Source organism: Bradyrhizobium sp. WCU1, from assembly GCF_053474805.1.
Genome location: NZ_CM130280.1, coordinates 1,997,681 through 2,445,554 on the forward strand (window position 1 = coordinate 1,997,681; position 447,874 = coordinate 2,445,554).

Annotated in this window: 436 protein-coding genes, 3 tRNA genes, 1 other RNA gene, 5 pseudogenes and 2 riboswitches (1 of these 447 only partly in view); of the genes and pseudogenes, 215 read left to right on the plus strand and 230 right to left on the minus strand. The window is 65.2% G+C overall.

Going from position 1 to position 447,874, the window contains the following annotated elements; translation table 11 throughout:
* The 10 genes in view from ACTUWL_RS09060 to ACTUWL_RS09105 are tightly spaced (at most 51 nt apart) and all read left to right on the plus strand, a layout consistent with a single transcriptional unit that may run on beyond the window.
* Positions 1–251: the end of an FAD binding domain-containing protein gene (locus ACTUWL_RS09060; protein ID WP_021075861.1), read on the plus strand. The gene continues 568 nt to the left of window position 1, outside the view; the window shows 251 of its 819 coding nt (coding positions 569–819); its start codon lies off the left edge, out of view; the stop codon is at positions 249–251.
* A gap of 5 nt (positions 252–256) precedes the next feature.
* Positions 257–736 carry a (2Fe-2S)-binding protein gene (locus tag ACTUWL_RS09065; protein WP_021075860.1) on the plus strand — a complete coding sequence of 160 codons (480 nt, stop codon included), beginning with the start codon at positions 257–259 and terminating at the stop codon, positions 734–736.
* Between the two features lie 12 nt (positions 737–748).
* Positions 749–2,341: a xanthine dehydrogenase family protein molybdopterin-binding subunit gene (locus ACTUWL_RS09070; RefSeq protein ID WP_021075859.1), complete on the plus strand. Its 1,593-nt coding sequence runs from the start codon at positions 749–751 to the stop codon at positions 2,339–2,341.
* Between the two features lie 2 nt (positions 2,342–2,343).
* Positions 2,344–3,366, plus strand: coding sequence for a xanthine dehydrogenase family protein molybdopterin-binding subunit (locus ACTUWL_RS09075; RefSeq protein ID WP_021075858.1), 1,023 nt, complete (start codon positions 2,344–2,346; stop codon positions 3,364–3,366).
* Between the two features lie 8 nt (positions 3,367–3,374).
* Positions 3,375–4,256 carry an AAA family ATPase gene (locus tag ACTUWL_RS09080; protein WP_021075857.1) on the plus strand — a complete coding sequence of 294 codons (882 nt, stop codon included), beginning with the start codon at positions 3,375–3,377 and terminating at the stop codon, positions 4,254–4,256.
* Positions 4,253–5,371: a vWA domain-containing protein gene (locus ACTUWL_RS09085; protein WP_021075856.1), complete on the plus strand. Its 1,119-nt coding sequence runs from the start codon at positions 4,253–4,255 to the stop codon at positions 5,369–5,371. The genes ACTUWL_RS09080 and ACTUWL_RS09085 overlap by 4 nt, the downstream gene beginning before the upstream one ends.
* Positions 5,368–6,258, plus strand: a complete 891-nt coding sequence (locus ACTUWL_RS09090; RefSeq protein ID WP_021075855.1) for an amidohydrolase family protein — start codon at positions 5,368–5,370, stop codon at positions 6,256–6,258. The genes ACTUWL_RS09085 and ACTUWL_RS09090 overlap by 4 nt, the downstream gene beginning before the upstream one ends.
* 51 nt (positions 6,259–6,309) lie before the next feature.
* The gene (locus ACTUWL_RS09095) at positions 6,310–7,158 is read left to right on the plus strand and encodes an MBL fold metallo-hydrolase (RefSeq protein WP_021075854.1); all 849 of its coding nucleotides are present in this window, start codon (positions 6,310–6,312) and stop codon (positions 7,156–7,158) included.
* A gap of 18 nt (positions 7,159–7,176) precedes the next feature.
* Complete coding sequence (locus ACTUWL_RS09100; RefSeq protein ID WP_021075853.1) at positions 7,177–8,751, plus strand: isochorismatase family protein; 1,575 nt, start codon at positions 7,177–7,179, stop codon at positions 8,749–8,751.
* Positions 8,752–8,760: 9 nt separating this feature from the next.
* A complete protein-coding gene (locus ACTUWL_RS09105; protein WP_021075852.1) occupies positions 8,761–9,387 on the plus strand; it encodes an FMN-dependent NADH-azoreductase in 627 nt (208 codons plus the stop codon).
* Between the two features lie 526 nt (positions 9,388–9,913).
* Here ACTUWL_RS09105 and ACTUWL_RS09110 read toward each other — a convergent pair.
* From ACTUWL_RS09110 to ACTUWL_RS09120, 3 genes and pseudogenes are all read right to left on the minus strand, one after another.
* A pseudogene (locus ACTUWL_RS09110) lies at positions 9,914–10,849 on the minus strand (sensor histidine kinase); the annotation flags it as partial.
* 424 nt (positions 10,850–11,273) lie between these two features.
* Complete coding sequence (locus ACTUWL_RS09115) at positions 11,274–11,966, minus strand: response regulator transcription factor (protein WP_021075850.1); 693 nt, start codon at positions 11,964–11,966, stop codon at positions 11,274–11,276.
* A 127-nt stretch (positions 11,967–12,093) separates the two neighbouring features.
* Positions 12,094–12,534, minus strand: a complete 441-nt coding sequence (locus ACTUWL_RS09120) for a hypothetical protein (protein WP_021075849.1) — start codon at positions 12,532–12,534, stop codon at positions 12,094–12,096.
* Positions 12,535–13,284: 750 nt separating this feature from the next.
* On the opposite strand from ACTUWL_RS09120, the gene ACTUWL_RS09125 reads away from it, so the two are divergent.
* Positions 13,285–14,496: an acyl-CoA dehydrogenase family protein gene (locus tag ACTUWL_RS09125; protein WP_021075848.1), complete on the plus strand. Its 1,212-nt coding sequence runs from the start codon at positions 13,285–13,287 to the stop codon at positions 14,494–14,496.
* Positions 14,497–14,542: 46 nt separating this feature from the next.
* Here the strand turns inward: ACTUWL_RS09125 and ACTUWL_RS09130 are convergent, their stop codons facing one another.
* Positions 14,543–14,866 (minus strand): winged helix-turn-helix transcriptional regulator, encoded by a 324-nt coding sequence (locus tag ACTUWL_RS09130; protein WP_373010924.1) that lies wholly within the window; start codon positions 14,864–14,866, stop codon positions 14,543–14,545.
* A 132-nt stretch (positions 14,867–14,998) separates the two neighbouring features.
* Between ACTUWL_RS09130 and ACTUWL_RS09135 the strand changes: the two genes are divergently transcribed.
* Positions 14,999–15,583: a glutathione S-transferase N-terminal domain-containing protein gene (locus tag ACTUWL_RS09135; protein WP_021075846.1), complete on the plus strand. Its 585-nt coding sequence runs from the start codon at positions 14,999–15,001 to the stop codon at positions 15,581–15,583.
* Positions 15,584–15,751: 168 nt separating this feature from the next.
* Here ACTUWL_RS09135 and ACTUWL_RS09140 read toward each other — a convergent pair whose 3' ends face one another.
* From ACTUWL_RS09140 to ACTUWL_RS09155, 4 genes are all read right to left on the minus strand, one after another.
* Positions 15,752–18,094, minus strand: coding sequence for a Tex family protein (locus ACTUWL_RS09140; RefSeq protein ID WP_021075845.1), 2,343 nt, complete (start codon positions 18,092–18,094; stop codon positions 15,752–15,754).
* 119 nt (positions 18,095–18,213) lie between these two features.
* A complete protein-coding gene (locus tag ACTUWL_RS09145) occupies positions 18,214–19,068 on the minus strand; it encodes an amidohydrolase family protein (protein ID WP_021075844.1) in 855 nt (284 codons plus the stop codon).
* Positions 19,065–20,102, minus strand: coding sequence for an aldo/keto reductase (locus ACTUWL_RS09150; RefSeq protein ID WP_021075843.1), 1,038 nt, complete (start codon positions 20,100–20,102; stop codon positions 19,065–19,067). Before ACTUWL_RS09150 ends, ACTUWL_RS09145 begins: the two co-directional genes overlap by 4 nt.
* Positions 20,103–20,257: 155 nt before the next feature.
* On the minus strand, positions 20,258–20,575 hold the full coding sequence (locus tag ACTUWL_RS09155) for a hypothetical protein (protein WP_021075842.1): 318 nt from the start codon (positions 20,573–20,575) through the stop codon (positions 20,258–20,260).
* Between the two features lie 81 nt (positions 20,576–20,656).
* Between ACTUWL_RS09155 and ACTUWL_RS09160 the strand changes: the two genes are divergently transcribed.
* On the plus strand, positions 20,657–21,235 hold the full coding sequence (locus ACTUWL_RS09160; RefSeq protein ID WP_021075841.1) for a TetR/AcrR family transcriptional regulator: 579 nt from the start codon (positions 20,657–20,659) through the stop codon (positions 21,233–21,235).
* Between the two features lie 14 nt (positions 21,236–21,249).
* Here ACTUWL_RS09160 and ACTUWL_RS09165 read toward each other — a convergent pair whose 3' ends face one another.
* The 5 genes from ACTUWL_RS09165 to ACTUWL_RS09185 form a co-directional block, all read right to left on the minus strand.
* Positions 21,250–22,089 (minus strand): class I SAM-dependent methyltransferase, encoded by an 840-nt coding sequence (locus ACTUWL_RS09165; RefSeq protein ID WP_021075840.1) that lies wholly within the window; start codon positions 22,087–22,089, stop codon positions 21,250–21,252.
* A 47-nt stretch (positions 22,090–22,136) separates the two neighbouring features.
* Positions 22,137–22,994 carry an alpha/beta fold hydrolase gene (locus ACTUWL_RS09170; protein ID WP_021075839.1) on the minus strand — a complete coding sequence of 286 codons (858 nt, stop codon included), beginning with the start codon at positions 22,992–22,994 and terminating at the stop codon, positions 22,137–22,139.
* Positions 22,995–23,038: 44 nt separating this feature from the next.
* Positions 23,039–24,088: a hypothetical protein gene (locus tag ACTUWL_RS09175; RefSeq protein WP_021075838.1), complete on the minus strand. Its 1,050-nt coding sequence runs from the start codon at positions 24,086–24,088 to the stop codon at positions 23,039–23,041.
* Positions 24,089–24,280: 192 nt separating this feature from the next.
* Positions 24,281–25,402, minus strand: coding sequence for a branched-chain amino acid ABC transporter substrate-binding protein (locus ACTUWL_RS09180; RefSeq protein ID WP_021075837.1), 1,122 nt, complete (start codon positions 25,400–25,402; stop codon positions 24,281–24,283).
* Positions 25,403–25,664: 262 nt separating this feature from the next.
* A complete protein-coding gene (locus tag ACTUWL_RS09185; RefSeq protein ID WP_021075836.1) occupies positions 25,665–25,877 on the minus strand; it encodes a hypothetical protein in 213 nt (70 codons plus the stop codon).
* 196 nt (positions 25,878–26,073) lie between these two features.
* Here ACTUWL_RS09185 and ACTUWL_RS09190 point away from each other — a divergent pair, with 196 nt between their 5' ends.
* Positions 26,074–26,322 (plus strand): hypothetical protein, encoded by a 249-nt coding sequence (locus ACTUWL_RS09190; protein ID WP_035649318.1) that lies wholly within the window; start codon positions 26,074–26,076, stop codon positions 26,320–26,322.
* Positions 26,323–26,353: 31 nt separating this feature from the next.
* Here ACTUWL_RS09190 and ACTUWL_RS09195 read toward each other — a convergent pair whose 3' ends face one another.
* Entirely contained in the window at positions 26,354–27,328 is a 975-nt protein-coding gene (locus tag ACTUWL_RS09195) for an AraC family transcriptional regulator (RefSeq protein WP_203369007.1), read from the minus strand.
* A 211-nt stretch (positions 27,329–27,539) separates the two neighbouring features.
* On the opposite strand from ACTUWL_RS09195, the gene ACTUWL_RS09200 reads away from it, so the two are divergent.
* Positions 27,540–27,971 (plus strand): hypothetical protein, encoded by a 432-nt coding sequence (locus ACTUWL_RS09200; RefSeq protein ID WP_021075833.1) that lies wholly within the window; start codon positions 27,540–27,542, stop codon positions 27,969–27,971.
* Here ACTUWL_RS09200 and ACTUWL_RS09205 read toward each other — a convergent pair.
* Entirely contained in the window at positions 27,968–28,879 is a 912-nt protein-coding gene (locus ACTUWL_RS09205) for an AraC family transcriptional regulator (RefSeq protein WP_158267731.1), read from the minus strand. The two genes, ACTUWL_RS09200 and ACTUWL_RS09205, sit on opposite strands and share 4 nt — an antisense overlap.
* 451 nt (positions 28,880–29,330) lie before the next feature.
* On the opposite strand from ACTUWL_RS09205, the gene paaG reads away from it, so the two are divergent.
* Both paaG and paaZ read left to right on the plus strand, forming a co-directional pair.
* Entirely contained in the window at positions 29,331–30,122 is a 792-nt protein-coding gene (paaG, locus tag ACTUWL_RS09210; RefSeq protein WP_021075831.1) for a 2-(1,2-epoxy-1,2-dihydrophenyl)acetyl-CoA isomerase PaaG, read from the plus strand.
* A 110-nt stretch (positions 30,123–30,232) separates the two neighbouring features.
* On the plus strand, positions 30,233–32,260 hold the full coding sequence (gene paaZ, locus ACTUWL_RS09215) for a phenylacetic acid degradation bifunctional protein PaaZ (protein ID WP_021075830.1): 2,028 nt from the start codon (positions 30,233–30,235) through the stop codon (positions 32,258–32,260).
* 110 nt (positions 32,261–32,370) lie between these two features.
* Here paaZ and ACTUWL_RS09220 read toward each other — a convergent pair whose 3' ends face one another.
* Together ACTUWL_RS09220 and ACTUWL_RS09225 are read right to left on the minus strand one after the other, a co-directional pair.
* Positions 32,371–33,024, minus strand: a complete 654-nt coding sequence (locus tag ACTUWL_RS09220; protein WP_021075829.1) for a TetR/AcrR family transcriptional regulator — start codon at positions 33,022–33,024, stop codon at positions 32,371–32,373.
* 220 nt (positions 33,025–33,244) lie between these two features.
* Positions 33,245–34,027, minus strand: coding sequence for an alpha/beta fold hydrolase (locus tag ACTUWL_RS09225; protein WP_021075828.1), 783 nt, complete (start codon positions 34,025–34,027; stop codon positions 33,245–33,247).
* Between the two features lie 148 nt (positions 34,028–34,175).
* Here ACTUWL_RS09225 and ACTUWL_RS09230 point away from each other — a divergent pair, with 148 nt between their 5' ends.
* On the plus strand, positions 34,176–34,622 hold the full coding sequence (locus ACTUWL_RS09230) for a MarR family winged helix-turn-helix transcriptional regulator (protein ID WP_021075827.1): 447 nt from the start codon (positions 34,176–34,178) through the stop codon (positions 34,620–34,622).
* 130 nt (positions 34,623–34,752) lie between these two features.
* Here the strand turns inward: ACTUWL_RS09230 and ACTUWL_RS09235 are convergent, their stop codons facing one another.
* Both ACTUWL_RS09235 and ACTUWL_RS09240 read right to left on the minus strand, forming a co-directional pair.
* Positions 34,753–35,511 (minus strand): SDR family NAD(P)-dependent oxidoreductase, encoded by a 759-nt coding sequence (locus ACTUWL_RS09235; RefSeq protein WP_021075826.1) that lies wholly within the window; start codon positions 35,509–35,511, stop codon positions 34,753–34,755.
* Positions 35,512–35,590: 79 nt separating this feature from the next.
* On the minus strand, positions 35,591–36,862 hold the full coding sequence (locus tag ACTUWL_RS09240; RefSeq protein ID WP_035649315.1) for an ROK family protein: 1,272 nt from the start codon (positions 36,860–36,862) through the stop codon (positions 35,591–35,593).
* 241 nt (positions 36,863–37,103) lie between these two features.
* Between ACTUWL_RS09240 and ACTUWL_RS09245 the strand changes: the two genes are divergently transcribed.
* The 7 genes from ACTUWL_RS09245 to ACTUWL_RS09275 all read left to right on the plus strand — a co-directional run bounded on the left by ACTUWL_RS09245 (position 37,104) and on the right by ACTUWL_RS09275 (position 45,177).
* Complete coding sequence (locus ACTUWL_RS09245) at positions 37,104–38,069, plus strand: sugar-binding protein (RefSeq protein WP_021075824.1); 966 nt, start codon at positions 37,104–37,106, stop codon at positions 38,067–38,069.
* Positions 38,070–38,130: 61 nt separating this feature from the next.
* On the plus strand, positions 38,131–39,657 hold the full coding sequence (locus tag ACTUWL_RS09250; protein WP_021075823.1) for a sugar ABC transporter ATP-binding protein: 1,527 nt from the start codon (positions 38,131–38,133) through the stop codon (positions 39,655–39,657).
* Entirely contained in the window at positions 39,654–40,709 is a 1,056-nt protein-coding gene (locus ACTUWL_RS09255; protein ID WP_021075822.1) for an ABC transporter permease, read from the plus strand. The genes ACTUWL_RS09250 and ACTUWL_RS09255 overlap by 4 nt, the downstream gene beginning before the upstream one ends.
* A 199-nt stretch (positions 40,710–40,908) precedes the next feature.
* A complete protein-coding gene (locus ACTUWL_RS09260) occupies positions 40,909–42,261 on the plus strand; it encodes a carbohydrate porin (RefSeq protein WP_021075821.1) in 1,353 nt (450 codons plus the stop codon).
* 40 nt (positions 42,262–42,301) lie between these two features.
* Positions 42,302–43,066: an ATP-binding cassette domain-containing protein gene (locus ACTUWL_RS09265; protein ID WP_021075820.1), complete on the plus strand. Its 765-nt coding sequence runs from the start codon at positions 42,302–42,304 to the stop codon at positions 43,064–43,066.
* Positions 43,066–44,148, plus strand: a complete 1,083-nt coding sequence (locus ACTUWL_RS09270) for an ABC transporter permease (RefSeq protein ID WP_021075819.1) — start codon at positions 43,066–43,068, stop codon at positions 44,146–44,148. Before ACTUWL_RS09265 ends, ACTUWL_RS09270 begins: the two co-directional genes overlap by 1 nt.
* A gap of 96 nt (positions 44,149–44,244) precedes the next feature.
* On the plus strand, positions 44,245–45,177 hold the full coding sequence (locus ACTUWL_RS09275) for a sugar-binding protein (RefSeq protein WP_021075818.1): 933 nt from the start codon (positions 44,245–44,247) through the stop codon (positions 45,175–45,177).
* Between the two features lie 71 nt (positions 45,178–45,248).
* On the opposite strand, the gene ACTUWL_RS09280 is transcribed toward ACTUWL_RS09275, so the two are convergent.
* Positions 45,249–45,323, minus strand: a tRNA-Glu gene (locus ACTUWL_RS09280).
* 525 nt (positions 45,324–45,848) lie between these two features.
* Between ACTUWL_RS09280 and ACTUWL_RS09285 the strand changes: the two genes are divergently transcribed.
* The 3 genes from ACTUWL_RS09285 (at position 45,849) to ACTUWL_RS09295 (ending at position 48,942) form a co-directional block, all read left to right on the plus strand.
* Positions 45,849–46,301, plus strand: a complete 453-nt coding sequence (locus ACTUWL_RS09285; RefSeq protein WP_021077408.1) for a (2Fe-2S)-binding protein — start codon at positions 45,849–45,851, stop codon at positions 46,299–46,301.
* A gap of 1 nt (position 46,302) precedes the next feature.
* Positions 46,303–48,618: a xanthine dehydrogenase family protein molybdopterin-binding subunit gene (locus ACTUWL_RS09290; RefSeq protein ID WP_021077407.1), complete on the plus strand. Its 2,316-nt coding sequence runs from the start codon at positions 46,303–46,305 to the stop codon at positions 48,616–48,618.
* Between the two features lie 96 nt (positions 48,619–48,714).
* Complete coding sequence (locus ACTUWL_RS09295; protein WP_291738414.1) at positions 48,715–48,942, plus strand: hypothetical protein; 228 nt, start codon at positions 48,715–48,717, stop codon at positions 48,940–48,942.
* Between the two features lie 81 nt (positions 48,943–49,023).
* Here ACTUWL_RS09295 and ACTUWL_RS09300 read toward each other — a convergent pair whose 3' ends face one another.
* The 3 genes from ACTUWL_RS09300 to ACTUWL_RS09310 all read right to left on the minus strand — a co-directional run bounded on the left by ACTUWL_RS09300 (position 49,024) and on the right by ACTUWL_RS09310 (position 51,940).
* Positions 49,024–50,754: a methanol/ethanol family PQQ-dependent dehydrogenase gene (locus ACTUWL_RS09300; protein ID WP_021077405.1), complete on the minus strand. Its 1,731-nt coding sequence runs from the start codon at positions 50,752–50,754 to the stop codon at positions 49,024–49,026.
* A gap of 65 nt (positions 50,755–50,819) precedes the next feature.
* The gene (locus tag ACTUWL_RS09305; protein ID WP_021077404.1) at positions 50,820–51,467 is read right to left on the minus strand and encodes a QcrA and Rieske domain-containing protein; all 648 of its coding nucleotides are present in this window, start codon (positions 51,465–51,467) and stop codon (positions 50,820–50,822) included.
* A 137-nt stretch (positions 51,468–51,604) separates the two neighbouring features.
* On the minus strand, positions 51,605–51,940 hold the full coding sequence (locus tag ACTUWL_RS09310) for a hypothetical protein (RefSeq protein WP_021077403.1): 336 nt from the start codon (positions 51,938–51,940) through the stop codon (positions 51,605–51,607).
* 62 nt (positions 51,941–52,002) lie between these two features.
* Between ACTUWL_RS09310 and ACTUWL_RS09315 the strand changes: the two genes are divergently transcribed.
* The 3 genes from ACTUWL_RS09315 to ACTUWL_RS09325 all read left to right on the plus strand — a co-directional run bounded on the left by ACTUWL_RS09315 (position 52,003) and on the right by ACTUWL_RS09325 (position 55,235).
* Complete coding sequence (locus tag ACTUWL_RS09315) at positions 52,003–52,983, plus strand: RluA family pseudouridine synthase (protein ID WP_035650391.1); 981 nt, start codon at positions 52,003–52,005, stop codon at positions 52,981–52,983.
* Between the two features lie 216 nt (positions 52,984–53,199).
* Positions 53,200–54,096, plus strand: a complete 897-nt coding sequence (rpoH, locus tag ACTUWL_RS09320) for an RNA polymerase sigma factor RpoH (protein ID WP_021077401.1) — start codon at positions 53,200–53,202, stop codon at positions 54,094–54,096.
* A gap of 335 nt (positions 54,097–54,431) precedes the next feature.
* Positions 54,432–55,235 (plus strand): LON peptidase substrate-binding domain-containing protein, encoded by an 804-nt coding sequence (locus ACTUWL_RS09325; RefSeq protein WP_021077400.1) that lies wholly within the window; start codon positions 54,432–54,434, stop codon positions 55,233–55,235.
* Between the two features lie 207 nt (positions 55,236–55,442).
* Here ACTUWL_RS09325 and ACTUWL_RS09330 read toward each other — a convergent pair whose 3' ends face one another.
* Positions 55,443–55,811, minus strand: a complete 369-nt coding sequence (locus tag ACTUWL_RS09330; RefSeq protein ID WP_146160294.1) for a hypothetical protein — start codon at positions 55,809–55,811, stop codon at positions 55,443–55,445.
* Between the two features lie 339 nt (positions 55,812–56,150).
* On the opposite strand from ACTUWL_RS09330, the gene ACTUWL_RS09335 reads away from it, so the two are divergent.
* Both ACTUWL_RS09335 and ACTUWL_RS09340 read left to right on the plus strand, forming a co-directional pair.
* Complete coding sequence (locus ACTUWL_RS09335; protein WP_021077399.1) at positions 56,151–56,504, plus strand: hypothetical protein; 354 nt, start codon at positions 56,151–56,153, stop codon at positions 56,502–56,504.
* A 34-nt stretch (positions 56,505–56,538) separates the two neighbouring features.
* Positions 56,539–57,741, plus strand: a complete 1,203-nt coding sequence (locus ACTUWL_RS09340; protein ID WP_021077398.1) for a tetratricopeptide repeat protein — start codon at positions 56,539–56,541, stop codon at positions 57,739–57,741.
* 77 nt (positions 57,742–57,818) lie between these two features.
* Here ACTUWL_RS09340 and ACTUWL_RS09345 read toward each other — a convergent pair whose 3' ends face one another.
* The 4 genes from ACTUWL_RS09345 to ACTUWL_RS09360 form a co-directional block, all read right to left on the minus strand.
* Complete coding sequence (locus tag ACTUWL_RS09345; protein ID WP_021077397.1) at positions 57,819–58,439, minus strand: peptidoglycan recognition protein family protein; 621 nt, start codon at positions 58,437–58,439, stop codon at positions 57,819–57,821.
* A 36-nt stretch (positions 58,440–58,475) separates the two neighbouring features.
* On the minus strand, positions 58,476–59,690 hold the full coding sequence (locus ACTUWL_RS09350) for a GGDEF domain-containing protein (RefSeq protein ID WP_021077396.1): 1,215 nt from the start codon (positions 59,688–59,690) through the stop codon (positions 58,476–58,478).
* A 662-nt stretch (positions 59,691–60,352) separates the two neighbouring features.
* Positions 60,353–60,964 (minus strand): LysE family translocator, encoded by a 612-nt coding sequence (locus ACTUWL_RS09355; protein ID WP_021077395.1) that lies wholly within the window; start codon positions 60,962–60,964, stop codon positions 60,353–60,355.
* 97 nt (positions 60,965–61,061) lie between these two features.
* The gene (locus ACTUWL_RS09360) at positions 61,062–61,463 is read right to left on the minus strand and encodes a response regulator (protein WP_021077394.1); all 402 of its coding nucleotides are present in this window, start codon (positions 61,461–61,463) and stop codon (positions 61,062–61,064) included.
* A gap of 155 nt (positions 61,464–61,618) precedes the next feature.
* Between ACTUWL_RS09360 and ACTUWL_RS09365 the strand changes: the two genes are divergently transcribed.
* Entirely contained in the window at positions 61,619–62,479 is an 861-nt protein-coding gene (locus tag ACTUWL_RS09365) for an SDR family NAD(P)-dependent oxidoreductase (RefSeq protein ID WP_021077392.1), read from the plus strand.
* A 288-nt stretch (positions 62,480–62,767) separates the two neighbouring features.
* On the opposite strand, the gene ACTUWL_RS09370 is transcribed toward ACTUWL_RS09365, so the two are convergent.
* The 4 genes from ACTUWL_RS09370 to ACTUWL_RS09385 form a co-directional block, all read right to left on the minus strand.
* Entirely contained in the window at positions 62,768–63,616 is an 849-nt protein-coding gene (locus tag ACTUWL_RS09370) for an FRG domain-containing protein (protein WP_021077391.1), read from the minus strand.
* A gap of 142 nt (positions 63,617–63,758) precedes the next feature.
* Positions 63,759–64,565, minus strand: coding sequence for a lytic murein transglycosylase (locus ACTUWL_RS09375; RefSeq protein ID WP_021077390.1), 807 nt, complete (start codon positions 64,563–64,565; stop codon positions 63,759–63,761).
* Positions 64,566–64,620: 55 nt separating this feature from the next.
* On the minus strand, positions 64,621–65,583 hold the full coding sequence (locus ACTUWL_RS09380) for a DUF817 domain-containing protein (protein ID WP_021077389.1): 963 nt from the start codon (positions 65,581–65,583) through the stop codon (positions 64,621–64,623).
* A 58-nt stretch (positions 65,584–65,641) separates the two neighbouring features.
* Complete coding sequence (locus ACTUWL_RS09385) at positions 65,642–66,052, minus strand: ester cyclase (RefSeq protein WP_021077388.1); 411 nt, start codon at positions 66,050–66,052, stop codon at positions 65,642–65,644.
* Between the two features lie 439 nt (positions 66,053–66,491).
* On the opposite strand from ACTUWL_RS09385, the gene ACTUWL_RS09390 reads away from it, so the two are divergent.
* Positions 66,492–69,296 carry a CHAT domain-containing protein gene (locus tag ACTUWL_RS09390; RefSeq protein WP_021077387.1) on the plus strand — a complete coding sequence of 935 codons (2,805 nt, stop codon included), beginning with the start codon at positions 66,492–66,494 and terminating at the stop codon, positions 69,294–69,296.
* Positions 69,297–69,479: 183 nt separating this feature from the next.
* Complete coding sequence (locus ACTUWL_RS09395) at positions 69,480–69,716, plus strand: hypothetical protein (RefSeq protein ID WP_021077386.1); 237 nt, start codon at positions 69,480–69,482, stop codon at positions 69,714–69,716.
* Positions 69,717–69,951: 235 nt separating this feature from the next.
* Here ACTUWL_RS09395 and rpoD read toward each other — a convergent pair whose 3' ends face one another.
* Positions 69,952–72,084: an RNA polymerase sigma factor RpoD gene (gene rpoD, locus ACTUWL_RS09400; protein ID WP_021077385.1), complete on the minus strand. Its 2,133-nt coding sequence runs from the start codon at positions 72,082–72,084 to the stop codon at positions 69,952–69,954.
* A 252-nt stretch (positions 72,085–72,336) separates the two neighbouring features.
* Entirely contained in the window at positions 72,337–74,349 is a 2,013-nt protein-coding gene (dnaG, locus tag ACTUWL_RS09405) for a DNA primase (protein ID WP_021077384.1), read from the minus strand.
* A 255-nt stretch (positions 74,350–74,604) separates the two neighbouring features.
* Here dnaG and ACTUWL_RS09410 point away from each other — a divergent pair, with 255 nt between their 5' ends.
* Entirely contained in the window at positions 74,605–75,159 is a 555-nt protein-coding gene (locus ACTUWL_RS09410) for a chlorite dismutase family protein (RefSeq protein ID WP_021077383.1), read from the plus strand.
* 4 nt (positions 75,160–75,163) lie between these two features.
* On the opposite strand, the gene ACTUWL_RS09415 is transcribed toward ACTUWL_RS09410, so the two are convergent.
* From ACTUWL_RS09415 to ACTUWL_RS09425, 3 genes are all read right to left on the minus strand, one after another.
* A complete protein-coding gene (locus ACTUWL_RS09415) occupies positions 75,164–75,562 on the minus strand; it encodes a gamma-glutamylcyclotransferase family protein (RefSeq protein WP_021077382.1) in 399 nt (132 codons plus the stop codon).
* A gap of 153 nt (positions 75,563–75,715) precedes the next feature.
* Positions 75,716–76,528: a transglutaminase-like domain-containing protein gene (locus ACTUWL_RS09420; RefSeq protein WP_021077381.1), complete on the minus strand. Its 813-nt coding sequence runs from the start codon at positions 76,526–76,528 to the stop codon at positions 75,716–75,718.
* A gap of 2 nt (positions 76,529–76,530) precedes the next feature.
* Positions 76,531–77,433: a transglutaminase family protein gene (locus ACTUWL_RS09425; RefSeq protein ID WP_021077380.1), complete on the minus strand. Its 903-nt coding sequence runs from the start codon at positions 77,431–77,433 to the stop codon at positions 76,531–76,533.
* A 104-nt stretch (positions 77,434–77,537) separates the two neighbouring features.
* On the opposite strand from ACTUWL_RS09425, the gene ACTUWL_RS09430 reads away from it, so the two are divergent.
* Positions 77,538–78,335 (plus strand): N-formylglutamate amidohydrolase, encoded by a 798-nt coding sequence (locus tag ACTUWL_RS09430; RefSeq protein ID WP_021077379.1) that lies wholly within the window; start codon positions 77,538–77,540, stop codon positions 78,333–78,335.
* 12 nt (positions 78,336–78,347) lie between these two features.
* Here the strand turns inward: ACTUWL_RS09430 and ACTUWL_RS09435 are convergent, their stop codons facing one another.
* From ACTUWL_RS09435 to ACTUWL_RS09445, 3 genes are all read right to left on the minus strand, one after another.
* Positions 78,348–78,530: a hypothetical protein gene (locus ACTUWL_RS09435; RefSeq protein WP_021077378.1), complete on the minus strand. Its 183-nt coding sequence runs from the start codon at positions 78,528–78,530 to the stop codon at positions 78,348–78,350.
* A 7-nt stretch (positions 78,531–78,537) separates the two neighbouring features.
* Entirely contained in the window at positions 78,538–79,626 is a 1,089-nt protein-coding gene (locus tag ACTUWL_RS09440; RefSeq protein ID WP_291732995.1) for a PepSY-associated TM helix domain-containing protein, read from the minus strand.
* 481 nt (positions 79,627–80,107) lie between these two features.
* Positions 80,108–80,341, minus strand: a complete 234-nt coding sequence (locus ACTUWL_RS09445; protein ID WP_021077376.1) for a DUF6894 family protein — start codon at positions 80,339–80,341, stop codon at positions 80,108–80,110.
* A gap of 172 nt (positions 80,342–80,513) precedes the next feature.
* On the opposite strand from ACTUWL_RS09445, the gene ACTUWL_RS09450 reads away from it, so the two are divergent.
* Genes ACTUWL_RS09450 through ACTUWL_RS09460 form a run of 3 tightly spaced genes read left to right on the plus strand, consistent with a single transcriptional unit; the run spans position 80,514 to position 84,798 of the window.
* Entirely contained in the window at positions 80,514–81,200 is a 687-nt protein-coding gene (locus ACTUWL_RS09450) for a TetR/AcrR family transcriptional regulator (protein ID WP_021077375.1), read from the plus strand.
* Positions 81,197–83,878, plus strand: a complete 2,682-nt coding sequence (locus ACTUWL_RS09455) for a molybdopterin-dependent oxidoreductase (RefSeq protein ID WP_021077374.1) — start codon at positions 81,197–81,199, stop codon at positions 83,876–83,878. The genes ACTUWL_RS09450 and ACTUWL_RS09455 overlap by 4 nt, the downstream gene beginning before the upstream one ends.
* Positions 83,875–84,798: an FAD binding domain-containing protein gene (locus ACTUWL_RS09460; RefSeq protein ID WP_021077373.1), complete on the plus strand. Its 924-nt coding sequence runs from the start codon at positions 83,875–83,877 to the stop codon at positions 84,796–84,798. The genes ACTUWL_RS09455 and ACTUWL_RS09460 overlap by 4 nt, the downstream gene beginning before the upstream one ends.
* Positions 84,799–84,824: 26 nt before the next feature.
* Here ACTUWL_RS09460 and ACTUWL_RS09465 read toward each other — a convergent pair whose 3' ends face one another.
* Positions 84,825–85,442 carry a LysE family translocator gene (locus ACTUWL_RS09465; RefSeq protein ID WP_021077372.1) on the minus strand — a complete coding sequence of 206 codons (618 nt, stop codon included), beginning with the start codon at positions 85,440–85,442 and terminating at the stop codon, positions 84,825–84,827.
* A 149-nt stretch (positions 85,443–85,591) separates the two neighbouring features.
* Here ACTUWL_RS09465 and ACTUWL_RS09470 point away from each other — a divergent pair, with 149 nt between their 5' ends.
* The 4 genes from ACTUWL_RS09470 to ACTUWL_RS09485 are packed head-to-tail and all read left to right on the plus strand — an operon-like array spanning position 85,592 to position 87,371.
* The gene (locus tag ACTUWL_RS09470; RefSeq protein ID WP_021077371.1) at positions 85,592–85,906 is read left to right on the plus strand and encodes an ArsR/SmtB family transcription factor; all 315 of its coding nucleotides are present in this window, start codon (positions 85,592–85,594) and stop codon (positions 85,904–85,906) included.
* Entirely contained in the window at positions 85,899–86,363 is a 465-nt protein-coding gene (locus ACTUWL_RS09475) for an SRPBCC family protein (protein WP_021077370.1), read from the plus strand. Before ACTUWL_RS09470 ends, ACTUWL_RS09475 begins: the two co-directional genes overlap by 8 nt.
* Positions 86,356–86,823 carry an SRPBCC family protein gene (locus tag ACTUWL_RS09480; protein ID WP_021077369.1) on the plus strand — a complete coding sequence of 156 codons (468 nt, stop codon included), beginning with the start codon at positions 86,356–86,358 and terminating at the stop codon, positions 86,821–86,823. The genes ACTUWL_RS09475 and ACTUWL_RS09480 overlap by 8 nt, the downstream gene beginning before the upstream one ends.
* 32 nt (positions 86,824–86,855) lie before the next feature.
* Positions 86,856–87,371, plus strand: a complete 516-nt coding sequence (locus ACTUWL_RS09485) for an SRPBCC family protein (protein ID WP_021077368.1) — start codon at positions 86,856–86,858, stop codon at positions 87,369–87,371.
* Positions 87,372–87,374: 3 nt separating this feature from the next.
* Here the strand turns inward: ACTUWL_RS09485 and ACTUWL_RS09490 are convergent, their stop codons facing one another.
* The 5 genes from ACTUWL_RS09490 to ACTUWL_RS09510 all read right to left on the minus strand — a co-directional run bounded on the left by ACTUWL_RS09490 (position 87,375) and on the right by ACTUWL_RS09510 (position 91,697).
* A complete protein-coding gene (locus tag ACTUWL_RS09490; protein ID WP_021077367.1) occupies positions 87,375–88,178 on the minus strand; it encodes a DUF2189 domain-containing protein in 804 nt (267 codons plus the stop codon).
* A gap of 85 nt (positions 88,179–88,263) precedes the next feature.
* Entirely contained in the window at positions 88,264–89,874 is a 1,611-nt protein-coding gene (locus ACTUWL_RS09495) for an acyl-CoA synthetase (RefSeq protein WP_021077366.1), read from the minus strand.
* A gap of 124 nt (positions 89,875–89,998) precedes the next feature.
* Entirely contained in the window at positions 89,999–90,466 is a 468-nt protein-coding gene (locus ACTUWL_RS09500) for a hypothetical protein (RefSeq protein ID WP_021077365.1), read from the minus strand.
* A 15-nt stretch (positions 90,467–90,481) separates the two neighbouring features.
* The gene (locus ACTUWL_RS09505) at positions 90,482–90,937 is read right to left on the minus strand and encodes a GatB/YqeY domain-containing protein (RefSeq protein WP_021077364.1); all 456 of its coding nucleotides are present in this window, start codon (positions 90,935–90,937) and stop codon (positions 90,482–90,484) included.
* A 58-nt stretch (positions 90,938–90,995) separates the two neighbouring features.
* Positions 90,996–91,697 carry an alpha/beta fold hydrolase gene (locus ACTUWL_RS09510; RefSeq protein WP_021077363.1) on the minus strand — a complete coding sequence of 234 codons (702 nt, stop codon included), beginning with the start codon at positions 91,695–91,697 and terminating at the stop codon, positions 90,996–90,998.
* A 161-nt stretch (positions 91,698–91,858) separates the two neighbouring features.
* Here ACTUWL_RS09510 and carA point away from each other — a divergent pair, with 161 nt between their 5' ends.
* The 3 genes from carA to ACTUWL_RS09525 all read left to right on the plus strand — a co-directional run bounded on the left by carA (position 91,859) and on the right by ACTUWL_RS09525 (position 94,305).
* Positions 91,859–93,052: a glutamine-hydrolyzing carbamoyl-phosphate synthase small subunit gene (gene carA / locus ACTUWL_RS09515; protein WP_021077362.1), complete on the plus strand. Its 1,194-nt coding sequence runs from the start codon at positions 91,859–91,861 to the stop codon at positions 93,050–93,052.
* A 148-nt stretch (positions 93,053–93,200) separates the two neighbouring features.
* Positions 93,201–93,698 (plus strand): PaaI family thioesterase, encoded by a 498-nt coding sequence (locus ACTUWL_RS09520; protein WP_021077361.1) that lies wholly within the window; start codon positions 93,201–93,203, stop codon positions 93,696–93,698.
* Between the two features lie 85 nt (positions 93,699–93,783).
* Positions 93,784–94,305 (plus strand): cupin domain-containing protein, encoded by a 522-nt coding sequence (locus ACTUWL_RS09525; RefSeq protein ID WP_021077360.1) that lies wholly within the window; start codon positions 93,784–93,786, stop codon positions 94,303–94,305.
* Between the two features lie 162 nt (positions 94,306–94,467).
* On the opposite strand, the gene ACTUWL_RS09530 is transcribed toward ACTUWL_RS09525, so the two are convergent.
* Complete coding sequence (locus ACTUWL_RS09530; protein ID WP_035650331.1) at positions 94,468–95,010, minus strand: Dps family protein; 543 nt, start codon at positions 95,008–95,010, stop codon at positions 94,468–94,470.
* 123 nt (positions 95,011–95,133) lie between these two features.
* Between ACTUWL_RS09530 and ACTUWL_RS09535 the strand changes: the two genes are divergently transcribed.
* From ACTUWL_RS09535 to ACTUWL_RS09555, 5 genes are all read left to right on the plus strand, one after another.
* Positions 95,134–95,823, plus strand: a complete 690-nt coding sequence (locus ACTUWL_RS09535; RefSeq protein WP_021077358.1) for a class I SAM-dependent methyltransferase — start codon at positions 95,134–95,136, stop codon at positions 95,821–95,823.
* A 77-nt stretch (positions 95,824–95,900) separates the two neighbouring features.
* Positions 95,901–95,976, plus strand: a tRNA-OTHER gene (locus tag ACTUWL_RS09540).
* A gap of 514 nt (positions 95,977–96,490) precedes the next feature.
* A complete protein-coding gene (carB, locus tag ACTUWL_RS09545; RefSeq protein WP_021077357.1) occupies positions 96,491–99,955 on the plus strand; it encodes a carbamoyl-phosphate synthase large subunit in 3,465 nt (1,154 codons plus the stop codon).
* A gap of 197 nt (positions 99,956–100,152) precedes the next feature.
* On the plus strand, positions 100,153–100,626 hold the full coding sequence (greA, locus tag ACTUWL_RS09550) for a transcription elongation factor GreA (RefSeq protein WP_089025704.1): 474 nt from the start codon (positions 100,153–100,155) through the stop codon (positions 100,624–100,626).
* A 341-nt stretch (positions 100,627–100,967) separates the two neighbouring features.
* Positions 100,968–101,363 carry a DoxX family protein gene (locus tag ACTUWL_RS09555; protein ID WP_021077355.1) on the plus strand — a complete coding sequence of 132 codons (396 nt, stop codon included), beginning with the start codon at positions 100,968–100,970 and terminating at the stop codon, positions 101,361–101,363.
* Between the two features lie 192 nt (positions 101,364–101,555).
* Here ACTUWL_RS09555 and ACTUWL_RS09560 read toward each other — a convergent pair whose 3' ends face one another.
* Positions 101,556–102,035 carry an Lrp/AsnC family transcriptional regulator gene (locus ACTUWL_RS09560; protein ID WP_021077354.1) on the minus strand — a complete coding sequence of 160 codons (480 nt, stop codon included), beginning with the start codon at positions 102,033–102,035 and terminating at the stop codon, positions 101,556–101,558.
* A gap of 283 nt (positions 102,036–102,318) precedes the next feature.
* Here ACTUWL_RS09560 and trxB point away from each other — a divergent pair, with 283 nt between their 5' ends.
* From trxB to ACTUWL_RS09575, 3 genes are all read left to right on the plus strand, one after another.
* Positions 102,319–103,284, plus strand: a complete 966-nt coding sequence (gene trxB, locus ACTUWL_RS09565; RefSeq protein WP_021077353.1) for a thioredoxin-disulfide reductase — start codon at positions 102,319–102,321, stop codon at positions 103,282–103,284.
* A gap of 2 nt (positions 103,285–103,286) precedes the next feature.
* Positions 103,287–104,207, plus strand: coding sequence for a LysR family transcriptional regulator (locus ACTUWL_RS09570; RefSeq protein ID WP_028344089.1), 921 nt, complete (start codon positions 103,287–103,289; stop codon positions 104,205–104,207).
* 506 nt (positions 104,208–104,713) lie between these two features.
* Positions 104,714–105,628 (plus strand): 4-hydroxy-tetrahydrodipicolinate synthase family protein, encoded by a 915-nt coding sequence (locus tag ACTUWL_RS09575; RefSeq protein WP_021077351.1) that lies wholly within the window; start codon positions 104,714–104,716, stop codon positions 105,626–105,628.
* Between the two features lie 114 nt (positions 105,629–105,742).
* On the opposite strand, the gene ACTUWL_RS09580 is transcribed toward ACTUWL_RS09575, so the two are convergent.
* Positions 105,743–108,133: a heavy metal translocating P-type ATPase gene (locus ACTUWL_RS09580; RefSeq protein WP_021077350.1), complete on the minus strand. Its 2,391-nt coding sequence runs from the start codon at positions 108,131–108,133 to the stop codon at positions 105,743–105,745.
* A 65-nt stretch (positions 108,134–108,198) separates the two neighbouring features.
* Between ACTUWL_RS09580 and ACTUWL_RS09585 the strand changes: the two genes are divergently transcribed.
* Positions 108,199–108,474: a metal-sensitive transcriptional regulator gene (locus ACTUWL_RS09585; protein WP_024581072.1), complete on the plus strand. Its 276-nt coding sequence runs from the start codon at positions 108,199–108,201 to the stop codon at positions 108,472–108,474.
* A gap of 229 nt (positions 108,475–108,703) precedes the next feature.
* Here ACTUWL_RS09585 and ychF read toward each other — a convergent pair whose 3' ends face one another.
* The 4 genes from ychF to ACTUWL_RS09605 form a co-directional block, all read right to left on the minus strand.
* Positions 108,704–109,801, minus strand: coding sequence for a redox-regulated ATPase YchF (ychF, locus tag ACTUWL_RS09590; protein ID WP_021077348.1), 1,098 nt, complete (start codon positions 109,799–109,801; stop codon positions 108,704–108,706).
* Positions 109,802–109,858: 57 nt separating this feature from the next.
* Positions 109,859–110,473 carry an aminoacyl-tRNA hydrolase gene (pth, locus tag ACTUWL_RS09595; protein ID WP_021077347.1) on the minus strand — a complete coding sequence of 205 codons (615 nt, stop codon included), beginning with the start codon at positions 110,471–110,473 and terminating at the stop codon, positions 109,859–109,861.
* Positions 110,474–110,528: 55 nt separating this feature from the next.
* Positions 110,529–111,251, minus strand: coding sequence for a 50S ribosomal protein L25/general stress protein Ctc (locus tag ACTUWL_RS09600; protein WP_021077346.1), 723 nt, complete (start codon positions 111,249–111,251; stop codon positions 110,529–110,531).
* A 196-nt stretch (positions 111,252–111,447) separates the two neighbouring features.
* Positions 111,448–111,708, minus strand: coding sequence for an accessory factor UbiK family protein (locus ACTUWL_RS09605; RefSeq protein WP_021077345.1), 261 nt, complete (start codon positions 111,706–111,708; stop codon positions 111,448–111,450).
* A gap of 178 nt (positions 111,709–111,886) precedes the next feature.
* Between ACTUWL_RS09605 and ACTUWL_RS09610 the strand changes: the two genes are divergently transcribed.
* The 8 genes from ACTUWL_RS09610 to ACTUWL_RS09645 all read left to right on the plus strand — a co-directional run bounded on the left by ACTUWL_RS09610 (position 111,887) and on the right by ACTUWL_RS09645 (position 118,745).
* Complete coding sequence (locus tag ACTUWL_RS09610; protein ID WP_021077344.1) at positions 111,887–112,618, plus strand: dienelactone hydrolase family protein; 732 nt, start codon at positions 111,887–111,889, stop codon at positions 112,616–112,618.
* 67 nt (positions 112,619–112,685) lie between these two features.
* Positions 112,686–113,126 carry a GNAT family N-acetyltransferase gene (locus ACTUWL_RS09615; RefSeq protein WP_291736830.1) on the plus strand — a complete coding sequence of 147 codons (441 nt, stop codon included), beginning with the start codon at positions 112,686–112,688 and terminating at the stop codon, positions 113,124–113,126.
* Positions 113,127–113,131: 5 nt separating this feature from the next.
* Positions 113,132–113,974, plus strand: a complete 843-nt coding sequence (gene lgt, locus ACTUWL_RS09620; RefSeq protein WP_021077342.1) for a prolipoprotein diacylglyceryl transferase — start codon at positions 113,132–113,134, stop codon at positions 113,972–113,974.
* Positions 113,975–114,058: 84 nt separating this feature from the next.
* Positions 114,059–115,117 carry a class I SAM-dependent methyltransferase gene (locus ACTUWL_RS09625; RefSeq protein ID WP_106939891.1) on the plus strand — a complete coding sequence of 353 codons (1,059 nt, stop codon included), beginning with the start codon at positions 114,059–114,061 and terminating at the stop codon, positions 115,115–115,117.
* Positions 115,114–115,881, plus strand: coding sequence for a peptidoglycan editing factor PgeF (gene pgeF, locus ACTUWL_RS09630; protein ID WP_021077340.1), 768 nt, complete (start codon positions 115,114–115,116; stop codon positions 115,879–115,881). The genes ACTUWL_RS09625 and pgeF overlap by 4 nt, the downstream gene beginning before the upstream one ends.
* 75 nt (positions 115,882–115,956) lie before the next feature.
* The gene (locus tag ACTUWL_RS09635) at positions 115,957–116,889 is read left to right on the plus strand and encodes a MerR family transcriptional regulator (RefSeq protein ID WP_021077339.1); all 933 of its coding nucleotides are present in this window, start codon (positions 115,957–115,959) and stop codon (positions 116,887–116,889) included.
* 102 nt (positions 116,890–116,991) lie between these two features.
* Entirely contained in the window at positions 116,992–117,612 is a 621-nt protein-coding gene (locus ACTUWL_RS09640) for a hypothetical protein (protein ID WP_021077338.1), read from the plus strand.
* A 179-nt stretch (positions 117,613–117,791) separates the two neighbouring features.
* The gene (locus tag ACTUWL_RS09645) at positions 117,792–118,745 is read left to right on the plus strand and encodes a ribose-phosphate pyrophosphokinase (RefSeq protein WP_035650370.1); all 954 of its coding nucleotides are present in this window, start codon (positions 117,792–117,794) and stop codon (positions 118,743–118,745) included.
* 156 nt (positions 118,746–118,901) lie between these two features.
* On the opposite strand, the gene ACTUWL_RS09650 is transcribed toward ACTUWL_RS09645, so the two are convergent.
* Positions 118,902–119,708 (minus strand): SDR family NAD(P)-dependent oxidoreductase, encoded by an 807-nt coding sequence (locus ACTUWL_RS09650; protein WP_021077336.1) that lies wholly within the window; start codon positions 119,706–119,708, stop codon positions 118,902–118,904.
* A 120-nt stretch (positions 119,709–119,828) separates the two neighbouring features.
* The gene (locus tag ACTUWL_RS09655; protein ID WP_021077335.1) at positions 119,829–120,410 is read right to left on the minus strand and encodes a 6,7-dimethyl-8-ribityllumazine synthase; all 582 of its coding nucleotides are present in this window, start codon (positions 120,408–120,410) and stop codon (positions 119,829–119,831) included.
* Positions 120,411–120,487: 77 nt separating this feature from the next.
* Positions 120,488–120,641: riboswitch (FMN riboswitch) on the minus strand.
* Between the two features lie 443 nt (positions 120,642–121,084).
* Between ACTUWL_RS09655 and ACTUWL_RS09660 the strand changes: the two genes are divergently transcribed.
* Positions 121,085–121,585 (plus strand): type III secretion system chaperone family protein, encoded by a 501-nt coding sequence (locus ACTUWL_RS09660; protein ID WP_016844492.1) that lies wholly within the window; start codon positions 121,085–121,087, stop codon positions 121,583–121,585.
* 118 nt (positions 121,586–121,703) lie between these two features.
* Positions 121,704–122,579 (plus strand): pyrroline-5-carboxylate reductase, encoded by an 876-nt coding sequence (gene proC, locus ACTUWL_RS09665; RefSeq protein WP_168470971.1) that lies wholly within the window; start codon positions 121,704–121,706, stop codon positions 122,577–122,579.
* A gap of 8 nt (positions 122,580–122,587) precedes the next feature.
* Here proC and ACTUWL_RS09670 read toward each other — a convergent pair whose 3' ends face one another.
* The 4 genes from ACTUWL_RS09670 to ACTUWL_RS09685 form a co-directional block, all read right to left on the minus strand.
* The gene (locus ACTUWL_RS09670) at positions 122,588–122,992 is read right to left on the minus strand and encodes a thioesterase family protein (RefSeq protein WP_021077333.1); all 405 of its coding nucleotides are present in this window, start codon (positions 122,990–122,992) and stop codon (positions 122,588–122,590) included.
* A gap of 53 nt (positions 122,993–123,045) precedes the next feature.
* Entirely contained in the window at positions 123,046–123,249 is a 204-nt protein-coding gene (locus ACTUWL_RS09675) for a tautomerase family protein (protein WP_018269806.1), read from the minus strand.
* A 119-nt stretch (positions 123,250–123,368) separates the two neighbouring features.
* The gene (gene hisS / locus ACTUWL_RS09680; RefSeq protein WP_021077332.1) at positions 123,369–124,883 is read right to left on the minus strand and encodes a histidine--tRNA ligase; all 1,515 of its coding nucleotides are present in this window, start codon (positions 124,881–124,883) and stop codon (positions 123,369–123,371) included.
* A 163-nt stretch (positions 124,884–125,046) separates the two neighbouring features.
* Complete coding sequence (locus tag ACTUWL_RS09685) at positions 125,047–126,126, minus strand: branched-chain amino acid aminotransferase (RefSeq protein ID WP_021077331.1); 1,080 nt, start codon at positions 126,124–126,126, stop codon at positions 125,047–125,049.
* Between the two features lie 331 nt (positions 126,127–126,457).
* Here ACTUWL_RS09685 and ACTUWL_RS09690 point away from each other — a divergent pair, with 331 nt between their 5' ends.
* From ACTUWL_RS09690 to ACTUWL_RS09700, 3 genes are read left to right on the plus strand one after another with little or no spacing between them, the layout of a single operon-like run.
* Entirely contained in the window at positions 126,458–127,006 is a 549-nt protein-coding gene (locus tag ACTUWL_RS09690) for a MarR family winged helix-turn-helix transcriptional regulator (RefSeq protein WP_035650327.1), read from the plus strand.
* 20 nt (positions 127,007–127,026) lie between these two features.
* Positions 127,027–127,731, plus strand: coding sequence for a response regulator (locus ACTUWL_RS09695; protein ID WP_021077329.1), 705 nt, complete (start codon positions 127,027–127,029; stop codon positions 127,729–127,731).
* Between the two features lie 9 nt (positions 127,732–127,740).
* Complete coding sequence (locus ACTUWL_RS09700; protein WP_021077328.1) at positions 127,741–129,126, plus strand: ATP-binding protein; 1,386 nt, start codon at positions 127,741–127,743, stop codon at positions 129,124–129,126.
* A gap of 216 nt (positions 129,127–129,342) precedes the next feature.
* Here ACTUWL_RS09700 and ACTUWL_RS09705 read toward each other — a convergent pair whose 3' ends face one another.
* The gene (locus ACTUWL_RS09705; RefSeq protein WP_291737043.1) at positions 129,343–131,400 is read right to left on the minus strand and encodes a TonB-dependent siderophore receptor; all 2,058 of its coding nucleotides are present in this window, start codon (positions 131,398–131,400) and stop codon (positions 129,343–129,345) included.
* A gap of 142 nt (positions 131,401–131,542) precedes the next feature.
* On the opposite strand from ACTUWL_RS09705, the gene ACTUWL_RS09710 reads away from it, so the two are divergent.
* The gene (locus ACTUWL_RS09710) at positions 131,543–131,908 is read left to right on the plus strand and encodes a hypothetical protein (RefSeq protein ID WP_168470968.1); all 366 of its coding nucleotides are present in this window, start codon (positions 131,543–131,545) and stop codon (positions 131,906–131,908) included.
* Between the two features lie 419 nt (positions 131,909–132,327).
* On the opposite strand, the gene ACTUWL_RS09715 is transcribed toward ACTUWL_RS09710, so the two are convergent.
* Entirely contained in the window at positions 132,328–132,858 is a 531-nt protein-coding gene (locus ACTUWL_RS09715) for a DUF3617 domain-containing protein (RefSeq protein ID WP_021077326.1), read from the minus strand.
* Between the two features lie 42 nt (positions 132,859–132,900).
* The gene (locus tag ACTUWL_RS09720; protein WP_021077325.1) at positions 132,901–133,200 is read right to left on the minus strand and encodes a hypothetical protein; all 300 of its coding nucleotides are present in this window, start codon (positions 133,198–133,200) and stop codon (positions 132,901–132,903) included.
* 166 nt (positions 133,201–133,366) lie between these two features.
* On the opposite strand from ACTUWL_RS09720, the gene ACTUWL_RS09725 reads away from it, so the two are divergent.
* The 4 genes from ACTUWL_RS09725 to ACTUWL_RS09740 all read left to right on the plus strand — a co-directional run bounded on the left by ACTUWL_RS09725 (position 133,367) and on the right by ACTUWL_RS09740 (position 136,208).
* Positions 133,367–133,846, plus strand: a complete 480-nt coding sequence (locus ACTUWL_RS09725; protein ID WP_021077324.1) for a hypothetical protein — start codon at positions 133,367–133,369, stop codon at positions 133,844–133,846.
* A 114-nt stretch (positions 133,847–133,960) separates the two neighbouring features.
* The gene (locus ACTUWL_RS09730) at positions 133,961–134,647 is read left to right on the plus strand and encodes a ribonuclease T2 family protein (RefSeq protein ID WP_021077323.1); all 687 of its coding nucleotides are present in this window, start codon (positions 133,961–133,963) and stop codon (positions 134,645–134,647) included.
* A gap of 225 nt (positions 134,648–134,872) precedes the next feature.
* Positions 134,873–135,733, plus strand: coding sequence for a 23S rRNA (adenine(2030)-N(6))-methyltransferase RlmJ (locus tag ACTUWL_RS09735; protein ID WP_035650365.1), 861 nt, complete (start codon positions 134,873–134,875; stop codon positions 135,731–135,733).
* A gap of 262 nt (positions 135,734–135,995) precedes the next feature.
* Positions 135,996–136,208 (plus strand): cold-shock protein, encoded by a 213-nt coding sequence (locus ACTUWL_RS09740; RefSeq protein ID WP_016844477.1) that lies wholly within the window; start codon positions 135,996–135,998, stop codon positions 136,206–136,208.
* Between the two features lie 274 nt (positions 136,209–136,482).
* Here the strand turns inward: ACTUWL_RS09740 and ACTUWL_RS09745 are convergent, their stop codons facing one another.
* Positions 136,483–137,106 carry an outer membrane protein gene (locus ACTUWL_RS09745; RefSeq protein WP_021077321.1) on the minus strand — a complete coding sequence of 208 codons (624 nt, stop codon included), beginning with the start codon at positions 137,104–137,106 and terminating at the stop codon, positions 136,483–136,485.
* 264 nt (positions 137,107–137,370) lie between these two features.
* On the opposite strand from ACTUWL_RS09745, the gene uvrC reads away from it, so the two are divergent.
* The 7 genes from uvrC (at position 137,371) to ACTUWL_RS09780 (ending at position 144,429) form a co-directional block, all read left to right on the plus strand.
* Positions 137,371–139,482 (plus strand): excinuclease ABC subunit UvrC, encoded by a 2,112-nt coding sequence (gene uvrC / locus ACTUWL_RS09750; RefSeq protein ID WP_035650318.1) that lies wholly within the window; start codon positions 137,371–137,373, stop codon positions 139,480–139,482.
* A 191-nt stretch (positions 139,483–139,673) separates the two neighbouring features.
* Positions 139,674–140,288, plus strand: a complete 615-nt coding sequence (gene pgsA, locus ACTUWL_RS09755; RefSeq protein WP_016844474.1) for a CDP-diacylglycerol--glycerol-3-phosphate 3-phosphatidyltransferase — start codon at positions 139,674–139,676, stop codon at positions 140,286–140,288.
* Positions 140,285–140,536, plus strand: a complete 252-nt coding sequence (gene moaD, locus ACTUWL_RS09760; protein ID WP_021077319.1) for a molybdopterin converting factor subunit 1 — start codon at positions 140,285–140,287, stop codon at positions 140,534–140,536. The genes pgsA and moaD overlap by 4 nt, the downstream gene beginning before the upstream one ends.
* Before the next feature lie 8 nt (positions 140,537–140,544).
* On the plus strand, positions 140,545–141,012 hold the full coding sequence (locus tag ACTUWL_RS09765; protein ID WP_021077318.1) for a molybdenum cofactor biosynthesis protein MoaE: 468 nt from the start codon (positions 140,545–140,547) through the stop codon (positions 141,010–141,012).
* Positions 141,012–141,971, plus strand: coding sequence for a 50S ribosomal protein L3 N(5)-glutamine methyltransferase (gene prmB, locus ACTUWL_RS09770; protein ID WP_021077317.1), 960 nt, complete (start codon positions 141,012–141,014; stop codon positions 141,969–141,971). The genes ACTUWL_RS09765 and prmB overlap by 1 nt, the downstream gene beginning before the upstream one ends.
* 175 nt (positions 141,972–142,146) lie before the next feature.
* Positions 142,147–143,559 carry an EAL domain-containing protein gene (locus ACTUWL_RS09775; protein WP_035650363.1) on the plus strand — a complete coding sequence of 471 codons (1,413 nt, stop codon included), beginning with the start codon at positions 142,147–142,149 and terminating at the stop codon, positions 143,557–143,559.
* Positions 143,560–143,574: 15 nt separating this feature from the next.
* Positions 143,575–144,429, plus strand: a complete 855-nt coding sequence (locus ACTUWL_RS09780; RefSeq protein ID WP_021077315.1) for a TIGR01459 family HAD-type hydrolase — start codon at positions 143,575–143,577, stop codon at positions 144,427–144,429.
* A gap of 440 nt (positions 144,430–144,869) precedes the next feature.
* On the opposite strand, the gene ACTUWL_RS09785 is transcribed toward ACTUWL_RS09780, so the two are convergent.
* On the minus strand, positions 144,870–145,265 hold the full coding sequence (locus tag ACTUWL_RS09785; protein WP_016844467.1) for a response regulator: 396 nt from the start codon (positions 145,263–145,265) through the stop codon (positions 144,870–144,872).
* A gap of 214 nt (positions 145,266–145,479) precedes the next feature.
* Between ACTUWL_RS09785 and ACTUWL_RS09790 the strand changes: the two genes are divergently transcribed.
* The 12 genes from ACTUWL_RS09790 (at position 145,480) to ACTUWL_RS09845 (ending at position 158,660) form a co-directional block, all read left to right on the plus strand.
* On the plus strand, positions 145,480–146,451 hold the full coding sequence (locus ACTUWL_RS09790; protein ID WP_021077314.1) for a bifunctional riboflavin kinase/FAD synthetase: 972 nt from the start codon (positions 145,480–145,482) through the stop codon (positions 146,449–146,451).
* Positions 146,448–147,008 (plus strand): sugar O-acetyltransferase, encoded by a 561-nt coding sequence (locus tag ACTUWL_RS09795; protein ID WP_021077313.1) that lies wholly within the window; start codon positions 146,448–146,450, stop codon positions 147,006–147,008. Before ACTUWL_RS09790 ends, ACTUWL_RS09795 begins: the two co-directional genes overlap by 4 nt.
* A gap of 407 nt (positions 147,009–147,415) precedes the next feature.
* Positions 147,416–150,415 (plus strand): isoleucine--tRNA ligase, encoded by a 3,000-nt coding sequence (gene ileS / locus ACTUWL_RS09800; protein WP_021077312.1) that lies wholly within the window; start codon positions 147,416–147,418, stop codon positions 150,413–150,415.
* A complete protein-coding gene (gene lspA / locus ACTUWL_RS09805; RefSeq protein WP_021077311.1) occupies positions 150,388–150,909 on the plus strand; it encodes a signal peptidase II in 522 nt (173 codons plus the stop codon). Before ileS ends, lspA begins: the two co-directional genes overlap by 28 nt.
* A 100-nt stretch (positions 150,910–151,009) precedes the next feature.
* Positions 151,010–151,738, plus strand: coding sequence for a hypothetical protein (locus ACTUWL_RS09810; protein ID WP_021077310.1), 729 nt, complete (start codon positions 151,010–151,012; stop codon positions 151,736–151,738).
* 151 nt (positions 151,739–151,889) lie between these two features.
* A complete protein-coding gene (locus ACTUWL_RS09815; protein WP_199196563.1) occupies positions 151,890–153,281 on the plus strand; it encodes a M16 family metallopeptidase in 1,392 nt (463 codons plus the stop codon).
* Complete coding sequence (locus ACTUWL_RS09820; protein ID WP_021077308.1) at positions 153,278–154,642, plus strand: M16 family metallopeptidase; 1,365 nt, start codon at positions 153,278–153,280, stop codon at positions 154,640–154,642. Before ACTUWL_RS09815 ends, ACTUWL_RS09820 begins: the two co-directional genes overlap by 4 nt.
* Before the next feature lie 325 nt (positions 154,643–154,967).
* Positions 154,968–155,387: an alternative ribosome rescue aminoacyl-tRNA hydrolase ArfB gene (gene arfB / locus ACTUWL_RS09825; protein WP_021077307.1), complete on the plus strand. Its 420-nt coding sequence runs from the start codon at positions 154,968–154,970 to the stop codon at positions 155,385–155,387.
* A 371-nt stretch (positions 155,388–155,758) separates the two neighbouring features.
* The gene (locus tag ACTUWL_RS09830) at positions 155,759–156,079 is read left to right on the plus strand and encodes a c-type cytochrome (protein ID WP_035650356.1); all 321 of its coding nucleotides are present in this window, start codon (positions 155,759–155,761) and stop codon (positions 156,077–156,079) included.
* Positions 156,080–156,475, plus strand: a complete 396-nt coding sequence (locus tag ACTUWL_RS09835; protein ID WP_021077305.1) for a VOC family protein — start codon at positions 156,080–156,082, stop codon at positions 156,473–156,475.
* 43 nt (positions 156,476–156,518) lie between these two features.
* Positions 156,519–157,067 carry a taurine transport system ATP-binding protein gene (locus tag ACTUWL_RS09840; protein WP_021077304.1) on the plus strand — a complete coding sequence of 183 codons (549 nt, stop codon included), beginning with the start codon at positions 156,519–156,521 and terminating at the stop codon, positions 157,065–157,067.
* A gap of 24 nt (positions 157,068–157,091) precedes the next feature.
* Positions 157,092–158,660: a GMC family oxidoreductase gene (locus ACTUWL_RS09845; protein WP_021077303.1), complete on the plus strand. Its 1,569-nt coding sequence runs from the start codon at positions 157,092–157,094 to the stop codon at positions 158,658–158,660.
* 82 nt (positions 158,661–158,742) lie between these two features.
* On the opposite strand, the gene ACTUWL_RS09850 is transcribed toward ACTUWL_RS09845, so the two are convergent.
* Positions 158,743–159,054, minus strand: coding sequence for a ribbon-helix-helix domain-containing protein (locus ACTUWL_RS09850; protein WP_021077302.1), 312 nt, complete (start codon positions 159,052–159,054; stop codon positions 158,743–158,745).
* Positions 159,055–159,286: 232 nt separating this feature from the next.
* Here ACTUWL_RS09850 and mutL point away from each other — a divergent pair, with 232 nt between their 5' ends.
* Complete coding sequence (gene mutL / locus ACTUWL_RS09855) at positions 159,287–161,104, plus strand: DNA mismatch repair endonuclease MutL (protein ID WP_021077301.1); 1,818 nt, start codon at positions 159,287–159,289, stop codon at positions 161,102–161,104.
* 96 nt (positions 161,105–161,200) lie between these two features.
* Here mutL and ACTUWL_RS09860 read toward each other — a convergent pair whose 3' ends face one another.
* From ACTUWL_RS09860 to ACTUWL_RS09870, 3 genes are all read right to left on the minus strand, one after another.
* Positions 161,201–161,827 carry a hypothetical protein gene (locus ACTUWL_RS09860; RefSeq protein WP_021077300.1) on the minus strand — a complete coding sequence of 209 codons (627 nt, stop codon included), beginning with the start codon at positions 161,825–161,827 and terminating at the stop codon, positions 161,201–161,203.
* Between the two features lie 76 nt (positions 161,828–161,903).
* On the minus strand, positions 161,904–162,461 hold the full coding sequence (rsmD, locus tag ACTUWL_RS09865) for a 16S rRNA (guanine(966)-N(2))-methyltransferase RsmD (protein WP_021077299.1): 558 nt from the start codon (positions 162,459–162,461) through the stop codon (positions 161,904–161,906).
* 6 nt (positions 162,462–162,467) lie between these two features.
* Positions 162,468–164,546, minus strand: coding sequence for a pseudouridine synthase (locus tag ACTUWL_RS09870; RefSeq protein WP_021077298.1), 2,079 nt, complete (start codon positions 164,544–164,546; stop codon positions 162,468–162,470).
* A 131-nt stretch (positions 164,547–164,677) separates the two neighbouring features.
* Here ACTUWL_RS09870 and ACTUWL_RS09875 point away from each other — a divergent pair, with 131 nt between their 5' ends.
* Complete coding sequence (locus tag ACTUWL_RS09875) at positions 164,678–165,136, plus strand: nucleoside deaminase (RefSeq protein WP_021077297.1); 459 nt, start codon at positions 164,678–164,680, stop codon at positions 165,134–165,136.
* 121 nt (positions 165,137–165,257) lie between these two features.
* Here the strand turns inward: ACTUWL_RS09875 and ACTUWL_RS09880 are convergent, their stop codons facing one another.
* On the minus strand, positions 165,258–166,163 hold the full coding sequence (locus tag ACTUWL_RS09880; RefSeq protein WP_021077296.1) for an alpha/beta fold hydrolase: 906 nt from the start codon (positions 166,161–166,163) through the stop codon (positions 165,258–165,260).
* A 121-nt stretch (positions 166,164–166,284) separates the two neighbouring features.
* Between ACTUWL_RS09880 and ACTUWL_RS09885 the strand changes: the two genes are divergently transcribed.
* Positions 166,285–167,517, plus strand: a complete 1,233-nt coding sequence (locus tag ACTUWL_RS09885) for an acyl-CoA dehydrogenase family protein (protein ID WP_021077295.1) — start codon at positions 166,285–166,287, stop codon at positions 167,515–167,517.
* Positions 167,518–167,613: 96 nt separating this feature from the next.
* On the opposite strand, the gene purD is transcribed toward ACTUWL_RS09885, so the two are convergent.
* The 4 genes from purD to ACTUWL_RS09905 form a co-directional block, all read right to left on the minus strand.
* Complete coding sequence (gene purD / locus ACTUWL_RS09890) at positions 167,614–168,891, minus strand: phosphoribosylamine--glycine ligase (protein ID WP_021077294.1); 1,278 nt, start codon at positions 168,889–168,891, stop codon at positions 167,614–167,616.
* A 98-nt stretch (positions 168,892–168,989) separates the two neighbouring features.
* Complete coding sequence (locus ACTUWL_RS09895) at positions 168,990–169,289, minus strand: winged helix-turn-helix domain-containing protein (RefSeq protein WP_021077293.1); 300 nt, start codon at positions 169,287–169,289, stop codon at positions 168,990–168,992.
* Between the two features lie 4 nt (positions 169,290–169,293).
* On the minus strand, positions 169,294–169,845 hold the full coding sequence (locus tag ACTUWL_RS09900; RefSeq protein WP_021077292.1) for a hypothetical protein: 552 nt from the start codon (positions 169,843–169,845) through the stop codon (positions 169,294–169,296).
* On the minus strand, positions 169,842–170,384 hold the full coding sequence (locus ACTUWL_RS09905; protein ID WP_021077291.1) for a DUF2306 domain-containing protein: 543 nt from the start codon (positions 170,382–170,384) through the stop codon (positions 169,842–169,844). Before ACTUWL_RS09905 ends, ACTUWL_RS09900 begins: the two co-directional genes overlap by 4 nt.
* Before the next feature lie 139 nt (positions 170,385–170,523).
* On the opposite strand from ACTUWL_RS09905, the gene xseA reads away from it, so the two are divergent.
* Entirely contained in the window at positions 170,524–172,146 is a 1,623-nt protein-coding gene (gene xseA / locus ACTUWL_RS09910; RefSeq protein ID WP_021077290.1) for an exodeoxyribonuclease VII large subunit, read from the plus strand.
* On the opposite strand, the gene ACTUWL_RS09915 is transcribed toward xseA, so the two are convergent.
* Entirely contained in the window at positions 172,143–172,973 is an 831-nt protein-coding gene (locus ACTUWL_RS09915; protein ID WP_021077289.1) for a dienelactone hydrolase family protein, read from the minus strand. The two genes, xseA and ACTUWL_RS09915, sit on opposite strands and share 4 nt — an antisense overlap.
* Before the next feature lie 186 nt (positions 172,974–173,159).
* Here ACTUWL_RS09915 and ACTUWL_RS09920 point away from each other — a divergent pair, with 186 nt between their 5' ends.
* Complete coding sequence (locus ACTUWL_RS09920; protein WP_016848019.1) at positions 173,160–173,387, plus strand: DUF2093 domain-containing protein; 228 nt, start codon at positions 173,160–173,162, stop codon at positions 173,385–173,387.
* A gap of 14 nt (positions 173,388–173,401) precedes the next feature.
* On the opposite strand, the gene lpxK is transcribed toward ACTUWL_RS09920, so the two are convergent.
* The 6 genes from lpxK to ACTUWL_RS09950 all read right to left on the minus strand — a co-directional run bounded on the left by lpxK (position 173,402) and on the right by ACTUWL_RS09950 (position 178,999).
* Positions 173,402–174,424, minus strand: coding sequence for a tetraacyldisaccharide 4'-kinase (gene lpxK, locus ACTUWL_RS09925; protein ID WP_021077288.1), 1,023 nt, complete (start codon positions 174,422–174,424; stop codon positions 173,402–173,404).
* A complete protein-coding gene (locus tag ACTUWL_RS09930; protein ID WP_373010970.1) occupies positions 174,417–175,721 on the minus strand; it encodes a 3-deoxy-D-manno-octulosonic acid transferase in 1,305 nt (434 codons plus the stop codon). Before ACTUWL_RS09930 ends, lpxK begins: the two co-directional genes overlap by 8 nt.
* Positions 175,714–176,427: a lysophospholipid acyltransferase family protein gene (locus ACTUWL_RS09935; protein ID WP_021077286.1), complete on the minus strand. Its 714-nt coding sequence runs from the start codon at positions 176,425–176,427 to the stop codon at positions 175,714–175,716. Before ACTUWL_RS09935 ends, ACTUWL_RS09930 begins: the two co-directional genes overlap by 8 nt.
* The gene (locus ACTUWL_RS09940) at positions 176,424–176,672 is read right to left on the minus strand and encodes a DUF4170 domain-containing protein (protein ID WP_016848023.1); all 249 of its coding nucleotides are present in this window, start codon (positions 176,670–176,672) and stop codon (positions 176,424–176,426) included. Before ACTUWL_RS09940 ends, ACTUWL_RS09935 begins: the two co-directional genes overlap by 4 nt.
* 142 nt (positions 176,673–176,814) lie before the next feature.
* The gene (locus ACTUWL_RS09945) at positions 176,815–177,624 is read right to left on the minus strand and encodes a 3'(2'),5'-bisphosphate nucleotidase CysQ (protein ID WP_021077285.1); all 810 of its coding nucleotides are present in this window, start codon (positions 177,622–177,624) and stop codon (positions 176,815–176,817) included.
* Positions 177,611–178,999, minus strand: coding sequence for a TldD/PmbA family protein (locus tag ACTUWL_RS09950; protein ID WP_021077284.1), 1,389 nt, complete (start codon positions 178,997–178,999; stop codon positions 177,611–177,613). Before ACTUWL_RS09950 ends, ACTUWL_RS09945 begins: the two co-directional genes overlap by 14 nt.
* Before the next feature lie 276 nt (positions 179,000–179,275).
* Here ACTUWL_RS09950 and ACTUWL_RS09955 point away from each other — a divergent pair, with 276 nt between their 5' ends.
* Positions 179,276–179,800, plus strand: coding sequence for a DUF6101 family protein (locus tag ACTUWL_RS09955; protein ID WP_035650310.1), 525 nt, complete (start codon positions 179,276–179,278; stop codon positions 179,798–179,800).
* Between the two features lie 236 nt (positions 179,801–180,036).
* Here ACTUWL_RS09955 and ubiA read toward each other — a convergent pair whose 3' ends face one another.
* Positions 180,037–180,969, minus strand: a complete 933-nt coding sequence (gene ubiA, locus ACTUWL_RS09960) for a 4-hydroxybenzoate octaprenyltransferase (protein ID WP_021077282.1) — start codon at positions 180,967–180,969, stop codon at positions 180,037–180,039.
* A gap of 25 nt (positions 180,970–180,994) precedes the next feature.
* Complete coding sequence (locus tag ACTUWL_RS09965; RefSeq protein WP_021077281.1) at positions 180,995–181,723, minus strand: hypothetical protein; 729 nt, start codon at positions 181,721–181,723, stop codon at positions 180,995–180,997.
* Between the two features lie 489 nt (positions 181,724–182,212).
* Between ACTUWL_RS09965 and ACTUWL_RS09970 the strand changes: the two genes are divergently transcribed.
* The 6 genes from ACTUWL_RS09970 (at position 182,213) to ACTUWL_RS09995 (ending at position 188,346) form a co-directional block, all read left to right on the plus strand.
* A complete protein-coding gene (locus ACTUWL_RS09970; RefSeq protein ID WP_021077280.1) occupies positions 182,213–183,013 on the plus strand; it encodes a 16S rRNA (uracil(1498)-N(3))-methyltransferase in 801 nt (266 codons plus the stop codon).
* Between the two features lie 207 nt (positions 183,014–183,220).
* Positions 183,221–184,384, plus strand: a complete 1,164-nt coding sequence (locus ACTUWL_RS09975; protein WP_021077279.1) for an ATP phosphoribosyltransferase regulatory subunit — start codon at positions 183,221–183,223, stop codon at positions 184,382–184,384.
* Positions 184,381–185,358, plus strand: coding sequence for an ATP phosphoribosyltransferase (hisG, locus tag ACTUWL_RS09980; protein ID WP_021077278.1), 978 nt, complete (start codon positions 184,381–184,383; stop codon positions 185,356–185,358). Before ACTUWL_RS09975 ends, hisG begins: the two co-directional genes overlap by 4 nt.
* 139 nt (positions 185,359–185,497) lie before the next feature.
* The gene (locus ACTUWL_RS09985) at positions 185,498–186,544 is read left to right on the plus strand and encodes a glycosyltransferase family 2 protein (protein WP_021077277.1); all 1,047 of its coding nucleotides are present in this window, start codon (positions 185,498–185,500) and stop codon (positions 186,542–186,544) included.
* Positions 186,541–187,383: a ChbG/HpnK family deacetylase gene (locus ACTUWL_RS09990; RefSeq protein WP_021077276.1), complete on the plus strand. Its 843-nt coding sequence runs from the start codon at positions 186,541–186,543 to the stop codon at positions 187,381–187,383. Before ACTUWL_RS09985 ends, ACTUWL_RS09990 begins: the two co-directional genes overlap by 4 nt.
* A gap of 129 nt (positions 187,384–187,512) precedes the next feature.
* Positions 187,513–188,346: a DUF2076 domain-containing protein gene (locus tag ACTUWL_RS09995; protein WP_021077275.1), complete on the plus strand. Its 834-nt coding sequence runs from the start codon at positions 187,513–187,515 to the stop codon at positions 188,344–188,346.
* Positions 188,347–188,613: 267 nt separating this feature from the next.
* Here the strand turns inward: ACTUWL_RS09995 and ACTUWL_RS10000 are convergent, their stop codons facing one another.
* Positions 188,614–189,423 carry a L,D-transpeptidase gene (locus tag ACTUWL_RS10000; protein WP_021077274.1) on the minus strand — a complete coding sequence of 270 codons (810 nt, stop codon included), beginning with the start codon at positions 189,421–189,423 and terminating at the stop codon, positions 188,614–188,616.
* A gap of 309 nt (positions 189,424–189,732) precedes the next feature.
* On the opposite strand from ACTUWL_RS10000, the gene ACTUWL_RS10005 reads away from it, so the two are divergent.
* Positions 189,733–190,509 (plus strand): protein phosphatase CheZ, encoded by a 777-nt coding sequence (locus ACTUWL_RS10005; protein ID WP_035650353.1) that lies wholly within the window; start codon positions 189,733–189,735, stop codon positions 190,507–190,509.
* A 278-nt stretch (positions 190,510–190,787) separates the two neighbouring features.
* Here ACTUWL_RS10005 and ACTUWL_RS10010 read toward each other — a convergent pair whose 3' ends face one another.
* The gene (locus tag ACTUWL_RS10010; protein ID WP_021077272.1) at positions 190,788–191,306 is read right to left on the minus strand and encodes a hypothetical protein; all 519 of its coding nucleotides are present in this window, start codon (positions 191,304–191,306) and stop codon (positions 190,788–190,790) included.
* A 330-nt stretch (positions 191,307–191,636) separates the two neighbouring features.
* On the opposite strand from ACTUWL_RS10010, the gene ACTUWL_RS10015 reads away from it, so the two are divergent.
* The 3 genes from ACTUWL_RS10015 (at position 191,637) to ACTUWL_RS10025 (ending at position 194,202) form a co-directional block, all read left to right on the plus strand.
* On the plus strand, positions 191,637–191,933 hold the full coding sequence (locus ACTUWL_RS10015) for a co-chaperone GroES (protein ID WP_018269780.1): 297 nt from the start codon (positions 191,637–191,639) through the stop codon (positions 191,931–191,933).
* A gap of 236 nt (positions 191,934–192,169) precedes the next feature.
* Positions 192,170–193,816, plus strand: a complete 1,647-nt coding sequence (gene groL / locus ACTUWL_RS10020) for a chaperonin GroEL (RefSeq protein ID WP_050426170.1) — start codon at positions 192,170–192,172, stop codon at positions 193,814–193,816.
* A gap of 95 nt (positions 193,817–193,911) precedes the next feature.
* Complete coding sequence (locus ACTUWL_RS10025; RefSeq protein WP_021080972.1) at positions 193,912–194,202, plus strand: hypothetical protein; 291 nt, start codon at positions 193,912–193,914, stop codon at positions 194,200–194,202.
* A 105-nt stretch (positions 194,203–194,307) separates the two neighbouring features.
* On the opposite strand, the gene ACTUWL_RS10030 is transcribed toward ACTUWL_RS10025, so the two are convergent.
* Positions 194,308–194,676 carry an antibiotic biosynthesis monooxygenase family protein gene (locus ACTUWL_RS10030; protein ID WP_021080973.1) on the minus strand — a complete coding sequence of 123 codons (369 nt, stop codon included), beginning with the start codon at positions 194,674–194,676 and terminating at the stop codon, positions 194,308–194,310.
* Positions 194,677–194,773: 97 nt separating this feature from the next.
* Here ACTUWL_RS10030 and ACTUWL_RS10035 point away from each other — a divergent pair, with 97 nt between their 5' ends.
* The 3 genes from ACTUWL_RS10035 (at position 194,774) to ACTUWL_RS10045 (ending at position 197,262) form a co-directional block, all read left to right on the plus strand.
* Positions 194,774–195,250 (plus strand): MarR family winged helix-turn-helix transcriptional regulator, encoded by a 477-nt coding sequence (locus ACTUWL_RS10035; protein ID WP_021080974.1) that lies wholly within the window; start codon positions 194,774–194,776, stop codon positions 195,248–195,250.
* Positions 195,251–195,399: 149 nt separating this feature from the next.
* On the plus strand, positions 195,400–196,599 hold the full coding sequence (locus ACTUWL_RS10040) for a hypothetical protein (protein ID WP_021080975.1): 1,200 nt from the start codon (positions 195,400–195,402) through the stop codon (positions 196,597–196,599).
* A gap of 198 nt (positions 196,600–196,797) precedes the next feature.
* Positions 196,798–197,262, plus strand: coding sequence for an ester cyclase (locus tag ACTUWL_RS10045; protein WP_021080976.1), 465 nt, complete (start codon positions 196,798–196,800; stop codon positions 197,260–197,262).
* A gap of 94 nt (positions 197,263–197,356) precedes the next feature.
* On the opposite strand, the gene ACTUWL_RS10050 is transcribed toward ACTUWL_RS10045, so the two are convergent.
* Positions 197,357–197,824 (minus strand): PaaI family thioesterase, encoded by a 468-nt coding sequence (locus ACTUWL_RS10050; protein ID WP_021080977.1) that lies wholly within the window; start codon positions 197,822–197,824, stop codon positions 197,357–197,359.
* Between the two features lie 19 nt (positions 197,825–197,843).
* Entirely contained in the window at positions 197,844–198,422 is a 579-nt protein-coding gene (locus ACTUWL_RS10055; protein WP_035652654.1) for a bifunctional transcriptional activator/DNA repair enzyme AdaA, read from the minus strand.
* Positions 198,423–198,628: 206 nt separating this feature from the next.
* On the opposite strand from ACTUWL_RS10055, the gene ACTUWL_RS10060 reads away from it, so the two are divergent.
* Entirely contained in the window at positions 198,629–199,303 is a 675-nt protein-coding gene (locus tag ACTUWL_RS10060; RefSeq protein ID WP_021080979.1) for a hypothetical protein, read from the plus strand.
* A 21-nt stretch (positions 199,304–199,324) separates the two neighbouring features.
* Here ACTUWL_RS10060 and ACTUWL_RS10065 read toward each other — a convergent pair whose 3' ends face one another.
* Together ACTUWL_RS10065 and ACTUWL_RS10070 are read right to left on the minus strand one after the other, a co-directional pair.
* Positions 199,325–199,741, minus strand: a complete 417-nt coding sequence (locus ACTUWL_RS10065; protein ID WP_035652656.1) for an META domain-containing protein — start codon at positions 199,739–199,741, stop codon at positions 199,325–199,327.
* A 146-nt stretch (positions 199,742–199,887) separates the two neighbouring features.
* Positions 199,888–201,558, minus strand: a complete 1,671-nt coding sequence (locus ACTUWL_RS10070; protein ID WP_021080981.1) for an L-lactate permease — start codon at positions 201,556–201,558, stop codon at positions 199,888–199,890.
* Positions 201,559–201,868: 310 nt separating this feature from the next.
* Here ACTUWL_RS10070 and ACTUWL_RS10075 point away from each other — a divergent pair, with 310 nt between their 5' ends.
* The gene (locus tag ACTUWL_RS10075) at positions 201,869–203,611 is read left to right on the plus strand and encodes an ABC transporter ATP-binding protein/permease (RefSeq protein ID WP_021080982.1); all 1,743 of its coding nucleotides are present in this window, start codon (positions 201,869–201,871) and stop codon (positions 203,609–203,611) included.
* Positions 203,612–203,737: 126 nt separating this feature from the next.
* On the opposite strand, the gene ACTUWL_RS10080 is transcribed toward ACTUWL_RS10075, so the two are convergent.
* From ACTUWL_RS10080 to ACTUWL_RS10100, 5 genes are all read right to left on the minus strand, one after another.
* Positions 203,738–204,727, minus strand: coding sequence for a TorF family putative porin (locus tag ACTUWL_RS10080; protein ID WP_035652669.1), 990 nt, complete (start codon positions 204,725–204,727; stop codon positions 203,738–203,740).
* A 382-nt stretch (positions 204,728–205,109) separates the two neighbouring features.
* A complete protein-coding gene (locus ACTUWL_RS10085) occupies positions 205,110–205,499 on the minus strand; it encodes a hypothetical protein (RefSeq protein ID WP_021080984.1) in 390 nt (129 codons plus the stop codon).
* Between the two features lie 255 nt (positions 205,500–205,754).
* On the minus strand, positions 205,755–207,071 hold the full coding sequence (glcF, locus tag ACTUWL_RS10090) for a glycolate oxidase subunit GlcF (RefSeq protein ID WP_021080985.1): 1,317 nt from the start codon (positions 207,069–207,071) through the stop codon (positions 205,755–205,757).
* Positions 207,068–208,306, minus strand: coding sequence for an FAD-binding protein (locus ACTUWL_RS10095; RefSeq protein WP_021080986.1), 1,239 nt, complete (start codon positions 208,304–208,306; stop codon positions 207,068–207,070). Before ACTUWL_RS10095 ends, glcF begins: the two co-directional genes overlap by 4 nt.
* A 32-nt stretch (positions 208,307–208,338) precedes the next feature.
* Positions 208,339–209,028 carry an ArsR/SmtB family transcription factor gene (locus ACTUWL_RS10100; protein ID WP_021080987.1) on the minus strand — a complete coding sequence of 230 codons (690 nt, stop codon included), beginning with the start codon at positions 209,026–209,028 and terminating at the stop codon, positions 208,339–208,341.
* Positions 209,029–209,214: 186 nt separating this feature from the next.
* Here ACTUWL_RS10100 and ACTUWL_RS10105 point away from each other — a divergent pair, with 186 nt between their 5' ends.
* A complete protein-coding gene (locus tag ACTUWL_RS10105; RefSeq protein WP_291734111.1) occupies positions 209,215–209,700 on the plus strand; it encodes a putative quinol monooxygenase in 486 nt (161 codons plus the stop codon).
* A gap of 89 nt (positions 209,701–209,789) precedes the next feature.
* On the opposite strand, the gene ACTUWL_RS10110 is transcribed toward ACTUWL_RS10105, so the two are convergent.
* Together ACTUWL_RS10110 and ACTUWL_RS10115 are read right to left on the minus strand one after the other, a co-directional pair.
* The gene (locus ACTUWL_RS10110; protein WP_021080989.1) at positions 209,790–210,935 is read right to left on the minus strand and encodes an acyltransferase family protein; all 1,146 of its coding nucleotides are present in this window, start codon (positions 210,933–210,935) and stop codon (positions 209,790–209,792) included.
* Between the two features lie 212 nt (positions 210,936–211,147).
* Entirely contained in the window at positions 211,148–212,641 is a 1,494-nt protein-coding gene (locus ACTUWL_RS10115) for an FAD-linked oxidase C-terminal domain-containing protein (RefSeq protein ID WP_021080990.1), read from the minus strand.
* A 248-nt stretch (positions 212,642–212,889) separates the two neighbouring features.
* Here ACTUWL_RS10115 and cycA point away from each other — a divergent pair, with 248 nt between their 5' ends.
* Entirely contained in the window at positions 212,890–213,285 is a 396-nt protein-coding gene (gene cycA, locus ACTUWL_RS10120; protein ID WP_021080991.1) for a cytochrome c-550 CycA, read from the plus strand.
* Positions 213,286–213,343: 58 nt separating this feature from the next.
* Here cycA and poxB read toward each other — a convergent pair whose 3' ends face one another.
* Entirely contained in the window at positions 213,344–215,080 is a 1,737-nt protein-coding gene (poxB, locus tag ACTUWL_RS10125; RefSeq protein ID WP_021080992.1) for a ubiquinone-dependent pyruvate dehydrogenase, read from the minus strand.
* 108 nt (positions 215,081–215,188) lie between these two features.
* A complete protein-coding gene (locus ACTUWL_RS10130) occupies positions 215,189–216,151 on the minus strand; it encodes an alpha/beta fold hydrolase (protein ID WP_021080993.1) in 963 nt (320 codons plus the stop codon).
* Positions 216,152–216,538: 387 nt separating this feature from the next.
* Here ACTUWL_RS10130 and ACTUWL_RS10135 point away from each other — a divergent pair, with 387 nt between their 5' ends.
* Positions 216,539–216,715 (plus strand): hypothetical protein, encoded by a 177-nt coding sequence (locus ACTUWL_RS10135; protein WP_021080994.1) that lies wholly within the window; start codon positions 216,539–216,541, stop codon positions 216,713–216,715.
* Between the two features lie 85 nt (positions 216,716–216,800).
* Here ACTUWL_RS10135 and ACTUWL_RS10140 read toward each other — a convergent pair whose 3' ends face one another.
* Together ACTUWL_RS10140 and ykgO are read right to left on the minus strand one after the other, a co-directional pair.
* Positions 216,801–217,457, minus strand: a complete 657-nt coding sequence (locus tag ACTUWL_RS10140) for a tetratricopeptide repeat protein (protein ID WP_021080995.1) — start codon at positions 217,455–217,457, stop codon at positions 216,801–216,803.
* A 104-nt stretch (positions 217,458–217,561) separates the two neighbouring features.
* Positions 217,562–217,687, minus strand: coding sequence for a type B 50S ribosomal protein L36 (ykgO, locus tag ACTUWL_RS10145; protein WP_002718645.1), 126 nt, complete (start codon positions 217,685–217,687; stop codon positions 217,562–217,564).
* A 457-nt stretch (positions 217,688–218,144) separates the two neighbouring features.
* Between ykgO and ACTUWL_RS10150 the strand changes: the two genes are divergently transcribed.
* From ACTUWL_RS10150 to ACTUWL_RS10160, 3 genes are all read left to right on the plus strand, one after another.
* Entirely contained in the window at positions 218,145–219,029 is an 885-nt protein-coding gene (locus ACTUWL_RS10150) for an amidohydrolase family protein (protein ID WP_021080996.1), read from the plus strand.
* A 66-nt stretch (positions 219,030–219,095) separates the two neighbouring features.
* Positions 219,096–219,839 carry a haloacid dehalogenase type II gene (locus ACTUWL_RS10155; RefSeq protein WP_021080997.1) on the plus strand — a complete coding sequence of 248 codons (744 nt, stop codon included), beginning with the start codon at positions 219,096–219,098 and terminating at the stop codon, positions 219,837–219,839.
* A gap of 4 nt (positions 219,840–219,843) precedes the next feature.
* Entirely contained in the window at positions 219,844–220,311 is a 468-nt protein-coding gene (locus tag ACTUWL_RS10160; RefSeq protein WP_021080998.1) for a YbaK/EbsC family protein, read from the plus strand.
* A gap of 3 nt (positions 220,312–220,314) precedes the next feature.
* Here ACTUWL_RS10160 and ACTUWL_RS10165 read toward each other — a convergent pair whose 3' ends face one another.
* The 3 genes from ACTUWL_RS10165 to ACTUWL_RS10175 all read right to left on the minus strand — a co-directional run bounded on the left by ACTUWL_RS10165 (position 220,315) and on the right by ACTUWL_RS10175 (position 224,558).
* Positions 220,315–220,683 carry a hypothetical protein gene (locus ACTUWL_RS10165; RefSeq protein ID WP_021080999.1) on the minus strand — a complete coding sequence of 123 codons (369 nt, stop codon included), beginning with the start codon at positions 220,681–220,683 and terminating at the stop codon, positions 220,315–220,317.
* A 326-nt stretch (positions 220,684–221,009) separates the two neighbouring features.
* Positions 221,010–223,457 (minus strand): hypothetical protein, encoded by a 2,448-nt coding sequence (locus ACTUWL_RS10170; protein ID WP_021081000.1) that lies wholly within the window; start codon positions 223,455–223,457, stop codon positions 221,010–221,012.
* A gap of 186 nt (positions 223,458–223,643) precedes the next feature.
* A complete protein-coding gene (locus ACTUWL_RS10175) occupies positions 223,644–224,558 on the minus strand; it encodes a LysR family transcriptional regulator (RefSeq protein WP_021081001.1) in 915 nt (304 codons plus the stop codon).
* 125 nt (positions 224,559–224,683) lie between these two features.
* On the opposite strand from ACTUWL_RS10175, the gene ACTUWL_RS10180 reads away from it, so the two are divergent.
* The 3 genes and pseudogenes from ACTUWL_RS10180 to ACTUWL_RS10190 form a co-directional block, all read left to right on the plus strand.
* Positions 224,684–225,382: a pirin family protein gene (locus ACTUWL_RS10180; RefSeq protein WP_021081002.1), complete on the plus strand. Its 699-nt coding sequence runs from the start codon at positions 224,684–224,686 to the stop codon at positions 225,380–225,382.
* Positions 225,383–225,468: 86 nt separating this feature from the next.
* Entirely contained in the window at positions 225,469–226,068 is a 600-nt protein-coding gene (wrbA, locus tag ACTUWL_RS10185; RefSeq protein ID WP_021081003.1) for an NAD(P)H:quinone oxidoreductase, read from the plus strand.
* Between the two features lie 247 nt (positions 226,069–226,315).
* Positions 226,316–227,101, plus strand: a pseudogene (locus tag ACTUWL_RS10190) (DUF5996 family protein); the annotation flags it as partial.
* 117 nt (positions 227,102–227,218) lie between these two features.
* On the opposite strand, the gene ACTUWL_RS10195 reads toward ACTUWL_RS10190, so the two are convergent.
* Complete coding sequence (locus ACTUWL_RS10195) at positions 227,219–228,400, minus strand: GNAT family N-acetyltransferase (RefSeq protein WP_158267729.1); 1,182 nt, start codon at positions 228,398–228,400, stop codon at positions 227,219–227,221.
* A gap of 36 nt (positions 228,401–228,436) precedes the next feature.
* Positions 228,437–229,384 carry a cupin-like domain-containing protein gene (locus tag ACTUWL_RS10200; protein ID WP_021081006.1) on the minus strand — a complete coding sequence of 316 codons (948 nt, stop codon included), beginning with the start codon at positions 229,382–229,384 and terminating at the stop codon, positions 228,437–228,439.
* A gap of 326 nt (positions 229,385–229,710) precedes the next feature.
* On the opposite strand from ACTUWL_RS10200, the gene ACTUWL_RS10205 reads away from it, so the two are divergent.
* Positions 229,711–229,983 (plus strand): hypothetical protein, encoded by a 273-nt coding sequence (locus ACTUWL_RS10205; protein WP_021081007.1) that lies wholly within the window; start codon positions 229,711–229,713, stop codon positions 229,981–229,983.
* Here the strand turns inward: ACTUWL_RS10205 and ACTUWL_RS10210 are convergent.
* Entirely contained in the window at positions 229,929–230,528 is a 600-nt protein-coding gene (locus tag ACTUWL_RS10210; protein ID WP_021081008.1) for a 3-keto-disaccharide hydrolase, read from the minus strand. The two genes, ACTUWL_RS10205 and ACTUWL_RS10210, sit on opposite strands and share 55 nt — an antisense overlap.
* A 219-nt stretch (positions 230,529–230,747) precedes the next feature.
* Between ACTUWL_RS10210 and ACTUWL_RS10215 the strand changes: the two genes are divergently transcribed.
* Positions 230,748–231,218 (plus strand): cupin domain-containing protein, encoded by a 471-nt coding sequence (locus ACTUWL_RS10215; protein WP_021081009.1) that lies wholly within the window; start codon positions 230,748–230,750, stop codon positions 231,216–231,218.
* Positions 231,219–231,282: 64 nt separating this feature from the next.
* Positions 231,283–231,624 carry a hypothetical protein gene (locus ACTUWL_RS10220; protein WP_021081010.1) on the plus strand — a complete coding sequence of 114 codons (342 nt, stop codon included), beginning with the start codon at positions 231,283–231,285 and terminating at the stop codon, positions 231,622–231,624.
* Here ACTUWL_RS10220 and ACTUWL_RS10225 read toward each other — a convergent pair.
* The gene (locus tag ACTUWL_RS10225; protein WP_035652664.1) at positions 231,598–235,713 is read right to left on the minus strand and encodes a bifunctional diguanylate cyclase/phosphodiesterase; all 4,116 of its coding nucleotides are present in this window, start codon (positions 235,711–235,713) and stop codon (positions 231,598–231,600) included. The two genes, ACTUWL_RS10220 and ACTUWL_RS10225, sit on opposite strands and share 27 nt — an antisense overlap.
* Before the next feature lie 402 nt (positions 235,714–236,115).
* Between ACTUWL_RS10225 and ACTUWL_RS10230 the strand changes: the two genes are divergently transcribed.
* The 4 genes from ACTUWL_RS10230 to ACTUWL_RS10245 all read left to right on the plus strand — a co-directional run bounded on the left by ACTUWL_RS10230 (position 236,116) and on the right by ACTUWL_RS10245 (position 240,983).
* The gene (locus tag ACTUWL_RS10230; protein WP_021081012.1) at positions 236,116–237,168 is read left to right on the plus strand and encodes an Ldh family oxidoreductase; all 1,053 of its coding nucleotides are present in this window, start codon (positions 236,116–236,118) and stop codon (positions 237,166–237,168) included.
* A 24-nt stretch (positions 237,169–237,192) separates the two neighbouring features.
* A complete protein-coding gene (locus ACTUWL_RS10235) occupies positions 237,193–238,557 on the plus strand; it encodes an LLM class flavin-dependent oxidoreductase (RefSeq protein ID WP_021081013.1) in 1,365 nt (454 codons plus the stop codon).
* A 12-nt stretch (positions 238,558–238,569) separates the two neighbouring features.
* A complete protein-coding gene (locus ACTUWL_RS10240; protein ID WP_021081014.1) occupies positions 238,570–239,367 on the plus strand; it encodes a fumarylacetoacetate hydrolase family protein in 798 nt (265 codons plus the stop codon).
* Between the two features lie 323 nt (positions 239,368–239,690).
* Positions 239,691–240,983 carry an IS4 family transposase gene (locus tag ACTUWL_RS10245; RefSeq protein WP_110201936.1) on the plus strand — a complete coding sequence of 431 codons (1,293 nt, stop codon included), beginning with the start codon at positions 239,691–239,693 and terminating at the stop codon, positions 240,981–240,983.
* Between the two features lie 147 nt (positions 240,984–241,130).
* Here the strand turns inward: ACTUWL_RS10245 and ACTUWL_RS10250 are convergent, their stop codons facing one another.
* Positions 241,131–241,586 (minus strand): Lrp/AsnC family transcriptional regulator, encoded by a 456-nt coding sequence (locus tag ACTUWL_RS10250; protein ID WP_021078394.1) that lies wholly within the window; start codon positions 241,584–241,586, stop codon positions 241,131–241,133.
* A gap of 158 nt (positions 241,587–241,744) precedes the next feature.
* Here ACTUWL_RS10250 and ACTUWL_RS10255 point away from each other — a divergent pair, with 158 nt between their 5' ends.
* Positions 241,745–245,305 carry an indolepyruvate ferredoxin oxidoreductase family protein gene (locus tag ACTUWL_RS10255; RefSeq protein ID WP_021078395.1) on the plus strand — a complete coding sequence of 1,187 codons (3,561 nt, stop codon included), beginning with the start codon at positions 241,745–241,747 and terminating at the stop codon, positions 245,303–245,305.
* On the opposite strand, the gene mctP is transcribed toward ACTUWL_RS10255, so the two are convergent.
* The 5 genes from mctP to ACTUWL_RS10280 all read right to left on the minus strand — a co-directional run bounded on the left by mctP (position 245,276) and on the right by ACTUWL_RS10280 (position 249,101).
* Positions 245,276–246,766 (minus strand): monocarboxylate uptake permease MctP, encoded by a 1,491-nt coding sequence (gene mctP / locus ACTUWL_RS10260; protein WP_021078396.1) that lies wholly within the window; start codon positions 246,764–246,766, stop codon positions 245,276–245,278. The genes ACTUWL_RS10255 and mctP overlap by 30 nt on opposite strands.
* Positions 246,767–246,776: 10 nt before the next feature.
* Positions 246,777–246,962, minus strand: a complete 186-nt coding sequence (locus ACTUWL_RS10265; protein WP_021078397.1) for a DUF3311 domain-containing protein — start codon at positions 246,960–246,962, stop codon at positions 246,777–246,779.
* Positions 246,963–247,111: 149 nt separating this feature from the next.
* The gene (locus ACTUWL_RS10270) at positions 247,112–247,417 is read right to left on the minus strand and encodes a Bug family tripartite tricarboxylate transporter substrate binding protein (RefSeq protein WP_021078398.1); all 306 of its coding nucleotides are present in this window, start codon (positions 247,415–247,417) and stop codon (positions 247,112–247,114) included.
* Complete coding sequence (locus tag ACTUWL_RS10275; protein ID WP_021078399.1) at positions 247,414–248,082, minus strand: Bug family tripartite tricarboxylate transporter substrate binding protein; 669 nt, start codon at positions 248,080–248,082, stop codon at positions 247,414–247,416. The genes ACTUWL_RS10270 and ACTUWL_RS10275 overlap by 4 nt, the downstream gene beginning before the upstream one ends.
* 107 nt (positions 248,083–248,189) lie before the next feature.
* The gene (locus tag ACTUWL_RS10280) at positions 248,190–249,101 is read right to left on the minus strand and encodes a LysR family transcriptional regulator (RefSeq protein WP_021078400.1); all 912 of its coding nucleotides are present in this window, start codon (positions 249,099–249,101) and stop codon (positions 248,190–248,192) included.
* Positions 249,102–249,244: 143 nt separating this feature from the next.
* Between ACTUWL_RS10280 and ACTUWL_RS10285 the strand changes: the two genes are divergently transcribed.
* The 3 genes from ACTUWL_RS10285 to ACTUWL_RS10295 all read left to right on the plus strand — a co-directional run bounded on the left by ACTUWL_RS10285 (position 249,245) and on the right by ACTUWL_RS10295 (position 252,816).
* A complete protein-coding gene (locus ACTUWL_RS10285) occupies positions 249,245–250,393 on the plus strand; it encodes an HlyD family secretion protein (protein WP_035651027.1) in 1,149 nt (382 codons plus the stop codon).
* Between the two features lie 325 nt (positions 250,394–250,718).
* Positions 250,719–252,329 (plus strand): MDR family MFS transporter, encoded by a 1,611-nt coding sequence (locus tag ACTUWL_RS10290; RefSeq protein WP_021078402.1) that lies wholly within the window; start codon positions 250,719–250,721, stop codon positions 252,327–252,329.
* Positions 252,330–252,357: 28 nt separating this feature from the next.
* Entirely contained in the window at positions 252,358–252,816 is a 459-nt protein-coding gene (locus ACTUWL_RS10295) for a carboxymuconolactone decarboxylase family protein (protein WP_021078403.1), read from the plus strand.
* A 148-nt stretch (positions 252,817–252,964) separates the two neighbouring features.
* Here ACTUWL_RS10295 and ACTUWL_RS10300 read toward each other — a convergent pair whose 3' ends face one another.
* From ACTUWL_RS10300 to ACTUWL_RS10345, 10 genes are all read right to left on the minus strand, one after another.
* The gene (locus ACTUWL_RS10300; RefSeq protein ID WP_021078404.1) at positions 252,965–253,831 is read right to left on the minus strand and encodes a D-amino-acid transaminase; all 867 of its coding nucleotides are present in this window, start codon (positions 253,829–253,831) and stop codon (positions 252,965–252,967) included.
* A 203-nt stretch (positions 253,832–254,034) separates the two neighbouring features.
* On the minus strand, positions 254,035–254,766 hold the full coding sequence (locus ACTUWL_RS10305) for an amino acid ABC transporter ATP-binding protein (protein WP_021078405.1): 732 nt from the start codon (positions 254,764–254,766) through the stop codon (positions 254,035–254,037).
* A 193-nt stretch (positions 254,767–254,959) separates the two neighbouring features.
* On the minus strand, positions 254,960–255,652 hold the full coding sequence (locus ACTUWL_RS10310; RefSeq protein WP_035650995.1) for an amino acid ABC transporter permease: 693 nt from the start codon (positions 255,650–255,652) through the stop codon (positions 254,960–254,962).
* Between the two features lie 2 nt (positions 255,653–255,654).
* Positions 255,655–256,386: an amino acid ABC transporter permease gene (locus tag ACTUWL_RS10315; RefSeq protein WP_021078407.1), complete on the minus strand. Its 732-nt coding sequence runs from the start codon at positions 256,384–256,386 to the stop codon at positions 255,655–255,657.
* A 149-nt stretch (positions 256,387–256,535) separates the two neighbouring features.
* Complete coding sequence (locus ACTUWL_RS10320; RefSeq protein ID WP_021078408.1) at positions 256,536–257,453, minus strand: amino acid ABC transporter substrate-binding protein; 918 nt, start codon at positions 257,451–257,453, stop codon at positions 256,536–256,538.
* A gap of 4 nt (positions 257,454–257,457) precedes the next feature.
* Positions 257,458–258,330, minus strand: coding sequence for an alpha/beta fold hydrolase (locus ACTUWL_RS10325; protein WP_021078409.1), 873 nt, complete (start codon positions 258,328–258,330; stop codon positions 257,458–257,460).
* Complete coding sequence (locus ACTUWL_RS10330; RefSeq protein WP_021078410.1) at positions 258,327–258,743, minus strand: hypothetical protein; 417 nt, start codon at positions 258,741–258,743, stop codon at positions 258,327–258,329. Before ACTUWL_RS10330 ends, ACTUWL_RS10325 begins: the two co-directional genes overlap by 4 nt.
* A gap of 187 nt (positions 258,744–258,930) precedes the next feature.
* Positions 258,931–259,779: an IclR family transcriptional regulator gene (locus ACTUWL_RS10335; protein WP_021078411.1), complete on the minus strand. Its 849-nt coding sequence runs from the start codon at positions 259,777–259,779 to the stop codon at positions 258,931–258,933.
* A 185-nt stretch (positions 259,780–259,964) separates the two neighbouring features.
* Positions 259,965–261,248 (minus strand): MFS transporter, encoded by a 1,284-nt coding sequence (locus ACTUWL_RS10340; RefSeq protein ID WP_021078412.1) that lies wholly within the window; start codon positions 261,246–261,248, stop codon positions 259,965–259,967.
* A gap of 143 nt (positions 261,249–261,391) precedes the next feature.
* Positions 261,392–262,777: a M20 family metallopeptidase gene (locus ACTUWL_RS10345; protein ID WP_021078413.1), complete on the minus strand. Its 1,386-nt coding sequence runs from the start codon at positions 262,775–262,777 to the stop codon at positions 261,392–261,394.
* Positions 262,778–263,022: 245 nt separating this feature from the next.
* Here ACTUWL_RS10345 and ACTUWL_RS10350 point away from each other — a divergent pair, with 245 nt between their 5' ends.
* Positions 263,023–264,408 carry an LLM class flavin-dependent oxidoreductase gene (locus ACTUWL_RS10350; protein WP_021078414.1) on the plus strand — a complete coding sequence of 462 codons (1,386 nt, stop codon included), beginning with the start codon at positions 263,023–263,025 and terminating at the stop codon, positions 264,406–264,408.
* Positions 264,409–264,493: 85 nt separating this feature from the next.
* On the opposite strand, the gene ACTUWL_RS10355 is transcribed toward ACTUWL_RS10350, so the two are convergent.
* On the minus strand, positions 264,494–266,158 hold the full coding sequence (locus tag ACTUWL_RS10355; RefSeq protein WP_021078415.1) for a thiamine pyrophosphate-binding protein: 1,665 nt from the start codon (positions 266,156–266,158) through the stop codon (positions 264,494–264,496).
* Positions 266,159–266,463: 305 nt separating this feature from the next.
* On the opposite strand from ACTUWL_RS10355, the gene ACTUWL_RS10360 reads away from it, so the two are divergent.
* Positions 266,464–267,948 (plus strand): hypothetical protein, encoded by a 1,485-nt coding sequence (locus ACTUWL_RS10360; RefSeq protein ID WP_021078416.1) that lies wholly within the window; start codon positions 266,464–266,466, stop codon positions 267,946–267,948.
* Between the two features lie 112 nt (positions 267,949–268,060).
* On the opposite strand, the gene ACTUWL_RS10365 is transcribed toward ACTUWL_RS10360, so the two are convergent.
* Together ACTUWL_RS10365 and ACTUWL_RS10370 are read right to left on the minus strand one after the other, a co-directional pair.
* Positions 268,061–268,576 (minus strand): GFA family protein, encoded by a 516-nt coding sequence (locus ACTUWL_RS10365; protein WP_021078417.1) that lies wholly within the window; start codon positions 268,574–268,576, stop codon positions 268,061–268,063.
* Between the two features lie 34 nt (positions 268,577–268,610).
* Positions 268,611–269,738: an alkene reductase gene (locus tag ACTUWL_RS10370; protein ID WP_021078418.1), complete on the minus strand. Its 1,128-nt coding sequence runs from the start codon at positions 269,736–269,738 to the stop codon at positions 268,611–268,613.
* A gap of 100 nt (positions 269,739–269,838) precedes the next feature.
* On the opposite strand from ACTUWL_RS10370, the gene ACTUWL_RS10375 reads away from it, so the two are divergent.
* The gene (locus ACTUWL_RS10375) at positions 269,839–270,222 is read left to right on the plus strand and encodes a winged helix-turn-helix domain-containing protein (RefSeq protein WP_021078419.1); all 384 of its coding nucleotides are present in this window, start codon (positions 269,839–269,841) and stop codon (positions 270,220–270,222) included.
* Between the two features lie 474 nt (positions 270,223–270,696).
* Here ACTUWL_RS10375 and ACTUWL_RS10380 read toward each other — a convergent pair whose 3' ends face one another.
* Complete coding sequence (locus ACTUWL_RS10380; protein WP_021078420.1) at positions 270,697–272,193, minus strand: aldehyde dehydrogenase family protein; 1,497 nt, start codon at positions 272,191–272,193, stop codon at positions 270,697–270,699.
* A 192-nt stretch (positions 272,194–272,385) separates the two neighbouring features.
* On the opposite strand from ACTUWL_RS10380, the gene ACTUWL_RS10385 reads away from it, so the two are divergent.
* Positions 272,386–273,237 (plus strand): SDR family NAD(P)-dependent oxidoreductase, encoded by an 852-nt coding sequence (locus tag ACTUWL_RS10385; protein WP_021078421.1) that lies wholly within the window; start codon positions 272,386–272,388, stop codon positions 273,235–273,237.
* A 470-nt stretch (positions 273,238–273,707) separates the two neighbouring features.
* On the opposite strand, the gene ACTUWL_RS10390 is transcribed toward ACTUWL_RS10385, so the two are convergent.
* The 8 genes from ACTUWL_RS10390 to ACTUWL_RS10425 form a co-directional block, all read right to left on the minus strand.
* A complete protein-coding gene (locus ACTUWL_RS10390; protein ID WP_035651034.1) occupies positions 273,708–273,914 on the minus strand; it encodes a hypothetical protein in 207 nt (68 codons plus the stop codon).
* Positions 273,915–273,985: 71 nt separating this feature from the next.
* A complete protein-coding gene (locus ACTUWL_RS10395; RefSeq protein ID WP_021078423.1) occupies positions 273,986–274,981 on the minus strand; it encodes a hypothetical protein in 996 nt (331 codons plus the stop codon).
* The gene (locus ACTUWL_RS10400; RefSeq protein WP_021078424.1) at positions 274,978–276,099 is read right to left on the minus strand and encodes a hypothetical protein; all 1,122 of its coding nucleotides are present in this window, start codon (positions 276,097–276,099) and stop codon (positions 274,978–274,980) included. Before ACTUWL_RS10400 ends, ACTUWL_RS10395 begins: the two co-directional genes overlap by 4 nt.
* Complete coding sequence (locus ACTUWL_RS10405) at positions 276,096–277,295, minus strand: hypothetical protein (RefSeq protein ID WP_021078425.1); 1,200 nt, start codon at positions 277,293–277,295, stop codon at positions 276,096–276,098. The genes ACTUWL_RS10400 and ACTUWL_RS10405 overlap by 4 nt, the downstream gene beginning before the upstream one ends.
* Positions 277,292–278,167 (minus strand): HesA/MoeB/ThiF family protein, encoded by an 876-nt coding sequence (locus ACTUWL_RS10410; protein ID WP_021078426.1) that lies wholly within the window; start codon positions 278,165–278,167, stop codon positions 277,292–277,294. Before ACTUWL_RS10410 ends, ACTUWL_RS10405 begins: the two co-directional genes overlap by 4 nt.
* Positions 278,164–279,219, minus strand: a complete 1,056-nt coding sequence (locus ACTUWL_RS10415) for a hypothetical protein (protein WP_021078427.1) — start codon at positions 279,217–279,219, stop codon at positions 278,164–278,166. Before ACTUWL_RS10415 ends, ACTUWL_RS10410 begins: the two co-directional genes overlap by 4 nt.
* 171 nt (positions 279,220–279,390) lie before the next feature.
* A complete protein-coding gene (locus ACTUWL_RS10420; RefSeq protein ID WP_021078428.1) occupies positions 279,391–279,666 on the minus strand; it encodes a YiaA/YiaB family inner membrane protein in 276 nt (91 codons plus the stop codon).
* Positions 279,667–279,721: 55 nt separating this feature from the next.
* On the minus strand, positions 279,722–280,417 hold the full coding sequence (locus ACTUWL_RS10425) for a PspA/IM30 family protein (RefSeq protein WP_021078429.1): 696 nt from the start codon (positions 280,415–280,417) through the stop codon (positions 279,722–279,724).
* Between the two features lie 112 nt (positions 280,418–280,529).
* Between ACTUWL_RS10425 and ACTUWL_RS10430 the strand changes: the two genes are divergently transcribed.
* The 3 genes from ACTUWL_RS10430 to ACTUWL_RS10440 all read left to right on the plus strand — a co-directional run bounded on the left by ACTUWL_RS10430 (position 280,530) and on the right by ACTUWL_RS10440 (position 283,025).
* On the plus strand, positions 280,530–281,138 hold the full coding sequence (locus tag ACTUWL_RS10430; RefSeq protein ID WP_021078430.1) for a TetR/AcrR family transcriptional regulator: 609 nt from the start codon (positions 280,530–280,532) through the stop codon (positions 281,136–281,138).
* A gap of 246 nt (positions 281,139–281,384) precedes the next feature.
* A complete protein-coding gene (locus tag ACTUWL_RS10435) occupies positions 281,385–282,518 on the plus strand; it encodes an acyl-CoA desaturase (RefSeq protein WP_106940420.1) in 1,134 nt (377 codons plus the stop codon).
* 222 nt (positions 282,519–282,740) lie between these two features.
* The gene (locus ACTUWL_RS10440; protein WP_035650998.1) at positions 282,741–283,025 is read left to right on the plus strand and encodes a hypothetical protein; all 285 of its coding nucleotides are present in this window, start codon (positions 282,741–282,743) and stop codon (positions 283,023–283,025) included.
* A gap of 71 nt (positions 283,026–283,096) precedes the next feature.
* Here the strand turns inward: ACTUWL_RS10440 and ACTUWL_RS10445 are convergent, their stop codons facing one another.
* A complete protein-coding gene (locus ACTUWL_RS10445) occupies positions 283,097–283,921 on the minus strand; it encodes an amino acid kinase family protein (protein ID WP_021078433.1) in 825 nt (274 codons plus the stop codon).
* Between the two features lie 14 nt (positions 283,922–283,935).
* On the minus strand, positions 283,936–284,748 hold the full coding sequence (locus tag ACTUWL_RS10450; RefSeq protein ID WP_021078434.1) for an amino acid kinase family protein: 813 nt from the start codon (positions 284,746–284,748) through the stop codon (positions 283,936–283,938).
* 126 nt (positions 284,749–284,874) lie between these two features.
* Here ACTUWL_RS10450 and ACTUWL_RS10455 point away from each other — a divergent pair, with 126 nt between their 5' ends.
* Together ACTUWL_RS10455 and ACTUWL_RS10460 are read left to right on the plus strand one after the other, a co-directional pair.
* Complete coding sequence (locus ACTUWL_RS10455; RefSeq protein ID WP_021078435.1) at positions 284,875–285,573, plus strand: ABC transporter permease; 699 nt, start codon at positions 284,875–284,877, stop codon at positions 285,571–285,573.
* 39 nt (positions 285,574–285,612) lie between these two features.
* The gene (locus tag ACTUWL_RS10460; RefSeq protein WP_021078436.1) at positions 285,613–286,461 is read left to right on the plus strand and encodes a substrate-binding domain-containing protein; all 849 of its coding nucleotides are present in this window, start codon (positions 285,613–285,615) and stop codon (positions 286,459–286,461) included.
* Positions 286,462–286,544: 83 nt separating this feature from the next.
* On the opposite strand, the gene ACTUWL_RS10465 is transcribed toward ACTUWL_RS10460, so the two are convergent.
* On the minus strand, positions 286,545–287,849 hold the full coding sequence (locus ACTUWL_RS10465; protein ID WP_021078437.1) for an ATP-binding protein: 1,305 nt from the start codon (positions 287,847–287,849) through the stop codon (positions 286,545–286,547).
* Complete coding sequence (locus ACTUWL_RS10470; RefSeq protein WP_035651041.1) at positions 287,846–288,508, minus strand: response regulator transcription factor; 663 nt, start codon at positions 288,506–288,508, stop codon at positions 287,846–287,848. The genes ACTUWL_RS10465 and ACTUWL_RS10470 overlap by 4 nt, the downstream gene beginning before the upstream one ends.
* 264 nt (positions 288,509–288,772) lie before the next feature.
* On the opposite strand from ACTUWL_RS10470, the gene ACTUWL_RS10475 reads away from it, so the two are divergent.
* From ACTUWL_RS10475 to ACTUWL_RS10485, 3 genes and pseudogenes are all read left to right on the plus strand, one after another.
* Positions 288,773–289,528: a COG4705 family protein gene (locus ACTUWL_RS10475; protein ID WP_106940414.1), complete on the plus strand. Its 756-nt coding sequence runs from the start codon at positions 288,773–288,775 to the stop codon at positions 289,526–289,528.
* 56 nt (positions 289,529–289,584) lie between these two features.
* Positions 289,585–289,980, plus strand: coding sequence for a hypothetical protein (locus ACTUWL_RS10480; protein WP_021078440.1), 396 nt, complete (start codon positions 289,585–289,587; stop codon positions 289,978–289,980).
* Between the two features lie 93 nt (positions 289,981–290,073).
* Positions 290,074–290,262 (plus strand): annotated as a pseudogene (locus tag ACTUWL_RS10485) (hypothetical protein); the annotation flags it as partial.
* A 36-nt stretch (positions 290,263–290,298) separates the two neighbouring features.
* Here the strand turns inward: ACTUWL_RS10485 and ACTUWL_RS10490 are convergent.
* Entirely contained in the window at positions 290,299–291,282 is a 984-nt protein-coding gene (locus ACTUWL_RS10490; protein WP_021078442.1) for an MDR family NADPH-dependent oxidoreductase, read from the minus strand.
* Positions 291,283–291,407: 125 nt separating this feature from the next.
* Here ACTUWL_RS10490 and ACTUWL_RS10495 point away from each other — a divergent pair, with 125 nt between their 5' ends.
* Positions 291,408–291,983, plus strand: a complete 576-nt coding sequence (locus ACTUWL_RS10495; protein WP_021078443.1) for a TetR/AcrR family transcriptional regulator — start codon at positions 291,408–291,410, stop codon at positions 291,981–291,983.
* A gap of 30 nt (positions 291,984–292,013) precedes the next feature.
* Here the strand turns inward: ACTUWL_RS10495 and ACTUWL_RS10500 are convergent, their stop codons facing one another.
* The 5 genes from ACTUWL_RS10500 to ACTUWL_RS10520 all read right to left on the minus strand — a co-directional run bounded on the left by ACTUWL_RS10500 (position 292,014) and on the right by ACTUWL_RS10520 (position 297,689).
* The gene (locus tag ACTUWL_RS10500) at positions 292,014–294,089 is read right to left on the minus strand and encodes a 2Fe-2S iron-sulfur cluster-binding protein (protein WP_021078444.1); all 2,076 of its coding nucleotides are present in this window, start codon (positions 294,087–294,089) and stop codon (positions 292,014–292,016) included.
* Between the two features lie 60 nt (positions 294,090–294,149).
* Positions 294,150–294,767: a glutathione S-transferase family protein gene (locus ACTUWL_RS10505; protein ID WP_035651046.1), complete on the minus strand. Its 618-nt coding sequence runs from the start codon at positions 294,765–294,767 to the stop codon at positions 294,150–294,152.
* Positions 294,768–294,888: 121 nt separating this feature from the next.
* Complete coding sequence (locus ACTUWL_RS10510; RefSeq protein WP_021078446.1) at positions 294,889–295,302, minus strand: Rieske (2Fe-2S) protein; 414 nt, start codon at positions 295,300–295,302, stop codon at positions 294,889–294,891.
* Between the two features lie 7 nt (positions 295,303–295,309).
* The gene (locus ACTUWL_RS10515; protein WP_021078447.1) at positions 295,310–296,422 is read right to left on the minus strand and encodes an amidohydrolase family protein; all 1,113 of its coding nucleotides are present in this window, start codon (positions 296,420–296,422) and stop codon (positions 295,310–295,312) included.
* A 202-nt stretch (positions 296,423–296,624) separates the two neighbouring features.
* Positions 296,625–297,689 (minus strand): amidohydrolase family protein, encoded by a 1,065-nt coding sequence (locus tag ACTUWL_RS10520; protein ID WP_021078448.1) that lies wholly within the window; start codon positions 297,687–297,689, stop codon positions 296,625–296,627.
* Positions 297,690–297,924: 235 nt separating this feature from the next.
* On the opposite strand from ACTUWL_RS10520, the gene ACTUWL_RS10525 reads away from it, so the two are divergent.
* Positions 297,925–298,404 (plus strand): hypothetical protein, encoded by a 480-nt coding sequence (locus ACTUWL_RS10525; RefSeq protein ID WP_021078449.1) that lies wholly within the window; start codon positions 297,925–297,927, stop codon positions 298,402–298,404.
* A 94-nt stretch (positions 298,405–298,498) separates the two neighbouring features.
* On the opposite strand, the gene ACTUWL_RS10530 is transcribed toward ACTUWL_RS10525, so the two are convergent.
* Positions 298,499–299,224, minus strand: coding sequence for a DJ-1/PfpI family protein (locus ACTUWL_RS10530; protein ID WP_021078450.1), 726 nt, complete (start codon positions 299,222–299,224; stop codon positions 298,499–298,501).
* 98 nt (positions 299,225–299,322) lie between these two features.
* On the opposite strand from ACTUWL_RS10530, the gene ACTUWL_RS10535 reads away from it, so the two are divergent.
* Positions 299,323–300,279, plus strand: coding sequence for a GlxA family transcriptional regulator (locus ACTUWL_RS10535; protein WP_035651052.1), 957 nt, complete (start codon positions 299,323–299,325; stop codon positions 300,277–300,279).
* A gap of 98 nt (positions 300,280–300,377) precedes the next feature.
* Here the strand turns inward: ACTUWL_RS10535 and ACTUWL_RS10540 are convergent, their stop codons facing one another.
* Positions 300,378–300,926 (minus strand): carboxymuconolactone decarboxylase family protein, encoded by a 549-nt coding sequence (locus ACTUWL_RS10540; RefSeq protein ID WP_021078452.1) that lies wholly within the window; start codon positions 300,924–300,926, stop codon positions 300,378–300,380.
* A gap of 346 nt (positions 300,927–301,272) precedes the next feature.
* Here ACTUWL_RS10540 and ACTUWL_RS10545 point away from each other — a divergent pair, with 346 nt between their 5' ends.
* The 4 genes from ACTUWL_RS10545 (at position 301,273) to ACTUWL_RS10560 (ending at position 305,858) form a co-directional block, all read left to right on the plus strand.
* Positions 301,273–301,575: a DUF485 domain-containing protein gene (locus ACTUWL_RS10545; protein ID WP_021078453.1), complete on the plus strand. Its 303-nt coding sequence runs from the start codon at positions 301,273–301,275 to the stop codon at positions 301,573–301,575.
* The gene (locus ACTUWL_RS10550; protein ID WP_021078454.1) at positions 301,575–303,266 is read left to right on the plus strand and encodes a cation acetate symporter; all 1,692 of its coding nucleotides are present in this window, start codon (positions 301,575–301,577) and stop codon (positions 303,264–303,266) included. Before ACTUWL_RS10545 ends, ACTUWL_RS10550 begins: the two co-directional genes overlap by 1 nt.
* 116 nt (positions 303,267–303,382) lie before the next feature.
* On the plus strand, positions 303,383–305,185 hold the full coding sequence (locus ACTUWL_RS10555) for a putative nucleotidyltransferase substrate binding domain-containing protein (protein WP_021078455.1): 1,803 nt from the start codon (positions 303,383–303,385) through the stop codon (positions 305,183–305,185).
* Positions 305,151–305,858 carry a 3'-5' exonuclease gene (locus tag ACTUWL_RS10560; protein ID WP_291736628.1) on the plus strand — a complete coding sequence of 236 codons (708 nt, stop codon included), beginning with the start codon at positions 305,151–305,153 and terminating at the stop codon, positions 305,856–305,858. The genes ACTUWL_RS10555 and ACTUWL_RS10560 overlap by 35 nt, the downstream gene beginning before the upstream one ends.
* A gap of 12 nt (positions 305,859–305,870) precedes the next feature.
* Here ACTUWL_RS10560 and ACTUWL_RS10565 read toward each other — a convergent pair whose 3' ends face one another.
* Positions 305,871–306,785 carry a LysR family transcriptional regulator gene (locus ACTUWL_RS10565; protein ID WP_373010817.1) on the minus strand — a complete coding sequence of 305 codons (915 nt, stop codon included), beginning with the start codon at positions 306,783–306,785 and terminating at the stop codon, positions 305,871–305,873.
* Between the two features lie 117 nt (positions 306,786–306,902).
* Between ACTUWL_RS10565 and ACTUWL_RS10570 the strand changes: the two genes are divergently transcribed.
* The 3 genes from ACTUWL_RS10570 to rnk all read left to right on the plus strand — a co-directional run bounded on the left by ACTUWL_RS10570 (position 306,903) and on the right by rnk (position 308,688).
* Positions 306,903–307,469 carry a chromate transporter gene (locus tag ACTUWL_RS10570; protein WP_021078458.1) on the plus strand — a complete coding sequence of 189 codons (567 nt, stop codon included), beginning with the start codon at positions 306,903–306,905 and terminating at the stop codon, positions 307,467–307,469.
* Positions 307,466–307,996, plus strand: a complete 531-nt coding sequence (locus ACTUWL_RS10575; protein WP_021078459.1) for a chromate transporter — start codon at positions 307,466–307,468, stop codon at positions 307,994–307,996. Before ACTUWL_RS10570 ends, ACTUWL_RS10575 begins: the two co-directional genes overlap by 4 nt.
* 272 nt (positions 307,997–308,268) lie before the next feature.
* The gene (rnk, locus tag ACTUWL_RS10580) at positions 308,269–308,688 is read left to right on the plus strand and encodes a nucleoside diphosphate kinase regulator (protein ID WP_021078460.1); all 420 of its coding nucleotides are present in this window, start codon (positions 308,269–308,271) and stop codon (positions 308,686–308,688) included.
* A gap of 145 nt (positions 308,689–308,833) precedes the next feature.
* Here rnk and ACTUWL_RS10585 read toward each other — a convergent pair whose 3' ends face one another.
* Positions 308,834–309,898 (minus strand): ketopantoate reductase family protein, encoded by a 1,065-nt coding sequence (locus ACTUWL_RS10585; protein ID WP_021078461.1) that lies wholly within the window; start codon positions 309,896–309,898, stop codon positions 308,834–308,836.
* 122 nt (positions 309,899–310,020) lie between these two features.
* Between ACTUWL_RS10585 and ACTUWL_RS10590 the strand changes: the two genes are divergently transcribed.
* From ACTUWL_RS10590 to ACTUWL_RS10615, 6 genes are all read left to right on the plus strand, one after another.
* Entirely contained in the window at positions 310,021–311,244 is a 1,224-nt protein-coding gene (locus tag ACTUWL_RS10590) for a TetR/AcrR family transcriptional regulator (protein ID WP_021078462.1), read from the plus strand.
* 290 nt (positions 311,245–311,534) lie between these two features.
* Positions 311,535–312,773, plus strand: a complete 1,239-nt coding sequence (locus ACTUWL_RS10595; protein WP_021078463.1) for a branched-chain amino acid ABC transporter substrate-binding protein — start codon at positions 311,535–311,537, stop codon at positions 312,771–312,773.
* Positions 312,774–312,911: 138 nt separating this feature from the next.
* Entirely contained in the window at positions 312,912–313,859 is a 948-nt protein-coding gene (locus ACTUWL_RS10600; RefSeq protein ID WP_021078464.1) for a branched-chain amino acid ABC transporter permease, read from the plus strand.
* Entirely contained in the window at positions 313,856–315,148 is a 1,293-nt protein-coding gene (locus ACTUWL_RS10605; protein ID WP_021078465.1) for a branched-chain amino acid ABC transporter permease, read from the plus strand. Before ACTUWL_RS10600 ends, ACTUWL_RS10605 begins: the two co-directional genes overlap by 4 nt.
* A complete protein-coding gene (locus ACTUWL_RS10610; RefSeq protein ID WP_021078466.1) occupies positions 315,145–315,894 on the plus strand; it encodes an ABC transporter ATP-binding protein in 750 nt (249 codons plus the stop codon). The genes ACTUWL_RS10605 and ACTUWL_RS10610 overlap by 4 nt, the downstream gene beginning before the upstream one ends.
* Positions 315,894–316,589 (plus strand): ABC transporter ATP-binding protein, encoded by a 696-nt coding sequence (locus ACTUWL_RS10615; RefSeq protein WP_021078467.1) that lies wholly within the window; start codon positions 315,894–315,896, stop codon positions 316,587–316,589. Before ACTUWL_RS10610 ends, ACTUWL_RS10615 begins: the two co-directional genes overlap by 1 nt.
* A 9-nt stretch (positions 316,590–316,598) precedes the next feature.
* On the opposite strand, the gene ACTUWL_RS10620 is transcribed toward ACTUWL_RS10615, so the two are convergent.
* Complete coding sequence (locus ACTUWL_RS10620) at positions 316,599–317,294, minus strand: autoinducer binding domain-containing protein (protein WP_158267779.1); 696 nt, start codon at positions 317,292–317,294, stop codon at positions 316,599–316,601.
* A 491-nt stretch (positions 317,295–317,785) separates the two neighbouring features.
* Complete coding sequence (locus tag ACTUWL_RS10625) at positions 317,786–318,700, minus strand: LysR family transcriptional regulator (RefSeq protein WP_021078469.1); 915 nt, start codon at positions 318,698–318,700, stop codon at positions 317,786–317,788.
* A gap of 173 nt (positions 318,701–318,873) precedes the next feature.
* Here ACTUWL_RS10625 and ACTUWL_RS10630 point away from each other — a divergent pair, with 173 nt between their 5' ends.
* Positions 318,874–319,386 (plus strand): GNAT family N-acetyltransferase, encoded by a 513-nt coding sequence (locus tag ACTUWL_RS10630; protein ID WP_291736761.1) that lies wholly within the window; start codon positions 318,874–318,876, stop codon positions 319,384–319,386.
* Between the two features lie 47 nt (positions 319,387–319,433).
* Here ACTUWL_RS10630 and uca read toward each other — a convergent pair whose 3' ends face one another.
* The 8 genes from uca to cpdR all read right to left on the minus strand — a co-directional run bounded on the left by uca (position 319,434) and on the right by cpdR (position 328,500).
* Positions 319,434–322,976 (minus strand): urea carboxylase, encoded by a 3,543-nt coding sequence (uca, locus tag ACTUWL_RS10635; RefSeq protein ID WP_021078471.1) that lies wholly within the window; start codon positions 322,974–322,976, stop codon positions 319,434–319,436.
* A gap of 3 nt (positions 322,977–322,979) precedes the next feature.
* Positions 322,980–323,618, minus strand: coding sequence for an urea amidolyase associated protein UAAP2 (locus tag ACTUWL_RS10640; protein WP_021078472.1), 639 nt, complete (start codon positions 323,616–323,618; stop codon positions 322,980–322,982).
* A complete protein-coding gene (locus ACTUWL_RS10645; protein WP_021078473.1) occupies positions 323,615–324,460 on the minus strand; it encodes an urea amidolyase associated protein UAAP1 in 846 nt (281 codons plus the stop codon). The genes ACTUWL_RS10640 and ACTUWL_RS10645 overlap by 4 nt, the downstream gene beginning before the upstream one ends.
* Entirely contained in the window at positions 324,457–325,290 is an 834-nt protein-coding gene (locus ACTUWL_RS10650; RefSeq protein WP_021078474.1) for an ABC transporter ATP-binding protein, read from the minus strand. Before ACTUWL_RS10650 ends, ACTUWL_RS10645 begins: the two co-directional genes overlap by 4 nt.
* Positions 325,287–326,105 carry an ABC transporter permease gene (locus ACTUWL_RS10655; protein ID WP_021078475.1) on the minus strand — a complete coding sequence of 273 codons (819 nt, stop codon included), beginning with the start codon at positions 326,103–326,105 and terminating at the stop codon, positions 325,287–325,289. Before ACTUWL_RS10655 ends, ACTUWL_RS10650 begins: the two co-directional genes overlap by 4 nt.
* A gap of 47 nt (positions 326,106–326,152) precedes the next feature.
* Positions 326,153–327,226 carry a putative urea ABC transporter substrate-binding protein gene (locus ACTUWL_RS10660; RefSeq protein ID WP_021078476.1) on the minus strand — a complete coding sequence of 358 codons (1,074 nt, stop codon included), beginning with the start codon at positions 327,224–327,226 and terminating at the stop codon, positions 326,153–326,155.
* 78 nt (positions 327,227–327,304) lie between these two features.
* Positions 327,305–327,415, minus strand: a riboswitch (guanidine-I (ykkC/yxkD leader).
* A gap of 571 nt (positions 327,416–327,986) precedes the next feature.
* Positions 327,987–328,061, minus strand: a tRNA-Val gene (locus ACTUWL_RS10665).
* A gap of 79 nt (positions 328,062–328,140) precedes the next feature.
* Positions 328,141–328,500 carry a cell cycle two-component system response regulator CpdR gene (gene cpdR / locus ACTUWL_RS10670; RefSeq protein WP_016843340.1) on the minus strand — a complete coding sequence of 120 codons (360 nt, stop codon included), beginning with the start codon at positions 328,498–328,500 and terminating at the stop codon, positions 328,141–328,143.
* A gap of 305 nt (positions 328,501–328,805) precedes the next feature.
* Here cpdR and ACTUWL_RS10675 point away from each other — a divergent pair, with 305 nt between their 5' ends.
* The 3 genes from ACTUWL_RS10675 (at position 328,806) to ACTUWL_RS10685 (ending at position 332,085) form a co-directional block, all read left to right on the plus strand.
* Positions 328,806–329,693: an N-formylglutamate amidohydrolase gene (locus tag ACTUWL_RS10675; RefSeq protein ID WP_035651008.1), complete on the plus strand. Its 888-nt coding sequence runs from the start codon at positions 328,806–328,808 to the stop codon at positions 329,691–329,693.
* 573 nt (positions 329,694–330,266) lie between these two features.
* Positions 330,267–331,046: a histidinol-phosphatase gene (gene hisN / locus ACTUWL_RS10680; protein ID WP_021078479.1), complete on the plus strand. Its 780-nt coding sequence runs from the start codon at positions 330,267–330,269 to the stop codon at positions 331,044–331,046.
* 70 nt (positions 331,047–331,116) lie between these two features.
* The gene (locus tag ACTUWL_RS10685) at positions 331,117–332,085 is read left to right on the plus strand and encodes a Bug family tripartite tricarboxylate transporter substrate binding protein (RefSeq protein WP_021078480.1); all 969 of its coding nucleotides are present in this window, start codon (positions 331,117–331,119) and stop codon (positions 332,083–332,085) included.
* Positions 332,086–332,087: 2 nt separating this feature from the next.
* On the opposite strand, the gene ACTUWL_RS10690 is transcribed toward ACTUWL_RS10685, so the two are convergent.
* Together ACTUWL_RS10690 and ACTUWL_RS10695 are read right to left on the minus strand one after the other, a co-directional pair.
* On the minus strand, positions 332,088–332,735 hold the full coding sequence (locus ACTUWL_RS10690) for a glutathione S-transferase family protein (protein WP_021078481.1): 648 nt from the start codon (positions 332,733–332,735) through the stop codon (positions 332,088–332,090).
* A gap of 14 nt (positions 332,736–332,749) precedes the next feature.
* Positions 332,750–333,643: a LysR family transcriptional regulator gene (locus tag ACTUWL_RS10695; protein ID WP_035651055.1), complete on the minus strand. Its 894-nt coding sequence runs from the start codon at positions 333,641–333,643 to the stop codon at positions 332,750–332,752.
* A 92-nt stretch (positions 333,644–333,735) separates the two neighbouring features.
* Between ACTUWL_RS10695 and ACTUWL_RS10700 the strand changes: the two genes are divergently transcribed.
* A complete protein-coding gene (locus tag ACTUWL_RS10700; RefSeq protein ID WP_021078483.1) occupies positions 333,736–334,488 on the plus strand; it encodes a sulfite exporter TauE/SafE family protein in 753 nt (250 codons plus the stop codon).
* Positions 334,489–334,557: 69 nt separating this feature from the next.
* Here the strand turns inward: ACTUWL_RS10700 and ACTUWL_RS10705 are convergent, their stop codons facing one another.
* Positions 334,558–335,193: a LysE family translocator gene (locus ACTUWL_RS10705; RefSeq protein WP_021078484.1), complete on the minus strand. Its 636-nt coding sequence runs from the start codon at positions 335,191–335,193 to the stop codon at positions 334,558–334,560.
* A 238-nt stretch (positions 335,194–335,431) separates the two neighbouring features.
* Here ACTUWL_RS10705 and ACTUWL_RS10710 point away from each other — a divergent pair, with 238 nt between their 5' ends.
* From ACTUWL_RS10710 to ACTUWL_RS10720, 3 genes are all read left to right on the plus strand, one after another.
* A complete protein-coding gene (locus ACTUWL_RS10710) occupies positions 335,432–337,231 on the plus strand; it encodes an adenylate/guanylate cyclase domain-containing protein (RefSeq protein ID WP_021078485.1) in 1,800 nt (599 codons plus the stop codon).
* Between the two features lie 60 nt (positions 337,232–337,291).
* The gene (locus ACTUWL_RS10715) at positions 337,292–337,951 is read left to right on the plus strand and encodes a hypothetical protein (protein ID WP_021078486.1); all 660 of its coding nucleotides are present in this window, start codon (positions 337,292–337,294) and stop codon (positions 337,949–337,951) included.
* A gap of 89 nt (positions 337,952–338,040) precedes the next feature.
* A complete protein-coding gene (locus ACTUWL_RS10720) occupies positions 338,041–338,817 on the plus strand; it encodes a hypothetical protein (RefSeq protein ID WP_146160389.1) in 777 nt (258 codons plus the stop codon).
* 12 nt (positions 338,818–338,829) lie between these two features.
* Here ACTUWL_RS10720 and ACTUWL_RS10725 read toward each other — a convergent pair whose 3' ends face one another.
* Positions 338,830–339,777, minus strand: a complete 948-nt coding sequence (locus tag ACTUWL_RS10725; RefSeq protein ID WP_021078488.1) for an alpha/beta fold hydrolase — start codon at positions 339,775–339,777, stop codon at positions 338,830–338,832.
* Positions 339,778–339,996: 219 nt separating this feature from the next.
* Between ACTUWL_RS10725 and ACTUWL_RS10730 the strand changes: the two genes are divergently transcribed.
* Entirely contained in the window at positions 339,997–340,470 is a 474-nt protein-coding gene (locus tag ACTUWL_RS10730; protein WP_021078489.1) for an Hsp20 family protein, read from the plus strand.
* An 83-nt stretch (positions 340,471–340,553) separates the two neighbouring features.
* On the opposite strand, the gene ACTUWL_RS10735 is transcribed toward ACTUWL_RS10730, so the two are convergent.
* A complete protein-coding gene (locus ACTUWL_RS10735; protein WP_021078490.1) occupies positions 340,554–341,324 on the minus strand; it encodes a hypothetical protein in 771 nt (256 codons plus the stop codon).
* Between the two features lie 489 nt (positions 341,325–341,813).
* On the opposite strand from ACTUWL_RS10735, the gene gltB reads away from it, so the two are divergent.
* Both gltB and ACTUWL_RS10745 read left to right on the plus strand, forming a co-directional pair.
* The gene (gltB, locus tag ACTUWL_RS10740; RefSeq protein ID WP_021078491.1) at positions 341,814–346,565 is read left to right on the plus strand and encodes a glutamate synthase large subunit; all 4,752 of its coding nucleotides are present in this window, start codon (positions 341,814–341,816) and stop codon (positions 346,563–346,565) included.
* A gap of 137 nt (positions 346,566–346,702) precedes the next feature.
* Positions 346,703–348,160, plus strand: coding sequence for a glutamate synthase subunit beta (locus ACTUWL_RS10745; protein WP_035651013.1), 1,458 nt, complete (start codon positions 346,703–346,705; stop codon positions 348,158–348,160).
* A 178-nt stretch (positions 348,161–348,338) separates the two neighbouring features.
* Here ACTUWL_RS10745 and ACTUWL_RS10750 read toward each other — a convergent pair whose 3' ends face one another.
* Positions 348,339–350,096, minus strand: a complete 1,758-nt coding sequence (locus tag ACTUWL_RS10750) for an outer membrane beta-barrel protein (protein WP_021078493.1) — start codon at positions 350,094–350,096, stop codon at positions 348,339–348,341.
* A 189-nt stretch (positions 350,097–350,285) separates the two neighbouring features.
* Here ACTUWL_RS10750 and ACTUWL_RS10755 point away from each other — a divergent pair, with 189 nt between their 5' ends.
* The gene (locus tag ACTUWL_RS10755; RefSeq protein ID WP_021078494.1) at positions 350,286–351,296 is read left to right on the plus strand and encodes a KpsF/GutQ family sugar-phosphate isomerase; all 1,011 of its coding nucleotides are present in this window, start codon (positions 350,286–350,288) and stop codon (positions 351,294–351,296) included.
* A 72-nt stretch (positions 351,297–351,368) separates the two neighbouring features.
* Here ACTUWL_RS10755 and ACTUWL_RS10760 read toward each other — a convergent pair.
* A pseudogene (locus ACTUWL_RS10760) lies at positions 351,369–351,910 on the minus strand (carboxymuconolactone decarboxylase family protein).
* Between the two features lie 86 nt (positions 351,911–351,996).
* Between ACTUWL_RS10760 and ACTUWL_RS10765 the strand changes: the two are divergent.
* On the plus strand, positions 351,997–352,332 hold the full coding sequence (locus tag ACTUWL_RS10765; RefSeq protein WP_021078496.1) for a winged helix-turn-helix transcriptional regulator: 336 nt from the start codon (positions 351,997–351,999) through the stop codon (positions 352,330–352,332).
* On the opposite strand, the gene ACTUWL_RS10770 is transcribed toward ACTUWL_RS10765, so the two are convergent.
* From ACTUWL_RS10770 to hemH, 3 genes are all read right to left on the minus strand, one after another.
* Positions 352,329–352,775, minus strand: coding sequence for an NfeD family protein (locus ACTUWL_RS10770; RefSeq protein WP_021078497.1), 447 nt, complete (start codon positions 352,773–352,775; stop codon positions 352,329–352,331). The two genes, ACTUWL_RS10765 and ACTUWL_RS10770, sit on opposite strands and share 4 nt — an antisense overlap.
* Positions 352,776–352,816: 41 nt before the next feature.
* Positions 352,817–353,818 (minus strand): SPFH domain-containing protein, encoded by a 1,002-nt coding sequence (locus ACTUWL_RS10775; RefSeq protein WP_021078498.1) that lies wholly within the window; start codon positions 353,816–353,818, stop codon positions 352,817–352,819.
* Between the two features lie 172 nt (positions 353,819–353,990).
* Positions 353,991–355,028 carry a ferrochelatase gene (gene hemH, locus ACTUWL_RS10780; protein ID WP_021078499.1) on the minus strand — a complete coding sequence of 346 codons (1,038 nt, stop codon included), beginning with the start codon at positions 355,026–355,028 and terminating at the stop codon, positions 353,991–353,993.
* Positions 355,029–355,141: 113 nt separating this feature from the next.
* Between hemH and ACTUWL_RS10785 the strand changes: the two genes are divergently transcribed.
* Positions 355,142–355,540 carry an MAPEG family protein gene (locus ACTUWL_RS10785; protein ID WP_021078500.1) on the plus strand — a complete coding sequence of 133 codons (399 nt, stop codon included), beginning with the start codon at positions 355,142–355,144 and terminating at the stop codon, positions 355,538–355,540.
* A 290-nt stretch (positions 355,541–355,830) separates the two neighbouring features.
* On the opposite strand, the gene ACTUWL_RS10790 is transcribed toward ACTUWL_RS10785, so the two are convergent.
* From ACTUWL_RS10790 to ACTUWL_RS10800, 3 genes are read right to left on the minus strand one after another with little or no spacing between them, the layout of a single operon-like run.
* Entirely contained in the window at positions 355,831–356,955 is a 1,125-nt protein-coding gene (locus ACTUWL_RS10790) for a nickel/cobalt transporter (protein ID WP_021078502.1), read from the minus strand.
* A complete protein-coding gene (locus ACTUWL_RS10795) occupies positions 356,952–357,596 on the minus strand; it encodes a DUF1007 family protein (RefSeq protein ID WP_035651058.1) in 645 nt (214 codons plus the stop codon). Before ACTUWL_RS10795 ends, ACTUWL_RS10790 begins: the two co-directional genes overlap by 4 nt.
* An 8-nt stretch (positions 357,597–357,604) precedes the next feature.
* Positions 357,605–359,680, minus strand: a complete 2,076-nt coding sequence (locus ACTUWL_RS10800) for a M3 family metallopeptidase (protein ID WP_021078504.1) — start codon at positions 359,678–359,680, stop codon at positions 357,605–357,607.
* Between the two features lie 130 nt (positions 359,681–359,810).
* On the opposite strand from ACTUWL_RS10800, the gene ACTUWL_RS10805 reads away from it, so the two are divergent.
* The 6 genes from ACTUWL_RS10805 (at position 359,811) to ACTUWL_RS10830 (ending at position 364,793) form a co-directional block, all read left to right on the plus strand.
* Positions 359,811–360,071 (plus strand): hypothetical protein, encoded by a 261-nt coding sequence (locus ACTUWL_RS10805; protein WP_021078505.1) that lies wholly within the window; start codon positions 359,811–359,813, stop codon positions 360,069–360,071.
* Positions 360,072–360,746: 675 nt separating this feature from the next.
* Complete coding sequence (locus tag ACTUWL_RS10810; protein WP_021078506.1) at positions 360,747–361,889, plus strand: type III PLP-dependent enzyme; 1,143 nt, start codon at positions 360,747–360,749, stop codon at positions 361,887–361,889.
* Positions 361,890–362,019: 130 nt separating this feature from the next.
* The gene (locus ACTUWL_RS10815) at positions 362,020–362,643 is read left to right on the plus strand and encodes a GNAT family N-acetyltransferase (RefSeq protein ID WP_021078507.1); all 624 of its coding nucleotides are present in this window, start codon (positions 362,020–362,022) and stop codon (positions 362,641–362,643) included.
* Positions 362,644–362,653: 10 nt separating this feature from the next.
* Positions 362,654–362,821: a hypothetical protein gene (locus ACTUWL_RS10820; protein ID WP_021078508.1), complete on the plus strand. Its 168-nt coding sequence runs from the start codon at positions 362,654–362,656 to the stop codon at positions 362,819–362,821.
* A gap of 99 nt (positions 362,822–362,920) precedes the next feature.
* Positions 362,921–363,310, plus strand: coding sequence for a RidA family protein (locus ACTUWL_RS10825; RefSeq protein ID WP_021078509.1), 390 nt, complete (start codon positions 362,921–362,923; stop codon positions 363,308–363,310).
* A gap of 40 nt (positions 363,311–363,350) precedes the next feature.
* Positions 363,351–364,793, plus strand: a complete 1,443-nt coding sequence (locus tag ACTUWL_RS10830) for a homospermidine synthase (protein ID WP_021078510.1) — start codon at positions 363,351–363,353, stop codon at positions 364,791–364,793.
* Between the two features lie 66 nt (positions 364,794–364,859).
* Here ACTUWL_RS10830 and ACTUWL_RS10835 read toward each other — a convergent pair whose 3' ends face one another.
* The 9 genes from ACTUWL_RS10835 to ACTUWL_RS10875 all read right to left on the minus strand — a co-directional run bounded on the left by ACTUWL_RS10835 (position 364,860) and on the right by ACTUWL_RS10875 (position 371,765).
* Complete coding sequence (locus ACTUWL_RS10835; RefSeq protein WP_021078511.1) at positions 364,860–365,600, minus strand: acetoacetate decarboxylase; 741 nt, start codon at positions 365,598–365,600, stop codon at positions 364,860–364,862.
* A 118-nt stretch (positions 365,601–365,718) separates the two neighbouring features.
* The gene (locus ACTUWL_RS10840; protein WP_035651025.1) at positions 365,719–366,045 is read right to left on the minus strand and encodes a hypothetical protein; all 327 of its coding nucleotides are present in this window, start codon (positions 366,043–366,045) and stop codon (positions 365,719–365,721) included.
* Between the two features lie 81 nt (positions 366,046–366,126).
* Complete coding sequence (locus ACTUWL_RS10845) at positions 366,127–366,843, minus strand: MgtC/SapB family protein (protein WP_021078513.1); 717 nt, start codon at positions 366,841–366,843, stop codon at positions 366,127–366,129.
* A gap of 87 nt (positions 366,844–366,930) precedes the next feature.
* Positions 366,931–367,950 carry a WD40 repeat domain-containing protein gene (locus ACTUWL_RS10850; RefSeq protein WP_021078514.1) on the minus strand — a complete coding sequence of 340 codons (1,020 nt, stop codon included), beginning with the start codon at positions 367,948–367,950 and terminating at the stop codon, positions 366,931–366,933.
* Complete coding sequence (locus ACTUWL_RS10855) at positions 367,950–369,008, minus strand: CobW family GTP-binding protein (protein ID WP_021078515.1); 1,059 nt, start codon at positions 369,006–369,008, stop codon at positions 367,950–367,952. Before ACTUWL_RS10855 ends, ACTUWL_RS10850 begins: the two co-directional genes overlap by 1 nt.
* A gap of 54 nt (positions 369,009–369,062) precedes the next feature.
* Complete coding sequence (locus tag ACTUWL_RS10860; protein WP_021078516.1) at positions 369,063–369,935, minus strand: metal ABC transporter substrate-binding protein; 873 nt, start codon at positions 369,933–369,935, stop codon at positions 369,063–369,065.
* Positions 369,936–369,937: 2 nt separating this feature from the next.
* Positions 369,938–370,807, minus strand: a complete 870-nt coding sequence (locus ACTUWL_RS10865; protein WP_021078517.1) for a metal ABC transporter permease — start codon at positions 370,805–370,807, stop codon at positions 369,938–369,940.
* 5 nt (positions 370,808–370,812) lie between these two features.
* On the minus strand, positions 370,813–371,568 hold the full coding sequence (locus tag ACTUWL_RS10870; RefSeq protein ID WP_021078518.1) for a metal ABC transporter ATP-binding protein: 756 nt from the start codon (positions 371,566–371,568) through the stop codon (positions 370,813–370,815).
* A gap of 5 nt (positions 371,569–371,573) precedes the next feature.
* The gene (locus tag ACTUWL_RS10875; RefSeq protein WP_021078519.1) at positions 371,574–371,765 is read right to left on the minus strand and encodes a hypothetical protein; all 192 of its coding nucleotides are present in this window, start codon (positions 371,763–371,765) and stop codon (positions 371,574–371,576) included.
* Positions 371,766–372,655: 890 nt separating this feature from the next.
* On the opposite strand from ACTUWL_RS10875, the gene ACTUWL_RS10880 reads away from it, so the two are divergent.
* A complete protein-coding gene (locus ACTUWL_RS10880) occupies positions 372,656–374,053 on the plus strand; it encodes an MFS transporter (RefSeq protein ID WP_021080138.1) in 1,398 nt (465 codons plus the stop codon).
* Positions 374,054–374,192: 139 nt separating this feature from the next.
* Here the strand turns inward: ACTUWL_RS10880 and ACTUWL_RS10885 are convergent, their stop codons facing one another.
* Complete coding sequence (locus ACTUWL_RS10885) at positions 374,193–375,110, minus strand: LysR family transcriptional regulator (RefSeq protein WP_021080139.1); 918 nt, start codon at positions 375,108–375,110, stop codon at positions 374,193–374,195.
* 278 nt (positions 375,111–375,388) lie between these two features.
* On the opposite strand from ACTUWL_RS10885, the gene ACTUWL_RS10890 reads away from it, so the two are divergent.
* The 3 genes from ACTUWL_RS10890 (at position 375,389) to ACTUWL_RS10900 (ending at position 378,881) form a co-directional block, all read left to right on the plus strand.
* A complete protein-coding gene (locus ACTUWL_RS10890; RefSeq protein WP_021080140.1) occupies positions 375,389–376,693 on the plus strand; it encodes an MFS transporter in 1,305 nt (434 codons plus the stop codon).
* Between the two features lie 21 nt (positions 376,694–376,714).
* Positions 376,715–377,788, plus strand: coding sequence for a tartrate dehydrogenase (locus ACTUWL_RS10895; RefSeq protein ID WP_021080141.1), 1,074 nt, complete (start codon positions 376,715–376,717; stop codon positions 377,786–377,788).
* A gap of 334 nt (positions 377,789–378,122) precedes the next feature.
* Complete coding sequence (locus ACTUWL_RS10900) at positions 378,123–378,881, plus strand: haloacid dehalogenase type II (RefSeq protein ID WP_021080142.1); 759 nt, start codon at positions 378,123–378,125, stop codon at positions 378,879–378,881.
* Between the two features lie 29 nt (positions 378,882–378,910).
* On the opposite strand, the gene ACTUWL_RS10905 is transcribed toward ACTUWL_RS10900, so the two are convergent.
* The 8 genes from ACTUWL_RS10905 to ACTUWL_RS10940 form a co-directional block, all read right to left on the minus strand.
* On the minus strand, positions 378,911–379,675 hold the full coding sequence (locus ACTUWL_RS10905; protein ID WP_021080143.1) for a serine O-acetyltransferase: 765 nt from the start codon (positions 379,673–379,675) through the stop codon (positions 378,911–378,913).
* A gap of 166 nt (positions 379,676–379,841) precedes the next feature.
* Entirely contained in the window at positions 379,842–380,333 is a 492-nt protein-coding gene (locus tag ACTUWL_RS10910) for a DUF2852 domain-containing protein (protein ID WP_021080144.1), read from the minus strand.
* A gap of 130 nt (positions 380,334–380,463) precedes the next feature.
* A complete protein-coding gene (locus ACTUWL_RS10915; protein WP_021080145.1) occupies positions 380,464–381,165 on the minus strand; it encodes a TetR/AcrR family transcriptional regulator in 702 nt (233 codons plus the stop codon).
* Positions 381,166–381,272: 107 nt separating this feature from the next.
* Entirely contained in the window at positions 381,273–381,638 is a 366-nt protein-coding gene (locus ACTUWL_RS10920) for a YciI family protein (protein ID WP_021080146.1), read from the minus strand.
* 86 nt (positions 381,639–381,724) lie between these two features.
* Positions 381,725–382,150 carry a YciI family protein gene (locus tag ACTUWL_RS10925; RefSeq protein ID WP_021080147.1) on the minus strand — a complete coding sequence of 142 codons (426 nt, stop codon included), beginning with the start codon at positions 382,148–382,150 and terminating at the stop codon, positions 381,725–381,727.
* Positions 382,151–382,305: 155 nt separating this feature from the next.
* The gene (locus tag ACTUWL_RS10930) at positions 382,306–382,722 is read right to left on the minus strand and encodes a YciI family protein (protein WP_021080148.1); all 417 of its coding nucleotides are present in this window, start codon (positions 382,720–382,722) and stop codon (positions 382,306–382,308) included.
* Positions 382,723–383,034: 312 nt separating this feature from the next.
* Positions 383,035–383,406: a nuclear transport factor 2 family protein gene (locus tag ACTUWL_RS10935; protein ID WP_021080149.1), complete on the minus strand. Its 372-nt coding sequence runs from the start codon at positions 383,404–383,406 to the stop codon at positions 383,035–383,037.
* A gap of 137 nt (positions 383,407–383,543) precedes the next feature.
* Positions 383,544–384,218 (minus strand): glutathione S-transferase family protein, encoded by a 675-nt coding sequence (locus tag ACTUWL_RS10940; RefSeq protein WP_021080150.1) that lies wholly within the window; start codon positions 384,216–384,218, stop codon positions 383,544–383,546.
* A 485-nt stretch (positions 384,219–384,703) separates the two neighbouring features.
* Between ACTUWL_RS10940 and ACTUWL_RS10945 the strand changes: the two genes are divergently transcribed.
* Together ACTUWL_RS10945 and ACTUWL_RS10950 are read left to right on the plus strand one after the other, a co-directional pair.
* Positions 384,704–386,374, plus strand: coding sequence for a methyl-accepting chemotaxis protein (locus ACTUWL_RS10945; protein WP_021080151.1), 1,671 nt, complete (start codon positions 384,704–384,706; stop codon positions 386,372–386,374).
* A gap of 165 nt (positions 386,375–386,539) precedes the next feature.
* Positions 386,540–387,328, plus strand: a complete 789-nt coding sequence (locus ACTUWL_RS10950) for an SDR family NAD(P)-dependent oxidoreductase (RefSeq protein WP_021080152.1) — start codon at positions 386,540–386,542, stop codon at positions 387,326–387,328.
* Between the two features lie 120 nt (positions 387,329–387,448).
* On the opposite strand, the gene ACTUWL_RS10955 is transcribed toward ACTUWL_RS10950, so the two are convergent.
* Both ACTUWL_RS10955 and cobS read right to left on the minus strand, forming a co-directional pair.
* The gene (locus tag ACTUWL_RS10955) at positions 387,449–388,039 is read right to left on the minus strand and encodes a histidine phosphatase family protein (RefSeq protein ID WP_021080153.1); all 591 of its coding nucleotides are present in this window, start codon (positions 388,037–388,039) and stop codon (positions 387,449–387,451) included.
* Between the two features lie 7 nt (positions 388,040–388,046).
* Positions 388,047–388,799, minus strand: coding sequence for an adenosylcobinamide-GDP ribazoletransferase (gene cobS, locus ACTUWL_RS10960; RefSeq protein WP_035652070.1), 753 nt, complete (start codon positions 388,797–388,799; stop codon positions 388,047–388,049).
* Positions 388,800–388,950: 151 nt separating this feature from the next.
* On the opposite strand from cobS, the gene cobT reads away from it, so the two are divergent.
* The 3 genes from cobT (at position 388,951) to ACTUWL_RS10975 (ending at position 390,965) form a co-directional block, all read left to right on the plus strand.
* Positions 388,951–389,964, plus strand: coding sequence for a nicotinate-nucleotide--dimethylbenzimidazole phosphoribosyltransferase (cobT, locus tag ACTUWL_RS10965; protein WP_021080155.1), 1,014 nt, complete (start codon positions 388,951–388,953; stop codon positions 389,962–389,964).
* 174 nt (positions 389,965–390,138) lie between these two features.
* Positions 390,139–390,429 (plus strand): hypothetical protein, encoded by a 291-nt coding sequence (locus tag ACTUWL_RS10970; protein WP_021080156.1) that lies wholly within the window; start codon positions 390,139–390,141, stop codon positions 390,427–390,429.
* A 113-nt stretch (positions 390,430–390,542) separates the two neighbouring features.
* Positions 390,543–390,965 (plus strand): hypothetical protein, encoded by a 423-nt coding sequence (locus ACTUWL_RS10975; RefSeq protein ID WP_021080157.1) that lies wholly within the window; start codon positions 390,543–390,545, stop codon positions 390,963–390,965.
* 82 nt (positions 390,966–391,047) lie between these two features.
* Here ACTUWL_RS10975 and ACTUWL_RS10980 read toward each other — a convergent pair whose 3' ends face one another.
* The 7 genes from ACTUWL_RS10980 to ACTUWL_RS11010 all read right to left on the minus strand — a co-directional run bounded on the left by ACTUWL_RS10980 (position 391,048) and on the right by ACTUWL_RS11010 (position 396,148).
* Positions 391,048–391,458, minus strand: a complete 411-nt coding sequence (locus ACTUWL_RS10980; protein WP_021080158.1) for a VOC family protein — start codon at positions 391,456–391,458, stop codon at positions 391,048–391,050.
* 71 nt (positions 391,459–391,529) lie between these two features.
* Entirely contained in the window at positions 391,530–392,066 is a 537-nt protein-coding gene (locus ACTUWL_RS10985; RefSeq protein WP_021080159.1) for an SRPBCC family protein, read from the minus strand.
* Between the two features lie 33 nt (positions 392,067–392,099).
* Positions 392,100–392,510: a DoxX family protein gene (locus tag ACTUWL_RS10990; RefSeq protein WP_021080160.1), complete on the minus strand. Its 411-nt coding sequence runs from the start codon at positions 392,508–392,510 to the stop codon at positions 392,100–392,102.
* A 178-nt stretch (positions 392,511–392,688) separates the two neighbouring features.
* On the minus strand, positions 392,689–393,771 hold the full coding sequence (locus tag ACTUWL_RS10995; protein ID WP_203369004.1) for an ISAs1 family transposase: 1,083 nt from the start codon (positions 393,769–393,771) through the stop codon (positions 392,689–392,691).
* 279 nt (positions 393,772–394,050) lie between these two features.
* Positions 394,051–395,328: an RNA polymerase sigma factor gene (locus ACTUWL_RS11000; RefSeq protein WP_021076510.1), complete on the minus strand. Its 1,278-nt coding sequence runs from the start codon at positions 395,326–395,328 to the stop codon at positions 394,051–394,053.
* The gene (locus ACTUWL_RS11005) at positions 395,325–395,693 is read right to left on the minus strand and encodes a YciI family protein (RefSeq protein ID WP_021076509.1); all 369 of its coding nucleotides are present in this window, start codon (positions 395,691–395,693) and stop codon (positions 395,325–395,327) included. The genes ACTUWL_RS11000 and ACTUWL_RS11005 overlap by 4 nt, the downstream gene beginning before the upstream one ends.
* A 167-nt stretch (positions 395,694–395,860) precedes the next feature.
* Positions 395,861–396,148, minus strand: a complete 288-nt coding sequence (locus ACTUWL_RS11010; RefSeq protein ID WP_021076508.1) for a hypothetical protein — start codon at positions 396,146–396,148, stop codon at positions 395,861–395,863.
* An 89-nt stretch (positions 396,149–396,237) separates the two neighbouring features.
* On the opposite strand from ACTUWL_RS11010, the gene ACTUWL_RS11015 reads away from it, so the two are divergent.
* Positions 396,238–397,203 carry a 2-hydroxyacid dehydrogenase gene (locus ACTUWL_RS11015; RefSeq protein ID WP_021076507.1) on the plus strand — a complete coding sequence of 322 codons (966 nt, stop codon included), beginning with the start codon at positions 396,238–396,240 and terminating at the stop codon, positions 397,201–397,203.
* A 169-nt stretch (positions 397,204–397,372) separates the two neighbouring features.
* On the opposite strand, the gene ACTUWL_RS11020 is transcribed toward ACTUWL_RS11015, so the two are convergent.
* The 4 genes from ACTUWL_RS11020 to ACTUWL_RS11035 all read right to left on the minus strand — a co-directional run bounded on the left by ACTUWL_RS11020 (position 397,373) and on the right by ACTUWL_RS11035 (position 399,748).
* The gene (locus tag ACTUWL_RS11020) at positions 397,373–397,864 is read right to left on the minus strand and encodes an SRPBCC domain-containing protein (RefSeq protein WP_021076506.1); all 492 of its coding nucleotides are present in this window, start codon (positions 397,862–397,864) and stop codon (positions 397,373–397,375) included.
* Positions 397,845–398,246, minus strand: coding sequence for an ArsR/SmtB family transcription factor (locus tag ACTUWL_RS11025; protein WP_021076505.1), 402 nt, complete (start codon positions 398,244–398,246; stop codon positions 397,845–397,847). The genes ACTUWL_RS11020 and ACTUWL_RS11025 overlap by 20 nt, the downstream gene beginning before the upstream one ends.
* A gap of 103 nt (positions 398,247–398,349) precedes the next feature.
* Entirely contained in the window at positions 398,350–398,997 is a 648-nt protein-coding gene (locus tag ACTUWL_RS11030) for a dihydrofolate reductase family protein (protein WP_021076504.1), read from the minus strand.
* Positions 398,998–399,088: 91 nt separating this feature from the next.
* Entirely contained in the window at positions 399,089–399,748 is a 660-nt protein-coding gene (locus ACTUWL_RS11035) for a TetR/AcrR family transcriptional regulator (protein WP_021076503.1), read from the minus strand.
* A 93-nt stretch (positions 399,749–399,841) separates the two neighbouring features.
* Between ACTUWL_RS11035 and ACTUWL_RS11040 the strand changes: the two genes are divergently transcribed.
* Complete coding sequence (locus ACTUWL_RS11040; RefSeq protein ID WP_021076502.1) at positions 399,842–400,486, plus strand: glutathione binding-like protein; 645 nt, start codon at positions 399,842–399,844, stop codon at positions 400,484–400,486.
* A 177-nt stretch (positions 400,487–400,663) separates the two neighbouring features.
* Here the strand turns inward: ACTUWL_RS11040 and ACTUWL_RS11045 are convergent, their stop codons facing one another.
* From ACTUWL_RS11045 to ACTUWL_RS11080, 8 genes are all read right to left on the minus strand, one after another.
* On the minus strand, positions 400,664–400,945 hold the full coding sequence (locus tag ACTUWL_RS11045) for a hypothetical protein (protein ID WP_021076501.1): 282 nt from the start codon (positions 400,943–400,945) through the stop codon (positions 400,664–400,666).
* A 356-nt stretch (positions 400,946–401,301) separates the two neighbouring features.
* Positions 401,302–401,769: a nuclear transport factor 2 family protein gene (locus tag ACTUWL_RS11050; protein ID WP_021076500.1), complete on the minus strand. Its 468-nt coding sequence runs from the start codon at positions 401,767–401,769 to the stop codon at positions 401,302–401,304.
* Positions 401,770–401,938: 169 nt separating this feature from the next.
* Positions 401,939–402,388, minus strand: a complete 450-nt coding sequence (ybgC, locus tag ACTUWL_RS11055; RefSeq protein WP_021076499.1) for a tol-pal system-associated acyl-CoA thioesterase — start codon at positions 402,386–402,388, stop codon at positions 401,939–401,941.
* Positions 402,389–402,454: 66 nt separating this feature from the next.
* Complete coding sequence (locus tag ACTUWL_RS11060) at positions 402,455–403,372, minus strand: metallophosphoesterase (RefSeq protein WP_035649838.1); 918 nt, start codon at positions 403,370–403,372, stop codon at positions 402,455–402,457.
* 171 nt (positions 403,373–403,543) lie between these two features.
* Positions 403,544–404,593: a Holliday junction branch migration DNA helicase RuvB gene (gene ruvB / locus ACTUWL_RS11065; RefSeq protein WP_021076497.1), complete on the minus strand. Its 1,050-nt coding sequence runs from the start codon at positions 404,591–404,593 to the stop codon at positions 403,544–403,546.
* Entirely contained in the window at positions 404,590–405,207 is a 618-nt protein-coding gene (gene ruvA / locus ACTUWL_RS11070) for a Holliday junction branch migration protein RuvA (protein ID WP_021076496.1), read from the minus strand. The genes ruvB and ruvA overlap by 4 nt, the downstream gene beginning before the upstream one ends.
* A 271-nt stretch (positions 405,208–405,478) precedes the next feature.
* Complete coding sequence (ruvC, locus tag ACTUWL_RS11075) at positions 405,479–406,006, minus strand: crossover junction endodeoxyribonuclease RuvC (protein ID WP_021076495.1); 528 nt, start codon at positions 406,004–406,006, stop codon at positions 405,479–405,481.
* 223 nt (positions 406,007–406,229) lie between these two features.
* Positions 406,230–406,976, minus strand: a complete 747-nt coding sequence (locus ACTUWL_RS11080) for a YebC/PmpR family DNA-binding transcriptional regulator (RefSeq protein WP_021076494.1) — start codon at positions 406,974–406,976, stop codon at positions 406,230–406,232.
* 213 nt (positions 406,977–407,189) lie between these two features.
* Here ACTUWL_RS11080 and ACTUWL_RS11085 point away from each other — a divergent pair, with 213 nt between their 5' ends.
* A complete protein-coding gene (locus ACTUWL_RS11085; RefSeq protein ID WP_021076493.1) occupies positions 407,190–408,944 on the plus strand; it encodes a methyl-accepting chemotaxis protein in 1,755 nt (584 codons plus the stop codon).
* 147 nt (positions 408,945–409,091) lie between these two features.
* Positions 409,092–410,516 carry a methyl-accepting chemotaxis protein gene (locus ACTUWL_RS11090; protein WP_021076492.1) on the plus strand — a complete coding sequence of 475 codons (1,425 nt, stop codon included), beginning with the start codon at positions 409,092–409,094 and terminating at the stop codon, positions 410,514–410,516.
* Between the two features lie 64 nt (positions 410,517–410,580).
* Here ACTUWL_RS11090 and ACTUWL_RS11095 read toward each other — a convergent pair whose 3' ends face one another.
* The 6 genes from ACTUWL_RS11095 to ACTUWL_RS11120 form a co-directional block, all read right to left on the minus strand.
* On the minus strand, positions 410,581–412,344 hold the full coding sequence (locus tag ACTUWL_RS11095) for an adenylate/guanylate cyclase domain-containing protein (protein WP_021076491.1): 1,764 nt from the start codon (positions 412,342–412,344) through the stop codon (positions 410,581–410,583).
* A 105-nt stretch (positions 412,345–412,449) separates the two neighbouring features.
* The gene (locus ACTUWL_RS11100) at positions 412,450–413,277 is read right to left on the minus strand and encodes a TIGR00282 family metallophosphoesterase (protein WP_021076490.1); all 828 of its coding nucleotides are present in this window, start codon (positions 413,275–413,277) and stop codon (positions 412,450–412,452) included.
* 2 nt (positions 413,278–413,279) lie between these two features.
* A complete protein-coding gene (locus tag ACTUWL_RS11105; protein ID WP_021076489.1) occupies positions 413,280–413,858 on the minus strand; it encodes a 5-formyltetrahydrofolate cyclo-ligase in 579 nt (192 codons plus the stop codon).
* A gap of 168 nt (positions 413,859–414,026) precedes the next feature.
* Positions 414,027–414,187: non-coding RNA, 6S RNA (gene ssrS / locus ACTUWL_RS11110), on the minus strand.
* A gap of 354 nt (positions 414,188–414,541) precedes the next feature.
* Entirely contained in the window at positions 414,542–414,925 is a 384-nt protein-coding gene (locus tag ACTUWL_RS11115) for a cell division protein ZapA (RefSeq protein ID WP_021076488.1), read from the minus strand.
* Entirely contained in the window at positions 414,922–415,242 is a 321-nt protein-coding gene (locus ACTUWL_RS11120) for a DUF4164 domain-containing protein (RefSeq protein ID WP_021076487.1), read from the minus strand. The genes ACTUWL_RS11115 and ACTUWL_RS11120 overlap by 4 nt, the downstream gene beginning before the upstream one ends.
* Positions 415,243–415,562: 320 nt before the next feature.
* Here ACTUWL_RS11120 and tkt point away from each other — a divergent pair, with 320 nt between their 5' ends.
* From tkt to ACTUWL_RS11160, 8 genes are all read left to right on the plus strand, one after another.
* Positions 415,563–417,545 (plus strand): transketolase, encoded by a 1,983-nt coding sequence (gene tkt, locus ACTUWL_RS11125; RefSeq protein WP_021076486.1) that lies wholly within the window; start codon positions 415,563–415,565, stop codon positions 417,543–417,545.
* Between the two features lie 160 nt (positions 417,546–417,705).
* Complete coding sequence (gene gap / locus ACTUWL_RS11130; protein WP_021076485.1) at positions 417,706–418,713, plus strand: type I glyceraldehyde-3-phosphate dehydrogenase; 1,008 nt, start codon at positions 417,706–417,708, stop codon at positions 418,711–418,713.
* A gap of 143 nt (positions 418,714–418,856) precedes the next feature.
* The gene (locus ACTUWL_RS11135; protein ID WP_021076484.1) at positions 418,857–420,053 is read left to right on the plus strand and encodes a phosphoglycerate kinase; all 1,197 of its coding nucleotides are present in this window, start codon (positions 418,857–418,859) and stop codon (positions 420,051–420,053) included.
* Between the two features lie 40 nt (positions 420,054–420,093).
* The gene (fba, locus tag ACTUWL_RS11140; RefSeq protein ID WP_021076483.1) at positions 420,094–421,161 is read left to right on the plus strand and encodes a class II fructose-bisphosphate aldolase; all 1,068 of its coding nucleotides are present in this window, start codon (positions 420,094–420,096) and stop codon (positions 421,159–421,161) included.
* A gap of 250 nt (positions 421,162–421,411) precedes the next feature.
* Entirely contained in the window at positions 421,412–422,467 is a 1,056-nt protein-coding gene (locus ACTUWL_RS11145; RefSeq protein ID WP_021076482.1) for a class I fructose-bisphosphate aldolase, read from the plus strand.
* A complete protein-coding gene (locus ACTUWL_RS11150; RefSeq protein ID WP_021076481.1) occupies positions 422,468–423,145 on the plus strand; it encodes a thiamine phosphate synthase in 678 nt (225 codons plus the stop codon).
* Between the two features lie 7 nt (positions 423,146–423,152).
* Positions 423,153–424,238, plus strand: coding sequence for a tetratricopeptide repeat protein (locus tag ACTUWL_RS11155; RefSeq protein ID WP_021076480.1), 1,086 nt, complete (start codon positions 423,153–423,155; stop codon positions 424,236–424,238).
* A 233-nt stretch (positions 424,239–424,471) separates the two neighbouring features.
* A complete protein-coding gene (locus ACTUWL_RS11160; protein ID WP_106940184.1) occupies positions 424,472–425,266 on the plus strand; it encodes an inositol monophosphatase family protein in 795 nt (264 codons plus the stop codon).
* A gap of 14 nt (positions 425,267–425,280) precedes the next feature.
* Here the strand turns inward: ACTUWL_RS11160 and ACTUWL_RS11165 are convergent, their stop codons facing one another.
* The 3 genes from ACTUWL_RS11165 to ACTUWL_RS11175 all read right to left on the minus strand — a co-directional run bounded on the left by ACTUWL_RS11165 (position 425,281) and on the right by ACTUWL_RS11175 (position 430,919).
* Positions 425,281–426,417, minus strand: coding sequence for an AAA family ATPase (locus ACTUWL_RS11165; protein WP_021076478.1), 1,137 nt, complete (start codon positions 426,415–426,417; stop codon positions 425,281–425,283).
* A 137-nt stretch (positions 426,418–426,554) separates the two neighbouring features.
* Positions 426,555–429,707 (minus strand): multidrug efflux RND transporter permease subunit, encoded by a 3,153-nt coding sequence (locus tag ACTUWL_RS11170; RefSeq protein ID WP_021076477.1) that lies wholly within the window; start codon positions 429,705–429,707, stop codon positions 426,555–426,557.
* A gap of 6 nt (positions 429,708–429,713) precedes the next feature.
* On the minus strand, positions 429,714–430,919 hold the full coding sequence (locus ACTUWL_RS11175) for an efflux RND transporter periplasmic adaptor subunit (protein WP_106940183.1): 1,206 nt from the start codon (positions 430,917–430,919) through the stop codon (positions 429,714–429,716).
* Positions 430,920–431,457: 538 nt separating this feature from the next.
* Between ACTUWL_RS11175 and ACTUWL_RS11180 the strand changes: the two genes are divergently transcribed.
* The 5 genes from ACTUWL_RS11180 to ACTUWL_RS11200 all read left to right on the plus strand — a co-directional run bounded on the left by ACTUWL_RS11180 (position 431,458) and on the right by ACTUWL_RS11200 (position 436,397).
* Entirely contained in the window at positions 431,458–432,456 is a 999-nt protein-coding gene (locus tag ACTUWL_RS11180) for a hypothetical protein (RefSeq protein WP_021076475.1), read from the plus strand.
* Between the two features lie 15 nt (positions 432,457–432,471).
* Positions 432,472–432,840, plus strand: a complete 369-nt coding sequence (locus tag ACTUWL_RS11185) for a VOC family protein (protein ID WP_021076474.1) — start codon at positions 432,472–432,474, stop codon at positions 432,838–432,840.
* 21 nt (positions 432,841–432,861) lie between these two features.
* Positions 432,862–433,890 (plus strand): peptidoglycan -binding protein, encoded by a 1,029-nt coding sequence (locus ACTUWL_RS11190; protein ID WP_021076473.1) that lies wholly within the window; start codon positions 432,862–432,864, stop codon positions 433,888–433,890.
* 671 nt (positions 433,891–434,561) lie between these two features.
* A complete protein-coding gene (locus ACTUWL_RS11195) occupies positions 434,562–434,840 on the plus strand; it encodes a hypothetical protein (protein WP_146160358.1) in 279 nt (92 codons plus the stop codon).
* A 6-nt stretch (positions 434,841–434,846) separates the two neighbouring features.
* Positions 434,847–436,397: a hypothetical protein gene (locus ACTUWL_RS11200; protein ID WP_021076470.1), complete on the plus strand. Its 1,551-nt coding sequence runs from the start codon at positions 434,847–434,849 to the stop codon at positions 436,395–436,397.
* Positions 436,398–436,515: 118 nt separating this feature from the next.
* Here ACTUWL_RS11200 and ACTUWL_RS11205 read toward each other — a convergent pair whose 3' ends face one another.
* Positions 436,516–436,797, minus strand: coding sequence for a PilZ domain-containing protein (locus ACTUWL_RS11205; RefSeq protein WP_021076468.1), 282 nt, complete (start codon positions 436,795–436,797; stop codon positions 436,516–436,518).
* Between the two features lie 320 nt (positions 436,798–437,117).
* On the opposite strand from ACTUWL_RS11205, the gene ACTUWL_RS11210 reads away from it, so the two are divergent.
* The 4 genes and pseudogenes from ACTUWL_RS11210 (at position 437,118) to ACTUWL_RS11225 (ending at position 441,181) form a co-directional block, all read left to right on the plus strand.
* Entirely contained in the window at positions 437,118–438,635 is a 1,518-nt protein-coding gene (locus ACTUWL_RS11210; protein WP_021076467.1) for an AMP-binding protein, read from the plus strand.
* 145 nt (positions 438,636–438,780) lie between these two features.
* A pseudogene (locus ACTUWL_RS11215) lies at positions 438,781–439,753 on the plus strand (S1C family serine protease).
* A 22-nt stretch (positions 439,754–439,775) separates the two neighbouring features.
* Positions 439,776–440,843, plus strand: coding sequence for a carboxylesterase family protein (locus tag ACTUWL_RS11220; RefSeq protein WP_021076465.1), 1,068 nt, complete (start codon positions 439,776–439,778; stop codon positions 440,841–440,843).
* 131 nt (positions 440,844–440,974) lie between these two features.
* On the plus strand, positions 440,975–441,181 hold the full coding sequence (locus tag ACTUWL_RS11225) for a hypothetical protein (protein ID WP_021076464.1): 207 nt from the start codon (positions 440,975–440,977) through the stop codon (positions 441,179–441,181).
* Positions 441,182–441,191: 10 nt separating this feature from the next.
* Here ACTUWL_RS11225 and ACTUWL_RS11230 read toward each other — a convergent pair whose 3' ends face one another.
* Entirely contained in the window at positions 441,192–441,494 is a 303-nt protein-coding gene (locus ACTUWL_RS11230) for an AzlD domain-containing protein (protein ID WP_021076463.1), read from the minus strand.
* Positions 441,487–442,164: an AzlC family ABC transporter permease gene (locus ACTUWL_RS11235; protein ID WP_021076462.1), complete on the minus strand. Its 678-nt coding sequence runs from the start codon at positions 442,162–442,164 to the stop codon at positions 441,487–441,489. Before ACTUWL_RS11235 ends, ACTUWL_RS11230 begins: the two co-directional genes overlap by 8 nt.
* Before the next feature lie 68 nt (positions 442,165–442,232).
* On the opposite strand from ACTUWL_RS11235, the gene ACTUWL_RS11240 reads away from it, so the two are divergent.
* A complete protein-coding gene (locus tag ACTUWL_RS11240) occupies positions 442,233–442,835 on the plus strand; it encodes a CGNR zinc finger domain-containing protein (RefSeq protein WP_021076461.1) in 603 nt (200 codons plus the stop codon).
* Here ACTUWL_RS11240 and ACTUWL_RS11245 read toward each other — a convergent pair.
* The 6 genes from ACTUWL_RS11245 to ACTUWL_RS11270 form a co-directional block, all read right to left on the minus strand.
* Positions 442,832–443,509, minus strand: coding sequence for a DsbA family protein (locus tag ACTUWL_RS11245; protein ID WP_021076460.1), 678 nt, complete (start codon positions 443,507–443,509; stop codon positions 442,832–442,834). The two genes, ACTUWL_RS11240 and ACTUWL_RS11245, sit on opposite strands and share 4 nt — an antisense overlap.
* Positions 443,510–443,545: 36 nt before the next feature.
* On the minus strand, positions 443,546–444,283 hold the full coding sequence (locus tag ACTUWL_RS11250; protein ID WP_106940180.1) for a sulfite exporter TauE/SafE family protein: 738 nt from the start codon (positions 444,281–444,283) through the stop codon (positions 443,546–443,548).
* 134 nt (positions 444,284–444,417) lie between these two features.
* The gene (locus ACTUWL_RS11255; protein ID WP_021076458.1) at positions 444,418–445,140 is read right to left on the minus strand and encodes an LrgB family protein; all 723 of its coding nucleotides are present in this window, start codon (positions 445,138–445,140) and stop codon (positions 444,418–444,420) included.
* A complete protein-coding gene (locus ACTUWL_RS11260; protein ID WP_021076457.1) occupies positions 445,137–445,520 on the minus strand; it encodes a CidA/LrgA family protein in 384 nt (127 codons plus the stop codon). Before ACTUWL_RS11260 ends, ACTUWL_RS11255 begins: the two co-directional genes overlap by 4 nt.
* Positions 445,521–445,705: 185 nt before the next feature.
* Positions 445,706–446,161, minus strand: coding sequence for a PaaI family thioesterase (locus ACTUWL_RS11265; protein ID WP_021076456.1), 456 nt, complete (start codon positions 446,159–446,161; stop codon positions 445,706–445,708).
* A complete protein-coding gene (locus tag ACTUWL_RS11270) occupies positions 446,158–446,592 on the minus strand; it encodes an acyl-CoA thioesterase (protein ID WP_021076455.1) in 435 nt (144 codons plus the stop codon). The genes ACTUWL_RS11265 and ACTUWL_RS11270 overlap by 4 nt, the downstream gene beginning before the upstream one ends.
* A 92-nt stretch (positions 446,593–446,684) precedes the next feature.
* Here ACTUWL_RS11270 and ACTUWL_RS11275 point away from each other — a divergent pair, with 92 nt between their 5' ends.
* A complete protein-coding gene (locus ACTUWL_RS11275; protein WP_021076454.1) occupies positions 446,685–447,242 on the plus strand; it encodes a TetR/AcrR family transcriptional regulator in 558 nt (185 codons plus the stop codon).
* 66 nt (positions 447,243–447,308) lie between these two features.
* Here the strand turns inward: ACTUWL_RS11275 and ACTUWL_RS11280 are convergent, their stop codons facing one another.
* On the minus strand, positions 447,309–447,803 hold the full coding sequence (locus ACTUWL_RS11280) for a hypothetical protein (RefSeq protein WP_021076453.1): 495 nt from the start codon (positions 447,801–447,803) through the stop codon (positions 447,309–447,311).
* Positions 447,804–447,874: the final 71 nt, after the last annotated feature.

Genomic DNA, 447,874 nt, shown 5'->3' on the forward strand with positions numbered 1-447,874 from the left:
ATCTGCCGGTCAACGGCAGCCGCATCGTCGGCCCCCGTGTCGCGCTCGGCTCGATGGCGCCGACGCCGATCCGCGCCCGCGCCGCCGAGCGAGCTCTGGAAGGCCGCCCGCTGGATGCTTCCACGATCGGCGCCGCCGCCGCGGCCGCCGTCGAGGGCACGTCGCCCGGCGACAATGCGCTCGCCAGCGCCTGGTATCGCCGCGAGATCGTCGGCGTACATCTCAAGCGCCTGCTGTCCGGTCAGGAATAGAACGCATGGCCAAGACCCCACTTCAATTCCGCCACAACGGCCGCGACGTCGCGATCTTCGTCGATGGCGGCACCAACCTGCTGGTCGCGCTGCGCGAGCTGATCGGCGACATGACGCCGAAATTCGGCTGCGGCCAGGGCGGCTGCGGCACCTGCAGCGTGCTGATCGACGGCGAATTGCATCTATCCTGCCTGACGCTCGCCGAGACGGTCGCCGGCCGTTCGGTGGAGACGCTCGACGGCATCAAGGACGGCCCCAATCTGCATCCGTTGCAGCGCGCCTTCGCCGACAATTTCGCCGCGCAGTGCGGCTATTGCACGCCGGGCATGCTGATGGCCGCGAAAGCGCTGCTCGATCGCAATCCGCAGCCGAGCCGTGCCGAGGTGGTCGAGGCGATCTCCGGCAATATCTGCCGCTGCACCGGCTATGAGCCGATCATCAACGCCGTGCTGGCTGCCGCATCCGGCGGCCGGGCGCGCGCGTAAGGGAACAGTGCCATGCTGGAACTGCGCAAGGATATCTTCGCCGACGAACGCGACGACAATCTCAAGGAAATCGGCAAGGGCACGCAGCGCCAGGACATGCTCGGCCATGTCACCGGCACCTCGCCCTATTTCGACGATCACAAGCTGCAGGGCATGCTGCATCTGAAGGTGGTCCGCAGCGCGCATCCGCACGCGCGGCTGCGCCGCATCGACACTTCCGAGGCCGAGCGCTCGCAGGGCGTGCGGCGGGTGATCCGCGCCTCCGACGTGCCGCGCAATCTGAACACGCTGCTCAGCCTGATTAATTTCGGCAAGGACGACGAGCCGTCGCTCGCGGTCGACAAGGTTCGTTACAAGGGCGAGCCGATCGTCGCCATCGTCGCCGACAGCCCGCGCGAGGCCTATGAGGCGATCGCGAAAGTCAAGATCGACTATGAGGTGCTGCCGGCCGTGTTCGACGTCGAGGAGGCGCTGAAGCCGGGCGCGCCCGTGGTCAACGAGGTTTATCCCAAGAACACCTTCACCTATCACGAGACCTATGATCGCCAGCAGCTTCGCTTCGGCGACGCCGACCGGGCGTTCGCAACGGCCGACCACGTGCTGGAGCAGCGCTACCAGATGTCGCCGATCGAACATGCCCCGACCGAGACCAACGGCTCGATCGCCGCACCCGACACCAACGGCCGTTACATCGTCTACACCTCGACGCAGGCGCTGTTCTTCTCGGTCGATACCTGCGCCAAGATCCTCGACGTGCCGTCAAACACCTTCCACTTCATCGGCGGTACGGTGGGCGGCGGCTTCGGCGGCAAGGTCGATACGCTGACCGAGCCGCTCTGCATCCTCGGCGCGATGCTGACCGGACGTCCGGTGCGCTACGTGTTCGGGCGCGAGGAGGAGATGCAGTACGGCCCGCCGCGCGGCGCCGAACGCATCTACATCAAGGACGGCGTGATGCGCGACGGCCGCGTCGTCGCCCGAAAGGTGCGGGCCTATTTCGACAGCGGCGCCTATACGCGGCTGTCGAGCTATGCGGCGGTGAAATGCGCCGCGCATCTGCCCGGCCCCTACACCATCCCGAACGTCCACGGCGACGTCTATTGCGTCTTCACCAACCGCACGCCGGCGACCGCGATGCGCGGCTTCGGCGTCACGGCGATGGATTTCGCGATCGAATGCCAGATGGACAAGCTGGCCCATCTCGTCGGCATGGACCCGATGGAAATCCGGATCCTCAATGCGTATCGCGACGGCGACATGAAGGCGCACCGCCGCGAGGCCAAGAACACCGCGCTGATCGAATGCGTGCAAGTTGCCGCCGAGAAGGCCAAATGGCCGCTTCGCGAGGACTTCAAGCGGATGTCGTCGCGCAAGGACGGCGGCGGCGCCCGCGCTGCGGTGACGCCGACCCCGCGCGAGACGCATGCGCCGCCCGCCGTGCCGTCCCAGCAGCGCACGACGTATGACCGAGCGCCGGCCGCGACCCGCGAGCCGCCGCCACCACCGCCGTCGCCGCCACCACCATCTCCTCCGCCACCGCGGCCGAGCGCGCCGTCGCATGGCGCCACCCGCTTCTCTTCCGTCTTCGGCACCAGGAGGCGCTGACCATGACAAGGCATCGCGGACGCGGCATCGCATCGGTCAATTATCCCATCGGCATGAATCTCGGCGGCGATCCGAGCCAGGCGCTGGTGCACTCCAACCCGAGCGGCAAGTTCACCGTGGCGTTGTCCTCGATCGATCTCGGCCAGGGCATGAAGTCGGTGACGCGGCAGATCTGCGCCGAGACGCTCGGCGTCCCGGTCGAGGACGTCTATGTCGACACTGCGGATTCCGACACGGGCCCGCACTGCATGGGCTCGTTTGCCTCGCGCGGCACCCATCGCGTCGGCAACGCCGTGATGGCGGCGGCGCGGGAGGCGCGCGGCGTGATGATGGAGGCGGCCGCCGAGGAGCTGGAGGTGAATGCCGCCGACCTCGAGACCGACGGCCGCGGCAACATCCACGTCAAGGGCGCGCCGCACCGCTCGATCTCGACCAAGGACGTCGCGATCGCAGCTCAGTTCAAGCAGGGCAAGACCATCTCCGGCCGCGGCATCTTCCTGGTGCCGCTGTCCGACGTCGATCCCGAGACCGGCGAGATGTCGCCGGCGACTTGCTATGCGCATGCCTGCCTGGTCGCCGAGGTTGAGGTCGACGACGAGACCGGCGAGGTCGACATGGTCAGGATGGACTCGGCCTATGAGCTCGGCCGCGCGCTCAATCCGCGGCTGGTCGAGCAGCAGCTGGTCGGCGGCGCCTGGATGGGTGTCAGCCACGCGCTCTATGAGACGCCGGAGCCTTATTATCCGGAGCCGGTGCACGGGCCGCGTGACTTCGTCGAGTATCTGATGCCGGGGCCAGGCGACATCTGCCCGCACGACATCGCGGTGCTGGAACGCCCTGCGCCGGACGGCCCGTTCGGCGCCAAGGGACCGGGCGAGATGTGCGCCAATCCGGTGCTGCCTGCGGTCGCCAACGCGATCTTCAACGCGGTCGGCGTGCGGATCGATGATCTGCCGATTACGCCGGAAAAGGTGCTGCGCGCGATCAGGGCGCAGGGCGGCGCGCGGCCGCAGCCGCGGCGCTGAGGTTTTCCATGCCGGTCCGCAGCAACATTGTCGGCATCGACAGCCCCGAGGCGCTGGAGAAGGCGCTGCGGGCGGCCTATTACCTTGCCGACGACGGCATCGCAACGGCCTCCTATCTCTCGCTCGCGCTCGGCAAGCCGTTGCTGCTCGAGGGCGCGCCGGGCGTCGGCAAGACCGAGGCGGCGAAAGCGATCGCTGCCGTGCTCGGCCGCAGGCTGATCCGGCTGCAATGCTATGAAGGCATCGACGCCGCGGCGGCACTCTATGAGTGGAACTATCCGCGCCAGATGCTGGCGATCCGGCAGGCCGGCGAGGAGAGCATCGACATCTATGGCGAGTCGTTCCTGATCGAACGCCCAATGCTCGCGGCACTGCGCGCGCCTGATGCGACCGTGCTCTTGATCGACGAAATCGATCGCGCCGACCAGGAGTTCGAGGCCTTCCTGCTCGAATTCCTGTCCGACTTCCAGATCTCGATCCCGGAACGCGGCACGATCCGCGCCGCCGAGCATCCTGTGGTGGTGCTGACCTCGAACCGGACCCGCGACCTGCACGAGGCGCTGCGGCGACGTTGTGTGTACCACTGGATCGATTATCCGAATGCCGAGCGCGAGGCGCGGATCGTGATGATGCGGGCCTCCAGCGTCGCCGAAGCCACAGCTCGCGCCGTGGTCGCCGCGGTCGGCCGGCTGCGCCGCGAGCCGCTGAGCAAGGCCCCGGGCATTGCCGAGGCGGTCGACTGGGCGGAAGCCGCGACGTTGCTCAACAAGGGCGGCGCACGCTGGCCCGACGCGTTCAAGCGTTCGATCGGCGTTGCGCTGAAGGATGAGGAGGATCTGCATTTCATCTCGCCGCGGCTCGATGCGATCATCGCGGAGGCGGCGGCGTGAGCGACGACCTCCAGCTGCCGCGCGCGGCGCATATCTTCGTCTCCTTTGTCGCGCTGCTGCGCGCCAACGGCTTCTCGGTTGCGCCGGAGCAGACGACGAGCTTCCTGGCTGCGATTGAGCTGCTCGGCCCTCGGAGCCTGGAGCACATCCGCCGGGCCGGACTTGCCACGCTGGCGCCACCGCCGGAGCGTCGCGCGACATACGACCGGCTGTTCGACATCCATTTCCGCGGCGCTGAGGCGATCGAGCAGGCCGAAGGCGAGGACGAGGAGACCGTCCGCCTCCAGGAGGAAGGCCGCGGCGAGGACGAGCCGCCGCTCGCCGACGAAGCCAACGAATCCGGCCTCGCCGCGGCGCGGGCCGAAGCGCTGGTCGAGCGCCGCTTTGCGCAAGTTCCGACCAGCGATCCGCTGCGAAAACTGTCGCGCGAAGCCGCACGACGATTGCCGCGGCGGCGCGGCCACCGGCGACGCCGTGCCCGCAGCGGTCCGTTCGCCGATCTGCGTCGCACGCTGCGCGACAGCGTGCGCAATGACGGCGAGGTGCTGCGACTGGGACGGATGCGCCGCCGCCAGCGCCCACGCAAGATCCTGTTCCTGATCGACGTCTCCGGCTCGATGAAGGCACGCACCGAGGAGAACATGCGGCTCGCGCATGCACTGGTGCAGGCAGCCGGCAATGTCGAGGTGTTCACCTTCGGCACGCGGCTGACCCGCGTGACGCCGGCGCTGCGGCTGAAACGGCGCGAGCAGGCGCTGAACGCAGCCTCGTTCCTGGTGAGCGACTGGGACGGCGGCACCCGCATCGGCGACGCGTTGCAGGCGTTCCTCGCGGTACCGCGGTTCGGCGGATATGCCCGCGGCGCAGCGGTCGTGATCGTCTCCGACGGCCTGGAGCGCGGCGATCCGGCCGCCTTGCGCGACGCGGTCGCAAAACTGTCGCGCCGGGCCTGGCGCGTGAGCTGGCTGACACCGCTCGCGACCGCCTCCGGCTTCAAGCCGCAAACCGAGGCGCTGATCGCGATCCAGCGCTTTGTCGACGATCTCGTGGACGGCGGATCGAGCGCGGCCGTGGTCGCGCATCTGCTGTCGCTCGGAACAAGGAGAGCTGCGTGACTGGAATCGTCGACGGACATCATCACATCTGGCGTCAGGCCGATCTCGCCTGGCTGTCCGGCCCGATGCAGCCGCGCATCTTCGGCCCCTACGAGCCGATCCGCCGCGACTATCCGATCCAAGAATATCTCGACGATCTCAAGGGCAGCGGCGTCACCCGCTCGGTCTATGTCCAGACCAATTGGCCCAACGGCCAGTTCGAGGACGAAGCGGCCTGGGTGCAGCAGACCGCGGACGAACATGGCTGGCCGCACGCGCTCGTCGCCTATGCCGACTTCTCCGTCGACGACGTGCGGCCGCAACTGGATCGGTTGAAGCGTTATCCGCTGGTGCGGGGGGTGCGCATGCAGCTGCACTGGCACGAGAACCCGCTCTATCGCTTCGCGGCACGGCCCGATCTCTGCGGCGATCCCGTGATCCGGCGCAATGTCGGCCACCTCGCCGACTATGGCTGGAGTTTTGACCTGCAGGTGTTCGCGCCGCAGATGGCAGGCGCAGCAGGCCTCGCCGCAGCCTGTCCCGACGTGACCTTCATCCTGCAGCACGCCGGCATGCTGGAAGACCTGTCACCGCAAGGCCGCGCCGCTTGGCGCGCCGGCATGGCGCGGCTGGCGCAATGCCCCAACGTGGTGTCGAAGCTGTCAGGGCTCGGCACCTTCATCCACCGCAACGATGCCGCGCATATTGCCGGAGTCATGACCGATACGGTTGCGATCTTCGGCGCAGAGCGCTGCCTGTTCGGCTCGAACTTTCCGATCGAGAAGCTGTGGACCAGCTACCGCGATCTCATCGACGCATTCAAGGCGGCCGCCGAACGGCTCAGCCGCGAGCAGCGTGCCGCGATCTTCAGCACAACCGCAGCGCGGGTCTATCGGCTGGAGCCATAGCCGCACCGCGAATACGAACACAACAACGAACACGAATTTGGAGGGAGAGCGATGCCGTTGGAGATCAAGATTCTGGACTATGGCGATATCGAGCTGGAATCGAGCTTCCTCGTGCTCGGGCACAATTGCGGCCGCACCCGCCGCGTCCTGACGCTCGGCTTCCTGATTCTCGGCGGGCCCTACCCTGTGCTGGTCGACACCGGCTACCGCTCCAACCAGATCATGGAGACGCTCGGGATGCGCGGGCTCCAGTTCCATGAGAACATGATCGAGAACCAGCTCGCCCGCCACGGCGTACGCATGGGCGACGTCCGTTTCGTCTGCCACACCCATCTGCACATCGACCATGCCGGCAAGGACGATCTGTTTCCGATGAACACGACTGTCGTCGTCAACCGCAAGGAGCTGGAATACTCAGTCTCCGGCCTGATGCATCCGCAGTATCCCGCGCCCGACATCAAGCACCTGATCGACCGCCTGCATACCAAGAGCGCGCTGCGCTTCCTCGACCTCGAGATCACCGGCCCGGTCGAGCTGATGCCCGGCGTCTATTGCGACGCCGCCAACGCCCACACCGAAGGCTCGATGAACATTCACGTCCACACCGCTGACGGCATTGCCACGATCTGTGGCGACGTGATCTATGATTTCAACGACCAGATCGTCACACCCTTCAACGAGATCCACGACGCCGAGCCGCGCACCACCGGCAACCACGGCACCAGCAAGCGCGCCGAGAAGGCCGCGATCAAGAAGCTGCTCTCCAGCTCGCGCTATCTGCTGCCGGTGCATGATCGCCCCGCCAAGATCGAGGGAGGCATGGTGGTCGGCCGGCTGCATGACCAGGTGCCCGGGCCGGTCGTGCAGAGCCTGCCGCAACGCAACTGGTTCCCGGCATAATTGCGAAGGCCTGTCACGATGACGCATGTCACGCTGCGCAGCGAGTTCGAAGACCTGATCGATCCCTACGCGCCGGTCGGCCAGGTCGGCACCGGCTTCGATTTCACGGAGGGGCCGATCTGGCATCCGGTCGATCACTTCCTGCTGTTCTCCGACATGCCCGGCGACGTACGCCGGCGCTGGGATGCGCGGCGCGGCGTGGTCGAGGTCAAGCGGCCGTCGAACAAATGCAACGGCATGACCTATGACGCCGACCTCAATCTGATCGTCTGCGAGCATGCGACCTCCTCGCTGATCCGCGAACGGCCCGACGGTCGGCGCGAGGTGCTGGCCTCGCATTACGAGAACCAGGAGCTGAACAGCCCGAACGACGTCTGCGTTCATTCCTCGGGCGCGATCTATTTCTCCGATCCCTGGTATGGCCGCATGCCGGTCTATGGTGTCGAACGACCGCGCCAGCTCGGCTTCCAGGGTGTCTATCGCGTGCCGCCGGGCGGAGGTGCACCAAAGCTGCTGGTCGACCGCTATCTGTTCGACCAGCCCAACGGGCTGTGCTTCTCGCCCGACGAGCGCATCCTTTACGTCAACGACACCGTGCAGGCGCTGATCCGCGCCTTCGACGTCGGTGCCGACGGCGCGCTCGGCAATCCGCGCGTGTTCGCCTCCGGTATCCGCTCCGAGCTCGAGCCCGGCCTGCCCGACGGCATGAAGTGCGACCAGCGCGGCAACGTCTGGGTCACCGCGCCCGGCGGCGTCTGGGTCTACTCGCCCGGCGGCGACCTGCTCGGCAAGGTTCGCCTTCCCGAACTGGTCGCCAATCTTGCCTGGGGCGGCGCCGATTTCCGCACGCTCTATCTGACCGCGACTCATTCGGTCTATGCGATCCCGACCAAGGTCGGGCCGCGTAACGAACCTTACATGAGCGGCAAGCGCGGCGGCGCCGGTACCACATCGTCGTCCACGCCCGCGCCTAATCTCGCCGCCGGCGAGATGCAGATCGATCCGCAGCGCTGCGCGATGATCATCCAGGACATGCAGAACGACGTCATCATGGACGGCGGCGCATTCGCCGAGTCCGGCGCGCCGGCGCATGCCCGCCAGCAGCATGTCGTCGAGAATGTTCGCCGCGTCGCCGATGCTGCGCGGGCGCGCGGCGTCGCCATCATCCATGTCTGGTTCGTGGTCGAGCCAGGCGCGCCCGGCGTCACGCTGAACGCGCCGCTGTTCGAGGGACTGGTCGACAGCAAGGCGATGGTGCGCGGCAGCTGGGGCGCGGCGCCGGTCTCGGGCCTCGAGCCGCGCCCGGGCGACTTCGTGGTCGAGAAGATGCGGATGAGCGCCTGGGAGGGCACGCGGCTCGAAACCATCCTGAAGGCAACCGGCCGCGACATGATCATCAACACCGGCGCCTGGACCAACATGTCGGTCGAGCACACCGCGCGGACCGGCGCCGACAAGGGCTATTTCATGATCGTGCCGGAGGATTGCTGCTCGACCATGAACGCCGACTGGCACAACGCCGCGATCAATTTCGCGCTCCAGAACGTCTCCGTCGTGACCAACGCCGACACCGTCATCAAGGCGCTCGGCTGAGGAGGCGCGGTGCCGAAGCTGCTGCATCTTGCCTGCTCTCCCCGCGCCGATTCGGAATCGGCGGCCGGCGCTCGCGTCTTTATGGAGAGTTTCCGCAAGGCGCGCCCGGACTGGGAGATCGACGCGATGAACCTCTGGCGCGAGCCGCTGCCGGAGTTCGAGGGTTATTTGCTCGAGGCCAAATATGCCCGGATCGGCGGCAAGACCTTTACCAATTCCCAGCACGACGCCTTCGCCGTCGCCGAGCGCCTGGCGCTGCGGCTGTCGCTGGCCGATCGCGTGCTGATCTCGACGCCGATGTGGAATTTTTCGATTCCCTATAAGCTCAAGCAGTGGCTCGATGTCATCATCCAGCCCGGGCTGACCTTTCGCTTCGATCCCGCACAGGGCTATCTGCCGCTGCTCAAGGACCGCCCGACGGTCGTGATCCTCGCGAGCGGCAGCGACTTCGTCACCGGCATGAACCGCGGCCGCATCGACATGGCAACGCCCTATCTGCGCGAAGTGCTGCGCTTCATCGGCATCAACGACGTTCGCTTCGTGCCGATCGGCCCAACCACCGGGCCCGCGGAGCCGATCCGCGCGGCGCGGGAAGCTGCGCACGCGCGGCTCGTGGAGATGGCGGCACGGTTTTGAGCTGCTCCCTCCCCATCGTCGTCCTGGCAAAAGCGAGGACCCACAACCACCGCATTTGACGATAAACGGGACCGTGGCCCCCAGCGTGACGCAACAACTCTCATTTGGGGTAATGGGTCCTGGCCTTCGCCAGGACGACGATGTGGGATAGTTCGACTCAACGAGTCAAACAACGCGGTGCCATCACCCCGCGCATGCGGGGTGATCCAGTGTCGACGGCTCTTCCCGTTGCGTCGTCCCGGCGAAGGCCGGGACGACGGCGAGTATGTTGTACGGCCGGTGACTGATGCAGTCTCGCGACGCGCTGCGCGCCACTCGTGTGGCGAGGGCGCCTACAAGACGGCAGTTGCGTAATTTCTGAATATTAGAAAAGTACTCCTGATTTGCCCAACGTGTCAAGCTGCATAGTCGAACGTTGCCTGGTCCAACGCCGGCAGCCGCGAGCTCCTTTGCATGGGGTTGTTTTTCAATATTTTGGTGGCACGCACCCGGCGAGGAGTTCCTCCGCCGTCGCCACCCTACCGTTCTAGGTTTCCGTCGCGGGAAACACGAGCCTGAACAACAACCCCGGCGTGTTGTCGCGCAGTTCGATCCGTGCGCCGTGCAGGCTCGCGACCGCCGCGACCAGGCTGAGGCCGAGCCCGTTGCCCGGCGTGTAGCGGCTCTGCTCCAGCCGGTAGAAGCGCTTGAACACGCGGTCGTGCTGGTCGGCCGGAATGCCGGGGCCATCATCGGCGACTGAAATCATCGGCCCGCTTTGGTCATTATCGCAGGTCACGGTGACCCGTCCGCCCGGGCGGCCATGCTTGATCGCGTTGTCGACGAGATTGGCGATGGCGTCGAACAGCAGGTCACGGTCGCCGGTGACCAGCACCACGGGATCGCCGGCAAGGTCGAGATCGGTGGTCACCTCCTCGGCCGCGGCGTCGTACAGCTCGACCACCTCGCCTGCGATCTCGACGAGATTGACGGTGCGAAACGCGCCCTTGCGGGCCCGCGTCTCGATCTCCGAGATCCGCGTGATCGATGCGAACATCCCGAGCACCGCGTCGAGATCGGCGATGGTGTCGCCGATCAGCGCCGCATCGCCTTCCACGTTGCGCGGAGCGTGATAGGCCTTCTCCAGCCGGCCGCGCATCCGGGTCAGCGGCGTGCGCAGGTCATGGGCGATGTTTTCGCTGACCTGCTTGACGTCGCCCATCAGGGTCTGGATGCGATCCAGCATCAGATTGAGATTCTCGGCAACGCGATCCCATTCGTCGTGACTGCCGCGGAGCGGGATGCGCTGGTCGAGGCCGGAGAGCATGATGGCGCGGCTGGTCGCATTGATCGATTCGATGCGGCCGACCGTCCGCCGCGTGACCCCGATGCTGGCGGCAGCCGCCAGCCCGATGATCAGCACCACAACGGCGATCCCTGCGGCCCTGATCTGCGCCATGAAGCCGTCGAGATCGCTGATATCGCGGCCGACCAGCAACCGTTCACCGCCCGGCAAGGTCTCGGCCACGGCTCGCACCAGCACGGTTCCGGAAGCGAGCCGCGGCGGCGAGGTCCGAAATTCCGTCCATCCCCGCTCGCCGGTGTGCGCCGGCCACACTCCGAGATTTCCGGCCAGCACTGCCGATCCGGCGTCGACCAGCAAATACACATGGTCGGCAAAGTCCTTGTCAGCGATGCATTGCGCGATCAATGCGGACAAACCCTCGCGGCCGGACCGCGCATAGGCACCGTCGAGGCTCACCTGCTCGGTCATGATCGCGCGGTCGGACCTGTCGCGTACATAGGACAGCGTCGACCAGTAGACATAGGCGAAGATCGCGGACACGATCAGGCCGAAGATGCCGATGGCGATCAGGGCCAGGCGGAACGTCGATGACCCAAGGGTCTTAGCCAGGAGCACGGAGGCAGTACCCGATGCCGCGGATCGTGTGGATCAGCGGATAGGCTTGCTGGTCGTCGACCTTGCGGCGCACCCGCCCGACATAGACGTCGATGATATTGGTCGAGGGATCGAAGTGCAGATCCCACACATGCTGCAGCAACATGGCGCGCGAAACCACGCGACCCTCGTTGCGCGCGAGATATTCGAGCAGCTGGAACTCCTTCGGCAGCAGCGGAATCTTGCGGCCGCGGCGGCTCGCCGTCCGCGCGATCAGATCGACCGCCAGATCGCCGACCCGCAGGATGGTCTCCTTGGCAACGGTCTCGCTGCGGCGGCCGAGCGCCTCCAGCCGCGCCAGCAGTTCGACAAAGGAGAACGGCTTGACCAGATAATCGTCACCGCCGGCACGCAGGCCACGCACGCGGTCGTCGACCTCGCCGAGCGCGCTGATGATCAGGAACGGCACGGCGATGCCATCGTCGCGCATCTGGCGCATCACGGTGATGCCGTCGATGTCGGGCAGCATGCGATCGATCGTGATGACGGCATAGTCGCGCGCCGCGCCCTGGCTCAGCGCCTCGCGGCCGTTCGCGGCGAGATCCACGTCATAGCCGCTGGTGGTGAGCTCCTCGACGAGCTGACCCGCGGTTTCCGGATCGTCCTCGACGACGAGAATGCGGCGGTGAGCTCCGGTCATCTGCTTGAACTCTCCGGGTTCTCAAACTCTACCGAGCCCCCGCGACGGTCGCCGCCAGACTATCCCATTCCGGGGCTGGATGGAACGCCTGGCGACGGCCGCGACAACGGTGCGGTTGGTTGGGCGATCACCAATAGTCCCCGCACACATTGACCCATTGCAGGCCGTAAGAGGTCCATGTCCTGCGCCAGCACCCGCCGTAATAATCCGCATAGACATAAGGCCCGCCGACGAATGCGAAGCGATGAAAGCGGTGGTGGCGGAAGAATCCGCCATGATGGAAGAAGCGCCCGCCGTGGAATCCGGCGCCCGCAAAGCGGGGGCCACCTCCGAAATGTCCGCCGGCAAAATGCCCGCCGCCGCCCATCGCGGCGAATGCCATTCCGCCACCGTGCATTCCGCCGCCGAAGCCGCCATGCATGCCGCCGCCAAAGCCGCCGCCGTGACCACCACCGCCGCCGCCATGTCCGCCGCCACCGCCGCCGCCCCTGGCGAGGGCTACGGGTGAAAGTGCGACGCTGACAGCAAGCGTCGCCGCCGTGAGAAACGTGAAGAGCTTGTTCTTCATGAAGTCCTCCGTGATTGGGACCGCGACGAACCTCGTATCGCCGCAAGCAGAGGAGCATCAGAAGACGCGCGCGTGCGGCCGACTTCAACTGACAAATGCGCCAGATTCTGACGCCGGATTTAGGATTGGCGATAGACCTCGCGTCGCGATCGCGTGCTTTTGACCGAACGTGATTTGGCACCGACGCGCGGCTCCGCTTGCCGCGCGGAGCAACGTCTTGTCCGCTTCGCACCTCCGGCTGTCCGCTTCGCACCTCGGCAGCCTGCCCGATCTCAACGTCACGTCCGATCTTGCTGCATTCGACGGACGGTGCGTAACGACCAAGCCCGCTCCGCACTGCTCTATCTGGTTGCGACCGAATTGTTATTGACGCAGTATGCCGAACGGCCGTTGCGATGCCGGTGCAAGGTCGAACGTGGGTCTGCCTTTTCGAAAGCGCTCTACCCGTCTCATCTATCGATCATCGTGCAGCACGCACCAACAAGAAACGGCACCACCAGGACCGCGTTGGCAGGTCTGATCTTGCGGCGCAACCAGTCGTAGCGACGCCGCATCGGGAACAGCGGTGTGAGCGGGCAGCAAGGGAGATGTCGAGGCGGCGCACCGCTCATCTATGAATCCGAGGGCGAGGCGGGAGGTATCGTCAGCGAGACGATACCTCACACCTGATCGGGGAGATCGAAGCGCTGCGATATCGAAACGGCGGCGCATCCGGAGACGCGGGCGCCGATAAAATCAAGGAGGAAACGCATGACCGACCCCATCACGGACAAGCTGAGCGACAACATCGGACGCGCGCGCGGCACCGACTATTTCCTGATGAAAGAGCAACTGACGCCGGAGGAGATCGATATCCTGGCCAAAGTGCGCGAATTCGGCGAGCGCGAGGTGCTGCCGATCGTCAACTCCTACTGGGAGCGCGGCGAGTTTCCCTTCGAACTGGTTCCCAAGATCGCGGCGCTGAACATCGTGGGCGATCACAACATGCGCGGACACGGGTGCCGGCCGATGACCGCGGTCGGCGCGGGCCTGGTCATGATGGAGCTCAGCCGGATCGACTCGAGCATCGCGACGTTCTTCGCCGTTCATCTCGGATTGGCGATGCAGTCGATCAACCTGCTCGGTTCCGAAGAGCAGCGGCAGCGCTACCTGCCGCAGATGGCCCGGTTCGAGAAAGTCGGCGCGTTCGCCCTGACCGAGCCCGATCATGGATCGGATTCGGTCGGGCTCGAAGCCACGGCCAAGCGTGAAGGCGACGAATGGGTGATCAATGGCCGCAAGCGCTGGCCGGGCAATGCCGTCTGGTGCGACTACATCGTGGTCTACGCCCGCGACGTCGCCGACAAGCAGGTCAAGGCCTTCGTGGTGGAGAAGGACAACCCCGGCTACAAGGCGACCAAGATCGGCGGCAAGGTATCGCTGCGGATGGTGCAGAACGCCGACATCACTCTCACCGACTGCCGCGTATCGGAGGAGGCCCGCCTGAAGAACTGCAATTCGTTCAAGGACTGCGCCAGGGTGCTGATGGGCACCCGCAACACGGTGGCATGGGCATCACTTGGAAATGCCGTTTCGGCCTACGACATCGCCCTGACCTACGCACAGCGCCGCATCCAGTTCGGCAAGCCGATCGCCAAGTCGCAGATGATCCAGTCGATCCTCGTCAACATGCTCGGCGACGTCACCGCGATGCAGCTCTATTGCATCCGGCTTGGCCGCTTGATCGACGACGGCAAGCTGGAGGAGACGATGGCCGCGCTCGCCAAGTACTATTGCAGCGTCAAGGGACGCGACGTGTGCCGGATGGCGCGCGACGTCCTCGGCGGTAACGGCATCACGCTCGATTTCCACGTCATGCGGCACATGTGCGACATGGAAAGCCTCGTCACCTACGAAGGCACGGCCGAGATCCAGTCGCTGATCGTCGGCCGGGACATCACCGGTCTGAGTGCCTTCGTTTGATCGGTGCGGAACAGGCGTCCTATCGGACCGCGGGCGCCGGCCACGGCTAGCGGCTTGTGTCGTATCGCTGCCGGCTTGCATGGATGATTGCGCGATGCGCAACCGCCCATTCCGCGAGCTGCCGTACCGTCCCTGAAAGCGAGCGGCCAACCTCGGTCAACGCATAGTCCACCTGCGGCGGTGTGCTGGAGCGGACCGTGCGCACGACCAGACCGTCGCGTTCAAGCGTCTTGAGCGTTCGTGTCAGCATCTGCTGCGAGATGCCGGCAACCTGACGCTTGATGTCGTTGAAGCGCCGTGGCCGGTCACGAAGCGCCACCACGACCTGCACCGTCCATTTGTCGCCGACCTGGTTGAGAACCTCGCTCACCCATTGGCAACCTGCGGGAGCATCAACCGACATGGGCACATTCATATGACCTGGTCCTGAAGATATGCGTTTGACGAGATAGTCACGCCTCTGCTGTTGGTCAACAAGTTGGACCAAACATTGGAGACGATTATGATCCTCTACTACGCGCCCGGCGCCTGTAGCCTGGCAGACCACATCGCGCTGATCGAAGCGCGGCTGCCCTACAAGCTCATCGGCGTCAACCGCGACAAGCGGACCGAGGACGGAGGCGATTACCTGACGATCAATCCGAGGGGATACGTGCCCGCGCTGGAACTCGACGACGGAACGCTATTGACCGAGAACCTTGCTATTCTGGCTTACATCGCACACCGGAGCGACACGCTGCTCCCCGAGGAGGGCCTCACGCGCTGGCGTGCGCTGGAAGCCGTATCATTCATGGCAACCGAGATCCACGGCGGCTTGCGACCCTTCTTCAAGAACCTGCCGGCGCTCGAGAAGGAACGAGCTCGCGGCACGCTGACCAAGCACTTTGCTTCTCTTGCGCAGCAACTCGGCGACAACGCTTTCCTGTTAGGCGATCGAATGACGATTCCCGATCCCTATCTTTTCTGGGCGCTGAAATGGGCACCTGCGCACGGGATCGATGTGCCGGAGCGGCTTCAGGCCTATTTCAGCCGAATGAGAAAGTTGCCTTCCGTGGCACAAGCGCTGGTCGAGGAAGGGCTTGCCTGATCTCAGTCGGCAACGCGTCGAAGCACATCCAGGAACGGCACGATGCCAATTGCAGCAAGGCCGATCCGGCCTATGGCAAGGGCGTTACCGACGCGCTCGCCAGATTTGCGGCGGGTAAGCTGTGGTGGTGAGCGGGTGGCGAGCTCCGCTTGCCGCCCCTCTTTGCAATCAGGTCGGCTTGCCGCGCCCGCTCTTCTCGGCGGCGCGGCGCAGCGCGTCGGCGAGCGCGCCGCCGCCGCCGGACTGCTCCTGCGGACGGCGTGGCGCCGACGACGTCATCCTGGCCGATCCGCGCGAGAAATCACGCGACGGCGCCGCGTTGTCCTTCTTCGGCCCGACCTCGTCGTCAAGCCGCAAGGTCAGCGCGATGCGCTTGCGGGCGACCTCGACATCGAGAACCTTGACCTTGACGATATCGCCCGGCTTCACCACCTCGCGCGGGTCCTTGATGAAAGTTCGCGACATCGCCGAGATGTGCACCAGGCCGTCCTGGTGCACGCCGATATCGACGAACGCGCCGAACGCGGCGACGTTGGTCACGGTGCCCTCGAGGATCATGCCTTGCTTGAGGTCCTTGACCTCCTCGACGCCTTCCTTGAACACCGCCGCCTTGAACGCCGGACGCGGGTCGCGACCGGGCTTTTCCAGCTCGCGCAGGATGTCGGTCACCGTCGGCAGACCGAACGTGTCGTCGACGAAGGATTGCGGCTTCAGCCCGCGCACGACGTCGGCGTTGCCGATCAGCGCCTTGATATCGCTCTTGGTCGCCTCAAGAATGCGGCGCACCACCGGATAGGCTTCCGGATGCACGCCGGACGAATCGAGCGGATCCTCGCCATTGCTGATGCGCAGGAAGCCGGCGCACTGCTCGAAGGCCTTCGGCCCGAGCCGCGGCACGTCCTTCAGCGCCTTGCGCGACTTGAACGGGCCGTTGGCGTCGCGGTGCTGCACGATGCTCTGCGCCAGTCCAGCGCCGATACCCGACACGCGCGAGAGCAGCGGCACCGAGGCGGTGTTGGCATCGACGCCGACCGCGTTCACGCAGTCCTCCACCACGGCATCGAGCGAACGCGCGAGCTTGGCCTCGCCGAGATCGTGCTGGTACTGGCCGACGCCGATCGCCTTCGGATCGATTTTGACCAGCTCGGCCAGCGGATCCTGCAGGCGCCGCGCGATCGAGACCGCGCCGCGAATGGTGACGTCGAGGTCGGGCAATTCGTTCGAGGCGAAGGCGGAGGCCGAATAGACCGACGCACCGGCTTCGGAGACCACGATCTTGGTCATCTTGCGTTCGGGCAACCGCTTCACGAGTTCGGCGGCGAGTTTGTCGGTTTCACGCGAGGCGGTGCCGTTGCCGATCGCGATCAGCTCGACGCCATGCTCGATCGCGAGCTTGCCGAGAATCGCGAGCGCCTCGTCCCAGCGCCGTTGCGGCTCGTGCGGGAAGATCGCGGTATGCGCCACCACCTTGCCGGTGGCATCGATTACCGCGACCTTGACGCCGGTGCGATAGCCCGGATCGAGCCCCATGGTGGCGCGTGGGCCGGCCGGCGCCGCGAGCAGCAGATCGCGCAGGTTCGAGGCGAACACGCGCACCGCCTCGGTTTCGGCCGCCGTCCACAGCCGGAGCCGCAAATCGATGTTGAGATGGATCTGGATCTTGGTGCGCCAGGCCCAGCGCACCGTCTCCGCCAGCCATTTGTCGCCCTTGCGCCCCTGGTTGGAGATCGCAAAGCAGTTCATGATCCGCAGTTCGTAGAGGCCGGGCACGCCGACGGCCGGCGCCTCGGCCTCCGGCTTGATCGTGAGGTCGAGGATCTCTTCCTTCTCGCCGCGGAACAGCGCCAGGATGCGGTGCGACGGCAGCTTCGGCAGCGGCTCGGAGAAATCGAAATAGTCCTTGAATTTCTCGCCTTCGGTCTTCTTCCCGGTGCGGACGGTGGAAACCATGATGCCGTTCGACCACATCTCTTCGCGCAGCGCACCGATCAAATCGGCGTCCTCGGCGAAGCGCTCGACCAGGATGGCGCGCGCGCCGTCCAGCGCAGCGGCGACGTCGGCAACCTGCTTTTCGGCGTTGACGAACGGCGCGGCAACCTCGTTGGGGTCGTTCTGCGGCTGTGTCAGAAGCTGATCGGCGAGCGGCTCGAGCCCGGCTTCTTTGGCGATCTCGGCCTTGGTGCGGCGCTTCGGCTTGTACGGCAGATAGATATCTTCCAGACGGCCCTTGCTGTCGGCGGCCATGATCTGGGCTTCGAGCGCGGCATCGAGCTTGCCCTGCTCGCGAATCGAATTGAGCACCGCGGTCCGGCGCTCCTCGAGCTCGCGCAGATAGGTCAGCCGTTCTTCCAGCGTGCGCAGCTGCGCGTCATCGAGCGCGCCGGTGAGCTCCTTGCGGTATCGCGCGATGAACGGCACCGTGGCGCCGCCGTCGAGCAGCGTCACCGCCGCCTCGACCTGCTCGTCGCGAACCCCCAGCTCCTGCGCAATCTGATGATGGATCTTGGCCACGCTTTTCTCTCTCACCCCGTTGCGCCACCGGATCAGCGATGGCGCGGACGCCGCTTATGGACCATCCCGGAATGATTCAGCAAGGCGCGCTGTGGATCAAATTTGGCGCGCCGCGCGCCCTATTTCCGGGATGCCGGCCGCCCGCGGCTTGACAAATAGACCCGCGCCGCATTGCCGCCGAAAATCGCAGCCCTCGCGTCACTTGACAAATCAGCCAGCAGACGCTGGGCGGCCACGAACCAGTGCGCATAGCCGCCGGCGAGATTGACGACGGGCCAGTCGCTGCCCCACAGCAGCCGCTGCGGACCGAAGCATGCGAGTGCATGATCCACTGCCTCGCGCAAATCTTCGACCTGCCAGCCCGGCGCCGCCTCGGTCGCAAGGCCCGACAGCTTGCAGACGACGTTGGATCGTGCGCCAAGGCTTGCAATGTCGTCCTTCCAGGCCGCGATGTCGCCGGTTGCGAGTTGCGGCTTGCCGCAATGGTCGAGTACGAATTGCAGATCCGGATGGCGATCGACCACCTGAACGAGCCGCGGCAGATGGCGCGGCAGCACCAACGCGTCGAAGACGAGGTCGTGCCGCTCCATGGCTTCGAGCGGCGCGGCCAGTTCAGGGCGGAGCAGCCAGTCATCGTCGGCCACGTCCTGCACCATCGGCCGCAGACCGACCAGCAGCTCGCGTTCGGCGACCGCATCGATCCGGTCAGCGGCATCGGGTGCATCGAAGTCGATCCAGCCGACCACGCCGCGCACCAGCTCCGAGCCTTTGGCGACGTCGAGCATGAATGCCGTCTCGGCCTCGGTTGGCGCCGCCTGCACCAGGATCGTGCCCTCGATGGCGGCCGCGGCGAGATGCGGCACCAGATCGACCAGACCGAAGTCGCGATAGATCGGCCCGCGTTCGGGCGTCAGCCAGCCATAATCGGCGCGCGCCAAGGTCCACACATGATGATGGGCGTCGATCCGCATCATGCCGGCACCGGCGCGTGTTGGTCGAGCAGCCCCTCCGCTTTCAGGTCGTGCCACAGCACGGCGGGGACCGGGGCCGAGAGCGCCGCGGCGTTGCGCTCGACCTCCTGCGGCGCCTGCGCGCCGAGCACGACGCTTGCGACCGCCGGATGGCCCAGCGCGAAATGCAGCGCGGCGGTCGGCAGCGCCACGCCGTGGGCGCGGCAAACGCGCTCGATCGCTGCCACCTTCTGCATCACATCCGCCGGCGCGTCCTTGTAATTATACTTGGCGCCGGCGACCGCGCCGGTCGCCAGGATGCCGGAATTGAACACGCCGCCGAGCATCACGCCGATGCCCTGCTTCTCCGCCAGCGGCAGGAATTCGGTGAGCGCCGGCTGCTCGAGCAGCGAGTAGCGGCCGGCGAGCAGCATGGTGTCGAACGTTCCCGCACTGGCGAAGCGCATGCACATCTCGGCCTCGTTGACGCCGATCCCGATGCCCTTGATCACGCGCTCGGTGCGCAGCCTGTCGAGCGCGACATAGGCGCCCTCCATCGCCTCGCGGAACCTGGCTTCGATCGCCTCACTGCCATGGGTCCAGACATCGACGTCGTGGATCAGGAGCAAGTCGATGCGATCGATGCCGAGCCGCAGCAGCGACTGCTCCACCGAGCGCATGGTGCCGTCATAGGAGTAATCGACCACCGCACGATGCGGCTGGCCGCCGACGAAATTGGAGCCGTCGCCGCGGCCGTGGAACGGGTCCATCCAGCGGCCGACCTTGGTGCAGACGACGATGTCGGCCCGCGCCACGCGCCGCAGCGCGGTGCCGCAGCGATGCTCGGCAAGGCCATGGCCGTAGAGCGGCGAGGAATCGAGCAGGTTCACGCCCAGCGCAAACGCCCGCTCCATCGCGGCAATCGCCACCGTGTCGTCGAGCCGAGCGAAGAGATCGCCGAGCGGCGCGGTGCCGAAGCCGAGAATGGAAACATCGAGCCCGGTGCGGCCGAGCCTGCGGCGGGGCAGTGCCGGATCTGAGGATGGAGGTTGGTTCACCGTGACGGCTCCCTTGCAGTTTTCTTGCTTGCAGGGAGAGTAGCCTTGTGGGCCCGCCGAGCACAAGCCGATGCGCCGTGCATGATGCGCGGACGATGCATCGCCGGGCGATGGTCGAAAGTTCCGCCGTTATCAGTCGACGCGACGGCGCTTTCCTATCGGCCGTCGGAGCTGATCTGCTCCGCAACGTTGTCCACCACCACGGGACTCTCGAAATAAGTCACCGTCGGATCGGCGCCATACTTCTCCCGGGCGCGGGCGCGCCACGCATCGGTGTACAGCGCTTCGGCCTCTCTCCTCGAGTTCCAGAAATAGATGCCGCCGGCCGTCGTGCCGTCATCGGACAGCACATAGGTCTTCCGGAACAGCCCCTGTACGCCGCGATAGATCGGTGCGGTATCGAGGAAGATGGCGCGCGCTTCCTCGCGCGTGATCGGTTTGGACAATCTGAACGACGTGACGGCGGTAATCATCGCGATCTCCTCAGGCAACCATTCTTGACATGATCGTCAATCTTGACAATGATGTCAAGAATGATCCGGTGGGGCGAACCAATGGTAGGCGTGCGTCAGTTCGACGAAGACGAGGTGATCACGACCGCGCTCGACGTATTCTGGCGCAAGGGCCTGCACGACGCGACCATGCAGGACCTCGCCGCCGCCACGGGAGTCCAGCGCGGCAGCCTCTACAACGCCTATGGCGACAAGGAATCGATCTTCCTGCGCGCCTTCGATCAGTATGCCGGGCAATTCCTGGAAGCGGCCGGCGCCGCGCTGTCACGCGGCGACGCCGCGGCGGGGCTACGAGGCTTCTTCGATATGATCATCATCAACATGACGGATGGCTCTCCGCCGCGCGGCTGCCTGACCACGCGCACGGCGCTCGACGCGGCCATTTCAAGTGCGGATGTGCGGCAGCGCGTGCAGGATGTGCTCTCCCGGCTCGAACAACTGATCAGCAAGGCCGTCAGCACATCTCAGACGAAGCCAAGCATGGCCGATGCCAACCGGCTGGCGCGCGTCATCGTGACCTTCACCCGTGGCCTCGCCGTGATGGAGCGCGCCGGCTACAGCCGCAAGCAGCTGAAGGAGTCGGCTGCGACCTTCATCGACGCTGTGGCCGGCAATCTCTGAAGCGGGCGGCGGGTTCAGCCCGCCTGCTTGCGCGCCCAGGCACCGACGAAGGTCGGCAGCGCGAACACGCCGTGCGCAGCAACCACCTCAGTGCGCAGGCGCTCGGCAAAGCTGTCGAGCGCCAGTTCTGCTTCGGTGGCGACGCCGAGCTTGACGATGTGCGGCTGGTTGCTGCGCAAGCCGCTTGCCATGTAGTCATAGCCGTCGAAGTCCGCGCCGCCGCCGACCGGAGCAAACAGGCTCATTCGCGGCGCAGGCAGCCCGGCGGCGACGAAGGCGCCATGCAGCGCAAAGCCCATCCGGTTGTTCAGCCCGGCCCGCCGGAACATTTCGCTCACGTGGCCCCACGCCTGCGACAGCAGCGGCGACGGCGGATTGGCGATCGGCCCCTCGCCCCAGTCGAGGTCCTGAAATGCCACGATGCCGCCGGGCTTGAGGTGTCCAAGCAGCGTGCGAAGCAGGGCTGACGGATCCGGCACATAGATCAACACGAGCCGGCCGACGATCGCATCGAAGTCGCGTTCCAGCTCGATCGTGTTGATGTCGCCGGCTCGAAATGACACCTGGTCGAGGCCGAGAGCGCGCGCGGTACCTGCTGCTTCCGCGACAATCGCGGGATTGCTGTCGACACCGACGACTTTGCCTCCCTCGCCGACCAGACTTGCCGCCACGAACGAGACGTTGCCTGCTCCACTTCCGACGTCGAGCACCTTCATGCCCGGCGCGAGCCCGGCCTCCCTCAGGAGCTGCCATGTGGACGCATCGTAGAGCTGCGACTGGCGCTTCAGCCTGTCGGTCTCCGCAGTCGAGCGCCCCATCACATAGCTCGGATCGTAGCCGGAGGTTTCCTGCATCGATGGTTCCGTCATCGGTTCGCGTGAGGTGCCGGATGGCGTCCGTCTCACTGTGACCGCAGGCTCGACAGGAAATCCTGCAGGTCTGCCGTGAAGCGCTGCTCGAACGCGATGGCGCGGTGGGGTGAATGGCCGCATCCCTCATAGCGAACGAGCGCTGCACGCGGATTATCCTGTGCGAGGCGAGCCGCGTGGCCCTCCAGCAAGGCCGCGCCGCATGACGGATCGGCTTGAACGATCTTGACGGGACACAGGAACTCTCGCGTGGTCTGGATCGCCGCAAGAACCGAACCCGCAACGTCTCCGTCCGCCCAGCACCGCCCGTCCTGGCGCTGCAGCGCAGAGGCATGGCTCAACAAATGACGGGGGGTGAAATGATCGCGGCCGATCCCGCCCATGGGGGTTGGCGCGTCTGTGACGAACGCAAGGTACGTGCCCAGCGGCGCACGGGCTTGCTGCCACGTCGCCTGCCGCGCGCTGACGATCGAGAACAGCTTCGGGAAGACCGATTTCTCCCACTCCCCCGGCTGCCCGAGATACCATGGCGGATCCTCAAGCAAGGCAGCGCGCACATTGTTATCGCCGCTCTGCGCCAGCACGCCGGCAACGCAGCCGCCGAGCGAGTGGCCGACGATCACTGCCCGGCGCCCGATGGCGGCCAACGCCGTCTCTGCATCGGAAACATAGTCGGCGAGCGCATAGCTTGCGGCCCGGTCCGAGTGGCCGTGGCCGCGGAAATCCAAGGTCCAGACCCGATATCGATCCTTCAGCCGACCGCCAATTTCCTGCCATGTGTCCCGGCTCACCGACAGGCCGTGCAGGAACAGGATCGGTTCGCCGTTCGTCGGGCCATCGACAGATGCAGCAAGACGGACGCCGTGGTTATCGAGTGTGATATCGGTCAACGAACATCTCCGTTACGAAGCGCGATCAAGACCAGGCGCCGGTCTCAACGTCCGATCTGCCGGAACTTGTCTGACAGACCGTCGAGATAGCCGACCCAGGTCGAATTGATGGGCTGGTGCTCGATCAACGCGTGAAAGCGGATCATCATGCAGATCAGGAACAGCGGCTGGATGAAGGCTGCGCGCACCGTCACGGCCAGCAGTGCCGCGATGAAGACGGTCACCATGGCACCATATTCCCTGACCGCCTCCGGCAACCAGACCGTCACCAGGCCGGCGGGGACCAGCAGCAGCAGGCAAAGCAGGATGCTCAGGATCCGCTCGACGATGACCATCCAGACCGACGTCGTCAGGATCGGCTTGGCGTTCTGGCAATAATAGACCAGGCCGTCCTGGATATTGCGCCTTGGATCGTCGCCGCCGCGCGCCAGATCGTAGGATAGCACCACCTTGTCCAGGTAGCGCGTCGCGGCCGACAGGATGGTATTGAGCAGGCCGACGATCGCCTTCATGCCGGGCGCCGGCAGCCAGTCGCCGAGCGTATCGAGCGCATTGTGAAACGCACGCAGCACGGCGCGGATCAGCGCATTGAGCCCGAACAGGATCGCGACCTCGCCGAACCGGTCCATCACGATCCGGCGGCCGTAGGCAAATTGTCCTTCGGTGCCGTTCCCGATGCGGCCATGCGTGATCAGTTCGGTCAGCACGGCGACATGACCGCATGCGATCACATGCAGCGTGTAGCGCAGGACGGCGCCCCAGATCCATCCGCCGAGCAGCAGGATGCCAAGCAGCCAGCAGTAGCCGAACACGCTGGCGACGTGGGTGCCGAGCCACACGGCGCCGCCCACGGCCACGATGGCAAAGATGGCGCACGCTGCGGCAAAGCCCAGCAACACGCCCCATCGCGCCAGTGCATAAGGCAGGGTCTCGAGCAACAGCTTCAGCGCGGTGCCAAGACCGTGATCGCGCACCAGCAGCGGATAGGAATGCGACGATCCCTGCGAGGGTCCTTGCGCAGGCCCGGTGTCGCGCCAATCGGCTGAGCCGCCGCCACCCAGACCGCCATTGTTGGTCAGACTCATGTCAGACATCTGCTGCTCTCTTCGATTATCTCGATGATCAGGCTCTGCGCCGGCAATCGGCGCCAGCGGGACGCTTATCGTTCTTGCCTGGCGTCACAGCGCCAACACCTCCGGGGCTGGCAGAGGGTTGGTCCGTTGGCGCTGTGAGCCGGCACAGCCGCGACATCGATCAGGGAGGAGTGCCGATGTCGCGGCTGGCGATCATTGACCGGCGGCCGGCAGCTCGGCGTAGTTGCCGTCCTTGTCGCGGCGGTACACGACATAGTCGATCAAGGTGATGTCACCCTTCGGCGTGTAGCTGATGTTGCCGAGCACGGTGTCCCAGCTTCCGGCCTTGATGGCGGCTGCGACCTTCTTGGCGTCCGTGGTCTGGGCGCGGGTGACGGCCTGGCTCCAGATCTGGAAGGCCGCATAGCTGTAAAGCGTGTAGCCGTCCGGATCGATGCCCTTGTCCTTGAACTTCTTCAAGGTCGCGGCCGCGGTCACCTTCTTGCGCGGATCGGGCGAGAAGGTGAACAGCGAGCCCTCGGCAAGCGGACCCGCGATCGCGGCGAACTGCTTGTCGACCAAGGCATCGCCGCCCATCAGCACCGCATTGACGCCCTGCTCGCGCATCTGGCGCAGGATCAACGCAGCCTCGGCGTAGTAGCCGCCGACATAGACGAAATCGATCGATTCCTTCTTGAAGCGGGAGACCAGCGCGGCAAAGTCCTTGTCGCCCTTGGTGTAGGCTTCATAGAGCTTTTCCTTCACACCCGCCGCGTTGATCGCGTTCTTGGTTTCGTCGGCAAGACCTTTGCCATAGGTGGTCTTGTCGTGGATGATCGCGACGTTCCTGGTCTTGTAGTTCTTGATGATGTAGCCGGCCGCCACCATGCCCTGCTGGTCATCGCGGCCGCAGACGCGGAACGTGTTCCACAACCCGCGCTCGGTGAACAGCGGGTTGGTCGAGCCGGGCGTGATCTCAAGCACATTGCCCTCGGCATAAGCGTCCGAGGCGGGAATCGAGGTCGACGAGCAGAAGTGCCCGACGACGAACGGAATCTTCGCGCCTGCCATCTTCTCGGCAACCGACACGGCCTGCTTCGGATCGCAGGCGTCGTCGCCGACCTCCAGCTTCAGCTTCTTGCCGAGCACGCCGCCTGCCGCGTTGATGTCGGCGATCGCGAGATCGGCGCCGTTCTTGAACTGCTGGCCGAAGCTCGCCTCCGAGCCGGTCATCGGCCCGACCACGGCAACACTGATATCCTGTGCCATGGCCGCGCTGGACAGAGCCAGGCTCGCGCCAAGCGCAAGACAATATCCTCGAAGTGCAAACTTCATCACGTTCTCCTCGATGGTCTCAAGTCGCCTCAATGCATCGCAATCGACTCATACTGCCGGGTGCGACGGTCACTGGGGGCTGCCTTGTATGCGCGCGCTGGCCGGCAGGCTCGGACTGAGGCGACGGGGGATTGGACATATGCGACATTGGGCAACAATGTGAAACACGTTGCCGTGCATTGGTGCCTTGAATCGTCAACGGCGAGGGCGCGATCGGTGGCGATCCTGTGTGCGCGATAGCACATAGCTCGTGATGTCTCGATCACGGCCGCACCAGCGGCTCTGATGCGTTCGGCTTGACGTCGGCGCCGACCGGTGCCGCCGCCTCGACAGCACCTTTCAGCTCGATCTCATAATAGCCGCCGACCTTGAACGCGCCCCATTGCGTGGAGACCGCCAGATTGATGGCGATCGACGCTATTCCCGCTGGAAGGCAGAACATCACCGACGCTGATCGAATGAACGAAACCGACATGAGCGCAATCCTATCCGAATGAGTGCGCGCAAAGCCGAACCGGATCGCTGCGTCGTGACCTTTCTCCGAATCCAGTATCGATACACGCGCGCGCCGTGATCGCCCGCCCCGGACGCTCCCGTATCGTCGACGACCCTCATAAGGATGGACAAGCGGCATGCGCGGATCATATCGGCGGATATCCCGATCGCTCCTGTTGATCGGAGCAGCACTGATCGTGATGGCCGCTTCGACGCCAGTCCCCGAGAGCGCGATCCGTTGGGACGCGAAAAATGCCTACCGCAAATGCGACGGCGCGATCGACGGAACCATCGCCTGGCCCTCCGCACCGGAGCCCGCCTGCGTCGCCATGCTGATGTGCGCGAATGAACGGACGCTGTCCGCGGAGCGCCATCAGCGATTGATCGAACAGATCCGGCGAGTGCCGGGTTGCGGCGACCCCTAAACCGCGGCCTTAGCCTGAGGCGTGCATTCCATCAGAAGCGGCGCGGCGCGGTTCGAATGTCCGACGGCGTCGCACCGTAGCGCCGGCGAAACGTGCGGTTGAAGTAGGACAGATCGCCGAACCCTGCCTCGAACGCGATGGTGCTGATGCTGCGGCCGCTGCGCTGCGACTCGATCAGCAAGCCATGTGCGCGCACCAGCCGCTGGTCGAGCACAAACTCCGAGAATGTCGTGCCTTCGCCGGCAAACAGCCGCTGAATTTGGCGTGGCGTGATCTTCAGGCGCCTCGCCACAGCGGCCAGGCTGAGGCTGCATTCCCCGATCCGCGCGCCGACGTCGGCCTTGACCGCGGCCAGCCGCGCAGCAGCAAGGCCGCGCTTTTCTGCAACCGCCTCCCCGTCCCTCGACGCGCCGATTACCAGCGCCGCAAGGTCGATCACATGGCTGACGATAAGACGTTGCAGCTCCGCGCCCGCCGATCGATAGAGATCGTCGATATCCCGGACATAGCGGGTCAATAATCGCAGCGCTTCGCTCGAGGGCCGCAGCGGGCGCATCAGCGCGTCCTCGGGATTGGGCACCAGGGGCGTCAGCGCCTTGCGCGGCAGTCGCAAACTGATGAGGCGCGACGCCGAGGGGTAGGTCATCGTGGCCGTCTCGGCGGTCGCCATCAGAATTGCCTCACCTGCGCCGACCGCCTGCTCCCGGCCACGATGCGACACCAGCCGATTGCCACTGGCGCCAATCACCATCAATAGATCGTCGCAGCCATCGAGCAATTCGCGCGTCCTGTCGACCCGCAGGTTGGCGAACGACCAGAATCCGATCCCGAGCCCGTGCAGCGCACGCACTCTGGCATCGCTGTAGTAAACGCTGTTGATCAGCGGCGCCGGATCGAGCTTCACCATCATGCGCCCGATCCGCTCCCGAAAAATCGCCAACCGCTCGCGTTCAGCCCAATCCGCGGTCGAGTAGCGAAAATCCGAGGCATCCGGCGCGTTTGGCATCATCGGCTCTCTTAGTGCCGCCGCATCGCGCGCGCGATCCGCGGCTGATTCGAGGCGGCTCTACGACGCCCGCCTGGATTGTCCACGATGTCGCCTCCGTCCAAGTGCATGTCGCTCCAGCCCATGCGTCGAGTTTCCGGGACGTCTAAGCATCGGCCGGCAAGTTGCCAAAGGACATGCGGCTTGGGTATTTTCGGGCAAGGAACAAGGAATGGCATCGAGTTCACCAACTGAAGGAGCAATGCTCGCACTGAATCTCTTGCGTGTCAGCGTCGTCCTCTTTCTCGTCGGGCTTGGCCTCGGCATCGGCATGGGTGTAGCGGAGAATTTCACGCTGGCGCCTGCCCACGCTCATCTCAACCTGCTCGGCTTCGTCGCATTGTTCCTTGCCGGACTTTACTACCATGTGTTTCCCGCGGCGGCCACCGGTCCACTTGCCAGGATACAGGCCTGGCTCTCCGTGATCGGAGCCGTCATCTTTCCAATCGGAATTGCAGCCATCCGGATCGGCGGTCCGGCTTACCAGCCCGTCGTCGTGGTCGGTTCGCTCATCGTGTTCGCGGGAGCTATCCTGTTTGCTTTCATCGTTTTTCGCGGCGGAGCACGACGCGACGAGTTGGAATCAAAGACCGGCGTCGTCTAACGCATTCGCGGCGCCGCGCGAACATCCGATGGCGTCGCGCCGTAATGCCGGCGGAAGGTGCGGTTGAAGTAGGACAGATCGCCGAACCCGACTTCGAACGCAATCGTACCGATGGTGGTGCCGCTGTGGCGTGGATCGGTCAGCAGATGATGCGCCCGCGCCAAGCGCTGGCCGAGCACGAATTCCGAAAAGGTCGAACCTGCGCTTTCGAACAGCCTCTGGATATGGCGCGGCGTGAGCTTCAGCCGGGCCGCCACCGCGGGCAGAGTGAGATCGCCATAGCTGAGATTATCGGAAATGTCGGCCTTGACCGCGGCAAGCCGCGCGGCCGCCAGGCCGCCGTCTTCGGCGGCGACCGCTGCATCCCGGTTCGCGCCGATGATCAGCGCGCCCAGATCGACCAGGTGCTTGACGACGGCGTTACGCAGTTCGGGAGTCGCCAGCTGATAGCTGTCGTCGAGCTCCCTGATGTAGAGCGCGAGCAGGCGCATGGCCTCCGTGTTTGCCGGCATTTGGCGGATCAGCATGTCTTCCGGATCACGAACCAGCGAGGCGAGCGCCTTGCGCGGCAGCCTGAGGCCGACGAAACGGCTGGGCGACACCGGGACGACCATGTCGCCTGCCTCCGCGCTCGACTGCAGCACTGCCTGCCCCGGGCCGAGCAGGATGTCGCGGCCGCGCTGCGAGGCGCGCACATTGCCGCTCGTGATGATGGTCAGCACCAGATCGTCGGTACCATCGAGCAGTTCGCGCGGTCTCGCGATCTTGAGATTGCTGCACGCCCAGGATCCGATGCCGAGCCCGGACAATTCGCGCACATTCGCTTCCGCATGAAACGCGCCGTCGTCGAGCGGCTCCGGATCGAGCTTGACGATCATCCGTCCGATCTGCTCGCGAAAGATCGGCAAGCGATCTCGCTCGCCGAAATGCGCCGTCGAGAATCGAAACCCTGTGATATCGCCCGATTGCATTGTCATAGGCTCGCCCTCATGGCGACGGAGGTCGCTGCTCATATGCGGCTGATTTGTGGCGGCGCACACCCAGCATGGGGACCATGCAGCGTGGCTGCAAACGTGAACCTTTCGCGGGTTCCACCGATGCCTCGGTCTGACAACTGTCAAGCATCGCGCACAAGCATCGCAAATGCACGGTATAGTGTAGAGCGCGGGATTGCTTTGACCTTGATGGGTCGGTCGCGCCCGAATTCGCGATCGGGACTAAAATCGTCCTCGCTCCGATAGTCCGAGGACGCCGTCCATCGCTCGCGCCGATTATAATTGACTGACCGGACGGTCAATAGTAATTCTGCCCCAGGGTCACGCGACCTTTGGTCGTCAGAAGCCGCAACGGGAGGCAATCATGGTCACCGACCTGGTGTTGACCGATATCCGCGCCGGATATCGCGTCCTGACGCTCAACCGACCCGACCGCCTGAATTCATTCAGCGCCGATCTGCATGCCGCCTTGATGGCCGCGCTGACCGCGGCCGAACAGGACAAATCCTGCCGCGCGCTGATCCTGACCGGAGCGGGACGCGGATTCTGCGCCGGGCAGGACCTCTCGGACGGCGTGTTCACGCCGGGCGAGACGCCTGACCTCTCGATGCCGATCGAAAAATATTACAATCCGCTGGTGCGCAAGCTGCGCAGCATTCCGATGCCGGCCGTGTGCGCGGTCAACGGCGTGGCTGCTGGCGCCGGCGCGAACGTGGCGCTTGCCTGCGATATCGTGATCGCCGCACGGTCAGCCAAGTTCATTCAGGCCTTTGCCAAGCTCGGCCTCGTTCCTGACTCCGGCGGCACCTGGTTTCTGCCGCGGCTGGTCGGTGGAGCGCGGGCCCGGGCATTGGCCATGCTGGCCGAGCCGGTCTCCGCGGAACGGGCGGAAGCATGGGGCATGATCTGGAAGGTGGTCGAGGATTCCGACCTGATGACGGAGGCCCATGCGCTTGCCGCCTCGCTCGCGACGCAACCGACCGATGGCCTTGCGTTGATCAAGCAGGCACTCGATGCATCCGAGCGCAACACGCTTGATGCGCAACTCGATCTCGAACGCGATCTGCAGGGACGTGCCGGCCGGTCGGCGGATTATGCCGAGGGCGTGACCGCGTTCCTCGAAAAGCGCTCGCCACGTTTTGTCGGACGGGCATAGGATTGAACGTTCCGCCAGCAAGCCAGGACGTAACACAGATCACAGGGTCAGAGGGTTCCACTTCGATGACACAGCCTCACTCCAGCGGTGCGCAATCGGCGGACAACGTCATGCAGCTCGACAGCTTCGTTCGTGGCAGGTGGTCCGGCGCGGGCGAACCGGCGGCCGAGATTCGCAGCGCCGTCACCGGCGACGTGGTGGCGCTCGCGACCAGGAGCGATCTCGACATGCGCGAGATCCTCGCCTATGGCCGCTCGGTCGGCGGCAAGAATCTCCGCAAGCTGTCGTTCCACCAGCGCGCGGGATTGCTGAAGGCGCTAGCCGACCATCTGAGCCAGCACAAGGACCGGCTCTACAAACTGTCGCTGCATGCAGGCGCCACCCGCACCGACGCCATGATCGACGTCGACGGCGGTATCGGCACGCTGTTCGCATATGCCAGCAAGGGACGCCGCGAGCTTCCGAACACCAGGTACCTGCTCGACGGTAATGTCGAAGGGCTCTCCAAGGGCGGCGCGTTTGCCGGTCAACACATCGTGACGCCGCTGCACGGCGTCGCTGTGCACATCAACGCGTTCAATTTCCCGTGCTGGGGCTTGCTGGAGAAGCTGGCGCCTGCGCTTCTCGCCGGCGTTCCCGTCGTCACCAAGCCTGCGACGGTCACCGCCTATGTCGCCTACGAGCTCGTGCGGTTGATCACCGAATCCGGTGCACTGCCGGAAGGCGCGCTGCAATTCATCATTGGCTCGACCGGCGACCTGTTCGACCATCTCACCTGCCAGGACGTGGTGTCGTTCACGGGCTCCGCCGACACCTCGCAGAAGCTGCAGCGGCATCCGGTCATCGCGCGCGAAGCTGTCCGGTTCATCGCCGAGCGCGACTCCCTGAATGCAGCGATCCTCGCTCCGGGCGCCGCGCCGGGAAGCCCGGAGTTCGATCTCTTCATCAAGGAAGTGGCAAAGGAGATGACGGTCAAGGCCGGGCAGAAATGCACCGCGATCCGCCGCGCGCTGGCGCCGTCAGCGCAGCTCGACGCCGTGATCTCGGCCTTGCGCGATCGCCTGGCAAAGGTCGTGGTCGGCAATCCCGCAAGCGACAACGTCAGGATGGGACCACTGGTTGGCCTCGCCCAGCGCAACGATGTGCTTGCCCACGTCGCGAAGCTCCGCACCGAGGCCGAGCTGGTGGCCGGCGATCCCGACAACTTTGCGCTCGTCGACGCCGACGCCAAGCGCGGCGCTTTCGTTCCGCCGCTGCTGCTGCACTGCGCGAAGCCGCTTGCCGCAACCGCGGTCCACGAGATCGAGGCGTTCGGGCCGGTCTGCACCGTGATGGGCTATGACGATCTGGACCAGGCCATCGCACTGACCAACCGCGGCGGCGGCAGCCTGGTCGCATCGGTCTACACCCACGATATCGACGCGGCGACCGAGCTCACCTTCGGCATCGGCAGCTTCCATGGCCGCGTCGCGATCATCGACCGCGACTGCGCGACCGAGCACACCGGCCACGGCTCGCCGATGCCGCAGATGGTCCACGGCGGCCCGGGCCGCGCCGGCGGTGGCGAGGAACTGGGCGGCGTCCGCAGCCTGCAGCACTACATGCAGCGCACCGCGTTGCAAGGCTCTCCTCGCATGCTGAGCGGCGTCACCGGCCGCTGGTTCAAGGGCAGCCCGGTGCTCGAGGGCGACCTGCACCCGTTCCGCTATCACTACGACGATCTCGAGATCGGCCGCACGCTGGTCTCGAAGTCGCGGCAGATCACCCTCGACGACATCGAGCACTTCGCGCATTTCACCGGCGACACCTTCTACGCCCATATGGACGAGGAGGCGACCAAGGGGCATCCGTTCTTCCCTGGCCGCGTCGCGCATGGCTATCTGCTGCTGTCATTCGCGGCCGGCCTGTTCGTCGATCCCGACTATGGTCCGGTGCTGGCGAATTACGGCCTCGACTCGCTGCGCTTCGTGAAGCCGGTGCAACCGGGAGAACAGATCCAGGTGCGGCTGACCGCCAAGGAGAAGACACCGCGCAACAAGCAGTACGGCGAGGTGCGCTGGGACGTCGAGATCACGACCGGCACCGGCGAGACCGCGGCGACCTACGAACTGCTGACGATGAATGCGATGCGGGGCTAAAGCGCGATGAGATCATGTTGAATCGTCATCGCGCTTCAGATTCTTGTTTAGGCATGATCTTTTCGGAAAACCGCTTCGCACTTTTCCGGATCATGCTTTAGAGACGCGCTTCAGAGCAACTCGGCCTGCCGGCTGCGGCCGACCGGCTTTGCCTTGCTGCGCGGCCGGGCGGCGGCGGCATCCGCGGCACCGGCCAGCACCAGTTGCGCGACGAACTCGGCATATTCGGCGCGGGTCATCGGCCCGCCCTCGCGAAACCACATATAGTGCCAGTTCAGCATGCCGAAGACGCTCATCGTCAGCGGCTTGAGCACGCGCTTCTGCTTCGCCGCCGGCACCGCGGCGGCGAGCGCATCGGACATGATCCTGACCAGGATCCGCTCGCTCGCAAGCAGCGGCTGCTGCTTGTCCTTCGGCAGCAGCTTGAGACTTGCGATCTGGACCTGATGCTCGGCATCGGCATGCCGGTAGAGCTCGAGCAGGGTGCCAACGATCGTCCTGAAGCGCTCGATGGGATCGCCGGCCGACGCGCTCGCCTTGCGAACCGCCGCCACCAGCGTCTCGAGATGCGACGACAGGATATCGAACAGGATCGCCTCCTTGTCCGGGTAGTAGTGATAGAGCAGCGCCTTCGAGACACCGCACGCATCGGCGATCGTGTTCATCGACGTGCCGACATATCCCGAGGCGGCAAACAGCTCGGCCGAGCGGTGCAGCATCGAGAGGCGCTTGTCGTCGTAGTCCTTGGCGCGCGATCGGGCCATGTCGTTCCGTTCCAGCGGCCGTCGTCCGGCCTATCGTCCAAATCAATCGGGCCGCGGCCATTTATCGACCATCCGGTCAGGCAGTTCTAGGGCGCATTTGGAATGGCGCCCCGTTTTTCGATCAAGCCTTGCTCAAAGCGTGTTCCGCGAGCTGCGCAAACGCGCAAGCTCCCCGAAAGCTGAGGCGCCTTCGAGGAGCTCGGATCGAGAATGCGGCGCGTTACTTCTTGCTCTCACCGACGCCCTTGGCGGCCTGCTCGATGATGGCCGCCACAGCTTGCGGCTTCGAAACATAGATGGCGTGGCTGCCGGCCTGATCGACGGTCTTGGCGCCGGCGCGCTTGGCCATCATGCGCTGCGCATCGACCGGGATCATCTTGTCGTTGGTCGCCACCAGGTACCAGCTCGGCTTGCTCTTCCAGGCCGGCACGGTCACCTCGCCGTTCAGCGCCGTGACGCCCCAGGGCACCTGGGAGTCAGCCATGAAAGCCGCGACGTCGGGCTTCACATCGGCAGCGAACGACGCAGCGAACTTCGCGCGATCGAGCGAGAGGAAGCCGTCCTTCGGCGGCAGGATCGGCGGCACCGGCGCGCCCGGAGGAGGATTGGCGATCAGCTTGCCGACCGATTCACCCTGGTCGGGCGCGAACGCCGTGATGTAGACCAGCCCTGCGACCTTCGGGTCGGTGCCAGCCTCGGTGATCACGACGCCGCCATAGGAGTGGCCGACCAGAACGACATTGCCATCCGCGGCGGCGATGGCGCGCTTGGTGACGGCGACGTCGTCCGCCAGCGTAGTGGTCGGGTTCTGGACAATGCTGACCTTGTAGCCGTCCTTCTTCAGGATCTTGTAGACGCCTTCCCAGCCCGAACCGTCGACGAAACCGCCATGGACGAGGACGATCGACTTGACGGGGGCGGATTGGGCGTGGGCTGCAGGGATCGCGGCCGAGGCGAGGCCCAGCGACGCTGCGGCGGCGAGCAATTTGGTGGTGATCGACATGGGATAGTCTCCTGATGTTTATTTCGCGATAATATTTATCGCAATAATCATCGTATAACGCAGCTTGAATTGCCTGTCTAGCTATTTTTTATCGTGATAATGATTTTTGTGGTAAGGTACAGCAATGACGATCGAAAGGGCCCTTCCCATGCCTGATCCGGGACCAATTCCGCTGGATAGCCAGCTCTGCTTTTCGCTTTACGGCACCACCATCGCGATCAACCGCGCCTACAAACCCCTGCTCGACGGCCTCGGCATCACTTATCCGCAATACCTCGTTCTCAGCGTGCTCTGGGAAAGGGACGGGCAGATGATTTCCGCGATCGCCGACCGGCTCGCCCTCGAACCCAGCACCATCACGCCGCTGGTGAAGCGGCTCGAGCATGCCGGCTTTGTCGAGCGTCGGCGCAGCACGCAGGATGAGCGGCAGGTCGGCGTCCATCTGACCGGCAGCGGCAAGGCGATGCAGTCACGCACCGGCTGCCTGACCGACACCTTGCTGGCGCGGTCCGGCCTGACGGTCGACGAACTCATCTCGCTGAACAAGCGCGTCCAGGCCCTGCGCGACGCGTTGACGGCTTCAGGCGCGGACTGATCGACGAGAGCTGCTGTCTTGCCGTATCGCTAGAGCATGGTCCGGAAAAGTGCGAAGCGGCTTTCCGAAAAGATCATGCTCAAACAACGAGCTAAAGCGCCATGACGATTCAACCCAATCTCGTCGCGCTTTAGACCCAGCCGCCATCGACGATATGGCTCTGGTTGGTGCAGGCGCCGCTGTCGTCGGCGGCGAAGAACAGCACCACGCGAGCAATGTCGTCAGGCACGAGCTTGCGCTTCAGGCATTGGCGCTGCATCAGCTCAGCAACGCCTTCGGGCGTCAGCCACAGATCCTGCTGGCGCTGGGTCATGATCCATCCGGGCAGGATGGAGTTGACCCGCACATTGTGCGGACCGAGATCGCGCGCCAGCGCGCGGGTGAGGCCCTGCACCGCTGACTTGGCAGTGGTGTAGCAGGGCATGTTGCCCTGACCGATCACCCAGCTCACCGAGCCGATGTTGATGATCGCACCGCCGCCCGCCTGCCTCATGTCGGGTGCGACCGCCTGGGCACTGAAGAACTGGTGCTTGAGGTTGACCGCGATCCGCTCGTCCCAGAATTCCGGCGTGACGTCCTCGATCGCGTGACGATCATCGCGCGCCGCGTTGTTGACCAGGATCGTGATCGGCCCGAGCGCCTCGCGAATGCCGGCGACCGCGCGGCGCAGCGCGCCGATGTCGCGCAGATCGGCGTGCTCGAAGTGCACGCGGGCCTGCGCCCCGAGGTCGGACAGCAGCTGCTCCGAGGACGTCAGGTCGATGTCGATGAAACCGACTCGCGCGCCCTGGTTGATGAACTGGCGGACGATGGCCTCGCCAATGCCGGAACCGCCACCGGTGACCAGAACGGTCCGGTCCTTGAGGCTTGGATAGACGGCACCCTGCATTGGCATTCTCTCGATTTGGCGCCTGAAGCGCGTCGGTTGCTCTGCTGCGGCTCAAGCGGAGAGCCGCAGCTTCCGAGATTCACTCGGTCGATTCCATGTGGTTTCGGTCCACGACCCGCAGCGTCCGCCGCACCATGCCGTCGACGATCGTCGCCGACTCACTGGGACGCACATGGATCGCCGTCGACTTGAGCAACCACGGCAGCACCGCCTGCTCGAGCCGCTCTTGATAGGCGCTGCGCATCATGTCGAACGCCTGCAGGCCGGGACCTGCGAGGATCAAATGATGTGGGCGCAACACCGATATCGTCGTGGCGACCGCTTCGGCGAGCGCGTGGCCTGCCTGCCGGAATAGCTGCTCGAGACGGGGATCGCCGGCGCGTGCCCGCGCGCGCAGCAGCGCCATCTGCGCCTCGGACGGTTGCTGCGACACCGCCGGCGGCAGGTCGAGGAAGGTGCGGGCGTCGCGGTAGAGCGCATAGTCCGCGAGATGGGCCTCGATGCAGCCGCGCTGACCGCAGCGGCATTGCGGACCATTCGGGGTCAGCTTGACATGGCCGATCTCGCTGCCCGCGCCCGCCCCCCAGCGCGCTTCGCCGTCGACGACGATGCCCATGCCGATGCCGTGACCGACCATGAGCGTGGCCGTGAGCCCCTGCGCCAGGGCCGGCTCGGCCGCGACCAGCGCGAGCGCCACCGCGACCGCATCGTTCGCCATCACGACTTCGACGCCGAATTCCTCGCGGACCGGCTTTGCCAGATCGAGGTCGGTGATCGACAGCGCGGGGCTCCACAGATGCCTGCCTGTATCAGCGTCGACGATGCCTTGCAGCGCAATCCCGATTCCGAGCAGCCGGTCTCGCGGCGTGCCAGTCGCTTCGAGCATTGCCTCGATCTGCGCGATCACGAGATCGCACAACGCGCCTGCATCGAGGCCCCGCGTCGTCAGCTCAAGCCGCGATTGCGCCAGGGCCGAGCCGCTGAAATCGGCGATCAACGTTTCGATCAGATTCATGCGGAGTGAGACCGCAATGATGCGGCCGAATTCGGGGTTCAGCGTCAACAAGACCGCCGGCCGGCCCCGGCGGCGGCCGTTGAGCCCGTCCGTATCGTCTTCGTCGGAGTCGTCCGGCCACGACGTCGCAGCATCTGTCTCGGCCTCAACCAGCAGGTCTTCCGCCATCAGCTTCGACGTAATGGCCGAAATGGCCGGAAAGCTCAGCCCGGTGCTGCGTGCCAGCTCGACCCGCGGCAATGGTCCCTGGCGCCGCAGGACTTCGACGAGACGGTCGCGGTTCGATCCGCGGGCCAGGCTTGAAGCGCGTCTCAGCGGTTCGGACTGCTCATTCATACCGGCTTTTTTAATTCGCTTGATAAAATTATTCAATGGATACGCCTCAGATATTGGCCCAAAAGCGTTGATAGAGGCCGAAATACATCACCTTCATACTATTTTTGCTTGCAAGGTTCGAACTCGAACACCTTGACTGGACATTCTGTCGCGCTAATTTATTAGTTACGTGAATAAAATAAGGCGTGAAAAGCGCCGGGTGTGAAATCCCCTCACCGGGGGTGTCGACAGGGAGGTGCATATGAATGACTCGATGAAGAGATGGATCGTACCGCTGTTGGCGGGCGCAGCCGCGCTCGCGATGACAACGGGGATAGCACAGGCACAGCAAAAAAAGACCATCGCGCTGGTGACCAACGTCGCTGCCGACTTCTGGACCATCGCGGGCCGCGGGCTTGAGAAGGCGCAGAAGGAGCACCCCGAATACAATATCGAATTGATCGTCACCAACGAAGGCACCGCGGCCGGCCAGCGGCGTGAACTGGACGACCTTTTGGTGCGTGGCGTCGCCGGCATCTCGATCTCGGTCGACGATGCCCCGCATGCGACCGAAGAACTCAACAAGGTTGCGGCCAAGACCGTGCTGATCACCACGGACAGCGACGCGCCGCAGAGCAATCGTCTCGCCTATATCGGCACCGACAACGTCGCAGCCGGGCGGCAGGCCGGCGAGGAGATCAAGAAGGCGCTGCCGAACGGCGGCAAGATCGCGCTGTTCGTCGGAACGATGGACGCCGACAACGCCCGCGAGCGCGTGCAGGGCATCAAGGAATCGATCGCCGGCACCAAGGTCGAGCTGGTCGACGTGTTCACCGATCAGGTCGACTTCGCCAAGGCCAAGGCGAACATGGAGAACGTGCTCGTCAAATATCCCGACATCGCGCTGCTGTCCGGCCTGTGGAGCTACGAGACCCCGCTGATCTATGACGCGGTGAAGGCCGCGGGCAAGGCCGGCAAGGTGAAGATCGTCGGCTTCGACGAGGATCAGCGGACGCTGCGCGGCATCTCCGACGGCACCATCGAATCCACGGTCGTGCAGCAGCCCTACGAGTTCGGCTATCTCTCCGCCACCAACATCATCAAGACGCTGAACGGCGACAAGTCCTGGATTCCGAAAGACAGCAAGCTGATCGTGCCGACCAAGGTGATCAGCAAGGCCAACGTCGCGGAGTTCGCCGCAAATCTGAAGGATCTGCTGAAGAAGTGACTTCGGTCGGCTTCATCGCCCGGCCGCGACAGGCCGGGCGATGTGCAGGAGGATATGCCGAATGGCGGAGACGCTGCTCGAACTCAGCGGAATCAGCAAGACCTATCCCGGCGTGAGGGCGCTCGACGACGTCAATCTGCGCGTCTGCCGCGGTGAGGTGCTGGGCCTGATCGGCGAGAACGGCGCCGGCAAATCGACGCTGATGCGCGTGCTGGCCGGCGTGATCGCGCCGAGCGCGGGCGTGATCCGCATCGGCGGCACCGAGCACGCCCGGATGACCGTGAACGAGGCGACGCTCGCCGGAATCGCCTTCGTGCACCAGGAGCTGAACCTGTTCGAGAATCTCGACGTCGCCGCCAACGTCTTCATCGGGCGCGAGAAACTTGCCGGCGGCCCGCTGAAGCTGGTGGACAATGCGGAGATGCGCGCCCGCGTGACGCCGCTGCTGGAACGGCTGGGCGCCGATTTCACGCCGGGCACCCTGGTCGACAATCTGTCGATCGCCGAGCGCCAGATGGTGGAGATCGCAAAGGCGCTGTCGATCGACGCGCGCGTGATCATCATGGACGAGCCGACCTCCAGCCTGACGATTTCGGAGACCGAACGCCTGCTGGAGGTGATTGCCGACCTGAAGGCGCACGGCATCTCGGTGATCTACATCTCGCACCGGCTCGGCGAGATCATGAGCTGCGCGGATCGGGTCGTGGTGCTGCGCGACGGGCGCACGGTGGGCGAGCTGGCGCGCGACGAGCTGAGCCATGCCGCCATGATCCGGCTGATGATCGGCCGCGACCTGAAGGCGCTTTATACGCCGCCGGCGTGTCTGCCGCACCCGGGCGGCTGCGACATCGCCGGCGTGGTGACGACGGCCTTTCCCGACCGGCAGATCGACCTTTCGGTGCGGCGCGGCGAAATCCTCGGCCTCGCCGGGCTCGTCGGCGCCGGCCGCACCTCGCTTGCCCGCGCGGTGTTCGGCATCGACCCGCTGCTGGGTGGCGAGATCAGGATCGACAACGCGCCGGTCGGCGTCGCCTCGCCGCGCGATGCGATCAGGCAGGGAATCTATCTGGTGCCGGAGGATCGCAAGAAATCCGGACTGGTGCTGGAACTGCCGATTCGGGAAAACGTGACGCTCGCGAGCCTGCTGGACTACGCGCGGATGTGGCTGGTCAACGGCACGGCCGAGCGCAAGATCGCAAAGGAACAGGCGAGGCGCCTGACGATCAAGGCGCCGAGCATCGACATCGAAGCCGTCACGCTCTCCGGCGGCAACCAGCAGAAGGTGGTGCTGGGCAAGTGGCTCTCGATGCAGCCGCGCGTGATGTTCTTCGACGAGCCGACCCGCGGCATCGATGTCGGCGCCAAGAGCGAGATCTACGCGCTGATGCGCAGCCTCGCCGACCAGGGCGTCGCGATCGTGATGATCTCCTCCGACATGGAAGAGGTGATCGGCGTCTCCGACCGCGTCGCGGTGATGCACGAGGGCAGCGTCAGCGGCGTGCTCGAGCGCGAGCAATTCAGCGAATACAACGTGTTGAAGCTGGCGGTCGGCCAAGCGTTCGAAACCGTGGAGACCGCAGCGCCATGATGAAGAAAGAACTCGGCCTGTTCTTGCTGCTGGCGGTGATCTCCGCCATCACCGGCGCGATCAACCCGGCCTTCCTGTCGTTCGTGAACCTGCTGAACATGGCCAATCTGATCGGCCTGTTCGGTGTGTTCGCGCTGGGTGAAGGGCTCGTCATCATCACCGGCGGCATCGATCTTTCGCTCGGCTCGATGTTCGCGCTGCTCGGCGTCGTCTTCATCGACCTGCTGACGACCTATCAGGTGCCCTGGCCGTTCGCGCTGTTGCTGGTCCTGATGGGCGGGCTGGCGCTCGGCGGCATCCAGGGTTTCCTGATCACCCGGCTCAAGATGCAGCCGTTTATCGTGACACTGTGCGGGCTCCTGATCTATCGCGGTGCCGCACGCTATTACACCAGCGACTCGACGCGTGGCTTCGGCTACGGCGACGAGGCCAGCACGCTGGGCAACATCGCTTCCGGCAATGTCGCGGGCATTCCGAACACCTTCATCTTCCTGATCATCCTGGCGGTGATCCTCGGCGTGCTGCTGCATCGCTCGGTGTATGGACGCTGGCTCTATGCCGTGGGCAAGAACGAGGAGGCGGCGCGCTACTCCGGCATCAGGACCAACCTCGTGATCGCGACCGCCTATATCATCAGCGGCGGCCTTGCCGGCGTCTCGACCGTGTTGTTCGTCTTCTACACCAACTCGGTCTCGCCGAGTTCCTTCGGCAATTTCTACGAGCTCTATGCGATTGCGGCAGCCGTCCTCGGCGGCTGCAGCCTGCGCGGCGGCGAAGGCTCCATCCTCGGTATCGTGCTCGGGACGGCACTGCTTCAGGTGCTGCAGAACCTCGTGAACATCCTCGGCATTCCGAATTCGCTGAACTTCGCGGTGATGGGCACCGTGATCCTGATCGGCGTGCTGGCGGACCAGCAATTGCAGGCCCGGCGGCGACGCAAGGCCGCGCTGGCCGGTCTCGCCCGCACTGCGCCGAAGAAGGACAGCAGCATTCTGCAAAGCACAGCTTCACGCCGTGCCGCGCTGCCAACGACGACAGGCGATCAGGCATGACGCTCGATAAGGAATCCGCAACCGGGAATATGGTCGCGGTGACTTGAGTAGAGGAACAAGGGGAAGAGTTCGATGCGCAGAGTTTCTATCTCAAGTTGACCGATCGATGAATTAAACGGGGCACGTTCCAGGCTGAAGGGCTTTGGGCAGGGACGTGACACAAAAATGGACAAAGCCGGGGACGCTGGGAGTGCAGAAAATGCCACTTTGGTCTGTGAACACCGCGCGGGCGTGCGGCGTGGGGATCGCCCTGTTATCACTGTTCGGCGGCAGCGGCGCGCATGCGGCCGATCTGCTCACAAAAGCTCCGCCCGTGCCTTACACGGAGACCGACGACTTCTGGACGAGACCGTACCTGTTTGGCGATCTCGGCAGGACGCAGCTGAAAGAGCGGGGCATCTCGCTGGCCCTGACGCTGGGCGACGAAGCCGTCACCAATTTGTCCGGCGGCAACAGGAACACCGGAGCCAACGCCGGACAGCTGTTCTTCCAGGCCAAGTTCGACATGGCGAAGCTTGCCGGCATCCAAGGCGGTACGGTTGGCCTCACGCTGGTCGACCGCTTTGGCCGCAACCTGAATGACGAGGCTGGCATCCCGGCCCTGCAGCTGACCAACGAAGTGTTCGGCCGCGGCAATATCCTGCGCCTCACCGAACTCTACTACTCGCAAAAACTTTTCGATAACCGCCTCGAACTCAAGGGCGGCCGTTTGCCGGTCGGCTCCGACTTCTTCTTCGGGCTGTGCGAGTTCATCAACCTGACCTTCTGCGGCGGTCAGCCCGGCAACATCCAGGGCGGCTACATCTACAACTGGCCGGTGAGCCAATGGGCCGGCGTGGCGCACTACAACTTCACCAAGGAATGGCAGCTGTCGGTCGGCGTCTACGACGCCAATCCGAACTATCTGACGACGTCGGATTCCGCGACCTACTTCCTGCCGGGCGTCCCCGGCTCAAGCCGCGCCTCCGGCGTGCTGGTGCCGGTCGAGGTGGTCTGGGCGCCGAGCGGTCCGTTGAACGGGACCTGGCGGTTCGGCGGCTGGTATGACAGCGCCTCGACGATCGACGGCGGCCTGCCGGGCATCATCGCCATCGCACCGGGCATGGGCGGTGTTTCCGATCAGAATCTCGGCGACCAGCGCGGCCGCTATGGCGTCTACGAGTCGATCCTGCAACGGTTGACGGTCGAGGGTGCAAAGGCACAGGGTTGGTACATGTTCCTCAATACGACGGTCGCCGATCATCGGACGTCGTATCAGGACTACCAGGTCGCCCTGGGCTTCAGGCACACCGGAACGTTCTCCTGGCGCCCTGAAGACGAAGTCGGCTTCGCGGTGGGCACCACCCACGTGAATTCGGCTGCGCTCACCCCGAACGCAGGCGGCAACGAAGTCCCGATCGAAGCCTGGTACGGATGGCAGGCGACCGGCTGGATGAACCTCAAATTCGACGCCCAGTACGTGATCAATCCTGGCGGACGCGGCTATAATGCCGCCGGCGTCAAGACCGAGAACGCCTGGGTTCTTGGTCTGCGCACGCTGGTGCACTTCTGAGCCGGAGGTGGTTTGCCAGCATGCCTGAGCGAGACCAGCCATGGTAACCCCTCACGACGCCGGGCTGGCAGTCCTGGAGTTGAAGGGCATCGGCAAGGAGTTCGGCGCCATTCGCGCGTTGCATGGCGTCGACCTGCGCGTCTCCCCCGGCGAGGTTGTCGGCCTGATGGGCGACAACGGCGCCGGCAAGTCGACACTGGTCAAGATCATCGCCGGCAATTTCCCGCCAAGTCACGGCGAGATCCGCTTTGACGGCAGGCTGGTTCACTTCGCCCGTCCGATCGATGCCCGTGCGGTCGGCATCGAAGTGGTCTACCAGGACCTTGCACTCGCCGACAACCTCACGGCCGCGGCCAATGTCTTCCTCGGCCGCGAGCTCAAGCGCAAGTTTGGTCCGTTCGCCTTGCTCGACCACAAGGCGATGGCCGCCCGCGCGCTGGAGCTGTTCGGCGAACTGCGCTCGGAGACCCGTCCGGACGATCTCGTCAAGCAGATGTCGGGTGGCCAGCGTCAGGCGGTCGCGATCGCGCGGACGCGGCTCTCGAATGCCAGGCTGGTGATGATGGACGAGCCGACGGCTGCGATCTCTGTCCGCCAGGTCGAGCAGGTCCTTGGTCTGATCCATCGCCTGAAGGAACAGGGCGTCGCGGTCATGCTGATCTCGCACCGCATGCCCGACGTGTTCGCGGTCTGCGACCGCGTCGTCGTCATGCGCCGCGGCGAGAAGCGGGCCGACAAGGCGATCGGCGACACCAGCCCCGAAGAAGTCACCTCCCTGATCACGGGAGCGAAGGAGGCTGCGTGATGGCCACGCCCCTGGACTCTCCCCTCACCTTCACCAATGTCGGCAAGGCCAAATGGTGGCGAAGCGGCTTCTTCGCCTCGCAGACCGGCTACGTCCTGCTGGCGCTGGTGACCCTGTTCGTGGTGATGAACTTCGCCAGCCCCTATTTCCTCACCCAAAGCAATCTTCAGAATGTGGCGAAGAACTTCTCATTCATCGCCATCGCCACGCTCGGCGTGACCTTCGTCATCATCACGGGCGGCATCGATCTCTCGGTGGGCTCGGTGATGTGCTTCTCCGCGATGATCACCTCGATGGTCATGACGTCCATCTCGACGCCGGGCATGCCTGGCGCGGAGTGGTTCGTGCATCTGGCTGACGACGGCAAGACCGTGATCGCCAACGTGCCCGGACTGATCCTGCTCATCTCTGTCCTGGCAGGGCTCGGCGTCGCGCTGCTGGTCGGCCTCGTCAATGGCTTCTGCATCGCCGTACTCGGGCTGTCGCCCTTCGTCACCACGCTCGGCATGCTCTCGATCGTGCGCGGCCTCGGCTACGTCGTCTCCAACGGCCGCGGCAGCTTTCCGAGCGGCCCGGAAGCCGGTTATTTCTACACGCTGACCTCAGGCGTCGTGTTCGGCCTGCCCGCGCCGTTCATCTATCTCGTGGTGCTCGCGGCGGCGATGGCGGTGGTGCTGCACCATACCGGTTTTGGCCGCCACGTCTTTGCGCTCGGCGGCAATGAGAAGGCGGCGGCCCTGACCGGAATCCCGGTCGTGCGCGTCAAGATCGAGGTCTATGTCATCTGCGCGCTCGCGGCCGGCCTGCAGGGCATCATCATCTGCGGCTGGCTGGGATCCGCGCCGGCCAACATGGCGACGTCCTACGAGCTCAACGTCATCGCGGCCGCCGTGATCGGCGGCGCCAATCTCGCCGGCGGCGCCGGCGGCCCACTCGGAGCCATCGTCGGCTGCGTGCTGCTCGAGGTAATCCGCAACGGCCTCGTGCTCGCGCAGGTCAACTCTTATTGGCAGCAGACACTGGTGGGCGTGATCATCATCGCAGCCGTGCTGGTCGATCGCCTTCGCTCGCGCATGGCCTGACAAGTTCGTCCCGGAGGATCGTGAATGCCCGCCTATCCACCTCCCGGAGCCGCTGATTGCAAGGATAGGCACAAAAGAACAATGTGGAGGGAAACAATGAGGAAAGCACTTCTAGCCGCCGCGGTGCTCGCCATGACGGCCACGCCCGGCTTTGCCCAGAACTACAAATTCGTGATCGTGCCCAAGGCGATGAACAATCCGTTCTTCGACTTCGCGCGCGACGGCTGCGAGAAGCGCGCCAAGGAGCTCGGCAACATCGAATGCATCTACAAGGGTCCGGTCGAGCACGAGCCGGCGACGCAGGCGCAAATCATCCAGGATTTCATCACCCAGAAGGTCGACGGCCTCGCCATCTCGGTCGCCGATGTCGCCGCGATGACCAAGTCGATCGAGGCGGCAACCGCCGCCGGCATTGCCGTCATCACCTTTGACTCGGATGCGCCGGGCTCGAAGCGGATCGCCTATATCGGCACCGACAACAAGGAGTTCGGCACAGCGCTCGGCAAGCAATTGCTGAAGCTCCGGCCCGATGGCGGCAAATACGCGATGATCTCCGGCGGGCCCGGCGCGGAGAACCTCGCCGAGCGCGTCGACGGCGTCCGGGAGGCGCTCAAGGGCTCGAAATGGATCGAGGTCGGGGGATCGCCGACCTTCTGCAACGACGATCCGGCGCTAGGCGTCCAGCAGATGACCGATCTGCGCACCGCAACCCCCGATCTTGCAGCGATCATCCCGGTCGGCGGCTGGCCGATGTTCGCGCCGGAGGGCTTCAAGGCGTTCGCCAGCAAGAGCAAGAAGGACATCGACGCCGGCAAGTTCACGCTCGTCGCGGCCGACACCCTCAAGATGCAGCTTGAGCTCCTCAGCGAGGGTTACGCCAATGCACTGATCGGCCAGCGTCCGTTCGAGATGGGCGTCAAATCGATGGATACGCTGCTTGCAATCAAGAAAGGCCAGAAGGTGCCGGAGATCATCCACACCGGTCTCGACGTCGTGACAAAGGACAACGTCTCGGCAATGCTGAAATAAACGCTGCAAAGCCCCGAGGCGGCGTCACGTCGTCGAGAAATCTGCGGTTTTGCTGCACGGGATCGGATCACTGGCGCTCCCTAGGGGAATCGAACCCCTGTTTCAGCCTTGAGAGGGCCGCGTCCTAACCGCTAGACGAAGGGAGCGTTGAGGGACAGGCAATAGCCTTGAAATCCCCCCGCCGCAAGATGGCTTGTGCATTGCGGCGTGGATTTTGTCATCCATGCTTACCATGCCGTGCCCATGGTTTCGGCACGGAAGCGGCCCGGGAGGGCTCCCTGCGCCCCGCCGAGACCCCAGCGTCGCATCCGCACGGGATATAGCGATGCAGCCGCCGATTGCATCGTGGCCACCTCCGGCTGTCATGTCTTGATCGTGCACGGCCCTGCTTTCGCCAAATGGAAATGCAAAACACCTGCCTGTGAAGTCACTCGCCGCCTTGCTCTGCTAACATCGCAAGTCCTTCACCATGCTGCGCCGGGCAAGGCGCTCGAGAAGCGAGAGGAGTGCTTGGAACAAAGCGCAGAACCTTGGCGCACGGCAAATTTGGCTCACCAACATCTTCACAAACATCTTGGCAAAACAAACATCAGCGCGGCCGCAGGTGAGGGAAGACGTTCCGCATCTCGCGCCGCAACCGGTCAATAGCTTAGGCAGAGCGAGGACAGACCATGATCAAACTAAAAATCAACGGCCAGGACCAGAATTGGGACGGCGACCCCGATCTTTCGCTGCTCTGGTATCTGCGTGACGAAGCCGGCCTCACCGGCACCAAGTTCGGCTGCGGCCAGGCGCTGTGCGGCGCCTGCACCGTGATCGTCGACAAGGAGGCGGTGCGCGCCTGCATCACCTCGGTCTCCGACGTCGTCGGCCGCGAGGTCACCACCATCGAGGGGCTGCACCCGACCGGCGACCATCCGGTGCAGAAGGCCTGGCGCCAGGTCAATGTTCCGCAGTGCGGCTATTGCCAGGCCGGCCAGATCATGCAGGCCGCGGCGCTGCTGACCCAGAACCCGAAGCCGAATCACGACCAGATCCGCGAAGCCATGTCGGGCAATATCTGCCGCTGCGGCTGCTACCAGCGGATCGAGAATGCCGTGCATCTCGCGTCGACGGGGGTGTGACATGAACATCCGCACCAATCCGAACAGACTTCGCGGCTTCGAGAAGCATGCGAAGGTCGAGAACCTGTCGCGCCGCAGCATCCTCAAGGGGCTCGGCGTTGCAGGCTCTTTCGTGCTCGCCGCACCGGTGATGACGCGCCAGGCGTTCGCCTATGAGACCGGAGCCGGCAAGATGCCGCACGGCGTCGTGGTCGATCCGCGCGTGTTCGTCGCGATCGCCCCCGACGGCACCGTCACCATCCTGGCGCACCGCTCCGAGATGGGCACCGGCGTCCGCACCAGCCTGCCCCTGATCGTAGCCGAGGAGATGGAGGCCGACTGGTCGCGCGTCCATGTCCAGCAGGCGCATGGCGACGAGGTCAAGTTCGGCAACCAGGACACCGACGGCTCGCGCTCTACGCGGCACTATCTGATCCCGATGCGCCAGATCGGCGCCGCCGCGCGCGCAATGCTGGAAGCTGCCGCCGCCAAGAAGTGGGGCGTGCCGGTCACTGAAGTGAAGGCGCAGAACCACGAAGTGGTGCACAGCGCGAGCGGCCGCAAGGCGGGCTTCGGCGATCTCGCCGCCGACGCCGCCAAGGAACCGGTGCCGGATATCAAGGGCCTGAAGCTGAAGGAGGCGAAAGACTTCCGCTATCTCGGCAAGGGCCAGGTCTCGATCGTCGATCTGCACGACATCACCACCGGCAAGGCGCATTACGGCGCCGATACCCGGCTGCCCGGCCTGAAATACGCCGTCATCGCCCGCCCGCCGGTCACCGGCGGCAAGGTGAAGTCGTTCGACGACAGCGCGGCAATGAAGGTGCCGGGCGTCGAGAAGGTGATGGAGGTCAAGGGCTGGCCCTGGCCGTCCAAGTTCCAGCCGCTCGGCGGCGTCGCCGTGATCGCGCGCAACACCGGCGCCGCGATCAAGGGCCGCGACCAGCTCAAGATCGTCTGGGATGACGGCGCCAATGCCAAGTACGACTCCGTCGCCTATCGTGCATCCCTCGAAGAGGCCGCGCGAAAGCCCGGCCTCGTGGTGCGCAAGGAAGGCGATGTCGATGCCGCGCTGAAGAACGCCGACAAGGTCATCACCGGCGAGTATTACTTGCCGCATCTCGCCCATGTCAGCATGGAGCCGCCGGTCGCGGTTGCCAATGTGACGGGCGACAAGGCCGAGATCTGGGCGCCGGTGCAGAGCCCCGGCGGCACCCGCGAGGATGTCGCCAAGACGCTCGGCATCCCCGAGGACAATGTCACCGTCAACGTGACGCTGCTCGGCGGCGGCTTCGGCCGCAAGTCGAAATGCGACTTCGCGCTGGAGGCGGCGTTGCTCTCGAAGGAACTCGGTGCGCCGGTCAAGGTGCAGTGGACCCGTGAGGACGACGTCCATCACGACTTCCTGCACACGGTGTCGGTGGAACGGATCGAGGCCGGTCTCGACAAGAGCGGCAAGGTGATCGCGTGGCGGCACCGCAGCGTGGCGCCGACCATCGCCTCGACCTTTGCCGCCGGCGCCAATCACGAAGCGCCGTTCGAGCTCGGCATGGGCCTGATCGACAACCCGTTCGAGATCGCCAACCTGCAATGCGAGAATCCGGAAGCGGCCGCGTTCACGCGGATCGGCTGGTTCCGCTCGGTGTCCAACATCCCGCGCGCCTTCGCGGTGCAATCCATGGTCGGGGAAATCGCACATGCGACGGGCCGCGACCAGAAGGAGATGCTGCTGGAACTGATCGGATCGCCGCGGATCGTCAACCTGTCCTCGGTGAAGGATCCCTGGAACTACGGCGAGCCCTATGAGAGCTATCCGATCGACACCGCGCGGCTGCGCAAGGTGGTCGAACTGGTCGCCGAAAAGGGCGAGTGGGGCCGGACCGTGCCGAAAGGCCACGGCCTCGGCATCGCGGTGCATCGCTCGTTCGTCAGCTACATCGCGACCATCGTCGAGGTGGCGGTCGACGACAAGGGCAAGTTCACGGTGCCCAGGGTCGATACCGCGATCGATTGCGGCACTTACGTCAATCCGGAGCGGATCCACTCGCAGATCGAAGGCGCTGCGATCATGGGGTTGAGCCTCGCCAAATACGGCGAGATCAGCTTCAAGGACGGCAAGGTACAGCAGAGCAATTTCGACGACTTCCCGGTGATCCGGATCGACGAGTCGCCTGCGATCACCAACGTCTTCATCGTGCCGCCCGGCGCCGACACGCCGCCGAGCGGCGTCGGCGAACCCGGCGTTCCGCCGTTTGCGCCTGCGCTGATCAACGCGATCTTCGCCGCCACCGGCAAGCGCATCCGCGCCCTGCCGATCGGCAAGCAGCTGGAGACGTGAGGTAGGAACGTTAGGCGAGACGGGTCGTTCTCATCGGTCCACTGGAGCAGATCGATGAGAACCCCACCTCAAACAATCGGGACGCTCGCGGCAGCCTTGTTCGCGGGCGTCTTTCTTTTTGCAGCGCAGGCTTTCGCACAAACAGCTTCGCCGCCGAGCACAACGGCAACGCGTCCGGCCAGGGTGCTGCCCGACCAGACCTCGGTTCCGAGCAACGGCCCACCATCGACCACCGACCAAACCACCGGTGAGGCCAGTCGTGATCCGACGATCAAGAAGATGAACGACGACGAGAAGCGGAAGGTCGACGAGAAGGGAAAATAGCCGAACGGGCGGACCGGGAAGCGGCCGGTCTCCCCAACCGCCGCTTCCCGATCGCATCGCCCCCTATCCGTGGACCCCGCGCTACTTCTTGTCGAGCGCGAACACCCAGATCACGCCGCCTTGCGGGACGTTGTTCTCGAAGCCCTTGACCTTGCCGGCCAGCGCGTCCTGGATGCGCTGCGCGTCGACGCCCCAGCCCGACTGGACTGCGATGTACTGCGTGCCGTCGACCTCATAGGACATCGGCATCGCCATGATGCCGGAGTTGGTCTTCTGCTCCCACAACAGCTCGCCGGTCTTGGCGTTGAAGATGCGGAAGGCGCGGTCGTTGGTGCCGCCGGCGAGAACCAGATCGCCCGCGGTCGCCGTCACCGCACCGAACAGCTGCGACGTCTTGTAGTCGTGCTGCCAGACCTTCTTGCCGGTGGCCGGATCCCACGCCTGCAACTCGCCGAAATGATCGGCATTCGGCGCGGGGATCAGCCCGATGTCCTCCGGCTTGGTGCCGAGCCAGAGCTGGCCGGGAACCAGCGGTTGCTTCTCGCCGGTGAAACCGCCGCAGAAGTTCTCGTTGGCGGGAACGTAGACCAGCTTGGTGTTCGGGCTATAGGACGCCGATGGCCAGTCCTTGCCGCCCCACAGCGACGGGCAGAACTCGACTCGCTTGCCGAGCACCGGCTTGTGGTCGGGATCGAGGATCGGACGGCCGGTCTCGGCCTCGACACCCTTCCAGACATTGGTCTTCACGAATGGCCAGCCGGCAACGTAGTTGATCTTGTCCGCCTTGCGTTCGAGCACCCAGAAGATCGCATCGCGGCCGGGATGCACCAAGCTCTTGAACGACTTTCCGTCGCGCTGCATGTCGATCAGCATCGGCGCATCGACCTCGTCCCAGTCCCAGGAATCGTTCTGGTGATACTGGAAGTGGGTCTTGATCTTGCCGGTGTCGGGATCGAGCGCCAGCACCGAGCTGGTATAGAGGTTGTCGCCGGGATGCATCGAGCCGGGCCACGGCGCGGCGTTGCCGACGCCCCAATAGACCGTCTTGGTGTCCTTGTCGTAGGTGCCGGTCATCCAGGCCGATCCGCCGCCCGACTTCCAGTCGTCGCCGCTCCAGGTCTCGTGGCCGGGCTCGCCCTCGCCGGGGATGGTGAAGGTGCGCCACAGCTCCTTGCCGCTGTTGGCGTCGAACGCGGCGACATAGCCGCGCACGCCGAACTCGCCGCCGGAGCCGCCGACGATCACCTTGCCGTCGACGGTGAGCGGCATCAGCGTCATGTACTGACCCTTCTTGTAGTCCTGGACCTTGGTGTCCCAGACCACCTTGCCGGTCTTGGCGTCCAGCGCGACGACGTGGTCGTCCGTGGTCGCGAGATAGAGCTTGTCCTCCCACAGGCCGACGCCGCGGCTGGTCGGATGCAGCTGGAACAGATCGTCGGGGAGCTGCCGCTTGTAGCGCCAGTACTCTTCGCCGGTCTTGGCGTTGAGCGCGATCACCTGCCCCATCGGGGTCGCAACGAACATCACGCCGTTGTTGACGATCGGCGGCGCCTCATGGCCTTCGATCACGCCGGTCGAGAAGGTCCAGACCGGCTTGAGGTCCTTGACGTTGGATGTGTTGATCTGGTTGAGCGGACTGAAGCCCTGTCCGTCATAGGTCCGGCGATAGAGCATCCAGTTGCCGGGTTCGGGATTTTCGAGACGCGCAGACGTCACCGAACTGTAGTTTTCGATCGGCCCTGCGACGGCGTAGGTCGACACGAGGCACGTGAATGCGACACAACTCGACAATAACCACTGCTTGCTTGTCATGAGATGCTACCTCCCTGCTCTGCTCTGTTTTGTTTTTTAGGTCATGCAGATATCTCGATGTGGCCTCATCCTCCCTGCTGAGCACCCACCTTTCCGACGAATGGCGCTGCGACCGTGATCGCGCCGTCGGCCACCGTCAGCGGCAATGCCGCGAGGCGACGTGGCGCCGGCCCGAACACGACCTGCGCATCCTGTCGCGGATCGTATTCGGAGTTGTGACAGAGACATTTCAGAACGTTCTTGTCGCCCTGATTTTCCTTCACCCAGGCGGTGATCGGGCATCCGGCATGCGAGCAGATGACGGAGTAGCAGACGATGCCGTCAGGGGCACGCGCACGCGTGGCGTCGTCCAGTTCGCTCGGATCGAGCTTGACGAGTACGACCTCGTTGAGCCGCGAGCCCTTGCGGACGACCGAGGTCTTCGGGTCCTGCGGCCAGGCGCGAATCGGCGGCCCGCCCAAGGTCAGATCATCCGACTTGATGACCTGTCCGGCCTTGTCGCCTTCGGCGCGCACCAGCTGATCGGCTTTTTGCGGTCGCTCACTGGCGCCGGGCTGATCTTCATCGTCGGCGGCTGCAGGCTCGATCGCGGCGAGACACGCGCAGCCCGCGATCGCGGTCAACACCGCGCGGCGCGTCGGACCGTTGCACGACCCCACTGCATCGGATTCACCGGACTGTTCGATGGAAGCGCTGGGGTTGGGTTGCGACATGGCGCAAGCTGAACGTGCAACTCGGCCGAAAAGATGGCGGCACGCCTTCTCGATGCGCGAACGCTGGCGCAAAAACTATGCAGACTATGCTATGCAGCTTTTGGTTGATCGAGCACGCGGCTTCGCGATTGCGAGCATCAGGGCTCGTTGACGAAGCTCAGCCTGCCGGCAGGTTTCAGCGTCTTTGCATCAAATGTGCGGATCTCTGTTGCACCGCCTATATCAAGCGTCAGCAGCAGCCGGTCGCCGGCGACGGCAGTTGCGACGATGCGGGCGCCCTTCGGCAGCGCAGCAGTGACATCGGAGACCGAAACAGGGCTTCCCTCGCTGCGATAAAGGCGGTAGCCGATGGCGATCAACACGACCGCCACGGCCAGTGCCGAGGTCAGGCCAGCGATCAGCATCATGCGCCGCACCCGCGCGATCAGCGCGGCCTGGTCGGGGGTCGGTTCGGTCACAGCGGTGTCGGTCATCACAAGGCTCTATATCTTTGCAAGTTACTTCGCAGCAGGTCTCTTCGAATGGCGGTCGGAAGCTGGAGGTCATCGTCGCGGGCGACGAGGGCTCGGCCCGGCTTGACCGCGTGCTCGCACAGCGCACTCCGGAGCTGTCGCGGTCCCGGCTGAAGGCGCTGATCCTCGCCGGTTCCGTGACCGTCAAGGACGCCGTCGTCCGCGACCCCGCTTATCATGTCGCCAGTGGCGATACGATCATAATCGACGTGCCGGAGGCCGCGCCCGCCGAGCCGAAGGGCGAGGATATCGCGCTCGATATCGTGTACGAGGACGACGACATCATCGTCATCGACAAGCCCAGGGGCCTGGTCGTGCATCCGGCGGCCGGCCACGCCACGGGAACACTGGTCAACGCCCTGATCTCCCATTGCGGCTCGAGCCTGTCCGGGATCGGCGGGGTCAATCGGCCGGGCATCGTGCACCGGCTCGACAAGGACACCACGGGCCTGATGGTGGTCGCCAAGAACGACCACGCCCACCAGTCGCTGACCGCGCAATTCGCCGACCACGGCCGCACCGGCCCGATGGAGCGCGGCTACATGGCGTTCGCCTGGGGCGTGCCGAACCGGCCGCACGGCACCATCGACGCGCCGATCGACCGCCACCCGCACGCCCGCGAGAAGATGGCGGTGCGCCAGGGCGGCCGCGAGGCGATCACCCATTTCGAGGTGCTGACGAGCTTTGCCGGCCGTGACGGCAAGCCGGTCGCCTCGCTGCTGGCCTGCCGGCTCGAGACCGGGCGGACCCATCAGATCCGGGTCCACCTCGCCCATCTCGGCCATCCCCTGATGGGCGATGCCGTCTACGGCCCGCACTTCAAGACCAAGGCCGGCCACCTCGGGCCGGAAGGTAAAGACGCACTTACCGCCCTCGACCGGCAGGCCCTCCACGCCTATCTGCTGGCTTTGGAACACCCCCGCACCGGGGAACTTTTGCACTGGGAGGCGCCCCTGCCGGAGGATTTGCTTCTCCTGCAGAGGGCGCTGGCAGCGGCGGTATGACGCACCCCCTCCGGAAAAGCCTAGCTATGACAACACGTTATAGCTGGCACACGGGGACGTGACGTCAGCAATCCTTCCCTATCACGGACCGTTTAGTGTATGTTGCACCTGCGCTGAATATCCAGCGCGGAACATCGCAGCGTGGCCGGCTTTAACCCAGCGGCCACCTGCCGGGCCCGCCGCTATCGGGGGCCTGAACCACTGGAGGGCGCTCGAATGGCCCGTACAGCTACGTTGCCGGTTCTCAATGGAGAATCCGGCCTTTCACGTTACCTCGCCGAGATCCGCAAGTTCCCCATGCTGGAGCCCCAGCAGGAGTACATGCTCGCCAAGCGTTGGCGCGAGCATGATGATCGCGACGCGGCGCATAAGCTTGTCACCAGCCACCTCAGGCTCGTGGCAAAGATTGCCATGGGCTATCGCGGCTACGGCTTGCCGATCTCCGAGGTCGTCTCGGAAGGCAATGTCGGCCTGATGCAGGCGGTGAAGCGATTCGAACCCGAGAAGGGCTTCCGTCTCGCCACTTACGCCATGTGGTGGATCAAGGCGTCAATACAAGAGTACATTCTGCGTTCCTGGTCGCTCGTGAAGATGGGCACCACCGCGAACCAGAAGAAGCTGTTCTTCAACCTGCGCAAGGCCAAGAGCAAGATCTCGGCTCTGGAAGAGGGTGATCTCCACCCCGACCAGGTCAAGCTGATTGCCAAGCGCCTCGGCGTGACCGATCAGGACGTGGTCGACATGAACCGCCGCCTCGGCGGTGACGCGTCGCTCAACGCCCCGATCCGCGACGACGGCGAAGCCGGCGAATGGCAGGACTGGCTGGTCGACAACTCGCCCAACGCCGAAGCCTTGATGGCCGAGAGCGAGGAGTTCGATCATCGCCGGCAGGCCCTCAATGGTGCGATCGGCGTGCTCAACCCGCGCGAACGCCGCATCTTCGAGGCGCGCCGTCTGGCGGATGAGCCGATGACGCTGGAAGACCTCGCCGCCGAGTTCGGCGTGTCGCGCGAGCGCGTGCGGCAGATCGAGGTCCGCGCCTTCGAAAAGGTGCAGTCGGCCGTCAAGGGCACGATCGCCCGCCAGGAAGCAGCTCTCGAAGCCGCGCACTAATCGCGGCGAACGAGCCAACAGACACGAAAGCCGGCGGCAACGCCGGCTTTTTTGTTTTGGCTGAAGAATGGGGGGTAGCCAACGGGTCCGCGCAACGCGCGGCCCGATGATAAACTCCGCGATACCCCATCCTCTCACCGCGCAGCGCGATAGATGATTGACACCAAGCCGCCTCCAGGTGAGATTTTGTGACGGTTGATACGACCTGCTGGTTGCACCCTCACGGGAACGGTGAACGTATCGAGCCCTTGATTGGCTTTCCTTTGCCCGAGCGACCGGGTCAGCAACGCAACCGCCTGGCACGCCTGGTTCGCTCCTAGTCAAAGGACGAAGTCATGCGCGATTTTCGCGATGCAAAGGCCATGGCCCGCACCTTGCGCGCCTCGCTGACTGCCAAAACGGTCAGCATCAGCCACGGCGAGAGCCTGGAACTGGTTTCAAGAATGCTCGGCGTCGCCGACTGGAACACGCTCTCGGCGGAGATCCAGGCGAGCCGTGACGGATCGTTGGCCGCAGCCACAACACACGCCACGGAGGCGGGACGCCATCCCGCCATGCCAATCCGGGATTTCGTGCCGTTCCCCGGCGAGATCGCGCCGCTTTACACCCGCAGCACCAAGGCCATTCAGGCGCTTGCACGGGCCTTTCAAGGTGCGCGGCCGATCGTCGTCGCGATCCAGAGAAGCGCCGACATCGACGAGCCCGGACTTGGCGACATCTATGACGTCGGTGTTCTCGGCAGCGTCCTGACCCTGGACCAACTGGCCGATGGCAGATGGAAGGCGCTGACCCAAATCCATCGGCGCACCATGATCAAAGACTTCGTCGGAGAGGCGGACAGCTATGTCGCCGAGGTCGATGATCTCGACGAACAGCCTGCTCCGGATGTGCCGTACCTGATCCTTTCAATCAAAGCGTATTTCATGGCCCATTCGTTTCGAGACGCAATCAAGCGAGGTTATCCGCGTGAGCCGCAAATCAAGCCGCCGTTCGAACGGGTCCGCGATGCTGGCCGGCTCGCCGACATGATTGCATCGCATATCGAGCTTTCCATCCCGGACAAGCAGGCGCTGCTCGCGACCCTCGATCCCGTAAGGCGGCTCGAGAGGGTCGGAGCCTTCCTGCAGGGAAACGCTTGAGGTCGGCTGGCTGGGTCGGGCGGTTGTCGGCGATACCTATCATCCCATCGCGCAGCACGAGGTTGATCGGTATGGCTTCGTTGCCCCCATCCTCAACTCGATCGGCAAGTCGTCGTCGGTTCAAATGCAGCTTTGCGCGACCGGACCTTGAGTTCTACGGCTTTCCGGACATTCTCCCACGGCACCGCAAACGTGCCTGTCATCCCGTCAATCGTCACTTTGCCGTCGCAACCGAATATCGCGCGTCTTACCTTCATCCCATTCAATCGAAACCGAAAATGATAATTGGCCTGCCCGTCGATCGTAGCTAGTGACTTTAGCGGCGACGGGCTGCTTCAGTGCGCCTTCAGACCAACTGAGTTTGATCACCGGGAGAGGATTGGCGTCCGAGACGATGACAACATAGCCGCCGATGTCACCGCTTTCCCGTTCCACGCAACTGTCAGTGTAATAGATCGTCTTGTCTGCCGATGCAGGCGAGCAAGCCACATCGACAATAAGGCCTACCGCGGCTGCATGCAGCACACGCCGCGTCCGCTTGGTCTGGTTACCACAGTCGATCTCCTTAACTGTCAAGCCATAGCACGGGCTGCGCTGGTGTCAGCGGCCGTGGCGATGTCGATGGATCGAAATGAATAGTGTGCAGAACGGTGGAGCGCAACGATACCCACCTTCCCACCGCGCGGCAGAAGATTGATGGGCATCGCTTCGCTCCACCCATCCTACGGAGCTGGATTTTTGGCGTGATGCTTTGGCGCGCACCTCGATCTAGCTTGGACGCGCACCGACCGCTTCGTCTGACGACGAATGTTCGCGTGAGGCTCATGGTGGCTGGGCATCTTGCAAAGGAATGACTAACCACGTTGCGACATGCATGCGCCACGGCATGGGAAACGTCTATCAACCAATGATAGCATGGGCTTCATTGAATCAACCGTGGGAACCAACGTGACCGGAATGACCAAGCCTCGCTCTTGGTTTCTGCTAGCTGCCTCGTGGATCGCACTCGTCGGAGCTCTCGTCGTTTGCTTTACGCTCATGAGCAAGACCGGCGGTGGTTCTCCTTCCTGGCTGGTCAGTCTGATCGTGTCCTGGCTGCCATTCATCGCATTGATAGGCGTCTGGATATGGCTCTCGCGCAGGCATGGGCGCGGATCATCCGGGGCCAGTTGGGTTGACCTCTGCGAGCAGCAGGTCGTCGAATCCCAGCGCACCAACGCCCTGTTGGAGCGGATCGCGGCGGCTTTGGAAAAGCATTCTCCGGGTTAGCTCGAGCACTGCGGCATCGCGGGAGAAGGGGCGTATGCGTTCAAGGACCTCTGCGCATGTCTGGCTGTTTGCGTTGGCATTCGCGGCAGCCGCCTCCGTCAGCCGGCCGGCGGCAGCCGACGACCGACAGGACTGTCTGAATGGATCGAAGGAAAACGCTGCCGCGACCATCGCCCCCTGCACACGCGCGATCGAAGACGGAGCGTACAATGGCCGAGATCTTTCCAACCTGTATAATGCGCGCGGTTACGCCTGGTCGTGGACAAACTTCGCCGATCGTGTCGACCACGCCTTCAAGGACTACACCGAGGCGATCCGGATTGACCCGGAAGCCGTTGGCGCACTGCTCAACCGGTCGCAGCTCTACAATCAACGGCGCGACTACGACCGGGCGATAGCGGACGTTGACCGGGCCTTCGAGGGCGGTCTGTCGGACTATGGAAAGCGGGTAGGGTACCGCGAGCGCGGCTACGCCTATCAAGCCAAAGGTGACAACGACCATGCCATCGCGGACTTTAGCGACGGCATCCGGCTCGATCCGAACAACAAAGCCGCCCTCACCGCCCGAGGCAACGCCTACCTGGCCAAGGGCGATCCCGATCGCGCCACCGCCGACTACGACCGGGTGATCGCACTCGATCCGGACTACGCGATCGCCTACTATAATCGGGCCCTTGCATACAGGGCGAAAGGTGACTTCGATCGCGTCATCGCCGACTGCAATGAGGCGATCGCGCTCTATCCGAACTATGCGGACGCCTACCTCAACCGCGGATACGCTTACCAGGTCAAAGGCGATCTTGATCGCGCCATCGCCGACTACGACCGGGTGATCGCGCTCTATCCGAAATATGCGGTCGCCTATTACACTCGGTCCCTGGTCTACAGGACGAAAGGTGACCTCGATCGCGCCATCGCCGACTGTAGTGCGGCGATCGCGCTCGATCCGAACTACACGGACGCCTACAACAGTCGCGCCGTTGCGTACCTCACCAAGGGCGACTTCCGTCGCGCCATCGCCGATTTGAGTCTGGGGCTCGCGCTGGCATGGCTCGCCATCATTCTCCTTCCAGCGGCATGGGTCTGGATTTGTTACCGGACAAGCATTCGTGGACGTAGAGGGTCGTCCGGCCGGACGGCAGTTGAGATCTGCGAACAACATATCGTCGAAATGCGCCGCAGAAACGTCGCCCTGGAAAGGCTCGCGACTGCGCTCGAGAAGCATTCAATGGGCTAGCTCGGGTGCGTGGCGGCGGTATCCGCAAGACGCTCCATCCACGAACGCAGGCGCCGCAGACTTGACGGAGCCTGCCCCTACTCGCCCCACTCCCGCGCCATGGTCGCGAGCGCGCAGCCTTCGCAATAGCGGGCGTCCTTGAAGTCGATCCAGTTGTGGGCATAGACGCGCTCCAGCGGAATGCCGTAACGCGCGCGCAGCACCTTCACCAGGACCCGCCAGGCCGCGATCTGCGCGTCGGTCGGCCCCTTGGTGACGTCAGGATAATTGCCGGCGAACTCGACGCCGATCGAGCTGTCCTTGTTGACCTGGCGATACGTCTTGCTGTTGTCGATGTATTTGTTGTCGTTGCGATCGGCGCCGTCGGTGTGGGTCGGAACGAGGTTCTCGGCGACCGCCCAATAGACCGTGCCGTCGGTTTCGACCCAGACCATGACGCCGCGCCTTGTCGGATTCTTGTGCTGCGCTTGCGCGCCATAGCGTGCCGAGCCCTGCGGCCCCTCGGTCTGGTGCACGATGATGTTGCGCCAGGGGTGCGCCTTGGCGACGTCACCCCACGGCGACAGCCACACCATCTTCAACCCAGGAATCTCGGGCGCCCCCTGCGATCGCGCTATGACGGCGAGATCGGAGGTTTCGGCCAAGGCGGCGGAGGAGATCACGAGGGCAAGCAGCGCGGCGAGCAGGCGATGCATCATGACGATGGAATCCAGTGGCGTCCCTCGTTAGCACACTCAGGCGCGCTGGCGCAGGCTCGCCTCCAGCGCATCGATCATCTCGGGCGGCAGCTTCGGCTCGTAGGTCGCATAGCCGTTCTTGCCGCCCTTCTTGGCGTCGTACAGCGCGTGGTCGGCGGCGGCGATCAGGCGGTCGGGATGCATGCCGATTTCGCGGGTCCACTGTGCGACGCCGATCGAAACCGCGATCGGAATGTCAGGGCCGGTGCACTGCTCGGCGTCGGCGCGGCAGACCTCCAGCACGCGGCGGGCGATCATCGCGCCCTCGCGCAGCGTCGAGGACGGCAGCACGATGCAGAACTCGTCGCCGCCGGTGCGGGCCAGCATGTCGCCCGGGCGGAGCCTCGTCTGCGCCATCAGCGTGAAGTGCTGCAGGCAGGCATCGCCCGCGGCGTGGCCATGGGTGTCGTTGATGCCCTTGAAGCCGTCGAGGTCGATCACCAGCAGCGCGAACGCCTCGCCGTTGCGGTCGGAGCGCGCGCATTCCTCGGTCAGGCGCTGCAGCAGATGGCGGCGGTTGCCGACGCCGGTGAGATCGTCGAGCAGCGCGAGGTCGGCGACCTCGTTGCGTAGCCGGTCGATCGACATCAGCAGGAAGCCGAAATTGAGCGCCATCGACAGGAACACCATTAGCAGGATCACCAGCGACTGGCCGGCATTGAAGCGAACGAAGGAGTATTCGCCGGGCTGCAGCAGGGCGCCGACCAGGCGCAGCGCATAGATGCCGATCAGCACCGAGGCGACGACGCCGGCAAGCCGCGCGCCGGGGCTGACGCGCCCGTTCTCGGGCGACAGCAACAGCTTCAGCGTCAGCACAAACGGCATGACCTGGGCGACGGTGTAGACCAGGATGCGCATCTGCAGGCTGTCATAGGCAAAGATGAAGACGCCGAGGCCAGCGAACGCGAATGCGGTGGACAGCGCGGTCCTGCGCCAGCCCACCGGCTTGCCGTAGAAGCGCTTGATGCCCATCGCGGCAAGGCCGGCGGCGAACACCATGAGCGTCCCCGCCGCCAGCAGCGGCAGCAGCGAGTCCGTCAGCATCACGCGGAGCATCGCGCAGGCGGCGCCGGCGGAGGCGACGAAGGCTGACGCGGTCCAGAGCCGCGCGGCGCCGAAAGCCGGATAGCTGTGCGCGACATAGGCCCAGATCAGGCCGAGCGCGAGAAAATTGATAATGAATACCGTCCAAAGCGTCGGAACGCTCAACATCGCCCCTGTTCGAGACCCGTATCGGCCCCGCCTCCCCTGAAATGACCGCCACCCCTTAAGGCGTTTCTCCCAACGACAATCCGCGTTGTCTTGGCGGCGAGGATGAGGCCGCGCGGCTTAACGGACCCTCACCGCCGCGCGGCAATCCGTGCTGTGGTTTTGAATTGATGAAGAACCGCGCGTCGGCCGTTTGCGCATCGTTAAGCATGACCGCCGCGATGCGCGACACGCATACGCTGGCGAAAAACTGGCGAAAACACGTAACAGCTGTGGATAACACGATGACGGCACCGTGACAGCACGCGGCAGCCGCCTCCGAATCTGCTGAGTTTGATACTGAGGATGTTGCGAGGCTGGCCCTCCGCCAAGCATGCCTCGGAGTCGCGTTCAATCCATGAAACCTTGAGAGGATACTATGGCTAAGAAAGCGAAGAAGGCGAAGAAGGCGAAGGCGAAAAAGGCCACCAAGAAGAAGGCCGCCAAGAAGTAACCAATTCCAGCCCGGGTAGCGGCTCTTGCCCTGCCCGGGCATCCGGTCCGTGACCGGCCTCAAGTCGACCGGCCGAAATCAATCGGTCGAAATCAATAGCCCCCCGTAGACGGGGTAACGCAGCAGGCGCAGGCCTGCTTTTTTATTGCCGGTATCGCGGGGCGAAGCGGGGTTAGCGTTCCGCGAAGGCGAGCTTGGCGCCGAGCAGGGCAAAGCCCGCGGCAAAGCTGCGGCGCAGCCAGGCCATCACCTTCGGCCGGGTGATGACGCGGTCGCGCACCGACGCCGCGAACAGCCCGTAGACCGCGAACACCGCAAAGGTCATCGCCATGAACACGAAGCTGAGCTCGACCATCCGCGTCAGCGGATGCGCCTCGTCAACCGCGATGAATTGCGGCAGGAAGGCCAGGAAGAAGATCGACAGCTTTGGATTGAGGATGTTGATCAGGATCGCGGTCAAGATCACCCGCCCGCTCGAGCGCGGCTTGATTTCGGTGTCGACGGCAAGCGCCCCGCGCTCGCGCAGCGCCTGCCATGCCATATAGAGCAGATAGACCACGCCGCCCCATTTCAGCGCCGCGAACGCCATCGCGCTGGTGTGCAGGATGGCGGCCAGTCCCAGCATCGCCGCGATCATCTGCGGCACGATCCCGAGCGTGCAGCCGAACGCCGCCGCCACGCTGGCCCGCGAACCCCGGGTCAGCGCCACCGCCAGGGTGTAGAGCACGCCGGTGCCGGGCGAAGCCACCACGATCAGCGTGGTCAGCAGGAAAGACCAGGTCATTTCAAATCCTCAACGGGGCGGAGCCTCAGCCGCCAATATCACGGTGCCAGGGCCGGCGGAAGCGGCCGCCGGCCGGCCGCCCGCGCCGATACCTCCGTCACACCGACCTCGACCCGCGCCCCGACAGCGCCGACGCCTTGGTCTCGGCGAGGCGGATCACGTCCAGCGGCGCCCAGGGCTTGGACCAGAACAACGCGCCGTCGGGCAGGCGCTGCCGCAACGGCCTGCCCGAGGTGACGATCACGTCGAGATCGGGTCTGTACCTCTTGGCGACATGAGCGAGCTCCACGCCGGTCATGTTGCCGGCCAGCTCGACATCCGTCATCATCAACACGACAGTGTCGCCATCGCCCCGCAGCACCAATTCCGCGGCCTCCGCACTCGCGCAGAAGATCACGTCGAAATCACTTTCCTCGAGCAGCAGGCCTATCATCTCCCGCTGCATCGGGTCGTCTTCGACAACCAGGGCCTTCGCACGACAGGGCCTCGACTGTCCCATGGCTGGGCCTCCCTTATTGATCGCAGTTTTGAGAACGAGCATAGATCAAATGCCTAAAATCCCTGGATGGTTCGGTTCCAATTTGAGAAAAGCGCGGAAATCCGTGTTCCGGCACGGCAACCACGTCCCCCTCGTCGAGATGGAGCTGACCTGACATGACCGCGATCTCAGGATCCGCCGCCGCCGTGACCGGCGCGGCCAGCGGCATCGGCCGCGCGCTCGCGCATGAACTGGCGCTGCGCGGCTGTGATCTCGCGCTCGCCGATCGCGACGAGGCCGGCCTGCAGGCCACCGCCGCCGAGATCGCGAAAGCGAGCCCGCGCAAGGTCACGGTGCATCGGCTCGACGTCAGCGAGCCGGACCAGATCACGGCATTCGCGGCGGCCGCCGGCGCCGCGCATCCGACGCTCAACATCGTCATCAACAATGCCGGCGTCGCCCTGCTCGGCCAGTTCGATGAGATCGAGCAGGGGCAGATGGAATGGCTGTTCAACATCAATTTCTGGGGCGTGGTGCACGGCACCCGCGCCTTCCTGCCGCTGCTGTCGCAGCGCCGCGAGGCGCATATCGTCAATATCTCCTCGATCTTCGGCATCATCGCTCCGCCCGGCCAGAGCGCCTATTGCGCGGCCAAGTTCGCGGTGCGCGGCTTCTCGGAGAGCCTGCGCCACGAACTGGCGGTGGCGGGTAGCCCGGTGAAACTCTCCGTGGTGCATCCCGGCGGCGTCGCCACCAACATCGCGCGCAACTCGCGAACCGGCGCCGGGATCACCGACAATGCTCGTCGCGCCGAGTCGATCGAGCGTTTCGATGCGCTGGCCAGGACCACACCGGCCGCGGCCGCGCAACGCATCATCACCGGCATCGAGAAAAACCAGCCGCGCATCCTGATCGGCAAGGACGCCGTGTTCATGGACCTGCTGCAACGTTTCCGGCCTGGAACGTATTGGAAGATGCTGCAGCGGCAGATGGAGAAGACGGCGGCAAAGCGGATGGCGCGCGATGCGGCGAGGTGATTGCACGCAATCTCTCGTCGTCGTCACGGCGAAAGCCAGGACCCATAACCACAGGGTTGCGTTGGTGAGCAAGCTGAGGCCACAGCGTCAGGCACGACGGGCAGTCGTGGTTTTGGGTCCGGGTCAAGCCCGGGACGACATCCATCCGTCATTCCGGGGCTCGCGTAAGCGAGAACCCGGAGTCCGTCGGGCCGTACATTCCGAGGAAAAATGGATTCCGGGTTCGCGCTACGCGCGCCCGCAGACGCGCAATTGCGCATCGGAGAATGACAACGGGATGAATCGCGATCATCCGCCCAGCTGCTTCTTCACCCCGAGCGCCAGCTGAAACAGCGGATCGTTCTGCTCCGACGGATAGAGCGCGCTCTTCCTCACCTGCGGGAAATTGTCGTTCTTCCAGAACGACGCCGGCGCGAACGAGAATTTTGCGACCAACCGCCGGCCGAAATCCATCTCGTAGGGGAAATAGTTCTCCCGCTCGTCGGTGCCGGATATCTCAGGGTATTCGCCGAGCAGATAGCCCTCCTGGATATGCGGCCGCACCGCGGCCGGCGGGCAGACGCTGGACAACCGCACGATCTGCAGGCCCGCCTCCGCGCTCGCCGTGATGGCGCCGCTCAGATTCGGCACGCCGAGGACATAGAGGAACGCGGTCGCGGTTTCCGCCAGCGAAGCAAACGAGGCCGCGATCCGGATCGAATGGGTGACGTCGAGCAGCGGCGTGGTGCAGACCTCGTAATGCTGCAGGATCGACCAACGCAGGATGCGATGCCGCTTCAGCCGCTCGAGCCCGAGCAGTTTTGCCCTGGCGTATTCGGCAACCAGGATCTGTTCGGCGCGACGCAGCACCTCGAACCGCGTCACCAGTGTTTCGCGATCGGGATTGCCGCGGCCGCCGCGGAACAGCGACGGCTTTAGCGACGAGTTGTTCTTGATATTGCGGTGATCCGCGCCCTGGCCGCGAAACAGCAGCACATGATCACGGTTGAGGAACTGCAGCTCGGCGATCTTGGTGGCGAGCTCGATATAAGAGCCGACGCGATGCCCCGGCCCCTCCCGCACCGCAGAGCTCTTCGCGACATGGCATCCCCGGCGATCGAAGAACGACCAGATCTTTTGGCTGCCGATGGTTTCCATGGCCTCGAACTCTCAGTTCGTCATTCCGGGGCTCGCGCAGCGAGAGCCCGGAATCCATTCCTCAACACGTGACGCGGCCCGATGGATTCCGGGCCTGCGCCTATCGGCGCATCCCGGAATGACGAACATGGATGCGACGTGGTCACCGCCCCACGAGTTGATCGGCAAAATACCCGATCGTCTTGCGATAGATCACCGCCCTGTTCCACTCGCGCATCGCTTCGAAATTGGCGCTGCCTTCGCCATAGGGCGCGCCCATCTTGAAGCCGTTCGAGTGCAACAGGTTCGCGGTCGAGGCCAGCACGTCGGGCACCGAGTGGCGCAGATCGACATGGCCGTCGCCGTCGAAATCGACGCCGTACTTGATGTAGGACGACGGCAGGAATTGGGTCTGGCCGATCTCGCCGGCATAGGCGCCGATCATGTCGTTCAGACGCAGATCGCCGCGCTGCAGGATCTTGAGCGCGGCGAGCAGCTCGCCCTGGAACAGGTCGGTGCGGCGGCAATCATGCGCCAGCGTGGCGAGCACGCGGAACACCGGCAGCTTGCCCATGTCGCCCTTGCCGAAATCGGTCTCCAGCCCCCAGATCGCAACCAGGATCTGGCGCGGCACGCCGTATTGCTGCTCGATCTTTGACAATAGCGCCGCGTGCCGCTGCAGCATGGCGCGGCCGCCATTGATGCGCCCCGAGCCGACGCGGGTTGCGACATACTGCTCGAAGGTCTTGTTGAAGGTGTAGCGCTGCCGCCGGTCGAAGGCGAGCACCCCGCCATCCTGCTGCACCCCGCCGAGCGCCTGCGAGATCACATCCTGCTGGATGCCGGCCGCGGCCGCCTCCTGCGAGAACGACTGCACGAAGGCCGGAAAACTGCCGCCGCAGCGGGCGGCGTAGGAGGGGGTGGCAAGCAGCAAGGCGCCGAAGAAGACCGCCAAACGACACCTGAGCATGCAACAATCCCTCCTGCTTCGAATGGCCGATCATGCCATGGAGCAAACGCGACAGTCAAAGCGTCGGCACTGACATTCTGTCCACGGTCGCGTCATCGCGCGACCGCACACCCGCACCGGCATTCTTGCCCCTCCACTTCTGCGGCGGATTGACCAGACTCACCAGCGTGTAGCTGATGATCAGGAGCAGGAACCAGGAGCCGAGCTTCTCGATTCCGACCATCGACCAGCCGAGCCGCTGCGAGGGATAGAGCCAGGTCTTGGTGAAGGTGCCGATGTTTTCCGTGAACCAGATGAACAGCGACACCAGCACGAGGCCGAGCAGCAGCGGCATCGAGCGATAACGGGTCCAGACCTTGAAATGGATGCTTGCGCGGCCGAACAGCCAGATCGCCCAGGCGAACAGCCCCCAGCGCAGGTCGATGACGTAATGATGGCTGAAGAAGTTGACATAGATCGCGACGCTGAGAGCGATCAGGCCGAGCCGGCGCGGATGCTGGACAAAACGGAAATCGAACAGCCGCCAGCAGCGGCAGATGTAGCTGCCGATGCAGGAATACATGAAGCCGGAGAACAGCGGCACGCCGCCGATGTGGAAGATGCTGGGCTCCGGATAGATCCAGGAGCCGACGGAGGTCTTGAAGACTTCCATCGCGGTGCCGACGACATGGTAGATCAGGACGACCCGGGCCTCCTCCCAGGTCTCGAGCTTTCCGGCCAGCAGCGCGACCTGGACGGCGAGCATGCAGAGAAACAGGAAGTCATAGCGCGCGAGCAGAGCGTCCGGCGGATAGAAGCGCCAGGTGCCGATCATCAGCGCCACCGCGATGCCGCCGAACAGGCAGGCCCAGGCCTGCTTGACGCCGAAGCGAAGGAATTCGTAAAGCCCCGCGGTCCAGCGGCGCTGCGCCATCACCAGGCCGAGGCGATGTTCGGCGGCGATGAAGCGGCGCAGCGGCGGCCAGTTGGCCGCGGCGCTCGCGATCGGTTTGGCCTGGCTTGTTATCCTGTGATGCACGCCGCGGACGGTGGCGGCCGATCACGGTCGCAGCGCGGCGGAGTTGTGCAGATTTCCCTCAATCCCTGAGCTGCCGCTCCAGACCTGCAAAGTCGATCTCGGCCCAGCGCTCGCAGATCTTGCGGTCGTGAATCCGCCAGAACGTCATGCCGCGGAATTCGACATGGCGACCGGACGGGGCAATGCCGCGCCAGGGGCTGCGGTGCCGGCCCCGCCAGACGAAACGGCCGGCGACGATGTCGCGCTCGGCCACCAGACATTCGGCCACCGCCGAAAGATCGGCGAAGGCCTCGTGCATGCCGGTCGCATACGCGATCACCTCCTCGGCGCTCATCCGCTTGCCCGCCGCATGGTCGAAGAAATCGGATGCCAGCTGAGCGCGGATCGCATCGGGATCGAGACGATTGATCACGGCGTCGTAATGCGCGAGCACGAGCGCCTTGTTGGCGTCGCTTGTGGCGTTGGACATCGGGGATCGGCTCTCAAGAAAAAAGTTGTATGGAGCTAAGGATGCGCCTCATACGCGAATCGGTGGGGATGATGCAAGTGACGAAGGTCAGAAAAATCAATGCTTTCGGCACCGGCGCGTTTCGGCGTCGAAGCGAAAGGCGGTTGCCGGGAAAGTGCGTCCGCAAGCGGTAACATCATCCGATGGCTTGATCATGCCGCTGGCATGCAAGAAGCGGACGCGCGACACGGGTGCATCTCGGCGCGCGTGTGAACGCCGGAGGCGCCGGCTGCGACCAAGAAGGCACCGGCCCGGTCAACCGGTTCCACCGGCGCGCCGCCGCTCACCGGTCTTGTTCATGCAAAGGTGCGCCACTAAAGCCGGGCATGCTGGCTGCAACGACGACGTCATTTGGGGAACGCCATCCGGTGACGAATTCTGGAATGAGGATGTGCTGCCGATGACGACCGCCGGACGCTTCGCATGCGCGCGCAGGGTTGCCGTGTCGCTCGGTATCATCCTTGCGCTTGGCGCCACACTGACCGGGCCGATCGACAGTGCAGCCGCGCAGAATGCCCGCGCCAAACGTACGCCGGCACAAGGTGCCGGCAGCACGCAGGCGGTCACCGCGCAGATGAAGAATGCCATCGCGCTGACGCGCGGCGGCAGGATCGACGCCGGCGCCGTGCAACTCAATGCCGCGCTCGACGCCGCCGACAGGCTCGACGACGCGCAGTTCGTGATGGAGCAGTATTACGACGCGACCGCCGCGCTGCGCGCGGTCAAGCGCGACGACCTCGCCGAGAAGCTGTTCGTGCGCGCGTTCCAGAGCAAGGCGGCGGCGCAGTCGCCGCCCGGCAATGCCGACGTGCTGCTGGAATACGCCATCCTGCTGTCCGATCACGCCAGGATCGCGGAAGCGGTTCCGCTCTATATGAAGGGAATCGCGGCCTTCAACGCCTATTGGGGCGAAGGCTCCGAGGAATCACTGATCGCCAATGACAAACTCGCGGTGGCGCTGTCGGCCAACGGGTCGGCGGCATCAGCGACCAATCTGGGCCGGCATAATTTCGAGCGCTCCGAGAAGGCACTGGGCCCCGACCATCGCACCACCTGGAAACTCGCCAACAATTATGCGGACATGCTGCGCGAGATCGGCGCGCCGGCGAAGGCGCTCGAGCTCGATCTGTTCGCGATCGAGAAGCGTGCCAAGCACTATGGCGAGAACCATCTCAACACGCTGGTGACGGTCAACAATGCCGGCCAGGATTTCCTCAATCTCGGCCGCTTCGACGACGCCCGCCGCTATTTCCGCCGCCATCGCGCCATCGCGGTCGCTATGGCGCCGAAGGACCCGAGCTTTGCCGGACAGGCCGACGCCTGGCTGTTCTACACCGACATGCTCGCCGCCGGCGACGCGCCGACATCGCAAGCCGATCTGGAGCGGCTGGAGGCGATCGTCGCCAATGAGGAGAATTTCGCGGACTTCCTGCGCATCAAGGCCGCGGTGCTGGCTGCCGGCAAGCGCGAGGCGCGCGGCGAGCGAGGTGCGGGCATGCGGCTGCGCGAAACCGCGCTGGCGATCTCGACCCGCGCCTTCACCGCGCAGCATCCGATCTCGTTCGAGATCAAGCTCGGCATCGCGGTGGCCTTGATTGCCACCGATCCGAACCGTGCGGTGCAGAACTTCACCGCGCTCGACCGCGAGATGTTCGAATGGATGAAACGCGAGGTCGGCACGGCCGGCGACCGCGCAGTCGCCGAAGCGATCCGCGCCCACGCCGATCATCTCTTGTTCGCGTTCGGCCGCTTCGCCACCGGGGCCGGCGCGGCCGTGGCGCAGCCTGCCTTTGCCGCCGCCGTGCTGCGCTGGAAGACGCTCGGCGGCGGCGACGCCACCGCGCTGCGCCGGTTCGAGACTGAAGTGGCCGGCAAGGACGAGGAGACCGCGGCGCTGGTGCGTGCGGCGCTGCGACTCAATGGCGAAAAGCAGGAGCTGTTCTCGTCGGGCAATATCGACGACTGGGCGCGATCGGTGTGGCATCGGCAGGACGCAGCCGAGAAGGCGCTGAACAAGCGGCTCGATGCGATCGGCGCGAAGCTGCCGCAAGATCCGATCCGTCCCGCGCAGCTGCTCGCCCCGCGGGAAGCCGTCGTCAACTACTTCATCACGCGGCAATGGAAGGCGGACCGGCAATCGAAGGACCCGCTGGCGGCGACCTTGCTCTACGCCATCGTCGAGACCGCGCAAAGCGAGCCGCGCGTCGTCGATCTCGGCGATCCCGGCAAGATGGTCGACACCAGCGTGCGGACCGAGATCGCGCGGCTGCGGACGATGCAGGCCACCGCGCCTGATCTCGACGAAAGAGCACTCGACACCAAGGGCCGCTTCCAGAACCTGCACGCGCGGCTGTTCGCGCCGCTGGAGGCAATGCTGAAGGACAAGACCACGCTCTATGTGGTGCCGGACGGCTTCCTGTTTGCGGTGCCGTTCTCGCTGTTGCCCGACGCTGACGGCGGCCTGCTGGAGGACAAGTTCGCGATCCGGATGCTGACCAGCCCCGATGCGCTGATTGCGATCCACGCGCGCGAGACGCTCGACAAGCAGGGCGCGATGCTGCTCGCCGGCGGCATCGAATACGGCGTTCCGGGGCCGATGCAGCTGCCGGCGACCCGGACCGAGATCGAGGCGATCGCAAAGCTCGCCCGCGCGCGCGGCGCGCCGGTCGAGATGCTGAGCGGACGCGGCGTCAGCGAAGGCGTGCTGCGCGAGGCGATCGGCAAGGCCCGCATCGCGCATCTGGCGACCCACGGTTTCTATCACGACAGCACCGCCTCTGGCCTCGACACGCTGTGGCAGAGCGGCATCGTGCTGTCGGGCGCCGGCGACAGCCGCTGGCCGCTGCGCGACGACAAGGACGGCTATCTCTACGCCTTTGAACTGATGGACTGGGACCTCTCCGGGCTCGATCTGCTGGTGCTGTCGGCCTGCGAGACCGGCCGCGGCGACGAGAGCTTCGTCAGCGGGCTGCGCGGCCTGCCGACCGCGCTCGGCATTGCCGGCGCGCGCCGCGCGCTGCTGACGCTGTGGCCGGTCGCCGACGAAGGCACCGCGAACTTCGCCTTGCGCTTCTACGAGCACCTCGCCGAGGGCCTGACCTATTCCGATGCGCTGCGCCAGACCCGGCGCGATGCGCGCGACGGCAAGGTCGCCGGCGCCCGCGACGCCAGCGTGTGGGCGGCCTTCGTGCTGTTCGAGGGCTGAGACGGCGACCTGACGCAAGAGAACGGTGGACATCCCACAGGCCGTTGTCATCTTGACATGTCGCCGGACTACGTCCGATCGCATCTCAAGGGCGTTTCGCCGCCGGATTGCGCAGGGCAGCCCAGCGCGCAAAGGCGCGGGATTTGCTTTGACAGCCTTGCCACGATCGGGGACAAGCCGCGCATGCCAAAAAAACCCGGGACCAATCCCAAAGGCGAATTCGCCTTCTTCAACGTCTTCTATGAAGACGGCTCGCAGCGCTCCAACCGCCGTGTGCCCTCGGAGCTGCTTGGCGGCCTCGACGGCGACGAGCCGGTGCGCGCCTTCCTGCGCGACCAGGACCGCGAGATCGCCGAAAAGGGCGGCCGCCCGCCGCTCGAGATCAAGTCGATCGAGCGGGTCGGGGCGAAGAAGAAGTAGCGGCGCGGCGCGAGCCATCCGCCCGCTCGGTCATCTCCCATTGCCACTTCTTCCGTCATTCCGGGGCGCGCGCAGCGCGAGCCCGGAATCCATCGGGCCACACGTTTCGCGGTAGAATGGATTCCGGGCTCGGCGCTGCGCGCCGCCCCGGAATGACGACGAGATAACGATCACTCAACAAACAAAAACGGCGGGCCCAGGCCCGCCGCTCTTGTTTCGATGGATACCGACTGAATCAGTTGTCGAGGAACGACCGCAGCTTCCGCGACCGTGACGGGTGCTTCAGCTTGCGCAACGCCTTGGCTTCGATCTGGCGGATGCGTTCGCGGGTGACCGAGAACTGCTGGCCGACTTCCTCCAGCGTGTGGTCGGTGTTCATGCCGATGCCGAAGCGCATGCGCAGCACGCGCTCTTCGCGCGGGGTGAGCGAGGCCAGGACGCGCGTGGTGGTCTCGCGCAGGTTGGATTGGATCGCGGCGTCGATCGGAAGGATCGCATTCTTGTCCTCGATGAAATCGCCGAGATGCGAGTCTTCCTCGTCACCGACCGGAGTCTCGAGCGACAGCGGCTCCTTGGCGATCTTCAGGACCTTGCGGACCTTCTCCAGCGGCATGCCGAGCTTCTCGGCAAGTTCTTCCGGGGTCGGCTCGCGGCCGATCTCGTTGAGCATCTGGCGCGAGGTGCGGACGATCTTGTTGATCGTCTCGATCATGTGCACGGGGATGCGGATGGTGCGGGCCTGGTCGGCGATCGAGCGGGTGATCGCCTGCCGGATCCACCAGGTGGCGTAGGTCGAGAACTTGTAGCCGCGGCGATATTCGAACTTATCGACCGCCTTCATCAGGCCGATATTGCCTTCCTGGATCAGGTCGAGGAATTGCAGTCCGCGGTTGGTGTATTTCTTGGCGATCGAGATCACGAGACGGAGGTTGGCTTCCACCATCTCCTTCTTGGCCTGACGGGCCTCGCGCTCGCCCTTCTGCACGCCGTGCACGATCTTGCGGAATTCGCCGATCTCGAGGCCAGTGAGCGCCGCCAGCGACTGGATCTCGTGGCGCAGATCCTTGATGCGGTCCTTCTCGTGATGGACGAAGTTCTTCCAGCCCTTGGCCGACAGCTTCGAGACGCGGTTGAGCCAGCGCGGATCGAGCTCCGAGCCCTGGTAGTTGCGCAGGAAGTCCTCACGCGCGACGCCGTGGCTGTCGCCGAGGCGCAGCAGGCGGCCCTCGAAGGAGACCAGCTTCTTGTTGATGTCGTAGAGCTGCTCGACCAGCGAATCGATGCGGGCCTGGTTGAGGCGCAGCGACTTCACCTCGACGATGATCTCGTCCTTCAGCTTCTTGTACTTGCGCTCCTGCGACGGCGACAGCGACTCGCTCTGCAGCTGGTTGGCGATGTCCTGCTCCTGCAGGCGGCGCAGCTTCTTGTACTCGGACGCGATCTTGTCGAAGGTCTCGACCACTTTCGGCTTCAGCTCGGCCTCGATGGCGGCGAGCGACATCTGGTTCTCGAACTCGTCGTCGTCCATGTCGCCTTCGGCAGCGGCCTCGGCGGGATCCTTCTCCTCGGCGCCGGCTTCGCCACCGGCGGGCGCGGCGCGGAACGGGGTCGGCGACGGCGGGGCGGCAGGCGGCGCGACATGGGCCGGCGCCCCGGCTTGCGCATCACCGCCATTGCCTTCAGCCGCCGCGCCCTCGGCGCCGTTGTTGCCGATCAGGTTCGGATTGATGCCGCCCTTCGACTCCGGGCCGGCATAGGTGGCTTCGAGATCGATGATGTCGCGAAGGAAGATCTTTCCTTCGTTCAATTCGTCGCGCCAGATGATGATGGCCTGGAAGGTCAGCGGGCTCTCGCAGAGGCCCGCGATCATCGCCTCGCGGCCGGCCTCGATGCGCTTTGCGATGGCGATTTCACCTTCGCGCGACAGCAGCTCGACGGTGCCCATCTCGCGCAGATACATGCGCACGGGATCGTCGGTACGCTCGCCGGGCTCCGACTTCTTGACCTCGGTGACGGCCTTCTGCGTGACCTCCACGAGCTCGTTGTCGGTCTCGTCGTCACCGTCGTCCTTCTCGTCCTCGCCTTCGGAGTCATCCGCCTCGGTGACGTTGATGCCCATGTCGGAGAGCATCGACATGATGTCTTCGATCTGTTCGGGCGAGGTCGTATCGGAGGGCAGCACTTCGTTGAGCTGATCGAAGGTCACGAAGCCGCGCTTCTTGGCCTGCTTGATCATCTTCTTCACCGCGGCATCCGACAGGTCGAGCAACGGCGACGGCGCGTCAGCGGAATCCTTCTCAGGGGCATCCGCTGCCTTGTCGTCTTTTTCCTTGTCCTTAACCTGCAGCGTCTTTGCCTTGGTGGCCATTCACTAAGCTCCCGAAACGCGGTCATGCAAAATGGCGCCAAGCGCACACATCGGCATGATATCTAGATTTACTCTCTCGACGCACAAAGGGCGGCGCAAAATCTCGCCACCCCTGTCATCCGTCTCGACGGTTTCCATCTGCAATAGCCGCGAGGCTATTAAGTTTCGCTTAACCCTGTTTTTGCAGCCAAACCATGGATTTGGCGAGTCTTTTTGCGGGTTCGGCCAGCGCCGTCCGCAGCATTTTTGTTATCAGACATTACGTTGGAACCGGCCCGATAATTCGCCGAACCCTTCGATCAGGGCTTCGGTCCCATCGGCTTCTGCCATCCGGGCCTGGATATCCTGCAACCATGCCAGATTGGCCTCGCTGGAGTCTTCAGCCAAGGCGGCTTCCGCGTCTTTTCTTTCCCTAAGTAAGGCGTGGGTTTTCTGATGCAAGGCAACGAGTTGACGCCAGGTCGATAAAACATCCTCGCGCGCGGCGCCAACCTGCGCGCCCCACACCGCCTGGGTTGTGATCGCCCGCTCAACCCTTTGAAGAATATGAGATAATCCACCCGCCTCGAGGTCGGATCGCATCTTCTCGGCCTGCTCCTCGACGTCCGGGGAATGATGATGGTCGTGGGCAAAGGCCGCGATAATGGCGGCCCTGAGCTTGTGGGCCTCGGGATGAGCAAGCTCAAGGGCTGCCACCTCCTCGAGATGATCGTGCAGCAGCCAGGGGTGGTTGATCAGGCATTGCAGGATCAGGGCCTCGCGGCGCGAGATAGCGCTGCGCTGGCCGCGCATGATCGGACTGTTGGCGAGCTGCGGGCTCGCCGCCTGGTAGGGGCCCCGTGAAATCCCGGGGGTGGCGCCGCCCTTGGCGCCGAACCGGCCGGCCTGGCCCGGTCCGCGCGGGACAAACTGGCGGGGTGATTCGCCGCCGCGCCCGCCTCCGAAATTGCTCCTGCCGAAGCCGCCGCCGCGGCCATAGCCGCCACGTCCGCCCTCCGGGGCGAAATTGCGTTGCAGCCGCTCCTGCAAATCCTGCCGGTAATAGCGGCGCACCACCTCGTCGCGGATGCCGTTGGCGAGCTCGCCGATCCGCGCCTCCAGCGCCGCGCGGCGCTCGGGGGTGTCGAAATTGCCGCCTTCGATCTCGCGCGACCAGATCATGTCGGCGAGCGGGCGCGCCGCCGAGATCACCTCCTCGATCGCAGCGCGGCCGCCGGAGCGGGCGAGATCGTCGGGGTCCTGTCCTTCCGGCAGCAACGCGATGCGCAGGCTCTTGCCGGGCTTGAGCTGCGGCAGGGCAATGTCCGCAGCACGATACGCCGCCTTCTTGCCGGCGCGGTCGCCGTCGAAGCAGAGGATCGGCTCGTCGACCATCTTCCAGAGCAGCGCGAGCTGGTTCTCGGTCAGCGCCGTGCCGAGCGGCGCGACCGCGCCGGGAAAGCCCGAGGTGACCATCGCGATGACGTCGACGTAGCCCTCGACGACGATCAGCTGCGCCCCGTCATGCGCGGCCTGCCGTGCTGTGAACAGGTTGTAGAGATTGTCGCCCTTGTGAAACAGCGTGGTTTCCGGCGAGTTCAGGTATTTTGCCGGAACGTCCTTCTCCAGCGCGCGACCGCCGAAAGCGATGACGCGGCCGCGGGCATCCGTGATCGGGAACATGACGCGGTCGCGGAAGCGATCGAAAGGCACCGGCTTGTCCTCGCCGGACACCAGGAGACCTGCCTCCACCATGTCCTCGGTCGAAATGCCCTGAGCGCCGAGATGCTCCTTCAGCGCAAAGCGATCCGGCGGCGCATAGCCCATCCGGAACTGGAGCTGGGTCGCCGGCGAGATAGCGCGGTCGGCGAGATAGCCACGCGCCTTGGCGCCATTGCGTGAGGCCAGCGTGTCGGCGAAGAATTTGGTCGCCAGTTCCATCACGTCGTGCAGGGTGCGGCGATGCTGCTCGTGGCGCGCCGCATCGGGCGTTACGGCCGGCAGCGGGACTCCCGCCATCGCGGCGAGACGTTCCACCGCCTCGGGGAAAGTCACGCCCTCGGTCTTCATCAGGAAGTCGAAGATGTTGCCGTTCAGCCCGGACGAGAAGTCGAACCAGGCCTGCTTCTGGTCGTTGACGAAGAACGAGGGCGTCTTCTCCTGCTGGAACGGCGACAGCCCCTTCCACTCCCGCCCGGCCTTCTTGAGCTTGACGCGCTTGCCCACGACTTCCGAGACCGGAAGCCGGGCGCGCAGTTCATCGAGGAATTCGGGCGTGAAACGCATCTGGCTCGGGTTCGGCGTCAATCGGACATCGATATAGTGACGAAGCCCTCAACCCATCAAGTTTATCGACCTTCGCCCGTTATCCACACCCTCGTCATTCCCAGGCGATGCTCGGCGTCGAGCCCGGAATCGATGCATCCGCATTGCCGGCCTATGGATTCCGGGCTGAGCCCTTGCGGGCTGCCCCGGGATGACGGTGGGGATGATCGTCATGACCGAGCTTGCCCCCTCCCCGGTTACGGGATTGGATAAGCCATGTTCACGACGTTCAGAGGCGGGCAGAGCGGCGGCTGGCAGGTTACGTCCATCACGCGGGTGAAGGGCGAGACGCTGCCGAAGGTCGCGGCGCTGTCGATTGTTACCAGCGAGTCGATCGCGCTGCCGCTGCTGCCGGCACAGACTTCCTGGCGGCTCGCCGGCGTCGCCAGCCATCTGCGCTACACCGAGAAGGAAGAGCGCGAGAAGCTTGCCGCCGTGCAGGCCGGACTCGGCCGCAGCGAGGCAACGCACGCGGCACTGATCCCGATCAGGAAGTCTGCGGCATGGTGGGAGCTCACCCAGGAGGAGCGCCGGGCGATCTTCGAGGACAAGTCGCACCACATCGCCGGCACCTTGAAATACCTGCCGGCGATCGCTCGCCAGCTGTTTCACGCCCGCGACCTCGGTATGCAATTCGACTTCCTGACCTGGTTCGAATTCGCGCCCGAGCATGCGAGCCTGTTCGACGAGCTGGTCGGCATGCTGCGCGCCACCGAGGAATGGAGCTTTGTCGAACGCGAGGTCGACATCCGCGTCGAGCGGGAAGTGTGAAGCGCTAATGCGCGAGAAACTTTCCTGAGGCGATCCGCGGCAGCTCGGTGACCGGCCAATTGTAGAGATAGGTCCACGCCTCGCGTGCGCTGCCGTCGGCGAGCGTGACCTTGAGCATCTCGCGGAGATATTCGGTCGGCGGCGGAAAGCCTTCGCCGCAGGCCTCGTACATGTCGAATTCGCGCAGCATGGCTTCGCGCGCGCGCAGGCGGAACAATTCACCGTGCACGATGTCGGCGGGATCGTCCGAGGCGACGAGGCCCGGATAATGCTTCACCAGATAAAGCCGGCCGCGGCACTGCGCCGGCCCGAGGAATTCGGCATTGCCGGCAAGCAGCTTCGCCATCGGATGGTCGAAGCCGCGCATCAGCGTGCCGTAGACGAAGAGAAGATCGGAGATCATGGCCTAACCTGTCATTCCGGGGGCGCAGCGAAGCTGCGAGCTATGATGCGCAATTGCGCATCTGAGAATCCATTTCACCAGACGGATGCTGTGCGAGATGGATTCCGGGCTCGCCCTTCGGGCGCCCCGGAATGACGGAATGGTTGGGAAGAATCAAGCCGCCACCACCTCATCCGTCACCACGACGAACTTCGTCAGCGTCATGCGGCCGAAGCTCGTGGTGAGCGCGACGTCGGCGGCGTCGCGGCCGGTCGCCATCAGGATGCGGCCGATCCGCGGCACATTGTGGCGGGCATCGAAGGTGTACCACTGGCCCGACAGATAGACCTCGAACCAGCCGGAAAAATCCATCGGCGCGGGGTCCGGCGGCACGCCGATGTCGCCGAGATAGCCGGTGCAGTAGCGCGCCGGAATGCCCATGCAGCGGCAGAAGGTGAGCGCCAGGTGCGCGAAGTCGCGGCAAACGCCGGCACGGCTTTCATAGACGTCATGCGCCGACTTCATATGATGGGCGTGCTGGTAGCCGAATGTCACGTGGTGATGCACGAAATCGGTGATCGCCTGCACCCGCGCCCAGCCGGGCTGCGTGTTGCCGAACAATGACCAGGCGATGTCGGTCAGCTTGTCGGTCTCGCAATAGCGGCTCGGCATCAGATAGAGCAGCATGTCATCGGGTAGCTGCTCGATCGGCACCTGCTGCGCCGCCGGATTGACGACATCAGGCAATCCCGAATCCCGCACCAGCGCGCTGCCACGAAAGGTGACGCCACCGGCCGGCGCGACCAGGCGGCCGCAGACATTGCCGAAGCCATCGCGATAAAGCCCGATCGGGACATCCGGCTCGGTCGAAATGCTTTCGGTGCCGACGATGTCGGCATAGCGCGACGGATGGATCGACAGCATGATGACCATCGGTGTCGGCAACGCCGCCGTGTAGGTGATCTCGAAACCGACCTTGATCTGCATCGTCAGGCCGTCTCCTGCTCGGCTGCGCTCTCGCCGACCGAGACGACCTTGATGTCGACGTCCATCGCGAGATAGGCATCCGCAGCGCCAAGATAGACGCCATGCAGCGGGATGGCCTGGCGCGGATCGCGCGCCACTGCGACGCGGATCAGATCGCGAGTGCCGACGATGCCGTTGGTCGGATCGAACTCGATCCAGCCCGCGCTCGGCAGATAGACCTGCACCCACGCGTGGGTCGAGCCGCCGCCGACATAGCCATGCGCGCTGCCGGGAGGCATCGCAAGATAGCCGGAGACGAAGCGCGCGGCGATGCCGAGCCGGCGCAGCGCCTCGATCATGAATAGCGCATAGTCGCGGCAAGTGCCGGACTGCGTCCGCAGCGTATCGAGCGGATGCTGGGTGCCCTGCTCGTAACGCTTGCGGTAGCTGAACGCCTCACGGATGCCGTGGGTCATGTCGCTGAGGATCTTGAAGGTCAGCGTCGGCGCCTCGACATCGAGGAAACGCCGCGCCCAGGCCGACAGCTCGCCGTTCGGGTCGCCATATTGCGGCGTGATGAACTGCTGCAGATCGGGGAATTCCTCGTCGTCGTAGAGGAACGGATAGAAGTACGCAGGGTCGTCCGGCGTCAGTGCAAACCTGTCGGCCGGATTGTGCTCCACCGTTGCGGTCGAGACAAAGGACAGCGTGTCGGCGCGCTCGTCAAAGGCCGCGATCGCGACGCTGTTGCCGAACACGTCGTGGATCCAGCGCAGCGACATTGGCTGCGGATCGATCACAAGTGCGCCGTCGAGCACGCGCAGATCATGGCCGTCGCGGGGGCGCAGCATGATGCGGTGTTCGCCGAACGCCACCGGGCGCGCGTAGCGATAAACGGTCTTGTGATGGATAGTCAGGAGCGGCATCTTCAAACAATCATCGTGATTTCGAGCCGCATAATCTATAGAGAAAGCTGCTCGATTCCAAACCAGCATGCCGCTTGAATAGGCAAAGTTGAGGAAAAAAGCCCTTGAATTACGGTGGCGGTCCATCTTTCCTGCTCGCAAGCACCGATGCTTCACCGGTTCTTGAACATAATGCGGCCGGCCGCTCACCGTTCCTATTCACCTGCGACCACTACGGCAGGCTGATTCCCTCCTCGCTCGGCGATCTCGGCCTGCCCGAAGGCGAGCTCGTCCGGCACATCGCCTGGGACATCGGCATCGCCGGCGTCGCCACGCAGCTCTCCGACCTGCTCGGCGCGCATTTGATCGCGCAGCGCTACTCGCGGCTCGTGATCGACTGCAACCGGCCGCCGCATGTCGCAAGCTCGGTCCCGCTGATCAGCGAAGCCACCACCGTTCCGGGCAATGAGGGCCTGTCGCGCGAGGCCGCCGAGATGCGCCGCGCGCAGATCTTCGATCCCTATCACCGGCGCATCGACCACATCATCGACGAGCGTGCGCGACAGGGCATGCCGACCGTGCTGGTGTCGCTGCACAGCTTCACGCCGGTCTATGCCGGCATCGCACGTCCCTGGCACATCGGCACGCTGTATCATCACGACAAGGCGCTGCCGCCGCTGCTGCTCAAGCATCTGCGTGCCGAGGGCGATCTCGTGGTCGGCGACAACGAGCCCTACGCGGTCAGCGACGAGACCGATTACACGATCCCGGTGCATGGCGAGCAGCGCGGCCTGATGAATTCGGGCATCGAGATCCGTCAGGACCTGATCTCCGATCAGGCCGGCGAGACGGCATGGGCCGAACGGCTGGCGCGCATCCTCGGCGAGATCGAGACGACGCTGCGCGCCGAAGCGCGGATCTAGCGCGTCGCCCGATCAGTTCGGCCGGCGCTGCCAGATGAACAGCAGGTAGAGCAGCACGGGCAGGCCGAGCGCCACCCACGAGACGGCATCCCACCAGCCGTCGCCGACCAGCGCGCTGATCAGGCCCACTGTGCTCACGATCGCGATCACGAGCGGCGCGGCGAAGATCTGGGTCAATGTGCGATGTGCGACCATGCTGAAATCACGACGTGAGTGCGGGATTGTCGATCGAGGCGGCGTTGGCGATGGCGCGCTCCTGGCTGACACCCGCCTTGCGGCGGCGCGTCCACAGATACACGCCGGTGATGAGGATGAAGATGGTCAGGATGTCGAGCAGAGCCCAGACGATCTTGAGCGGCATGCCCCCGTAGTCGCCGAAATGCAGCGGCTGCGAGATGTAGAGCGTCGACACGTACCAGGGCATGTCGCGGCTGTCGGTCAGCGTCCCGGTCTCCGCATCGATCAGCGCGGGCTTCAATAACCGCGAGGTCAGCGGCGTATCGCCGTGCAGGAACACCGCGTAGTGGCTCTTGCTGCTGAACAGCGTTCCCGGAAAGGCGACGAAGCTCGGCGTCATGCCGGGCACCGCACGCTTGGCCTCCACGACCGCCGCATTCAGCGAGGACAATTTCGACGGCACCGGCCGGTCCTTGTAGTGCGCGGTCATTTCGGTGAGCTGACCGAACTGCCACATCTTGAGGACGAGATCGGCCCAGGTGTTGATGACGCCGGTGAAGCCGACCACCAGCGTCCAGGCGACCAGCAGGATGCCGGCGAGATTGTGCACGTCGAGCCAGCGCACCACGCGGGTGCGCTGCGCGCGATAGGCGCCGAACCGCAGCTTGCGCATCGACGGCGCGTAGACGACGATGCCGGAAATGATCGCGACGCAGAACAGTATCCCCATCAATCCGAGAAACAGCTTGCCGGGCAGCCCTGCGAACATGTCGGTGTGCAGTTTCAACATGATGTAGGTGAAGCGGCCGGTCACGTCAGGGGAATCGAGATAGACGCCGGTATGTGTGTCCATCCGGATCAGCAAATTGTTGGTCGGATCGGCATCGATCGTCGGGCCGACGCTGACCCACATCGCGCCGGGATTGTCGCGGTCCCAGATCAGAAAATGCGGCACCTTGCCCGGCGCCTGCGCCAGCGCATTGGCGAGCAGATGATCCAGATCGGCCGGCGGCGTGCCTTGCGGCACGTCGGCCGCCTTGACCTGGCTGTGCAGGAGATCGTCGATCTCGTCATGGAAGATCAGCGGCAGGCCGGTGATGCATAACAGCAGCATGAACAATGTGCAGATCAGGCTGGTCCATTTGTGGACGGCGCCCCATTGCCGCAGGGATTTGGTCGTCGCAGTCAAGGTCGCTACCTAATTCCAGAGTCTCCATTGTTGCCGTCACTAACACGATGGAGGACGCGCGCAGCCGCACGGCGATTAGAACGCGTCCAGTGTAGGGCTTATCGCCAATCGTGTTGCGATCGCGCAACGAGGGCGGCCGGAAAGTGCCACGATGCGTCCAGGTATTTCGCGCAACTGTAGGATCGTTCTAAACTGAATCGCCGAGACCGGGTCAGCATCAGCCGGCCGGCGCGGCATGGACGGCATGCTTCGCGCGGCATCTGGGACCCGGCCCGCGCATGTAGTGCTGTTCGGGCCGATAGGGATCGCACATTCGCGCGATCAATTTCTGCCAGGCGCTCGTGACCGCGTTCAGACCGCGGCGAAGCGACAGCAATGATGAATGCGATGACGACAAGGCGCGTCCTCAGTGCGGTTTGCCAAGCACGAAGGCGAAGGGCAGGATCACGATCTCCTCGCCGGCCTCGTCGCTGACATGCACGGCCCAGTCGCGCCAGTCTTCCAGACTGACCGTTGCGACCAGCGAGCGCATCATGCGGGTCGCCGCCTCGCAGGCCTCGGAGAGGTTGTCGACCGAGGCGCCGCGGCGATCCATCAGCACGCCGCGCGTATTCGAGCAATGGAAATAGACCTGTGTCATGTCCGTATCCTCGCAAGCGCCGGGCGATCGGGGCTCGCCCTTGCATGTCGAAGCTTTACGCAGGCCAGGCGAGACGATCCGTGACGCGCCTCACACATCAGTGAGGCAGCCCGCTAGATCGCTTCACCAAATCGCGATTTGACAAATCTCCTATATTTGTCAAATTCGTCAAATGGGACCGAAGACCCGCATCCTCGATGCCACCATGCTGGTGTTCCGCCGGCACGGCTTTCGCCGCTCCTCGATCGAGCAGGTCGCCGAGGCGGCCGGCCTGACGCGGCAAGCGCTCTATCATCATTTCGAATCCAAGGAAGCGCTGTTCCGCGCCGTGATCGAGCGCATCCATGAATCCGCGATCGCAGCCGAGGAAGCAGCCGTGGCCGAAGCGGAGACGGCGGGGGGCAATCTCGGCGATATCCTCGCCGCGGGCCTGACCGCGCGGATATCGACCATGATCGCCTCGCTGGACGGCTCGCCGCATATCGAGGAATTGTACTCCGAGCACCTCGTGCACGCGCGCGACCTCTACCAGACCTATGCCGCACGCCATGCGGAGCGCGTGGCCGCCACCATCGCGCGGATCGCGCGCAAGCAGCAACTCTTGCTGCCGCAAGACCTGTCGCCGGCCGAATTCGCCCGGCTGGTCGAGATGTCGATGTACGCAGCGAAGTCGCAGTATCCGGCGATGCAGCCGGCCGATGCATTCCTGAAGGACATGGCGATCATGGTGCGCACGCTTTGCGCCGGCGCCATCCCGAGATCCGAGACAAAATCCTCGTCGAAATCACGACAGCCGCCCGCCAGGAAGGCGGCAATCCGCAACAAGCCGACACGCAGGACAATAGGAGGACAGTCATGACCACGACGACCGTCAACGGCCGCGTCGAATCCCTGCCCGATGATCCCGACGCGCTCCTGATCGACATCGTGCGCGACCAGCTCAAGCTCACCGGCACCAAGCTGGTGTGCGGCGCCGGCGTCTGCGGCGCCTGCACGGTGCTGGTCGACGGCGCGCCGGTCACAAGCTGCCTGATGCCGGCGCAGGCCGCAGCCGGCAAGGCGGTGACGACGGTGGAGGGCATCGGCGCCGCAGGGCTGCATCCGGTGCAGAAGGCGTTCATGGCGCATGACGCCCTGCAATGCGGCTTCTGCACACCGGGCTTCATCGTGGAGGCGACCGCGTTCTGCGACCAATGGCGCGCGACCAGGGGAACGGCGGTGCCCTCGCGCGAGGAGATCGGCGCGGCGCTGTCGGGCCATCTCTGCCGCTGCGGCGCCTATGACGGGATTTTCCGCGCGGTCGCGGATGCCTGTGTCGGCCGCTTTGACGGCGACAATGTCGCAGCGCCCCGCATCGAGGCGCGCGACAAGGTGACGGGCGCGGCGAAATACACCGTCGACATCACGCATGACGGCCAGCTCGAAGGCTTGATCCTGCGCTCGCGCGAGGCGCATGCGCGGATCACCACGCTCGATCTCGCGCCGGCGCGCGCGCTCGCGGGCGTCACAGCGGTGTCGCTGCTCGGCGACGACAAGATCGTGCGCTATGTCGGCGAGCCGATCGCTGCGGTTGCTGCAAAGGACCGCAAGGCGGCAATGGCCGCGCTCGCCGCGATCAAGCTGACCTATGAAAAGCTGCCGGCGGTGGTCGGGCTCGACGCCGGACGCAAGGACGGCGCGCCTGTGGTGTTCGACAAGGCGAGCCGCAAGCGGGCCGGCAATGTCTCGGAAGCCGCAGGCGGACCGGCGCCGTGGAAGCAAAACATCCGCGGGCCGACCGCGGTTTTCTCGACCCGCGCCAAGAAGGCGCGCAGTTGGGTCGACGAGGCGCGGCAGGCCAATAACAGCCTGCTCGTCGAAGCCACCTTCCGCACCGCCACGCAGCAGCATGCGTGTCTGGAGCCGCATGCCGCGGTGGCGCGCTTCGACGGCGACCGGCTGACCCTGCACGCCTCGACCCAGCAGGTGTTTCACCTGAAGGAGCAGATCGCCAAGCGCTACAAGCTCGATCACGACAAGGTCCGCGTGATCGCCGAGCACGTTGGCGGCGGCTTCGGATCGAAGGCGAGCCTCGGCGTCGAGACGATCGCCGCGATCGAGCTCGCGCGCGCGGCCAAGGCGCCGGTGCGGGTCACCTACGATCGGCAGGAAGAGCTCTCGGTTGCCGGCTATCGGCCTGCCGCGGAACTGAAGGTCGCGCTGCTGCCGTCCGACCAGGGTGGCCTGAAAGCGCTCTCCGTCACCGCGCATGCCGATACCGGCGCCGCGACCAATTCGACGATCGCGGGCCTGGCGCGGCTGATCTATCCGGCCGAGGCGAAGGACCTGTCGGATTTCGACGTCATCAGCAACCTGCCGCCCGGCGCCGCCTTCCGTGGCCCCGGCGGTCCGCCGATGGCCTTCGCGGTCGAGCAATCGATCGACGAGGCCGCACTGCGGCTCAAGGTCGATCCGATCGCCCTGCGCAAACGCTGGGACCCCGATCCCAACCGCCAGCGGCTGTACGACTGGGCTTCCGGGCTCGACATCTGGCGCAATCGCAAACCACAACAGACCGGCCGCTACCGCCGCGGCATCGGCGTCGCCACCGGCTACTGGCTCTATCTGTGGCAGCCCAACGTGAAGGTCGAGGTCGCGGTCAAGGGCGGCCGCATCGTCGCCAGCACCGCGACGCAGGACATCGGCACCGGCACCCGCAGCGTGCTTGCCGATACGATTGCGCGCGAGTTCGATCTCGAGCCCGGTGATATCGATGTGCGGATCGGCGATTCCTCGCTGCCCGAAGGGCCCGGCTCCGGCGGCAGCCGCGTCACCGCCTCGGTGATGCCCCCGACGTTGCAAGCGGTAGGGAAGCTGAAGGCTCAAATCCTCGAACAAGCGACGCGAAAGCCTGCGCCCGGCTCGAACGCGCCGTGGCGCGAGCTGATCGCGCGCTCGCCCGACATCGCCGTGGTCGAGACGCGCGGCGAGGACGGCAAGAACACCGCACCCGGCATCCGCTCACCGCTGCGCGAAGTCGGCCTGATCGGCATGGTGTTCGGCTGGATGATGCGCCGCTTTTCCAATATCGCGGTCGGCGCCGGCGTGCCGAGCTCGGTGCAGGTGATCGAGGTCGAGGTCGACACCTGGCTCGGCCACGTCCGCGTGCTCAACGTTCACACCGGCATCGCGGTCGGCAAGATCGCGTCTCCCGCGCTGGCGCGAAGCCAGGCCTGCGGCGCTGTCATCCAGGGCCTCGGCTACGCGCTGTACGAGGCGCGCGAGCTCGATCCGAACACCGGCGACGTGCTGACCGCGGGGATGGAGGACTACCGCATCCCGGGGATCGCCGATACGCCCGAGATCGACGTCCATTTCGACGAAGCCGGCTTCGACCATGTGCTCGGCAACAGCGTCGGCATCGGCGAGGCGTCAACGGTGCCGACCTCGGCCGCGGTCGCCAATGCGATCCACGACGCGATCGGCGTCCGCCTCACCGAGATTCCGATCCGGCCCGACCGCATCGTCGCCGCGCTGAAAGGGAGGGATGCCGCATGAGCGCCGCAACAGCACTGGCAATGTCCGCACCCGAATTCCGCGCCGCCGGCACCGACCTGTCGGAGCGCCGTCGTAGCGGCCTGTCATGCGGGGAGGTCATCGATCTCACCGCCAGCCCCGACACGATCGGGGTCGCGTGGAATGCGGACGGCTCGGCGCGGATCGGCGCCCTGACTGCGATCGCAGCGATCGCATCGGATGCGCGGCTCGCCCAGGCCTATCCCGGCATCACCGCCGCCGCGCAGGGCCTCGCCACGCCGCAGATCCGGCATATGGCGACGCTCGGCGGCAACCTCGCGCAGCGCTCGCGCTGCTGGTATTTCCGCAATCCGCAGATCGCCTGCCTCAAGAAAGGTGGCACCGACTGTCCGGCGCGATCCGGCAACCATCTCTATCACGTCGCGTTCGATCTCGGCCCTTGCGTCGCGCCGCATCCGTCAACGATGGCGATGGCGCTGCTCGCCTATGATGCGAAGGTCACCACGGACCGGCACAGCGGATTGTCGATCACCGACGTGCTCGGCGATGGCAGCAACGGCGCGGTCGACAATCTCCTTGCGCCGGGCGAACGGATCGAGCGGATCGAGCTCCCCGCCCCGCTGGCCGGCGAGCGCGCGCACTACAAGCGCGCCATCAGCCGCTCCTACGCGGAATGGCCGCTGGTCGAGATCTGCGCGCGGGCCGTGATATCGGGCGGCACATTCCAGCAGGTCCACATCACGGCCGGCGGCATCGCCCCGGTGCCGCTGCGTCTCGAAGCAAGCGAGGCTGCGCTGCAGGGGAAACCGGCCACTGCCGCGACCATCGCACAAGCCGCCGAGCTCGCAACATCGGGAGCCAAGCCGCTGCCGATGACCGGCTACAAGCTCGAGCTGCTGACTGGCCTGGTGCGCGACGTGATGGAACGGATCGCGACGTAGCGCGAGCGACCGTTTCGGCCCCGGGCTCAGCGTGCCCGGGTCAGCGCCAGCCAGATGCCGCCGCCGATCATGAAGCCGCCTGAGATGCGCGACATCAGCCGCGTCCGCTCCTTGGAGAAGAACCTGCGGGCGCGGCCGGCGGCCAGCGCGTAGGCGGCATCGGTCAGCACCGCGGTTGCCATGAAGGTGACGCCGAGCAGCGCCACCTGCGGCAAATGCGGCTTGTCCATGTCCATGAACTGCGGAATGAAGGCGCCGAAGAACACCAGCACTTTCGGGTTCGACAGCAGCACCAGAAAGCCCTGCAGGAAGAAGCCGCCGCGCGGCGGCGGCGGCTTGTCGTCGGTGCCGACGCCCTCGACCGGCGAACGGATCAGCTTGATGCCGAGCCAGACCAGGTAGGCCGCGCCGGCAAAGCGCACCCAGTTGAACCAGTAGCCCATCGTGGCCATCAGCGAGGTCAGGCCGACCGCGACGATGCCGATCACGATCGCAAGCCCGACCTGCGCGCCCAGCACGTTGGTGAGCGCCGCACGGGTGCCGTAGCGCAGCCCGTTGGCGATCACCATCGTGACGATCGGACCGGGCAGCAGCGCCAGCGCGATGCAGGCGGCAACGAAGGCGAAATAGGCTTGCAGGGACATGAGGGGCTCTTCTGCTTCTTTGTCATTATTATGCACGTGAAGAGCGGACATGGAAACATCCGTGGTCCTTCGATCTGCGCGCCGCCGGATGGCAGTGCCCAAACACGCGCTCTTGACATGCAACCGTTTGGTTGCCTATTATCCGGCCCATGGATGAAGTCTTCAAAGCCCTCGCGGATGCCTCACGGCGGACGCTGCTTGACCGGCTTCACGATCACAACGGACAGACGCTCAGTGAGCTCTGCGACGGGCTCGACATGACGCGCCAGGCCGTCACCAAGCACCTTGTGATTCTCGAGGAGGCCAACCTCGTCACCACGATCAAGCACGGCCGCGAGAAGCTGCACTACCTCAACCCGGTTCCGATCCATCAGATCGGGGAGCGATGGATCAGGAAGTTCGAGCGCGGGAAACTGGCAGCGCTCAGCGAATTGAAAAGACAATTGGAGAAGCGTGATGAGTAAGCCGGACTGCGTCTACGTCACCTATATCGAGACCACGGCCGAGAAGCTGTGGCACGCGCTGACATCGAGCGACTTCACCGAACGCTTCTGGTTCGGCTATCGCGCCAGCTCCGACTGGAAGGTCGGCTCGCCCTACCAGTTGACCAAGGATGGCCGCTGCGCCGTGCAGGGCGAAGTGCTGATCATCCATCCGCCGCACAAGCTCGCCTACACCTGGGACGTGGTGAAGGAAGGCGTCGAGCGCGAGCAGGTCTCGCGCGTGACCTTCGACATCGAACCGCACGGCGGGGTCGTCAAGCTGACCATGACCCACGACAACCTCGGCCCGAAGACGCTGCGCGACGTCTCCGGCGGCTGGCCGATGGTCATTGCCAGCCTGAAGAGCTTCCTCGAGACCGGCCGCGAACTGCCGGCCGAACTGCTCACCAGCGGCGCCAGGGAGCCCTACCATGCCTAAGCCTGAATTCGTCTACGTCACCTACATCGAAACCACGCCGGAGCAGCTGTGGGATGCGCTGACCTCAACTACGTTCACGCGGCAATACTGGTTCGACACCGAGCTGCAATCGGACTGGAAGGTCGGCTCGCCGCTCGCGCTGGTAATGAGCGGCAAGACCACCGACACTGGCGAGATCCTCGAGGCCGACCGGCCGCGGCGTCTTTCCTATACGTTCAAGCACGAGGCCGATCCCGAACTGCGCAAGGAGCCGGCAACCAAAGTCGTGTTCACGCTCGAGCCGTTCGGCAAGATCGTGAAGCTGACCGTGACTCATGAGGGCTTCGGCGTCGGCAGCAAGCTGCTTGACGGCATTTCCAGGGGCTGGCCTGCGATCCTGTCTGCTCTCAAGAGTCTGCTCGAAACCGGCAAGGCGGTCGCGATCCCGCCCGCCGCGCTCGGAATCGACGGCTTCGAATGACAATGAAGATCTATCGAAGGACACGTGCGGACATGAACATCGAGACATTCAAGCCGGCCATCGTCTACGCGATCTACATTGCCGCCACGCCCGAGAAGGTGTGGCAGGCATTGACCGACGCCGAGCTCAGCCGGCAATACTTTTCCGGCAACGCGGTCGAGGTCGATCTCCGGGTCGGCGGCGCCTACGTCGTGCGCACGCCGGACGGCGCCGTGCACATCTCCGGCGAGGTGATCGCATGCGATCCCCTGCGGCGGCTGACCGTGACATTCAACGTCAACTGGCCGCAGCTCGTCGAGAAGCTCGGGCCGACGCTCGTCACCTGGGAGATCGAGCCGGCCGGCGACGGCGTGAAGCTGACCTTGCTGCAATCGCATGATCGCCCGATCAGCGACGACATCCTGTCCGGCGGCCGCGCCGGCTGGCCGGCGATCCTCTCCAGCCTGAAGAGCATGCTGGAGACCGGCAAGGCCATGGTGATCCCGATGCAGCCCCCGCAGCGCATGCTGGACGCGCTGAAGGAATTGGGGATACCGATGCCGGGGTGAGGTTCACTCCCTTCGCAGGATCGGGTCGGCAAAGGAGCCGACCGGGACCACGACGCGGCGATAGAGATGCCAGGTCGCGTGGCCCAGCACGGGAATCGTCACCAGAAGTCCCATGAAATACGGAATCACCGAGACGATCAGCAGCCCGACGATGACCGCCGCCCATCCGATCATCGGCAGCGGGCTCGTCACGACCGCGCGCACGCTCGTGATCATCGCGGTGACGAAGTCGACCTCGCGATCCAGCAGCAGCGGAAACGAGATCACCGTCAGCGAGAACAGGATCAGCGACAGCGCCGCGCCTTCCGCATTGCCGATGGCGAGGAACAACAGCCCCTCATTGGTGGTCAGCACCACGGTCAGAAAGTCGTGAAGGCTGGCAAAGGAGGCGCCGAGCCCGAGTATCAGGGCGATCAACAGCCTCACCTGGTACATCCAGATGATGAACACGAACAGCGTGACGAACGCCATCCAGCCGATTTCGCCGCGTGATCGCAGCTTCGACCAGATCGCACCCAACGTGATCGGCTCATCCACCTCGCGACGCCTGCTGATCTCGTACAGCCCGATCGCGACGAACGGACCGATCAGCGCAAAGCCCGCGGCCAGTGGGTAGGCCAGATAGACCATGCCCAGCGCGGTCAAGCACAGCAGGATCACGTTGCCGCCGAGCATGTAGATGGCGCCGAACATCAATCCGTAGAGCGGGACGGCCTGAAAGTCGCGCAGCCCCTGCCCCAGCGCTTCCGCGATATCCGCCACGCGGATCCTGCGCACCACCGGATCGAACTTGCCAGAGACCGACATCAGCCCTGCCGCGAATGATTGAGCGCGCATCGATGCAGGCGATCGCGAACACCGCATTGACGCCGATCAATATTGTTCTGCGGAGCTAGCCCAGCGCCCGCAGCTCGCGCCGCAGCACCTTGCCCGTCGCCGTCATCGGCAGGCTGTCGGCGAACTGCACGAAGCGGGGATATTCATGCGCGGCGAGCTGCACCTTGACGAATTCCTGGATCTCGCGCGCCAAGGCATCGCCCGGCGCATAACCCGGCCGCAGCACGATCCAGGCCTTGATCGATTCGGTGCGGATCGGATCGGGGATGCCGACCACCGCCGACATCGCGACCGCCGGATGCTTCATCAACGTGTGCTCGATCTCGGAGGGGCCGACACGATAGCCCGCCGTGGTGATGACATCGTCCTCACGGCTGACGTACCAGAAATAGCCCTCCTCATCCTGTACGCCGAGATCGCCGGTCAACAGGAATTCGCCGGCATATTTCTTCGCGGTGGCTTCGGGATTGCGCCAGTACTCGATCATGGTGCAAGGACACGGCTGGCGCACGCCGATGATGCCGCGCTGCCCCCGCGGCAATTCCTCGCCCTTGTCGTTGACGATGCGGATGTCGAAGCCCGGCGTGGCGCGGCCCATCGAGCCGGGGCGGATCGGAAACAGGTTGGAGTTGCTGCCGATCACGAGATTGCATTCGGTCTGGCCGAACACCTCGTGGGCGTCTACGCCGAATGTACTGCGCACCCAGCCGAGCAGCTCACCGCCGAGCGACTCGCCGCCGGTGAAGATGCTGCGCAGCCTGACGCCGGAATTCTTCACATCGGCTTGCCGCATCAGCTTCAGCGCGGTCGGCGGCAGGAACACGTTGCGGATGCCGAGCTCGGCCATCATCTGCATCGCCGCCTGCGGCTCGAACTTGCGGGCGCGGTGGCCGACCATCGGAATGCCGTGGTACCAGAACGCGAACAGGCCGTTGATCAGCCCGCCGATCCAGGCCCAATCGGCCGGCGTCCACATCAGGTCGCCCGGCCGGGGCAGGAAGTTGTGGCACATCTCGACATTGGGCAGATGGCCGAGCACGACGCGATGCGCATGCAGCGCGCCCTTCGGATTGCCCGTGGTGCCCGAAGTGTAGATGATCAGCGCGGGATCGTCGGCCGAGGTGTCGACGGTGGCGAAATCCGGCGACGCCGACTTGATCGCGCCCCAGAACGGTTTGGTGCCGGGCGGCGTCTCGTCGCCAACGATATAGACGCTCTTCAGCTCGGGCAGACGATCGCGGATCTTCGCGATCTTCTCCCAGCCGGCCTCATCGGTGATGATGGCTTTCGCCGCCGAGTTCGACAGGCGGAACTCCAGCGCGTCCTCGCCGAACAGCGCGAACAGCGGAATCGAGATCAGCGCCGCGCGGAACGCGGCGAGGTGCGCGACCGGCAATTCCAGCGATTGCGACAGGAACACCGCGACGCGGTCGCCGCGCACCAGGCCGTCGGCGGTCAGCACATTGGCGAAGCGGCGCGAGGCGTCCGCGACCTCGTCGAACGAGGTGCGCGTGGTACCGCCATCCTCATCGACATAGACCAGCGCGAGACGGCCGCTGCCGTCGGCATGACGGTCGCAGCACGCGGTCGCCATGTTGAAGCGCGCAGGGATATCCCAGCGGAAATCGCGGCAGAGCTCGTCGTAGGTAGCGGCTTGCTTGAGCATAGTGCGCGTCGCTTCCGTCCCTTGTCGTGGCCGAGCTTCGCCCGGCGATCTTGCTCGGGGGGATTGTAAAGACGTGGATGCCCGGGACAAGCCCGGGCATGGCGATACGTGGCCCGGATCGAGTTCAGTCGCCCTGCATGTAGCGGACCGGATTTTCCTTATCCGCCTTGAAGATGTCGGCGGCCTCGGCGAACAGCGCGGCGACGTTCGCCGCATCCAGATCGCCGAACGCGACAAAGCTGAAATTGTTGCCGCCAGCCCGCAATTCGCCGAGCTTGCCGGCGTAGCAGGACACCAGCGGCTTACCGCCGCGGGTCACCGCGACATAGACGCTGATGTAGTTCTTCTGCAGCGCCACGCCGATCACGGGCCAGGCGGCCGTCTTGCCGGACTTGATCGCGTAGCGAAACCCGCCATAGCCGATCATGTTCATGCGCATGCCGGCCTCACCGGCCGGCGTGCCGGCATGAAAATGCCGCCTGAGCGAAGGCGCCGCCTTTCGCATCACCGCATGCAGTTGTTCGAGATCGGCGGTCCGTGCCGGATCAAAGGCGAGATAGGCTTCCAGACTGTCCGCGGCGACACGAAACATCGGAAGCCTCCGCCGCTATCCCGCGAGCGCCGCCTTGACGAGGCCGCTGGCCTTGCCGAAATCCATCTGGCCGGCGTATTTCGCCTTCAGCGCACCAATCACCTTGCCCATGTCCTTGATCCCGGCAGCATTGGTCTCGGCGATCACAGCCGCGATCGCGGCCTTCACGTCGTCATCCGACATCTGCTTCGGCAAGTAAGCCGAGATCACAGCGATCTCCGCGCGCTCCTGGGCGGCGAGTTCGGCACGGCCGCCCTTGTCGTAGAGCTCGACCGATTCCTGGCGCTGCTTGATCATCTTCTGCAAGACGCCCAGGAGATCGGCATCGGAGAGTGGCGGCTTGCCCTGCCCGCGCGCGTCGATATCGGCGTTCTTGATGGTCGAATTGACCATGCGCAGGGTGGAGAGCTTGCGCTCGTCCTTCGCCTTCATCGCTTCCTTGACCGCAGTGTTGATATCGTCGCGCAGCATCTCTGTATCCTTGAACCGGTAATCCCTCCATGTAGGCAGTTTGCAGCGTCAGAACAACCTAGTTCCGCAACCACTGAACCAGCGCTTCGGCACACGCCTGCGGCTGCTCCAGCTGCGGCAGGTGACCGCAATCGGCGAGCACCACGAGCTTCGCCCCGGGAATCCCGTTGGCCATCTCGTCCGACAGCGAATTCGGCACCGTGTTGTCGGTATCCGAGGTCAGCACCAGGGTCGGGCACTTGATCCAGGCCATGCTGGGCCGTGAATCCGGCCGGCTGAGCACCGCATTTTGCTGGCGGATGAAGGCCTCGGCGCCGACATCCTCGCTCATGTCATAGACAATCTGGCGCAGGCTTGCGTCGCCCTGCCGCGACGGATGCACGAAGCCCGGAAACAGTTCGTCGACCACGTCCCGATACTGCCCGCTCCTGGCGCGTTCGATCATGCCGCGGCGGCGAGCGGTCGCCTCCGGCGTGTCGGGGCGCGCCTGGGTGCTCATCAGCGCCAGTTTCGCGACCCGCTCGGGTGCCTGCCGCATGATCTCGAAGGCGATGTAGCCGCCCATCGAATGGCCGGCGAGGGCAAAGCGCGGCGGTGCCTCAGCCAGGATACGGCGGGCGATCGCCCCCATATTGTCGTCCCTGACATGGTTGGCGACCGTGACCGGGCCGCACCGCCACAGCGCCGGGATCACCGGGGCAAAGATCCGCGGCGAGCAGATGAGGCCCGGGACGAGCAGGATCGGCATCGTATTGTCCATGCGGGAGCTCCGGACCGGGTCATTTTCGGCAAGCAAACGACCGCTTCGAGGAACATTAGATTAAGAGGCCGTTCCGGCCTGTCAAATCGGCCGGGATTGCCGTGTGAATCCGCACCCTTTCGCTTTGACGCCGCAGCGTGCGGCCTCTATTTAAAGGGCTCATGACAACCCCCGAAAACGCTCCCGCCTGGCCGGACCACAAACCGACCGCGCTCCTTGTGCTCGCCGATGGTACCGTGCTGGAAGGCTTCGGTCTCGGCGCGGAAGGCCACGCCGTCGGCGAGGTCTGCTTCAACACCGCGATGACCGGCTATGAGGAGATCCTCACCGATCCGTCCTATGCCGGCCAGATCATCACCTTCACCTTCCCGCATATCGGCAATGTCGGTACCAACGAGGAAGACATCGAGACGGTGAACATGGCCGCGACACCCGGCGCGCGCGGCGTGATCCTGCGCTCGGCGATCACGGACCCCTCGAATTACCGTGCCACCCGCCACCTCGACCAGTGGCTGAAGGCGCGCGGCATCATCGGCCTCTCCGGCATCGACACCCGCGCGCTGACCGCGCTGATCCGCTCCAGGGGCATGCCGAATGCGGTGATCGCGCATTCGAAGACCGGCGAATTCGACCTTCACGGACTGAAAGAGGAGGCCCGCGAATGGCCCGGCCTCGAGGGCATGGACCTGGTGCCGATGGTCACCTCCGGCCAGCGCTTCACCTGGGACGAGACGCCCTGGGCGTGGGGCAAGGGTTTCGGCCAGCAGACCGCGCCGGAATTCAACGTGGTCGCGATCGACTACGGCATCAAGCGCAACATCCTGCGCCTGCTCGCCGGAGTCGGCGCCAAGGTGACCGTGGTGCCGGCGACGACGGCAGCCGAGGACATCCTGGCGATGAAGCCGGACGGCGTGTTCCTGTCGAACGGCCCCGGCGATCCCGCCGCGACCGGCAAATATGCCGTGCCCGTGATCCAGAAGGTGATCGCCTCGGGGACGCCGACCTTCGGCATCTGCCTCGGCCACCAGATGCTCGGCCTCGCCGTCGGCGCCAGGACCATGAAGATGCATCAGGGCCATCACGGCGCCAATCATCCGGTCAAGGACGAGACCACCGGCAAGGTCGAGATCACCTCGATGAACCACGGCTTTGCAGTCGACCAGGCGACGCTGCCCGCCGGTGCGACCCAGACCCATATCTCGCTGTTCGACGGTTCCAATTGCGGTATCGCGCTCGAAGGCAAGCCGGTGTTCTCGGTGCAGTATCACCCCGAGGCCTCGCCCGGCCCGCGCGACTCGCACTATCTGTTCCAGCGCTTTGCCGATTTGATGCGGAAGAAGAAGCAAGCGGCGTAGACCGCGGCCACCAGCGCAGTCCTTCGTCGAATAAAGCATGCCCGGACCACCTGGTCCGGGCATGAGCTTTTGTCACGCCTTGCATGAGCGGTTGCTGCCGAGCTACTCGTCATATGATGACGATCATCAAGCAGCAGGATTGTCCGACATGACCGAGAGCGCTACCCCGAAGCCCACCTACGGCGTCTCGTCGATGGAGGTCATGGTGTCGATGCCCGGGCTCGATTTCGTGCGCGGCATCTTTGCCTGCACCCTGCCGGAGCCGCCGATCATGGAGAACGTCGAACCGTTCGACTGCACCGCCGAGACCGGTCATGTGGTAATCCACAGCATCCCGGGCCTGCGCCACTACAACCCGATCGGCTCGGTGCATGGCGGCTACGCCGCGATCCTGCTCGACTCCGCGATGGGGCTCGCGGTGCAGACCACGCTGCCGCAGGGCTTTGGCTACACCACGCTGGAGTTCAAGATCTCCTTCGTCCGCGGCATGAGCCAGGACACCGGCACGATCCGTACCGAGGGCAAGGTGCTCAATGCCGGCCGCCGGGTCGCCACCGCCGAAGCGCGGATCACCGACGGCAAGGGCAAGCTGATCGCACACGCCACCACGACCTGCCTGGTGTTCGAGCTGCCCAAAGCGAACTGAGTTTCCCAGGAACTTGCGGCGCTGACAGCGGGTTGCTCCGCGAATAGATTGCTCACGCGTGCTGAGCACTTACCGGAGGATCGCCATGTCCGCAGTCAAAGCCGGAGCCGAGCCGCTTGCGATGGTCTTTCAAGACGACGGGCTGGTGCCGAACAATCCGATGCCGTTCTTGGTCTACAGGGGCGCGGTCGATGCCGGTCGAGATCCCGAGGCTGCGATCGAGCAGCTGTTCGGCAGCCATGGCTGGGGCGCGATGTGGCGCAACGGCGTCTACGATTTCGCGCATTACCACGCCACCGTGCACGAGGTGCTCGGCGTCGCCCGCGGCCGTGCGCGCGTGCAGTTCGGCGGCGCCAATGGGCAAGCGCTCGAGATCGCAGCCGGCGACGTCGCGATCCTGCCGGCCGGCACCGGGCATCAGTGCCTGTCGGCGAGCGATGATTTTTCCGTGGTCGGCGCCTATCCGCCGGGCCCGCCGATGGATCTGCAACGGCCGACGCCGGAGAATCGCGCCAGGGCACTGAAGACAATCCCGCTGGTCGCGATTCCCGCGACTGATCCAGTCATGGGGAAGGATGGGCCGCTCGTGCGGCTGTGGAAGCGGTAATGCTCCGTCATTGCGAGCGAAGCGACGCAATCCACCTCTCAGCAATGGAGATCACCCGCAGGGTGGGCAAAGCGACGCGAGCCTACCTTCACGCGCACGGAGCAGGGATGGCGGGCACGGCGCCGACGCGCCGCCACCCACCCCCATGCAGCGACACAAGGGCTAAGCCGCGTTGCTGCCTTCCTGACGGCTGGCCTCGAACAGAAACCAGGTGCGCCGCTCGGTTTCGTCGATGAAGGTTTCGAGCAGGCCGGCCGTGCCGGAGTCCTCATGGTCATCGGCGAGCTTGTGTGCCTTGCGCATCGCGGCCGCCATATGCTTGTTGTCTTCCATCAGCTCGCGCAGCATTTCGCGCGGCGGGACATAGGCCTCGTCATTGTCCTTGATGGTCTGATGCTTGGCGATGTCGCCGATCGAGCGCAGCGTCGCGCCGCCGAGCTTGCGCACCCGTTCGGCGAGCTGGTCGGTGGTCGCGAAGATCGCGTCCGACTGCTCGTCGAGCAACAAATGGTAATCACGAAAATTCCGGCCGCTGACATGCCAGTGGAAGTTCTTGGTCTTCAGATACAGCGCGAAGGCGTCGGCCAGCAGCGTGTTGAGCGAGGCCGAAATCTTCTCCACCGCCGCCTGCGGCAGGTCGCTCGGCGTATCGAGATCGGGCGAAATCTTGTCAGTCTTGTGAGTGTCATTCTTGGCTTTGCTCACTTTGCACCTTCCTGTTAGGAACCCGTATTTCGGCGCATTGAACATCGGGCGCCTTACCGCTAACGCATCATCAGCTGCCCTGTTCCAAGATGCGGAACCTCGTTTTGCCGGATACCAAACGCGATGGATGAATGGATCGACTATTACGATTCCACACATACGATTTATGCCAGCCGACTGCACCGCGACCTGCATTTCCAGGTCATCGCAAACGACATCATCGGATACATCACCTCGCCCGACGCCGTGGTGCTGGACTATGCCTGCGGTGAGGCGCTGTCGGCGGTAAAGGTCGCCAATGCCTGCGCGCAGCTCTATCTGGCGGAGCCTGCGCCCGGCGTGCGCGGTCGGCTGGTCGCGCGCTTTGCGTCCGATACCAGGATCCGCGTCCGATCGCTCGATGAGCTGAAGAACATGCAGGCGGACTCGATCGACCTCGTGGTGATGAACTCGGTGGCGCAATACATGACGCCGCAGGAGCTCGATACCGCATTCGACGTTATCCATCGCCTGCTGAAACCCTCGGGGCGTTTCGTGCTCGGCGATATCCTGCGGCCCGAGGTCGGCATGGGCAGGGACGTCATCGCGCTGCTGCGCTTTGCAGCGACCCACGGCTTCCTGCGCGATGCGCTGGTCGGGCTGGCCTCGACCGCGCTGTCGGACTACCGACAGCTGCGCACCAGGATCGGGCTGCAGCGCTATCGCGAGGACGAGATGATCGCAAAGTTCGCCGCCGCGGGGTTCACGGCCACCCGCGCGCCGCGCAACATCGGGCACAATCCGTGGCGGATGACATTCGTGGCTCACCACTGATCAGAGGTTGTAGAGAATATTAGGGTTAACTAAAAGTAAACGTAGCGGCCGCTGAAATAATCAGCAATGATCCCCCCGGCCCGGTGGCGGAAGCTTCGACGCGGCAGTGGTGCAACACTGTTTATCCTGGTTCAAATCCAGGCCGGGCCTCCACGCTTCGCCCTGACGGGCTGCGCGTGGCGCAGCCACGCCGGACCGGCGGGGCAAAGCGTGTCCGGCGTAGCTTGAGCGAAAGCGTAGACGGACGGGACGGCGCCGGAGCATGGCCCCCGCGCGCTGCGAAAACATCGAAAACAACCCCATGCAAAGGAGCCGGCGGCGTGCCGGCATTCGACATTGCAGCTTGACATGTCGGGCAAATCAGCGGCATTATTCTATTATCCCGAAATTGTTCCGGTGCGCCTCACCCCTGCGATGGGACATCGCCGTGGCCGCATGCGATTGCCCTCCCGACCACCCCAACCGGCCTACGCCGAATGCGAATTTTTCCCCGAGAATCGCGGTTGATTGGGCGCTTTTGGGGGTTTCGCGGGTGCGGAAACTGGTCTAAAGACCACCCGCGCGCGAGGGATCGCGCTTCCGGCGCTGCAAGATGTAGCGCATGGCTCGAGGGACGCGCGGGAAGCGCGCCCTTTTTTTGTGCCCAAATTCCAGTCCGCGAGAGCTGATGCCCAAAAGAACCGACATCTCCACCATCCTGATCATCGGCGCCGGCCCCATCGTGATCGGCCAGGCCTGCGAGTTCGACTATTCCGGCACGCAGGCGGTGAAGGCTCTCAAGGAGGAGGGTTACCGCGTCGTCCTCGTCAATTCCAATCCGGCCACCATCATGACCGATCCGGAACTGGCGGACGCGACCTATATCGAACCGATCACGCCCGAGATCGTCGGCAAGATCATCGAGAAGGAACGCCACGTCATTCCGGGCGGCTTCGCGCTGCTGCCGACCATGGGCGGCCAGACCGCGCTGAACTGCGCGCTGTCGTTGCGCCGCCAGGGCACGCTCGACAAGTTCGACGTCGAGATGATCGGCGCCACCGCTGATGCGATCGACAAGGCCGAGGACCGCCAGCTGTTCCGCGAGGCGATGACCAAGATCGGGCTCGAGACGCCGAAATCGCGGCTCGCCAACGCTTCGGCGCTGAAGAAGACCTACCGCGACAAATACCTCGCCGAGCGGGAGAAACTGTCCGGCGCGGCGCTCGAAGAGCTCGAGCGGCAGTGGACCCTCGGCGAGAACGACCGCCGCAAGCGCTATCAGGAGCACGCGTTCGGCGAGGCGCTGATGGCGCTGTCCGAGATCGGCCTGCCTGCGATCATCCGGCCGTCCTTCACCATGGGCGGCACCGGCGGCGGCATTGCCTACAACAAGGAAGAGTTCCTCGACATCATCGAGCGCGGGCTCGATGCGTCGCCGACCAACGAGGTGCTGATCGAAGAGAGCGTGCTCGGCTGGAAAGAGTACGAGATGGAGGTGGTGCGCGACAAGAAGGACAATTGCATCATCATCTGCTCGATCGAGAACCTCGATCCGATGGGCGTGCATACCGGCGATTCCATCACCATCGCGCCGGCGCTGACCTTGACCGACAAGGAATACCAGGTGATGCGTGACGCCTCGCTGGCGGTGCTGCGCGAGATCGGGGTCGAGACCGGCGGCTCCAACGTGCAGTTCGGCATCAATCCGGCCGACGGCCGCATGGTCGTGATCGAGATGAATCCGCGCGTGTCGCGTTCGTCGGCGCTGGCGTCGAAAGCCACCGGCTTCCCGATCGCCAAGGTCGCTGCCAAGCTCGCGGTCGGCTACACGCTGGATGAGATCGCCAACGACATCACCGGCGGCGCCACACCCGCCTCGTTCGAGCCGACCATCGACTACGTCGTCACCAAGATTCCCCGCTTTGCGTTCGAGAAATTCCCCGGTGCCTCCTCCACGCTGACCACGTCGATGAAGTCGGTCGGCGAAGTGATGGCGATCGGCCGCACCTTCCAGGAGAGCCTGCAGAAGGCGCTGCGCGGGCTCGAGACCGGCCTGACCGGGCTCGACGAAATCGAGATCGAGGGGCTCGGCCGCGGCGACGACAAGAACGCGATCCGCGCCGCGCTCGGCACGCCGACGCCGAACCGCATCCTGCAGGTCGCGCAGGCGATGCGGCTCGGCTGGAGCGACGAGGAGATCTTCAACTCCTGCAAGATCGATCCCTGGTTCCTCGCGGAGATGCGCGCCATCGTCGAGATGGAGGACAAGGTCCGCAATAACGGCCTGCCGCCGAACGCGTTCGGCATGCGGACGTTGAAGGCGATGGGCTTCTCCGATGCCCGCCTCGCCGTGCTCACCGAAACCACCGAGGCCGACGTCACCGCCAAGCGCCACGCGCTCGGCGTGCGCCCGGTGTTCAAACGCATCGACACCTGCGCGGCCGAGTTCGCCTCGCCCACCGCCTACATGTATTCGACCTATGAGCGGCCGTTCGCCGGCGAGCTTGCCGACGAGAGCGCACCGTCGGACCGCAAGAAGGTGATCATCCTCGGCGGCGGGCCGAACCGCATCGGCCAGGGCATCGAGTTCGACTATTGCTGCTGCCATGCCTGCTTCGCGCTCGAGGACGCAGGTTACGAGACCATCATGGTCAACTGCAATCCGGAGACGGTGTCGACCGACTACGACACCGCGAACCGTCTGTACTTCGAGCCGCTCACCGCAGAGGACGTGCTCGAGATCGTCGCGACCGAGCGCACCAACGGCACGCTGCACGGCGTGATCGTGCAGTTCGGCGGCCAGACCCCGCTGAAGCTTGCCCGCGCGCTCGAAGCCGCCGAAGTGCCGATCCTCGGCACCTCGCCCGACGCGATCGACCTCGCCGAGGACCGTGACCGCTTCAAGCGCGTGCTCGACAAGCTGCGCCTCAAGCAGCCGAAGAACGGCATCGCCTATTCGGTCGAGCAGGCCCGCCTGGTCGCCGCCGATCTCGATTTGCCGCTGGTGGTGCGTCCGTCCTACGTGCTCGGCGGCCGTGCGATGCAGATCATCCGCGAGGAGACCCAGCTCAACGACTACCTGTTGGGAACGCTTCCTGAGCTCGTGCCCGCCGATGTCAAGGCGCGCTACCCGAACGACAAGACCGGGCAGATCAACACCGTGCTCGGCAAGAACCCGCTGCTGTTCGACCGCTATCTGTCTGACGCCACCGAGGTCGACGTCGACTGCCTGTCCGACGGCAAGGATACCTTCGTCGTCGGCATCATGGAGCACATCGAGGAAGCCGGCATCCACTCCGGCGATTCCGCGTGCTCGCTGCCGCCGCACTCGCTCGACGCCAGCACCATCGAGGAGCTGGAGCGGCAGACCCGCGAGCTCGCGCTCGGCCTCGACGTGGTCGGCCTGATGAACGTGCAATACGCCATCAAGGACGGCGAGATCTACGTGCTCGAGGTCAACCCGCGCGCGTCCCGCACCGTGCCGTTCGTCGCCAAGGTGATCGGCACGCCGGTCGCCAAGATCGCGGCGCGGATCATGGCCGGCGAGAAGCTCGCCGACTTCAAGCTGAAGAAGAAGAAGCTCGGCCATGTCGGCGTCAAGGAATCGGTATTCCCGTTCGCGCGCTTCCCCGGTGTCGACACCGTGCTCGGACCGGAGATGCGCTCGACCGGCGAAGTGATGGGCCTCGACCGCTCCTTCGAGGTCGCATTCGCCAAGAGCCAGCTCGGCGGCGGCACGCGTGTGCCGCGGCAGGGCACCGTGTTCGTCTCGGTGCGCGGCGACGACAAGATGCGCATCGCGGACGCGGTGCGGCTGTTGCACTCACTCGGCTTCAAGGTGATGGCGACCTCGGGCACGCAGCGCTATCTCAGCGACAACGGCGTGCCGACGGAAAAGGTCAACAAGGTGCTCGAAGGCCGTCCGCACATCGTCGACGCCATCACCAATGGCGACGTCCAGCTGGTCTTCAATACCACCGAAGGTCCGCAGGCGCTGGCCGACAGCCGTTCGCTGCGGCGGGCTGCCCTCTTGCATAAAGTGCCATATTACACCACTCTTTCAGGCGCGGTGGCGGCCGCACGGGGGATCCGGGCCTATCGGGACGGGGACCTTGAGGTCCGCACGCTTCAGAGTTACTTTTCCGAAAGCTGACCGCTGCCCGGGCCAAATGCCCGAAGCGGTCAATTAGCCGAATGGCTGGAACTCACCGCGCGATTGGATGTTGTCACGGCCCTTAGCGGGGCCGAAAATCACTGGGCTTCCGGGCGCGCTTGCGCCCTGATTCCTGCGTTAGCTGAACTGGATATTCCTGCACAGCCGCCGGGCGCGCAGGATGAAGGACGAAGATGATGGATAAGGTTCCGATGACCGCGGGCGGATACGCCGCGCTGACGGACGAGTTGAAGCGGCGCCAGTCGGAGGATCGTCCGCGCATCATCGAACACATTGCGGAAGCGCGCTCGCACGGCGATCTCTCGGAGAACGCCGAGTATCACGCTGCCAAGGAAGAGCAGTCGCACAACGAGGGCCGCATCGCGGAGCTCGAGGACAAGCTGGCGCGCGCCGACATCATCGACATTTCGAAACTGTCCGGCGACACCATCAAGTTCGGCGCGACCGTGACGCTGATCGACGAGGACACCGAGAAGAAGGCGGTGTGGCAGATCGTCGGCGAGGTCGAGGCCGATGCCAAGAAGGGCCGCATCTCGATCACCTCGCCGCTCGCGCGCGCGCTGATCGGCAAGAAGAAGGGCACCACCGTCGAAGTGATGGCGCCCGGCGGCGCCAAGGCCTACGAGATCACCAAGGTCGAGTGGCGCTAGTTACCTCGATGTGACTGGTGCAAAAAAGCCGCGCATCGCACGCGGCTTTTTTTGTGCCCGCGTTTTACCCCCGGTCTGACAGCAATGTGAGTGGAGGGCCGCGGCGCGCCATACTAGGGAGGCCACGACATGTTTATGCAATATAATCATGTCGGGGGACTGCGGCTCGGCTGACGATTGCATCGCAGCGCGTCCCCGCGTCACTGGTGTGTTCTCTCGCAACTGCAATCGCGCGAGGAATGATTCCAGGTGCAAGGTGTTGACATCACACTCCGGTGGCGGACACCGTGTGGTTCTGCATCGTGCAATGTTCCAGCGTGTCAAACAGGGGGTAAATGACAATGGACCAGACACTATCCAAGCTTCAGCCGCTGGCGCTCAGCCTGTTTCGCTTCATCACGGGGCTGCTGCTGTTTCAGTTCGGCGTCGCCAAGCTTTTCAAATTCCCACCCGGGACGATGTTCGAGAAAGTCGAACTGTTCTCATTGATCGGCGCGGCCGGCACGCTCGAACTGATCCTGGGCGGATTGCTGATGATCGGCCTCTTTTCGCGGATCGTGGCCTTCGTCCTGGCAGGCGAAATGGCCTTCGCCTACTTCATGGGCCATTTCCCCAAGGGCTTCTATCCGCTGCTCAACAACGGCAGCCTTGCAATCGCATTCTGCTTTGCCTGCCTATATCTCGCGACCTCGGGCCCGGGCCCGATCAGCGTCGACGCCGCGATAGGCAAGAGGTAACGGACCAAGAACTAGCCGGCATCGTCATTGCGAGCCAACGGGTCGCCCGAATGCGCGCCCGATGACAGGCTCCGCGAAGCAATCCATCTGTCCGCACATGCGGCGTGATGGATTGCTTCCGCCTTCGCCAAGGCTATGGCGGACAAGTCGTCGCTTCGCTCCTCGCAATGACGGTGGATGTGATCGAGCGCGTCAGCCCGCAACCTTCACGCCCAGCGGCACCGCGGCCTCATATTTCGAATTGTGCAGCACCAGCGACGTCCTGACGTTGCGCACGTGCGGCGCGGCGGTCAGGTGGGTGACGAAATCCTGGAACGTCGCCATGTCGGGGGCGACGCATTTGAGGATGAAATCGACTTCGCCCGACAGCATCCAGCATTCCCGTACCAGCGGTTCGCCGCGCACGAAATTCTCGAAGGCGCGGAGATCGGCATCGGCCTGGCTCGACAGGTGCACCGAGGCGAACACCGTGACGTCGTAGCCGAGGCGGCGCGGATCGAGCAGGCCACGGTATCCCTGGATGTAGCCTTCCTCTTCTAGCGCCCGGACCCTGCGCAGACAGGGCGGCGGCGAGATCCCGACCCGTTTGGCGAGTTCCACATTGGTGATTCGGCCATCGGCCTGGATCTCGGCGAGGATTTTGAGGTCGATCTCGTCAAGGTTCTTCGACACGCGACTGCAGTTCCTTAGAAGTTTGAAAGTCTTGGCTGGTCTGCCGGCAACTCTCATAGCGCAGCCGACCGGCATTGCGCAATTTTATTGCGCGTGCAGCGCACGATTTCGCGAATGTGACTTCAGTTCCGGGGAAAATTCGCTGCCATGGATTGCAATTCTTGCATAGCTACCCAGATATCCTAGACTTGGATTTGACACTTTTGGCGCCGCCGTGACCTGCTTCCGGGGCGCTTCCCGCACAAGTCCTTGATCAAAATCCCCAAAAGAGAGGGATCTCAAAATGCCCGCGCCTCCCCATGCCAAGGTCGTCATCATCGGGTCCGGCCCCGCCGGTTACACCGCAGCGATCTACGCAGCGCGCGCGATGCTCGAACCGATCCTGATCCAGGGCATCCAGCCGGGCGGGCAGCTCACCATCACCACCGACGTCGAGAACTATCCGGGCTTCGCCGACGTGATCCAGGGCCCCTGGCTGATGGAGCAGATGGAGAAGCAGGCGGCCCATGTCGGCACCAAGATCGTCACCGATCTCGTCACCAAGCTGGAGCTCGGACAACGGCCGTTCCGCCTGACCTGCGATTCCGGCGACGTCTATCTCGCCGAGACCGTCATCCTCGCCACAGGCGCCCAGGCGCGCTGGCTCGGTCTGCCCTCGGAAGAGAAATTCCAGGGCGGCGGCGTCTCGGCCTGCGCGACCTGTGACGGCTTCTTCTACCGCGGCAAGGAAGTCGTGGTGGTCGGCGGCGGCAACACCGCGGTCGAGGAAGCGCTGTACCTCACCAATCATGCCTCCCAGGTCACCATCGTGCATCGCCGCGATCACTTCCGCGCCGAGCGCATCCTGCAGGAGCGGCTGTTCAAGCATCCCAAGATCAAGGTGGTGTGGGATTCCGCGATCGACGAGATCTGCGGATCGCAGAACCCGAACAAGGTCACCCATGTGCGGCTCAAGAACGTCAAGACCGGCGCGCTGACCGACCTCAAGACCGACGGCGTCTTCATCGCGATCGGCCATGCGCCGGCGACCGAACTCGTCAAAGGCCAGATCAAGCTGAAACCGTCGGGCTATGTCGAGGTGGCGCCGAACTCCACGGCGACCTCTGTGCCCGGCCTGTTCGCCGCGGGCGACGTGGCGGACGAGACCTTCCGGCAGGCGGTCACCGCCGCCGGCCTCGGCTGCATGGCCGCGCTCGAAGCCGAACGCTTCCTGGCTCTCCGCGCGAGCGATCGCGCAGCGGCGGAATAATCATGGCACGATCTCGCGACGGATTTACGGATATGGATTGGGACAAGCTGAAGGTCTTTCACGCGGCGGCGGAAGCTGGCAGCTTCACGCATGCCGGCGAGCAGCTTGGCCTGTCGCAATCGGCGGTCTCCCGCCAGGTCAGCGCGCTGGAGCAGGAACTCTCGGTCTCGCTGTTCCACCGCCATGCCCGCGGCCTGATCCTGACTGAACAGGGCGACCTCCTGTTCCGCACCGCGCATGACGTGTTCATGCAGCTGCAGGCGGCGCGCGCCAAGCTCACCGACAGCCGCGAGCGGCCGAGCGGCGACCTCAAGATCACGACCCCGCCGGCGCTCGGCATCAACTGGCTGATCCCGCGACTCGACGAGTTCACCGCGCTCTATCCGGACATCCGGATCTCGCTGATCGTCACCGACGAGGACCTCGACCTGTCGATGCGCGAGGCCGACGTCGCGATCCGCACCCGCAAGCCGACCCAGCCGGACCTGATCCAGCGCAAGCTGTTCTCGATCGGCTTCCATGCCTATTGCTCGCCGGAATACATCAAGCGCTTCGGCACGCCGCGCACGCTGGATGATCTCGACTCGCACCGCATCATCATGCTCGGCGACTCGCAGGTGCCGCCGCATCTGCAGAACCGCAGCTGGCTGATCGACGCCGGCCGCAACGGCTCCGGTCCGCGCGAGCCCTACTTCAAGGTCAACAACATCCTGGGGTTGGTGCGCGCCTGCCAGCAGGGCCTCGGCATCGCCGCGCTGCCGGATTATCTGGTCGAACAGAACAATCTCGTGCAGCTGTTCGGCGAGTCCGACTCGATCGCGCTCGACACCTACTTCGTCTATCCGGAAGAGCTGAAGACAGTGGCCCGGGTGCAGGTGTTCCGCGACTTCGTGGTGAGCAAGGCGCAGCGCTGGCCGTCCTGATTAAGCCTGCCTTATGGGCGGGGTTATGGGGCTTCCGCGCTGGGGCAACAGGCCCCTGACTCTCCGCATGACTGACATGCGAGCTGGAGTGTTGCTGCAAGGCGTCGATGGGGATCATAGTGGTGACACGCTGAGCGGTCGCGTCGCGCATATGTCCCCCTCCTCCAGTGGCGCGGAAGTTCAGTAATCCCTCTTGGAAGGTGATTGTGTCGGCCTCACGTGGCCAATACCTTAAGCCGGGCTCGCTTGAGCCCGGCTTTTTTTCGTCGCCAACGTGCCGCACGTCACGGTCAGCACGTGCATTGACAACAACCTCGCAGCGCAGCATCATTATCGCATGATCACGACTTCGTGCGCCGCTCTCTCGTCGAAAAAAGCTCCCCTTCCGGGGACACGAGATCGCGCGCGATAAGATCACCTTCGCATTCAACGATCCCGAAACCCCGCCGCTAGGACGGGGTTTTTTGTTGGTCCCGTCTCCGGCTTGTCCCCTGAGGAGATGGAACATGACTGAGCTGCACCAGCAATTGCAGGGCCTCTGGCTTCCTTTGATCACGCCGTTCCGCGACGGCGAACTCGACGTCACCTCGCTGCGCCGCCTGGTGCGGCACTATGCCGGCGGCCCCGTCGACGGCTTCATTCTCGGTGCAACCTCCGGTGAAGGCATGGCGCTGAGCACCGATGAGCTGGAGGGGCTGGTCAGCGTCGTGCTCGACGAGCTCAGTGCCAGCTCCCGCCATCTGCCGGTCTGCCTCGGGCTGTCAGGCGCCTCGACCGCCAGGATGAAGGAAGCGCTGGATGATACCGCCGACTGGCCGATCAACGGCTATCTGATCGCGAGTCCGTATTACATCAGGCCCTCGCAGCGTGGGCTGGTGCAGCACTTCAACGCGCTTGCCGATCATGCGTCGTGGCCGATCGTGCTCTACAACATTCCCTATCGCACGGCGGTGAACCTCACCAATGAGACGCTGCTGGCGCTCGCGGAACATCCGAACATCGCCGGCATGAAGGATTGCTGCGCCGACCGCGCGCAGTCGATCGACTTTCTGAACCGGCGGCCGGCCGGCTTCCGCGTGCTGACCGGCGAGGACGCGCAGACCTTCGATGCGCTCTCCGACGGCGCCGACGGCGCGATCCTGCTGTCCGCACATCTGGAGACCGACACCTTCGCCTCGATCCGCACGCTGCTGCGGCAGGGCAAGCGCGACCTCGCGCTGACCGCCTGGCAGAGCGTCGTCGGCCTGACGAGGCTGCTGTTCGCGGAACCCAGCCCCGCGCCGGCCAAGCACTGGCTGTGGCGGCAGCGGCTGATCGACAGTCCCGAGGTACGGCTGCCGATGGTCGAGGTGAGCGAGGATCTCGCAACCTGGCTCGATGCCGAGATGGAGCGCCGCGCGCAGCTGTTGCTGCCGGCGTAACTTTTGCAATCTTCGTAGCCCGGATGGAGCGAAGCGCAATCCGGGGCCATCTCCACGTGATGCGACCGGCCCCGGATTTCGCTACGCTCCATCCGGGCTACCGATCGTGATAGCTCAATCCAGCTTCACCCGCGACACCCGCAGCGCGTTGCCGATCACACTGACCGAGGACAGCGCCATCGCGGCAGCGCCGACCATCGGCGACAGCAGGATGCCGAACAGCGGATACAGCACGCCGGCCGCGATCGGCACGCCGGCGGCATTGTAGGCGAACGCGAACGCCAGGTTCTGGCGAATGTTGCGCATGGTCGCGACCGACAAGCGCCGCGCGCGGACGAGGCCCATCAAGTCCCCGGTGAGCAGCGTGATGCCCGCGCTCTCGATGGCGACGTCGGTGCCGCCGCCCATCGCGATGCCGACATCGGCCGCAGCCAGCGCCGGCGCATCGTTGACGCCATCGCCGGCCATCGCGACGATGCGGCCCTCGCCGCGCAGCCGCTGCACGACCTCGCTCTTGCGCTCCGGCAGCACGCCGGCCTCGACCTCGTCGATACGAAGCGTCTTCGCCACCGCGCGCGCGGTGGTCTCATTGTCGCCGGTCAGCATCACGATGCGCAAGCCGTCGGCGCGTAGCGCTCGCAACGCATTGGCCGCCGACGGCTTGATCGGATCGGCGATCGCGATCACGCCGGCGACACGACCATCGACCGCGACATAGATCGCGGTCGCGCCATCGCGCCGCGCAGCCTCGGCGGTCTGGTCCAGCGTTGCCGTCGAGATCTTCAGTTCGGCCATCAGCACCGCGTTGCCGAGCGCAACCTGCTTGCCCTCGACCGTACCGGTCGTGCCCTTGCCGGAGGGCGAAGTAAAATTGGTGACGGCGGATGATGCGAGCTTGCGCTCCTTGGCTGCCGCGATGATCGCCTGCGCCAGCGGATGCTCGCTGCCCTGCTCGACACCGGCGGCGAGGCGCAGCAGATCGCCCTCGTCAAACCCTTCCGCCGCGATGATGCGCACCACCTTCGGCTTGCCTTCGGTCAGCGTGCCGGTCTTGTCGAGCACCAGCGTATCGATCGCCTCCATCCGCTCCAGCGCCTGCGCGTCGCGGATCAGGATGCCGGAATGCGCGCCGCGGCCGACACCGACCATGATCGACATCGGCGTCGCCAATCCGAGCGCGCAGGGACAGGCGATGATCAGCACCGTGACGGCTGCGACCAGCGCGAAGGTCAGGCGCGGCTCGGGACCGAACACCGTCCAGGCGATGAAGGCGAGCACGGCAGCGGCGATCACCGCCGGCACGAACCAGCCGGCGACGCGATCGGCAAGCCGCTGGATCGGCGCGCGCGAGCGCTGCGCCTTCGCCACCATGTCGACGATCCGCGACAGCATGGTGTCGCGGCCGACCTTCTCGGCCCGCATCACGAGGCCGCCACTCCGGTTGACGGTGCCGCCGATCACGTTCGCGCCTACCGACTTGGTGACCGGCATCGATTCACCCGTCACCATGGATTCGTCGATGACCGCGCTGCCCTCGATGACGACACCATCCACCGGCACTTTCTCGCCGGGGCGCACGCGCAGGCGGTCACCGACCTTGATCGCGTCGATGTCGATGTCCTCGTCGCCATGATCGGTGACGCGCCGCGCGGTCTTCGGCGCAAGGCCGAGCAGCGCGCGGATCGCGCCCGAGGTCTGCGCACGGGCGCGCAGCTCCAGCACCTGGCCGAGCAGCACCAGCACCGTGATCACGGCCGCCGCCTCGAAATACACCGCGACCGCGCCATGCATGTCGCGGAACGCGGGCGGGAAGAGCTGCGGCGCCAGCGTAGCGACGACGCTGTAGAGATAGGCGACGCCGGTGCCGATCGCGATCAGCGTGAACATGTTGAGATTGCGGGTGACCAGCGACTGCCAGCCGCGCACGAAGAACGGCGCGCCGGCCCACAGCACGACCGGCGTCGCCAGCACGAACGAGATCCAGTTCGACCAGCCCATCGGTACCAGGTGCATCAACCCGAGATGGCTGCCCATCTCGAGCACGAACACCGGCAGCGTGAGCGCGAGGCCGATCCAGAACCGCCGCGTCATATCGATCAGCTCAGGGTCGGGTCCGTCGTCGAGCGAGACCTGCTCGGGCTCCAGCGCCATGCCGCAGATCGGGCAGCTGCCGGGACCGACCTGACGTACCTCGGGGTGCATCGGGCAGGTGTAGATCGTGCCGGCAGGCGCCGGCGGCTCCGCCTCGCGGGGCTTGAGGTACTTCTCGGGATCTGCCTCGAAGCGCTCGCGGCAGCGGCCGCTGCAGAACAGATACTCCTCGCCCTTGTAGCTGAAGCGGTGCTTGGCAGTCGCCGGGTTGACCTTCATGCCGCAGACCGGATCGATCGCGAAGGCCGCCTCGGCGGGCGTGGTGCCGTGATCATGCTTGCCGCCGCAGCAGGAATGCGCGGCCGCGCCATGATGATGATCTCCGTGCGAATGGTCGTGCTGCGCCTGTGCCACGAAACCCTTTCCCGGCCGTATCCCGGCCTCTTGATCTTCATACCCTAGGGGGGTATATGAGACGGATGAGAGACGAGGTCAAGACATCCTGTTTAAAACGGCTCAAACGGATCGAGGGTCAGATCCGCGGGCTGGCCACCATGGTCGAGGAAGATCGTTACTGCATCGACGTGGTGACGCAGATCGCGGCGGCGCGCGCGGCGCTGCGCCGCGTCGAGGAGGAAGTCCTGCGCGATCATGTGGCACATTGCGTCGAGCATGCGATCTCGTCCGGCGACAAGGCCGACCAGCGGCGCAAGATCACCGAGCTGATGGACGTGATCGGGCGCGCGGATCGGTGAGGTGTCAGAGCTACCGCGTACTCGGTGTCGTCCCTGCGAAAGCAGGGACCCATACACAGGACGTTAGGATAGAGCGAGCTGGCGCCACAGCGTAGCGCAAGAACTGCGCCCTGTGGTTACGGGTCCCGGGTCGCGCTTCGCTTGCCCGGGACGACGTGGGAAAGAGCAGCGGCCTCAGGTTCAACGTCGTCCCGGCCTTCGCCGGGACGACGTTGAGGAGAGATCGTGTTTAGGTATTAAATCTGAAATGCATCACGTCGCCATCGGCGACGACGTAGTCCTTGCCTTCGAGCCGCAGCTTGCCGGCATCGCGTGCGCCGGCTTCGCCGTTGCCGGCGATATAATCCTCATACGCGATGGTCTCGGCGCGGATGAAACCCTTCTCGAAATCGGTATGGATCACGCCGGCGGCGGCAGGCGCCTTGGTGCCGCGGTCGATGGTCCAGGCACGCGCTTCCTTCGGGCCGACGGTGAAATAGGTGATGAGGTCGAGCAGCCGGTAGCCGGCGCGGATCAAGCGATCGAGCCCGGCTTCTTCGAGGCCCAGCGTCTCCAGGAAGTCGACACGCTCCTCGCGCGACAGCGTCGCGATCTCGGATTCGATCTTGGCGGAGATCACGACCGCGACCGCGCCCTCCTGCTTCGCACGCTCGAACACCGCCTTGGAGAAATTGTTGCCGTCCTTCGCCGAGCCTTCCTCGACGTTGCAGACGTAGAGCACGGGCTTCGAGGTCAAGAGGCCGAGCATGCGGAACGCGCGCTCCTCCTCCGGCTTGCGCTCCAGCCCGCGGGCCGGCTTGCCGTCGCGCAGCAGCACCAGCGCGCGGTTGACGAGCTCGAGCTGTTCCTTGGCATCCTTGTCGTTGCCCTTGGCCTTCTTGGTGAGGTTGTCGACGCGCTTCTCGAGGCTGTCGAGGTCCGACAGCATCAGCTCGGTCTCGATGGTCTCGATGTCGGCGAGCGGCGCGATCTTGCCTTCGACATGGGTGATGTCGGAATCCTCGAAGCAGCGCACCACATGGGCGATGGCGTCGACCTCGCGGATGTTGGCGAGGAACTGGTTGCCGAGACCTTCGCCCTGCGAGGCGCCGCGCACCAGGCCTGCGATATCGACAAAGGTCAGCCGGGTCGGGATGATCTGCGCGGATTTGGCGACTGCTGCGAGCTTGTCCAGCCGCGGATCGGGCACCGCCACCTCGCCGACATTCGGCTCGATGGTGCAGAACGGATAGTTGGCCGCTTGCGCCGCCGCCGTCTCGGTCAGCGCATTGAACAGCGTCGACTTGCCGACGTTAGGCAGCCCGACGATCCCGCATTTGAATCCCATGTCTTCCTCTATCCATCTTCATCACGACCGGCGTTGCGCCGGGCATAGAACAAGGGATCAGGCCGGCTTGTCGCCGCCATTCTCACCCTTGTCGAAAAATCCCTTGGCCTGCATCGTCAGATGCACCTTGTTGGCGAACGACGCGTCCTGCCCCGCTGCCAGCAGGCCAGCATTGTCGGCGACGGCCTGGCACAAGGCCTCCACCCACGCCCGGTCGCTCTTGGCGAAGTCCGACAGCACGTGGCTGTGCACGAGCTCCTTGACGCCGGGATGACCGATCCCGAGCCGCACCCGCCGATACTCGTTGCCGATATGCGCGGAGATCGAGCGCAGCCCGTTATGGCCGGCGATCCCGCCGCCGATCTTGACCCGCACCTTGGCCGGCGGCAGCTCGAGCTCATCCTGGAACACGGTGATGTCGGCGGGCGCGAGCTTGAAGAAGTTCGCCGCTTCCTGCACCGCGCGTCCGGACTCGTTCATAAAAGTGGTCGGCTTCAGCAGCACGACCTTCTCACGATCGACGACGCCCTCGGAGGTCTCGCCCTGAAAGCGACGGCGCCATGGTGCGAAACCATGACGCCGTGCAATCTCGTCAACCGCCAGGAAACCGATATTGTGCCGGTTGCTGGCGTATTTCGCGCCGGGATTACCGAGACCGACAAAAAGGCGCATGGCGCAGCATCCCGCGTCGGCGCGCCATCAGAGGATCGCGCGCCGACCTTATCGGTTACTTCTTCTTGTCGCCACCGCCGGCGGGAGCCTTGGCACCCGCGGCCGGAGCCGCAGCACCCGCAGCCGGAGCAGCAGCCGGAGCCGCAGCACCCGCGGCCGGAGCCGCAGCGCCACCAGCAGCCGCCGCAGCCGCGGCCTTCTGCTCTTCGGCATAGCCGGACGGCGGCACGATGGTGACCAGGGTTGCGTCCTCGCGGGTCAGCGACTTCACGCCCTTGGGCAGCTTGACGTCGGAGAGATGCAGCGAATAGCTGATCTCGAGGCTGCCGACGTCGGCTTCAATGTATTGCGGAATATTGTCGACCGCGCACTCAAGCTCGAGCGTGTGGGTGACGATGTTCACGGTGCCGCCGCGCTTGACGCCAGGCGAGGTTTCGCCGTTCACGATGTGCAGCGGCACGCTGACACGGATGGTGGCGCCTTCGCCGAGCCGCATGAAGTCGACGTGGATCGGGAAGTCCTTGACCGGATCGAGGTGGTAGTCGCGCGGAATCACGCGGTGCTTCTTGCCCTCGAGTTCGATGTCGAACAGCGTGGTGAGGAACCGGCCCGCCAGGATGCGCTGGCGCAGGTCACGATCGTCCACCGAGATGGTGACGGGGGGCTGGTTGTCTCCGTAGATCACTCCGGGAACTCTCCCGGCGCGACGCTCTGCCCGGGCGGCCCCCTTGCCGCTCTTCGGACGCGCGGTCGCCTTCAATTCCTTGACGGTCGCCATAGCGTTAAGTCCTTGTATTTGAAAAGTTAAAGGCCGCAGCGCGGCCCATGCTCAAGTCCACAGCAAGCCTCCAGGGGTGCGGGGGCCGCGGACGTGGCGGGCTTTTAGCCCCAAAGGGCCGAAATGACAAGGAAATGAAGGGATTTTTCTTGGGCGCCGCCCAAGCGACGCCGTTGTAGCCCGGGTGCAGCGACCGTCAACCGGCCGAACCGCCAAGCTTGGCTTCCAGCGCGGCGATTCTCACCTTCAGCGCCTCGTTCTCCTCGCGCGCCAGACGGGCCATGTCCTTGACCGCGTCGAACTCCTCGCGCTTGACCACGTCAAGGTCGCGCAGGATGCGTTCGGCCTGGTTGCGCATGACCGTGTCGACCTCGCGCTTGACACCCTGGGCGGCGCCGGCAGCGTCGTTCATCAGACGGCCGATCTCATCGAAAAACCGGTTGCTGGTCTGGGTCATCTGGCAAAACTCTCCGCATTCGCTGGATTGCGCTCAAGACAATGGCGATGTCAGCCATCGGGTTCAAGTGCGCTGCGAATGGCAGGCCTCCCGCAGCTTGCCTTGTCATGCTCCGGTTTCCTTGCAATCGTATGAACTCACAACAGAAATCGCACATCACAACGCGAGCAGAAACGTCATGATCGAGCATACCGTCGAGATCCCGACCAAGGACGGCAAGACCACCACCTTCATCACCCATCCCGAGCGCGGCGGCCCCTTCCCGGTCGTGATCTTCTACATGGACGCCCCTGCGATCCGCGAAGAGCTGCGCGACATGGCGCGCAGGCTCGCCACGTCGGGCTATTACGTGATGCTGCCGAACTTGTATTACCGCGCCGGCGTGATGGAGCTCGGCCCGATCAATCCCGATCCGGAATCGCCGGAGCGCAAGCGCATGTTCGAGCTGATGCACTCGCTGAACATTCCACTGGTCATGGAAGACACCAGGGGCTTGCTCGCCTACGCCGAGACGCAGAAGGCCGCCAACACCAACATCATCGGCACCGTCGGCTATTGCATGAGCGGTCGCTACGCGGTGAACGCGGCAACGCATTTCGGCGATCGCGTCAAGGCCGCCGCCTCGATCTACGGCACGCACTTGGCGACCGACCAGCCCGACAGCCCGCACCTCGCCGCCAACAAGACCAAGGCCGAACTCTATTTCGCCTGCGCCGAGACCGATATCTACGCGCCACAGGAGATCATCGAGCAGGTGAAGGCGGGCATGAAGGGATCCAACAACGAAGTCGAGATCTATCCCGGCACGCATCACGGCTTTGCGTTCCCCAAGCGCCCGGTCTATGACCGCGACGCCGCCGAACGCCATTGGGAGCGGCTGCTCGCGCTCTACCGGCGCAACCTGGTCTGAGGCCGCAAGCACCGGGATGGCCGACGGCGCGCGAATTCGAGATTATCGAAGCTCTGATGCTGACGAGGTGAACCGGCTCGCGGTTGCTGCCTTCGACCAATTCCGCGACGCTTTCGACGACTGGCCGGCGATGCGCGCCGGCCTCTCGCGAACCTCCGAGTTGAGTTCCGGCGGCGAGATCATCGTCGCCGATCTCGGCACCCGGCTTGCCGGCGCGGTCGGCTATTTCGGGCCCGGCGTCAAAAAGGCCGCATTCTTCGATCAGTCATGGCCGATCATTCGCATGCTGGTCGTCGACCCCGTCGACAGGAGCAAGGGACTCGGGCATGCGTTGACGTCGGAATGCTTCGCCAGAGCGCGGCGCGACCGCTGCCGGACCATTGCGCTTCACACGAGCCCCATCATGACGGTCGCCTTGCCGATGTATCTCAAGATGGGCTTCAGCAAGGTCCATGACGCCCCGCCCATTCATGGCGTGCCCTACGCCGTCTACACGAAAGTGCTCTGATCCCGATGCCGTTCCTGCTGGTCGACTTTCCGGTGTTCGACCCCGTCGCGCTCGCGCTCGGGCCGATCGTGATCCGCTGGTATGCGCTGGCCTATATCGTCGGCATCGTGCTGGGCTGGGTCTACGCCCGCTCGCTGATCAAGAAGGAACGGCTGTGGGGCGGCGAGGTGCCGATCACGCTGCCGCAGCTCGACGATTTCATCCTCTGGGTCACCATCGGCATCATCGTCGGCGGCCGCACCGGCTATGTACTGTTCTACAATCTGCCGTTCTTCATCGCGCACCCGTCCGAGATCCTCGAATTGTGGAAGGGCGGCATGTCGTTCCACGGCGGCTTCCTCGGCTGCGTCGCCGCGGTGATGCTGTTCGCCCGCCGCAACAACATTTCGATCCTGTCGCTCGGCGACATCACCACCGCGGTCGCGCCGATCGGCCTGTTCCTCGGCCGCATCGCCAATTTCATCAACAGCGAATTGTGGGGCCGGCACGCAGAGGCGAGCCTGCCCTGGGCCATGATCTTCCCCAATGGCGGGCCGCTGCCGCGCCATCCGAGCCAGCTCTATGAGGCCGGGCTCGAGGGCATCGTGCTGTTCACGGCGCTGGCGATCATGATCCGGATGGGCGCGCTGAAGCGGCCCGGCCTGATCCTCGGCAGCTTCATTGCGATCTACGGCATTGCCCGGATCATCGGCGAGCACTTCAGGGAGCCCGACCCGCAACTCGGATTCCTGTGGGGCGGGTTAACCATGGGAATGCTGCTGTCGGTGCCAATGATTATTGTCGGCGCTATCATCATCACGGCCGCCCTCCGCCGCAAGGCGAACGGGCCGGCGCCGAGTTCAACGTAAGACAAGTGCAATCCAAGGAAGGCCGTGAGCGAACCCTCCCCGCTGCTGGATGAGATCAGGAAGCTGATCAAGCTGTCCGGGCCGATGCCGGTCTGGCGCTACATGGAATTGTGCCTGATGCATCCGCGCTACGGCTACTATCTGTCGCGCGATCCGCTCGGCCGCGAGGGCGATTTCACCACGGCCCCCGAGGTCAGCCAGATGTTCGGCGAACTGCTCGGGCTGTGGAGCGCCTCGATCTGGCGCGCGATCGGCTCGCCGGAGACGCTGCGCCTGATCGAGCTCGGGCCCGGCCGCGGCACCATGATGTCGGACGCGCTGCGGGCGCTGCGCGTGCTGCCGCCGCTCTACCAGTCGCTCAGCATCCACCTCGTCGAGGTCAATCCGGTGCTGCGCGAGAAGCAGCACGCGACGCTGACCGGCGTGCGCAACATCACCTGGCACGACAGCATCGACGATGTGCCCGAGGGGCCGGCGGTGATCCTCGCCAACGAATATTTCGACGTGCTGCCGATCCATCAGATGGTCCGCCGCGAGACCGGCTGGCACGAGCGCACGGTCGGGATGGACGCCAATGGCAACCTGTATTTCGCGCCCGCGCCCGAGCCGACGCCGCACTTCGAGGTGCTGCTGCCGCCGCTGGTGCGCGCCGCCCCGTTAGGTGCGGTGTTCGAATGGCGGCCCGACAGCGAGATCATGAAGCTCGCTACGCGGGTGCGCGACCAGGACGGAGCCGCGCTGATCATCGATTACGGCCATCTGCGCAGCGACGCCGGCGACACCTTTCAGGCGATCGCGCGCCACAGCTTCGCCGACCCGCTGAAGAACCCGGGGCAGGCCGACGTGACCGCGCATGTCGACTTCCAGGCGCTGGCGCGGGCCGCCGAGGATGTCGGCGCGCGCGTCCACGGGCCGGCGACGCAGGGCGACTTCCTCAAGCGCCTCGGCGTCGAGGCCCGCGCCGCCGGGCTGATGGCGAAGGCCTCGCCCGAGGTCTCCGCCGACATCGCCGGCGCACTGAAGCGGCTGACCGATTCCGGACGCGGCGGGATGGGCTCGATGTTCAAGGTCATGGCCATCTCCGACCCGCACCTCACCTCGATCGCCGGCCTCAGCGATCAGCCTGACGAGACCGAACAATGACACTGGGATCTCCGCTGCTGTCGGCCATTCCTGGCCTGCGCCACGCCTTCTTCTCGCGCGAGGGCGGCGTCTCCGAGGGCATCTATGCCGGCCTCAATGGCGGGCTCGGCTCGCGCGACGATCCGGCCAAGGTCGCGGAGAACCGGCGGCGGATGGCCGAGCAGCTCGGCGTGCCGTTCGATCATCTGATCAGCGTGCATCAGGTGCACTCGCCCGACGTTGTCGTCGTGGATCGCCCGTGGAACGGCGCGCCGCGCCCCAAGGCGGACGCGCTCGTCACCCGTACCGAGGGGCTCGCGATATCGGTCACAACAGCCGACTGCGGCCCGATCCTGTTCGTCGACCCCAATGCGCGGGTAATCGGCGCGGCGCATGCCGGCTGGAAGGGCGCGCTGACCGGCGTGCTGGAGACGACCATCGATGCGATGGAGAAGCTCGGCGCCGAGCGCGGCAGCATCGTCGCCGCGATCGGCCCGCTGATCCGCAAGCAATCCTACGAGGTCGGCGGCGAATTCGTCACGCGCTTCATCGAGGCCGATGCCGAGAACGGCATGTTCTTCATGCCCAGCGAGCGCGACGGCCACGCGATGTTCGATCTCGCCGGCTTCATCCGGATGCGGCTGGAGAACGCCGGCGTGCTGATGATCGACGACCTCGGCATCGACACCTATTCCGACGAGCGCTGCTTCAGCTACCGCCGCTCCGTGCACCGCAAGGAAGCCGATTACGGCCGGCACGTTCACGCCATCGTGCTGGAAGGCTGACGCCGAACTCTCCTCACCAGTTTTGTGCGACAAGCGGCTTGACTCTCCGCCTGCTGGAGACCGGACAAGCGGCGCATGACACAACGCACCTACAGCATCGGCGAGGCGGCGCGGCTCAGCGGAATGTCTGTCCGCAAGCTCCGCTTCTATTCGGACCAGGGCTTGCTGCCGCCGGCCGGCCGCACCGCGAGCGGCTATCGCGTCTTCACCGACGACGAACTGGTTCGCCTCGACCTGATCCGCTGCCTGCGCGATGCGGGGCTCGGTCTCGACGCCATCCGTGAGGTCCTGACCAAGGAGCTCTCGCTGGTCGAGGCGCTGAAGCTCCGCCTCGAGACGCTGGAAGCGGAGATTGCGGCCCAGCGCCGCGTCGCCTCGGCCCTGCGGGCTGCGTTGCGTTCACCGCAACTCACCGAAGCAGATTTGAGGAGATTCCTGACCATGACGCAGCTGTCCCGCGCCGAGCGCCGCAACGTCGTCGAACGCTTCTTCGAGAAAGTATCCGACGGCATCAACATCGACCGGAAATGGATCCGGCAGATGATCGAGACCAGCGTGCCCGAACTGCCCGATGATCCGACACCCGAGCAATGCGATGCCTGGATCGAGCTGTCGCAGATGCTCAACGATCCCACGCTCGTCGCCAACATGCGCGCCAACGCCGAGGACGTCTGGAATCACCACGTGCTGGATCTCGCCGCCTGGCAGCAGGCCAACGAGGCCGTGCTGGCCAGAGCGAAAGAGATCATCGCTGGCGGGCTCGGACCGAATTCGGAGGCCGGTCAGGCACTGGCGCGCGACTGGCTGGAGACGTCGGCGCGGCTACTGAAGCGAGAGCCCGATCTGGAATTCCGAAACTGGATTCGCGGCAAGTATGCGCTGCACGACGCCCGCGCGGCGCGCTACTGGGACCTGGTCGCCATCATGCGCGGACAGTCGCCCGACGCGAGCCCGAACCGCGAATGGGCCTGGATCACGGCAGCCATGCGGCACCATCTCTCTGACTGAGCAAGGAAATCCGAAACCTCGTGGCGCAGCCTGCGGATCGGTTAAGGGCTGTGGCCGTCCTGCCCTAGACGTTAAGCCGTTTTAACGATATCGCAGGACGCAATGAGGGACGCGTCAAACCACCAGTTTCAAACTGGGACAGTCGTGCGCATCGCGGTCGCAGCCACGTGGCTTGCGGTCGCGTCCGTGCTTGGCGGCTGCGCCGCCGGCGGCAACGTGGCCGACTCCTACGCGATGGCCACGCCGGCGAGCGGCGGCACCACTGTCGCCTTCGAATCGATCGACGGCCCACCGCCCCAGGTGTTCGACCGCATGGTCGGGGTGCTCGACAGCGAATCCAAGTTGCGCAGCCTCTCGATCGTGTCGCGCGAGGGCACCGCGGCCTATCGCGTGCGCAGCTATCTGTCGGCGCAGGTGGTGCGTGGCCGCACCATGATCGCGTGGGTCTGGGACGTCTACGACAGCAACCAGCAACGCGCGCTCCGACTGTCCGGCGAGGAGCCCGCCGGCAAGGCCGGCCGCGACGCTTGGGCCGCCGCCGACGACCTGGTGCTGCGCAGGATCGCCCAGGCCGGCCTCAGCGGCCTCTCCGGCATGATCAATGGCGGCCCGGCGGACAGCCCAGCCCCTGCCGCGGCGCCGGAGCTCCGTGGGCCGGCGATGGTCAGCGCCCCGGCCCCCGCCGCGTCCGAGACCGTTGCCCTCAGCTATTCCGCCAACTAACCCCCGGTATCTCCCGGCGAAATGCGTTTTTTGCCCAGGAAAACCGCGGCCAAGGCGACCTAATGGGTTGCCAGCGGAGCCGCCTGCCTGATATTCCCTCGCGCACCGAAAACCCGCCGGTTCTGTAAGGACTTGAGATGCTGAACGTCGTATCCAGCAAGGCGCGGGGGGAAGCATCGATGTCGGCAAAAAACGGATCCATCAAGCTCGTCGCCGGCAACTCCAATCCTGCGCTGGCGCAGGATATCGCCAAGGGACTTGGCATCGAATTGACCAAGGCCGTGGTCCGGCGTTTCGCCGACATGGAGATCTTCGTCGAGATCCAGGAGAACATCCGCGGCTCGGACATGTTCATCCTGCAGTCGACGTCGTTTCCGGCCAACGACAATTTGATGGAGCTCCTGATCATCACCGACGCGCTGCGCCGTGCTTCCGCGCGCCGCATCACCGCGGTGGTGCCCTATTTCGGCTATGCCCGCCAGGACCGGAAATCCGGTTCGCGCACGCCGATCTCGGCCAAGCTCGTGGCCAACCTGATCTCCCGCGCCGGCGTCGACCGCGTCATGACGCTCGACCTGCATGCCGGCCAGATCCAGGGCTTCTTCGACATCCCGACCGACAATCTGTTCGCCGCACCGCTGATGGTGCGCGACATCAGGGAAAAGTTCGACCTCGCCAAGGTGATGGTGGTGTCGCCCGACGTCGGCGGCGTGGCGCGTGCGCGCGGACTTGCCAAGCGCATCAACACCCCGCTTGCGATCGTCGACAAGCGCCGCGAGCGCCCCGGTGAGTCCGAGGTGATGAACGTGATCGGCGACGTCGCCGGCTACAACTGCATCCTGGTCGACGACATCGTCGACTCCGGCGGCACGCTGGTGAACGCGGCCGAGGCCCTGATCGGGCACGGCGCCAAGGAAGTCTCGGCCTACATCACCCACGGCGTGTTGTCCGGCGGCGCCGCCGCGCGCATCGCCTCGTCGCGGCTCAAGGAGCTGGTCATCACCGACTCGATCCTGCCGACCGAGGCCGTCAACAAGGCGCCGAACATCCGCACCATTTCGATCGCCGGCCTGATCGCCGAAGCGATCGGCCGCACCGCGGCGGAAGAGTCGGTGTCGAGCCTGTTCGATTAATGCCTTGCTGACGTCCCGGCGAAAGCCGGGACCCATCACCACAGGGTTCTGTTGTGGAGCTCTGCTGTGGCCCCATCCTTTCCAACCAACAAACATTCGTGGTTATGGGTCCCGGCTCAAGGCCGGGACGACACTGAATTTGCAGATGCGGCGTTCCTAGAACCCCGGCCGCGGCACATGGCTCATCAGCGTTCGCGCGAAGCCGCCGTCGACGATGATCTCCTCGCCATTGACGTATGACGACCGGTCGCTGGCCAGGAACAGGGTCGCGTCCGCCATGTCCTGCGGCGCGCCGATCCGGCGTAGCGGCACCACGGCGGTGCGCCGCTCGGTAACCCCGGGCGTATCGTAGAATGCCTGGCTCATCGGCGTGACGACGAGGCCGGGGCTGACCACATTGCTGCGGATGCCGTGCGGACCCCATTCGGCGGCGAGCTGCTGCGAGAGCATCACGACGGCCGCCTTGCTGACGCTGTAGGCGCCGCTCTGCCCCTGCGCATTGCTGGCGGCAATCGAGGCGACGTGGATCAGGCTGCCGCGCCCGGTCTTGCGCATCTGGCGGCCGAACGCCTGCGCGCAGATGAAGTAGCCGGTGAGGTTGACCGCCAGCACTGCGTTCCATTCGGCAAGCGGCAGCGTATCAAGCCCGCCGGGCCGCAGCACCGCCGCGGTGTTGACGAGGATGTCGCAAGCTCCGAGCGTGCGCGCGACGGCCTCGGCGGCAGCCGCGACGCCCTCCTCGCTGGTTGTGTCGCAGTTCGCGACGAGATGGCCGTCGCCGAACGCGCGGAGCTGTGTCTTGGTCTCCGCCAGCCCACGCTCGTCGCGATCGAGCGCGGCGACTTTGACGCCGGCACGCGCGAAACTGACAGCGGTGGCGCGGCCGATGCCGCCGCCTCCGCCGGTGACGACGGCAATGCGGCCCGACAGGCCGAGCCAGTCGGTGGAATGTTGTTCGGTCATGGGCGCCTCCCGCGCGTTCTGATTATGCCGGCAGCATAACCGAACACGCAGGCTGCGAGAGCGATCCCGGCACGCATGCCGGAATCGCTTTTGCGTCCGGCCTTGGACGTCGCCGGCGCCTTATCCGGGTATCCCCGCCGCGACCTGGCCGCGCAGGCGCTCCAGGCTGTGCAGCGTGTTGGCGCAGGCTTCCGCGACCTCGATCCCCTTGATCACGAAGTGCTTGCGGAAGAAGTCGTAATGCACCTCGGTCTCGTGGAATTGCTGCGGCGTCAGCACCGCCGAGAACACCGGCACCTCGGTGCGCAACTGCACATCCATCAGTGCCTTAATCACGGTGTCGGCGACGAACTCGTGGCGGTAAATGCCGCCATCGACGACCAGCCCGGCCGCGACGATCGCGGTGTAGCGGCGGGTCTTCGCCAAGAGCTGCGCATGCAGCGGGATCTCGAACGAGCCCGGCACCTCGAACACGTCGACATTGGTGATGTGACGCGCCTCGATCTCCTTCAGGAACGAGATGCGGCACTCCTCCACCACATCGCGATGCCAGGACGATTGCACGAAGGCAACGCGCTGCGGCTTGGCAAAGTGCGGATGCTCCAGCGCCGGCGGATGTGCCGGCGTGTCGGAAACGCCTTCTGCGTGGGGGGGTTGGACTTCGGCGTTTTGGACTTCAGTGTCTTGCAACATCTGATTCATGGCTTTCCTCTTTCAGGACCAGAATCAGGGCATACGGACAACGACATTGACCCACGCGAAAACGCGAGGGCCGCCGCAACCGTTCTCTTTCATCCGGACTGTAACCGTCGGCTTCGGAATTGCACCGAATCTGCTGACCCTTCTTCCGGCTTCGCGGAAGAAGGCGCTCGCGGGCTTGGGCTCATCACCCTTACCGCCGGTGGGGATTTTCACCCCGCCCTGAGAACATCGGCACGCCCAGGATGGACGCGCCTGAGACGAACTATGACCAAACCGCGACAGCCGGGCAAGACCTTTGGCATGGGGAAACGGCATGTCCCCATGAGCGCGTTGCGGCTCTTGCAGAGTGACGTGAGCGCCGGAAAGGCTGATTCACGCGCGCGGCGAAGCGCCGGCAAATGGTTAACAAATCGTTTACCGACCAAGAAGATTCCGATTTGTTCGCAAAATCACAAGTGTGGCGGAGATCAGCTGTGGACGATGCGCGCTTTGGCTGTGGACGGACTCGGCGTGCGGTTGCGCGGATTCCGCAAATCACATCACTTCATCGGCGTCAGGTCCAGGGGCATCCGGAAGCCCGGTCAAGGAGCTGCACTCGGCCACGACGCAGTATGTCGCAAGTGCCGGCTTCCGTGTGCGTATCAAGCGATCATAAGAACAAGGTCCGAGACGGCATGTCCCTCCTCGAAAGCATTATCGATTCCCGGAACAACCCGCTTGCGGTGGTCGAGGATATCGCCACCGACAACAACTGGGCGTTCGAGCGTTCCGGCGAAGACGAGGTGACGATCGTCTCCAAGGGAGACTGGATCGACTATCAGCTCTCGTTCACCTGGATGGGCGAGATCGAGGCGCTGCATCTCGCCTGCGCCTTCGACATGAAGATGCCGCAGGCGCGCCGCGCCGAGGTGCAGCGGCTGGTCGCCGCGATCAACGAACAATTGTGGGTCGGCCATTTCGATCTGTGGACCCACACCGGCATGGTGATGCATCGCCAGGCGCTGGTGCTGCCCGGCGGCCTCACCGCCTCCACCGCGCAATGCGAGGCGATGGTGGTCAATGCGATCCACGCCTGCGAGCGCTACTATCCGGCGTTCCAGTTCGTGGTGTGGGCCGGCAAGTCGACCGCCGAGGCGATGGCGGCGGCGATGTTCGATACCGAGGGCGAGGCGTAAGGGTATCCGCATATTCAGTGTCGTCCCGGCCTTGAGCCGGGACCCATACTCCGCGGCCGCGGGGCTCACGCAAACTGCTTGTGGCCCTTTCCTCGCCTCACTAGAACCACATGTGGTTATGGGTCCCGGCCTTCGCCGGGACGACATAGAGTTTGTGGAGCGACCCGTGAACACAAGCAGCGCATTGACGAATACTTCCGGCACCATCGCGCTTGCCGGCGCGGGCAAGATGGGCGGCGCCATGCTGACCGGCTGGCTCGCGCAGGGCCTATCGCCCAGGCAGGTCGCGGTGATCGATCCCCATCTGTCGCCTGACATCTCCGCACTCGCGGCCAAGGGCGTCCGGCTCAATCCGCAAGCGACGGAGCTCGGCACGGTCGACACGCTGGTCGTCGCGGTGAAGCCGCAATCGTTCCGCGAGGCCGGCGCCGCGCTGAAGGCGCTCGTCGGCCCCTCGACGCTCGTGGTCTCGATCATGGCCGGTACGACCATCGCAGCGCTGGAAGAAGTCGTCGGCGGCGCGGTGGTGCGCGCAATGCCGAACACGCCGGCGGCGATCGGCCGCGGCATCACGGTCGCGGTGCCGGCAAAGCGCGTCACCGCCGCGCAGCGCGCCATGACCGATGCACTGCTGCAGGCGACCGGTCTCCTCGAATGGGTCGACGACGAAAGCCTGATGGACGCGGTGACCGCGGTCTCCGGCTCCGGCCCTGCCTATGTCTTCCTGCTCGCCGAGGAGCTGGCCCGCGCCGGCGTCGCAGCCGGCCTGCCCGAAACGCTTGCGACCACGCTGGCGCGCGCGACCGTGGCGGGCTCCGGCGAGCTGCTGCATCGCTCCGACTTGCCGTCAGCGACGTTGCGGCAAAACGTCACCTCACCCGGCGGCACCACGGCCGCCGCGCTGGACGTGTTGATGGCGAATGACGGCCTCCAGCCGTTGATGACCCGCGCCATCGCCGCCGCGACACGACGCTCGAAGGAATTGGCGAAGTAGCTCCTCGCTTACTGCGCCGACGTCCCGGCAAGACGCTTATTAAAACGCTCGACATTGATCAGGCCGCGGGCGTGGCGGCCTTCGCCGAGCTTGCGCGTGCCTTCAAACGCCTCGACTTCGAAGCGGATCACGCGGCGCTCGACCACGACCACCTTCGAGGTGGTCCGCACCGTGGCCCCGACGAGCGCGGCTGCAAGATGACGAATGTCGACCTCGGTCCCGACCGTCACCCAGCCGGGCTGCAACGCGCCACGGATGGCATCGCCCGACGCCATCTCCATGTCGAGGATCATCATCGGCGTCGCATAGACCATCGGCATGCCCGGGACGAAATGCCCGACCGTGCGCTCCGGCGGCACCACCAGCATGCGCTCGGCGCTCATGCCGATCTTGATGAAGTCGCGTGCGTCCATTGGCGCCTCAAAAATACTGTCGTCCCGGCGAAGGCCGGGACGACGACGTTGAATTACTTCTTCGCCGCAGCGGCGCGCTCGACGAAGGACTTGCCGCCCTTCATCTTGTGATGCAGCGGCGCCTCGTTGATCTGGATCACGACCGCGTCGGCATCGACACCGAGATTCTTCACCAGTGCCTGGGTGATGTCGCGCATCATGCCGAGCTTCTGCTCGTCGGTGCGGCCGGCGGCCATGCTCACGGTGATCTCAGGCATTGTTGCTCTCCCTCTTGTTGTCGCCATGGTCAGGCTGTTCCCGGCCATTCACGTCGGCGTGCATCAAACAAGAGGCGGATGCCCGGCACAAGGGCGGGCATCACATCGCCAGCGAATGGCTATCCCCACGCCACGTCATGCCGCGCCAGGACCTCGCGGACTTTCGCGACCAGATCGGTCTCGGCGCAGGAGAATTGCGCCGGACGCGTTTCGCGCCATTCCTGGTTGGACGCGATCGCAGCCGCCGCCTTGGCGCCCTCGATCAGATCCTTGATCTGCACCTCGCCGCGCGCCTTCTCGTCCGAGCCCTGGATGATCACGCAGGGCGAGTTGCGGCGATCGGCATATTTGAGCTGGTTGCCCATGTTCTTCGGATTGCCGAGATAGAGCTCGGCGCGGATGCCGGCCTGGCGCAGCTCTGCGACCATCTTCTGGTAGTCGGCGACGCGGTCGCGGTCGAACACGGTGACGACGACGGGACCGAATTCGGCCCGCGCGTCGAGCTGACCCAGCATCGTCAGCGCGGCCTGCAGGCGCGACACCCCGATCGAGAAGCCGGTCGCCGGCACCGGCTCCCCGCGGAAGCGCGAGACGAGGCCGTCGTAGCGGCCACCGCCGCCGACCGAGCCGAACCGCACCGGTCGGCCCTTCTCGTCCTTGGTGTCGAGCAGCAGTTCAACCTCGTAGACGGGACCCGTGTAGTATTCGAGCCCACGAACGACGGTGGGATCGATGCGGATGCGATCTGAGCCATAGCCGGACGCCGCGACCAGTTTCGCGATTTCCTCGAGCTCGCTCACGCCGGCCTGGCCAACCTCGCTCTTCGCGAGGTAGGCCTCTGCCGCCGCAATCGCCTCTCGCCAATCCGCACGCTGTTGCGTGACGGCCAGAACGATATCGGCATCCGCTGGGCCCAACTCAGCGCCCTTGGTGAAGTCGCCCTTGCCCTCTTCACCGCCATCCCATCGCCCGGGACCGAGCAGCTTGCGAACCTCGTCGGCGGGAAACTTGTCGAGCTTGTCGATCGCGCGCAGCACCGTGAGCCTGCGGCCTGCATTGTCGTCGCCGCCGAGACCGATCGCCTCGAGCACGCCGTCAAGCACCTTGCGGTTGTTCACCTTCACGACATAGGAGCCGCGCGGAATGCCGAGCGCCTCCATCGTATCCGCCGCCATCATGCAGATCTCGGCGTCGGCCGCCGGCGTCGCCGAGCCGACCGTATCGGCATCGAACTGCATGAACTGGCGGAAGCGGCCGGGACCGGGCTTCTCGTTGCGGAAGACGTAGCCGAGCCGATACGACCGGTACGGCTTCGGCAGCGCGTCGAAATTCTCGGCGACATAGCGCGCCAGCGGCGCAGTCAAATCGTAGCGCAGCGAGATCCACTGCTCGTCATCGTCCTGGAACGAGAACACGCCCTCGTTGGGCCGGTCCTGGTCGGGCAGGAACTTGCCGAGCGCGTCGGTGTATTCCATCGCCGGCGTCTCCACCGGCTCGAAGCCGTAGAGCTCGTAGACGGCGCGGATCTTTTCGACCATCGCCCGCGTGGCATTGATCGCAGCCGGGCCGCGATCTTCCAGTCCACGCGGCAGGCGCGCCTTCAGTTTTTGGGGTTTTTTGGGTTTCTCGGCCATGAGCGGCCGTTTACCAGCCGGCGCGCAAGGCGGCAACCGGTGCCGCTACGCTGTCACTCCGGGATATTCCGCAGGACCATACCTCAGCCGCGCGATTGCGCACCGGGAATCGCGAGATTCCGGGTTCGATGCTGCGCATCGTCCCGGAATGACGTCGCGTCCGTCACTGGACGTTCCTGATCCAGTTATGCGGATCGTTGGTGCGGCCGTACTGGATGTCGACCAGCTTCTTGCGCAGGCCCATGGCGACCGGACCGGCGACGCCGCCGCTGATCTGGAAGTCGCCGCTCGCCGAGCAGACCTTGCCGATCGGCGAGATCACGGCCGCGGTGCCGCAGGCGAACGCCTCCTTCAGCTTGCCGCTGGCGGCATCCGCGCGCCATTGCTGGATCGTGTAGGGCTCCTCGCGCACGCGCGTGCCGGAATCCTTGGCGAGCGCGATGATCGAGTCGCGGGTGATGCCGGGCAGGATGGTGCCGAGCGGCGGCGTCAGCAGCGAGCCGTCGTCGAAGGCGAAGAAGATGTTCATGCCGCCGAGTTCTTCGATGTAGCGGCGCTCGACCGCGTCGAGGAACACGACCTGGTCGCAGCCGCGCTCGATCGCTTCCGCCTGCGCGCGCAGGCTGGCAGCATAATTGCCGCCGCACTTCACGGCGCCGGTGCCGCCGATCGCGGCGCGCGTGTAATTCTCCGACACCCAGATCGATACCGGCGCAGGACCGCCCTTGAAGTAGGAGCCGACCGGCGATGCGATCACCGAGAAGATGTATTCCGCCGACGGCTTCACGCCGAGGAAGACCTCGCTCGCGATCATGAACGGCCGCAGATAGAGACTGCCCTCGCCGCCCGGGATCCAGGCACGATCAATCCGCACCAGCTGCTCGACCGCCTCGATGAACAGATCCTCGGGCAGCGGCGCCATCGCCATGCGGTCGGCCGAATCGCGGAAGCGGCGGGCATTGGCGTCGGGGCGAAACAGGTTCACGCCGCCATCGTCGCGCTTGTAGGCCTTGAGCCCTTCGAAGATCTCCTGGGCGTAGTGCAGCACGGCGCCGGCCGGATCGAGCGGGAAATTCGCGCGTGCCTCGATGCGGGCACTGTGCCAGCCCTTGCCCTGGCTGTAGCGGACGATCGCCATGTGGTCGGTGAAGACGCGACCGAAGCCCGGGTCCACGAGCTTCGCCGCGCGATCCTTGTCGGAGGTCGCATTCGGCGACGGCTGGATGTCGAATTTCAAAGTCATTTTTCTTGCTTTCCGCTGTCGGAACCGGCGCCATATCGGGCGCCGGCCTGTTTCCCCCGGAGCCATCAGGCTCGGCTGGCCCGGACTTCACCACCACCGGCCGCACGGGCCGGTTTCCATCGCCAACATGCCGTTTAGACATGCTTTTGCGGAATGCTGAAGTCCAGTATGTTTGCCGAAATGCCGCTCGACAATCGCACGGTAGTCCAGTTTGCGGCCCAAACCGCCTCACAGGCTCTTTCAGGCCGACTCAAACGCTGTTGGGGACGAAACGACCTAATGTTTCGTCGTGACAGGCAGTTTTGTAACATTGAACCCAAGATACGTCAATATGACTGACATAAATTTCTCAGGCATGGCTGCCAAGCCCGATTCGCAGGGAGATGATCATGCTCCTGCGGCGGGTGGACGCGACCTGCGCTGGGACATCATCGAGCTCTTGTTCTTCGCCTACCGCGACTTTGTCGGCGACGCGGACCAGGAGCTGGAGGCGTTCGGCTTCGGCCGCGCCCACCACCGCGTCATCCACTTCGTCACCCGCTATCCCGGCCTGAAGGTCGCCGACCTGCTCGACGTGCTGCGTATCACCAAGCAATCGCTCGGACGCGTGCTCAAGCAGCTCTTGGACGAGGGCTACATCGTGCAGAAGACCGGCAACAACGACCGCCGGCAGCGCCTGCTCTACGCGACGCCGAAGGGCGAGGCACTGGTCGCCAAGCTCGCAGGGCTGCAGACCGACCGCATCAATCGCGCGGTCGCCGGCATCGATCCGGCCGGCGTCGAGACGGTCCGCCAGTTCCTCCGCGCGATGATCGACCGCGACGATCCGGACAAGGTGCTCGAAGCCATCTTCGGCGGCGGCAGAAAAGCAAGGGAGTGAACCTGGTGCAGGCTGCAACCATGATGCGCGCGCCGATCGAACCGGCCGACGACGCACCGCATCTCCTGCTGGTCGACGACGACCGCCGCATTCGCGACCTGTTGTCGCGCTTTCTCTCCGGCGAGGGCTATCGCGTCACGACGGCGATGAGCGCCACCGACGCCCGCGCCAAGCTGCTCGGGCTGCATTTCGACCTGCTGATCCTCGACGTGATGATGCCCGGCGAGAACGGCTTCGACCTCGCCCGCTTCATCCGCACGTCCTCCACGGTGCCGATCATCATGCTGACCGCTCGCCATGAGGCGGAGGCCCGCATCGAGGGCCTTCAGATCGGCGCCGACGATTACGTCGCCAAGCCGTTCGAGCCGCGCGAGCTCGTGCTTCGCATCGGCAATATCCTCAAGCGCACCGCGCCGCCGCAGGTCATAACCGTCGAGCAGATCGCGTTCGGCCCCTATATCTTCCACATCGAGCGCAGCGAGCTGCGCCAGGGCGAGGAGATCATCCATCTCACCGACCGCGAGCGCGAGATGCTGCGCATCCTCGCCAGCGCCCCCGGCGAGACCGTGCCGCGCGCCGAGCTGACCTCTGGCGGCACCGTCAACGAACGCGCGGTCGACGTGCAGATCAACCGCCTGCGCCGCAAGATCGAGCATGATCCCGCCAATCCGTTGTTCCTGCAGGCGGTCCGCGGCATCGGCTATCGCCTGGTCGCCTCGCCATAAGATCCAGCCATGAGCACGCTCGATTCCGGCCTGACCCTGATCAAGAACGCCTCGCAGCGCGTCTCGAAAGCGAACGGCTGGATGGGCAATGCGTTCAAGAGCTGGATGCCGACCGGCCTCTACGCCCGCGCGCTGCTGATCATGATCGTGCCGATGGTGATCCTGCAGACCGTGGTCGCGTTCGTGTTCATGGAGCGGCACTGGAACACGGTGACGCGGCGGCTGTCGGCCGCGGTGGTGTCCGACATCGCCGCGCTGATCGACGTCTACAAGAATTATCCGCAGGACAAGGACCGCGCCCAGCTTCGCCACATCGCCCAGAAGCTGCAGCTGGTGGTCGACTTCCTGCCCGCCGGCGACATGCCGCCGCCGGGACCGAAGCCGTTCTTCTCGCTGCTCGACCAGACGCTCTCGGTGCAGCTCGGCCGCCAGATCAGCCGTCCGTTCTGGATCGACACCGTCGGCAAGTCCAATCTGGTCGAGATCCGCGTGCAGCTCGACGATTCCGTGATGCGGATCTTCGCCCAGCGCAGCGCGGCCTATGCCTCGAATTCGGAGATCTTCATCTTCTGGATGCTCGGCACCTCGACGATCCTCCTGATCGTCGCCGTACTGTTCCTGCGCAACCAGATCAAGCCGATCCTGCGGCTCGCCGACGCTGCCGAGAGCTTCGGCAAGGGCCGCGAGGCGCCGAACTTCCGGCCGCGCGGCGCGCGCGAGGTGCGGCGCGCGGCGCAGGCCTTCATCGAGATGAAGGCGCGCGTCGAGCGCTCGATCGAGCAGCGCACCGCGATGCTGGCCGGCGTGTCGCACGATCTGCGCACCATCCTGACCCGCTTCAAGCTCGAGCTGGCCCTGATCGGCGAAGGCCCCGAGATCGACGCGATGCGCAAGGACGTCGACGAGATGTCGATGATGCTGGAAGACTACCTCGCCTTCGCGCGCGGCGATTCCGGCGAGGTCGCGCAACCGACCGACATGGCGATGGCGCTGGAGGAGCTGCGCAGCGACGCCGAGCGCCACGGCCACACCGCAACCGTCGCATTCCACGGCCTGCCGGTCGTCACGGTGAAGCCGGCTTCGTTCAAGCGCTGCCTCGCCAACCTCGTCTCCAACGCGGCGCGCCACGCCAACACGATCTCGATCACCGGCCAGCGCGACCACCGCTACCTCAACATCACGATCGACGATGACGGCCCCGGCATCCCCGCCGACATGCGCGAGGAAGTGTTCAAGCCGTTCCTGCGGCTCGACGATGCCCGCAACCAGGATGAAGGCGGCAGCGGCCTCGGGCTTGCGATCGCCCGCGACATCGCGCGCTCGCATGGCGGCGACATCCTGCTCAGCGAGAGCCCGATGGGCGGGCTGCGCGCCGCGGTGCGGGTGCCGGTCTAAAGCATGATGAGATTAGGTTGAGCTGGAACGGCGTTGAAGGTTCACCTCTCCCTTGGGAGAGGTCGATTTGCGCAGCAAATCGGGTGAGGGTTTACGGTCTATCGCGAAAGCAAGAGCCCTCACCCGGATTGCTTCGCAATCCGACCTCTCCCCGACGGGGAGAGGTGAACCAAGACCGGGCTAGGCCGCTTCGACCAAAACTCATACCGCTTTAGCTTACCAGCGGTACGACAAGGTGCCGATCACCTGACGCCGCTCGCCGGCATAGCAGTAGCCGGACTGGCAGGTCTGGTAGTGCTTGTCGAACAGATTGGTCGCATTCAGCCGCATGGTGGCGCCGAGGAAGCGCCGATCCAGCCTGCCCAGATCGTAATCGATCACGGCATCGAACAACGTCGTCGCCGCATTCTGGAACGTGTTCTGGTCGTTGCCGAAGTTGGTCCCGATGTAACGGACACCGAGGCCGAGCCCGAGCCCTTCGACGGGGACGCCGGACTGGAAGGTGTATTTGCCGAAGGCGGCGAAGGAATTTCGCGGAATGCCGGACAGCTCATTGCCCGTGGTATCGGGATTGCCCTGCATGATCACGACGTTGAGATGGGTGTAGGCCGCGGTGAGATCGAATCCCTGCTTCAGCGCGAGCTTCGCCTCGAGCTCGACGCCCTTGGACTCGACCTGCCCGGTGGCCGCCTGGAACGCCATGCTGTTGGGATCGGTGCGCAGCACATTGTCCTGGGTGATGTCGAACACCGCGGCAGTCAGCAACACCGGAACTTGCGGCATCTGGTACTTGATGCCGATTTCCTTCTGCTCGCCGGTGGTCGGCTTGAATGGTGTCCCGGATACGTCGACGCCGACCTGCGGGGCGAATGACGTCGCGTAGCTGACATAGGGCGCGATGCCGCTGTCGAAAACGTAAGCGAGGCCCGCGCGGCCGGTGAAAGCGGCGACCTTCTGCGTCGACGGCACGCCGTCGAGACCGGCCGTCGTGGTCTGCGACACCCAGCTCTGGCGGCCGTTGAGCGTCAGAACGAAGCCGCCAAGCTTGGCCTGCTCCTGCGCGTAGACGCCGACCTCGTCGGTCGACTGCTTGTTGAAGGTTGAGAAGGCCGGCGTCGCGATGGCCTGAGCGCCGTAGTTCATCGTCAAAAGATTGAGATCCGGAGCCGGCCCGGAGCCGATCTTGTCGTTGTAGGTGGAGTGCCCGTAGTCGACGCCGAACAGCGCCGTGTTCCTGATCGCGCCGAGCGTGAACTTGGCCTCGGCCTGGTTGTCGAGCGTCACCGTGTTGAAGCTATCCAGGATCCGCCAGGCGGAGCGCGACGCGAGATTGGTGCTGCTATCGATCGAATCGACCTGCGTGTATCGCGCATCGGTGTCGACCTGATAGAAGCGGAAATTCTGTCGCACCGTCCAGACGTCGTCGACACTGTGCTCGAACGCATAGCCGATGCGGTACTGCTTCTGATCCATCGCGCTGAAGGCCGGATCGTTCGAGTAGACGTTGGTCAATTGTCCCTCGGGCGTACGGAAGTTGCCGATGCTAGCGGCGGTCCGGCTGCTTTGATATTCGCTGAGGATCGTGAACGACGTGTCGGCGTCCGGCCGCCAGGTCACCGCCGGCGCGATATAGGTGCGATCGTCGTCGTTGCCGGGATACCAGGTCTTGGCGTCACGAAGCAGACCGGTCAGCCGGTAGTACAGCTGATCGCTGCCAGGCACCGGACCACCGAGATCGAAACTGCCCTGATAGCGATCATAGTTGCCGGCCTGCAGCTGCACCTCGCCGAACGGCGTTAACGTCGGCCGCTTGGTGGTGACATCGACGATGCCTCCCGGAGAGCCAAGGCCATAGAGGCCCGAGGCCGGGCCGCGCAGGATCGACACGCTGTCGAGACCGTAAGGCTCGATCTTGGGAATGGCGAAGTTGCCGCCGCCCTGGCGCAGGCCGTCGCGATAGATCCCGGTATAGGTGGCATCGAAGCCCCGGATGTAGAAACTGTCGAACCGCGGATCGTAGCCGAACGCCGTGGTTGTCACGCCGGGCGTGTAATTGACGGCGTCCTTGAGCGTCTGAACGTTGCGATCCCTGAGCTCCTTTTGCGTGACGACCGAGAGCGACTGAGGCGTCTCGATCAGCGCCGTGCTGGTCTTGGTGCCGGCCGTGCTGCCGGTTGCGACGTAACCGGTCGTCGTACCGATCGCGCCGGCGGCAGCTTGCGAGCGCGAAGCCTGGCTCGGCGCAGGCGCCGCGGCAATGCCGCGTCGATTCACAGCGGCCGCGCGCGAAGCCCTGGTGTTCTGCGTCGAAGCGGCGGCACTGCGCTTTCTTGCAGCGCCGGGTTGCTCCACCGTCACCGGCGGAAGCACGCTGACATCGTTTTGCGGAGGACTGGTTTGCGCCTGAGCGCTGGCGATGTCTGCGCACACCGGCACAAGCATCACCGAACCGAGAAACGCTGCGTTGATCGCAGCTGTTGATGCGAGCAAGCTGCGCCTGCTCCACGACGAAGTCATTCCCACCGAACACATCCCCCAGACTGATCTTGATCGAGCCGCGTGTTCGTCATTGCGCGACATCGAATGGGGCGGACTTCTATCGACGGGATCGGCGAAATTCCACACGTGCAAAATAGAATCGCTTGAAGCACGCACGATGCGCAAGATTGGAGCGATTCAAGATGTGCAATGCTGGAACGATTCAAAGCGAGACGCAGCAGCACGCATGCATCGCGACGCATTCGATACGCGTCCACATTCTCTCAGATCATCCCGAGTGTGAGGTACGCAACGATCGTTCGACGATGTCGCGCTCCGTCGACGTCATCGCACCAATGGATGATGCGAACGAGCGGTGGGATCCGTCATCCCCGCGCAAAGGCTTCGCCTTTGTCGCTGGAGGTGCGAGCCTTGCGGCGCAATTGCGCCGCTGGGCGAGCCTCGAAGGATGCGCGGCCACCAGTCGGGCCGTCGACCTTTCGCGACGCGCGGAGCCTGTCATCGGGCCGCGCTTCGCGCGGACCCGGTGGCGCTCCTCAGGGTGATGGGGAAGGATCAGATGGACTGCGCGCCGTTTCAGCGCAGAATTGCTTTGCAGTCTTGTGGCGAGCCCTCGGCAATGATGGTGGCGCAAAGCAATACGGCCTCTCCGCATGTGAGAGGCCGTGCTCGAACGCGCGGGCAGCGATCGAAGGCGCAGTCCTACTTCTGCTTGGGCAGCAGGCCCTTCAGCTTTTCCATGTCCTTGATGTTCATCTTCATGCCACCGGGCATGATGATGTCACCGGGCTTCTGGTCGCTCTTGCAGGCGCCGAGCCATTTCGCCTCGATGATCATGGTGGCGTCGTGGGCGCCGGAGGTGCCGCCTTCGGAATGCGAGGTGCTCTTGACCGTATAGGCCGAATTGAAGTCGCCGGTGATCTCGGAATGCGAGGTCACGTTGACGCCGGCGACGCCGCAAACGCTGTCGCTGACATAACCGGTCGCCGTCTTCTGGACGTCCTGCTTGGAGCAGACCTGCTTTGCCAACGGAGAGGCCGCGGTGCTCATGTCCTTGTCGGTGGTCTCGTCGGTGCAATGCTGCATGGTCACCTCCGGGATTTGCCCACCGGTGCGGACCATCTTCATTTCCCACAGACCGGCCTTGCGGATCGGCAGGTCAACGGCGCTTGCGGCGCCGGTGGACAGGACGAGGCAAACGGCAGAGCCAAGCAAGGCAAGCTGTCGGGTCATGCGGCGAGCTCCCGGCTGAACGATCGAGGGATTTTGAGGCGCTCAGTAGAGTGTGCGCACCGGCCGCTGCGCCGAGCCATAGGGCACCCAGCGGCAGGCGAACGAGATGTAGCCGCCCGGATAGCGCTGCAGCGCGAGGAATTTGACGACCTTGCCGTAGGAGGCGCAGTGATCGACGGCGAGCTGCCGGGCGTCGGTCTGGGTTGCCAGTGAATAGGCGATGATCCCGCCGGTATCATTGCCCTTGAACGGCGGCACCGGCTGCAACCAGTCGGCTTGCGCCGGACCAACGGCCAGCATCCCGCTAACGGCAACCAGGCACGCGGCCAATTTCCTTCGCATCGCAGACTCCATTTCGCTTGACGCCAACATAGAGTGCGACGGCGACGGTGAAAAGAACACGCCGGCGGCTAAAGGTGGACTTCTCCGCAGGTGTTGCCGCGCTGCACTTGACCTTGCCGGGGCTTCGCGGCACCGTCCGCCGCATCGGACAATCGGGTGGATTCCCATGCGCAACCTGTTCAACTCCCGCAACAAACTCGGACCTAGGCTTGGTCTCGGTGCCGCAATCCTGGTCGGCATGCTGGCTTTCGGGGGTACTACGGCCCAGGCGGCCAATCCGTTCGAGTTGAATTTCTGGCTGTCGGGCCCGCGCTATGACGGCAACGTGGCGCCATGCGAGAAGGCCCTGGGGGCCATCAGCGATCAATTCCATGAGAAGGAGGCCACCTTCTGGAATTCGCCGCTCGTCATCACCGGCTTCAGCCGGATCCACGAAACCGCGTTCCGCCCCTGGCAGTCCGACAACATCCCGCGCCGCTACTGCTCGGGTGATGCGCTGTTGAGCGACGGCAAGGTGCGCAAGGTACACTATTCGATCATCGAGGACGGCGGCTTTGCCGGCATCGACCAGGGCGTCGAATGGTGCGTCGCCGGGCTCGACCGCAACTGGGCGTACAACCCGTCCTGCAAGGCCGCCCGGCCCTGATTTTCCCACGGATTGCTGAAGCAGAAGCCGCCGCCGACATAGCCGGCGGCTTTTGTTCTTGAAATGTTCCGCGAGCCTGCTAGGCTCCGAACGGTCGCGTGAGGGGAGCGTTTGATGCCTCGGCTGGACACAATTTCCCGATTTCTGATTTCCGCTGTCTTGGTTCTCTGTGGCGCGGTTGGGGCCTCGGCCCAGGATCGTCGCCAGAATGCGCCCGGCGAATTCGATTTCTACGTGCTGTCGCTGTCGTGGTCGCCGTCGTTCTGCGAGGCGGCGAGCGAGCGCGGCAACAACAGCCGCGGGACGCAGGCGCAGTGCGGCGGCCGGCCGTACTCCTTCGTGGTGCACGGGCTGTGGCCACAATATGAGCGCGGCTTCCCGGAATACTGCCAACGCCCCTCGCCGCGGCTCGCCCGCAACATCATGACCTCGATGCTCGACCTGATGCCGGCACCCGGGCTGATCTACAACGAGTGGGACAAGCACGGCACCTGCTCGGGCCTCGGCGAGCGCGGCTATTTCGAAGCCATCCGCAAGGCCCGCGCTACGGTGAAGATCCCCGAGGAATTCCTGCAATTGTCGGAGCCGAAGACGATCGCGCCCGACGAGTTGGAGACCGCCTTCATCAAGGCCAATCCGGGGCTCAGCAACTCCGCGATCTCGGTCACCTGCGCCAGTAACCGGCTCAGCGAGGTGCGGATTTGCCTCAGCAAGGACTTGCAATTCCGCGCCTGCGAGGAAATCGATCGCCGCGCCTGCCGTCGCGATCAGGTGCTGATGCCGCCGGTTCGCGGCGGCTGACCCCTTCCCGGTCATGGCCGGGTAGACATGCGTCGCGCCGGACTGACCCGGCGATCCGCGCCATCGCGAAACCAGCAAGATCAGGCGTCGATGCGCGGGAGCCAGCTACGCCAAGGCTGCGCCGGGCTCGGATGTTAATCCCGCCAAAGCTTCAGCGAAGGCCGGGACAGGCCGGGCATGACGAAGTACAACATGCGCTCCCTTCCGGAGCGCAGCGATAACAGCATGAACTACCGTCACGCCTTTCATGCCGGCAGCTTTGCCGACGTCATCAAGCACATCGTGCTGGTGCGCATGCTCACCTATCTGCAGGAGAAGCAGGCGCCGTTCCGCGTCATCGACACCCACGCCGGCGCCGGCCTCTATGATTTGACGTCGAGCGAAGCGCAGCGCGGCGGCGAATGGCTCACCGGGATCGCGCGACTGATGCAGGCGCGGCTTTCCGACAAGGCACAGCCCTTGATCGGGCCCTATCTCGACATCGTCAGGGCGTTCAATCCGCGCGGCGAATTGAAAGCCTATCCGGGATCGCCGCTGATCGCGCGAGCGCTGCTGCGTCCGCAAGATCGTCTGACGGCCTGCGAGCTCGAGCTCGGCGCGCGCAAGCAATTGATCGATGCATTGCGACGCGACGCACAGGCACGTGTCGTCGATCTCGACGGCTGGATGGCGCTGCCCGCATTCGTGCCGCCGAACGAGCGGCGAGGCCTCGTGCTGATCGATCCGCCGTTCGAAGCAAAGGACGAGTTCGAGCGACTGGCCCGTGCCTTCACGGAGGCGTTCGCGAAATGGCCGACCGGCGCATATCTTTTGTGGTACCCCGTAAAAACCCGGAGAGCCACCGACGAGCTCGCACGCAGCGTGGCTGCTGCAGCAATGAGCAGCCGGCCCGCAGGCAAATGCTTGCGTCTGGAATTCAGTGTGGCGCCGCAAGAAGCGGACGCAGGGCTCGTTTCTACCGGACTTTTGATAGTGAATCCGCCGTGGACACTCGCCAACGAGCTGAAGATCATCCTGCCCGAACTCGAGAAGCCACTCGGTCAGGGCGGCGCCGCGCGCTTCAGATTAGAGACGCCTAAAGCTTGATCGAAAAGCACCCACTGAAAAGTTCAAATTTGAGCATAGGCAATTTGCGCGGAACCGTATTATGCTCATCCTGTTACGACTGGCTTTACGTTCCGCTTCCGCGAATGGTTGCGGCGGAGTGACAAGGCCGAAATAAAATCCAGGCAGACCAGCGGCGTGACGCCGGCCTGTTCAGGTGGCCAAGCTTCCGACAAGCGAATGTCGGTCAACCGCTACGCGACGTGCGCGTAGCGGTGGAGCAATACGGGGGAGGAGTTTCCCGATGGCCATGACTGGGACAGTCAAGTTCTTCAACGGAGAGCGTGGCTACGGCTTCATCAAGCCTGATGATGGCGGCCGCGATGTGTTCGTTCACATCACAGCTGTCGAACGTGCAGGATTGAAGGACCTGACTGAAGGACAACGCATTACGTTCGAGGTTGAGCCGGACAAGAAGGGCAAGGGCCCGAAGGCGGTCAACCTGGTGGTTTCATGATGAGTGCTTGCAGTGCGCGGCTCGTGATGAACACCGACTGAAGCGTTGCATGTGAGTTGACTGCCGAGCGCGCGGCGCGCGCTCGCTTCATGACCACCCTGCATGATGCGGACGCGACTGGCCGTGCCGCACGCTCGAAGCGTGCGGCCGACGATCGGCTTCGCGAATGGGGCGGCGTGCATGCTGCTGCGCGCGATGTGCAGACCGTCAGCACAAAGAAAAACCCGGCCGCGCGAGGCGCGGCCGGGAGTTGATGTCAGACGTTTTCTTGTTCTCAGAAGTGATAGTTGATGCCGGCGCGAACCAGGCTGAAACTGTAGCCGTTCGACGCACCGCCGGTGATCGTGAAGTTGCTGTTGGCGAGATCGACGTAGAGATACTCGATCTTGGCGCTCCAGTTCGGAGCAAAGCCCATTTCGGCGCCGGCGCCGACGGTGAAGCCCGCATTGGTGTGCGTCTCCGACACGCCGAAGGTCTCGCCGCGAAGTTCGCCAAAGGCGAGACCGCCGGTCGCGTAGAACAGCACGTTGTTGACGGCGTAGCCGGCGCGGCCGCGCACCGTGCCGAACCACGGATTGGAGAATTTCCAGGGCGCGAACCGATCATCGGCCGTCGTGCCCTGGATATCGGCTTCGATACCAAACACCCAGGGTGAGCCGTTCTGGAAGTTGTAGCCGGCCTGCACGCCGCCGACGAAGCCGGACGGCTGGGTCGGGTTGTTCTCGACCGAACCCCAGCCGTAGCCGACGTTGCCGCCGAGATAGGGGCCGGCCCAGCTATAGGCATTGAGCGGCTGATAGACCGTATAGGGCGAGCCGTAGTTGAGGTCGGCCGCCGCCGCCGAGGTCGTCCAGCCTGCGACGATCAATGCCAGCGCACGCGCAACAAACCGGGTCATAGCTACTCTCCACCACGCAACTGCCGCAGCCCGCAGGCCCCAAGCCTGCGTGGTTACGGAATTCCACTTTTTTCGCTAAGGTTTATCGAGAGTTTTAAGTTAAAGGGCTGTTAAGCCCGGTTACCGGCCCGCTCATCAGTCTTAACAATGTGTTACCGCCCCGCGGCGGCGGTGGCGCGCAACCTGTAACCTGCTGCAATCGGGTTCTTTTTCCTGAGCCGCCGACGCTGGCGAGCGGTCGCCCAAGCGATTAATTTACGGCCCATGGTGCACGATTCTCCCGAACGTCCGATGCCGCCTCAGAAGACAGGGCGCGGCGCAAAGTCCGATCTGCCGCAGGACGACCTGACAAAGGCCGACCTGACGCTCGACACGAGCGACGTCGATCCCGAAAGCTCCGCCGCCGAGGAGGACGACGAGGCACGTCTGCCCGAGGCTTCGGAGGACGGCGCCGAGCCGGTCGCCGAGGGGACGCTCTCGGTCGGGCATGCCGCGATCGAGAACGCGGTGCGGCTCGCCCCGACCTCGCCCGGCGTCTACCGCATGCTCAACGCCGCCAACGACGTGCTCTATGTCGGCAAGGCGAAGAACGTCAAAAAGCGGCTGTCGTCCTATGCGCGGGCCAACGCGCCATTGGCGGCGCGCATCCTGCGCATGATCGCGGCGACCACCCATGTCGAGATCGTCTCGACCATGACCGAGACCGAGGCGCTGCTGCTCGAAGCCAATCTGATCAAGCAGCTGCGGCCGCGTTTCAATGTGCAGCTGCGCGATGACAAATCGTTTCCATATATTCTGATCTCTGGCGACCACTGGGCACCGCAGATCCTCAAGCATCGCGGCGCGCAGTCGCGACCCGGCCGCTATTTCGGCCCGTTCGCCAATGCGGGCGCGGTCAACCGCACCATCACGGCGCTGCAACGCGCGTTCCTGATCCGCTCCTGCACCGACGGCTTCTTCGAAAGCCGCACCCGGCCCTGCCTGCTCTATCAGATCAAGCGCTGTGCAGGCCCCTGCACCCGCGAGATCGATTTCCCCGGCTATAGCGAACTGGTGCGCGAGGCGACCGAATTCCTGTCCGGCCGCAGCCACGCGGTGAAGGAATTGCTCGCGGCCGAGATGGAGAAGGCCTCCGGCGAGCTCGAATTCGAGACCGCGGCGCTGTACCGCGATCGCCTAGCGGCGCTGTCGGCGATCCAGTCGCAACAGGGCATCAATCCGCGCACGGTCGAAGAGGCCGACGTGTTCGCGATCCACCAGGAGGGCGGCTATTCCTGCGTCGAGGTCTTCTTCTTCCGCACCGGCCAGAACTGGGGCAACCGCGCCTATTTCCCGAAGGCCGAGAAGAGTTTCACGCCGGAGGAGGTGCTGTCCTCCTTCCTCGCGCAATTCTACGACGACAAGCCGCCGCCGAAGCTGATCCTGCTGTCGCACGAGATCGAGGAAAGCGCGCTGCTCGCCGACGCGCTCTCGGTCAAGGCCGGCTCCAAGGTCGAGGTCTCAGTGCCGAAGCGCGGCGAGAAGAAGGAGCTGATCGGCCACGCGCTCACCAACGCGCGCGAGGCGCTCGGCCGCAAGCTCGCCGACACCGCGACGCAGAGCCGGCTGCTGGAGGGCATGGTCACGACGCTCGGCCTGCCGCACACGCCAAAGCGCATCGAGGTCTACGACAACAGCCACATCCAGGGCACCAACGCGGTCGGTGCGATGATCGTGGCCGGGCCCGACGGGTTCATGAAGAACCAGTACCGCAAGTTCAACATCAAGTCCGAAGGGCTGACGCCCGGCGACGATTACGGGATGATGCGCGAGGTGCTGGAGCGCCGTTTCAAGCGACTCGTGAAGCCGCCGGAGGGCGAGGCCGCCAAGGACGGCGCGAAGGCCCGAGAGAGCGACAAGGCGGACGACGAGTCGTTTCCGCAATGGCCCGATCTGGTCATCATCGACGGCGGTCGCGGCCAGCTCAACGCGGTCAGGGAAATTTTCGAGAAACTCGGGCTCACCCAGGTCGCGCTGATGTCGGTCGCCAAGGGGCCGGACCGCGATGCCGGGCGCGAAACCCTGTTCATGCCGGACCGCGAGGCCATCAAGCTGGAGCCGCGCGACCCGGTGCTGTATTTCATCCAGCGGCTGCGCGACGAGGCCCACCGCTTCGTGATCGGCTCGCACCGCAAGCTGCGCAAGAAGGACATCCGCGAGGCCGGCCTGCAGGAGATCCCGGGGATCGGCCCGTCGCGAAAACGTGCCTTGCTGCACCACTTCGGAACGCTCAAGGAGATCGAGCGGGCCTCGATCGCCGACCTCGGCAAGGTTCCCGGCGTCAGTGCCGAGAGCGCCCGCAAGATTTTCGAGTTTTTCCACGCCCAGCCGGGTTAAACCAAAGGCTATTCATCAGGGCGTCGCCTGCGACAGGGCATCTGGGGCATGATGCGGAAAGTGTCAGGCAACGTTCCGAAAAGATCACGCCTAAACAACGAGCTAAGGCGCCATGACGATTCCGCGTAATGTTGCCGCGCTTTGGCGCCCGCACGGTTGACCTTCTCGCTTCAGCGGTATTGGTAGAACGGATGAACATCGCTACGACCCGGGGACAGACCAAGACCATGTCCCTCCCGAATATCCTGACCTACGCCCGGATTGCCGCCATTCCGGTGGTGATCGGCTGCGTCTACTGGCAGTCGATCCTGGACGGCCCGTTGTGGCTGCGCTGGGTGGCGCTTGCCGTGTTCATCGCGGCGGGGATCACCGACTATCTCGACGGCTATTACGCCCGGATGTGGGACCAGCAGTCCGCGTTCGGCCGGATGCTCGATCCGATCGCCGACAAGCTGCTGGTGGCCTCCAGCCTCTTGATGCTGGCCGCCGACAATTCGATCCACGGCTGGACGCTGTGGGCGGCGATCGTGATCCTGTGCCGCGAGATCCTGGTCTCGGGCCTGCGCGAATATCTCGCGGGGCTCAGGGTCAGCGTTCCCGTCACCAAGCTTGCGAAATGGAAGACGACGATCCAGCTGGTCGCGATCGGCTTTCTGATCGCCGGCGAGGCGGGCGAGCAGGTGTTCCCGGCAACCACCCTGATCGGCATCGTGCTGCTGTGGATGTCGGCGATCTTCACGATCTACACCGGCTGGGATTACTTCCGCGCCGGCATCCATCACCTCATCAAGGAGGATGAGGGATGAAGCTGAAATATTTTGCCTGGGTGCGAGAGCGCGTCGGCAAGGCGGAGGAAACCGTCGAGCCGCCCGCCGAGGTGCGCACCGTCGCCGACCTGATCGGCTGGCTCACCGCGCGCGACGATGCCTACGCCCATGCCTTCGAGAAGCCCACGGTGATCCGCGCCGCGATCGACCACGCCCATGTCAAGCAGGATGCGGCGATCATCGGCGCCCGCGAGATCGCGTTCTTTCCGCCGATGACCGGCGGCTAGATCCAATCATGGCTGTTACTGCGACCATCCGTATCCAGCGAGCCGACTTCGACGTCGCGCAGGAGATCGCCGGCCTCAGCAAGGGCCGCACCGATGTCGGCGCGGTCGTCAGCTTCAGCGGCATCTGCCGCGGCAGCGAGCAGGGCGAGCCGATCGCAGCCCTGACGCTCGAACATTATCCTGAAATGGCGGAAGCCGAGATTGGACGCCACGCCGACGAGGCGCTGGCGCGCTGGCCGTTGCAGGGCCTCACCGTCATCCATCGCTTCGGCCGCATCGCGCCGGGCGAGAACATCGTGCTGGTCGTGACCGCCTCGGCGCACCGGCAGGCCGCATTCGAAGCTGCCGAGTTCCTGATGGACTATCTCAAGACCAACGCGCCGTTCTGGAAGCGCGAGGAAAGCGCCCGCGGCACGAGCTGGATCGAGGCGCGCGACCATGACGACGCGGCTGCCGCGCGCTGGACCAAATCCTGATGGCCAAGCGCAGCAAAGTGCCGGCCAGACGCAGCCCTGTCGCGTCAAAAGTGCCGAAGGTCGGCGCGGGCGAGCTCCACACCCTGTTCGATTTCCTGCGCTACGCGGTGAGCCGCTTCAACGCGGCCAAACTGGTGTTCGCGCACGGCACCACTGATCCCATCGCCGAAGCCGCGTTCCTGATCGCTGAGACGCTGCATCTGCATCCCGACCAGTTCGAGAATTTCGCGACCGCGCGCGTCACGCTGGCCGAGGGCAAGCAGATCCTCGACCTGATCGAGCGCCGGATCGCGACGCGCAAGCCGGCCGCCTATCTCGTCAACAAGGTCTATATGCGCGGCCTGCCGTTCTATGTCGACGAGCGCACCATCGTGCCGCGTTCCTTCATCGGCGAATTGCTGGATTCGCATTTCGGCGGCGACGAAGACGGCACCTCGCTGATCGGCGATCCCGCGGAGGTCGAAAGCGTGCTCGACCTCTGCACCGGCTCCGGCTGCCTTGCGATCCTGGCCGCCCGGCATTTCGCCAATGCCGCCGTCGATGCAGTCGATATCTCAAAGGATGCACTCGAGGTCGCCGCGCGCAACGTCGCCGACCACGGCCTCGACGACCGCCTGACACTGTATCGCGGCGATCTGTTCAAGCCGCTCGGCGACAACAGCTACGATCTCATCATCTCGAATCCGCCCTATGTCGACGCCGAAGGCATGGCCTCGCTGCCGCGCGAGTGCCGCGCCGAGCCGAAGATCGCGTTCGACGGCGGGCCTGACGGGCTCGACATCGTCCGCCGCCTGCTTGACGAGGCGAAGCAGCATCTCACCCCGCAGGGTGGACTGCTCTGCGAGATCGGCCGCGGCCGCGACAATCTCGAGGCCGCCTATCCGAACCTGCCGCTGCTCTGGCTCGACACCGAGGACTCCGAGGGCGAGGTGTTCTGGATCGCCGCCGCCGACCTCTGAGCGGCCCGCCGCGGCCGATCCGGACGACTACGGAGCCCGGCCGCGGAGCCGGACCAAGCGAAGCGAAAATCGTGTGCAGTTCCAGCCGGTTCCGAAGATCGCAGGCCCGTCGAATCAACAATGGTGCTAAGCTTGCGCGCCGGGGATGTTCGGACGGAGGGCGCGGGCGCGCGACATGATTCGCATTTCGACGATCTTCATCGCCATCTGCATGGTGCTGGTCGCAGCCTCGCTCGGCTTCGTGCTGTATTCGGTGGCGGGCATCAGCGGATCGGAATCGGCGATCGTGGCGCTCACCGCCCTCACCTGCCTGATCCTCTACAACGCCCTCTCGATGCGGCTGCGCGACCGCAGCGATGTCGGCGGCCAGATCGCGGATCTGTCGCGCGGCACCGCAGACCTCGCCCGCCAGGTCGCTGAATTCGGCCGCCGGCTGGCCGCAGTCGAGGGCCGGGTCACGTCGGCCAATTCCACCGGCGCCGACCGGATGCAGGGCATGGCCGGCGAGATCAACGAGCTCGGCGGACTGGTGCGGCAGCTCGCGGCATCCGTCGCCCATCATGAGGATCTGCTGGCAGCGGCTCCCGTGGCGCAGCCGGTCGCTTCGCTGCGCGACGATCTGTTGCAGCCGGTCGCGCCGGCCGCGACCGTCGTGTTCGCGCCACCGCCGCCAGCTGCGCCGCCGCAGCCGATCTCGCGCAGCCAGGCCCAGCTCGTCGGCGCGATCAGGCACGCGATCGACGAGAACCGGCTCGACATCTACCTGCAGCCGATGGTGACGCTGCCGCAGCGCAAGGTGCGCTATTACGAGGCGGTGACGCGGCTGCGCGATGAGCGCGACCAGGTGCTTGCCGCCGACGATTTCATCGAAGCCGCCGAGTCCGCCGGCCTGATCGGCCGCATCGATCACATGGTGATGCTTCGCTGCGTCCAGGTGCTGCGCCGCCTGATGATCCGCAGCAAGGATGTCGGCGTGTTCTGCAACGTGTCGGCGGCGACGCTGGCCAGTCCGGCGCATTTCACCCAGTGCCTCGATTTTCTCGAGGCCAACCGCGCGCTGGCGCCGTCCTTCGTGCTCGAGTTCAAGCAGGCGACCTTCCGCAATCTCGGCCCGGTCGAGAGCGAGAACCTCGCGGCGCTATCGCAGCGCGGCTACCGGTTCTCGATCGACCATGTCAGCGACCTCCGCCTCGAACCGCGCGAGCTCGCCGATCGCGGCGTCCGCTTCATCAAGGTGCCGGCCGCATTGCTGCTCGACACCAGGCAGAGCGCGACGTCGGACATCCATCCGTCCGATCTGTCCGACCTGCTCGGCCGCTTCGGCATCGACCTGATCGCCGAACGGATCGAGGGCGAGCGCTCGGTGGTCGACCTGCTCGACTACGATGTCCGGTTCGGCCAGGGCTTCCTGTTCGCGCCGCCGCGACCGTTGCGGCCGGAGGGGGCATCTGCTACCGCCGAGGCTCCGCAGGCCAACCCCCAGGACCTCAATGGCGCCGGCCCTTCAGCACCTGTCACCAGCCCAACAGCGCCGCCGCGCGCAACCGGCAGCGCCGCGCTGGCGCGCCGCGCCCTCGGTCCTAACTAGTCAACGGCCTGCATCATGACGTCATTGCGCTTCGTCGAGCAATTGCGCGACCTCGTCGGCGATGTCGACGTCGTGCTGTCGGACATCTGGGGCGTCGTGCACAACGGGCTCGAGTCGTTTCCCGAGGCCTGCGAGGCCCTGCACACATTCCGCAAGCAGGGCGGCACGGTGATCCTGATCACCAACGCGCCGCGGCCGGCCGATTCGGTGCAGCGCCAGCTGCGCAAGCTCGGTGTCGCGGACGAGACCTATGACGCGATCGTCTCCTCGGGCGACCTGACCCGCCACTTCGTGGCCGATCATCCCGGCCAGAAGATCTTCTGGATCGGCCCCGAGCGCGACAGCTCGATCCATCGCGGCCTCGACGCCACCATGGTGCCGCTGGAGCAGGCCGACTACATCATCTGCACCGGCCTGTTCGACGACGAAACCGAATCCGCCGAGGATTATCGCGACACGCTGCTCAAGGCGCTCGCGCGCAAGCTCACACTGGTCTGCGCCAATCCGGATATCGTGGTCGAGCGCGGCGACCGGCTGATCTACTGCGCCGGCGCGATCGCCGAACTCTATCACGAGCTCGGCGGCGAGGTGATCTTCTACGGCAAGCCGCACCGGCCGATCTACGAGCGCGCCATGGCTCTGGCCGCCGAGCGCCGCGGCCGCCCGACCGAGCTCGGCCGCGTGCTTGCGATCGGCGATTCCGTGCGCACCGATCTCACCGGCGCCCATGGCTTCGGCATCGATCTCTTGTTCATCACCCGCGGCATCCATTCCGAGCAGTTCGAGGGCATCGAGCAGCTCGATCCGGCCTCGATCAAGGAATTGTTCGGCCACCCGCCGCGCGCGCTGATGCGCGAGCTGAAGTGGTAGCGGCCGGCTCCGCAAGCGGCGCGCTGCCAAAATATCGAAAACAACCCCATGCAAAGTGGCCGCGGCACCGGATGTTCGACCGGTCGCCTTGACACGTCGGGCAACTCAGGGGCATACTTCTAATATTCCGAAATAGCGCAGACGCACTTCGCCGCAGGAGTTATCGCATATGGCATTTGCGCGAGCCTCTGGTCGCGGTTCACCTCTCCCCGGCGGGGAGAGGTCGGATTGCGGAGCAATCCGGGTGAGGGCTCTTGCTCCCTCGATAGACCGTCCCCCCTCACCCGATTTGCTACGCAAATCGACCTCTCCCAAGGGAGAGGTGAACTTCCGACGCCGTTGCGGCTGAGCCTAATCTCATCTTGCCTTGGCGAAAAACAGCTATGCCCGGGACTAGCCCGGGCATAACGTGAATTCAGTAGATGCGATGGACGAGCGTCTTACGCGGTCGCCATGTCCGGGAACACCGCCTCGATCTTGGTCTTCAGCGTGGCGGCGTTGAACGGCTTGACGATGTAGTTGTTGACGCCGGCCTTCTTGGCCGCGATCACGTTCTCGGTCTTGGATTCCGCGGTGATCATGATGAAGGGCGTGGTCGCGAGATTGGGATCGGCGCGAACTTCCTTGAGCAGGTCGTAGCCGGTCATCGGCTCCATGTTCCAGTCGGAAATCACCAGGCCATACTTCTTGCCGCGCATCTTGTTGAGCGCCGCGGAGCCGTCGGACGCATCGTCGATATTCTCGAATCCAAGCTGCTTGAGAAGATTCCGGATGATGCGGATCATGGTGCTGTAATCATCAACCACCAGAACCGGCATGGACAAATCAACCGCCATCTTTTCCCCCAAAACGCCTGACGCAACTTGGCTTCTGCACGAACGCAGGTTTCCGGCAACGAGTAACAGCTGGCGTTAAACAGCGCGTTAACCGGCTGAATCCGGATTGTTACGGATTTGACGCGATTTTCGCTACGCTTGACTTCCACGCCGCCGCCGCGTCACGGTCCGGCCCGCAACAATCATGCTTAAGAATCCTTGAAGAATACCTGACATGAGCACCGGCTTTACCGTTATCCGCGACAACACCCCCGAAAGCGCCATCCCCAGGGGCGCCGTGGTCGCGATGGGAAATTTCGACGGCGTCCATCTCGGTCACCGCGCCGTGATCGGTGCGGCGCTGGCGATGGGCCGAGCGCGCGGCGTGCCCGCGCTCGCCGTGACCTTCGAGCCGCATCCACGCAGCTTCTTCAGCCCGAACACCCCGCAATTCCGCCTCACGGACGAGACCAACAAGCTGCGCTTGCTCGCAGCCACCGGGCTCGCCGGCGCCGTCGTCATGACCTTCGACAAGGCGCGGGCCGGTACGTCGGCGCAGGATTTCATTCACCATGACCTGATCCGCCGGCTCGGCATCAGCGGCATTGCGGTCGGCTACGACTTCCATTTCGGCAAGGGCCGGGTCGGCTCGCCAAGTCTTTTGGTTAGCGAGGCTCCGCGGCTCGGCATCGAGGTCGATGTGCAGGCCCATGTCGACATCGCCGAGCGCCCGGTGTCCTCCAGCGCCATCCGCATGGCGCTCGCCGAGGGCGAGGTCACCGACGCCACCACGATGCTGGGCGGACCGTGGTTCGTCACCGGCAAGGTGATCCACGGCGAGAAGCGCGGCCGCGACCTCGGCTATCCCACCGCCAACATCCGCCTCGACAAGCATTGCGGCCTGAAGCACGGCATCTATGCGGTGCGGATCGGCAAGGGCGCGCAGCGGTTCGACGGCGTCGCAAGCTTCGGGCGCCGGCCGACCTTCGACAACGGCGCGCCGCTGCTCGAAGTGTTCCTGTTCGACTTCAAGGGCGACCTGTACGACACGGTCCTCGATGTCGCATTCATCGGTTTCATTCGCGAAGAGCTGAAATTCGACACCATCGAGGCGTTGATACGCCAGATGGATGACGACAGCGCCAAGGCGCGCGCGTACCTCGCCGCCGCGCCGGACGCGTTTCCAAGACTCGGAACGATTGATTGAACAAGACTGAAAAGCAAAAGATGCTGGCGGGCGAGCTGTATCGCCCGGATGCCGAGATCGCCGCCGACCATGCCGCGGCGGAACGCTGGATGACCCGCTACAATGCGTCGGGCGCATCGTCCGCGGCCGAACTGAACGCGCTGCTCTCCGAGCGCTTCCGCAAGGTCGGCAAGGACACCATCATCCGCCCGCCGTTCTTCTGCGACTACGGCAGCAATATCAGCCTCGGCGACGGCGTGTTCCTCAACTTCAACTGCGTCATCCTCGACGTCGTCGAGGTCGTGATCGGCGACCGCACCCAGATCGGGCCAGCGGTGCAGATCTACACCGCTGACCACCCGCGCGATGCCGAAACCCGCCGCGCCGGGCTGGAATTCGGCCGCCCGATCCGGATCGGCAGCGACGTCTGGATCGGCGGCGGCGCCATCATCCTGCCCGGCGTCACAATCGGCGACGGCGCCCTGGTCGGGGCCGGCAGCGTGGTGACGCGGGACGTCGCCGCCGGCACCATCGTGGCCGGAAATCCGGCCCGGCGGCGGCTGCCTAGCGCGGGATGAAGAGGTTAGATCAGTTTGACCGCGGGTTTGGTCCACCTCTCCCCCGTGGGGAGAGGTCGGCGCGCAGCGCCGGGTGAGGGCTCTTGTTCTCTCGATAGACCGCAAACCCTCACCCGATTTGCTGCGCAAATCGACCTCTCCCAAGGGAGAGGTGGCACCTCCGCCGCCGCTCCAGCTCAACCTATCCCGCTTTAGGGGCCGTCCCGCGGAACGGTCCGCCGGCCACCGGGGGCTTTGCGAATTCCCCGTCCGGCTGCTAAGGAAACCCGATGTTTTCGCGGCGCATCATACGGATTAGCGGCCCGGCTTCCGCCTGAGCCCGAGGGCTCGGCGCAAGACCGGGATTTCGTCGTTTCACCCGCGATTGATCGCGTTTCCGCGCCCTCACCTGCCAGATCAGAGCCTTCATGTCCGACAAGCCGCAAAAGACCGACGCTAACGACTATTCCAAGACCCTTTACCTGCCGAAGACGGAATTCCAGATGCGCGCCGGCCTGCCCCAGCGCGAGCCGGAAATCCTCAAATACTGGAACGAGATCGGCCTCTACGACAGACTGCGCCGGGCCGCCGAGGGCCGCGCCAAATTCGTGCTGCATGACGGCCCGCCCTATGCCAACGGCAACATCCATATCGGGCACGCGCTGAACAAGATCCTCAAGGACGTCGTGACCAAGAGCCAGCAGATGCTCGGTTTCGACTCCAATTACGTGCCGGGGTGGGACTGCCACGGCCTGCCGATCGAATGGAAGATCGAGGAGGAGAACTACCGCTCCAAGGGCAAGCAGAAGCCCGATTTCCGCGACTCCGCCGCGATGGTCGCGTTCCGCCGGGAATGCCGCGCCTATGCGACGCACTGGATCAACGTGCAGCGCGAGGAGTTCAAGCGGCTCGGCATCATCGGCGACTGGGACCATCCCTACCAGACCATGAGCTACCCGGCCGAGGCGCAGATCGCCCGCGAGCTGATGAAGTTCGCCGCCAACGGCACGCTCTATCGCGGCTCCAAGCCGGTGATGTGGAGCGTGGTCGAGAAGACCGCGCTCGCGGAGGCCGAGGTCGAGTATGAGGACTACACTTCCGACATGGTGTGGGTGAAATTCCCGGTCACCTCGCCGGCGCATGGCGCGCTGGCCAATGCCTCGGTCGTGATCTGGACCACCACGCCGTGGACGCTGCCCGGCAACCGCGCGATCTCGTTCTCGCCGAAGATCGCCTACGGCCTCTACAAGGTAACCGACGCGCCGGAAGCCAAATGGGCGAAGACGGGCGACCTGCTGATCCTGGCCGACGCGCTCGCGGCGGAAGTGTTCAAGAAGGCGCGCGTCGCCGCCTATGAGAGGGTGCGCGACATCCCCGGCGATACGCTCGATGTCGTGGAATGTGCGCATCCGCTGCGCGGTTTCAGCGGCGGCTACGAATTCACCGTGCCCCTGCTCGCCGGAGAACACGTCACCGACGACACCGGAACCGGCTTCGTGCACACTGCGCCAAGCCACGGCCGCGAGGACTTCGACGTCTGGATGGCGAACAAGCGCGAGCTGGATGCACGCGGCATCAACACGGCGATCCCCTATACGGTCGACGAAAACGGCACCTACACCGCGCAGGCCCCCGGCTTCACCGGCAAACGCGTGCTGACCGACGAGGGCGAGAAGGGCGACGCCAACGACGCCGTGATCAAGGCGTTGATTGAAGGCGGCAAGCTGCTCGCACGCGGCAGCCTCAAGCACCAATATCCGCATTCCTGGCGTTCCAAGAAGCCGGTGATCTTCCGCAACACGCCGCAATGGTTCATCGCGATGGACAAGGACATCGCGGAGAACGGCCACGCGAAGAAGGGCGACACGCTGCGCGCTCGCGCGCTGCACGCGATCTCGGTCACGCAATGGGTGCCGCCGGCCGGCGAGAACCGCATCAACGGCATGATCGCCAACCGGCCCGACTGGGTGATCTCGCGGCAGCGCGCCTGGGGCGTGCCGATCGCCGTGTTCGTGCGCGAGAACGCTGACGGCTCGGCCGAGATCCTGCAGGACGAGGTCGTCAATCAGCGCATCAGCGAGGCCTTCATGGAGGAAGGCGCCGACGCCTGGTACATGGACGGCGCCCGCGAGCGCTTCCTCGGCTCGCGCGCGTCCGAGGACTGGAAGAAGGTCGACGACATCTGTGACGTCTGGTTCGATTCCGGCTCCACCCACGCCTTCGTGCTGGAAGACCGCCAGAACTTCCCGCAGCTCGGCAACATCGTCCGCAAGGTCGATGGCGGCAACGACACCGTGATGTATCTCGAAGGCTCCGACCAGCATCGCGGCTGGTTCCACTCCTCGCTGCTGGAAAGCGCCGGCACGCGCGGCCGCGCACCGTATGACATCGTGCTCACCCACGGTTTCACGCTCGACGAGAACGGCCGCAAGATGTCGAAGTCGCTCGGCAACACGGTCCAGCCGCAGGACGTGATCGCAAATTCCGGCGCGGATATCCTGCGGCTGTGGGTGTGCGCCACCGACTATGCCGACGATCAGCGCATCGGCCCGGAGATCCTGAAGAACACCGTCGAGACCTATCGCAAGCTGCGCAACTCGATCCGCTGGATGCTCGGCACGCTGCATCATTTCAAGCAAGCCGAGAAGGTCGGCTTTGCCGAGATGCCCGAGCTCGAGCGGCTGATGCTGCATGAGCTGGCCGGCCACGCAGAGACCATCCGCAACGCCTATGCCGCATTCGACTACAAGACCGTGGTCGCGAGCCTCGCGGCCTTCATGAATTCCGAATTGTCGGCGTTCTATTTCGATATCCGCAAGGACACGCTGTATTGCGATCCGCCGTCCTCGGTGGCGCGCAAGGCGGCACTGACCACGATCGACATCCTGTGCGACGCGATCCTGAAATGGCTGGCGCCGATCCTGAGCTTCACGTCAGACGAAGCCTGGCGGATGTACCGGCCGGGCGCCGAGCCTTCGGTGCATCTCACGCTGTTCCCGGACAGACTCGAGCAATTCCGCGACGACGCCCTCGCCGCGAAGTGGGAGACGATCCGCGACGTCCGCCGTGTCGTCACCGGCGCGCTCGAACTGGAGCGCAAGGACAAGACCATCGGCTCGTCGCTGGAAGCCTCGCCGGTGATCTATGTTGCCGACCGCGACATGCTCGCGACGCTGTTCGACGTCGATCTCGCCGAGGTCTGCATCACCTCGAACTACGAGGTGCGCGAGGGCGAGGCGCCGGCCAGCGCCTTCCGTCTCGATGCGGTGCCCGGCGTTGCCGTCGTGGTCGAGAAGGCGGTCGGCACCAAATGCGCGCGCTCGTGGAAGATCCTTCCGACGGTTGGCGAGGATCCCGAATATCCCGACGTCTCGCCGCGCGACGCACAGGCGCTGCGCGAATGGAAGGCGCTGGGGGTCACGGCTTGAGCTCGCCCGTTCGTGCCGGCGTGCTGGCGGCGGTCATCACCCTGATCGCCGACCAGGCCTCCAAGCTCTGGCTGCTTCACATCCTCGACATCGCGCACCACGCCCCGGTGACGGTGACGCCGTTCTTCGACCTGGTGCTCGCCATGAATCCCGGCATCAGTTTCGGCTGGTTCCAGAGCGAGACCCCGGCGGCCCAGATCCTGCTGATGGTGATCAAGGCCGCCGCCGTGATCGCGCTGGCGATCTGGATGGCGCGGTCGCGAACCTGGCTTGCGACAGTTTCGCTCGGCCTGATCATCGGCGGCGCGATCGGGAACGGTATCGACCGCTTCGCCTATGGCGCGGTGGTCGATTTTGCCCTGTTTCATGTCGAGATCGGGGGAAAAACCTTCAATTGGTACATCTTCAACCTCGCCGATGTGGCGATCGTTGCTGGCGTGGCGGCCCTATTGTATGATTCCGTGATGGGGACCCCCGCCGTAAAAGCGCCCTGATCCCGGCCGATATGAGCCGGTCGGCGGCCGACCTGCACCTAGCGGAACTGAGCGCTAAGCCAGTGATCGCTTTGGCGAATTTTGAGATGGGAAAAGCGCGATGCGCAACATCAAAGCCCGCGTTTATCTGATCGAGACGTCGCGGCTGCCGCTGATGCGCGGCCTGCGTTGGGCGTTCGTTGCGGCCGGGATCGGCCTCGTCATGGCCGCCGGGCCGGTGCGCGCCGGCGAAGATGAAGATGAAGATGACGGCCTGACCTTCGAAGAGCGGATCGTCGACAATCTGATGACCGGGCTCGGCGCCAAGAGCGCCGCCAGCAAGGGCATCGACTATCGCGAGCGCTCGCCGCTGGTGGTGCCGCCGAAGCTCGACCTGCCGCCGCCCGCCTCGACCACCCAGGTCAACGCGCCGAACTGGCCGAAGGACCCCGACATCGCCAAGCGCAAGGCCATGATCGAGGCGCGCAAGAAAGAGGTCAAGAAGGAGCCGTGGCAGTCAGCGGTGGCGTTGACGCCGGCCGAGATCGAGGCCGGACGGAAGCAGCAGACCGCCACCGACGGCCGGAAGGAGCCGCTCGAGCCCGGTGTGAGCACCAATCCGTCGTTGATGCCGAGCCAGCTCGGTTACTCCGGCGGTCTGCTCGGCATGTTCAAGGGCAACAGCAGCGAGTCTAAGCCATTCAAGGGCGAGCCGACCCGCGAATCCCTGACCGAACCGCCGCCCGGCTATCAGACGCCGTCCGCGGGGTTCGACTATGGCACCGGGCCGATGAAGCCGAAGGCGCAAGAAGGCCAATACGACGTCATGACCGGAAAACCGTTGCAATGACGCTTGGCCTGGTCGGGCGAAGGCTGACATGAGCAAAGCTTAATGCGGCGCGGCGTCGCTCTCTCCGCTTCGTGACGACGGGCACGGAGACGACCGTGTACGATGGCCTGCTTTCGCGCCCCGGCTGTGTGTCCGGGCTTTCATAAGGACCATGATGCCCACACGCCGATCGATTGCCCTGTTCGCTGCTGCTCTCATTTCAACGATCCCGCTGCCGGGCGCCAGCCTCCGCGCCCAGACCACCGTCACCTCGGAACGCCCTGCGAGCTTCGCGCTCGACAACGGCCTGCAGGTGGTGGTGATCCCCGATCACCGCACGCCGGTCGTGACCCAGATGATCTGGTACAAGGTCGGCTCGGCCGACGAGACGCCCGGCAAATCGGGCCTTGCGCACTTCCTCGAGCATCTGATGTTCAAGGGCACCGCCAAGCACCCGGCCGGCGAGTTCTCGCAGACCGTGCTGCGCGTCGGCGGTAACGAGAACGCCTTCACCTCCACCGACTACACCGGCTACTTCCAGCGCATACCGCGCGAGCAGCTCGCCTCCATGATGGAATTCGAGGCCGACCGCATGACCGGCCTGATCCTGAAGGACGAGAATGTGCTGCCCGAGCGCGACGTGGTGCTGGAGGAGTTCAACATGCGGGTCGCCAACAACCCGGATGCAAGGCTCACCGAGCAGATCATGGCCGCGCTCTATCTCAATCATCCCTACGGCCGGCCGGTGATCGGCTGGCACCAGGAGATCGAGAAGCTCGACCGTGAGGACGCGCTCGCCTTCTACCGGCGCTTCTACGCCCCGAACAACGCGATCCTGGTCATCGCCGGCGATGTCGACGTCAAGGATATCCGGCCGCTGGTCGAGAAGAATTTCGGCCCGATCCCGGCGCAGCGTGCGATCCCCGAGAAGCGTGTCCGGCCGCAGGAGCCGACGCCAGCCGCCCCGCGCACCGTGACGCTGTCGGACCCGCGGGTCGAGCAGCCGAACCTGCGCCGCTACTATCTGGTGCCCTCGGCGACGACAGCGGCGGCCGGCGAGAGCCAGGCGCTCGACGTGCTCGCGCAATTGATGGGCGGCGGCGCCAATTCCTACCTCTATCGCGCGCTGGTGATCGACAAGGGCCTCGCGATCTCGGCCGGCGCCGGCTATCAGGGCACCTCGCTCGACCCCTCGCAATTCTCGATCGCGGTGACGCCGAAGCCGGGCGTCGAGTTCGCGCAGATCGAGGACGCGATCGACAAGGTGATCGCCGACCTCGCGCAGAACCCGGCGCGCGCCGAGGATCTCGAACGGGTCAAGACCCAGCTCATCGCCGAGGCGATCTACGCCCAGGACAACCAGGCGACGCTGGCGCGCTGGTACGGCGGCGCGCTGACCACCGGCCTCAGCATCGACGACATCCGCAGCTGGCCGGATCGCATTCGCGCCGTCACCGCCGAGCAGGTGCGCGCCGCTGCCGCCACCTGGCTCGACAAGAAGCGGTCGGTGACCGGCTATCTGATCAAGGATACCGCGCCGAAACGCGAGGAGAAGCGCTCGTGACCTACTCCCTCACCCGCCGCGCGGCGCTGATCGGCGGCGCCTGCGCCGCGATGCTGGCGCTGACGTCTGTGCCCTCGCAGGCCGCTGCCAAGATCCAGCGGCTGGTATCGCCCGGCGGCATCGAGGCCTGGTTCGTGCAGGACGCCACCGTGCCGCTGATCGCGATGGAATATTCCTTCGGCGGCGGCGCCAGCCAGGATCCACCGGGCAAGCCCGGCGTCGGCAATCTGGTCGCCGACCTGCTCGATGAGGGCTCCGGCGATCTCGATTCCAAGACCTATCATGAGCGGCTCGAACGCCGCGCCATCGAGCTCAGCTTCGCGTCGAACCGCGATCAGTTCCGCGGCTCGCTGCGCATGCTCAAGGACAACAAGGACGAAGCCTACGATCTGTTGCGGATGGCGCTGACCTCGCCGCGGTTCGAGCCGAAGGACGTCGAACGCATCCGCGCCCAGGTCATCTCGAACCTGCGCCGCGAATCGACCAATCCGTCCTCGCTGTCCGGCCGCAAGTTCCTCGAGCTCGCTTTCGGCGATCATCCCTACGGCAGGACGGCGACCGGCACGCTCGAGAGCGTGCCGACCATCGAGATCTCCGATCTGAAGGAGTATGTCCGCCGCAACATCGCCAAGGATACGCTGCGGATCGCCGTGGTCGGCGACGTCGATGCCGACACGCTCGGCAAGCTGCTCGACAAGACCTTCGGCGACCTGCCGGCCAAGGCCGAATTGACGCCGATTCCCGACGTCGTGGCGACCAAACCGCCGCAGCGCGCCTTTGTCCCGCTCGATGTGCCGCAGACCATCGTCACCTTCGGCGGACCCGGCATCAACCGGCACGACCCGGATTTCATGGCCGCCTATGTGGTGAACCACATTCTCGGCGGCGGTGGGCTGTCGTCGCGGCTCTACAAGGAAGTGCGCGAGAAGCGCGGGCTGGCCTATTCGATCTACGAGGCGCTGCTCTGGATGGACCACTCCGCGCTGTTCCTCGGCAACACCGGCACCCGCGCCGACCGCGCCGGCGAGACCATCGATGCGGTCGAGGCGGAGATCCGCCGCATCGCCGAGCAAGGCCCGACGCAGCAGGAGCTCGACGAGGCGAAGTCCTATCTGAAGGGCTCGCAGATGCTGGCGCTCGACACCTCCTCCAAGCTCGCGCAGGCGATGCTGCAATACCAGCTCGACAAGCTGCCGATCGACTACATCGAGAAGCGCAGCGCCATCGTCGATGCGGTGACGCTCGACGACGTCAAGCGGGTCTCCAGGCGGCTGTGGGGCAACGGCCTGCTCACCGTGATCGTCGGCCGCGCCCCGCAAGCCGCCGCGCAGCCGGCGTCGGCGCCGCCGAAGGCGAACTGAAGCGTTTCGGCGCGCTCCTTCTTCGTACACCGCCGTCGTGGCCCCCCCTCTCCCCGCCCTCCCCCGCAAGGGGGGAGGGAGCCTGAGAGACGCGCTCACCTCACATCACGTCACGGCTGGCGGTGATGCTTCGATTGGCGTTGGATCGTTAGGGACGCATCGGCGGATGGGCTCCCTCCCCCCTTGCGGGGTAGGGTTGGGGAGAGGGGTGAGCCGCGGACTCTGACCGCAGATGTCGTACGCGCGGCATCCACGCACCCCAAGCACACGCAACACAAACCCGCTATCCTGCGGCCGCCGATTCTTCCCTGCACCGGGTGCTGTCATGCTGCGGGTGTCCCGCGACCTTACGATCGACGAGAACGACATTGAGATCGTGTTTGTTCGCGCCTCCGGTCCGGGCGGACAGAATGTCAACAAGGTCTCGACCGCAGCCCAGCTCCGCTTCGACACGACGAAGATCGCGCTGCCGCCGGACGCCGCGCAGCGGCTGGCGCGGCTCGCCGGCAGCCGCATGACCAAGGACGGCGTGATCGTGATCCAGGCGTTCCGCTTCCGCACCCAGGAGCGCAATCGCGCCGACGCAATCGAGCGGCTGCTGGAGATGTTGAGGGAAGCGATGGTGCGGCCGACGCCACGGCGCGCGACCAAGCCGACATTCGGCTCCAAGCAACGCCGCCTCGAGGGCAAGAAGCGCCGCAGCGACATCAAGGCCGGTCGCGGCACGCGCCGTTTCGACGACTAAAGCGCGATGAGATCGGGCTGAATCGTCATCGCGCTTTAGACTCTTGTTTAAGCATGATCTTTTCGGAAAACCGCTTCGCACTTTTCCGGATCATACCCTGGAGCGTTTTCGAGCGAAGTGGATGCAGCGCACGCATGGCGCTGCATCCGACATCAGAACCGGCAACGACCGGTTCCGCGCCAGATCGCCGCCCAGCTTTGTTCTGCTGTGAAACAGCCCGCTACTACCAACGGCGGATTTCGGCCTCCTACAGTCACGGCACAGAGGCGGTGATGTATATGACAAAGCTGCACGTGAGGTGGACGACCGGGGCGAGGTTGGCGCTGGGATTTTGCAGCGCAATGCTTGCAGTGCAAATCGCGCGCGCGCAAATGCCCCTGCCCGCCGCCAAGCCGCCCGATGGCGCCACGCTGTTCAAGCAGCAATGCGCGACCTGCCACACATCGAATGCGACAGATCCCGTCCGGCAAGGACCGTCGCTCTACAAGGTCGTCGGCCGCCATGCCGGCCAGGCCGACGGCTTCAAATATTCCGCGGGCTTCGCCAAGGCCGATTTCGTCTGGGACGATGCGAAGCTCGATGCCTGGCTGACCAATCCGCAAGAGGTGATCCCGGGTGCCGTGATGGCCTATCGGCAGGCCAAGCCGGAAACCCGCGCCATGATCATCGCCTATCTGAAGGAGCTGAACTGAATGGCGAAACCCGTGCATTCGATGATCCGCGTGTTCGACGAGGCCAAAGCGCTCGACTTCTATCGTCGCGCGTTCGGGCTCGAGATCGCGGACAATCTGCGTTTTCCCGATTTCGCGCTGATCTATCTGCGCCATCCGTCCTCGCCGTTCGAGGTCGAGCTCACGGTCAATTTCGACCGCAAGGAACCCTACACGCTCGGCGACGGCTACGGCCATCTCGCCGTCGTCGTCGATGACGTCGATGCCGAGCACGCGCGCTTCGAGCAGGAGAAGCTGTCGCCCGGGCCGCTGCGCGACTTCAAGCATGACGGCAGGACGCTGGCGCGCTTCTTCTTCGTCTCCGATCCCGACGGCTACAAGATCGAGGTGATCCAGCGCGGCGGGCGCTTCGGCTAATCCAGTTGCAAATCCAAATAGAAAATAAACTACGGAGGAAACCATGAGAGAAATCGATCGACGCAGCAGATATGACCGGCGTGTCTTTCTCAAAGGCGCAGCCGCCACCGCCCCTGCCGTCGCGATCGCGACATCGACCGGGCTCGGCATCACCGATGCGTGGGCCGAAGGCGCCTCGACGCTGACGCCGGCGACGCTGAAGACGCTGTTGAAGATGGCGCGCGACATCTATCCGCACGATTTCCTCGGCGACAGCTATTACATCACGGCGGTCAAGCCCTGGGATGAGAAGGCCGCGAAGGACCCGGCGGTCAAGTCGCTGATCAATGAGGGCATCGCCCGGCTCGATCAGGAGGCCAACGAGCGCCACAAGATGCCTTATGCGCAGGTCGCCTGGGAGAACGATCGCGTCGCGCTGCTGCAGCGGATCGAGACAAGCGCGTTCTTCCAGCAGATCCGCGGCGATCTCATCGCCTCGCTCTACAACAACAAGGAGGTCTGGCCGCGGTTCGGCTACGAGGGCTCCTCGGCCGAGCATGGCGGCTACATCAAGCGCGGCTTCGCCGACATCGACTGGCTGCCGAAAGCCTGAACCAGACAATTTTGGGAGGACACAATGGCAAAATTCGATCTGAATGACAGCGGCGTCGTCGTGATCGTCGGCTCCGGCGCCGGCGGCGGAACGCTCGGCAATGAACTGGCGCAGAAGGGCATCAAGGTCGTGATCCTGGAAGCCGGCCCGCGCATCGAGAACCAGGACTTCATCAACGATGAATGGGACAGCTTCAGCCAGCTCGCGTGGTCCGACGCCCGCACCACCTCCGGAAGCTGGCGCGTGCACAAGGACTTTCCGAGTATTCCAGCCTGGATCGTCAAGGCGGTCGGCGGCTCCACCGTGCACTGGGCCGGCGCCTCGCTGCGCTTCGACGAGCACGAGTTCAAGATCAAGTCGGCTTACGGCAACATCCCCGGCGCCAATCTCCTGGACTGGCCGATCACGCTCGCCGAGATGGAGCCCTATTACGCCAAGGCCGAGAACAAGATGGGCGTCACCCGCACCAACGGCATTCCCGGACTGCCCGGCAACAACAATTTCAAGGTGATGGAGGCCGGCGCCAAGAAGCTCGGCTACAAGGAGGTGCACACCGGACGGATGGCCATCAACAGCGAACCGCGCGACGGCCGCGGCTCGTGCCAGCAGATCGGCTTCTGCTTCCAGGGCTGCAAGTCGGGCGCCAAATGGTCGACGCTCTACACCGAGATCCCGAAGGGCGAAGCCACCGGCAATCTCGAGGTGCGCCCGGGCAGCATGGTGATCAAGATCGAGCATGATCAGTCCGGCAAGGTGACCGGCGTGGTCTATGCCGATGAGACGGGCGCGATGCAGCGCCAGAAGGCCCGCGTGGTCGCGGTCGCCGGCAACTCGATCGAGAGCCCGCGGCTGCTGCTCAACAGCGCGTCCAGCATGTTCCCCGACGGCCTCGCCAACTCATCCGGCCAGGTCGGCCGCAACTATCTGCGGCACATGACCGGCAGCGTGTATGCGACCTTCGAGAAATCGGTGCACATGTATCGCGGCACCACGATGGCCGGCATCATCCGCGACGAGGCGAAGAACGATCCGAAGCGCGGCTTCGTCGGCGGCTACGAGATGGAAACGCTGTCGCTCGGTCTGCCCTTCATGGCCGCGTTCCTCAATCCCGGCGCTTGGGGCCGCAGCTTCACCAGTGCCATGGAAGGCTATCCGCGGATGGCCGGCATGTGGCTGGTCGGCGAGGACCTGCCGCAGGAGACCAACCGCGTCACGCTGGATCCGAACGTCAAGGACAAGTTCGGCATGCCGGTCGCGAGCGTGCATTTCGACGACCATCCGAACGATGTCGCGATGCGCGATCACGCCTTTAGACAGGGTGCCGCGGTCTATGAGGCGGTCGGCGCCACCGTGACCTATCCGACGCCGCCCTATCCCTCGACCCACAACATGGGCACCAACCGGATGAGCGAGAAGCCGCGCGATGGCGTGGTCAACAAGTTCGGCCAGACCCACGACATCAAGAACCTGTTCGTCTCCGACGGCAGCCAGTTCACGAGCGGAGCGGCGTGCAACCCGACGCTGACGATCGTGTCGCTGGCGATCCGGCAGGCCGACCACATCGCCGGCGCGATGCAGCGCAAGGAGATCTAGCAAGAAACTACAGTTCCCCTCTCACTGAAGCGGCCTTGCCCAACAGGACAAGGCCGTTTTTCTGCGCGATGAATCCGAAAGGTTATTCCGCGGCGTCGAGGATCGGCTGGCCCCGGAATTCGGGCACCGCAGCTGTGCTCTGCGAGCGATAGATCAGGCAGCAGCACCGCAGCAGCGATGCGAAATTGTTGACCTCGCCATGGTGGTCGAGGACTTCGCCATAGAGCGTGGTAACGAACTTGGCGACGCTCATCCCCTCTTTCGCCGCGATCTCCTCCAGCGTATCCCAGAACGACATTTCCAGCCGGATCGAGGTGCAGTGACCGCCGATCCGCAGCGACCGGGTCTGCGACTCATAATTGCGCTGCGGCTGGTGCGAGAACAAATGGCACATAGCTATCCTCCCGATCGGATTATAATTTTTCTAAACGATATACCCGCCCGTGGGACCCCACAATCGCCACGTAGGGCGTAGCCGATGCACACGCGAAGGTGAGCGTCTTCAAGGCGATAGGCCGGCTCCATCCCCAGTAAAAGGCAGCCATTCGCGGACCGCCCCATGCATTTGGCCGGCCAGCCGACTAGAATGCCGCCGAACCTCGAATCCGTGTCCGATCGCGCAATTCATGCCCGTCCGCCAGCTTCCCGAACAGCTCGTCAACCGCATCGCCGCCGGCGAAGTGGTCGAACGCCCTGCGAGCGTGGTCAAGGAGCTGGTCGAGAACGCGATCGACGCCGGCGCGAGCCGGATCGACGTGTTCACCGATGGCGGCGGGCGGCGGCGGATCGGCATCACCGACGACGGCGGCGGCATGACCCGCTCAGACCTCGCGCTCGCGGTCGACCGCCACGCCACCTCCAAGCTCGACGACGAAGACCTGTTGCGCATCCGCACACTCGGGTTCCGCGGCGAGGCGCTGCCCTCGATCGGCGCCGTGGCCAAGCTCGGCATCACGACGCGCCACGCCAGCGAGCCGCACGCCTGGTCGCTGTCGGTCGAAGGCGGCGAGAAATCGGAGATCATGCCGGCCGCGCTCGGCCAGGGCACCCGCGTCGAGGTCAACGAGCTGTTTTATGCGACGCCGGCGCGGCTGAAATTCCTCAAGACCGACCGCACCGAGGCGGAGGCGATCCGCGAAGTGGTGCGGCGGCTCGGCATGGCGCGCCCCGACATCGCCTTCACGCTGGCCGGCGAAGAGCGCGCGCCGGTGACCTGGGCGGCCGCCCTGCCCGGTGCGGCCGGCCGGCTGACCCGGCTCGGCGATATCCTCGGCGCGGATTTCCGCGCCAGCGCGATCGAGGTGCGATCCGAGCGCGAAGGCGTCGTGGTCGAGGGCTTTGCCGCCGCCCCGTCGTTGACCCGCGCCAACGCGCTCGGGCAATATCTGTTCGTCAACGGCCGTCCGGTGCGCGACAAGCTGATCCTCGGCGCAGTGCGCGCGGCCTATTCCGACTATCTGCCGCGCGACCGCCATCCCGTCGTGGCGCTGTTCGTGAGCTGCGACCCGCAAGAGGTCGACGCCAACGTGCATCCGGCCAAGACCGAGGTGCGCTTCCGCAACGCCGGCCTGGTGCGCGCGCTGATCGTGCATGCGCTGAAGGACGGTCTTGCGCGCGAAGGCCGGCGCACCGCGGCCAACACCGCCGACGGCGCAACGTTGCAGGCGTTCCGCCCTGCGTTCACGCCACCGCGTCCAGGCAATTGGGACTGGCGCAGCTCGCCGTCCTATCCGGCTGGTCCGATGCGCGGCTTCGAGAGCGCTGCGGCGACGGCCTTCACCGAGCCCGGACAGGCCGCCTTCGACGTCGGCGCGCCGACCGCCGATGTCCGCTTCGAGGCGGCGCCAGCTCCCGATCTGCTCGACCGCCCGCTGGGGGCCGCGCGCACCCAGATCCACGAGACCTATATCGTCTCGCAGACCCGCGACGGCCTCATCGTGGTCGACCAGCACGCGGCGCATGAACGCATCGTCTATGAGAGACTGAAAGCCTCGCTAGCGAAGAACGGCGTGCAGCGGCAGATCCTGCTGATCCCCGAGATCGTCGAACTCGACGAGGCCACCGTCGAGAAGCTGCACGATCGTGCCGAGGAGCTGGCCTCGTTCGGGCTTGCGATCGACTCCTTCGGTCCCGGCGCCATCGCCGTGCGCGAGACGCCCTCGCTGCTCGGCAAGACCAACGCGGCCGGCCTGTTGCGCGACCTCGCCGAACACATGGCCGAGTGGGACGAGGCGCTGCCGCTGGAGCGCCGCCTGATGCATGTCGCCGCCACCATGGCCTGCCACGGCTCGGTCCGCGCCGGGCGACGCCTCAAGCCGGAAGAGATGAACGCGCTGCTGCGCGAGATGGAAGACACGCCGAACTCCGGCCAGTGCAACCACGGCCGACCGACCTATGTCGAATTGAAGCTCAGCGACATCGAGAAGCTGTTCGGGCGGCGGTAGGTCTCGCAGCATGCGGTAGGATGGGTAGAGCGCAGCGAAACCCATCAACTTTCGTCCGCGTGACACGATGATGGGTTTCGCTGCGCTCTACCCATCCTACGAATTCACTTGCCGCGCGAACACCTCCAGCGCGGTGCGCAGCTGCGCGATCCATTCGTCGCCGTGCTCGAACCCGCCTGCCGCGATCCGCTCGCAGACCTGATCGAAACCTTGATCGTCGGATGAAGTCCGATCCCCGGCCAATTGCCGCGCGATCGCGACATAGCCGTCCGTCAGCAGCACCAGGCCGGGCGCGCTCGCGGCGAGATAGTTCCGGCGCGCGCCGCGAAAGATGTCGATCGCCTCGTCATAGCGGCCAAGCGCCAGATCGAAGGCGCCCACCAGCCAGGCGCCCGTTCCGAGCCGCGCCGGCCCGAGCTCCAGCTCCTGCACAAGATCCAACGAGCGCTCGGCAAGGTCACGCGCCGCCAGCAGATGATTTGGATCGATCGGTTTGTCCGAAACGCCCCAGCCCGGCCAGCAATCGGCCGCGGCGTTGAACGTCATCCGCTGAATCATTCCGAGCGCTTCGCGCGCGTCGGCGTCGAGCGCGCCGCGGCGGCGCCCGATCTGGTCGGCGGCGTCGCGCGCCGCCGCAAGCAGCGCCGCGTCATCGCCGCCGCCGCGCAACGCCTTGACGCGCGCCTCCAGCTGACCTGCGAGCCCGGCGAGAGTGTCGGCCATGGTTCACGCTCCGAAAGCGACGATCGGTCCGTCGTCCACGCTGGCGCAGCATAGGGTCGATGGAGGCCGCTACGCCCTACACTTTTTCGCGAAGGAAGACGAATTCCGTGTCGTCATAGGCCCGCCGCTCGAGCTCCTCGAAACCGTCGGGCACGGCGAACGAAGCGGCCTTGGCCTCCTCCACCACGAGCAGCGCGCCCGGCGTGAGCCAGCTGCCGTCGCGCAGCGAGGCCAGCGCCTTGTCGGCGAGGCCCTTGCCATAAGGCGGATCGAGAAACACCAGCGAGAACGGCTCGACCGGATGCGCCGGCCCGAGATCGGTGGCATCGCGGCGATAGACCTTGGTGGTGCCGCCGAGGCCGAGCGACTCGACATTGTTGCGCAACAGCGCCCGCGCCTCCGCGCCATTGTCGACGAACAGCGTGAACCTGGCGCCGCGGGACGCGGCCTCGATGCCGAGCGCGCCGGTTCCGGCAAACAGATCGAGCACGCGAGCATCCTCGATCGGGTTGTCGTAGGCGTGCACGAGGATGTTGAACACGGACTCGCGCAGGCGGTCCGCGGTCGGCCTGATCTCGCGCCCCGATGGCGACGCGAGGTTGCGACCCTTCAGCCTGCCCCCGACGACACGCATCGACCGCTACTCGTCCTGCGGCTTGAGATCGCGCTTGCCGTGATAGCCGCGCTTGGGGCGGCGCGGCGGGCCGTAGCCGTTGGCCTCGTCCTCGTTGCGGGCACGGGCTTCCTCGCTGCCGGTGCGCTGCACCAGCACGCGGCGGCCCTTGCGATCGTTGATCGTCTCGCGCTTGCTCGGCTTCGGTTTCCTGGCTGGCGCCTCGTCGTCGCCGGCGTCACGCTGCTCCGGCCGCGTGAAGTCGGCGCCGGCGATCTTGGCGATCTTCTCGCCGAGCTGCTCACGCAGCACCCGCGTCTTGACCTCCTCGACCTTGCCCTCCTCGAGCTCGGCGAGCTGGAACGGGCCGTAGGAGATCCGGATCAGCCGGTTCACCTCGAGCCCGAGATGCGCCATCACGTTGCGCACCTCCCGGTTCTTGCCTTCGCGGATCGCGAACACCACCCAGACGTTGGAACTCTGATCGCGCTCCAGCGTCGCATCGATCGGCCCATATTTGACGCCCTCGACCTCGACGCCGTCCTTGAGCTGGTCGAGCTGGGCCTGCGTCACCTCACCATGGGCGCGCACGCGATAGCGGCGCAGCCATCCGGTGTCGGGATGCTCCAGCGTCCGCGCCAGCCCGCCGTCATTGGTCAGCAACAGCAGACCCTCGGTGTTGAAATCGAGCCGGCCGATCGAGATCAGCCGCGGCAGGCCCTCGGGCAGATTGTCGAACACCGTCGGCCGCCCCTCGGGATCGGCATGCGTCGTCATCAGCCCGCGCGGCTTGTGATACATGAACAGCCGCGTCCGCTCGCGCGGCGGCAACGGCTTGCCGTCCACCGCCACGACGTCGCTGTCGGTGATATCGAGCGCCGGCGAGTTGATTACGCGTCCGTTGACGGTGACGCGCCCCTGGGTGACGATCTCCTCGGCATCGCGGCGCGAGGCGAGACCGGCGCGCGCCAGCACCTTGGCGATGCGTTCGCCGGACTTCTTCGGCTTCGGCTCGGGACGCTCGCGGCGGTCGTCATAAGAGCGTTCGCGATAAGCGCCGCGGCCGCCGAAGGCCGGGCGCTTCGCGAAAACCTTGCTGTCGTCCTCATTGTCGCGGCGCGGACGATCGCCGAAGCGGCCCTCGCTGCGCGGATGCTCCTGCCAATCCCTGCGCCCTTCCGGCCGCTCGCGCCGGCGGTCGCCGCCTTCATCATTATCCTTCCAGCGCGGCCGGCTGAACTTCGGCCGATCACCCTGCTCGCGATCGTCGCGCGAACGCGAGAACCGCGGCCGCTCGTCGCCACCGCGATCGTCTCGCGGCTTGTCGAACTTGCGCGGTCCGTCGCGGAACGGGCGCGAACCGCGCTCCGGACGATCGGAGCCGCCTTCTCGCTTCTGCCACGGCTTGGATTCGCCGCGTGGCGGACGATCACCGAAATCCTTGCGCGGACCGCGGTCACGATCTCCGCCGCGATCGCGATCGCCGCCGCGCTTGAACTTGCTGTCCCCACCGAATTTCCGCGCGGGCCGATCGCCATCGCGCGAAGGACGGTCGCCGAACGATCGCTCGCCACGCGGCGTGTAGGGCCGCTTCTCTCCGTCACGGTCGCGCGGCGCGTAGGGCTTGCGGTCGCCGAACTTCCGGTCGGAAGACCGCCCCGCTGGACGCGCGTCATCGCGATCGCGGCGCGGCCCGCGGTCATCGCGGTTGTAGTTCGGGCGATCACCGCGCGGCTTGAACTCACGCTTTTCGCCATCGCCGTCACGGTCAAACCGCGGCCGGTCGCCACGAGGCTTGAAGGTGCGCTTCTCGCCGTCGCCGTCGCGTCCTGGGCGGTCACGGAACGGTCGATCTCCGCGGGGACGGTCGCCGTCGCGGCTGAATCGGGGCTTGTCGTCGAAATCGCGGCGCGGCGCATCGCCGTCTTCGCGGCGACGGTACGGACGCTTCTCGCCATCGCCTTTGCCGGCGAAGTCTTTGCCGCTGAAGCCGCGCTTGGCGAATTTCTTCTCCGGCCCGCGGGCGGCCCCGGAGCGGCCCTTGCCGCCGCCGGGCCGGTCACGCCGGCCGCGGGAATCGTTGTGTTTGTCGCTATCGCGGGGCATGAATGTTCTCGCCTGGGCGTTCAATTGGGGTGCAAGGGCCAACCGGTCGTGCGCGCCCCGTTGGCAGCGCGCTTGACGCAAAACCGGCATCCACTTTTGCTGAAGGCGAAGCTACTAGCAGGTTTCTTCCGATGATACGAGGCATGTCGGCCCCTTCTTTCATGGATTTGGCGCTGAAAACGGCCGAAAATGCCGGAAAATCGGGCGAAGTTCCGATCGGATGCGTGATTGTGCGGGGCTATGAGGTGATCGCCACCGCCGGCAACCGGACATTGACCGATCGCGACCCCACTGCGCATGCCGAAATCCTGGCGATCCGGCAGGCGGCAGAGGCCATCGGCACCGAACGGCTGGTCGATTGCGACCTCTATGTCACCCTCGAACCCTGCACCATGTGCGCCGGCGCGATCTCCTTTGCCCGCATCCGCCGGCTGTATTACGGCGCCGCCGACCCCAAGGGCGGCGCGGTCGAGTCCGGCGTGCGCTTCTTCGCACAACCGACCTGCCACCACGTTCCGGAGGTCTATGGCGCGGTCGGCGAGACCGAGGCGGCGCGGCTGCTGCGCGAGTTCTTCCGGGAGCGGCGGTAGGGGACGCGAAAAGTAGATCTGTCACCCCGTCGTCCTGGCGAAAGCCAGGACGACGCTGAATGTTTGGCGCAGCCTGTGAACCATACACTGACATTTGTCAGGATGACGATGCAGGGTGGAATCACCCCGCCAGGAAGAACTCCCGCAACAGCTTCGCGGTCGCGTCCGGGGCCTCCTCGGGCAGGAAATGCCCTGACGCCACCGGTGCGCCGCTGACATTGGTGGCCCAATTCTTCCAGGTGTCGAGCGGGGTCGTCGCAGCGCTCGCAACCCCGGCATCGCCCCACAGCGCCAGCATCGGGATCGTGATCTTCTTGCCCGCATCGACATCGGCCTTGTCGATTTCAAAGTCGGCATAGGCGCCGGCGCGATAGTCCTCGCACATCGCGTGGATGCGGGCGGGATCGCGGAACGGCGCGAGGTAATGTTCGAGTGCGCGTGGGTCGATCGCCTCCAGCGTCTTGGTCCTGGTCTGGCTCGCCATCTTTTCCTTGAGGAAGAATTCGCCGTTGTTGGAGATCAGCGTCTCCGGCAGCGGATAGGGCTGTGCGAGGAACGACCAGTGGTAGATTTTCAGCGCCGACAGCCGATTGAGCTTCTGCCAATAGTCATAAGTCGGCGCGATATCGAGCACCGCCAGCTTCGACAGCCGGCCGGGATGATCGAGCGCGAGCCGGTATGAGACCCCCCCGCCGCGATCGTGACCGGCCAGCGCGAAGTGCACATGGCCGAGTTGCTCCATCGCCTCGACCATGGTCTTCGCCCAGGCCCGCTTGGTGTAGGGCGTATGATCCTTGTCGCTGGCGGGCATGTCGGACCAGCCGTAGCCCGGCAGGTCGGCGATGATCAGCGTGAACTTGTCGTCAAGCTTCGGCGCAACCGTGTGCCACATCACATGGGTCGAGGAGAAGCCGTGCAGCAGCAGCAACGGCGGGCCCTTGCCGCCGACGCGGGCGAAGATGCGGCCCTGCGAGGTGTTGATCCATTTCGCTTCATAACCGGGAAAAAGATCGGCGAGATCAGGCATCGGTGGCTCCTCCCGGTCGCGTGCGCCGTGCTTCAAACTTTGTTCGGCGTTGCCGCTGGCATGGGCGAGGTTTATGCCATCCTCAAGCCTAGCCAACAACAACATGAAACGAGGAAGTGCCATGTCGATCGACTTCGAGATTCCCGCTGAAGCCAAGGCGATCCGGGAGAAGGTCCGCAAATTCGTGCATGACGAGTGCATTCCGGCGGAAAAGGAACTCGACACCAAGCCGCTTGCCGAGGTGCTGGCGCCGCTCCGCAAGAAGGCCCGCGCGCAGGGCCTGTGGTGCCCGTTCGTGCCGAAGGAGTATGGCGGCATGGGTCTCGGCCCGCTGGCGAACGCGCTGGTGCAGATGGAGCTCGGCGAGAGCATGCTCGGCGCGCTCTCGATGAACACACAGGGGCCGGACGACGCCTCGATGATGACGATCCTGGCGCACGGCACCGAGTACCAGAAGGAGAAATTCCTAAAACCCCTGCTGAACGGCGAGAAGCGGATCTGCTTCTCGATGACCGAGAAGGCCGCCGGCGCCGATGCCACCGGCATGCAGACCACGGCGGTGAAGGACGGCAACGAGAACTACATCCTCAACGGCGAAAAGTGGTTCTCGTCGTCGGCGAGCGTCGCCGACCTCGCGCTTGTCATGGCCAAGACCGATCCGAACGCGCCGCGCCACAAGCAATACTCGACCTTCATCGTCGAGCTGCCCAATCCCGGCTACCGCATCAAGCGCAACGTCGCCAACATGGCGATCGAGGGTCCGCATGACGACGTGATCCATGGCGGCCACTCCGAGATCGAGATCAAGGATCTGAAGGTACCCGCCGACAACCTGCTCGGCGGCGAGGGCAACGGCTTCAACATGGGCCAGCACCGCCTCGCCTACGGCCGGCTGCGCCACGGCATGCACAATGTCGCCAAGGCGCAGCGCGCGCTCGACATGGCGGCAGCGCACGTCACCAAGCGCTCGACCTTCGGCCAGCTCTTGGCCGATCGGCAGGCGGTGCAGTTCATGCTCGCCGATTGCGCCAGCGAGCTCTATATCGGCCGGCTGATGCTGCTGCACATCGCCTACAAAGCCGAGAAGGGCCTCGACATCCGCCAGGAGAACTCGATCGCAAAGATCTTCCACGCCCACATGGTGCACAAGGTGATCGACACCGCGATCCAGCTGCACGGCGCGCTCGGCTTCAGCCAGGATACGCCGCTGGCGAAATGGTACACCCAGGTGCGTTCGCAGCGGCTGGTCGACGGCCCCGACGAGGTGCACAAGTGGAAGATCGGCAAGAACGTCATCAAGGCGTTCCGCGAGCACGGCACCACGGCGAGCGCGGCGGGCGGGGATCTGCTGTAGTTAATCGTCATTGCGAGTGAAGCGAAGCAATCCATCGCGCCCCAAGCGGAGAGGTGGATTGCCTCGTCGCTTCGCTCCTCGCAATGACGCGGTGAGCTAGCCCTGCTCCGCCTCCACCGCCTGCCAGGCGATGTCGCGGCGGCAGAATCCTTCCGGCCATTTGATGCGATCGACGGCCTGATAGGCGCGATCGCGTGCCTCGGTGACGGTCTTGGCCATCGCGCAGACGTTCAGCACGCGGCCTCCGTTGGCAAGGATCGCGCCGTCCTTCGCCACCGTGCCGGCGTGGAAGATTTCGACGCCCTCGACCTTGGCGGCGTCATCGAGGCCGTCGATCCGGGTGCCCTTGATGTAGTCGCCGGGATAGCCCTTGGCCGCCATGACAACCGTCAGCGCCGGGTCCGGGTACCAGCGCAGATCGAAATTCTTCAATTGCCCGTCGATCGAGGCGAGCAGCGCCGGCACGATGTCCGACATCATCCGCAGCATCAGCACCTGGCACTCGGGATCGCCGAAGCGGACGTTGTATTCGAACAGTTTTGGGCCCTGCGCGGTCAGCATCACGCCGGCATAGAGCACGCCCTTGAACGGGATGCCGCGGCGCTTCATCCCGGCGACCGTCGGCAGGACGATCCGCGCCATGATCTGGTCATGGATTTCAGGCGTCACGAACGGCGTCGGCGAATAGGCGCCCATGCCGCCGGTGTTCGGCCCCTTGTCGTGATCGAACACCCGCTTGTGGTCCTGCGCGGTCGCGAGCGGGATCGCGGTCTCGCCGTCGCACAGCGCGAAGAAGCTGATCTCGCGACCGGACAGAAATTCTTCGATCACGACCTCGGCGCCGGCCGCGCCGAACGCGCCCTCGAACATCATCGCAACGGCGGCTTCCGCCTCATGCAGCGTCTGCGCCACCACGACACCCTTGCCGGCGGCGAGCCCGTCGGCCTTGACCACGATCGGCGCGCCCTGGGCGCGGACATAGGCCACGGCGTCCTTCGCATTGTCGAAGCGGCGATAGGCGCCGGTCGGAATATTGAACTCGCTGCAGAGGTCCTTGGTGAAGCCCTTGGAGCCTTCGAGCTGCGCGGCCTGCTGGCTCGGCCCGAACGCCTTGATGCCGACAGCGGCGAGATCGTCGACGATCCCTGCGGCGAGCGGCGTCTCCGGACCGACCACCACCAGATCGACCGCGTTGCGCCGGCAGAACTCGATCACCGCGGCATGGTCGGCGACATCGAGCGCGACGCACTCGGCCTCGCGCGCGATCCCGGCATTGCCAGGCGCGCACCAGAGTTTCGTCACCAGCGGGGATGCGGCGATCTTCCACGCCAGCGCATGTTCGCGGCCGCCGGAACCGAGCAGGAGGATGTTCATCAGGTACAGGCTCAAATGGGTGCGAGAGCTGTGTCGGTCGCACGAATCCCCGCCGGCCTGCAAGGGGCGACGGGGCCGATTCCCCCGTCATTCCAGCCTCACGGCTGCTTGCCCGCGATGATCTCCTGCAGGGTCGCGACATGGCGGGCGAAGGCGCCGCGACCGGCCGCGGTCGCGGTCACCGTGGTCTGCGGCTTCTTGCCGACGAAGGCCTTGTCGACCGCGACATAGCCGGCCCGCGCCAGCGTCTCGATATGGGCGCCGAGATTGCCGTCGGTGGCGCCGGTCAGCTTCTTCAGCCGGGCGAATTCCAGCCCGGTCGAAACCGGCAGCGCATTGAGCGCCGCCATGATCCGCAGCCGCAGCGGCTGGTGGATGATCTCGTCGAGTTCGGCCATCGCGTTAGATCCGGCGCATCCAGAGCCCGCCGAGGATGAGTGCGCCGCCATGCACCACCGCCATCCACAGCAGCAGCGCCGGACCGGCATGGAAGTAGGCGGTCACGATCAAGGCGCTGCTGCCGAGCGCGATCACGATGAAAGCGTAGCCGAACCACAGGCCGGCGAGCGCATAGAACAGCATCGTGAAGAGCGGCCAGAACACCAGCATCTGGCGCGGCCCGAAATGACCCAACACTGCCGAGTAGAAAATGCCGAATGCGATGAACAGCAGGAACGCCACCAGCAATCGGAGCGCGAAGGCGCCCGCCCCCGGACCGACACCGCTGAACGCGGCAATAGCGATCGAGCCCGCGATTCCGATGAGGTCGACGACGGCCCAGATCGTATGGCCCTGTGGCGGCCATGTGTAATTGGCGATGTAGCCTGCGAATACCAACACGCCCCACATGATGATGATCAGACTGGCGGTCTGATAGATTCGCGACTGGCGGACGCGATGCACGACGTCGTTGATGTCGTTCAGCGCCGCGCTGGCCTGCTGGCTGTCGATCAAGACGGCACCCCACTCTGCTCGGCGAATCGAGCGGAAACCGGCGGGGTTTCCGGCGGCGGCCGATATTTTCCGATCAGGACATAGGCGAGCGTCATGATCACGATCGACAGGGCCAATGCGGTCAGCCCAATCTGTCCGCGCGTCGTCAGCGGCAGCACGCGCACTGCGATTTCGGTGGCCGCGGCCGACATCAGCGATACGTAGGACCACGAGATGAAATAATAGTGCTTCAATCGCCAGTTCGCCGGCCGCGGGCTGCGCAGCAGCGGAACAATCGCCGCCACGATGCAGGCGAAGTTCACGATCGCTCCGAGGTGGAACAGGTTGAAGGCGCCGGTGAACCGGTAGACCAGCATCGCGGTCCCGTCGCCGACCAGCATGGCATAGACGTAGAAATAGCCACGCGCCCGGTGGCCCGCGCCGCGCTTCGGCCGCAGGAACTGGATCAGCCCGACAGCAATGCACAGCATCGCCACGACGGCATGGACCGCGCCGGCCGCGGAATGGACCAAACCTGCCAACGTCACCTGTGGGAGCATCGGTCAACCTCCGAGCAGCTCGCCCTTGATAGAGAACTCTATATCACAGAGTATATGCACAAGCAAGCCCGCGGTTGGCGATGGCGGACAAAAGTCCCTACGTTGCGGTGAAGCTCACAAACAGCCGAATCACCTGCAAATGACCGCTGCCGCGCCTAGCCTCGTCAACGCGCCCGAATTCACCGTCTCGGAACTCTCCTCCGCCCTGAAGCGGACGGTGGAGGACCGGTTCGGCCATGTCCGCGTCCGCGGCGAGATCTCCGGCTTCCGCGGACCGCACTCCTCCGGCCATTGCTATTTCGCCCTGAAGGACGAGAGCGCCAAGATCGAGGCGGTGATCTGGAAGTTCGCCCACGCAAGGATGCGCTTCAAGCCGCAGGAAGGGCTCGAGGTCATCGCCACCGGTAAGCTGACCACCTATCCGAACTCCTCGAAATACCAGATCGTCATCGACTCGCTGGAGCCGGCCGGCGTCGGCGCGCTGATGGCGCTGATGGAGGAGCGCAAGAAGAAGCTCGCGGCCGAAGGCCTGTTCGACGAGGCGCGCAAGCAGCTGTTGCCCTGGCTGCCGGAGGTGATCGGCGTCGTCACCTCTCCGACCGGCGCCGTGATCCGCGACATCCTGCATCGCCTCGAGGACCGCTTTCCCCGCCGGGTGCTGGTGTGGCCGGTCAAGGTGCAGGGCGACGGCTCGGCCGAACAGGTCGCGGCCGCGATCCGCGGCTTCAATGCGCTGCCGGCGGGCGGCCGGATTCCGCGGCCTGACCTGTTGATCGTCGCGCGCGGCGGCGGCTCGCTGGAGGACCTCTGGTCGTTCAACGAAGAGATCGTGGTCCGCGCCGCGGCCGACAGCCACATCCCGCTGATCTCGGCGGTGGGCCACGAGACCGACATCACGCTGATCGATTTCGTCGCCGACAAGCGCGCGCCGACGCCGACCGCCGCCGCCGAAATGGCGGTGCCGGTGCGCAGCGAACTGTTCGTCGAGATTGCCGCGCTGGCCCGCCGCACCATGGTGTGCTGGCAGCGCGGCCAGGAGGCCCGCCGCACCGAGCTGCGCGCCGCAGCGCGTGCGCTGCCGGCGGCAAATGAACTGCTCGCGATCCCGCGGCAGCGGCTCGACCATCTCGCAGCCGGGCTGCCGCGCGGGCTGAAGGCCAACACGCATGCGCATTTCCGCCGCTTTGCCGCGTCGAGCTCGCGGCTCACCATCGGCGTGCTGCGCGGCCAGGTCGCGCATGCGCGGCAGCGGCTCACCGCATCCGGCGAGCGCATCACGCTGTCGGCGCGCGCGCTGCTGCATCGCCGGCGCGAGCGCTTCAGCGGGCTCGAAATCCGGCTCAAAGCCTCGAAGCTCGCCAATGCCAAGGCGCAGCGCACCGCGATCGCGCGCGATCTGGAGCGCACCCACCGCCTCGCCGAGCGCGCCCGCCGCGCGCTGCTGACGACGCTGCAGCGGCTGGAGGCACGCGTCGCCCACCGCGGACAATTGCTGTCGGCGCTGTCCTATCGCGGCGTGCTGGCGCGCGGCTTCGCGCTGGTGCGCGACGCGCACGGACACGCACTGCATTCCGCGGCGGCGGTCGGCCCCAACGCCAGCCTGTCGATCGAATTCGCCGATGGCCGCGTCGCCGCCACCACCAATGCCGATCAGCCCGCGGCAACGGCAACGCCCGAGAGCCAGCCGAAGCCTCAGCGCGAGGCGAAACCGGCGGCGCCGAAGCGCGCCGTCAAGCCGGAAGACCAAGGGAGTTTATTCTAGCGCGACAGCCACTCGGCGACCTGCTTCTGCGCATCCTTGCGCGCGTCCGCATCGGTGCCGATGTGTCCACGCTCCGCCATATCGGCATCGGAGGCCGCGACCGCATGCAGCGGCAGATTGGCCCGGTCGAAATCGTGATACGCCTCGGGATAGATCACGATCCGCGCCAGCGCGCTGCGGCCGCGCGCGCCGTCGATCATCTGGTGGCAGGCCGATGACGACGTCACATCGTCGCGGGCACCGATCAGAACCAGCGTCGGCACCCGCGCGCTCCAGCCGAGGCCGAACGAGGTGCGGCAGTCCGGATAGAACGCGACTGCCGAGCGGAAGTCCGGCTCGGCGTTGCGCGACCACAGCTGCGGCCGGACCGCCCACAGCAGAGCAGCCGCGCCATTGCCCCAGCCGATCAGGCTGATGCGGTTCTTCGCCACCCATTTCTGCTGCACCAGCCACTGCCGCGCGGCATTGATGTCGGCGACCCGCGCCCGGCGGTTCTGGACCTGATGCTCCCTGATGCGGCACTGCGGCCCGAGCTCGCGCGAGCGGTAGCTGTCCGGCAGCAGCACCGCATGGCCCGATGTGAGCAACTGCTCGGCCCAGTCGCGATAGCGCGGTGCGACCGGCTCGGAATGGCCGGCGAGACCGCCGCAGCCATGCAGCGCAATCACCGTCGGGAACGGGCCGTCACCATCGGGCCGGTAGAGCTGCGCATGCAGTGTGATATTGCCTTCGGCAATCTCGACCTGGCGTGGGGCCGGAAGCGGCGCCGCAGCCGCGGCCGGCAGGGCAAGCATCGCGAGGCAGATGAGAACTGACTTGAGGCGCATCCGATCCGGCCGGCTCGTTATGGCGCTGCCAACACAGCGGACCACATCGGCAACGGTACCACGCGCTTTCGCCGCCAAATCATCACAAGTCGGTGGTTTAACGGGCGGACATGACACCCTATCTGTGATAGACGGATTCATGAACATTTGGAGTGCCTCATCGGAGGCAAGGCGGAGAGCTCAAACGTGCTGAACAAGTTCGGTCCCTCGGGCCATGGCGAAGCGCAGGTGCAATATCTCGATGGCGATTTCCGCGTGATCTCGCCCGGCACCTTTGTGCGTTGTGCCATCACCGACGTCCGGATCCCGCTCGACGAGCTGAAGTACTGGAGCGTCGACCTGCAGGAGGCCTACGCCACGCCGACCGCCGTGCTGCAGCGCCACCATCCCGGCGTGCTCAAGCCGCAGGCCTGAGCCCGAGGCCGGGCTCATCCGCGCAGCTTGCTGTCCCGCGCCTTGAACAGCTGATCGGTCACGAAGCGCCGCAGCGCAGCCCCATCGTCGAATTGCATCGTCACCGCGAACGGCACGATCGCCTGTGCCGAGGCCGGCATCCCGCGCGGATCGCGCAGCCGCGCCAGATCCTTTTCCGTCGTCACCAGCGTCAAGGCGTCAGCTTTCGCGCCGGCCGTGAGCTGTTCGATCTCGTCCGCCGTGAAGGCGTGGTGATCGGCAAAGGCCCTGCTACGGACGACGTCGACGCCGCTTGAGCGCAGCGTGTTGAAGAAGCGCGCGGGATCGCCGATGCCGGCAAAGGCGAGCACCCGCTCGCCGCCGAGCGCCGCCAGCGAAGCCTGGTCCGGCTTCAGACGTGCAGACAAGACCGGCTTGCCACGCGACGCGAGATCGGCGGCGATCTTTGCTGCCGCGCTCCCCTCGCCGACCACGACCAACGCGTCGGTCCGCGCGAGCTGCGGCGACAGCGGTGCACGCAACGGGCCTGCCGGAATGACGCGGCCGTTGCCGACGCCGCGCATGGCGTCGATCACGATCAGGCTGACGTTCTTGGCCACGGACGGATTCTGGAAACCGTCATCCATCAGGATCACGCTGGCATCCTGCGCGCGCGCCAGCGCGAGGCCCGCGGCGCGGTCGCGCGACACCACCACCGGCAAGGACGCCGCCATCATCAGCGGCTCGTCGCCGACATCGGCCGCCGAGTGCCTGTCACGATCGACCTTGACCGGGCCTTCGAGCCTGCCGCCATAGCCGCGGCTCAGCACCACCGGCCGCTCGTCGAGCTCGCGCAACAATTTCGCCAGTGCCAGCACCGTCGGCGTCTTGCCGGCACCGCCGACATGATAGTTGCCGACGCAGATCACGGGAATGCCGGCATCGGCGCCGGGGCGCCGCATCCGCCGCGCGGCGACCGCGCCGTACAGCGCGGCAAGAGGACTCAACAGAGATGCGATCCAAGACGTCGGCCGGTGCCAGAAGGCCGGCTCACGCATTGGCGGCTCCCATCTCGAGCCGCAACTGCAACAGATAGGGCTCGAGAGCGGTCACCGTGCGCTCCAGCGCACCACCAAGCTGTTCGACGACGCGCTCGGAGGCGGCGAGCGAGGTGTCGCGTGCGGCGGGATCGGCAAGGAACTGGCCGAGCTGCTTGACCAGCGCGTCCCGGTCATCGGCAAGCCGCGCGCCGCCGCCGCGATCGAGCGCATCATAGACGTCGGTGAAATTGAACACGTGCGGGCCGTGCACGATCGCAGCGCCAAGCTTGATCGCCTCGATCGGATTCTGGCCGCCATGCGGGACCAGCGAGCCGCCCATGAACACGATCGGCGCGAGGCGGTAGAACAGGCCGAGCTCGCCCATGGTGTCGGCGACATAGATATCCGTCGTCGCGACCGGCAGGTCCTCGTGCGAGCGCAGACTGGGGCGCAGGCCGGCAGCCGTCACGAGCTGTGCGACCGCCTCACCGCGATGGGCGTGCCGCGGCACGATCACCGTGAGCAGCCCGGGGAAGAATTTGGCGAGCGATTTGTGCGCCTCGATCAGGATCTCTTCCTCGCCGGGATGGGTGGAAGCGGCGACCACGATGGCGCGGCCGCGCGTCACCGACATCAGCCGCTCCAGCTTGGCGGGATCGGCCGGCGGCGCGGCGACGTCGAGCTTGAGATTGCCGGTGACGACGACGTTGTGGCTGCCGAGCGCGGCAAAGCGTTCGGCGTCGGTGTTCGACTGCGCGAGGCAGATGTCGAACCGTCCGAGCAGCGCCTCGATGGTGTTGGAGAGCCGACGCCAGCGCGGGAACGAACGCGGCGACATCCGCCCGTTGATCAGGACCATCGGCAGCCGCCGCGCGGCGCAGGACAGGATCAGGTTCGGCCACAAATCGGACTCGATGAACAGCGCCAGCGACGGGTGCCAGTGATCGAGAAAACGCGCGACATAGCGCGGCGAGTCATACGGCACGTATTGATGGATCACGTCGGGCGGAAACCGCTTGGCCACGATCGCGGCCGACGTCACAGTGCCGGAGGTGAGCAGGATGCGCAAATTGAGCGCGCGCAGCCGCTCGATCAACCCCACCGCCGCCAGCACCTCGCCGACGCTCGCGCCGTGGATCCAGACCAGCGGACCCTGCGGCCTGACATCGCCGCTCACGCCACGCCGCTCGCCGACGCGTTCGGGATCTTCCTTGCCGAGCTTGAGCCGCCGCTTGATCAGGGCAGGCACCACAGGCACCATCGCGGACGACAGCTTGCGGTAAACACGCAACGTCATCGGGAGCGAGCTAGCCAAGCGTTGCCTCCGGCCGCCCGACGGCAGCATAGGCGCGCCGGGTCGCTTCATTGAGCAGATTCTCCACGTGCTGCCGAAGCTTTTCCATCGTCGCGGCATCGGCATCCGGCGGTACATAGACCGGCTCAATACCTACCACTGCGCCGCGCCCGAATGGCAAATTGATGGTGGTCGAATCCCAGTTTTTCAACCGGATGAAGCGGCTGGTGACCATCGCGAACGGGATGATCGGCCGGCCGCTCTCCCGCGCCAGCATGATGGCCCCGAGACCCGCCACCCGCGCCCGCTTCGGCACGTCGGCCGTGGTGGCCATGTTGCAGCCGTCTTCCAGCGTCCGAACCATCTCCAGGAAGGCGCCGACGCCGCCCTTGCGGTGGAACGCGCCGGAATGGTCGCCGGAACCCCTGATGGTGCCGATGCCGAGCCGCTCCACTGCAAGCGCATTGAACTCGCCGTCGCGGTGGCGGGAGATCAGGACCTTGGCGCGGTAGCTCGCCTTGGTCTTGATGAACGGCGTCATGAAGTGCTGGCCGTGCCAGAACACGAAGATCGCCGGCATCAGGGGCTCGACGATCCCGTACACGTCAGAGGGCTGGTAGCTGAAGCGGTTGGTGTACCAGACCAGCCGCAGATATTCGGCCGCAAGCACACCCAGCGCGCGCTGCACGAAGCCGCTGCGCAGCAGATCGCGAAGAAGTCGTTTCAATGGGAGTGCTTTGTGTCCTGCTCAGGATCGAGCAACCGGTGGAGGTGAACGACGAAGTAGCGCATCTGGGCGTTGTCCACGGTCTGCTGCGCTTTCGCCTTCCAGGCCGCATAGGCGGTCGCGTAGTTCGGGTAGACTCCGACGATCTCGACTTCGTCCAGATTCTTGAAGGTGTTGTGCTCGAGATCGGTCAACTCGCCGCCGATCACGAGGTGAAGCAGTTGCGGCTGGGCATTGTCTGACATGATGGTGGTTTTCCTAACGAGATGCCCGGCAAAGCACTGAAGTCGTGGTCGTTACAGGTCTGGTCGTCACAAGTCTGATCGTCACAAGTCTGTCGCAAGTCTGGTCGTCACAATCGGAAGCGCGGAGCGGATCGGCGGGGCCTCACGGCAATGGACGGCTGCGAAAATGCTCGACAATACGTGCATGACGTTCGCGTCCTGCTGCCACCAGCACCCCATGCGTCACCTCCCGGCGATTGTACTCAATCGCATCCCCCGAGAGCGCGGTCATCTTACCACCCGCTTCCTGCACGATCAAATTCGCGGCGGCAAGATCCCAGTCGCGGCTTTGCCCGCCCGCAAAGGCCGCGTCAAGTCGACCTTGTGCTACGCGGCACAGCCGCAACGCCAGCGATCCGATCCGCGGAAACAACGTGATCTCGTCCGGCGACGGGCTGAGCCGCTGCACCAGCGGTTTCGGTCCGGCCATGCGGGGAAAATCGAAATCGGTGCCTGCGGTTGCGTGCACGGCGGCGTCATTAAGGATGGCACCCTGCCCGCGCGCGGCAAAGAAGAATTCCTCGCTCACCGGCGCATACACCGCCGCGAGCACCGGAGCCGCATTTTCAACCAGCGCCACACTGACGCACCAATCCTCACGCCCGGCGAGATAGGCGCGGGTGCCATCGATCGGATCGACGATCCAGGTGAAGCGCTTGCCGAGCCTGCTCTCGTTGTCGGCGCTCTCCTCCGACAACCACCCATAGCCAGGCGTCGCCGAGCGCAGCTGCTGCTCCAGCAGATCGTTGACCGCGATGTCGGCCTCGGAGACCGGCGAGGACGCGCCCTTGGTCCAGTTCTTCAATTCGGTGCGGAACAACGACAGCGCGAGCCGGCCCGCCTCCTGCACCGATCTGGTCAGCAAGGCGGCATCGCGCGCCTTGGTCCAGTCGTCCGTATCAGCGTCCGCCAAGCGTCAAGCCCTCGATGCGCAGGGTCGGCGAATTGACGCCGTAACGGAACTCGAGATCGTTGGCTGCGACCAGCGACTTGAACATCGGCAGCAGATGGCCGGCGATGGTCACCTCGCTGACCGGATAGGTGATCTCGCCATTCTCGATCCAGAAGCCGGAGGCACCGCGGCTGTAATCGCCGGTCACGCCGTTGACGCCGGAGCCGATCAGGTCGGTGACATAGAAGCCCTGCTTGATGTCGGAGATCAGCTGCTTCGGCGTCACCGCGCCGGGCTCGAGATGGAGATTATAGGTTCCGGGCGACGGCGACGACGACACGCCGCGATGCGCGTGCCCGGTCGTGACCAGGCCGAGTTCGCGCGCGGTCGCGGAGTCCAACACCCAGGTGGTCAGCACGCCTTCGTCGATCAGCGCGATCTTCTTCACCTTGACGCCCTCGGCATCGAAAGTCTGCGAGCGCAGGCCGCGCACGCGCAAGGGATCGTCGATGATACGGATGTCCTTGGAGAACAGCTGTTCGCCGAGCTTGTCCTTCAGGAAGCTGGTCTTGCGCGCAATCGAGGCGCCGTTGATGGCGCCGACCAGATGGCCGACGATCGAGCCGGCAACCCGCGGATCGAACACGACCGGCACTTTGCAGGTCTCGACCTTGCGCGGATTGAACCGCGCCACCGCGCGCTCGCCGGCCTTGCGGCCGACGGTCGCGGGTGAATCGAGATCGGAGGCGTGCGGCGCGCTGGTGAAGTCGTAGTCACGCTCCATGCCGGTGCCCTCGCCGGAGATCGCCGTCGTCGAGATGCCGTGGCTGGAGCGCAGATAGGAACCGTGAAAGCCGGTGGAAGTCACCAGCACCATGCCGCCGATCCCGGTCGAGGCCGACGCACCGCCGGACTTGGTGACACCCTTGACCGCGAGCGCCGCGGCCTCCGCCGCGATGGCGCGCTGCTCGAGCTCGGCCGTGCTCGGGACGTTGCGGTCGAGCAGATCGAGATCGGGGAAATCATGCGCAAGCAGCGCCGGATCGGCCAGGCCGACATATTTATCGTCCGGCGCCACGCGCGCCATCGCCACCGCGCGCTCGGCGAGCTTTGCGATCCCGTCGCCGGTGACGTCGTTGGTCGAGACAACAGCCTGGCGCTGGCCGACGAACACCCGGAGGCCAACGTCGTCGCCCTCGGAGCGCTCGGTTTCCTCGACGCGGCCATCGCGCACCTCGACGCCTTGCGAGACGCCGCGCACCGCGATGGCATCGGCGGCGTCGGCGCCCGCACGCCTGGCGGCATCGACCAGACGCTGCGCGAGGTCGCTGAGCGCGGATTGGTCGAACAGATCGGAGGTATCACCGTGTCGCGATGCAGATGGTGAAGAGTTCACGAACGAATTCCTGCGGATTGAGGGGAGCCCGGAACGAGGTCGACAGACCTCACCAGATGTGCCGGATTCACAGGGATTTCAAGCACTTTGCGCCGGCGGGCAACAAAGATTTGAGTGATCGGCGCAAGGCTTCGTCAATCATGCGGGCCAACCTCTTGTCAATCATGGCGCCAGGTGAGGAGCGATTAACCAGGCTTTTTAAGCTGAAACGGCCGTCGCTCGGCTAGGCTCTCACACATCGACCGGGAACATAATTCCGGCGGGGAGACTAGAGCTTTGAGGCGTCAAACACCAACAAGCGGAATCAATTCCGCCGGGTCGAGCTGCGCAATGCGGCTCGACCCTCTTTCCCTTCCGCTCTCTTTCCACGCGCAGGATGCGCGCGCGGACGGCGGCACGCGGCAGGTCGAGCTTCATCGCGAACATGTCGTGCTGCGCCGCGCCGTCCGCGGCATGCGGATGGCGGTCAATGTTCGCGTCAGCGATTTCCTCGGCGTCGCGGTGCGCGGCATCGACGACGCGCAGATGCTGGTGCTGGTTCACCGCGATCCCGCGCTCTCCATTCCGCTCGGCGCCAGTTCGGACGCCGACGAAATCAACTCCGCCTGGCAGATGTGGAGCGACATCTTCCGCCTGCCGCAACTGACCGAGCCGCCGCCGCGGATGCCTTCCCCGCGCCGCCGCCGCCGCAACGCGATCCGCGCCCGCCGCCCGAAATTCCTGGTCCGCCGCCGTACCGGTTTCCGCCTCAACGAAGCGAGCGTGCATCGCGACGAGCGCGAGATCATCGCGCGGGATTAGTTTCGTCGTCTGGCGTTCTATTCGCCACAAAATCGGTGTCGTCCCGGCGAAGGCCGGGACCCATACGCCGCAGCAGATGTTGCTGACGGGGATTCGTCGTTCCAGCATCACACAACAAGCAGTATCGGTGGTTATGGGTCCCGGCCTTCGCCGGGACGACCCGAGGATGCTGCTCGATTCAACTCGCGAAGCGAGAACCCGCAATCCATCGGGCCGCAGGGGAATGACGGAAGCCGTCAAGCCGCCCGCATCACCGCATCGACGACCAGGCTCGCGAACAGGATGAAGCCGGCATCGCGGTTGGATTTGAAGATGCGCAGGCAGAGCGCGCCGTCGCTGGTGTCAAGCCGCCGGACCTGCCAGCCAAGATGCAGCGCGAATGCCGCAAGGCCGATCCAGGCCGGCCAGCGCGCGCCAGCAAGCGCAAACGCTGTGCCGATCAGCAGCACGGCGAGGCCATAGAAGATCACCAGCGCGCGATGGGTGCGTGCACCGAACAGCCGCGCGGTCGATTTGACGCCGATCAGCGCATCATCCTCGGCGTCCTGGTGGGCGTAGATGGTGTCGTAGGCGATCACCCAGGCGATCGATCCGGCGTAGAGTGCGATCGCAGTCAGATCGATGCGTTCGAGCGTTACCGCGAATCCCATCAGGGCGCCGTAGGAGAAAGCGAGGCCGAGCACGACCTGCGGCCACCAGGTGATCCGCTTCATGAACGGATAGATCGCGACGATCACGAGCGAGGCGATGCCGGTCATGACTGCGAAGCGGTTGAACTGCAGCAGCACGAGCAGCCCGATCAGCGCCTGCGCGACCATGAAGACCACCGCCTGCGTCACGCTCACCTGCCCGGCCGGGATCGGCCGCGACCGCGTGCGCTCGACCTTGGCGTCGAGATCGCGGTCGGTGATGTCGTTCCAGGTGCAGCCGGCGCCGCGCATCACGAAGGCGCCGATGAAGAACAGCAGCACGACGAGCGGCAGCGAGCGAACATCATGCGCGACGCCGGCGGCGAGTGCCGCCGACCACCAGCATGGCATCAACAGCAGCCAGGAGCCGATCGGCCGATCGTAGCGCGCAAGCCGCAGATAGGGCCGCGACCAGACCGGCGCATGGGTATCCACCCAGTTGCCTGTGGAGTCGGCAACGCGGGCGGAAACGTCGCTCATCTGCAGCCAGCCATTGCGCGATCCATTATCGGGTCAGCACGTTGCCGTTCAACGTGTCGAAGGTGCTGCCGCCCTTCTTGGTCGGGGTCGCTTCCGGCAGTGAGGCGGACGAGCCGAGCACGTCGCTGAGCGACGGCCCCGCGGGCCCGCGCGGCTGCGCCGCAGCCTGCTCCGCGACATTGCAGACCTTCTTCAGCAACGCTTCGGTGTTCTTGTGGCCGGTCTTGAGCTGATCGGAGATCTGCGGCGGGATTCCGCATTTCGACGCATTGGTGTCGACATATTTGATCATCCTGATTTCGGCCTGGCTGTAATTGCCGATCAGCTTGCACGCCTCCTGGGGACTGGCGTGCCGGTCGCTCGCCGCCTTGATCGCTTTGCCGCGCTTCTCGGTCTCCTCGCGCAGCGGAACGAAATCCTTCATGCAGGCATCACCGGCGGCACCGCCGCCGGCACCCGGCGGGGGCGGCGGCGATGACAGACCGCCACCCGCGATCGGAGCTGCACCATTGGTCGGAAATGCCGACGGCGCGGCACCGACCCTGGCGGCCGGCGCACCGTTGACCGGCGGGAATGCCGAATCCGGGGCGGTCGCGGCCCTGGCCGGACGCGCGCCGTTCACCGGAGGAAACGCGGGGTCGTTGACGGAGCCGGCCTGTCCAGGCAGCGGAGCCGGAAAAGCGCTCTGGGCGGCCGCGCACCCCGCAGACAGGGCGGTCGCGGCAACGGTCAGCACGATCAGTCGGCGGATCATCGAGGGTGTTTCTCCGGCAAAAGGTCCAGGCAACCCCAGCGCAACAAAACGAAGCAACGAATTTTGGGGGCGTTTTACGATTCCTGTGAGCCCTTAACAACCCGTGGATTTTGGCGACAGCGCGGCGTAGGGCCACACCGGCCATATTAAATTGTTCCCGGATTCTAAGCCTTTAGGCTACCAACGGCGGCACGGCCGGTCCATCAAATCTGCCTGAACGGGATTTTCCGGCCATGCCGCTTGGATTCGCGGCTCCGCACACCGACCGAAACACAAAAGGGGCCGCGTGCAAGCGACCCCTCGGACTTCCAATATGACTTGGTGACAGAAGCAATGTATCGACGCTTTCTTCCTACCCGGCCCGCGAATTCATGGCGAGTCCGCGAGATTACGGTGTCGTTCAGTTTGGTAAACTTGTCGAGCAGCAGTGAAGCCATCTTAACGCTGGCGAACGATGCCCGTCAGGGAATTTGAAGATCCTCCCCGAACATGCCTGAACACGATTTCCGCAGCCCCCGTTTGTTCGTCGATGCGCCGCTCGGTGCCGGCGCAAGTGTTTCGCTCGAGCGCGACCAGAGCAATTATCTCGGCAACGTGCTGCGGCTGGGCGCCGGGGACAGCGTGCTGGTGTTCAACGGGCGTGACGGCGAATGGCGCGCGGCGATTTCCGGCCGCAAGCGCGCCGACACGCTGACGATCACGACGCAGACCCGCGCCCAGGACCGCCTGCCCGACGTCACCTATGTTTTTGCGCCACTGAAGCATGCGCGGCTTGATTACATGGTGCAGAAGGCGGTGGAGATGGGCGCCGCGCGGCTGGTGCCGGTGCTGACCCGCTTCACCCAGGTGTCGCGGGTCAATGGCGAGCGGATGCGCGCCAATGTGGTCGAGGCCGCCGAGCAATGCGGCATCATCTCGCTTGCCGAGGTCGCCGATCCCGTGCCGCTCGAGCGCTACCTCGCCGGCCGCGACGAGGCGCGGCTATTGGTGTTCTGCGACGAGGCCGCCGAGGTCGCGAACCCAATGCAAGCGCTGCAGGCGGCAAAGGCTGCGAACGCCGGGATCGACGTCCTGATCGGCCCCGAAGGCGGCTTTGCCGAGGAGGAGCGCGCGCTGCTGCTGCGCCGGCCCAGCATCCTTCGCCTCGCACTCGGCCCGCGCATCCTGCGCGCCGACACCGCCGCCGTCGCCGCGCTTGCGCTGGTGCAGGCGGCGCTGGGCGATTGGGGTGGTGGTGATGGAGACACCGGCGGGAGGGCTCCCTCCCCCCTTGCGGGGGACGGAGCCTGAGAGGCGTGCTCACCTCACGCGCAACTCGGCGCGCCCGGCCCCTAGCCAAGCCGTCGCAAAATCGTTAACGAACCCAATCATTAAGCCACTTGGCTGATCTTTGGCTGATCCCTGTCGAAACCATGGATCGGCCATGCTAAGGGCTCCGCCAACACCACCTATGGAACCTGCCTCGAAACGCGATTTCGGGGCGAATTGGACCTCGAGATGACCGAAGCTGCCGCACCACGATCCGCCGCCGGATCCGCCTTATGGGCGGATGCGCTGCTGGCCTCGTTCGCGCAGGCAGGCTACGTCAGGTCCGAGCCCGCGATCCTGCAACCGGCGGAGCCGTTCCTCGACCTGTCCGGCGAGGACATCCGCAAGAGCCTGTATCTGACCACCGACCCGAGCGGCGAAGAGCTCTGCCTGCGCCCGGATCTCACGATCCCGGTGGCGCGCGACTACCTCGCCTCGCCTCGCGCCGGCCAGCCGGCCGGCTTCAGCTATCTCGGCCCGGTGTTCCGCTATCGCGGCGGCGCGCCGAGCCAGTTCCTGCAGGCCGGCATCGAATCCTTCGGACGGCAGGACCGCGCCGCGGCCGATGCCGAGATGCTGGCGCTGGCGCTGGAGGCGACCACGGCGTTCGGGCTGAAGGACGTCGAGATCCGCACTGGCGACGTCGCGCTGTTCAACGCGCTGATCGACGCGCTGGAGCTCTACCCGGTGTGGCGGCGCCGCCTGATCAAGGATTTCAACCGCAAGGTTTCGCTGACCGACGACATCGAGCAGCTCACGCTTGCGACCGCGCCGGGCCGCAACGAATATGAGGGCGTGCTCGCGGCGCTGGCCGGCTCCGACCGCAAGGCGGCGCTGGCGCTGGTCACCGATTTGATGTCGATCGCCGGCACCACCAATGTCGGCGGCCGCACGGTGGCCGAGATCGCCGACCGCTTCCTCGAGCAATCGACCTTGAAGGCCGGCGCGCTGCCGCGCGATGCGGTCGCCACCATCAAGCGCTTCCTCGCCATATCCGGCGATCCCGACGACGCGGTCGCGCAGCTGCGCGCGCTGGCCAGTGACGCCAAGCTCAACCTCGCCGCTGCGATCGACCAGTTCGAGAGCCGGGTCGGCTTCATGGCCGCGCGCGGCATCGACATCAGGACAACGCGGTTCGCGACCGCATTCGGCCGCGGCCTCGACTACTACACCGGCTTCGAATTCGAGTTGCACGCCAAGGGCAACGGCAGCGAGCCGCTGGTCGCGGGCGGCCGCTATGACGGGCTGATGTCGCAGCTCGGATCGGCCAATCCGATCCCCGCGGTCGGCTTCTCGGTCTGGATCGAGGCGATGACCCGGCACGGCAAGGCCCTGCGCGGAGACGTCCGATGAGCACGCCCTTCGTCGTCGCCGTTCCGTCCAAGGGGCGCCTGCAGGAAAACGCGGAAAGCTTCTTCGCCCGCGCCGGACTGACCCTGTCGAAAGCCGGCGGCGCGCGCGATTATCGCGGCACCATTGCCGGCGTCGACAATGTCGAGATCGCCTATCTGTCGGCGAGCGAGATCGCGGCCAATCTGGCGCGCGGCGCCGTGCATCTCGGCGTCACCGGCGAGGACCTGGTGCGCGAGAGCATTCCGGATCCCGACAAGCGCGTGCTGATGATCGAAGGCCTCGGCTTCGGCTATGCCAATGTCGTGGTCGCGGTGCCGCAGGCCTGGATCGACGTCCGCACCATGGCCGATCTCGACGACGTCGCCTCGGGCTTCCGCGAGCAGCACAATCACCGAATGCGGGTCGCGACCAAATACATCAATTTGACGCGCGGTTATTTCGCCAAGCACGGCGTCGGCGACTACCGCATCGTCGAGAGCGCCGGCGCCACTGAAGGCGCGCCCGCGGCCGGCACCGCCGAATTGATCGTCGATATCACTACCACGGGCGCGACGCTCGCCGCCAACGGGCTCAAGGTGCTCGACGACGGCGTGATGCTGCGCAGCCAGGCCAATCTGGTGGCCTCAAAGGATGCCGACTGGTCGACCGGCGCCCGCGAGACCGCGCGCGTGATCCTCGACCACATCGCCGCGCGGGCCCGCGCCAGCAAGTACCGCGAGGTGCGCACCCGCTTCGCCGGCTGCAACGATGCGCTGCTCGCCGAGGCGCATCAGCGTTTCGGCGTGGTCGCCCCGTTCGGCGGCCCGACCTCGTCGGGCATGCTTACGCTGCACTGCCCACCGGGCAAGCTCTACGCGCTCGGCAGCTTCCTGCGCGAGCACGGCGCCGAGACCGTGTCGGTGGTGTCGCTGGACTATGTGTTCGACCGCGAGAACCCGCTGTTCGCCAGGCTCGAGGCGTTCCTGCGACAATGAGTCAGCCGCGCCGTTCATGTTGGCGACAGCCGGCCGCCGGTACCATATTGTGTGCATGATCTCTCGTTGTGACGCGTTTTCCTCACGCGAACCGGACGTCCATGTCGCCCGAAAACGCTCTAGTTCTGGAACCTGACCGATGATGCTGGGCTCTGACGTTTCCAGCCTGACCACGACCGCCAAGACCGCCGCCGCGCAGGGTCTGTCCATCGTCGTACCCGTTTATAACGAGGCCGCCGGGCTCAGTGCGCTGCACCAACGGCTGATCGACCTCGCAAGGTCGCTGCGTGCCCGTTACGGACTTGCCTGCGAGGTGGTCTATGTCGACGACGGCAGCGCCGACAACACGCTGGCGATCGCCCGCGGCCTGCCCGCCGACGGGCTCGACCTGCAGGTGGTGTCGCTGTCGCGCAATTTCGGCAAGGAGGCGGCACTGATGGCCGGCCTCGACCATGCCCGCCGCGGCGCGGTGCTGTTCATGGACGGCGACGGCCAGCATCCGCCCACGCTGGTGGAGCAACTGGTCGCGCACTGGATCGATGACGGCTACGACGTGGTCTACACGGCGAAGGCGCATCGCGACAATGAATCGGCGTTGCGGCGGCTTGCCGTGCGCGGCTTCTATTCGCTGATCAACTGGGGCGCGCGGCAGCAGATCCCCGAGGATGCCGGCGACTTCCGCCTGCTGTCGCCGCGTGCGGCCGCGGCCTTGCGGCAATTGCCGGAGCGCAACCGCTTCTTCAAGGGCCTCGCCAGCTGGATCGGCTTCAAGCAGATCCGCGTCGACTACGAGCCGGCGCCGCGCGCGCACGGCGTCACCACCTTCAACGCCGGCCGGCTGATCGGCCTCTCGATCGAGGGCCTGACCTCGTTCTCGGTGGCGCCGCTGCGCTTCGCCAGCCTGCTCGGCGCGCTGCTCGCCGGCGCGGCCTTCCTGTTCGGTCTTTCGATCCTGTGGGAAGTCTTGACCACCGGCAAGCAGGTGCCCGGCTATCCGTCGCTGATGATCGGCGTGATGACGATCGGCGGCGTGCAACTGATCATGATCGGCATCGTCGGCGAATATATCGGCAAGATCCTCTCCGAGCTGAAGGCGCGGCCGATCTACTTCGTGGCCGAGCACACCGAGAAGCACGCCGACGGCGGCGCTGCGCAAAGCGCCACCGAGCGGACCGCCGCCGAATGAGCGAAACCGCGCCGCGCCGGATCTGGCTGTGTGCTGACGATTATGGCTTGAGTGACGGCGTCAACCGCGCGATCCGCGACCTGATCGAGCGCGGCCGGCTCAATGCCACCTCGGTGATGATGGTGACGCCGGCGATCGGCCGCGAGGCGGCGGCCGCGCTGCAGGCGTCGGTGGCGAAAAGCCCGCGCTGCGCGATCGGACTGCACGTCACGCTGACCGCGCCGTTCCGGCCGCTGACGATGCATTTCCGCCCGCTCGACGGCGATATGTTCCTGCCCTTTCCGAGGTTGTTGCGCGCCGGGCTGATGCACCGGCTCGATGCCGAATTGGTCCACGCCGAAGTGCTGGCGCAGCTCGACGCGTTCCACGACCTGTTCGGCCGCGCGCCTGATTTCGTCGACGGTCACCAGCACGCGCAGCTTTTCCCGCAGGTGCGCGACGGCTTCCTGCGCGCCGTAAAGGAACGCGCGCCGGACGCCTGGGTGCGGCAGTGCGGACGCGAAGGCCCGCTGGCGCGGCAGCTGACGGCGCCGAAGGCGCTGGTGCTGAACGTGCTCAGCACCCAATTCCGGATCAAGGCGCAGCGAGCCGGCCTGCGCTTCAATCCAGCCTTCGCCGGCGCCTATGATTTTACGCGCGAGAATGATTTCGCGGCACTGATGCGCGGCTTTCTTGACGGCATGCCCGAGGACGGGCTGGTGATGTGCCATCCCGGTTTCGTCGACGAAACACTTGAGGGCCTCGACCCGCTGACGACGCAGCGCGAGACCGAACATGGCTATCTCTCGGGCGATGATTTCGTCGCGCTGCTGGCCCTGAATAAAGTTACACTGGCCTGATAAGGTTCACGAAATTCACCCGGTCGGATTGTCGCATACATAAATTTAATTCTGGCCCCCACTCCTTGCGCCACAAAGCCCGTCCTACATCAGCCGCGCGCCGATTCGATCGACGCGATGGAGAACGCCATGACACCGCAAGAACGCCAATTGATCGACGATCTCTTCGACCGGCTCGCCAAGCTGGAGAATGCCCCGCGCGACAGCGAGGCCATGTCCGCGATCATGCAGGGCCTGCGCAGCGCGCCGAATGCGGTCTACGCGCTGGTGCAGACCGCACTGGTGCAGGACGAGGCGCTGAAGCGCGCCCATGACCGGATCCAGGAACTCGAGGCCGCGGTCGGCCAGCAGCAGCCGGCGCAGCAGCAAGGTGGTTTCCTCGATTCGATGCGCGATGCCATCTTCGGACAGGGACAAGGCCAGCCGCACGGCTCGGTGCCGCCGGTGCGCGCGCCCGATATCGGCGGCAGCCGCCCGGTCTGGAACTCGGGCCAGGCGATCCAGCAGGCGGGTGGTGGCTATGGCCAGCCGCCGCAGCAATACAATCAGCCCCAATACGGCCAGCCTTACGGCGGCCCGCAGCCCCCGGCCTTCGGCGGCGGCGCGCCCGGCGGTGGTGGCGGATCATTCCTCGGCACAGCGGCTGCGGCCGCGGCCGGCGTGGTCGGCGGCGGACTGCTGCTCTCCAGCATCCGCGGCATGATGGGCGGCGGCGGTCACCAGTCGCTGGCCGATGCCGGCAATTTCGGTGGCGGCTCGCGCCCGTGGGGCGGCGACCAGTCGTCGAGCGACCTCGCGCGTGACGCCGGGATCAACGATGTCGGTTCGTCCGGTCGCGACAGTGATTACGGCTCGCGCGCCGGCGCGTTCGACCAGGCGCAGGTCGACCGGGACAGCGACGATGATCAAGACGCCGACGACTTCGACGACAATGGCGGCGACGACAACAGCGATTACGCGTAAACGCGTGCGCATCGCCTGAACGACAAACGGCCGCTCTCATCGAGCGGCCGTTTTTGATTCGGACTCAACCACGCGGTGTCATCACCCGCGCAGGCGGATGATCCAGTATCCCGGAGACCGCAGTGCTTGAGCCGAGAGGCCACGGCGTACTGGATCGCCCGGGCTGAACATCAAGCCGGGCGATGACAGGTGGGGATGGGTCCCGCCCTACGCCGGGACGACGCGGACTTCGTAACCCAGCGCTCTACTTCGCGCTGGGTTACGCGATTACATCACGACGACCTTGGCGCCGACATTGACGCGACCGTAGAGATCGATCACGTCCTCGTTGCGCATCCGGATGCAGCCGGACGAGACGTTGGTGCCGATCGTCCAGGGCTCGTTGGAGCCGTGGATGCGATAGAGCGACGAGCCGAGATACATCGCGCGCGCCCCGAGCGGATTCTCCGGGCCGCCTTCCATGTGGCGCGGCAGATCGGGACGGCGCGCCAGCATTTCCGGCGGCGGCGTCCAGGCCGGCCACTCCTTCTTCGCGGAGATCGTCTTGACGCCGGCCCAGGTGAAGCCGGGCCGTCCGACGCCGATGCCGTAGCGCAGCGCGCGGCCGTCGCCCTGCACCAGATAGAGGAACTTGTTCGGCGTATCGACGACGATGGTGCCGACGCCTTCCTTGCCGCTGTAATCGACCAGCTGCTTTTCATAGCGCGGATCGAACGGACGCTGCGTCGGATCGCCCGCCGCCTCTTGCTGCTGGCGGATCATCTGCTGCTGCGGATCCATCGGCGGCAGCCCCTGGGGATTGCCGTAATAGGCCGGCTGCTGCTGATACATCGGCTGCGGTGCATAACCCTGCGACGATGGCGCATCGCCGAACAGGAATTCGATGAAGCCGCCGCCCATGTTGGAGCGTTGCGGCTGCACATAGGCGGTGCGCATCGGCGGCTGCGGCGCGCCCCGGTTGGCGTAGATCACGGTGGGCTCGGGCGGAGCCGACGCGTCGATCGCCATGGCATGATGGGGAACGGCAATAAGCGAAGAGGCGCCGGCAAGCAGCGCAAGCGTGGTTTTCCTGAACATCGACGTACTCTGTACTGGTTTCGTCGTGACGTGATGCGCGAGGGCGCGTGATGCGCCGTTGCACGTGGTCAATAAGCAATGAAAACCGCATCGGTTTGGTAAACGGATCGGCCGTTTCGATTCACCACGTCGACAATGCGGCGCGGTTTTGCCGGGTAGCGTTTATTTTGCGTGAACGCCGCAGCGTCATGGTTAATCGGCAGTATCCCTGAGGTTGCGCAGGATCAGCGCAAACTGTTCCCGCGTGAACCTGACGTTAAATCCGCGCTGTCTAGAACGGACTGCAGTGAAGGGGCGGGAATGAAAATCATGTCAGTGAAGCGCAAGCGTTTTCGTGTCGAGCAGGCGATGGGCGAGGTTGTGATGCCGGAGCCGGAAGTGACCGGCGGCGCCGACCTCGGTCCGATGCATCGCGAGATCATGGCCGAGCTTCGCTCGATCCGCGCCCAGATGGCCGCAGCACCGGCCCAGCGCACCGCCGACAGCGTCGATTCCATCGTGGCCCGCGAGGTCGCCGAAGCGCACGCGCTGCTCGAGACCTACCGCGCGCAGGTCGAACAGTGCGAGAAGCTCAAGGTCGAGCTCGACCTGATCCACGACGCGATCAGCCGCACCAAGCGCGAGATCGCCGTGCTGCACGGCAAGAGCTTCAACGGCGAGGAGATGGCCAAGGTCAATGGCGAGCTCGGCGCCGTGGTCGGCGGCACCGAACAGGCCACCCAGCAGATCCTCGAAGCGGTCGAGGCGATCGACCAGGCCGCGACCGCGCTCGCCAACAACGTCACGCCCGACCAGCAGAAGCGGCTCAGCGAAGATATCCAGGAGCGCGTGGTCTCTATCTTCGAGGCCTGCAACTTCCAGGACCTCACCGGCCAGCGCATCAGCAAGGTGATGCAGACGATGAAGTTCATCGAGCAGCACATCAACGAGATGATGAACATCTGGGGCGGCGTCGACGCGATCAAGAGCCACTCCCCGCCGATCGTCGACACCCGCGAGGGCGATGCCCGCTTGCTCAACGGCCCGAAGCTCGACGGCGACGCCGGCCACGCCTCGCAGGACGACATCGACGCGATGTTCAACTGAGATCGGCAGATCATTACGAAGAACGCCGGCCTCAAGGGCCGGCGTTTTTGTTTGCTTGGACTTGTCCGCTTCCCTTCTCCCCTTGTGGGAGAAGGTGGCGCGGATGCAATCCGCGCCGGATGAGGGGTTCTATCCGCGAACTTGGAATGCGAGAGGGTCACTCGCGGAGAGAGACCCCTCACCCGAATTGCATCTGCGATGCAATTCGACCTCTCCCACAAGGGGAGACGTGTACTGCCGATGCGGCTCCAGGATGAACGGAAGGACCAGCCTCGCTCTTACGCCCTTGGCGCGCAGCGGACGTAGACCATGTTGCCGTAGCGGGTGGCGGCGTCCTTGTCGACGAAGCGGGTGATCAGGACCCTGCCGTCGAACGAGATGATCTCGCGGTCCTGCTCGCCGGGCACCGGTCCGGGCGGGCCGATATAGTTCTTGCCGCTCGGGGAACCCTTCAGCCGCAATTCCTGCGGGGTAGCCTGGTCGGCCAGATGCATGATGACGCCGCCGCTCTGGCCGGCGCCGATCACGTAAGGCTGCTTGCACTGGCCGCGCGCGGCGGCCTCGGTGCGGGCACGGTCGGCGGGATTCTGGAACGAGGCGAGACCCCAGCGGCCGACGATCTCGTCGGGGCGGATCGACGCGGGCATTTCCGGGGCGACTCCCGGTTCAGAAGGCGCCGGCTCGGGGTTCGACGACAGCGACGGCAGGCTCATGCTGCCGCACGCTCCCAAGAGTGTCGTCAGCGCCGAAACAGCCGCGAACCGTGCGACCAATCGCGCGTTGAGTGACATGATCATATGTATCCCCCGACTATGTCCCGGCCGCACCCGTCATGCAGCCAAGCGTAAAACTTAAGACGGAGCAATGACGTCTGACAAAATTACGTCATCGCTACGATTTGGTTTCCGGTCCACCATCCTATATTGGCCTCACCAAGGCCTTAACCCGTTTGCTTGACAGAAACTGCGCCAAGCCATATTTCCCGGCCCACAATTAGCACTCTTGCACCACGATTGCTAAATGCGTCGGGCGTCCTGCCTGGCGCCGACCGGGCCGGCATTCAACACCGGTCTCGATGAACCGGACCTGAAACCAAGCCTCCAAGAGGACCTTTAAGAGGGAACGTCATGGCTAAATCCACCTTCCGCCCACTGCATGACCGCGTCGTGGTCAAGCGCATCGATGCCGAGGAGAAGTCCAAGGGCGGCATCATCATTCCGGACTCGGCCAAGGAGAAGCCGTCGCAGGGCGAGATCGTCGCCGTCGGCCCGGGCGGCCGTGACGAAGCCGGCAAGCTGATCCCGATCGACCTCAAGGTCGGCGACCGCGTGCTGTTCGGCAAGTGGTCGGGCACCGAGGTCAAGCTCGACAACCAGGAGCTCCTGATCATGAAGGAGTCCGACATCATGGGCGTGCTGGCGTAAGCCCACGAACTCCGAGGGCCGCTGCTTCTGCACGGCGACCTCTTCCCTTCTCCCCTTGTGGGAGAAGGTGGCGCGCAAGGCGCGCCGGATGAGGGGTCTCTATCCGCGGAGACAGACCCCTCACCCGTCCGCGATGCTTCGCATCGCGTCCACCCTCTCCCACAAGGGGAGAGGGGAAGTGGACACGGCGATCAAGCGGCAAACAACGACATTCATTCAATCAGGAGTTCAAATCAATGGCTGCCAAGGACGTAAAATTCGCCGGAGACGCCCGCGACCGCATGCTGCGCGGTGTCGACGTGCTCGCCAACGCCGTGAAGGTGACGCTCGGCCCGAAGGGCCGCAACGTCGTCATCGAGAAGTCGTTCGGCGCTCCCCGCATCACCAAGGACGGCGTCACCGTCGCCAAGGAGATCGAGCTCGACGACAAGTTCGAGAACATGGGCGCGCAGATGCTGCGCGAGGTCGCTTCCAAGACCAACGACACCGCCGGTGACGGCACCACCACCGCGACCGTGCTGGCCCAGGCCATCGTTCGCGAGGGCGCCAAGTCGGTTGCCGCCGGCATGAACCCGATGGACCTCAAGCGCGGCATCGACACCGCGGTCGCCGCCGTGATCAAGGACATCGAGAAGCGCGCCAAGCCGGTCGCATCCTCGTCGGAAGTCGCCCAGGTCGGCACCATCTCGGCCAATGGCGACGCCGCGATCGGCAAGATGATCGCGCAGGCGATGCAGAAGGTCGGCAATGAGGGCGTCATCACCGTCGAGGAGAACAAGTCGCTCGAGACCGAGGTCGACATCGTCGAGGGCATGAAGTTCGACCGCGGCTATCTCTCGCCCTACTTCATCACCAACGCCGAGAAGATGACCGCCGAGCTCGAGGATGCCTACATCCTGCTGCACGAGAAGAAGCTGTCCGGCCTGCAGTCGATGCTGCCGGTGCTGGAAGCCGTGGTGCAGTCCGGCCGTCCGCTGCTGATCCTCGCCGAGGACGTCGAGGGCGAGGCGCTGGCGACGCTGGTGGTCAACCGCCTGCGTGGCGGCCTCAAGGTCGCCGCCGTCAAGGCGCCGGGCTTCGGCGATCGCCGCAAGGCGATGCTGGAGGACATCGCGATCCTGACCGGCGGTCAGCTGATCTCCGACGACCTCGGCATGAAGCTCGAGAACGTCACGGTGAACATGCTCGGCCGCGCCGGCAAGATCGTGATCGACAAGGAGAACACCACGATCGTCAAGGGCGCCGGCAAGAAGAAGGACATCGACGCCCGCGTTGGCCAGATCAAGGCGCAGATCGAGGAGACCACCTCGGACTACGACCGTGAAAAGCTGCAGGAGCGCCTTGCCAAGCTCGCCGGCGGCGTTGCCGTCATCAAGGTCGGCGGCGCGACCGAGGTCGAGGTCAAGGAGAAGAAGGACCGTGTCGAGGACGCGCTGAACGCAACCCGCGCCGCTGTGCAGGAAGGCATCGTGCCGGGCGGCGGCGTGGCGCTGCTGCGCGCCAAGAAGGCGGTCGGCCGTCTCACCAACCCGAATGCCGACGTCCAGGCCGGCATCAACATCGTGCTCAAGGCGCTCGAGGCTCCGGTTCGCCAGATCTCGGAGAACGCCGGTGTCGAGGGCTCGATCGTGGTCGGCAAGATCCTCGAGAACAAGTCGGAGACTTTCGGCTTCGACGCCCAGACCGAGGACTATGTCGACATGGTCGACAAGGGCATTATCGACCCCGCCAAGGTGGTGCGCACCGCCTTGCAGGACGCCTCCTCGGTCGCCGGCCTGCTGGTCACCACCGAGGCCATGGTCGCCGAAGTGCCGAAGGACGCGGCGCCGGCGATGCCGGGCGGCGGCGGCATGGGTGGGATGGGCGGCATGGGCGGCTTCTGAGCCCCCCGCTGCACCTCCGTATCAAGATTGAAGGCCGCCTCCGGGCGGCCTTCTTTTTTGCGATTTGATCACGATCGAGATGTAAGGACGATCCGATGTCCCGCGACGCCAGATCACTGACGACAACGCTGGCGCTGTTCTACGCGATCGGCGCGGTGCTCGCATTGGGCGCCTATGCCCAGGACGACATGGACGCTGTTGCGGTCGTCGTGACGTTCTGGTTCAAGCAGACGCTGACGTTCGCCGTTCTCGGCGCGGGCTATAGCCTCTATTACGTTATCGCCGGTTCGATCGGTCATCGTCCAAAAGCGCCGCTGCGATTTCTCGACATCGCCTTTCTGACCGGTGTCGCCACGCTCGCCGTTCTGATGGCGATCAACGGTTGAGCAAGTCGGACGTCGCCCCGAATGCCGTTGCGCTCCCTCTCCCGCTTGCGGGAGAGGCGTACGGCGTGTGCGGGGATGCTGGTTCAGCCAAAAATTTTCCGTGCCTTACGCGACGCAGATGTCCGGCACCGCGACCTTCCGGAACAGATGCGGTGACGCTACCGCCGAGGCCGGATAGGCCGAAAGCTTGGCCCGGAACTCCGGGTTCATGAACGCGGCACGGAAGGCGGCCGTGGATTCCCAGACCGCGTAATTCAGATAGGCCGGGCTGTCACCCAGCGCGCGATGCAGCTGGGTCGAAATAAAACCGGGCTGCCGCTTCATGATCGCGGCGTCGTCCTGCCAAGCCCTGAGGAAACTGTCCTCGTCGGCCGCATCGAGTGTGAAGAGGTTGACCAGCACGACGTTGGTGGCGTCGACCGCGAGCTGACGGTCGATCGGGAACGCGGGGTCCAGGGGGCGCATCTGCGGCATGGTTTACTCCTTTGATATGGTGCTATGATGTCAGTTCGATCTGATGGATACGTATCAATATTGACATTATGATGTCAATATACCGCTATGGTGACAAATGCCCCAGACCAAGCGAACGCCGGCGGGTGAAGCCCTGAGCGGCCTGATTCTCGACCTGTTCAGGCTCAACAGCCTGCTGTTCACGTCAGGCGACCGGATGGTGGCCGGGCTCGGGCTGACCAGCGCCCGCTGGCAGATCCTCGGCGCCATCGTCGCCGCCGAACGCCCGCAACCAGTGGCATGGCTGGCGCGCGACCTCGGCGCTGCCCGGCAGAACGTGCAGCGGATCGTCAACGACCTCGCAAGGGACGGGCTCGTCACCTTCGAGACCAACCCGCATCACCGCCGCGCCCAACTCGTGGTGCTGACCGACAAGGGCCGGCAAGCCTTCGACGCGGCGATGCGCCTGCAACTGCCGTGGGTGAACCGCCTCGCCGACGGATTGTCCGTGAAGGACATCGAAACCGTGGCCCGCGTCGTGACGACGCTGCGCGGCAGGCTGGAGAGCGGCGAGGACCCTGACCCGCGCGCATGACGCGCGGCACGCTCCATTTGCCGTGACAGTGCCAGAAGTCACTTCGTCCAACCGCGGCGGCCGCCGTCACGCGGCCTTCTTTTTTGCGCAATGACACGGAGGTTTGCTAGTTACGACGGAACCGATTCTGCCCTTCGAGGACTTATCGTATGCGCGCGCTCCCGCTCCTGCTGCTCGGTCTTGCCGTCGCTTCGGCGCCTGCCCTCGCCCAGATGAAGCTGCAAACCAAGCCGGCAGCCAGTGGCGGCCCCGAGACGCGCTACTTCACCGCGATCGACGGCCTGATGGACGGCAATGCCGACGTCGTCCTGAAGGAAACCCGCCAGGGCAAGACCGTAACCGCGGCGGTGCTCGATGTCTGCTATCCCGCCGACAAGAGCTCCGACCGCAAGGACCGCTTCGTCGCTAACCTCGCCATCAGCGGCCAGACCCTCTCCGGAACCACCCAGAGCGTCGCCGACAAGCAGCCGGTCACCGTCAAGCTGAACCGCAAGCAGACCGGCGACAGCTTTGAGTTCCGCGGCCAGATCACGATCGGCCAGACCGTGACCGAGGTCGCCTCGACGGATAATTCCGATCTCAGCGAGAAGGAATTCCAGGACAACCAGGCCACCGAGGACGGCATCACGCCGCAGCCGAAGGATTTTACCGACGTCTCGCCGGAATCGATCGGCGTGCGGGTGAAGCTCGATGCAGCATCCGACTTCCTCAAGAGCCTGAAGGGCGAGGCCGTCGAGATCGGCACCTCCAGCCTCCCGGTGACCTGCGATGCGTTGCGCTCAGGCGAGCAGACCATCAACCTCACCGTCGATCCCGAGCACGCCAGCGCGCTGCTCGCCAAGGCGAAAGCGGCGCCCGGCGTCACCGCGGCCGGCTGGACCAGCGGCGTGGTCGAGATGGACCGAACCATCCGCTTTGCCGCCGCCGACTGGCGCGATGGCGACAGGATCAACAAGGACAAGCTCGCGTCCGCGATCGCGGGCGTGCTGGCGAAGACACTGGCGGCAAAGCCCGCCTCCGCAACCTGGAATGCGAACACCGGCAAGCTCAAGCTGGTGCTGAAGCGGCCGAGCTCGATCTACCCTGCGCTCGGCCTCACCCAGAACTACGAGGTCACCGCCCTCGTCTCGCCCGACAAGCCCGGCAGCTCCGACAAACTGATGCTGTGGGTCTCGAGCCCGACGGTCTCGACCTCGGACGACAGTGCCGGCGCCAAGCTCAATCTGTCCGACGATTCGAGCAGCGACGAGGAAGGCAGCGAGACCAAGGACGACAACGGCGCGATCGACGCGCTGCTCAAGGAGTTCAAGGGCCAGCGCTGGGACGCCGACAAGTCGGTGTGGCGTTGAGCCACCCGCTTCCCGATTACTCGACGACGTTCGGGAAGCGGCGCCAAGCATCATGTCGACAAAGCGGAATTTCGTCTGAAGGCTGACCGCGCGCCCGATCCGGAATCGGGTGGTGCGGCACGCGTCTCGCATTGCCTAATGCGCGCATTGACACAGCACCGGTCGTGAAACCGGCAACGCGCAATTGGAGACGATGAGATGTCAGAGCAAAACAAAAATGTAGTCGGCCGATGGTTCAAGGAGTTCTGGGGCAACCCGTGGAATCCGCGCATCATCGAAGAACTCGCGGCGTCAGACATCGTGGTGCACTACCCGATGCACGAACCGAAGAAGGGCCGCGCCGCGGTCACGCAGTTCATGACCGAGTTTCGCGAGGCGTTTCCGGATCTCAATTTCTGGGGCGTCGGCGATCTCGTCGCGGAAGGCGACCTCGTCGTCGGCCGCTGGGAAGGCGGCGGCACGCACACCGGGCCAGCGTTCAGCGACTTCCGGCTCGGCTCGCTGCCCGCGGCTTCGGGCCGCAAGATGACATTCGCCGGCACGACCGTGCTGCGCGTGCAGGACGGACGGATCGCCGAGGAGCTCGGACAGGAAGATGCGATCACTGCCATGCTGCAGCTCGGCCTCATTCGCCTGCCCGAGCAGAGTGGTTACGCGGGTTGAACCGACCCTTCGTCGACCAGACACGCTCCAACCTTCTGGGCCGGCATCGCATCTCCTGGTGCGGTGCCGGCTCAGTCTCTCCAGGTATTCCGCATCAAGCAGGAAAGATCAGGCACGTCGTCGTGCCATGCGCGAGCAGCCGTCCCTTGGCGTCGGTGACCCTGCCTTCGGCGGTGCCGACGCGACGTCCGCAATTGAGCACATGGCCCTCGGCCCGGATCGGGCCAGTGTCGGGCGTGATCGGCCGCAGCAGCGAGATCTTGAACTCGAGCGTGGTCTGGCTCGTTCCGGCGTCGAGCATCGACTGCACCGCAAGTCCCATGCAGCTGTCGAGCAGCGTCGCGGTGAGACCGCCATGCACGGTGCCGGCCGGATTGAGATGCGCATCCGTCGGCAGCAGCGTGACGACGACGCGGCCGCGTTCGGCCTCAGTGACATCATAGCCGAGGGTCCGCGCGATGGTGTTGAGCGGCAAGGCGCCGGAGGCGAGCCCCTGGACGAATTCGAGGCCGCTCATCGTGAGTTTCCGTTCGGCACTGACGGTGCCGTAGCTCCTGGCCATTCGCTGATCTCCGTTGGGTTCATTGCAGCATGACGCCTGGCGGCCGCTTCCGTCGCAACGAGGCGGGAGAGCGGCCGTAGAGTTTTGCGAAGGCGGCGTTCATGCGCCTTGCGCTGGAGAAGCCGGCACGTTGCGCCACCAGCGCGAGCGCAAGATCGCCGCCGTCGATCAGGCGCTTGGCGCGCTGCACGCGCAGCGACAATGCGACCTGCAGCGGCGAGGCATCGAGGTGCTCGGCGAACAGCCGCGACAGATGCCGCGTGCCGATGCCGAGCCGGTCGGCCAGCGCCGCGACATTGCCGCGGTCGAGTGCGCCGGCTTCGATCAGCGCCAGCGCGCGCTCGACGGTCGTCCTGGTGCCCTTCCATGCCGGGCAGAACGGCGCCGCCTCGGGACGGCAGCGCAGGCAGGGCCGGAAGCCGGCGCGCTCGGCTGACGCCGCGCTGCCATAGAACCGCACATTGCGGGCGAGCGGCGTGCGCGCCCGACAGACCGGGCGGCAATACACGCCCGTGGTCTTGACCGCGACGAACACGACGCCGTCCCAGGCCGGGTCGCGGCGTTGAAAGGCGGCATATTGTGCGGCGAAATCAAGCATGCGACCGCTATAGCCGCGGCCGCACGCCGAAACGACCCGGTTTGCGGAGACGACGTCCGGAAACGACCGCTGCGTGCGAGCGCCCCCGGGCATTTACGGGGACCTGCGACCAAAAGACTTCGTGCTGCCGCAGTTCGGTCACCGAAAATTAAGGCTCGATTTAGTTTCGAGGATCATCCTTTGCGTCATCGAACACAGGTCACGCCATGCAAGACCGCGAGCCGATCAATCCTGAGAGCATCTGGCCGTCAGATGCGACGGAGGGTCATTCGCCGGCGCAGACGGCGGACCTCTGGGACGTCTCCAGCGAGAATCACGACGCCGCCCTGCTGCTGCGGGAGCCGTTCGCCGACCGCATCGGCACCGCGCTGCTGGCAGCCACCGCGCTCGCCGCGAGCTTCGTGCTGGGCTGGACCGGCGGCGCCAACTGGCATGACTTCGTGGGTCCCGCGCCGGTCCCGGTGGCCCAGAAGGAGGCGCCGGCCCCGCACGTTGCGGAGGCACCGCCGAGCCGAAAGAGCGAAAGCCCGCGCCGGACCGCGTCCAACGCCGAGCCATCGGTCACCGGCAGCATTCCCAAGCCCGTCGCCAACCCGCGCCCGCAAGTGCTGGGGGCAGCGCCCACGACGCTCGGCGCGCAAGCCGCCGCGCTCGGATCAAAGCCGCTGCTTTCGGCGGGACCGGAAACGCGGCCGAGCACGATTCCCGGATGGTCGGTGGTCGAGGTCCGCGACGGCACCGCCGTGCTCGAAGGGCCGGAGGGCGTCAAGATGGCCGCGCGCGGCGACGTCGTCCCCGGCCTCGGGCGGGTCGATTCCATCGTGCGCTGGGGCAACCGCTGGATCGTCGCCACCGCGAGCGGATTGATCGCGACGCCCTGAGCGCCGGCACGACGCTTTCGATCAGTTGCTGTTGATCACGAAGCGCAGCTGCTTGCTGCCGATGAACGTGACCTGATCCCCCTGCCGCCGCCAGCTCGTCATGTCGCCGAGCGCCGCCAGCAGATCCTTGTCGGCCTGCGCCCGGTCCGGCGTGCAGGTGCGGTTCTCCAGCGCGCCGGGCACGAACACGATGGTGTTGCCGGCAACCGAGAACTGGCCCTTGCCGCCATCGCACCACAGCTCGAGGATCACCTCGCCATTGTCGCCGACCTCGATCGAGGGAATCCGCTTCGAGCCCGGCATGCGCGCGGCATCGAGCGTCATCACGAAGCCGAACGGGAATTCCTCCTGAGCCTTGGCCGGAACCGCGGCAAGCGCCGCTGAAACCAACGCCAGCACCGCCACGCCGCCGTTCAAAATCCGCTGCATCGAGCTCATGCCATTCCCCGCAATTGCGACGCCGCCCTTGTATGGGACGAGGCCGCGATTGGCCAGCTTGGCCGCGCGGGAAAAGATCCTGGAAACGCAAAATCCCCGCGGGCTCGCACCCACGGGGATCCTGGTTTGGGCGACGCCTCGCCTCGTTATTTCAAGACCATTGCAGTGAACGGGTAGACGTAGGCCTGCAGCGTCACGAACAGGCCGACCAGACACGCCAGCACGATCGAGTGCAGGAACACGTAGCGCAGGATCGAGCCCTCGTGGCCGTACCAGTTGGTCGCGGTCGAGGCGACCACGATCGATTGCGCGTCGATCATCTTGCCCATCACGCCGCCCGAGGAGTTCGCCGCCGCCATCAGCACCGGCGGCAGGCCGAGCTGCTCGGAGGTGATCTTCTGCAGATTGCCGAACAGGATGTTGGACGAGGTGTCCGATCCGGTCAGCGCCACGCCGAGCCAGCCAAGCAGGGTGCCAAAGAACGGGTAGAGCACGCCGGTCGCGGCGAAGGCGAGGCCGAGGGTGGCATCGACGCCGGACAGCCGGGTCAGCGTCCCGATCGCCAACATCGCCGAGATCGTGATCAGCGAGATCGCGCAGAGGCGGATGGTGCGACCATATTCTGCGACCAGTTTGAGCGGCGAGAAGCCCATCAACAGACCCGAGATGATCGCCGCGATCAGCAAGCCGGTGCCGGTGAACGACAGGTAGGTGAAGCCGAACACCGCGCCTTCCGCCGTCGGCTTAGGCACCACCGGCGGCACCTTGAAGATCAGCTTGTCGAGCTCAGGGACCGGATAGTTCCAGACGAAGTTGGCGTTGGCCCAGGCCTTGAAGGCACCGTTGCCCCAGATCAGCATCAGGACGCAGACGATGATCCACGGCAGCAGTGCGCTCCAGAGTTCGCCTTGCGTCAGCGGCGTCTTGTCGAGCGGCGGGGCGGAGGCCATCGTCGCCGCCGATTCATCGCGGCCGCGCAGTTTCGGCGACAGCCAGAGATGCTCCGGCTGCCAGACCTTGAGAAACAGGATCAGCGCGCCCATCGAGATCAGCGAGGCGCCGATGTCGACGATCCAGGGATTGATGTAGTTCGAGATCACGAATTGCGGGACCGCAAACGACACGCCGGTGACCAGGATCGCCGGCCACACTTCCTTCATGCCGCGCCAGCCCGCGAATGCCCACACCACCCAGAACGGCACGATCAGCGAGAACAGCGGCAACTGCCGGCCGACCATGGCGCCGAGGATGTAGGGATCGAGCCCGGTGACCGAGGCGAGGCCCTGGATCGGCGTCCCCAGCGCGCCGAAGGCGACCGGGGCGGTGTTCGCGATCAGCGACAGGCCGGAGGCTGCGAGCGGCGAGAAGCCGAGCCCGATCAGCACCGCGCCGGTGATCGCGACCGGCGTGCCGAAGCCCGAGGCGCCTTCGAAGAAGGCGCCGAACGAGAACGCGATCAGCAAGAGCTGCAGCCGGCGATCCTCGGTGACGCCGCCGACCGCGCGCTTCAACAGCTCGAACTTCCCGCACCTCACCGTGACCTGATAGAGGAAGATGACGTTGAGCACGATCCAGCCGATCGGGAAGAACCCGGTGACGATGCCGAGGATCGACGCACGGATCGACATGCCGGCCGGCATGGTGAAGACGAAGATCGTGATCAGGTTGGTCACGATCACGGCGATGATGGCGGCGATGTGCGCCTTCACCTTGCCGCTCGCGATCAGGACCAGCAGCGTGACCACGGGAACGGCGGCGGCGAGCGTCGATAGCCCGGCATTGCCGAGCGGATTGTAGATTTGATTCCAGGTATTCATCTCAGGGTCCTTCCCACATTCTTATGCAGCGCGCCGGCATCGGTGCTGGCAGGCGCGCTGGCGCGATTGCGGGAGTCCGTCGGAAAAGTCTCTAGCCCCGGCTCGCGAATGAACGATCGGTAAGGATCGCTCACATCCTCGCGAAAAATCGAAGGTCCCCCGCCCCTCGCCGTTGTCGTCATGCTAGGGTTGACTCGATCGCCGGGACAAGCCAACGCTTGCATGCCAGGCTTACGACTTTAGTCGAGGCCCACGCCGATTGTCCCGACTCTTCAGGCCTTTGCGGCCGCTTCCCCGGAGACGATAATCTGTGAAAAACATTCGCTCGACGCTCGCGACGGTGTGGCGCATCGCCTCGCCCTATTTCAACTCCGAGGACAAATGGGCCGGCCGTGGCTTGCTGGCGGCGGTGATCGTCATCGAGCTCGCCAGCGTCTTTCTCACCGTGCTGTTCAACCGCTGGAACAATGTTTTCTACAACGCGCTGCAGGAGCGCGATCAGGCGGTCTTCAGCTATCAGATCGGCTATTTCTGCGTGCTCGCGGCGTTCTGGATCGGCCTGAAAGTCTACCAGCTCTACCTCAATCAATGGCTGCAGATCCGCTGGCGACGCTGGATGACCACGCGCTATCTCGGCGGCTGGCTGCACGATGCCAACCACTATCGCATGCAGCTGCTCGGTGATGCCGCCGACAACCCGGACCAGCGTATCGCCGACGACACCCAGCGTTTCGTCGAACAGACCCTGACGCTCGGGATCGGACTGTTGAGCTCCGTGGTCACGCTTGCGTCCTTCGTGGTGATCCTGTGGGGCCTGTCCAATCAGGCGCCGCTGCATCTGTTCGGCAACGACATCGCGTTTCCCGGCTATCTGGTCTGGGGCGCGCTGGTCTACGCGATCCTCGGCACAACCTTGACCCATCTGATCGGCCGGCCGCTGGTCGACCTCAATTTCCGGCAGCAGCGGTTCGAAGCCGATTTCCGCTTCAACCTGGTGCGTACCCGCGAGAACGCCGAGCAGATCGCGCTGCTCGAGGGCGAACCGGCCGAGCGCACGCGGTTGCTCAATCGGTTCGGATTCGTGGTCGGGAATTGGCTCGACATCATGCAACGAACCAAGAAACTGACCGCCTTCACCGCGACCTATTCGCAAGCCGCTGTAATCTTCCCCTACGTGCTGATCGCGCCGGCCTATTTCGCCAACAAGATCCAGCTCGGCGGCATGATGCAGACCGCGTCGGCCTTCAGCAGCGTGCAGGATTCACTGTCCTTCTTCATCACCGCCTACCGGACGCTGGCCGAATGGCAATCGGTGGTCGCACGTCTTGACGGCTTCGAGGGCTCGATCCGCGGCGGCGATGCTTTCGCGCAGCGGCAGGACATCATCCGCGTCAAACCCGCAGGCCGCGACGGCATCGAACTCGACGACCTCGTGGTCACCCTGCCCGACGGCAAACCGTTGCTCGCGGCTGACGGCTTCAAGCTTCCCAACCACCAACGCACCCTGGTCACCGGCCCCTCGGGCGCCGGCAAGTCGACGCTGTTCCGTGCCATCGCCGGCATCTGGCCGTTCGGCAAGGGCGCGATCAATGTCCCCGCGAATGCCAGCCTGATGATGCTGCCGCAACATCCCTATCTGCCGATCGGGTCGTTGCACGACGCCGTGGTTTATCCGGGCGCGGCCGCGCAATTCGATGCGGGGCGGGTCCGCGAGATCCTCACCGCCGTCGGATTGCCGCAGCTCGCGGCGCGGCTCGCGGAGGAGGCGCACTGGAACCGGATGCTGTCGCTCGGCGAGCAGCAGCGGCTCGGCATCGCGCGGGCGCTGCTGCATCAACCGCAATTCCTGTTTCTGGACGAGGCGACAGCCTCGCTCGACGAGCCGTCCGAAGCCGCGCTCTACAGGCTGCTCGCCGACAGCCTGCCCGATACCGCGGTGGTGTCGATCGGCCATCGCTCGACGCTCGACGCCTTCCATCAGCGCAACGTCGCGCTGGTCCGTGACGGCGACCGCTTCACCCTGCACGACAGGGTCGAGGCTCCCGCGTCATAGGCGAGCGAAGCGAGGGCCAGAGGTGCGGTTCACCTCTCCCCGGTGGGGAGAGGTGAAAAACAAAGCCGCCGAAAACAAAAAGGGCGGCAGATTGCTCTGCCGCCCCATTGATCCCGGAAAGGGAAATTACTTCAGATTGGACATCGCGGTCAGGTCGACCGAGAGCTTGGCGATACCAGCCGCACCGCACCAGTTGGAACCAGTGCCGCCCGGATTGATCGGGGTGACGTTGGTGGTGCCGCCCGCGGTGTAATCGCTGGTGAAGGCGCTGCAATTGCCCTTCGACATGTCGGTGTCGGAATAGCGCAGATCGAGCGTGAACACCTTGTAGGTGAAGCCGATGCCGATGTTCCAGGTGTTGTAGTCGGCATACTTGATGCCGTTCGGGAACGCCGGGACGCCGTAGAAGCTGTCGGAGGTGCCGAGCCACTGCCGGCCGAACTCACCCGACACATACAGGCCGACGCCGCTGGTGCCGAACACGGTGCTGGGCGCGGTGTACTTGCCGATGATCGACGAATAGTTGCCCCAGGCGCCGGTGTTCAGGAAGTTGGGCGAGTAGTATTCGTTGATCGTGAACGCCCAGTTGTCGTTGATGGTCCAGGTCGCCTTGCCGTAGACCTCGAAGAACGAGACGTCCTTCTTCATCACGTTGCCGTTCGGCAGGAAATTGGTCAGGCACTCGTTGCCGAGCGGTTTGCCCGCAGTGTCGGTAGCGGCGCCGAAGTAGCAGGTTCCGCCCGGATACAGGTAACCCCAGACACCGATGTCGAAGGCGAAGGCGCCGAAGGTCGGGCGGATACCGCCGTAGACGTCGACTTCCGCCGCAGCACGGTTGGCGAAGGAGATGCTTTCGGTCGAGGTGCCGATGTAGAGCTGCAGGTCCTTGTTGACGTTGTAGCGCGGCTCGAAATAGGCGGTGACCGATGGATTATGGTTCGACTGCGTGACGCCGCGGAAGATGTAGTCGCTGACGATGCCGGCGCCGAAGGCGATATCCCAGGGATCGAAGGGAGCCGGCGGCGGCGCCTTGACGGCCTTCACCGCCATGTCAGCTGCCATTGCCGAGCTCGAAATCATTGCTAGCGCCGTTGCTAACAAAGCCAGTTTCTTCATGACGGTCCCCATCCAAATGTCCAGACAGCCCAGCTCCGGTGGCCCCCAGGGCGCGCGATAACGGACTGCAACTCAATCGTGTGTGATCAATCTGAAACGCAGCTCCCTTTTGGAGAAGGCGAAAAGACATGCATCTGCCGACTTTTTAGGCGTTCTGGCAGTCCCGGCACACGTTGGTTGATGGGTGTTGCATTTGCACCACAAAACTGAGGCTCCCGTTCCGGTTGAACGACCCGCTCAGCCGGAAATGAGCAACGGTTCGACACACTGCGGGCGGTGCCGACGCGAATCGTCTTCTCCGCAAAACTACGGACCACTGACACGGAAAAAGCCGCAGCGGCGTCCGCTGCGGCTTCGGTCGGATGAACCGGTGCAGGTTCGGTCAGTGGTGCTCACCATCGGAGGTGCCCCAGCTCGGCGCCGGCTCGTGGCTCGGCGTGGCCCAGCTCGGGGCCGGCTGCGGCGCAGGCTCGGGCGCCGGCGTGGCTGCAACCGGGGCGGCCGGCTTCGGCGCGGCGGCCTTCTTCGGAGCGCTCTTCTTGGCAGCTTTCTTCGCAGCCTTCTTGGGTGCGGCCTTCTTCGGAGCAGCCTTCTTCGCAACTTTCTTGGCAGCCTTCTTGGCTGACTTCTTCGCCGATTTCTTTGCAGACTTCTTCGCGGCCTTCTTGGCCGACTTCTTTGCGGACTTCTTGGCCGACTTCTTCTTGGCCGCTACCGCCTTCTTGGCCTTTTTGGCCTTCTTGCTTTTCTTTGCCTTCTTCGACTTCGCCATTGTGGTCCTCCTATTGCCGCTGATTTGAGTCCACCGCGTATTGAAGTGATCGCTTGCCGGTCGTTGGCTGCGCCTCGGGGAGAGGCGCCCTCCACTTCACTTGTCGGGCATGATGGCCGCGCGATCGCTTCGCGTCTGTGGCAGGGAAGCGCCTGACTTTCACATTGCTTCAGACACATTGCGTCAGACATGTTGCGTCAGGCACGTTGCGTCAGGGCAAGGCTGAGGTCCGGATCATGCTCGAGTGGCAGTCGATCAATTCAATCCTGGCCGGGGACCTCCTGTCGCCCAATCGAGAAGCTCAATCGTGTGCACCACAGGAACTGACGTACCGCCGGCAATCTGAACCATGCACCCAATATTGCCCGCGGCGATCATGTCCGGTTTGACAAGCGCAATATTGGCGACCTTGCGATCGCGCAATCTGCTCGCAATGTCGGGCTGGAGAATGTTGTAGGTCCCCGCCGAACCGCAACACAAATGGCTCTCGGGTACATCTTTCACCACGAATCCATTCTTGGAAAGCAATTCTTTCGGAAGTTGAGTGATTTTCTGTCCATGCTGCAACGAACAAGCCGAGTGATAGGCGACGGTGACATCGCCTATCTGCGTTGAAGGCGCGAGCTCGAGGCCGGCGAGATACTCGGTGATATCCTTCGCCAGCGCCGAGATTCGCTGCGCCGGCCCGGCGAATGCTTTGTCCTCGCGCAGCAGGTAGCCGTAGTCTTTGACAACTGTCCCACAGCCCGAGGTCGTCACCAGAATGGCGTCGAGCCCGTTCTGGTCCGCTTCCCTTTGCCACACCGTGATGTTGGCCCGCGCGCGCGCCAGCGCGTCGCCGTCCTGTCCCATGTGATGGGTCAACGCGCCGCAGCATTGCTCGTCCCTGACCAGCACCACCTCGACGCCGTGCCGGGTCAGCACGTTGATGGCGGCCTGATTGATCCGCGGCGCCAGCACCTGCTGGGCGCAGCCCTGCAGCAGCGCGACCCTGCCGCGGCGCCGCCCGATTGGCGCAAACACGGTTCCCGCTGCCGGTCCCGGCTGCGGCAGGCCGCGCGGCGCGAGCGCCAGCATCGCCTTGATCCGCCGCAGCAGGCCGGGGCTCGCCGCGCCGACCGACGGCGTCGGGAGCAGCGCTGCGAACGGCCGGGCGAGCCCGGCCAGGATCATGCTGGTCCGGAACAGGCCGGGACGCGGCAGCACGAAAGCGAGCACCGACCGCAGCAGCCGCTCGGTCAGCGGCCGCTGATAGTCCCGCTCGATCCTGACCCGGGCCTGGTCGACGAGGTGCATGTAGTTCACGCCCGACGGACAGGTGGTCATGCAGGCAAGGCACGACAGGCAACGGTCGATATGCTTGACCACCTCAGCCGTCGGCGGCTTGTCCTTCTCCAGCATCTCCTTGATCAAATAGATGCGGCCGCGCGGGCTATCGAGTTCGTCGCCGAGCAGGACATAGGTCGGGCAGGTCGCGGTGCAGAAGCCGCAATGCACGCAGGCGCGCAGGATCTTGTCGGCTTCCTGGATGTCGGGATCGGCAAGCTGAGCCAGGGAAAATTCGGTCTTCATGCACCCCCGCCTCGTATCATCCGGCCGCGGTTGAGCACCGATCGCGGATCGAAGCTCGCCCGCACCCGCTCGCCGAGCGCGGCAAGCCCGGCCGCCTGCGGCTGGAACACGTCGACCGCGCGGCGCACATCTTCGCTGGCCCGGATCAAGGTGGCGTGTCCGCCGATCGCCTCGACATGGCTGCGGACCAGCACGGCATGCGCGTCGGCGTTGGGCGGCACCGCGGCCCAGATCAGCGCGCCGCCCCAGTCATAGATCACCTCGCCGCCGGTCTCACGCGCCAGCGCCTGGCCGAACGCGCCACCCGAGGCCGGCGGGCAAACGATGCGCCACACCGGCCAGGTCCCGAGCGCGCCGTTCGCGGCGAACGGCAAGACGTCGCGCAGCGCGCTCCAGATCGCAGCAGAAGCATCGTCAGCAAGGACGTCGACCGTTGCATAGGACGAGAGGGTCTGGCTCAACGAAGCGGCCCGGTGGATCGCCGAGGCCGAAATCCCCTCGAGCCGCACCAGCGTGACCGGCTGGCCGGAGGTTGCGAGGCCGGCGAGCGCGCCGGTTCCGGAGCGCAGCGCCGAACCAGGCAGATGCGCCGCGCCCGAGACGTCGAACGGCGAGCCCAGCGCCGCGGTCATCGCCTTGTTGGCGGTGACGTCGTCGAGGCCGCGCAGCACCAGCGTCCGCTCGGCCTCCGGCTTCGGCATGACCTTGAGTGTCACTTCGGTCATGACCGCGAGTGTGCCCCAGGACCCGGTGAGCAGCTTGCAGAGATCGTAGCCGGTGACGTTCTTCACCACCCGCCCGCCGGTCTTGAAGCCGTCGCCGAAGCCGGACACCGCGTGCGCCCCGAGCAGATGATCCCTGATGCCGCCGGCCTTGATGCGGCGCGGACCGGCAAGGCCGGCGCCGATCATGCCGCCGATCGTGCCGGCGCCCGCGCTGCCGAGCAGCACCGAAATGTCCACCGGCTCGAAGGCGAATTGCTGGTTCTTGGCATCGATCAGGGATTGCACGTCGGCGAGCGGCGCGCCGGCCTCGACGGTGATGATCAGCTCGTTCGGCTCATAGGCGGTGACCGCGTTCAGCACCGACACGTCGAGCACCGCATTGGTCGCCATCGGATGGCCGATGGCGCGCTTCGATCCATGACCGATGATCTCAAGCGGCTGCTCGCTGGCGATCGCCGCGCGCACCACCTCTTCGACATCCTTGATGTCTCTGACTTTGAGCGTTTCCACAGGCTAGGCGGTATCGAAATTCGGCTCCGAAATCAAATGCGCGCGCCGAACACGTCTCGGAATGCGACGAGCCCGGGGGCGGTGATCTCGACCGAACGGCCCTGCGGCCGGCGCCGGATCCAGTCGCGCTGCAACGCGAGGTCGGCAACCGCGGCCCCTGCCCGTCCGGCCAGATGCGGACGCCGCTCGCTCCAGTCGAGACAGGGCCGGCACAACAGCCGCCGGCTCCGCGCCGGCGCACGCAGGTCGATGCCGAGATCACGGAGAAATGCGCGGCCCGACGCGGTCAGCTCGCCGGCCTCCGGGTCGAGGTGGAGGTGACCGCGTTCCCGCATCGCGTCGGTGACGGCGACGCCGAGCTCGCCGGCAAGGTGGTCGTAGCAGGTCCGGGCCCGGCGCATCTCCGCATCGATCCGCGGCGGCGGGCGGGACGGATGCGGGTCGATCGCCGCAACCGTCATCATGCCTTCGAGCATCTGCGCAACCAGCGGGGTAGCCAGCCGGTAGAGGCGCCGCGGACCCTGCCGCTCGACCTTGAGCAGCGCACGCTCGACCAGCCGGGCCAGGTGCCAGCTCGCGGTCTGGGGCGTGACGCCCGCGACCCGCGCCAGCTCGCTCGCGGTCTGCGCGCGTCCGTCCATCAGCCGCGACAGGATGCCGGCGCGGCCGGGATCGGCGATCAGGGCGGCGAGCTCCGCAAGCTCGGGGGCGATGGTCTGCATGGCCGGTTCCTGTCGAAGTCATCCATTTGTCGCACGCCAGGCCGCCGCGACGCTTCGATCATGGTCGAAATGTTCACGACATCGACACTTCGATCGCCGCCTAACCGAACCCGCAGATCGATCCCCTATCTCTCGCCCTGCGGTTCGGCTGGCATAACGGTTGGCGCAAATCATCTGGAGGCGATCATGAAGCGTTCGGAAGTCAAGACCACGACGATGATGCTCACCCGACGATCGGCCATCGGCTCGCTCGTCGCGGCCATGACGATCGCCGGCGTCTCGCCCGGGTCCGGATCGCAAGCTCGATCGGAGCAAAGCAACGGAGGACTACCAATGAAGCACTATGCGATGAGCACGAGAACCATCAGCGATGCGATCAACACGTCAGGCCTTCTGGTCGTCGCGCAATGGGAAGCCAAGGAAGGCGAGGCCGACAAGGTCGCGGCAATCCTCGACAGCTTCCTGCCCGAGGCGCAGAAAGACCCCGGCACCAAGCTGTTCCTGATCGGCCGCGGCAAGGACAATCCGGCACAGTTCCTGTTCTACGAATTGTTCCAGGACGAAGCGGCGTTCAAGGCGCATGCGGAGAGCGCCTATTTCAAGACCTACATCGCGGAGCAGGCGCTGCCGCTGCTCGCCAAGCGCGAGCGGACACAATACACGCTGCTGTGAGCTGCGGCGCCGAGGAAAGCGCGTCAAACAACAAGCTGGAGCTTCGGTTCTGACTGGAACCGAAGCTCATCCTTCCCGCAGATGCAAGGTCAGATCGATGCGCTGCTGTTGCCGAGGGATGCGCGCAACTCGACGCGCTCCGGCGGCCTGCGCCAGAAGCCGACGATCGCCATCCGCGACAGCACCGCGGCCTCAAACGTCTCGACCCGCCCCCGGAGCCGAAGCGCGTGTTTCTCGACGAGATGCCAGGACGCGACGGCGACGCCGAAGGCAAGCGGCAGGCTGATCAGGACGTTCAGATACCAGTGCTGGAGCGGCGGGCCGAGCGAGGCAATGCATTGCTGGATGACGAAGCCATAGAGATACAGCCCGTAGGAGTAATCGCCCGACGACACGATCCAGCTCCGCCGCGGATTCATCAGGCCGAGATAGCACGCGACATAGGCGGCCGGCACCGGCGCCAGCGCGTCGCCGCGGCCGGTGGCCATGCCGGCGGCGCACGCCAGCAGCGCCAGCAAGCACAGGGTGCGGTGGAACGGAACCTTGTCGCGCCAGAGGTAGAAGCCGACGCCGGCAAGGAAGCAGAACACCAGAAGATGCGGGCGAAGCTGGATCGGCACCTCGTCCCAGCGGTAGATGTCGTAGCTCAGCAGCGCGACCTGAACGGCCACCAGGAACACCAGGTAGGCCACCCTGTTGAAGCAGATCGTAGTCACCGCGAGCAGCGCCAGCACGACGTAGCACCACAATTCATACGGCACCGTCCAGAGCTGGGCGTTCACCACGTCCGGCATCGGATTGTGCAGGAAGACGCCCGGCAGCTCGTATTGGATGTCGCCGACGATATTGAGAAAATAGGCGTGGAGTTTCGGGTCGGCGACATACTGCGCCAACGGCAGCTCGGTGAAGATCGAGCCGATGATGATGGCCGACAGCGTGGTCTCGACCGCGAGCGCGGGCCCGATCCGAAGCACGCGCAGGCCAAGGAAGGAAATCAGGCTCTTGCAGCGCTGCAGGCTCGCCGTCACCAGGAAGCCGCTCAGGGAGAAGAACAGCGCCAGGATCATCGCGATGCCGATGCGAAGCGTGCTCTGGATCTCCAGCGCCCGACCGAGCCCGAGCGTCACGTTCGCGCCGTGCAGGCAGATGATCGTCGTCGCCAGCGCGATCCGCATGTAGTCGAAACCCGCCGGCCGATTGCGCGTAAGCGCCAGCTGATCGGCCAGGCTGGGCATCGATGTGTTCCCGAAGACATGCATCCCAGGGAAAATACCGGGGAACAGCTGAAGGCCGTGTAAACGGTGCAAGCCGCAATTGCAGCGACGCGCGACGGCAGCCCGGACGGCGCGCCACGGCCATCGCGGCCAGCATCGGTTAAGGTTATCGGTTCGAAAGGACGATCCGTCGAATTGTATCGATCGACGCCCTCGCCGGAGCGACGCCGCGCCTAGAACCGCGGGATGTCCGGAAACGCCAGCTTGCCGGCGTGGACATGGACGCGGCCGAGTTCGGCACAGCGATGCAGCGTCGGAAACACCTTGCCGGGGTTGAGCAAGCCCTCGGCATCGAAGGCGCATTTCAGCCGCTGCTGCTGGTTGAGGTCGATCTCGGTGAACATCTCCGGCATCAGATCGCGCTTTTCGATGCCGACGCCGTGCTCGCCGGTGAGCACGCCGCCGAGCTCGACGCAGCAGCGCAGGATGTCGGCGCCGAACGCCTCGGCTTTCTCGATCTCGCCCGGCTTGTTGGCATCGTAGAGGATCAGCGGGTGCAGATTGCCGTCGCCGGCGTGGAACACATTGGCGACGCCGAGGCCATATTTCTCCGAGAGCTCGCGGATCCGTGCCAGCGCCTTCGGCAGCGCGCCGCGCGGGATCGTTCCGTCCATGCAGAGATAATCCGGCGAGATGCGCCCGACCGCGGGGAAGGCGGCCTTGCGGCCGGCCCAGAACAGATTGCGCTCGGCCTCCGAGGTCGAGATCAGGCAGGAGGTCGAACCGCAACCCTGCGCGATCGCCTCGACCCGCTTGATCAATTCATCAACCTCGACCTGCGGACCGTCGAGCTCGATGATCAGGAGCGCCTCGACGTCGAGCGGGTAGCCGGCATGAACGAAGGCCTCCGCAGCGTGGATCGCGGGCTTGTCCATCATCTCCATGCCGCCCGGGATGATGCCGGCGCCGATGATGGCAGCCACGCATTCGCCGGCCGCCTCGACCTCCGCAAAGCCGACCATCAGCGCCCGCGCCGTCTCCGGCTTCTGCAGGATGCGCACCGTGATCTCGGTGATGACGCCGAGCAGTCCTTCCGAGCCGGTGATGATGCCCATCAGATCGTAGCCGGCGTTCTCGGCCGACTTGCCGCCGATGCGCAGGATCTCGCCCGACATCAGCACGATCTCGCAGCCCAGCACGTTGTTGGTGGTCATGCCGTATTTCAGGCAATGCACGCCGCCGGAATTCTCCGCGACGTTGCCGCCGATCGAGCAGGCGATCTGCGACGACGGATCGGGCGCATAATAGAAGCCGGCATGGGCGACCGCCTGGCTGATCGCCAGATTGGTGACGCCGGGCTCGGTGACGACAACGCGGTTGTCGAAGTCGATCTCGCGGATCCGCTTGAACTTGCCGAGGCCCAGCAGCACGCCGTCGGCGAGCGGCAGCGCACCGCCGGACAGCGAGGTGCCCGAACCGCGCGGCACCACCTTGATGCCCTGCCCCTGGCAGTATTTGAGGACTTTTGCGACCTGCTCGGTGGTATCGGGCAGCACCACGACCATCGGCGGCTGCCGATAGGCAGTCAGGCCGTCGGATTCATAGGCCAGCATCTCGGCGGCGCTGTCGATCACGCCCTCGCCCGGAACGATGGCGCGCAAGGCAGCCACGATCTCGGCGCGGCGCGCAAGCACGGCCTGGTCGGCCGCCGGCATCATGATGGACATCGGTGTTCCCTCGGCGGGCTTTTGCCCTTTGCCGATTTGTTACGACAAATCAATCAGCTCTGCACCTGTTTCAGTCGACTTGTTTCAGTCGACCGGCCGAAGGTCGGATTGCCCTGCCCGGCAATGCCGAGTTCTCTCTCGGGCAAGCAGGCGGCCGCGAAACCTGTCAAAGTTTCGTGGCTTGTCCTGCCCAAGCCGGACATGCCACAAAAGATCACTACCTCCCGGGACGAAACGAAGAGAACCCCATGAACCTGAAGACCTTGAGCGCGCTGGCGGTCGTCACATCGCTGGCCACCGCATCCTCCGCGCTGGCGCAGGATGCCGCCGCCGGCAAGACCTCGTTCAACAAATGCCTCGCCTGCCACGCGATCGGCGAAGGCGCCAAGAACAAGGTCGGCCCTGAGCTCAACGGCCTCGACGGCCGCCACTCCGGCACCGCGCCGGACTACAATTATTCCGATGCCAACAAGAACTCCGGGATCACCTGGAACAAGGACACCTTCCTCGAATACATTAAGGATCCGAAGGCCAAGATCCCGGGCACCAAGATGGCGTTCGCCGGCATCAAGAACGAGACCGAGGCCAACAATCTGTGGGCCTATGTGTCGTCGTTCGACAAGGACGGCAAGCAGAAGCAGTAATCGGCGGCATCGGCCGCGCGTCTGCCCTGGCTAGGGGCCGGGGCAGACGCCGCTGCGATCAGCGCGGCAACAGGTTGGTCTTGGCGAGATCGACCACCTCGTCGCCGCGGCCGCTCATCACGGCGCGCAGCACCCACAGGCTGAAGCCTTTGACCTGTTCCAGGGTGATGGTCGGCGGCATCGACAATTCCTGCGTCGCGGTCACGACGTCGAGCACGGCCGGGCCGTCATGCGCGAGCACGTCGCGGATCGCGCCCTCGAGCTCGCCGGGATCCTCCACCCTGACGCCGTGAATGCCCATGGCGCGGGCCATCGCCGCGAAATCCGGATTCTTCAGGTCGACCCCGGTCTCGATGAAGCCGGCCGCCTTCATCTCCAGCGCGACGAAGCCGAGCACGCTGTTGTTGAAGATCACGACCTTCACCGGCAGCTTCGCTTGCGTCAGCGTGATCAAATCACCCATCAGCATGGCAAAGCCGCCGTCGCCGGACATCGACACCACTTGCCGCGCGGGCTGCGCGGCCTGGACGCCGATCGCATGCGCCATCGCGTTGGCCATCGAGCCGTGGACCCAGGAGCCGACCAGCCGGCGGCGGCCGTTCATCTTTAGGTAGCGCGCGGCCCAGATCGTCGGCGTGCCGACGTCGGCGGTGAACACCGCATCCTCGCTGGCCTGCTCGCTGAGCAGGCGCGCCAGATATTGCGGATGGATCGGCTTCTGGCCGGGCTTGCCGCGGGCCAGATCGTCGAGCCCGGCACGGGCGTCCTTGTAGTGCGCGAGGCTGGAGTCGAGAAACTTGCGGTCGGTCTTCGGGTTGAGCTTGGGCAGCAGCGCGGCGATGGTCTCGCCGACGTCGCCGACGATGCCGAGATCGAGCTTGCAGCGGCGGCCGAGATTTTCCGGGCGGAGATCGACCTGGGCGATGCTGATGCCGGTCGGGAAGAACTGCTTGTAGGGGAAATCGGTGCCCAGCATCAGCAGCACGTCGCAGCCATGCATCGCGGCATAGCCGGAGGAAAAGCCGATGAAGCCGGTCATGCCGACATCGTAGGGATTGTCGTATTCGACATATTCCTTGCCGCCGAGCGCATGCACGATCGGGCTCTTCAGCGTCTCGGCGAGCTTGAGCAGGCCGTCATGCGCGCCGGCGCAGCCGCGGCCGCAGAACAGCGTGACGCGCTTGGCGCCATTGAGCAGCGCGGCCAGCGCGTTCAATTGGGCGTCGGCCGGACGCACCACCGGCACCGGCGGCAGCAGGCCGGCATTCGGCGCGATATCGCGCTTCGGCGCCGGCCGCATCGCGACGTCGCCCGGCAGCACCAGCACCGCGACGCCGCGCTTGCCGACCGCGGCACGGATCGCATTCTCCAGCATGTAGGGCAGTTGTGCCGGGTCCGACACCAGTTCGCAGTAATGGCTGCATTCGCGGAACAGGTCCTGCGGATGGGTCTCCTGGAAATAGCCGCCGCCGATCTCGGCCGAGGGAATCTGCGCCGCCAGCGCCAGGACCGGCGTACGGCTGCGATGTGCGTCGAACAGCCCGTTGATGAGGTGCAGATTGCCCGGGCCGCAGGAGCCCGCGCACACCGCGAGATCTCCGGTGATCTGGGATTCGGCGGCGGCGGCGAACGCCGCAACCTCTTCGTGGCGCACATGCAGCCAGTCGATCGTGCCGCGCTTGCGCAGGGCCTCGGTGAGGCCGTTGAGGCTGTCGCCCACGACACCGTAGATGCGCTTCACGCCGGTCTGGGCAAGGGTTTCGGCGATGAGGTCGGCGATGTTGTCGATCCGCATGAGAGGTGTCCTTTGATGAAACCGGAAAGCCGCGCGTGACATGATGTTTGGCGCCACACGGCGGCGCAAGTCTTGCCAGATCACATTCGCGCGGCGACTACGTAGCAGCTATTGTGCCGTCATAATGTCCCGCGTCATCCGGCCGGCCATCGCCTCGATCTCGGAGGCCACCAGGTCGGGCGCGGCGTACTGCACCATGTGGCCGACACCGGGCAACACGATGAGCTTTGCCTGTGGCGCCGTCGCGGCGAGCAACCGCGAATGGATGCCGGTCGTGACCGTCTTGTCGACGTCGCCGGAAACGATCGATAGCGGCGCCTTGATCTCCGCATAGCGCGGCGCCTGCTCGACGACGGCGGCCTTCAGCGTGACGAGGTCGCGCGCGTTTGCGATGAATTCGCGCGGGCGCAGCAACAGCAATGTCGCGCTGTCGCGGACGAAATCGTCAGGCATCGGCTGCGGGGCGAACACACCGCTCGCGCCCGAACTGGCGACGAGGAGGCCCAGCGGCAGCGTGATCGTGTGGGCCAGCAACGGCCCGATCAGCGGCGTCGAGATCACATCGTTATAGCGGCCTGCGCCGCCCCGCCAGGGATAGGCGACCGGGGCGAGCAGTACGAGGCCCGCGACGCGGTCCGGATGATCGAGCGCGATGCGCAACGCGAGCGCGCCGGCCCAGGAATGTGCCACCACGATCGCCCGGTCGACGCCGAGCCTGGTCAGCGTCTCCACGATCATCCGGCCCTGGATCGCCGGCGTTGAATCCTCAACGCGCTCGCGCGTGCTCCAGCCGTGCCCCGGCCGATCGATCAGGATCACCCGGCGCGTCTTGGCAATGCGCTCGCCGAGGGGCTGCATCGCGCGGAGATTGGAGCTTGCGCCATGCAGCATCACGATCGGCGGCCCCGCGGCATCGCGCGGGCCGAGCTCGACCACATGCAGCCGCGCGCCGGCCACATCGATCATGCGGCCCTGCGGCGGAAAGGCGCGCTGGATCAGCACCACGCCGATCTGCGTCGCCAGGGCCAGCGCCAGCCCTGCGGTCGCCAGCGCGATGATCGCGATCAACATCGAGGGGATCCAGAGGCGCTTGGGTACCAGAAGGACGGGTATTCGAAGGGTTTTCGCCACCCGGAAGTTACGGGGTGGCCGACGTCAGGTTTCGCCCGGTACCGGATTGGGGCCCTGCCCGGGCATGCTCTGGTTCGGAAAGCCAATTGTCGATTTTCCGGCTCACGGGCAGGCACGGAGTTGTCCACAATGCGCCCAGCCTGTGGATAGCGGGTTCATACCTGCGTCATTAGTAATTTCATAGATTGAAGGTGGCAATTTCGCCATCAGACGCGAGGCTTCATCCAGAACCGGGACGCTACCGGAACACTTCTTGGCTTATCCACGAGGTTCACAGGAACCCGCGTCCGCACGACGAGTTCAACGGGAAGTAATCGGAGGAGTACCATGATTTCCGACCCTAGCGATGCGGCCATCGACCAGATCGTGGCGAGTTGCAATGGTGACCTGCGCGGCGCCCTGAAGGCGCTGTTGCTCGTGAATGAGCACCTGGAGGCGGAGCTTCAGCAATTCTATGCTGCCGTCGCCCAGGACAATGCGTCCCGCGGCAAGTTCCTGCACTAGTCTCCTGCGCCGGACCGTATCGCGAGCAAGCATCAAGCTCGCGAGTAACGTGCCTCTCGGGTCCGTTGCAATCAACCGCACGCCATCAGATGTCGCGGCCTTCGACCTTCTCGGTCAGCTGCTTGACGATCTGCGGCACCTTCTCGAGATAGGGATCGACAGCCAGCGCCTTGCGGAAGGCGTCCAGCGCGCGCTTGTCGTCGCCCATGTCCTGCATGATCATACCGACACCCGCCAGCGCGCCGAAATGCCGAGGCTCACGGGTCAGTACCTGCTGCAGATCCCCCAGCGAACGGACATAATCGTTCTTCAGGTAGTAGATCGTCGCACGCCGGTTCCAAGCCTCGACATAATCAGGCCGCAGTTTGATCACCGCGTCCAGCAGCTTCAAAGCGACATCGACATTCTGGGCGTCGAGCGCAGCCTTGGCGCGCACCATCAATAGCGCGGCGGTATCGCTCGGAGTTTGCAGCCACAGCGCCCAGATCCGCGCCTCGACGTGGCGGGCGCTGTCTTCATCGGGCGCGGCCTTCAGGGCGCCGAACAGGAAATCCAGCCCGCGGGTGCGGTCGGCCGGAACCTTCGGCAGCTTGGTCGGCGCCTCCGGCAGTTTCTTCTGGGCCTTCGGCGGCGGGATCACCCGCGGATCGTCCTGCGCGGCGGCCGCGACAGGCATGGCCAGAAGCGCGGCGATCAGGATCGCCAGCCGGCGGTTGGTGGGGCCAAAAACGTTTAATCCCATCGCCGAAGTCTAGACGCACAAAGCCGCACTGCAAAGCAGCGCGGCGTCAAAGACCTGTGAAAGAGACGAATTGGGACCGGCGCAACACGCCGGTCCGCGCGCAATCAACCCTGGCGCGCCTTGAATCGGCGCTGGACCTTGTTGATCACGTAGACGCGGCCCTTGCGGCGGACCAGACGGTTGTTGCGATGGCGGCCGCGCAGCGACTTCAGCGAGTTACGGACCTTCATGGGACAATCCTGTTACTTCGAAAGGCCCGTGTTGGAGGCCGTACCTGATCAATGCCAATAGTTGGCAAAATGGGATTTACCCCGACAAGCGGCCTGCCGCGCGGGACGGCCGGGTTCTAAGCCATCGGACTGTTAAATGTCAACCGAGATGGGCCGATTTTCGGCCCTATCCCGGCCTGGAGCCCACGTCCGCCACTCGGCCATGCCATTGAGATCGCTTCGGAAACGGCGGGCACAACGATTGTGGCGCCGCGGCCCGTGCCGCCGGCTGACCCTGACGCCGGCTACACGACCGGCGAATCGTGCTTGCGGGCCGGGCCCGGACCCATCTTTACGGACTTTTCCGGCCGAACCGGATCAGTCCGCAACCGCCCGCCCATCAACCAGACCGCTTGCGAAAATCGTTATATCATATAATTATTTTCCATCACCAACAAACACGCCGCCGGGAATCCGCATGCCCAAGCTCAAACTGCCCGACATCGAAAAGGTCACCGCGATCGACATCCATACCCACGCCGAAGAGCCGTGCGGCATGCATGGCGACGACGGCTATGACGATTTCCAGGCGCAGATGGCCGACTATTTCAAATCGCCGCACAAGCATCCGCCGACCGTGCCGGAGACCGCCGCCTACTACCGGTCGAAGAACATCGCCGCGGTGATCTTCCCGGTCGATGCCGAACGCGAGACCGGCTTCCGCCGCTACAAGAACGAGGAGATGCTGGAGATTGCCTCCGACCATCTCGACGTGCTGATCCCGTTCGTCTCGATCGATCCGCACAAGGGCAAGCTCGGCGTCCGCGAGGCGCGCAAGCTGATCGAGGACTACGGCGTCCGCGGCTTCAAATTCCACCCGACCATGCAGGGCTTCTACGCCAACGACCGTATGGCCTATCCGCTCTATGAGGCGATCAATGACGGCGGCGCGATCGCGCTGTTCCACACCGGCCAGACCGGCGTCGGCTCCGGCATGCCGGGCGGGATGGGGATGCGGCTGAAATATTCCAACCCGATGTACATGGACGACGTCGCGGCGGATTTTCCCGACCTCAAGATCATCCTCGCGCATCCCTCCTTCCCCTGGCAGGAAGAGGCGCTGTCGGTCGCGACCCACAAGCCGAACGTCTATATCGACCTGTCCGGCTGGTCGCCGAAATATTTCCCGCCGATCCTGGTGCGCTACATCAACTCGATCCTGCAGGACAAGATGCTGTTCGGCTCCGACTGGCCCGTCATCACGCCGGACCGTTGGCTCGCCGATTTTGCAAAACTCGATATCCGCGAGGAGATCCGCCCCAAAGTCCTGAAGGCCAATGCGCGCAGGATTTTGGGTATATAAGGCGGTCCCTGCACCGCGCCCTCGGCGTCCCGATCGCGCGGCGGTCGGGACGAAGGGGTAACGACAATGAGCATCAAGGCAATCGTCTTCGACGCCTATGGCACGCTCTACGACGTGCAGTCGGTCGCCGATGTCACCGAGGATGCGTTCCCCGGCTATGGCGACATCATCACCCAAATCTGGCGCATCAAGCAGCTCGAATATTCCTGGCTGCGCTCGCTGATGCGGCGCTACCAGGACTTTGCCACGGCGACGCGCGACTCGCTCGCCTACACGCTGCGCTGCCTCGGCCTGCAATATGACGAAGCGACCTTCTCCCGCATCATCGACAAGTATCAGCATCTGGCGCTGTATCCGGATGCCCTCGCCGCGCTCGAGGCGATGAAGGACAAGAAGCTCGCGATCCTCTCCAACGGCAGCCCCGACATGCTGAACGCGCTGGTGCGCAATTCAGGGCTCGACCGCCTGCTCGATGCGACCATCAGCGTCGATGCCCACAAGGTGTTCAAGCCGGCGCCGGAGGCCTACACCCTGATCGAGGAGGTGTTGAATGTGCCGCCGGCGGAGGTCTTGTTCATTTCGTCCAATCCGTGGGACGCTTGCGGTGCCAAGGCGTTTGGACTCAGTGTCGCCTGGATCGAGCGGGTGACGCCGGAATCGATGGCGCTGGCCTGTGTCGAGAGCGAGACGGTCGCCCCATTGACGATGTTTTGGGCGTTGCGTACCCAGATGGACGAGCTCGGCGTCGTGCCCGATCACCGGATCCACGGTCTCTCCGAACTTCCTGCCCTGGTGTCTGCAAGGTCCTAATAGAATGAGCCTCGAGTCTGTGCGCGCCTTCTTCGCCGAGAAAGCGCCCGATATCTCCGTGATCGAATCCGCCGTGAGCTCCGCGACCGTCGCGCTGGCCGCGGAGGCCTATGGCGTCGAGCCGGCGCGGATCGCCAAGACGCTGAGCCTGCGGGTCGGCGATCGCGTGGTGCTGATCGTCGCCGCCGGGACGTCGCGGATGGACAACAAGAAGGTGAAGGCAGCTTTCGGCGGCAAGCCGAAGATGCTCGGCGTCGACGAAGTCGCTGACATTACCGGCCACGAGGTCGGCGGCGTCTGCCCGTTCGGCCTGAAGACGCCGCTGCCGGTCTATTGCGATGTCTCGCTGAAGGCATTCGACGTCGTGGTGCCGGCCGCGGGCTCGACCCACAGCGCGGTGCGGATCACGCCCGACAGGATGGCGGAGCTGACCGCGGCTGAATGGGTCGATGTCTGCGAAGTAAGGCCTTAGGGGTTAGTCCTCATCATCGGGCGCGGGCCGCGGCGGTGCGGCCGGAGCCGGCTGGATCGGCTGCGGCGTGCGCGGCCGTTGCTGCATCTCCGGATGCTGCAATGCGCGCCCCTGGGTTTGCGGCTGCTGCGCGCTGGCATTGGACTCGAATACAGCGCGACAGCCGCTCGAGAGTTGCGGCGTGTTCTGCCGCAGGCAGGCGACGATCCGGTTGGTGTCGGGAATCTGGTCGCCACAGAGCCGCCACACATCCGGCGTGCACGCCATCTGCTGTTCCCAGGTTCCGCGATACTCCTGCGACGACGCAGGCGCCGCAGCGCCAAGGCCGCCGATCGCGATCGCCATGCTCAGAACAATCCGCTGCGTCTGCATGCCCGGTGCCCTTGTTCGATTTGAGTTCGATCTGATCCGCGCACGCGCGGGGTTCCGCGCGGCGATTTGCTTCAGGCTGGCAAATGAATGCGGCCAAGGATCGTTGCAAGGAACGACGTTGCGGACAACTAAATGTGAAGGCCAACGGGTTGAGGTTCCCGATTCGACCTTACCGACCTTCTTCACCGCCGCGATCAAGCGCGCTGTCGTCTGCAACGAATTTTGAGATCTTCCGCGCAGCCACATGCTTGCGAACGAGCTGCGGCGTCGAAGGCCTCGATCACCTTCGACGCTGCTACGACATCGGCCGTCGCTAGCGGCAGATCCTAGTGCTTGCGCGACGCCTTGCGTGTCTTTGCGATCGACCGCTTCCTGGTTGCGCCGTGCTTGGTCGCGGTCTTCTTGCTGGCGGCTGCGCGGCGGACCGGAGTAGCCGCAGCCGGACGCTTGCGCGCCACAGCCTTCTTGGCTGTTCTCCTCGCCGTATTCCTGGCCGTGTTTTTGGCAGCCTTCTTGGCTGCCTTCTTCGCGGCTGACGGGCGCGCAGGTCGCGCCGACGTCGCATTCCGGCGCCGCGCTCCGCCGCCACCGACCGGCACGATGTGATCGTCGGCATCCAGCGTGAGCTGCTGGAGCGGATACGCCGGCAGGAAGCTCGGATCGTTGTAGAGCTTGCTCAGGCTGCCCTGGTCGAACTTGCCGCCCTGCCCGCGATCTTCGCCCGCACCGGCGCGCCAGGCCGCTTCCCAGACTCTCGCAAGCGTCTTGGCACCGTCCTGCATGCAGGCCGCCGTGGCATCCTTCAGCTTCGACCACATCGCGTCGACCTGGCCGCTGCCCATATGGGAATTGAACAGGTTGACGATCGTCATCGGCGGCAGCCGCTTCACGGTGCGCTGCATCAGCGCGACCACGGCGACCGCAGCGTCGCGGCCGGTGGGCGTTGCACCCGGAGCAATCTCCGCGACATCGGCGGTTTTGGCGTCGGGGATCATCTTGATGAGATCCTTGCCGTGACGGCCGATCATCGTGGTCTCGTACACGCTGTGGACCTTGGCGTGCTTCTTGTCGTTCGGATCGAGACCGTGGTGGAACTGCGAGATGTGCAGCGGCTGGCAGGCATCGCCGATGTAGTGCGCAACGATGCCCGCGGCGCAGACGAATTCCAGCTTCTTGTTGGCGGCGGCATACTCGACCATCTCGTCGAAGATCTGCCAGACCCGGAACGGCAGCGCGCCGCGCCGGTCCTCGCCGATCCCGTCGTAATAGTCGTTCCAGACCTTCGGATCGACGTTGCGCGTCGATTCGGCGCAGAGGTCGAGCAGCGTCTTGCCGTCCTTGCCCGGCTTGTCCATGTCGGCGAAATGGTTGCTCTCGTCGGTGTGCCGGGTGAAGCGCCAGACCAGGTCGGCGACATCGGCCAGCGGCGCGAACGTGCCGTGCTGATACGGCTTGAGGTCGGCAAGCAGCTTGTCGTCGAGGCCGATATTGTCGGAATTGGCGTCCATCATGGCCGCGAGCTTGGGCAGCTTTGCAGCGATCAAACCAGTCGCGTAGGCGCCGATCTTGACGTGTCCCCATTCGCCCCAATACTCGGTGTGGCCGGCGTTCCAGTCGCCGATCAGTTCGACATCGAGCTCGCGGCACAGCGTCGACATGCAGATGCCGAGCGCGACCTGCATCGGGACCTTACCGCCCGATCCGAACAATTCCTGGCCGCCCCATTCGAGCGCCAGGGGATTGAGGATGCGCGCGCCGCTCGCATTTTTCGGCGCATCGTGATCGTCGAGAAACCACACCGTGCCGGAATCGCCGGGATAGTTGTTGAGCGGCGTGTCGCCATCACGCGGGCCGATCACGAAATCGCTGACATATTCCAGGCCGCCGACGGTCTTGTAGCGATAGAACAGGCCAAGGATCTTGCCCTTCATCACGCCGCTGATTGCGCCGAACGCAATCAGCGGCTGGTCGATGATGTCGAGGCGGAAGGTGCCGACGTTGAGATCGACGACGTCGCCGACCTGGCCGACGCCGTAGATCTGCGCGGTCCAGCCCTTGACGTCGTCGACACGGATCAATCCGGCATCGAGATTGGCCACCACGCGCGAGCCGGGCCAGCCGGGATAGACCTCGCAGAAGGCGCGCTTGCCGAGCTGCAGCGTGTCGCTGACGCCGAGACGCCGGTCGGTGTTCTTGAAACCGGCGAAGATCTCGCGTCCGGCCGCGCCGACCACGTGGCGGTTGGAGAGGGCAAACACGGTCTCGCCATTGGTGACGAGACAGCCGATCGAGCCGCGATGGATCTTGCCCTGGATCATGGTCTGGACCGGAAAGCCGCCGCCGACCAGATCGCTCTTGAACACCGGCGGATCGACGACGCCGGGGCTGCGCTCGTTCGGATCGACCTTGACGACACAGGTCGGCACGACACGACCGTCAGGCAAATACAGGAACGGCGGCACCAGCTGGTCCTGCTTCTCCGGATGGTTCTTCAGCTCGGAGCGCTTCATCCAGTCCCGCACGAAGACGAGGATGCAGGGCCACGACCAGTCCTTGACCGACGAATTGAACAGCGTGCGCGGTCCGAGCGCCTGCGGCTTGGAATGGTGCCGCCGTTCCGTCGCGTTACGGTCGCTGTCCCGGATCAGATAGCGGCCGATCGCCGTCGCATAGACCGATTGCAGATGGGCCAGATGAACGTGATAGGCCTCGCGGGCATCGAGCAGGTCCTTCACCGACAATGACGTGAAATCGTGCTTGGTCAGATCAATCATCTGGCTCCTCCGAAAATGCTCTTTGCGGCAACACCGGTTCAGGACGCAGAAATAGACGATCGCGTCGGGTCACGATCATGGGTTAGTTCACAGAACTTATACAATTTAAAAGGGATGACACGAATGTGACGGGTCGTGCGGCCTTCAGCCTGCGCGCGACTTGATGATTCCGCTGTGCGCCGCCCTCTACTTCCGCTGAGCGCGGCCCTTTGCAAAATGCTTGGCGAGGAAATCCGCGAGCACTTCGACGCGGGCGGGCCGCGGGCCGCCGGGCGGGGTGACGAGATGCACCGCGCCCTCGGGCTGCTTCCAGCCTTTCAGGATCACCTCGACCTCGCCACGTGCGATCGCGTCGCCGACGATGAAATCGGGCAGATCGGCGATACCGAGGCCGGCGAGCAGCGCGGGTATCACGGCTTCGCCGTTGTTGACGCGCAACTGGCCGGCCGGACGGACGCTTGCCTGCTCGCCCGCCGCGTTGGTGTATTGCCAGACGCCCTGGGTCGAGAGATAGGCGTAACCGAAACATTTGTGCTCGGCGAGATGCATCGGATGGGTCGGCCGCCCGTAGCGCTTCAGGTAGGAGGGCGCGGCCACCGTGTAGCGCGGCATGCCGCACAGCCGCCGCGCGATCAGCGAGGAATCCGGCAGCCGCGCAATGCGCAGTCCGGCATCGAAGCCCTCGCCGATCAGGTCGACGGTCGCGTCGCTCAGATGCAGGTCGATCGCGACCTCCGGATAGGCCTCCATGAATTCCGGCAGCAGCGGCGCCACCGTCTTGATGCCGAAGCTCATCGGCACCGCGAGCCTCACCAGGCCACGCGGCGTGGTCGATTGCGCCAGCGCCTCGTTCTCCGCGGCCTCGCCGTCGGCAAGCAGCCGTGCCGCGCGCTCCGACAATTTCTGGCCGGCATCGGTCAGCGCCAGCCGCCGCGAGGTGCGGTTGAACAGCCGCGCGCCGAGCCGCTCCTCAAGCCTGGAGACCGCCTTCGACACCGTCGCCTTGGACAGCGACAGCTCGGTCGCGGCGGCCGCAAACGACCGCAATTCCACGACTTTTGCGAAGATCGCGAGCGCCTCGAAGTCCGGCAGTTTCGACATGGCAGCGGCCCCGATCATTCAATTTGGAAACAATGAGTTTCAATAGTTTCTATTTCTATACCACAGCCGGGGGCATATCCAAGGGGCCAACGAGATCGAAACCAACGCATCGAACGGAGCAAACCATGATCGAACTGAAACCATTCGCAAAGCTGGGCGGCGCCGACCACGGCTGGCTGAAGGCCAAGCACCACTTCTCGTTTGCGAGCTACTACGATCCCGCCAATGTCAGCCACGGCGCGCTGCGGGTGTGGAACGACGACGAGATCGCGCCCAATTCCGGCTTCCCGGCGCATCCGCACGCCAACATGGAGATCATCACCTATGTTCGCGAAGGCGCGATCACGCATCAGGACTCGCTCGGCAACAAGGGACGCACCGAAGCCGGCGACGTGCAGGTGATGAGCGCAGGCAGCGGCATCCGTCACTCCGAATACAATCTGGAGCCGTCGAAGACCAAGATCTTCCAGATCTGGATCGAGCCGACGACGCAAGGCGGTCAGCCGACCTGGGGATCGAAGCCGTTCCCGAAGGCGAACCGCTCCGGCAAGCTCGTCACCATCGCCTCCGGTATCGAAGGCGACGATGATGCGCTGCCGATCCGGGCCAATGCGCGGGTGCTCGCCACCACGCTGAAGGCCGGCGAAAGCGCCGAATACGCCGCCGACAAGGCCCGTCACCTTTATCTGGTGCCGGCGGCCGGCAGCATCGAGGTCAACGGCGTGCGCGTCAATGCGCGCGACGGAGCCGCGATCCGCGATGAAGCCACTCTGAAGATCACCGCGCTTGAGGATGCCGAGCTCGTCCTGGTCGACGCGGCATAATCACTCTCACCCTGCATGCGCGGACAGACGTCCGCGCATGCTCCCCCTCCGAAACATCTCCCACTAGCAACCCAAAGGAGGCCATCATGGCCAAGGTCCTCGTTCTCTATTACTCCGCTTACGGTCACATCGAAGCAATGGCGAATGCCGTTGCGGAAGGCGCACGCGAAGCCGGCGCTACCGTCGACATCAAGCGCGTGCCCGAGCTGGTGCCCGCCGAAGTCGCCAAGGCGTCGTATTACAAGCTCGACCAGGCCGCGCCGATCGCCAAGATTGACGACCTCGCCAATTACGATGCGATCATCGTCGGCACCGGCACCCGGTTCGGCCGCATGGCTTCGCAGATGGCCAACTTCCTCGACCAGGCCGGCGGGCTCTGGGCCAGGGGCGCGCTGAACGGCAAGGTCGGCGGCGCCTTCACCTCGAGCGCGACCCAGCATGGCGGCCAGGAGACCACGCTGTTCTCGATCATCACCAACCTGCTGCATTTCGGCATGACCGTGGTCGGCCTCAACTACGGCTTTGCCGGACAGATGAAGCTCGACGAGGTCACCGGCGGCGCGCCCTATGGCGCCACGACGATCACCGGCGGCGACGGCAGCCGCCAGCCGAGCGAGAATGAACTCGCCGGCGCACGCTATCAGGGCCGCGCGATCGCGGAGGCTGCCAGGAAACTTCACGGCTGAGCTTCACGGCTAAGCTTTACCGTTGGGTTTCGCACCCGGCTGAATGATCATGCAATGGGGCGGCACTCCCTGGCGATTGCCGCCCTGACTGTTTTGCTGGACGCGGCGGTTCCCGGGATCATTTGCGCCATTTTCGTGATATGCCGCAGGGCCTCCTGTCGGCACAGCCCTGAGGTTTGCGATGACCAACACACAGAAGACCAGCTGGCCTGACCTGCCAATCGCGGCGTGGCGCGACAGCTGCGCGATGCTGCAGCTCTTCACCCAGATCGCCGGCAAGATCCGGCTGACGAAGTCGCCCTGGCTCAATCACTCCTGGCACGTCACGCTCTACGTCACGGCGCGCGGGCTGACGACCTCGCCGATCCCCGACGGCGACCGCACGTTCCAGATCGACTTCGATTTCATCGATCACACGCTCCGCATCTCGACCAGCGACGGCACCGAGCGGCAATTCGCGCTGGCCGGTCAATCGGTCGCGAGCTTCCACGCGGCGATCATGACCAATCTGAAAGACCTCGGAATCGACGTCGCCATTGACGAGATACCGAACGAAGTCGCCGACCCGATCCCGTTTTCGAAGGATACGCAGCACGCATCGTATGACGCGGATGCGGTGCGCAGGTTTCACCAAATCCTGGTGAACTGCGATCGCGTATTCAAGCAATTCCGGACCGGCTTTCTCGGCAAGGCGAGCCCGGTGCATTTCTTCTGGGGCAGCTTTGATCTTGCGGTGACGCGCTTCTCCGGCCGCAGGGCACCGCAGCATCCCGGCGGCGTGCCGCATCTGCCCGACGCGGTGGCGCACGAGGCCTATTCGCACGAGGTCAGCAGCGCCGGCTTCTGGCCGGGCGGCGGCGCGATCGATTATCCCGCATTCTATTCCTACGCCTACCCGGAACCCGCGGGCTATCGCAGCATGCCGGTGCGACCCGAGGCTGCATTCTTCAGCGAGGCACTGGGCGAATTCATCCTGCCCTACGACGCGGTGCGGCTGGCCGCAGACCCGGACCAGACGCTGCTCGAGTTCCTGCAATCGAGCTATGAGGCAGCAGCCATCAACGCGAACTGGGACCGTGCCGCGCTGGAATGCGCGCCGGGGCCGGCCGGGCATCGTCAGAGCGGCCTGAAGCGCGATGAGAGCAGCGGCCTAGTCGTCCTCGCGCGACGGCGTCGCCTTGCCCAGCGCCTGCTTCAGCCGCGTCGACAGCTTTGGATAATGACGCAGCGCCAGCACGGCGCGGTCGCGCAGCGCGTAAGGCTGCCCGCGCCAGCTCAGGGCGGCACCAAGATCGACCAGCGGCGTGCGCTGCGGTCCGAACCGCCGCTTGTAGCTGTAATTGCCGATCGAGAAATCGAACTCGCGCACGCCGTCCTTGTGCAGCGCTGCGATGGTGCGGTCGATGATCAACCGGCCCGGCGAACATGCCGCCCATTTCTCGCCCGCATTGCTGATCCGGAGCATGACGTAACGCGAGCCGATGCGGATACCGAGCAGCGTCGCCACCACTTCATCCCGCGTCGCAAGCGCGGTCATGACCGCAAAGCCCCGACCGGCGCCTTCGCGGACGAGGTCGCGATAGAACGCGGCGCAGTCCGCATTGCCGAGCGCGTAATTGAGCCCGAGACTATTCAGCCGCGTGCCCTGCTGCACTTCGGTGACGGACAGCAGGTCCAGCGCCTCGTCGGTATCCGCGGCGACCCTGAAGACGGCGGACCGCTCACGCGTGAACACGCGCCAGCTCCGCCCCAACTCCTTGCGAACCTTGCGGCTCAACTCGTGACGCCAGGCGTTGTGGTCATCGCCGATGGTCAACAGATTGCCGTTGACGACCGACGGTCCGATGCCGTCGAGCAGCGCCAGCGGATTGGATCGCGTCGCGAGCCTGACCGGCATCTTGCGAAAACGAATGAGATCGGCCCCGCCATGCGAATTGCGCAGCGCGGCCTGCAGATCGCGCCAGAACTGCCATGCGGCGACCTCGTCGCGCGGCGCCGCCGGGCCGAGCAATGGCGCGTTGAAATCGGTGAGGTTGAGGTCGGCGAATTCGACGATGCCGAGGCCCCCCTGCCGGCGGCGGATCAGCGGCAGCAGCGCAGCCCGCTCGCCGGTCGCGGCATCGCTGACGACGGCGATCAGCGGCTCGACGCCGTCGGTCGACGCGAACGCCCGGTACCACGACGCATACCATTGCGGATGCTGGAACGCGGTGAGCGGCTCGAACGCGCCCCAGCGGGCGGCGGCCTGCGCCCAATCGAAAACCAGTTCGACGCGATAGCCGACCGCGTACGAAGCGACCTGCGCTCCGAATTTCTCAACCGCTGTCGTCAACACTGTCATTCCAGCACCCGCAACCGGCAAGTTCGCTTACGCTGCCACCAACGCCGCCTTGGGCAGGTCGATGATCTTGCCGAGATCGCTCTCGTCGAGGCGGAAGTCGATCGCACGCCGCACAGCGCATTCGTGCTTCACCCACCTGCCGGCGCGCAGCAGCTTCTGCATCACCTGCTTGGCGAAGAAGACCGGACCGCGGATGCTCCGGCTGCGCGGCGCGTAGCCGAAGCGATGACGCAGCATGCCGTTGGCGAGATGCAGGATCTGGGCACGGCGGATGTCGTCGTTGACATACGAGATCGCCATCGAGATGTTGACCGTGTCGAGGTTCTCGACGCGGTGTGGCGCATTGAGCGGCCAGCTCAGCATCTGTCCCGGCTCGAGATCGATCACCTGCGCATGCCAGTCGTACCAAGGCTCGTAGGGGATATCGACCTCGACGCCGAACAGCGCAATGTTCTCGAGATGCTCGGGCCGGATAAACGGCTGCGTGTTGGGATAGATGTAGACGCGCTTGCGGCCGGCGATCTGGACCAGACCCTGCCCCGGCAGATCGGCGTGGTAATAGACCTGCGCATCGGGCGACGAAATCAGGATGTCGGCCTGATGGGTCGGCGCGTCGAACCCGGGAACCTTGGCCGCGATCTCGCCGAACATTCGCTCGATCATGTCGCGGTAGCGGCGGTCGATCGCGGTGACGTTGCGCAGGTTCAGCCACAGGCCGCCGCGCGAAATCGCCTCGATCACCTGATGGCCGCGCAGCTTGCCGATCTCGCCCTCGCGCCAGACGCGGCTCGATCCCTTGGCGCCGGTCGTGACCAGGCTGTAATGCTCGCGCGGATGATGCTCGATCAGCTTGGCGAGATCGTCCATCGAGAACGCCGGCTGCTTGTGAATGGTGTGCTCGAGCCGGATCGGTTGACGGCTCCAGAGCCTGGAATGGTTGTCATCCCAATTGGTGAAGATCTTGCCCGTCGTCATGCTCGCGCTCCTGGCGGCTGCGCCGTTTCGCTTCATCCGATGTCCCGTTCCGGGACGAGCCGGCAGCTCTTGAGCAGGGATTGGCAAGAACGGTGCCGCCGCGTGCGCGCGCGGGGTTACCGAACCTAATGTCTCGCCGATATGGCTAACCGCGACGTCTCCGGACCCCGTCTCGCCAAGCCCCGCTGAGCACGATGAGTGAAAAGCCCCGATAGCGCGCGCTGTTTCTCGGCGCAGGGCAATTCACGCGCCTGCTGCAGGAGACGATCGAGAAGCTCGAACCCGGCGCGTGCGCGGCGTTAACCCTGACCCGGACCGCCGACAACGTGGCGTGCAATTTCCCGATCGTGGCCTGGAAGCGCGTGATCGCGCGGCCGCTGCTCGCGCTGCTGCTTGCCCGGCTGCGCGGCAGCAAGGTTGTCTTGATCCAGCACGAATGGGCCGGCCTCAACGGCATCCGGCGGCTGACTTATATCCCGGCGCTGTGGCTCGCCAACACCAAGCCCGGTCGCGTCGCGACCGGGCTCCTCTCGGCCTTGTTTCGTCAGAGCGGCTTGATCTGCACCTTGCGGAACTTGACCACGCCCGAACCGTATTGAAGCGCGATGTAGCCGCTGGCGTGCTTGGAATCCTGCGCGTCGACGGTCTTCTGGCCGTTCAGCGTCACGACGAAATGCGGTCCCTGCGCCGTGATCTCGTAGACGTTCCACTTGCCGGCCGCCTTCGGCATCGGATCGACTTTGCCGACATCGACGATCGCACCGGTGCCGTAGGTCGGGTCCGGCCGCTTGTCGAAGATGTTAACCTCGTAGCAGACCTTGGAATCGATCACCTTGTTGCCTTCGCAGCGGATGAACACGCCGCTGTTGGCGTCCTCGTCGGTCCAGAACTCGGCCCGGATCTGGAAGTCCTTGTACTGCGTCTTGCTGACGAGATAGGAGAGATCCTTGCCGTCGAGCTTGTCGGCGACCAGCGCGCCGTCCTTCATGGCCCAATTGGCCTTGCCGACCTCGTCCCAGTCGCCCTTCTTGGAACTGTCGAGCAGCGTGACCCAGCCGTCGTCCCCCGATGCGGTGGTAGAGAATTGCAGCGCGCCCGCGCCGATCACGAGTCCCGCCGCAAGCAACGACAGATGCTTCTTCAAGGTTATCCTCCCGTCTTTTGGTTGGCGCGCAACCTATCATTGTCTGCAGCGGCGTAAATGCGTTTTTGATGTTGCAACTGCGTTGTGTCACGGACCGATGCCGCAATTTTGAGGTCAGACATGCGTGGGCACGACTTGCCCGGCGCAAGCGGGCGCGATTAGCATCATGCGACATACGGGCGCAGCAGTTGCCCGAGCCAATTGATCTGGGAGCATACGATGACGGCGTCGAACCGGTCCTGGCGATACCTGATGATCCCGCTGGTCTTTGCCGGCATGCTGAGCGTGAGCTTCGCGGCCGAGCTCAATCCGGCCGCCGTCACCTACAAGCTGCCGGACCAGATTCCCTGGAGCCCGGTCGACGCGCGCGGCGCGCAGAATGCCGTCGTGGTCGGGGATCCCTCGAAGCCCGGCTTCTACATGGTCTACACCAAATGGACCAAGGGCAATCACTTCAGCCGTCCGCACTTCCACCCCAACGATCGCTACATCGTCGTGCTGAAGGGCACCTGGTGGGTGGGCTCGGGTCCGAAGTTCGATCCCGATCACGGTACCGTGGCGATGCCGGCCGGAAGCTTCGTCACCCATTTCGGCAAGCAGGTGCACTGGGACGGCGCCAAGGACGAGGATGCCGTGCTGCTGATCATGGGCGAAGGTCCGGCGACCGCGACCGAAGTGGAGGAGAAGTAGCCGACAGCCGCGTTGCGCGGGGTCGCGGCAATGCTATCATCGCGACCCTGTGGAAGGGCCTCTGATGCATCCCGCTGCCAAGCTGCAATTTGCCCGCATCGCCGACGAGTTCGCGCGCTGGCGCGCAATCCCGGAGCCGGAACGGCCGCCGGCGCCGGCGTGGTGGTGGGGACCGGCGTTCGAGCTGCGCGACGCCGCCGGCCCGCTGCCATCCAACCAGTGCCACAAACTCCGCCTGCCTGAGGGCGCGAGCTTTGCCGACGGGACTCGCGTGCTGCGCCGGACGCTGGCCGGCCAGACCGTGTTGCCCTGGCCCTACGATTTCTCGCGCAAGGTCGCATCCACCGATTCCGACGTCCGCGACCTGCCGATACAGCCGTCAGACGACAGCGCGTTTCCGCCCTAGATCCGACCCGGCCTCGTCGATCGCCTCACCGTCCAGCGACGGCTGCAACGGCGGCGACGTCAGCACCGGCGATGCCTTCAACAGCTCGGCGAGATCGCGCGGCGGCAGCGGCCGGCTGAACAGGAAGCCCTGCATCTCATCGCAGGCATGCGCGCGCAGGAACTCCCGCTGCTCGGAGGTCTCGACGCCTTCGGCCACGATCGTCATGCCGAGCGCCTTGCCCATCGAGATGATCGCCTGCGCGATCGCGACGTCCTCGGAATCATCCGGCAGGTCGCGCACGAAGGAACGATCGATCTTGATGGTGTCGATCGGGAACTGCTTCATCAGCGACATCGACGAATAGCCGGTGCCGAAATCGTCGATCGCGAGGCGAATGCCGCGGTTCTGGATCGCATCCAGCACCCGGACCGCGCGCGTCACGTTGCGCATCACCATGCTCTCGGTAACCTCGAGCTGCAGCAGCGCCGGCGACATGCCGCTCGCCGCCAGCGCCTCGTCGATGTCGTCGAGCAGATGCGGGTCGCCGAACTGCCGCGGCGACAGGTTGACCGCCATGGTCACCGCCTTGAGGCCGCGGTGCTGCCACGCCATGTTCTGTGCGCAGGCTTCCTTCAGCACCCAGCGGCCGATCGGCACGATCAGCCCGATCTCCTCGGCGAGCGGAATGAACTGCCCCGGCGACACCTTGCCGAGCTCGGGATGGGTCCAGCGCAGCAGCGCTTCGACGCCGCTGATCTCACCGCTCGCCATGTCGACCTTGGGCTGATAGTCGAGCGAGAACTGCTCGCGCTCCAGCGCGCGGCGCAGCGCACTCTCCATGGTCAGGCGCTCGATCGACTGCGCCCTGACCTCGTTGGAGAAGAAGCGAAAGCCGTTCTTGCCGTCTTCCTTCGCGAGATACATCGCCATGTCGGCGTTCTTGGTCAGCGTCTGCACGTCGGAGCCATCGGTCGGATACATCGCGATCCCGATCGAGGCTGTAGTATGGCATTCGTGCCCGCTGAGCTGCATCGGCTGGCTGAGTGCGACCAGAAGATCGCCGGCGATGCGCTCGACGTCGCCCCGCTCGGCGGTCTCCTCCAGGATCACCACGAACTCGTCGCCGCCGAGCCGCGCGACCACGTCGCTCGCGCGCAACGACCCGCGCAGCCGTTCGGCGATCGCCACCAACAGCATGTCGCCGGCGTCGTGCCCGAGCGAGTCGTTGATCACCTTGAAGCGGTCGAGATCGATGAACAGCACCGCGAGCTGCCGGCGATGCCGATCCGCCGTCGAAATCGCGTGACGCAGCATCTCGTTGAACGTCTCGCGGTTCGGCAGATTGGTCAGGCTGTCGTGCGAGGCAAGGTATTCGATCCGCTCCTCGGCCTTGTGCTTCTCGTCGGCGCGATCGAAGCTCTCCAGCGCGAACGCCAGATTGTCGGCGAGCCGCTGCAGCAGCTCGGCAAACTCCGGCGTGAACGTGTCCTTCTCGGTCGCGACGAAGATCATGACGCCGACCGCCCGCCCGCTGACGGTCAGCGGGAACGAGGCGCCGGACTTGGTTCCGTCGAGGCGGGCCCGTTCGTGGAAAGCGGTGGTCTCGGTATCGGCAAAATAGTCGTTGATGATGCAGGCCTTGCCCGACCGGAATGCCCTGCCGCAGGCGCCGCGGCCCTCCGGGTGCGCCTCGCTGATCGAGAGCGTCACCTGGCTCGCTCCGCCGGCTGCCGGGCCTGCGATGGCGACGATCCGCAGATAGTCGCTGCCGGGCTGCGCCAGCGCGATGGTGGTCGAGGTGAATTTGCCGCCGGTCGCGGCCGCCTCGCAGACCAGCTGATAGAGCTCGGCGCGGGACTTCGCCCGCATGATCGCCTCATTGGTCGCGCTCAGCGCCGCGAACATCCGCGACAGCCGCTCCTTCTGCTCGTCGGCCCGCGCCTTTTCGTCGGCCCGGTCGAAATTGGCGAGCGCGAACGACACGTTCTCGGCGAGCCGCTGCAGCAGCGCCATCATCTCCGGGCTGAAGGTGCCGAATTCGCTGGAGAGAAACACCAGTGCGCCGATCGCCTCGCCGTCCTTGAGCAGCGGCAGCGCCGCGCCGGACTTGCTGCCGCTGTCGCGAACGATCGGATAGACATGCGATTCGGGGCCGAAGTCGCTGAGATAATCGTTGCTGATGCAGGGCCGGCGGGTGCGGATCGCAACCCCGGTCAGCGTCTGTCCTTCCGGACGCGTCGCGTCGGCCGACAACTGGACCTCGCGGGCCCGGACCCGGTCGGGCCCGGAAGCCGCCACGTTATCCAAGAAGGCCTCGCCGGGACGCACCAGGCGGATCGTGGCCGAGATGAACTGGCCGCCGACCGCCGCCGCATCGCAAACCAGATCGAACAGCTCGCTGCGGGATTTCGCCCGCATGATCGCCTCGTTGGTCGCGCTCAGCGCCGCGAACATCCGCCGCAGCCGTTCCTTCTGCTCCTCGGTGCGCGCCTTCTCGTCGGCGCGATCGAAGCTGCCGAGAGCATAGGAGACGTTGTCGGCGAGCCGTTGCAGGAGCTCGGCAAATTCGGCCGAGAAGGTGTTGCGCTTGGCGGAGATGAACAGCATCACGCCGACCGGCTCGTCGTCGACGATCAGCGGAAATGCGGCGCCCGATCGCGCGTCCTCGCGGTCGATGATTTCGCGGAACGGGCTGTCGGCCACGTCGCCCATGAAATCGTTGTTGATGCAGGCGCGGCGGGAACGTAACGCTCTGCCGCAGACGCCGCACCCTTCCGGCCGCGCCTCGCTGCGTGAGACGTTGAGGCGGCGTGCGTTCTCGGCGGTCGGACCCGCGACCGCCATCATCTCCATGAAATCGTCACCGGGTTTCGCGATCAGGATGCTGGTGGAATTGAACCCGCCGCCATGCGCGGCCGCGGCGCAGACCAACTCGAACATCTCGAGCCGCGAGCGCGCGCGCATGATCGCCTCGTTGGTCGCGCTCAGCGCCGCGAACATCCGCGACAGCCGCTCGCGCTCGGCATCGGCCTTGGCCTTCTCGGTGGCACGGCCGAAATTGTCGAGCGCAACCGAGACATTTTCGGCGATCCCCGCCAGCAGCGCGATGATCTCTTCGTCACGCGCCCAGGAATTGCCGGTGAAGAAGATCAGGACGCCGATGCTCTTGCCGAACCGGGTGAGCGGCAGCGCAACGCAGGCCATCAGACCACTGCCGCGCACCGGCGCCTGCGACTGGCTCGTCGATATCGGAATGTCGTGCTCGACGCACGGCCGCTGGGTTCGGAACGCCTCGCCGCAGATGCCCTTGCCGTAGACATTGTCCGGATCGGTCGAGAAACGCGTCTGCGTGATCAGGTCGATCGCCTCGCCGGTGCCGGCGACGGGCTCGAGCCAGTGCGTATCGGGCTCGGCGAGCAGCACCACCGTGGCGAAGGATTTGCCGCTGAACACCGCCGCGTCGCAAACCCTCTGGTAGAGATCGTGCTCAGTCTTGGCGCGAAGGATGGCTTCGTTGGTGGCGCTGATGGCACCGAACATGCGGTTGAGCCGGCGCATCGCCCGCTCACCGCTCTTGCGCGACGCCTCATGGTCGAAATTGTCGAGCGCAAAGGACACGTTCGCGGCCATGCGCTCCAGCAGCGACACGATCTCCGCGCCGAGCGAGTCGACCTCGCGGCGCGTCACCATGAAGACGCCGACGCTGCGCCCGTTGCAGACCAGCGGGATGGCGGCCGCCGCACCGACACCGGCAGCCGCGACACCGCTGCGCCAGGCCGTCGAACGGGCATCGTTGACGTAGTCGTTGCTGACGCAGGCCGCCTGCTCGCGGAACGCGCGGCCGGCGACGCCCTCTCCTTCCGGAGTGTTGGCGAGCGCGGAGATCCTGATGCTGCGCAGACGCGCGACATCGTCGCCGCAACCGGCTGCGAATCTCAGCAGACCGGTATCCGGCTCAAGCAAAAACACGGTCGCGGCCAGGAAGCTCCCGCTCGAGAACGCGGCTTCGCAGACCTTTCCGTACAGTTCTTCTGGTGATTTCGCGTACAGGATCGCTTCGTTGGTGGCATTCAACGCCGCGAATGTACGCCCGATGCTCGACTGCACGATTCCTGAAGGCCCCGCGGCCACCCCCTTCAATCCGGGGCGGAACATTGCCCGCGAGAGGCCTAAGTGATGGTTAGTGTATCCGGCAAGTTGTGAGACAAAGTAAACGGCTGACGAACGCCGGAGGCGGTTTCCCGGGATATTACGGACGCTGGTGTGCCAGCCTGAGGCGGAGGCTTGCGGGGAGTGGATTGCCGCCCTGCCGGCGCCGGCCGGGCAGCCAAATTCCGCACCGCGACCGCGCCCGTTCCACCCGGTGAAATCCGGACCCGGAGCACCCTGCTTGCGGTATGGCGGATCGGATTTTCTGCGCTTGCTCGCACCTCGGCGCTTTGACAGCATGACGCCGACAACAGCAAGCAAGACCCGCGCATCACGCGGGCCGACCGCGAGGAAAATCCCATGCCGATCGTCCAGGCCGACCGTCTCACGCGCATCGGCGCGGCGCTGCTGAAGGGCGCCGGCGCATCGGAGGAGGAGGCAAGCGCAGTCGCCTCCGGCTGCGTCAACGCCAACCTCGCCGGCCATGACTCCCACGGCGTGATCGCGATCCCGACCTATATCGACCGCATCAAGGCCGGCCATATCGTCCCCGGCGCGAAATGGACCGTGGTGCAGGAGACGCCGACCACGACCGTGATCGACGGTCATTGGGGTTTTGGCTTCCACGTCAACGCCAAGGCGATGGAGATGACCATCAACAAGGCGAAGACCGCCAATGTCGCGGCCTGCACCGTGTTCCGGCAAAGCCATGTCGGGCGGCTGGCGCACTATCCGCTGATGGCGATGCGCGAGGGCATGATCGGGATCGCGGCCGCCGATTCCGGCCGCTCGCCGAAGCATGTCGCGCCGTTCGGCGGCCGCGAGGCGCGGCTCGGCACCAACCCGCTCTCGATCGCGGTGCCGTCCGATCTCGAGGCGCCGTTCTATCTGGACATGGCGACCTCGGCGGTCGCCGCCGGCAAGATCCAGCTCGCAGTGGCGCGCGGCGAGCCAATCCCGAAGGGCTGGATCATCGATGCCGAGGGGCGCGACACCACCGACCCCAGGGATTATCGCAAGGGCGGTGCGCTGCTGCCGCTCGGCGGCAGCGAAGGCTACAAGGGAAGCGGCCTTGCCGCGATGGTCGAGGTGCTGTGCGGCCTGTTGACCGGGCTCGGCTTCGGCGTCGAGCCGACCGGCCGGCACAATGACGGTTGCTTCATGGCTGTCTTTAACGTCGCCGCGTTCCGCCCGCTCAAGGATTTCAGACGCGAGGTCGCCGACTTCGCCCGCTATTTGAAGTCGACGCCGCCCTCGGAAGGCAGCCGCGGCGTGTTCTATCCGGGCGAGATCGAACATCTGCGCGAAGTCGAGCGGCGCAAGAACGGCATCGAGATCGAGGACGCGACCTGGGACAAGCTGAAGGCGCTCGCCGCCGACTACAAGCTGACCGACCAGCTCGATCTTCGCTGAACCATCCGAGCACAGGAGAACGACATGACACGGCAAATGGCGCTGGTTGGCTTTTTGCAGGCGCAGAACTGCACCAACCTGCCAGGCTCCTGGCGCCACCCCGAGTCGCGCGATGACTCGATGTCCGCGGACTACTACCAGGAAATCGCGCGCATCCTGGAGCGCGGCAAATTCCACATGGCGTTCTTCGACGATCGCCTGGCGATGCCCGACCGCTACGGCAACGATCACGCCCACACCGTCGAATACGGCATCCGCTGCGTGAAGATGGACCCGATCGTGGTGCTGACCGCGATGGGCATGGTCACCACCAAGCTCGGCCTCGCCTCGACCGCGTCCACCACCTATTTCGAGCCGTTCGACGTCGCCCGCCGCTTTGCCACGCTCGATTTGATGACAGGTGGCCGCGCCGCCTGGAATGTGGTGACGTCGGTCAATGACGGCGAAGCGCTCAACATGGGCCGCGAGCAGCATCTCGAGCACGATCACCGCTACGACCGCGCCGACGAGTTCATGGAGGTGGTGCTCGGCCATTGGGACGCCTGGGAAGACGGCTCGCTGGTGATCGACAAGACGAGCGGCCGCTTCGCCGATCCGAGCAAGGTGAAGCGGCTCGACCACAAGGGACCGTTCTTCACCTCGCGCGGGCCATTCACGGTGCCGCGCTCGGCACAGGGCCATCCGGTCGTGATCCAGGCCGGCGCCTCCGGCCGCGGCCAGCGCTTCGCCGGACGCTGGGGCGAGGTGATCTTCACCGCGGCGCGCAACCTTGCCAACGCCAAGCAGGGCTATGACGCGATCCGGGGCGAAGCCGCCAAGGCCGGCCGCGATCCCGACCAGATATTCCTCTGCAACCTGATCACGCCGGTCACCGGCGCGACCAAGGCCGAGGCCGAGGACCGGATGGCGGTGATCCAGAAGCTGCCGCTCGAGATCGACGCGCTGTCGCTGCTCGCCGAAGGCCTCAACTTCGATTTCGGCGCCAAGGGGATCGACGAACCGCTGACCACAGATGAGTTGCAGGGCATGCAAGGCATGCTCGGCATCCGCGACGGCGTGCTGCGCACCTCCGGCAAGACCAATCCCTCGACCCGCGACTTCATCACGTTCTCCGGCCGCGGCCAGGTGCAGGACGCGATGGTCGGCGGCCCGAAGGAGATCGCCGACCGGCTGGAGGAGATGTTCACAGGCCGCGGCTGTGACGGCTTCGTCGTCGCGGCAAGCTATGTGCCGGGCTCCTATGCCGACTTCGTCGACCACGTGGTGCCCGAACTGCAGAAGCGCGGGCTGTTCCACAAGGACTACGCCGGCACGACGCTGCGCGAGAATCTCGGGCTCAAGCGCCCGGCCGCGGGCGCCTGGAAGATCCGCGCGCAGGCTGCGGAATAGAGGGACATCATCATGCGCTGGCTGAAATTCACTGCCGCGGGCAACACCGCAAGCACTCCTTCTTGGGGCCTCGTCGAGGGCGACACCGTCACCACCGTCGACGGCGATCCATTCGGCGAATGGAGCAAGACGGCGAAGACCCACACCCTGAAGGACGTCAAGATCGAGCTGCCGCTGATCCCGCGCACCTTCTACTGCGTCGGGCTGAACTATCTGAAGCACCTCAAGGAAGCCGCCGACAAGGCCGGTACGGTGCCGAACGTGCCCGATCGTCCCGAGATCGGCTACCGCGCGCAGAACGCGCTGATCGCCCACGACGAGAACGTCGTGATCCCGGCGAGCGCGACTGAGAAGATCCATTACGAGGGCGAGCTCGTCGTCGTGATCGGCAAGACGGCAAAACACCTCACCGAAGCCAATGCGATGGACTGCGTGTTCGGCTACACCATCGGCAACGACGTCTCCGAGCGCAGCTGGCAGAAGGCCGACCGCGGGCTGTGGCGGTCCAAGAACGCCGACACCTTCAAGCCGATGGGCCCGTGGATCGAGACCGATGTCGATCTCGACCGCATGGAAACCGCGATCCGCGTCAACGGCAAGGAGACCGGCCGCTTCCGCACCAACGACATGATCTTCGGCATCGTGCCCTTCCTGGTCGAGCTTTCGAAATACTTCACGCTGTCGCCCGGCGACGTGATCTGGATGGGCACCGACGGCGCCTCGCCGGATTTGAAGGACGGCGACGTGGTCGAGATCGACATCACCGGCATCGGGACGCTGCGGAACAGGTTCGTGAAGGAGAAGGTGTGAGGCGGTTGGTCTCGCCGGCGCGCCTCATCATCGGTGTCGTCCTGGCGAAAGCCAGAACCCATAACCACAGGTCGAGTTGCTGAAGCATGCTGTGGCCACGACGTCGTGCTATAATCCGCATTCGTGGCAATGGGTCCCGGCCTTCGCCCTAGGGCATGCACACATCTAGTTGGGTGGGGATTCCCGAATCGGTATTTCGTGTGATTCATATTGCGGCACTTCGGCTTTGGCGGAGGTGTCGACATGCTGGCGCAAATTGACTGGTCATTAGGTCGGTTCGGGGATCTCCGCCTCGATAAAGGGGGGCGGCGCTCGTCGAATGCATGGTCGCGGGCAAGGATGTCTGCCTGCGACGGCTGGCAGGAGGCATGCGTGCCCGGGAGGTGCGCTTCAACCGCTTTCTCGGCAATGCCAAGGTGACGACGACGCGGATAATCGAAAGCTGGAGCGATGGTACGGTAATGGCGGCCGAAGGCCGCCATGTGCTGGCGATCCAGGATACCAGCGAGATCAATTTTGCCACCAAGGCACAAAACCGGCGTGGCTTGGGCGAGATCGGTCATGGCAACACCCGCGGGGTGTTGCTGCACCCGATGCTGGCCGCAGACGCGGAAAGCGGCTGCTGCCTTGGCCTGTTGCACGGCGAGATCTGGACCCGCCAGGGCCGCCGCACCGTCTCGCACGACAATCGCGATCTGAAGGACAAAGAATCGCAACGCTGGATCGCGACCGCTCTGGCAGCCAAGCCGCTGTTGGCGAAGGCTGCGATGGTGACCATGCTGGGCGACCGCGAGAGCGACATCTTCGCGCTCTACGCCTGCGCCGCAGAACACCAGTTCCACGTCATTGCCCGGAGCATGCATGATCGCAAGCTGGCGGATGGCTGTGGCCTGTATGCGGCCAGCGAGGCCATGACCAGCATCGAACAACGGACCATCGTATTGCCTGCGCGAGCACAACGGCCTGAGCGGGCTGCGCTTCTCGATCTGCGCTTCGGCGCCGTCGAACTGGCCCGACCGCAAACCAAGTTCCTGCGCCATCTGCCGAAAAGCCTACCCTTGATCCTGGTCGATGTGCGCGAGATCGAGCCGCAGGCCGGGATCGAGCCGCTGCACTGGCGGCTGCTCACCACGCATCCGGTGACGAATGCAGAAGAGGCCTGGCGCATTATCGAATGGTACAAGCGGCGGTGGCTGATCGAGCAGTTCTTCCGCATCTTGAAGACACAAGGCCTCAAGCTCGAAGACAGTCAGATCGGGACCGCCGAGCGGCTTCTCAAGCTGGTCGCGATCGCGGCCAAGGCGGCAGTCATCTCCCTTCAGCTTGTGCAGGCGCGCGATGGTCGCGACAACCAGTCTGTCCGAATTGCCTTCAATGCTGGGGAAGTCGCTACACTTGCCGCCCTCAATCGCAACCTCGAAGCCCAAAGCAAGCGGCTGAGAAACCCGCACCCGCCTGACAGCCTCGCTTGGGCCGCCTGGATTATCGGCCGGCTCGGCGGCTGGGACGGCTATCCATCGTCCAAACCGCCGGGCCCCATCACTATGAAACACGGCCTGCAATACTTCCACGCCGCAGCCGCTGGATGGTCCCTCAGAGATCTGTGCATGCCCTAGGGCCTTCGCCGGGACGACACTGAGTTTGTTTTCGAATCACGTGCCAAACACGCGGCGTCATCACCCGCGCATGCGGCGCCCGGTCGAGCCGGGGCTTCGCACGCCCCGGAATGACGTGGGAGAGAGACGCGTACCACGAACGACGAGCTAAAACGGCAGCGCCACGCCGGTCTTGATCTCCTTCAGAATCACATTGGTGCGCACGTGGCGGATGCCGGGGATCCGGAACATGAATTCGTCCAAGAATCTGTTGTAGGCGTCCATGTCGCGCACGACGACGCGCAGATGATAGTCGGCATCGCCTGTGGTCGCGAAGCATTCCAGCACCTCGCGGCGCTGCGTCACCCGCGCGACGAACTCGTCGACGAACTTGACGTCGTGCCGCTCCAGCGAGACGTGCAGGATCGCCGAGGTCGCAAAGCCGGCGCGCTCGCGCGCCACCAGCGCCGAATAGCCCGAGATGACGCCGGACTCTTCCAGCGCGCGGACCCGGCGCCAGCACGCCGAGGTCGACATGCCCACGGTTTCGGCAAGCTGCTGGTTGGTGGCGCGGCCGTCCTTCTGCAGTTCGGCGAGGATTCTTTCATCCTGATCTTCAACCATAGCGCAGCTCCTGTTCGGTAGATTCTACCAAAATTAACATCCACCAGCAATCTTTGACCGAAATAGCCCTAGCGAGGAGAATACATAGGTGAGACCTACCAGGCACAAGGGGATAGCGTTGTCGCAACAGACATTGCGATTCCCCGAGGGCTTCAGTCATGGGCCAGATGCCGTTGCTCGACGCCTACCAGCTTTCCGAGCGCTACAGCAGGGAACGCGGCCGCGTCTTCCTCACCGGCACGCAGGCGATCGTGCGCATCGCGCTCGACCAGGCGCGGCGTGATCGCGCAAGCGGTCCCAACACCGCGGGCTTCATCTCCGGCTATCGCGGCTCGCCGCTCGGCGGCGTCGATCTCGAACTGTGGAAGATCGGCGCGCTGCTGAAGGACAGCCGCATCGAATTCCTGCCCGCCGTCAATGAGGACCTCGCAGCAACCGCGGTGCTCGGGTCGCAGCAGGTCGAGACGCAGAATGACCGCGAGGTCGATGGCGTGTTCGGGCTGTGGTACGGCAAGGGTCCCGGCGTCGATCGCTCCGGCGATGCGCTGAAGCACGGCAATGCCTATGGTTCCTCGCCGCATGGCGGCGTGCTGGTCGTCGCCGGCGACGACCACGGCTGCGTGTCGTCCTCGATGCCGCATCAATCCGACGTCGCCTTCATGAGCTGGTTCATGCCGACGTTGCATCCGGCCGATGTCGGCGAATATCTGGCATTCGGCGAATATGGCTATGCGCTCAGTCGATTTTCCGGCATGTGGGTCGGCTTCAAGGCGATCTCGGAGATCGTCGAGTCCGGCGCCTCGGTCGAGCTGCCCGCACCGCGCCGTTTCATACAGGCGGATTTTCTGCCGCCGCCGGGAGGCCTGCATTATCGCTGGCCGGATCTGCCGGGCCCGCAAATCGAGGAGCGGCTCGAAGCCAAGAAGCACGCGGTCTACGCGTTTGCAAAAGCCAATCCGATCGACCGCCGCATCTACGGCATCAAGGACGCGCGCTACGGCATCGTCACCACGGGCAAGGCGCATCTCGATCTGATGGAGGCGCTGCGGCTGGTCGGCCTCGACGAGGCCGCCTGCCGCCACTTCGGCATCGACATCTACAAGGTCGGCATGGTGTGGCCGTTGGCGCTGCACGATGCGATGGAGTTCGTGAAGGGCAAGCGCGAGATCCTGGTGGTCGAAGAAAAACGCGGCATCATCGAGAGCCAGTTCAAGGAGTATTTCTACGACTATCCCGGATCGAAACCGGAGCGGATGGTCGGCAAGCATGACGAAACCGGGGCGCGGCTGATCTCCTGGACCGGCGAATTGTCACCGCGGATACTGGCCGATGTGCTGGCGCGTCGGCTCGATCCGATGTTTCCCGAATTGCAGCTTGCGCGCCGCGTCGCCGCGCTGGTGCCGGAGCAGGATCGGATGATCGCGGTGCCGGGCGCGACGCGCACGCCGTATTTCTGCTCGGGCTGCCCGCACAACATTTCGACGAAAGTGCCCGAGGGTTCGAAAGCGCTGGCCGGCATCGGCTGCCACTTCATGGCGAGCTGGATGGACCGGGAGACCTCGTCGCTGATCCAGATGGGCGGCGAAGGCGTCAACTGGGCGGCGTCGTCGAAATTCACCGGCAACAGCCATGTGTTCCAGAATCTCGGCGAGGGCACCTATTATCATTCCGGCTCGATGGCGATCCGCCAGGCGATCGCGGCGAAAGCCAACATCACCTACAAGATCCTGTTCAATGACGCCGTCGCAATGACCGGCGGCCAGCCGGTGGACGGCCCGGTCAGCGTGCAGGCGATCGCGCACAGCGTCCGCGCCGAAGGCGTGTCGCGAATCGCATTGGTGTCGGACGATCCCGCGCATTTTTCGCCGGCGGACCTGCCGGTTGGCGTCACCATCCACGCCCGCGAGGAGATGGACGCCGTGCAGCGCGAGCTGCGCGACATTTCCGGCGTCACGGTGCTGATCTATCAGCAGACCTGCGCGACCGAGAAACGGCGCCGCCGCAAGCGTGGCACGATCGCCGATCCCCAACGCTTCGCCTACATCAACGACCTCGTCTGCGAAGGCTGCGGCGACTGCTCGGTGGAATCCAACTGCCTCAGCGTCGAGCCGAAGGAGACGCCGTTCGGCCGCAAGCGCAAGATCAATCTCTCGACCTGCAACAAGGATTTCTCCTGCCTCAACGGCTTCTGCCCGAGTTTTGTCACTATCGAAGGCGGCAAGCGGCCGGCCAAGAATGCGAGCGCGATCGATCCGCTGGCGCGCGCCGCCACGCTGCCGGCGCCGGAGTTCACGGCACTCGACAAGCCCTATGATCTCCTCGTCACCGGCGTCGGCGGCACCGGCGTCATCACGGTCGGCGCGCTGATCGCGATGGCCGCGCATCTCGAGGGGCGCGGCGTCTCGGTGCTCGACTTCACCGGCTTTGCGCAGAAATTCGGTCCGGTGTTGAGCTTCCTGCGGCTCGCGGCCAAGCCCGACGCGCTGCATCAGGTGCGGATCGACCAGGGCGCAGCCGACGCGCTGATCGGCTGCGATCTCGTGGTGAGCTCGTCGGCCAAGGCGTCCGGCACGTACCGCAAGGGCATGCGCGCTGCGGTCAACACCGCGGAGATGCCGACCGGCGACGTGGTGCGCTTCCGCGACGCCGACCTCGCCTCGCCGGTTCGGCTGCGCGCCATCGAGCGAGTGATCGGATCGGGTAATCTCACCACCCTCAACGCCAACGCGCTGGCCGAGCGGCTGCTCGGCGACAGCGTCTACGCCAACATCATGATGCTGGGCTTCGCCTGGCAGCAGGGCCTGGTGCCGGTGTCGCTGGAGGCGCTGACGCGCGCGATCGAGCTGAACGGCGTCGCGATCGAGCGCAACAAACAGGCCTTCGCCTGGGGCCGGCTCGCCTTTGTCGATCCGGATTTCCTGCCGAAGGCGGAAGATACTGCCGCGAAGGAGCAGGAGACGCTGGACCAGGTGATCACGCGACGCACGGACTTCCTGCGCGACTACCAGAACGCGGCCTACGCCTCGCGCTACCGTGCGGCCGTCGATCGTGTCCGCCACGCTGAGGCGGCACTCGGCGGCGACCGCAACGAAGGTGCGCCCCCTCCCCCGCAAGCGGGAGAGGCGAACCGAGCGCGCGGACAGACTGAACAGAACCCAAACGACCTTCCCCTCACCGACGCCGTGGCCCGTTCGCTGTTCAAGCTGATGGCCTACAAGGACGAATATGAGGTGGCGCGGCTGCATATGCAGACCGACTTCCTCGACGAGCTCAAGCATAAGTTCGACGGCGACTTCACGGTGCAGTACCACCTCGCGCCGCCGCTGCTGCCGGCGCGGCGCGACGCGCGCGGCCGGCCGAGGAAGCGCGCGTTCGGGCAATGGATCCAGACCCCGCTGCGGCTGCTCGCGCAGCTCAAGGTGCTGCGCGGCACGCCGTTCGACGTGTTCGGCTACACCGCGGAACGCCGCGCCGAGCGAGAGCTGATCGGCTGGTACGAGGCGTTGATCGACACCATGCTCGGCAAGCTCGATGCCGCGCGGCTGGCCGATCTGGTCGCGATCGCAAAGGCTCCGATGGAGATCCGCGGCTACGGATCGGTGAAGGACGCCGCGATCGACAAGACCAAGGCGGAGGTAGCGCGGCTCACCGCGCTTCTCACCCCCGCCCCGTCAGATACGCACGACGGCTCAGGCCGCCGCGCCGCGCTTGGCGGGTGAGATCAACCCAACCAGGACGGTCGCGATCACCGCCACCACGATGTTGAGCAACAGCGCGCCGAGCCCGACATAGAAGGTATAGCTGGCATCGCCGAGCGAGATGCTGGCGAGCGGCTTCAGCCCATTGCTCCACGCCGTGTAGGTGCCCCAGCCGATGCCGACCGCCCAGCCGAGCAGCAGGCCCTCGGCGCGGAACCAGACGGTGAACAGGCCGAACACCAGCGCCGGCAGCGTCTGCACGATCCAGAGACCGCCGAGCAGTTGCAGGTCGAGCGCATATTGCGTCGGCAGGAACAGGATGAAGGCGAGCGCGCCGACCTTCACCACCAGCGAGGTGATCTTGGCCACCGACGCCTCACCGGCATGCGAGATGCCCGGATTGACGTAGTGCTTCCAGACATTGCGGGTGAACAAATTGGCGGCGCCGATGCTCATCACCGCCGCCGGCACCAGCGCGCCGATCGCGATCGCCGAGAATGCGAAGCCTGCGAACCATTCCGGAAACAGCGTCTTGAACAGCATCGGCACCACGTCGTTCGGCGAGGTCACCTTGATGTTGGCGGCATAGGCCATGTAGCCGAGCAGCGCGATCAGGCCGAGCAGCAGCGTATAGGCCGGCAGCAGGATCGCGTTCTTGCGGATGGTATCCGCCGACTTCGAGGCGAAGATCCCGGTCAGCGTATGCGGATACATGAAGGCTGCCAGCGCCGAGCCGAGTGCCAGCGTGGCATAGGGCAGATATTGCGCGGGCTTCAGCGTCAGTCCGGTGGCGCCGCCCTTGGCCGTGAAGGCGTCGTGGGCCGCCGAGAACACCGCGCCATAGCCGCCGAGCTTCGAGGGCACCACGACAACAGCCGTCAGCACCACGATGTAGATCATGATGTCCTTGACGAAGGCGATCAGCGCCGGCGCGCGCAGGCCGGAGCTGTAGGTATAGAGCGCAAGGATCACGAAAGCAGCGATGATCGGCAATTCACCCGTCAGGCCCATCGCCTTGATCACGACCTCCATGCCGATCAGTTGCAGCGCGATATAGGGCATGGTCGCGACCAGGCCGGTCAGAGCCACCGCGAGCTCGAGCGCGCGCGAGCCGTAGGCGCCGTGGACCACGTCCGCGGCGGTGACGTAGCCGTTGGCATGCGCCTTCTTCCACAGCACCGGCATCACCGCGAACACGAAGGGATAGACGATGATGGTGTAGGGCAGCGCGAAGAAGCCGTAGGCGCCGACCGCATAGACCAGCGCCGGCACCGCGATCACGGTGTAGGCGGTGTAGAAATCCCCGCCGACCAGGAACCAGGTGATCCAGGTGCCGAACTGGCGGCCGCCGAGACCCCACTCGTCGAGATGTTCGTTCACCGGACCGGATTTCCAGCGCGCGGCGAAGAAGCCCATCACGGTGACGAGGGCGAAGAAGAAGATGAAGACGGAGAGCGCCACCCAGGCGATATGGTCGGTCATGGCTGCCCCCTCACCGTGTCTCGTCGCTGTCAGGCGTACGGCTGCGATAGACCAGCCAGATCAGCAGCGAGGAGATCGGCACCCAGGCGAGCTGGTACCAGTAGAAGAAGGGAAAACCGAACAGCGACGGCTCGGCGAAATTATAGAACGGCACCCATAGCAAGCCGATAAACGGCAGCAGCAACAGAATCCACATGGCTCACTCCCCAGCCCGAGGCCCTGATCAAACCGGCGGTGTTGCCGGTGTCCCGTCATCAACGACCCCAGGAACCATTGATTGCGTCTAGAATCACGGTTGCGGCATGGCGATGCAAAAAGATGTGATCGTTGCGCCGGGCAACCAGTCTACTCAGCTTTGATGCCGGCGTCCTCAATCACCTTGCGCCAGCGCGCCTCCTCACCAGCAAAATAGCGGTCGAGGTCTGCGGGCGGTGCAGCGACCATCACGAGGCCCTCATTGACGCTGAGCTTCTTGAAGGCCTCCGCCTGCACCGCCCTGGCGGCTGATTTGTTGAGGCGGTCGATGATGTCGGGAGGCGTGTTCGCAGGTGCGTAAAGGCCGTACCAGGATTCCGCTGCGTAGCCGGGCACACCGGTTTCCGACACGGTCGGCAATTTCGGGAATGACGGTGAGCGCTCAGTCGAGGTCACGGCGATCGCGCCAGCTGGCCGGCCTCGACCAGCGACGCGCAGCTTGCGACCGTCGTGAACATCACCTGGATCTGGCCGCCCAACAGGTCGGTGATCCCTGGCGCCGCGCCCTTGTAAGGCACGGTGGTCAGGTTGACGCCGGCCATGCGCTTGAACAACTCGCCGGCGAGATGCGCCGAGGTGCCGGTGCCGTAGGTTCCGTAGGACAGTTTTTCCGGATCGGCCTTAGCGGCTGCGATCAGGTCCCCGATCGACTTGATCGGCGATGCTGGATTGACCACAACGATGTTGAACGAGCGGGCCACCAGCCCCACCGGTGCAAGGTCCTTGTGCGGATCGTAAGGCAGCTTGCGGTAGAGGCTCGGGTTGACCGCATTGGCGAAGGTCGCCATCAGCAGCGTGTAGCCGTCGGGTGGGCTCGCGGCGACGCTCTGCGTGCCTATGATGGTGCCTGCGCCCGGCTTGTTCTCGATGATGACCGCAACGCCGAGATCCTTCTGCATCTCCTGCGCCAGCGTGCGCGCGACGACATCGGTGCCGCCGCCCGGCGCGAACGGCACCACGATCCTGACGATGTGATCGGGATAGGCGGCGCGTGCGGGCGTGTGCAGCGGCAGGGATGCTGCGAGCGCGAACAGAACCGATGCGAGAAGACGAAGCGGCATGGCAGGCCCCGGCAGATGAGGCGACCTTGATACACGGGAGCGCCATGCAAGGGATGCGTGCCGCCATGACGAGCGCCGTGCTGCCAGTCCCGTCAACCCACGCCCGCTCACGAATACGGATTGATCAGCTTCTGCTGCTCGGTGGCGTGATGCACCAGGAGGTCGATGAAGGTCCGAACCTTCGCCGAGAGATGATGCCGGTGCGGATAGACCGCGTTCATGGTGAACTCGACCGGCCGGTACTCGGGCAACAGGCGGACCAATTGGCCGGACTCGAGCTCGTCACGGACCAGGAAGCCCGCCGCGAGAAACACGCCGACGCCGGCCAAGGCGGCGAGCCGCAGTGTGTCGCCGCTATTGGCGATCAGATTGCCGCTGACCTTCACTGATGCCTGCGTGCCCTTGCGGTCGACGAAATGCCAGTCGTCGCCATAGGGATAGTTGACGTGACGGATGCAATTGCGTTCCGCGAGGTCGGCGAGCTGCGTCGGCTTGCCGTGCTGTTCGATATAGCCGTGCGAGCAGCACAGCACATGCCGCCAGGTGGCGATGCTGCGCACGATCAGGCTGGAATCCGGCGGCGGCAGCATGCGCACCGCGAGATCGTAGTTCTCGTCGATCAGGTCGACATTGCGCTCGCCGATCGCGAGGTCGACCTTGACCTCCGGATAGGTCGCCAGGAACTCGACGACCGCGGGCGACAGGAACTGCGCCAGATGGGTGTTGGTGTAGATGCGCAGCGTGCCGCGCGGCACCGACTGCAATGCGCCGGCGATGTCGTCGGCCTGCTCGATGTCGGCGAGGATATGGACGCAGCGGTCGTAATAGGCCTGGCCGACCTCGGTGAGGCTGACCTTGCGCGTGGTGCGGTTGAGCAGTCGGGCACCGAGGCGATCTTCCAGCGACTGCACGTGGTTGCTCACCATTGTCGTGGACATGTTGAGCTTGCGGCCGGCCGCGGAGAAGCCGCCGGAATCAACGACCCGGACGAACGCGGTCAAACTGGTCAGGCGATCCATGCGGCAAGGTCCGGATTATCAGCGCTGGCTTGATAATGCTTCCAGTTTTATCGGGATTATCACAGCGGGGAGGACATTGCATCTAAAGGGCCGAAACTGGCGCCCTTTCTGGAAGGACGCAAATGTTCGGCCAGGAGAAGACCATGTCGACCACCGCCTATGTCCCTGAAGAACCGGCCAAAATCGGCCTTCGCCCGTCGCGGCAGACGGTCAAGCGGGTGAGCCTCGGGCTCGCTGCCCTGCTCGGCATCGCCGTCGCCGGTGACTTCGGCTACGACTATGTCACCACCGGCCGTTACCTCGAGTCGACCGACGACGCCTATGTGAAGGCGGACTCCACGATCATCGCCCCGAAGGTGTCGGGTTACATCGCCCGGGTGCTGGTCACCGACAACCAGCCGGTGAAGGCCGGCGAATTGCTGGCCGAGATCGATGACCGCGATTACCGCACCGCGCTGGGTCAGGCCAAGGCCGACGTCAACGCCGCGGAAGCGTCAGTGCGCAACCTCGACGCCCAGCTCGAATTGCAGCAGCCGATCATCGACCAGAGCACCGCCGACGTCACCGCCGCCGAGGCCAATCTGAAGTTCGCCCAGGAGGAGCAGACCCGCTACGACGGGCTGATGAAGTCCGGCTCCGGCACCATTCAGCGCGCGCAGCAGACCGACGCGGCGCTGCGCGCCAACACCGCACAATTGCAGCACGCGAAGTCGGCGCTGTCGGCGGCGCAGCGCAAGGTCGATGTGCTGACCACGCAACGCGCCCAGGCCGCAGCGCAAGTCGATCGCGCCCGTGCGGTCGAGCAGCAGGCCGAGCTGAACCTGTCCTATGCGAAGATCACCGCGCCGGTCGACGGCACGGTCGGGGCCCGCACGCTGCGTGTCGGGCAATACGTGCAGGCCGGCACCCAGCTGATGGCCGTGGTGCCGCTCGATGCGGTCTATGTGGTCGCCAATTTCAAGGAGACGCAGCTGACCCATGTGCGCAACGGCCAGCCGGTCGAGCTCACCGTCGACAGCTTTCGCGGCACCACGCTGAAGGGTCACGTCGACAGCCTGTCGCCGGCGAGCGGCCTCGAATTCGCGCTGCTGCCGCCCGACAACGCCACCGGCAACTTCACCAAGATCGTGCAGCGCGTGCCGGTGAAGATCGTGCTCGACGATCACAGCCTGACCGGGCTGCTGCGGCCGGGCATGTCGGCAATCCCCACCGTCAACACCAAGGCGACGGTGCTGGCCGAGCGCGACGAGAAGCGCCGGCTGGCGTCGGCGATGCGGGCGAACGGCGGTTAGCGCAAAGCACCTCTTCAACCGGCTTGACGCGATCGATCACCGCAACGGTGGTCGATCGCGTTTTTGCTGCGTCTTCCTCCGTCCCCTTCTTCGAGCCATGAGCACCGGCGGTAGGGCTCCCTCCCCCCTTGCGGGGGAGGGAGCCAATCCGGTGTGCTCACCTCACTAATCGACACACACAAACCGAACGGCGCGCTGGACTGGCTGCGCGGTCGCAAGCTCGATCACGATTATCAACCTACGCCGGACAATCCTTCCACTCCTTCCCGGATTATCGAAAGTGGCCGCCTAATACATCTTGCGTGGGACAGCAAGGACGACCCCGATGACCACACTCCAGCCCACAGCCAACGCCGCCGACCTCCCCGCACCGGCTGCGCCTGCAACACCGGCGATCCCGGCCAGGACCTGGATCGCGGTGGTCGGCGCCACGCTCGGCGCCTTCATGGCGGTGCTCAACATCCAGATCGTCAACGCCTCGCTCGCCGACATTCAGGGCGGCATCGGCGCTGGCATCGACGACGGCGGCTGGATTTCGACCTCCTATCTGATCGCCGAGATCGTGGTGATCCCGCTGTCCGGCTGGCTGGCGCAGGTGTTCTCGGTGCGCACCTATCTGCTCACCAACGCGTTCCTGTTCCTGGTGTTCTCGGCAGCCTGCGCGCTGGCGCAGGACCTGCCGCAGATGATCGCGCTGCGCGCCGTGCAGGGTTTCACCGGCGGCGTACTGATCCCGATGGCGTTCACGCTGATCATCACGCTGCTGCCGAAGGCGAAGCAGCCGATCGGGCTCGCGCTGTTCGCGCTGTCGGCGACGTTCGCGCCCGCGATCGGCCCGACCATCGGCGGCTATCTCACTGAGAACTGGGGCTGGCAGTACATCTTCTACGTCAACCTGGTGCCCGGCGCCGTGATGATCGCGATGCTGTTCGTCTCGCTCGATCCGAGCCCGATGAAGCTGTCGTTGCTGCGCCAGGGCGACTGGCTCGGCATCATCACCATGGCGATCGGCCTCGCGGCGCTGCAGACGGTGCTGGAGGAAGGCAACAAGGACGACTGGTTCGGCTCGCCCTTCATCGTCCGCCTGTCGGTGATCGCGGCCGTGGCGCTGGTCGCCTTTCTGATCGTCGAATTCACCGTCGAGAAGCCGCTGCTCAATCTGCGCTTGCTCGCCCGCCGCAATTTCGGCTTCGGCATGCTGGCGAACTTCCTGATGGGCATTGCGCTATACGGCTCGGTGTTCATCCTGCCGCAGTATCTGGCGCGCATCCAGGGCTACAACTCCGAGCAGATCGGCATGGTGCTGGCATGGACCGGCCTGCCGCAGCTCGTGCTGATCCCGCTGGTGCCGAAGCTGATGCAGCGGTTCGACCCGCGCATCGTCATCGGTCTCGGATTTGCGCTGTTCGCCGGCTCCAACTTCATGAACATCTACATGACCAACGACTATGCCACCGATCAGCTGCTTTGGCCGAACATCGTCCGTGCCGTCGGTCAGGCGCTTGCCTTCGCTCCGCTGTCGGCGGTCGCAACGGCTGGAATCGAGGCGGAGAATGCCGGATCGGCGTCAGCGCTGTTCAACATGATGCGCAACCTCGGCGGCGCGATCGGCATCGCCGCGCTGCAGACACTGCTGACCAAGCGCGAGCAGTATCATTCCAACGTGCTGATGCAGTCGGTCTCGCTGCTGGAGGAGGCAACCCGCAGCCGGATCGCGCAGCTGACGCAGTATTTCATGAACCACGGCGTCGCCGACCAGGCCGCCGCCACCCGTCGCGCGATCGCCGCGATCGGCAATGTCGTGCAGAAGCAGGCCTACATCCTGGCCTTCAGCGACACCTTCTATCTGCTCGGCGTGGCGCTGATCATCGCGCTGGTTGCAACCCTCTGCCTGAAGAAGCCGGGCCAGCTCGCCGGCGGCGGCGGCGCGCATTGAATCCAGATCACAACCAAGGAAGACGACAATGAAACCCCGCATGAACTTCTACCGGGCCGCCCCCGACGCCATCAAAGCGCTGGTCGCGGTAGAGAGCCAAGTCACCGCCAGCGGCCTCGAGCAATCGCTGATCGAGTTGGTGAAGACCCGTGCGTCGCAGATCAATGGCTGCGCCTATTGCATCAACATGCACACCGAGGACGCCCGCAAGCATGGCGAGACCGAGCAGCGGCTCTATCTGCTCAACGCATGGCGCGAGTCGCCGCTCTACAGCGAGCGCGAGCGCGCGGCGCTGGCCTGGACCGAAGCGCTGACACTGGTTTCCGAGACGCACGCGCCCGACGCCGATTATGAGGCGGTGCGCGCCGAATTCACGGACGGCGAGCTGGTCAACCTGACCACGCTGATCGGCACCATCAACGCCTGGAACCGGATCGCGATTGGCTTCCGCGCGGTACACCCGGTGAAAGTAAAGGTGACGGCGTGAGGGCGATACTGTCCGCCATCTATTCCACCGTCATGCCCCGCTTCATGCGGGGCATCCAGTACGCCGCGGTGTCGGCTCAGACACCGCAGCCTCTGGAATACTGGATCGCCCGGTCGAGCCGGGCGATGACAGCGCGAGTGGGGACAGATTAAACCGCCGTCGCCAGGGCGAACTCGACATAGATCTCGCGCAGGCGGTCGGTGATCGGGCCGACCTTGCCGTTGCCGACCGTCTTGCCGTCGATCGCGACCACGCCCTGCACGAACACCGAGGCGCTGGTGATGAAGGCTTCCTTGGCGGCGAGCGCTTCCTCGACCGTGAAGGCACGCTCCTCGATGCGCAGCTGGCGCTCCTCGGCGAGCTTGACCACCGCCTTGCGGGTGCAGCCCGGCAGGATCTCGTTGCCGTTCTGCCGCGTCACGATGACATCGTCCTGGGTGACGATGAAGGACGAGGACGAGCCGCCCTCGGTGACCTTGCCGTCCTCGATCATCCAGGCTTCGCCGGCGCCGGCCGCAGCCGCGGCCTGCTTGGCCAGCACCTGCGCGAGCAGCGCCACGCTCTTGATGTCGCGCCGCTCCCAGCGGATGTCGGGCACCGTGATGACGTTGATTCCGGTCTTGGCCGAGGGCGCGTTGATGATGTCCTTTTCCGAGGTGAACATCACGAGCGTCGGCTTGACGTTCGCCTCCGCCTTCGGAAAGGCGAAATCGCGCCCCTTGTCGGCGCCGCGGGTGACCTCGAGATAGACCATGCCGTTGACGAGGTGGTTACGCTTGACCAGCTCCTTCTGGATCTCCTCGATCCGCTCCAGCGTCTCCGGCAGCGCGAGCTGAATCTCGCCGACCGAGCGCTTCAGCCGGGCCAGGTGCGAGGCATTGTCGATCAGCTTGCCCTCGAGCACCGCGGCCACCTCGTAGATGCCGTCGGCGAACAGGAATCCGCGGTCGAACACCGAGACCTTGGCCTCGGAATGCGGCACGTACGAGCCGTTGACGTAAGCGATCTTTTCCACGCGAGTTCTCCTGCGAACGAAGGACGAATTTCAGGCCTTCGTATACGCAAATTGTTAACGGGGGAAAACCCCGCCCTCGTCATTCCGGGGCGACGCGAAGCATCGAGCCCGGAATCCATTGGGCCGCTTTTCCGCGGTGAAATGGATTCCGGGCTCGCGCCAAGTGGCGCGCCCCGGAATGACGCCGTGGATGGGTCAGCGCCTCAGTGCTGCAATATCTTCGACAGGAACTTCTGCGCGCGGTCGCTGCGGGGCGTGCCGAAGAAATCCGCCTTCTTGGCGTCCTCGACGATCTCGCCGCGGTCCATGAAGATGACGCGGTCGGCGACCTTGTTGGCAAAGCCCATTTCGTGGGTCACCACCATCATGGTCATGCCCTCGCGGGCGAGGTCGACCATCACGTCGAGCACCTCGCTGATCATCTCGGGATCGAGCGCCGAGGTCGGCTCGTCGAACAGCATCGCGATCGGGTCCATCGCCAGCGCGCGGGCGATCGCGACGCGCTGCTGCTGACCGCCGGACAATTCGGCGGGAAACTTCTTGGCATGATCCTTCAGCCCGACGCGCTCCAAAAGCTTCATGCCCTTGGCCATGGCGTCGTCATGCTTGCGGCCCAGGACCTTCTCCTGCGCGAGGCAGAGATTGTCGATGATCCGCAGATGCGGGAACAGCTCGAAGTGCTGGAACACCATGCCGACGCGCGAGCGCAGCTTCGGCAGGTCGGTCTTGGGATCGTTGACCTTGACGCCGTCGAGCGTGATGTCGCCGCCCTGGATCGGCTCCAGCGCGTTGACGCATTTGATCAGGGTCGATTTGCCCGAGCCGGACGGGCCGCAGACCACCACCACCTCGCCCTTGGCAACGCTGGTGGTGCAGTCCTTCAGCACCTGGAAGGCCGGCCCGTACCATTTATTGACGTGATTGATCTCGATCATTTGGTTCTCATCAGCAGCAGCGAGCACGGTTTCACCTCTCCCAAAGGGAGAGGTCGGCGCGCAGCGCCGGGTGAGGGGTCACGGTCCAACGACGGAGCGAAACCCCTCACCCGGATCGCTGACGCGATCCGACCTCTCCCTTTGGGAGAGGTGAAGGAGTCCGTGCCCCGAACTGAAACCCGCATGTAAAAAGCTACCTTACAATGGCGATACGCGACTGCAGGCGGCGGACGCCGAACGACGCGACACAGGAAATGACGAAGTAGACCAGCGCGGCGAACAGGTACATTTCGACCAGACGGCCGTCGCGCTGTGCGACCTTGCTGGCGGCGCCGAGGAAATCCGGGATCGACAGCACGTAGACCAGCGAGGTGTCCTGGAACAGCACGATGGTTTGCGTCAGCAGCACCGGCAGCATGTTGCGGAACGCCTGCGGCAGCACGACGTAGCGCATCGACTGCGCGTAGGTCAGGCCGAGCGCGCTGGCCGCGGCCGGCTGGCCCTTCGAGATCGACTGGATGCCGGCGCGCATGATCTCGGAGAAATACGCCGCCTCGAAGATGATGAAGGTGATCAGCGAGGACGCGAAGGCGCCGACCGTGATCGGCCGCGACGCGCCGGTCAGCCACTGTCCGATATAGGGCACCAGGAAGTAGAACCAGAAGATCACCAGCACCAGCGGCAGCGAGCGGATGAAGTCGACATAGAAGCCGGCGATGCGGCCGAGCCATTTGTAGCTCGACAACCGCATCAAGGCGATCAGGGTGCCGAACACGAGGCCGCCGAGCGCTGCCAGCGCCGTCAGGGTCAGTGTGAAGCGCATGCCCTCGAAGAACAGATAGGGCAGCGCGCGGCGGATGACGTCAAAATCGAAATTGCCGAGCATCGTCATTTGCCCGTGATGTAGCCGGGGATCGCGACATAGCGCTCGAGGAAGCGCATCGCGGTGACCACGACGAAATTGAGGAGAAGATAGAGCACGGTTGCCGCGGTGAAGGCCTCGAACACCTGGAACGAGAACTCCTGCATCGAGCGCGCCTGGCCGGTCAATTCGATCAGTCCGATCGTGATGGCGACGGCGCTGTTCTTGATGGTGTTGAGGAACTCGGAGGTCAGCGGCGGCAGGATGATGCGGAACGCCATCGGCAGCAGCACGTAGCGATAGGTCTGCACCGTGGTGAGGCCGAGCGCGGTCGAGGCCTGCTTCTGTCCGCGCGGCAGCGAGGTGATGCCCGCCTGCAATTGCACGGCGACGCGCGCCGACATGAACAGGCCGACGCCGATCGCGGCGGTCCAGAACGGCGCATTCGGCAACTGCTTCAACCAGAGCCCGGCGGACTTCGGCAGCAGCTCGGGCAGCACGAAGAACCACAGGAACAGTTGCACCAGCAGCGGCATGTTGCGGAAGAACTCGACCCAGCAGAAGCCGATCCACGACGCCGTCCGCGACGGCAGCGTGCGCAGCACGCCGATCACCGAGCCGGCCACCAGCGCGATGATCCAGGCGAGCACCGATACCTTGACGGTGACCACCAGCCCCGACAGCAACAAGTCGAGATAGGTGCCGGTCCCCATCGGGTTCGGCTCAAGGAAGATGTGCCAGTTCCAGTTATAGTTCACGGGTCCCCCACGCGATCGCGCCGGTCACGCATTACGCCGACATTGCGCGCGGCGTCTATGCAAATGTCCGGCCATTCTCCTCCAAAAATGGCCGGACACGCTAACTTTCAGGACCCGCCCCCCCGGGGACGACGGGTCCTGTATCGTGATCAGTTCACCAGATAGGCGTCCGGATCGGGCGAGTCCGACGGCTTCGCAAACTGCTTCTTCATCTCCGGTCCGGCCGGCGAGTTGAGATTGAGGCCCTTCGGCGGAATCTTCTGGGTGAACCACTTGTCATAGATCTTCTGGCCTTCGCCGCTGGTGTAGAGCGCGGCGGTGGCGGCGTCGACGACCTTCTTGAACGGCGCGTCATCCTTGCGCAGCATGATGCCGTAGGGCTCCGGCTTGGAGAATGCATCCTTGGAGATGACGTAGTCATCCGGAGACTTCGAGCCGGCGACGAGGCTCGCGAGCAGAATGTCGTCCATCACGAAGGCGACTGCACGATCGGTCTCGACCATCAGGAAGGCCTCGGCATGATCCTTGGCCGGGATGATGTTGACGCTCAGCCCGCGCGCGAGGTTGGCCTCGGTCAGCTGCTTGATGTTGGTGGTGCCGGCGGTCGAGACCACCGTCTTGCCCTTGAGGTCGTCGATCGAGTTGATCTTGTTCGCCTTCTTCGTCACGTAGCGGCTGGCAGTGAGGAAGTGGGAGTTGGTGAAGGAAACCTGCTTCTGGCGCTCGGCATTGTTGGTGGTCGAGCCGCATTCGAGGTCGACGGTGCCGTTGGCCATCAGCGGGATACGGGTCGCCGAGGTCACCGGGTTGAGCTTGACCTCGAGCTTGTCGAGCTTGAGCTCCTTCTTCACGGCATCGACGATCTTGTAGCAGATGTCCATGGCGTAGCCGACGGGCTTCTGGTTGTCGTCGAGATAGGAGAACGGGATCGAGGAATCGCGGTAGCCGAGCGTGATCGCGCCGGTGTCCTTGATGTTCTTCAGCGTGCCGGTCAGCTCCTCGGCCTGAGCCTGGCTCGCGCCGAACGCGGCGGCGAGCGCGAGGCCAATGAGATATTTGCGTGTCATACGTCTACTCCTTCGTGGAACGGTCGATTGAATGCGTGAGAATGTCGGCGAGGACGGGTGCGATGTAGCGGCGAAACTGTCCGGGATTCTCGCTCATCGGAAAATGACCGAGATGCTCCATGATCGTGACGCTGGCGCCCCCTATAGCCGCTGCCGTCCGCCGCGTGTCCTCGGGCGTGCAGGAGAAATCATACTCGCCCGTAAGCAGGTAGAGCTTGCATACTTTAGTATCGATTGACGCGACGCGACCGCGCAGGTCGCCATCGACACGGTAGAAATACAGGTCGCCCTTGAACACGCCGGGGCCGCCCTGCTTGTAGCCCCACAGCGTTTCCATCCGCGCAGGCGCCGGGCTCTGCGGCGCTATCAGCCCCGACACCAGCGCGGCGCAGACTTCGCCGCCGTGAACGTCGGGGCGGTTCAGCCAGTCGGTGTCATACCACGGCGCCTGGAAGTCGGCAGCCTCGAGCCCGATCAGCGCGCGGAACTCGGCGGCATGTTCGATCGCAAGGTTGAGCACGATGCGTCCGCCGATCGAGCAGCCCATCACCACGGGCTTCTCCAGCCGCAATGCACGGCAGAAGGCACGGATGGTCTCGGTGTAGCGCGCGGTGGTGAGTTGGTATTCATCGCCGGTCCAGCTCATCGGCGGATTCGACTTGCCATGCCAGGGCATATCGAAGGCAATGATGCGGAAATTTTCGGCAAATTGCGCGTCAGCGAGCAGATGCCGCCACTGCCGCGCATCGGAGCCCGCGGTGTGCAGGCAGACCAGCGGGATGCCCTTTCCGTTCTCCTCGAAATAGATGCGGTGCAGCTCGCCGCCGATCTCGACGTGAACGTAGCGGCCGACCATCGGCTCGATGTCACCGTTCATGAGCTGGCCGCCGCGAAATGCTGCCGCGGCAGCGCCAGCAGATCCTTGAAATACTGCAGATGCGCCATGAAGGGATGCAAATCGCCTTCCAGCACCGCCTCGCCACGCTTGGTCAGCGCCAGCAAATCGTGCCAGCCGGGTTTCGGCTCGGCCTGCCAATAGGCGGCCCAGGCCCGCGGCGTCGCGCGATAGGCGAAGCGCCATGAGCGCATCAGGACCGGCGAAGGCACGAACTCGACGATGCGTCCGGCGCGGATCGCGGCATGAAACGGCCGCGCCGTCGGGCCGATCAGGCAGTCGCAATCGAGCAGCCGGCCGCGCGAGACCAGCCGAGGCGCCCGGTCGAGCAATGCGGGAAGGCCGGCAAACGCCGTCGTCACAGCGTCGTCGGTGGCGTCAGGCGATAGCGTCATCTTGTTGGGCAGGTTTCCTCGGCGAGCGCGGCCATGATGACGGCAACCGCCCGTTCTCGCAAGCCGCTGACACCCTTGGGTTCCTCAGATTAATCGCTTGATTAAACCGACCCGCTTGGTCAGCGCGCAGGCCGGAACAGCCGAATTCCTGCTGCCAGGAACTGCCAAATCCCGACGCCCGATCGGGTCAGCTCGTGACCTTTGCGGGCCGCACATTCTTCGGCGCCTGGGCCATCGCGCGGGCCAGCACCTGGGCTTCCTTCTTCAGCATGTCGGCGAGCTCACTTTCGCGGCGCCGGATGCGGTCGGTGGCGGCGCCGATCGACAGCGCGGCGACCACCTCGCCGGCATCATCGCGGACCGGAACGCCGACGCCGCCCATGCCGGGGAATGCAGCGTCGAGCAGCACGGTGTGGCCGACCTTGCGCGCCACCGCGATCCGCTCGCGCAGGAATTTTGGCGTAATGCGCGGCGATTTCGCCAGCCGCGGCACGATCACCTCGATCACGGCCTCGATCTCGGCGTCAGGCAGCCAGACCAGCAGCGCCAGCGCGCCGGCGCCGACGCCGAGCGGACGGCGGCTGCCGATCTGCAGATAATTCGGTTGCAGCGGGTGGCTGCCGACCGAGCGCGCCAGGTACAGCGCCTCGACGCCGGATCGTACCGACAGCAGCGCCGTGTCGGCCGAACGCTCCGACAGCCGCAACAGGCTCGGCTGCGCCAGCTCCGCGATGTCGACCGAGCGACGCGCACCGACCGCCATCACCCGCGCCTCCTGGCCGAGCTCATAGGTCTTGGCGCCGGTGACCCTGGAGACAAATCCCTCCTCGATCAGCGAATTGAGGATGCGCAGCGCGGTCGCCTTGTTGAGCGAGGTGGTGTCGGCGATGTCGGTCAGCCGCAACGGCGAGCGCTGCGCCAGCACGCGCAGGATCGCGCAGACCTTCTGGATCGCGTTGAACTTGTCGGGTTGGCCCGGCTCCGGTGATTGCCTCTTGCGGCTGTTCCGCGCGGTCGCAGTCGTGGAGGCGTTCATGCGCTGATCTTCCTTGCCTTCAATTCCGATTCCGGACCGGGCATGAAGAGATACGCCTGGCGGACATCATCCTAGAACGGATGATGTGCAGCGGACACCGTATACTTTCGTCAGATGAAACTTTGATATCGACTATCTACGCTGCTTTGCAGCAAGCGAGATTATTGAATTTCGTTTCACGAAAATCATGCGAGCCGCATCCTTCTGATTGTGAAGAGGGCAGCAAGGCTGAGGATGCAGACCGCGGTGAGATAATAGCCCGGCGCAAGTTCGCCGATCAGTGCAAAGCTTCCCATCCAGGTCATGATCGCCGGCCCCATGCCGCCGAACATGGTGACGCCGATATTGTAGCTGAGACCGAGGCCGGTCGCGCGCGTCGCCGGCGGAAACAGTTCCGACATCAGCGCGGCCAGCGGCCCGTAATATAGCGACTTGAGGACGCCGAGCCAGAGCACGCCGAGCAGGATGATCGTCGGCGTCGGCTTGCCCGTGAGCAGCAGGAAGGCCGGGAAGATCGAGACCAACAGCAGCAGCGCGAACAGGATCATGTGCGTGGTGCGTCCGATCTTGTCGGAGACGAAGCCCGCGATCGGCGCCAGCAGCGCGACCGCGGTCTGCGCGACGAGCGCCGCCATGAAGCCGACGGTCGGCGGCAGGTTCAGTGTCTTCACCACATAGGTCGGCATGTAGACGATCAAATAATTCACCGCGGTCGACACCGCGAGCGCACCGATCGCAAGGATGGTGGCGAGCTTCTGCTGCCTGAACACCTCCGCGACAGGCGATTCCTGCTTCGTGGCAGGCGGCGGGGTCGCATCGTCGACATGGTTGCGGATATAGATCCCGACCGGGCCGATCAGCACGCCGAACAGGAACGGCAGCCGCCAGCCCCAGGATTGCAGATCCTCCGGGCTCATCAGCGAAGTCAGAAGTGCACCGAAGCCCGCGCCGAGCAGGCCGCTGACGCCCTGGCTCGCGAACTGCCAGCTCGCGACAAAACCGCGGCGCTCGGGCATGTGCTCGACCAGGAGTGCGGTCGAGGAGCCGAACTCGCCTCCCGCGGAAAAGCCCTGCACCAGCCGCGCCAGCATCACCGCGATCGGCGCCAGGATGCCGATCGTCTCGAAGGTCGGCATCAGCGCCAGCACCAGCGTGCCGAACGTCATCAGCACGATCGACAGCATCAGCGAGGCCTTGCGGCCGTGGCGGTCAGCATAGGCGCCGAGCACGACGCCGCCGATCGGGCGGATCAGGAACGACAGGCCGAAGCTGCCGAAGGTCAAAAGCAGCGAGGTGGTCGGATCATTGGCTGGGAAGAACGCCTTGGAGAGGTAGACCGCGAAATAGGCATAGACCGCGATGTCGTACCATTCGAGCGCGTTGCCGACCGAGGTTGCGACGATCAGGCGGGTGATGTTCTTTTTGGTGGTAGCGTTGGCTTCGGAGGTGATCGGCGTCGATAGAGTCATCTAGATTCCTTGGCCGTGTCAGGCACTACTCTCCGAGCGGGTCACGGCCGGGTTCGTCCCGCTCATCCAAGTCTTCCCCGTCACCCCCGCGCAACGGCTTAGCCTTTGCGCGGGGATGACGGAGAAAATGCGCGCGCTGCACTTCAACCCTTGAGCGGCGCCTCGCCGAGATCCCAGAACAGGCCGGCCATGATGGTCAGCGCCTCCTCGGTCACCGGCAGCAGGATGTGCTCGTCGGGCGCGTGCTGCGAACAGCCCGGATAGGAATGCGGCACCCAGATCGTCGGCAGGCCGAGGCCTTCGGAGAACACGTCGTTCGGCAGCGAGCCGCCGAAGTTCGGCAGCACCGCCGGCGCCTTGCCGGTGGTGGCGCGGATCGAGTTCGCCGCCCAGTCGATCCATGGGCTGTCCATGTCGGTGCGCGAGGCGCCGAAACGCTGCGCGCCCGACACCTCGACCATCGGAAAGCCGTTCTTGTGCAGATAGTCGCGCACCCCGTCGATCACTTCGAGATATTTGGTGCCGACCACGAAGCGGAGTTGCAGCACCGCGTTCGCCCTGCCGGGGATCGCGTTGGCGGGTTTCTCGATATTGCCCGCCGACATCGCCAGCACTTCGAGCGTGTTCCAGGCATAGAGCCGCTCGGCGGCGGTCAGGCCCTCCTCGCCCCAATCCTCCGCCAGTTGAGGTTCGTCCGCCGTCGGCTTGATCTCGACGTCGGCGAGCGCGGCGCGGACGCGGTTTGAGATCGGCGGCGGTTTGAGGATGTCGAGCTTCATGCGGCCCTTGCCGTCGACCAGGCTTGCGATCGCGTTCGCCAGGATCGTCGCAGGATTGGCCAGCACGCCGCCCCAATTTCCGGAATGATTGCCGCCCTCGCGCAGATTGACATCGAGATGGATGCGGTTGCCGCCGCGGCAGCCGAGGAAGATGGTGGGACGTTCCACCGACAGCCGTGGCCCGTCGGAGGCAATGAACAGATCGGCCTTCAACTCCTCGCGATGCGCCTCGCAGACTTCGCGCAGGTCGGGCGAGCCGATCTCCTCGCCGGTCTCGATGATGAACTTGGCGTTGAAGCCGAGCTTGCCGCCGCGCGCCTGCTTCACCGCGCGAAGGGCGGCCATGTTGATCGAATGCTGGCCCTTGTTGTCGGCGGTGCCGCGGCCGTAGGCGCGATCGCCCTTGACCGTGATCTGCCAGGGATTGAGCCCGTCGCGCCACTCGCCGACCATACCGTCGACGACGTCGCCGTGGCCGTAGGTCAGCACGGTCGGCCGCGCGGCATCTTCCTGGTAGTCGGCGATCAGATAGGGTCCGCGACCGGTCGGCGACTCGATCAGCCTGGTCTTGAAATCGAGCTCGGCGAAGGCCGGCTGCAAATTCTCCACCAGATAGGCGCGCAACGCGTCGGCCTTGTCGGCATTCAGGCTCTCGGTCTGGTAGCCGACCCTGCGGTCCAGCTCCTTCAGGAACTGTCCCGATTGAAAATGCTCTCGCACGTTCGCGATTGCGTCTTCCCGTGTCGCCATGATTGTTCCTTCGTCCGGTCGCGGCTTGAGATGATTTCTTGGCATGATCCCGTCGGATCGCTGCGTCGCACATCCGGATCATGCTTCTGGAGGCCGGCAACCTATCGGGATCGGCCCGCCACCGGAAGGGTGTGAATCGCGAAGGGCCCTTGCCAAAACGTGGGAAGTCGCACCAATTTGACGCGGGACGCCCAACCGGGCAGCAATCGAAGCGGCGCTCAAGGTTTCGACCAAGGTTTTCGACAATGACAAAACAGATCCGGCTCAACGCCTTTGCCATGAACTGTGTGGCGCATCAGTCGCCGGGGCTGTGGACCCATCCGCGCGACCGCACCAAGGACTACAACAAGCTGTCCTACTGGACCGACCTCGCGAAGACGCTGGAGCGTGGACGGTTCGACGGGCTGTTCCTCGCCGATGTGCTCGGCGTCTATGACGTCTATGCCGGCAATCCGGATGCGGCGCTGCGCAACGCGGCGCAAACCCCGGCCAACGAGCCGTTGATGCTGATCCCGGCGATGGCCGCGGTGACCGAAAATCTCGGCTTCGGCGTCACCAGCAATCTCTCCTTCGAGCCGCCCTACCCGTTCGCGCGACGGATGTCGACGCTCGACCACCTGACCAATGGCCGGGTCGGCTGGAACGTGGTGACCGGCTATCTCGATTCGGCGGCGCGCGGCGCCGGCAAGGACAAGCAGACCGCGCATGACGACCGCTACGAGCTCGCCGACGAATATATGGAGCTGGTCTACAAGCTCTGGGAAGGCAGCTGGGAGGACGACGCCGCGATCCGCGACGTCGCGCGCGGCATCTTCACCGATCCGTCGAAGGTGCACCGTGTGCAGCACGAGGGCGCCAACTACCGGCTCAACGCGATCCATCTGTCGGAGCCGTCGCCGCAGCGCACGCCGGTGCTCTACCAGGCCGGCACCTCGCCGCGCGGCCGGCAATTCGCCGCCGAGCACGCCGAATGCGTGTTCATGTCGGGCCCGTCGGCGAAGGTGATCGGCCCGCGGGTCTCGGCGATCCGCGAGCTCGCGGCAGCGAAGGGCCGCAATGCCGCCGAGATCCTGATGTTCTCGATGATGTGCATCGTGGTGGCGCCGACCGAGGCCGAAGCCAAGGCGAAGTATGCGGAGTACCGCAGCCATATCAGCCATGAGGGCGCGCTGGCGTTGATGTCGGGCTGGACCGGGGTCGACTTCTCGACCTACTCACTCGACCAGGAAGTCCGTCACGTGCAGAACGATGCCGGCCGCTCCGCGATGGACAATGTCACCCGCGCCGATCCCGACCGGGTCTGGACCGTGCGCGAGGTCGCCGAGCATGTCGGCATCGGCGGCGCCGGCCCCGTGGTGGTCGGCACGCCGGAGCAGGTCACCGACAAGATCGAGCAATGGTTCGAGGACACCGACGTCGACGGCCTCAACGTCGCCTTCGCGATCTCGCCCGGCGATTTCGAGGATATCGCCGACATGCTGGTGCCGGAGCTCGTCAAGCGCGGCCGCTACAAGCGGGAATACGCCAAAGGCACCTTGCGCGAGAAGCTGTTCGGCGCGGGACGTGCGAAGCTCGACGACGCGCATCCGGCGAGCCGGTATCGCGTGAAGCGGGGTGCTGCGGCGGAGTAGAGGATGCTCTTTCTTCCGTCATCCTGAGGAGCGCGCTCTTGCGCGCTCTACAAGATGACGGTGAGAGAGCCAGCGTGCGGCTCCTTCAATTCACGGAATTGCTGACCACCACTTCAATCAACTTGGCACCGGGCCTCGCGAACGCCGACTTCAGCGTGCCCTTCAGCTCCTGCGGATCGGTGACCTTGATCGCCTCGAGCCCGAGCGAGCGCGCAAGCGCCGTGAAATCGACCGGCGGGTCGATGAAGTCCATGCCGACATAATTGTCATCGCCATGGAAAGCGAGCAGGCGCTGCTTGATGATGCGGTAGCCGCCATTGTTGACGATGACGAAGTTGAGCGGCAGCTTGTGGTTGGCCGCGGTCCACAACGACTGGATCGAATACATCGACGAGCCGTCGCCGGAATAGCACACCACCGGGCGCGTCGGATTGGCGAGGCTGACGCCGACCGCGGCCGGCAGGCCCCAGCCGATGCCGCCGGAAGCCAGCGCGTGATAACCGTAGCCGTCGCGATGCGGCCGCAAGCCGATGATCTGGCGCGACGAGGTGAGGCCCTCATCGACCAGGATCGCATTGTCGGGCATCGCTTCCACGACCTGCAGCGCCAGCCAGTCCGGGTCGATCGGCGAAGTCTGGCTCGCCTTCGAGATCTGCTCGACCAGCGCCTTGCGCTTCGCCGCCCAATTCTTCGGTGCGAGCGCCGCGAGCCCCTGCTTCGCGCGCGTCTCCAGCGCGCTTCCGCCGGTCTCCTTCAATGCTGGCACCAGCGCGCGCAGCGTCTCCTTGACGTCGGCTTTGACCGCGATCTCGGCGCCATAGTTGCGGGCGAGATCGCTGTCGACCAGCCCGACCTGCACGATCGAGAGCCCGTCCGGCAGCGGATCGACCTCGCTGTAGACCGACATCCGCAAGGGATCGCCGCCGAGCGCGATCAGCAGATCATGCGGCGCCAGCACGTCACGCGCGACCTTCTGCAGCCGCGCGATCGCGCCCATGAAGCTCGGGCTCTCCGACAGGAAATGCGAACCATAAGGCGTCGACGATTGCCACGCCGGGCAGCCTAGCGTCTCGGCGAGATCGGCGGCCTCGCGCAGCGCGTCGCTCTTGACGATCTCGTCGCCGACGACGATCACCGGACGCTCCGCCTTGAGGATGCGCGCGGCGAGCGCCTTCAGCGATTCCTCCGACGGGCGGACCCTGGTGTCGACCCGGGTGGAGCGGCCGAGCTCGATGCCGGCCTCGGCGTTGAGGATGTCGCCCGGCAGCGAGATGAACACCGGCCCGGTCGGCGGCGTGGTCGCGATCTTGGCGGCGCGGCGCACGATGCGCGGCAAGTCCTCGAGCCGCGTCACCTCGACCGCCCATTTCACCAGCGGCGTCGCCATCTGCACCAGCGGGCCATAGAGCACCGGCTCGGTCAGGCCATGGCCCTGCTCCTGCTGGCCCGCGGTGAGGATCAGCGGCGTGCCGGTGAAGCTCGCATTGTAGAGCGAGCCCATCGCATTGCCGAGGCCGGGCGCGACATGGACGTTGCAGGCGACCAGCTTGCCGGAGGCGCGGCTGAAGCCGTCGGCCATCGCAACCACCAGGCTCTCCTGCATCGCCATCACATAGGTGAGATCGGGATGGTCCTTCAGCGCATGCATGATCGGCAGTTCGGTGGTGCCGGGATTGCCGAACAGATGGGTGACGCCTTCATCCTTCAGCAATGCCAGGAATGCCGAGCGGCCGGTGATGCGATTCTTCATGTTCCCTCCACGCCTGCCAGCACGTTGGCCAACGGCACCGGATGAGATGATCAAACTTGCGCTTTGGGAGCAATCGAGCCGCCGGTCATGGCCGCATTCCGCAGGCGCGCGCCTGGCGTTGACCATGCCGGCACGATGGTGAGCGCAAGTTCCAGGAAACTCCCTCGGCGGGCAGCATCGAATTGCGCCGCCGAGATTAACGCTACTTTAGCGAGAGTGTCCTAAAGCGGCGGTTGTTTGTATCCGCCAGGCAGGCCGAAAGCACGCAGGGCCCGCAGGCCCCGCTTCGATCGCAGGACTGATTCATGGACGCGCTGACGGCTTGGAACGGCACCAGGCTTGAGAGAGGACCAGGAACGATCAAGCTCGCGAAGCCGGGAATCTATCTCTTCGTGATCGCGTTCTCATCGGTGTACTACCTGGCAAACGCGCCGCTTCTGCTCGGTCACCTCGACCTGGGATGGCACCTCGCGGCGGGAGACCTGATCAGAGAACGCGGCAGCATCCCGTTCCAGGATCCGTGGTCATTCACGCTCGGCGACAGACAATGGTATAATCTCTCCTGGCTCTGGGACGTGATCGCCAGCGTCGTGTTTCAATACACGGGATATACCGGCCTCACATTGTCGATCGTTGCGTGTGGCGCTGTCATCGCCGGATATCTCACATCGATCTGCCTCGGCAGCGGCGCCTCGGCGCTCGCGGTCGGCATTTCCGTTCTGGCCGCCTGCCTGCTTTACCCGGCTTTTGCGACAGCCCCGAACTCCTATCTCTCGGCGTCGCCAAACACGCCCACCATGGTGTTCTGCGTCATCTTCTACGCAGAGTGCTTGAAGCGAACCCGATGGTTCCTGCTGCCCGTGATGATGGTGCTTTGGGCCAATCTGCATGGCGGCTTCATGCTCGGGCTGCTGCTCATTGGTTTTTTTGGCGCAGTGTCCGTGCTCAAGCGAGACTGGGCTGGCCTCAGGATCTACAGTTTTGCGGTCGCCGGTTGCCTCGTCGCGGTCCTCATCAATCCGCTTGGCTGGCATATCTATGACGGCGTCGCGACCACGCTCGGCCACTTTGCGCAGGCGCATATCACCGAGTGGTGGTCTTACGCTGACAACTTCACCATGCCGGGGAGCATTCCCGGCATCGTCTATATCGCCATCTTCGTCGCGTTCGAGCTCCGCCACCCCACGGCTTCGAGCGTTCCTCTGGAGTCGCGGCTGCTGGCTTGGCTGTTCCTGCTCCTGGGATTCTGTCAATACAGATACATGTCGTTCTTCTTCATGTTCGCGGCGGTGCCGCTGGCGCTGCATTTGGATCGGCTGCTGCCCAAGCAGCTGAACGAGCTCAAGGTGCAAACCTCGTTGCTGGTGGCCGGGATCGTTGGAATGTGCGCGCTGCCGCTGACGCTGATCCATGTCAAACCGGCGCTCGCGCTTCCGCAGCTGCTGTCAGAGCAGGATGCGCGCTATCTGCAGACGCATTTTCCGCATGCACGGCTTCTGAACCACTGGAACGTCGGCGGACTCCTGATCTTCTACACGCGCGGTACGGTGCCCGTGTTCATCGATGGCCGTTCAGCCACTGCCTATCCCGATGAACTGCTGCGCGACTATTTCAGCCTGATCAAATGGGAGATCGACGAGCCCGCCTGGGATGCCGTCCTCGACAAATACAAGATCGACACGGTGCTCTGGGTGAAGGCGCACGAACCCCTGAAGAGGTTCCTCGTGGACAAGCGAGGATGGACCGAGGAATACGCCGGAACGGATGAGGTCATCTACGTGAAGCACTGACAACGCCCGCGTTTCCGTGCAGCCGTCCTGTCCGGAAGCTGACGAGCGCAGTTCGCGTTCTTTTGTGCATGATCTTTTCGGAAAACCGCTTCGCACTTTTCCGGATCATGCATCAGAACATCCCCTCGCGCTCACTGCGCTTCTTCTTTTTCGACCGCTGCCAGACCACGCCCGGATAGCCCTTCAGCGGCACCAGCGGCTCGCCGGTGTAGGCCCACTCCTGCAACTCCTCGATCGCGATGTGGTAGAGCGGCTGCCGGCCGGTGCGCCCCGAGAACAGCGCGCGCGGGATGTTGACCATGTGCGGCGACCGCGCGCGTTCGTAGCAAATCGGCGTGCCGCAATTGGCGCAGAAACTGCGCGCGGTCTTGCTCTTCGCATCCTCGTAGCGCGACAGCTCGCTTTCGCCCTGCGTGATGCGGAAGCGCTTCTTCCAGCTGCCGACATAGGTCGCATAAACCGCGCCATGCGCACGGCGGCTGGCGGCGGTGTGGTCGTGCCAGGCCCAGCGCGCCGGCACGTCGATCTCGAACCGGACCTTGCCGCACAGGCATTGACCGACCGCAGGCTTCGCCAGCGCCACCGGCTTGGGCTTCTTGGTCGGCTCGAACTCGTCGTCCGGAAACATCTCGGCGCTCCATCCGGGCTACGAAATGACGAAGTTACGCCTGCGCCAGCTCGTCGTGCACGGGATAATCCGTGTAGCCCTTCTCCTCGCCGGCGTAGAAGGTGGCGCGGTTGTACTTGGTCAGCGGATAGCCGCGCTGCAAACGGCGCGGCAGGTCCGGGTTGGAGATGAAGTAGCGGCCGAACGCGATCGCATCGGCATGGCCCTCGGCAAGTGCGCGCTCTGCGCTGTCGCCGACGAAATTGCCGGCCGTGATCAGCACCCCGCTCCACATCGGCCGGTACAGCACCATCGCCGACGGCACATCCTTCCAATCGACATCGGCACGGCCGGTGCCCGAGGCGCGCGGCTCGATGAAATGCAGATAGGCGAGCCCGAACTTGTCCAGCGCCTTGATGGCGTGGCTGTAGAGCGGCATCGGATCGGCCTCGCCGCTACCATTGGCGATGCCGTAGGGCGACAGCCGGACGCCGACGCGGTTGGCGCCCCAAACCTCGGTCACCGCCTGCGTCACCTCCAGCAGGAAGCGGACGCGGTTCTCGATCGAGCCGCCATACTGATCGGTCCGCACATTGCTCTTCGATTGCAGGAACTGCTCGATCAGATAGCCGTTGGCGCCGTGGATCTCGACGCCGTCGAAGCCGGCGGCGAGCGCGTTCTTCGCGCCCTGCCTGTAAGCCTCGACCATCAGCGCGACCTCGGCGGTCTCCAGCGCCCGCGGCGTCTCGTACTCGACCACCTTGCCGTCCGCCGTCATGCACTTGAACTCGGCGGGGATCGCAACCGCCGACGGCGCCACCGGCAGCGCACCGTCAGGCTGGAACGAGGAGTGCGAGACGCGGCCGACGTGCCAGAGCTGCAGGAAGATCAAGCCGCCCTTGGCGTGCACCGCATCGACCACCTCGCGCCAGCCCGCGATCTGGGCCTCGCTGTAGATGCCGGGGACGCCGGGATTGCCGAAGCCGGTGGCGACCACCGGCGAGGCTTCCGCGATCAGCAGGCCGCCTTCTGTCGCGCGCTGCGCGTAATATTCCGCGTTCATCGGCCGCGGCGCCAGACTCGGCCGCGCCGCCCGCATCCGCGTCAGCGGCGCCATCACGACACGGTGCTTCAGCTCGTAGGGACCGACCTTGAGCGGTGAAAACAGCGACGAAGAAGTCATGCCTACCCCAATTAATCTTATGTCATTGCCCGTTATCTAACGGGTTCATCTTGTTCATGAAAGGAGGTAGTGGCAATCTGTTGCCGAGAGAAGGTCTCCCATGTCGAAATCGAGCGCCTCATCGCTCCCCTCCCTCAGCGTCCGCATCGACCTCGATGCCGAGGACCGGATCGGGCCGGGCAAGATCCTGCTGCTGGAACACATCAGAGAATGCGGCTCGATCTCAGCCGCCGGCCGCGCCATGGACATGAGCTACAAGCGCGCCTGGGACCTGGTCGACGAGATCAATCGCATCTGCCGGCAGGCGGCGGTGGAGCGGCAGACCGGCGGCAAGAACGGCGGTGGCGCGGTGCTGACCCCGTTCGGCCTCTCCCTGGTGGCGCGCTACCGCAAGATCGAACGCGACGCGGCGAGTGCCGTGCGCAAGGAGCTCGAGGCGCTGCGCAGCGACATCGGCAAGCCGAAGAAGGCCGTAGGGCGGTGAGTGCACCGGCGGTCAACGCAGGGACCCGCTTTCGAAAATATCGAAAACAACCCCATGCAAAGGAGCCGGTGGCGGCCGGCGCTCGACAACGCAACTTGACACGTCGGGCAACTCAGGGGTATATTTCTAATATTCCGAAATTATGTGCCCTCGCCGGGTGCCCCCACAGGCGACAAGGTTCATCGCATTTCGCGGCAATGCCATCGCGGCCATCCTTCGGAACGCCCGCCTTCGGCAGGCTCCCCGGGATGAGGGGCTTGCTCAGTGTCATCACCCGCGCATGCGCATGCGGGTGATCCAGTATTCCAGAGACGTCTGCGCTTGAATCGAGGAGCCGCGGCGTACTGGATCGCCCGGTCCCGTCTTCGCCAAGGCTTCGACGAGGCCACGGACCTCGGCGCGCCGAAGCTTTAGCGGAGGCGGCAAGCCGGGCGATGACAGCGGTGAGCGAGGATATGCGCCTTGTTTCAGGCGCTAGCCCGTCTTGATCCAGACCGCCTTGACGTTGAGATATTCCTCGACGTGCTGCTTGCCGGACTCGCGGCCGTAGCCGCTCATCTTGTAGCCGCCGAACGGCACCGCCGGATCCATCGCCTGGTAGCAATTGACCCAGACCGAGCCGGCGCGCAGCGCCTTCGCGACCTGGTGCGCCTTGCTGACATTGGTGGTCCAGACGCCGGAGCCGAGGCCGAAGGTGGTGGCGTTGGCGCGCTTGATCAGCTCGTCCGGATCCTTGAACGAGATCGCCGAGATCACCGGGCCGAAGATCTCTTCCTGCGCGATGCGCATGTTGTCCTGCACATTGGCAAACACCGTCGGCTGCACGAAATAGCCCTTCGAGAGCGCGCCCTCGGTGAGGCGGCCGCCGCCGGCAAGTGCCGTGGCGCCCTCCTTCTGTCCGATGTCGAGATAGCCGGAGACGCGGTCCATCTGCTGCTGCGACACCAGCGGCCCGATCTGGGTGTTGGGATCGAGGCCGTTGCCGACCTGCAGCTTCTTGCCGAACTCGGCGACGCGGCCGACGAATTCGTCATAGACCTTCTGCTCGACGAACAGGCGCGTGCCGGCGCTGCAGATCTGCCCCGAATTGGCGAACACGGCCATCGCGGCTCCCGGCACCGCCGCATCGAGATCGGCGTCGGCGAACACGATGTCCGGCGACTTGCCGCCGAGCTCAAGCGAAACCCGCTTGAGGTTACCGGCCGAGGCACGGATGATCGACTGCCCCGTGACGTGCGAGCCGGTGAAGGCGACCTTGTCGACATCGGGATGCGATGCCAGCGCGGCGCCCGCGGTCTCGCCATAGCCCGGCACGACGTTGACGACCCCGGGTGGAATGCCGGCCTCCATGCAGAGCTCGCCGATGCGCAGCGAGGTCAGCGGCGATTCCTCCGCCGGCTTCAGCACCACGGTGCAGCCGGTCGCGATCGCCGGGCCGATCTTCCAGATCGAGGCAGTCAGCGGACCGTTCCAGGGGATGATGGCGCCGACCACGCCGATCGGCTCCTTCAGCGTGTAGGAGAAGATCTCGCCGGGCAGCGAGTTCTCGATGGTCTCGCCGTGGATTGCGGTGGCCTGGCCTGCGTAATAGCGCAGCATGCCGAGCGAGCGCAGCCGGTTGCCGCGGGTGCGGCTGATCGGCGCGCCCATGTCGAGCGTGTCGAGCTGGGACAGTTCCTCGAAATTGGCTTCGACCAGCTCGGCGAGCTTGAGCAGCATGTTCTGCCGCTCGAACGGCTTCACCTTGCTCCACGGCCCTTCGAAGGCGCGCCGCGCCGCCGCAACCGCGCGGTTGATGTCCTCGGCGTCGCCCTCGGCGACGGTCGCGAGCAATTCACCGGTGGCGGGGTTGTGGGTTTCGAATTTCTTGCCGGAGGCGGCGTCGACCCATTTGCCGTCGATCAGCATCTTCTTGTAGGAGCCGTCGGCATAAGGATGGCGCGTGATCGGAACTGCCTGCGAAACAGCCATGTTTGCACTCCCTGTCAAATTGTCGGCTGAGGTGTTTTGGAAGCGTTATATCCCGAATTCTACAGCGCGGCCGCGAAACCGTAAAGCGAGGCGAGCGTTGTCGAGGGTGGCGCGCATGAAAACCTCCCATGCGCCTGCCTGCATGGTACGATGATTTAGAACCTCAGCCACATATGTGTCCGGAGACCGACGATGCCGCACCCCGTGATATCAGCCAATCATGTTGCCGTGATCACCGGAGGGGCATCCGGCATCGGGCTTGCTGCCGCACTGCGATTTGCGGAGGCCGGCATGAAGGTCTGCATCGCCGATCTCGGCGACGACAGGCTGAAGGCGGCCGCGGCAAAACTGTCATCTGCGGCGCCGGGCGGCGCGGCCGACATCATGACGGCGGCGGTCGACGTCAGCCGCGCGGACGCGGTTGCGGAGCTCGAAGCCGGCGTCGCGAAAAGGTTCGGCGGCACCGACATCCTGATGAACAATGCCGGCATCCAGCCCGGCAGCGCGATGTTCGGACCCGCGGACAATTGGCAGCGCATCCTCGGCGTCAACCTGTGGGGCGTGATCAACGGCACCCAGGCCTTCGTGCCCAACATGATCAAGCGCGGCCGGCCGGGGCTGATCATCAACACCGGCTCCAAGCAGGGCATCACCACGCCGCCGGGCGATCCCGCCTACAACGTCTCCAAGGCCGGCGTGAAGGCGTTCACCGAGGCGCTGCAGCACGAGCTGCGCAACACCGACGGCTGCAAGCTGACGGCGCATCTGTTGATCCCGGGCTTCGTCTTCACCGGTCTGACTGCGCGCGGCCGCACCGAGAAGCCGGCCGGCGCCTGGACCGCGGAGCAGACCGTCGATTTCATGATCGAGCGGCTCGAGGCCGGCGATTTCTACATCCTCTGCCCCGACAACGATGTGCCGCGCGCGCTCGACGAACGCCGCATCCTGTGGGCCGCCGGCGACATCGTCGAGAACCGCCCGCCGCTGTCGCGCTGGCACAAGGATTACGGCGACGCGTTCGCAGCTTTCGCGAAAGGGGAGTAGGAAGAGAATCTTAGGATGGGTGGAGCGCAGCGAAACCCATCACCTCTCCTGCGGTCCGCTATTTGATGGGGATCGCTGCGCTCCACCCATCCTTGCACACTTGATGCTCTCGTCATTCCGGGGCGCGCGCAGCGCGAGCCCGGAATCCATCGGGCCGCAGGCTTTGTGGCACGATGGATTCCGGGCTCAGCCCTTCGGGCTGCCCCGGAATGACGACGATGGATGAATCTGCGGGGGACGTCACCGCGTCCGGATTAATTCGCCCGCACGCGGACCGGCGTCTCGGGCTGCGCCACCAGCGCCTCACCGAGTTCGTTCTGCTGAGCGCGGCGAGATGATGGGTATCGCTGCGCTCCACCCATCCTACGCGGCGCGTCATTGCGAGCGGAGCGAAGCAATCCATGCTGCAGCGTGCACGGAACGATGGATTGCTTCGTCGCTCCGCTCCTCGCAATGACGACGGAAGCGTCCTACAGCGTTTCCTGCTTGTGGTCGCAGTTCTTGCAGGTGAACTTGACGCGGGTCTGACCCTTCTCCGCCTGCACCCGGTTCGGCGCGCCGCACTTGCCGCAGACCGCCTCGATCCGGGTCGTGCCCTGCTTGATGACCAGGTTCCGTTTTTCCATGGTCTCGCGGATCAGGCGTTCCGCTTCCTCGCGCAACGATTGCTTCGACATCATCCCACCGGTCATTGGTTTGCGGGCCGCCTCTTAGCACGGCCGCGTGAAGCTTTGACAGGGGGTACCGATCAGACGATCAAGCGATCCACCGGCATCCGGTAATGCCGCGGATTCAGCAGTTTTTCCGGCCGGCCGACGCGGAATACGTTGACGAGGCGCAGGTCGGCACCGACCTTGCCGAGCTTGCGCAGCCGCTCGTTGAAGTCGGGATGATCTGCCAGCGCCGAAATCGGGCATGCCGCGAGCCCGGCGCGGTCAATCTCCAGCCAGCTGCGATAGAAATGCCGCCCCGTCGTGAGTGGATCCTCACCGACCGGACGACAGAACAGGACGATCGCCGATGCCGAGGCGGTCTTGGCGCGGTCGGCAAGCAACGATGCGGCGAGGCCGAGACGATCGAGCGGCCTGAACAGGCTGCCGAGCACGAAGCGGGCAGCCGTGGCCTCGACCGCGTTCATGGCGAGCACGTCGCGATTGAGTCCGTCGAGCTGATAGTGCGGATGACCGGGCGACAGCCGCATCCACCCGAGCAGCTCGGCCCGGTAGTCGTCGCCGTGGATAAAGGAGAATTCGGCCTGGTCGGCCCAACCGGCGATCTCCGTGATTGTCTGGCGATGGCAGATGCAGATCGAATCGTCACGCGCGACGGCAAGCTGCACCAGCGGCGCAGGATCATCCGCCGACTTCGTGAATTTGCCGCGCCACGACATCCGGTGCGCCACATGGCCGGCCAATGGATCGGGCGCGACACCTTGCCTGATCGCAAAACTGCAGAGCAGGGCATATTGCGGCGACAGCGGCTGCTCGATGGTGGTCATGGCCGTGATCGCAAGGCCGCGGCGGTTGAGGGCGAGGCTCATGCCCTCCAGTGCCGCGCCGTGCGAGACCAGCACATCGTGTCCCGCGGGGTCGGCGACCGGCGCGCGGACGCCGGTGTCGTCGACCAGCGCCAGCCGTCCGTCGCCGAGCAAGCGCCAGCGCGTCGGCTGGATATTGTGGACGCTCGGCGCCAGCCGCGCCTCCGCGACCAGCTCACGCAGCAGATCGGGCGTCAGTTCGCTCATGCCGCAGCCAGCCGCTTGGTGAACAGGTGCAGCCGGTGCAGCGGCCGGGCGCCGGCCTTCTCGACCTGGCGCAGCGACGGAGCATTGATGTCCGCGATCCAGGTGCCGCCGAGCGTGCGGTAGCCGGCCTGCTGCAACGCCAGCGCGGTGCGGTAGAGCATCGCGCCATTGAGGCCGCGATTGTGCAGGTCACGACAGACCGACTGATAGATCAGCACCGCGCGGGTGTTCATCATGCGATGCTGCACGAATTTGAACGGCGCGGTCAGCCCGATGCGGCCGCCGATCGCCTTGATCAGCGGATTGAGGTCGGGGATCGCAATGATCGCGCCGGCGGGACGGCCGCGGTGATAGACCACGGTCGAAATCCGCTTGTCGATGATCCACATCATGTCGCCGGCCTGGAACAGATATTCCGCCGCGGTCGGCGGCACGAACATCGGGTTGTCGGCAAAGCCGTCATTGAGGATCAGCCGCGCATCCTCCAGCCGCACCTTGAAGGCGGAACGCTTGATCGGCTGCCAGACGAAATCCGGATCGGCCAGCACCGCACGCTGCTTGTCGCCGAGCAGCTGCTCCGGCTTGCCGCCATCGAGTGCGATCTCGAACGTCGTCATCGGGAAGGTCGCGGAGTAACCGGCGCGTTCGAGGTGCTGCGCGATATGCGGCGGCGACCACATCATGTCGGTGAACGGCGCATGGTCGAAGCCGTCGGTCACGACGCCGATCTGCTGCATCGCCGTCAGATTGAAATTGCCGGCAATCCGGCTCATGCCGCGCGCCGACAGCCATTGCTCGGCCGCGCGCAGCAGCGCATCGGCCACTTCGACGTCGTCGATGCAGTCGAAGAAGCCGAACGCGCCGTGACGGGTGCCGTGCTTGCGGTTTGAGGCGTCGTGGATCGAGGCGGCGATGCGGCCGACCGGTTTTCCGTCGCGATGCGCTGAAAAAAGCGCATAGCGGCCATGGCCCTCGGTGACGAACGGGTTTTTCGCGGCATCGAACATCCGGTCGAAATCGCTCCACAGCGGCGGCACGTAGAGACTGTCGGGCCCATAGGCATTGAGCGCGGCGTCGAAGGCCGCTTTGCGGTCGCCCTCGCGGATCTCTGTTGTCATTTGGCCTCCGGGGTCAGCGCCAGCAGCCGCCGCACCAGCGCCAGCGCGGTTTCGGTGGCGGGATCGGCCGCGGTCACCGGCACGGCGAGCACGATCAGGTCGAGCGGATCATGCCCGAGCACGATGACGTGGGAGGCGTTGTTGGCCGAGATCAGCGACACGATGCGCTCGGCGGCCGGGTCGGTCGACACCAATCCCCACGGCGCTTCGGACGAGCGCAGCACGCGCCGCGCCGACAGGAAGTCGCGCAGCAGCGGCGGATCGTAGGGCCCGAGCTCGTCTTCACGGAAGCGCCGCGCGCTTTCGAAGATCGGATGCCGCGCGAGCTCAGCGATCAGCTGCTCGCGGGTCTGCGCCGGCGACGCCGCGACCGAGTTGAGCACGCCCGGCTCCTGGGATTCGAACAGTGCCCGCAGCGCGTCCGTCATCAGGCCGATGGTCAGGACGCCGGCGATCGCGACCGCGACGAACCGGACCATCTGGGCGGCATCGACATCAGGCGCCATGAAGCTGGCAGCGAGACCGAGCAGGCCCGAAGAGATCAGCCGCAGCGCCATCATGGCAAGGCCATGCCGGCGCGTCTCGGCGCCGCCGCCAGCAATCAGCATCACGGTGACCGTGAGCAGTGCCCCCAGCGCGCCGAGCCGCACCGGGATGTCCGGAAACAGCGTGCGGAAATCGGTGAGGATGAACGGGATCACCACCAGCGCGCCGACCGCCATGCGGCCGATGCTGCGGTTCTCGGAGGCCATCAGCGCGGCGCGGTCGCGCGTCGCCAGCAGCAGTGCACAGGTGGCGAAGCCTGCGAGCTGGAACAGCGCCAGCGTGATCGCATAGGGCATCACGAAGCGCTGCAGCCCGAACGTGCCGCCGAGCCCGAGCAGGATGCCGCCGGCGAGCGCCGCGATCTTGACCGGGCGCGGCGCGTGCCGCCGCAGGATGCCCTCGGTGACGATCAGCGCGCCGAGCGGGATCAGCGCGGCCGGGATCACCGAGAGGCGATCGAGCACGAAGCTTCCGCTCCACCACGCAAGACCACGGTCGAGGAACAGGGTCGCGATCACGCCGAGCGCGAGCAGCAGGCGGCGGGTCAGCGGGCTCCTCGGATCGCGCCGATAGAACGTCATCATCGCCACCGCGACGCCGATGGCGCCGCAGAGATTGACGATGGAATCGGCGATCACCCCGGAGGTCATGCGACGCCCGTCAATTGAACGATCGCGCGCCGCACCAGCGGACGCATCAGGGCCGCGACCAGCGCGTTGCGCGGCTTCTCGATCGCCGGCCGGTGCGGATTGAGGAACCAGCCGCGGCAATCGGTGCCGGAGCTGCGGCCGAGGATCAGCGCGACAGCCTCATAGGCCATCAGCATGCCGGTCGAGATCACCATCGGCGCGAACGACATCCGGCTGCGGCGGCCGGCCGCGACCTCGCCGGCGATCGCGAGGTCGACATAGTTGCGCGACGAGGAATGCAGCATCACGTGCTCGATCTCGGCACGCATCGCGGCGCGGCGGTCGTCGTCGGTGATGTCAGTCCAGTCCTTGCCGAGCGTGGGAAAGCCGAGGCGCTGCTCGGGCCGCGGATCGCGCGGGCGCACCACGATCACCGACGGCAGCGGCGACATATAGGCGTCGATCACGGTTGCCTCGGCGTGCTTGGCGGTCCGGTACAGATGCACGCCGGCGGCGATGTCGTCCATGCCGTTGACGATGACCGGGCAGCGTTCGGCGATCCCGGCGAGCTCGCTGGTCCAGTTCTCGCCGAGCACCTCGATCTCGATGGTCGGGTTGATGCGTTTGGCGGCTTCCGCGGCAACCGCCGCCTTTTCGCGGCCGACCTCGTCGGCGAAGGCGAACACCTGGCGGTTGAGGTTGGAGACCTCGAAGCGGTCGATGTCGGCGATCACGAACCGGCCGACGCCGGCGCGCGCCAGCGCCATGAAGGCCGCGCCGCCCATGCCGCCGACGCCGCAGACGAACACCCGCGCCTGGCGCAACAGCTGCTGCTCGTGCTCGTCGATGAAGCCGATGTTGCGGCCGGTGAAGGAGTAATAGTCGAAGTTCATCGCACCGCCCCGCTGTCCTGCCGGCGCGGCCGCAGCGTGCCGAAGGCGCGGCTGTCGTCCAGCCAGTACACCACCGGCAACACCAGCCGTTGCAGCGCCAGCATCGCGGACGCCGCGAGCAATGCCGGCAGCGAGCCCGAGGGCACCTCGCTCATGATGTAACGGCGCGCGCCGGCCAGATCGACGCGGCCGAGCTGCAGCACGTCATCGCCGCGGCCGTAATCCAGCTCGCGCTCACAGAACTCGTTGTAGACGGCATTGCGATGCTTCGGTGCGATCTCGAAGGTTTTCTTCAGCGCATCCGAGCCGCCGGTATAGGCATTGGTGATGACCGAGCGCGCCTCGTCGAAGCCGGCCTCCTCGCCGACACCGAACACCGCGCGATGCCGGGCCATGATGCCCCGCGCGAGCTGCAGATGCGCAAAGCTCTGCCGGGCGCCCGGCAGCGGCGACGGGAATACATCCGAGAAGGTGTCGCTGACCATGCCGACCACCGCCGGCACCTGGGTGACGTTGGAGATCCATTTCGGCCGCAAGCCGTCGCGGGCGAACAGCACCAGCGCGGTCAGGCCATAAAGCACCCAGGACAGCCCCTGCCCGCGCACATCGGGATCGACCATGACGAGGCCGAGATGGGTCACTTCAACGGGCTCGCCGTCGAGCGGCACGTCCATCACCGACAGCGCATTGAAGGCGATCGGCCGGCCGGTGTCTTCCTCGGAGATCAAAGTGACGACAGCGCGCGACAGCCGCTCGGGCTCGCCGGAGAAGATGCCGTAGGTCAGGCTCTCCTCGGGCAGCGTCTTGGCGGCGACGATGCGCAGCTGCCCGACCAGCGCGTCGAGTTCGTCCTTGGGCAGCGACAGGCCGGGGGATTCGACGATCCGGGTGCGCTGGCCGGCCTGGGTGCGCAAGGTGAGATCGATGGTCGGCTGCGACAGTGCCTTCAGCCAGAAGCCGGCATGGTTGCGCAGGCCGTCGAAGGCCGCGCGCACCTTGGCAAAGCCCGAGCTGCCGCGCGAAGCCGGCGTAGGATTGTCGGTGGACGCCATTTCTCTCTGTCCCTCGGGCGCGATCTCTGCACTCGCCCCTGTTAAGGAGCCATGAGCGCAACCTGACGCTGCTCGCCGCAGGGTAAACAAGGCCTTCCGGAAACGGAACAAGTTGGTCCGAACAACGAAAGCGGCGGGTGCAAGACACCCGCCGCTTCGCATGCCTCCAGCTCACGCCGCCTTGGAGACTTCCATCAGCAGGCGCTCGGCCTTGGCATCCTCGATGCGGTTGACGAACTTGCCGCTCTCGTAATTGTCGCGGATCGTCTTGGTCAGCGTGACGCAGGTCTGCACCAGCATCACGATGCCCATCGTGAGATAGCCCTTCATCCAGAGGTCGATCGGCAGGAAGAACACGCCGACGGCGACGAGGAAGGCGGAAGCCGCGAAGGATGCGTAGGTGAAGGTCACCCAGCCGCTGCTGTGGGGTTGGATCGTCTGGTTCATGGTGGTCTCCTTGATCTTGCGAGGTTTGATGTTGGTTCAGTTGCAGGCGAGAGGTTCAGGCGGCGGGCGGGCGCTTGGCCTTGAGCCGCGCCAGCACGTCGTCGGCCGTCGATTTCATGCGTGGGCCAAAACCCTGCTCCGCGAGCTTCTCGGCGACGACGACCGGTCCCGAGGCGGTATCGATCTCGAACAGCGCGTCGTCGGCCGCCTGGATCTCGATCTGCCGCTCGCGCAGCCGCTTCAGCGTCGCTTCCGCTTCCGGCAGCGTTGATTCGTAGGGCCGCGCCGCCTCGATGCCGCTCCGGCGCAGCGAACGCACCGCCTCGGACGCGCGGGCGAGGCGCCGGCCGCGATCAAGCTCGGCAATGCGCGCCTCGGCATTGGCGACGTGGCGCTTCAGCCGGGTGATCTCGGTGGCGAACAGCGTGCGCGCGGTCATCGCGGCATCGCGTTCGGCTTCGAGGTTGGCGATCGCCTGCGCGGCTTCGCGCGCGAGGTCTTCCCGGCCGCCCTCGAGCGCCGCCGATGCGCGCACCTCGAGATCGGCGATCCGGGTGTTGGTGGCGTCGAGCCGGCGGCCCTCCTGCGCGTCGCCGGCGATCGCGAGGGCCAGCGTCCGCTTCGAGCGGTCGACGGCGGCGGCGGCATCACGCATCTGCTGGTCGAGGACGACCAGCGCGGTCCGGTCTTGCAGTTCCTCTTCCGCTGCCGCCACGCTGCCGCGGAAAATTGTCAAAACGGTTTTGAACATTTGGTCGCTCCCTGTTATGAGCATCGCTCATGAATCTCTTGTACCATATAATGAGCATTGCTCAAGTATTATTTGAGCGACGCTCAAGGTTGCGGTTAACGACGGGTGAAACATGTCCAAGGCATTGGAACGACGAGCAAAACTACGCGAAGCGCTGATCGAGGCGGCGGAACGGGCAATTGCGGCAAAGGGCCTCGGCGGCCTGAAAACCCGCGAACTGGCCCAGGAAATCGGTGTCGCCAATGGCGGCGTCTACAATCTGGTCGAGGATGTCGACGAGCTGATCCTGCGCGTCGGCTCACGCACGCTGGCCCGGCTGGATGCCTCATTGTCGCTGGCGGAGATCGGCGGAGCGGCGGCGCCGCGCGAGATGCTGGTGCGGATCGCGGTCGCCTATTGCGACTTCGCCGCCGACAATCTCGAACTGTGGCGAGCGCTGTTCGAGCATCGCATGCAGCCCGGCAAGCCGGTGCCGGAATGGGCGATCACCGAGCAGATGGAATTGTTCCGCCACATCTACAAGCCGCTCGCAGCACTGTTTCCGCAGCGCTCGCCGGCGCAGCTCGGCGTCACCGCACGCAGCCTGTTCTCCGCCGTGCACGGCATGGTCGCGCTCGGGCTGGAGCACAAATTGATCGCCGTGCCGATCGACCAGCTGCGCAGCGAGATCGCGACACTGACGCGCGCGATGGTCGACGGACTGACGGCGAAGAAGGAGTAGCGCCGGTGTCCCCATCCAGCGGAAAATCTGCGCGCGGCATGAGCTGCGGCAATCGGCGCCATGCTGCTTTGACGACCGATAGACTAGCAGAGCCTCTGGTTTCGCGACCCCGCGACTTGTCTACCGGCTGTGGGGTTCTACCTATTACAGCGCGCAAAGGCCGCCCTGCCCGGCGGCCCGCGCATCGAAGCAACTGAGGTCACGCGCGTGTCCACCAATATCGATCCAGACCAGCACGACGACATCATGTACCCGCAGGTCCTGCCGTTTGTGTTGGTCCACGCGGGGTGTCTGGCGGCGATCTGGACCGGCGTCTCATGGCAGGCGATCGCAATTTGCGTCGCGCTGTACTGGCTGCGCATGTTTGCGATCACCGCCGGCTATCATCGCTACTTCTCGCATCGGGCTTACGCGACGAGCCGGACGTTTCAATTCATCCTGGCATTCCTTGCCCAAAGCAGCGCCCAGAAAAGCGTGCTTTGGTGGGCCGCGAAACATCGGCATCACCATCTTCATTCGGATACCGAGCACGATGTGCATTCACCCCGGCATAAGGGCTTCGTGTACAGTCATGTCGGCTGGATCTTCTATCGACAGCATGATGCAACGGATCTGACGAAAGTTTCGGATTTTGCCGTCTATCCGGAGTTGATGTGGCTGCACAGGCTGGAGGTCTTGCCGGCGATCGTGGTCGCAGCCCTGTGCTTCCTGATTGCCGGATGGCCGGGACTGGTGGTCGGTTTCTTCTGGAGCACGGTGCTGGTGTATCACGCGACGTTTTGCATCAACTCGCTTGCGCATGCTCACGGACGCAAGCGCTATGTGACGGGCGACGACTCCCGCAACAATTGGCTGCTGGCCCTGTTCACGATGGGCGAGGGCTGGCACAACAATCATCACGCCTACCAGAGCAGTGCGCGGCAAGGCTTCCGGTGGTGGGAGATCGATGCGACCTATTATGTCCTGGTGGCGTTGTCCTGGCTCGGCATCGTCCGGGAGCTGAAGGCGCCGCCCGCGCAGGTGCTCCGCAACGAGCAGCGCCTGGGATCGCGCGTGGTCAAGCGAACGGCCGAACAGCTCGCCAGCCGCTTCAATCCCGAATACATCGCGCAGGCCATCAGAACGTCGGTGCACGAAACCGGATTGTCGGTGCGGGAGGCGCTTGCTCTGTTGCAGCACCGTGCCGACCTGCATCTGCCCAGCGTCCCGACGCGAGAGCGGTTGCTGGCGGAAGCCCAGGCGATGTTCGCCAAGACGAGTTCGCTGGACGACATCGTCGACCGCGCACATGAGCTGCTGGTGGAATCGGTTTGCCTGCTCCTGGCGGTCCCCCCGGCGCTGGCCGGCGCAAGGTCGAAACCTCAAGCGAGCCAGCGGTAGCGTCTTGCGACACAACAAGCCTCGAAGCATTTCAACACATGCCGCTCGGGTGCGGCGAAGCCCTTGCCTGCCCTGCTCCCGCGTTGCAGGATTCAAGCGCCGAAAACCTTCAGCAGTGGGCCTTGCATGAAACCGTGTATCGTGGTCGCCGCAGTGGCGCTCATCCTTGCAGTATCAAGAGTCACGCCGGCCTCCGCCGCGCAGCTCATACCGGAATGCTCGATGTCGGCGACATTGGCGGATTGGGGCGAAAACTCGACCGGCGATATCGATATCGCCTCAGGCGAAAGCTGCCAGATCCCGATCGGGATCCGCGGCACGGTGACGGATTCGTCGATCTCGCAGAAGCCGGCCTATGGCAAATTGAAGAAGATCAACGCGACGACCTTCGAGTACCGGGCGAAAGCCAAGTACAAGGGCAATGACAGCTTTGCCATCAAGGCGACGGGTCAAGGGCCGAAGGCCTCCGGCACCTCCGTCATCACCGTGCACGCCACGATCAAGTAATCGCTCTGGCGGCATTCGACTCCCTCGCCCCATTCTTACAGGGAGAGGTGAAGCAGAGTCTGCGGCTCGTGTTACGCCGGCCGCGCGCCGGTGCGGATGATTGAGCCGATATGCTGGCCGCGCAGCGCCGCGGTGAGCCGGCCGGGAACCAGACCATTGATGACCTGCACGCGCTCGATGTGCCTGGCATTGGCCATCACCTCGAGCAGCGCGGGATCGAACGGCAGCGTGCCCTTCAGCCTGGCGAGATCGGCGAAGCTCGTCTCACGCAGCAGCTCGGCCTTCTTGCCCTCGGGACCATTGGGATCGTCGGTGTAGACGCCGTCGACATCCTCGACGATCGTCAGCCCGGCGGCGCCGAGCGCATCAGCGAGCAGGAACGCGCCGGTGTCGGCGCGGTGCAACGGGATGCGCGAGTTCGGAAACTCGTGATGGTGATAGGGCGGGAACGCGCTGCCGACCACCGCGCGCGACGCGGAGAGGTGGATCGCAAGCTGGCTCGCGATGGTCGGATGCTCGATATAGGACACGCCGTCCGGCGCGAGCAAGCAGCCGAGGATATGGCCGTTCTGCCCGGCCTCGCTCGCCGCGAGCGGCTGGAGCGAGCCGACCGGCAGTCCGAGGTCGAGGCCGACGCTGTAGAGATGGCGGGCGCGGATGCCGGCGCCGGTCAGGATCAGCATGCGGTGCTCGGGCAGCAGTGCGCGCAGCTCACCGACGATCGGCAGGATCGCCTCATGGCCGCGATCCATGATGGAGCGGCCGCCGATCTTGATCACCTGCAGCCACGGCAGCAGCGGAATCGAACGTCCGCCGGCGACGGGACGGGTGAGATCGCCGTCGAGCAGGGTCTGGCGCGCGAGCGGCGAAGCGACGTGCTTGATGGTGTCATCCATGGTCGTGTCTCTGCTCAGTTCGCGGTGATGATGGTGCCGATATGTTCGCCCGCGAGCGCGCGGGTGAGATTGCCGGGGACGAGGCCATTGACGATCTGCACCTGGCGGACATGGCGTGCACTGGCGAGCAGGTCGAGCACCGGGAATTCGAGGATCGAATCCTGCAGGCCCTTGGCCTTCATCTCCGCGACCGAGATCTTCGGAATGAAGGTCGCGCCCTTCGAGGTCTTGGGGTTCGCGGTGTAGAGGCCGTTCTCGTCCTTCACATAGATCATCGCCTTGCAACCGAACTGTTCGGCGACGAGGAAGCAACCGGCGTCGGTGCGGTAGGGCGGGATCATTCCCTCGGGCGCAGGCCGCATCCACAGGCCATAGGGCGGCATGCCGCTGAAGATCACGGCGTTGACCTCGGCGAGATACAGCGGCACGGCCGACAGGCCGGCGCCGCTGACCGCGGAGATGCCGTGCTTGGCGAGCAATTGGCCCAGCATCACCGCGTTCTGGTCGGCGACCGAGGCGCCGAGCTGCGACAGCACGCCAGCCGGCAGCCGCAGCCCGGCCGCGATCGAATAGAGATGCCGGGCGCGGGTGCCGGCGCCGGTTCCGATCAGCAGCTTGTGCGCCTTGCGCGCGGCGACGATCTCGTCGACCAGCGGGTAGACGGCGGCACGGCCGCGGTCGATCACGCTCTGCCCGCCGATCTTGATGACGGTGGCATCGGGCAGGATCCGGAAGTCCGACGCCGCCTCCGCCGTCGCCAAAAGCTGCGGATCGGTCAGCGACCGCTGCATCAGGAGCGCTTCGAGCTCCGCCGTCGTGCTTGCCATGAGAACCGTCCTTATCTCCAATGCGCTTGGCATTGCTTCCGGATCGCACTGGTAGCGGTAAGCGGGGCGGGTCTCAAGACCTCGATGATTTTGCTTATTTGCTGAGGTCTGGCTTAGTAAGAGACCATGAATGATTTCACCCAAGCGCTGGAACTGGCTGCCGGCCTGATCGGCCACTTTGATCCGGAGCTACGCCAGATCGTCGGCCTGTCGCTTGGCGTCAGCCTGACGGCGAGCCTCGTTGCCTTCGCGATCGGGGCGCCGATGGGCACAGCGCTGGCCATCTACCGGATCCGGGGCAGGGTTGCGTTGATCGTCGTCGTCAATGCGCTGTTGGGGTTGCCGCCGGTGGTGGTGGGACTTGCCGTGTACCTGCTGCTGTCCCGATCGGGGCCGTTGGGGGCGCTGGGGATTCTGTTTACGCCGACCGCCATGGTGATCGCGCAGGCCATTCTCGGCATTCCGATCGTCATTGCGCTGGTGCACCGGACGATGGTGGGTGTCTGGGCTCGTTACGGCGATGCCCTTCTCGTCGACGGCGCCTCGCGCTTGCGTGCCACCTGGACGCTCATGGCTATCGGACGCGACGGGCTATTGACCGCGTTTCTCGCGGCTTTCGGCCGGGCGATCGCAGAGGTCGGCGCGATCATCATCGTCGGCGGCAACGTGCGCGGGCATACCCGCACCATGACCACAGCCATCGCATTGGAGACGAGCAAGGGAGAGCTAAGCCTTGCGCTGGCGCTTGGCATCATCCTCGTCATCCTGTCGATGACCGTGAGCGCATTGAGCTTCCTGATTGGACGCATCTTGGCCGGTCGCTGAAGCCCCAAACAATATCGTCGTTCAAGGGAGATCGCCCGCATGAAGCACTGCCTCGGCTCACTCCGTATCCTCGCAATCATCGCGCTTGCCGTGCTTGGCGGGCAGACCGTCACGCATCCAACTTGGGCGGAAGATCAGACCATTGTCGTGGCGTCGACGACGTCCACCCAGGATTCCGGGCTGTTCAGCTACCTGCTCCCGATCGTCAAGCAGAAGACGGGCCTCGAGGTGAAGGTGCTGGCACAAGGCACCGGTCAGGCGCTCGACACCGCGCGCCGCGGCGATGCCGACGTCGTGTTCGTGCATGCCCGATCGGCTGAGGAGAAGTTCCTTGCGGAGGGGTACGGCGTGAAACGTTATCCCGTGATGTACAACGACTTTGTCGTCGTCGGTCCGAAGGACGATCCGGCAGGCATCAAGGGCCAGGGTGTCCTCGCCGCGCTGCAAACCATCAAGACCAGAGCCGCGCCGTTCGTCTCCCGTGGCGATCATTCCGGCACCCATATTGCCGAGCTGAGGCTTTGGAAAGAAGCCGGCATCGACATCGCGAACGACCGCGGCTCCTGGTACAAGGAAATCGGCCAGGGCATGGGTGCGGCGCTGAGCATGGCCTCGGCGTCGAGCGCCTATTTGCTGTCCGACCGCGGCACGTGGCTGGCGTTCCAGAATCGCGGCGACGTGACAGTTCTGGTCGAAAGCGACAAGCGGCTGTTCAATCAGTACGGCGTGATGCTGGTAAATCCGGCCAAGCATCCCACGGTGAAGAAGGAAGCCGGCCAGCGCTTCATCGACTTTCTGATTTCGCCGGAAGGACAGAGCGCGATCGCCGGCTACAAGATCAACGGCCAGCAGCTATTCTATCCCAATGCGAACGATCCCAATGCTTGAAGGAAGCAGCCCGGTCGCGTTCCCTGAGCATGCGCCGAGCCCGCCCTACTGCGGGGACATAGCCTCAGAGCGGCCGCCTGGCCTTACGGATCGGCCACCGGCAGCTTGACGGTCACGCGCAGGCCCGAGCGTCCGGCGCCGGTCACATTCTCGAACAGGATCGAACCCGTGGCACGATCCACAATCCGCTTCACGATCGAGAGCCCGAGCCCGGCCCCCTCGCCGCTCGGCTGGCCGCCGCGAAAGAACGGCTCGCCTATCTGCGCCAGATCCTGCGGCGGAATCCCCGGCCCGGTGTCCTCGATCTGGATGACCGCCATGGCGTCCTCGCGATGGACGCTGAGATCGACGGCGCCGCCATTGGGCGTGAACTTGATCGCGTTCTCGACCAGGTTCCGGACCGCCGAGGTCAGGGACATCGGATCACCGTTCACGGCGACCGCCTCGACGGTCGTGAAACCGAGATCGATGTTGCGAGCCGCCGCCTCCGGCAGCAGATCGGCGACGACACCCTTTGCGATCTTGTCCAATTCCACCGCGGCGCTTACGGCAGATGGCGCAGCGTCTTGACGCGCCAGCGCCAAGAGTTGCTCGAGGAGATGCCTGGTGCGCCGCATGCCGCTCTTCAACGCATCGAGCCGCTCGCGCGTCTCCGCGGGCATGTCGAGCGAGGCAAGGTTTTCCGCCTGCAGGCTGAGCGCGGTGACCGGCGTTCGAAGTTCATGGGCCGCGTCGGCGATGAAGCGCCGTTGCTGATCCATCATGACGCGCGTCCGCCCGAGTAATCCGTTGATCGAGCCAAGGAACGGCCGGAGCTCGCTTGGCGTGCCGGTTGCGGGCAGCGCGCCGATGTCGTCCACCCTGCCGGCGTCGAGATCGCCGGCGAGGCGCAACATCGGGCGGAACGATCGGGCGATCACCAATGCGGTCATCAGCAGCAGGCACGGCACCAGCGCGGCGATCGGCAACAGCGTGCGCACCGCCATGTCTCCTGCGATCTCGGTGCGGATCTCGGTCTGCTGCGTCACCGCAAAGCGGCTGCCGTCCGACCGCGTCCGAAGCAGCGCGCGGACCGGCTGTCCGTGATAGACGTCATTGTGCAGCCCATCCGTCAGGCCCCACAGCCGGCGATCGTCAGTGGCGCCGCGCGGCGCCTCGCCCAACTCGACGACGGCGACCTCGGCTTCCGCATCGACACCGGTGACCGGGCGGCTTTGCCGGAGCGGAGCGCTCAGCGCGAAGCTGCCGATCTGGATCAGGACGGAGTCCTGCATCTCGATCGCTTCGCTGTAGGCCCATCGGTACGCCAGGATTCCGCCGACGGCGCCCGTCAGCAGAATGATCGCCGTGAGTCCAACGAACAGGCGCCCGCGCAGCGATCCCATCATCTCGAACGATCCACCATCCATCCGACGCCGCGCACGTTCCTGATCGCTGACGCGCCGAGCTTTCTGCGCACCGCGTGGATCAGGAACTCGACTGCGTTGCTCTCGACCTCCTCGCTCCAGCCATAGATCTGGCGTTCGAGCTCGGCACGGGACAGGATCGTTCCCGGCCGGTTCAAGAGCGCCTGAAGCAGGGCAAACTCGCGGGCGCTGAGCACGGCTTTTTCTCCACCGAAGGCGGCCTCCCGCGTTGCCGGGTCCAGTTGCAGCTCGCCATTGGTCAGCACCGGCGCCGATCCGCTGCCCTCGCGCCGCAACACCGCACGCATGCGCGCCAGCAATTCCGCGATCTCAAACGGCTTGACCAGGTAGTCGTCGGCGCCGAGATCGAGTCCCCGGATGCGATCGTCAAGCGCGTCGCGCGCGGTGAGAATGATGACGGGCAGGCGCATCGAGGCCGCACGGATCGCCTTGAGGACGTCGAGGCCGTCGGTCAACGGCAGTCCGAGGTCGAGCAGTGCGATATCGTAGGTCTCGCTGCGGCTGGCTTCGACGGCGAGATCGCCATCGCGCACCCAGTCGACGGCATAGGCGGCATCCCGCACCGCCTCGACGACGGCGGCGCCGATCATCCTGTCGTCCTCGACCAAGAGCACCCGCATCGCCCGTCCGTCCATCCCGATCCGTGCCGGAGCTCCACCCGGCGAAACTGCTTCGTATCGCGCAACCCGCGACACAAGCGCGATCATATCAGCTTCGACTTAGCCGGAACTTAGGGCTTTCGGCGCCTGCGTGGCGGCCACGCGGCCCGGCTAAGCCGGAGCTAAGTCTCGTAGGGCACGCTCCGTGTCGAATCCGGCGGAACCGCCGGCGATCCCACAGCGGAGTTCACCACCGTGCAGGTTACCCGACGCATCGGCCGCAGCATGCTGAACAAGGTCCCCGAAGTCACCCTCGTGTTCTGGCTGATCAAGATCATGTCGACCACGGTCGGCGAGACCGGCGCCGATTATCTCGCCGTCCATGTCGGCCTTGGCACAAGCGTGACCGGCCTGATCATGGCGGCCCTGCTTGCGGCCGTGCTGGCTGTCCAGCTGCGGATGGGCCGATACGTGCCATGGGTCTACTGGCTGACGGTCGTGCTCGTCAGCATCGTCGGCACGCAGATCACCGATGCGCTGACCGACAAGCTCGAGATCAGCCTCTACGTCAGCACGGCGCTGTTCGCGACCGCGCTGGCGGCGACCTTTGCGATCTGGTTCGCGGTCGAGCGGACATTGTCGATCCACAGCATCGTGACCACGCGGCGCGAATTGTTCTACTGGGCGGCGATCCTGTTCACCTTCGCGCTCGGGACCGCCGCGGGCGACCTTGCCACCGAAGCGCTGGGCCTCGGCTTCAACGTCGGCGTCGTGGTGTTCATGGCGCTGATCGCAGGCGTCACTGCTGCCTACGCGCTCGGCGCCAACGAGGTGCTGGCGTTCTGGATCGCCTACATCCTGACCCGGCCGCTCGGCGCCTCGTTCGGCGACATGCTGTCGCAATCCCGCGACTATGGCGGCCTCGGCTTCGGCACGATCTACACCAGCCTCGCCTTCCTCGCGGTGATCGCCGCGCTGGTCGGCTGGCTCTCGTTCGCAGACGGCAGCGAGCGAACCCCCGAAGCATCACCCCGCGCATGAGTTCGCCGCCCGTCCAAGAGGTCGTCCGCCGAAGCAACCCTAACAGGAGAACCACAATGAACAGAACGATCCTCGCACTTGCCGCAATCCACGCTCTCGTGGTGACTTCACCATTTCCGCATGCGAGCGGAGGCCTGACCCTGCTGCCACGCGCGCAAGCCGCCGCCTCCAAACTCGGCGACCTGACGCCGTTCCGCAGCATCGCCGCCGATGTCGCAGCACTTGTCGACAAGGGAGACCTCGCCGGCGCCAAGACGCGGATCAAGGATCTCGAAACCAAATGGGACGAAGCGGAAGCCGGCTTGAAGCCGCGCGCGGCCGCGGACTGGCACACGGTCGACAAGGCGATCGATCGCGCGCTCGAGGCGGTGCGTGAGACCAATCCGGACGCCGCCAAATGCAGGAAGGCGCTCGCCGAGTTGCTCTCGATCATGGACCAGATGAAGGCCTGATCCCGTCGTCCATCATTTGACCACCCGCCGGCGGCATCGACCGCCGGCGGTGTATCTCGAAGTGACGAATCTTGGAGTGACCACCCCATGGATATGCTGCTCGACAACACCACCGCGGAGCGCACGGGCAAGGTTCCCGCCGTCACGCTGGGCTTCTGGATCATCAAGATTCTCGCCACGACGCTCGGCCAAACCGGCGGCGATGCGGTCACGATGTCGATGAATCTCGGTTATCTCGTCGGCACCGCGATCTTCGTTGCGATCGCGGCCCTGGTCTTCGCGCTGCCGCAGCGGGCGGGCAAGCACGCGTGAGCTTGTTCAGGCCTTGTTCGGCGTGAAGATCACCTTGCCCTTGAATGCCGCCGCCTTCGCAATGGCTTCCGCAAATCCCTCGAGGCCATAGCTCCCGACCACCGGGGCGCTGATCGCCCCTGAGGCAACCATCGGCACGAGATGGTCGTACATCGTGGCCAGCGCCTCGTCGGTCGCAGTCTTGCCCCAGTGGGCGAGCCAGAAACCGCGCACGGACACCTCGTTGAAGATCACGCTCAAGGCCGAGCCGGAGAACGGCTGTCCGCTCATCGCGCTGTAGATGACGAGCACACCCTTCGGCGCCAGGCAGTTCATCAGGTTCAAGGCCGACGCGCCGCCGACGACGTCGAGCGCCAACTGGATCGGCGCCTTGCCGGTCTCCTTGGCGACGCGTTTGGCAAGATCCGGCCCGTCGACCAGCACGATATCGCCGCCGACCGCCTTGACTTCATCCACGACTTCCTCGCGGCGGACGATGTTGACCGTCTTGAGCCCAAGCGACCTGGCGATGGCGATCACCGCGCGCGCCGTCGCCGAATTGGCGCCGTTTTGAATCACCCAGCCGCCGCGCGGGATTTTGACGAAATCGGTCAGCAGCAGATAGGCGGTCGCCGGATTGACCGCGATCATCGATAGCTGCTGGATGTCGGCAGCTTCGGGCAACGGACGCTGCCAGGACGGCGTGAACTTGAGCCGTTCGGTCCAGGTCGGGATCGTGAACGGGATCAGCGTGCGGTCACCTTCCCTGAGGTTCTTGACCTGCGCGCCCGCAGCGATGACGCGCCCGACACCCTCGATCCCGAGTGTCGCCGGCGGCGTCGGCAGGTAACCGTAGCGCCCTGCGATGATCATGAAGTCCGAGTTGTTGATCGGCGCGGCCTCGACCGCGACCACCACCTCGTTCGGCCCGGGGCTGCCGACATCGGGCACCTCGTTGAGTCTCACCGCTTCCGCCGGACGTCCGAACGCAACCACCTGAACCGCCTTCATGGCACTATCTCCCGATTTTATTCTATACTTGTAAGTACAGAATATGGGCAACGTCAATGACTGGATTTGCCTTCACGGTAAGGTGAAGGCTTCACATCGGACGCGGGAGTACATAAAACAGCACCATGGCAAGGCCGCGCAGTTTCGATCCGGACGACGTCCTGGAGATCGCCCGCCAGGTATTCTGGCAGAAGGGGTTTCAGGCGACCTCGCTCGACGAGATCACGGCGGCGAGCGGGATCGCGAAGCCGAGCCTTTATGCAGCGTTCGGCGACAAGCACGCGCTGTTCCTGCGGGTGCTGGACCGCTATCACGACGGCATCCTCGGCTGGGCCGAGCGCGTGCTGGCGCAGCCGGGGCCGGCCCGGGAGGCGATCAGGCAGTGGCTGACCGGCTTCATCCCGTATTGCTCGGGCGAGAAGGGGCAGCGCGGCTGCCTGTCGATCAATTCGGCGACCGACGGCTCGCTCGATCAGGCCGCGCTCCGCAAGAGCATCGAGCGCTACAACCGGCGGCTCGAGGAGCTGTTGCGCACGCGGCTGCGCGCCGACCGCGCCCAGTTCAAGAAGGGCTTCGATCCCGACGTCACCGCGCACACGGTCATGGTGGTGCATGCCGGACTGATGGCGCTCGCGCACCAGACGCCGGATTCGAAGCAGGTGAAGGCCGTGATCGACCAGGTGCTGGGCCTGCTCGCCTGAATCGTGAGGCGATTTGAAGCGCCCGGCCGGTCAGAGATCGAGCTGGATCCGCTCCTCGCCTTCCGCTTCCGGCTTCGCCGGCACGGCGCAGCAGATCAGCACCTCGTCATCGGCCACCGCGGCGGTCGGCTGCTTCTGATAGGTCACGGCACCCGCCAGCAGTTTCGTCCGGCATGTTCCGCAATTGCCTTCCCGGCAACTGAAGGCAGGACTGAGGCCGCGTGCTTCCGCCAGTTCGAGCAGCGTTCCGGATTCCGGCGTCCAGCGCGCTTCCTTCAGCGATGCGGTGAAGGCGACCGGGACCGGCGCGGTCGCGGCCGGCCGGCGCGGCGACACCGGCGCGGCCACGTCCGGCGTCCTGGCCAGCGAGGATGGCCCGAATGCCTCGGCGTGAATCCGGCGATCGGCAATGTTGTAGTCGCGCAGGGCTTCATAGAGCGATTGGGTGAACTGCGGCGGCCCGCACAGATAGAAATCGTAGTCGTTGAACGGCAGGACACGCGACAGCAGCGCCATGTCGATCCGCCCCGCGGCGTCGTAATCCGTGCCTTGTTCGGCGCCATCGACGTCGCTGAGCACGCGGATGATCCGGACCGCGCCGCCGGCGGCCGCAGCCAGTTGCTGCAATTCGTCGCCGAACGCACGTTCCGCCTTGGCATGCGCGGCCTGGAACAGGAAGATCGGCCGGATGCCGCGGGTGCGCAGCCCCTCATAGACCACGTGGCGCAGCATCGCGAGCAGCGGCGTGATGCCGACGCCGCCGGCGAGCAGCACCGCCGGCCGCTTCTCGCGCGCATCGATCGTGAAACCACCGGCCGGCGCGCGCGCCTCGATGATGTCGCCGACACGGATGGCGTCGTGCAGATGCTGCGACACAACGCCGTCACGCTTCACGCTGATGCGGTACATGCCGTCCGACGGCGCGACCGACAATGTATAGGTGCGGATGGTCGGCTTGTCGGCGTTGGGGAGCGCGATGCGGATCGGCAAATGCTGTCCCGCCCGGTGCGGCAGCCGCCCCGCGCCGTCGTCCGGCTGCAGATGAAACGAGCGGATCGAGCGGCTCTCGTCGACGATTCTGGCGACCTTGAAGGGACGCCACTGCGTCGCAAGCTCGGCTGCGCGGATGCGATCTGCGGCCTGCGCCCAGTCGCCGGTCATCAATGCATTCGGCGACCAGCCTTCGGCGCGGAACGCCCAGCGCAGCGGCAACGCGCCGCGCCTGCGCACCACACGGCGGGCCCGAAAACTCCACAGCCGTTCGGCACCCTGGAACGCCGCGATCTCGGGCGAATCCAGGATCACTTCGGCATCGCCGGTCAGTTGCAGCATGTCGCCGGTTTCGAAATCGACGAAGGCCAGTCCAGCCTTGCCGTTGACGAGGATGTTGCCGAGCGTGTTGAAGAACAGGTTTCCGGCGAAATCCGGAATGGTGAGCGTGCCGTCGGCGGCGACGCGAACGAAGCCTGCTCTGCCGCCGCGATGCGAGACGTCGACCTGGCGACGGTCCTCGCGCTCGGCATAGGACGCCACGAAGAACGTATCTGCCGCCTGGATCATGTCGCGCGCGGCCTGATCGAGCGCCGTGTTCGTCTCGATTTCGCCGGTGAACGGCTGATCCGGCTCGCGCACGAAAGCGAAATCGCGGAGCTGGATGTATTGCGGGCAGTTGCCGAAGCTCTGATCGAGTTCGAAGCTCAGCGCCTGGCCGGACGATGCACGGAGCAGCCCGTTGGCGCGGTTGCGCCGCCGCGTGTGCAGCTCGATGCCCAGCAACGCGACGGCATCGCTCTCGCGCATGCCTTCACTGACGGGATCGCTTGGATCAGGCCGTGCAGCGATCTCGAGGCTGCGCGATGTCGGCGAGGCGATGAAGCCGGGCCGGCCGGCCAGCAAGGAGGCCCACGCGTCGCCGCTCCGGTCCACGCTGCCGACCACGATGAAAGGAATCTGCGCAAAGAAATCGCGATGCTGGTCGGGCATGTAATCGCGCACCGCGCGCTGGCCGACCGCCTCCATCTTCTCGGCGACGCCGACCCGCTGCTGGATCGCCTTCTCGCCGGCATGCCAGGCCGCGAGCTTGCTCATGGTTCGCCTGTCGCTCATTGCCTTGCCCTCCCTTTCGGGCTTGCACGGGCGCGCCCTGGGACGCGCCCGCTCAGCACATCACGCAGCTTTGGACAGACCGACGCGGGTCTTGGCAAAGGGCACGAAGCCCGGCAGCGCCTCGATCCGGCGCAGGAACGCGTTGACGTGCGGATAGGCGGAGAGATCGACATTGCCTTCCGGCGCGCTCGACAAATAGCTGTAGAGTGCGACGTCGGCGATGGTCGGCTGCGCGCCAACCAGCCAGTCGCGATCGGCGAGATGAGCCTCGAGCCGCTTCAGCATCACATGGGCGCGCGCGATCACGTCGTCCGGATTGAACTTCGCGCCGAACACGGTGATGAGCCGCGCCGCGGCGGCACCAAAGGCGAGATCGCCGGCGGCGACCGAGAGCCAGCGCTGCACCGTCGCGGCGCCCTTCGCATCCTGGGGCAGCCAGTCGGTGCGGCCGAACTTGGTCGCGAGGTAGACCAGGATCGCGTTGGAATCCGCGATGATCGTGCCGTCGTCGTCAAGCACCGGCACCTGGCCGAACGGATTGAGCGCCAGGAATTCCGCCGTCTTGTGTGCTCCGGACCCGAGGTCGACCTCGACCAACTCATGCGGAATTCCGAGCAGGGAGATGAACAGGCGGGCGCGATGTGCGTGACCGGAGAGCGCGAAGTGATAGAGCTTCATGGTGCCGTTCCTCATGTCGTGGACGGGGCCATTCCCGACCGCGACCTCAAGGTGGCTCATTGCATCGATGATTATAATGACCGTCGTAGGAACTTCATTATTGCAAATATCGCAATAACGGTCAAACCTCGACGATCACGTAATTGTCCTCGATGTGCACCGGAAACGTCTCGGCGACGTAAGGGCCCTTCTGCAACTCCGCGCCGCTTTCGACCGCGACCGGATAGGAGCGGATCCTGAACCGCTTCGGGTCGAACCAGGATTGGCCGTTGCGGATGTCGAACTCCCAGCCGTGCCACGGACAGCGCAGCATCTCGCCGACACGGTCGCGCTGATAGATGCCGGGCTCCGGCGAGGTCAGGCGCGCGACGCAGGCGGCCTTCTCCAGCGGCGCGCCTTCATGCGGGCAGCGGTTGAGCAGCGCGAAGAACTCGCCGTTGACGTGGAACACGACGATGTCGCGGCCCTCGATGCCGAACACCTTGTTGCCGCCGGCAGGTATTTCGCTGGTGCGCGCGACGATGTGACGGGTCATCTCAGTCCTAGAATTTGTAAACCGCACGCGCGTTGCTGTTGAAGATCTTGCGCCGTTCGGCGTCCGTCAGCGGCGTCTTGAAGGCGTAGCGGGCGTCGTCATAGTCCCAGTGCGGATAGTCCGACGAGAACAGCAGACGGTCGATGCCGACCCACTCGATCAGCTGACGCAGGTGCTTGGCTTCATCGGGCTCGTCGATCGGCTGGGTCGTGAACCAGAAGCTCTCCTTCACATATTCGCTCGGCCTGCGCTTCAGATGCGGCACCTCGCTGCGGAAGCGTTCGAAGTGCTGGTCCATCCGCCACATCGTCGCGGGGATCCAGCCGAAGCCGCCCTCGATGAACACGATCTTCAATTTCGGGAAGCGCTCGGGAACGCCTTCCAGCACCAGGCTCGTGAGGTTCGAGGCCACGGTGTGCGCGTTGGACTGGTGCTCTTCGCAGTAATAGGACGGCCAGCCGCCGCCGGTCGGCGCGTGCCCGCCATAGCCGCCGACATGGATGCCGAGCGGCAGATCGAGCGCCTGCGCGCGCTCGTAGATCGGCCAGTAGCGGCGGCGGCCGAGCGGCTCGTTGGCGCGCGGCGAGACGTTGATCTGGATGTATTCGCCTGATTTGGCGCAGCGCTCGATCTCGGCAAGACCGAGGTCGGAGCCGTCCTGCCCGACCAGGATCGATGCCTTCAGCCTGGGATCGCGATGCGCCCAGAACGCCAGCTGCCAGTCGTTGATGGCGCGCTGGATCGCGGCGCCGAACTCCAGGTTCTGCTGCGAGAAGATGAAGAGATCGAGCACCTGCAAAATGCCGAACTCGACATCAAACGGATCGAGGTGCTGCTTGCGCATGAAATCGAGATCGGAGCCGGGCACGCCGCCGGTCGGCGGCCAGGCATCGCGCCGCGCGATCAGCGGCGAGGAGCGCGGATACGGCGTGGTGCCGATATAGGGCGTACGCAAATGGCTGCCGTATTCCTTGAGATGCTGCTGCCAGCGCTTCGGCAGGAACTCGTTGAGGTCGCTATGCGAATGGATGCTCGGATGGATGTCGCAATCGATGATCTTCAGCCGTGTCGCAGCGGTCGTTTCCTGGTCGAGCATCGGGCGGTCGATGACGTCACTCATGCGATCCTCCATTGAATTGAGCCGGTGTGGCCGTCACCTCTCCCCATCGGGGAGAGGTCGGATTGCATCGCCAGATGCAATCCGGGTGAGGGCCTTGCGGTCCCTCGCGAGACTTGCGCCCCCTCACCCGGCGCTGCGCGCCGACCTCTCCCCGGTGGGGAGAGGTGTGGCACTGCCGATGTGATGTCGAGCTTCGTCATGGTCAGGCGTCGAGCTTCAGACGCGGAAAGGTTTCCAGCGGATTGTCTTCGCACATCCGCTGGACGAGGCTCTTGGGCAGATGCGGCGGGACCGGATCGTCGCCGTCGAACTGCCAATGCGGATAGTCGGATGCGAACAGGAACATCTTGTCGGAGCCGATCTGGTCGATGATGTCGGCAACACCCGTCGCATCCAGCGGCGCGTCGAACGGCTGCATGGTGACCCGGAAATGCTCGCGGATGATCGCGGCCGGCTCGCGCTCGACCCATGGCACCTCGACGCGCACGCCGCGCCAGGTCTTGTTGGCGCGCCACATGAAGGCGGGCAGCCAGCTGACGCCCGACTCCATCAGCACCACGGTCAATCCGGGGTACTTCCCGAACACGCCCTCATAGATCAGGCTCAGCGTCTGCGCCTGGAACGCCTGCGCCTCGGCGAGATAATATTCGTAGCGATAGGACGGCCAGCCGATCGAGCTCGGCGCACCGCGATAGGCGCTGCCGGCGTGGATCGCGATCGGCAGCCTGTATTTCTCCGCGGCCTGATAGATCGGCCAGTAATGCCGCCGCCCGAGCAGCATCTCGCCCTGCGACGGCACGAGCACGGAGACAAATCGGTTATCGCCGGCGCGGCGCTCGATCTCCTCGACCGCAAGATCCGGTGCCTGGATCGGCACCACGATCGAGGCGCGCAGCCGCGAGTCCCTGGCAAGCCACTCCGCCGCGATCCAGTCGTTGATCGCCTTGCAGAAGTCCGCCGCCATATAGGAATCGAACACCGCCTGCGCGCCATAGACGACGTTGCAGATCGCGTGGCTGGCGCCGAGCTGGTCGAACGCGCCGCGCTGCACCATGGCAAGATCGCTGCCGGGCTTGCTGCCGTCGGCCGGCCGCCAATCGGCACGGCCCGACAGCGGCATCGACGGCGGATAGGAATTGAGGTCGAGCCCGTCGATGGCGCGGCTGACCACCTGTTCCTTCCAGTGATCGCTCAGATAGGGCAGCAGCGTGGTGCGCGTTCCCCCCACCGCGGGATGGATGTCGCAATCGATGCGCGTGGCCGCCATGGCGTTCCCCGGATTGACCTTCTTGTCGTCGTTGTTGGCGGCATCGCTGCCGCAGACGGGACTGTGACGCCGATGGCGCGATCGTGCAAGCCGGTCCACGCGGGTCCGCCCTGCCCCATGCGCGCAGCGGCCTCACGCGAAGTTGCGGGACGGCGTGTGAAGGGCGTCACCCACCCCGACCACAGGACGTGCTAGCGATTTCGCGCTGCGGAAAGCGCGCTGACAGGAGACTGGAATGAGACTGGGCCGACTGACGATCCTCGCATGTTCATTGTCGCTGGCCTCGCCCGCCGCGTGGGCTGCGCCCGCGATCGCGTCCGGCTCGGTCGCGCTGGCGCTCGCGGGCGTGGTGGCGCCCACCTCGGCGCTGCCGGCCAAGGAGAAGAAGGCGGTCGCCGCTTTCTTCAACGGCGACAGCAACGTCCACGTCACCAGGAAGATCACCGTCACCGCCGACAAGGTCGTCTGCCGCGCCAGCAATGTCGACATCACCTCGCGTTCCTGCGTGCTGACCTTCGGCAGCAGGACCCACACCGTGAAGGGCAGCGAGGCCAACGCGATCTACGCCACCATTGCGCTCGCCGGCGTGCCCGGCGACGGCGCCGCCGGGACGATCTACGAGGCGCTGTCGAAACTGTCCTGCACTCTTGATCCCCAGGTGATCAAGGACAAGGCCGGCGGCGGCGCCGACTGCAGCTTCGAGCCGGGCAATTAGAGCGTTTTCCAGCGAAGTGGACACCGGTTCGCGTGAAGAAAACGCGCCAGAACAAGAATCTAGAACCCCGTTCCGATTCAATCGGAACGGGGTTCTAGCCCGCGCGCTCGGACTCCGGCACGATCACGCCCAACCGGGCGGCCGCGCGGCGCGCGGTCTCTTCCCGTTGCGCCGTGATCGCGTGTGTCGCCTCGCGCGTCCGCTGCAGGATCTCGGGTGGTGCCGTCTCCGGCGTGCCACTGTCGAACGGCGGTTCCGGCGCATAGGCCATGTAGAGCTGGATCGCCCGCGCCGCGTCGTCGCCGCGCAGTTCGGCCGCGAGCCGCAACGCGCCATCGATGCCTGCAGTGACCCCGGCGGCGAACACAAAGCTTCCATCGATCACGACGCGCTCGTTGACCGGAGTGGCCCCGAAGTACGGCAGCAGATGCAGCGACGCCCAATGCGTCGTCGCCCTGCGTCCCTTCAACAGGCCCGCCGCGCCGCACAGCAATGCACCGGTGCAGACCGAAAAAATACGGCAAGCCCCCGCCGCCTGCTGGCGGATCCAGCCGAGTACCTCCGCATCCTCCATCAGGGCTTCCTGACCGAAGCCGCCCGGCACATGCAGCACATCGAGCGGCGGCGCCTCGGCCAGCGTCGCATCCGGCGTCAGGCGCAAACCCTTGAGGTCGCGCACCGGTTCCATGGTCTTGGCGTAGATGCGGTAGGTCGAATTCGGAATCCGTGACAGCACTTCGAAAGGACCGGTCAAGTCGATCTGGTCGACGCCTTCGAACAGCAGCGATCCGATCCGCAGGTGGACATCATGGGCAATCATCGGGCTCTCCTTGCACTATGGACAAAGCAAACCTAGCGCGGCACGCTTCGGCGATGACGCCAAAGCCCCCACATTCTCCGCCAAGCAACCGGCGCGTGATCGAAGTGCTGGCCTATCCAGCGGTGCAACTGCTCGACGTCACCGGGCCGTTGCAGGTGTTCGCGTCGGCCAACGCGCTGACGGCCAGGGCAGGCAACGCCGAGCCCTACGACGTCCGCGTCGTTGCCAAGGACGGCCCGACGGTCGAGGCGTCGGCCGGCGTTGGGATCGCGGTGCATCCGTTACCCGCCATCGGTACCGCGGTCGACACGCTGGTGATTCCTGGCGGCGATGGCGTCAACGCCGCATCGTCCGATCGCATCCTGGTGGATTGGGTGCGCAAGCGTAGCGCAGACGCCCGCCGCACCGCATCGGTCTGCACCGGCGCGTTCCTGCTCGCCGCGTCAGGCGCGCTCGACGGCCGTCGCGCCGTGACACATTGGGGATTTTGGGAAGAGCTCGCCGCGCGCTTTCCCGACGTCCGGGTCGAGTCCGATCCGATCTTCGTGCGCGACGGAACGTTCTGGACATCGGCCGGCGTCACGTCGGGCATCGATCTCGCTTTGGCGCTGGTCGAGGATGATCTCGGCCGCGCGGCGGCGCTTGCCGTCGCGCGCTATCTGGTGGTGTTTCTCAAGCGGCCCGGCGGGCAGGCGCAATTCAGCGAGATCCTGTCGCTGCAAACGGCCGACGACAGGTTCAGCGCGCTGCATGACTGGATCAGCAGCCATCTGGCCGACGATCTCTCGCTTCCCACATTGGCGAACCAGGCCGGCATGAGCGAGCGCAGCTTCAGCCGGCACTATGCCGAGGCGACTGGGTTGACGCCGGCGCGCGCGATCGAGCGCCTGAGGGTCGAGGGTGCCCGGCACCTGCTCTCGGAGACGCGGCTGCCGATCAAGCGGATCGCCCAACGCTGCGGCTTCGGCTCCGAGGAGACCATGCGCCGCAGCTTCCTGCGATTGCTGGCCACCACGCCGCAGGACTACCGCGCGAGGTTTGCGGGCCAGGCATGATGGAATTGGGTCGAACCTGGATCGGCAGCGGAAGTTCACCTCTCCCCAATGGGGAGAGGTGAAGCGAGCGCGCATGGCCGGCGCGCAATGTCTGATACTCAGCCGTTCCAGGCATGCGCCTGCAACCCCGCTTCCAGCGGCGGATTGGTCACGCTGCCGGTGTAGTTCGTGATGGTCGACGCCGCCACGATGGTGATCACCTCGAGCAGCAGCTCCTTGCTGAACCCGGCCGCCAGGAACGTCTCGGTGTCCTGCTCGTCGAGCCGCCCGCGCTTTTCGATCAATGTCCGTGCCAGCGTCGAGAGCGCGCCGAGCTGCTTGTCCGCAGGCGAGCGTCCGGCCCGCATCGCCTCGACGTCGGCCGGATCGAGACCGGCCTGCAAGCCGAGCACGGAATGCAGTGCGACCGCCCAGCTACAGCGATTGGTCACCGCGTCGGTGAGCAGCACGGTCTGGATCTGCGGCTCGGCGAAACTGCCGCCATGGACCTTGTCGAAGATGCCGATGAAGCTCTGGATCAGCACGGGCGACGTCGCCATCGCCGCCGCAAGGTTGGGGATCATGCCAAATCGCGCCTCGGCGTCGCGCAGCGAGGGCTTCGAGGCTTCCGGGGCGGTATCGAGCGTATGGACAGGAAAACGTGTCATGGGAACTGCCTTTCACTGTGATGATTGAACCCGCGCAGTTTCCGAAGCTGAGCTGATGCCATCAGCCGAACATCAAGCGGGTTCGATGCGCGTGATCTAGCCCCGCGACGCAATCCGGTCCCGCCAAAGTCCCCACATTCCGCGCCATTCGAACGTGGCAGCCGAGCCGGCGGCGATTTCCGGCCATTTCGCGCAACACCGATGGCGCGGCCGGCGACCCGTTCCCTCCGATAAGGCCGACTTTTTTTGATCTGGATCATGGAGGCTGCAGCGCGGACAGCGCAATAGAGCCCGAGTACCCCGGCCAAGGGGCTGTCTCAACGGGAAGAACACCAGGGATCATGATGTGAGCAACAATCTCGCAGGGATCGAACGCGATCCGAACTACCAGGAGCTCGTGCGCCGGCGTTCGTCGCTCGGTTGGATGCTGTCGCTGATGATGCTGATCGTCTATTTCGGCTTCATCCTGCTGATCGCCTACGCTCCCAAGTTTCTCGGCACACCGCTCGGCAGCGGCGTGACAACGATCGGCATACCGATCGGACTGTCCGTCATCGTGCTCGCCTTCGTGCTGACCGGCATCTATGTGCGCCGGGCGAACTCCAGCTATGACGGACTCATTCGCAAGATCATCGAGGAGAACCGCTGATGAAAAAGCTCTCCTGGTTGCTGGCAATCCTGCTCGCGAGCGTGCCCACGCTCGCTCTTGCAGCGGGTACCGTCGAGGGCGGCGCCAAGCAGGCGATCAACTGGGCGGCGATCGGCATGTTCGTCGGATTTGTCGGCCTCACGCTCGTCATCACCTATTGGGCCGCAAAGCGGACCGCATCGGCGGCCGACTTCTATTCCGCAGGCGGCGGAATCACCGGCTTTCAGAATGGCCTTGCGATCGCCGGCGACTATATGTCTGCGGCCTCGTTCCTTGGCATCTCGGGCCTCGTCTACACCTCGGGTTACGACGGCCTGATCTACTCGGTCGGCTGGCTGGTGGGATGGCCGATCGTCACCTTCCTGATCGCCGAGCAGCTGCGCAACCTCGGCAAGTTCACCTTTGCCGACGTGACGTCGTTTCGGCTCGGGCAAACCGACATCCGCATCCTGGCGGCATGCGGCTCGCTGGTGACCGTCGCGTTCTATCTGATCGCCCAGATGGTCGGGGCCGGCAAGCTGATCCAGTTGCTGTTCGGCCTCGACTACTGGATCGCAGTCGTCCTGGTCGGCGGCCTGATGATGGTCTACGTGACGTTCGGCGGCATGAAGGCGACGACATGGGTGCAGATCATCAAGGCGGTGCTGCTGCTCTCGGGCGCGACGTTCATGGCCGGAGCCGTCCTCTATAAATACGGCTTCAGCCCGGAAGCGCTGTTCGCCAAGGCAACCCAAGTGCATCCCAAGAAGCTCGCGATCATGGAGCCCGGCAGCCTGATTTCCAATCCGCTGTCGGCAATCTCGCTGGGCCTGGCGCTGATGTTCGGAACGGCAGGGCTGCCTCACATCCTGATGCGCTTCTTCACCGTCAAGGACGCCCAGGCCGCGCGCAAATCGGTGTTCTACGCCACCGGCTTCATCGGCTATTTCTATATCCTGACCTTCATCATCGGCTTCGGCGCGATCACCCTGGTGTCGACCGACGCGATGTTCCTGGACGGGAGCATCCTCGAGAAGACCAAGAGCGGAATCGCGGCAATCAAGGGCGGCTCCAACATGGCGGCGATTCACCTCGCCAACGCCGTCGGCGGCAACCTGTTTCTTGGCTTCATTTCCGCCGTCGCCTTCGCCACCATCCTCGCGGTGGTGTCGGGGTTGGCCCTCGCCGGGGCATCATCCATCAGCCACGACCTCTATGGCATGGTGATCAAGGGCGGCAATGCCAACGAGCAGGATGAGATTCGCGTCTCGAAGGTCGCGACGCTGGTGCTTGGCGTACTGGCGATTTTCCTCGGTATCGTGTTCGAGAACCAGAATGTCGCCTTCATGGTGGGCCTCGCCTTCGCCATTGCGGCATCCTGCAATTTCCCGGTGCTCGTGATGTCGATCTTCTGGAAAGGACTGACGACGCGGGGCGCGCTGATCGGCGGATTCCTGGGCCTGATCAGTGCCGTCGTCGGCGTCGTTCTCTCGCCGGCGGTCTGGGAGGTGACCTTGGGATTCGCCAAGGGATCGGCACCGGTCAAGCTGGACAATCCGGCGCTGTTCTCGATGGCGCTGGCATTTGCCGGCATCTGGCTGGTCTCCACACTGGATCGCAGCAAGCGCGGCGCGATCGACCGTAGCGGCTTCGATGCACAATATGTCCGCAGCCAGACCGGCATCGGAGCAGCCTCGGCGACGACGCACTAGAGCAGGCTTGAACAACCGCGCTTCGGCACCGGACGGGTCGCGTGGACCGGCCGGTGCCGCCTTTCCAAGGTCAACCGTCAGGTCGTCCACGCTGTCCGCATCCCCGGAAGACCGCAATGCCCAAGGCATTCGACATCAGCAACCCGCCGTTCGATCGTCTGACGCCGCACGAGGGCGAGACGTTGCGGGCGTCGCTCGATATCGTATACTTCAGTCCGGGTGAGACGATCATCGGCAGCGACGCCCCGGCCGACGCGCTCTATGTCGTGATCAAGGGCACAGTCGAGGAGCGCAGCGAGGCCGCCCTGCTCGCATTGCTCGGCCCCAAGGACACTTTCGACAGCCGCGCGCTGGTTCACGGCGAGAGCGAGCATCAGTTTCTCGCCCGCGACGAAACGCTTTGCTACGTGATCCCCAGGGCCGTCGCGCTCAACCTGATCAGGGCCAACCCACGATTTGCAGCATTCTTCTACCGCGACATCTCCCGGAAGCTCGATGAACTCGCCAACGACGAGGAAGCGAAACGTTACGGCTCGCTGATGCACGCCAAGGTCAGCGAGCTGTTCCTCCATCCTCCGGCATTGGTGGCTGCGAGCGACACGATTGAAGCTGCCGGTCACCTGATGCACAAGATCGACAGCAACGCGCTGTTCGTGCGCAGTGGCGAGCGGATCGGCATCATCACGGGCATGAACCTGTCCAAGGCCGCGGTGTTACGGCGTAAGCCGATCGAAACGCCGGTCGGCGAGTTTGCCAATTTCGACATCGTGTCGGTCAGGCCGGACGATTTCGTCTCCTCGGCGCTGCTGCTCATGACGAAGTACAACAAGCGGCGCCTTGCCGTGCGCGATGGCGAACAGTTCGTCGGCATTCTCGAAGACATCGACCTTCTCGGATTCCTGGCAAGCAGCGCCCAGGTCGTCGCCGGCCGCATCGATCGCGCCTCCAGCCCGCAGGATCTGGCGATCGCTGCGCGCGAGATCGAGGCGCAAACGCGGGCACTGCGAAGACAGGGCGTCAAGGTGGAGGTGATCGCGGAGATCGCCTCCGACCTCAACCGGCGCCTGCTGTCCAGACTGTTCGAAATGATCGCGCCTGCCGAGTTGCGAACCAGCGGCTGTCTGATCGTCATGGGCAGCGAGGGACGCGGCGAGCAGACCACACGCACCGACCAGGACAACGGCCTTATCCTGGCCGGTCCGGTCCGAAGCGAAATCCTTCAGCCGTTCCGCAGCGAATTCTCCACGACTCTGGAGAGCTTCGGCTTTCCGCCCTGTCCCGGCGAGATCATGGTGCGCAATCCGGCGTGGTCGAAGCCGCTCTCGGACTATCTCGCGGATTTCCGCCGATGGATCGTGCTTCCCGACCAGACCGCGCATATGAACGTGGCGATCATCTATGACGCGCAGGCGATCGCGGGGAACGCGCAACTGCTCGACAGCGCCAAGGCGGCGCTGATCGACATGGTCCGGGGCGAACAGGCGTTCCTCGCCCACTTCGCCCGCGCAATCGACGCCTTTGAAACCCCGATCGGCCTGTTCAACAACCTGATTACCTCCGAGGGCACGGGAGACGCACTTGACCTCAAGAAAGGCGGCATCTTTCCCGTCGTGCACGGCGTCCGCAGCCTGGCGCTCGAACAGGGCCTGCGCGAGACCTCCACCGACAAGCGGATCGCGCGGCTATGCGAGCTGGGCGTACTGCGAACCGACCTCGGACGCGATTTGAATCAGGCCTTCCGCTTCCTGCTGACGCTTCGGCTCGACGGGCAACTCGCCGCATCCGCGGGCGTATCGGGGACCTTGGTGAGACCGGCACAGCTGTCCAGCATTGAACGCCACCTGCTGCGCGACGCGCTCCAGGTGGTCAAGCAATTCCGCGACATTGTCCGCCATCATTTCAAACTCGGCATGTTCTAAAATGCTGCCCCGTGCGATCAAGCGGCTGCTGCATCAGGCGACCCTGAGCGACCAGTCGTATCGCTTCATGTTCGGCCGGGCTCCGGACGACGAGTTTGTCGTGATCGATTGCGAGACCACCGGTCTCAACGTGCGCAAGGACGACGTCGTGGCCATTGCTGCAATCAAGATCCGCGGCAATCGGATTCTGACCAGCGAGCATTTCGAAGTCGTGATCCACCCCGACAGCGAGATGGGCGCGGAATCCATCAAGATCCACCGCCTGCGCCGGTCCGACGTCGAGGCAGCGCCGATCGTCTGGAAGGTCCTGCCGAGTTTCCTGCGCTTTATCGGTCCGCGCCCGCTGGTCGGCTACTATGTCGACTTCGACATCGCCATGCTGGACAAGTACGTCCTTCCGCTGGTGGGAATCGAGCTGCCCAACGACCGCATCGAGGTTTCACGGCTCTACTACGAACGCAAATATGGCGGCGCGCCTCCCAACACGTCGATCGACCTCTCCTTCGCCGCGATCCTGCGCGATCTCGGCATTCCGCCGCTTGGACAGCATGATGCCTTCAACGACGCATTGATGACTGCGATGATGTTCGTGCAGTTGCGTGATCTGGCCGGGCGCGGCGTGCGTATCCCGCGGCAACGGTCCGGACCGGCCTTCAACCCCATGGGGGCGTGACGGCGCAGCGCGCTAAGTTTCGGCGCGGTCCTTGACCCGCCGCGTCACGATGGCGAGCAGGCGGCCGAGCGTGCCGCCGGCGGGGCCTTTCTTGCGCGCCAGCGCGAGCGGGGCGACCAGGCCCGTGGCACGGTCGAGGCGGAGATAGGAGACGCCTGCGGTCTCGAGCCGCGCCATCGATTCCGGCACGATCGAAATCCCGAGCCCGGCGGCGACGAGGCTGAGCGTCGACACCATCCGCGTCGCCTCCTGCGCGACCTTCGGGCTGAAGCCCGCCGCGCGGCAGGCGGCGATGATGCTGTCGTAGAGGCCCGGCCCGGTCGGGCGGCGGTAGAGGATCAGCGGCTCGTCGGCGAGCGAAGCCAGCGAAATCCGGCGCCGCGTGTCCTTGCGGGCGCGCGCATGATGGTCGGGCAACGCGACCAGCATCTCCTCGTCGAGCAGATGCGTGATCGTGAGATTCTCCAGCCGCTCGCTCGGCGAGCGCACGAACGCCGCATCGAGCCGGTCCGCCTCGACGGCTTCGATCAGCTCGCCGGTCGAGGCCTCCTCCAGCGACAATCTGATCGCCGGCGCGCGCTCGCGCATTTCGCGCATCACGCCGGTGACGAAGGGATGGAAGGCCGCCGACGAGGTGAAGCCGATCGCAAGCTGGCCCTCCTGGCCGCGGCTGGCGCGGCGCGCGGCTTCCACGGCGAGGTCGGTGTCGCGCAGGATCGCGCGTGCCTTCTCCACGAAGGCGCGGCCGGCGGCTGTCAGTTCGACCCCGCGCGGCTGCCGGCGAAACAGCGGCGCGCCGATCGCGGCCTCCAGCGCCCGGATCTGCTGGCTCAGCGGCGGCTGCTGGATGCCGAGGCGAGCGGCAGCGCGGGTGATATGGCCTTCCTCGGCGACCGCGACGGCATAGCGGAGATGGCGCAGCTCGATCATAGGACCGATCCATATACAGCAGATATGATAATTCAATGATCCATATATTTGATATTTGGAGCATCGCAAACTAGGTTCGGGTCGAACACGACAAGAAACGGAGCCGACGCGCCGATGGATGCAGCCCCCGCCACCCTCACCACCAAGCACGAGGCGCCCGATATCGGCGAGTTGTTCGCGGGCTTCTTCATCCTCGGACTGACCGGCTTCGGCGGCGTGCTGCCCTTGGCGCGCCACATGATGGTGGAGAAGCGCGGCTGGCTCACCGGCGCCGAGTTCACCGACCTGCTCGGGCTCTGCCAGTTCCTGCCCGGCGGCAACATCATCAACATGTCGGTCGCGGTCGGGCTGAAGTTTCGCGGCATTCCCGGCGCCTTCGCCTCGATCATCGGGCTGATCGCGGTGCCGACCGCCGTCGTGATCGGCCTTGGCATGATCTACGCCCGTTTCGCCGACGACCTCGTCGTGCGCCATCTGTTCGGCGGCCTCGCCGCAGCCGCAGCCGGGCTTTTGATCTCCACCGCGATCAAGATCGCCTGGCCGCTGCGCCGCGATGTGCTCGGCCTCGTCATCGGCGCGCTCTGCGTGCTCGCGATCGCGGTGCTCCGGCTGCCGCTGCTGCCGACGCTGCTGACACTGGCGCCGCTCAGCATCTTGCTGCGCGCGAGGCAGGCATCATGACTGCAACCCTCGTCACGCTCGCACTGATCTTCGCCGAGCTCTCCCTACTGGCCTTCGGCGGCGGCAACACCATCCTGCCCGAGATGCAGCGTCAGGTGGTCGACATCCATCACTGGATGACGGCGCAGGAATTCGGCGCGCTTTTCGCGCTGGCGCAGGCCGCGCCCGGGCCGAACATGATGGTGGTGCCGCTGGTCGGCTGGCATGTCGCGGGCTTCTCCGGCGTGCTGGTGACCTCGCTCGCCAAGTTCGGTCCGTCGTCGCTGGTCACCGGCTTTGCACTGCGGCTCTGGGAGCGCTTCAAGGACCGACCCTGGCGGCGCACCGTGCAGGCCGGGCTGGTCCCAGTCACCGCCGGCCTCGTCACCGCCAGCGCCATCATCATAACCCACGCCTCTGCCTCGAGCTGGGGCACGATCCTGATCGCGGCCAGCGTCGCGATCGCCACCACCACGACCCGCATCCATCCGCTGCTCGCGCTCGCCGCAGGTGCTGCGCTCGGCCTCACCGGCATCGGCCAGCCCTGACGTGCGGCGCGTGCGCGCTTTCGCCGCAATGGATGCGACGGCACGAGCGGCTATGTTGATGCTGCCATGATCGACATGCTGAGCATCGACACCCGCATTGCGCGCCTCGGATTGCGCGCCGGACGTCTGCACGCAGGCAATTAGCCGGCCGGCGATCGCGCGCCGTCCGGATTCCTTAGACGTCATCAACACCATTTCAATCCGTCGTGTCGCGCGAAGTATTCGCGCGCCGGCGCTGTTGCGCCTTCGATCAACCGCAAGGTCAAACCGACATGCCCCAGAGCATTCAGAACCGCTTTTCCGCCGCGGCCTTGCCGCCGATCGTGATCACCGCGAGCGAGGCGCATCGCCTCAGCGCGCTGGCCGATTCCAGCATGGCGGTGTTTCCGCGCGTGGCCCAGTTCCTCGCCCGCGAGACCGACCGCGCCCAGGTCGTCGCCGACGATGCCGACCTGCACGACGTGGTCCGCATGGGCTCACGTGTGCGCTACCGCGACGACGAGACCGGCGACGTCAGGGAAGTCGTGCTGGTGTATCCGCACGAAGCCGACATCGCGCTCCGCCGCATCTCGGTGCTGACGCCGGTCGGCGCCGCATTGATCGGATTGTCGGTCGGTCAAACCATCGATTTCCAGACGCCGAGCCACCAGACGCGGTCGGTGACGATTTTGGCCGTTACGCATCAGGACTGACGGCGCAGCATCGCGATCCTCGACACGCACCGCGTAAGGGAGCCACCAGCAGTCGGGCTCCCTCCCCCCTTGCGGAGGAGGGAGCCCGACTGGCGTGCTCACCTTACGTTCCGTCGATATCGTGATGCCCTCGCCATCAACGCGGCTACTCCGCGCCGGAGCCGCCCTGCACGATCCTCTCGTTCAGCTTCTGATCGACGGTCTCGACCGTGCGGTCGATCTCTGCGCTGGGGTTACCGAGTTGGTGCGAGATCAACTTCACCAAGAGGTCGACGCGCTCGATGAACGGCGCGCCGGCGGCGACCGCGCGGGCCGCCGATGACGGCTTGAGCAGACTTTCGGCCGCCTTGGCGTATTTCGCGAACGGCACCTGGTCCGCCGGGTCGGCGCCGAGCTTGCGCGCGATGCCGTCGACATGATCGTAGATCGCCTGCGAGCGCGTGAGGTCGCCGTGCACGGCGTCGCGGATCGATTGCGGCTCAGTCGGCGTGATGCAGCGGTAATTGCCGGTCAGCAGCATCGACCACTTCGCCAGCGGCACGAACAGCGAGTCGAACACTTTCAGCTTCACCGGCACGTCCTGGCCGTCGAGCGTCACCGCGTCGATGTCGGCCTCGAGCTCGCGCAGCACCTTGTTGTGCTTGTCGTCGGCGAACACGGCGGCCTTGAAGTTGGTCGGCAGGCCGACATGCAGCACGTTGGCCTTCTCCTCCGGCGGACGGAACGCCTGTGGATCGGGCGAGCACAGCGTGACGAGGCCCGGCTCGAAGCGCTCCCACACCTGGGCGTTGGTGTAGGCCTCCTCGAGGTCCATGCCGGCGAGCGCGGGGATCCGCTTCAGATAGGGCAGCGGCGGCATGTTCATGATCGAGAGGCAGGGCAGCTTCGCCGCCGCGATCTTGATCATCAGCACGCGAACGGTGTGGTTGGTGTATTGCGGCTCCTGCATCGCAAGGCCGACCATGTCGTAGCGCGACACGTCGACGTCGGCGGGCGTGACGGCGTCGAGCTTGCCCGGCAGGTCGCGCGAGAAGATCGAGCGATGCTCCTTCTCATCACGCAGCTTGATGCGAACCTCGGTGCCCTCGCGGTTGATCAGGTCGGCGGTGTTCTTGCGGCACACCAGCGACACGTTGTGCCCCGCCATCAAAAGCTTGGTCCCCAGCAGGGAGCCGTAGGAAGCTCCAAGGATCAGAATGTTGCGCGCCATGTTCTCTCCAAAAGACCGCTGGTGTATGGTATGCCACGGTCTATCGCAGATCGACAAGCGGCTGCCAAGGGGATTATCTCACGTGCGGATTTTCGTGCCGCGTTCAGGAAGGGCATTCGAGCTTGCAAGTCGCCGCCGATGTAACGGACCGGGCTGAGGAAATCCTCGTCTCAGCTTCCCGGCTGTTTGCCCGCCACTCCTATGCGAACGTGACGATGGAGCAGGTCGCGGCGTCGGTTCGGGCCGTGCCGGGCGCGCTGTACCACTATTTCCGCGACAAGGAAGATTTGATCTTCCACTGCTATCTGCGGGGACTGGCGATCTATCGGCACGAGATCGAAGCCGCCGCCGAGCCCGGCATCGACGGGCTCGAGATCATCAGGCGCTTCGTGCGCGGCAGGCTGCGGCCCGAAGGCCAGCGCATGATCCTGTTCACCGATATCGATGCGCTCGCCGCGCCCTATAGCAGCGAGGTCCATGCCAGGCGCTGGCAGAACGCCGCGCGGCTGGCGGACATCCTGGAACGCGGCGTGGCGGACGGCTCGGTCGCCTGCGACGAGCCGCTGCTGACCGCGGTGGCGCTAATCTCCATCCTGGACTGGGTGCCGTTCTGGCTGTCCGAACGCGACTACTACACGCGCCAGCAGGCGATCGACGCCATCGACGACATCATCACGCACGGCGTGTACCGGCGCGAGATCGCGGTTCCCGAGATGCCCGAACCGCTCAGCCTTGCGCCGTTCCTCGAGGCCCGCGCGAGGCTGAACAAGCGGGCTGCGAAGTTCGACAGGATGCTGTCGATCGCCTCCGACAGCTTCAACCGCAGGGGCGTGTCGGGCACGTCGCTCGAGAGCATCGCCGCGGATGCGGGCATGACCCGCGCCGGGATCTACTATCACTTCAGTGAAAAGGAGAGCCTGCTGCTGGCTTGCCTGCGACGCGGGCTCGCCGGCGAAATCGCCATTCACGAGCACCTGCAGGAGCACAGCCTCGGCGCCTTCGAACACACCGTTCAGCGGATCCGCCTGCTGCTGATGCTGCACGACACGCCCTGCGGACCGAAGGCGACCTATCACAACATCAACTATCTCAACGACGTGGACCGGAAGGAATATGTCCGACAGGTGCTGGCGACGATCCGGCGAGACCAGGACAGCTATCAACGCTGGATCGACGAGGGCCGCTTCCGTCGCATCGACAGATATTTCGCCGAGCGGATTTTAACCGGCATGGGGCATTGGTATCCGATCTGGTTCAAGATCAGGCGTGATTGGTCTGCCGTCGAGATCGCCGATCACTTCGCGCGGCTCTTCCTCTCGGGCCTCAAGCCGCGCCGGCGGGGTTGAATCGCCAATTCGCGTCCCGCCGCTATAATGCCGCCGGCTCGTCTGGCGGACGTCGGACGGCATAGGTTCCAAACGAACTGCCGAACGCCTCATCCAAAAGTTTACTTGCGGTTCAAATCTGCGCCGGATCTCGCGGCATCTCGAAACATTTATAGCCTATAACATTATAATACCTCGCGCGAAAACTTGACGCAGTATTCAAAGCGAAAGTTGCGAAGGCTCGGCAATTGAGGCTAAGAGACGGCTTCGATCGCTGAAGATCAAGAAACACGAGCAAGGGAGAAAGCAGGATGCGTAAGCTGATCGTTGCTGCCACGGCAGCACTGACGGTGTTGGGAGGCGCGGCGTCCGCGCAGGAATCCATCAAGATCGGCTACATCGATCCGCTCTCCGGCGGCGGCGCCAGCGTTGGCGAAGGCGGCCTGAAGACGTTCCAGTATCTCGCCGACGAATTGAACGCCAAGGGCGGCATCCTCGGCCACAAGGTCGAGATCGTTCCGCTCGACAACAAGACCAATCCGCAGGAAGGCCTGGTGCAGGCGCAGAAGGCGGTCGACGCCGGCGTCCGCTACATCACCCAGGGCAACGGCTCGTCGGTCGGCGCTGCGCTGGAAGACTTCGTCACCAAGAACAATTCGCGCAACCCCGGCAAGGAAGTGCTCTACTTCAACTACGCCGCGGTCGATCCGAGCATGACCAACGAGAAGTGCAGCTACTGGCATTTCCGCTGGGATGCGAACTCGGACATCAAGATGGAAGCGCTGACCAACTATATGAAGGGCCAGGCGTCGATCAAGAAGGTCTATCTGATCAACATGGACTACTCGTTCGGCCAGTCGGTGCGATCAACGGCGCGCAAGATGCTGGGCGAAAAGCGGTCGGATATCCAGATCGTCGGGGACGAGCTGCATCCGATGCTCAAGGTCACCGACTTCTCGCCCTACATCGCCAAGATCAAGGCGTCTGGTGCCGACACCGTCGTGACCGGCAATTGGGGCCAGGACTTCGCACTGCTGCTGAAGGCCGCGGCCGACGCCGGCCTCAAGGTCAACTGGTACACCTATTATGCCGGCGGCGCCGGCGGACCGACCGCGATCAAGCAGACCGGCCTCGAGAACCAGGTGTTCCAGATCAGCGAAGGCGTGCCGAACTCCGGCAACAAGGCGGCGATGGATTTCGAGAAGGACTTCCGCGCCAAGACCGGCATTTCCGTGTGGTATCCGCGCGCGGTGAACGAGATGCGGATGTTCAAGGCAGCCGCCGAGAAAGCCAACTCGATCGACCCGGTGAAGGTCGCGGCCGCGCTCGAAGACTTGAAGTTCGAGGTGTTCGACGGCGGCGAGGGCTTCATGCGCAAGGACGATCACCAGTTCTTCCAGCCGATCTACATCTCCTCGTTCGGCTCGCTGGCCGACAAGACCAAGGAGCCGTTCGACGAGGAGAACACCGGCTGGGGCTGGCACATCGTCTCCAAGATCGATACCGCCCAGACCATGCTTCCGACCACCTGCAACATGAAGCGGCCCTGATCGGCCGCCTCGGAATGCGCCTCCGCGCCCCTCCGGGGTTGCGGAGGCGTTCGTCATCCGGCAGCGTCGGTGCCGGACCTCAATTCCTTCGACAGGTCTTTGATCACGTGAACCATTGGTCTCTCAAGCGGGTGCGCCGTGGCTGAGCTCATCGTCATCTCGACGCTGAACGGCGTCCTGTTCGGCATGCTGTTGTTTCTGCTGTCCAGCGGACTCACCGTCATCTTCAGCATGATGGGCGTGCTCAACTTCGCGCATGCCAGCTTCTACATGCTGGGCGCGTTCTTCGGCTTTCAGCTCACCCGCTGGATCGGCTTCTGGCCGGCGCTGGTGATCGCCCCGCTGCTGGTCGGCGTGGTCGGCATGGGTGTCGAGCGCTACGGCCTGCGCAACACCCACAAGCACGGCCACGTCGCCGAACTGCTTTTGACCTTTGGTTTGGCTTTCGCGATCGAAGAGATCGTCTCGATGATCTGGGGCAAGAGCCCGGTCGACTACCGCGTCCCGGCCGCGCTCGACTTCCCGGCCTTCACCGTGTTCTCCACCAACTACCCCGCCTACAAGATCTTCATGCTGGTGGTCTCGGTCGTGATCTTCATCGCGCTCCTGGTTACGCTGAAGCGGACCCGGGTCGGCCTCATCGTGCAGGCCGCGCTGACCCATCCGAGCATGGTCGGCCATCTCGGCCACAATGTCGGCCGCGTCTTCATGCTGGTGTTCGGCGTCGGCAGCGCGCTCGCCGGTCTTGCCGGCGTCATCGCCGGTCCCTCGCTGGTGACGCAGTCCGACATGGCGGCGCTGCTCGGCCCGATCCTGTTCGTCGTCATCGTGTTCGGCGGCCTCGGCTCGCTGCCCGGCGCCTTCATCGCCTCGCTGCTGATCGGCCTGATCCAGACCTTCGCGGTCGCGCTGAACGGCTCGCTGGCCAGCGTGTTCGGTCCGCTCGATCCGAGCCTCGGCCCCTCGCCGCTCACCGACATCTGGAACGTCACGATCGCGCAGATCGCGCCGATCCTGCCCTACCTGCTGCTGGTGCTGGTGCTGATCTTCCGCCCGATGGGCCTGTTGGGGACGCGCGAGTCATGACGAACGCTCCCACGCCCGCCCCCGCCGCGGCCAAGCAGGAGTCCGGCGGCAGCCTCGGCTTCTATGGCGTCTGGCTGCTCGCGGCCGCCGCACTCGTCGTGCTGCCGCTGGTGTTCTCCTCCGGCGGCTCGCTGACCTCGTTCAGCCTGATCGGCATCGCGATCATCTTCGCGCTGTCCTACAACATCCTGCTCGGCCAGACCGGCCTGTTGTCGTTCGGCCACGCCGTGCAATACGGCCTCGGCGGCTTCCTCGCCGTCCACGCCATGAACGCAGTCGCGAGCCACAACTGGCCGATCCCGCTGCCGGTGATTCCGCTGGTCGGCGGCATCGGCGGCATGGCCTTCGCGGTCGTGGTCGGCTGGGTCATGACCAAGCGCGCCGGCACGGTGTTCGCGATGATCTCGCTCGGCATCGGCGAACTGGTCGCCTCGTCCTCGCTGATCCTGCGCAGCGTGTTCGGCGGCGAATCCGGCATCACCACCGACCGCACCTCGCTGATGCCGCTGTTCGGCTGGACCTTCGGACCGCAGCTCCAGGTCTATTACCTGATCGCGTTCTGGGTGCTGGTCTCGGCGATCGCGATGTATGCGCTGACCCGGACGCCCTTGGGGCGCATCTGCAACGCGGTGCGCGACAATCCGGAGCGCGTCGAGTTCATCGGCTACGATCCGCATGTGGTGCGCTATCTCGCCTACATGTTCGCGGGCTTCTTCGCCGGCATCGCCGGCGGGCTGGCCGCGATCAATTTCGAGATCGCCAACTCCGCCTATCTCGGTGCGACGCAATCCGGCCTCGTGCTGTTCTCGGCGTTTATCGGCGGCACCGCCTATTTCTTCGGCCCGATCCTCGGGGCCATCCTGGTGACCTATCTGCAACTCGGGCTGACCAGCGTCACCTCGGTCTGGCAGCTCTATTTCGGCATCATCTTCATCGGCATCGTGATGTTCGCACCCGGCGGCATCGCCGGCATCCTGATGAAGCATCGTCCGCTGATCCGCGCCGGAACGCTCGGCACGGTGATCCCGTCCTACCTGGTCGCGGCGGTTCCGACGCTGGCGTTTGCACTCGGCATCATCCTGACCATCGAGACCGTCGCGCGCTTCTCCGGCGGCGATCCGATCAACCTGCTCGGCATCCCGTTCGTCGCGACCGCGCCGACGACTTGGGTGGCTGCTGCGGTGCTGCTGGTCGGCGGCTTCATGGTTGCGCGCATCACCTGGAAGCGCGTCGCGGAGGCCTGGGATCGCGCCGCGACGGTGGCCCGTGATCGGGGGTATCTCGCATGACCGCTGCCATTCAAGTCAACGCCGTCGAGAAGAGCTTCGGCAATGTCCAGATCATCCGCGACCTCAATCTGAGCGTCGCCAAGGGCGAGCGTCACGCCATCATCGGCCCGAACGGGGCCGGCAAGTCGACGACGTTCAACCTGATCTCCGGCCACATCAAGCCGACCTCGGGTGAGATCCGCCTCAACGGCGCGGTGACCTCGGGGCTGCGGCCATTCGAGATCAACCGCCGCGGGCTGTCACGCTCGTTCCAGGTCACCAACGTGTTCGCCCGCATGACGGTGTGGGAGAATGTCCGCTGCGCCGTGCTGTGGGCGACCGGGCATCGCTACGCGTTCTGGAAGAACGTCGACAGCCTGCCCGAGGTGAAGCAGCGCACCGCGCAGATCCTCGACGATATCCATCTCAGCCATCGCCGCGACGTGCCGGCGGGCCTCCTGACCTATGCCGAGCAGCGCGAACTCGAGATCGGCATCACGATCGCCGGCGGCGCCAGCGTCATCATGCTGGACGAGCCGACCGCGGGCATGAGCCACGCCGAGACCGAGCGCGCCGTCGCGCTGATCCGCCGTCTCACCGAAGGCCGCACGCTCGTCATCGTCGAGCACGACATGAGCGTGGTGTTCGGCCTCGCCGACCGCATCTCGGTGCTGGTCTACGGCCACATCATCGCCTCCGGCACGCCTGAGGAGATCCGCGGCAACCCGAAGGTCAAGGAAGCCTATCTCGGCGAGGAGGTCGACTGATGCTCGAAGTCAGGAATCTTCACGCCTATTACGGCAAGAGCCACATCCTGCAGGGCGTCGATCTCGACATCGCGGCCGGCGAGGTGGTGAGCCTGCTCGGCCGCAACGGCGTCGGCCGCTCCACCACCGTCAAGGCGATCATGGGCGAGGTGCCGCCGCAGGGCACCATCCGCTTCAAGGGCCAGGACATCGCGGGTCTGCCGAGCCACAAGATCGCCCGCCTCGGCCTCGGCTATGTGCCCGAGCATCGCGACATCTTCCCGAGCCTGACGGTGCGCCAGAACCTGATCCTCGGCATCAAGGATCCGCGCCGCCCCGGCAAGTGGCGGTTGCAGGAGATGCTCGACATGTTCCCCAACCTCGCCCGCCGCGCCGATACGCCGGCCGGGGTGCTGTCGGGCGGCGAGAAGCAGATGCTGACCACCTGCCGCACCCTGCTCGGCGATCCCGAGCTGATGATGATCGACGAGCCGACCGAGGGTCTCGCGCCGCTGATCGTGCAGCAGGTCGGCGAGCTGATCGCGCGGATCGCGAAGGCCGGCGTCGCCATCCTGCTGGTCGAGCAGAAGCTGTCGATCGCGATGAAGATCTCGAACCGGGTCTACATCATGGGCCACGGCCGCGTGGTGTTCGAAGGCACCCCCGAGCAGCTCAAGAACAACGCCGCCATTCGCGAGGAATGGCTCGAGGTGTGAGGCCTGCCGTCAGGTGATGAGCCGGAGCCGCAGGAGTTCAGCAATCGCCTGAGCCGTGTTGCGCGCCTGCACCTTCTCGCGAACCGATCTCAGATGCTTGTCGACGCCGTGGCCCGAGATGCCCATCCTTGCGCCGATCTCGCGCTCGTTCAACCCGGAGGCCGCGAGCTGCACCGCTTCGCGTTCACGCAGCGTGACGTTGATCGCCGGCTGCAGCTGGACCATGTTCCGCAAACGAAGCGCGCGGCCGACGGCATAGGTCGCGATGATCCGCAGTTCGTGCCGCTTCCGAGCATCGACCTTGAGGCTCTCGCCCGCAATCGCAAAGCCGATCAGATTGCCGTCCAGAGACGGCAACGCAAGCGCAAATCCCTCCTTCAATCCGAACGTCGCGGCCTCCGCCACGATCCGGCGCGACAAGGGATGCTCAAGGTATTGCGGGGCGATCTCACTCCAGAGAAACGGGCGATGGCTCTCGCGAATACAGCGCCTGATCGGATCGTGCTCGGAGTAATTCAGGGCGATATAGCGCTTCAGCCAGTCGGCCGGCCAGGAGTTCAGCAGAATGCACCGGGAGTCCGCAGCGCGCATGCCCTGCCTCGGAATGACGACAGCAATGAACGAGCTCGCGCCGTAGCCGGAGACTTGGCGCATCACCTCAGCCACGATCTCTGCTTCACTGTTGGCGTTATCAAGCCGTGTCACGAAATCCGATGTCGCCTCCAAAGAACGCTCTGGTGACTCTGATGGCGACCTTGCCTGCATCTAAAGCATCCTCTCAACGATGGGCCACATTGGCAAAAGGAGAATCTTGAACCGCGCCCTCGCACGGCAAGTTCTTATGTTGTTGTTGGAGAAGCAGCTGGCGCCGCATCTCGGAAAGAGATTCAGCTTGGCCGCTAATTCTGGAATCGTCAAATTCAACCGCGTCGGCCACGTCGGCGCAAGCACATATCACGCGCCTCGCTTGATCCCAGCGACAACCCCGGCGGCCAGCTCAATGCCGGCTGCGCAGTTGCCAGCATCGCAGCTACGAAATTGCGTACTTACAATCGCAAATCTTGTCATCGATAATTTCCAACGCCTACAACGATTCTCGCGTGCCGCGCGCAACGCGTCCTACACGGAGCTGTCGCGAGCAGCTCATCCGTCATGACGCGCTGCGTCTGGCAGCGCGGAACATGCGGCACGGATGGTCAGGCCGGCGCGCGGGCGGGCTTCCTGTATTCCGCGGTCTCGGCGCGAAGTAGGTCGCAGAATTCGAGCGCAAGACGGCTGCGCGGCCGTTGCGACGGGAACAGCAGCACGGTCGTGAGCTCCAGCCGCGGCGTGAACGGCTTGAGCACGATCCGGGCGCTGGCAAAATCCCGCGCCACGACGGGATCGACGATCGAGAAACCCAGTCCCTGTGCAACCAGAGCGCAGCGCTGCATGCTGTACTGAATCTCCGCCACCGTTCTGACCTCGGCCCCGGCGTCTTCGAAGGCGCGTTCGAGGCGCGACCGATGCGGCGCGCCTGGGGCTGGCGCAATCATCGCCTCGCCGTGCAGGTCCTTTGGGATAATCAATCGTTTGGACCGCAGCCGGTGCTGACGCGGCAGCACGCAGATGGCGTCGGTCGTCATCAGCAGTTCGTCGTCGACCGCCGCAAAACCTGACTGGGGTCGTGCCAGCCCGACATCGCACTGGCCTGCGGCAACCAGACTCCAGACCCGTTCAGGACTATGCACGGCGACCGACAACATGATGCCAGGGTTCTTCCTGGAGAATTTGCTGACGATCCGCGGCATCAACGAATAGGTGAATGCCGGAAGGCAGGCGATCCTCAGCGTCCCGCTGCCCCTCGCGCGAATGCCGCGCGCCGCACGCGCCAAATACTCCAGTCCGGCCTGGTTGCGCTCGACCTCATGCAGGAAGATCTCGCCTTCCGGCGTCAACGTGACACCGCCGCGCCCGCGTACGAACAGCGCGAAGCCGATCTCGCGCTCCAGCCGCGCAATGGCGCGACTGACGAAGGGCTGCCCGATCCGCAGGCTCAGGGCCGCCTTGGTGATTCCGTTGTGACGCACGACCTCACGGAACAGGTCGACGTGTCTCGGATTCAGGAACATGACCAATCCGCATACGAACTGCCATTTCAGTCATTTGACGGCATATCGGTTCGATGCGTCAATAGGGCATGCAATTCGTGGACAACCATGCCGCCTTGGCCACTGACCGCATCCTGCTGAGGAGGATCCGCGGTTCTGAAATCTCGCGGGTAAGGCCGCTCGGGGACGCCGGCATGCTTCGGCAGCTCGATCGCGGCGGCTCCGGCCAGTCCGCGGCCGCGCGCGCGGCTGCCGCGCTGAGCTGCGCCAACGTCACGGCCGCGTTCGCGATCGAGGATACCGGGTCCGGCGACGTCATCGGCCTTACCGCTTTCGCGGCACTCGAGCCGAACGAAAAGCGGGCGACGCTTGCGCCGATCTGGAGCAGCGGACGATTTGGCGAGATCCTGCTCATGAGCCATGTCGCGCATCTCATGACGCGGTATGCGTTCGAGGTGCTCGCCGTCGAGCGGGCCGAGGTGCATCTGGATTGGCGGCTGCGGCGTACGCTCGAGCTCTACGCTGACCTCGGCTTTCACTGCGAAGGACGGCTTCGCGCCTATTTTGCCTGCGATGAAGGTCCATCGGCCGACGCTGCGGTCCTCAGCGTGGTGCGCTCCGGATGGCCAGCCATCGCCGACCGGCAGCGCCGGCTCCTCGCCAACGAGGCATGGCGAGGTCGGCTTCCATCCGATCGGCCCCCATAGAGCAATGCCGGGGACAGGACCGCAGCAGATCGCTCGTGACGCGGAATCTATTCCGGCCGGATCAATGCCACGACATCGCCCGCCCGCAGCGTCTGTCCCGGCTTCACCGGAACCGATGCGATGCGGCCGGCCGCCGGCGAGAGCACCGAGATCTCCATCTTCATGGATTCGATGATCGCGAGCACATCGCCGGCCGCGACTTTGGCGCCCTCCTCGACCAGGATCTTCCAGATGTTGCCCGGTACTTCCGAAAATGCGCCGACCTGGCCGTCGGGAATGCCGGTCGCAACGGCGGCAATCTCGGCCGATTCAGCCGGCGCCTCGTCGAGCTTCAGCTCGCGCCAGCGTCGGCGCTCGGCATCGAACGCGGCCTGCTGCGCCGCCTTGAATGTGGTGATCGACGACTGCGCGCCGGCCAACGTTCGCGCATAGTCGGCGTAGGAGAACTCGCCCTGCTCGATCCTGATGTCGTATTGCCCGTGCGGGAACGCGGCGCGGGCATCCAGCAGTTCGTCGGCATCGACCGGAAAGAAACGGATCTTGTCGAAGAACCGCAGCAGCCAGGGATGGCCTGGCTCGAACACTTTCGTCGTGCGCCAGGTGTTCCAGACCTGGATGGTGCGGCCGAACAGCTGGTAGCCGCCCGGCCCTTCCATGCCGTAGATGCACATATAGGCGCCGCCGATCCCGACCGCGTTCTCCGGCGTCCAGGTCCGCGCCGGATTGTACTTGGTGGTCACCAGCCGATGCCGCGGGTCGAGCGGCGTCGCCACCGGCGCGCCGAGATAGACATCGCCGAGGCCGAGCACGAAATAGTCGGCGTCGAACACGATGCGGCGGACGTCGTCCTCGCTCGCCAGCCCATTGATGCGCCGGATGAACTCGACATTCGACGGACACCACGGCGCATCTGATCGCACCAGCTCCTGATATTTGCGCATCGCCAGCTCGGCCTGCGGGTCGCGCCACGACAGCGGCAGGTGTACCGTGCGGCTCGGCACCCGCATCGCATCGACATCAGGCAATTGGCGCTCGATCCGGCGCAGCACATCGAGCAGTTTTCCGCGCGACAGTGTCGTACCGTCGTAGTGGATCTGGAGCGAGCGGATGCCGGGCGTGAGATCGATCAGGCCGCCGAGCTTTGCGTCCTCCAATGCCTGCGCCAGCACATGCACGCGCAGCCGCAACGCGATGTCGAGCTCCATCGGGCCGTATTCGACCAGCAGATTGTCGTCACCGGCGCGCCGGTATACCACCGGGATCGGACCGTCATCGTTGCGACCGACGATCGCAGAACCGAGCTCCGGTGCCTTGAGGACGGTGGGGCCGGCAACCGGATCGTCGCTTTTCACCGGAACGAAACGGACGGTGTCGCCCGGCCGGAGCTGACCGACCTTCCAGAGTTCGTCGCGCGCGACCACCGCCGGACAGACGAAGCCGCCGAGGCTCGGCCCGTCCGGGCCGAGGATGATCGGCATGTCGCCGGTGAAGTCGATCGAGCCGACCGCATAGGCGTTGTCGTGGATGTTCGACGGATGCAGCCCGGCTTCGCCGCCGTCGGTCCGTGCCCAGTGCGGCTTGGGGCCGATCAGCCGCACGCCGGTGCGGGCGCTGTTGAAGTGCACCTCGTAGCTCGTGGAGAACAGCGTCTCGATGTCCTCGTCAAGAAAGAAATCAGGCGCGCCATGCGGGCCATAGATCACGCCGATCTGCCACGCCGACGTGAGCTGCGGCCGCTCGTTCTCTGTGGCGCGCTGCGGCGGCGCCAGGCCAGTTGCTTCCGCGCCGATATGCAGAACATCTCCGGCCTTCAAGGAGCCCGTGGCGTGACCGCCGAAGGCGCCGAGCGCGAACACCGCGCGCGAGCCGAGAATCTGAGGCACATTGAAGCCGCCGCGCACGGCGAGATAGCTGCGCTGACCCGGCCCCTTGATGCTGCCGATCGCGAGCGTCTGACCGGCGCGCACCGCGATCGGCTCGTGATACGCAATCTCGACGCCGTCGAGCGCCGCCTTCATCTGCGCGCCCGAGACCGCGACGATCGCATCAGTGTTGAAGCGCAGGGTTGGTCCGTTGACCGTCAGTTCGAGCGCGGTCGTCGTCTCCGGGTTTCCCACCACGCGATTCGCAAGCCGAAACGACCGTTCGTCCATCGGACCGCTCGGCGGCACGCCGACATGCCAGAGGTGCAGCCGGCCGGGCAATTCCTGCACGCCGCTCTGCGCACCGGGTGCAACGACATCGATGGTGCGGGGACGATAGGCGAACGCGCCGAGCACGCTGGTCGCGACCTGCCCGCTGCGGAACACGTCGGACGTGGCGATCGCACGCAGATAATCGAGATTGGTCTCGATGCCGGCAATAGCCGTCTCATCCAGCGCCTGCGTCAGCCGCGCGATCGCGGCTTCGCGCGTGTCGGCCGTCACGATGATCTTGGCCAGCATCGGATCGTAGAACGGCGTCACCTCGGAGCCGGTCTCGATCCAGCCGTCGATCCGCGCATCCGGCGAGAAAGAGACCTGCGTCAGCCGGCCCGCGCTCGGGCGAAAACCGGCGCCCGGATTCTCCGCATAGAGCCGCACCTCGATCGCCGCGCCCTTTGGCGCAAGCGTGCCCGCGGTGCCCAGCACGTCCTCGCCGGCCGCCTGCCGGATCATCCATTCGACGAGATCGACGCCGGTGACCTGCTCGGTGACGGGATGCTCGACCTGCAGGCGGGTGTTGACCTCGAGGAAGTAGAAATCCTCCCGCTCGACGTCGTAGATGAACTCCACCGTGCCGGCGGATTCGTAAGCCACCGCCTTGCCGAGCGACACCGCGGCTTCATGCAGGCGCTGCCGGACCTCGCCAGAGAGCCCCGGCGCCGGCGTCTCCTCAAAGACCTTCTGGTTGCGCCGCTGCAGCGAGCAGTCGCGCTCGCCGAGCGCAACCACGTCGCCGCTGCCGTTGCCGAAGATCTGCACCTCGATGTGGCGGGCGCGCGCGACGAACCGCTCGAGATAGACCCGGGCATCGCCAAAGCTCGCGCGCGCCGTGCGCTGCACGGACGCAAAGCGCTCGCGCAGCGTCGCGACGTCGTGGCAGAGCTGCATGCCGATGCCGCCGCCGCCCGCCGTGCTCTTCAGCATCACCGGAAAGCCGATCCGCTCGGCCTCGCATACGGCCTCGTCGATGGTCTCCAGCAGGCCGGAGCCCGGCAGCAGCGGCACGCCGCTCCGCTCCGCGATCTCGCGTGCCTTGTGCTTGAGGCCGAAGGCGTCGAGATGTTCCGGCCGCGGCCCGATTAACCTGATGCCGTGCTCGGCGAGCCGCTCGGCAAAGCGGCGGTTCTCCGACAGGAAGCCGTAGCCGGGATGCACCGCCTGCGCGCCGGTCGCAAGGCACGCCGCCATGATCGCATCGACGTTAAGATAGCTCTCGGCGGCCGGCGCCGGGCCAATGCGCACCGCCTCGTCGGCCTCGAGCACCGGCCGGGTGAAGCGGTCGGCGTCGGAATAGACCGCGACCGAAGCGATGCCCATATGGCGCAACGTTCTGCCGATCCGCCCGGCGATCTCGCCGCGGTTGGCAATCAGGACCTTGCTGAACATGCCTCACGCCTCCGGCTCGAAGATCGTCACCTGGACCGGCGTCGGGAAGAAGCCGTTGCAGGGATTGTTGATCTGCGGGCAGTTCGAAATCAGGCACAGCACGTCCATCTCGGCGACCAGCTCAACGGCGTCGCCAGGCTTCGAGACGCCGTCGACCACGGTGAAGTTGCCGGCCGGATCGATCGGCACGTTCATGAAGAAGTTGAGGTTCGGCACGATGTCGTGCTTCGAGAGGCCGTATTTCGCGGCTTCGACCACGAAGTTCTCGCGGCAGGCATGCTGGTAGCGGGTCTGGTGACCGAATCGCACGGTGTTGCTCTCGCAGGAGCAGGCCCCCGCCGACGTGTCATGCAGGCCGCAACTGTCGGCCGTGACGCGCAGCATCACGCGGCCTTCGTTGGACATGATGTTGGTGCCGAGCCCGACATAGGCCGAGCCCTGCGCGCGCAGCGTATCCTGGCCGCTGTAGCGCTCGCCGAAATCGCTGGCGCAGTAGAACAGCGTATCCACCGCCTGCTGGCCATGGGTATCGGTGATCCGCAGGGTCTGGCCCTTGCGGATGATCGCCGACCACGGCTTTCGCGCGGCAATCTCAACGTCGAGGACAATGCGGCCGTTGGTCTGGGCGGATTGCGCGGTCATTGCACTGCTCCTTCGGTGGTCTCGCCGAAATACAGCGCGTTGTTCTCATAGGCGCGGATCGCTTCAGCCGTCGCGGTTCGGCACAAATCATCCGCCGCCGGCGCATCGGCGCGGTAACGTACGATCTCCACGCTCGCCTGCGGATAGGTCACAGCAGGATCGAGCGGATGCGGGCAGTTCGACAGCGCAATCAACAGGTCCATCTCGGCGCGCAGATCGACGAAGTCGCCTTTCGCGCGGCGCTGCGCCGACCAGACGAACTTGCCGTCCGCGTCGATCGCGACCGGCGCAAAGAAGCTGACGCAGGGATGCACGTCGCGGCGGCCGAGCCCGAGCTTGCTTGCTGCGAGAATGAAGTTGTCGCGCGTGTTGCGGAAATTGCCGTCGCCGTATTTCGCCTGGTTGGTCGCAGCCGTCGAACCGCCGACCACCGCGTCATGCGCCGCGCTGGTGTCCTCGGTGAGGCCGAGCAGCGCTCGCCCCATGTCGGACAGCAGCACGCGTCCCTTCTGCAGCCGCGCCGCCCATTGCACCTTGATGGTGTCGGCGTGGTTCAGCCGTTCACTGGGATCGGTCGCATTCCAGGCGAGCAGGCTGACCGTGGATGTCCCCGAATTGTTGACGATGCGCAGCGTATCGCCGCGGTCCAGTCGCGTGGTCCAGTACCAGCCGGCCGGAATCACCTCGCGATGGATGATCGCCGCAGCGGCGATCGGTACTGCGTCGCGCGCGGTCGGCGCCGGCAGCGCGCGCGGCGCATGCTCCTGCCCCGCCGCCTTCAGCTCGTTGTAGCGCCTCGTATGCGCCGCGACCTCGGCCTTCTGTTCCTCTGTGAGGATCATGGTTGCTCCTTCAAGACGAGAGCGCCGGGCCGTCCCGGCTGATGCTCCTTGCCTGATCGGGTCGTCCCGATCGGAGCTGGTTGAATGATCGCGCGCGGCTCTGCGCTGCGGCGCGGAAATATCTCGAGGTCGCGCGACACGGTGGCGCCGTAACGCTCGCGCTCCTCCGGGCGATTGCGCGAGCGCTCCAGCGCGATCACGCGCGTCGCGAGCCCGAACGCTTCGCTGAGGTCATGCGTGACCATCACGACGGTGAGATGCGTCTCATTCCATAGCCGCTTCATCAGCACATGGATGTCGGCGCGGATGCCCGGGTCGAGCGCGCCGAACGGCTCGTCGAGCAGCAGGATCTTTGGGCCGCGCATGATCGCCTGCGCCAGCGCGAGGCGCTGCTGCATGCCGCCCGACAGCGCCGACGGATACTTGTTCTCCTGGCCGGCGAGCCCGACCTCTGCGAGCAGCTTCATGGCATCGTCCGCCGCGGCGCGCCGCGCGGCGCCGAACAGGCGGGCGGTGAACTTGGCGTCGCGCAGTTCGCGCCCGAGCATCACGTTCTGCAACACGGTGAGATGCGGAAACACCGAGTAGCGCTGGAACACCACGCCGCGGTCGGCGTCCGGTTCGGCGGGCAACGGCTTGCCGTCGACCAGGATCCGGCCGCGGCTCGGCTGCTCCTCGCCGAGCAGCATGCGGAGCAGCGTGGTCTTGCCGCAACCGGACGGACCGACCAGCGCAATGAAAGCGCGCGGCTCGACCTCCATCGTGATGCGCTCGAGCACGATGTGGTCGCCATATTCCTTCCAGACGTCGTCGAAGCGGATCGCGCTCATTCCGCCCTCACCGAGGCAAACCAGGGAAACGCCCTGCGTTGCAGAACGCGCAGGCCGACATCGATCAGGAACGCGAGCAGCGTGATCCAGGCGACGTAGGGGATGATGACGTCCATCGCGAGATAGCGCCGCACCAGGAAGATCCGATAGCCGAGCCCGGAATCGGAGGCGATCGCCTCGGCCGCGATCAGGAACAGCCAGGCCGGGCCGAGCTGCAGCCGCAGCACGTCGATCAGCCGCGGCAGGGTTTGCGGCATTGCGACGCGGAGCGCGATCTGCCAGGTCGAGGCGCCGAGCGTCTGCGCCTTGACGATCTGCTCGCGCGGCAACTCCTGCACTTTCATGGCGAGGTCGCGGATCATGCAAGGCAGCGTCCCGATCACGATCAGCGCGATCTTCGAATTCTCCCCGAGCCCCATCACGATGAACAGGATCGGCAGCAGCGCCAGCGGCGGCACCATCGAGGTGACCGATACGAACGGTCCGAGCAGCGCATTGGCGCCCGGCAGCAGCCCGATCACGATGCCGAGCACCAGCGCCGCCGTCGTCGAGATCGCCAGCGCCGACCCCAGTCGCCCGAGGCTCGCGACGGTGTCGGAGGCCATCAGATAGCCGCCGGTGCGCGGATCGACCTCGAACGCCATCTGCTTGACCGCCTGCACCATGCTCGGCAGCGCCGGCAGCAGCTTGTCGTTCGGGTTCTGCGCGAGCCGCGCGCCGGAGCTGGCGAAGTAGGCGATTGCGACCAACAGGAACGGCAGCGCGAGCAGATAGAATCGCGTCTGCCGTCCCGGCCGTATGTTCACAAGTCGCATCGTCGGCTCCTGCTTTGGGGATCGCGCCGTGGCGTCAGGGCCTGCCCTCAGAGCTTGCCCTTGGCGGCTTCGTCCATGAAGGTCGGGTCGAAGCGCAGCTTGACGTTCGACTTGTCGCCGAGCACCGACTTGTCGGCGAGCTCGATGCCGACGGCGTCGGCCGACTTCGCGCCCTTGCCGAGCAGGTCCTTTTCGAACAGGAATTTACGGACCCGGTCCATCGTCGTCCCGATCGTCTTGCTGCGCGTAAAAGCTTCGGCGTCGGTTGCCTTGTCGAACAGTTTTGTGGTCGAGAGCTGGCTGTCGAAACCGGCGAGGTCGGTGCCGGAGGCCTTGGCCATCGCCTCCTTGGCAGCCTTCGCGGCGGGATCGTTGGCGGTCATCCTGGACAGCGTCTCGTACCAGATGCCGACCAGCGCCTTGGCGAAATCCGGATTGTCCTTGGCAACCGCGGTGTTCACCACCATCAGATCCATGATCTCGCCGGGGATCTGCGAGGAGTCGAAAACCTTCCTGGCATCGGGCGAGCCGAGGATTTCGGTCACGATCGGATTCCAGGTCACGACCGCATTGACGTCAGGGGTCTTGTAGGCGGCGGCGATATCGGCGTCGGAGGTGTTGACGACCTTGACGTCCTTCTCGCTCAGCTTGGAGGTCTCGAGTGCCCGCGCCAGCAGATAATGCGACACCGAGAATTCAACCAGGTTGACGGTCTGGCCCTTGATCGCGGCGAGGTCCGACTTGTTCTTGAGGATCACCGCGTCGTTGCCGTTGGAGAAGTCACCCATCACGACCGCTGTGGTGTCGACGCCGCCGGCTGCCGGAATCGACAGCGCATCCATGTTGGTGATGGTGACGGCATCATAGCCGCCGGCGGTATACTGATTGATCGACTCGACGTAGTCGTTGAACTGCTTGACCTCGATCGTGATGCCGTATTTGTCGGCCCATTTCTTGACGATGCCGGTGTCGGCCGCATAGCCCCACGGCATCCACCCGACATAGATCGACCAGGCGACCTTGAAGCTTTTCTTCGGCGCCGCCTCGGCCGCGGGCGCCGCCGCGAGCACGACCGCGCAGCCGATGACAACAGAGCGAAGGAAGAAAGAGAACTTGTTCATTGCCGATCCCTCTTGCGAAACTTCACAAAAAGGGACTGGCGAAAAGACCATCGCTCCGCCAATCCCTTGGCTAACGAGGTCTCCCGGGCTTTTATCCCGCCGTGCACCTGCGGGGATGTCTCCCCCGCAAGCGGCTGCTCTCGGACCAGCATCTTGCCTGGCAAGATCGGAACCCTAGCGGCCAACTCAGCGCCTTTGATGCACGAGGCGTGCCAAAGCACCGGCAACTGAATCTGATGAGATTTTCCGGCACGCGCGGCGCGGCCGCGTGGGCGGCCTGCTTAGAAACTGCGCAGGCCTGCCCAGATTTGGCTCTGTCCTTCGGTCACCGACATCAGCAGGATCACCGATGCGGATGTCGAGGGGAAAGTCGATGCGCAAGCTCCTGAACATTCTATGCGCCGGCCTCTGGCGCGGACTACACGGCCGGTTCGGCCGGGTGCCGAATTGCGACACCAAGCTGGGCGCTTCCTAAATTTGGCTGGGATTGCGTTATCCCGCTACGCGCAGTGCTCGTCCTCAACCGAGGCATCCAGCCACGCCACGTCGCGAGAACGCGAAGCTGTATCTCATCCGAACCGTCATCGCGACGCGTGGCTTGACGAGCCGAAGCTCGCGGCCAACGGCCCGCCTGCGCCCTTTGGGCTTCGGCGCGGTCGTCCGTCTTCGCTTTCACTTCGCGTTCAAGCTACGCCGGACACGCTTCGCTCTGGCGGTCTCCGGCGTGGCTGCGCCACGCGAAGCCCGTCAGGGCGAAGCGTGGTGGGTGCGACAGGGATCGAACCTGTGACCCCTACCATGTCAAGGTAGTGCTCTCCCGCTGAGCTACGCACCCAAAGCCATGTTTGGATCGGGTCCCTATAACGGACCGCGGCGGGGCAGGCAAGGATGCAAAGTGAAGGTTTTTTGGCGAATCAGGCCGCCAGCAACTTGTTCACTTCGCTGACCAATTCCCTGAGGTGCACGGGCTTGGCCAACACCTTGGCGTTTTTCGGCGCCTCCGAATCGGAATTGAGGGCCACCGCGGCGAAGCCGGTGATGAACATGATCTTGATATCGGGATCGAGTTCCGAGGCACGGCGCGCCAGCTCGATGCCGTCCATCTCGGGCATCACGATGTCGGTCAGCAGCATTTCGAACGGCTCCTCGCGCAGCCGCTGGTAGGCCGACATGCCGTTGTCGTGCGGCGAGACCTTGAATCCCGCATTTTCGAGCGCCTTGACCAGGAAGCGGCGCATATCGGTGTCGTCTTCGGCGAGAAGTATTTTCGGCATGGCAGGAATCGTCGAATCCGGCTGGAGGAGCAGTCCGAACAGTAAGCCCGACAGACGGTAAATTTCGGGTGAAATTTGCGTCAAGCCAGCGGCAAATGCGCACCAGCGATTTGTGGACCGAACCACGCGTCGAATCAACCATCAGCGGCATTTCCCGCTTTTAAGACGCGTTCCAGGGCGCGCCACACTCTTTTCACTTGGCAGAATGATCGCGATTACCGACAATGCCTGCCCATAAATCTCCGCTTTTCCGGCAGAACCAGTTCTTGCGGGGCGAGGCGGACGCAAGGGACGGCGCCAAGGGAATGACCGAATTTGCTGGCGAGTTGTCGCCCCCGTTCGAGATCGTTGAGCCGCAGGCCTGGCGCGCGCCGATCATCTTCAATTCCCCGCATTCGGGCTCGGTCTACCCGGCCGAATTCCTCGAGGCATCGCGCATCGATGTGGCGGCGCTGCGCCGCTCCGAAGACAGTTTCATGGACGAGCTGATCGCCGGCGTGAGCGAGCGCGGCTTTCCGATCGTCCGGGTCAACTTCCCGCGCTCCTATGTCGACGTGAACCGCGAGCCCTATGAGCTCGACCCGCGGATGTTCACCGGGCGGCTGCCGAGCTTCGCCAACACCCGCTCGATGCGGGTCGCCGGCGGCCTCGGCACCATCCCGCGCGTGGTCGGCGACGGACAGGAGATCTACCGCGAGCGGCTCGACGTCGATGACGCGCTGCGGCGGATCGAGGTGCTGTACAAGCCCTACCACCGCGCGCTGCGCCGGCTGATCAACAAGGCGCACCAGGCGTTCGGCGCCGTGATCGTGGTCGATTGCCACTCGATGCCGTCGATCGGCGTGTCGCGCGACGAGCCGCGCCGGCCCGACGTCGTGATCGGCGACCGCTATGGCACGAGCTGCGCGCCGCTGCTGCCCGACCTCGTCGAGGAGATCATGAGCTCGCTCGGCTATTCGATCGGCCGCAACAAGCCCTATGCCGGCGGTTTCATCACCGAGCATTACGGCAACCCGGCGAGCGGCCTGCACACCGTGCAGATCGAGCTCAACCGCGCGGTCTATATGGATGAGCGCCACCGTGAGCGCGGACCGCGCTTCGCCCAGGTGGCCGCCGACTTCGCGACACTCGCCGATGCTCTCGCAAAGATTCCGTTCGGAGATCTCGGCCCATTCCAGGCGGCTGCTGAGTAGCTGCGTCGTCGACTAGCCATGCGGTGATCGACGAAGTCGTGAACGGGGAATTCAGTTGGTGGCGTGACCGGATGCGAAATTGGATTCCGCATTCACGCCGGGAAGTCGTCGAACCAAGAAAAAAGGGCCGCTTGAATGAACAAGCGGCCCAAGTCTAGGGAGGAAACGCCCAAGGAGGGCAGCGATAGCGCGAGGCGCTACCGCACCGCAACAATATGCGACCGCGCTGCACAAAACGCAAGAACTTTCGAAACATTTCCTGCGTATTTGTTAGTAGGCTGTCGCATTTGCCACAGGCCCGCGCCGGAAATTTTTGTTGTTCAGTATCAGAGACTTACGGGATAAACCCCGGTCAGACGGCGCTTTGCGCATAGCTTGTATACCAGAACTCGCGACTTCGTGATCCGGCCAGCAGCCAGAGAGGCTTTCGAATCCGAAGCCAAATCGAAAGTCCGAAACCGGGTCATCAGGCTGGGATAACGCTGCGTTAATCGTGCGCACAGCATTGGATTGAGCTAGGCAAGAACGCATCCGACCTCTACCGCGTCGTTTTGCGCATTTCAGGGACAAGCCGTGACGGTCATCGACTTCACCGCCTTCATCGGCCGCCTCGCGACCGCATCCGGCGAAACCATCCTGCCCTTCTTCCGCACCTCGCTTTCGGTCGACAACAAGAGTTCGAACGATTTCGATCCGGTCACCGAAGCCGACCGCGCCGCCGAAGCGGTGATGCGACGGCTGATCAAGGCGAACTTCCCCCAGCACGGCATCGTCGGCGAGGAGTTCGGCAATGAGCGCGAAGACGCCGACTATGTCTGGGTGCTCGACCCGATCGACGGCACGAAGTCCTTCATCGCCGGTTTTCCGATCTGGGGCACGCTGATCGCGCTGCTGCACAAAGGTACGCCGGTATTCGGCATGATGCACCAGCCCTATATCGGCGAGCGCTTCTCCGGCGACAACGGCTCGGCGAATTATTCCGGGCCGTCGGGCGGACGGCGGCTCTCGGTGCGGCGTTGCGCCTCGCTGAAGGAGGCGACCACCTTCACCACGAGCCCGCTTCTGATGAATCCGGATGACCGCGCCCGCTTCGGCCGGGTCGAAAACGCGGCGCGGCTGTCGCGCTACGGCGGCGACTGCTACTCCTATTGCATGCTGGCGGCCGGCCATCTCGACCTCGTGATCGAGACCGAGCTGAAGCCCTACGACATCGCCGGCCTGATCCCGATCGTCACCGGCGCCGGCGGCGTCGTCACCACCTGGGACGGCAAGCCGGCGCAGGGCGGCGGCCGCATCATCGCAGCCGGCGATCCGCGCGTGCACGAAGCCGCGATGAAGCTGCTCAACGCCTGATTCTCGGGTTGCCGGACGATTGATCTGCGCACATCCTGACTGCAACGAGAAAAGTCAGGGGTGGGCGCACATGACGATTTGCGGCAGGCTGTTGGCAGCCGTTCTCCTGCTTCTCACGCCCATTGCAGCTTCGGCCCAGGAGTTCCCGACCAAGCCGATCCGGCTGATCGTGCCGTTCCCGCCGGGTGGGCCGAACGACATCATCGCGCGGGTGATCGGACAGAAGATATCGGAACTGGTGAAGCAGCCGATCATCGTCGACAATCGCGCCGGCCAGGGCGGCGTGCTCGGCACCGACGCGGTCGCGAAGGCCGCGCCCGACGGCTACACGGTTGCGATCGCCAGCGCCGGCGCGCTCGCGATCAGCCCGAGCATGGAAAAGGTCGCCTACGATACGCTGAAGGATCTCGCCCCGGTGACGCTGGTCGCCACCGTGCCGGAAATGCTGGTCGTCGCCACCGACGTGCCGGCAAAGAACATGAGCGAGCTGGTCGCGCTCGCCAAGGCGCAGCCGGGCAAGCTCAACTTCGCCTCCTCCGGCCCCGGCAGCCTGCCGCATCTGGCCTGCGAATTGTTCAAGCTGACGGCGAAGATCGACATCGTCCACGTGCCCTATCGCGGCGCGGCGCCGGCAGTGAACGATCTCCTGGGTCGGCAGGTGCAGATGACCTTCCTCGACCTGCCGGTGATCCTGCCGCAGATCAAGGCGGGCACGCTGCGGCCGATCGCGCTCGGGGGCCGCGAGCGCGCCCCGACCGCGCCCGACGTGCCGACCACGACGGAGGCCGGCATGCCCGACCTGATCATCGAGAACTGGTACGGCATGGTCGCCCCCGCAGGAACGCCGCCGGCGATTATCACGAGGCTGAACATGATCGCCACCGAGGCGATGGCCGATCCGGCCGTGAAGGCAAAGCTCGCCGAGCAGGGCCTGACATTGGCCGGCGACACGCCGGAGCATTTCCGCGACTTCATCGCTGCCGACATCAGGAAATGGGCGAAGGTGATCGAGGACGCCGGCGTGGTGACGGCGAAGTAACGCTAATAATCGAGCCGGCCGCGCAGCTCCTCGAACGGAAGCATGACGTGCTCACGAAACGGCGGGCGCTGTTGCAGCCTCCGATACCAGCGCTCGACGGCCGGCAACGGCGGGCGTGCGATCTCGAGCTCGAAATAGCGATAGAGCGAGGTCCCTGCGGTGATGTCGGCGAACGACAATGTCTCGCCGAGCAGGAACGGGTTGCTTTCAAGGAGGCGTTCCAGCTTGGCGAAATGCTGCTCGCAGCGGGCGAGCGCCGTCTCAATCGCCGGCCAATTGCGCTGCGCTTCAGGGGTGCGGAAGAATCCCCAGAACACGCCGCCGAGAAAATCCGGCTGCAGCGCGGTCTGCGACCAGTCCATCCAGCCGTCGACCCGCGCCCGGACGACGGGATCGTCGGACCAGAAGCGACCGTTGCCATAGCGCGCGGCGAGGTAGCGCAGGATGGCGTGGGATTCCCAGACGGTTGCCTCGTCATCCCTGATGACGGGCACACGGCCGTGCGGGTTCATCGCCAGGAAGGCCGGTGCATCGAGCCCGCCGAACGCGCCGCCGGCATCGATATGCTGATGCGCCAGCTCGAGCTCGCCGATCAGCCACATCACCTTCTGCACATTGAACGAACTGCGGCGGCCCCAGACGGTGAGCATGGCACTCTCCTTGATCAGCGCTGCGCTTCGGCCTGCAAATATTCCACGAGCTGTTTGGCGGCGCGCGGCAGCGCCTTGAAGCTGCGGGCGCAGATCGTGAGCCGGCGATTGGCCCAGGCGTCGCGAATCCTTATCGTCGTGATCGGCATCGAAGCCGCGCAGCGCCGGGCCGCGGTTTCCGGAATCACCGCGATGCCGACATCGGCTGCAACCATCTGGCAGATCGCGTCGAAGCCGCGCAGACGGGCACGGAAGCGCAGCCGCGCACCGAGCTTTGCCGCATGGCGGGAAATATGGACCTGCAACGCCGACGTCGCCGTGAGGCCGACGAAATCGCGCCCGACCACCTCCTGAAAGTCGATCTGGCGGCGATTGCCGAGATCGCTGCGCCGCGGCGCCACCAGCATCAGGCGGTCCTCGCTGAACAGGAAGCGCTCGACACTGTCGGGCAGCGCGTGCTCGGCTGCGAAGCCGAGATCGGCGGCGCCGCTGGCGATCGCGGTCGCGATATCGGTGCTCTCGCGCTCCTCGACATCGACGCTGATATCGGGATGTTCGTGCAGGAAGGCCGCGAGTGCGCGCGGCAGATGCTCCGACAGACCCGAGGTGTTGGCGAGCAGAAGCACGTTGGCGCGCACCCCGCTGGCATAGGCGGCGAGATCGCTTTGCAGCGACTCGACATTGTGGATCACGATGCGGGCATGGCCGAGCAGGCTCTCGCCCGCCGCCGTCAGCTCGACGCCGCGGCGGCCGCGCTTGAGCAGTGCGACGCCGAGCGCCTCCTCGAGGCCCTTGATCCGCTCGCTGGCAGAGGCCAGCGCAAGGTTTGCGCGCACCGCGCCCTGCGTGATACTTCGCGCATCGGCAACCGCAATGAACAACTGCAAGTCGATCAGGTCGAACCGCATCATTTTTTCCGTTCCGCCCCTTCGGGATGCCCGAAGGCTAACTCCGTAACCTCCAGATTGTGCCGATCGCGTCGATCGGTCAATGTCCCGCCATGGTCGACCATCTGCTGATCTTCATCGCTTTCGCCTTCCTGCTCGCCGGCTTCGTCAAGGGCACGCTCGGCCTCGGTCTGCCGACGGTCGCGATGGGGCTGCTCGCAACCACGATGGCGCCGGGCCAGGCGATTGCGATCGTGATCGTGCCGGCGATCGTCACCAATATCTGGCAGACCTTCGTCGGCCCCTATCTGCGCGACATCCTCAGGCGGCTGTGGCCGCTGATGCTCGGCACCGTCGTCGGAATCTGGATCAATGCCGGACTATTGACCGGGCCCTACGCGGCCTACGGCACCGTGGTGCTTGGTGCCCTGCTGGTGATCTACGCGATCGTCGGCCTGAGCCGGTTCAACTTCAAGGTCGCGCGGCGCCATGAGAAATGGGTCGGCGGCATCGTCGGCCTCATCACCGGGCTGATCTCGGCCGCAACCGGCGTCCAGGTCATCCCCTCGGTGCCGTTCATGCAGGCGATCGGCATGGACAAGGACGAGCTGGTGCAGGCGCTCGGCGTCTTCTTCACCAACGCGACCCTGGCGCTCGCTTTCAACCTCACGGCCTCGGGCCTGCTGACTGCGGCGACCGCGCTGCCGGGTGCGGTGGCGATGATGGCGTCATTCACCGGCATGTTCATCGGCCAGGCGGTCCGCACAAGGATGCAGCCCGACGTGTTCCGCCGCTGGTTCCTGATCTCGATGATCCTGCTCGGCATCTACCTCGCCGGCAGCGCGCTGCTCAAGATCCACGGCTAGATTCTTGTTTGACGCGTTTTCTTCACGCGAACCGGTAAGCCACCTCGCTCGAAAACGCTCTGGCGACCGCTAGCGCGCCTCCAGCATGGCGACGCGGACGCCGAGATAGATGAACAGCGCGCCGAGCGAGCGGTTGATCCAGCCGATCGCGCCCGCCGATTGCCGGATGCCGCCGGCGGCCTTCGCCGCAAAGGCCGCGAGGCCGAGGCACCAGAGCGTGCCGCCGGTGATGAAGATCAGCCCGAGCACCAGGAAGGCGAGCGTCTTATGGGCTGAGTCCGCCGCCACGAATTGCGGCAGGAAGGCCAGGAAGAACAGCGCCACCTTGGGGTTGAGGATGTTGGTCAGGGCGCCCTGCCAGAACACGCGCGAGATCGAGGTCTCGCCGGCCTGCCCCGCGACCTCCGCGATCGGCTTGGTGCGCGACAACAACATCTGCAGGCCGGTCAGCACCAGATAGGCCGCGCCGATCAGCTTGACGGCCAGGAATGCGGTCGACGACGCCATCAGCAGCGCCGACAGCCCGATCGCGGCACCCAGCACGTGGACGAGGCAGCCGCAGCTGATACCGATTGCTGCAGCCGCACCGCCGCGCCACCCGAGCTGAATCGTGCGCCCAATGATATAAGCGGTATCCGGCCCGGGCGTGACGTTGAGCAGCAGCCCGGACAGGACAAACAACCAAAGTTCGTGAATTCCCAGCATGCGGCGAGATTAACCTATGTAAGTAACGAACCGGAAAGGACGGTCAGCCAAGCTGCGCCATCCCAGCGACACACGAATTCGGTAGAGAAACGGACTGTACGATCCGTTGGTCGCATGCCAATTCCTGCTACAATGCATTATAGGTGCCCGTAAACCGAGCTTCCGCCGGACCCGAGCTGTCTTGTAAGTATCGGATTCGGTCACCTCGGCTAAGTGGCCATTCCAGGGCACGGGAGACATGGAAAGACGGCTCGCTGCCATTCTTTGCGCTGATATCGCCGGCTATTCCCGCATGATGGGCGTCGACGAGGCGGGGACGCATGCCTCGTTCAAGGCGCACCGCAGCGCGATCTATCCGATCATCCTCAACCATGGCGGCCGGATCGTCAAAAACACCGGCGACGGCTTCCTGCTGGAATTTCCGAGCATCATCGGAGCGATCGAGGCCGCCGTCGCAATGCAGACCCTGATGGCCGAGCGCAACGAACATTTGCCGGCCGACCGCGCCATGCATTTCCGGATGGGCGTCCACATGGGCGACGTCATGGCCGACGAGGACGAGGTGTTCGGCGACGACGTCAACATCGCCGTGCGTCTCGAGACGGTGGCATCGCCCGGCGGCATCGCGGTGTCGGACAAGGCCCGCACCGAGGCGGGGCGGCGGCTTGCCGTGACGCTGACCGATGCCGGCCCGCATCGCTTCAAGAACATCGCCGAGCCGGTCAATGTCTGGACCTGGGCACCGGCCGGATCCGATACCCAGGAGCACACGCCGGAAGACGGGCCGCGTCTGCCGGGGCAATACCGGACCGCGATCGTCGGCGTGCTGCCGTTCGACAATCTGAGCGGCAGCGCCGACGAATATTTTTCGGACGGCCTGACCGAAGATCTGATCCATGCACTGTCGCTGCAATCCTTCTATCGCGTACTGAGCCGCAACTCGACCTTCGCCTACAAGGGCAAGAACGTCTCGACGCGCCTGATCGCCCGCGAGATCGACGCCACCTATCTGATCCAGGGTTCGGTGCGGCGCGCCGGCAACAAGATCCGCGTCACCGCCGAGCTGATCGCGCCCGAGAAGGGCGAACAGCTGTGGACCGGCCGCTACGACCGCGACATGGGCGACCTGTTCGCGATGCAGGACGAGATCACCGCCAACCTCTCCGCCGCGGTCGCGCAGGAGATCTACCGCGCCGAAGCCTCGGCGCCGGCCCGCTCGCCGAACTCCGAGCTGACCGCGTGGGATCGCTTCCTGAAGGGCCTGTCGCACTACTATCACCAGACCAAGGCCGATAGCGAAACCGCGATCGCGCTGTTCAAGGAGGCGATCGAGCTCGATCCCGCGCTGTCGATCGCGCGCGCCTATCTCGCGCTGATCCAGATCCAGAGCGTCCAGTTCGGCTGGATTCCGAGCACGCGCGAATTGTGGGCCTCGTCGGTCAGCCTGGCCGAGAGCAGCGTCCGGCTCGATCCGCGCTCATCGTTCGCATTTTCGCTGCTGGCCTATCTGCACGCGATGCAGGGCCACTACGAAGCCGCGATGGATGCCATCAAGCGGGCAATCGAGCTCAACCCCTACGACATGGGCGCGCGCGGCGTGCTCGGCATCTGCCACATGGTGATCGGCGATCATCGCCAGGCAGTCGAGCTGTTCTCGACGGCGGTCCAGCGCGGCAACAGCGACCCGCGTTATCAATGGGGCGCCTTGAACGCGTTCAGCCATTACCTGCTCGGGCAATATGACGCATCGCTGTCGTGGTCGCGCGAAACGCTCTACCTCAACCCGAACCATCTGCAGGGCCTTGCGGTGCGCGCCGCCGCGCTCGCCCAGCTCGGCCGTGTCGACGAAGCCGCGCAGGCGGCCGAGGCGCTACTCGCCAACCATCCCAAGCTGACGGTCGAACGTCACTTGCGCAATTTCCACTGGAAGAACCCGGCCGACATCGCGCATTATCGCGACGGCCTCTTGAAAGCCGGCCTCCCCTTCGGCAAACTCGCTCTGGTTGCATCCGCGTCGAAATTCGCCGTCGATTCCTGAGCGAATTCATTCACCGGTAACGGATGCTTTCTAGGCTGAAGCTTTTCAGGATGTGGTTTGATGTCCGATACGGCTGCAAGCGCGGCGCCCGCCCCGCAGGTCTCCCCTGACAATCCCTGCCCGTTCCTGCGCGCGCTGGTCGCCGGCAATTATGTCGGCGGCCACATCGTGCCGCTACCGCAGCTGACCGCAACCATCGACCGCGCCACCGGCAAGACCGGCCTTGCGGCGCTCAGCGCCGGCGCCAAGATCTTCATGGTCGCGCAGATGGCCAACGGCATCAGCCCGTTCAGCCAGATGCGCAGCCTGTTGCAGGGCGCGATCCTCGACCAATTGCGCAACGGCCCGCTCGACAAGCACGGCGCCGGCTCGCGCATCCTCGACCAGCATGCCGTCGTGCATGAAGACGAGATCGCGCGGCTTGCCACCTTCGGCTCGGACTACAAGGCCTCCGACGGCAGCGTCGAACGCGGGCTGTCGGCCGCCGAGATCAAGACCTTCATGGCGGCGAACTTCCAGCGCGCCAAGGACCAGCATCCGCCGTCCTACGCCATCCTGCACTGCTACTATCCGCTGCTGATGCTCGGCGAATGGCCCGTACTGCTCGACATCATGGGCAAGGGCGAAGGCAAGGACCGCTATCTCAGCGTCGCCGAAGTCAGGACCCTGTTCGTCGAGCAGCGCTTTCCCGACCGCATCGTCGCGCTGCTCAACGGCTGAGTTCCCGGGACGCAGTTGCGTCCGGAATAGGGGATGCCGCAATCGCCCTGCTGTCTACAGCGGATCGAACCGCGATCAGATGCAGCGGCTTGTCGGTATTCGGCATAAGAATTCTTAATGAAGGAACGGTCAAACTCTCGCCGGCAAACCTCCGAGGACGGCCGGCAATGCAAAATCAACACTCCGATCTGGTCGAGCGACTGTCGCAGCTCGCGCAAGCGATGGCTGAAGGGCAGAGCAAGGGCATGTTCCGGTGCGAAGACATGATCTCCGCCACGGCTGCTTTCGTCGGCGAGTGCGCGATGCGCAATGCCGACGAACTCGATGTCGACAACCATCCGTACGCGCCCGGACGCGCGATCTTCTCCCAAAGGATCAACATGGTGCTGTCCGGCGATCGCACCGACTGGCGGGAGGTCCCGATCACGAGCACGTTCGGCGCCCTCTACGGCATCCTGACCCATGCGGGCGCGCCGGGCGGCGCCTGGGATCCGCGCATCTTTCCGGACATTGCGGGGATCTATCAAAGCTATGCCGCGGCACGCGGACCGAACGCCCCAGCAGGCCAATGGGGATTCGTCCCGCTCGGCGTCGCACCGGGCCATGCGCCGAAAATGCCGCCCCTGCGTGCTGCGTTCGAGCTGCGCCGGCTCGCCTTTGCCAACCGCACCGCAGCTTTCCCCAGCCGCACGGACCTGTCGACCGTGTCTCAGCTCGCCCTCGTGAAGGTGCTGACCAAAACGCGACGCGCCATCGCGGAAGCCGTAGCGATCAAGCTCGCCTTCGAGACCATCAACGGCATGGCAAAGACCGCGCCGGTGCTGCTCAAGCATATGCAGCCGGGCGGGCAGCGCGCCGCATCGTGACCGCTCCGCTGCTCACTTGAACAGCGGCGTGCCCGGCACGAAGGCATCGAACGCCGCCCAGAACTGCGCGCGGTAGCGATCCTGCTCCTGCAGGATCTCGTGCTTGGCGCCGGCGATCACGAGATGCGAGCCGGCGCGCAGATGGTAGGCGAACTCCTCGATCGCCGCCGTCGACACCACCTCGTCATTGCTCGCCGCCAGCATCAGGATCGGCTGGCGGATTTCGGAGGGATACGACATGCCGCGGAAGGTGCGCATCGCGGTGAACGCGGTGTCGGCCCAGGCGATCGTCGGCGCGGCGATGCCGAGCGTCGGGTCTTCTTCCAGGATCGCCGCGTTGCGGGCGTGGCGCACCGGATCGCTGGTTACGGGATTGCCGATGAAGGGCGCAAGGCCGACCAGTTCGCTGTTGCCGCCCGGGATGTAATTGCTGCCCTGTCCGGTGAGGCGCATGATCCGAAGCAGCGCGCTCGGGAAGAAGGAGACGCGGCCGCGCGGCAGGTCGATCATCGGTGCCGACAGCACCATGCGATCGAACCAGCGCTTGCCGGCATGCGCGATGCGCAGCATCACCGCGCCGCCCATCGAATGCGCCAGCGCGAAATAGGGCGGCGGGCAATCCGGCAGCACCACCTGCTGGACGAAGGCTTCGACGTCGGTCTCGTAGTCGGCGAAGTTGCGCACATAACCCTTGCGTGGGTCGCGCAGCCGCCGCGACGAATGGCCCTGGCCACGCCAGTCGATCATCGCCACCGCGAAGCCGCGGTCCCGCAGATCGCGCACGGTCTCGAAATATTTCTCGATCATCTCGCCGCGCCCGCTGAACACGCAGACCGTGCCCTTGCGGCCGGGGGGCGGCGCCCAACGCGCAAAGCGCAGCTCGGCTCCGTCTGATGTTTTGATAGTGCCGCTGACCACGTCGTCCGGAACCGGGTTGGCGGGAATCGAGACGAGCGTCATGCGGGAGACCGACGTGGTGAGACAGGGTGGAGATCAAGGACGCCGGCGCCAGAAAAGCGACGCGGTTTCCGCCTCTTGAACGCGACGTGACCCCTCCCATATCACCCTAGTGCAGGCCGCTACCAGTGTTTCGGACCCGAAACATCAGGCTGCACACATCTAAGCCCGGCCCGATGGCGGGCGGGTAACTGAAACAGTCGCTCACTGGAGGACTATTCTATGCGTAGCTACGACCTCACTCCGTTCTATCGTTCCACCGTCGGCTTCGACCGCCTCTTCAACCTGCTCGATCAGGTGACTTCGGACGGCAGCCCCGGCTATCCCCCCTACAACATCGAGCGCACCGGCGAGAATGCTTACCGGATCAGCGTCGCGGTCTCCGGCTTTTCGCAGGCCGAGCTTTCGATCGTCGCGAAGGAGAACACGCTGACGATCAAGGGCGAGAAATCCGCCAACGAGAACTCCGGCAACGGCGCGGAAGTGCTCTATCGCGGCATCGCCTCGCGCGCCTTCGAGCGCGTCTTCCAGCTTGCCGACTTCGTGCAGGTGAAGAACGCCTCGCTCGAGAACGGCCTGCTTCACGTCGATCTCGTCCGCGAGATTCCCGAGGCCAAGAAGCCCCGCAGCATTCCGATCGGCGGCGGCGAGAAGGCCCCGCAGGTGGTCGACGGCTCGGCGAAGGTCGCGGCCTAAGCAATGCCCCCCGCGTCAGCAGATATTGGCTGAACGCGAAAACGCCCCGGGAAACCGGGGCGTTTTTTTGCGGCCGGTTGCCGCTATTCCAACCCCTGTACCTTCGGCATCTCCTGCGTCGGCAGGATCGCAGGCGCAGGCGCCGCCGGCGGTGACGCGGCCCGACCGACGGTTGGGACCTCGGCCTGCTGAACGGCCTGCGGCGCCGCCGCCTGGGTCTCGGCGGGCCCTGGCGCTGCCGCGGCCTGCTCGGCTGGCGCAGGTACTGCCGCCTGGGTAGGCACGGCAGTCTGCGGCACGGCGGCCTGGGCCGCTGCGGCAGGAGCCTGCGCCTTGGCCGCAAGCGGGCTCCGCTTCGGTACCGGCACGCGGCTTGCGACATGCGGAATCGGGAGCGGCGGCCGTGGCACCCTCGCCTGGATCGGCCGCGGCATCGGGCCGACCGGGCCGTAGGTCGCGCTCATCTCCTCCTCGTAATTGTCGCCGAGCCGATAGGCCGGGGTAAAGCGGACGATGTGCCCGTCGCGGGCGTCGATCACCAGCCGGCCGTCGTCGCCGCCCTGGTCGATCACCGAGATCGTGTAGACGAAGCCGCGCTGCTGCGGGGCGCCGAGCGGCAGGTAGCCGTTCTCGCGCAGCACGGTGTAGACCTCGACCGGCGGCAACAGGCTCGGGACGCGGCCGAAACGCGGCGGCGGCGGAACCTCGGGCATCGCCGCGTAGGGGCCGTCGATGTCGGATACCCTGACGAAGGACGGGCTGCCGGCCCGAGCCGAGGTCACGAGCTGCGCCTCGGCCGAGGCTGCGCTGAACGCGAGAGCGGCGGCAGCGACCGAACCTGTGAACAACTTCATCGCCGTAACTCCTGTCTGGCCCGACTTCAGGAGCTTTCCGCTCTCTTGCTGGCTTGTCCGCGATGAAATTTCGGTTTGAAATCCGGCAGTCCTTGGTCGCTCCTTGGGCCAGATCACGGCGTGTTTGCTTCGAATCGGGGGCGCGGCGGGGGCCCCCGAGCCGTTCGTTCCGAGCATGCGGGCGAGGACTTCCTCGCGCTTGTGTGATAGACAAAAATTTGGCAAGGTCGATGTTAGGACAGCAAGGCTGTCTCAATTTCGAGGCCATCCCGGCATGGGGATTGCAACGAGAACCTTCGCGAGGAGGTCCTCGGCGCCCCGGGCTCCGAGAATGCTGCAGGCAGGGCCGTTCCGCAGGGAACGTTGAAACGCCCGTCGCCTGAATTTAGGAAAATGCGGCTCGCGGCGGACGAGCGGTGGCCCGGTGGGTGCCGCAACGTCCAAGGTGCGCCAAATAGGGTGAGGCCCCTTACGCAAGGGAGAGGACACATGAGCGGGTCGGAATTCGAGCGCGAAAACATCGTGACAGGTGCGCTGTCGGCGACCGCGGACTCGAAAGCCGCCGAACCCGCCCGCGAGCTCCACCCGCTTGAACTTCATACTTGGCGTCCGGAAGCCGAAGGCCTGTTCGATCCGAGCCTGGAAAAGGACTCCTGCGGCGTCGGCTTCATCGCCAACATCAAGGGCCAGAAGTCGCACCAGATCGTCTCCGACGCGCTGAGCATCTTGTGCAACCTCGAGCATCGCGGCGCCGTCGGCGCCGACCCGCGCGCCGGCGACGGCGCCGGCATCCTGGTGCAGATCCCGCACGCTTTCTTCGCGCGCAAGACCTCCGAGCTCGGCTTCAAGCTGCCGCAGCCCGGCGAATACGCCATCGGCGCGCTGTTCATGCCGCGCGATGCCGCGTGGCGGAACGTGATCAAGAGCATCATCGCCGACGAGATCAAGAACGAAGGCTTCAAGCTGCTCGGCTGGCGCGACGTGCCCAGTGACAATTCCTCGCTCGGCGTCACCGTGAAGCCGACCGAGCCCTATCACATGCAGGTCTTCATCGGCCGCAATGGTGCGGCCAAGACCGAGGACGATTTCGAGCGCCGGCTCTACATCCTGCGCAAGTCGATCTCGCAGGCGATCTATCAGCGCCGCGACCGCGGCATGGCCGGCTACTATCCCTGCTCGTTCTCGTGCCGCACCGTGATCTACAAGGGCATGTTCCTCGCCGACCAGCTCGGCAAGTACTATCCCGACCTGCACGAAGCCGATTTCGACAGCGCGCTGGCGCTGGTGCATCAGCGCTTCTCGACCAACACCTTCCCGACCTGGTCGCTGGCGCATCCCTACCGGATGATCGCCCATAACGGCGAAATCAACACGCTGCGCGGCAACGTCAACTGGATGGCGGCGCGGCAGGCTTCGGTGCATTCGGAGCTCTATGGCAAGGACATCAGCCGGCTGTGGCCGATCTCCTATGAAGGCCAGAGCGACACCGCCTGCTTCGACAACGCGCTCGAATTCCTGGTGCAAGGCGGCTATTCCCTTCCGCATGCTGTCATGATGATGATTCCGGAAGCGTGGGCCGGCAATCCCTTAATGGATGAGCAGCGTCGCGCCTTCTACGAATATCATGCCGCGCTGATGGAGCCGTGGGACGGCCCGGCTGCGATCGCCTTCACCGACGGCCGCAAGATCGGCGCGACGCTCGATCGCAACGGCCTGCGCCCGGCGCGCTACCTCGTCACCAAGGACGACCGCATCGTGATGGCGTCCGAAATGGGCGTCCTGAAGATTCCGGAGGACCAGATCGTCACCAAGTGGCGGCTGCAGCCCGGCAAGATGCTGCTCGTCGACCTCGAGCAGGGGCGCCTGATTCCGGACGACGAGATCAAGGCCGACCTCGCCAAGAGCCACCCCTATAGCGACTGGCTGCATCGCACCCAGATCCAGCTCGAGGAGCTGCCAGACGCGCCGGCCAAGGGCGTGCGCTCGAACCTCCCGCTGCTCGATCGCCAGCAGGCGTTCGGCTACAGCCAGGAAGACATCACCATCCTGATGACGCCGATGGCGTCCACCGGCGAGGAAGCCGCCGGCTCGATGGGCAACGACACGCCGATCTCGGCGCTGTCGGACAAGCCGAAGCAGCTGTTCACCTACTTCAAGCAGAACTTCGCCCAGGTGACCAACCCGCCGATCGATCCGATCCGCGAGGAAATCGTCATGAGCCTCGTCTCGATCATCGGGCCGCGGCCGAACCTGTTCGACCTGCAGGGCGTCGCCTCGACCAAGCGCCTCGAAGTGCGGCAGCCGATCCTGACCGATGCGGACCTGGAGAAGATCCGCTCGATCTCCGACGTCGCCGAGACCCACTTCAAGTCGCGCACGCTCGACACCACTTTCCACGCCGGCTTCGGCGCGGCGGGCATGGAGCAGGTGCTCGACGAGCTCTGCGCGCGCGCCGAGGGCGCGGTGCGCGAGGGCATCAACATCATCATCCTGTCGGACCGCATGACCGGCACCGACCGGATCCCGATCCCGTCGCTGTTGGCCTGCGCCGCCGTGCATCACCACCTGATCCGCACCGGCCTGCGCACCTCGGTCGGCCTGGTGGTCGAATCCGGTGAGCCGCGCGAGGTACATCACTTCGCCTGCCTCGCCGGCTACGGCGCGGAAGCGATCAACCCCTATCTCGCGTTCGAAACCATCCTTGCGATGAAGGACCGGCTGCCCGGCGCGCTCGACGACTACGAGATCGTCAAGCGCTACATCAAGTCGATCGGCAAGGGCCTGCTCAAGGTGATGTCCAAGATGGGCATCTCGACCTACCAGTCCTATTGCGGCGCGCAGATCTTCGACGCGGTCGGCCTCAAGGCGGACTTCGTCGCCAAGTATTTCGCCGGCACCCACACCAGGATCGAGGGCGTCGGCCTCGGCGAGATCGCCGAGGAGACCGTGCGGCGCCACACCGACGCGTTCGGTGACGGCCAGATCTACAAGACCGCGCTCGATGTCGGCGGCGAATATGCCTACCGCACCCGGGGCGAGGACCATGCCTGGACCGCGGAATCGGTCTCGACCCTGCAGCATGCCGTGCGCGGCAACTCGCAGGAGCGCTACCGGGCGTTCGCCAAGATCCTCAACGAGCAGTCCGAGCGCCTGTTGACGCTGCGCGGCCTGTTCCGGATCAAGAGCGCCGAGGACGACAAGCGCAAGCCGGTCAAGCTCGAGGACGTCGAGCCGGCCAAGGACATCGTCAAGCGGTTCTCGACCGGTGCGATGTCGTTCGGCTCGATCTCGCGCGAGGCGCATACGACGCTCGCGATCGCGATGAACCGGATCGGCGGCAAGTCGAACACCGGTGAGGGCGGCGAGGAGTCCGACCGCTTCAAGCCGATGCCGAACGGCGACAGCATGCGCTCGGCGATCAAGCAGGTCGCCTCGGGCCGGTTCGGCGTGACGACGGAATACCTCGTCAACTCCGACATGATGCAGATCAAGATGGCGCAGGGTGCCAAGCCCGGCGAAGGCGGCCAGCTGCCCGGCCACAAGGTCGACGCGACCATCGCGCGCGTCCGGCACTCGACGCCGGGCGTCGGCCTGATCTCGCCGCCGCCGCATCACGACATCTACTCGATCGAAGACCTCGCCCAGCTGATCTACGACCTCAAGAACGTCAATCCGGACGGCCAGGTCTCGGTCAAGCTGGTGTCCGAAGTCGGCGTCGGCACGGTTGCCGCCGGCGTCGCCAAGGCGCGCGCCGACCATGTGACGATCGCGGGCTTCGAGGGCGGCACCGGTGCCTCGCCCCTCACCTCGATCAAGCATGCCGGCTCGCCGTGGGAGATCGGCCTTGCCGAAACCCACCAGACGCTGGTGCGCCAGCGGCTGCGCAGCCGCATCGCGGTGCAGGTCGACGGCGGTTTCCGCACCGGCCGTGACGTCGTGATCGGCGCGCTGCTCGGCGCCGACGAGTTCGGCTTCGCCACCGCGCCGTTGATCGCCGCCGGCTGCATCATGATGCGCAAGTGCCACCTCAACACCTGCCCGGTCGGCGTCGCGACCCAGGATCCGGTGCTGCGCAAGCGCTTCACCGGCCAGCCCGAGCACGTCATCAACTACTTCTTCTTCGTCGCCGAGGAAGTCCGCGAGATCATGGCCCAGCTCGGCTACAAGACGTTCGACGAGATGGTCGGCCAGGTCCAGATGCTGGACCAGACCGCGCTGGTCTCGCACTGGAAGGCCAAGGGCCTCGATTTCTCCAAGCTGTTCGTGCGGCAGAAGGAGGAGAAGGGCCAGACGATCTATCACTCGGAGAGCCAGAACCACCATCTGGAAGCCGTGCTCGACCGCCGGCTGATCGAGCAGGCGCAGGCCGCGCTCGATCGCGGCGCGCCGGTCAGGATCGAGGAAGAGATCAACAACACCGATCGTTCCGCCGGCGCGATGCTGTCGGGCGCGGTGGCCAAGATCTACGGCCATGCCGGCCTGCCGCTCGACACCGTCCATGTCGGCCTGAAGGGCACCGCCGGACAGGCGTTCGGCGCCTGGCTCGCCAAGGGCGTCACCTTCGAGCTCGAGGGTGAAGGCAACGACTATGTCGGCAAGGGCCTCTCGGGCGGCTGCATCATCGTCAAGCCGCCGAAGATCTCCGGCATCGTGCCGGAAGAGTCGATCATCGTCGGCAACACCGTGATGTACGGCGCGATCGCGGGCGAATGCTACTTCCGCGGCATCGCCGGCGAGCGCTTCGCGGTGCGCAACTCCGGCGCGGTCGCGGTCGTCGAAGGAGCCGGCGATCATTGCTGCGAATACATGACCGGCGGCATCGTGGTCGTGCTCGGCAAGACCGGGCGCAACTTCGCGGCCGGCATGTCCGGCGGCATCGCCTATGTGCTGGACGAGGCCGGCGACTTCAACAAGCTCTGCAATCTGTCGATGGTCGAGCTCGAGCCGGTGCTGTCGGAAGAGATGATCAACGCCGACACCTACCACCACTCCGGCGATCTCGAGGCGCATGGCCGGGTCGACGTGTTCCAGAACCTGCTCGACTCCGACGTGGAGCGGCTGCATGTCCTGATCACGCGTCACGCCAAGCTGACCGGCTCGAGGAAGGCGGCGGAGATTCTCGCCAACTGGAAGGCCTGGCTGCCCAAATTCCGCAAGGTGATGCCGGTGGAGTACCGCCGCGCGCTGAAGGAGATGAAGGCCAACGCCGACGCCGAGCCGAAGATCGCGATCGGCGCCTAAGTCACACCACGCGCCATTCCGGGCCGCGCCTGGCGCGAACCCGGAATTGCGCAAAGCCACTTCGAGACTTCGGGTCTGCGCCCCGCGGCGCAGCCCGGAACGACGGAACAACTGAGATGCAGGGGCATCGGGTTTCAATGGGTAAGATCACAGGTTTTCTCGAGATCGAGCGGCATGACCGCAAGTACGAGCCGGTCGCCGATCGACTCAAGACCTTCAACGAGTTCGTCATTCCGCTGAGCGAGAAGGACACGCGCGACCAGGCCGCGCGCTGCATGAATTGCGGCATCCCCTATTGCCACGGCACCGGCTCGGTCCAGCCGGGCACGCCGGGCTGCCCGGTCAACAACCAGATCCCCGATTTCAACGACCTCGTATATCAGGGCAACTGGGAAGAGGCCTCGCGCAACCTGCACTCGACCAACAACTTCCCCGAATTCACCGGCCGGATCTGCCCGGCGCCGTGCGAGGCGTCGTGCACGCTGAACATCGACGACAACCCGGTCACCATCAAGACCATCGAATGCGCGATCGTCGACCGCGCCTGGGACAATGGCTGGCTGAAGCCGGAGATCGCTCCCCAGAAGACCGGCAAGAAGGTCGCCGTGATCGGCTCCGGCCCCGCGGGCCTCGCCGCAGCCCAGCAGCTCGCGCGCGCCGGCCACGAGGTGCATGTCTACGAGAAGTTCGCCAAGGCCGGCGGCTTGCTGCGCTATGGCATTCCCGACTTCAAGATGGAGAAGGGCATCATCGACCGCCGCGTGGCGCAGATGGAAGCCGAGGGCGTCACCTTCCACTACGGCAAGGCCGTCGGCGGCAGCACCCCGGGCGCGATCGATCCGCAGGAGCTGGCCAAGCAGTATGACGCCGTGGCGCTGACCGGCGGCGCGGAAGCCCCGCGCGACCTGCCGATCCCCGGCCGTGATCTTTCCGGCATCCACTTCGCGATGGACTTCCTGCCGCAGCAGAACCGCCGCGTCTCCGGCGAGCCGCTGAATGGTGCCGCCGACATCCTCGCCGGCGGCAAGCATGTCGTCGTGATCGGCGGCGGCGACACCGGATCGGACTGCATCGGCACCTCGTTCCGTCAGGGCGCGAAGTCCGTCACCCAGCTCGAGATCATGCCGGCGCCGCCCGAGCACGAGAACAAGGGCCTGACCTGGCCGAACTGGCCGCTGAAGATGCGAACCTCGTCGAGTCAGGCCGAAGGCGCGGTGCGCGAATTCGCCGTGCTGACCACGAAGTTCGAAGGCAAGGACGGCAAGGTCAGCAAGCTGCATTGCGTCAAGGTCGACGACAAGTTCAAGCCGCTGCCCGGCACCGAGTTCACGCTCGACGCCGAGCTGGTGCTGCTGGCGATGGGCTTCGTCCATCCGGTGCACGAGGGTCTGCTCAAGACGCTCGGCGTCGAGCTCGACCAGCGCGGCAACGTCCGCGCATCGCTGCAGGACTACCGGACCTCGCGCGCCAAGATCTTCTCGGCCGGCGACATGCGCCGCGGCCAGTCGCTCGTGGTGTGGGCGATCCGCGAAGGCCGCCAGTGCGCGCGCTCGATCGACGGCTTCCTGATGGGCAAGACCGACCTGCCGGGGTAAGCCCTCGGCAGACACGTCGAACTGCATCTCACAAACGCTGCTGTCATCGCCCGCGAAAGCGGGCGATCCAGTATTCCAGAAACGTCAGAGATTGAGCCGAGAGGCCGCGGCGTACTGGATGCCCCGCCTGCGCGGGGCATGACAGTTCACGCGTGGTTCGACTTGCGTATCCTCACCGCTAGTTCTGCACCCGCACGCCCAGCATCACGACCGTCGATGCCGAGCTCTGTCCGGCCAAGTTCGAATCCAGCCAGTCGCGGCGCAGGGTGCCCTTGATCCACAGGCTGCGGGTCATCTTGTAGATCAAATCGGCCGACACCGAGTAGATCGTGTCGTTGCGGTTGTCGCCCTTGTACTCGAGCGTGCCGTAGCTGAACTTGCCGATCGCGGTCAGCCAGCGGCGGAAGTCGTGGTCGACCTCGATGGTGTAGGTGCGCGACAGCACGCCGGAGGTGCCCGGCAGCGTGGTCTCGCCGAGCTGGGTGTCGGAATAGAATTTGGCCGTGGTCAGCGGCGTCGCGGTCCAGGTCAGTGAGGCCGTGGTGAGCAGGCCTTCGAGCCGGTTGAGCCTTGTGTCGGCGTAGTCGCGCATCGCGTAGCCGATCGAGACTTCGCCGAACAACAGCCGGGTGAACTCGAACGAGGTGCCGGCCTTGGCATAGCCGCCCGATGAATCGCGCGCGTAGCCGGCGCGGTCGAGGAAGAGATCGTGGACGCGGCTGTCGCCCTGCACCTCGATGAAGGGCTTCACCGCCGGGTTGAGCTCGTAGCTGACGCGGCCGACGCCGCCATATTGGGTGAAGTTGCGGTCGTCGTTCGACGACGAGGTGCCGTCGGTCAGCTTCGACCATTGGTAGTCGGTGCGATCGACGGTGGCGCCGAGCGAGACCTGCATGCGGTTGAAATTCTGGTCGATGCCGAAGGTGCCGCCGACCGTAGAGTAGAGCGGATATTTGGCGAGGCCGGCCTGCACGTTCGGGCTGCCGGGATTGTCGGTCGAGACCAGCATGCGGGCCTGCGCCGTGAGATGGGTGTCCCTCGAGACATCGAGACGGCCATCGATATGGCCGGTGAAGCTCGGACGGTCGACGTCGAGCGGTGCCGACAGCGGCGTGCCGTCAATCTGCGTCAGCTGGGAGCCGTAGCCGGTGAAGGAGCCGCGCAGATCGGCGACCACGGCGTGACGCTCCCAGTCCGAGATCGCGACGAATTCCGGCGCCACCATGTAGAACGCCTTGCCCTGCGGCGAATTCAAGCGGCCCGGATTGGTGTCGTAGCCGGCCATCACCTCGACCGCGGTCTTGACCATGAACGAGCCGGCGTAGTCGCCGACCGCGCCGAACGGATCGTCGTCGATCTTGAGCCGCTTGCGCGGCGGCTGACCGACGATGGTGCCGGCCATCGCCGGCGGCAGCGGCGGCTTGTTGGCGGTCTCCGACGGCGGGATCGACAGCCGCAACTGCCCGGCCGCGGTCAGCGGCGGCGGCGGCGGCACCGGCGAGCCGGGTCCCGGCGGCGGCTTCGGCTTGGCCTGGCCTGGATAGTATTTCGGCTTCAGGCGTTTGCGATTGAGCGCGTCATAGCCCGAGGTCGCGGCGCCATTGGCGGCCGGAAGACCGTAAGTCGGGACCTGCCCGACACGGTCCGAGGTTGAGGTTGATGTCGACGACGGCAAGGCTCGCCGGCTCGGATCGGCGTCCGGCAATCTGAGGCCGTTGAGCGGATCCATCGCGTCGGCGGTGGTCCGGCGCAGCGGCGACTCCGGGTTGATCACCTGGCTCTGCCGGTTGGGGCTGAACAGGTCGGGCGTCACGGTCTGGGCACTGCTGAGCCCGGTCGTCGCGATCAGCTCAGGAGCAGTCAGCAAAAGACATGGCAAAGCCACGCGAACGAGACGTCCGCGCCGATTTGGGCCGCTTGCTGGCCGCCGCCACACGATGGAAATACTCCAACGAATTCATATACTTGACATACGCATCTCGCCGGGCGGCGAAAAACGTCGTTAATGGAGTTAAAACAATTATGGTTAATGAGCCGTTGAGGATCCGCCGCCGCGCGTCGCGTCGCGGAATCGAACGTGCTAAGGGAGATGCCCGGGTGCAAAACCCCTCCCCTGGAATCCGAAATGGCCAAACCGAAACCGCTGATGACCAAATCATCCGGCCCCGATGACGGCGCCGTTCAGTCGGCGCTCCGCACCCTCGATGCCGAAGCCAGCGGCGTCGCTGCGCTCTCCGCGGCACTCCGGTCCGATCTCGGCGCGCCGTTCACGGCTGCATCCGAGCTGATCTGCAAGGCCAAGGGACGGCTGATCGTGACCGGGCTCGGCAAGTCCGGCCATATCGGGCGCAAGATCGCCGCGACCTTCGCCTCGACCGGCACGCCGGCGTTCTTCGTGCACGCGGCGGAAGCGAGCCATGGCGACCTCGGCATGATCACCGCCGACGACGTGATCCTTGCGCTGTCATGGTCCGGCGAGCAGCCCGAGATGCGCAACCTGATCGCCTATGCGGCGCGCTTCGGCATTCCTCTGATCGCGATGACCGCCGACAAGGACTCGACGCTGAGCAAGGCCGCCGACGTGCAGCTGACGCTGCCCAAGGCCCGCGAGGCCTGTCCGCACAATCTTGCGCCGACCACGTCTTCGCTGATGATGCTGGCGCTCGGCGATGCGCTGGCAATCGCGCTGCTCGAGGGCCGCGGCTTCACCTCGACCGATTTCAGCGTGCTGCATCCGGGCGGCAAGCTCGGCGCGCTGCTGAAATATGCCCGCGACCTGATGCACACCGGCGACGCGCTGCCGTTGAAGCCGCTCGGCACCAAGATGTCGGACGCGCTGGTCGAGATGACGTCGAAGGGCTTCGGCTGCGTCGGCATCGTCGACAGCCACGGCCATCTCGCCGGCATCGTCACCGACGGCGATCTGCGCCGGCAGCTGACGCGCCCCGACCTGCTGACGCTGTCGGTCGACGAGGTCATGACCAGGACCCCGAAGACGATCGGCCGCGACACGCTGGCCGGCGAAGCGCTCGAGCTGCTCAACGCCTCCAAGATCACGACGCTGATCGTGACCGATGCCAAGAAGCCGGTCGGCATCATCCATCTGCACGATCTGCTGCGCGCCGGCGTGGCGTAGGTTCCTCCGTCATTCCGGGCTCGCCGCTTCGCGTCGCCCTCAGATGCGCAATTGCGCACCGGGGAATGACGCTCACTGCGGAAACCGCGCCGCGGTCGCCTCCAGCGGCAGGGCGAGCGCGTTGGCGAGGTAGGAGACGGTGCGGTAGAAGCCGCACAGCAGGATGATCTCCAGCACCTGATCGTCGTCGTAGTGTGCTGACAGCGCCGCGAACTCCGCGTCGTCCAGCGTCGCACGCGCGTGCAGCGCATCGACCGCCGCGATCAGCGCCTGTTCGGCCGGCGACCAGCAATCGGCATCGGCGTTGCCGCGCACGGTGGCGTGGACCTGTTCTTCCGACAGCCCGGCCGCGGCGCCGAACGCCGTGACATGCACGCCCCATTCATATTCGCAGGCGTTGAGCGCGCAGGTGCGGTCGATCACGATCTCGCGGTCCCGCAAGGAGAGCGGCCCGCGGTCGAGCAGGCTGCCGCCGCGAAACTTCTCCCACGCGCGCGGATGGCCGGCCATCGTGCGGAACAGCACCAGCGGCGGCTTGCCGCGCATGATGCGGTCGAAATGTGCTGTTGAACGTCCGCCGCATAGGGCGGATCGAGCGGCGCGATGCGTGACATGGGCTGATCCTGTTGCTACATTTAATGTAGCGATACGCTACAATATCTGTAGCGGTGTGCAAGAGAGATTCGAGCGGGAGCGCGACATGCCGAAGCAGGTTCCGAGCGCAAAACCGAGCGTCCGCGGCTCGCGGTCCGGCCGCCCGATCATGGCGCTGCTCGATCTGTTGGGTCGGCGCTGGACCTTGCGCATCGTCTGGGAGCTGCGCGAGGGCGCGCTGACCTCGCGTGCGCTGCGCACCGCCTGCGACGAGGCCTCGCCGACCATTCTGCAAACGCGATTGACCGAGCTGCGCGAGGCCGGCTTCGTCGAGTTGTCGGAGGAAGGTTACCGTCTCACCGCGCTCGGCTGGGAGCTGTTTGCGACCTTCACACCGCTCAACCGCTTCGCCGAGCGCTGGAGCAGGCAGGCAGGCAGCTAGACCGCGGCCACCGTCAGGCTGGCGCCGTCGGCGCGCACCACCTTCACGCGGCTTCCCGCCGGCGCGTCGGGGCCGGCGACGCGCCAGACCGTGTCGTCGATCCGTACAGTGCCCGATCCGTCGACAATCGGCTTCTCCAGCGTGAACTCGCGGCCGACCAGGGCTTCGTTGCGGCGGTTGAGGAACGGATTGCTCCTGCTCGCCTCGGTCGCTCCCCTGGCAAAATGCCGCCAGGCCGGCACCGCGAGCGCGGCAAACACCGCGAACATCAGGAGTTGGATCTGCCAGGATGGCGTGAACACGAAGGACAGCAGGCCGACCACGAGCGCCGCGAGCCCGAGCCAGAACAGGAACACCCCGGGCGCTGCAAGCTCCAGCGCCATCAGGATGAAGCCGAAGATCAGCCAGTTCCAGGTACCCAATGTCGAAAACATCTCGGCCATGACGTGACCTCTACCATTGTGGACGCGACGCCGTCACGTCCTCACCGCTGCGGCGGCACCGGCGGTGGCGGCGTCGGACCGGCCGGCGGCACCGAGCCGCGGCGCGCGGCCGCCGCAGCCGATGCGGCGCTCTCGCCGAAGGTCGCCTTGGCGATCTCGCCAATACCGGCGAGCGAGCCCAGGATGCTGGTCGCCTCGATCGGCAGCATCAGCACCTTCTGGTTCGGTGAATCGGCCAGTTGCCCGAACGCCTTGATGTACTTGTCGGCGATGAAATAGTTCAGCGCCGCGACGTCGCCCTTGGCAATCGATTCGGAGACCATCTGCGTCGCCTTGGCCTCAGCCTCGGCGGACCGCTCGCGCGCCTCGGCGTCGCGGAAGGCGGCCTCCTTGCGGCCTTCCGCCTGCAGGATCTGGCCCTGCTTTGCACCCTCGGCGCGCAGAATCTCCGACTGCCGCTGCCCCTCCGCCTGCAGGATGTCGGCGCGCTTGACGCGCTCGGCCTTCATCTGCCGGCCCATCGCCTCGACCAGGTCGGCCGGCGGCACGATGTCCTTGATCTCGATGCGGTTGACCTTGACGCCCCAGGGCGACACCGCGGCGTCGACCACGCGCAGCAGCCGCTCGTTGATCTCGTCGCGATGCGACAGCACCTGGTCGAGATCCATCGAGCCCATCACCGAGCGGATGTTGGTCATGGTCAGGACCGTGATCGCCTGGTTGAGATTGGCGACCTCGTAGCTCGCCTTCGCGGCGTCGAACACCTGGTAGAACGCGACGCCGTCCACCGTCACGGTGGCGTTGTCCTTGGTGATCACCTCCTGCTCGGGGATGTTGATCACCTGCTCCATCATGTTGATCTTGCGCCCGATGCGATCGAAATAGGGCACGATCAGGTTGAGGCCGGGCGACAGCGTGCGGGTGTATTTGCCGAACCGCTCAATGGTCCAGTCATAGCCCTGCGGAACGGTTTTGATCCCGGCGAACAGCGTGACGATGACGAGAAGAACAAACGCGATCGCGAAAATGTCGAAGCCAGTCATGAAGTCCTCCAGGCACGGTCGTGCATTGGTCGGCAGGACCGCTTCGCCGGTTCAGCCGGCTGTTGTTCTCCCTAGCACATAGGAGGCGGTCGTGCGGGCCACCAGATGCACGAAGGCTGAACGAACCGCGATGTCGGTTGTCACGGATCGTTAACAAAGCGCTTCAGCCTTGCTAGATCCAGCCCTGAAGCTCGCGCAACACCAGCTGGCGGATCACGTCCATGCCGCCGACGCTGTCGTTGAGACAGGGGATCGCCGCGAACTGCTCGCCGCCATGATGCCGGAAGATCTCGGCATTCTCCTGGGCGATCTCCTCCAGCGTCTCCAGGCAGTCGGCGGAGAAGCCGGGCGTCACCACGGCAATACGTCGCACGCCGTCCTTCGCCAGCTTCTCGACGGTCTTGTCGGTATAGGGCTGCAGCCACTCGGCATTGCCGAAACGCGACTGGAAGGTGAGGATCAGCCTCGAGGCATCGAGCCCGAGCCGCTTGCGCAGCGCGTTGGTCGTGGCAATGCACTGCGCCTGGTAGGGATCGCCCTTGTCGACATAGTCCTTCGGCATGCCGTGGAACGAGGCGAGGATGACCTCCGGCTGGAACGGCAACGTCGCAAGATGGTCGTTGATCGAGACCGCCAGCGCCTCGATGTAATCGGGGTCGTCGTAATAAGGCGGCGTCACCCGCAAGATCGGCTGCGCGCGCATGCCGGCCAGCACGCGAAACACCTCGTCGCAGACGGTCGCCGACGTCGCCGCGGAATATTGCGGATAGAGCGGCACCACCAGCAGCCGGCCGCAGCCCTGCGCCGCCAGCGCCTCGATCCGTTCCTTGATCGACGGATTGCCGTAGCGCATCGCCCAGTCGACCACGACGTGGTCGTGATCGGCGATCGCCTCCGCCAGCTTGTCGGCCTGCGAGCGCGTGATGGTCTTCAGCGGCGACTCGTTCTTCTCGGTGTTCCAGATCTTCAGATAGTCGCGCGCCTTGCGGGCCGGACGGACGCGCAGGATGATGCCGTTGAGGATCAGCTTCCAGACCAGGCCCTGATTCTCGATCACCCGCGGATCGGACAGGAATTCCTTCAAGTAGACCCGCACGCCCGCGGCGTCGGCGGTATCCGGCGTGCCGAGATTGACCAGCAGCACGCCGACCCGCTCCGGCTTCGGCGCCGCGGCAGGCTTCGCACTCTCGAAGGGAATTACCGTGCTCATGATGGCCTTGCGCCTAAAATCCTTCGCTTGGGGCTTTGGGCTTCGCGCGTTGCTCCAACCTTGTCAAGCAGAGCGCGAGTTGGCTACCTTCCGCCCCGTGAATGGGGGGAACCATGACGATCGCCGAATGGTGCGTCTTCGGGACGCTGATGCTTTCGCTCCTGACGATCGTATCGGTGAAATGGATCAGCTTTCGCAGCTTCGACAATTCCAGGCCGCGCGATCCCGATTTCTACGACGACCCGATCCGCTCGCGGGCGCTCGGCGCCCACCAGAACGGCATCGAGACCTTCCCGTTCTTCGCCTTCGCCGTGTTGCTCGCCGAATACCGCGTCGGCCCGCTGCGGCTGATCGACGAACTCGCGGTGCTGTTCCTGATCGTGCGGATCGCCTACGTCTTCACCTATATCGGCAACCGCCCGACGCTGCGCTCGATCCTCTGGAGCATCGGTTTCGCGATCAACATCGCGATCTTCTTCCTGCCGGCGATCAGGGGATATCTGACGAGCTGAGTTGCCTCTCTCCCCGCCTCCGTTCCTAGTGAGGTGAGTGCGCCGGTCAGGCTCCTTCTCCCCCTGCGGAAGAGGGTGGGGAGAGGGGTGGCCCCGGGCGAGATGTACGAGGGCGAGCAAAGCTCCATCAGCCAACATCTCGCACGCCGCCTGGTAAGCGCTCGCACCCAACAAGCAGTGGAGCAAGCGGCACCCCTATCCCTAACCCTCTCCCGCAAAGGGAGAGGGAACCCTCGCAGCGATGCGCCCCTCACTCAGGAGACCTCTCCCCGCAAGCAGGCGAGGTGACCTCACAAGCACGTCGCCCGTTCGGCCGCGACATAGCCGAACAGCAGCCCGAGTCCGAACAGCAGCACCAGACCGGCGGCAGCGAATTCCAGGCCGCGCATGATCAGCATGCCGCCGCCGTCGCGCACCGCGCTCAGCCGCTCGGCCATGCCGCGCGCCGACACCGCAACCAGCGCGATCGCGGCGACCGTAATGGCGGTGCCGAACCCCATCGCGAAGGTCGCGGCAATGCCAGCCCAGAACAGGCCCTGCGCCAGCGCGAACACCAGCACCAGGATCGCGCCCGAGCACGGCCGGATTCCGACCGTCAGGATCGCGCTCAGACCACGCCGCCAGCCGCCCGGGCCTGCGAGCTCGGCCGGCGTCGGCCCGTGCGAATGGCCGCAATGCTCGTCATGGACGTGTTCCGCGTCATGATCGTGGTCGTGGCCATGATGCTCGTGGTGGTGATGGCCGTGATCGTCATGCGCGTGACGATGGTGATCATGGCCATGGTCCCGGTGCACGTGATCGTGATGGTCATGGTCATGCTGATGCGTGCCGGCCAACGCCAGCGCCGGACGCGGCAGCTGGAGCGCCCGGAAAAAACCGCCGCCCTTGACCCAGACCAGCCGGGCACCGAACGCTGCGATCAGCGCGTAGCTGGCGATTTCGATCGCCTTCTCCGCCCCGCACATCGTCCTCGCCGTCGCATTGAGCAGCCAGGCGCAGACGCCGACGATGGCGACCGCGACCAGCGACTGCATCAGCGCCGAGGCGAACGACAGCACGACGCCGCGCCGGGCCGTCTCGCGGTTGGCGACCATGTAGGACGAGATCACCGCCTTGCCGTGGCCGGGACCGGCGGCATGGAAGATCCCGTAGGCAAACGAGATCGCAAGCAGCGTCCAGACCGCCGAGCCATCGGACTTCGCGGCGCGGATGGTCTGCGAGATCTCGCGGTAGAACTCCGACTGCTTGGCCAATAGCCAGCCGACGATCCCGCCCTGCGGCTCCGCCGCGCGCGGCGCACCGAACGGATTCTGCGCCAGCAGCGCATGAACCGTGCCGTCGAGCAGCGCGAACCCGGTCAGCACGGCGGCCGAAAGCGCAAGACCGCGCATCGCACGAGAGACGTTCTGCGTCATGGGCACTCCACCGTGATCTTGTTGGCGAACATCATGCCGAAATTGCCGTTGCTGCCGTCGAGGAAGTTCTGCTCGCCGAGCTTCTGCGCGGCGGCGGTGCCGTCACTGTTCGGCCGCTCGAACTGCATCTTGCAGTCGGCGGCGGCACCGACCAGCTTGACCGGATCCTTATCGGCGAACTGGAAATCGATGAAATAGGTCGGGTCGAACACTTCGAGCGAGAGCTTGCTGGCCTTGAACGGCGTCTTCACCGGCAGGGTGAAGTGCAGCGTCAGCGCCGAGTCCTTGTACTCGAGGAAATAGTCGACCGGCTCGGTGAACTTCTGCTTCTTGCCGTCGCCCTTGGCGAAGGTGAAGTAGGCGTATTCCTTCAGCGACTCGACATTGGTCTGGGCCAGCGGCGCCAGCTCCTCGCGGCTGTAGGCACCCTTCACCTTGGTCTCGATGCCCTGCAGCGCATAGGTCGAGAACATGTCGTCGAAGGTCCAGGCGTGGCGGACGCCGGTGATGGTGCCGTCGGGCGCGTAGATCACTTCGCTTTTGGCGGTGATCCAGACATGCGGATGGGCCTCGGCCGCCGCCGTGCCGAGCACGACGGTGACCGCGAGCACGAGCCAGGCGATCGGCCGGCTGAGGGACAGCCTCACCTTCAGGCCGCCTCTGGCGTCTCGAGCAGGCCGCGCCGGCGCAGCAGGGCATCCGGCTCCGGTTCGCGGCCGCGGAAGGCGACATAGGCCTCCTCCGGATCGCGTGAGCCGCCCGACGAGTAGATGTCGTCATGCAGCCGCTTGGCGGTCGCCGGATCGAAGATGTCGCCGGCCTCCTCGAAGGCGCCGAAGGCGTCGGCGTCCATCACCTCCGACCACATGTAGCTGTAATAGCCGGAGGCATAATGGTCGCCGGAGAAGATGTGACCGAACTGGGTCGGCCGGTGGCGCAGCGAGATTTCCGCGGGCATGCCGATCTTCTCCAGCTCCTTCTGTTCGAAGGCGCGGACGTCCCGGCTCGCCGCCGCCGGCTGGGTGTGGAATTCGAGGTCGACCAGCGCCGAGGAGACGAACTCGACGGTGGCAAAGCCCTGGTTGAACTTGCGCGCGGCGAGGAAGCGCTTGAGCAAATCGTCCGGTAGCGCCTCCCCGGTCTGGTAGTGGCGGGCGAAGCGCTGCAACACCTCGGGCCGTTCCTGCCAGTGCTCGTAGAGCTGCGAGGGCAACTCGACGAAGTCGGTGAACACGGACGTGCCCGACAGTGACGGGTAGGTCACGTTGGAGAGCATGCCGTGCAGGCCGTGGCCGAACTCGTGGAACAGGGTCCGCGCATCGTCCGGCGACAGCAGCGACGGCGCGCCGTCGGCGCCCTTGGCGAAGTTGCAGACATTGATGACCAGCGGCGCGACGTCGCCGTCGAGCTTCTGCTGGTCGCGCAGCGAGGTCATCCAGGCGCCGGAGCGCTTCGAAGGCCGCGCGAAGTAGTCGCCATAGAACAGCGCCTTGTGCTGGCCATCGCGGCCCTTGACCTCCCAGACCCGGACGTCCGGGTGCCAGACCGGGATGTCCTTGCGCTCCGCGAAGGTGACGCCGAACAGGCGGGTGGCGCAGTCGAAGGCGGCCTCGATCATGTGGTCGAGCACCAGATAGGGCTTGATCGCGGAATCGTCGAAATTGGCGCGCCGCTGGCGCAGCTTCTCGGCGTAGTAGCGCCAGTCCCAGGCCGCCAAGGTGAAATTACCGCCCTCCTCCGTGATCAGCGCCTGCAACGCGTCGCGGTCGGCGAGCGCCCGCGCCCGCGCCGGCTTCCAGACCCGCTCCAGCAGACCGCGCACGGCCTCCGGCGTCTTGGCCATGGAATCCTCGAGGCGGTAGGCGGCGTAGGTCGGGAAGCCCAGGATCTTCGCAGTCTCCTCGCGGAGCCTGAGGATCTCCACGATGGTCGCGTTGTTGTCGTTGGCGTTGCCATTGTCGCCGCGGGCGGTGAAGGCCTTGTAGACCTTCTCGCGCAGGTCGCGCCGCTGCGAGCTCTGCAGGAACGGCTCGACCGAGGAGCGCGACAGCGTCACGATCGCCTTGCCGGCCATACCGCGCTCTTCCGCCGCAGCCTTGGCAGCCGCCACGAATGTGTCGGAGAGGCCGGCGCGGTCGCCCTCGCCGAGTTCCATGAACCATTGCTGCTCGTCGCCGAGCAGATGGTGGCTGAACGAGGTGCCGAGATGGGCGAGCCGCTCGTTGATCTCGGCCATCCGTACTTTTGCGGCCTCGTCGAGCCCGGCGCCGGAGCGGTGGAAGCGGGTATAGGTACGCTCCAAGAGCCGCATCTGCTCGCCGGTGAGGCCGAGCGAGGCGCGCTTCTCGTGCAGCATGGCGATGCGGCCAAACAGCACAGCGTTCATCATGATCGGATTCCAGTGCCGCGCCATCCGCGGCGACACTTCCTTGTCGATCTCCAGGATCGCCGGGTTGGAATGCGCCGACACCAGGTCGTAGAACACGGCCGAAACCTTCGACAGCAGCTTGCCGGAACGCTCCAGCGCCGTGATCGTATTGTCGAAGTCGGGCAGCGCCGGATCATGGGTGATCGCAGCCACTTCCGCCGAATGATCGGCGAAGGCCTGCTCGAAGGCGGGCAGGAAATGCTCCGGCTTGATCTCGGCGAAGGGCGGTGTCTCGAGCGGCGTCTGCCACGCCTTCAGGAGGGGGTTGGCAATAGCCTCTGCGCTGGTTTCTGACATCGAATGTCCCGTTTTTCGCCTTGAAAATGCGGCCCAATCTATATCACGCGATACGGCATTTTTGGGCCTTTTGCGCTTGATAGATGGGCTCTTTTCGGAGAGATTGCGCCCCCTGAACAGGACCTATTTCATGACCATGCAGCCCTCCGCCTCAGGCAACAGCCGGATCTACTGGCCGAGCGTCATCACGGTGATCTCGGCGGCGATCCTGATCGGCGCGGAAGTATTCGGCGCGGCGTTCGCCGGCGGCTGGGCGCTCGCGATCCTGTTTGGACTCAACGACACCGGCGCGCACATCCTGCAGGCCGTGCTGTTCGGCCTCGGCGTCCTGATCATGATCGCCTTCATCCGCGGCGCGCAGCGCATCGAGCCGTTCACGCGTCGCGCGTGAGTTCGTGCGATTCAAGAAAGCGCTGCGGCACAGGGCTAAAACGCACACGCTTCGTTAGCCATTCTTAACGGCCGTTCATCTTCAGCGACTGCTCGACGCGCCATCGCAAGCGCGCGTTAGGGAAATTTGTCGCTATCGCAAAAAAATTCTTGCGAAGCGAATTCAAAAGACTTATTTCCTGCCTTGCCCAATTTCGCACGTGCCTGTGGTCGTGTGTCAGTCGGTAGGTATCCGGACAAGAGGCCGGACAGCCGCCAAGGGGTGGAAGAACCGAGGGTCGCTTACGTCCATTTGGACAGTCCATCTGGACACGAGGCGGCCAGCATCTCTCTCCAGGGATGCCTTGTTGAAGGTCTCGCCACTCTTTGCAACCGTGACTGGCAGCCGGAGGCGAACCGGCGCACCCCGCTCTCCACGGGGGACGCGACTTAAAGCAACGACGGATCGGGCTTTTTTGGTCTCTACCGGCAGTCCAACGCCGGCGCGGGCTACTGAAAAGGCTTGTCCTTCATTGCCAGGTGAGCGGGCGGGAAACTCTCCCAACCAATCCACGGCAGCACAGTCTGGTTTGAGTCTTTTGGCCTCGACGCGCCTCCATCGCGCGATGTGGCCGGAGCGCTCTCACCCGACGTCACGTTGATGCGGATCCCGTCGCTGGGGCCGCTGGAGAGTGCCATGACTGAACGTATCCAGGAATTCCTGCGCAACCGCCGCCAGGATGGTCTCGACACCGAGCCGTGCCTCGTCGTCGACCTCGAAGTCGTGCGCGACAACTACCAGACCTTTGCCAAGGCGCTGCCGGACAGCCGCGTGTTCTACGCGGTGAAGGCCAACCCTGCGCCCGAAGTGCTGTCGCTGCTGGCTTCGCTCGGCTCCTGCTTCGACACCGCGACCGTCGCGGAGATCGAGATGGCGCTGGCTGCCGGTGCGACGCCGGACCGCATCTCCTATGGCAACACGATCAAGAAGGAGCGCGACATCGCGCGCGCCTTCGCGCTCGGCATTCGCCTGTTCGCAGTCGATTGCGCCGCCGAGGTCGAGAAGGTCGCCCGCGCCGCTCCCGGCGCCAAGGTGTTCTGCCGCATCCTCTATGACTGCGCCGGCGCCGAGTGGCCGCTGTCGCGCAAGTTCGGCTGCGATCCCGAGATGGCGGTCGAGGTGCTCGACCTCGCCAAGCGCCTTGGGCTGGAGCCGTGCGGTATCTCGTTCCATGTCGGCTCGCAGCAGCGCAAGGTGAAGGCGTGGGACCGCGCGCTCGCGATGGCCTCGACCGTGTTCCGTGACTGCGCCGAGCGCGGCATCAACCTCACCATGGTCAACATGGGCGGCGGCTTCCCGACCAAGTATCTCAAGGACGTTCCGCCGGTGCTGCAATATGGCCGGTCGATCTTCCGCGCGCTGCGCAAGCATTTCGGCAACCAGATCCCGGAGACGATCATCGAGCCGGGCCGCGGCATGGTCGGCAATGCGGGCGTGATCGAGACCGAGGTCGTGCTGATCTCGCGCAAGAGCGACGAGGACGAGGTGCGCTGGGTCTATCTCGACATCGGCAAGTTCGGCGGTCTCGCCGAGACGATGGATGAGTCGATCCGCTACGCGATCCGCACCCCGCATGACGGGGCGGACATGACGCCGTGCGTGCTCGCGGGCCCGACCTGCGATAGCGCCGACGTGCTGTACGAGAAGCTGCCGTATCCGCTTCCGGTGACGCTCGAGATCGGCGACAAGCTGCTGATCGAAGGCACCGGCGCCTATACGTCGACCTACTCGTCGGTGGCGTTCAACGGCATTCCGCCGCTCAAGACCTACCACATCTAAACCGCCTCGAGGTCGAGGCCTGATGAACCGGGAGCCGGCCCCGCCGGCTCCTTACCGATCATTTTTGATTTTTCCGAACGACGCTTGCTGCGGCGTACGCCATGCCGTTGCAAGCGGGGACTGACGTGCCATGACTGCAAAACGGAACACCGCCGCTGCCCTCATCCGAAGAGCCGCCCCGTTCGCGATCCGTGCGGAGCGTGCCTCGGACGTCGTCGCGCGCGAAGCGCTGCTGGATGCCTGCTTTGGCGAGAACCGCCAAGCGCGCACCTGCCAGCGCCTGCGTGACGGACGCGCGCCCGCCCAAGGCCTGAGCCTTGCCGCGGTGCGCCAGGGCGACCGGTTGGTCGGAACCGTGCGGCTGTGGCACGTCAGCGCGGGAGGCCGCAGCGCGCTGATGCTGGGGCCGCTGGCGGTCGACGACGACTGCCGCGGCCTCGGCGTCGGCGCCGCGCTGATGCAGCGCGCGCTGGCTGTGGCGAAGGCCCGCGGCCATGGCGCCGTGATCCTGCTGGGCGATGCGCCCTACTACGCCCGCTTCGGCTTCACCGCCGCCAAGACCGGCGAGCTGTCGCTGCCGGGCGCGTTCGAGCGCGACCGGCTGCTCGGCCTCGAGCTGGTCGAGGGGGCGCTGGACGGCGCCTGGGGCATGATCACGCCGGCCGGCGCACCGCTGTTGCCCAAGAGACCATTGCTCAAGACCAAGGCATCCCGTTCCCGAAAGGCACCGCTCGCCGTGCCGCACGCGGCGTAGGGCGGGCACCATGTCGGAGAGCCTTCCCGCAATCGATGGCGCGCGCCCGCGTTGGCGCGGCCTCGTCACCACGATCATGCTGGTCCTGATCTCGGTCATGATCGTCCGGGACATCCTGATCCGGCGCTGGGCCGGCGCGCCGCCCTCGCCGCCGGACACCACGCAGCAGTCCCGCTAGCCCCAGCCGTCAGGCTTCCAGGTCAGAATCCGAGGGGTTGCGCGGGCGGCAAGAATGCCCGTAAACCCCGCGCACAGCCATTTTCCGTCGAGGTCCAGCATGTCCCGCCGCCTGATTTCCACCGGCTCGCCGTTCGAGAAGACCGCCGGCTACAGCCGAGCCGTGATCGACGGCGATTTCGCTTTTGTCGCAGGAACCACCGGCTACGACTACACCACGATGACCATGCCATCGGATGTCACGAGCCAGTCACGGAACTGCTTCAAGACCATCGAGGCCGCCCTCAAGGAGGGGGGCTTCGCGATGGCCGACATCGTCCGCGCGACCTACTACCTCACCGACGTCAACGACGCGGATGCCCATTTCTTGGTCTGTGGCGAGGTTCTCGGCGACATCCGTCCGGCGGCGACACTGCTGATCGTGGCCGGGCTTCTGAAGCCCGAGATGAAGGTCGAAATCGAAGTCACCGCAAAGCGACGCAATCCCTGATCCACTCTACCCGCCGCTCGGCGCTCTCCTGGAGAAAATGATGAGCCCCTCCTCGCAGATCTACGCGAAAATCACCGGCCCCATTGTCATGATCGGCTTCGGCTCGATCGGCAAAGGCACGTTGCCGATGATCGAGCGGCATCTCGATTACGACAAGTCGCGCATCACCGTGATCGATCCCAAGGACGAGGGCCGCAAGGCGCATTGCGAGAAGCACAACGTAAAATTCATCCAGCAGGCCGTGACCAAGGACAATTATCGCGACTTGCTGAGCCCGCTGCTCACCGAAGGCGGCGGCCAGGGCTTTTGCGTCAATCTCTCGGTCGATACCGGCTCGACCGACATCATGGAGCTCTGCAACGAGCTTGGCGCACTTTATATCGACACCGTCAACGAGCCCTGGCTCGGCTTCTATTTCGATTCGTCGAAGGGTCCTGAAGCGCGCTCCAACTACGCGCTTCGCGAAGTGACGCTGGCCGCCAAGAAGGCACGCCCCGCGGGCTCGACCACGGCCGTGTCCTGCTGCGGCGCCAATCCCGGCATGGTCTCATTCTTCGTCAAGCAGGCGCTGCTCAATGTCGCCGCCGATCTGAAGCTCAATGCCCCCAGGCCAAAGACCAAGGCCGAGTGGGCGGACCTGATGCGGCAGGCGGGTGTCAAGGGCATCCACATCGCCGAGCGCGATACCCAGCGCTCCAAGTCGCCGAAGGAGCCCGATGTTTTCGTCAACACCTGGTCGGTGGAAGGTTTCCTGTCGGAAGGCGTGCAGCCGTCCGAACTCGGCTGGGGCACCCATGAAAAATGGATGCCCGAGAATGCACGGACCCACGAAGCCGGCTGCGGCGCGGCCATCTACCTGATGCAGCCCGGCGCCGACACGCGGGTGCGGACCTGGTGCCCGACCCGCGGCGCGCAATACGGCTTCCTCGTCACCCACAACGAGTCGATCTCGATCTCCGATTACTTCACGGTGCGTGATGCATCAGGCACCGCGATCTACCGGCCGACCTGCCACTACGCCTATCATCCGTGTGACGACGCGGTGCTGTCGCTGCATGAAATGTTCGGCCGCGCCGCCAGGATGCAGGAGAAGCACCACATCCTCGACGAGAACGAAATCGTCGACGGCATCGACGAACTCGGCGTGCTGCTGTTCGGCCACGACAACAACGCCTACTGGTACGGCTCGCAGCTCTCGATCGAAGAAACCCGCAAGCTCGCGCCCTATCAGAACGCCACCGGCCTGCAGGTGACCTCCGCCGTGCTCGGCGGCATGGTGTGGGCGCTGGAGAATCCGAACGAGGGCATCGTCGAAGCCGACGAGATGGATTTCGACCGGTTGCTGGAAATCCAGCTGCCCTATCTCGGCCCGGTGAAGGGCTTTTACACCGACTGGACCCCGCTGACGGATCGCCCGGGACTGTTTCCGGAAGACATCGACACCAGCGATCCCTGGCAGTTCAAGAACATCCTGGTGCGCTGACCCGACCCGATCTCCACTCTCGTCATTCCGGGATGGCCCGAAGGGCCAGGCCCGGAATGACGGCAGCTATTTCGCTATATAGTCGAACGCCACCGAGCCGAGACCGAGCGTAAGATCGGCCTTGTAGTGCAGCGCCGAGACCACCTCGCGCACCGGCAGGCGGGCGACGTCGCACAGCGCGTGAGGAAACAGGCCGAGCGCGGCGGGGCCGGTCCATGCCTCCTTCAAGGTGATGTCCTCGAGATGAAACCGCACCAGCTCGCAGATCCGCGGGCTGCCGTCGACATGCGGGATGATCTTGAGAATAAAGTTCGGCGCCGCCATCGATTTCAGCACGGTGTCGTGGTCGACCTTGCGATGCTTGTAGCCCATGGTGGCGGAGGCGCACAGCACCGAGCCGTAATGCAGCGAGCCGACCAGGACGTCGCTCTCGACCTCGATCCTGGGCTTGGCCAGCTTCTTCGGAAATCCCCACAGCTCGCGGCCGCCGGCGATCGGGCCCTCGTCGTCGAGATACATCGCGTGGGTGTAGGCGCCCAATTCGCCCTTGAAGCGGACCGGGATCACCTGCCCGGTCTCGGTGTAGTCGCCGAAGCCGGTCGAGTCCGGCATGCGGATGAATTCATACTTCACCACGGGCTCGGCAACCTCGAGCGGCTCCGGCACCACGGCCTGGAGCGCTTCCGGATCGGTCTTGTAGGTGATGATGAAATATTCGCGGTCGAAGAACCGGTACGGCCCCGGCGGAAACGACGGGTTGGTGAGCGGCATCGAATAGGCGGTGCGCCGGACGTCCTCGATCTTCATGGATGGCCCCATCTGTCGTTGGCAAGACGACGGATTATGGCGGGCGGGGATGACGGAGGCGAGACAGTATAATCGGCAGCATCAGTCAAATGCGCGTCACATGCGCCGACCGGAGAGCCTATTTCTTCTCGATCGGTGGTGCGGTCTTCTCGGCGGGCGCCGGCGGCAGCACCGGCTTGGCGCCGGCCTTCTGCGCCTCGGCATCGGGACGCGCCGGCTCCGGCGCCGGCGTGGTCGGCCGTTCGCCGCCGGGTCTTGACTCGGCCGGCGGCGCGGTCTTCGGCGGCGCCGGCGATGGCTGTAGCGGCTGGGCTGCCTGCGCCAGCTCTTGCGGCGAAGATGCGTTGATTGCCTGCAGCGACAGCACGGCGACCGCGACGCCTGCCACCACCAGCGTGGAGGCGATCACGACGTCCGCCCGCAACTTGGTTCGATCCGCAGCCATCTCGTTCACCCCGCATCGTGTCAGCGAGGTCAACGATCCGGCCACCGCATGGTTCCTGGGCGCCGCCTGCGTGGAACCGCCTCAATCCGTGGTGCTGATTTCCCAGGTCGCGTGGCGCACGCCGGGCTGATGTTGCATGTCGACCACTACCGCGTTCAGCTCGTTGGGTTCGACCGCGGTCGAGACCAGCTCCGCCACGATCTCGAGGAAGTCGTCGCCGGCCTCGACCACGTTGACATCGGCGACCGGATAGTTCGCGGCCTCGAGCTTCTCCACGACGGCGTCGCGCACATCGGGCAGCACCTCCGCGGTGACCACGACCTTGAAGTAGTAGGTCGCCTCCAGCGCCTTCTCGTTGAGCGGGATACGGTTGATGGCGTTGACCAGCGGACGCAGCAGCGTGTTGCCGGCGATCACGAACACGGTCAGCGCCGCGGCCTGCGCCACCAGGTCGGCGCCGGCGCAGGAGCCGACCGCGGCCGAGGCCCACAGCGTCGCCGCGGTGTTGAGGCCGCGCACGTCCATGCCCTGCTTCATGATGACGCCGGCGCCGAGGAAGCCGATCCCCGACACGACATAGGCGATCACCCGCACCGCGCCGTCGGCGCCCGCCAGATGCATCGCGAGGTCGACGAAGGCGGCCGCGCCGACCGCGACCAGCACGTTGGTGCGCAGGCCCGCGGTGCGCTGCCGGTACTGCCGCTCGGCCCCGATCAGGGTGCCGAGCACAAAGGCCGATGTCAGGCTGATCAGCGTGTCGAGGAAGTCGGCGAGCTGGAATGTCGTGAGGAATCGCATGGCATCTACCGGTTCTTCATTTGATGCGTTTTCTTCACGCGAACCGGTACCCACTTCGCTCGAAAACGCTGCGTATGCAGCGATCTCTTACATTTCCAGAATGCCCGCGTCACCATCTTCCGTGCCGAAGGCGAGCAGCGTGCCTTTGGCATTCCAGCCCAGCGCAGACACCGCCGTGCCGGTATTCCGCCGTACCAGGATCTCGGCGCCGTCCTCGAGCCGGACCATCAGCACGGTGCCATCGGCATAGCCGACCGCCATGATGTCGTTCTTCGGATGGCAGGCGACCACGGCGACCCGCGCCGGCATCGGCGCCAGCATCGCCGGCTCCTTGCCCATCGGCCCGTCCTTGCTGGTGAACGGCCAGACGATCACGGTATCGGCGCCCGAGGTCGCGAGCCCCTTGCCGCCGACGCTCCACGACATCGAGCGCACCCGGCCCGGATAGCCGCTCATCCGCATGTGCCGGTTGTCGGCGAGCCGCCAGCCATGCATGGCGGCCTCGTGCATCGCCGTGACCAGGAACTTGTTATCCGGGCTGAAGGTGACCGCGAGATGCGAGCCGGCCCATTCCAGGAATTCCGGATTGGCGGCCATGTTGGGAAACCACAACGTCACGCCGTTGTAATGCGCGATCGCGAGCCGCAGCCCCTTCGGTGCGAACGCCAGCCCGCCGACGGTCGACGGCACCTCGAACGTTTTTTCCTCGCCCTTGGGATTGCGCACGAAGGCGGTCTTGCCTGCCGACCACGCCACGGTGCCGTCGCTGTGCAGGGCGACATTGTCGATCCAGCGCCGCTTGGCGTCGATCGCGACTGTCGAGATCTCGCCCTTGGCGTCGATCGCGATCAGCTTGCCGTCGTCACCGCCGGTGACCAGCCGCTTGCCGTCGGAGGCCGCGCACAGGATGGCACCGAAATGCGTCTCGGTGCGCGTGATCTCGCCGTCGGCGGTTGCAATCGCAATGCTCTCCTCCGCACCGACGAAGAACGCGCGGTCGCCGAGGAAATGCACCGAGCCGACCGCTGCGCCCAGCGGAAGCGGCTTGACGCGGTCGGTGATCGACACGATGGAAGATTGGGCCTCGCCCGGGTCGAACTCCTTCATCACGTGGTGATGCACTGCTCGAAGCCGTCGCGGATCGCCTGCTCCGGCAGCTCGCGACCGATGAACACGACGCGGCTCTCGCGCTTCTCGCCGTCCTTCCACTTCCGCTGATGATCGCCCTCCAGCATCATGTGGACGCCCTGGAACACGTAGCGGTCGTCATCACCGGTGAAGGCGAGGATGCCCTTCGAGCGCAGGATCTTCTGGCCCTCGGTGGCGACTAGGTTCTGCAGCCATGGCATGAACTTGGTCGGGTCGAGCGGCTTCTCCGAACGCAGCGACAGCGACTGCATGTCCTCGTCGTGATAGTGCTTCAAGCCATGACCGTGATCATGATGGTGGTGATCATGGTCATGGTGATGACCGTGGTCATGATGGTGATGGTCATGGTCGTGATCGTCGCCGGCCTCGAGGAAATCGGGCTCGATCTCCAGGATGCGGTCGAGGTCGAACGCGCCGCGCTCCAGCACGTCGGTCAAGCCAACCTGACAACGTTCGGTACGGTGCAGCTTTGCGTAGGGATTGATGCCGCGGATGCGGGCCTCGACCTCGGCAAGCTCGGGCTTGGAGACCAGGTCGGTCTTGTTCAGCACGATGACATCGGCGAACGCGATCTGGTTCTTGGCTTCCGGCGCATCCTTCAAGCGGTCGCTCAGCCACTTGGCGTCGGCGACCGTGACCACGGCATCGAGCCGGGCGTTCTTCTGCACGTCCTCGTCGACGAAGAAGGTCTGCGCGACCGGCGCCGGATCGGCAAGGCCGGTGGTCTCGACGATGATGGCGTCGAACTTGCCCTTGCGCTTCATCAAGCCGTCCATGATGCGGACGAGGTCGCCGCGCACCGTGCAGCAGACGCAGCCATTGTTCATCTCGAACACTTCCTCATCGGCGCCGATGATGAGGTCATTGTCGATGCCGATCTCGCCGAATTCGTTGACGATGACCGCGTATTTCTTGCCGTGGTTTTCCGACAGGATGCGGTTCAACAGCGTGGTCTTGCCGGCGCCGAGATAGCCCGTCAGCACGGTCACAGGAATTTTTTGCGAAGCTTCAGCCATAACAACTCCGGGAACTTGGGTTCGCGCTCAACCCCGGCAGGGAGGCCCCTGCCCCTACCCGGCGACCGCGCTGGTCAGGGCCTTTATATTGTGCCTGACCATATCAATGTAAGTGGGTGCCTGGCCCTTTTCGCCCGTCAAACTGTCCGAATACAGGGTGCCGCCGACCCGGGCGCCGGTCTCGGCTGCGATCCGCTGGATCAGGCGGGGATCGCTGATATTTTCGAGAAAAACTGCAGGAATTTTCGCAAGCTTGATCTGGGCGACGATGGCGGCGATATCGCGCGCGCTGGGCTCGGAATCCGTGGAGACGCTGAGCGGCGAGAAGAACGTGATCCCGTAAGCGTCGGCGAAATAGCCGAAGGCGTCGTGGGTCGAGATCACCTTGCGACGCACCTCCGGTATTTTCGCCACCGCCTCGTGCACCTCGCGGTCGAGCGCCTCCAGCCTGGCGAGATAAGCGTCGGCATTGGCCTTGAAGACGGCCGCCTTGTCGGGGGCCGCGGCGATCAGTCCGTCGCGGATATTGGCAACGTAGATCTTCGCATTGGCGACGGATTGCCAGGCATGCGGATCGTCATGGCCGCCCAGCTTCCGCGGCATGATCCCCTTGGTGGCCACCGCGATCGGCGCCTTGCTGCCGGAGGCCTGCAGCAGGCGCGGCAGCCAGCCCTCGAAGCCGAGGCCGTTGATGACGAGGAGGCGGGCGTCGGCGACCTTCTTGGCGTCCGCCGGCGTCGGCGCGTAGACATGCGCATCGCCATCGGGCCCGACCAGCGCCACCACGTCGACGTCGTTGCCGCCGACATTGCGCACCATGTCGGCGAGGATCGAGAAACTCGCGACCACGTTGATGCGTTCGGCGGCTTGTGCCGCACCGCTCGCCAGCACCAGCGCCAGGGATATCAAGCCAAGCAAATGCCGCATCATTACGCCTCGAGATGCCGTCCGGGAAACAGCTGCCGCACCAGGCCGCTGACATTGCCGAACAGCAGCGACACGATATAGAGACCCGCCGCAACCAGGATGATCGCGGGGCCGGAGGGAATCCGGGTCTGGTACGACAGCACGAGCCCGGCATAGCCGGAAACAATCGCGCTAGCGACCGCGATGCAGATCATGGTGGTGATGTCGCGCGACCAGAACCGCGCGATGCCCGCAGGCAGGATCATCAGCCCGACGCCGAGCAGCGTGCCGAGCGCGTGGAAGCCGTTGACGAGGTTGACCACGACCAGCGCCAGGAAGGCGAGATGCGCCGGCGCACCGGCCCGGCTCACGGTGCGCAGGAACACCGGATCGACGCATTCGATCACCAGCGGCCGGTAGATCACCGCAAGCACCAAGAGCGTGATGGTGGCATTGAATGCGATCACCAGCAGCGTCTGGTCGTCCATCGCCAGGATGTTGCCGAACAGCACGTGCAAGAGGTCGATGTTGGTGCCCTTGATCGAGACGATGGTGACGCCGAGCGCGAGCGAGACCAGGTAGAAGGTCGCAAGCGAGGCGTCCTCCTTCAGCTCGGTGGTGCGGGCGACAAGGCCCGCCAGCAGCGCCACGGTGAAGCCCGCGATCAGGCCGCCGGTCGTCATCGCGAACAGATTGAGCCCTGACAGCAGGAAGCCGATCGCGGCGCCCGGCAGGATCGCATGCGCCATGGCATCGCCGACCAGGCTCATCCGCCGCAGCATCAGGAACACGCCGATCGGCGCACCGCCGAGCGACAGCGCGATCACGGCCGCCAGCGCGCGGCGCATGAACTCGAACTCGGTGAAGGGCGTGATCAGTGCGTCAGTCAGCATCGGCGTCAGGCAGCCCGTGAGCGCGGATCGGCGGCGCAGGCCGCGGCAGAGTCGTCGAACGCTTCGCACATCCGCATCGCGACCGTCAGGTTCTCCGCCGTCAGCGCCTCTGCCGTCGGGCCCCATTCCACCGGGCCTCGCGCCAGCAGGAGCGTTTCCGGGAAATTGTTGCGCACCATGTCGAGGTCGTGCAGCGCCGCCAGCACGGTGCGACCCTCGCCGTTCCAGCGCTTCACCAGATCAAGCAGATCGGCGGTGGTCTTGGCGTCGATGGCGTTGAACGGTTCGTCGAGCACGATCAGGCGGGCGTCCTGCAACAGCACGCGCGCGAACAGCATGCGCTGCATCTGGCCGCCGGACAGCGTGCCGATCGGCCGGTTCTCAAAACCGTTGAGGCCGACCGCGGCGAGCGCCGCCAAAATCTTGCCGCGCGCGGCCTTGCCGATGCCGCCGAAGAAGCCGGTCGAGCGCCACAGCCCGGTGCCGACGAAATCGAACACCGAGATCGGGAAGGTGCGGTCGATGTCGGCGGATTGCGGCAGGTAGGCGATGTCACGGTGCTCGAGCCCGTCGAGATCGATCACGCCCGACAGCGGCTTGAGCACGCCCGCGATGCCGCGCAGCAGGGTCGACTTGCCGGCGCCGTTCGGGCCGATCACGGCAAGCAGCGCGCCCGCCTCGACCACACCATTGAGATGGTGCACCGCCGGGTGGCGGTCATAGCCGAGGGTGACGTCGCGGAAGGTGACAAGCGCAGCCACGGGCCTCACCTCATCGCCAGCCAGACCACGCCCCACAGGCCGGCCGAGACCGCGAACGCGGCGAGCAGCCGGGCCGGCACGGGCATCCGCAGGATCGACCAGTGCGCGGTCTGGGCCGGATGGGCGGCTGGGCCATGGCTGTGCCCGTGGGGATGGGCATGGCCGTGATGGTGGTCGTGGGTATGCGTATTCGCCATAGAGAAGACTGTTATATTATAACATAACGCGAGTCCACCGACAGGGAACTCATGGCCGATCCGCAAAACCGGGGGAGACTTGAGCTGCGCCGGCACCGGATCTACCCGGGGAACCCGCCGGGCCGTGTGCAGCTCGCTCCTATCGTCGTCCTGGCGGAAAGCAGGAAGACGATAGGGATGGTTCTCGATTTATTGTCGAACATCGGCATTCAAGGCAAACACGCGGTGTCATGGGAAGGGGACATAGCTTCGCATCTCGCGACAAGATCTGTCCGAGCTGTGCTCTTCGTTTCGCCGCTCTGGAAACAGAGGGCGCAGGGAAAGCCGGGTGCCGATCGCACCCATGGGCCCCGAGCAATGGGTAGAAAGCTCGGGGGGTAGGACCACAGGTGTAACCGGGAACTCCGGCTTTCCCTGCGCGATGGGTTACGGCTTACTTCGTGCTCTCCCCGGCGAGACTGGGCTTGCTTGTCACCGCCCGTGCATGACGCAACGCATCTTGCACGAAGACACCTGCCGTTAGGGCGTCAGGACCACACAACTTCACCGTCCGCCTCCGTCACGCGTCGTCTTTCGTGACCTCGGCGTCCACCGCATCTCACCGCAACACTCCTGACGATGCGCAGCGCCCCTCGATCGGGTGAGACGGGCGAACCATAAACCGAGTTGCACTTCTGATAAAGCGAAATATTTCCGGCGCGATGGATTGACAGGTTTTTGCTGAGTTGCCCGTCGGGTTGAAATGCCGCGGGTGCCACGGCCGCAACGCCCGTGCGAACCGCTCAGGCAGCAGGTTTGGCATCGCGTGCAGCGTCCTGCTGCCACCATGGTGTCAGCAGGATCGGCGTAGGCAGACCCCGAACGCAATCCGGGCGGGGAGCAGGCACGACATGCACGATCGCTCAACCGAGGTCGCTCGCGAGCGATCGAACCTGACCACATTCGTGCTCAGCCTTGGCGCATTCCTGATCCTGTTCGATGTGACCGCGGTCGTGGTCGCCATGCCGGGCATTGCCGACGATCTCGGATTTGCCGTTGCAGGCACCGCCTGGGTCATCGACGCCTACAGCCTTGCCTTCACCGGCGCGTTGCTCGCGTCAGGCGCGCTTGCGGATCGCTTCGGCCGTCGGCGCGCGATGCTGGCCGGCAACATCGTGTTTCTGCTGGCCTCGATCGGCTGCGGCGCGGCGGCGAGCGCTCCGCTGCTGCTCACGGCACGCGCGCTGCAAGGCGTCGGTGCGGCCTTCCTGGGTACCGGCGCGCTCGCGCTGGTCGCCGGCGCATTCCCGCACCAGCGTCGGCGGGCGCAGGCCTTCGCCACCATCGGGACGATCTCGGGCGTTGCGATGGCTCTGGGCCCAACGCTGGGTGGATTGCTTGCCGCCTGGTTCGGCTGGCGCTCGATCTTTTATGCCAACATTCCGTTTTGCCTGACGCTGGCCTTTGCCGTGCCTCGGGTCGTCGCGGAGACGCGCGAATCCGGCGGACGCCCGCTCGATCCCTGGGGTATCGTGCTGTTGACGCTGTCACTGGGTCTTGCGATCGACGCACTGCTGAAGCCCGACGCGCCGTCGACCGTCAGAGCGGCTGGCCTGATCGCGAGCGCGGCGGCGGCATTGGCATTCGTCCGGCAGCAGTGGCACAGCCGAAATCCCGTGCTCGACCCGCGCGTATTCGCGACCGCGCCGATGATCGGGGTCGGCGCGTCCTTGACTTCGATCCAATTCGGCTACTGGGCGGTATTGGTCTATCTGCCGCTGTTCCTGAGCGCCGGCCTGCATGTCAGCATGGAAGTGGCGGGCGTGGCCTTGCTCGCGGCGACATTGCCGATGCTGCTGGTCCCGCTGCTGGGCGGCCGCCTCGTCACCCAATGGGGCTGGCGGCGTTTCTTCATGGTCGCCTTCGGCACCATCGCTTCCGGAGATCTGTTGCTCGTGATCGCTGCGCTATCCGCCGATGCCACCCTGCGCAGCATCGCAACGGTCGCCGGCATGCTGACGATCGGCGTTGGAGCGGCGCTGGCCAACCCGCAATTGGGCAGCACCGCCTTGGCCCTTGCGCCGCCGGCGCAGGCCGGCATGACGTCCGCGATGACAATGATCGTCCGCCAGGCCGGTTTTGCCATCAGCATCGCCGCGCTGGGGGCGACGCTCAGGACGACGGAGGTGGCATCGGCGTATGCGGCTCCATTCGTCCTGGCGACCATCGGTGCGGTCGCCGGCATGATCGCAGCGGCTGCCCTGTATCCTGCACCGGAAGCCGGGGCGTCAGAACGCCGGGAGCGTTAGGGGGCACGTCCGCATCCTCCCGTCATTCCGGGGCGACGCGTCAGCGTCGAGCCCGGAATCCATTCATCGTTTGAAAATGCGGCCCGATGGATTCCGGGCTCTCGCTTCGCGAGCCCCGGAATGACGATGGAGAGAGCCGTCACGCCTCCCTCGCGTAACTCTTCAACCTTGCCTCCAGCACCGCGATCACCTGGTCGCGGACCGGATCGCGGGAGCCTTTCAGCCAGGCGGCGGCGAGCGGCAGGCGGCCGGCGGCGCTGCCGCGTTTGAGCCTGAGGGGAACGAAACGCACGCCCGGGATCGCCATCCGCGCGGTCCAGCGCGGCACGATGGCAACGCCAAGCCGTGCCGCGACCATGTTGACGATGGTCTGCTTTTCGTCGGCGATCTCCTGGATGTTCGGCGTCAACCCGGCCTCGTCGAACAGCTTGGTCGTGAGGTCGTGGCTGTGCGGCCGCGAGCGGCGCTCGGGCACGATCAACGGCTGATCGGCGATATCGGGCAACACGATCTGCTTGCGCCGCGCCAGTCCATGCTTGTGCGACAGCGCCACCACGGCGGTCTCCTGCAGCAGAGGAAAAAACTCGATGCGGCGGTCGGGCCGCTCCGGCGGGCGCACGAACGCGAGATCGAGCGCACCGGACAATAGCTTCGGCAGCAGCCGGATCGTCTTCTCCTCGAGCAATTGCACGGCAACGTCGGGATGGGCGGCGCGGACGTCGCGCAGCAGCGGCGGCAGCAAGCCGGCCGCGGCGCTGTCGATCGCGCCGATCCGGAAGCGCCGCGCCTGCGGCTTGCGCAGCCAGCGGCGAAAGCCATCCTCGATCGCCTCGGCGCGGCTGAGCAGCGCACGCCCCTCGCGCAGCAACGTTGCGCCGTCCTCGGTCAGCGACACCGCACGCGTGGTGCGCGCGAACAACCGCGCGCCGAGGTCCTCTTCCAGCAGCTTGATGTGACGGCCGAGCGCCGACGGCATCATCTGCAGGCGTTGCGCGGCGCGGCCGAAATGCAGTTCCTCGGCAGCCGCCACGAAGCAGCGAAGCTGGTGCAGTTCCAAGACGTGTTTACTCCAGAACCTATCCACCGTCGTTGCGAGCCACCCGGTCGGCGCGAAGCGCCGCCGGATGACAGGCTCCGCGAAGCAATCCGTGCCACCGCATAGGCGGAGCGGTGGATCGCTTCGTCGCTTCGCTCCTCGCAATGACAAAGCAAGGATTATATCATTTTTTTGTATAAACCCACACGGGTTGAACCGGAAGGCCGCAGCCTTCTAGGCTTTTCGGTGGTGCGGCATAACGCGCCGTCCCAACAACAAGACGAACCCCGGGGAAGCCCATGGAAAGCCAGCTTGGCACGCGCGTGTTGCGCAAGATCTCACTGCGCATCGTGCCGTTCATCATGCTGCTGTACTTCGTGGCCTTCATCGACCGCGTCAATATCGGCTTTGCCTCGCTGACCATGAACAAGGACATCGGCCTGTCGCCGACCGTCTATGGCTTCGGCGCCGGTATCTTCTTCTGGGGCTACTTCCTGTTCGAGGTGCCCTCCAACATCATCCTGCACAAGGTCGGCGCGCGGATCTGGATCGCGCGGGTGATGATCACCTGGGGCATCGTTTCGGCCGCGATGGCGCTGGTGCAGGGCGCGACCAGCTTCTACGTGCTGCGTTTCCTGCTCGGCGCCGCCGAAGCCGGCTTCTTCCCCGGCATCATCCTCTATCTGTCCTACTGGTTCCCGGCGCGGCAGCGCGCGGCCGTCACCGCGCTGTTCATGGCTGCGGCGCCGCTGTCGACCGTGCTCGGCTCGCCGCTGTCGGGCGCGCTGCTGGAGATGGACGGAATGCTCGGCTTCAAGGGCTGGCAATGGCTGTTCGTGCTGGAGGCCGTGCCCGCCGTGCTGCTCGGCTTCGTGGTGCTGGGCTTCCTCACTGACCGGCCGGAGCAGGCCAAATGGCTTGCCGACGACGAGCGCGCCTGGCTGGTCAAGACCATGAAGGCGGAGAACGACGGCAAGGCCGCGACCGCAAGCCACAGCATCTGGCGCGGGCTCGCCGATCCGCGCGTGCTGGCGCTGGCGCTGGTCTATTTCGGCACCTCGGCCGGGCTTTACACACTCGGCGTGTGGGCGCCGCAGATCATCAAGGCGTTCGGCCTGTCGTCGCTCCAGGTCGGCTTTCTCAACGCGGTGCCCGCGACCATCGCCGTAGCCGCGATGATCCTGTGGGCGTGGCACTCCGATCGCACCGGCGAGCGCACCTGGCACGTGGTGCTGGCCTGCCTGACGGCAGCAGCCGGCCTCGCGCTGGCCGGAATGTGGACCGGCCTTGCCGCCGTGATCCTCGCGCTCACGCTGGTCAATATCGGTATCTCCTCGTCGAAGCCGCCGCTGTGGAGCATGCCGACCATGTTCCTGTCGGGCTCGGCCGCCGCGGCCGGGATCGCCACCATCAACTCGATCGGCAATCTCGGCGGCTTCGTTGGCCCGGCGATGATCGGCTGGATCAAGGAACGCACCGGCAGCTTCGAGGGCGGGCTCTATTTCGTCGCCGGCCTGCTGGTGCTCTCGGCCGTGCTCACGCTGCTGCTGTCACGCGCGCCGGCCGCGGCCGAACCGCATCCCGATCCCCTGCGAACCCGCTAACCACCCATCCGGAGACAAATCATGCGTACCCATTCCATCGCCGCCATTCCCGCCGACGGCATCGGCCCCGAAGTGATCTCAGCCGGTGTCCGCGTATTGGAAGCGCTGGCCAAGCGCTCCGGCGACATCAGCTTCAACGTCAAGACCTTCGACTGGGGTTCGGACTATTACAAGAAGCACGGCGTGATGATGCCGGCCGACGGCCTCGCGGAATTGAAGACATTCGACGCGATCTATTTCGGCGCGGTCGGCGCGCCCGACGTGCCCGACCACATCACGCTGTGGGGGCTTCGCCTGCCGATCTGCCAGGGCTTTGACCAGTACGCCAATGTGCGGCCGACCAAGATCCTGCCCGGCGTCGCCTCGCCGCTGCGCAATGTCGGCGTCGGCGATCTCGACTGGGTGATCGTGCGCGAGAATTCCGAAGGCGAATATGCCGGGATGGGCGGCCGCGCCCACAGGGGGCTGCCCGAAGAGGTCGGCACCGAAGTCGCGGTCTTCACCCGGGTCGGCGTCACGCGGATCATGCGCTACGCATTCCAGCTCGCGCAGTCGCGGCCGCGCAAATTCCTCACCGTGGTGACCAAGTCGAACGCGCAGCGCCACGGCATGGTGATGTGGGACGAGATCGCCGCCGAGGTGGCCAAGGACTTCCCCGACGTGACCTGGGACAAGATGCTGGTCGACGCCATGACGGTGCGGATGACGCTCCATCCGAAGAGCCTCGACACCATCGTCGCGACCAATCTGCACGCCGACATCCTGTCCGATCTCGCCGGCGCCCTGGCCGGCAGCCTCGGCGTCGCGCCGACCGGCAATATCGATCCGCAGCGCCGCTTCCCCTCGATGTTCGAGCCGATCCACGGCTCGGCCTTCGACATCACCGGCAAGGGCATCGCCAACCCCGTCGCCACCTTCTGGACCGGTGCGCAGATGCTGGAGCATCTCGGCGAGAAGGACGCCGCCGCGCGCCTGATGGCCGCGGTCGAGAAGGTCTGCGCGGCCGGCATCCTGACGCCCGACGTCGGCGGCAAGGCGACGACGAAAGAAGTGACCGACGCGGTGATCGACGCGATCCATGGGTCGAATGTGTAGGGTACGACGATCTCGTCGCATCATGCAGTGAGGCGAGCACGATAGCCGGGCTCCCTCCCCCCTTGCGGGGGAGGGTTGGGGAGAGGGGTACCGCTTGCTCCGCTCTTCGTTAGCAACGGCGATACTCGCTGCGCATGTTGATGCAGTCGAATCGATGTCTCGCAATTCGTCCGGAGCCACCCCTCTCCCCGCCCTCTCCCGCAAGGGGAGAGGGAGCCTGAGAGCCGTGCTCACCTAACGAAGCCGCGCCGCGTCCGATACCGCAACCGGGGACAGAACCGTGCTACCCGATCTGACCAGACGACACTTCATGACTGCTGGAGGACTATCGATCATGGCCGCGATGACGGGGATGCAGCCGGCAAGGGCTGCGACGTGGCACGATGAGATCCGCGCGATCGCGTTCGACGTGCAAGGGACCTGCGTCGACTTCTACCAGCCGATCCTGCGTGCGGGTCAAGCCGTCAACGCCGCCAAGGGGCTCGCGCTCGACTGGGCCAAACTCTCGAGCGAATGGCGCGATCTCTACCGTGCCGCGCTCGACGACGTGATCGCCGGCAAGCGGCCGTGGATCAGGGTCGACCGCATCTATCGCGAGGCGCTGGACGTGCTGCTCGATCGCCACGGGCTCTCGGAGGCTTTCTCCAGGGACGAGCGTGACGAACTGAACACGGTGTGGAGCAAGCTCGACGCTTGGCCCGACAGCGTCGAGGGCCTAACGCGCCTGCGCAGCCGGTTCGTGACCTCGACATTGTCGAACGCCGGCATGGCCGCGGTCGTGGCGGTGGTCAAGCACGCCCGGCTGCCGTTCGACGCCGTGCTGACCGCGGAGCTTGCACACAGCTACAAGCCGTCACCGGCGGTGTATCAGCTTGCCGTCGACTACCTCGGCTATCCAGCCGACAAGATCCTGATGGTCGCCTGCCACAAATACGACCTGAAGGCGGCCCGCGCCTTCGGCATGCGGACCGCATTCGTCGCCCGTCCGCTGGAGTTCGGACCGGCCGCGAAGGTGGACGTCGCGCCGGAGCCCTGGTTCGACCTTCATGTCGACAGCTTTACGCAACTCGCCGACGCGCTGATGCCGGCATGACGATGCAGAGGTGAATTGGTGTGTCCGGCTTACACCGGAGCGCCCGCTTCCGCGCAATTGGTCAGCCGCGCCGGCACGCCGACGGCGGTGCATCCGGCGGGGACATCCGACGTCACCAGCGCGCCGGCGCCGATCTTGGCGAAATCGCCGATGCTGAGATTGCCGATAATCGTGGCGCCGGCGCTGAGCAGCACGCCGCGGCCGATTGTCGGAGCGTGGCGCGGGTCGTCCTGATGCCGTGCGATGGTGACGTTCTGCAGGATCGTGACCTCGTCGCCAACCGAGGCCAGCGCGCCGATGATGATGCCGGTGCCATGATCGAGGAACACCGCGGTTCCGATTTGGGCCGACGGGTGAATGCTGATCTGCAACTGATCCGCCGCCGCGCTCTGCATCAGCAGCGCGAGGTCGGGGCGATCGTGACGCCACAGCCAGTTCGACACACGCCAGGCCTGCAGCGCGAGGTAACCCTTGAAGTTCAACAGCGGCGTGAGCAAGCCCGTGATCGCCGGGTCGCGGCGGACGATCGCTGTCAGATCGGTCGCCGCGGCATCGACCAGCGCGGGCTCGGCCGCATAGGCTTCGCGGGCGGTCCGCATGAACTGTAGGCGATCGGCATCAGTGCGGCAGATGGTCCGGCCAATCAGGAAGGCGAGCGCGCCGCCGAGATCGCCCTGGTCGAGGATGAAGGCTGCCGACGCTTCGAGGAAGGGATCGGCGACAATGGCAGCTTCCGCCTCGCGCCGGATTGCAAGCCAGAGCTCGTCGGAATTCGCCGTCGTGGATAGCGCCATCGCCTTCGCCTCATCGTCCGATCCCGAACGATACAGTGGACATGGCAGCCGCAAAATGCAAACCGCCCGCTTGCTCATCGCAAACGGGCGGCTCAGGGCCATCAGGTGCTATGGGGGCACATCGCCTGAAGGCTAGCGCTTGCCTCGCGTGATCAGCCTTGCAAGATCAGCTCTGCGGCGGCTGGTCGTTCGGCGGAGTCGGACGGGTCTTGTGCTGCGCCATGAAGGCATCGAACTCTTCCTTGTCCTTGGCGTGGCGCAGGCGATCGAGGAAGTTCTTGAACTCGACCTGCTCTTCCTCGAGACGGCGCAGCGTGTCCTGGCGGTACTCGTCGAAGGCGCGGTTGCCGCTGGAGGGCGGGCCGAAGCCGCCGAACGGGAAGCCGCGGCGCTCCATGCGGCTCTTCATCCGCTCCATCTTGTCCTGCATGCGCTCCATCTTGTTCTGCCAGCGATCCATGTCGTTGTGACTCCAACAGGCCATTTTTCTGCTCCCGAGTGTGAAAAAGAGAAGGGCGAGGCCGATCGGCCACCAGATCATGAAGCCGAGGATGATCCCGGCGATCTTCAGGGGATGCCACGGCGTCGCGTAGAAGTACGGGCGGTAGGGTTCTTCGACGGGGCCGCGCCAGCGATTGACATCAGCGGTGTAGGCCATTTCCTTCTCCATCACGGCATCACGCCGTTGTGAATGTAAATAACATTTACATAGATAGCCGATCGCCCGGGAAAGTCAAGCAGCGCGGATGACGCACCTCTCGGATTATTTTTAGCTCAGGCGTTGAACCTTATTTCGGTTTGCCCCACGGGCCCGCCGGCTTGTCATCCGCGGCAGCGGTTCCCGGCCTCTGGTCGGTCCGAAAGCCGAGGCCACGCAGATAGATCAGCACTTCGGCCTCGAGCAGTTCTTCCGGCGACATCGGCAGCTTGCGCCGCGCGGCATCGCCGCGGCCGAACAGCGAGGCGACTCCGTGCGACATCGACCAGATGTGCAGCGCCATCATCATCGCCGGCGGACGCGGCATGCCCGGCGGCGCCAGTGCCGCAAGGCGTTCAGCGGCGGCGCGGATGATCGCAAAGGCGCGCTCGCTCGCGGCCATCAGTGTTGGATTGGCGTCTGGCGGCAGGCCTGATTCGAACATCGCGGAGTAGAACGCCGGCTCCTCCCGCGCGAAGGCGAGATAGGCTTTGCCGACCCGCTCGAACGCGGTGACGGTATCCGGACGGCCGTCATCCCAGGCCGCGGTCAGCAGCGATTCAAATTGCTCGAAGCCGCGCTGCGCGATACTGGCGATCAATTCGTCACGGTCGCGGAAATGCCGGTAGGGCGCGGCGGGGCTGACGCCGGCCATGCGCGCGGCATCGGCGAAGGTGAAGCCGGCCGGCCCCTTCTTCGAGATCAGGTCGAGGGCGGCCTGCAGCAACGCCTCTTTGAGATTACCGTGATGATAGCCGCGCTCGGCGCGGCCTTGGTCCTTGCGCCAGCTCATGTGAACGGCTTTTACATGAGCCGGCAGTAAAGGTCACTAGCGGCGGGGCGGCCGGTCCATCAAGATTAACGGATCGCTCCCGTACCGCGCGGGCTTGGGTCCGAGGACTATCGGCCGGGGATCGGCAGCACCGGCATGATCTCCACGGCTTCGCCGGGGAAGATCGCAAAGTGCGGGTGGTTCTCGAACAGCTTTGCCGCCGCCTCATGCGAGGGCGCGCGCACCACGGTGAATCCGGTCATCAGATTGGTGATGTCGGCGGTGCCGCCCTCGCCGACCTTCTTGGTCTTGCCGAGCGGTCCGCCCATCTCGACGATCACGTCGTGGTGCTTCTCGACCCAGGCGCCCCAGGCGGCCATGCCCTCCTGCTCCTTGGCACGCCGCTCGGCCTCCGGCAGCGCGTTCCAGGCTGCCATGCGCGAACCATTCTTGCCGCCGCCGAGATAGACGGCGAGGAAAGTGTTGCTGCTCATCTTGCGTCTCCGTTGTGGTGGTTGCAGTGATCGTCGATGCGAGGGGCGGTGACACAGCTCGCGGCGTCACCGCTTCCCGATCTGATTTAACGCAGCGCCTTGCCCCAACCGCCCTTCGGATGCTCGAAGGTCGCGGCCGCCTGCTGCACTTCCTCGGAGAAATCGGCCATCTCCTGGACCTGGCGGATCTCGATCATCTCGTTCGCGGTAGCCGGGCACTTCTTGGCCCATTCGATCGCTTCGGCGCGCGAGCCGACCTCGATCATCCAGAAGCCGCCGATCACTTCCTTGGCCTCGGTGAACGGACCGTCGATCACGATGGGCTCGCCGGTGACGAACTTGACGCGCGCCCCCGCCGCCAGCGGATGCAGGCCTTCCAGCGTGATCAGCACGCCGGCGTCCTTCAGCGCCTGATTGTACCGCATCATCGCGGCGACCCGTTCGGGGTCGAGCTCGAGCTTGGCCGGCGCGGACTCGTAGCCGAGCGGGATCATCAGCATCATGAAGCGCATTGGTTGGATTTCCTTGTCGGTTGAATCACGCGCAATCTTCACGCTCGTCACTCCAGGATGCTTCACCAGACACAGGCCGGGAATCCATGACCTGCGACCATGGTCATGTCGTCCGCGCCGTGCGCCGGAGCGATATCGTGGAATGACGTCGGGTATCACTTTTGGCCTGCCTGCGCACGCAGGCGCTCTTCCTGCTCGCGCAGTTCGGGCGTCAGCGCCTCGCCGAAATCCTCCGCGGCGAACACCTGACGGATCTCGATCTCGGAGCCGCCGCCGAACGGCGCGCGCTTCATCCAGCCGATCGCTTCATCCAGCGATTTGGTCTCGATCAGCCAGAAGCCGCAGACCAGATCGCCGCTCGGGCCGAACGGCCCGTGGGTCACCGTGCCCTGCCCGCCGGCATATTTGACCCGCGCGCCCCTGCTGGTCGGATGCAGGCCCTCGCCGGCCTGCATCACGCCGGCCTTGACCATCTCCTCGTTGAACTTGCCCATTGCGGCAAGCATCTCGGTGCTCGGCATCACGCCGGCCTCGGTATCCTTGTTCGCCTTCACGATCACCATGAACTTCATCGTCGTGCTCCGTTGTCTCTCTGCCGATCTCAGCACCGGCGCTCGGTTGAAAGACGACGGACGGTTTGCACTTCCGACACGACCTTTGAAATTGTCTTCGACGTCATTGACGCAGGCTCCTAGTCATCGATCGCCTGATAGGCGAGCGTCCAGAAATCGGAAAACACCGCGGGCGGCTGCGGCGCATCCAGCACGCGAGCCGTGCTTGCGACAGGCCACCGTTTTCACGCGCAATGGGCATTGTTTGGGCTTCCTTCGCAGAGCGTGCGCGCCGATGACGGCGATCGCACGCGCCATATCACCGATGCTGCCTTACCGCTCCTGCCTGACGAGCTCGCCGTCCTGATGCGACGGACCGAAATAGACGTCGATGCGCGATACCTTGTCGCCGTCGAACACGAAGAACTCGGTGTTGCGGAAGCTCTTGCCGTCCCGCGCGACGCAGCGGTAGGTGACGAAGGCTTCAACACCGTCGACCATGATGCGCTCGATCTCGTGGCGGCCGATCCAGCCGCTGTCGCGCCAGCACTCGGCGAAATAGCGCGGCTTGTCGATGTTCTCGCCATACGGCGTCGAGAAACGGAAATCCGCAGTGAACGCCGCCTCGACGCTCGCGCGATCGTTGGCGAGATAGGCGGCGAAGAGGGAGCGGATGATCTCCGCCCTGTTGCCAGCTGCAGCCATGTCGTCTCCACACATGTCGCCCGGGCCTCTGGAGGTTGCGCGCTCCAGGGCCCGGGTCTCAGGGAGATGACGAACGGCACGACGCGAAACCGACATCGCGCCGCAATTTATTTTCGGAACCGGAACCGGATCGGCGCTCACCCTTCCTGCGGGAACATGCCGAAATAGGGCTCGGCCTCCTTGAGGACCCGCGCGAAGGACGGCCGCGCCTTCAGCCGCTCGAGATAAGCGGCCAGGTGGCGGTGCGCCTCGCCGATCGGCTCGACCTTGTTGCCGTAGAACAGCGCCGGCGCGGCCGCGCAATCGGCGAGCGTGACATGCTCGCCGATCATCCAGCCGCCATGCCCAAGCTGCTGATCCAGGATCAGCAATTGCTGATCCAGGATCGCATAGGAGGCGCGGAGCTGCGCCCGCGCCTCGGCGACGCCGTGCGGATCCTTGGCGTCCGCCGGCCGCAGCCGGTCGCCGACGATCTTCTGCGTCGGCAGATGGACATAGAGATCGAGGAAGCGGTCGCGCAGCCGGGTCTGCAGCGCGAGGTCCGGATGGTCCGGGATCAATTTGACGGCACCGGGATAGTGTCGATCGAGATATTCGATGACGATGCTCGATTCAGGCACTGTCTCGCCGCGCGTCTCGTCGCGCAGCACGGGGAAGCGGCCGATCGGCCACAGCGCGAGCAACGCCGCGCGCTCGGCGGGATCGCCGAGATTGACCATATGCGGCGTGAACGGTGCGCCGTTCTCGTAAAGCGCGACCAGCGCCTTCCAGCAGAACGAGGACAGCGGGTGGTAATGCAGGGTGAGCGACATCGGAACTCCATCATGAATCGGTCTACCGAGGACGGGCCGGAGACAGTCGTGCCGACATCTCGTGCGGAAATTATTTGTGCGGCGCCCGGCGCTGAGAGCGGACATCGACGCGACACGCATTCGTCGAGATCAGCGAATCGAAGTGCTGGATCGATCCTTGAAAACAGTCGGCAATATCAGCCTTCGTGATAGGTCTATCAGAGCTGGTGAAGTGCACGCGTTGCAATCATCCGCATCAGACCAGAATTGTCATCGATTTTCGTCCGTAAGATTACGGTGAACATTGCATCGCGACTATGGATGATAACGTGCAGATGAAAAAATTACTTCGCGAAATGAGATAGATGGACATGCGCCGCACTGCGTTATGCAATCCGTGCCAAGCCGCAGCCTTTACCGATGCTAAACGGCTCGCTGCAACCTTTCCGTGAGTTGCCGCGATCCGCTTTTCCATCCCGTCTCATTTGAACATTCACGGAGCCCTGATGTTCGGTTTCAGCAACAAGGCAAACAACGACAGTGCGCTGGCGCAAGCCGCAGCGATCGGCAAGTCGCAGGCAGTCATCGAGTTCAAGCTCGATGGTACCATCGTCACCGCAAACGAGAACTTCCTGAACGCGATGGGCTACTCGCTCGACGAGATCAGGGGCAAGCACCACAGCATGTTCGTCGAACCGGCCACGCGCGACAGTCACGACTATCGCGAATTCTGGGCGCGACTGAACCGCGGCGAATTCCAGGCCGCACAGTACAAGCGCATCGCCAAGGGCGGCCGCGAGATCTGGATCCAGGCCTCCTACAATCCGATCCTGGACAAGGCCGGCAAGCCGGTCGGCGTCGTCAAGTTCGCCACCGACATCACCGCGCAGAAGATCCACAGTATGGAAGATGCCGGCAAGATCGCTGCGATCGGCCGGGCCCAGGCGGTGATCGAGTTCAACATGGACGGCACCATCGTCAACGCCAACGAGAACTTCCTCAACGCGATGGGCTATTCGCTCCCCGAGATCCAGGGCAAGCATCACAGCATCTTCGTGCCGACGGCCGACCGCGACAGTGCGACCTACCGCAATTTCTGGGCGCGGCTGAACCGCGGCGAGTTCGAGGCCGGCGAGTTCAAGCGCATCGCCAAGGGCGGCAAGGAGATCTGGATCCTCGCCAGCTACAATCCGATCCTCGACGATCGCGGCAAGCCGTTCAAGGTCGTCAAGTTCGCGACCGACGTGACTGAGCAGAAGCTGAAGGCCGCCGACAATGACGGCCAGATCGATGCGATCGGCAAGTCGCAGGCGGTGATCGAATTCAACATGGACGGCACGATCCGCAACGCGAATCCGAACTTCCTCGCCGCGATGGGCTATTCGCTTGCCGAGATCCAGGGCCGGCATCACAGCATGTTCGTCGAGCCGGTCGAGGCAAGCTCGCAGGGCTATCGCGAGTTCTGGGGAGCGCTGAACCGCGGCGAGTTCCAGGCCGGCGAGTTCAAGCGCATCGCCAAGGGCGGCCGCGAGATCTGGATCCAGGCCTCCTACAACCCGATCCTCGATCTCAACGGCAAGCCCTACAAGGTGGTGAAATACGCCACCGACATCACCGCGCAGGCGATCGGCCGCAAGAAGGCCGACAGCGCGCGCGGCCTGATCGAGGCGGTCGCCGCCGGCAGCGAGGAGATGAGCGCCTCGATCCGCGAGATCTCGGAGACCATGACCAAGTCGAAGCAGAACGCCGCGGTCGCCACCGGCCGCGTCGAGGCTGCCGACGGCCAGGCCCAGAAGCTCAATACCGCAGCTCAGGCGATGAGCGGCATCGTCGAGATGATCTCGAGCATCACCGGGCAGATCAACCTGCTCGCGCTCAATGCCACGATCGAATCGGCACGCGCGGGCGAAGCCGGCCGCGGCTTCGCGGTGGTCGCCTCCGAAGTGAAGAGCCTCGCCAACCAGGCCAAGCAGGCGACCGATACGATCTCCTCGGAAATCGATGCGCTCAACTCGATCGCCGCAGCGGTGGCGACCTCGCTGTCCGAGATCAAGGCTGCAATCGCCGGCGTCAACGAATACATCACCTCCACCGCCGCTGCGGTCGAGGAGCAGAGCATCGTGACCCAGGACATGTCCACAAACATGCAGCGCGCCTCCGCCGAGCTCGCGGCGTAAGGCGCGGTGCGATCCTCGAAGGGTGCGCGGCCCGGGCTGGGGACCGCGCATCCTTCGAGACGCCCACTTTCGACGCAAGAATGACAAGGCATCCCTGTCGGGTTGACACGTTAGGGTAAAGGTCGCAGACGGTCGGGATTTCTGCCCGAACCGATGGACCTTCCGATGACTCCCTTCGCACACAAAGTCGCCCTCGTGACCGGCGCCGCGCGCGGCATCGGGCTTGCGGCGGCGAAGCGCTTTCTCGCCGACGGCTGGCGCGTCGCGCTGCTCGACATCGAGGGCTTGCTGCTGGAGAGCACAGTGGCGGCCTTGAAGCAGCCCGACGACACGCTGGCGCTGACCTGCGACGTATCTGACGCTGCCGGTGTGGCAGCCGCGATCGCTGCGATCGCAAACCGCTTCGGCCGGCTCGACGCGCTGGTCAACAATGCCGGCACGGCGGTGTTCGCGCCGGTATTGGAGACCTCCGACGCCGACTGGAGCCGGATCATGGCGGTCAACCTCACCGGCCCGTTCCTCTGCACCAAGGCGGCTGCCCCCTTGATGCGCGAGCATGGCGGCGGCGCGATCGTCAACATCACCTCGATCTCGGCGGTGCGCGCCTCGACGCTGCGCTCGGCCTACGGCACCAGCAAGGCGGGGCTCGCGCATCTCACCAAGCAGCTCGCGGTCGAGCTCGCCTCGCTCGGCATCCGCGTCAACGGCGTGGCGCCTGGGCCGGTCGAGACCGCGATGGCGAAAGCCGTGCACACGCCGGAAATCCGCGCCGACTATCACGACGCGATCCCGCTCAACCGCTATGGGCTGGAGGAGGAGCTGGCGGAGGCGATCTTCTTCCTCTGCTCGGACCGCTCAAGCTACATCACCGGACAGATCCTCGCCGTCGACGGCGGCTTCGACGCCGCCGGCATCGGCCTGCCGACCCTGCGCGGCGAGCGGCGGAATGGGTAATCTTTCCAACCGCGCATTCATTGCATCACCGTCATCCGGAGGAGCCGCGTAGCGGCGTCTCGAAGGATCGACGGCTACCGGCCGGGCTGTGCATCCTTCGAGGCTCGCTCCGCTCGCGCCTCAGGATGACGGGACTGGTAGCGGCGATTGATTCACGCCAACAACACGCCACGTATTCTTGAGCCGATCGATCCGCGTCAGCGACAGCGGATCGATGACGAAGCGCAATGCGAGCTCCGGCGCGAGCTCAAGCGCGATCGCGAGGATCGCGCGGATGGTGCCGGAATGCACGACCAGCACGACGTCACCGACCGGCAAGCGTGCTAGCCCAGCTCGCGCGCGGGCGATCTGATCGGCAAAGCTTTCGCCGCCGGGCGGCCGGTTGGTGCCCGGCGATTGCCAGAACGCGCGATAGGCTTCCGCGCCGAGCTCTTGCTCGATCTCGCTGTGGCGGCGGCCGGTCCAATCGCCAAAATCCTGCTCGCGAAAGGCTTCATCCGCCGTTGCCGTAAGGCCGAGCCGCACGGCGGTCTCGCTGGTGCGCCGCGCCGGACTGCACACCGCGAAAGCGTTGGCCGGCAGCCGCGCCTGCAACGTGGCGAAGGCCGCGGCATCGCCGAGGTCGGCGGGCGCATCCGGCGCATGGATCACGCCGCGCGGACCGTCGACCGGCGCGTGGCGGATCAGCCAGAGATGCGTTTCACCGTTCATTTTTCCACTATCCCAACCGCGCTGCGAGCAGCACCAGGATCGCCGTCTCCGCGACCTGCTCGGCACCGCCAAGCACATCGCCGGTCTGGCCGCCGATCTGCCGCCTTGCCAATTGCATCATGATCAATGCGCTCGCGCCGGCCGCGATCGCCGCCAGCAGCGCGCTGCCGAGGGGCAGCGCAAGGATTGCTATCAAGAGCGCGATGCCGGCCGCGACCGCCGCGATCGCACCATCGGGCCGGCCGGCATTGGCGGCGAGACCATCTTTCCGGGCGTAAGGCAGGCTGATCGCGATCCACGGCAGCGCGCCGCGACCGAGCGCATGCGCCGCGATCAGGCTCTGCACGACCATGCCGTCGGGAAGCGCAGCCAGCGCCGCAAGCTTGCTGGCAAAGCTCACCACCAGCGCCAGCGCGCCATAGGTCCCGAGCCGGCTATCACGCATGATCTCGAGCTTGGCCGCGACATCGCGGCCGCCGCCGAATCCGTCGGCGACATCGGCAAGCCCGTCCTCATGCAGCGCACCGGTCAGCAGCGCAGCCCCGCCGAGCGTGAGCGCGGCCGCGGCAAGATCCGGCACGCCGATCGACCGCAGCAGCAGGCAGAACAGCCCGACCGCCGCCCCGATGCCGGCGCCGACCAGCGGGAACAGTCGCTGCGCCCGCGCAAAGCTTTCCGGCCGCGCGCCGTCCGGATGCGGCATCGGCAACCGGGTCAGAAAGGCGATGGCGATCCTGAGATCGTCGAGCCATTGATTCATGGTCGGCCTTCGAATTGAACTAAAGCGCGATGAGATCGGGCGGATCGTCATCGCGCTTTAGCCTCGTGATTGGGCATGATCTTCTCGGAAAACCGCTTCACACTTTTCCGGATCATGCTTTAGTTTGCGGCCCGCTCGACGAGGGAATCGCATGCAGTTCAATACTCTAGACGACATCCGCAGCTTTTGTCGCGAGCTGCCCGAGGGCGACGAGGCCACTGCCGCAGCAGCAACCCTGCGCCAGCAGAACCTGACCAAGCCGCCGGGTAGCCTCGGCCGGCTGGAGGAGGTCGCGATCTGGCTGGCGCGCTGGCAGCGGCGCGAACTCCCCCGGCTCGACCACGTGACGATCGCCGTGTTCGCCGGCAATCATGGCATCGCCGAGCGCGGCGTCTCGGCCTTTCCCGCCGAGGTCACCGCGCAGATGGTGGCGAACTTCGCCGCAGGCGGTGCCGCGATCAACCAGATCGCCAAGCTCGCCGGCGCCGAATTGCGCGTCGAGCCGCTCGAACTCGCGCGGCCGACCCGCGATTTCACGATGGCGCCGGCGATGGATGGCGCCGACTTCCTGGTCGCGCTCGACACCGGGTGGCGCACGGTGCCGGAGCAATGCGATCTGCTCGTGGTCGGCGAGATGGGAATCGCCAACACCACGGTGGCCGCGACGCTGTGCGCGGCATTGATGGGCGGGCGCGGCGCGCGCTGGGCCGGCCGCGGCACCGGCGTCGACGATGCCGGCCTGCTGCGCAAGCGCACCACGATCGATACCGCGCTGAAAATACATCGCAACCTGCTCGAGGATCCGCTCGCCGTCGCCGTCGCGCTCGGCGGGCGCGAACTCGCGGCCATCTTCGGCGCCGTGCTGGCGGCGCGCGCAAGATCAATCCCGGTGCTGCTCGACGGCTTCGTCGCGACATCGGCGGTGCTGCCGCTGGCGCGGCTTGCGCCCAACGGCCTCGCACATTGCCGCGCCGGGCACGTCTCGGCCGAACTCGGCCATCGCATGCTGCTGCGCGATCTTGAGCTCGCACCCCTGCTCGATCTCGAGATGCGGCTCGGCGAAGCCTCCGGCGCGGGGGTTGCGATCCAGCTGCTGCGCGCGGCACTGGCCTGCCACGGCGGCATGGCGACCTTTGCCGAGGCCGGCGTCTCCGGCGCGGCCTGAGGCCGCCGGCCGAGCGGAAAAGCTCCCCAAAAAGCCGGTGCATACCGCCCGCATCGGGCGCAATCTTCGCGTGCGCAGCATGACCTCTGCGCGCCGCGCGCCTAACCTCTGCGGCGCTGGGCGCCAGCCGGCGCCTCGGCCATGCTGAACCAGATACCGGGGAGAAATCGCGTCATGTCGGGAGTCCTCATCAATCTGATCATCCAGATCATCAGCGGAGCCGTCGGCGGCAATGTCGCCGCGGGAGCGGCCAAGAACATCGATCTCGGCACGCTCGGAAACACCATCGCCGGCGCCATCGGCGGCGGCGCGGGCGGACAGCTTCTGGGCATGCTGATCCCGCTGCTTGCCAATTCAGGTGCTGCGCCTGACATCGGCAGCATCATCGGACAGGTCGCGGGCGGCGGCGTCGCCGGCGCGGTGCTCACGGCGATCGTGGGTGCGCTCAAGAACCGCGCAGCCTGAGTCCGCCTGCCGATCGCGAACCGGGGCATCCGTCTTGACGATGCCCCATTCCGGCGCGAGCCTGTGACCACGGATGCGGGACCTCGATCGCATCGGCGGCAGGGATTGCGCTTATGAGAACACTCGTCGCGGCGGCAGCTCTCTGCGCAACGCTCGGCTGCGCACATGCCGACGTTCGCATCCTCGCCAGCCCCGGCGGGCAGGTCGGCCCGTTCATCGACCTGTTCGACAAGGTGCGCGAGTCCGGCGAACGCGTGGTGATCGACGGGCCGTGCCTGTCGGCCTGCACGCTGGTGCTCTCGATGGTGCCGGGCGACCGCATCTGCGTGACGCGGCGCGCCGTGCTCGGCTTCCACGCCGCCCGCTCGATCGACCGACGCGGCCGCACCTATGCGGAGCCGGAAGCATCCGAAGCGGTGCTGGAAGCCTATCCTGCGCCGGTGCGCGGCTGGATCATCCGCCGCGGCGGCCTGACCTCGCGCCTGCTGCTGCTGCGCGGTCGCGAGCTCGCCGCGATCTATCCGCGGTGCCGGTAGAGCGCATTCATCGTCCCGTCATCCCCGCGCAAAGGCGAAGCCATTTCGCGGGGGATGACGGTGATAGAGACCGCTGTCCGCCCTACATCCCCTGCGGGCAGTTCACCATCCAGGGGATGCCGAACTGATCGACGCACATGCCGAAGCCGTTGGAGAAGAAGGTCTTGCCGAACGGCATGGTGACCGCGCCGCCTTCGGACAGGTCCTTGAAGCGGCGTTCGGCCTCCGCGGGATCCTCGACCTGCAGCGAGACGTGGAATCCCTGCGGCTTCTGGAAGTGGCCGGGCGGGGCGTCGGAGGCCATGATGATCTCGCCGTCGATCGTGAGGCGGGCGTGCATGATCTTGTCCTTCCAGCCCGGCGGGGTCTGCATTTCCGCATTGCCCTCGCCATAGGGAAAAGTTTCCTCGATCCGCGCGCCGAGAACCTTCTCGTAGAATTTCAGCGCGGCGCCGCAATTGCCGTCATAAGAGAGATAGGGGTTGACCTGCATCGCGTGCTCCCTGGGTAGATCCTGCGCGGTTTCTTCATGCGAACCGGTAAACCACTTCGCTCGAAACGGCGCTATTTTTCCGTCAGCTTCTTCAGATTGGCGAGACCGACCTCGAAATCCTTGCCGATCATGTGGTCCAGGTTCATGAACACCTGCATCACCTTCGACATGAAGACAGCCGGACCATACATGGTCCATGTGACGCTGGTCGCATCTCCCTGCGGCAGCATTGTGAACTCGGCGGTGTTGTGGCCCTCGAACGGCTTGAGGAAGTCGAGCTTGATGACGACCTTCGACGGCGCCGACGACTGCAATATCTCCATGCGGCCGGTGCCGACATTCTTGTTGCCGTCCCAGGCATAGACCGCGCCCTGCCCGCGTTCGGCGCCGTCGTAGCTGCGCTTCATGTCAGGATCCCGGTTCTCATAAGGCGACCAGACCGTCCACTGCCGGAAATCGTCGATCAGCGGAAAGATCCGTTCGGCCGGCGCGTTGATGCTGGTCGCACGCGTGACGCGGAACGTGCTCGGCTTGGTCGCCGCGAGGATGAGGATGACGGCAATCGCGACCGCGAGGATGACCGCGATGATGGCAAGGGTCTCGAACATGATGGTCTCCAGCAATATGAATTGAACCATAACTCAGCGGCGGAACGGAAGCAGCGCACGCAGATTGCCGTCGCGCAGGTAGAGCCCGCCCCACACCATCAGGCCGAGATAGAGCCCGAACAGCGTGTGGGTGAACAGCGGGCTGCCAATCCGCAGATGCGATGCGATCGCGCCGCCGAGATAGCCGGTGAGCAGGATGGCGCCGAGGATCGAGGTCGGCGGCACCGAGTACAACAACGTGCAGACGATGGTGATGATGCCGAGGCTGCGCGCCAGCGTATCGCTCGCGCCCCAGCCCATCTTGTCCATGGTCTCGGTGACGACCGGCAACGGCACCAGCTTGATCGCGCCATCGAACAGCAGGAAAAGAATGACTACGCCGCTCATGACGCGGCCGGTGATGCGGGCGGGCTTTGAGACTTCGGTGTCGACGATCGTCGGCATGGCAGGCTCCGTAACGCTTGGTGATGCTCTCTGCCTTCATGACGAACGAAGGGATGCGGGGCCGACAGCGCGGGTGAAGATTTTTCTCAAGCGCTACCGGAGTTGCGAGAGCGACGCACAAATTGATCAGCTCGCCCGGGGCTTACCCCTCTCCCCAGCCCTCCCCCGCAAGGTAGGGCTATCGCATATGGGCCAGGACGGTGAGAAGGAAGTCGTTGCTCCATCTTGCCTGGAGCATTTTGTGGCTGGTCCGCGCTGGACCTGGCGTGGCTTGCAGGGCGTTGATGGCGAGCTTGCGGATGACGGCAAGGTTCTCCGGGGCGTGGTCCTTGCGGCTGCGGCAAGCGTCCTCGTCGAACAGAACGTCGAGAACCCAGTGCAGGTTGTTCTCGATGCTCCAGTGGGCGCGGACGACGTCGAGCAGCTTCTTGGCCGACAGCCGCCGCGAAGCCAGAAAGTATCGGGCCGTCCGCTTGGCAGGCTTGCCGGCAGTTGCGCGCCAGCTGTCGATGCGGCCGACCGCGACGATAGCGGAGAAGCCATGTTGCTTCGCCAATTGCGGTGCCGGCACGATGATGGCTTGCCGGCGCTCGATGCGATCGTGGGCGGCGGTTCTTCGCTGGCTTGCTCGCGCAGGCCGTCGGGCGGTGTCGAGCAACGCCTTGGCGGCCTTGAAGAGCCGGCCGCGATTGCTCTTGATGGCCAGAACGTAGTGGCCCTTCCGGTCGCGGATGGCTTGCGCGACATCGGGCCGGCAATGCAAGGCGTCGGCAGTGACAAGAGCGCCGTCCAGATCGAGCGAGGCGAGGACTTCGAGAACGCCGGCAACCTCGTTGCGATTGGGGGCCTTCCTTTGAGCCAGCGCCATGCGTGTGCCTGCCGCCCAGACATTGACCATATGCAGCGGTGTGGATTGCCGCCCACGCATGAAGGCGCCGCGCAACGCCTTGCCGTCGATGCTGACCACGCCCTTGATGCCGAAGCCCTTGCTGAGCTTGCGCAAAATCGCTTCCAACCCCTTCGGGTCCAGAGCACGGAAGACGTTGCTGAACGTATCGTGGCTGGGGATGCCGGATCTGAGCTCCAGGAACCGCTGCAACAGCTCCTCTCGGCCTTTGCCGAAGAACTCGAACTCGGTGCAGGTCTTGGCGCCGGCCAGTGTCGCCGCCAAGGCGATGACGATGATCTCCACCAGATCGTGCCGCACGTTGCTGGCGCGGGGGTCCTTGAGTGGTCGAAGCAGGCGCTTGAGTTGGCGCATTCTGGTCTCCCTCGGGAAGCGAGAGACACCCAAAGAATCCAGTTCCAACCGCTTGGCAACACCCCTCCATCGCCATATGCGATTCCCCTACCCGCAAGGGGGAGGGTGCCTGACCTGCGTGCTCACCTGACGCGATTGACTAGCTATGCTCTTGCGCTGTCGTGAGGGAAGCACCGGCGGAGGGGTTCCCTCCCCCCTTGCGGGGGAGGGGTAGGGAGAGGGGTGTCACACGGGAAGTCTCTCAGCTGGACACGAACCATACGCGACCAAGCTAGCCCGCTACTTCGCCTTCGCATTGCGCGGCTGGCTGTCGCGCATCAGGCGGTCGATATGCATGCGGATGTGGGCGGCTTCGGCTGTGGTGTTGGCGAGCGCGATGGCGCGGTCGAAGGCGACGCGGGCTTCCTCGTTGCGGCCGAGCTGCATCAGGAAGGCGCCGCGCACGCCGAAATAATGGAAGTAGTTTGCAAGCCGCGGCGCCAGCGGCTCGATCATCTCGAGCGCGGCTTCCGGCCCCTTCACCTTGGAGACCGCAACCGCGCGGTTGAGCGTGATCACCGGCGACGGCTGCATGACCTCGAGCGCACCGTAAAGCAGGTCGATCTGGGCCCAGTCGGTATCCTCGGGCTTTTCCGCGCGGGCGTGCAGGGCGGCGATCGCGGCCTGCACCTGATAGGGCCCGCTCTTGCGGTGGCGCATCGCCTTGTCGATCAGCGCGATCCCCTCCGCGATCAGCTTCTGGTTCCACAGGCCGCGGTCCTGGTCGTCGAGCAGGATCACCTGGCCGTCCGCATCGAAGCGCGCGGCGGCGCGGGCGTGCTGCAACAACAGCAGCGCGGTCAGCCCCATGATCTCCGGCTCGCTCTGGAACAGCCGCAGCAGCAGGCGGGCGAGCCTGATCGCCTCCTCGCACAGCGGCGAGCGGATCTCGGCGGTGTCGCCGCTCGCCGAGTAGCCCTCGTTGAAGATCAGATAGATCATCGCCGCGACCGAGGCGAGCCGCTCGCTGCGCTCGACCGCGCCCGGCGTCTCGAACGGCACATTGGCGTCGGCGACGCGCGTCTTGGCCCGCGTGATGCGCTGCTCCATGGCTGCTTCCGAGACCAGGAAGGCGCGCGCGATCTGCTTTACCGTGAGGCCGGAGACGATGCGCAGCGCCAGCGCGATCTGCTGGGTCGCCGGCAGGTCCTTGTGACAGCAGATGAACAGCAGCCGCAGGATGTCGTCGCGGTAGTGCGAGCCGTCGAGCCGCTCGGCGATCTCGTCCTCGGCATCGTCGAGGTCGGAGATCGCCCGGTCGTCGTCGGGCAACGCTTCCTGCTTCTTGCTGCGCCTGATGTCGTCGATCGCGACATTGCGGCCGACCATGATCAGCCACGACGCCGGATCGCGCGGCGGGCCGTTCTGCGGCCAGCTCTTCAGCGCCCGCAGGCAGGCATTCTGGAAGGCTTCCTCGGCGGTATCGAGATTGCGGAAGTAGCGCAGCAATGCGCCGACCGCCTGGGGACGCGCTGACGTCAGCGCGGCATCGATCCAGGCGGTGTCGGTCACGCTCACGGCTTTGCGTCCCCCGGAGTGAAGTAGCCGACCGGACGGATCTCATAGGTGCCGCCGGGATTGGCCTCGCCGAGGTCGCGCGCGATATCGAGCACCTCGTCGAGATTCTTGCCCTCGACCAGGTAGAAGCCGAGCAGCTGCTCCTTGGTTTCGGCGAACGGGCCGTCCAGCACCAGCGGCGGGTTTTCCTTGCGCAGCGTGGTCGCCGCGGTGGTCGGCAACAGCCGCGCCACCGGGCCGAGCTTGCCCTGCTTGGCGAGCTTATCCTGCACGACGGACAGTTTCTGCATGACCGAGGCGTCGTGCTCCTTGCTCCAGGAGCCGACCAAGTCTTCGTCATGATAGCAGAGAATGGCGTACAGCATCGAAAAGGCATCTCCGTTCATTGCAAGAACGAACGATTATGCCCGCTGCCGACAGGCGGAGCGAAAGAAATCTCGGTTCCTGACGCCGGTGATGAATTTGGCCGAGGCGCGTTGCAAAGCCATGGCGGTGGCGCGCCTCGGCCATCACCGCGACGAGGACGCTGCGATCACCAGTAGACGCCGTAGCGGGCAGCGATCCGGCGAGCCTTGGCTTCATCGCTCTCCCGGCGGCTCGTCTGGGTCCGCTTCACCGGACGCGACGCTTGCGCCCTCGAGGCCTCGGCCGGCTGGGCCTGCGACGGCGCCGGCTGGGCCTCGGCCTGATCAGGAGCAACGGCCGGTTGCGCCTGGGCGGGCGCATCAGCGTTCGCGAGCACGAGGCCACGGCTCTGGCCGGCGTCTGCGGTGGCGGCGGAGGCGACGATGACGGCCGCGGCCAGGATCAGTTTGCGCATGGAAGTTCTCCCCGGTTGATGGCAGGAGACTAGGGAGCGGGTCGGCTTCGCTCTGTGATATAGATCACATTGAAATTGGAGGTATCCGGATGGGCAAGGGCGCATTGGCGCTGCTGATCAATGGCGGCTCGGAAAACTGGTCGTCGGCGCGCTGGAAGGCGCGGTTCGACGCGGTCTGCCCCGACCGCCCCGTCGTGCTGCTGCCGGACGGCGCGCTGGACCCCGCCGAGGTGCACTATGCCGCAGTGTGGAAGCCGAAGCCGGGCGAGCTCGCCGCGTTCAAGAACCTGCGCGTCATCTTCAACCTCGGCGCCGGCGTCGACGCGCTGATGGCCGACCGCTCGCTGCCCGACGTGCCGCTGGTGCGCGTTGCGGTCTCCGACCTCACCGGCCGGATGACCGAATATGTCGTGTTGCACGTGCTGATGCATCACCGCCAGGAGCCGTACTTGCGCGAGTCGCAGCGATTGAAGCGCTGGGCGCCGGATTATCAATGGGCCGCGAACGCGATCACCGTCGGCGTGATGGGGCTCGGCACGCTCGGCGCGGCCGCCGCGCAGGCGCTGCGCGCGCTCGGCTTCCGCGTCGTCGGCTGGAGCCGCAGCGAGAAGCGGATCGACGGCATCGCATGCTACCACGGCGCCGACGGACTCGACGCGTTCCTGCGCGCGACCAACATCCTGGTCTGCCTGCTGCCGCTGACACCGGACACGCGCCATGTGCTGAATCGCGATGCGTTCGCGAAGCTGAACCGCAACAGCCCGCTCGGCGCACCCGTGATCATCAATGCCGGCCGCGGCGGATTGCAGAACGAGGCGGATATCCTCCGCGCGCTCGACGACGGTACGCTGGGTGCCGCCTCGCTCGACGTCTACGAGACCGAACCGCTGCCGCAGGACAGCCCGTTCTGGAGCCATCCGAAGGTGGTGCTGACGCCGCACAATGCCGCCGACACCGACGCCGACGATATCTCGAAATACGTCGCGGCACAGATCGCGCGCTTCGAGCAAAACGGGGAGCTGGAGAACGTGGTCGATCGCAAGCGGGGGTATTAGCAGCGCCGCCACGCCACAAACGGTGTCATCCCGGCGAAGGCCGGGACCCATACCCCGCGGCCCCTCATTGGGGCACGCGGGGGAGGCATCCTGCACAACAACGATGTCCTGTGGTTACGGGTCCCGGCCTTCGCCGGGACGACAAGCAGATCGGCTGCAACCTCACCCCTCAGCCCATCTCGGCAACCACCTCGGCGAGCCGGTCGTAGGCGGGCGCGACGCCCTTATCGATGCCGGAGTTGAGATGGCCGTCACGCGCCTCCTTGGTGGGATGGCGGATGGTGGTGGTCAGCGTGGTGGTGCCGGCTTCCTCGACGAAGGTCGAGATGACGAGATATTCCTCGCTGGTGAAGCCCGGCATCGAGAAGGTCTCGCCGAACGCCAGCCGCTCGGGGCGCACCACCTCGCGATAGGTGCCGGCGAGTTCATGCTCGATGCCCTCGGACGAGCGGAACACGAACCGATAGGCGCCGCCGACGCGCAGGTCGACCTCGCACACCGGCATCACGAGGGTCTCGCAGCCAAGCCAGCGCACCAGATATTCCGGCTTGGTCATCGCATCGAACACGAAGCGCCGCGGCGCGTCGAACTGCCGCGTCATCGCGAATTCGAAATCCGACGGGGTGGTGATCTTCAGCGTCTTATTCACGCGTGCGTCCACGTTGCTTCTCCTTTACTCTGATTTTACGGGTGTTGCGCGGCGGAGCCTTTGCGGCCTCCTCCGCCTTCATCTCCTCGAGCAGGCCATCGAGGCGGTTGAAGCTCTCATCCCAGAAGCGGCGGAAATTTCCGAGCCAGCCATCGACCTGCTTGAACGAGTCGGGCGCGATCCGGCACGGCCGCCACTGCGCTTCGCGCCCGCGCGAGATCAGCCCGGCATGCTCCAGCACCTTCAGGTGCTTGGAGATTGCCGGCAGGCTCATGTCGAACGGCTCCGCCAGCTCCATCACCGAGGTCTCGCCGAGCGCGAGCCGCGCCAGGATCGCGCGCCGGGTCGGATCGGCCAGCGCCGCGAAGGTCGAACTGAGGGGGTCCAGCGGCATGTTCGTACTTAGCTCATCGGTTAAATAACCTTTGGGTTAAATACGACCGAACTGCGCCCGCGTCAACCGCCGATGTTGGCCGCTGACGCAGGCGTGAACGATCTTAGGATTGGCGCGCGAAGGTGACGTGGGTCGCGTTCGGGCTCGCGACCTGCGAGACGACGGCGTAACCGAGCGCAGGCAGGTCGAGGCCTGCGAACAGATTCTCACCGGCGCCGAGCAGCACCGGCGATAGCGCCAGCTGCACCTCGTCGAGCAGGCGCGCTTCCAGGAACTGGCGCACCAGCGACACGCCGCCGCCGACCCGGATGTCCTTGTCCCCGGCAACCGCGCGCGCGCGCTCAAGCGCGACGTGAATGCCTGACGTCACGAAGTGAAACGTGGTGCCGCCTTCCATTTGGATGTCGGGCCGCGCATGATGGGTCAGCACATAGGTCGGCGTGTGATACGGCGGATTGGGGCCCCACCAGCCTTTCCAGGACTCGTCCGGCCACGGCCCGCGGATTGGGCCGAACATATTCCGCCCGAGGATCCAGGCGCCGATATTTTCCATCGACTTGCGCGCGATCTCGTCATCGAGCCCGGTGCTGCCGCCGTCCTGGCCGAAGGTCTGGCGGAATGTCCGGGTCTGGAGGAACCAGCCGGGCAACACCATGCCGCCTTCGCCGAATGGATTTTCGAGGCTCTGACGCGGTGCCGCGCCAAATCCGTCGATCGAGACCGAGAATGCTGAAGTCCTGACTTTTCCCATGATGTTCCGTTTCCGTGAGCGGGGAGACCTTACGGAAGACGGGTCGGAAAACCAGAACCCGACATTTACTGCTGAAGAATTTTTGCCGCCTCTATTGGGCCCGGCACATCAGGTCGACGGCCCCCTTCACGATCGCCTCGAGTTCCCCGCGCGGCACGCGGGCACGGGCACGGATCGCGATCGTGTGGATGGTGGCGGATGCAAGGTGCGCCAGCGCCGCCGGGTCGGCGCCCTCAGGCAGCTCGCCGCGCTCCTTGGCATGGCGGAAGCAGATGCCGAACGCCTTGTCGAGCTCGGTTAGGCCCTCCAGCACCATGCTGCGGATATCGGGATCCGACACCGCCTCCGAGGCTGCCGTCATCACCGTGAAGCAGCCGCGCGGGCCGGACTCGCCGGAGAGATAGATGTCGAGCGCGATGCGATAGATGCGCTCCAGCCGCTCGCGCAACGGCGCATCGTCGCGGAAGATGTCGGCCATCGCGGCGCGCGCGTCATCGCGATAGCGCTGGTAGCTCTTGATGTAGAGCTCGCGCTTGTCGCCGAACGCGCCATAGAGGCTCGGCCGGTTCATGCCGGTCGCGGCGCTCAGATCATCGAGCGAGGTCGCGGCAAAGCCATCGCGGCGGAACAGATCGAGCGCCTTGCCGAGGGCGACATCCGGCTCATAGGCGCGCGGCCGCCCGCGCCGCTTCGGCGCAACGGGTGCTGCAATTTTGGCAGTAGATGGTGGCTTCTTACTTTTTTGTACCATTTCGCACTAAATTCCTTGACGCCACAAATATTATCCAGGACAGTACAAAAATCAACAACGGCCGGACCCCCGCGCCAGATACTGGAGGCTCCCATGGATCTTTATTTCTCGCCGCTCGCGTGCTCGATGGCGACCCGCGTCGCGCTCTATGAAGCCGGCCAGCCGGCCAACTATCTCGAGGTCGATCCGAAGACCAAGCAGGTACGCAACGACGGCTCCGACTTCAGCAAGGTCAACCCGCTTGGCCTGGTGCCGACGCTGCGCACCGACGACGGCGTGGTGCTGACCGAGAACGCCGCGATCCTGCAATATGTCGCCGACCAGTTCCCGCGGGCCGGCCTCGGCACCGCGTCGAACGCCGAACGTTCGAAGCTGCATCAATGGCTGTGCTTCATCGGCACCGAGCTGCACAAGGGCCTGTTCCTGCCGCTGCTCGACAAGAAGGCGCCGCCGGAGGCCAAGTCCTATGCACTGGAGAAATACGTCTCGCGGCTCGACTATGTCGAGGACCATCTGAAGGGCCGCGACTACCTGCTCGATCATTTCAGCGTCGCCGACGCCTATCTCGTCACGGTGATCAACTGGACCATGGCGACGCCGCCGATCGAGCTCGCGAAATGGCCGGCGCTGAAGGCCTATTACGAACGCCTGCGCGCCCGGCCTTCGGTGGCGAAGGCGGTCGCGGAAGAATTCGAGCTCTACAAGGCTGAGATCGCGCGGCACAAGGCGGCGGCGTAAGCTTCTCCTTCTCCCCGCCTGCGGGGAGAAGGTCGGGATGAGGGGGAGTCTCCACGAGGTCGCTGAGAGACGAACTCGCGGAGACTCCCTCTCACCCGGATCGCATCTGACGATGCGATCCGACCTCTCCCCGCAAGCGGGGCGAGGTGAAGTATCGCGGTAGCCTGCGCGCCGCGGTCAGCATCCCCGGCAAATCGAAAGCTTGCGCGTATCGAGCTCCCCAGCGGCAGGTTGCCCCTGCCCTGCGGGCCATTCCATAAAGACCGGGTGGAAGTGCTTCCATTGATCGTAATATTCGGCCGGCAAAGTGAACGGCTGGCAGTCGGTGATCGCTCGCAGCGCACTCGCTTGATAGGCTCGCGCATAATCTGACGTGGCCGACTTGCTCCCCGGCAGCACCTCGGGTTGCCCATCCAGTTTACCCTCTCGCGTCAGCTTGACCACGAACTCAACCTTCATGCTCGCGGCCTCGTCACCGACGCGTACAGGCTTCCTCCAACACCTCTCGATCTGATGCCTGAACATCGATCCCCAGGTGTCGGGCCCGCGCATCTCACTCTTCGCCGCGCTTGGCTGGATTGGAATGGCTAAAAAAGCGCTCGCGAGGAGGACGCCCGTGAGCACAAGGGCTGTAGAACGTTCAATTGACATGAAATGAGTCCGGCGGACGCGTTGAGGTTGCAATCGCCGAATAAACCGATCTTGATCGAGACTTGCAAACGCTTTCGATCGGCCGGGTAATATCCCGTAGCCCGGATTAAGCGCAGCGCAATCCGGGAGCGGTGCGATCGCTCACCAGGGCGTCGGGACGACAACTAAAACGGACTATCCCCCAACCCCGGCACATCCGCCGGGCGCGGGCCGGGCGCCGGCCAATGGAAGCGGCGGTCCTTTTCCGCAATCGCGATGTCGTTGATAGAGGCCTCCCGGCGGCGCATCAGGCCGTGCTCGTCGAACTCCCACTGCTCGTTCCCGTAGGAGCGAAACCAGTTGCCACTGGCGTCGTGCCATTCGTACTGGAAGCGCACCGCGATGCGGTTGCCGTCGAACGCCCAGAGATCCTTGATCAGGCGATAGTCCTGCTCCTTCTCCCATTTGCGGGTGAGGAAAGCGACGATCGCCTCGCGGCCCTGAAACACTTCGGAGCGATTGCGCCAGCGGCTGTCCTCGGTATAGGCGCTGGCAACCCGGACGGGGTCGCGCGAATTCCAGGCATCTTCCGCCATGCGCGCCTTCTGCGCGGCGGTCTCACGGGTGAAAGGTGGCAGCGGCGGGCGTGACATCGGCGATCCCTCGTTGTTGAAGCATGATCCGGAAAAGTGTGAAGCGGTTTTCCGAAAAGATCATGCTCGAAATAGAAGACAAGCGCGATCAATCTGATCGCGCTCTGTCACGCGCAAATCTATCGTCGCGCCGCATGGAGTCGATGGGGCGTTTCCTATCGCCCAATAACTAAGCTAGATCGGCCTTCATCAGCGCACGGATGGACTTCGGGATCGGCTGTGCCCTGCCCTGGCTGACGAAAGCAACGCGGACCTGGGCCTTCACAAGCACGTCATCGCCGCGCCGGACCTCCTGCGCCAGCATGATGGAGGCGCCCTTCACCGCGATCGGCCAGGTCACGACATCGAGCATGTCGTCCATCCGCGCGGGCTTGAGGAAGTCGAGCGTCATCGAGCGCACCACGAAGGCGAAGCCGCCGGTCTCCTCCTGCGCCTCCTCGAACAGCGCGTTCTGTTCGGCCCCCATCAATCGGAGATGATTGGTACGCCCGCGCTCCATGAACCGCAGGTAATTGGCGTGGTAGACGATGCCGGAAAAATCGGTGTCTTCGTAATAGACACGGACCTGCATATGGTGTCGGCCATCACGGATCGCGCCGTCGATGTGGGGTAAGGTCAATTGCGGCCCCTCGATTGCCTCGGAGAGCAATCGTGTTGCGCAAATTATCCGATCACGCAAGCGCGATCAGGACACCACCGGCCCCTTTCCGCCGAGCGTGACCTGCACGATCTCGGGCGGCACGCCGAGGCGGAACGGCATGATGCTGCAGCCGAGGCCGCCGGAGACGACGACGTCGCATTTCAGCTTGATGTGGCCGTAGGCGAGCCGCATGCCGTGCTTGACCGGCACCGCCGGCGACCAGCCGAGCAGCCGGATCTGGCCGCCATGGGTGTGGCCGGACAGTTGCAGCGCAACGCGCGAGGGCACTCGGAGCGCAACATCGGGCTCGTGCGCGAGCAGGATCACCGGCGCATCGTCGGTGACTTTCGCGAGCGTCCCGTTGAGATCGTCGACGCCGACGCGCCTGATCTCGCGATAGGGCCGCGCCGCCATGAAGGCGAGCTGGTCGCCGAGGCCCGCGAGCCAGAACGGGCGGTTATCCTTGACGAGCCGCACTGCGTCGTTCTCGTAGACCGGGATGCCGGCGCGCTCCAGTGCGCGGCGCGCGACCGGTGTGCCCTGCCCCAAGCGCTGCACCATCTTGTCTTCCCAGTAATCGTGATTGCCGAGCACGGCGTGCACACCGAGCGGCGCCTTCAAGCCCTTGAGCACGGCGGCCCATTCGGATGCCGGAATGAAGCGCGTGACGTGGCGCAGTCCCGCGACATAGTCGCCGAGCAGCACGATGATGTCAGGGTTCAGTGCGTTGGTGCGGTCGACGATCTCGGCGATGCGATCAAGCGACATCCAGGGATCGCAGGCGTGGATGTCGGCGAGGGCTGCGATCCTGAGCGGAAAGTCCGACGGCCATTGCCGCGGCGACAGATCGTAGCGCGTCAGCGTGAGCCGGACGACCGGCTCGCTGACGCCGTAGGCTGCGGTCGAAGCGGAGGCGGCGGTCAATCCGCCGAAGCCGCGAAGAAAATGACGACGTGAGATCATGGACATGTGATCGGTGATGCCTGAATGAACATAGGCCCTTTGATTGGAGCGAAATTGGGCCCCGTTTGTGCAGACGGCCTGCAGAGATGCCGCGATGGTTAGCGCGCAAGGTTACCGGCGGCGCAATGCGCTGCACCAACACGCTTCTTCACGTCTTCGAGAGCTTTGAGTTCAATCCTCGTCGCCGTTGCCGCTGAACAGGCCGAACTGCGAGGGATCGCGGTTCGGCTCGGCGAGGCCGAGGTGGCGGAAGGCATGCGAGGTCAGCAGCCGGCCGCGCGGGGTGCGCTGCAGATAGCCGCACTGGATCAGATAGGGCTCGATGATGTCCTCGATCGCATCGCGCGGCTCGGACAGCGCCGCCGCCATGGTCTCGACGCCGACCGGCCCGCCGCCATAGTTCAGCGCGATGGTGGTGAGATAGCGCCGGTCCATCGCATCGAGCCCGGCGCTGTCGACCTCGAGCGCGCTGAGCGCCCGGTCTGCGATGCCGCGATCGACGGAGTCCGCATCGGCAGCGGAGGCAAAGTCGCGCACCCGGCGCAACAGGCGGCCGGCGATGCGCGGCGTGCCGCGGGCGCGGCGCGCGATCTCGTTGGCGCCATCCGGGCTCATGCCGATGTTCAGCACGCGGGCGCCGCGGGTGACGATCTTCTCCAGCTCCTCCACGGTGTAGAAATTGAGCCGGACCGGAATGCCGAAACGATCGCGCAGCGGGTTGGTGAGCAGCCCCGCGCGCGTCGTCGCGCCGACCAGCGTGAATTTCGACAGCTCGATCTTCACCGAGCGCGCCGCGGGGCCTTCGCCGATGATCAAATCGAGCTGGAAATCTTCCATCGCGGGATAGAGGACTTCCTCGACCGCCGGGCTGAGGCGATGGATCTCGTCGATGAACAGCACGTCGCGCTCTTCGAGATTGGTGAGCAGCGCCGCGAGGTCGCCGGCCTTCGCGATCACCGGACCGGAGGTGGCGCGGAAGCCGACGCCGAGCTCGCGCGCGACGATCTGCGCCAGCGTGGTCTTGCCGAGGCCGGGGGGACCGACGAACAGCACGTGATCGAGCGCCTCGCCGCGCTTCTTCGCCGCCTCGATGAAGATCGAAAGATTCTTCCGTGCCTGGGCCTGGCCGACGAATTCAGTCAGCGACTGCGGACGCAGCGCGGTGTCACCGACATCGTCGGAGCGGCGTTCGGGTGTCACGATGCGGGGCGGCGTGTTCACTTCGACAATTCCTTAAGCCCCAGCCGGATCAGCTGCGCGGTCTCGGCGCTTTCGCCGGCGCTGCGCGAGGCGGCGGCGATGGCGGCGGCGGCCTGCGGCTGGCCGTAGCCGAGATTGACCAGAGCGGAGATCGCATCGGTGACCGGGCGCGGCGCGCGGTTGTTGTCGATCGCGCCCGAGAGCTGAACCACAGCGGGATCGACATCGGCAAAGCCCGGCGCCTTGTCCTTCAATTCGCTGACGATGCGCTCGGCGACCTTCGGCCCGACGCCCGGGGTCCGCGCCACCGCCGCCTTGTCGCGCAGCGCGATGGCGTTGGCGAGATCGGTCGGCGGCAGCGTGCCGAGCACCGCGAGCGCGACCTTGGCGCCGACGCCCTGCACGGTTTGCAGCAGGCGAAACCATTCGCGCTCGTGATCACTGCGGAAGCCGAACAGCTTGATCGCGTCCTCACGCACATAGGTCTCGATCGAGAGCACGGCCGCTCCGCCCGGCGACGGCAACGCCTGCAGCGTGCGACCAGCGCAATGCACCTGATAACCGACGCCGCCGACGTCGAGGATCACGTAATCCTCGCCATAGGAATCGATCAGGCCTTTGAGCTTGCCGATCATCTTGCCACCTCGCACTCGGTGCTCGCACTGCGTTCGAATGCTTCAGTGTGGGACGTACCGGCGGAAGGGCTCCCTCCCCCCTTGCGGGGGAGGATTAGTGAGAGGGGTACCACACGACGCGCTCTCTCAATTTCCGTTTCGGCGGCGGGTGACCGACCTTGCGAGAGTGATGAACGCATCGACCGTCTCGCCCTGGGCTTACCCCTCTCCCCACCCCTTGCCCGCAAGGGGGGAGGGAGCCCGATCAGCGCGCCCGCCTCACTCGCACCGATCATAGGTTCGCCACCCTGAGCCGCAGCGCCGCACTTTGGCGGTGATGGGCATGGGTGATCGCGACCGCGAGCGCGTCCGCGGCGTCGGCGGAGGGCGGCTCGGCTTTCGGCAGCAGGATCTTCAGCATCACCTGGATCTGGTTCTTCTCGGCGTGACCGGCGCCGACCACGGTCTTCTTGACCTGGTTCGGCGCGTATTCGGCAACCGAGATACCGAACATTGCGGGCGCCAGCATGGCTACGCCGCGGGCCTGGCCGAGCTTCAGCGTGGCAACGCCGTCCTTGTTGACGAAGGTCTGCTCGACCGCGGCCTCGGCCGGCCTGAAGTCGCCGAGCACCGCGGCAAGCCCCTCATGGATCGCGAGCAGCCGGCTCGCCAGCGGCAGATCGTCCGGCGGCTCGACCGAGCCGCAACCGATATACACCAGACGGTTGCCTTCGGTCTCGATCACGCCCCAGCCGGTGCGGCGGAGACCCGGATCGATACCGATGATGCGGACGGGAGAGCGAATCGGCTGGGCTGTCATGGGGTAGTGATACCGCCTGGCCTGCGAGAACGAAACACAAACGGAGTACCATCCCCCGCTCCGCGCGTCATCGCACGGTGCCCGTCATCCAGCCGTGCTCGTCATCCCCCGCGAAAGCGGGGGATCCAGTACGCCGCGGCCTATCGGATCAAGCACAACGACAGCCTCTGGAATACTGGATCGCCCGGTCGAGTGTTCGGGCGATGACAGCAGAGTAAGTGGCTCAGCCGCCCATCTTCGCGATCAGCGCGTCGGACACCTCGAAATTGGCGAACACGTTCTGCACGTCGTCGTGCTCGTTGAGCAGATCCATCAGCTTCAGCAGCTTTTCGCCGGTTTCGTCGTCGACCGCGACGGTGTTCTGCGGCTTCCAGGTCAGCGCCGCCTTGCGCGGCTCGCCGAACTTCGCTTCCAGCGCCTTGGCCACGTCGCGGAAGGTATCCTGCGAGGCGTAGACCTCGTGGCCGCCCTCGCTGGACACCACGTCGTCGGCGCCGGCCTCGATTGCGGCGTCCAGCATGGCATCGTCGGAGGCGACCTTGGCGTCGTATTCGATGATGCCGGTGCGATCGAACATAAAGGCGACCGAGCCGGTTTCGCCGAGATTACCGCCGGACTTGGTGAAGAACGAGCGGATGTCGGAGGCGGCGCGGTTGCGGTTGTCGGTCAGCGCCTCGACGATGACGGCGACGCCGCCGGGGCCATAGCCCTCGTAGCGGATCTCGTCATAGTTCTCGCCCTCGTTGCCGGCCGCCTTCTTGATGGCGCGGTCGATATTGTCCTTGGGCATGTTCTCGGCGCGGGCCGCGACCACGGCGGCGCGCAGGCGCGGGTTCATCGCCGGATCGGGGGTGCCGAGCTTGGCCGCCACAGTGATTTCGCGCGCCAGCTTGCCGAAAAGCTTCGACTTCTGGGCATCCTGCCGGCCCTTGCGGTGCATGATGTTCTTGAATTGGGAATGGCCGGCCATGCGACGTCTCTTCGAGGCTTAGGGTCTGAACGAGGGTGGAAAACGCGGCCTTATAGGCCTCTCACGGTCAAAATCAAAGGATCGGCGAGGCCTTCGGGCCCGGGAATACTACCGCATGCCGGAATATGAGGCACTTGTTAACCATGACTTCATGCCCGGATGCGAGGATCGCCGCCGTCCCGCCGTAACTTTCCCAGAGCCCCCGGAACTCCCATGGCGTTCGGTTTGTTTCGAAAGCAAGTGCCGGAGCCGGTTGCGCCAACCGTCGCGCCGCAGGTTCCAGCCGCGGTTGCCACGCCCGAGGTCTCCACCGAGGCCGATTCGGCCAAGGAGATCTTGGAGCTGCTGGAACTCGAGCTCGGCGCGATGATCCGCCAGCTCGAGCGCGCCGCCAGCTCGGTTGCCGACGGCGCCGAGGCGACGGCAGCCAAGCTTGCCACCATTCGCGCCCGCACCGATGCGCTGACCGGCCGCAGCAGCGACGCACAGAGCACCGCGACAACGTTCTCTGAGGCCGCCGACCGCTTCACCCATTCCGCAGAAGGCATCGGCCAACAGGTGCGCAGCGCGAGCCAGCTCGCCGACGACGCCGCGGCCGCGGCGCGCGAGGCCACCGCCAATGTCGATCGGTTGCGCGAATCCTCCGCCGCGATCGGCAACGTCGTCAATCTGATCGCGCAGATCGCGCGGCAGACCACCCTTCTCGCGCTCAACTCGACGATCGAAGCGGCGCGCGCCGGCGCCGCCGGCAAGGGCTTTGCGGTGGTCGCGACCGAGGTCAAGGCGCTGGCGGTACAGACCCAGAGCGCAACCGAGGAGATCACGCGGAAGATCGAGGCTTTGCAGAAGGACGCCACCGGATCGGCGGACGCCGTCCACCGCATCTCGCAGGCGATCGAAAAGATCCGCCCGGTGTTCGAGAACGTCAACGGCGCGGTCGCCGAGCAGAACCAGATTACCGGCGAGATCGGCCAGAACGCGGCCTCCGCCTCCAGCTTCATCGTCTCGGTCGGCACCAGCGCCGGCGAGATCGACTCGGCGACGCAGGAAGCCGCCGCGCATGGCGACGATGTCGCCAAGGCCGGCAAGGCGGTGACCGGCTTCGCCCGGAAGCTGAAGGCCCGCTGCGCGGTGCTGTTGCGCCAGAACGAACGTGTCGACCCGCGCAGGAACGAGCGCCTGCCCTGCAGCCTCACCATCGAGATCAAGACCACGCGCGGCACCGTCACCGCACAGGTCTACGAGATCGCGATGGACGGCATCCTGATCGGCGGCCCCGACGCCGAGAAGCTGCCGGCCCATGAGACCCTGAGCGCGAGGTTGCAGGATATCGGCGCGTGCCGGATCAGGATCGGCGACCGCTCCAAGGCCGGCTGCCAGGCCCGCTTCGAAGCGGCGAACGCCGAACTCCGCGAAAAGATCGAAGACCGGATGTGGGCGATCCACGAGGAGAACACCGAGTTCGTCACCCGCGCGATGGAAGCCGGCCACGCGCTGAGCAAGATCTTCGAGAACGGGCTGGCGAGCGGTGCGATTGCGATCGCAGACATGTTCGACACCGACTATGTCGAGATCGCGGGCACCAACCCGGTGCAGCATCGCACCCGGATGCTGGACTGGGCGGAGCGCGCGCTGCCGGCCTTCCAGGAGGCGTTCCTTGCCAAGGACAAGCGGATGGCGTTCTGCGTCGCGATCGACCAGAATGGCTATCTGCCGGTCCACAACAAGGTCTACTCGCAGCCGCAGCGGCCGGGCGACGTCGCCTTCAACACCGCCAACAGCCGCAACCGCCGCATCTTCAACGATGCAGCCGGCCTTGCCGCCGGCCGCAACCAGCGCGCTTATCTGATCCAGACCTACGCGCGCGACATGGGCAACGGCAACACCGTGATGATGCGCGAGATCGACGTGCCAATCCGCGTCCGCGGCCGGCACTGGGGCGGCTTCCGCACGGCCTACAAGCTTTGATGACTGGGTAGTCCGGATGCAGCGAAGCGTAATCCGGGCCACCCAGTGCACGCTCAGGCAAGACGGCCTTCGCGAATCACACTTTAGATCGGAATGGAGAATGCTGCTGCGGCTCGACGGGCCGTCGTGACTGGAGGACGTGCTGATATGTCGGCTGCGCAGCTTGCAGTGCTGGATATTTCATCGGACCGGACGCTGGCCGAACGGCTGGTCGACCAGCTCGCCGACCGCATCGGCGGCCTCGGCGTCGAACTCGCTGATATCGCCGGCAATGTCCAGGAGGTCGCGAGCCGCGTCGCCAACCAGTCGGAGCGGTTCCATCATTTGCAGGCGACCGCCGAGACCATGGTCTCGGCCAATCACGACATCGCCAACGCATCGCAGGCGGTGCAATCGACCGCATCCGCCGCGGCCGGCCAGATCGCCGAGTCGCGCCGCGTGGTCCAGACGGCGGTCAGCCACATTGCGGAACTCGTCGCCGCCGTCGGTCGGATCGAGGCGCGGCTCGCCGCGGTCGGTGCAGCGCTCAGCCAGGTCGCCAAGGTCTCCGGCTCGATCGAGGCGATCGCCAAGCAGACCAACCTTTTGGCGCTCAACGCCACCATCGAGGCGGCGCGCGCCGGCACTGCCGGCCGCGGCTTTGCGGTGGTCGCTGGCGAGGTGAAGAACCTCGCGGAGGCGACCCGCCAGGCGACGCATCAGATTTCCGACACCGTACGCGATCTCGACGGCCAGATCGGCAGCCTGATCGGCGAGAGCGGCGACGCCTCGCTGCGCGCCAAGAGCGCCAGCGAGGGCGCCCAGCAGATCTCGGGCATCATCAGCCGCGTGCAGGATGGCTTTTCCTTGGTCGGCGCCGAGATCGGCAGCGTGGCGCGCGCCGCGACCTCCAATCTCGGCCATTGCGAGAGCGTAATCACGGAACTGAACGAGCTCGCCAAGGGCGTCGACCTGTCCTCGCGCGACCTCAAGCACGCCGACGGCCGCGTGGCGAAGCTGCTCGAGCTCTCCGAGAGCCTGATCGTGACCATTGCCGACAGCGGCGTCGAGACCTCTGATACGCCGCTGATCCGCGTCGTGATCGAGACCGCGAAACGGATCTCCGACCTGTTCGAGAACGCGGTCGCGCAAGGTGACATCACGCTCGCGCAATTGATGGACGAGAACTATCGCGAGATCGCCGGCACCGATCCGAAACAGTATCTGACCGACTATGTCTCTTTCACCGATCGCGTGCTGCCCGCGATCCAGGATCCGATCCAGAAGGCCGATCCGCGCATCGTGTTCTGCGTCGCCTGGGCGCGCGGCGGCTATCTGCCGACCCACAATCCGAACTATCGGCAGCCGCAGGGCCCGGACCCGGTGTGGAACAACGCCAACTGCCGCAACCGCCGGCTGTTCAACGACCGCGCGGTGAGCAAGGTCGCGGCCAATACCAAGCCGTTCCTGCTGCAGACCTACCGCCGCGACATGGGCGGCGGCAATTTCGTGTTGATGAAGGACCTGTCATCGCCGATCTTCGTCGGCGGCCGCCACTGGGGCGCATTCCGGATGGGTTTCCGGCAGGGCTAGGGCTTGTCGTTCGGACGCTCTTCTTGACGCGAAACGGCGGCCACTTCGCTCGAAAACGCCTTGGTTACTCCGGCAATCCTGCGTCACGCAGCGCAGCGCCGATCTGGTCGCGCAATACGGCGTCGCGCACCGGGAACGCCTCGCTGATATGCGAGGTACGGAAGCCAGGATGCACCCGCAACAGACGAGCGATCGCCTTTCGCGCCTCCTCCGCATCACCTGCGCGGATCGCATTGATGATGAAGGCGCCCAATGAATGCGCATTGGAGTTGAAGCGCAACGACCGCCTGGCAACCTTGCACCCCTCCTCATAGCGTTCGAGCCAGAAGCAGGCGTGCGCCATGCCGATCCAGGCGCTGACGCGCAGGGGATCGAGCGGACTAAGCCGGATCATGTGGTCGAAACTCTCGATTGCGCGTTCGGTCTCACCGCACATCAGCGAGACCCAGCCGCGCGAATACCAGGCGAATCCGAGATTGGGGTTCAGCGCGATCGCCTCCTCGACCATCGACGAGCCGAGGTCGTAGTCATGCCCGAGATAGGTCAACACGTGGCCGGCCGTCGACTGCACGAACGCATCCTCCTCGCCGAGTCGCGACGCCAGCCGTGCGTGCTTGACGGCCTCGAACCGCTCCGGGCCGTCGAGCGGCGAGCCGGTCGTGGCCTGCCGGGCCATCCAGGTCCACGCCAGCATGGCATGCGCCGCGGCGAACTGCGGATCGAGCTCGATCGCCTGCTTGAACAGCTTATAGGCATCGGCGAGCGAGGCGCGCTGATGAATCAGCGCCATGCCGCGCAAATAGAGGTCGTAGCTGTCCAGCTTGTCCGTCGGCTTCTGCCTGACACGCTCGAATTCGGCCTGCTCCAGCCTCGGCGCGATCAGGCCGACAACGCTCGAGGTGACCTTGTCCTGCAGGCCAAAGATATCCTCGAGCTCGCCGTCGAAGCGGTCGGCCCAGATGTGGTTGCCGGTCGTCGCCTCGATCAGCTGGCCGGTGATGCGGACCCGGTTGCCGGCCTTGCGCACGCTGCCTTCCAGCACATAGCGTACGCCGAGCTCGCGGCCCACCCGCTTGATGTCGATAGCCTTGTTCTTGTAGGCGAAGCTCGAATTTCGCGCGATGACGAACAGCGATTTGAACCGCGACAGCGCCGTGATGATCTCTTCGACCATGCCGTCGGCAAAATAATCCTGCTCGCGATCCCCGCTCATGTTGTCGAACGGCAGCACTGCAATCGACGGCCTGTCCGGCAGCGGAAGCGGTTGGACCGGCACTGTCGAGCGCTGCGAGCCAGGCTCGCCGCCGATCCGAATCTGCCAAACGCGCATCGGCTCGGCGATATTCTTCAGCGACTGTGAGCCCATGTCACCGAAATCGATGTCGACCTTGCCTCGGATTTGCCGATGGGCATCGTCCGAAATGCAGATTCCGCCGGGATCGGCCATCCCCTCGAGGCGCGCCGCGATGTTGACGCCCTCACCGAAGATATCGTCACTGTCGATGATGATGTCGCCGACGTGAATGCCGATACGGAATTCGATTCTGCGATCGGGCGGCACCGCGACGTTCCGCTCGGCCATGCCTCGCTGAACCTCGATGGCGCACCGCGCAGCGTCGACGGCGCTGGCGAACTCGACCAGCATCCCGTCGCCGGTGGTCTTGACGATACGGCCTCGGCATGCCGCGATGGTCGGATCGACCAGCGTCTGGCGGGCGCCCTTCAGGTCGCCAAGCGTCCGCTCCTCGTCGCGGCCCATGAGGCGGCTGTAGCCGGCAACATCGGCCGCCACCAAGGCCACCAAACGACGTTCGACGCGCTCGGACACTGCAATCTCCGGAAGCAAATCACCGATATCGAAAAATCATTGGGACTGAAAAATCACTACCCCATCAAAATCACTGCCCATCAAAGCACGACAAGGTGTCGCAGGCTAGCTGGTCCAGAATCCCGGCACCGCAGGCTCGAGCCGGCCGCCGGCGCGCACCGGCGCGACCTTGACCGCAAGCCCGGTGGCATCGTCGGTCTCGACCGCGATACCGCTCAGCGTCGCAACACCGCCCGCCGGCTCGAAACGGCCGGAGGGAATGCCGGTGAGGAAGCGCTGCAGCGGCTCCTCCTTCTGCATGCCGATCACCGAATCATAATCGCCGGTCATGCCGGCATCGCTCATATAGGCGGTGCCGCCGGGCAGCACCTGGTGATCGGCAGTCGGCACATGGGTATGGGTGCCGACCACGAGGCTGACCCGGCCGTCGCAGAAGAAGCCGACGCCCTGCTTCTCGCTGGTCGCCTCGGCGTGGAAATCGAGCACGATGGCATCTGCGCCCTGGCGCAACGGGCAGGCCTCGAGCTCGCGATCGATCGCGCTGAACGGATCGTTCGAGGACGGCTCCATGAACACGCGGCCGATGGCATTGAGCACGAGCGCGCGCTTGCCGTTCTTGGTGTCGACCAGGGTGGCGCCGCGGCCGGGCGAATGACGCGGGAAGTTCAGCGGGCGGATCAGGCGCGGCGCGCGCTCGATGAAGACCAGCGCCTCCTTCTGATTCCAGGCGTGGTTGCCGAGCGTGATCGCGTCGGCACCGGCATCCAGCAACTCCTGGTAGATCGCCTCGGTGATGCCGAAACCGCCGGCGGAATTCTCACCATTGACGACGACGAGGTCGAGCGACCAGTCCCTGATCATGCCGGGAAGATGGTCTGAAATGGCGGTGCGGCCGGTCCTGCCGACGACGTCACCAACGAAGAGGATACGCAAGGCTAGCTACTCCGGAAATCGAACGTCTTGCGCTCCGTTAGCACATAATCGAGCGGGACGTCGTGCGACAGCGCCGGGATAGCCTTGGTTTCCTGTGCAGCAAAGGCAATTCCCACCCCGATCACATGCTTGGCCTTGCGCAGATGCGCAAAGGTATAGTCGTAATAGCCGGCGCCGTAGCCGATGCGGTGGCCGAGCTTGTCGAATGCGGCGAGCGGCACCAGCATCACGTCGGGATGCACCTCGGCCGCAGCCGGCGACGGCTCGGGAATGCCGAGCGGCCCGAGCATCAGCCGGTCCTGCGGCGACCAGCTGCGAAAGGTCAGCGACTGGCCGCGCGCATTGATGCAGGGCAGCGCGAGCCGCGCCCCCTTTTCCGCAAGCTTCTTCATCAGCGGCGCCGGATCGAGCTCGCTACGGATCGGGGCATAGCCGGAGATGATCATGCCTTGCGTGATCTCGAATGGCACGCGGCGCTTGGCGAGCGCCTCGGCCGCGGCCGCACGCTGCTCGTCGCTCAGCGCGTCGCGCTTGGCGAGAGCAAGCGCCCGAAGCTCGGCCTTCGATGGAGATGCGTGCATGATCCATCTTCCGCTGTCGTCGTCCGCGACAACGGACGATCCATCATTCAGAGACGCTCGCATTCAAAGGGCCAGGCCGCGGCGCACTGGACGCCCTGCTTCGCAGGGGACAGCGGTGCACCACAATCGAACCGCCGCCGCGCGACGACCAGGCAACAGCAAAAATAGTGCGAAGCCGCAGAGGCCGTTGGAGCGCTCGATCCCGGAGTTCCCTACGAAAGTAGGTGGGCACCATATGTCCGGGTCCACGGACCCGGCCAGGGACAGTTCCCTAAAGGATCGATAAGGCCCCGGGGATATATGGCTCCTGACGCACGACGCAGCTTCGCGGGGCTAATCTAGCTATCGTTGGCCAAATCCGCCAGCGGTAAGGACGACGCGGAGCTCCTGCTCCACTTCATTGTCCACTTGAGAGCATCCGCGGGGGCGCGCCGCCAAAATATCGAAAACAACCCCATGCAAAGCAGCGGCGGCGGCCGGCGATCGACCAAACGACTGTCCAAACGACTTGACGCGTCGGGCAACTCACCGATACTCTTCCGGTATTCCGAATTCCGGCAAGCCGGCACCCGCCCAGGGGGCGCGCATGGCATTTACATGCTTCTGCAACCGACGCTTCCACGTCGTCATAGCCGGCAGCCAAATGCGCCAGGCCTGCCCCTCCGGGGGAGGGCGGAGCAGGATCACCCGATCGCGATGCCGCCGCCGATGGTGCGGTTGAGCACCTGCGTGGTGCGCTCGATCCGCTCGGCTGCTGCGTTGAGCGCGTTGGAGACCGCGGTCTGGGTCGCGCGGGCGCGATCGGTGGCGGCGGTGCGGGCATTGCGCAGCTGCTCGACCTCTTCCTCGAGGCTGCGAATGCGCGCGCTCGCATCGACCAGCTCGTCGCAGGCGGTCAGCGCCGCCATCACGGTGAGCCTCGCATCGCCGATCTCGCCGAACTTGCCGCGCAGCGATTCGACGCGCTGCTGCAGATTCTCCGCGAGCTTCAGCAGCCGCACCTCCTGGCCCTCCTCGCAGGCCATCCGGTATTGCCGGCCATTGATGGTGACGTTGATGTGGCTCATCTGCCTTCTCCGCCCGCAAGCACGGCGCGAATGGTGCCGATCGCCGCGTCGAGCTTCTCCGCGATGTCGCGATTGACGCGCTCGAGCTTGCGCGTCTTCACCAGCGAACCGTCGAGTTCGTCGGCAAGTCGTGAGCGATCGGCGCCGAGCGCCTGGATCCGGCTCGCCAATTCGTTCTCGTCGCGGTCGGCCTCGCGGCGCCGCTCCACCGAGCTTTCCAGCGCATCAAGTGCTGCCATCAGCCGCTTGGTCGCAGCATCGATATCGGCAAGCGGTGCCTCGGTATTGCCAGACCCGTTGGCGAGACGATCACTCATGACACGCGGCGTGGACCCTTCAATTCCGCTGGAGACAGCCCTGCCACACGGCAAAACTGGCGGTTCGGCAAGCGTTTAGCGGACGAAATTTACGTGGCAAGCGAGCGAAGCGCAACGGCGGCGCTGAACTATGCACCGTTCAATGAAATAGGGCCATTTCGAGCAACTTTTCCCCGTTTTGGGGCGTTTCATCGCCTTGGACTTGCGGAATTGAGGTGCTAATCCACCCTCCAACCCGTAAGGCCATCCACGCGCGTATCGCGGCTGCCCGCCCCGATGCGTCCAGCAATCAGCTCCTCATTCCAGGCGGACTTTTCATCATGACGCAGGTCGATCACACCCGTATGGCCAATGCGATCCGTGGCCTTGCCATGGACGCCGTCGAGAAGGCGAATTCCGGACATCCTGGCCTGCCGATGGGCGCCGCCGACATCGCGACCGTGCTGTTCACGAAATTCCTGAAATTCGACGCGGCCGACACGGCATGGCCCGATCGCGATCGCTTCGTGCTGTCGGCCGGCCACGGCTCGATGCTGCTCTATGCGTTGCTGTACCTCACCGGCAACAAGGACATGACGCTCGACCAGATCAAGCATTTCCGCCAGTTGGGATCGCTGACGCCGGGACACCCGGAGAACTTCCACACCAAGGGCATCGAGACCACCACCGGCCCGCTCGGCCAGGGCATTGCGACAGCGGTCGGCATGGCGCTCGCCGAGAAGATGCTCGCCGCGGAGTTCGGCAAGAAGATCGTCAATCACCACACCTATGTGCTCGCTTCCGACGGCGACCTGATGGAAGGCATCTCGCAGGAAGCGATCGCGCTCGCCGGTGTCTGGCGCCTCAACAAGATGATCGTGCTGTACGACGACAACGGCATCTCGATCGACGGCCCGACCTCGATCGCCGATTCCGTCGACCAGGTGAAGCGCTTCAAGTCCGCCGGCTGGGCCGCCGAATTGATCGACGGCCACGATCCGGAGGCGATCGCGGCTGCAATCACCCGCGCGCAGAAATCCAGCAAGCCTTCGCTGATCGCCTGCAAGACCACGATCGGCTTCGGCGCACCGACCAGGGCCGGCACCGCCAAGGCGCATGGCGAGGCGCTCGGCGCCGCTGAGCTGAAGGGCGCCAAGGAGAAGCTCGGCATCTCGCTCGAGCCGTTCTCGGTGCCGGACGACGTGCTGAAGGCCTGGCGCGAGGCGGGCAGCCGCGGCGCGGCCGAGCACAAGGCCTGGGGCGAGCAGTTCGCGCAGCTCGGCAACCGCAAGCGCGCCGAGTTCGAGCGCCGCATCCGTCACGAGCGGCCGGCCTCGCTCGCCAAGGGCCTGCGCGCCTTCAAGAAGGGCCTCCTGGAAAATCCGCTCAACGTCGCGACCCGCAAGTCGTCGGAAGCCGCGATCGAGGTGATCGCGGCCGCGATGCCGATGGAGTTCGTCGCGGGCTCGGCCGACCTCACCGGCTCCAACAACAACAAGGCGAAGTCGGCAACCGCGTTCGGCGCCAAGACGCCGAAGGGCCGCTTCATCCATTACGGCATCCGCGAGCACGGCATGGCGGCGTGCCTCAACGGCATCTTCCTGCATGGCGGCTTCGCGCCGAACGGCGCCACCTTCCTGGTGTTCACCGACTATGCGCGCGGCGCGATGCGCCTGTCGGCGCTGATGGGCACCGGCGTGGTCTATGTCATGACCCACGACTCGATCGGCCTCGGCGAAGACGGCCCGACCCACCAGCCGGTCGAGCACCTTTCGGCGCTGCGCGCGATTCCCAACATGCGCGTGTTCCGTCCCTGCGACGCGGTCGAGACCGCCGAGTGCTGGGAACTGGCGCTCAACCGCGTGGACGGACCGACGGTTCTGGCGCTGACCCGCCAGAACCTGCCGCAGCTCCGCACCACGGCGCCGAACGACAACCCGTGCAGCCACGGCGCCTACGAGCTGGTCGCGGCGCAGGGTGAGGCAAAAGTGTCATTGTTCGCCTCCGGTTCCGAGGTCCAGATCGCGGTCGAGGCGCAGAAGCAGCTGGCCGGGCGCGGCATCGCGACGCGGGTCGTCTCGGTCCCGTCGCTGGAATTGCTGCTGGCGCAGCCCGCCGAGCGGCAAAATGCCATTATCGGCAAGGCTCCGGTCAAGATCGCGATCGAAGCCGCGGTGCGCTGGGGCTGGGACGCCGTGATCGGCCACGACGGCGAATTCATCGGCATGCACGGATTCGGCGCCAGCGCCCCGGCCAAGGACCTTTTCCCGCATTTCGGCATTACCGCTGAGGCCGTCGTTAACGCTGCCACCAAGCGCGTCTGACGCTGGGCTGGCACCCGCGGCCTACGGTTGAGCTTGTCGCGAAAAAGGATTACCAAAGCTCCATCTTTTCCGTACGCGCCCGGCTGAACCGGGCGTTCCGCCGTAAAAACCTCGTGGGAGCCCTCCCGCGGGGCTGACAACAGCTTTAGAGGAGACGAGCATGGCAATCCGCGTCGCGATCAACGGGTTTGGGCGCATCGGCCGCAACATCCTGCGCGCCATCGCCGAGTCCGGCCGCAAGGATATCGAGGTGGTCGGCATCAACGACCTCGGTCCGGTCGAGACCAACGCGCATCTGCTGCGCTTCGATTCCGTGCACGGCCGCTTCCCGGGTACCGTGACCGTCGACGGCGACTCGATCAGCCTCGGCGCCAACAAGATCAAGGTTTCGGCCGAGCGCGATCCCTCCAAGCTGCCGTGGAAGGCCCTCGGCGTCGATGTCGCGCTGGAATGCACCGGCATCTTCACCTCGAAGGACAAGGCCTCCGCGCACCTGACCGCCGGCGCCAAGCGCGTGCTGGTCTCGGCGCCCGCCGACGGCGCCGACGCCACCATCGTCTACGGCGTCAACCACGACACGCTGAACAAGGATCAGCTGGTCGTCTCCAACGGCTCCTGCACCACCAACTGCCTCGCGCCGGTCGCCAAGGTCCTGAACGACACCGTCGGCATCGAGACCGGCTTCATGACCACGATCCACGCCTATACCGGCGACCAGCCGACGCTCGACACCCTGCACAAGGACCTCTATCGCGGCCGCGCCGCTGCGATGTCGATGATCCCGACCTCGACCGGCGCCGCCAAGGCGATCGGCCTGGTGCTGCCCGAGCTGAAGGGCAAGCTCGACGGCGTCTCGGTCCGCGTGCCGACCCCGAACGTCTCCGTGATCGACCTCAAGATCGTGGCCAAGCGCGAAACCAACATCGCTGAGATCAACGAGGCGATGAAGCGCGCCGCCGAGCAGCAGCTCAAGGGCATCCTCGGCTACACCAACGCGCCGAACGTCTCGATCGACTTCAACCACGATCCGCACTCGGCCACTTTCCACATGGACCAGACCAAGGTGCAGAACGGCATGCTGGTGCGCGTGATGGCCTGGTACGACAACGAGTGGGGCTTCTCGAACCGCATGGCGGACACCGCCGTCGCGATCGGCAAGCTGGCTTAAGTTCGACTGTTCGCGATGCCCGGCCCAAAGCCGGGCATCTGCGTCTTTGCCCTCCGCATTCGCGGCCGCAACGGCCGCGACATCGGCAAGCGAACGCAACGCCGTCCATCGGACGGCTGTGTCCGGCCGCACAGGAAACGCTCATGACAAAATCGTTCCGCACCCTCGACGACGTCAACGTGAAGGGCAAGCGCGTGCTGCTGCGCGTCGACCTCAACGTTCCCATGGATGGCGGCCGCGTCACCGACGCCACCCGGCTCGAGCGCGTGGCCCCCACCATCACCGAGATTTCCGACAAGGGCGGCAAGGTGATCCTGCTCGCCCATTTCGGCCGACCCAAGGGCCGCGATGCCAAGGACTCGCTGAAGCCGGTCGCGGAAGCGCTGTCGAAGGTGATCAATCGTCCGGTCGCCTTCGCCGAGGACTGCATCGGCGAAGCAGCCGCCACCGCGGTTGCAGCCCTCAAGGATGGCGACATCCTCTGCCTGGAAAACACCCGCTTCCACAAGGAAGAGGAAAAGAACGACGCCGGCTTCGTTGCTGAACTGGCAAAACTCGGCGACATCTGGGTCAACGACGCCTTCTCCGCCGCGCATCGCGCCCACGCCTCGACCGAAGGCCTCGGCCACAAGCTGCCGGCGTATGCCGGCCGCACCATGCAGGCCGAGCTCGACGCGCTGGCTAAGGCGCTGGAAGCCCCGACCAAGCCCGTGATCGCGATCATCGGCGGCGCCAAGGTCTCGACCAAGATCGACCTTTTGGAAAACCTCGTGAACAAGGTCGACGCGCTGGTGATCGGCGGCGGCATGGCCAACACCTTCCTGCACGCGCAGGGCGTCGCGGTCGGCAAGTCGCTCGCCGAGAAGGACCTCGCCGCGACCGCGCTGCGAATCATGGAGAAGGCCAACGCCGCCAACTGCGCGATCATCCTCCCCGTCGACGCCGTCGTCGCCAACCAGTTCGCCGCCAACGCGCCGTCGCATGCCTATGGCCTCGATGCGATCCCGGCCGACGGCATGATCCTCGACGTCGGCCCACAATCGATCGCGCGCATCCACGCCGCGATCGACGACGCCGCGACGCTGGTCTGGAACGGGCCGCTCGGCGCCTTCGAGCTGACGCCGTTCGACCGCGGCACCGTGGTTTCGGCCAAGCACGCCGCCGAGCGCACCAGGGCCAAGAAGCTGATCTCGGTTGCCGGCGGCGGCGATACCGTCGCGGCGCTGAACCAGGCCGGCGTAGCCGGTGATTTTTCCTATGTCTCGACCGCGGGCGGCGCGTTTCTTGAATGGATGGAAGGCAAGCCGCTGCCGGGCGTCGAAGTTTTGAAAAACCGTTGATTTAGTTCAAATCCGCGAACGCACTACAGGGAGAAATGGAATGGCTCGCATCACATTGCGACAACTGCTCGACCACGCGGCCGAGCATGATTACGGCGTACCTGCCTTCAATATCAACAACATGGAGCAGGCGCTGGCGATCATGGCGGCGGCCTCCGAGGTCGACGCGCCGGTCATCATCCAGGCTTCGCGCGGCGCGCGCTCCTACGCCAACGACGTCATGCTCAAGCACATGATGGACGCCGTCACCGAGATCTACCCGCAGATCCCGGTCTGCGTGCACCTCGACCACGGCAACGAGCCCGCCACCTGCATGACCGCGATCCAGGCCGGCTTCACCTCGGTCATGATGGACGGCTCGCTGAAGGCCGACGGCAAGACCCCCGGCGACTGGGACTACAATGTCGGCGTCACCCGGACGGTGACCGGCATGGCGCATCTCGGCGGCATCTCGGTGGAAGGCGAGCTCGGCGTGCTCGGCTCGCTCGAGACCGGCATGGGCGACAAGGAAGACGGCCACGGCGCCGAGGGCAAGCTGTCGCACGACCAACTGCTGACCAACCCCGACGAGGCCGTGAAGTTCGTCCAGGAGACCAAGGTCGACGCACTGGCGATCGCGATGGGCACCTCGCACGGCGCCTACAAGTTCACCCGCAAGCCCGACGGCGACATCCTCGCCATGAACGTGATCGAGGAAATCCATCGCAAGCTGCCGAACACGCATCTCGTCATGCACGGCTCCTCGTCGGTGCCGCAGGAGCTGCAGGAGATCATCAACGCCAATGGCGGCAAGATGAAGCCGACCTGGGGCGTGCCGGTCGCCGAGATCCAGCGCGGCATCAAGAACGGTGTGCGCAAGATCAACATCGACACTGACAACCGGATGGCGATGACCGGCCAGATTCGGAAAGTTCTGAAGGACAATCCGGAAGAGTTCGATCCGCGCAAGTACCTCAAGCCCGCGATGGAGGCGATGACCAAGCTGTGCAAGCAGCGCCTGCAGGAATTCAACACCGCGGGCCAAGCCAGCAAGATCAAGAAGGTGCTGACCACGGCTGAGATGGCCAAGCGCTACGCCAAGGGCGAGCTCGATCCCAAGGTCGCCTGAGCGCTCTTCACCCGCCGAGGACCGCGATCACCTCTCCCCATCGGGGAGAGGTCGGATCGCGCCAGCGATCCGGGTGAGGGGTTCAGGTCCCTCGATAGAGCGCATCCCCTCACCCGCGCCTTCGGCGCGACCTCTCCCGATGGGAGAGGTGGAACGTTCAAACGCCGGCCGCGACGAACGTTTTCTAGGCATTTGCCCGAGAACCGCCTATTTTGGTTTGCAAAGGCAATGGCCCCGGAGGACGTTCCCGATGAACCTCGCTGACCTCAACAAAGTTGCGCTTGCCATGGTCACCCCGGGCAAGGGCATTCTCGCCGCCGACGAATCCTCCGGCACGATCAAGAAGCGGTTCGACGCCATCCAGGTCGATTCGACCGAAGACAATCGCCGCGACTATCGCGAGATGCTGTTCCGCTCGCAGGAGGCGATGAGCAAATACATCTCCGGCGTCATCCTCTACGACGAGACGATCTGGCAGAACGCGAAGGACGGCACGCCGCTGGTCAAGCTGATCGAGCAGGCAGGCGCGATCCCCGGCATCAAGGTCGACGAAGGCACCCAGGCGCTGCCGAACTGCCCGGGCGAACTCGTCACCGTCGGCCTCGACAAGCTCGCCGAGCGGCTGAAGAAATATTACGACCGCGGGGCGCGCTTTGCGAAATGGCGCGCGGTGATCGATATCGGCTCCGGCGTGGGCAGCCGCGGCGCCGGCAGCCGGGGCATTCCCACCATGACCGCGATCCGCGTCAACGCCCACGCGCTGGCGCGGTACGCCGCGCTGTGCCAGGCCGCGCAGATCGTGCCGATCGTCGAGCCCGAAGTGCTGATGGACGGCGATCACGACATCGACCGCTGCTACGAGGTGACGCAGCGCGTGCTGAACCGCACCTTCCAGGAATTGCGGGTGCAGCGTGTCGCGCTCGAAGGCATGATCCTGAAGCCGAACATGGCGATATCCGGCAAGAAGTGCCCGAAGCAGGCATCGGTGCAGGAAGTCGCCGAGAAGACCATCCGCCTGCTCAAGAGCTGCGTGCCGGCCGCGGTGCCCGGCATCGCCTTCCTGTCCGGCGGCCAGAGCGACGAGGAAGCGACCGCGCATCTCGACGCCATGAACAAGATCGGTCATTTGCCGTGGCGGCTGACCTTCTCCTATGGCCGTGCGCTGCAGGCGGCGCCGCAGAAGGCGTGGTCCGGCAAGCCCGACAACGTCCCCGCAGGCCAGCGCGCCTTCTCGCATCGCGCCCGGATGAACGGGCTCGCCAGCACCGGCAATTGGGAAGCCGGCCTCGAGAAACAGGCGGCATAGTTGGCCACCAAGCCCGTTCCGCCGCGGCCGGCGCCGCGCCTCTATCTGGCGACCCCGCCGGTCGACGAGCCGTCGCAGCTTGCAGCCAAGCTTGCCGAGCTGCTCGCCGCGGCCGACGTCGCCGCCGTCCTGGTGCGGCTGCGCGAGAGCGACCCGCGCAGCATGATCTCCACCGTCAAGGGGCTGGCGCCTGCGATCCAGAACGCGGGTGCGGCGCTGTTGATCGATGGCCATCCCGACATCGTGGCCCGCGCCGGTGCCGATGGTGCGCATCTGACCGGCATTGCCGCGATGGAAGAGGCGATGCCCTCGCTGCGGCCCGACCGCATCGTCGGCGTCGGCGGGCTCGCGACACGGCACGATTCCATGGCCGCAGGCGAAGCCGGCGCCGACTACGTGCTGTTCGGCGAGCCCGACGCCAAGGGGCAGCGGCCCTCGGCGGAGGCGATCGCCGAGCGGCTGGAATGGTGGGATGAATTGTTCGAGCCGCCCTGCGTCGGCTTTGCAACCTCGCGCGAGGAGGCCGAGGCGTTCGCGGCGGCCGGCGCGGATTTCGTGCTGGTTGGCGATGTCATCTGGTCGGATCCGCGCGGTGCCAGGGCCGCTCTGGTCGAGATTGGCGAGGCGATTACGCGAGCGCATGCCGACACATTCGGAACGGCGAAGGCCGAAGGATGATGCCGGAATGACGTGCCTGCGTCCGATAGGTGTTGCGCTCGGCTGCATGATGCTGACGAGCGGCGCGATGGCGCAGCTCTCGATCACGCCGCCGGCACAGCCGCCGACGCCCGCGAAGAAGGAGGCACCGAAGGAGAAGCCGAAGGTGCATGCGCCGGCCGCGAAGAAGCCTGCGCCGAAGCCCGCCGCAACGACGACGCCGAAGCCCGGCGCATCGGCAACGCCGACGCCCTCCCCGACGCCGGACGATCCCAATGTCGACCTCGTCTACGGCGCCTATCAGCGCGGCATGTACAAGACCGCATTCGACCTCGCCACGGCGCGCGCGCAGAACAGCAACGATGCCAAGGCCATGACGATGCTGGGCGAGCTCTATGCCAACGGGCTCGGCGTCAAGCGCGACTATGCCAAGGCCGACGACTGGTACAAGCGCGCCTCCGACGCCGGCGACCGCGAGGCGATGTTCGCGCTCGCCATGATGCGGATCGCTGGCCGCGGCGGCACCGTGGACAAGGATTCCGCGGTCAAGCTGCTGGCATCGGCGGCCAAGCTCGGCGAGCCCAAGGCTGCCTATAATCTCGCGCTGCTCTATCTCGACGGCCAGACCCTGCCGCAGGACCTCCGCCGCTCCGCCGAGTTGCTGCGGATGGCGGCGGATGCCGGCAGCCCCGAGGCGCAATACGCGCTCGCGACCTTCTACAAGGAAGGCACCGGCGTGCCGAAAGACCTCGAGAAAGCCGCACGGCTGCTGCAGGCCGCCTCGCTGGCCGACAATGTCGATGCCGAGGTCGAATATGCCATCGCGCTCTACAACGGCTCCGGCACGCCGCGGAACGTGCCGGCGGCGGTGGCGCTGCTGCGCAAGGCGGCCCGGCAGAACAGCGCGATCGCGCAAAACCGCCTCGCCCACGTGCTGGCGACCGGCGCCGGCGCCCCGGTCGACAAGGTCGAGGCGCTGAAATGGCACACCGTCGCCAAGACCGCCGGCAAGGGCGACCCCGAACTCGACGACATCCTCGCCGACATGCCCCCGGAAGACCGCGCCAAGGGGGAGGCCGCTGCCCGAAAATGGATCGGAAACAACGTCAAATGACGCCTTGACGGCGCCACTTCCAGAGGGCACCCAGTCCGAAGCCTAGGTGGCCGCGTTCCGTTCTTTTTCCGCCCGTCATCCTGAGGTGCGAGCGGAGCGAGCCTCGAAGGATGCACGGCCCCGGACCGGGCCGTCGATCCTTCGAGACGCGCTTCGTGCTCCTCAGGATGACGGGCTGAGATTTGCGCCCGCCGCTCTATCGACATTCACAATCTCGGTCACAAGTTCTCATCATGCTCTACTCCGCCCTCATCAATGTCATGGTCAAGGCCGCGCGCCGCGCCGGCCGCAGCCTCAAGCGCGACCTCGGCGAGATCGAGCATCTCCAGGTGTCGCTGAAGGGGCCGGCGAATTTCGTTTCGCTGGCCGACAAGCGCGCCGAGGAGATGCTCTACACCGACCTCGAAAAGGCCCGGCCCGGTTACGGGTTCCTGGGCGAGGAAGGCGGCAAGCGCGAAGGCTCCGACAAGAGCCACACCTGGATCGTCGATCCGCTCGACGGCACCACCAATTTCCTGCACGGCATCCCGCAATTCGCGATCTCGATCGGGCTGCTGCGCGAAGACACCGTGATCGCGGGCGTGATCTACAATCCCGCCAATGACGAACTCTACATCGCCGAGCGCGGCAAGGGCGCGTTCCTCAACGACCAGCGGCTGCGCGTCGCCGGCCGCCGCCAGCTCAACGAATGCGTGGTCGCCTGCGGCCTGCCGCATATCGGCCGCGGCAACCACCAGCTGGCGTTGCAGGAGCTGGCCGCGCTGCAGAGCAAGGTCGCGGGCTTCCGCCGCTTCGGCGCCGCCTCGCTCGACCTCGCCTTCGTCGCCGCCGGCCGCCTCGACGGTTATTGGGAACGCAATCTGCAGCCCTGGGACCTCGCGGCCGGCCTGCTGATGATCCGGGAAGCCGGCGGCACCGTCTCCGGCATCCAGGGCAATGACGACCCGCTGCAGACCGGCCACGTCGTCGGCGGCAACGAGTTCGTGCACGGCGAGCTGATCAAGATCCTGAAGCCGCTCGGGCAATAGGGCGACAGCGCAGGCTATTCGTCGTCGTCATTATCGCCGTCGTCCTCCCCGTCGCGAAATTCACCGCCGGCGCTGAGGCCTTCGATGGCGGTGGCGCCCTTCACCTTGACCACCCGGCGCAACGGGACCGAACTCTCGCTACGCAGCGCCTCCATCAAATGGTCCGAGTGGGTGACGATCCAGATGTCGGCGCGGCGCGACGCCTTGGCGATCAGCCGCGCCAACGGCGCCAGCAGCGATGGATGCAGGCTCGCCTCCGGCTCGTTCAGCACGATGAACGGAGGCAGCCGGTAGCCCATGAACACGGCGAGCAGGCAGATATATTTCAGCGTCCCGTCGGACAATTCGTGGGCCTTGAACGGGCGCGGCATATCCGCAAGCCTTAGATCGAACTCGCACGGGCCGTTTTCTACCCATGCGCGGAGCTCCGCATCCGGGAATGCATCCTCGACCGCGGCCTGCAGCTCGGCGGCATCCTGCCGGATGGAGTAGAGCGTTGCGAGCGTCGCGGCCAGATCGCTGCCGTCGGCACTCAGCGACGGCGTCGTGACCGCGAGGCAGGGCTTTCGGATCGGCGACGCATGATCGGTCCGGAAGTCGTGATAGAACCGCCAGCCCAGCATCGCGTTTCTGATCTGGTCGATCTCGGGGGAGTTCTTGCCGTCAAAGAAGCCGGCCAGCACGGTTTCGGATGGCAGCAGGGCGTCCTTGTGGCTTTCCCACACGCCGCTCTCGTTGCGGATGCTGACCAGCGCGTTCGTCCTCTCCACCATCAGGACTTTTCGCTTGCCGCGGATCATCTCGATCCGCTCGGACCTGATCATCGGCTCGCCGGCAAACGCCGCCTCAACCGGGCCGGGGTATCCGAGCTCGATCGAATATTTGATGTCGTCGAATCGTGTGGCCAGCCGCAGCCGGGGATCGTCGCCCCGCTTGCGCATGCCGGACCAGGAGACCGAATTCAATCCGCCTTCATCGGCGATGGTGTGGGTGATCCGGCCCGTCGCCGCGTCGCGCAACAGTGACATCGACTTGTAGAGATTGGATTTGCCGACGCCGTTCTCGCCGACGAACACCGACAGCGGGTGGATGGGCATGAAGAGCCGGCGAATGGAACGATAATTCGCGATCTCGATGTCGGTCGGGCGCATCACCTGCTCTCGATCGGCCGATGCCTGCGCATTCCGTCACCGTGCCAAGGACAATCCATTCAATCCAGAGATGCAGTCTGGATTGGCGATGCTGCGAAAGCAAGCCGGCCCTGATTCAATCAGGACCGGCCTCGATGTCAGTGGCCGCCCGCTACCGGCGCCGGCGGGCCGTAGACTTCCGGCTTCTCGACCTTCTCCCGGTCACCAGCCAGCACGCGCTGCACGCTGACGAAGAACACCGGCACCAGGAGCAGCGCGAGGATGACGACGGCGATCATGCCGCCCATCACACTGGTGCCGAGCGCCTGCTGGCTGGCGCCGCCGGCGCCGGTCGCGATCGCCATCGGCAGCACGCCGCAGACGAAGGCGAGGCCGGTCATCAGGATCGGGCGGAATCGGAGACTACACGCCTCGATGGTCGCCTCGACCAGCGGCTTGCCCTGCGCGCGCAGGTCCTTGGCGAACTCGATGATCAGGATCGCGTCCTTGGCGGCCAGGCCGATGATGGTGATCAGGCCGACGGTGAAATAGACGTCGTTGGACAGGCCGCGCAGCGTCGCCGCCACCACGGCGCCGAAAATGCCGAGCGGAATCGTCAGCAGCACCGCGAGCGGAATGGTCCAGCTCTCATAGAGCGCGGCGAGCAGCAGGAATACCACCAGCACGGACAGGCCGAGCAGGAACGGCGCCTGCGAGCCCGACAGCTTCTCCTGCAGCGACTGGCCGGTCCACTCATAGCCGAAGCCGCGCGGCAGCTTGTCGGCAAGCCGCTCCATCTCGGCGATCGCGTCACCCGAGGTGAAGCCCGGCTTCGCCTCGCCGGAGATGCGCACCGCCGGATAATAGTTGAAGCCCGCGATCTGCGTCGGCCCCTTCGTCCATTCGATGCTGGCAAAGGCCGAGAACGGCACCAGCTGACCGCGGCTGTTCTTTACATTGTAATTGAGGATGTCGTCCGCGTTCATGCGACTGGTCTTGTCGGCCTGCACGATGACGCGCTGCATGCGCCCGCGGTTCGGGAAGTCGTTGACGTAGTTCGAGCCGAGATTGGTCGAGATCGTGTTGTTGATGTCCTCGAAGGTGAGGCCGAACGCACCGGCCTTCTCGCGGTCGATCATCAGATTGACCTGCGGCGCCGGCGGCAGGCCTTCGACATAGACCTTCTGCAGCACAGGGCCGGCATTGGCCTCCGCGATCAGCCGGTCGGACGCCGCGATCAGCGCCGCATAGCCCTTCTGGCCGCGGTCCTGCAGGCGGAACGAGAAGCCCGAGGAGTTGCCGAGATTGTCGATCGGCGGCGGCTGCAGCGCCGAGATTTTTGCGTCGCGCACCGACGACAAATCGCGGTTGATGTCCGCGACGATGGCGGCAGCGGACTCCTTCGGGCCGCGCTCCGACCAGTCCTTCAGCGTGATGAAGGCCTGCGCGGTGTTCATGCCCTGGCCGAGGAAGCTGAAGCCGGTGAGGAATGTGACGTTCTCGATGCCGGCGCGGTTCTTCAGGTACTTCTCGACCTGCTCGACCGCACCTTCCGTGCGCGCATAGGACGATTCCGACGGCGTCTGCACGTCGGTCGTGATGAAGCCCTGGTCATCGACCGGCAGGAAGCCGCCGGGCAGCCGGACGAAGCCATAGGCGACGGCCGCGAACAGCACGAGATAGATCGCCATCAGGCGGCCGGTGCGCTTCAGCGAGCCCTGCACCGTGCGCGTATAGCCGGCGCGGCTGGTGTCGAGCACGCGGTTGAACCAGCCGAACACGCCCTTGCGGGCATGGCCGTGGCCCTTCTCGACCGGCTTGAGCAAGGTCGCGCACAGCGCCGGCGTCAGCGACAGCGCGAGCAGCGCCGAGAACGCGATCGCCGCCACCATGGTGACCGAGAACTGGCGGTAGATGATGCCGACCGAGCCCGGGAAGAACGCCATCGGCACGAACACCGCCATCAGCACCAGCGTGATGCCGATGATGGCACTGGTGATCTGCGACATCGCCTTCCGGGTCGCTTCCTTCGGCGGCAGGCCTTCCTCGGCCATGATGCGCTCGACGTTCTCGACCACGACGATGGCGTCGTCGACCAGGATGCCGACCGCCAGCACCATGCCGAACATGGTCAGCATGTTGATCGAGTAACCCACCGCCATCAGCGTGGCGCAGGTGCCGAGCAGCGCCACCGGCACCACGATGGTCGGAATGATGGTGTAGCGGATGTTCTGCAGGAACAGGAACATCACGATGAACACCAGCACCACCGCCTCGACCAGGGTCATCAGGACCTTCTCGATCGAGGCCTTCACCACCGGCGTGATGTTGTAGGGGATTTCGTAGGAGATGTTGGCCGGGAAGAAGCGCGACAGCTCCTTCATCTTGGCCTCGACCGCGCTCGCGGTCGCCAGCGCATTGCCCTTCGGCGACAGCAGCACCGACAGGCCCGCGGTCGGCTTGCCGTCGAGACGGGTGTTGAACTGGTAGCTGAGGCCGCCGATCTCGATCCGCGCGACGTCACGCAGCCGTACCGTCGAGCCGTCGGCATTTGCGCGCAGGATGATCGCGCCGAACTCGTCGGGCGAGGAGAGCTGGCCCTTCACCAGCACCTGCGCGGAAATCTTTTGCGTATCCGTGCTCGGCTCGGCGCCGATGCTGCCGGAAGCGACCTGGGCGTTCTGCGCCGTGATCGCGCGGTTGACGTCGTCTGCGGAGAGGCCGTAGCCGACCAGCTTGGCCGGATCGATCCAGATGCGCAAGCTGCGCTCGGTCGAATACAGCGTGGCGCGGCCGACGCCGGGGATGCGGCGCACCTCGCCCAGCACGTTGCGGATCATGAAGTCGCCGAGGCCCACTTCATCCAGCGAACCGTCGGTCGAGTTCAGCGTGATGATCTGCAGCACGGCCGAGGACGCTTCCTCGACCAGGATGCCCTGCTGGATCACGGCGCGCGGCAGCCGCGCCTCGACGCGCTTGAGGCGGTTCTGCACCTCGACCGAGGCCTGGCCGGTGTCGGTGCCCGGCTTGAAGTTGGCGATGATCTCGACCTGGCCGAGCGAGTCGGAGGTCGATTCGAAGTTCAGGATGTTGGCGGCGCCGTTGAGCTCCTCCTCGATCAGCCGCGTCACGCTGTTGTAGAGGTTCTCCGGCGACGCGCCGGGATAGCTGGTCGAGATCGAGATCGAGGGCGGCGCGATGATCGGATACTGCGCGACCGCGAGCAGCGGAATCGAGATTGCGCCGACCAGACAGATGAACAGGGCGACGACCCAGGCGAAGATCGGCCTGTCGATGAAGAAGCTAGGCATGTCGGATCACTGCTTCGCGTGCGCGGTCTGCTGCGAATCCGATTGTGCTGCAGCAGCGTCGATCTCACGCCAGGCCAACGGCCGGACCTTGTCGCCGGCGGCAAATTTCTGGAATCCTTCGACGACCACCTTGTCGCCGGCCTTGAGGCCGTCGGTCACGAACCAGGTGCCGCCCTGCAGCGAGCCGGTGCGCACCGGCTGGACCGCGACGCGATTGTCGTCCTTGACGACGAACACCTCGCTGCCGCCGCCGCCATTGCGCTGGATCGCCTGCTGCGGCACCGCGATCGCATCGGTGTCAATGCCCTGCTCGATCTGCACGCGGACATACATGCCCGGCAGCAGGACGCGATTCGGGTTCGGGAATTCGCCGCGCAGGGTCACTTGCCCGGTATGGGCATCGACCTTGGCGTCGGAGAACAGCAGCTTGCCCAGCAGCGGATAGATCGAGCCGTCGTCGAGCACGAGGCGCACCTTCATCGCATCGGGCGCGATGCGGTCGAGATCGCCGCTCTCGAGGGCGCGGCGGAGCTGGTTCATTTCGGTCACCGACTGCTGGAAGTCAGCATAGATCGGATCCAGCTGCTGGATGGTCGCAAGGCTCGCGGCGTCGTTCTGCACGACGAGCGCGCCTTCGCTGATCACAGCAGCGCCAATGGTGCCGTCGATCGGCGCACGAATCGTCGCATAGTCCAGGTTGAGCTTGGCACGCGCGACGTCGGCCTCGCGGCCCTGCACGTCGGCTTCGGCCTGCTTCAAATTGGCGATCGCCTTCTCGTTCTCGGCCTCCGAGGTCGCACGCTGGTTGGTGAGGGTTGCGATGCGGCGGGCCTGCAGCGAGGTCTGCTCGAGCACGGCCTTGGCGCGCGCCAGCGCCGCCTCGGTCGACTGCAACTCGACTTCGAACGGGCGCGGATCGATCTGGTACAGGGGGTCGCCGACCTTCACCTCGCTGCCCTGATGGAACATGCGGTTGACGACGATACCGGAGACGCGCGGGCGGACCTCGGAAACGCGGGTCGGGGCGATGCGGCCCGGCAGCTCGCGTACCATCGCGCGCGCCTGCTCCTTCACGGTGACCACACTGACGTCCGGCTCGGATGCTTGTACGGCGGCGGTTGCGGAGTTCGGTTCGTTGCAGCCGGCAAGCAGTGGCGCCGTCACGGCCAGCATCAGAGCAATGCATGCCGATTGCGCGCGAAGTCCAGACATTGAGATGATCGCCCCTGTGGGTTGGAATGAACAAATGGCGGCATCGCCACGACGCCGCCTCTGCTCGTGAAAATAAAATCTGCCTGCTGCGAAGCAATGCGCTTGTCGGGCGGCTCATTGTCACACAACGCTATCATCCTGATTTCGCGGCATCTTTCATGTCGTCACCGCATTGTGAGCGGGTTCCATCGCAGGCTGTGGGAATGCGTTAAGGACTGCGTGAGCGGGAACGGGCTGTTTGCCTGCACAGGAATGCCGCACCGCGGATCATGATGCGACAATCCTGCCGAATCACCGTGCATCGCGCGCCTCGCCCGACGATGCCTGCAAATCGGCCTGATCTCGCGATCAGCGCGTGGCCCCGGGGGGCGCGCGCGAACGGTGATGCGGCGACCGGCCGCAAAGCTGCGCAAGGCGGCGACAGTCCCCCCGATCTCGACCCAGGGTTCTGCCATCCGCCTTTGGATTCGGCTTTCCTCACTCCGCCGCTGTGCCATATTGCTGACAGATGCGGCCTTCGCGAACGGATGATCCGGCAATGCCCCCTTCCCGCTCCGAGATGGAGATCGAACTGAGCAAGCTGTCCTCGCCCAGGATCTTCCTGGTGCGGATGCTGGTATTCCTGGTGCTCTGCGGCCTGGTCGGGGTCGTGCTGTACAAGCAGATCGTCACCGCCTTCTTCGCCAATCCCGGGCTCAACGCCCTGATCGGCGCGGTGCTGCTGATCGGCGTCATCCTGGCGTTCCGGCAGGTGATCCGGCTCTATCCTGAAGTGGCCTGGGTCAATAATTTCCGCATCGCCGATCCCGGCCTCGCCATCGAGCGCCGGCCGACGTTGCTTGCCCCGATGGCTGCGATCCTCGGCGGCGAGCGCACCGGACGGATGTCGATCTCGCAGCAGACCATGCGGCATCTGCTGGATTCGATCGCAACCCGCCTGGATGAAGCCCGCGACATCTCGCGCTACATGACCGGCCTGCTCGTGTTCCTCGGCCTGCTCGGCACCTTCTGGGGCCTGATCGAGACGGTCGGCTCGGTCGGCAAGGTGATCGACGGGCTCAAGGTCGGCGGCGACGCCGGCGCGCTGTTCGATACGCTGAAGGAGGGCCTTGCCGCCCCGCTCGGCGGCATGGGCATCTCGTTCTCGTCCTCGCTGTTCGGCCTCGCCGGCTCGCTGATCCTCGGCTTCCTCGACCTGCAGTCGAGCCAGGCCCAGAACCGCTTCTACACCGACCTCGAGGACTGGCTCGCCACCACGGTGCGCGGCATCTCAGGTGACGGCGTCGGGACCGGCGGCGCCGATCTGCAGGGCGCGATCGACCGGCTGCGTGCCACCTTCGAGGAGGGTGGCGGCGGCGCGGGTGGTCGCAACACCACGGCGGCGATGGCCAATCTGGCGGAGGCAATCCAGGGGCTGGTCGCGCATATGCGCACCGAGCAACAGATGATCCGCGAATGGGCCGACGGCCAGGGCGAGCAGAACCGCGAGATCAAGCGGCTGCTCGAACGCCTCGCCCGCCAGCCCGAGAAGAGCTGAGCCACGGAGGCCGATGTGCTGGACCACGTGACCATCGGCATCAGCGATATCGAGCGGTCCAAGGCCTTCTATGATGCGGCCTTGCGCTCCCTCGGCATCAGCCGCCTTTATGCAGAGGGTGCCGAGTTTGCCGGCTATGGCATCCATCCGAAGGCCTTCTTCTGGATCGGCCGGCGCGGCACGCCGCAGACCGGCGCCCACATCGCCTTCACGGCAAACGATCGCGCCACCGTCGATCGCTTCTACGACGACGCGATCAAGGCCGGCGGCAGGGACAATGGGCGGCCCGGAATTCGGCCGCACTATCATGCAAACTACTACGGTGCTTTCGTGCTCGACCCCGACGGCCACAACATCGAAGCCGTCTGCCACGCGCCGCACTGACAGGAAGTAAAGGGAAACCAGATGGCCCTCGCCCGCTCGCGCCGCAGCGAATCCGGCTTCAACTACTGGCCCGGCTTTGTCGACGCGCTGTCGACGCTGGTGCTGTCGATCGTGTTCCTGCTGTCGGTGTTCCTCGTCGTGCAGTTCTTCCTGTCGCAGGAAGTGACCGGCAAGGACAAGGCGCTGGAGCAGCTCACCGCCAAGATCGCCCAGCTCAACGACCTCTTGTCGCTGGAGAAGCTTTCCAGGCTGACGCTCGACGACCAGGTGTCGCAGCTCCGCGCCGGCCTCGCCTCGGCTGAGGGCGAGCGCGACCGCATGAAGGGGCTCTATGAAGGGCTCGCCAATTCCGGCAACGACGCGCAGGGCCGCGCCAACGAGCTGAACAAGGCGCTGGAGTCCGAGAAGAGTGTGTCGTCGCGCGCGCTGGCACAGATCGAGGTGCTGAACCAGCAGATCAGCGCTCTGCGCCGCCAGCTCGCCGCGCTCGAGGAGGCGCTCGATGCCTCCGAGAAGCGTGACAAGGAATCGCAGAACCGGATCGCCGATCTCGGCCAGCGCCTCAACGTCGCGCTGGCGCAGCGGGTGCAGGAATTGTCGAAGTACCGCTCGGAATTCTTCGGCCGGCTGCGCGCGATCCTGGGCAACCGCCCCGATATCCGCATCGTCGGCGATCGCTTCGTATTCCAGTCCGAAGTGTTCTTCGACACCGGCCAGGCGACCTTGCTGCCGGAGGGCAAGACCGAGCTCGACACGGTAGCGAACGCGTTGATCGATCTCGACAAGCAGATCCCCCCCGAGATCGCCTGGGTGCTGCGCGTCGACGGCCACACCGACGTGCGGCCGATCAACAGCCCGCTGTTCAAGTCAAACTGGGAGCTATCCTCCGCGCGCGCGATCTCGGTGGTGCAATATCTGGTCTCGCTCGGCGTGCCCGCGCAGCGTCTGGTCGCGGCCGGCTTCGCCGAATTCCAGCCGCTCGACACCGCGCAGACCGAAGACGCCTACAAGCGCAACCGCCGCATCGAGCTGAAGCTGACGGAACGCTAGGGCAGAAGCGGTCACCCGCTCCGGCTCTAACCACCCGTCGTCCTGGCGAAAGCCAGGACCCATAACCACCGCATTCGGTGATGAACGGGATCGCCGCCACGGCGTCGCGCAACAATCGAGATTTGGGGTAATGGGTCCTGGCTTTCGCCAGGACGACGCTAGGGATGGTTCACCATCGTCATTCCGGGGCAGCCCGAAGGGCTGAGCCCGGAATCCATTGAGCCGCAAAACAAGCGTTGGAATGGATCCCGGGCTCTCGCTTCGCGAGCCCCGGCGAAGAGAGCGGAACGCTCTCGGCGCCCGACCATCCCGAGCAACTGCTCCGGATAGCGCGCGCCCTGCACTTCGACCGCTGCCACGGCGCGATCCGGCCGAGTTGATCGACCAGCGCCTGGTTGGCGCGGGCCCATCGATCAGATTCGTAGCGGTGGAACCCTCAGGTCGAGCCCGATCACGGTCGCGATCGAGAGGCGCCGCTTGAGGCATATCGCCGAAAGCGGGGTTGACGGCTGATTTCTTCAACTCCAGAGGTTGCACGTTACCAAACGCTTCAAATGCGTAATTGAACATTAATGGACTGCGTGCGACATGACCGCGTGACAACCACAGGTAATGCAGCAGAGCACCCCAACCACGAACGAACGCGCGGTGCGGTGCTCTGGGTGCCGATCGTGCTGTTCCTGATCGGCGCGTTCGCGATCTCCTATGCTTCCGGGTTCCGGCACGTCGCGATCGGTTGGAATGGGCTCGGCACGATCTGCGCGGTGCTGCTCGCTGCCTATCTCGCCGCGCGAGAATTTCGCATCCGGTTCGTTCAGACGATCCTGAACGTCAGGCTCCAGAACGTGATCGTGGCCATCGCCTGGTTTGCGTTGCTGCCTGCGACCACGGCGCGGGCCTATGGCTGCGCCTTTCGAATGCACTGCGCGCCAGCGGGCGAGTTGGAATAGCCGCCGATGCACGCCCCCCTGGCCAAGGCGTCTGGCAGCGACGTTCAATTGATGCGCGAAGCGGCCTGGCCGTGGCTGGCGACGGCGGTGGTGCTTGCGATCGTGCTGCTGGCTCCCCTTCTCGTCATCGATGTGCCGCCGCTCGCGGACTATCCAAATCACCTCGCGCGGTTCTTCATCCTGGCGCATCCGGACGACCCGGTGCTCTCGAAGATATATGCGCCGCATTGGACGATCTTGCCCAATCTCGGCATGGACGTCATCGGGGCCGGGCTGCTGCGCATAACCGATACGCACACCGGTGGCCGAATATTGCTGGCACTGAGCCTGCTCGCGCCGGTGGGCGGCGCGGTCGTGTACCATCGGGTCGCTTTCGGCTGCCGTTCCTATTGGCCGCTGGCGTCGGGACTGGTCGCCTACAACGCGGCCTTCTTCATGGGTTTCATGAATTTCCTGTTCTCGCTGGGCCTGGCGCTGATCGGTGCGGCCGCCTGGGTTGCGTTGCGCCGGCGGAACCGTTCCGGGTGGAAGACGCTGGCCGGCGCGATCGCCGCGGTCGCGACCTTCTTCATCCACATCTTCGGGCTCGCCTTTCTATTCCTCCTGATCGGTGCAGAAGAGGCATCGGGACTCCGGAGACGCTGGTCATCGGGCACGGTCACCGCGCGCGATTTCATGAAGGCCGCGATCCCGATCCTGATCGCTCTCGCGCCGGCGCTCGTGCTGTATCGGCTCAGTCCGTTCAGCGACACCGCCACGTCGCTCGGCGCGTGGCATGCGATCGTCAAACTGATGAGGCCGTTCAGCCCATTCACGATACCGAACGTCGAGCTGACGATCGTGACCGCCGTCGCCGTTATCGTCGCGCTGGTCGCCATGCGCCGTCATCTCGCATTTGCTCCGGGGCTGCGGCTTGCGATCGCCGTGCTGGCAATCGTCTACATCGCCGCGCCCCTGCGAATAAAGGGAGGGTCCTACGTAGATCTGCGGGCTGCGGTGATGGTCGCATTGCTGCTGTTCGCGGGGGTGCAGCCCCGGATCGCGCGGCGGGAGGCAATGATGTTCGGCATTGCTGTTGCGGCCTTGATTCTCGTCCGCTCGGCGAGCGTCGCTGCGACCTGGATCGACAGCCGGGACGACCTTGCCGATCTGCGCGCGGCAATCGACGGCGTCGAGCCCGGCGCGCGCGTCCTGCTCGCGACGGGCTCGTCGGGGAAACGGACGATGGCGCCTCCGGCGCGCCGCACGCTGCCCGGCATTGGCCGGCTGACCAACCACCTCCCGGCATTGCTCCCCGTTGAGCGCAGGGCGTTCTGGCCATTGTTGTTTGCCGACCCGGCGCAACAACCGGTGTCCATTCTGCCGCCGTTCGATCGAATGTCTCAGCCGCTGACGGGAGCCGGTCGACTGGGAGGCGCTGGCCAACGAACCGTTCTCGGCGGAAACCCTAAAGTGGTCGCGCTACCTGGTCGGCTGGCGCTCGCATTTCGATTATGTGCTCCTGATCGACCCAAAGCCGGGATTTCAGACGATCGAGAAGCTCTCGCCGCTCCATGACGGCGAATTCGCAAAGCTCTATCGGGTTGATCGCTGAACCGCCGGGTACGGTCTCGCCGTCGCGCGGCAGAGCCTTCGGCTACGCCGCGCCGACCGGCTCCGCGGCCGGCGCGTCCGGCTACGCCTCCGCGGTGACGAATTTGAGCCCGTAGGTCTTGCCGCGGCGCCACACCACCTCGCAGGGGTAGCGCTTGGCGTGGTCGGCGAGCAGCGTCAGCGCGAGGCGGTCCTTCACGTCGAACTCGACCTCGGTGGTGATCTTGGCGCCGCCGGGCGAGATGTCGACCACGGCGCAGGCGTTCTCAGTCACGCCGTCGTCGACCGTGATCCACGCCGCGCGATTGTTGAGCTGGCGCCGCGGCTCGCGACTGACCTTGATACGTGCTCCATTGCTCGCCATCGTCGTCGTCCTTGAAGACATTGGTCATTGAAAACCTTAGGACCGCGCAGGTCGATCGACGCGCCCGGCATGTCACCGCACGGGCCACAATGCCGTTCCCCCGTAAAGTCCGGCTTAGCGTGATCGCTTGAACTTTACCGGAATCTTGACGCGGCTTTTAGCAAACGGAGATTCCGCAGTTCCCTCAGCGGGATACTGCCCATATTGGCGCTCCGGACCTTGACACCGCGACCGCACTGTTGGTGAAGTGTCAGCCGTGGCTTTGGCCACATCCCTGCAACAAGAGCGCTTCAAGCCGCCTTTTCCGACGGAAACGATCCATGCTGATCCCCTTGGCCGACGTGCCGCGCTGGTATGCCGAACGCAAGCCCGCTGATTCGATCGCCGTCAGCCACGGCGCGGATGCGCTGACCTGGCATGAGCTCGAGCGCCGCGCCAATGCGCGGGCGCGCGCCTTCGCCGCCAAGGGCGTCAAGCCCGGCGACTTCGTCGCGATCGGGCTGCCCAACAGCAACGCATTCTTTGAGACCACCTTCGCGGTGTGGAAATGCGGCGCGACGCCGACCTCGTTGTCGTGGCGGCTGCCGCGCGGCGAGGCCGCCGCGGTGCTCGAGATTTTGAAACCGTCATTGGTGGTCGGTGGTGAAGCCGACTGGAATGCACCGAATTCGCTGCCGGTGAATTTCGTGCCTGAGGGATTTTCCGGGGAGCCGCTCGACGCGCCGGTCGCGCGCTACTGGAAGGCGATGACGAGCGGTGGCTCGACCGGGCGGCCGAAGGTGATCCTCGACCACAACCCCGCCGTGATCGAAACCACGACGCCGCTGATGCTCGGGATTCCGCATCAGGCCTCGCTGCTCAACCCCGGCCCGCTCTATCACAACGCGCCGTTCATCCTGTCGCACTCCGCTTTGTTCGGCGGCGGCAAGCTGACCGGCATGGTGAAGTTCGACGCCGAGGAGACGCTGCGGCTGATCGAGCGCGAGCGCGTGCAATGGGTCAACTTCGTGCCGACCATGATGCACCGGATCTGGGCGCTGCCCGAGGAAGTGCGCAACCGCTACGATGTCTCGAGCCTGCAGATCGTGTTTCATATGGCAGCTCCGATGCCGCCCTGGCTGAAGGAGAAGTGGATCGAATGGCTCGGGCCGGAGCGGGTGTGGGAGCTTTATGGCGGCACCGAGCGGCAGGGCGCCTGCGTGATCTCGGGCGTCGAGTGGATGGCTCACAAGGGCTCGGTCGGCAAGATCGGCGAGACCGCCAAGCTGCGTATCATCGGCGAGGACGGCAACGACGTTAAGCCCGGCGAGACCGGCGAGATCTACTTCCTGCCCAATGACGGCGCCGGCTCGACCTATCACTATCTCGGCGCCACGCCGAAGCGGCGGCCGGACGGTTGGGAATCGCTCGGCGATATCGGACGTCTGGATGAAGAGGGCTATCTCTATCTCGGCGACCGGCTTGCCGACATGGTGCTGCGCGGCGGCGCCAACATCTATCCGGCCGAGGTCGAGGCCGCGGTCAGCGAACATCCCAAGGTGCGCTCCTGCGTCGTGGTCGGATTGCCCGATCCGGAATTCGGCCAACGCGTGCATGCGATCCTCGAGCTCGCCGACGACACCGACGCGCAGGAGATTGCCGACGGCATGGGTGATTTCCTCAAGGACCGGCTCAGCCGCTACAAGCATCCGGAAAGCTTCGAGCGCGTCACCACCGCGCCGCGCGATGATTCCGGAAAGGTCCGCCGCACGATGCTGCGCGACGAGCGCGCCGCGTGGATCAAGGACAACCGCGCCTTCCGCATCATGCCGGCGCGCGCGGCAACCAAAAGCGAATAAGTTCATTTTGTCTTGCGAGAGGGAGGTCTGCACGCCAGATGAGCTGTGCAGGCCGCCGCGCAGGGTATATCATTCCATCTTCCCTGCCGGCAGAACCTCGGATTAGCTTGAGGTTCCAGCGCCCCTGCACGCCAGGAGATCCCAGATGCCCTCCACGACCGAACCGAAAGTGCCAGCGGCCTTTCAGCCTCGCCCCGAAGATTACCGCTATGACCTCGATCGTGCACTGATGAGCGTGGTCGGGCTGCACTCGATCATTCCGCCTGATGCATTCAGCGCCGAGACGCTCGGCACCGAGCGCACCGGCAACGGCGTCCTGATCGACAACGGGCTGGTGCTGACGATCGGCTACCTGATCACCGAAGCCGCCACGGTGTGGCTGCATCTCGGCGACGGCCGCGCGGTCGAGGGTCACGCGCTCGGCTTCGATTTCGAATCCGGCTTCGGCCTGGTGCAGGCGCTCGGCAGGCTCGACATCGATCCGCTGCCGATCGGCTCGTCGGCGGCGACGCAGGTCGGCGACAATGTCGTGCTCGGTGGCGCCGGCGGCCGCACGCGCTCGGTCGCGAGCCAGATCGCGGCGAAGCAGGAATTCGCGGGCTATTGGGAATATCTGCTCGACGAGGCGATCTTCACCTATCCGGCGCATCCGAACTGGGGCGGCACCGGACTGATCAACAATGCCGGCGAGCTGATCGGCATCGGCTCGCTGCAGCTCGAGCGCGAACGCTCGGGCCGCGCCGAGCATGTCAACATGATCGTGCCGATCGACCTGCTCAAGCCGGTGCTCGGCGACCTGCGCAAGATTCGGCCGTGTCGACAAGCCGGCGCGGCCGTGGCTCGGCATGTACACGACCGAGATCGACAACCGCCTCGTGGTGGTCGGCGTCGCCAGCAAGGGACCGGCGGCGCGCGCCGAGCTGAAGACCGGCGACGTGATCCTCGCGGTCGACGGCGACAAGGTAACGAGCCAGACCGGCTTCTACCGCAAGCTCTGGTCGCTCGGCACCGCCGGCGTCGACGTGCCGCTGACGGTCTATCACGAGGGCGTCACCTTCGACGTGACGCTGACCTCGATCGACCGCATGAAGCTGCTGAAGGCGCCGCGGCTGCATTAGTACAGAACGAGAGGCAGCAACGATGAGCGAGGCCGTGGTTGACGACATCGTGGCCGTGCTGCCGCCGCTGTTGCAGACGCTGGAATCGCTGACCTTCGTCGCCCGCAACCTGAATCCGCCGGACTTCGATCGCGTGATGCAGATCGCAGGCGAGCCCGAGGAGGCGTTGCAGGCGGTTCGGCCGCGGCTGGCCGATTGGCCGGAGAAATTCGCGCACATCAAGACTGCACTTGACGCTGCCATCGAACCGGCGCTCGCCGCCTATGCAGGGCTGCGCGCAGTGCAGAACGGCGAAGGCGACCTCGTCGGCGTATTCCGCGCGCTGCGCTATCTGCCGCGCGCGCAGGAGGCGCTTTATCCGCTGACGGAATTGCCGCCGGTCAGCGGCTTCTTCATCGCGCCCGACCTGCGCGAGGATGCCGAGCTGCAGGCCAAGCTCGCCGCCACGCCCAACGACGACACCGGTATCTTTCATGAGCGCAACGAACCGGGCAGCCGCGGCGGCTTCTCGATGTATGTGCCGGAATACTACACGCCCGATCGCGCCTGGCCGCTGGTGATGGCGCTGCACGGCGGCAGCGGCAACGGCCGCGGCTTCCTGTGGAGCTGGCTGCGCGACGCGCGCAGCCGCGGCGCTATCCTGGTGGCGCCGACCGCGACCGGCCAGACCTGGGCGCTGATGGGCGACGACACCGACACGCCGAACCTCAACCGCATCCTCGATCAGGTGTCCGCGCGCTGGAACGTCGACGCGACACGGATGCTGCTGACCGGCATGAGCGACGGCGGCACCTTCAGCTATGTGACCGGGCTCGAAGGCGCCTCGCGCTTCACGCATCTGGCACCGGTCGCGGCGACCTTCCATCCGCTGATGGCTGAAATGGCCGATGCGGACCGGTTGCGCGGCCTGCCGATCTTCATCACTCACGGCAAGCTCGACTGGATGTTCCCGGTGCAGACCGCGCGGCAGACCCAAGGCCTGCTGTCGGCCGCCGGCGCCAGCGTGACCTATCGCGAGATCGACGATCTCAGCCACACCTATCCGCGCGAGATCAACGCGGAGATTTTTCGCTGGCTGAGCAGCATGTGAGGCCGAAGGGACCGTCGCGGCCCGGCGTACAGCGCACGCAGGAACGGTTGACCGTTCACACGCAGAGATCATCCGCCGGAACCATGCCGAGCCTCACGACGTTATCCCGCGGACACTGGAGGGATTGCGTGATGCGGACGTTTTTCGGCATGATCTTGGGCGCGCTGCTGCTGATATGCGGCGTGTATGTCTATGACTCGATGCGCACATCGAGCGTGGCCAATGGCGAGGTGGCGCAGGACACGCGCACCATCGTCAATTGGGACGTCGCGGCGCGTGACTGGAACCTGCTGAAGACCCGCACCCGCGAGCAATGGGACAAGATCGCGTCGAAATAGCGATCGACGTTCACAATCCGATCGAGGACGCGGCCAGGGCCGCACTGAACCCCGCGCCCAGCGCAGCCCATTCTCGCGTCGTGATCGCCATGGTCACGAGCGCGACCACGGTGCCGACAAGGCCTGCCAACCCGCCCGACAGGCAGCCGCCGACGATGAATGCAATGAACAGATTGCCGGGCGCGAGCCGCAGGAACCGGGCGGCGATGCCATCATCGCGCATCGACGCAGCGAGGACATAGCCGCCGGCGCGCATCGCATAGCAGGTGATGCCGAGGATGCAGATGACGCCGAGCACCCGCAAATCATCCATCGCTTCGCTCCATCATGCTCACGAGCGTGCCGCATCCGCCTCCGATCAGCATCGACCAGCTCGGATCCACGAACCGGGCCACGAGCAGCGCCGCGACGGCTGAGGTCAGCCACGGCCAGAGCGATCTCACATTCTTCCATTGGCTAGGCAGCAGGGTCGCGATGAACATCGTCGGCAGCAGCGCGGCGGCGAGCCTGAGCGGTTCGTTGGTCGCGAGCGGGGCGGCATAGGCAAGCGCGGTGCCGCCGACCCAGCCGATCGCCATCGGGATGCCCGATCCGAGCAGATAACCCGCATCTGGCCCGTTGCGATCGGCGTCAGAACTCGTCATCAGCCAGGACGCATCCGCCAGCAGAAACAGCGTCGGCAGCATCTTCCGCGGGGCCAGTCCGCCAAACAGCTGGCGCAGATGAGCGCCCATCAGTAAGTATCGTGAATTCGTGGCAATGCAGGCGACGACCATGGCGACGACCGGCAGCGGATGAGCCCACATGCTCAGCGTGATCGCTTGCGCCGTGGCGGAGTAGACCAGCAGGCTGAACAGAATGGCGTGCTCTGCTCCCAGCCCGAGCCCCTTGTAGGTCAGTCCCATGACGAGGCCGGCGGCGCCATTGCTGAGCAGGAACGGCAGCGCCGCGATCAGGCCGCGCCTGAATCCGGCGGCAGTCATCGTTGAGGCTCGTGGTGAGACACTTGTAATGGTCATGACCATTAGATTAGACTTTGTGAGAGGCCGTGATGTCAAGAGATCCCGCGCGGGCAGCGACGCAGTTCTTCGGTGGACGGGTCTGCCTTGACTTCGCGAACACGCTGGATTGGCGCACCTCGGACGATCCGCAGGAGCTGATTCCGGATTATGCGGCGCTGTTGTCCTGGAGTGAACGCCGCGGGACCTTGCCGCTTGCCGCGACCAGGAAGCTCAAGGGGCGTTCGGCAAGCAGCGAGGCCGCGGCTGCGATGCAGCAGGCCTATGATCTGCGCCGCGACATCTGGACCATCTCGGACGCACTGCGCGGCGGCCGCGGTGCGGACCTTCGTCTCGTCAATCAGTTGCTTTCAGCGGCGCCCCGGCAACCCGACCTTGTGCGGCAGGATCGCGCCTATCGCCACGCCTTCGCTGGGACTGACGTGAGGGAGCCGCTATGGCCGGTGCTGTGGTCGCTGACGGCACTGCTGGCGTCCGACGACGCCAGGCGGATCGGATGCTGCGAGGCCGACGGCTGCGGCTGGTTCTTTGTCGACGAAAGCCCGAACCAGACCCGCAGATGGTGCTCGAGCGAAGTCTGCGGCAATCGCGAGCGCGCCCGGCGCGCTTATGCCAAGCGCAAGAACTCGCGTTAGTTCTGCTCGGTCTTGCGGCCCATATTGGCCTTGCGGGCGTCGGCGATCACCTGCTCGAACTGGTCGATGCTGAGCACGCCGGGCACGCGGTACTTGCCGACGATGAATGACGGCGTGCCGTTGAAGCCGAACGCCTGAGCCTGCTGGTCGTTGCGCGAAAGCACCGCGTCGATCGCCTTGGCGTTGGCGTCGAGGTCCTTCTTCAGCCGGTCCATGTCGAGGCCGGCGCCCGAGAGCAGCTCGGCGATGCGCGGCTCGGTGATGCGCGAATTGACCGAGATCATCGCCTCATGCGCAGCTTCGAACTTGTCCTGGTACTTCGCCGCCAGCGCCATCCGCGCCGCCACCTTGGAGACCGGCCCGAGGATCGGCCAGTCCTTCAGCACCAGGCGGACCTTGCCGTCGTCCTGCACCACCTGGCGGAGCTCCGGCGCGAGCTTGCGGCAATACGGGCAGTTGTAGTCGAACCATTCGACGATCGTGATGTCGCCCTTGGCATTGCCGATCACCGGAATCTCGGGATCGCGCAGCACCTGCTCCTCGGTCAGGACCTTGTCGTCCTCGGCGCGCGCGCCGCCGGCGGCAAGAAGCGCGATGCCGGCACCGATCAGGCCGAGCGCGCCCCGGCGGGTGGCGCCGGCGTTGTCGAGGGGTGATTTCGTCAGATGGTTCATGGCTGGCTTCCGGAAGGGCTCCTCGCCCTTCTACGTTCAGGACACATTGATGTTACGCAGCAGCATATAGATCGCCACCACGATAATCACAGTCGCAAATACGATATTGAGGGCACCGCGCCGTTCCGACAGGTGCCGGGCGCTGCGGGTGCCCAACAGGCCGCCCGCGATGCCGCCGGCGACGAATAGCCCCGCAAGGTCCCACGACACCAGCCCGGACCACGCATAGCTCAGGGCCGTGGTCACGCCGAAGGCGGTGACCGCCACCAGCGAGGAACTGACCGCGTTCATGATCGGCATCCCGGTCGCCAGCATCAGGGCCGGCACGATCAGGAAGCCGCCGCCGATCCCGAAGCAGCCGGACATGGTTCCCGTGACGAGCCCGAGGCCGATGATTGCGGGCGTGTTGGACATCGAGATCTTGACGTCGGTCAGCCCGACCCGCGCGCGGGTCTTCAGCATCAGGCCCGCGATGACAAGCATCACGACCGAGAACAGCGCCAGCAGCTTCTGCCCGTCCAGCATCTTGCCGAGGATCGAGCCACCGAACGCGCCGAACATGCCTGACAGCGCGAACACCAGTGCGCAGGACCAGATCACAGTGCCGCCGCGGGCGTGGTTGGAGAGGTTGATCGCGGCATTGGCGGCGACTGCGATCGCCGAGGTGCCGATCGCGACATGCGGCTGGGGCACCCCGACCACATAGACCATCAGCGGCACGGCAAGGATCGACCCGCCGCCACCGACCAGGCCCAGCGAAAAACCGACCAGCATGCCCGATGCCAGCCCAAGCACGCTCTGGGTTGCGGAGAAGACCAAGGGGAGCAGACTCGCGTTTGAGCCGGCATCATAGAATGATTTACTATATTGCGCCATACCAATAGCACAAAACTGCCCTGCAACGACACTCAGCGCAGCAGATATGTCACGGCCAACGGCACCAGCAGCGAGGTGACCAGCGCGTTCAGGCTCATCGCGATGCCGGCAAAGACGCCTGCGACCTCGTCGACCTGAAAGGCGCGCGCGGTGCCGATGCCATGGGCGGCGATCCCTGCGGCAAAGCCGCGGCCACGATAGTCGGTAATCCCGGTGAAGTTCATCAGCGGCGTGACGATGATCGCCCCCATGATGCCGGTGAGGATCACCGACACCGCGGTCAGCGAGGGATCGGCATGCAGCGATTCGCTGATGCCCATCGCGACGCCGGCCGTCACCGATTTCGGCGCCAGCGACAGGATGATATCGCGCGGCAGGCCGAAGGCCTTCGCCAACAGCACCACCGAAACGATCGCCGTGAGCGAGCCAACCGCGAGCGCAACCAGCATCGGCAGCACCGCCGCTGCGACCCGCTTGCGGTTCTCGTAGAGCGGCACCGCGAGCGCGACCGTCGCCGGCCCGAGCAGGAAGTGCACGAACTGCGCGCCGGCAAAGTAGGTGGTGTAGGAGGTCCCGGTCAGCAGCAGGAACAGACCGATGATCCACAGCGAATGCAGCACCGGATTGGTGAGCGGATGCCGCCTTGTCTGCAGCGACACCGCATCGGTCGCCGCATAGGTCAGCAGCGTCACCGTCAGCCAGAGCAGCGGCGACTGGGAGAGATAAACCCAGAGCGAGAACGGATTGCCGCTCACGGCTCCTCCTCGCGCGAGAACAGACTGCTCGCCGCAACGAAGGTCGCGACCGTGGCCAGCAGCGTGACGATGACCGATAGCGCGAGGATCACCAGGATCGCGATGCCGTGCTCGGCGAGCAGATCCAGCTTCTGCACCACGCCGACGCCCGCCGGAATGAAGAGCAGCGACAGATTGGCGAGCATGCCGCGGCTTGCGCTTTCGACGCCGTCATTGCCGAGCGGCCCGCGCGCCAGCGCAGGATAGCGGTCGCGCGCCAGCAGCAGCAACAACAGGAGCACGAGGCCAACCACCGGCCCCGGCACCGGTACGCCGAGCGCGCGCACCGCGACCTCGCCGATGAGCTGGCAGAGCAGGATCAGACTGAGGCTGGCGATCATGACAGGGGCTCACGCGATGCATCCACCTATCAGGTCGGTGCGACGGAGGCTTGTCAATGCGCGGGGCTGCACATAGTCGCGTCATTGCGAGCCAAGCGAAGCAATCCATAGCCCCGCAAGCGGAGGCGTGGATTGCTTCGTCGCTATCGCTCCTCGCAATGACGGCGTTGTGTTCTGCGCTCGAGCTACCCCGCCCGCCGCTGCAGCGCCATCAGCGTGCCGCTCATGGTCGCAACCAGTGTCTCCACGCCATCCTGCACGGCATAGGCACGGCCCTCGCATACCGTCAGCGTGCGGCCGGGCTTGATCACCACGCCGCGGAACACGAACCGCTCGCCGCGCGCCGGCGCCAGCAGATTGGTCTTGAACTCCACGGTGAGGATATCGGAGCCTTCCGGCATCAGCGTGAAGGCGGCGATCCCGCAGGCATTGTCGAGGCCCGCGGTGATGATTCCGGCGTGCACGAAGCCGTTCTGCTGGGTGAACTCGGGCGCATAGGCCATCGCGAGATCGACCTCGCCCGGCTCCATGCGCGCGATCGAGATCCCAAGCGTCCGCATCGCGTGCTGGCGCACGAACGTCTCGGCCGCAACCGCGCGAAAATCGGGATTCTTCGGCTCGAAGCGGGGCGGGGCGGTCATGCGATCACGGGTTCTGACGGGACGAGATGCGGCATCGCCGCGTAGCGGATCGCCGGCGCAAACGGCACCGCCTTGCGCGCGGCACGGTCGATGTGCACGGCGGTGATCTCGCAGGACGCGGCGATCTCACCGGCCTCGGCGTTGCGCATCTCGTGCAGGATCCGGATCGACTTGTCGCGGAACTCGATCAGCCGGCTCTTGACCTCGACGAGGTCGCCGGCAAGCAGCTCACGCTTGTAGGCAATGTTCTGCTGCACGGCAGCCATGCCGCGGCCGGACTCGCGCAGATAGCTCGGCGTCAGGCCGAGCCGCGCGAACATGTTCCAGCTCGCCTCGTCGAATTTGCCGACATACCACATGACGTTCATGTGGCCGATATGGTCGCAGTGCCAGGGATAGACCGTGCCGCGATAGGTCGCCTCGCCCTCCATCGTCGCCTCCCTCGATTTTGATACGGTAGCGTATCAGGGAGGAAGCGGGCTAGCAATACGGCACCGTATCAAGGCCGCTCCGCGGAGATCACATGACTGAAGGCAAGGGCGATGTCTGGGTCGCCGCCGGCTTTGCCGAACTCGCCCATAGCGGCGTCGACGGCGTGCGGGTCGAGGTGCTGGCGAAGAATCTCGGCGTCACCAAGGGCGGCTTCTACCGCCGCTTCAAGGATCGCGCCGCGCTGCTCGAGGCCATGCTGACGCGCTGGCGCGATGGCCGCGTCGCCGCGATCGAGAAGCAGACCGCGCTCGACGGTGCGAGCGCGCGCGAACGGTTGAAGGCGATCATCACGCTCTATTCGGAGCGCATGAACACCGAGGCGATGGCGGTCGAGCTCGCGATCCGGCAATGGGCGCGCACCGACGAGGCCGCCGCCGCAGCCGCCGCGAGTGTCGATGCGGCACGGCTGAAGCAGGTCGGCCAGCTCTATCGCGCCACCGGGCTGCCAACCGAAGCGGCCGATGCGCAGGCCTTCCTGTTCTACTGCTTCATCTTCGGCCAGAGCCTCTTGTTCCTCGAGCGCGGTCCGCGCAAGCGCGCGCAACTGCTGGCGCAATCGGCGGACAAGCTGCTGGCCGAAGGCCAATAGCAATGGCGTCAACGAAAAGCGGCCGGCTTGCGCCGGCCGCTCGTCAAACGTCAGCTCCGGCCGGGCTCAGGCGCCCTTGAGCTTCTTGTTGCATTCGCTGTAGTAGCCGCCGCCCTTCTGGATCCACTTCATGCCGCCATTGCCTCCGGTGGTCTTGTTGGCGTTGTACTGATCGAGGCAGCTGTGCATGCGCTGCTTGCCCTCGGTTTCCTTGGCGTATTTGGGATCGACCGCGTTCGGAAACACGGCGGGCCCTGACGGCGCGGCGGGTGCTGCCGCGGGAGCGGCTTCCCGCTTGGCTTCCTTCGGCGCGGCCGGAGCAGGCGCGGCGGCAGCGGGCGGCGGCGCAGCAGCGGGGGCCGCAGCCGGGGTCGCGTCGGCGGCGCACTGAGCCTTGCGGAAGTCGTTCCACTTCTGGCCGTTGAGGGTGCCGGCCGACTTGGCCGCCTGATACTTGGCGCTGCATTCCTGCGCGGTCAGGGCCTGCGCCGGCGCGCTCGCCGCAAAGGCTGCAAAGCCCGACACCGCAATCACGCACAACAGTCTGGTCTGAATGGTCATCCCTGGTCTCCCGTCATCCCTGGTTTCCCGTCGGTTTCCCGTGGGGGCATCGGCGTAAGACCATTATCCTA

Excerpts from the sequence above, each read along its gene's own strand:
- ACTUWL_RS09065 (WP_021075860.1), top strand. The coding sequence starts at position 257 with ATGGCCAAGACCCCACTTCAATTCCGCCACAACGGCCGCGACGTCGCG.
- ACTUWL_RS09070 (WP_021075859.1), top strand. The coding sequence starts at position 749 with ATGCTGGAACTGCGCAAGGATATCTTCGCCGACGAACGCGACGACAAT.
- ACTUWL_RS09075 (WP_021075858.1), top strand. The coding sequence starts at position 2,344 with ATGACAAGGCATCGCGGACGCGGCATCGCATCGGTCAATTATCCCATC.
- ACTUWL_RS09080 (WP_021075857.1), top strand. The coding sequence starts at position 3,375 with ATGCCGGTCCGCAGCAACATTGTCGGCATCGACAGCCCCGAGGCGCTG.
- ACTUWL_RS09095 (WP_021075854.1), top strand. The coding sequence starts at position 6,310 with ATGCCGTTGGAGATCAAGATTCTGGACTATGGCGATATCGAGCTGGAA.
- ACTUWL_RS09100 (WP_021075853.1), top strand. The coding sequence starts at position 7,177 with ATGACGCATGTCACGCTGCGCAGCGAGTTCGAAGACCTGATCGATCCC.
- ACTUWL_RS09115 (WP_021075850.1), bottom strand. The coding sequence starts at position 11,966 with ATGACCGGAGCTCACCGCCGCATTCTCGTCGTCGAGGACGATCCGGAA.
- ACTUWL_RS09120 (WP_021075849.1), bottom strand. The coding sequence starts at position 12,534 with ATGAAGAACAAGCTCTTCACGTTTCTCACGGCGGCGACGCTTGCTGTC.
- ACTUWL_RS09125 (WP_021075848.1), top strand. The coding sequence starts at position 13,285 with ATGACCGACCCCATCACGGACAAGCTGAGCGACAACATCGGACGCGCG.
- ACTUWL_RS09135 (WP_021075846.1), top strand. The coding sequence starts at position 14,999 with ATGATCCTCTACTACGCGCCCGGCGCCTGTAGCCTGGCAGACCACATC.
- ACTUWL_RS09145 (WP_021075844.1), bottom strand. The coding sequence starts at position 19,068 with ATGATGCGGATCGACGCCCATCATCATGTGTGGACCTTGGCGCGCGCC.
- ACTUWL_RS09155 (WP_021075842.1), bottom strand. The coding sequence starts at position 20,575 with ATGATTACCGCCGTCACGTCGTTCAGATTGTCCAAACCGATCACGCGC.
- ACTUWL_RS09160 (WP_021075841.1), top strand. The coding sequence starts at position 20,657 with ATGGTAGGCGTGCGTCAGTTCGACGAAGACGAGGTGATCACGACCGCG.
- ACTUWL_RS09165 (WP_021075840.1), bottom strand. The coding sequence starts at position 22,089 with ATGCAGGAAACCTCCGGCTACGATCCGAGCTATGTGATGGGGCGCTCG.
- ACTUWL_RS09175 (WP_021075838.1), bottom strand. The coding sequence starts at position 24,088 with ATGTCTGACATGAGTCTGACCAACAATGGCGGTCTGGGTGGCGGCGGC.
- ACTUWL_RS09180 (WP_021075837.1), bottom strand. The coding sequence starts at position 25,402 with ATGAAGTTTGCACTTCGAGGATATTGTCTTGCGCTTGGCGCGAGCCTG.
- ACTUWL_RS09185 (WP_021075836.1), bottom strand. The coding sequence starts at position 25,877 with ATGTCGGTTTCGTTCATTCGATCAGCGTCGGTGATGTTCTGCCTTCCA.
- ACTUWL_RS09195 (WP_203369007.1), bottom strand. The coding sequence starts at position 27,328 with ATGCCAAACGCGCCGGATGCCTCGGATTTTCGCTACTCGACCGCGGAT.
- ACTUWL_RS09200 (WP_021075833.1), top strand. The coding sequence starts at position 27,540 with ATGGCATCGAGTTCACCAACTGAAGGAGCAATGCTCGCACTGAATCTC.
- paaG (WP_021075831.1), top strand. The coding sequence starts at position 29,331 with ATGGTCACCGACCTGGTGTTGACCGATATCCGCGCCGGATATCGCGTC.
- paaZ (WP_021075830.1), top strand. The coding sequence starts at position 30,233 with ATGCAGCTCGACAGCTTCGTTCGTGGCAGGTGGTCCGGCGCGGGCGAA.
- ACTUWL_RS09220 (WP_021075829.1), bottom strand. The coding sequence starts at position 33,024 with ATGGCCCGATCGCGCGCCAAGGACTACGACGACAAGCGCCTCTCGATG.
- ACTUWL_RS09225 (WP_021075828.1), bottom strand. The coding sequence starts at position 34,027 with ATGTCGATCACCACCAAATTGCTCGCCGCCGCAGCGTCGCTGGGCCTC.
- ACTUWL_RS09230 (WP_021075827.1), top strand. The coding sequence starts at position 34,176 with ATGCCTGATCCGGGACCAATTCCGCTGGATAGCCAGCTCTGCTTTTCG.
- ACTUWL_RS09235 (WP_021075826.1), bottom strand. The coding sequence starts at position 35,511 with ATGCAGGGTGCCGTCTATCCAAGCCTCAAGGACCGGACCGTTCTGGTC.
- ACTUWL_RS09240 (WP_035649315.1), bottom strand. The coding sequence starts at position 36,862 with ATGAATGAGCAGTCCGAACCGCTGAGACGCGCTTCAAGCCTGGCCCGC.
- ACTUWL_RS09245 (WP_021075824.1), top strand. The coding sequence starts at position 37,104 with ATGAATGACTCGATGAAGAGATGGATCGTACCGCTGTTGGCGGGCGCA.
- ACTUWL_RS09250 (WP_021075823.1), top strand. The coding sequence starts at position 38,131 with ATGGCGGAGACGCTGCTCGAACTCAGCGGAATCAGCAAGACCTATCCC.
- ACTUWL_RS09255 (WP_021075822.1), top strand. The coding sequence starts at position 39,654 with ATGATGAAGAAAGAACTCGGCCTGTTCTTGCTGCTGGCGGTGATCTCC.
- ACTUWL_RS09260 (WP_021075821.1), top strand. The coding sequence starts at position 40,909 with ATGCCACTTTGGTCTGTGAACACCGCGCGGGCGTGCGGCGTGGGGATC.
- ACTUWL_RS09265 (WP_021075820.1), top strand. The coding sequence starts at position 42,302 with ATGGTAACCCCTCACGACGCCGGGCTGGCAGTCCTGGAGTTGAAGGGC.
- ACTUWL_RS09270 (WP_021075819.1), top strand. The coding sequence starts at position 43,066 with ATGGCCACGCCCCTGGACTCTCCCCTCACCTTCACCAATGTCGGCAAG.
- ACTUWL_RS09275 (WP_021075818.1), top strand. The coding sequence starts at position 44,245 with ATGAGGAAAGCACTTCTAGCCGCCGCGGTGCTCGCCATGACGGCCACG.
- ACTUWL_RS09285 (WP_021077408.1), top strand. The coding sequence starts at position 45,849 with ATGATCAAACTAAAAATCAACGGCCAGGACCAGAATTGGGACGGCGAC.
- ACTUWL_RS09290 (WP_021077407.1), top strand. The coding sequence starts at position 46,303 with ATGAACATCCGCACCAATCCGAACAGACTTCGCGGCTTCGAGAAGCAT.
- ACTUWL_RS09300 (WP_021077405.1), bottom strand. The coding sequence starts at position 50,754 with ATGACAAGCAAGCAGTGGTTATTGTCGAGTTGTGTCGCATTCACGTGC.
- ACTUWL_RS09305 (WP_021077404.1), bottom strand. The coding sequence starts at position 51,467 with ATGTCGCAACCCAACCCCAGCGCTTCCATCGAACAGTCCGGTGAATCC.
- ACTUWL_RS09310 (WP_021077403.1), bottom strand. The coding sequence starts at position 51,940 with ATGACCGACACCGCTGTGACCGAACCGACCCCCGACCAGGCCGCGCTG.
- rpoH (WP_021077401.1), top strand. The coding sequence starts at position 53,200 with ATGGCCCGTACAGCTACGTTGCCGGTTCTCAATGGAGAATCCGGCCTT.
- ACTUWL_RS09325 (WP_021077400.1), top strand. The coding sequence starts at position 54,432 with ATGCGCGATTTTCGCGATGCAAAGGCCATGGCCCGCACCTTGCGCGCC.
- ACTUWL_RS09335 (WP_021077399.1), top strand. The coding sequence starts at position 56,151 with ATGGGCTTCATTGAATCAACCGTGGGAACCAACGTGACCGGAATGACC.
- ACTUWL_RS09340 (WP_021077398.1), top strand. The coding sequence starts at position 56,539 with ATGCGTTCAAGGACCTCTGCGCATGTCTGGCTGTTTGCGTTGGCATTC.
- ACTUWL_RS09345 (WP_021077397.1), bottom strand. The coding sequence starts at position 58,439 with ATGATGCATCGCCTGCTCGCCGCGCTGCTTGCCCTCGTGATCTCCTCC.
- ACTUWL_RS09350 (WP_021077396.1), bottom strand. The coding sequence starts at position 59,690 with ATGTTGAGCGTTCCGACGCTTTGGACGGTATTCATTATCAATTTTCTC.
- ACTUWL_RS09355 (WP_021077395.1), bottom strand. The coding sequence starts at position 60,964 with ATGACCTGGTCTTTCCTGCTGACCACGCTGATCGTGGTGGCTTCGCCC.
- ACTUWL_RS09360 (WP_021077394.1), bottom strand. The coding sequence starts at position 61,463 with ATGGGACAGTCGAGGCCCTGTCGTGCGAAGGCCCTGGTTGTCGAAGAC.
- ACTUWL_RS09365 (WP_021077392.1), top strand. The coding sequence starts at position 61,619 with ATGACCGCGATCTCAGGATCCGCCGCCGCCGTGACCGGCGCGGCCAGC.
- ACTUWL_RS09370 (WP_021077391.1), bottom strand. The coding sequence starts at position 63,616 with ATGGAAACCATCGGCAGCCAAAAGATCTGGTCGTTCTTCGATCGCCGG.
- ACTUWL_RS09375 (WP_021077390.1), bottom strand. The coding sequence starts at position 64,565 with ATGCTCAGGTGTCGTTTGGCGGTCTTCTTCGGCGCCTTGCTGCTTGCC.
- ACTUWL_RS09385 (WP_021077388.1), bottom strand. The coding sequence starts at position 66,052 with ATGTCCAACGCCACAAGCGACGCCAACAAGGCGCTCGTGCTCGCGCAT.
- ACTUWL_RS09390 (WP_021077387.1), top strand. The coding sequence starts at position 66,492 with ATGACGACCGCCGGACGCTTCGCATGCGCGCGCAGGGTTGCCGTGTCG.
- ACTUWL_RS09395 (WP_021077386.1), top strand. The coding sequence starts at position 69,480 with ATGCCAAAAAAACCCGGGACCAATCCCAAAGGCGAATTCGCCTTCTTC.
- rpoD (WP_021077385.1), bottom strand. The coding sequence starts at position 72,084 with ATGGCCACCAAGGCAAAGACGCTGCAGGTTAAGGACAAGGAAAAAGAC.
- dnaG (WP_021077384.1), bottom strand. The coding sequence starts at position 74,349 with ATGCGTTTCACGCCCGAATTCCTCGATGAACTGCGCGCCCGGCTTCCG.
- ACTUWL_RS09410 (WP_021077383.1), top strand. The coding sequence starts at position 74,605 with ATGTTCACGACGTTCAGAGGCGGGCAGAGCGGCGGCTGGCAGGTTACG.
- ACTUWL_RS09415 (WP_021077382.1), bottom strand. The coding sequence starts at position 75,562 with ATGATCTCCGATCTTCTCTTCGTCTACGGCACGCTGATGCGCGGCTTC.
- ACTUWL_RS09420 (WP_021077381.1), bottom strand. The coding sequence starts at position 76,528 with ATGCAGATCAAGGTCGGTTTCGAGATCACCTACACGGCGGCGTTGCCG.
- ACTUWL_RS09425 (WP_021077380.1), bottom strand. The coding sequence starts at position 77,433 with ATGCCGCTCCTGACTATCCATCACAAGACCGTTTATCGCTACGCGCGC.
- ACTUWL_RS09435 (WP_021077378.1), bottom strand. The coding sequence starts at position 78,530 with ATGGTCGCACATCGCACATTGACCCAGATCTTCGCCGCGCCGCTCGTG.
- ACTUWL_RS09440 (WP_291732995.1), bottom strand. The coding sequence starts at position 79,626 with ATGCTGCTGTTATGCATCACCGGCCTGCCGCTGATCTTCCATGACGAG.
- ACTUWL_RS09445 (WP_021077376.1), bottom strand. The coding sequence starts at position 80,341 with ATGACACAGGTCTATTTCCATTGCTCGAATACGCGCGGCGTGCTGATG.
- ACTUWL_RS09450 (WP_021077375.1), top strand. The coding sequence starts at position 80,514 with ATGGGACCGAAGACCCGCATCCTCGATGCCACCATGCTGGTGTTCCGC.
- ACTUWL_RS09455 (WP_021077374.1), top strand. The coding sequence starts at position 81,197 with ATGACCACGACGACCGTCAACGGCCGCGTCGAATCCCTGCCCGATGAT.
- ACTUWL_RS09460 (WP_021077373.1), top strand. The coding sequence starts at position 83,875 with ATGAGCGCCGCAACAGCACTGGCAATGTCCGCACCCGAATTCCGCGCC.
- ACTUWL_RS09465 (WP_021077372.1), bottom strand. The coding sequence starts at position 85,442 with ATGTCCCTGCAAGCCTATTTCGCCTTCGTTGCCGCCTGCATCGCGCTG.
- ACTUWL_RS09470 (WP_021077371.1), top strand. The coding sequence starts at position 85,592 with ATGGATGAAGTCTTCAAAGCCCTCGCGGATGCCTCACGGCGGACGCTG.
- ACTUWL_RS09475 (WP_021077370.1), top strand. The coding sequence starts at position 85,899 with ATGAGTAAGCCGGACTGCGTCTACGTCACCTATATCGAGACCACGGCC.
- ACTUWL_RS09480 (WP_021077369.1), top strand. The coding sequence starts at position 86,356 with ATGCCTAAGCCTGAATTCGTCTACGTCACCTACATCGAAACCACGCCG.
- ACTUWL_RS09485 (WP_021077368.1), top strand. The coding sequence starts at position 86,856 with ATGAACATCGAGACATTCAAGCCGGCCATCGTCTACGCGATCTACATT.
- ACTUWL_RS09490 (WP_021077367.1), bottom strand. The coding sequence starts at position 88,178 with ATGTCGGTCTCTGGCAAGTTCGATCCGGTGGTGCGCAGGATCCGCGTG.
- ACTUWL_RS09495 (WP_021077366.1), bottom strand. The coding sequence starts at position 89,874 with ATGCTCAAGCAAGCCGCTACCTACGACGAGCTCTGCCGCGATTTCCGC.
- ACTUWL_RS09500 (WP_021077365.1), bottom strand. The coding sequence starts at position 90,466 with ATGTTTCGTGTCGCCGCGGACAGTCTGGAAGCCTATCTCGCCTTTGAT.
- ACTUWL_RS09505 (WP_021077364.1), bottom strand. The coding sequence starts at position 90,937 with ATGCTGCGCGACGATATCAACACTGCGGTCAAGGAAGCGATGAAGGCG.
- ACTUWL_RS09510 (WP_021077363.1), bottom strand. The coding sequence starts at position 91,697 with ATGGACAATACGATGCCGATCCTGCTCGTCCCGGGCCTCATCTGCTCG.
- carA (WP_021077362.1), top strand. The coding sequence starts at position 91,859 with ATGACAACCCCCGAAAACGCTCCCGCCTGGCCGGACCACAAACCGACC.
- ACTUWL_RS09520 (WP_021077361.1), top strand. The coding sequence starts at position 93,201 with ATGACCGAGAGCGCTACCCCGAAGCCCACCTACGGCGTCTCGTCGATG.
- ACTUWL_RS09525 (WP_021077360.1), top strand. The coding sequence starts at position 93,784 with ATGTCCGCAGTCAAAGCCGGAGCCGAGCCGCTTGCGATGGTCTTTCAA.
- ACTUWL_RS09535 (WP_021077358.1), top strand. The coding sequence starts at position 95,134 with ATGGATGAATGGATCGACTATTACGATTCCACACATACGATTTATGCC.
- carB (WP_021077357.1), top strand. The coding sequence starts at position 96,491 with ATGCCCAAAAGAACCGACATCTCCACCATCCTGATCATCGGCGCCGGC.
- greA (WP_089025704.1), top strand. The coding sequence starts at position 100,153 with ATGGATAAGGTTCCGATGACCGCGGGCGGATACGCCGCGCTGACGGAC.
- ACTUWL_RS09555 (WP_021077355.1), top strand. The coding sequence starts at position 100,968 with ATGGACCAGACACTATCCAAGCTTCAGCCGCTGGCGCTCAGCCTGTTT.
- trxB (WP_021077353.1), top strand. The coding sequence starts at position 102,319 with ATGCCCGCGCCTCCCCATGCCAAGGTCGTCATCATCGGGTCCGGCCCC.
- ACTUWL_RS09570 (WP_028344089.1), top strand. The coding sequence starts at position 103,287 with ATGGCACGATCTCGCGACGGATTTACGGATATGGATTGGGACAAGCTG.
- ACTUWL_RS09575 (WP_021077351.1), top strand. The coding sequence starts at position 104,714 with ATGACTGAGCTGCACCAGCAATTGCAGGGCCTCTGGCTTCCTTTGATC.
- ACTUWL_RS09585 (WP_024581072.1), top strand. The coding sequence starts at position 108,199 with ATGAGAGACGAGGTCAAGACATCCTGTTTAAAACGGCTCAAACGGATC.
- ychF (WP_021077348.1), bottom strand. The coding sequence starts at position 109,801 with ATGGGATTCAAATGCGGGATCGTCGGGCTGCCTAACGTCGGCAAGTCG.
- pth (WP_021077347.1), bottom strand. The coding sequence starts at position 110,473 with ATGCGCCTTTTTGTCGGTCTCGGTAATCCCGGCGCGAAATACGCCAGC.
- ACTUWL_RS09600 (WP_021077346.1), bottom strand. The coding sequence starts at position 111,251 with ATGGCGACCGTCAAGGAATTGAAGGCGACCGCGCGTCCGAAGAGCGGC.
- ACTUWL_RS09605 (WP_021077345.1), bottom strand. The coding sequence starts at position 111,708 with ATGACCCAGACCAGCAACCGGTTTTTCGATGAGATCGGCCGTCTGATG.
- ACTUWL_RS09610 (WP_021077344.1), top strand. The coding sequence starts at position 111,887 with ATGATCGAGCATACCGTCGAGATCCCGACCAAGGACGGCAAGACCACC.
- lgt (WP_021077342.1), top strand. The coding sequence starts at position 113,132 with ATGCCGTTCCTGCTGGTCGACTTTCCGGTGTTCGACCCCGTCGCGCTC.
- ACTUWL_RS09625 (WP_106939891.1), top strand. The coding sequence starts at position 114,059 with ATGCCGGTCTGGCGCTACATGGAATTGTGCCTGATGCATCCGCGCTAC.
- pgeF (WP_021077340.1), top strand. The coding sequence starts at position 115,114 with ATGACACTGGGATCTCCGCTGCTGTCGGCCATTCCTGGCCTGCGCCAC.
- ACTUWL_RS09635 (WP_021077339.1), top strand. The coding sequence starts at position 115,957 with ATGACACAACGCACCTACAGCATCGGCGAGGCGGCGCGGCTCAGCGGA.
- ACTUWL_RS09640 (WP_021077338.1), top strand. The coding sequence starts at position 116,992 with ATGAGGGACGCGTCAAACCACCAGTTTCAAACTGGGACAGTCGTGCGC.
- ACTUWL_RS09645 (WP_035650370.1), top strand. The coding sequence starts at position 117,792 with ATGTCGGCAAAAAACGGATCCATCAAGCTCGTCGCCGGCAACTCCAAT.
- ACTUWL_RS09650 (WP_021077336.1), bottom strand. The coding sequence starts at position 119,708 with ATGACCGAACAACATTCCACCGACTGGCTCGGCCTGTCGGGCCGCATT.
- ACTUWL_RS09655 (WP_021077335.1), bottom strand. The coding sequence starts at position 120,410 with ATGAATCAGATGTTGCAAGACACTGAAGTCCAAAACGCCGAAGTCCAA.
- ACTUWL_RS09660 (WP_016844492.1), top strand. The coding sequence starts at position 121,085 with ATGTCCCTCCTCGAAAGCATTATCGATTCCCGGAACAACCCGCTTGCG.
- proC (WP_168470971.1), top strand. The coding sequence starts at position 121,704 with ATGGGTCCCGGCCTTCGCCGGGACGACATAGAGTTTGTGGAGCGACCC.
- ACTUWL_RS09670 (WP_021077333.1), bottom strand. The coding sequence starts at position 122,992 with ATGGACGCACGCGACTTCATCAAGATCGGCATGAGCGCCGAGCGCATG.
- ACTUWL_RS09675 (WP_018269806.1), bottom strand. The coding sequence starts at position 123,249 with ATGCCTGAGATCACCGTGAGCATGGCCGCCGGCCGCACCGACGAGCAG.
- hisS (WP_021077332.1), bottom strand. The coding sequence starts at position 124,883 with ATGGCCGAGAAACCCAAAAAACCCCAAAAACTGAAGGCGCGCCTGCCG.
- ACTUWL_RS09685 (WP_021077331.1), bottom strand. The coding sequence starts at position 126,126 with ATGACTTTGAAATTCGACATCCAGCCGTCGCCGAATGCGACCTCCGAC.
- ACTUWL_RS09690 (WP_035650327.1), top strand. The coding sequence starts at position 126,458 with ATGACTGACATAAATTTCTCAGGCATGGCTGCCAAGCCCGATTCGCAG.
- ACTUWL_RS09695 (WP_021077329.1), top strand. The coding sequence starts at position 127,027 with ATGATGCGCGCGCCGATCGAACCGGCCGACGACGCACCGCATCTCCTG.
- ACTUWL_RS09700 (WP_021077328.1), top strand. The coding sequence starts at position 127,741 with ATGAGCACGCTCGATTCCGGCCTGACCCTGATCAAGAACGCCTCGCAG.
- ACTUWL_RS09710 (WP_168470968.1), top strand. The coding sequence starts at position 131,543 with ATGTCTGCGCACACCGGCACAAGCATCACCGAACCGAGAAACGCTGCG.
- ACTUWL_RS09715 (WP_021077326.1), bottom strand. The coding sequence starts at position 132,858 with ATGACCCGACAGCTTGCCTTGCTTGGCTCTGCCGTTTGCCTCGTCCTG.
- ACTUWL_RS09720 (WP_021077325.1), bottom strand. The coding sequence starts at position 133,200 with ATGCGAAGGAAATTGGCCGCGTGCCTGGTTGCCGTTAGCGGGATGCTG.
- ACTUWL_RS09725 (WP_021077324.1), top strand. The coding sequence starts at position 133,367 with ATGCGCAACCTGTTCAACTCCCGCAACAAACTCGGACCTAGGCTTGGT.
- ACTUWL_RS09730 (WP_021077323.1), top strand. The coding sequence starts at position 133,961 with ATGCCTCGGCTGGACACAATTTCCCGATTTCTGATTTCCGCTGTCTTG.
- ACTUWL_RS09735 (WP_035650365.1), top strand. The coding sequence starts at position 134,873 with ATGAACTACCGTCACGCCTTTCATGCCGGCAGCTTTGCCGACGTCATC.
- ACTUWL_RS09740 (WP_016844477.1), top strand. The coding sequence starts at position 135,996 with ATGGCCATGACTGGGACAGTCAAGTTCTTCAACGGAGAGCGTGGCTAC.
- ACTUWL_RS09745 (WP_021077321.1), bottom strand. The coding sequence starts at position 137,106 with ATGACCCGGTTTGTTGCGCGTGCGCTGGCATTGATCGTCGCAGGCTGG.
- uvrC (WP_035650318.1), top strand. The coding sequence starts at position 137,371 with ATGGTGCACGATTCTCCCGAACGTCCGATGCCGCCTCAGAAGACAGGG.
- pgsA (WP_016844474.1), top strand. The coding sequence starts at position 139,674 with ATGAACATCGCTACGACCCGGGGACAGACCAAGACCATGTCCCTCCCG.
- moaD (WP_021077319.1), top strand. The coding sequence starts at position 140,285 with ATGAAGCTGAAATATTTTGCCTGGGTGCGAGAGCGCGTCGGCAAGGCG.
- ACTUWL_RS09765 (WP_021077318.1), top strand. The coding sequence starts at position 140,545 with ATGGCTGTTACTGCGACCATCCGTATCCAGCGAGCCGACTTCGACGTC.
- prmB (WP_021077317.1), top strand. The coding sequence starts at position 141,012 with ATGGCCAAGCGCAGCAAAGTGCCGGCCAGACGCAGCCCTGTCGCGTCA.
- ACTUWL_RS09775 (WP_035650363.1), top strand. The coding sequence starts at position 142,147 with ATGATTCGCATTTCGACGATCTTCATCGCCATCTGCATGGTGCTGGTC.
- ACTUWL_RS09780 (WP_021077315.1), top strand. The coding sequence starts at position 143,575 with ATGACGTCATTGCGCTTCGTCGAGCAATTGCGCGACCTCGTCGGCGAT.
- ACTUWL_RS09785 (WP_016844467.1), bottom strand. The coding sequence starts at position 145,265 with ATGGCGGTTGATTTGTCCATGCCGGTTCTGGTGGTTGATGATTACAGC.
- ACTUWL_RS09790 (WP_021077314.1), top strand. The coding sequence starts at position 145,480 with ATGAGCACCGGCTTTACCGTTATCCGCGACAACACCCCCGAAAGCGCC.
- ileS (WP_021077312.1), top strand. The coding sequence starts at position 147,416 with ATGTCCGACAAGCCGCAAAAGACCGACGCTAACGACTATTCCAAGACC.
- lspA (WP_021077311.1), top strand. The coding sequence starts at position 150,388 with ATGGAAGGCGCTGGGGGTCACGGCTTGAGCTCGCCCGTTCGTGCCGGC.
- ACTUWL_RS09810 (WP_021077310.1), top strand. The coding sequence starts at position 151,010 with ATGCGCAACATCAAAGCCCGCGTTTATCTGATCGAGACGTCGCGGCTG.
- ACTUWL_RS09815 (WP_199196563.1), top strand. The coding sequence starts at position 151,890 with ATGATGCCCACACGCCGATCGATTGCCCTGTTCGCTGCTGCTCTCATT.
- arfB (WP_021077307.1), top strand. The coding sequence starts at position 154,968 with ATGCTGCGGGTGTCCCGCGACCTTACGATCGACGAGAACGACATTGAG.
- ACTUWL_RS09830 (WP_035650356.1), top strand. The coding sequence starts at position 155,759 with ATGCCCCTGCCCGCCGCCAAGCCGCCCGATGGCGCCACGCTGTTCAAG.
- ACTUWL_RS09835 (WP_021077305.1), top strand. The coding sequence starts at position 156,080 with ATGGCGAAACCCGTGCATTCGATGATCCGCGTGTTCGACGAGGCCAAA.
- ACTUWL_RS09840 (WP_021077304.1), top strand. The coding sequence starts at position 156,519 with ATGAGAGAAATCGATCGACGCAGCAGATATGACCGGCGTGTCTTTCTC.
- ACTUWL_RS09845 (WP_021077303.1), top strand. The coding sequence starts at position 157,092 with ATGGCAAAATTCGATCTGAATGACAGCGGCGTCGTCGTGATCGTCGGC.
- ACTUWL_RS09850 (WP_021077302.1), bottom strand. The coding sequence starts at position 159,054 with ATGTGCCATTTGTTCTCGCACCAGCCGCAGCGCAATTATGAGTCGCAG.
- mutL (WP_021077301.1), top strand. The coding sequence starts at position 159,287 with ATGCCCGTCCGCCAGCTTCCCGAACAGCTCGTCAACCGCATCGCCGCC.
- ACTUWL_RS09860 (WP_021077300.1), bottom strand. The coding sequence starts at position 161,827 with ATGGCCGACACTCTCGCCGGGCTCGCAGGTCAGCTGGAGGCGCGCGTC.
- rsmD (WP_021077299.1), bottom strand. The coding sequence starts at position 162,461 with ATGCGTGTCGTCGGGGGCAGGCTGAAGGGTCGCAACCTCGCGTCGCCA.
- ACTUWL_RS09870 (WP_021077298.1), bottom strand. The coding sequence starts at position 164,546 with ATGCCCCGCGATAGCGACAAACACAACGATTCCCGCGGCCGGCGTGAC.
- ACTUWL_RS09875 (WP_021077297.1), top strand. The coding sequence starts at position 164,678 with ATGATACGAGGCATGTCGGCCCCTTCTTTCATGGATTTGGCGCTGAAA.
- ACTUWL_RS09880 (WP_021077296.1), bottom strand. The coding sequence starts at position 166,163 with ATGCCTGATCTCGCCGATCTTTTTCCCGGTTATGAAGCGAAATGGATC.
- ACTUWL_RS09885 (WP_021077295.1), top strand. The coding sequence starts at position 166,285 with ATGTCGATCGACTTCGAGATTCCCGCTGAAGCCAAGGCGATCCGGGAG.
- purD (WP_021077294.1), bottom strand. The coding sequence starts at position 168,891 with ATGAACATCCTCCTGCTCGGTTCCGGCGGCCGCGAACATGCGCTGGCG.
- ACTUWL_RS09895 (WP_021077293.1), bottom strand. The coding sequence starts at position 169,289 with ATGGCCGAACTCGACGAGATCATCCACCAGCCGCTGCGGCTGCGGATC.
- ACTUWL_RS09905 (WP_021077291.1), bottom strand. The coding sequence starts at position 170,384 with ATGCTCCCACAGGTGACGTTGGCAGGTTTGGTCCATTCCGCGGCCGGC.
- xseA (WP_021077290.1), top strand. The coding sequence starts at position 170,524 with ATGACCGCTGCCGCGCCTAGCCTCGTCAACGCGCCCGAATTCACCGTC.
- ACTUWL_RS09915 (WP_021077289.1), bottom strand. The coding sequence starts at position 172,973 with ATGCGCCTCAAGTCAGTTCTCATCTGCCTCGCGATGCTTGCCCTGCCG.
- lpxK (WP_021077288.1), bottom strand. The coding sequence starts at position 174,424 with ATGCGTGAGCCGGCCTTCTGGCACCGGCCGACGTCTTGGATCGCATCT.
- ACTUWL_RS09940 (WP_016848023.1), bottom strand. The coding sequence starts at position 176,672 with ATGTCAGACAATGCCCAGCCGCAACTGCTTCACCTCGTGATCGGCGGC.
- ubiA (WP_021077282.1), bottom strand. The coding sequence starts at position 180,969 with ATGAGCGACGTTTCCGCCCGCGTTGCCGACTCCACAGGCAACTGGGTG.
- ACTUWL_RS09965 (WP_021077281.1), bottom strand. The coding sequence starts at position 181,723 with ATGATCCGCCGACTGATCGTGCTGACCGTTGCCGCGACCGCCCTGTCT.
- ACTUWL_RS09970 (WP_021077280.1), top strand. The coding sequence starts at position 182,213 with ATGCCTGAACACGATTTCCGCAGCCCCCGTTTGTTCGTCGATGCGCCG.
- ACTUWL_RS09975 (WP_021077279.1), top strand. The coding sequence starts at position 183,221 with ATGACCGAAGCTGCCGCACCACGATCCGCCGCCGGATCCGCCTTATGG.
- hisG (WP_021077278.1), top strand. The coding sequence starts at position 184,381 with ATGAGCACGCCCTTCGTCGTCGCCGTTCCGTCCAAGGGGCGCCTGCAG.
- ACTUWL_RS09985 (WP_021077277.1), top strand. The coding sequence starts at position 185,498 with ATGATGCTGGGCTCTGACGTTTCCAGCCTGACCACGACCGCCAAGACC.
- ACTUWL_RS09990 (WP_021077276.1), top strand. The coding sequence starts at position 186,541 with ATGAGCGAAACCGCGCCGCGCCGGATCTGGCTGTGTGCTGACGATTAT.
- ACTUWL_RS09995 (WP_021077275.1), top strand. The coding sequence starts at position 187,513 with ATGACACCGCAAGAACGCCAATTGATCGACGATCTCTTCGACCGGCTC.
- ACTUWL_RS10000 (WP_021077274.1), bottom strand. The coding sequence starts at position 189,423 with ATGTTCAGGAAAACCACGCTTGCGCTGCTTGCCGGCGCCTCTTCGCTT.
- ACTUWL_RS10005 (WP_035650353.1), top strand. The coding sequence starts at position 189,733 with ATGTCAGTGAAGCGCAAGCGTTTTCGTGTCGAGCAGGCGATGGGCGAG.
- ACTUWL_RS10010 (WP_021077272.1), bottom strand. The coding sequence starts at position 191,306 with ATGATCATGTCACTCAACGCGCGATTGGTCGCACGGTTCGCGGCTGTT.
- ACTUWL_RS10015 (WP_018269780.1), top strand. The coding sequence starts at position 191,637 with ATGGCTAAATCCACCTTCCGCCCACTGCATGACCGCGTCGTGGTCAAG.
- groL (WP_050426170.1), top strand. The coding sequence starts at position 192,170 with ATGGCTGCCAAGGACGTAAAATTCGCCGGAGACGCCCGCGACCGCATG.
- ACTUWL_RS10025 (WP_021080972.1), top strand. The coding sequence starts at position 193,912 with ATGTCCCGCGACGCCAGATCACTGACGACAACGCTGGCGCTGTTCTAC.
- ACTUWL_RS10030 (WP_021080973.1), bottom strand. The coding sequence starts at position 194,676 with ATGCCGCAGATGCGCCCCCTGGACCCCGCGTTCCCGATCGACCGTCAG.
- ACTUWL_RS10035 (WP_021080974.1), top strand. The coding sequence starts at position 194,774 with ATGCCCCAGACCAAGCGAACGCCGGCGGGTGAAGCCCTGAGCGGCCTG.
- ACTUWL_RS10040 (WP_021080975.1), top strand. The coding sequence starts at position 195,400 with ATGCGCGCGCTCCCGCTCCTGCTGCTCGGTCTTGCCGTCGCTTCGGCG.
- ACTUWL_RS10045 (WP_021080976.1), top strand. The coding sequence starts at position 196,798 with ATGTCAGAGCAAAACAAAAATGTAGTCGGCCGATGGTTCAAGGAGTTC.
- ACTUWL_RS10050 (WP_021080977.1), bottom strand. The coding sequence starts at position 197,824 with ATGGCCAGGAGCTACGGCACCGTCAGTGCCGAACGGAAACTCACGATG.
- ACTUWL_RS10055 (WP_035652654.1), bottom strand. The coding sequence starts at position 198,422 with ATGCTTGATTTCGCCGCACAATATGCCGCCTTTCAACGCCGCGACCCG.
- ACTUWL_RS10060 (WP_021080979.1), top strand. The coding sequence starts at position 198,629 with ATGCAAGACCGCGAGCCGATCAATCCTGAGAGCATCTGGCCGTCAGAT.
- ACTUWL_RS10065 (WP_035652656.1), bottom strand. The coding sequence starts at position 199,741 with ATGAGCTCGATGCAGCGGATTTTGAACGGCGGCGTGGCGGTGCTGGCG.
- ACTUWL_RS10070 (WP_021080981.1), bottom strand. The coding sequence starts at position 201,558 with ATGAATACCTGGAATCAAATCTACAATCCGCTCGGCAATGCCGGGCTA.
- ACTUWL_RS10080 (WP_035652669.1), bottom strand. The coding sequence starts at position 204,727 with ATGAAGAAACTGGCTTTGTTAGCAACGGCGCTAGCAATGATTTCGAGC.
- ACTUWL_RS10085 (WP_021080984.1), bottom strand. The coding sequence starts at position 205,499 with ATGGCGAAGTCGAAGAAGGCAAAGAAAAGCAAGAAGGCCAAAAAGGCC.
- glcF (WP_021080985.1), bottom strand. The coding sequence starts at position 207,071 with ATGAAGACCGAATTTTCCCTGGCTCAGCTTGCCGATCCCGACATCCAG.
- ACTUWL_RS10100 (WP_021080987.1), bottom strand. The coding sequence starts at position 209,028 with ATGCAGACCATCGCCCCCGAGCTTGCGGAGCTCGCCGCCCTGATCGCC.
- ACTUWL_RS10105 (WP_291734111.1), top strand. The coding sequence starts at position 209,215 with ATGAAGCGTTCGGAAGTCAAGACCACGACGATGATGCTCACCCGACGA.
- ACTUWL_RS10110 (WP_021080989.1), bottom strand. The coding sequence starts at position 210,935 with ATGCCCAGCCTGGCCGATCAGCTGGCGCTTACGCGCAATCGGCCGGCG.
- ACTUWL_RS10115 (WP_021080990.1), bottom strand. The coding sequence starts at position 212,641 with ATGTCCATCATGATGCCGGCGGCCGACCAGGCCGTGCTTGCGCGCCGC.
- cycA (WP_021080991.1), top strand. The coding sequence starts at position 212,890 with ATGAACCTGAAGACCTTGAGCGCGCTGGCGGTCGTCACATCGCTGGCC.
- poxB (WP_021080992.1), bottom strand. The coding sequence starts at position 215,080 with ATGCGGATCGACAACATCGCCGACCTCATCGCCGAAACCCTTGCCCAG.
- ACTUWL_RS10130 (WP_021080993.1), bottom strand. The coding sequence starts at position 216,151 with ATGTTGATCGCGATCATCGCGCTGGCGACCGCAGGGCTGGCGCTGGCC.
- ACTUWL_RS10135 (WP_021080994.1), top strand. The coding sequence starts at position 216,539 with ATGATTTCCGACCCTAGCGATGCGGCCATCGACCAGATCGTGGCGAGT.
- ACTUWL_RS10140 (WP_021080995.1), bottom strand. The coding sequence starts at position 217,457 with ATGGGATTAAACGTTTTTGGCCCCACCAACCGCCGGCTGGCGATCCTG.
- ykgO (WP_002718645.1), bottom strand. The coding sequence starts at position 217,687 with ATGAAGGTCCGTAACTCGCTGAAGTCGCTGCGCGGCCGCCATCGCAAC.
- ACTUWL_RS10150 (WP_021080996.1), top strand. The coding sequence starts at position 218,145 with ATGCCCAAGCTCAAACTGCCCGACATCGAAAAGGTCACCGCGATCGAC.
- ACTUWL_RS10155 (WP_021080997.1), top strand. The coding sequence starts at position 219,096 with ATGAGCATCAAGGCAATCGTCTTCGACGCCTATGGCACGCTCTACGAC.
- ACTUWL_RS10160 (WP_021080998.1), top strand. The coding sequence starts at position 219,844 with ATGAGCCTCGAGTCTGTGCGCGCCTTCTTCGCCGAGAAAGCGCCCGAT.
- ACTUWL_RS10165 (WP_021080999.1), bottom strand. The coding sequence starts at position 220,683 with ATGCAGACGCAGCGGATTGTTCTGAGCATGGCGATCGCGATCGGCGGC.
- ACTUWL_RS10170 (WP_021081000.1), bottom strand. The coding sequence starts at position 223,457 with ATGATTGATCTGACCAAGCACGATTTCACGTCATTGTCGGTGAAGGAC.
- ACTUWL_RS10175 (WP_021081001.1), bottom strand. The coding sequence starts at position 224,558 with ATGTCGAAACTGCCGGACTTCGAGGCGCTCGCGATCTTCGCAAAAGTC.
- ACTUWL_RS10180 (WP_021081002.1), top strand. The coding sequence starts at position 224,684 with ATGATCGAACTGAAACCATTCGCAAAGCTGGGCGGCGCCGACCACGGC.
- wrbA (WP_021081003.1), top strand. The coding sequence starts at position 225,469 with ATGGCCAAGGTCCTCGTTCTCTATTACTCCGCTTACGGTCACATCGAA.
- ACTUWL_RS10200 (WP_021081006.1), bottom strand. The coding sequence starts at position 229,384 with ATGACGACGGGCAAGATCTTCACCAATTGGGATGACAACCATTCCAGG.
- ACTUWL_RS10215 (WP_021081009.1), top strand. The coding sequence starts at position 230,748 with ATGACGGCGTCGAACCGGTCCTGGCGATACCTGATGATCCCGCTGGTC.
- ACTUWL_RS10220 (WP_021081010.1), top strand. The coding sequence starts at position 231,283 with ATGCATCCCGCTGCCAAGCTGCAATTTGCCCGCATCGCCGACGAGTTC.
- ACTUWL_RS10230 (WP_021081012.1), top strand. The coding sequence starts at position 236,116 with ATGCCGATCGTCCAGGCCGACCGTCTCACGCGCATCGGCGCGGCGCTG.
- ACTUWL_RS10235 (WP_021081013.1), top strand. The coding sequence starts at position 237,193 with ATGACACGGCAAATGGCGCTGGTTGGCTTTTTGCAGGCGCAGAACTGC.
- ACTUWL_RS10240 (WP_021081014.1), top strand. The coding sequence starts at position 238,570 with ATGCGCTGGCTGAAATTCACTGCCGCGGGCAACACCGCAAGCACTCCT.
- ACTUWL_RS10245 (WP_110201936.1), top strand. The coding sequence starts at position 239,691 with ATGGTCGCGGGCAAGGATGTCTGCCTGCGACGGCTGGCAGGAGGCATG.
- ACTUWL_RS10250 (WP_021078394.1), bottom strand. The coding sequence starts at position 241,586 with ATGGTTGAAGATCAGGATGAAAGAATCCTCGCCGAACTGCAGAAGGAC.
- ACTUWL_RS10255 (WP_021078395.1), top strand. The coding sequence starts at position 241,745 with ATGGGCCAGATGCCGTTGCTCGACGCCTACCAGCTTTCCGAGCGCTAC.
- mctP (WP_021078396.1), bottom strand. The coding sequence starts at position 246,766 with ATGACCGACCATATCGCCTGGGTGGCGCTCTCCGTCTTCATCTTCTTC.
- ACTUWL_RS10265 (WP_021078397.1), bottom strand. The coding sequence starts at position 246,962 with ATGTGGATTCTGTTGCTGCTGCCGTTTATCGGCTTGCTATGGGTGCCG.
- ACTUWL_RS10275 (WP_021078399.1), bottom strand. The coding sequence starts at position 248,082 with ATGCCGCTTCGTCTTCTCGCATCGGTTCTGTTCGCGCTCGCAGCATCC.
- ACTUWL_RS10280 (WP_021078400.1), bottom strand. The coding sequence starts at position 249,101 with ATGGATCGCCTGACCAGTTTGACCGCGTTCGTCCGGGTCGTTGATTCC.
- ACTUWL_RS10285 (WP_035651027.1), top strand. The coding sequence starts at position 249,245 with ATGTCGACCACCGCCTATGTCCCTGAAGAACCGGCCAAAATCGGCCTT.
- ACTUWL_RS10290 (WP_021078402.1), top strand. The coding sequence starts at position 250,719 with ATGACCACACTCCAGCCCACAGCCAACGCCGCCGACCTCCCCGCACCG.
- ACTUWL_RS10295 (WP_021078403.1), top strand. The coding sequence starts at position 252,358 with ATGAAACCCCGCATGAACTTCTACCGGGCCGCCCCCGACGCCATCAAA.
- ACTUWL_RS10305 (WP_021078405.1), bottom strand. The coding sequence starts at position 254,766 with ATGATCGAGATCAATCACGTCAATAAATGGTACGGGCCGGCCTTCCAG.
- ACTUWL_RS10310 (WP_035650995.1), bottom strand. The coding sequence starts at position 255,652 with ATGCTCGGCAATTTCGATTTTGACGTCATCCGCCGCGCGCTGCCCTAT.
- ACTUWL_RS10320 (WP_021078408.1), bottom strand. The coding sequence starts at position 257,453 with ATGACACGCAAATATCTCATTGGCCTCGCGCTCGCCGCCGCGTTCGGC.
- ACTUWL_RS10325 (WP_021078409.1), bottom strand. The coding sequence starts at position 258,330 with ATGAACGGTGACATCGAGCCGATGGTCGGCCGCTACGTTCACGTCGAG.
- ACTUWL_RS10330 (WP_021078410.1), bottom strand. The coding sequence starts at position 258,743 with ATGACGCTATCGCCTGACGCCACCGACGACGCTGTGACGACGGCGTTT.
- ACTUWL_RS10335 (WP_021078411.1), bottom strand. The coding sequence starts at position 259,779 with ATGAACGCCTCCACGACTGCGACCGCGCGGAACAGCCGCAAGAGGCAA.
- ACTUWL_RS10340 (WP_021078412.1), bottom strand. The coding sequence starts at position 261,248 with ATGACTCTATCGACGCCGATCACCTCCGAAGCCAACGCTACCACCAAA.
- ACTUWL_RS10345 (WP_021078413.1), bottom strand. The coding sequence starts at position 262,777 with ATGGCGACACGGGAAGACGCAATCGCGAACGTGCGAGAGCATTTTCAA.
- ACTUWL_RS10350 (WP_021078414.1), top strand. The coding sequence starts at position 263,023 with ATGACAAAACAGATCCGGCTCAACGCCTTTGCCATGAACTGTGTGGCG.
- ACTUWL_RS10355 (WP_021078415.1), bottom strand. The coding sequence starts at position 266,158 with ATGAAGAATCGCATCACCGGCCGCTCGGCATTCCTGGCATTGCTGAAG.
- ACTUWL_RS10360 (WP_021078416.1), top strand. The coding sequence starts at position 266,464 with ATGGACGCGCTGACGGCTTGGAACGGCACCAGGCTTGAGAGAGGACCA.
- ACTUWL_RS10365 (WP_021078417.1), bottom strand. The coding sequence starts at position 268,576 with ATGTTTCCGGACGACGAGTTCGAGCCGACCAAGAAGCCCAAGCCGGTG.
- ACTUWL_RS10370 (WP_021078418.1), bottom strand. The coding sequence starts at position 269,738 with ATGACTTCTTCGTCGCTGTTTTCACCGCTCAAGGTCGGTCCCTACGAG.
- ACTUWL_RS10375 (WP_021078419.1), top strand. The coding sequence starts at position 269,839 with ATGTCGAAATCGAGCGCCTCATCGCTCCCCTCCCTCAGCGTCCGCATC.
- ACTUWL_RS10380 (WP_021078420.1), bottom strand. The coding sequence starts at position 272,193 with ATGGCTGTTTCGCAGGCAGTTCCGATCACGCGCCATCCTTATGCCGAC.
- ACTUWL_RS10385 (WP_021078421.1), top strand. The coding sequence starts at position 272,386 with ATGCCGCACCCCGTGATATCAGCCAATCATGTTGCCGTGATCACCGGA.
- ACTUWL_RS10390 (WP_035651034.1), bottom strand. The coding sequence starts at position 273,914 with ATGTCGAAGCAATCGTTGCGCGAGGAAGCGGAACGCCTGATCCGCGAG.
- ACTUWL_RS10395 (WP_021078423.1), bottom strand. The coding sequence starts at position 274,981 with ATGAGCGAACTGACGCCCGATCTGCTGCGTGAGCTGGTCGCGGAGGCG.
- ACTUWL_RS10400 (WP_021078424.1), bottom strand. The coding sequence starts at position 276,099 with ATGACAACAGAGATCCGCGAGGGCGACCGCAAAGCGGCCTTCGACGCC.
- ACTUWL_RS10405 (WP_021078425.1), bottom strand. The coding sequence starts at position 277,295 with ATGACCTCCGGGGTGATCGCCGATTCCATCGTCAATCTCTGCGGCGCC.
- ACTUWL_RS10410 (WP_021078426.1), bottom strand. The coding sequence starts at position 278,167 with ATGAACTTCGACTATTACTCCTTCACCGGCCGCAACATCGGCTTCATC.
- ACTUWL_RS10415 (WP_021078427.1), bottom strand. The coding sequence starts at position 279,219 with ATGGCGTCCACCGACAATCCTACGCCGGCTTCGCGCGGCAGCTCGGGC.
- ACTUWL_RS10420 (WP_021078428.1), bottom strand. The coding sequence starts at position 279,666 with ATGAACCAGACGATCCAACCCCACAGCAGCGGCTGGGTGACCTTCACC.
- ACTUWL_RS10425 (WP_021078429.1), bottom strand. The coding sequence starts at position 280,417 with ATGTTCAAAACCGTTTTGACAATTTTCCGCGGCAGCGTGGCGGCAGCG.
- ACTUWL_RS10430 (WP_021078430.1), top strand. The coding sequence starts at position 280,530 with ATGTCCAAGGCATTGGAACGACGAGCAAAACTACGCGAAGCGCTGATC.
- ACTUWL_RS10435 (WP_106940420.1), top strand. The coding sequence starts at position 281,385 with ATGTACCCGCAGGTCCTGCCGTTTGTGTTGGTCCACGCGGGGTGTCTG.
- ACTUWL_RS10440 (WP_035650998.1), top strand. The coding sequence starts at position 282,741 with ATGTCGGCGACATTGGCGGATTGGGGCGAAAACTCGACCGGCGATATC.
- ACTUWL_RS10445 (WP_021078433.1), bottom strand. The coding sequence starts at position 283,921 with ATGGATGACACCATCAAGCACGTCGCTTCGCCGCTCGCGCGCCAGACC.
- ACTUWL_RS10450 (WP_021078434.1), bottom strand. The coding sequence starts at position 284,748 with ATGGCAAGCACGACGGCGGAGCTCGAAGCGCTCCTGATGCAGCGGTCG.
- ACTUWL_RS10455 (WP_021078435.1), top strand. The coding sequence starts at position 284,875 with ATGAATGATTTCACCCAAGCGCTGGAACTGGCTGCCGGCCTGATCGGC.
- ACTUWL_RS10460 (WP_021078436.1), top strand. The coding sequence starts at position 285,613 with ATGAAGCACTGCCTCGGCTCACTCCGTATCCTCGCAATCATCGCGCTT.
- ACTUWL_RS10465 (WP_021078437.1), bottom strand. The coding sequence starts at position 287,849 with ATGATGGGATCGCTGCGCGGGCGCCTGTTCGTTGGACTCACGGCGATC.
- ACTUWL_RS10470 (WP_035651041.1), bottom strand. The coding sequence starts at position 288,508 with ATGCGGGTGCTCTTGGTCGAGGACGACAGGATGATCGGCGCCGCCGTC.
- ACTUWL_RS10475 (WP_106940414.1), top strand. The coding sequence starts at position 288,773 with ATGCTGAACAAGGTCCCCGAAGTCACCCTCGTGTTCTGGCTGATCAAG.
- ACTUWL_RS10480 (WP_021078440.1), top strand. The coding sequence starts at position 289,585 with ATGAACAGAACGATCCTCGCACTTGCCGCAATCCACGCTCTCGTGGTG.
- ACTUWL_RS10490 (WP_021078442.1), bottom strand. The coding sequence starts at position 291,282 with ATGAAGGCGGTTCAGGTGGTTGCGTTCGGACGTCCGGCGGAAGCGGTG.
- ACTUWL_RS10495 (WP_021078443.1), top strand. The coding sequence starts at position 291,408 with ATGGCAAGGCCGCGCAGTTTCGATCCGGACGACGTCCTGGAGATCGCC.
- ACTUWL_RS10500 (WP_021078444.1), bottom strand. The coding sequence starts at position 294,089 with ATGAGCGACAGGCGAACCATGAGCAAGCTCGCGGCCTGGCATGCCGGC.
- ACTUWL_RS10505 (WP_035651046.1), bottom strand. The coding sequence starts at position 294,767 with ATGAAGCTCTATCACTTCGCGCTCTCCGGTCACGCACATCGCGCCCGC.
- ACTUWL_RS10510 (WP_021078446.1), bottom strand. The coding sequence starts at position 295,302 with ATGACCCGTCACATCGTCGCGCGCACCAGCGAAATACCTGCCGGCGGC.
- ACTUWL_RS10515 (WP_021078447.1), bottom strand. The coding sequence starts at position 296,422 with ATGAGTGACGTCATCGACCGCCCGATGCTCGACCAGGAAACGACCGCT.
- ACTUWL_RS10520 (WP_021078448.1), bottom strand. The coding sequence starts at position 297,689 with ATGGCGGCCACGCGCATCGATTGCGACATCCATCCCGCGGTGGGGGGA.
- ACTUWL_RS10525 (WP_021078449.1), top strand. The coding sequence starts at position 297,925 with ATGAGACTGGGCCGACTGACGATCCTCGCATGTTCATTGTCGCTGGCC.
- ACTUWL_RS10530 (WP_021078450.1), bottom strand. The coding sequence starts at position 299,224 with ATGATTGCCCATGATGTCCACCTGCGGATCGGATCGCTGCTGTTCGAA.
- ACTUWL_RS10540 (WP_021078452.1), bottom strand. The coding sequence starts at position 300,926 with ATGACACGTTTTCCTGTCCATACGCTCGATACCGCCCCGGAAGCCTCG.
- ACTUWL_RS10550 (WP_021078454.1), top strand. The coding sequence starts at position 301,575 with ATGAAAAAGCTCTCCTGGTTGCTGGCAATCCTGCTCGCGAGCGTGCCC.
- ACTUWL_RS10555 (WP_021078455.1), top strand. The coding sequence starts at position 303,383 with ATGCCCAAGGCATTCGACATCAGCAACCCGCCGTTCGATCGTCTGACG.
- ACTUWL_RS10570 (WP_021078458.1), top strand. The coding sequence starts at position 306,903 with ATGGATGCAGCCCCCGCCACCCTCACCACCAAGCACGAGGCGCCCGAT.
- ACTUWL_RS10575 (WP_021078459.1), top strand. The coding sequence starts at position 307,466 with ATGACTGCAACCCTCGTCACGCTCGCACTGATCTTCGCCGAGCTCTCC.
- rnk (WP_021078460.1), top strand. The coding sequence starts at position 308,269 with ATGCCCCAGAGCATTCAGAACCGCTTTTCCGCCGCGGCCTTGCCGCCG.
- ACTUWL_RS10585 (WP_021078461.1), bottom strand. The coding sequence starts at position 309,898 with ATGGCGCGCAACATTCTGATCCTTGGAGCTTCCTACGGCTCCCTGCTG.
- ACTUWL_RS10595 (WP_021078463.1), top strand. The coding sequence starts at position 311,535 with ATGCGTAAGCTGATCGTTGCTGCCACGGCAGCACTGACGGTGTTGGGA.
- ACTUWL_RS10605 (WP_021078465.1), top strand. The coding sequence starts at position 313,856 with ATGACGAACGCTCCCACGCCCGCCCCCGCCGCGGCCAAGCAGGAGTCC.
- ACTUWL_RS10610 (WP_021078466.1), top strand. The coding sequence starts at position 315,145 with ATGACCGCTGCCATTCAAGTCAACGCCGTCGAGAAGAGCTTCGGCAAT.
- ACTUWL_RS10615 (WP_021078467.1), top strand. The coding sequence starts at position 315,894 with ATGCTCGAAGTCAGGAATCTTCACGCCTATTACGGCAAGAGCCACATC.
- ACTUWL_RS10625 (WP_021078469.1), bottom strand. The coding sequence starts at position 318,700 with ATGTTCCTGAATCCGAGACACGTCGACCTGTTCCGTGAGGTCGTGCGT.
- ACTUWL_RS10630 (WP_291736761.1), top strand. The coding sequence starts at position 318,874 with ATGCTTCGGCAGCTCGATCGCGGCGGCTCCGGCCAGTCCGCGGCCGCG.
- uca (WP_021078471.1), bottom strand. The coding sequence starts at position 322,976 with ATGTTCAGCAAGGTCCTGATTGCCAACCGCGGCGAGATCGCCGGGCGG.
- ACTUWL_RS10640 (WP_021078472.1), bottom strand. The coding sequence starts at position 323,618 with ATGACCGCGCAATCCGCCCAGACCAACGGCCGCATTGTCCTCGACGTT.
- ACTUWL_RS10645 (WP_021078473.1), bottom strand. The coding sequence starts at position 324,460 with ATGATCCTCACAGAGGAACAGAAGGCCGAGGTCGCGGCGCATACGAGG.
- ACTUWL_RS10650 (WP_021078474.1), bottom strand. The coding sequence starts at position 325,290 with ATGAGCGCGATCCGCTTCGACGACGTCTGGAAGGAATATGGCGACCAC.
- ACTUWL_RS10655 (WP_021078475.1), bottom strand. The coding sequence starts at position 326,105 with ATGCGACTTGTGAACATACGGCCGGGACGGCAGACGCGATTCTATCTG.
- ACTUWL_RS10660 (WP_021078476.1), bottom strand. The coding sequence starts at position 327,226 with ATGAACAAGTTCTCTTTCTTCCTTCGCTCTGTTGTCATCGGCTGCGCG.
- cpdR (WP_016843340.1), bottom strand. The coding sequence starts at position 328,500 with ATGCCGAAAATACTTCTCGCCGAAGACGACACCGATATGCGCCGCTTC.
- ACTUWL_RS10675 (WP_035651008.1), top strand. The coding sequence starts at position 328,806 with ATGACCGAATTTGCTGGCGAGTTGTCGCCCCCGTTCGAGATCGTTGAG.
- ACTUWL_RS10685 (WP_021078480.1), top strand. The coding sequence starts at position 331,117 with ATGACGATTTGCGGCAGGCTGTTGGCAGCCGTTCTCCTGCTTCTCACG.
- ACTUWL_RS10690 (WP_021078481.1), bottom strand. The coding sequence starts at position 332,735 with ATGCTCACCGTCTGGGGCCGCCGCAGTTCGTTCAATGTGCAGAAGGTG.
- ACTUWL_RS10695 (WP_035651055.1), bottom strand. The coding sequence starts at position 333,643 with ATGCGGTTCGACCTGATCGACTTGCAGTTGTTCATTGCGGTTGCCGAT.
- ACTUWL_RS10700 (WP_021078483.1), top strand. The coding sequence starts at position 333,736 with ATGGTCGACCATCTGCTGATCTTCATCGCTTTCGCCTTCCTGCTCGCC.
- ACTUWL_RS10705 (WP_021078484.1), bottom strand. The coding sequence starts at position 335,193 with ATGCTGGGAATTCACGAACTTTGGTTGTTTGTCCTGTCCGGGCTGCTG.
- ACTUWL_RS10710 (WP_021078485.1), top strand. The coding sequence starts at position 335,432 with ATGGAAAGACGGCTCGCTGCCATTCTTTGCGCTGATATCGCCGGCTAT.
- ACTUWL_RS10715 (WP_021078486.1), top strand. The coding sequence starts at position 337,292 with ATGTCCGATACGGCTGCAAGCGCGGCGCCCGCCCCGCAGGTCTCCCCT.
- ACTUWL_RS10725 (WP_021078488.1), bottom strand. The coding sequence starts at position 339,777 with ATGACGCTCGTCTCGATTCCCGCCAACCCGGTTCCGGACGACGTGGTC.
- ACTUWL_RS10730 (WP_021078489.1), top strand. The coding sequence starts at position 339,997 with ATGCGTAGCTACGACCTCACTCCGTTCTATCGTTCCACCGTCGGCTTC.
- ACTUWL_RS10735 (WP_021078490.1), bottom strand. The coding sequence starts at position 341,324 with ATGAAGTTGTTCACAGGTTCGGTCGCTGCCGCCGCTCTCGCGTTCAGC.
- gltB (WP_021078491.1), top strand. The coding sequence starts at position 341,814 with ATGAGCGGGTCGGAATTCGAGCGCGAAAACATCGTGACAGGTGCGCTG.
- ACTUWL_RS10745 (WP_035651013.1), top strand. The coding sequence starts at position 346,703 with ATGGGTAAGATCACAGGTTTTCTCGAGATCGAGCGGCATGACCGCAAG.
- ACTUWL_RS10755 (WP_021078494.1), top strand. The coding sequence starts at position 350,286 with ATGGCCAAACCGAAACCGCTGATGACCAAATCATCCGGCCCCGATGAC.
- ACTUWL_RS10765 (WP_021078496.1), top strand. The coding sequence starts at position 351,997 with ATGCCGAAGCAGGTTCCGAGCGCAAAACCGAGCGTCCGCGGCTCGCGG.
- ACTUWL_RS10770 (WP_021078497.1), bottom strand. The coding sequence starts at position 352,775 with ATGGCCGAGATGTTTTCGACATTGGGTACCTGGAACTGGCTGATCTTC.
- ACTUWL_RS10775 (WP_021078498.1), bottom strand. The coding sequence starts at position 353,818 with ATGACTGGCTTCGACATTTTCGCGATCGCGTTTGTTCTTCTCGTCATC.
- hemH (WP_021078499.1), bottom strand. The coding sequence starts at position 355,028 with ATGAGCACGGTAATTCCCTTCGAGAGTGCGAAGCCTGCCGCGGCGCCG.
- ACTUWL_RS10785 (WP_021078500.1), top strand. The coding sequence starts at position 355,142 with ATGACGATCGCCGAATGGTGCGTCTTCGGGACGCTGATGCTTTCGCTC.
- ACTUWL_RS10790 (WP_021078502.1), bottom strand. The coding sequence starts at position 356,955 with ATGACGCAGAACGTCTCTCGTGCGATGCGCGGTCTTGCGCTTTCGGCC.
- ACTUWL_RS10800 (WP_021078504.1), bottom strand. The coding sequence starts at position 359,680 with ATGTCAGAAACCAGCGCAGAGGCTATTGCCAACCCCCTCCTGAAGGCG.
- ACTUWL_RS10805 (WP_021078505.1), top strand. The coding sequence starts at position 359,811 with ATGACCATGCAGCCCTCCGCCTCAGGCAACAGCCGGATCTACTGGCCG.
- ACTUWL_RS10810 (WP_021078506.1), top strand. The coding sequence starts at position 360,747 with ATGACTGAACGTATCCAGGAATTCCTGCGCAACCGCCGCCAGGATGGT.
- ACTUWL_RS10815 (WP_021078507.1), top strand. The coding sequence starts at position 362,020 with ATGACTGCAAAACGGAACACCGCCGCTGCCCTCATCCGAAGAGCCGCC.
- ACTUWL_RS10820 (WP_021078508.1), top strand. The coding sequence starts at position 362,654 with ATGTCGGAGAGCCTTCCCGCAATCGATGGCGCGCGCCCGCGTTGGCGC.
- ACTUWL_RS10825 (WP_021078509.1), top strand. The coding sequence starts at position 362,921 with ATGTCCCGCCGCCTGATTTCCACCGGCTCGCCGTTCGAGAAGACCGCC.
- ACTUWL_RS10830 (WP_021078510.1), top strand. The coding sequence starts at position 363,351 with ATGAGCCCCTCCTCGCAGATCTACGCGAAAATCACCGGCCCCATTGTC.
- ACTUWL_RS10835 (WP_021078511.1), bottom strand. The coding sequence starts at position 365,600 with ATGAAGATCGAGGACGTCCGGCGCACCGCCTATTCGATGCCGCTCACC.
- ACTUWL_RS10840 (WP_035651025.1), bottom strand. The coding sequence starts at position 366,045 with ATGGCTGCGGATCGAACCAAGTTGCGGGCGGACGTCGTGATCGCCTCC.
- ACTUWL_RS10845 (WP_021078513.1), bottom strand. The coding sequence starts at position 366,843 with ATGCGATTCCTCACGACATTCCAGCTCGCCGACTTCCTCGACACGCTG.
- ACTUWL_RS10850 (WP_021078514.1), bottom strand. The coding sequence starts at position 367,950 with ATGAAGGAGTTCGACCCGGGCGAGGCCCAATCTTCCATCGTGTCGATC.
- ACTUWL_RS10855 (WP_021078515.1), bottom strand. The coding sequence starts at position 369,008 with ATGGCTGAAGCTTCGCAAAAAATTCCTGTGACCGTGCTGACGGGCTAT.
- ACTUWL_RS10860 (WP_021078516.1), bottom strand. The coding sequence starts at position 369,935 with ATGCGGCATTTGCTTGGCTTGATATCCCTGGCGCTGGTGCTGGCGAGC.
- ACTUWL_RS10865 (WP_021078517.1), bottom strand. The coding sequence starts at position 370,807 with ATGCTGACTGACGCACTGATCACGCCCTTCACCGAGTTCGAGTTCATG.
- ACTUWL_RS10875 (WP_021078519.1), bottom strand. The coding sequence starts at position 371,765 with ATGGCGAATACGCATACCCACGACCACCATCACGGCCATGCCCATCCC.
- ACTUWL_RS10880 (WP_021080138.1), top strand. The coding sequence starts at position 372,656 with ATGCACGATCGCTCAACCGAGGTCGCTCGCGAGCGATCGAACCTGACC.
- ACTUWL_RS10890 (WP_021080140.1), top strand. The coding sequence starts at position 375,389 with ATGGAAAGCCAGCTTGGCACGCGCGTGTTGCGCAAGATCTCACTGCGC.
- ACTUWL_RS10895 (WP_021080141.1), top strand. The coding sequence starts at position 376,715 with ATGCGTACCCATTCCATCGCCGCCATTCCCGCCGACGGCATCGGCCCC.
- ACTUWL_RS10900 (WP_021080142.1), top strand. The coding sequence starts at position 378,123 with ATGGCCGCGATGACGGGGATGCAGCCGGCAAGGGCTGCGACGTGGCAC.
- ACTUWL_RS10905 (WP_021080143.1), bottom strand. The coding sequence starts at position 379,675 with ATGGCGCTATCCACGACGGCGAATTCCGACGAGCTCTGGCTTGCAATC.
- ACTUWL_RS10910 (WP_021080144.1), bottom strand. The coding sequence starts at position 380,333 with ATGGCCTACACCGCTGATGTCAATCGCTGGCGCGGCCCCGTCGAAGAA.
- ACTUWL_RS10915 (WP_021080145.1), bottom strand. The coding sequence starts at position 381,165 with ATGAGCTGGCGCAAGGACCAAGGCCGCGCCGAGCGCGGCTATCATCAC.
- ACTUWL_RS10920 (WP_021080146.1), bottom strand. The coding sequence starts at position 381,638 with ATGAGCAGCAACACTTTCCTCGCCGTCTATCTCGGCGGCGGCAAGAAT.
- ACTUWL_RS10925 (WP_021080147.1), bottom strand. The coding sequence starts at position 382,150 with ATGCGCTTCATGATGCTGATGATCCCGCTCGGCTACGAGTCCGCGCCG.
- ACTUWL_RS10930 (WP_021080148.1), bottom strand. The coding sequence starts at position 382,722 with ATGAAGTTCATGGTGATCGTGAAGGCGAACAAGGATACCGAGGCCGGC.
- ACTUWL_RS10935 (WP_021080149.1), bottom strand. The coding sequence starts at position 383,406 with ATGGCTGCAGCTGGCAACAGGGCGGAGATCATCCGCTCCCTCTTCGCC.
- ACTUWL_RS10940 (WP_021080150.1), bottom strand. The coding sequence starts at position 384,218 with ATGTCGCTCACCCTGCATTACCACCCGCTGTCCTCGTTCTGCTGGAAG.
- ACTUWL_RS10945 (WP_021080151.1), top strand. The coding sequence starts at position 384,704 with ATGTTCGGTTTCAGCAACAAGGCAAACAACGACAGTGCGCTGGCGCAA.
- ACTUWL_RS10950 (WP_021080152.1), top strand. The coding sequence starts at position 386,540 with ATGACTCCCTTCGCACACAAAGTCGCCCTCGTGACCGGCGCCGCGCGC.
- ACTUWL_RS10955 (WP_021080153.1), bottom strand. The coding sequence starts at position 388,039 with ATGAACGGTGAAACGCATCTCTGGCTGATCCGCCACGCGCCGGTCGAC.
- cobS (WP_035652070.1), bottom strand. The coding sequence starts at position 388,799 with ATGAATCAATGGCTCGACGATCTCAGGATCGCCATCGCCTTTCTGACC.
- cobT (WP_021080155.1), top strand. The coding sequence starts at position 388,951 with ATGCAGTTCAATACTCTAGACGACATCCGCAGCTTTTGTCGCGAGCTG.
- ACTUWL_RS10970 (WP_021080156.1), top strand. The coding sequence starts at position 390,139 with ATGTCGGGAGTCCTCATCAATCTGATCATCCAGATCATCAGCGGAGCC.
- ACTUWL_RS10975 (WP_021080157.1), top strand. The coding sequence starts at position 390,543 with ATGAGAACACTCGTCGCGGCGGCAGCTCTCTGCGCAACGCTCGGCTGC.
- ACTUWL_RS10980 (WP_021080158.1), bottom strand. The coding sequence starts at position 391,458 with ATGCAGGTCAACCCCTATCTCTCTTATGACGGCAATTGCGGCGCCGCG.
- ACTUWL_RS10985 (WP_021080159.1), bottom strand. The coding sequence starts at position 392,066 with ATGTTCGAGACCCTTGCCATCATCGCGGTCATCCTCGCGGTCGCGATT.
- ACTUWL_RS10990 (WP_021080160.1), bottom strand. The coding sequence starts at position 392,510 with ATGCCGACGATCGTCGACACCGAAGTCTCAAAGCCCGCCCGCATCACC.
- ACTUWL_RS10995 (WP_203369004.1), bottom strand. The coding sequence starts at position 393,771 with ATGCGCCAACTCAAGCGCCTGCTTCGACCACTCAAGGACCCCCGCGCC.
- ACTUWL_RS11005 (WP_021076509.1), bottom strand. The coding sequence starts at position 395,693 with ATGCTGTACGCCATTCTCTGCTATCATGACGAAGACTTGGTCGGCTCC.
- ACTUWL_RS11010 (WP_021076508.1), bottom strand. The coding sequence starts at position 396,148 with ATGCGCAAACTGATCCTGGCCGCGGCCGTCATCGTCGCCTCCGCCGCC.
- ACTUWL_RS11015 (WP_021076507.1), top strand. The coding sequence starts at position 396,238 with ATGGGCAAGGGCGCATTGGCGCTGCTGATCAATGGCGGCTCGGAAAAC.
- ACTUWL_RS11025 (WP_021076505.1), bottom strand. The coding sequence starts at position 398,246 with ATGCCGCTGGACCCCCTCAGTTCGACCTTCGCGGCGCTGGCCGATCCG.
- ACTUWL_RS11030 (WP_021076504.1), bottom strand. The coding sequence starts at position 398,997 with ATGGGAAAAGTCAGGACTTCAGCATTCTCGGTCTCGATCGACGGATTT.
- ACTUWL_RS11035 (WP_021076503.1), bottom strand. The coding sequence starts at position 399,748 with ATGGTACAAAAAAGTAAGAAGCCACCATCTACTGCCAAAATTGCAGCA.
- ACTUWL_RS11040 (WP_021076502.1), top strand. The coding sequence starts at position 399,842 with ATGGATCTTTATTTCTCGCCGCTCGCGTGCTCGATGGCGACCCGCGTC.
- ACTUWL_RS11045 (WP_021076501.1), bottom strand. The coding sequence starts at position 400,945 with ATGAAGGTTGAGTTCGTGGTCAAGCTGACGCGAGAGGGTAAACTGGAT.
- ACTUWL_RS11050 (WP_021076500.1), bottom strand. The coding sequence starts at position 401,769 with ATGTCACGCCCGCCGCTGCCACCTTTCACCCGTGAGACCGCCGCGCAG.
- ACTUWL_RS11060 (WP_035649838.1), bottom strand. The coding sequence starts at position 403,372 with ATGATCTCACGTCGTCATTTTCTTCGCGGCTTCGGCGGATTGACCGCC.
- ruvA (WP_021076496.1), bottom strand. The coding sequence starts at position 405,207 with ATGATCGGCAAGCTCAAAGGCCTGATCGATTCCTATGGCGAGGATTAC.
- ruvC (WP_021076495.1), bottom strand. The coding sequence starts at position 406,006 with ATGACAGCCCAGCCGATTCGCTCTCCCGTCCGCATCATCGGTATCGAT.
- ACTUWL_RS11080 (WP_021076494.1), bottom strand. The coding sequence starts at position 406,976 with ATGGCCGGCCATTCCCAATTCAAGAACATCATGCACCGCAAGGGCCGG.
- ACTUWL_RS11085 (WP_021076493.1), top strand. The coding sequence starts at position 407,190 with ATGGCGTTCGGTTTGTTTCGAAAGCAAGTGCCGGAGCCGGTTGCGCCA.
- ACTUWL_RS11090 (WP_021076492.1), top strand. The coding sequence starts at position 409,092 with ATGTCGGCTGCGCAGCTTGCAGTGCTGGATATTTCATCGGACCGGACG.
- ACTUWL_RS11105 (WP_021076489.1), bottom strand. The coding sequence starts at position 413,858 with ATGCACGCATCTCCATCGAAGGCCGAGCTTCGGGCGCTTGCTCTCGCC.
- ACTUWL_RS11115 (WP_021076488.1), bottom strand. The coding sequence starts at position 414,925 with ATGAGCCACATCAACGTCACCATCAATGGCCGGCAATACCGGATGGCC.
- ACTUWL_RS11120 (WP_021076487.1), bottom strand. The coding sequence starts at position 415,242 with ATGAGTGATCGTCTCGCCAACGGGTCTGGCAATACCGAGGCACCGCTT.
- tkt (WP_021076486.1), top strand. The coding sequence starts at position 415,563 with ATGACGCAGGTCGATCACACCCGTATGGCCAATGCGATCCGTGGCCTT.
- gap (WP_021076485.1), top strand. The coding sequence starts at position 417,706 with ATGGCAATCCGCGTCGCGATCAACGGGTTTGGGCGCATCGGCCGCAAC.
- ACTUWL_RS11135 (WP_021076484.1), top strand. The coding sequence starts at position 418,857 with ATGACAAAATCGTTCCGCACCCTCGACGACGTCAACGTGAAGGGCAAG.
- fba (WP_021076483.1), top strand. The coding sequence starts at position 420,094 with ATGGCTCGCATCACATTGCGACAACTGCTCGACCACGCGGCCGAGCAT.
- ACTUWL_RS11145 (WP_021076482.1), top strand. The coding sequence starts at position 421,412 with ATGAACCTCGCTGACCTCAACAAAGTTGCGCTTGCCATGGTCACCCCG.
- ACTUWL_RS11155 (WP_021076480.1), top strand. The coding sequence starts at position 423,153 with ATGACGTGCCTGCGTCCGATAGGTGTTGCGCTCGGCTGCATGATGCTG.
- ACTUWL_RS11160 (WP_106940184.1), top strand. The coding sequence starts at position 424,472 with ATGCTCTACTCCGCCCTCATCAATGTCATGGTCAAGGCCGCGCGCCGC.
- ACTUWL_RS11165 (WP_021076478.1), bottom strand. The coding sequence starts at position 426,417 with ATGCGCCCGACCGACATCGAGATCGCGAATTATCGTTCCATTCGCCGG.
- ACTUWL_RS11170 (WP_021076477.1), bottom strand. The coding sequence starts at position 429,707 with ATGCCTAGCTTCTTCATCGACAGGCCGATCTTCGCCTGGGTCGTCGCC.
- ACTUWL_RS11175 (WP_106940183.1), bottom strand. The coding sequence starts at position 430,919 with ATGTCTGGACTTCGCGCGCAATCGGCATGCATTGCTCTGATGCTGGCC.
- ACTUWL_RS11180 (WP_021076475.1), top strand. The coding sequence starts at position 431,458 with ATGCCCCCTTCCCGCTCCGAGATGGAGATCGAACTGAGCAAGCTGTCC.
- ACTUWL_RS11190 (WP_021076473.1), top strand. The coding sequence starts at position 432,862 with ATGGCCCTCGCCCGCTCGCGCCGCAGCGAATCCGGCTTCAACTACTGG.
- ACTUWL_RS11200 (WP_021076470.1), top strand. The coding sequence starts at position 434,847 with ATGCACGCCCCCCTGGCCAAGGCGTCTGGCAGCGACGTTCAATTGATG.
- ACTUWL_RS11205 (WP_021076468.1), bottom strand. The coding sequence starts at position 436,797 with ATGGCGAGCAATGGAGCACGTATCAAGGTCAGTCGCGAGCCGCGGCGC.
- ACTUWL_RS11210 (WP_021076467.1), top strand. The coding sequence starts at position 437,118 with ATGCTGATCCCCTTGGCCGACGTGCCGCGCTGGTATGCCGAACGCAAG.
- ACTUWL_RS11220 (WP_021076465.1), top strand. The coding sequence starts at position 439,776 with ATGAGCGAGGCCGTGGTTGACGACATCGTGGCCGTGCTGCCGCCGCTG.
- ACTUWL_RS11225 (WP_021076464.1), top strand. The coding sequence starts at position 440,975 with ATGCGGACGTTTTTCGGCATGATCTTGGGCGCGCTGCTGCTGATATGC.
- ACTUWL_RS11230 (WP_021076463.1), bottom strand. The coding sequence starts at position 441,494 with ATGGATGATTTGCGGGTGCTCGGCGTCATCTGCATCCTCGGCATCACC.
- ACTUWL_RS11235 (WP_021076462.1), bottom strand. The coding sequence starts at position 442,164 with ATGACTGCCGCCGGATTCAGGCGCGGCCTGATCGCGGCGCTGCCGTTC.
- ACTUWL_RS11240 (WP_021076461.1), top strand. The coding sequence starts at position 442,233 with ATGTCAAGAGATCCCGCGCGGGCAGCGACGCAGTTCTTCGGTGGACGG.
- ACTUWL_RS11245 (WP_021076460.1), bottom strand. The coding sequence starts at position 443,509 with ATGAACCATCTGACGAAATCACCCCTCGACAACGCCGGCGCCACCCGC.
- ACTUWL_RS11250 (WP_106940180.1), bottom strand. The coding sequence starts at position 444,283 with ATGCTGGTCGGTTTTTCGCTGGGCCTGGTCGGTGGCGGCGGGTCGATC.
- ACTUWL_RS11260 (WP_021076457.1), bottom strand. The coding sequence starts at position 445,520 with ATGATCGCCAGCCTCAGTCTGATCCTGCTCTGCCAGCTCATCGGCGAG.
- ACTUWL_RS11265 (WP_021076456.1), bottom strand. The coding sequence starts at position 446,161 with ATGACCGCCCCGCCCCGCTTCGAGCCGAAGAATCCCGATTTTCGCGCG.
- ACTUWL_RS11270 (WP_021076455.1), bottom strand. The coding sequence starts at position 446,592 with ATGGAGGGCGAGGCGACCTATCGCGGCACGGTCTATCCCTGGCACTGC.
- ACTUWL_RS11275 (WP_021076454.1), top strand. The coding sequence starts at position 446,685 with ATGACTGAAGGCAAGGGCGATGTCTGGGTCGCCGCCGGCTTTGCCGAA.
- ACTUWL_RS11280 (WP_021076453.1), bottom strand. The coding sequence starts at position 447,803 with ATGACCATTCAGACCAGACTGTTGTGCGTGATTGCGGTGTCGGGCTTT.